The sequence below is a fragment of the Acinetobacter sp. Ac8 genome, from assembly GCF_055392545.1.
In genome coordinates this window covers 1-461,373 of record NZ_AP043689.1, presented here as the reverse complement: position 1 = coordinate 461,373, position 461,373 = coordinate 1, and the positions used below count along the sequence as shown (strand labels likewise).

Sequence of the window (461,373 nt, the reverse complement as noted above, 5' to 3'; positions counted from 1 at the left end):
AGCTGCCATTGCTGGACTGACAAGGTGAGTACGTCCACCATTGCCCTGACGGCCTTCAAAGTTACGATTTGAAGTCGACGCACAATGTTCACCCGGTTGTAACTTGTCAGCATTCATCGCCAAACACATTGAACAACCTGGCTCACGCCACTCAAAACCAGCTTCGATCAAGATTTTATCTAAACCTTCCGCTTCCGCTTGTTGTTTCACTAAACCAGAGCCTGGAACAACCATGGCCTGCTTAATACTAGACGCTACTTTTTTACCTTTTGCCACTTCTGCAGCAGCACGAATATCTTCAATACGTGAGTTGGTGCAAGAACCAATGAATACGCGGTCTAATTGAATATCAGCCAATGCCTGACCTGCATTTAAGCCCATATATTGATACGCACGGGTCCAGTCATTACGCTGCACATCATCTTTGGCCTGTTCCAAAGTTGGAACTGCTTGAGATACAGGAATCACCATCTCAGGAGAAGTGCCCCAAGACACTTGTGGTTCAATTTCTTCACCATTTAAAACCACGATCGTATCAAAATGTGCATCTTCATCAGAATGTAAAGTATTCCAATACGCGACTGCCGCATCCCACTGTTGACCTGTTGGTGCATAAGGACGATCTTTAACATATTCAATCGTTTTGTCATCGACAGCAACCATACCAACACGCGCACCGCCTTCGATTGCCATATTGCACACGGTCATACGCCCTTCAATCGACATATCACGGAATACTTGACCACCAAATTCAATCGCATGCCCAGTACCACCAGCCGTTCCGATTTTACCAATAATTGCCAAAACCACGTCTTTTGGTGTAACGCCTTGACCTAATGTTCCATCAACACGCACCAACATGTTTTTCATTTTCTTCTGTACTAAGCATTGTGTTGCCAATACATGTTCAACTTCTGACGTTCCGATCCCGTGTGCCAAACAACCGAATGCGCCATGTGTCGCTGTATGCGAGTCACCACATACCACCGTCATACCCGGTAAAGTTAAACCTTGTTCTGGTCCAACGACATGTGCAATACCTTGACGCACATCGTTAATGTCAAACTGCACTACATTAAAGGTTTTACAGTTATCGTCTAAGGTCTGAACTTGGATACGAGAAGTATCATCTTCAATCCCAGCAATCCCTTCTGAACGCTCTTTGGTTGATGTAGGAACATTATGGTCAGGTGTTGCAACGTTAGCACTTAAACGCCAAGGTTTACGCCCAGCAAGTTGTAAGCCCTCGAATGCTTGTGGAGAAGTCACTTCATGCAATAAATGACGGTCGATATAAAGTAATGCTGAACCATCATCACGTTGTGTTACAAGATGGTCATCCCACAATTTGTCATACAAAGTTTTTACTGATTCTGTTTTTGCTTTTTGGTTTTCGCCTGCCATGTCGAAATGCTCCACTGGACTGGGTAATTCTTTCATTCACTCAATTATAACCACGTTTTTACATAAATCTAATTTATCATTTTTATTAATTTAAAAACTTTTTGGAATTAATTTTATCCAAATAAATGCTCCTAAAATCACCTTTATAAAGTATTTAAATCAATGATATATTTTCAATGACTTTAAAAGCACTTAGCTTAATCATCAAGAAAAAATAGAGCTTAAACCAATAAATGTACGTCCTAAACCATAAATTAAGCAAATCCATGATTTAAAAAGAACTCAATAATTCCTATATCAACAATCACGATGCAATGTATAAAGAATAAAATATCGCTTTATCCAATCAACATTAATCAAAAAAACCTTTTTACATTACAATTGATAATGATTATTATTTAACTATTGAATTAATAAGTGGTGATTCTCATGGCGAGTATCCAAAATTTCCTACAAAGCAATCAACGTGTTTTCAAAAAAACCTTAAGCTATTACATCATGCATATCACAGTAGCAATGCTGGTTGCTTATGCGGTGACTGGTAATTTTTGGATGGCTGTGACATTAAGTTTACTTGAACCGACTGTACAAGCATTTGCATTCTTTTTCCATGAAAAGGCTTGGAATAAACGAGACCAAAAGGCAGCACAAAGCACTGAAATTAAAATCTAAATCAGATGTATTTTCTGTGGCTGGAGGTGTTAATCACCACCGCCTCCTCCACAGCTGCTACAACTACTACAAGAGGAAGATGAATCAGAACTTGTACTATGTGAATGGCTCGAATCACTGGATGAACTTGATCCTGAACATGAGCTAGAAGAACATGACGATGTTGCAGAAGCCTGTGGAAAATCTGAAGTTGAACTTGTCATTTGGCTATACATTGTCATCATAAATGGTAAGCTAAAAATTAAACCCCGCTCCCATCGAACATGGGCATCAACCTGAAAAATTCGAGGTAAGACCTGTGTGTTTTGTGGATTCAATCCATGTAAAGCACAAGCCCCATGCCAAGTATTGAACAATTGCTGTCTTTGAGCAGCTCGCTGTGATTCTGTTACTTGTAAATCATGCGGTTTATGAATCAGTTCATAACCTAAAAAACGTTGGCTCATGGACTGATAAAAGTCATCAAATTCTTCAATCAATATATGCCATAACGCATCCACTGAGTGTGAAGGCATTGCATAAGCTCCCCTACGCCACAAATGAATTGCTAAATAGTCTTTAAAACCCTCTTCAATCAATGGATAAGAAGATTGTCGAATGTTTGGATGTCTTTGTTTAAAAGCAAGCCAAATACGATTTGGAAATTTAAAATTCTCCAACTCTTGCATTTTTCTTAGGCGATTTAACCGAAGCTTCAACCAAATTATGCTGAGAATAGCGATGATAATGATGGGGAAATAGATATTGAAAAAATATACAAAGATTAAGCCTAGAGCAGAAAATATCAGTATCGTGGTAAAAAATCGAAGCCAAGTTTTAGAGAAGGTATTTCTAGTATGTTGTTGAAAATAGTGAGTGGTGGTGTTTGTTGGTTGATTCAAATAGCTTTCCTTTTGTTGTTTTTATGCGCTGAATATAAATGAGCTTTGCTTAAATTGTACAGTAAAAAGTTGTATTAAAATTTTTCCAAAGCACGAATAGAACCAATCACTTTGCTAAAAATAAAAAAATTTGAAAATTACTTTGATTAATTCTTAAATTTTCTAAATAATGAATTACGCATAAAAATTCTTTATGGATGGAAATATTATGAATCTCGCTGCTTTTGAAGCCTTTGTCAAAGTTATGGAAACTGGTTCGATTTCTATGGCAGCAGAACATCTGTTTATTACTCAGCCAGCTGTCACCAAACGCATACATAGCTTAGAAGAATATTTCGGCGTCAAACTTTTTGAGTCTGCAGGTCGTGGTGTTCAAGCCACACATGCAGCGCATTCATTATTACCTAAAGTAAAAAACTGGTTAAATGAATTGGGAGATATTCACCATACCCTGAGTCATGAGCAAGGTGAAGTTCGAGGAAAACTCAAGATTGGCACCAGTCACCATATTGGCCTACACCATTTACCACAGCATTTAAAAAAATATGTACAGCACTTTCCTGAAGTCAAACTAGATGTACATTTTGTGGACTCTGAACAAGCGCATGAACAAGTGCTTGCTGGGGATTTAGAACTGGCATTTTTAACCCTTCCGCCACAAGGTGATGAGCGTTTGCGTTATATCACGATCTGGAATGATCCTTTGGTATTCGTGGTTGCACCTTTTCATCCTTTGGCACAAAAAAAGAACCTTAAGCTTGAAGATCTGATCGAATACCCAAGCTTATTGCCAGCAGCACAGACTTATACCAGTCAAATCACCTTGGCAGAATTTGAAAAGAAAGGTTTAAAGCCAAAAATTACCATGAGCAATAATCCGCTTGAATCTATTCGGATGTTGGTTTCCATTGGTTTAGGCTGGTCTGTTCTACCTAAAACCTTGTTAAATCAAGACTTACAACAACTTGATATTCGTTTTGAAATGAACCGCCAATTGGGTATGGTTTGGCATCCTGGACGTACCCAGTCTAGAGCTGTGCAGGAATTGATTGAGATGATGAAATAATCCCTACAATCAAAATCCCTTATCTTGTTACTCAAGATAAGGGATTTACATATTACACAGGGATAGTCGTACTTATCTTTCCCTTCATTCCCTTATAAAGTCTTCATTGCACAATTTTTTACTTTACTGAGTCTTCATGTAGAGACTCATTTAACTGATCAACCACTAATGCCCATTCACCATCAGATTTAATTTTTTCAGCAAGAAACTGACGTTGTCCCTCACTCCAATAAGATGCGTCTGTAATTAGAGTATCTGCATCCAACTGGTGATTTTCAATAAAACTTTGAATTGCTTCTTCGCTAGAATCCAAGCCGAGTTGTTCAAATAAATTGGTCATTCTTGGACGTGTCTGGCTCATTATATAATCTCCGTCAGTTTTAAAAGTGCTCAAATCAACATAGCATTTTTACACTATAAATGAAGTACAAAATCTTCATTTATAAAAATATTTACAAAACTTCTCATTCTTGACAAAACAATCAAGCCATAAAAAAGCAGTGATCAACACTGCTTTAAATCACAATAATCAGCCCAGCTCAAATCGACCAATCTTGGATATCCCAACCCTGTTCTTTTGCCAGATGCTCAAGACGATCATCAGGATTTACTGCAATCGCATGGTCAGCATATTCCAATAAAAAACGGTCATTAATCGAATCTGAATAAGCCCATGATTCAGTGACAGTACGACCATCGAGCCATTGATCCAAACGTGCCAATTTACCTTTTTGGTAACATGGAATATTGATCACTTTCCCCGTGTATTTCCCATCTTTTATTTCAGCATTGGTCGCAATAATTTCGCTGATACCAAATTCACGGAAAATAGGTGCTGTAATAAAATCTGAAGTTGCCGTAATACCAACCAACGCATGGCCTAAATCTTTATGTTTTTGAATCGCGGCAAAACCAGCTGGACGCATTTGTGGACGAATCACTTTTTGCATAAACAACTGATGTAATTCAGTTAAATAATCATTATCGTGTTGAGTAAGAAACTCAAAGACAAATTCATTATAAGCAATTGGGTCGAGCTTACCTGCTTTATAGTCTTCATAAAACTGATCATTCATCGCACGATGTCGGACTGGATCGACCAAGCCTTCATTGACTAAGAACTCTCCCCAAGAATGGTCAGAATCTGTATTTAATAAGGTGTGATCTAAGTCAAACAGCGCCAATTCCATGAAAATACTCGTTTAAACTGAAATTTAAGAAAAAAATTGTAAATCTATCACCGCTAGTCGATAGAAATTCGTTAAGATCATAGCAATTTTAAAACATTATTACTTTGACTTTATCGAGTTGGACAAAAGAGTGTATGTCCCCATATATAAAGTCAAATGAAATTAACAAATTTTAGGTAGCCAAATGATCGACTCAGAAGGTTTCCGACCCAACGTCGGGATCATTTTGGCAAACGATATTGGACAAGTTTTATGGGCAAAACGCATTGGACACAATGCTTGGCAATTTCCTCAAGGAGGCATCCAGTTTGGAGAGACTCCTGAGCAAGCTCTATTTAGAGAACTACGAGAAGAAGTTGGGCTCCTACCCGAACATGTCCAAATTATTGCCCAGACAGATGACTGGTTGCATTATCGTTTGCCGCTTCGATACATTCGCTCGGATTCCGATCCGATTTGTATTGGACAAAAGCAAAAATGGTTTTTACTGAAACTCACAGCTTCAACGAAACATATTCAGTTGAATCTCTCTGACCCGCCGGAGTTTGATCAATGGCAATGGGTTAGTTACTGGTACCCGCTTGGACAAGTGGTGAATTTTAAACGAGATGTTTATCGTAAAGCGATGATGGAGTTATGTATGCGAATGCCGCAATATACAGCTGAAATTTCTTCAAAATATGAATGATTTTTCAAGGTAGTACTGTTATAAATAATACTGATGAAGTCGCTTTAAAACATAGCTTAAATTAGGAGCATACATCCATGTCGAACATGCAACTGGACACATTAAGACGTATTGTACAAGAGATCAATGCGTCAGTCAGTTTGCATGATTCTTTGGAAATCATGGTTAATCAAGTTTCCGAAGCCATGCATGTTGATGTTTGCTCTATTTACCTTTTAGATGAACGTAACCAACGTTATGTACTCATGGCAACCAAAGGCTTAAACCAAGAATCTGTAGGGACAGTTTCCTTACAACTTGGCGAGGGTTTGGTTGGTTTAGTGGGGCAACGTGAAGAGATTGTCAACTTAGACAATGCGTTTAAACATGAACGGTTTGCCTACTTCCCCGAGACAGGGGAAGAGATCTATAACTCGTTCCTTGGTGTTCCAGTCATGTATCGCCGCAAAGTGATGGGCGTGATGGTGGTTCAGAACACCGAACCTCAAGATTTTAGCGAGGCAGCAGAATCATTTCTGGTGACCTTGTGTGCACAACTCTCTGGGGTAATTGCTCATGCACATGCAGTGGGTAATATTGATGTTTTCCGTAAACCCAGCAATTCATCTAACTACAAGACCTTCCAAGGTTCATCTGGTGCAGGCGGTATTGCACTTGGGCGTGCCATCATCCTTTACCCTCCAGCAGATTTAGCTTCAGTCCCAGACCGTGATGCGGATGATATCAGTGAAGAACTTAAGCTTTTAGACCAAGCTATTGCGTCTGTACGCAATGAAATTCAATCGCTTGATGACAAAATGCAAGATTCACTCATGGCGGAGGAACGTGCTTTATTTAGCGTGTTCTTACGTATGTTGGATGAAAATGCCCTACCTGCTGAAATTAAAGAAATTATTCGAGATGGAAGCTGGGCGCAAGGTGCAGTTAAAAATGTGATTGAACGCCATGTTGCGCTTTTTGCACAAATGGAAGATGACTATTTACGTGAACGTGTATCTGATTTAAAAGACCTTGGACGCCGAATCCTAGCAGCATTACAAGAAGGTGATACCAGCCATAAAGAGATCACCTCTGAAAGTATTTTAATTGGAGATGAGATCAGCACTGCTGCTTTGGTTGAGCTTCCTGTAGATAAAATCGCCGCGATTGTAACCTCTGAAGGGGCTGCCAACTCACACATGGTGATTGTCGCCCGTGCTCTCGGTATTCCAACTGTGGTGGGTGTTACTGAGCTGCCGGTAAATACGCTTGATGATGTTGAAATGATTGTCGATGCTTATCAAGGCCGGGTTTTTGTCAATCCACCACGTCGTTTACGTACACGTTATAAAGAGATCCAAAAAGAAGAAGAACAAATTGCCAAAGATTTAAAGCAATACGAAACCAAAGATGCCATTACACCTGATGGTGTTGCTGTAAAGCTGTATGTAAATACTGGTCTGATGATTGATGTGGTACGTGGGGTTCAACGTGGTGCAAAAGGCGTAGGGCTTTATCGTTCTGAAATTCCATTTATGCTGCGTGAACGCTTCCCGGGCGAAGAAGAACAGCGTGCGATTTATCGTCAACAGCTTAGTCACTTTGCCAACAAACCTGTGGTGATGCGTACACTTGATATTGGTGCGGATAAAGACCTGCCATATTTCCAAATTGAAGAAGAAAACTCAGCTTTAGGATGGCGTGGCATTCGTTTTACCCTCGATCACCCTGAAATCTTTTCCTCACAAATCCGAGCAATGTTAAAAGCCAGTATCGGCTTAAACAATCTGCATATTTTATTGCCAATGGTCACCAGTGTCAGTGAAGTAGAAGAAGCACTTTACTTACTGGAACGTGACTGGATTGCGGTTCAAGAAGAAGAGCAAGTTAACTTCGCCAAACCGAAAATCGGGATTATGGTTGAAGTACCGAGTGTGCTTTTACAAATTGGTGAATTTGCTGAATTGGTCGATTTCTTCTCAGTCGGTTCAAATGACTTGATTCAATATTTATTGGCAGTTGATCGTAATAATCCACGTGTATCCAGTGTTTATTCACACTTCCACCCTTCTGTACTTCGCGCTTTAACGCGTTTGGTTCAAGAATGTCATAAGTATGAAAAACCGATCAGTATTTGTGGAGAAATGGCAGGCGACCCACTCTCAGCCATTTTACTTATGGCAATGGGGTTCAATACCTTGTCAATGAGTTCAAGTAATATTCTGCGTGTGCGTAAAGCGATTTGTCATGTATCAATGACAGATGCACAAAAGCTATTAGAAGAAGTGATTGCGATGAATAACCCACTCATGGTCAAGAGCTGGATGGAGTATTACTTTAAACATCATGGTTTGGCTGATATGGTGAAATCGAATCGTCTAGTCAATATTTAATTATTTATTTTTATTAGATTTTTATAATTATTTAAGCAAAAATTGCAGTCCACAAAAAAGGCCGATAATCATCAGAATATCGACCTTTTTTGTGTTTATCATAACCACGTTTTGCATTCTTTTTACGATCTACAAACACTTGGCTTTTGTTGACTTCATGCATGTGTTTAGCCACAAAGTTGTGAATCACAACCTCTGGCATTGCTTTTTTCTTTGCCATTTTCTTTACCTATTTTGCTGTATACCACTTGATCAGTGGGAATCTGATATTACGCTTTTTTGTGTAGAATACAAGTATTTGTATTAATCAAGTTTGTGACTATTTCCTATTGCACTCTTTTTACCTATTACATCAAGGTAAATTTGCTGATTTATCTCAAATTGATTTTAATCATCAGAAGATCATCTTTAATTTAATTAAAATTTTACAAATCAGCTTGAAAACTTCATGTAATTCATGAGTATTGTTATCTATAGTATTTAAAGAAATTTGAATATAAATATACTCAAAAAAATATAGGGTAATGAGTTAGAACTGGAGGATCATGTGTTCAATCAAAAGAAATTATCGAGTTTTCTACTATTGTTGGTTATTCCTACACTTGGTTTAATCGCATGTAGTAAACCTGAGAAAACGGAAGTCATAACAACTGAATCAAGTGCGAGTTCTGTACCATCTGAAATTGTGAAAACTGAATCTACAGAGAACACTTTTGATCTCTCCAAGATTCCAATTTCAAATATTACACTCGGTCAGTTTCCATATATTTCTTTGCCAAATGGCTATCAGTTTCACGAAGCAACAAGCGTAAATTTTGAGAAAATACCATTTTGGACAGGTCAACATATCGAAAATGTTGAAGGTCAATTATATAGTGCAGCCATTCAACAAAATGAAAATTATAAAGAAGGAAGTTTTTTAGAATTGCAACGTAATTTGGAAAATGTAATCCAGCAATTGGGTGGCAAACAAATTACCCAGAGTAAAATTCCTCAACAAGAATTAGAAAAGATCCCACAAAAATTCCAAGTCGATTATGTTGCAGGATTGGGAGATGTTTTTAATAACCCGACACAAACCTTTGTGATACGTCAAGCGAATAAAAATATTTGGTTCCAATTGACACAGACAGGGAATGGACATGCTGGCCTATTCGTCGCAGAAACTAAACCTGTTGAAATTACAGCTAAAGCATTAAGTTCAGACCAACTCAAAACAGCTTTGGATAAGGACAATAAAGTCAATATTGAGGTTAACTTTGCCACGGATCAAGCGAATATTTTGCCTGACTCTCAACCCCAAATTGAACAAGTTATTCAACTGCTAAAAAACAACCCTGAACTCAAATTGAGTATTAATGGTCATACAGATAATTCAGGTGATACCAAACATAATCAAACGCTTTCAGAACAACGTGCAAATGCTGTTGTTAAGGCTTTAACCAATAATACTGGAATTCAACAAAGCCGTTTAACAGCCAAAGGCTTGGGAGATACACACCCTATTGCGGATAATTCAACTGAAGACGGTAAAGCTTTAAATCGTAGAGTTGAGCTGATTAAATCTAATTAATTCTGTGAAATGCTGAGTTCAATGAACAAAGAAAACCCATTATAAATAAATGGGTTTTCTTTTAAAAATAGCTCACTCACTACATACACGATGTACTCAATAAAACTCTATCTAGCAATCGTTTTACATCCACAGCTTGCACATCTTACATTCCAGCCACTCGTCCATAAAACACACTATAAGGTGTTTTAATAAAAGCATCCGCTTGTAATCTACTGTTGATTCTTCCGCTCACAAACAAATTTTTATTAAAAGATAAAAACTGCGATAACAACAACTTATTTACTGAAATAAAAACTTAATTACAACAAATTTCAATAAAAAACAAAAATATTAAATATTTTCAACAATATAAATTTGCCGAATTCAAAAAATGCATATATATTGTATATACATTTTTTGAATTATCACCTTTGGGGATAAATACGTTATGGCTGAATTACCCAAAAAGACAAAGGTGAATAAAAAAGATGGGCAACTCTTAATTCGCATTAACAGTGTTGAGCGTGACCAGTTTTTACAACTCTGTGAAACGATGGATACCAGTGCAGCACGTGAGTTAAGAAAATTTATCCGTAGTTTTATCAAAAAACATCAGCCAACGGATACTCAAACTAAGGAGTAACATGATGTCTAAGCAAGTTAAATCTTTAAAACAGAAAATCAAAGCACGTTTGGAAAAAATCTCCAAACACGAAGGTAAATTGAAAAAGCTCAAAAAAAAGCTTAAAAAACAAAAGTAATTTCGATTACACATCCTAAGCTTGAACTTTGATAAAAGTGGCTTAAAAAAAGCGGCATTATTTACATAATGCCGCTTTTTGCATTTTCGAAGGGGTTAAGCTAAAGCTCTATCTAACAAACGTTTTACATCCACAGCTTGTGCATCTAACATTCCGACCACGCGTCCATAAAACGCACTATAACGTGTTGCAATAAAAGCATCCGCAACAAAATCTGGTGCATGTTGTTTCAGTAAGATAGCCTGTGCCAAGATGACCAAACGACTGACTAAGCTGCGTGCCATAAATTGCAATTCATCTGCTTGGCTGCGTGCCATAAATTGCAATTCATCTGCTTGTAAGCCACTAAATAATTTAAATAAAGCTTGTAATTCATCTTGTAAAATTGAATCTTGAGATGCAACTTGTGCAAATGATTTAAATAAGACTTCAATTGATTCACGGTCACGTTGGATTGCACGTAATACATCCAAACACATCACATTACCAGAACCTTCCCAAATAGTATTTACAGGGGCTTCTTTAAAAATACGCGCCATGATTCCTGTATCGACATAACCATTGCCACCGAAGACTTCCATCATCTCACCCGTCAACTCCACAGTACGCTTACACACCCAGAACTTTGCTGCTGGTGTCATGATTCGTCTCCATGCCAGAGATAATTCATCATCACTCTCATAGCAATGCGCAAGATGAAAACTCAATTGCATGGCTGCTTCTGTTTCCAAGGCTAAATCCGCCAATACTGCTTGCATCAACGGTTGTTCCGCCAAATGTTTACCAAAGGCCTTACGCTGACGGGTATAGGCAATACATTGCACCAAAGCCTGACGTAACATCGCACTTGAACCGACTGAACAGGTCAAACGTGTATAGTTTGCCATTTCAATAATCGTGGGAATCCCGCGCCCAGCTTCACCGATCATAATGCCCCAAGCATTTTTAAATTCAACTTCTGAGCTTGAATTACTGCGATTACCTACTTTATCTTTGAGTCGTTGTACTTGAACCGGATTTTTTGTCCCATCTTCTAGCCAACGTGGTACAAAAAAGCAGGCCAATCCATCTTGTTCAGTTTTTGCCACGACTAAATGTGCATCACACATCGGTGCGGAAAAGAACCATTTATGTCCTGTCAGTAAATATGCTTGCCCACGTCCTGACTCAGCTACAGGAACAGCCCGTGTTTCATTGGCGCGCACATCTGACCCGCCCTGCTTTTCCGTCATCCCCATACCTAACCAAATTGATTTTTTCTGAGAAATCGGAATGTCACGTTCATCGTATTCCGTCGATAAGAGCTTTTCACCGACTTTTGCCCACAATTCTGGTTCATTTTGAATTAAGGGAATACTACCTAACGTCATAGAATTAGGGCATAGATTGCCACACTCAACTTGTCCACTCAGGAAAAATCGAGCCGCCCAATCGACCCATTTTGAACTTGATTGTGGATGATTAAATGGATGTGCGTGTGTGTCAAATTGTCGATTTAGCCGCATCCATTTATGCCATGCAGGATGAAATTCTAGAAAATCTTTACGGCGACCACGAGCATCAAAACTATGTAATTCAGGAGTATGTCGATTGGCCAAATCGGCATATTCATAATATTCAGTAGAACCCGCAATCTGTGAGAATTCAGTTAGGCGTTGCTGATCCTGACTGCCATAACGTTGCAAAATTTCTTGTAAGACTTGATCTGTAGTCAATAAATTATAATTTTGCAGTTCGTCAAACTGATTGCTAATTTCATGTGTTTGCCAATTCTCTGCTGTGTTCATCCTGAATTCCTGTCTTGTTGTTTTTACCAATTGCATTCAGTATAGAAGAAAATACCTTCAAGGATGTTCGGATTATTTTTATGGCTTTACCTGCAATCAATGTGCGTCGTAAACCCCGCCAATCAAGGGCACGTATCACGCAGGAAGCGTTGATGGAAAGTTTTGTTCGGCTTTTACATGACCATCCTGCCAATAAAATTACCATTCGTGAAATTACCGATCTTGCTGGTGTGGGTTTAGGGACGTTCTATGAGTATTTTTCTAAAAAGGAAGATTTGATTGCTTTAACCATTCACCAACATGTAAAAAGCAATGCAGAAGTCTTAAAAAGTTATGCACAAAGCGTGTATGACTTATCCACAAAATCAGATTTTCAAAGCTATTTACAGCAAATCATTCATTTTCAACTTGAGCAAATTCAAGCACAACAATTTTTATGGGCCCAGTCTTTCTTGTTAGAACGACAGGTTTCCAGTATTGAAACATATCAAAAAAGTTATGCCATGATGGTAGAGATGTGGCAAAACATGCTGAAACCTTTTATTCAAGATGATGAACAACTCAAACAGATGAGTCTAAATGTACAACGAATTTGCTATGGTTTTGTCTCGCAGACATTGTTGATCGAGCCTGAGTTTAAGGATTGGAACGTTTTGGAGGCGGATATGGTTCAGCTGCTCATCGAGTTACTTTAATTTTACCAAACACCTAGCATGTTGGTTTTCAAATAATATCTTGCCTATGAAAGAACGTTTTCTTTAAAAACGTAATAAAATAGCTAAGCATCGTCTAAACTTATTAAAAAATGAAAGAACCAGAAAAAATTAGCAAAAAACCATCAAAACTTAGTCGTTTATCTTACTATTGCTCAATACTTAATATTTTCATTATTGCGGCAAGCATTTTTTATTCTATTTATATAGCAAGTCAGTCTTGTAAATTTACTCATATTTGTGAAAGACCACTATATGAACTTTTGTTTGTAAGTGCTGCTTTTCTCTGTACCTGTATTAGTTTAATCGGGCTTTCTCTCGCATACCTTAGTTCAAATACTGAGGAAAATGCAGATCTACATTACCGTAATTTAGGGATGGCATGGAATCGTAATATTTTATTTTTATCAATGCTTTATATTGCATTTATTGCGATAATGTTACTTACATAGACCTTATCGGTTGGGCTATTTTTCAGTGGAAATTATTTAAATAAACCAGTTGAATAAACTGTTATTTTGCATATATAACTCCAACTTAAGCAAAATTAAGGCACGGATTTTGGAATATAAGATAATTGAGTGAAGATCTTATTTGGCTTTTAACTTTAGAATTTCTTTTTTTAACTTAAAACTATCACCATTATTCACAGGTAAGGATTTTGTTAATGTTACTTGATATAAATCACGGGAAACTTTGATTATCTCTATAGATTGCACAGAAAAATCAGTTGGACATATCGCGCGTGAACCACTGGAGGCACATAAATTTAAAGGATTTTTATCAAATACTCTTTTGCCATTGATAGAAATAGACATAAGAGGATAATCTAGTAAGCCTAACATTCCCTGAGTATTGGCATTATAGAAGCCACTTTCAACAACTAATTTTATAGCCCCACATTGGTGTATAGATTTTTTGCTTCCTAATCGTGTAATGTTTCCCTCGAAATCTTCTTTACTAATCAATAATGAATCCACATCAATATTATATTCTTTAAAATCTTTTAAAAATGATCCTTGTTGTTCAGCAGAAAAATAGAAATTTGATTTTTTATCATTGCAATAATAATGGATTCTTCCATCACTAATGTATTGTAATTCTTCTGCATAGACATGAAGTGCCGTAAGATAGCATGCTATACATAGAAAAATTAATTTAATTTTACGCATATAAATTTCCGCAAAAAGTAGGTCTGAATTATTTCTTTTTTGGTGCATCATTGAGCATGATGTAGCCATTCTGTGCATTTACAAACATTCTAGCGTCCATATTTCTACGATTTTGAACTCCTCGAGACCACATCCTGTTTGATGTATTGAAATGGTTTCTTAAATATTTAGGTACTTCACTATATTTTCCACTATTTAGTAAATCAACTAAAGCAACCTTATTTGTGCCAGCAGGCTGTTTATTACCATTTTCATCGTATAAAGTTGATGCTGTACCAGACAATGCACCTTTTCCTCCATTAAAACAGAGGTCAATAATTGCATCCATTTCATATTGATGCAGAGGAACATTGACTATCTGGTTGAGAGTGTTGCCACCATTTAGACCAACATCTTCATCTTTCAGTTTAAGCATCTGTTTCATTGATAGTGGTTGTGGGTATTCACCACCAGCTTTAAATCGACCACTTTTTATTTCTGAGTCTTTAATTTTATGCCCAATTCCAATTGTATTATTCCCACCTTCAGGAGAGGGATATTCTCTTGGTATAGCCCCTTCAGCTTTAATCATAGCTTGTCGTAATGTGTCTGATATCTTCCAAGGCTTTTTTAATCTATTTGTTTTTCCTTCAGTTATTGCATTCGATGTTAAGTTGCTCTTAGCCGTTGCAATTAATACGTTACCGTGATCATTTGCATTGTTTAAATTATTGCCAATATAGACCTTAATAACTTTTTCACCATTAGTTTGTATGGGATCTGTGCATCCCTTATCATCAGTCGTCCCTATTTTAGATATACCATCAACTTCATATGTGTAAGGCATTTTAGTTAGAGGTTTATTTTGACCATCTTTAAGAAGAAAGATCATGTTATAACTACCAACTACTAAGTTATTAGTTAAATTTTGTTGAGAGTTAGTATGCTGAAAATTAGAAGCAAAGGAACGTAAACTAGAACCCTGACTATCCCCCACAACATGATCCTGCTTTGGTAAAATTTTTGCCCCACAAGTGAGTTGATCACCAACATAAGCAACCGCTTTACCGTCAAAAATAATATGATCGTGACTTTTAATAATTTTCGACCAACACTTACATTTAGGACAAAAATGCCCATCACCTGCAACTAAAAACAAACTCCCCATTTGAGAAGCGCTCATTTGAGTTGCTCTAATAATTCCACCATGATCAGTCATAGAGTGATCTATCGCAAAACCTTTAGCCATGATTTTCCCCTTTAAAAATTAATCATGATTCAAAAAGTCTTCAGGAATTGCTCGATCCGCATATAAACGGAATACAAAACTTGATTGTAGACTTTCGATAATTTCATCACCATTTTCCAAACGGCTTCCAACAAGCGCTACCTCAAAACCTTCGACTTTCCCTTCCTCACCAGCACCTGAAATGATTTTAGAGCTTGAACCATCTTGATAAATGGCTTCATCCCCTACTGCGGCAATAAGGTGGCCTTCTGCTTTCACTCGTTGATTAATGCTTGCTTTAACTAACCCACCATTTTTAGTTTTGGAGCCATGTGTTGCTGCTAAAAAATTCTTATGAGGTTGTTTATTTATAAATTCTTGTTCAGCCAATATACGCTGTTGAATTTCCTCAGTAGACAATTTCAATATTTCATCTTGAGAAAGTTGAGATAAAAAAAGCTTATGATTCATGGTTATACTCCATACTTATCTTGTTGTTTGTTTTATAAAAAAGAAAATAGTTGAACCATATTTCGAATGATAAAATTGAGAATATTTGGCACATAAATTCTTGTTTTAGTAAAAAGCCTCTAACCTTGCAACTTAGAGAGGGAGGCATTTAATTTTTAGATACATATGTTTATATTAGTAAAAATAGTTAAATAAAATTTAACATACACTGTAGAAAATAAACACAATACAGTTTATACGAAATTTAATAAAAAACTAGATCTATCTACTCAAAACTTTCTATATAGGCTTTCAGTGTCGTAAAAATGCGCTCAAGCGGTTTTATATAAAATCACTTAACTTCACACCACGCAAAGTTCTGATCCCTATTAATCGCCAAAACAAATCAATAATAATATTTTTATCAATTTCACAAATATAAAAAATCACTCTAAAGTAAAGTTATCGCTTTAAAACATTGCTTGCTCTTCCTTAAACAACAGTATTTTAAAGCAGATAGAGACCGGTAAGTTGTTTCTAAAAATAAATGACAAATCATTTATTTTTAGATCAATTAGATTTAACAATTGTTCACTATATTGGTTTTTCAATTACGGTTAATGTCATGTAATAGCGAATATTCTTTATCTATTCCATCTATTCAAAAATGAATACATGATTAATTAAAAATGGAGAAATAGAATGAGCCAAGACTCAAAAAAATGTCCTGTAACCCACCTGACAACGGCTTTTGGTGCACCTGTTGTAGACAACCAAAATAGTTTAACGGCAGGCGCACGTGGTCCTCTACTGGCACAAGATTTATGGTTAAACGAGAAACTGGCCAACTTTGTACGCGAGGTGATTCCTGAGCGCAGAATGCATGCAAAAGGTTCAGGTGCTTTTGGTACATTTACCGTAACTCACGATATTACCCAGTACACACGCGCTAAAATCTTCTCACAGATTGGCAAACAAACAGAAATGTTTGCACGCTTCACCACTGTAGCTGGTGAACGTGGTGCAGCAGATGCAGAACGCGATATTCGAGGCTTTGCACTTAAGTTCTATACCGAAGAAGGTAACTGGGATCTCGTTGGAAACAACACTCCCGTCTTTTTCATGCGTGATCCACGTAAATTCCCAGATTTAAATAAAGCCGTAAAACGCGACCCTAAAACCAATCTACGTAGTGCAACCAACAACTGGGATTTTTGGACGTTATTACCTGAAGCTTTGCATCAGGTGACAATTGTGATGTCTGATCGTGGTATTCCAAAAAGCTTCCGCCATATGCATGGTTTTGGTAGTCATACGTACAGCTTTATCAATGCAAACAATGAACGTTTTTGGGTCAAATTTCATTTCCGCACCCAACAAGGCATTGAAAATTTAACCGATGCTGAAGCGGAAGCGGTTGTTGCTAAAGACCGTGAAAGTAACCAACGTGATTTATTTGATTCGATTGAAAATGGTAACTTCCCAAAATGGAAGCTTCAAATTCAAGTGATGCCTGAAACAGATGCAGAGAAAGTCCCTTATCATCCATTTGACCTGACCAAAGTTTGGCCTCATGCAGATTATCCACTGATTGATGTGGGTGAGTTTGAGCTGAATAAAAATCCTGAAAACTTCTTCCTTGATGTAGAGCAATCGGCTTTCGCACCAAGTAACTTAGTTCCAGGTATCAGTGTTTCACCTGACCGTATGTTACAAGCGCGATTATTTAACTATGCCGATGCTCAACGCTACCGTTTGGGTGTGAATTATCAACAAATTCCTGTCAATGCTGCACGTTGCCCTGTCCATTCTAATCACCGTGATGGTCAAGGCCGTGTCGATGCAAATTATGGCGGTTTACCTCACTACGAACCGAATAGTTTTAGCCAATGGCAGGAACAAGCTCAGTTTAAAGAACCACCATTAAAAATCAGTGGTGATGCAGATTATTGGGATTTCCGCCAAGATGATTCGGATTATTTCAGCCAACCACGTGCTTTATTCAATTTAATGAATGATACACAAAAACAAGCACTGTTTGATAATACGGCGGGTGCGATGGGTGACGCACTTGATTTTATTAAGTATCGTCATATCCGTAACTGTTATGCATGTGACCCAGCCTATGGTGAAGGCGTGGCAAAAGCCTTGGGCTTAACTGTTACAGATGCACAAGCTGCACGCGATAGCGATCCTGGTAAAGGTCATCCTGGTTTTCAATAAGCCTAGCTCAATAAAAGTCATTCAATAGAAACCGCCTTCGGGCGGTTTTTTATTTTGTGTAAATACACTATATTGAAGAAACTCCCAATCGCGAGTAAAGCCATGCAACAGAAGATTGAAGCGATAATTCAACAACATGACATCATTTTATTTGATGAAATCTGTGTGTTATGTAATGGCTGGGCAAAGTTTTTAATCAAATATGATACACAGGCACAATTTAAATTAACTTCGGTGCAATCACCATTAGGGCAAGACATCTTAAGGTATTACCAAATGCCCACAGAGCAATTTGATAGCATGTTGGTGATTAAAAATGGGCAAGCCTATAGTGAATCCACTGCATTTTTAAAAGTGATTGAAAGCTTAGGACAACCCTTTTCATATTTAAAAATGGGTTATGGGATACCCAAATTTATCCGAGATTTTCTATACCACCGAGTCGCTTTAAATCGCTATCGTTTATTTGGTACAACTAAACAGTGTTTACTGCCTTCATCTGAAAATAAAAAACATTTCTTGGAACATAGCATTGATGCAAAATTTTAAAGCACTTCAGAATGCCCTATTGACCATTCATATTTCACTGGCTGTCTTATGGTTCTATCAGGGGCTCATCCCTAAAATCATATATAAAGTCATCGAAGAGCAACAGTTTTGGCAATTTACAGGGATTCAATTGTTGCCCATTCCTAGACTTATTGAACTCTCAGGATTTGGAGAAATCATATTTGGTGGATTATTTCTTATTTTTAGACAGTCAAAGCTTCTGCATTATTTCAATATCATCGCGATGCTGTTGTTTTTACTGGTTGTAGCGATCGTTTATCCACACTATTTTGCGCAGGGTTTTAATCCTTTCATCATGAATACTGCAATGGCTGCACTGTCTATTGTCGCAATTCAACTTCTCAATGCTCAAAAAGCCGAATAAACTTACATTCGCACATTTGTACCAAACTGCTCTTTCCATCCTTTGGTTTCAGTGGCAATTTGCTTGGCAAGTTTGCTTTTCACTTCTTGAATTAAGCGCGCCCGTTCCTGTCCATGCACAAATCGACCTTTATAATCACTTTGCATGGTTTGAATATATTCATTCAGTGCACGTTGTTGTTGCTTGGTTTTTGGAGCGGTATGTAAAAATTGAAGGTATTCCTCATCTGGGTTTGTGCTAAGCGGATCACCCAAAATATCTTCAATATATAGTACAGCACTGACTAATTTCACTTTACCCTTTGCATCCACAGTATAGGTTTGTTTACGCACACCATAAGGATAGGTCCAGAGCCCCTGCCGATCACCTGAAGCCCAATAGCTATAAAAAATAATCTTGTTATCTTTGACCTCATAATCACCCAATTCAATCTGGAGAATACTGCAGTCACCCGTGGTTGAATAAATTGTATGCGTGAGCAGCTTTTGGTTATTTCGATATAATTCAATATCTTTACGCAAAAAGTCGGCTTCATCTTCATTCATCACTGTTTTCAACTCAAAATTATTTTGATTAATTTGTATATTTTGAGTCTCAGCAAAAGCTGTACTGGATAATGCCAGTAACATCAATAAAGTTTGGATTATTTTCATTATTCATCTCCCTTGATTTTTCAATCAGGAATCAACACTATTTTTTAGTTTGGGTAAATACACCCTAATCCTGACACAGCTTTTGCAAAACTGGAAGTATTTCACCGGCCTGACTAAAAGGTTGTGTTTGACGATAATGCTCGACCTTTTTAACCAGTTTATAGTTTTTATCGTCCTGACTTTTAAACTGCTCAAGTCGTGTAAATGTCCGATCCTTACACAATACTTGATAATAATTAATCGTGTATTGTCTTTTTGGGTTCACACTTTTAACCCAAGCTTGAATAAGTTGATTACCATCAGATATTGTGGTGATACTTTCAAAAAATTGAGTATTTGAATTTTGATGAATTAATTTCCATTCATCACCCGTTTCCAAATCATATTTTTCATTGAGAGGTTTAATACTCTCTGTATCATCTGCTGCTGGACTATCTTCAGCTGTTGCCATAGTCATCTGATCTCCATCAGCACAAGATGCATCTGAAACACAATCCTCCTTAGCCGCTTGAGTTAGGTCTATAGATTTTGCAGCGACTGAAGTCATCACCAAACAAAATAACAAAGTACTGGATAAGATTTTTATCATTTTTAGTGTTCTCAATTTTTTAGCGCTCTCAATTTTTATGGCTCAATAAGGGCCCACTACACCACCAATTTACGACCTTCACGGATACAGTAGAATGGATTAACCATTTTTGATGAATTCTTCATGGCCTTTTGTAAATCCTGCTCAGGCTGTTCCCGCGCTTCATCCGTCAATTGGAAAGTACGGTAATGAATTGCCAAAGAACGTTTGGCTTGTAAATCTAAATGCGCCTGAAAAGCATCTTGTGGATTCATGTGCATATATTTCATTAACGCTCTTGGTTCATACGCACCGATTGGCAATAACGCAATTCGCGGTGAACCTAAACGTTTTTGAATTTCTTTAAAATGCGGTGAATACCCCGTATCTCCAGCAAAGAAGAAATGACCATGTTGCGATACCACAGAAAAACCACCCCACAATGCAATATTCTGATCACGTAAACCACGACCCGAACCATGCTGTGCAGGGGTATAAATAATTTTTAAGTTTTTAAATAATGCAGATTGCCACCAGTCCATCTCAATCACATGGAACTCTTTAGGCAAGTAACAGGCATTGCCCAAACCTGTATAAATTGGCATGGCAAATTTGTTGTGTAGCCATCTTAAAGAGGCTAAATCCATATGGTCATAGTGATTATGACTGAGTAAAACTGCATGAATCTCTGGCAATTGCTCTAAAGCAATTCCAGCAGGAATCACACGTTTTGGTCCACGCCCATGTTTCGGACTAACATAATCGGCCCAAACAGGATCAGTTAAAAAGTTATAGGGACCAATTTGAACCAGTACAGTCGCATGACTCACAAACCAGATTTGCCAATCATGCTCATCAGCATCTGGTCGATTCTGAGGTAGTACACGTTTTGCCGCATAGAATTCTGATGATTCTTTTTGAGTATCCACATTCCAAGTATATGATTTTCGGGTACCCAGCCATTTCATCAAATCCCAACGGCTACGCCCTTGTGGTTTACGTATCTCATTAAAGAACCGTTCACCATTATGCTGATTTGAACCAATCACACTAAATACAGGTTTATACCATGTATGTGACAGACAATTTTCAGTATCAATTCGATAATGCAATTGTTGAACTTGCTGAGATGGAACAGTCTTATTTTGCATTGTGTTGTCTTGTACCGTTGTATCTTCAAGACGGACCATTGGCTCTTGTTTCGACATGATTACTCTAAACGCCCTTTCATTCTTTCAAGCCATACTTGCTGTGTTTGTGGCTTCACGAATAATGCCACGATTTCGGGATGAATACTTTTAATCTTTGCTTCAATTCTGTTCACACAGGCTTCGATATCATCTGAAGTTAAACTATCTTTAAACTCTAAGCTTAAAGAAGCTATCACCTGATGTGCACCCATTTGTTCAGTCAGTACGCCATTTGCTGAATACACGGCAGGATCTTCCTGAGCAATTTTCAGTACATTATGACGTAGTTTTGGATCTGCTGTTTCACCCATCAACAATCCTTTGGTTTCCCTTGCCAAAAGCAGGGCCGAGATGGCTAAGACAACCCCAATCAGCACCGAAGCCACACCATCTAAAACGGGTAAATCAAACTGCTGGGCACAAAATATTCCCAGCAATGCAATGATTAAGCCAATTAAAGCTGCTGAGTCTTCAAATAAAACTGTAAAGGTTGTCGGATCTTTACTGCGACGAAAGGCTTCAAAATACCCCATTTGACCTTTGGTCTTTTTAAATGTTTTCAACGCAATAAACCATGAAGTACCCTCACAAAGCAGCGCAAACCCGAGTACTACATAGTTGACCAATGGGGATTGTATAACTTCTGGATGACGAATATGTTGAATACCCTGATAAATTGAAACCACAGCACCTAAAGCAAAAACCAACAATGCGACAATAAAGGCCCAGAAATATAACTCTCGCCCATAACCAAAGGGGTGATGATAATTTGCAGGCTGCTGTGATTTTTTTAAACCATACAGCAATAAGATTTCATTTAAAGTGTCTACGACAGAATGGACCGCCTCGCTGAGCATTGCCGAACTATTTGTAATATAAGCGGCAACAAACTTAACCAGAGCAATGGCTAAATTGCCCAAAAGTGCTGCATATACAACAATTTTGTTGGAATCTGACATTTATTGTCCTGTTTTTTATCATCAAATACATCAATTTGATTTTTATATCTGTCCTGCTTCATATTAGCGAAACTATCTGTGATTTTTCTTTATTTTTTGTTGCTTTTCACAATTGAGTGAATCTTTTATGGAACCCAATTTAACCAATATTCTAAATACTCCGTCGCAGTCTCATCCACAATTATTAAAAATTTGGGAAGCTTCTGTACGTGCGACTCATGACTTTTTAAACGAACAGCATATCTTACAAATTAAAACGCTCATCATTCAGCATCATTATTTTGATCATGTGCGGTTGTTTCATGTGGAACGTGAAGGTCAAATCGTTGGGTTTATGGGACTGGCTTATCAAAAGATTGAAATGTTATTTATTGACCCTAAATTTTTTGATCAAGGTATCGGTTCCATGCTCATTCAAAAAGCCCTTGAGTTAGGTGCGCATGAGGTAGATGTCAACGAACAAAATATTCGTGCTTTGGAGTTTTATAAGAAACATAACTTCCAACAAATTGCGCGTTCGGAACTTGATGCTGAAGGTAATCCATTTCCAATTTTGCATTTGAAACTAAAGAAGCCTTCCGTCTAAGTATTTTGAGATAGAGCGATATCAAAAACATCATCATAAACACCCTGATCAAGCTAAGTGTCCATGATGACGAAACCGATCTTGCCCCCTATCTGCAAGTCGGTTCTAGTAATCCTCAGCATGATCATGTTTATCAGACAGATTGCAACAACTTAACCCAGTGCAATCAAACACTTTTCAAGTGTTCCTTCATATAAATTTGGATCACTATAGATTGATGACGAGATACATCAATTAAAACATCGATATCAATTTTTCCATTCCTGCAAGTACGCTTATGACACGTAAGGGTCATAGATAAATTGATGCAACTTTATACAGATGACGGCTTCTAGGCTAGGGCTTAGCGAAATATTTTGTGTTTTAATTAAGATATTTTATCAATTATTCACCATGTTATTTTCTATATTAAAATAACAATGATTTTGAAAAGTTCATTTATTTTCTAAATACTATAATCGTCTTCACCTGACAGTTGTTTATAGATTATACTCTTTGAAAATCTTAGTAAGACATTTTTTGGATTATTCTTTGGACGCGTTATATGGAATTACGACATCTGAGATACTTCATTACTGTGGCTGAAGAACTCAACTTTAGCAAAGCAGCATTGAGACTTTATACAGCACAACCCTCACTCAGCCAGCAGATCAAAGATCTTGAAGAAGATGTCGGTGTTCGGCTGTTAAATCGGACCAAGCGTAAAGTTGAACTTACTGAAGAAGGTGCTGTTTTTCTGGAGCAAGCACGCTTAACTTTAGCACAAGCCGATAAGGCTGTTGCTATGGCAAGACAGGTCTCCAAAGCCAGACAGCTATTGTTAAGGATTGGGTTTGTACCCGTGGCTGAAATAAAGATTTTCCCTTATATCTTACCGAATTTAAGGGTACAAAATCCTGAGCTAAAAATTGAGTTATTGAGCTTAAATAACCTTGAACAAATGCGCGCATTGAAAAAGGGTGAGCTAGATATCAGCTTTAGCAGGCACAATTTTCATAATGATGAAATCGAAAGTAAATTTGTGCTCCGTGAGCCGTTAATTTTTGTTTTACCCAAAGATCACCCTTTAGCCAAGTATGAACGTATCCCTGTTAAAGCGCTCAATGGGATCGATTTTATAATTCCTGCTGAAGAACAATCCACGACTTTGCACAACACCATTTTAGAGTTTGCCAAACACAATCATATTGAATTGAATATCGTCCAAAAAGCTGACAATATTTCATTGAATATTAACTCAGTTGGAGCGGGCTTAGGCTGTACAATTTTGCCAAGTTATATTGCGCCATTAATCAACAATAACACTGTCATTCGACCTTTAGAGATTGAGCTTCCCTATCTAGACTTGTATGTAAGTTATCGAAAAAGTGCTGGCTCTGTTGCAATACAAAAATTCATTGAACTATTAACCAAGGTATTTTATCTGGATATCAATCGTTTAGAGCAAGAATAAGACCGCTGCGACAAGACATAGAGCGTAAGCTTATTTTTTAATATGACGACTTAAACCAATCGAATTTAATGCTCATTTTCTTTGCTTAAATATCCATCAATTTTTAATTCAGGCGGTGTTCATCATGGTAGGACGTGCATTTCACCAACTTCGATCAGGTATTCTGTCTCGTCCATATTTCTTTATTAGTTTTCTCCTTACAGCAGTTGTGTATATGGGGATGTCTTTGAGTACAAATTGGCAGTGGTCAACCAATTTATTATTCAGCTGGAATATTGCCACTCTGGTCTACTTAATCCTGACCATAAAAATGCTCTGGGCAACCAATCAAGCGCATATTTTAAAGCGTGCTCAGCAACAGGATGCCAGCAAATGGATCATTTTGCTGTTGGTTGTGCTCTCACTCATCATGTGTTTTATTGCCATTATTATTGAATTGGCACATTTGCCCGATGTGACTGGAGTTAAAGCAGGACATATCGCCTTAGCAATTTTTACCATCATTTTTGCATGGTTATTTATGCATACTATTTTTGCTATTCACTATGCACATGACTTTTATTTGGCAGTGGAAAATCATCAAGATGGTGGATTGGACTTTCCAAAAACACCTAAACCAACCTACCCTGAGTTTTTATATTTTAGTTATGTCATTGGTACTTCTGCACAAACAGCAGATGTATCGATTACATCTCGTTCGATGCGCGTTTTAAATATTCTCCATATCCTTTTGGCGTATGGATTTAACACCACAATTTTGGCGATCTGTATTAATGTTGCCGCAGGTTTTATTTAACTGAAGTAAAAAATAGAGGGATTAACACCAAAAGCCAATCTCCAAAGTTTTTTTATCATTTTTCTGCGCTTGAATGTGACTAAAAAACCTCAATGCAAACCCAGCACGAGATCATGCTAAGTTTGCATCGTCTTGATGATTTAGTCGCTAAAAAGTGCTTGATTATTTCTTAAGTTTTTTCGGCTTTTGATTGAATTAAGATATTTTTCAATTGCAGGATGGCTTTCAATCTCTGCCATCTTCAATTGCCAAAATAGCATGGAACCAACAAACACATCGGCTACCGTAAATTGCTCACCACATAGATAAGGTTGAGCCTGCTCCAAGCCCTGAATTAAAGCGGTATAGGTGTCCTGAAAGTTTCCATAGCCAATATGCATTTTTTGCTCGTCGGTAATCTCAACTTTTAATGCGCGATCCGTCGTGGCTGCATCCCACGGTCCAGCAGCAAAGAATAACCAACGGAAATACAAGCCACGTTTTGGATCATCCAATGCTGGTGCAAGCCCTTGATCAAAAAACTTATCTGCCAAGTATGCGCAAATTGCAGGCATTTCGTAAATCACCATATCGCCATCGACTAAGGTGGGCACTTTGCCAAATGGGTTAATCTTTAGATAAGATTCCGACTTCATTTCAGTGTGATAAGCCAACTCAATTTTTTCAAATTCAGCACCCAGTTCAATCAGTAGCCATTCAATAACCAGACCTCTAGACTGCGCGTTGCTATATAGTTTTAAGCCCATTTTTCCATTCCTTTATAGTGGTGTATTGAATATAAAGGGCGGCTGTGTCAGTTTTTGTCAGGAGCTTTTCAGCATGGATTTTTTTGCAGCTCTTTTTGCCACCATGCCTGAAAAAGATGGCGCTTAAACTCTGGGTAAATGATTTCGGTCACAGTTAATTTTTGAATCCGATCTAAACGAAAATTTCGAAAATCCTCACGTAATTCACACCATGCAGCCAACAACATTTTGTCATTGAAATACCCTAAGACAAAAGGCCACAGCATACGGCTAGAGATATTTTGTTTTTCATCTAAATAATGCACTTCAATCTTGACCTGATAACGAATTGCTAGACGTACTTGTTCGACAATTTTTTCATCAACCACAAGCCAATGGTTGATAGACCGAAGCATGGTTTCATCAATCAGTTCTTGTTTATTCTTGGGCAATACCGCATTGAGTTTGGCCAAAACTGAATGTGCAGCATTTTTTAATGCTGGATCTGGCACTGACCTTAACCAATGCAATGCCAAGAACACTGCTTCGACTTCCGTTTCATCCAAACTCATCGGAGGCAGTAAAAAGTTTTCTTTCAGCTGAAATCCTAAGCCCGCACTGCCCTCAATATTGACACCTTGGTCACGTAAACTTTCAATATCCCGATAAATACTTCGGACGCTAATCTCCAAATGTTCTGCTAAGCATTGCGCGGTAATGGGATAACGCTGTTCACGTAAAAGTTGTAATAAAGTGAGTAATCGAATAGAACGGCTCATGGTCAATTTTCTTATTATATCTCTTTGGTTTTATCTAAGTTTACGCTGAGGGCAATCTGCAAACAGCGTAAAAACAGCATCTAAGCAACTTCACTGGCCTTAAGCTGTTGAGTTAAAAACTGATGTAAATGATCGACGTTATCCGCGATCGTCAGCGGATTAAAACGCTGTAATACATCAATCGCATGCACCCCATAACTCACCCCAACACGTGGCATGGCAATGTTCTGTGCCATTTCTAAGTCATAAGATGTATCGCCCACCATAATGGCTTGCTCCGCCGAAATTCCAGTGTAATCTAAAATTTCAGCCAACATCAATGGATCTGGCTTGGATTTGGTTTCGCTCGCTGCACGGGTGATCTCAAATAAATCCTGACTCTGGGTCTGAGCCAAAACACGATCTAAACCACGACGGCTTTTCCCTGTTGCAACTGCCAATTTGATATTTTGATTTTTTAAATCATGCAACATTTCAGAGACACCAGCGAACCACAAATCATCTTTGGAATGCTCAACATAATGATCGCCATAGCATTTCAAAATTTCAGTGTGTAACTCAGGGACTTGTGGAAATAACACTTGAGCAACTTCTGGTAAACCTAAACCAATAATACTTTTCGCAGCATCAGCTGTTAACGGTTGGTCAAAGGTTTTTGCAGCAACCAATAAACTCGCCACAATTTGCCCAACTGAATCAAATAAAGTGCCATCCCAATCAAAAATGATAAGTTCTACAGGTTTTTGCATGAATTATTTCCAATATTTGCTCAGTTTACGCATGACTAATGTTTAGATCTTATGCCCTTTACATGACAAGCTAACGCATTTTTAAACACAAAGGGAACTTTTCATAAAACAAGTTCCCTTTGTGTAAAAGATAAAGTGAGCAGCAAGATCGAATCAATCTTTCTTTTGTGCTCTTAACTGCGCAACCAAGCTTTGCATATCTTCAGGTAAAGGCGCTTCGATCACAGGATAACCAGGAATTTCAAGGCGCATTGCATGTAGGCTCAATCGACGAGCTTTGGGGCCACGATACTCTGTTTCATGACCATACTTATCGTCACCCACTAAAGGATGACCAATACTTAAACCATGCACACGAATTTGATGGGTACGGCCTGACAGTGGAGAAGCATAGACCAGTGTCGCATGCATAAAGCGCTCGGCAACTTTCCATTGTGTCTTAGATTCTTTACCTTCTTCTGAGACACGTACACGACGTTCACCATTGGACAGTTCATAGCGCAATAAAGGTTGATTAATCAACTGTTGATCTAAACTCACTTGACCTTTAACAATCGCAGCATAGGTTTTTTTAATTTTATGCTCACGCAACATATCTTGTAGCGCCTTCAATGTGCTGCGTTTTTTACTCACCATCACCAGACCCGAAGTATCGCGGTCAATACGATGAATCAATTCCAAATATTTTTTACCTGTTGCCGCGCGTAAGCCTTCAATTAAGCCATATGCCACACCGCTTCCACCATGTACGGCAATTCCAGACGGCTTGTTGACCACCAATAAACCTTCATCCTCATACACCACACGGCTGAGTAAGCTTTGTGCAACCTTATCGGATACAGGTGCATCAGTTTCGTCTTTTTGCTCAAAGCGAATAGGTGCAACACGGATTTGATCACCAATCGCTAGCTTAGTTTCTGCTTTTATACGCTTTTTATTGACGCGCACTTGACCTTCACGAATTAAACGATAAATACGGCTTTTCGGCACACCTTTCAGGCGAGTAAATAAGAAATTATCGATGCGCTGGCCTTCTTGATGCTCGTCTACTTCAAACCAAGTTACATTTTGCCATTGTTGCGTAGAATTCATACAGTTAGGTGATCCAATAAAAAACTAAAATTTGATTAAAAACTGATCATTTAGACTATGCTTTTCATACAAAATAAGCATATAGCCCATAGGCAGATGATTCAAGGTTTGCTATAGTCAGCGCACGGATACCACCGTAAGTGAAATTTAGTGCCACCCTTTTTTAAAAATGAAAGCGTGACACAAACGATAAAATTCACGACAGATGCGGAAAGGTCCCAAAAGAATATGCCGACGCCGAAGGCTTTATTATATCGGCAAAAAGACAAACTGTTGCGTTTAATTGTACTTAAAGTACAGAAATCAGTTTGTTTAAAAATATATGTCGCCAACCCAGACGTTGGTTTTTAAACATAAACTGATACACATCAGGCAAGTCGCTGTAGAGTGTTATTCAGGACATAAGTGTTTGAGGCATTGGAACTGCACAATTTGTAAAGGTACGATGATAATTCCGTATCAAGACGCTCTCACAAAAGTTGAGATGCTCTTCGAGCAATGTGATAGTGAAAGACGAATCAAATCAGTCATCCAATGCACCACTTAAGTGCCAGTGAAGAGCTCAAAACTTTAATCGTGCAAAGATTAAAGAAGTATTGCAGCATCAATACAGGCATCAAACCCAACCTTGCTCAAAACAAGTGGGTAAATTACTCAGATCATATTGGATGTATCCGTGATTTGAGCATTGATCCAATATTTTAGATGTTCGCTTCACTTAAAAAAGATAGCGAGTTGTTGGTGTGAATCACTATTAGGTGTTACACCCATGAAACGTATGTTGATTAATGCAACACATGCCGAAGAAGTTCGCGTTGCACTCATCACTGGTCACCGTCTTTACGATTTCGATTTAGAAAACCGTACACGTGAACAAAAGAAAGCCAATATCTATAAAGGCCATGTCACTCGCGTAGAGCCTTCTTTAGAAGCTGTATTTGTAGAGTATGGTGCGGGTCGTCAAGGTTTCTTGTCGATGCGCGAAATTGCCAATACTTACTACAAGGCAGACCCTCGCCAAACATCAAATATTCGTGAACTCATCACTGAAGGCACTGAACTTTTGGTTCAAGTTGAAAAAGAAGAGCGTGGCAACAAAGGCGCTGCACTTTCAACTTATATTTCCCTTGCTGGTCGCTATTTAGTCTTGATGCCGAACAACCCAAAAGGTGGTGGTATTAGTCGTCAAATTTCGGGTTCAGTACGTGAAGAACTTAAAGAAATGTTGGCGTCATTAAATACCCCACGTGGTATGAGCGTAATCGTTCGTACAGCAGGGATTGGCCGTTCACAAGAAGAACTGCAACTTGATCTTCAACATTTGTTAGACCTATGGGCACAAATCCAAGGTACAGCAAACTCTGGTCCATCACCAATGCTTGTTCATCAAGAAGCTGGTGTGGTGACGCGTGCTATCCGTGACTATTTACGTGATGATGTTGCAGAAATTTTAATTGACTCAGAGCAAGCCTATAACGAAGCCTATAACTTTGTTAAAGCGGTAATGCCAAATCAATTGGATAAGTTAAAAACCTATACGTTAAATGAACCGTTATTCGCGCATTTTGGTATTGAAAGTCAAATTCAAACAGCTTATGAACGTGAAGTTAAACTTCCTTCAGGCGGTTCAATTGTAATCGACCAAACTGAAGCACTGGTTTCAATCGACATCAACTCGGCGAAATCAACACGCGGACATGATGTAGAAGAAACTGCGCTCAGCACCAACTTAGAAGCAGCTGAAGAAATTGCTCGCCAATTACGTTTACGTGATATTGGTGGTTTGGTGGTGATCGACTTTATTGATATGACCAAAGAACGCAACCAACGTATGGTTGAAGCTAAACTTCGTGAAGCGACGCAAAGTGATCGTGCCCGTATTCAGTTCGGTCAATTGTCACGTTTTGGTTTAATGGAAATGAGCCGTCAACGCTTACGCCCATCTCTTGAAGAAGCTACAGGTTATGTATGCCCTCGCTGTCATGGCACAGGTATGGTACGTGATCTACGTTCTCTTTCTCTTTCAATTATGCGTAAAGTTGAAGAGATTGCATTACGTGAACGTCAAGGTGAAGTTCAAGTTGAAGTGCCTGTTGAAATTGCAGCATTCTTATTGAATGAAAAGCGTCACAGTCTGGTTTACTTAGAACAAACGTCAAATGTACGTGTTACTGTACTGCCACATCCACATTTAGAAACGCCACATTACGAAATCTCATATAACCCTGAAGGTTTTGCACCAACTAGCTATGAACGTACTGAAGCTACCCGTTCAAGCGAAAAAGAATTGGGCTATGAGTCATCTGAATGGCATTTAGAAGAAGAGCAAACGCAACACAATGCTGCACCAGCTCAAGCACAAAACAATAAGCAAAACAGAAAGCAACAACCTGCTCAAGCTCAAAAAGCGCAGCAAGCGGTTCAAGCACAAGTTGCTCAACCAGCTTCAAGCCCATGTGCTTGGTTAGAAAATCTGTTTGTACAAAAACAAGCAGCAACTGTTGACCAATCACGTACTGCAAACAATGCAGCTGCAGCCATTGAACAAATGATTAACGGTGGTGCTGTAAGCCGTGGTCAATTTGGCCAAGTGAATAGCAATAGCGCGCCAGCTGCAATTGAAGCTCAAGTTGTTGCTGAAACCAATGCTTATCTTTCACATGCACCTGTTCAAAAACAAGAACCGCGTGAATATGAAAAACAGGGCGAGAAAGAAGAACGAGCTCCGCGTAACAACAACAATAAAAACAAAAACCGCAACAAGCACAAAGAGTCACGCGAACAAAACACTGATCAACATCAAGTGATTGAAGAAGTGGTTCAGGTGCCTCGTCAAGAGCAACGCCAAGAACAGCGTCAGGAACAACGTGATCAACGTCGTCAGCAAAAGCAGCCACGTCAACAGCATGATCAAAATGCTGACACGAACCATGCTGAACAAGCTGTTCCACGTCGTGATCGTAACCATCAGCAACGTCCAAACCGCCCAAATCGTCATCGCGATAGCAGCGTGTTTAATGATGAGCAACAACAAGCGCCAAACAACAATGCGCCTGTAGAGCAGAATCAACCTCAAGAGAAACAACCTAAGGTTGAACTCATTGACACCCCGAAGCATGCAGCACTTGAAACAGCTTTAGTGGTTAACCTTGATCAAGCTCAAAGTGAAATTGTCGCATTAAACCCGCAACAAGTTGCTGCTCCAGCAAGCAACAAGCCGAAGCGTCATGATCGCAATGAAAAAGCTGAAACTGTTGCTAAAGCACCTCGCACTGTAGATGCTCAACCAGCTACTGCACCGGCTGTAGAAAGTCAGGCTGTAACGACTGAAGCAAAAGCACCTGCAGCAGCAGAGGTTCAAGCAGAACAGCCTGTGCAACGTGCCAGCAATGACCCGCGCCAAAAACGCCGTCAACAACGTGACGCTGCTCAAGCAAAAGCGGCAACGCCTAAAATCGCACCATCTCAAGTACCGACATTAAATCAGTACACAGTGGGAACGTTGATTCGTCATGTCTATGGTGATGACTGTGCGGTACTGATTGAACAGTTTGGATTAATTCCAACATTCAATCGTGCTTTGGTTAAGTTTACTGAAGAATATTCAGCGACCTTAACTGTGGTAGAAAAGACCGATGTACAAAGCAAGCAGCCTGTAACACGTGATGTTGCTATCTCTAAAGCAGCACCAGAAGCACAACCTGCTGATGTTTTAGACTTAACGCCACCGAAGCCTGAGAATGATCGCCGTGTAGCGAATGATCCTCGTGAACGTCGTCGTTTAGCAAAACAAGCGGCTGTACAAGCAAAGCAAGAGCATCAAGCTGAACTTGAGCAACAACCAGAAGAAGTGAAAACTGAGACCCAAGCAGGTCCAGTTGAAGCAGCACCTGTGGTTACTCAAGCAGAAGAAGTGCAAGCTGAAACGCCTGTAGAAACGACAGTTGAAACAGCACCTGCGGAAGTTCAAGTGGTTAAAGCAGCCCCGGCTAAGTCAACTGAGAAAGCAGTTGTTGCAACTGAAAAGGCGAAAAAGCCACAACAATCGCTTGCTTTAGATACGACTGCTGAAGCTGCTGTAGATGAAGATGCCCAAAAGGCAGACAATGTGGCAACAGATGAAAAACCTGCCCGCCCTCGTCGCCCTCGTGGTCGCCCGCCAAAAAAAGCGACACCGCCAGCGGATGAGTAATGTGTAAAAATTTGCTTAAAATGTAGCGATTAAAGAGAACCTAGTCATTTCGATGGCTAGGTTTTTTTGCTATTTTGAAGAGATTATCAGGACATTTGTCAGATTAGGTTGATTGCACTAGTCTTATACGATTAAAAAGACAAATGTAATGTGAGTCAATGACACTCTAAAAATTGTATTGGATTACGAAAAATAAATAGGATTGATATGAGTCAAACAACACAGGCCGATCTCATCGGATTTACTGATGTCGCAGAGCGCTTACCACAGCTCATCAATAAGCTTCCCAATATCCTGACTGGACTTAAACAAGCTTATATCAGAACACCCAATACGCCTGCTGGGCTAGGTCTTGCTTTTGAACGTGCTGTAAAACGCAATCCTTATGGTGATGCGTTACTATTTGAAGATCAACGCTATAGTTATAAAGAACTGAATAACTGGGCCAATCAAATTGCACACTTTTATCTTTCTATTGGCATAAAAAAAGGCGATGCGATCACCGTGATGATCGAAAATCGTCCTGAGTTGATTGCGACCGTGATTGCACTAGCAAAAATTGGCGTAACAACAGCTTTAGTCAATACCTCACAGACAGGTAAAGTCCTGACGCATAGTATCAATTTGGTCAATCCTGTTGCGGTGATCGTTGGTGAAGAGTGCCGTGCTGCGGTAGATGAGATTCGTCAAGACTTAAACATTGCTCAAGACCGCATCCATTGGTTTGCAGATCAAAATACAACGCAAGACCCGGGTACAGCACCTCAAGGCTTTATCAATCTTGCTGAAAAAATTCAACAATTTCCAAAATTCAATCCTTCGACCACACAAAGTGTCAAAGGGAAAGATGGCTTGTTTTATATCTATACCTCTGGCACAACCGGTTTACCTAAAGCTGTGGTCTTTACCAACAGTCGTTGGACCTTGGCATATGGAACATATGGTCATGTCTTAAACTTAGGTGAAGATGATGTGATGTACTGCACTTTACCGCTTTACCATGCAACAGGTATGGTGGTGTGCTGGTGTGGTGCTATTGCAGGTGGTTCAGCCTTGGCAATCCGTCGTAAATTCTCTACCTCTGCATTCTGGTCTGATGTCAAAAAGTTTAATGCGTCAGCGATTGGATATGTTGGTGAACTTTGCCGCTACCTTATGGATGCACCTGCTTCAGAACTTGATCATACGCACCGTGTCACCAAAATGATCGGTAATGGTATGCGCCCAAATATTTGGGGCAAGTTTAAAGAACGCTTTGGTATCGAAGAAATTTTAGAACTTTACGCCTCTAGTGAAGGAAATGTAGGCTTCAGTAATGTTTTTAATTTTAACAATACTGTTGGCTTCTCACCTACACCTTACGCCATCGTCCAGTTCGATAAAGAAAAAAATGAAGCAATCCGTGACAGTCATGGTGCATGTCAAAAGGTCAAAAAAGGTGAAGTGGGCTTATTGATTGGTAAAATCACCAAGCGCTCCCCTTTTGATGGCTATACGGACCCGGAAAAGAACAAGTCAGTGATCATGAAAGATGTCTTTAAAAAGGGCGATTCTTACTTTATTACTGGTGACTTGGTTCGTGATATTGGTTTCCGACACGCGCAATTTGTCGATCGCCTTGGCGATACTTTCCGCTGGAAAGGTGAAAATGTTTCAACCACCGAAGTTGAAAATATTTGTAGTGAATACCCTAAAATCACAGAAGCTGTGGTTTACGGCGTTGAAATTCCAAATACCAATGGTCGAGCAGGTATGGCTGCCATTACTTTACATGAAGGTGAAGAACTGACTGAACAAGATCTAAGCCAGCTTGCAGTCGAGTTTAAAAAGAACTTGCCAGCCTATGCTGTTCCGGTATTTTTACGTATCCAACAAATTGTAGAAACGACGGGTACATTTAAATATCAGAAAAATAAATTAAAGGAGCAAGCATTTAATCCTGAAAAAACCTCTGATCGATTATTGGTTTTACTGCCAAGTGCCAATGCCTATTGTGATGTCACTGCGGAAGTTTTTGCCAATATTGAAGCTTATAAATACCGCTTCTAAAGCTAAAAGCCCTGATTTCAGGGCTTTTTTAGTCCATTTTGTGTTATTTATAACCGAACGTTGCAAACTTTCTTAATTTTTACTTGCGCTCTATCAATATCTTGCTAAAATACGCTCCATCAAAACAAAGTGGTGTTTAAAAACTTTTTAGTTTTCTTGCACTACACATTCAAGCCTAGCTTGGATGAAGGTTCAGGGTCGTTAGCTCAGCTGGTAGAGCAGCGGACTTTTAATCCGTTGGTCCCGCGTTCGAATCGCGGACGACCCACCACTTAATTGTTTTGACCTGTAAATGGATAGCGATAGAAAATTCTCAATTTTCACAAATATCGAGTAAAGCAGCGCTTTACACATCCTTGCTCAGGGTCGTTAGCTCAGCTGGTAGAGCAGCGGACTTTTAATCCGTTGGTCCCGCGTTCGAATCGCGGACGACCCACCATCTTCATGTTTCAACCTGTAAATAGATACCGATAGAAAATTCTCGATTTTCACTGATATCGGGTAAAGCAACGCGCTTTACACATCTCGCTCAGGGTCGTTAGCTCAGCTGGTAGAGCAGCGGACTTTTAATCCGTTGGTCCCGCGTTCGAATCGCGGACGACCCACCATTCTTTCTTAAGGCTTCTTTCTGTACAGTTAAAGTACTACAATAGAAACGAAACCTGCAAACGTTCCGACCAAGACCAAACATCTTTATTAGATGCTTCGCCATTCTCGAAATTTTGCTTCATCTTTTGTTCTGGTTTAATCATGTTTTAAACAAGTTCAGGGTTGTTAGCTCAGTTGGTAGAGCAGTAGACTCTTAATCTATTGGTCGTGGGTTCGAACCCCACACAACCCACCAGATTTTTAAGTCATTTATCCCCCCTTTAAATAAGCTCAGTTGAACTATTTTTCTGATAACTGCACATTCTAATCAAATGGATTGCTTTATCATTCAATAACGATGAAACATCAATACTCAAATATCGACTGAGATCTTAGTCAACGGTTTTAGCTCAAAACAACCAAGCCAAAAATCGCAATCATATAACACGACCAATCCTAATAGCTAAAAAGCTTTTACTCTTCTTATTGAACGAACAAATATCAAATCATCGCTAGCAAGATAATACTCCCCTGCTTGACGAGTCATCGTATTCCCCCTCCCAAACAATATAAAACCGTGCCCAATAACCAAGATTGAGCACGGTTTAATTATGCGTATGGCCATTCAATTAAAACAATCTACGGGAATTTCCCAGTGGGTTATTGCTGTTGAAGGATAAAATCTGCGGCACGTTCGCCAATCATAATACATGGTGCATTGGTATTACCTGACACAAGATCAGGCATAATGGATGCATCAGCGATACGCAGATTATTAAAACCAACAACTTTAAGCTTTGGATTGACCACACTCATTGCATCAATCCCCATCTTGCATGTTCCCACGGGATGAAATACGGTTGCAGCATATTCACGAACATAAGCTTGATAATCTGCATCAGTTTTAACATCGGGTCCGGGTAAGATTTCTTGACCATTGAATGCCTTAAATACATCTTGTTTTAAAATACGCTGTGCCAGTTTAATTCCTTCGATCAGCACGTGCATATCTTGTTCTTTTTCAAGGAAGTTATAATCAATCTCGATCTGCTTTTGGGCATTCACACGTATTTCACCAATGCTCTTTGGTCTTAAAACACAGGTGTGGATTGCATAGCCATGTCCCCATTCAAACAGGCGACCACGATGACTCCGATACCCCGGAACAAAGTGAAATTGCACATCTGGTAAATCTGTTGCCAGTGGTGTTTTTGCAAAGCCTCCTGCTTCTACATAGTTGGTGGTCAACCAGCCTTTTCTTTTGAGTGCATACTGGAATGGTGCGGGCAGTATAGATGCCAAAGCCCCAACGGAAAAACCCAGTGTTTTTGAACTATTTGTTCTAACCGTCACCAAACCATCAATATGCTCTTGCAAGTTTTTACCTACCCCAGGTAAATCAACCTTGCATTCAATACCTGCCTGTTCCAGCTCTGATTTCGCACCGATGCCAGATTTCATCAATAATAACGGCGAAACAAAAGCACCAGCAGAGAGGATTAACTCTTTATTGATTCTGATATCAAAATTTTGTCCTTGTCGTTGCACATGAATCGAGTGCACTTGACCATCACTATGATGAATACGCTCAACCTCGCATTCAGTCACCACTGTAAGGTTTGAACGTGTCAAAATCGGCTGAACGAATGCTTTAAAGCTGGATAGACGCTGACCATCACGTTGAGTCACATCATATATCCCCACACCTTCATTTGATGCAGCATTAAAATCTTGATTTTCTTTTAGATTGAGTAAAGCAGCAGCTTGGATAAAAAGTTTAGATAGTGGATTCGGATCTTTCGGATGATCAACAAACAACTCACCATCAACACCATGAAAAGCCAAGTCTTGCTGAATGACATTTTTTTCAGAGCGTTTAAAGAAGGGTAAAACCTCTTTCCAGCCCCATCCAACACAACCTTTCGCCTCCCAATTGTCATAATCAGAGGCATTTCCGCGAATATAAATCATACTGTTCATTGAACTTGAACCACCGACCATTTTGCCACGTGGGGCATGGATTTGACGATTATTCAAACGTTTCTGTGGGGTAGAAAAGAAATTCCAGCTGTATTTTTTACTCTTATATAACGTGATCGTTCCTGCTGGAATCTGAATACGTGGCGAATTATCAGCAGCACCTGCTTCAATCAAACAGACACGGGTATTTGGGTCTTCACTTAGTCGATTAGCAATCACACTCCCCGCCGAACCCGCGCCAACGATGACATAATCATAGCTATGTTGCTGTAATTGTTGATTGTCTATTTCAGGTAATGTGCGTTTATATAACATTGCCACAACATAATACAATGGGCTAACCACCAGTAAACCAACCGCCCATGAGATATCCACTTCACCCAATAATTTAGCAAGCGGACCAACATACAGCGGTGTAGATAAAAATGGAATCTGAATCAAAATCCCAATCACATAACAGATTAATGCAGGCCAATTGAAGTAACCATAAATCCCACCATCCGGTTTAAAGAAAGATGGCACATCATATTCAGTATGATGGATAAAGTAATAATCGATGAGGTTGATGGCTGTCCATGGAATCAGTACACACATGAGCAAGAGAATAAAATTGACATAACTCTCAACAAAGCTTTCCGAACTTGAAACAGATAAGAACATCGCCACACTAAATAAGCTTAATGCCACTATGGTTCTGGTAAGCACTCGCGGTGACCAACGGTGAAAAATCGTTTGTAGAATAGTGATGCTCGATAAAGTACCACAGTACAAATTCATCGAGTTTGTGGCAGCAATCCCGAGAGAAAAGACGATAATCAAAGCGGTACTGAATAGACCTGAACCAGTTAAATGAATTAAGCCTTGAATAAAGTCACCACTATAGGCACGAGCAACGGTTAAGCCCAAGATCATTGAAATCAGTGAGCCGAGTGAACAGCCCCAATAGCTTGCCCAAAATGCAGTTTTTGCCCCAGTCGCTTTAGGCAAATAGCGGGAATAATCTGATACATACGGGGCATAAGCCAACTGCCATAATGCGGCAATGGATAAGGTTCCCATAAAGCCAATGCTTGAAAACGTTCCCAGCTGAAAGAAATCTTGGGGGAAGTATTGCGAACTAAATACACGAATAAAAGCAGCAAGCAGCATTAAACCTGAAAGTACCGCAAGGATTTGGGTGTATTTATGAATGAGTTTATAACCAAAAATAACTGCAATCAGACTCCCAATCGCAATAATCGTAATGCCTTGTACCTTGGAAATCGGCTGATAAATTGTATGTAGCGCTTCACCACCAACCACCAAATTGGATGCATAAAAACCCAAGTACATAATCACCACGACGCCAACAACAAGCAAAGCCCCATAGAAACCAAATTGCCCGCGTGTCTGAATCATTTGCGGCACTGCAAGTTGTGGGCCTTGCGCAGAATGCAGTGCGACAAAAATCGCACCAACAAGATTGCCTAAAACCAATGCCATTAAGGCGGAAAAGAAACTCAGATTAAAAACTGTAACTGCCAATGAGCCCGTAAACATAGTCAACAACATAATGTTTGAGCCAAACCAGATCGTAAATAGATCGCGTGCGTTACCGTGACGTTGATTTTCAGGAATTGCCTGAATCGTACTACTTTCCATAGTTGTGATAGACATAGGAATCCATTCCATAAATAAAAAAGTTATAACCAATCTTACAATTGGCTTAAATTTTTATATTCAGTATCAAGCCTTTAGTTTTTTTAAAGTAAGACTAAAAAGGACTGAATAACGTAGTTACTCCATCGTAAAGAGATCAAAATCATTTGCGAAATCACCTTAAAATTTAAAATAAAGACCATCTAATATTTTGAAAATATTGAGGTCAGAATAATCACGAACAAATTAAAGAAAAAATTATCTCAGGCCTGTATTTGATCGATGTTCAATATCGACCTATACACCAGCTTGAGTACCACTTGAATTGAATAAAAACGATGGGTGAAAAGCAGATCATTGATCTAGGGTTAAAAAAGTAATTTATCGTTCAAAAGAATTTTTTATTAAAAAATAATTACATAAATAATCATTAAAAAAATTTAACTCAATTGGATAAAAGTCATCGTTATACCCAAGCGATTCAGATTTTTTGAGGCATGTGTTCTGAATATTCTATTATCTCTTTATAACATCACTACTTAAGATAACAAAAACAAAAATGCGTCGTTGATCGACATAAAAAAGGATTTTGGAATAATCCAAATTTTTACGAAAAGGAAATCAATATGATTAAACCAGTAATTTTATCGGTAATGCTGACAACAATGGCAACTCATTCTGCTATGGCCTCAGAAACAGGACATTCATCAGGTCTTAGCTTAAGCGGTTCTGCTGCACTGACAACGGACTACCGTTTCCGTGGACTCTCCCAATCTCGTAATGATCCTGCGGTACAAGGGACCTTTGTACTATCACATGATTCTGGTTTATACGGCGGAGTCTTTGCTGCCAATACGGACTTCGGTGGTTCAACATCACCACATTTTGAATTTACCTCATATATTGGCTATAACACGGCATTAAATTGGTCTGAAAAAGTTAAGCCAACACTAGATTTAAGCTATAACCGATTTAGCTATCCAGGTTGGTCGGATTGGGCATGGCATGAGTTTTCTGCACGTTTAACCTTTAATGATATCTTTTTAGGTAAAGATAGCCTCCTCACCAATATTAATTATAGTGATGACTATATCGGGTTTGCAGGTGATGCATGGAACTTCACCTTAGGCTATTCAGTACCATTGGCTGAAACAGGTTTTGGTCTGACGTCAAGTATTGGTTATTCCATCATCCAAGATAAAGGTGCATTGATTGATGTTGATGCCGACAATTACATCGATTGGAAGCTTGGGGTGAATTATCAATTTAAAACACTTGAAGGTTTAACTGCGGAGTTATCTGCGGTTGGTACCAATTTGAATACCGATCAGCTCTCTAAAAGTGAAAAACGTACAGTCGCAAACGGTGCAATTTTTAGTTTAACCAAAGCGTTTTAACATTGCGTTTTTAGAGGATACACAATGTTCAATTACTCTCTGATTTTCGAAGATTTGTTCAATTTAAAAATGCTTTTTTGAAATGATCATTCATTTCAAAATTTTAAATGCATCATTCTGGTGGGCGACACCCTAAAGCCCCACCAGATTGTTTAATTATCAATTTTTCTAGCTACCAATTTTTTAATTATCAAATTTCTTTAACACATAGGCTTTTGTTGGTGCGGTATGGTGTTGACTAAAATAAAGTCGATTTTCTTCAGTGCCATTGACTATTTTATCAATATCCATCACTAAGTCATTTTGTGCATCCACGTTGTAATAGAACTGAATACCTTCAATTCGATTAATCACAATTTCATGATTTACTTCGTCATAGGCCCAAGTATTTTTTTGATAACCACGGTTCGGCTTGATATCACTATTTTCATAGGTCATTTTCCCCATATACACAAAGGTACGATGTGCAGTTCCGTCTGGGAGTAAATTAATAATAAACTCCGCACTGCCTTTGTCACACTTGGCAAACGGATCTTCACAACTCATTTGTACATGATAACGTCCTACAAATGCCTCAGCTTTTGTGGAAACCACGTCACTTTGCTGGTCTTGCCCTTTCATTTCTACCATTGCAGGCAAGGTGGCTTGACCCGCGAGATCGGTCAGTTTTTTCCCTTCACTTGCATTGGCACGTGGTGGCGTTTGTTGCAAAGCAAGTTCGCTGGATGAATTTTGTGTGTCAGATGCACCTTGTTGTTTATCATTTGATTTTGAGGAATCGCAAGCACTCAGTACTGTACAAATACTGATGCCTAAAATTCTAAAAAAAATTACTTTATGAAAAGTTAAATACATAAATCCAAATAACCCAATTGCACCGTGCCAGACACATCAAAAATCAATGTGTATATCTATATCTTATTGCGTTGTGCCGTTTCTCGAAATCTTAACGCTGTATTTTTTACAAAAGTATAAAAAACATATTTATCACCACCGCCACCTAGATCGGATTGGACACTTTTTACATTATTTTGAATGATTTAACTGGCGTTGTTACACAGTCTTAACAATTTTAATTGGTGATTCACTTGAAGAATCAAACAGAAACGCCACTATTTACTTATATGAATTCATTTTTAATTTTTTAATCATGAATGATGATGAATAACTTTAAGGAGATTTAAATGGCCAATTCTGGTTTATATCGTTCAAGCCGACACAATATGATCGCCGGTGTAATGGGCGGTATTGCTGAACGTTTTGGTTGGAATGTCACATTACTACGAATTATTTTCGTGATTGTTTCATGTTTGAGCGCAGCTTTCCCAGGTATTTTAGTGTATTTGGTGCTTTGGTTAATTATGCCAAAACAAAAATTGCAGCTAAATGAATCACAAAGCTATGAACGCCCTGTACGAACCATTTATGAAGAGAAAACCCATTAATTGACTTCGATTTAAAGATATAACCCTTTTCAGCTACAACAGTTCCCCCAAACTGCTGTAGCTTTTTTTATACCGCATCATTTTTAAACGGTTTTATTTTTAAACGGTTTTATTTTGAAACAGTATCATTGTGAATTATTGAGTTGTTGCTGTAATGCTGCAATCATATCTGCGCGACTAATGATCCCGACCATTTTTTGATGATCAACCACAGGGATATAATTAAAAGAGCGTTCAACGAAATAAGGCACTAAGTCTTGAATCGGTTGTGTCGGCTGTACAGTGACCACTTGCCGATTCATAATTTGTTTGACCAAATGTTCCCAAGGGGCACGCGCATCGGCAGCGCGTTTAAACCACTCTACAATTTCATACAATGCCAATGTGCCAACCAGCTCCCGATCAGCGTTGAGCACGGGCAAACTCATCAAATTCACATGTTTAAACTTATCTAAAGCTTGTTGAATATCATCTTGTTCATCCAAGCTCAGCACATCTTTGCTCATAATATCTTGGCAAAGATATTGATGTACTGCTCTTGCATTGGCCTTTTCTTGTGCTTCTAAAATAATTTTTTGTAAATCATATTCACTAATATCTAAGAGCTGTGTCTGTTGTTCTAACACATCTTGAATATCTTGCGGTTGAATGGTGACTTTTTGTGTCGGGGTTGGATCCTTAGAACGTGTATTAAGCTGTGCAACTTGTGGAAATTGCTTTCCCAACATACGATTAAAAATGATTGCAATCACCAGCAGCAAGACTGAATTGAGTAATACTGGGTAAAAGATAAATTGATAACCCAACTGGTGAATAGATGCACCACCCAATACGGCAGTAATCGCCACCGCACCACTTGGCGGATGCAATGAATCTGTACTCATCATCAAGAATATCGACAATGCAACAGCAACACTAAATGCCTCGGTTGGATTGGAAATAAAGATGGCACAAGTCACGCCGACTAAACCTGCGATGGTATTTCCCACCACCATATTCCAAGGTTGTGCTAAAGGACTTGCGGGTACAGCAAAGAGCAATACCGAGGACGCGCCCATCGGTGCGATATACCATGCATTAAATCCACCGAGTACATACCAACTGATCAATGATGACACTGCTAATCCGAGCAGTGCACCAACACCACAGACTAAACGATCTTTTAGCGGTAAAACTTTAAAATTGGGTTTTAAGGTATTTAACCATTCAAGTTGCGTATGAAACACGACAGTCCTGCGCTTTAACACGGTTTAAAGTGTGAATTATACGATGTTGTGGTTATAAGATATATTTATTATCTATCTTAAATGGATAAATTTTTCGCTGATATTTCTCATCTACTGATTTTTCACTGAGCATATTCAGTCAATTGATCAAGTCTTTTTCCATATTCTTGCATTGGACAAGACGCATACATGGGTGAACCAATATAACTTCCAGCATTTTGGCACTCCTGATCAACATAAGCTTTCCATAAGCGTTGTGATTTCATGATGTCGTTATAACGTTCTGGCTGATGGTTTATCTGACTCTGTTTTTTGATCTGATCGAGAACTTTGACAATTTCTTTTTCATAATATGCCCTGCTCTGGTTACTACATGATTCAACCACGGCATTGTTGATGTTGCCTAAAGCCAGTTTTTCGATGGTTTGTTCAACACATTGGTTATATACATCGGGTGAAGCAGCACTCTGTTCTGCATAAGCCGATATTGAACAAATAGTTGTAGATAAAACCATCATGATTGTGCATGCTCTTATCATATTTATTCCTTTGTTGTTTTGATCATGGCTCAATATAGCAATAAATCGATTTTAAAGGCTTTGTTTTTAGCACCCAGTCTGAGCTTAATCCTATTGATCGCGTTTTTTCTTTTTATGAATCATCAATATGATATACAGTCTTTACTCACAATATTTGGTATCAGCCTAATCGTTTATCTGATTTATTGCATTCTTGTCATTCCAATTGCTTATGTCATTTCACTTTGGCTTGCACATCAATATTGGCTTAATTTTTTCAGTATTTTCGCCGGCTCACTGTTGATGTGGTTAATTGTCAGCATCATTGGCTATCTGGTTTTTACTGGGTCATTGCCTACACCGCTATGGAAACTATTGAGCGATTGGTTTTTTTATGCAATTTCTGTATTTGCAGGGTGCTGTTATTGGGTTTTGTTAAAAGTATTCTCCAGACCATCATTCACGACTCACGATAATGTAGATAAAACTGATTACTAAAAATCTCCTCTGGATCATATTTTTTCTTCAAACTAAAAAAGGCGTCCGTTTGCGGATAGGCTAAACGCATCTTGTCGCGACTCACATGTAAACGATAAGGCAAATAAAATGTGCCTTGGTTTTTAAGTGTAATATCAACCAATTGCTGAGTCAGTTGTTGCATATCCTGCTCTTGTTGTGCGGTCTTCTTTTGATTAAACAGAAACACCAAGCCAAAAACATCCTTTCGGGCATAATTCATAAATGCATCATGATCATGTTCAACTTCACGAATCGTGATATTGAGTAGATCCACTTTTTTCGTTTTTAAAACAGGCTTGAGATCTTGAATAAACTGAGCCAAGTGCTGCTTTGGAATAAAATATTCATGCAATAGATCGGTTGAATGGATATCTTTATTTTCAATCAAGGCGGCATCCTCACTGAGAATTTCATTGCGACTAAACGTCGCATAAGGCGATACTGAATTCAGGCTACTTTCTAGATCCCAGCGGAGTCGTTTGCCGTATTCACTATCGACAGAACCACGAAACACAATCCGCTTGGTTTCAGCGTTTTTACTTTGCTGTTGTGACAAGGCTAAAGGTTTTTTATCAATTTTTTCAAAATAGTTTAAGGTTGCCTGCTGTAAAAAATGCTTATCTGAAATACGTAACCGACCATAAGCAAATTGTACATTTGGATTATTACTGACAATCTTTTGGTACGCGTTTACATAGTCTTCAGGTAATACTGAAATTGATTGAAATGTTAAAGCGACATTATCCACAACTTTTAATTTTACATCGAGAATAATGCCAAATAATCCATAGCCACCAATCACCAATTTAAACAGTTCAGGATGTTCTGTACGGCTACATTTTACAATCTCTCCCTGTGCATTCATCAAGGTAAATGACTCAACACTGGATGAAATCGGGGGTGAATTCTTTTGCCAACCATGCCCATTGACACTGATCGAACCGCCAATCGAGAAATTACTAAAAGATTGCATCACTGCAATTGATTTACCATAGCCGTCTAAATACCGAAGGGCCGCTTCCCATGTTGCACCCGAGCCAATCGTGAGAATATTGCTCTTCTCATCAAAGCTCATGTAGTTATAGGGCAGCATATTCAGTGCAATACCATCAGGGTAAATCGTATGCCCTCCCATACTGTGCTTAGCTCCCGCAATCGAGACTTTTAGATGATGTTCAGCTGCATATTTAAGTAAAGTTTTAAGTTGTTGTTGAATCGCTTCGGGTGTACTTTCTACATCGACAATTTTATGCACTTTTGTCAAATTAAGATGACTGGCATCATCCCGATAGCCTATAGGAATATGCTCAATTCCCTGTTGCTCATTGATTTTTGTTTTAAAAAGATGAATCGCAGGAATAGAAATAACTGCCAATAGAATAAGGAAAAGGCTTAGCCAAAGTTTGTTTTTCTGTATTTTTTGCATAATGAATGATTTAAAAATGTTTTAAATTTATTCAATAATTTATAAGCTATAAATATTAAAAAAGCAAAATACTGATAAAGTTTGTCAGCGATCAGAATCATCATTTATAATGACTTCCACCATAAAAACAATATCTTAAAATAAGGAGAATATATGGCTTATATTATGGTGGACATCGAAGCAGATGGTCCAATTCCCGGTGATTACTCAATGATTGCGCTAGGTGCAGTGTTGGTCGAAGATCATTTACATCAACAATTCTACGGTTTACTTAAACCAATTTCCGAAAATTATATTCCTCAAGCGCTCGCAGTTTCAGGCTTTAGTCGTGAAGAAACCCTAAGCTTTAACAATCCTGAGCATGTTATGAAAGACTTTGCCAAGTGGGTGAGCAAAGTCAGTAAAGATCGCCCTATCTTTATTAGTGATAATAATGGTTTTGACTGGATGTTTGTCTGTTGGTATTTTCATCATTTTACTGGCAGTAATCCCTTTGGATTTAGTTCACAAAATTTAGGCAGTTTGTATAAAGGACTGGTCAAAGATAGCTTTCAAAGTTTTAAGCATTTACGTAAAACAGCACATACCCATAACCCTGTTGACGATGCCAAAGGCAATGCAGAAGCTTTATTGGCAATGAAAAAGGATTATGGATTGAAGATTAAGTTTTGATTGATCTTTTCTAATTTTGCTACAGCCCAATAATGATCTTGTGCATTTTATCATCCTCTAAATTCGCCCCTATGATTTCTAAATAATTCATTTACTTAACATTGAATGAATCGTTGTGACATCGTCATGATGAACTTCCGACATTCAGTTTTTGCAGCGCCATTTACCTTTATAAAGTTCATGAATATAAATTTTTTATGTTAATATCAAACATATAATTTAACTTATTTAATTTTACCAATGAATAAAACAACTCATTTCATCATTTTAACTTCTTCTTTTTTCCTTGCTGCATGTAGTACATCAAATGAACCTGTAATTTTAGAAGCAAAGCAAATTGCAATGACGGGCGAACCATCAAGCACACTTGAACTTACGCTGATTAAAAAAGATAAAATCTGCATCTTAAAAGCAAAAACCACTTCTAAAAATATACCAACAATAGAAAAAGATTGGGCTTTTTTTAGGGACGATCTCATTTTAATATCTGAAAATTCAAGCTCGGAACCCGTAATCAATAGTGATGCTCCAGATGCAAAAATTGAAGAGCACATTGAGGAAATGAAAATAAGAAAAGAGGCCAAAGAAATGAAAAGTTTTATCTCAAAAGAAAATCTGAAAAAATGTACATAAGTTGATCTGCGATAAGAATCAATATTTATAGACTAACCTTTGCCACACCTCCCCAAAATCCTTATACTTAGAACCAATTTTTTCTAATACTTATAGTGGATGCTGCATGAGTCGCGCCATATCGCATATTGATACATTCCAAGGCTTAATTCTTGCCTTACAAAACTACTGGGCTGAACAAGGTTGTGTGGTGTTACAGCCTTACGATATGGAAATGGGCGCAGGGACATTTCACACTGCAACATTCTTACGTGCGCTTGGGCCAGAAACATGGAACGCAGCATACGTTCAACCCTCACGTCGTCCTAAAGACGGTCGTTATGGCGAAAACCCAAACCGTTTACAACACTACTATCAATTCCAAGTGGTGCTTAAACCGAACCCTGACAATATCCAACAACTGTATCTAGACTCTTTAGAAGCGATTGGTATTGACACGCTTACACATGACATTCGTTTTGTAGAAGACAACTGGGAATCTCCAACATTGGGCGCTTGGGGCTTAGGTTGGGAAGTGTGGTTAAACGGTATGGAAGTGACTCAGTTTACTTACTTCCAACAAGTCGGTGGGGTTGAATGCTACCCAGTCACAGGTGAAATCACTTACGGTCTTGAACGTCTGGCAATGTACTTGCAAGGTGTTGATTCAGTTTATGACTTGGTTTGGACCAAAGGTCAATTTGGTACAGTCACCTACGGTGATGTGTTCCATCAAAATGAAGTAGAGCAATCAACTTATAACTTTGAATATGCCAACGTTGAAAAAATGTTTGAACTCTTCGATTTTTATGAAGCTGAAGCAACCCGTTTAATGGAAGCGGAACTTCCACTTCCAGCATATGAGCAAGTCATCAAAGCATCACACAGCTTTAACTTACTCGATGCACGTGGTGCTATTTCTGTCACTGAGCGTCAACGTTATATTTTACGTGTGCGTACTTTGGCACGCTCTATTGCACAAAGCTATGTGGCTGCTCGTGCCAAACTCGGTTTCCCAATGGCTGAACCGCATTTACGTGACGAAGTGCTTGCACAGTTAAAGGCACAAGTTGAAGCAGAAGCAAAAGCTGAGGAGAATAAATAATGTCTAAACATACAGTTTTATTCGAACTTGGCTGTGAAGAATTACCGCCTAAAAGCTTAAAGACCTTACGTGATGCATTACAAGCTGAAACGGTTAAAGGTTTAAAAGACGCAGGTTTGGCATTTGATTCAATTGAAGCTTATGCAGCACCACGTCGTTTGGCATTAAAAATTGTCAATGTTGATGGTGCACAAGCAGACACTCAAAAGCGTTTTGATGGTCCTGCCCTACAAGCTGCTTATGATGCAGAAGGCAAACCAACCAAAGCCTTAGAAGGCTTTATGCGTGGTCAAGGCATTACTGCGGATCAAGTATCAACTTTCCAAGCAGGTAAAGTTGAAAAAGTTTGTTATTTAAAAGATGTGAAAGGTCAAAGTCTTGACGCTTTACTTCCACAAATTTTACAAACAGCACTAGATAACTTACCAATCGCAAAACGTATGCGTTCTGCTGCAAGCCGTACTGAATTTGTTCGTCCGGTGAAATGGGTCGTCTTGTTAAAAGACAATGATGTGATTGATGCAACGATTCAGGATCATAAAGCGGGTAATCTGACCTATGGTCATCGTTTCCATGCCCCTGAAGCAATTTCATTAACAAATTCAGATGATTATTTACCGAAATTAAAAGCAGCACATGTCGTGGCTTCTTTTGAAGAGCGTCAAGCGATCATTGATCAACAAGTTAAAGCTTTGGCTGATGAAGTCAATGCGATTGCCATCGTTCCTGCGGACCTGCGTGATGAAGTGACTGCATTGGTTGAATGGCCTGTTGCGTTACGTGCAAGCTTTGAAGAGCGTTTCCTTGCAGTGCCTCAAGAAGCCTTGATCACCACGATGCAAGACAACCAGAAGTATTTCTGTTTGGTCAATGCAGCACATAAATTACAGCCTTATTTCATTACTGTTTCCAATATTGAGTCTAAAGATCCGACTCAAATCATTGAGGGTAATGAAAAAGTTGTACGTCCTCGTTTATCTGATGCAGAGTTTTTCTTCTTACAAGACCAAAAGCAACCGCTTGCTTCTCGTAAAGAAAAATTAGCCAATATGGTCTTCCAAGCGCAATTGGGTACACTTTGGAACAAGTCTGAACGTATTGCAAAATTGGCTGTGGCGTTATCTGCAATCACGGGTGCAAATCCTACTGATGCTGAAAAAGCTGCACTGCTTGCAAAATGTGACTTAACTTCAGAGTTAGTCGGTGAATTCCCTGAACTTCAAGGGATCGCGGGAACTTATTACGCACGTATTGAAGGCGAAAATGATGAAGTTGCTGAAGCTTTAGGTGAGCAATATTTACCTAAGTTTGCTGGCGATGTTCTACCAAAAACGAAAACAGGTACAACCATTGCCCTTGCTGATCGTTTAGATACCCTCACAGGTATTTTCGGGATTGGCCAAGCACCGACAGGTTCGAAAGATCCATTTGCTTTACGTCGTTCTGCGATTGGTATCTTACGTTTGGTGACTGAAAATAATCTTGATGTTTCGATTGAAGAACTGATCAAGCTTGCTTTGGCTGCTTATGGCGATGTATTGAAAGATCATGCGAAGACTTTAGCCGATGCTGTCGCATTCCTTGAAGGTCGTTACCGTGCTAAGTACGAAGACCAAGGTGTTGCGGTTGATGTGATTCAGGCTGTTCAAGCACTTTCTCCAAAATCTCCACTTGATTTTGATAAGCGTGTGACAGCGGTAAATCATTTCCGTAACTTGCCAGAAGCTGCTGCTTTGGCTGCTGCCAATAAGCGTGTTGCCAATATCTTGGCAAAAGAAGCCGCACCTACAGGTGAGGTTGTTGAAGCTAAATTGCTTGAAGATGCTGAAAAGGCGCTTTATACCGAGATTCAAAATATCAAACCTGCGGTTCAACCACTTTTGGACGCGAAAGACTACACCACTGCGCTTTCTAAGTTGGCTGCGCTTCGTGCACCGATTGATGCATTCTTTGAGAATGTGATGGTCATGGCAGATGATGCAGAACTCAAAGCAAACCGTTTACGTTTACTTGCACAGTTACGTGACTTGTTTACAAGCGTTGCTGATATTTCGGTGTTACAGCACTAAGTATGACGATCTATAGTAATTCTCCAATTACTATCGCTATTCTCAAGCTCTTTCAAGAGCTTGAGAATTACATATTAAAAAATCATAAGAATTTACCGCATGGCGCTGTAAAGGCTTTTATTTTTGGTGGTTGTGCATTTCATATTCATACCAATGCTCGTGGTAGCAATGATATAGATGCTGAAATTCAGGCAATCCAGCAATTAAAGAAACACGATATAGTTGTGTTTTTAGAAAATAATGATGTTGAATATTTAGATGATAATAATCTTGAAACTAATTTAGAGTTTGATCGTAGTTTTAACACCAGCCTTGCATCTGTCGACCCTGACTACCTTGAAAGAGCGATTCCATTAGTTGCCAATCGTATTGTTGAAGTTTATTTAGTATCCGGTTTAGATTTAGCCATTTCAAAACTTGCTCGTTTATCTGATAGAGATATCGAAGACATCAAAGAATTATACCTTAATGGTAAGTTTTCTCTTGAAGCGTTTAAAAAATCAGCGAATAATGCTGAAATGTACTATGCGACTCCTGAACAATTACACTCGAATATTCAATATATCGTGTCAATCCTTTCGGAGTTAAGAGGCTAACTCATATGATGAATCAGGTAGAGTTTGAACACGCTTTAAATACGTTGTTAAAACAACCATTATCATCGGCAACATTTAGTGAAGTGAAACCAGTTGCTGAGGCTTTACTCTATTCAGAGCTTTTACCTTCTATAACAAATAATCTAAGTACGCTTGAAACACGCCGTTTAGTTTTCTTACTTGAAAAATTTAGACGCTATTCATGTTCTAGCGTATCCCGTAGACAACAGTTAAAGTCTTTTTCAGATGATTTGTCTTTACAGACCACTCATCTTGACTCAAGCCACTTGGTTGATCCTTTAGCGCAAAGATTTGGTTTAGATGAAGATTTAAATCATTTAAAATCACAATTACTCACACTTCAAACGCGCCATTATCATCAAGAGCATGGGTAAAAATCATTCGCTGTTTCCTCTTTTACATTAGGCGACGAATGTATTCTTTAAGAATGTGATGGTGATATAGCGATGGGAACAAATCGTATAAGTCTACTTATGCAGTTATACGATTTTTTATAAGTGTTGCGGATATTTCGGTGTTACAGCACTAAGTAGAAATATAAATTATAACCCGCTTTCGAGCGGGTTTATTTTTAGTCTCCGCTTTCCAAAACGCATAAATAAATGAAAACATAACAATAAAAATTAACAATCTAAAACTAAATATTCCCAATACATTGTATAGACTCAATTGATCAAGTTAAGTTTAAGATCAAAAGCATATGAATTCTAAAATATTATTATCTGTACCTTTAATCGCGATCGCTCTCACCGCCTGCTCAACTACACCCACCAATCCAAACGCTCCAACTGTTTTAGAACAACATAAAAATATCTCTGCTGAACCAAGCACAAAACATAACCTTGCCAAACTCATCAAACAAACAGACAACTGTGTCATCGAATTTACTGGCAACTTTGAAACGGGCAAAGCCACAGAACATTGGATTTTTAAAGGTGATCAGCTCATCTCAGCATTTTCAAATGTAGACGCTGAAGTCGAAAACAAACAAACTGTTTTTGACCCAAAAGATGCTGAAAAGCTTAAAAACTTCAACTCACTTAAAAACAACTTTAAAGCATCAAATCTGGAAAAATGTAATTAATCTCGGCACTTCACTTTGTTACGTCGTTGAAGCTAAAAGCGCTAACGTGCACAATCATTTCGCTCTTTTAGCCACATAAATCACGGGATAAATCCAAACAAGGACGCCAATAAGTCCAATCGCAGCAAATATGAAACGATTTGGGAGGTAATGATTAAACCAATAATAAATTGGATTTAAACCCAATTTAAACGAATTCATCATTGCGTAGAGTATCGCAATCATCAGCACATGAGACAAAATCAGATGTCCAATAGATAGCTGATATTTCCTAAAATATTTTGCAAAATAAAGGCTTGGAATCAAATAAATTAAAAATACCACGCCCATCACAATCCAACTCATTATTTGATGGCTGGAAGACAATTCATCACCACAGCCGCAGGCAAAACTGGGTTTTAAACTCAATATAAAGGTGAGAAATATCAAGATTATTATATTTTTCATTATGATGATTAAACCAACAATTTAACCCAAAGCTTATGTCGTTTTTGTTTTAATAACAAGCTAGAAATTCTTACAGAAAATGCTTTTATCATCATTCCCATATTCTTATAAGCATCAGAATTTAAAAAGTAAAAACGCTCAATTCCCCCAAACACATCTGGCCGTAACATTCATTCACAATTCTTACACTATTGTTAAAACTCTGTAGATAAGCTGTTGCTGTTTTATCTCAAAGACTATTTTTATACATATTTCACATTATTATAGGCAACACTCAAACTTGAACTCATTCAGGTACAGGATAAAACTAATTATGAAAATGCTTAAAACAACAGTGATCGCCACAACACTTCTTGCCAGCTCTCCTCTTTTTGCCAATACAGATGTAAGTGCAAATGCTTCTGCTGAAGTGGGAACCAATGGAGGCATTCTAAGCAACATTGGTCAAGGTATCCATAACACAGCAGACAAAGTGGGTAATGGAATTGAAAAAGGTGTTGATAAAACCCGTGATGTGTCTAAAGACGCTTGGGATGGCACCAAGAATACTGCTGCTAAAGTAGGTACAGGTATTGAAAAAGGTGTCGATAAAACCCGTGATGTATCTAAAGATGCATGGGATGGCACTAAAAATGTTGCTGATAAAGTCGGGACAGGTGTGGAAAAAGGTGTCGATAAAACCCGTGATGTATCTAAAGATGCATGGGACGGCACTAAACATGCTGCTGATAAAGTCGGGACAGGTGTGGAAACAGGCATAGACAAAGGTAAAGTTGCGACGAAAGGTGCGTGGGAAAATACCAAAAAACTAAGTTCTGAAGCGGGTCATAACACCAAAGAAGCAGCTGTTAAAGTAAAAGACAAAACCAAATCAGCGACAAGTAAAACTTGGCAGAAAACCAAGGATTTAGTTAAACCTAAACCAGCAAATACAGGTGCAAAAGTAAATTCACAAACCCATGTGAAAACACCAGTAGGTAGCGCTAAAGTCGCCGTATCTACAGACGCTAAAGTTGCTACAAAATAATTTAAATTTAATGCACATTTAAAAAAGCTCACTTAGGTGAGCTTTTCTTATACATCTGCCAGTAATTTGGTATGCAATGTATACATATGTTTTCTTGCTGTAGGATTTTTCTTTCCATTTTACTTTTTATCTAAATAAAACAGTATGATAATCCCAATTAGCACTGAGCGAATCGCTACAATCATCATAAAGGGATCAAAACATCATGAAGATGATCAAAAGTCTATGTGTGATCACTGCATTACTTGCAACACCATCACTCTATGCGCAAACCAATACTCAAAATCAAACCCAGCCATATGGTGATAATCCAAATATTTTTAAAGTATTGGCACATAAGACCGGTGAAGCTGTACAGAATACCGCTGAAAAAGTAGGTGATGCGACCGAAAAAGGGATTCAAAAAATTAAACCGTCTTTGGATGAAACCATTGAAAATACCAAAAAATATACCACTGAAAAAGCTACTGAGGCTCGTGATAGTACCCGCCAAGGCATCGATACTGCGGTAAAAAAAGTTGAGCAAACCAAAGATCGAGTGATGGGTAAAACCAGTTTAAATGTACCGATTGAACAAGGTAGTTTAAGCCAATCTTCGACCACACCCAATACGACGAATACTGTAACTGCTGCAACTACAGCAAACGTTCAAAATACGCCGATCACCACACAACCTGTTCAACCCACAGTTCAAAATCAATTACCCAACAATGCGCAAGAAGAACCTGAAATTAAAAAACAGTCATTACCAATCGAGAACCAAGAGCGTGATGTCAACGCCAATACCACAGGCTCAAAAGACACCAACTCAACCAATACGCAAAGTTCAACAGATGATGAGGTTGGTGTACCAAGATAAGCAGTTAAACAACACACTTAATCCGTCGATCTCCACACCACCTTGCGCTACTCATGTTAGGTGATAGCAGTAAACGCATATAGCTGTTTAACTGTACTTTTTTAACGATGCCTTTTAATTGCAGCTTTTTTCATTGTGCTTTTTCACTCGGCTCTTTAGCCATTCACCTGACGAATCACTTTCCCCTGCTTAAATGCCTCAACATTTGCAAACATTTGATTCACAATACGTTGACGTGCATCAACACTGCCCCACGCACTATGCGGTGTGATAATCAGGTTTGGAATATCTTGTGCAAGTAAAACATTACCTTGTGTCGGCGGTTCAACAGAAAGTACATCTGTTGCCGCACCTGCAATTTTGCCTTGTCTTAATGCATCGGCTAAAGCCTGTTCATTAACGATACCACCACGCGCACAATTGATTAAGAAAGCAGAATTTTTCATTTTATCAAATGCTTGGCTATCAATTAAATCACGTGTTTCCGCTGTTAGAGGACAATGCAAAGAAAGAAAATCGACTTGCGCAAGCAACTCGGCAAAGGGTGTTCGATCCTTATGCGTTGGTCGATTGGGTAATGATGCGACCAAAATTTTCATTCCAAAAGCTTCTGCCAACTTGGCAACCGCCTGACCAAGCTCCCCATAACCGATGATGCCAAGGGTTTTCCCAGATAATTCAACAATTGGAAAATCCAGTAAGCAGAAAATTGGCGACTTGTTCCATTCGCCTTGTTTAACTGCATACTCATATTTAAGTAAAGATGTTGCTAATGCCAACATTAACGTCAGTGTATGTTGGACAACTGCAGATGTGCCATAGCCCTGACAATTACACACCACAATACCTTTGGATCGCGCAAAATCTAAATCAATATTGTTGGTCCCCGTGGCCGAAATCAAAATCAATTTTAAATTTTTACATTGTTCCATCGCCTCAGCATTCACAATCACTTTATTGCTGATCACCACGTCTACATCTTGAATCCGCGCTAGAACTTGTTCTGCTGTGGTCGATGGATAAAGTATTAAGTCATCAAAAGCTGCGCTTAACTGACTAAAATCCAAATCCTGTTTATCTAAAGATTCATAATCTAAAAATACAGCTTTCATTGCTTTTCCTTAATGATAGAGAGCTAGTTTTACACTTACGAAGCAGACGCTTCTGGAAAACCAAAAGAATTATTCTTTAAAGCCAATAAGTATGCATTGGTCATACGGTAGGCCTCTTGAATAATGGCTTCAGAAATATAGCTTTCGTTGTAATAACCATGCTTCATACAAGTAAAAACCAATTCCATTAAAATCGTCAATGTATCTGGCTCCTGTGGTACATATTCATCGACGTTAATCATTTCAAGTGCTTTTCGGACGCCATGGCTGACCTTTTTTAATTCTATTTGGTATTCCAAATAAGCTTGCCGGGTAAAAGGTCCACTTAAAATCAACAAGCTTGCTGTTTCAGATTCATTAAAATATTTGGCAGTGGTACGAATCATACTTTCAGAGAGTAGCTGTCCGTATACTTCTATGGCTGCATTTGGATTTTCCGTCAACACTCGAACAGCAGCCTGTCCGAGTTGTTTGACTAAATCATTTAAATGCGTCAGTGCAATATGACGAAAAATATCGTATTTCGTCGGAAAGAATTGATAAATACTGGTCCGCGGAACGCCAGATGCATTGGCAATTTCAGGAATCGAAATCTTTTCAATTCCAATGGATAACAGTAACTCTTGCGTGGTTGCCAGCATCTTATCCATTCTTTTTTGGGAACGTTCTTGTTTTGGTTGGCTCACCTTTTTCGTCATTTTTTTTAAAACTGACGTTGACGTTATTTTAATCATCAGATAATCTCTCATAAAAACCAACAAATGTTGGTTTTAAAAAACTTCCTTGTCGTACTACAAAAATATAGAGGAAACCGAAGATGAATTTACCCCTTTCCGATGTACAAATGTCCATACAAAGCAAAACTAAACTTTTTGCTGATCCAGAAGATGAACAACGTAGCCACCGAATTCGTAAAACAATTTTGGAAGCTGGAAATCAATTACGTGAACGTCATCCTTGGCTGGTTCAGCACCAAGACCAAATTGGCCTAGCCATCCTTGTAACAGCTGTAACAGGGATTATTTTCAATATAACACAATACACTCGAGGGAAAATGCCTTGGTATGTGGCAATTCCGCTTTCTGCATTTTGGATGTCGCTCTTACATGAACTAGAGCATGATCTTATTCACCAAATGTATTACCGTAAAAACAAAAAAATCAATGATGCCATGTTGGCAGCCGTTTATACCTTTCGTCCAAGTACCGTGAACCCGTGGATACGTCGCGAGGTACATTTACATCATCACAAATCATCGGGTACTAAAACAGATTTAGAAGAACGCGGTATTAACAATGGTGATCAATGGGGCTTAAAACGCTTGCTGATGACTGGTGACAATATGCTGGCGATCTATTTACGCCCCATCACCATGATGAAAACCACCAAGCGTTTTATTCATGCGCAAAAGCATTTATCCCAAGCCGATAAACTCAAATTAAAAGCAAAACTTTCTGCGAGTTATGCACCCTTTGGACATATTCATTATGCCCTATGGCATGGTTTCTTATTGATCAATGCTGCCAAATTAGCAATGAAAGCCACAGGCATAGCGCAACCTAAAAATAGCTTATGGAGACTTGCAGACAAAACTACAAAGTTTTATGCCGTTAGCATTGCAGCACCAAACTTCTTACGCACCTTAAGTCTACATTTTACCAGTTCCAATATGCATTATTATGGCGATGTTGAAGATGGCAATATCGTTCAGCAGTGTCAGGTTTGGACAGATTGGCGGATGAAACCTTTACAGGCCTTTTGTTTTAATTTTGCTGGCACACATGCCATTCACCATTTTGTTGTACGTGATCCATTTTATATTCGTCAAACCATTGCTCAAGACTGCTATCCAGTGATGCAAGCAAATGGGGTCCGTTTTAATGACTTTGGGACGTTCAAACGAGCGAATCGTAGGTTCTAAACTTGATAGCTGGTATCTTCGTCTTATGAGTTGATAGGGACTTCTGGTATGGATCTTTTATATTTTAAAACACCTGATTACGCCTTATAGTGAGTTAAACAATCAACAAAAAGACCTTACAATGAATTGGACAGCTTATCCGTCGCTTATGCTCGCTCTGCTTGGTTTTAGCTTATATTCACCAGTCTATGCAAAAGCATATGTTTTACAATCAATAAATAACTTAGACGAAGCTGAGTTTAGAAGTTCTGAGGGAAATGAATTTAAACTGATTAAATTAAATCGGGGTTGTCGTATTCAAGCTCGATATTATTTGGAAATGGAAAATCGTGTGTTTAATTATACCTTCCTTCATCAACCACCCATGAAGCAGAAACTACTCCACGCCACGCAAAAAACCTTCCGTTATCATTATAAAGACGGTGAAGAAGGTTCTCTGGCAGCAGTGACTGATGTTTATCAACATTCCAGCGAAGTCTATAAAGTCAGTGATTTAGACGTTCAAAATGAATTTAAAAAATATACCGCTTTATTTCCAATCGCCTATTTAAAGCAATGTAACTAAAGCCGTATCTATCATTTAAATGGCTCAAATGTGAAATCGTTAGACACCAAATGGTGTTTCAGCTCAACCGCTGACTTTAAGCAACCTTAAAGTGGCAAAACTCATTTAAGCTTTCATCATCAAAACTCACCAAACCTTGAATATCGCAACTCATATAAAAGTTTTTATAGGTCAATACATAAAAGTCAGTGGTTTTTTTAATTACAATTGGATTCATATCCAAAGATAACGCTTCATCTTGCTTAAATAATTTGGTCACACGGCGATCATTCATACAAATCAAATAGGTCTGCTTTTTGATCTCGACTTGTGCCAAACCATTGTTTTCAACATGCAATGGAATAATGTATTTTCCATTCACATCAATCACTTGTTGATCATAGCTTTCTAGCTTTTGCGTGATCACGTTAAATACTAAAATATTGCCAAAACTGTCTTGTAGCTGCGTTTTATCTTCAAAAGCAAAATTGACTTGAATACCCAGTTTCTGCAAATCTTGCTCATCTACTCGTTTATTGGTTAATAAAATACGCGTAATGGTCTGCTTTAAACTGGCATCAAAGAAAGTACTATCCAGTTGGATATCTGTACCTTTTAGAATTTTACCCAAAGCCTCGTTATGTGTCCCCAATAAGTGAGCAATCACACTTCGATAATAAAATTTGCTGTTTTTCTTTACTTCACGAATCTGCTTATAAAAATAAGTTTGATCGTATTCACGTTCAATAAAATCATGTAGTAACGCAGAGTTGGCTAAAACTGCAATCGCATCATGACCAGTATACGGTAAATGTAACGTATGCAACTGAGGGATCAATGGCTTAATTTTTAAATAATGTTCTTTATCATTTTCAAAATAAGGGTCATAAACAATGATGTATTCACAGTCTGCAACGATATCTTGTGCCTGAATACGCATATCCGCATTTAATTCAGCATCATAGAAATCTGTATAACGCTTGTCCTCAACTTCTAAAGGATCGATTGAATATTGTGGAACCATGGCGACCACTCGATTCATTTTTAAAGCTTTGGCATATTTGATTGCCGCATAGCCACCCATCGAACCGCCATAACCCACGATATTTTTAAATTGCTTTAAAATGGGATCTAGATGCTCTAACAATACAGCCATGCTTGAGGCAGGAAACCAAGACTTCTGTTTTGGCATAATCCCGACCACGGCATAGTTATATTTCATCAAAGACTTTTCAGCATTGATGGAAAGTCCTTTAGCTCTAGAAATCAAGTCACCAAATGACAGGACTAAAGTGTCAGAATCGCCTTGTAAATAGATTGCTCTAATATGATCATCTTCAAAAATTATTTGCTTATCCATTCGCACACCGAGCACTAGCTCTATCATTGGCTGAAATTAAATAAATAGGCACTTGCCTATTGATTGCTTCAAGTGTCATATTTTATAGAGTCTAGTCAGATAAAAAAGCGCAAAATATGACACATTCCCTACATCCTGCTGCTCAAAAAGGCTTCAGTACTGCTGCTGAACTTTATCAACAAGTCAGACCCAATTATCCACAAGACGTGGTCAAATGGTTAAAAGAAGATTTAGCCCTAGGCCCAGATTCAAGCGTTGTTGACTTAGGTGCAGGTACTGGAAAATTTCTCCCTTTCCTCAAACAAGCAACGCCCAATATTATTGCTGTCGAGCCCGTCACAGAAATGTTGGAACAATTGAAAATAGTACATCCTGATGTACAAACGCTTCAAGCAAAGAGTGATCAAATTCCGTTAGAATCTGAAAGTATTGATGCTGTTTTGTGCGCGCAGTCATTTCACTGGTTTGCCAATATTGAAACCTTGAATGAAATTCACCACATTTTAAAACCTGAGGGCCATCTTGGTTTGGTCTGGAACCAGCGCGATGAGACGATAGATTGGGTTAAAGCATTGGCAGATCTGCTCGCGACGATCGAAGGAGACACACCACGTTACCATAGTGGGCAATGGAAATTAGCGTTTGAAAATCAATTTTTATTCCAGCTTGAAACAGCCAAAGTCTTTTCACAAGTACAAACTGGAACCGTGGAAAACGTGGTCAGTAAGCGCTTATTATCCACCAGTTTTATTGCAGCAATGCCTGAAGAAGAGCAATTCAAACTAAAACACAAATTCGAACATATTGTCTTGGAATATACGGGTAAACATGCACAAGATGAAATAGACTTCCCTTATGTCACCTATGTTTATAACTTTAGGAAACTGCGCTAATCGAAACGCTTTAATGAGGAATGTTTATCATGAATTTAATACTTCGCCCTTTACTCCTTTCAGGTTTACTTACATCCGTCGTTTTCATGGCAGCATGTTCTCCTAAAGATAGCCCACAGCAAAACAATTCATCTGAACCTAAAGATGCCTCTCAAGAGATCATGGATCAATTGAAAACCAAACCGATTAAAAGCTTTCCAAGTACACCCGATGATGCTCACGATATTGCATTACTTGAAGAATATGATCAGAAATTTACAGAAAATAATAATGCTTTAGAAGCTGACCTAAAAAAACGTGCAACAGATGGCACTCTTACCGAAGAAATAGATCGTCAGCTCAAACGTGATGGCATTGAATCTGCGCTGAATATGCTTAAACAACTGGATCTAAAAACCGAACAAGGACGCTATATTCAAGGGTTACGCTATCAATATTGGGAAAATCAAGCCAAAGTCTATGATGAGAAAAAACAATCTGCAGATGGTGAACTGAAAAATCCAAGTGATGCAGTCAAAGGTATGGGAGAAATGTTAAGCGCTGATGAGCAACTTGATCACTGGAAACAATTGACTGATAAAAAATAAAAAAACTAATGCTTTAATCTTCTCTTGTGCCAGATCAAATGGCACAAGAGAAGAATCGCTAATCATGTTTAAACCAGTACAATTAAAGTGAAATCCTAAGAAACCCGAATACGACAACGCCATTGTTGATCAGGTTGTTTTGAAGATTCCCATGAACGAACGTGCACCAATTCAATATAATCTTGTCCTGGTTTTTCAGCTTTAAAACGGAAAGTCTTGGTGCCACCGACACCCACTGCTCCCTCTTCATTATCATTTTGCAAATAGGTTTCTTCTGTTTTAAATATTTTAAGTGGTTGTAATAACTGCCATTGGTAACCTGTGCTTGGATTTTCAGGCGCATTGAATACAAGCACTTCACCCACTTTCATATCCATCAAAGTTGGGCACTTTTGTTTCAATGTATACTCATGTGTTTTACCTTCCACTGTAGGACTTGAACTTTGACAAGCGACTAAGCCCAAACTGCAAACCAACAAAGTAAAACCCACTAAACCTTTCATTTATCACACTCTTTATGATTCAAACTGGCTAAAATTATAGCAAACCTTATCATCTTCTCTGATGTGGCTCAATTTGAATTTAGATATTTTGCTTTTCCAACCACTGAATAGAATTCACCCGAATCAGTTTACACGCCCCATCACCGACACCATTCCAATCCAAAGCAGATTTCCACACCAAATCTTTATCATTCACTTGAACCAAATCACCAGTTAAACGAACTAAATCACCACGCTTTACCTGTTTGATTTGTTGAGCAATTTCAGGGTTAGCGGGAATAATATGCATATTACTGACCAATTGAGTTGCCAATTGAGCAGGAATTGGTGGTCGAGCCATTTTCCAATTTAAGAAACGATCATATTGATTGATCGAAATCTGACGGGCAATTTCAGGCTCAGTAAATAAACCGCGAGTTACCGCATAATCAATTGGAGAAAATTTTGCTTGCTCATCATCCTTATATTCTTTTGAACCGAGGATCCGAAATTCACCATGAAAAGGTTCCAAAACAGAAATTTTCTGATGTTGGTCGATTGGTGCTAAACCATTGGCAATATTAAATGCTGGGTTGGCTTTTGAAACTTTAGAAGAATCAGTAGATTGAAAGGCATAGACCTGAAAAGCACTCAGTGCCATCAACGCTGCACAGATTAACTTTTTACTCATATCATGCTCCTCAAACCACACTTAAAAACTGTACAAAATCTATAATCCTAGTATTAATATAAAAACTTAAAATAAAAATCGAGTTTCGGTAACAAAATACAGAGATTTCGTCCTATTTTTGTCTTATATTCAAAGCAGGCTTTGGTTAGAATTTAGCTTATATTCCTATAATTGCATACAATGATGATTTATAAATTTTACCAACAACGTATTTTCCCGCATTTGCTCAATCAAGTGATGCAAACACCCAGCATGATGGATGGACGTGCAGAATTACTTGGAAAAGTTCGAGGTGAAGTCTTAGAAATCGGTTTTGGTACAGGTTTAAACCTGCCATTTTACCAAGAGGTTGATCAAGTTTATGCGCTTGAGCCAAACCGAGATGTCTATCAACTTGCTCAAAAACGGGTATTTGATGCGCCCTTTCATGTGCAACACATTCAAGCCAGCGCAGAAAAGCTGCCTTTTGCAGATCATTCAGTCGAAAATATCGTCAGTACATGGACCATGTGTAGCATTGCCAATTTAGACAAAGCCATTCAAGAAATTTATCGTGTTTTAAAGCCTCAAGGGACACTGCATCTAATTGAACACGTTCAATATCATGACAATAATACCTTAAAAAAACTGCAAGATCTTTTAACGCCTATACAAAAAGTTATTGCCGATGGATGTCACTTAAACCGTAATATCGAACTTGAACTTTTAAACGCCAATTTTAAGTTTTCTGAAAAATATTATTTTGATGCTGAGGATCTGCCAAAAATTGGACGACGTATGTTTATGGCCAGAGCACACAAGCTCTAAGCTTTCGCCATTGAAGAGAATAGAGAAATTTTAACCTCACTCAATCTCGGTTAAAAACAAGATCGTTTCGACTTTCACCCACAATTTGAAAACAGTGTCCTTTTCACTTGATCTAAAGCAAAGTCGAAAAGGACCTTGCTTTTTGATTTAGGCTAAAAATCTACACACTCGATGCAACAACACTTCAACCTTCTAATCTTCAAAATCAATCCGAATCGTTTCAAAGCGGACTCGCCCATCTTGAATTGCTTGAGCAATCGCTTGTTGCCCTTTGGTCAAACGTGCCCCACCACTCTTAATATCAATCAGCACCACTTCAATATCTTCAGCCAAACCTTCACCATCTCGAAAATCGGTATAACCATCAAACACGACATAATCAATAGGATCCCCTAAGAACTTGGCATCACTGGGTAAATAACGAAACTCAGGCATGATTGGTGCCAGTTGTTCCGCCATCTTGCCTTTCAACACAGCACGACTGGTATTTACACTACGCTTTTGCGCGCTTGCTAAAGTCTGCTGATGCTCCAATTCCAACTCAGCAATATATTGCTCATACTCTGCTTTGATTTTGCCATTACGCGTACTTGATAACACGATTGTGGTTAAAACGATGCCAATACATGCACCAATTAACATCGCCATCCAGATGGACATGCTTTTTCCTCTAACTCGATATCTTGCACAATGTAAACAACTACTAAAGTTTTGTCATGTATAACCTATATGCTAAAAATTAATGCTAAAGTAAGGTGAAGGTTAGCTTACAGACTTAATTGATCAATCATGAAAACAATACTTGTTGCAAATTTAAAAGGCGGTTGTGGGAAAACGATTACAGCAATAACATTAGCGACGGCGCTTGCACAAAAAGGCTATAAAGTGGCCTTGGCTGATGCAGATGGACAAAAATCTGCACTGCAATGGTTAAAGCAACGTCCTGACACTGCAGCAACAATTCAAAGTCTGGATTGGCGTCATGAAAAATCAATTGGAGATGCACCTAAAAACTTAGATTATTTAGTGATTGATGCACCAGGTGCTTTAACTGGTGAACATGCTGAGCAATTGATTAGTGAATGCCATGCTGTAGTCACTCCGCTACAACCCTCATTTTTTGATATCGACAGTACCCGACGTTTCCTTAAACACATCCAAGACATTAAAAAAATCCGTAAAGGCAAAGTTTCTGTATATCTGGTTGCCAATCGAATGAAAGCCAACAGCTCAAGCTCGAAAGATATTCAGCAATTCTTTGATAAAATCGAACAAAAACCTATTGCATGGATATCCGAACGTACTGCCTATAGCCAATTGGCGATGCAAGGTTTAAACGTTTTTGATAAAACCCAAAAGAACTTTTTAACCATTCAAGAACAATGGCAACCCTTACTTGATGCTTTAATAGACGATCCAAGCGATTGGTTCTAAAACCAATTCAAGAAAGATCAGATAAAGTACGGTTAAAATTTGCCACACTTTATTTTTCAGTTAATATTGAGTCAATCACTCACAATTTTTAGAGTAATTCGTGCAAGATTTCACTTCGAACTTACAACGTATCTTATTGTTTGGATTATTGTTTATCCTTATTTTTTTAGGTTACGATATTCTCAAATACTTCATTGTACCTGTGTTATGGGCATGTATTATTGCCTATATGACTTGGCCAATGTACAAACGCATATTAAGAATGTTTGGTTCGAATCGACCAACCCTCAGTGCATCACTGATGATTACGCTGGTGGTTTTGGTGGTTGGAATTCCACTGACTTTTGCCATTTTTATTTTACAACATGAAGGACGAAATCTTTATTTCGACCTACAACGCCAATTATCTTCAGGTCATTTGACTGTTCCAGACTTTATCCGTGAACTTCCCATCATTGGCAAAGAAGTCAGCCGTACTGTACGTGAAATTAATGCTGATCCTACCAGCCTTTCGCAAACCATTGGTCTGTGGATTCAAGGCCATATGAACTATGGTAAATTCGTCTTGAACGAAATTACCAAAAATCTGGTTAAGCTAGGTTTTGCAATCATGTCTTTATTCTTCTTCTATCGAGATGGTCAAACCATTTTGGAACAAGTCAGTAAAGCCTTACAAATGTTAATTGGCCCACGTATTCACCATTATCTTGACACCATTTCTGAAACAACCCGTGCTGTGGTTTATGGTGTTGGTTTAACTGCGGTTGCTCAAGCATTTCTTGCTGGTGTAAGTTATTTTGTTGCGGGTGTTCCAAATCCAATGGTACTCACCATTGTGACTTTCTTGATGGCACTGATTCCATTTGGCCCTCCTGTTGCTTATGGTGCAGTTTCATTATGGCTGTTTTCACAAGGTCAAACCATGGAAGCAATCGGTGTAATGGCTTGGGGTGTTTGTATTGTCAGTACTGCTGATAATGTGATTCGACCTTTGGTTATTTCAGGTGCAACCAAGATTCCGTTCTTGTTGATCATGTTTGGTGTACTTGGTGGATTGGCAAGTTTTGGGCTGGTTGGACTGTTTATTGGTCCTGTCATTCTTGCAATTCTTTTGGCCATTTGGCGTGAGTGGTTACATGAAACCACTGAGCCAGAAATCCTAATGCCAGATGCCACGATGGCCTATGACATTGATGATGATCAGCCCACAAAACCTTAGCCCAATCCAGGCAAGTGACAATTAAAATTTCAATATGGGTAAATCGTATATTCGCCAATAAGCTTTAATTGGCGAATATACCTTGTATAGCGATCTTATATCGCAGATATTCTGCGTAATTATTTTGCTGATTATTTTGTTTATTTATTTTTAGTCAGCATAATCAATGCCAATCAAATTTACTGTTAAATAAATTCATACAATCAGACATTTAATTCACATTGTTTATCAGGCCGTGCTTTGTTTGAATAGTGACTAATCATAATCAAATACTTTGGATGCGTTCGATGACATCTACTTTCTTTAAAACTTCTATACTTTGTACATGTATCGCACTTTTTACAGCGGCATGTAGTACAACAACGGTCAAACCTAAGCTTAAAACACCACTACAAACAGTGGATATGCATGCGGTCTCTGCACAAGGCATTGGTGCAAAAATTGGTACAGTGAGCTTGCAAGATTCTCCAAATGGTTTAACCATCAACACCCAACTTAGCCAATTACCTTCTGGTTATCATGGTTTCCATATTCATGAAAAAGGCTCATGTGCCCCCGCTGAAAAAGACGGAAAAATGGGCGCGGCTTTAGCTGCGGGTGGTCATTTCAATCCACAAAAAACTGGTCATGGCACTCCGAATGATGGGCATATGGGCGATTTACCTGTACTTAATGTAGATTCAAATGGTAATGCCAAAACAACATTAATTGCACCACGTCTAAAACTGGCCGATATTCAAGGCTTAGCTATTATGATTCATGCGGGTGGCGATAATTATTCAGACCATCCAAAACCACTGGGTGGTGGTGGGGATCGTATTGCCTGTGGTGTGATTCAATAATTTAAATCATTCATTGTGGATAAGTATGCGCTTATCCACATCGTGTTTATTTTAGATGCGAAAGCGCATAACGGCGGCAATGTTCCAAATAACCTGCCTCATGTACACTCATCAATTCGACAATACTACGCCATAGCCAAAATGGTGCATCAATAGTTTTAGATTGATTACGTTTTAGCTCTTTTACCCAAGCATTGCGTACTACATCATCCATCTGTCGAGCATGTGCACGACCAACCACAAAAGCCAAATAGAAAGCTAAGTCTTTGGCTTCAACTTCATTGACCCCTTCTATTTCGAGTTTTAAATCTTGTGGCAATAACTCTCGAATAAAAACCGAAGTATCTAAAAACTTACTTGCTCGCATCCGCTCCCCTAAAAATGGCGATAAATGTCTTGCGCCTTCAACAATTCTTGCCGCATTGTCTTTTGGCATCGGTGTATTTGAATAACGTGGTGCAAGTGCTGTTGTGGCTTCTTTCAGATCCATTAAACACAGGCCTTTGCCATCTCTGACAATATGATTCGATGAATCCATCAGTACGATATAGCGCAATAAGCCTAAAGAACTGCACCCTTTAACCCAATATGCTGAATCGATGACTTTCAATTGAGCGGATTGATCACGCTGACCAATCATTGTGACCAAATCTTGAATATCAGGCTGATTAAAAACACGATGAATTTCGAGATGTTCTTTTTTTAATAAGGGCCAAAATTTCTTCCCCAAGGTTATTTCAGGCGTTAAACCTTCTAAACGCTCTCTTGCTAAATTTTTCCAGGTTCTTTTAAGTGCTTTTTGCATCGCACTATGCACAAGTACTGGTCGCTGTAATTTATCAATCCCTCGACCGTTGTGTGCTAAGGCATGCACATAACCTGCATACAACGCTTCAATCATCTGCGCGGTGACCACACCAGGTAAATCTGAACTACGCACAGCTGTGGCTAAGGATAACCCTAAACGGATAACATCATTGGCAGGATTACCAATCACAGTTTGATCTAGGTCGCGAATTTCAATATCAATTTTACCCTCAGCATTGGCAACAGGGCCCAAATTCCCAGTATGACAATCTCCACAAATCCAAATTGCAGGCCCCTGTGGGATCGAACTTATTTCAGCTTGCTTCAACCAATCATAATATTTGGCCGTATTGCCACGTACATAGGCATGGATCGAACCCGCCATTTTTAAATTACGACGTTCGGTTAATTCAGCATTGCGATAACGAGGTTGTTTTATTTCAGTGTTTTGCTGGTTTGACATTTTTACTATTTTTAAGTATTTGATCGCTTATTCTGAGTTTTTTTAAGCATTTAAGTAAGGGTTAAACTGTATACAAAATGTTGAATATTACCGTTTATTTTTTACATTTCTACATGCAATAAATCGTGTCGCCTTTTCAGAAACGAGTAAAATATTGAAACGCCCAAGCCACTGAATTGACACTGTGAATAGTTATCAGCAAATCTTTCAAAATATAAAATCAAATTCAACTTTGATTTATTGCCTACAGATTTTGATTGTTTTAACTGGAACAACGCTTGGACTGTATTTTCTAGGTTATGAACAGCTCATTGTACCGATTACGCTTGGTGCAATTGCAACAGCGCTCACAGATTTTGATGACCGACTGAGTATTCGTTTAAGAAATCTTGGCTTGGTCTGTGTGCTGTTTTTTACTGTCAGTAGTATTTTAGATTTTTTACATCCCTATAAACTTTTATTTTTAATTTACTTATCTCTGTCCAGCGCAGCTTTTATCTTAATGGGGGCATTGGGGCAACGCTACGCCACCATTTCATTTGGTACCGTGCTCTTGTCAATCTATACCATGTTTGGCTTAGGTGAATATACTGAGTGGTATCAACAGCCCAGTTATTTTGTCATGGGCACATTATGGTATGGCGTGACCTCTATCATTTTCTATCTACTGAAACCGACACAGGCTGTACAAGACAACTTATCCAATAGCTTTAATCTTCTTTCTGAGCTGTTGATGTCAAAAGCAAAACTGTTTGATCCTGATAATGTCGACAATGTTGAGCAACTTTTATATGATCTTTCTTTGCAAAACAGTCAGTTGGTACAAAACTTAAACCAAACCAAAGCCTCATTACTGACCCGATTAAAAGCCTCTCGTGCCAATAAAAACACCATTTACTGGCTTAATTTATATTTTCTGGCCCAAGATATTCATGAACAAGTTACGTCTAATTATTTGCACTATGAAAAGATTCATCAAAACTTTAGTCGCACAGATTTAATTTATCGTATTCAGAAGAATGTTCGTTTGCAGGCGCGTAATTGCCAGCAACTTGCCGAGGCAATTTTAAAGCGCCAAATCTTTCAAACGCATACAGACAATAATATTGCTTTATCCCATTTAGAAAACTCAATGCAGGAATGGATTCAACACAATCCACATAATTTAGAAGTAAAAAATTTACTGTTGGTATTAAACAATCTGAAAAATGTGCAAGATCAATTTGTTAACCTGAGTATTGAACAACGTAATTATCAACAAAGTTATAGCCAACATCGAGATAATCTCAATTTATTGGATGATGATATCCATGATCTACCAGACCTTTGGCTCAAGATTAAACAACATTTAACCCCAAACTCTGCATTATTTCGCCATGCCGTGCGTATTGCGTTTGTGTTTGCTGTGGGCTATACCATTTCACTATTGCCCTTTGCCAAAAACGGCTATTGGATTTTACTTACCAGTTTATTTGTATGCCAAATCAGTTATTTTGCCACCAAAAGCCGTTTAAAACTGCGCACGCTAGGCACTGTATTAGGGGTACTTTTGGGTATTCCGATTTTATACTTTGTCCCCAGTATTGAAGGCCAATTGCTCCTCACCATTATTTTTGGGGTGTACTTTTTCTACCTACGCTCAAAAAAATATGCCATGGCGACTTTAATGGCAACGCTTATGGTCTTGTTGATCTTTAATTTAAAAGGCGCAGGCTATGCCATTATTTTACCACGCATTATCGACACCCTCTTGGGATGTTTAATCGCATGGTTTGCGGTCAGTTTTATTTGGCCAGACTGGAACTTCCGTGATATTTCCAACAATATCCGGAAAAGCAGTAAGGCAACCTTAGACTATTTCGATGCGGTTGTTGAACAATATCAACAAGGCCGCACCAACAGTATTGATTATCGTAAAGCACGCCGAGCAGCACATAATGCACAGATTGAATTATCCACGATGATTTCCAGTTTAAGTGCTGAACCCAATCCAAATCCGGATTTAATTCACAATGCCTTTCGATACTTGGTCTATAGCCATAGCCAGCTCAGTTATGTTTCAGCTTTAGGTAGCCATCGTGAACATGTACATGATCAGCAGATTTTAGATTTGATGTTATGGTGCAAACATACTTTAACTGATGTTTTGCTTAACCAAATCGCTGTAAATGAAGCCTTAATTGAAACAAAGCTCACTGAAATTCAGCACATCAGTGATCAAGAAAATTTGTCAGATAATTTACTTTTGGTGCTTAAACAAATCAGTTTATTATTGGAAACCTTACCTGAGTTATTAAAACTAAAAACAACCTTACTTCGATTAGAAATTAAATAGCAAGAATGACCAGACATTTAGAGGCTTCACATGAAACTTAGACATTGCCTAACGTTTTTATTCTCTGCATTGACCATTAGTGCTGCGCCCAGTGCTTTTGCAGACTCTCAATTTAATCAAGACTTACAGCAATTTTTAGAGTGTAAAAAGACACTGAAAAATTATTATGACTTAGGTTTTGAATTTGAGGATGATCTGAAAAAGAATGGCTGGATCAAACAAGGTGAAGAATATAGCTATGTCAGTAAAGTCCCGATTACAGTATTCGGTCAAACTACAGATCAAATCAGTTTGGTTTCTGGTGGAATGTTGGCTGTTTTAAAACATGCAAATACCAAAGACCTCGCTAAAAAGTTTCAAATCACGCAAAACCCGTTCTTTAAAGATATGCCGTATTTTTCAGGAGAGAAAGTTGTAAAAACAGATCTTGAGACCAAAGAAACCGAAAAATCTTTGCGTAAACTGACTTTGGCTGAATCGAATCCCGTTGTAGATCAAGGTGAACATAAAACCTATATTGGGTGTGTTTATATCACTGCATTTGAACAGCAACAGCAGGATGCAGCAATCAAAGCATTACAATAATCGATCTTAAATATTGGGCTATATCTGGTCTGGAGACTAAAAGCTTATTCTCCAGAACAATCTTCCATCTATTTAAATGAATCGATTTTATTTACTATTTTTTTCAAATCGTTTAGATAATTCGGTTAGACTCAAGCTTCATTCTCATTTGACTAAGTGACCATGAATATCAAATCTTTACGTATTGTTGGTTTTCTTGAAGGCATTTCCTTTCTCCTTCTTCTCTTTATTGCGATGCCTTTGAAATATATTTGGGATATGCCTATTTATGTGAAATATATTGGCATGGGACATGGCGTGTTATTTCTTGCTTTTCTTGCAGTGTTATTGATTGTCTGTGGAAAACAGAAGTGGTCAATTCACATGTTTATTTTAGGTTTAATTGCTTCAATTTTACCTTTTGGGCCTTTTGTTTTTGATCATAAATTAAAAGCATTGCAACAGCCTTAACTTGTTTTATTTAAGAAGCAAAGCTCCCTCCCCTTTTACAAGGAGAGGGAAACTCAAGTGAGCTTAAAACTCACCATTTACTTGACGTTGCTGCATAATTGTTTTTAATAATCCACGTGGAATAGTGAACCACAAAGCAATTAATGCAAAACATGACAACGCATAAGCCCAGAGATGGAAATGCTCATACAGAATTCGAATCAGTTCAATCACAAAGAAGAAAGTGAACATCATCAACACTGAAACAGCAGCAGCGACAGTGCCTTTAGAAACTTCAGATGACATTAAGGCAAAACGATAAAGCACTGAAAAACTAATTCCTTCACCAAAGCTGACTAAGGTCATGCCTAAAATAACGCAATGAAGAAAATATTCGCGCCAAATGATCCCGACCACCACAATTGCGGTACCTAAAAGCATCAAAGGTAAACCAATCAAAACTGTTTTACCCAGTGGCAAACGATCAATCACTTTAATCAGCACAATATTACCTAGAATCAATCCACCCAATACAGGGAATTGTGCCAGACCATATTGCATACTGCTGAGCCCCAGTTCTTCAACCAACATCACAGGGGATAATGCGATCCATAGCATCAAAGGCATCGCCACCATCGGCAAGCCGAGGGTCATGCCCATGAACGTCTTATTTTTCAAGACTTGCATATAATCATCCCAAATATAACTCAACGGTTTTTTGGGAATACTGCTTGTACGTGCTGGCATCTTGGCTTTTAGACCAAACCAACTCAGAAAAGCTAAAAAGGCAATCGCAATAAATCCCCAGTGCCATGACACATGATCGATGAGGAATGCGCCGACAACAGGGCCAATCAAAGGGGCAAGCAAAGAAATATTTGCCATCAATGCCATGACTTTAATTGCATCACGCTCTTCAAAGGTTTCTTGAATCGCGGCATAACCCACTGCTGCGATCACAGATAAACCAAAACCTTGTAAGAATCTTAAAACAAGAAAACTTTCAATATTGTGGGTGAGTAAAATTAATAAACAGGTGATGACAAAGAATGCAACACCTGACAATAAAACTTTCTTACGTCCTAATCGGTCAGACAAAGGTCCGAGTATCCCTGCGACGCATGCCCCGCCGAGAAGATAAAATGACATAGATGATGGTGCCCATGCACTACTCACACCAAATTCTTTGGTGATTGCGAGCATCGCGGGCTGAACCAAATCATTACCGATATAAACTGAAAATTCAAATAACACCAACGCCAATGGAAACATAAGCGTAGCGCGACTCAAACTTGCAGTTTGTTCTTTTTGCACTAAATTTTGCATTATTTTCTACATATCTTTATTGGCTTGCATCGCTCACACTACTTTTTAAAGATAAACGTTCGCCCAATGACAAGCACTGAAATATAAATATTAAATTGTGGAATTTACGTTGAATAAAGGCAGTTCAACACCGTATTCACAAGGTGTCTAATTCAATAGGTAAAGTAATTGCTGAAACTATATTTGTGAGATTTATAACTTAACCCAATCTATGAGAAAGCTCACAGAGGTACACACAGGGTTAAGTTTTACTAGTCTAACACAGACAAATTTCCAGTGAAAGTTGAACATTTATTATTCTTAAGCTACTCTAAATGCTGTATAAGCGGATATAAATAATTTAAATGAAAAATAAAAACCCAATATCGCTGATCATTATTGGCGTGATTTTATTGTTGGTAGGTGGAGGACTTTATTTTATCAGTTCTGCACCTAAAATTAGTGCTGAAGATCAGGCGCGATGTGAACAATTGGTTCAAAATAAATATGCTGAAAACTCAAGCACTATCATAGGAAGCTGTAAAACAGATACAGGCTTTGTGGCATTGATGGATAGTCAAGCCAATGCGACCGCCTCGGCAGAAGATACGGCGAAAGCAATTAGCTCAGCCAACCATAAAGAATTGGGCTTGGGTATATTTGGCAAGTTCTTAATGGGACTATGTGTGGGTATCGGGATTGCATTGCTGATCAAAGGCTTGATTGCACTCAAGAACAAACCACCATCGATAAATTAATTATCAAAGCGAATTGTAATTCTCACAGTTTGCTTTATTCATCATCGCGCACTGTTGATTTGATAAATGTGCCACGTTTAATATCATCATATGCTTCAAGAATTTCAGTATAGTTGTTCATGACGAATGGCCCATGCCCATTGATTGGCTCTTGAAGCGGTTTGCCTGTAAGCAGCAACAATTTACACTGTTGCAATGCCGTTATTTCAAAGTCTTGTTCCAAACTCGACATCACAGCAAGCCCTTGCTCTTCAAATATTTCATCTTCAGCTTGAAACTGAGCCTTACCCGTTCGTAAATAGACCAGTGTGGTTTCTCCTGCGCCTGCGGGCAATCTGACCTTATGCCCTGCTTGGATTTCAATATCCAAAACTTGAAGTGGCGAATGCGTTTTTGCTGGCCCTTGATTGCCTTGATAGTTCCCAGCAATCACCCGTACCGTTCCAGCACTATTCGGGAGTTCAATCACTGGAATATTGGCTTTTCGCAAGCTTTGGTAACGTGGTGGATTCATTTTATCTTTGGCAGGTAAATTCACCCACAGTTGTACCATTTCAAAATAGCCACCCGTTTTTGAAAATGCCTCACTAAAGACCTCTTTGTGTTCCACACCTGAAGCTGCGGTCATCCATTGCACATCACCCACTGAAACAATACCACCACCACCCGATGAGTCACGATGTTCTAATTCACCAGCAAAAATCAGGGTAACCGTTTCAAAACCACGATGAGGATGCTCACTCACCCCTTTGCGTAAATTGGTCGGTTTTAAAACACCAGGTCCTAAATGATCCAGTAATAGAAAGGGAGAAACGGTATTGCCTAATTCATAGTGTGAAAATACGGAAAGTACAGGATAAAAATCCCCTATCGCAAAACGGGTGTCATTACGATGAATAAAGGCAAGGGTTTTCATAGTGTCACTATTCTCTGATTGAGTAAAAGCATTAGCCATAAAAATGTTGTTTTAAATTAAAGCTATATTCGGTGAGATATTGCTTTAATTTTTCAATATCATTGGTCGGTTCAATCGCTCTTAGATTTAAGGCCTCAATTTTATTTTCTAACAGTTGTAAGATTTGCGCTTGTTCCGCGACAGGTAATTGCACTTTTTCTTTCTGCTGCTTTTTGATTTCTAAATAATCTTCTGCCCAATGTCGTAAGGGATCATGAGCATCGATTTGATCAAACAATTGCGTAATCAGGAGTTCAGGCATAATTTGCTGTGTTGCTAGTTCTGCTGACATCAGACCACGAATAGAATAAAACACTTTTTTATAGGTAAAGTTATCTGCAGTTTGCATGACATGCATACCGCCTTTCGCCAGCGACAAGTAATGATAATACAGCGCTTTATAGTCTATTCGTTCAAGTAAGCCATCTCTAAATTTTTCCCATTCAGGAAATTGATTAAAATAGACAATATGTGCACGTACCCACTCTAAAACAGTCGGATTACTTTTTGCCAAAAGCCCAAACATTTTATTTAAGTCGAATGAAACAAAGTCAAAGTCGCCATCCATGATCTCGATTAAATCACGGTGTTGGCGATAATCGTAATATTGTGCCTTGGAGGGTAGATGAAAACCACGCACATCGTAATCGCTGTCTGGACTTGCCATACCCCATAAGCGACTACCGCTTTCGATATAAAACAGTGGATGTTCATCTCGATTTTGGAATAAGTTTTGAATTTCTTGTTGGATGTTCATTGTGTTCACATTTTGGGTAAATCTATAAGTTTTATATCATCAATTTCAGTGCTTTTTAAATTTTCTTTGAATCCAAGGTTTTCTTCCCTTTGTTTTTAATTCAAAACCTTTATCAATATTCGCTTTAATTCATCATGATACTTACCAGCATAATTTGCTTTATGTTGGATATATAGCCAAACCACCTAATTATTCATACAAGTGATTTACATCAAGCCATTGATCATAAATAAAGCTTATTTTTTGTATGAACTTTTAGAAACTGTTGGTTATCAATTCATTTTTTGTACTTTTAAACCCTAGATGGTTGTCCTACCGTGGGGCGACATGGATGTCGCCGTTGGGCGGGGGTACAGGACGTACCCCTCGCCTAACATGAGCAAAAACAAAGCACGGCTTTGTTTGCAGCGCAAGGTTTGGCATCGCCTACGCAAAGGCATTTAAACTTTGAATGTAAGGTGTGGCATTGCAAGCTTTTTATAATCAAACAATTGATTTCCACATGTAATTGATTTAATTAAAAATATCAATCAAGAGAAGTTATATTCTTGTGTATGAGTTTTTTGACAGATTGACTATCATTCAACTTCTTGTATCAGTCAAAAATGCGAAAGATCAAAACCATTACCTACAATTAAAATATTCATTTATTGTGATTTCCAAAATAAAAAAACGTACCAAGTCTGATACGTTTTTATCCAGCATTTCTATCTATTTTTCAAGCATAAATCAAAAAATTATCAAGGACATTTTGCCTTTTGGAATGTCTTGGTATTCTTACCACGGTAACACTGATATTCCTTTTGCATATCTATACGTTTCCACTGACCATCAATATTTTTAAAGCTATACACACTACGAATTGAGCGCACTGAATCATCCATCAAGCCTGTTTCAGTCAACTTCACTTCGGCAACAGTGGGCGATTCCACACTATTAAAATACTGACGCAACTCAACAGTCGCGAGATCCTTACGCAAATCAGGACGTTCATTTAAAACCTGACTTAATGGTGTCTCTGAACCACCCACTTTATTCATTAAATTTTGTGTTGTTGCACAGCCAGACAAAGTCACTAAACAAAATACTGAAATTAAACTCAAACGATTCATTCTGATCACCCTAAAACTAAAAGCATAGCCTAATGATGCTATGCTTTTTAAACGTACACTATTTAAAAACTGTGTCTTTATGACTCATCTGCAATATGGCTAACATCGAGCACTATGATTTGTTGATCATTTTCATCAAACATCAAGGCTTGATCACCTAGATCTAGCATATAAAAATGTCCTGCATCAGTTAGAAAATGCCAAGCAACGATCTCTTGCCCATTATACTCATGTGATGGATCGCCAATGGTAATACGATCTAGTTCCTGACCTGCTTGCAGGCATAAAGCTTGAATAATTTTAAAATAACGTGGGCTGTTTTCAGCTGCTTGCTGTTTACGTTGTTCTAAATTTGGAATTTTGGCTGCAACCTGCTCTACAATCACCAAAATCTGATCTTCATCGACAACCTGTAACTTTGGATGTTGCTTTAACCATCGACTATTTATTTCAATCAAATCTTCACTATCATTCAATGCATAAAACTGGTCATCAAAAGCATTGAGAATATCTCGCTGCTCATTTTCTCCAAAATATTCACCTTCTAAGAACTGTTCTAATTGCTCATCCGAAAACTGATCGATTAAATCCGCACTTTGCTCAAAGAGAGCCGAATGCGCAGTCGCATTCATAGCTTTTAATCCTTCACGAACATGTTTCACCATGAACGCATCCCAACCCGTGTTATAAACGAATTGTGAAAAACCACCATTATTCACTTGAGCAAGATAGTAATCGACAAAATAACTGTATAAAGCCTCTGCCGATACTTCATCATATTCGACATAATGTTCAAATAAGCCATTTAAGGTATCAATATTGGACATAATCACATCATAGTGATCATCACTGTCTAAACTTAGTTTAGAAATTAAAATGTTATCAATGAGCATAGTTTTCAGTTTCTTATCAATATTTAAGCGCAACCAACATAACAAATTTTCAGCAATAAATGGCGACCAGCATGTAACTTTATTTTATCTTTTGTTCGGCAATAAAAAAGCGCTTCTCTCGAAGCGCTTGTACAAATGAGCTATTTAAATCATTACAGATCAAATAACTTACCTGGGTTCATGATGCCATTTGGATCGAACACTTTCTTCAAGGCTTTCATATATTCAATTTCTTCAGCAGTCCGTGTGTAATCCAGATAAGGCTTTTTGGTCATGCCTACGCCATGCTCTGCAGAAATTGAACCGTCATATTTCTTCACAGTTTCAAACACATACTTATTTACCACCTGACATTTGGCAAAGAATTCATCTTTAGATAAATTCACAGGTTTTAAAATATTTAAGTGTAAGTTTCCATCACCAATATGGCCGAACCAGCAAATTTCGAAATCAGGATAATTTTCAGCAACAATTGTATCAATTTCCTTAATAAAAGCAGGAACATGTGTAATCAATACTGAAATATCATTTTTATACGGAGTAAATGGGGCAATCGTTTCAGAAATGTCTTCACGTAAACGCCATAAGCTTTGAACTTGTTCAAGATTTTGGCTCATCACCCCATCAAGCACCCAGCCTTGTTCCATACAATGCTCGAAGATTTCCATCGCAGCATCCATAATTGGTTCATACGGCGCTTCAAATTCAAGTAAAACGTAGAATGGGCATTCTGTTTCAAATGGACGTTGTACATGACCACGATCCAAAACTTTTTGCATCGCCAGTTCACCAAAGAACTCAAAGGCAGTTAAATCAATTTTGCTTTGGAATGCATGTAATACAGGCATGATTGCATCAAAATCAGGAACACCCAATACCATCACTTGTAGATCATGCGGTTGGCGTTCAAGTTTAATTTCGGCTTCAGTCACTAAGCCTAAAGTCCCTTCACCACCGATGAATAAATGTTGCATTGCATAACCTGTAGCATTTTTAATCATGCCTTTGTTTAAACGCAATACATCACCTTTACCTGTCACCACGGTCAGACCAAGTACCCAATTACGAGTCATCCCGTATTTGATCACTTTAATTCCGCCTGCATTGGTTCCAATGTTGCCACCCAATTGTGATGAACCCGCAGAAGCAAAATCAACCGGATAATACATCCCTTGTTCTTCTGCATAGTTCTGCAACTGTTCAGTCACTACACCCGCTTGAATACGTACCATACGGTCAGCTGGATAAAATTCTAAAATTTGGTTCATTTTGTCGAAGCTCACGACAATTTCACCATTGGCAGCAACAGCACCTGCCGATAAACCTGTACGACCACCCGATGGGGTAATCGCAACATTAAACTGATTGGCCAATTGAACAATTGCTTGCACTTGTTCTGTGCTCGATGGAAAAACGATGACCGATGGCTGAGGATCAAAATGCTTAGTATGGTCTTTGCCCCAATTTTCTAAGCTGTCAGCATCAGTTTTAATCCGGTTTTCACCGACGATTTGCGTCAATTGGGTCAATAATTCAGGTGCTATCGTTACTGGAGCATTCATCGTTTTGCGGACCTAGCAAGAAGTAAATAAGAGGTTGTGCTATACAACATTCGAGATTTTAAATCAGTCTGTGAAAATTTTTCAGCATTTTTTATAGCTGAAATCGGCAGCTTTACTGATTTTAGCAGTATTTTACCTAGATGACTGCTGAGGATAAAGCACAGATTTGATTCACATTATCCACACTTTGTGTATAAAGTGTGCTTCAAGCATTATAAAAATCAATGCATTAGCATTTCATTTAATTTTTGAATAATGCTTATCAGAAATCGTAGATAAAATATCCACTGTACTGTCACAATCGAAATATCTATAGAACAAGGTCTATGTTATCATATTGCGACTAAATTTGGCCTTTGTAGCGGAGCCGTAATGAGCCAACATCTTTCACTACCTAAAGATAAAATTCGTTTCTTGTTGTTAGAGGGCGTTCATCAAAACGCAATCGACACGTTAAATGCTGCCGGATATACCAATATCGATTACCGTAAAACTGCGCTTGAGGGTGAAGCGCTGAAAGAAGCGGTTAAAGATGCACACTTCATTGGTATTCGTTCCCGTACACAATTAACTGAAGAAGTCTTTGCAGCTGCGAATAAATTGATCGCAGTGGGTTGTTTCTGTATCGGAACAAACCAAGTGAATTTAAATGCAGCCATGATTCGTGGTATTCCTGTATTTAACGCACCATACTCAAATACTCGTTCAGTTGCTGAATTGGTTCTTGCTGAATCAATTCTTTTACTTCGTGGTGTGCCTGCTAAATCTGCTTCAACTCACCGTGGTGGTTGGAACAAGTCTGCGGTAGGTTCATTTGAAACGCGTGGTAAAACTTTAGGTATCGTGGGCTATGGCTCTATTGGCTCTCAACTTTCAGTTTTAGCTGAAAGCATGGGTATGCATGTCATTTATTATGATGCTGTGACTAAGCTTCCTATGGGTAATGCACGTCAAGTGGGTTCTTTAGACGAACTACTTGCAAATGCAGATGTTGTTACACTGCATGTACCCGATGTTCCTTCAACACGTAATTTCTTTGCAAAAGCTCAATTTGCGAAAATGAAAGAAGGTTCAATCTTCATCAATGCTGCACGTGGTACATGTGTTGTTATTGAAGATTTGGCAGATGCGATTAAATCTGGTCATATTGCTGGTGCAGCTGTTGACGTATTCCCGAAAGAACCTAAAGCCAATGGTGAAGAATTTGTTTCTCCACTTCGTGGTCTAGACAATGTGATTTTAACACCTCACGTTGGTGGTTCAACCATGGAGGCGCAAGCCAACATTGGTCTAGAAGTTGCTGAAAAATTTGTGGCTTATTCGGATAAAGGTATGACTTTATCTGCAGTAAACTTCCCTGAAATCGCACTTCCATTGACTGAAGGTAAACACCGTTTACTACACATTCATAAAAACGTGCCAGGCGTGTTATCTAAAATTAACAACCTGTTCGCTGAACATGGTATCAACATTTCTGGTCAGTCATTAATGACTAAAGGTGATGTCGGTTACTTGGTGATGGATGTAGACGCAACTGCATCTCAAGAAGCACTTGATACTCTTCATGAAGTTGAAGGCACAATCCGCGTTCGCGTATTGTTCTAAGACGATTTAAGCTAAAAAAACCACAGGTATTTGCCTGTGGTTTTTTTATGGGATTTATAAATCTGTCACTTCTTTCCGATAGCATATTTTTAAGTTAAATAATTTGATTAATAAACTATTTGGCATCTTCTCTCACCCTACACTACAAAGACAGTGTACTATCTAAGGCACAATAAGCTTTGCAAATTACATGAGCATTTCATCTAAATTGTTTTATATAAGAAGCCTGTTGCGGAGATTTTCCTCCAAGCCCCTTACTCTAAATTTCAGAAACAATGCCAAATTTAAAAAATGCACCACACCTGCAAGCTTTAGTTCTATTGTTCATTGCCATGATCAGTATGCAAAGCAGTGGCGCATTAGCAAAAACATTATTTGATCAATTTCCAGTCCTTACCATATCCGCTATGCGGTTATTGCTCGGCTCATTGATTTTGGCCGTGATTTTTAAAATTTGGCAGGTCAATTTTAAACAGGTGAAATGGTCATCCATCATCAGTTATGGTATTGCTCTTGCAGGAATGAATGCTTTATTTTACTTATCGATTCATCGTATTCCGCTCGGCATTGCCGTAGCGTTTGAATTTATTGGACCGCTCAGTGTGGCCCTGTTTCATGCACGACAAAAATTCGATTTTATCTGGGTTGGACTTGCAGTACTTGGACTGGTTTTACTGTTTCCATTTGATCAGGCAAAGCAAAGCCTCGATCCTATTGGTATTGCATTTGCCTTAGCTGCTGGCGCTTGCTGGGCGCTGTATATTATTGCAGGTCAACGACCTTCAGGGGTTTCTGGAAACCATACTGTATGTTTGGGGATGTTTGTAGGAATGTTGTGCTTAATGCCAATTGCCTTATTTTCTGGGATGCCTTTACAGGTTTTTGAACCTTCAAATTTAATTTATTTTATTGCGTTGGCGATCTTGGCAAGTGCATTGCCGTTTTCATTGGAAATGATTGCATTAAGAAATTTATCTGCTTTAAGTTTTGGCACGTTAATGAGTCTTGAGCCTGCAATTGCCGCATTCTCAGGGTTTATTTTCTTAAATGAACAATTGTTATGGACTCAATGGTTGGCATTAGCCACGATCATTAGTGCATCGATTGGTTGCACCGTAACCACACAAAAAGCACGGCTTAAAGGATAAAACCACCTCGAAAGGTGGTTTCAATTCACTCATCTAAAATCTACCAATCAGGTGCCCCCATAATTAGTTTTATCATGCTATTCGGATCTGGTTCTAGTTCAAAACCAATTCGTTCAACCAAGTCACCATTACTGCCTTCTATATTTGCATAAATACTTAAATAAGTAATAGGACCTTTTCCTGCTGAATCAAAACCTGAATATTGATTTGGTAATTGAATTTGCATCGGTTTTCCATAAATTGCATTATAGGTTAAGATCTCATTGCTACCATCTATGTTATATACCGTGATTTCTATATTGCATGACTTTCCAATTAATTCAGGAACAACTTCCCAATTCCCATTGGGCTCAGCGCTCCCATTTAAAGGATCCTCAATCATACTGGTACAGACCATCGGGAAACTCAAGCCTTGATTGCTGACATAAACAACTTCACGATCTGCCAAGATAATATTAACATTGCCTGTTAAACCTGAAGTTTGCTGACCTTTATAACGTACCCACTGATTATTCTCAAAAATTAAAGCTGTTTGTGCAGACCAATCCAACTGCCCGTCTGGGTCTTTTATACCTGTGAGGAACCGACCGCCATCTTGCGATATTGAAAAATCCAACTGGTCATTTATTTTGCCAAAACATGCCACAAACGTCCCATTGGGTAGTGTACATTTTACAAAATGATCTGTGGCTGATTTTCCAAGATCAATAATCACATTACCTGAGGTTGTCGATGTTTTTTCCCCCAGCATTGTGCCTGTTAAATCTTTTGCAGTCCAATGAATTGAACCACTCGAAGGCATATTCACCACCGTCAATCCTTCTTTAGGAATACTGTTGGATTTGGTTAAGGATGAACCATCATTTAAGCTGATTTTTGCAGTCACATTGCATGGAATCCCCTCACCATTGGATTGACACTGCACAAAGACTGAGCCTGCATTTTCAAATTTCAAATCCCAGTTCCATGTTGAAAAATGCTTCACTGTTGCATGTACTGCAAGGCCTGTAGGTGATTGATTTGACGTCGTCACCTGCCCAATACCCTCTTCAATCCACATGCCACTCGCTTCATCAAAATACCACATTGGAATTTGTGTCCCTGCTTTCATCTGTTGATTATTGATACTCTTTATCGGCAGGTTCATTTGAAGGTCTGCTGTTTTACCAACTGCGAGTTGTAGTTCCTGACCACCCGCATCTTTAAATGTGGCTGTAATCATTCCCGCACTGATCAGATCCACAATATTGCCTTGTGCATCACGTGCTACACCATTGGCAGGCATTGCATTTAAATCACGATTGGTGATATCCCATGGGGTAAATTCAACAGTCACAGCGCCAGTAGCAAGACTGCCGTCTGCTTTTACAAAAGCATTGGCAGGAATACTAATGCTTGCACCCAAATTTTGGGATTGAATCACTTGAGCGGCAGAGATATCAGACACAAGAACAACTTGTTTAATGGCCAATAAATTTGCTGAGATTGCTTTTAAATTGGCAACATCATAAACAATTGACTGCGTGATAAAGCCTTGTTTTTCAAATTTAGCCACCACTTTTTGTGTGTTTTGAGGAAGTATCAGATTCAAAGTCGCATGACCATTTTGATCTGTTTTAACACTTTGCCCCTGTATTGTAATATTTGTATTTGGAATCGAAGCGCCATCAACCGTTTGAGCTGAGACTAAAACCTCGCGGTTTATCGTTGTTGCTCCCTGTTTTACTTCTATTTTCTGTGTAGTTGAATCAGTCCGACCTGCTAGGTCTGTTATCGTCAGGCTCACGGTATATTGACCAACTTTTGTATAACTATGTTCAACTGTAGCACCTGTTCCGCTTGAACCATCTCCAAAGTTCCAAGCATAGCTACGAATTGCATTGGCCTCCTTTGCTTGATCTACCGTACTTTTCGTTCCATCAAATTTGACAACTTCACCGATACTTGGCGCTGTTGGGCTATATTGAAATTTGGCTGTAAGACTATCTTCAAATTTAGTTGAGGTGTTACAAGCCAACAAAAGTAGGCTCGCACATGCAAAAAGAAACCATTTTATATAATTTTTCGATCTCATCATCGTCGTCACCTTATTGTTATTTAATTCGCGATATCCATCACGATAATTTATATTACTGTGAATTAATTATTAATAATAGCTGTTTTATTTTAAAAATATTTCAATATTTTTCTCAATCAAATACCGTTGATACTTGCTGTATCAAAGCAAGTGGTGACAAAAAATTTGATTGAATATCGATAAATGAAAGAATGATTTTGATTGGAAATAAATATTTTCCATTATATTTCAAAGTCTTATATTTATGTATTTTATAGTTGATGCTTTTATATCTATGTGTTTTTTAATTAAAGACTTATTTTTTCCACAACACAGATCAAATTTAAGTAATAGCCATATAAAATTCACTACAATGAAGAGTCTGAACGCTTAAAAATATTTAAACAATAGAGAAATCAAATCATGACTTCAGGACAAATACTTGTTTTTCTATCGGGCGGTTTTGATCTATTTCAACAAGGCTTAGTTCACTTCCAAAACAAGCGCCCGTATCTAGAAAATAGCAATTATGCTTCTTGGTGACAAAATCAACCACGGTATGACCTAGAAAAACCTGTTCTACACCGACAACCGTTGAATAACGCATAAAGCGCTTATTTTTAATTCGCCCCCTGCCCCATAACGCCAATTCGCGACTTTTAGAACGTGTGGCAACTTTAAACGCATCCCAATCATTTAGATCTATATCGGCATGCACAAAGCCATACTTCTTATTTTGATAAATGACTTCTAATAGTATGGGTAAAGTGTTTAATTGATCGATGACTTGTTGCTGCTGATCCGAACTTAATGCATAAAACCATTCTCCACCATGATGCGCATGCATATCTTTCATCATCGGATCGATCTGCGACAATAAACACATCTCTTCATGATTACCTAAAACAGCTTTAAACCAAGGCTCTGCAAGCAGATGCAAACATTTCAAACTGTCAGGACCACGATCAACAAGATCCCCTACAGCAATCAATAGATCCTTTTCAATGTTAAATTGAACCCGTTCAAGCTGTTGCATCAACAAATCATAACAACCATGTATATCGCCTACCACAAACAAGCGACCTGCCTCATGAGTATAGGTCGCTACATGCGCGAGCTTGTGTTGCGATAATTCAGACATAGACTGATATTTGATTAAAACTCAATTGAAGCTGCTTCAATATGCTGGTTTTCTTTGGCTAAATCCAAATATTTGCCAGCAGTTTTTTTATTTTTACGCACCCCGATTCCATCTTTATAAATTTTAAATAATTCAAAATAAGAGTCGATATCGCCATGATCGGCAGCTTGTTTAAACAAATCTGCACTTTGGGTCAGATCAGCCTCTACACACTTACCTTCCTGATACATTTGTGCCAATAAGAAAAAAGCACGTGGAACTTTCAACTCTTTGGCCTTGTTTAACCAGAATAATGCCCCATCCGCATTGTTTTGACGTTGCTCAAAAATCGACATACACAGCATAGCCTGAACATGGCCTTTCTCTGCGGCTGAATTTAATAATGGGAGGTGATGTTCATGTTCTAAAGGCAGTAACATCGACAATTCAAACTGTGCATCTGGATGGTTTTGCATTGCGGCGCGTTCTAACCAAGAAATGCCTTGATCAAGATTTTTCTCAGTTCCCATACCATAGCGTAAACACTGTGCTAAAGAATATTGAGCTGGAACATTACCTGAAACAGCAGCATGCGATAATAAATCAAAAGCGAGTGCTGCATATTCTTTCTGCTTTTGCTCAGTTTTGGCATTTTCCGAATTTTTTAACAGTGTCACTGCAGCTAAATAAGCCGATTCGATATGTCCATTTTTTGCAGCTTTAAGTAAAAACTCTTGCACAACTGCCGCATCCGCTTTAGCACTTTGTTGTTCAATAAGTGCGCGAACATAGCAGCCAAATGGATCATTATGTTCTTGCGCGATATCGGCATATTTTAAAGCAGCATCAAGATTGTTCTGTTTTAAATAACTAAAAGCCAATAAAGCACAGGAAAAATGGTCTTTTTCAGCAATTTTTAACAATTCATTTTGTACTTTGATCGAATCAAACCCTGAAAACTCTACAAAAAACTTCAGGCTGTTTTGATGCTGGTTTTTTAAATAATTATTTAAAAGTAATAAGTACGCAGACTGTGGATCCTGTGACAATTGTTGTTGTGCATAAACAAAAATTGCTTCTGGATGATTCAGTTGAACTGCCTGTTGCAAATGCATTAGGGCTTGTGCTTTGGTCAATTGATCTGTTGCATTGTTCAAGCCAAGATAAGCAAGTTCTAAATGTGCCAGTGCATGATTAAGCTTTGCTGCATGTTGAAAAAAAAGAAGAGCTGACTGCACACTTTGATTTACATAACGGCCTAAAACATGCCACTGCCCTAACAAAGTACTGGCAGGTGCAAAATTCTGATTAGAGGCATTGACCAACAAATCAACACGCGCTTGAGCGTCTTGCTCATTTTGAGCAAGACCTTGTTGTTCTAATTTAAGTACATCGATATACCAAGTTTCTGCTTGTGAAAGTTCTGTCGCATTTAAGCCTAAATTTTCAGTTTTATTGGTGTTTCCTGACATCTTTTATTCCTAACACATGTGCCATTGCAAGTATAATCATTCCCATCTTACAGAGGACTCGGCTGAATCTCAAAGGGAAATGTTGAATCAATATTCATCTATTCGCGAAATACTCAAATAAATCCGAGAAAGTGCTAAAATCTGTGCAATATTTTTCTTCACCTTAGATATGCCAAACTCTCAACTCACTGCTGTGCTCTTCATGGTTTTATCTATGGTGGCTTATCAGATCAGTGCCTCATTTGCGAAACAGTTATTTGAGGTTTTAGATCCGATTACCGTCGTGACCTTAAGATTATGTTTTGCGTCTATTTTAATTATTTTAATGTTCCGTTCATGGAAAATTATCAAGCGTTTACCTTATCTAAGATGGAATGAGCTACTTTACTATAGTGGTTCAGTCTGTTTGATGAATGTGCTGTTCTATGCCTCTTTAGGCAAATTGCCTCAAGGTATTGCTGTTGGACTAGAGTTTTTAGGCCCTCTGACTTTGGCACTGCTCTCGATTAAACAAAAAACTGACTATATTTGGGTATTTCTTGCCATCATCGGTATTGCATTGATGGTGCCTTGGCAAGATGCGACCGCACATAATTTTTCCTATCTTGGTGCTGCTTTTGCTTTGGGTGCAGGTGTCTGTTGGGCAAGTTATATTTATTTTGGGCAAAAAGTTGTACGACAAAATATTGGTATGCATGCACTGAGTATTGCAATCGTCTTGTCTGCCTTGGTTATGCTGCCAATCAGTGCGGTACATAACCCAGATGCCTTGCTACAAACACAGTACTGGGGCAAAGCTTTGCTGATTGCACTTTTAGCAACAGCGATTCCGTATGCCTTAGATCTGCTTGCTTTAAAACAATTAAGCAAAATGAGCTATGGTACTTTATCGAGTCTATCTCCTGCACTTGCCGCAATTTCAGGTATGGTTTTACTGAATGAACATATTACTGCTTGGCAAACCGTTGCTTTAATCTGCATTATGATTGCGTCGGTAGGGGTAACATTTAGAGCGGCGAAAAGCTCAAATGCCCACTAAAACATGATCAATACTGCCCCCACTGCCAGTCATATAGAACCTCGACCATATTTACGCGATCTTTAGGAAGAGAGGAAGATCAGCGTAAATATATGATGGATGAGAAGCATCTCATTAACTTAAAAAAATTGTAAATATCATTCAGCTATCTGCTCATCATTCTCTGGGTACTTTATAGCTTCAATTTTATTCAGTTTGTCTTTGTAGACAAGTCAACTAAATACAAGCCAATAGACTTAGCCAACCAAGCGGATCAGGTCTTTTGCTTTATACTTTTTATATTCGGATAAATACTTCTTTGCTAAGATTAATTTTTGATTTTCATCTAAAATCTTTAGCGCTTTTTGAAAAAAAGAATGCTCTTCTTGTTGAATATGATGCGCGATGATTTCAGCTAATCGTTTCGCCAAAACCAACCAGCGAGAGTGACTAAAATCTGTTTGTTCTAGCGATTGTAATATTTCATCCATCTCATGATGTTCAGCCAGTGCCAAACGGGTAATATTTAAACCAGAATCCGTCATCATTAACGGAATATAAAAATAGCGATCTTCCGCAATCGCATGAGCAAATAATTCATTTTTTAATAAATTAAAAATTTTCCTTCGTTCAGGACTATCGCCTGAGGTATGCGTTAATTGTTCTGACAAATCCTTCTGAATGATATGACTTTCTCTCAAAGCCTCAAATATATTCATCTAAATCCCTCTTTTTATAATCCTATTTGATATTTACCTTCCATTGCTTCGGTTTGTGATTTTTCGATCAAGAAACCAACAATCTTAGAAGACAAATCAAAAAAAGCCTTACAAAATTTAAGCTTTTTTGTATCAAAAAAAATTAACCAGAGAATCTAGCAAATTACGCGACAAACATTTGATAGGCCAAGCGACAAATCAAAATGCTGACCAAAATCAAAAATAGAATACGAATAAAACCACTGCCATATTTCAATGCCATTTTCACACCAACCAATGAACCACACACATTGGCAACAGCCATCAGCAGGCCCAATTGAAATAACACATGTCCAGTGGGAATAAAGAAACTCAGTGCAGCAAAGTTGGTCATGAAATTGCCAATTTTGGAAAGCGCCGATGCGTGCAAGAAGTCAACTTTCAGATAACGAATAAAATAGAAGATGAAAAAACTGCCTGTACCTGGCCCAAATATCCCATCATAAAAGCCGATTAATAAACCACCAACACCCGCGATCAATAACATTTTACGCGTGATTTCTTGTTGAAAATGGACTTGTCCAAATTGCTTCTTAAAAAATGTATAGATTGCGATCACAATCAGCATAAACAATACAAATGGCCGCAAAATTTCTTGGGGGATCAGTGAGACACAAGCAGCCCCCCCAAATGAGCTAATAAATGCAGTGATTCCAATCACTGCCAACAGCTTCCACTGAATTTTGACTTGTTTTAAGTATGAAAAAGCAGCCGAAGCCGTTCCACAAATCGAAGCCAGTTTATTGGTTCCAAAAACTGTAGCGGTAGGATAATGCGGTAAAGCACCCATTAATGCAGGAATTTGAATCAGTCCGCCACCTCCAACAGCGGCATCAATTGCCCCTGCACAAAAGGCAAAGAACACTAAACTGAGGATGATATCAAATTCCATAACATTCACTTATCTTTTAAAGGCTCTGGGAGGCTTAACCGCGCTTTGGCTTAACCTTGCTTAGTTTTAATCAGGCTTAGATTTAAACTGAGTTATTTTCTAACAATGAAACGAAATTAAAGGTTTAGCACGCGTTTAGGCACTAAACGCTTTTTATCGGTAATTTCAGCCAAGCCTAAACATTTATCACCATCAAAAACCAAGATTTCAGCTTCGGCAACATGCTCAATATTGCTTTCCATACCGCGGCTAAAATATTCCGCACGTCCTTCAGGTACCTGAACTTTAGGAAAATGATCAATTGGTGCATAGACAGGCAGCAACAAAGCTTCACGCGCTTGCTCAGTCAAGCTTTCCAAATGTTCAATGGTATATTCCGGAATCAAATCAAAATGACCAGTTTGAGTTCGATTTAAATACGTTAAATGTCCGTAAGTTCCCAATGCTTTGGCAATGTCTTCACCCAAAACTCGAATATACGTTCCTTTAGAGCAAGTAATATCCAAGGTCAGGCTGTGCTGATTAAACGCAATCAGCTCAATGGCAAAAATATGAATTGGGCGTGCCTCACGTTCAATCTCAATTCCCTGACGCGCCAACTCATATAATGGACGGCCTTGTTTTTTTAAGGCTGAATACATTGGCGGAACTTGTTGAATATCTCCGGTAAATTGCGCCAAAACCTGTTGAATACTGTCTTGGCTTAATTCAGGTACGGCCTTTTCAAGAAAAACCTCGCCTTCAACATCACCCGTGGTCGTACTATGCCCGAGCTGAACTGTCGTTTGGTAACGCTTGGTCGAATCTAACAGATAGTGTGAAAATTTAGTCGCTTCACCTAAACAGATTGGTAAAAGTCCAGATGCCAAAGGATCAAGCGCCCCTGTATGCCCTGCCTTTTGAGCGCGGTACAACCATCGCACTTTTTGTAGCGCCGCATTTGAACTTATGCCTAAAGGCTTATTCAATAAAAAAACACCACTGATATGGCGACGCGGTATTTTTTGAGCTTTTGAAGACATATTGGTCTGGATACGGAGAATAATGCGCTATTTTAGCAAAAACCATTCGTCTATTTTTACAAATTTTCTGTTTGAAATTTCGAATTCTATGGCAAATTATTTTTTCAATAAAAAATCTAAAAATAGTAGGAATATTAGATGGATCTATCTAAAAAAATGATTGGGATCATCATTGGTAGTCTCTTGATCATTCTTTTAGCCGTAATTTTTTGGCTAAAACCCAATACAGAATCGACTGAAACACCGCCAGCTTCAGAAAAAGCACATGAACAACAGATGGGGCAATTGGCTTCAACTCAACTTCCAGCATCCGAAGCACTGAGCTTTGCCAGCAAAAGCCAACAAGACACGCAAATTAATTGCCAAATCCGTGCAGATGCCTCCAATCGCTTAATTGTCAATGAACAAACCAAAGATTGCTTTGAATATTTCATCACCCAATATGGTGAAAAAAGCATTGAGCAAATCAAAACCGATTTTCTCAGCTATACCAAAATCAGCTATAAAGAGCCTCTACTATCGCAGTTAAATGATCTCTGGGCACGCTATATCGATTACAGAAGTAAATTAGGCGATTTACAAGCACCCACCGCAGATAAAGAAAGCGCAAAGTATTATCAGCAGATTTTAGTCAACACTCAAAATTTAAGAAAAAAATTCTTCTCGGATTATGAAATTCAAGGCTTATTTGGCACACAAGATGCCTATGACCGATATACGGTAGACCGCTTAGAAATTATGGATAATCAAAAATTATCTGCAGCTGAAAAAGCGCAAAAACTCAAAGAACTTTTTGAGCAACTCCCTGAAGACTGGAAAGAGAATTTACAACAACTTAATCAACTTGAAGACTTAAGAAAGCTGACAGCAGAGATCAAAGCACGTGGTGGTTCTGCACAAGAGATCCGTCAAATGCGTACCAATCTGGTGGGACCTGAAGCGACACAACGCTTAGAAACGCTTGATGTACAAAGAAATGATTGGAAAGGCAAAGTTAATCAATACCTTGCTGAGCGTGACAATATCCTCAATAGTAATCTGAGTGATTCAGCCAAACAGCGTGCTGTAGAACAATTGAAATCACAACAATTTGCAAATCAACAAGAGCAACTCAGATTACAAACTTTTGAAACTGTGCATGATCAAGGAGGCAAATTACCCTTTGCAAATTAGCCATAAAATACATAGCACATCGCTAAAATGATGAAAAAAGCGAAAACAAAAATATTTAGATTATGCGTTATAGCACGTTTTATGGCTTGAGTTTGCAAGCCAGACTCAAGTATCTCTGTAGATTTATGACTCAGGGATACCTTCAAGTCTGCGGATACAAAGTGGAAAATAATATTAACAACCACCTATAAGGAGGACGCGCACAAACTAAAAACTTGCTCGGGATTGACACGATTTCAATGCAACTTGCACCTTTGGTTTAGAGCAATAACGATAAAGATGGTATGCCAATCGCTTGAGATCATAAGGGTTGTAAGCAAATTTTAGCTTGCAACATAGACTTCATGTCAATCAACAATTCACTTAAAAACAACAAGAGTATTTTAATATGAAATTTAAGATCAATATTTTCGCCCTGAGTTTAATCATTGGATTAAGTTCGATGACTGCATCTGCATCTGGCTTACAAACTGTAAATCCACGTTATGTCAGTTCAAACTATGCAAAAACCAAATATCCTATTGTATTTAATCATGGGATGTTCGGTTTCACACGTCTAGAGCCTTCATCCTTTGGCATAGATTATTTCTATCAGATCCTCCCTGATTTAGCTCGCAATGGCGCAAAAGTTTATGCGACACAAGTCTCCCCATTGGAATCGACACAGCTTCGTGGTGAACAGCTCTTACAGCAAGTCGATGAAGTCATCGCACTGACTGGCTCACCCAAAGTCAATCTAATTGGACATAGTCATGGTGGCCCAACAATTCGCTATATTGAAATCGTTGCACCCACAAAAGTTGCTTCTTTAACTGCTGTTGCAGGGGCAATTAAAGGTTCTAAGATCGCGGATGATATTTTAAGTAACCGAGGTGCAAATACGCTTCTGACAGTTTTTAGTCAATATATCTTAGCACCTGTGATTACACTTCTCGAAGGTAATCCATCCCTCCCCCTCAGCCTAAATAACTCTTTACAAAGTGTGAGCGAACAAGGGGCTGCTGAATTTAATGCAAAATTTCCAAGCGCTGCGATTCCCAAAGACTGTGGTAATGGTCAAAAACTAACAGCCAATGGTGTTTATCATTATTCTTAGACGGGTACAGCTCAATTCACCAACATTTTTGATGTTATGGATGGCGTCATTTCTACACTCGCGCCTTTGTCTTATAAAAATCTAGACAATGATGGCATGATGAATCGTTGCAATACCCATTATGGGCAAGTGATTCGGGACAATTACCGTCAAACACACATGGATGAAATCAATCATGTTTTAGGACTACGTGGGCTATTTTTTGCGCCGAATCCACTTGCTCAATATCGTCAACATGCCAATCGTCTGAAATTACAAGGCTTGTAAATATTGCCGATGAGAGGCGATAAAATGTACTGTTCATTCAGTATATTTTATAGTTGAATAGTAAATGATTCTGGATTCAAATTTTATATTGAACATCGTATTGAATTTCGAATTCCAGAATCTGATTTGATATGAGATTTAAAAAAACAAAGAAGTTAAAGTTTGCGTTCCTGCAAACATGATCAGAATCGAGGCTTTACACTCAATACATTTAAAATTGAGGTATGTAAATCGCCCAATAATAAAATAGATGGAGTTTTAACATGAAATATGGACGTATTATCGCGAGTCTACTGCTGGCGAGTACATTATCAACCGCATATGCATCTAATAATGCGCAAAAAGTGACTGTCAGTAAAGTAAACTCGGACTATGCAAAAACCAAATATCCTGTGGTATTTGTGCACGGTATGGCTGGGTTTATTCGTGCTGGCGATGTTTTAGGATTAGACTACTGGTATCAAATTTTACCAGATTTGGCTCGCAACGGCGCCAATACATGGGCTACGCGAGTATCACCCTTTAATTCTACTGAAGTCCGTGGTGAGCAATTGGCTCAGCAAGTGGAAGAGATTCTGGCAATTACCGGCAGTCAAAAAGTCAATCTGATCGGACATTCGCATGGTGGTCCAACCAGCCGCTATGTCGCAGGCATCATGCCTATGCAAGTTGCATCTGTGACTGCTGTTGGTTCACCACAAAAAGGTAGCCCTGTTGCAAACGTTATCTTAAGTATAGAAGGCACGCCACTTCAAGGTCCATTGGTGAGTGTGGTCAATTTATTTTCAAAAGCAATTGTCTGGGCGCAAGGTCTCAACCCGAAAGAACTTCCTCATGATGCGTTAGCAGGTGGGAAAAGCCTCACCATTGAAGGTTCTGCGCTATTTAACAGTAAATTCCCGATGGGCGTTGGCACCACAGCTTGTGGTGAAGGGGCTTATCAAGAAAAAGGGATTCAATTCTATTCATTTACGGGCAATACCGCCGTCACAAATCTTTTAGACTTGGATTCTGCTCTACTTGGCACAAGTTTATTAATTAATGCTGGTCGTGATAATGATGGTTTAGTTCCACGATGTAGTGCTAAATTTGGCAAAACGATTCGTGATGATTATCGTTGGAATCACTTAGATGAGGTCAATCAAATTTTAGGATTGCGTGCAATTTTTTCACCAGACCCAGTACAAGTCTATCGTGAACATACCAATCGCCTAAAACTACAAGGACTTTAGGGTCTGTTGACAATTCGTCTACGTTTGCGACTACGTGTGTTTTTTAGGCGATACTAGGCACGAAATATGAAATTTAGTCATTCTAAATAAGTAGTTCGTAACAACGTAGCGGCAAAAAACACACAAGTCCCGAAGGGTTGTGGCTAAAATTATCTCAGCCTTCGTTATGAAACTCGAAAATAGTCTCGCTATTCTCTTCGTTTCCTGCCTTGCCTGCTCAATTTTAACCTACAACGCAAGCCATTTATGAAATGTCAACAGCCCCTAACCTTTAGCAAGAAACAAAAAATGCGCCAAATGGCGCATTTTTTAGCTGTAAAGCAAAGTTAAAATTAACCTTGTTTACGCGCTGGTAATTTCTCACGAATACGCGCAGCTTTACCAGACAATTCACGTAGGTAATAAAGCTTAGCACGACGAACGTCACCACGACGTTTCACTTCGATTTTAGCAACGATTGGAGAGTGAGTTTGGAATACACGCTCAACACCAACACCGCTAGAAATTTTACGTACTGTGAACGCAGAGTTCAAGCCACGGTTTTTCTTCGCAATAACTACGCCTTCAAAAGCCTGAAGACGCTCACGATCACCTTCTTTTACTTTTACTTGAACGATAACTGTGTCACCAGGAGCAAAAGTTGGGAGGTCAGTTTTTAACTGTTGGTTTTCAATTGCTTGAACTAAAGGATGTTTACCACTCATTGTGGGAATCTCCGTTTTGCGGGACAGAAGAGGTCTGCACAACCGCTGGGGATAGAGGCTAAATCGCGTATCAACCCGTTTATCTTTCCCTTTATTGCTGATGTTATTCAGATCAATAAAGAGCCTAATATAAGTACTTAATCATAAGTATTTTCTCGAAGCCGACTTCTTATGGAACTCACATTCCGCAGGACAACAATGATGAATTGTTGTATTCCTGATAAGAAGTACAGCTTCTGACGTGCGTTGAAACAAACATAATCAATGCTTGCCTACCCTCGCTCATCTTTTAGCCATTTTTTTTGCTGCTTGGTCAACTCAACTTTTTCCACCAACTCAGGTCGCCGTTCTAAAGTGCGTTGATAGCGTTGCAAAAACCGCCATTTCTCAATATTGGCATGGTGCCCTGACTTAAGTACTTCAGGAACATCCAAACCTTCAAAATGATCTGGCTTGGTATATTGTGGGCAATCTAAAAGACCATCCACAAATGAGTCCTGCACTGCGGATTGTTCATCTGACATGGTATTCGGCAAACGTCGAATAATACTGTCCAATAAAACCATCGCAGGGAGTTCACCGCCTGATAATACGTAATCTCCAATCGACCATTCCTGATCAACATATTTTTGGATCAAACGCTCATCAACCCCCTCATAACGTCCACACAGCACAATTAATCCGTCATATTCAACAAATTGTTGTACTGCAGGTTCATTTAAGGTCTGCCCTTGTGGTGACATATACACCACAGGAACATGAACTGCACCTGCTTGCTTTGCAAGCTCTTTTGCATGGTGGATTGCTTTTGCCAACGGCTCAGCCATCATCACCATACCAGGACCACCACCAAATGGGCGTTCATCCACTCGTTTGTAGTTACCCTCAGCAAATTCTCGCGGATTGATACAATGAACTTGTACAATGTCACGCTTTGCCGCTCGCCCGCTAATTCCGTACGCTGTAATCGCTTCAAACATTTCAGGAAAAAGCGTAATGACTGCAAAAAACATCGCAGACTCCTCTATTTTCCTGCTGCGCCAATCCTTATCGGATTAGAAATCTACGCCCCAATTGACATAGATACGACCAGCTTCGAGATCAACGCGTTGTACCACATCTTTATGCCATGGAATCATTCGCTCTTCGCCATCGATGCTATCTGCTGTTGCACGAACAACCATGACATCATTGGCGCCTGTTTCAAACAATTCGTGGATTTGACCAAGATTTACTTCCTGTTCTTCTTCATTCAGACCTAATACGATTAGACCTTTTAAATCAGACCAGTAATACTCGTCCACGCCTGCTTGAGGCAGTTGCGATTTTGAAATCCAAACATTCGCGCCAACTAAGCTGTCTGCTGCAGTGCGATCACTCACACTTTTCAACGAAACAACCAAGCCTTTACCATGTGGTTTCCAACGTTTTACGTCTACAATTTGCCAACCTGCTTTGGTCTCAATGTACCAAGGAAGGTAGTCAAATATGTTGCTCATAGGTTCTGTATTGGAATAGACCCAGAGCCACCCATTTAATCCATATGCTGAACGTAGCTGTCCAATCTGAATACGATCTTCGGGCACATTCTGTGCTGGTGTCATGGGCTTACTGCCTAATTAAAGATTTAATTATGCAGTAGCTGCAGCTTTCTTAGCTTGAGCAGCTAAAGAAGCAACACGTTCAGACGGTTGAGCGCCTTGAGCAACCCAGTGAGCAAAACGATCAGCATCTAAACGAAGTTTTTCTGCTTTACCTTGAGCTGTAGGGTTAAAGAAACCAATACGTTCGATGAAACGACCGTCACGCGCATTGCGGCTATCAGTTACGATTACTTGATAGAACGGACGTTTTTTAGCACCACCGCGTGCTAGACGAATTACAACCATGATAGAACCTTATAGTTTTTACGGATTATCCTTGTACCGACCATCGATACATTTCAAACCCCTTTCATAGAGGGCAATATTTTACGTTATCTTTGTCATGAAAGGAAGATCAAATTTTATTTATCCGCAATTTTGAATTTAATTTTTATTTACCGTCCCAATTTGTGGTTGCTGATGGGGTGCAAGTGGTACCTTTGCTCCAACATTTTTGGCCTTGGCTATCTAATCCGACATCACCATTTCCGGCTTGCTGAGAACCCGCTATTGGAGCAGCATTTAAAGACCAAGTTAAATTATCTTTAGAAACTTCTAATTTAACTTTATATTTTGCTTCTCCAACACTTGGATAATCTTCTTCAAATGCTCCATTTTCCAATTTGGCATCTTTAAATGTCCCTTTCGCCATTTTATAATTGGATAAATTTCGGGCAATTTGAAGCATTTCACTTTGTGCATCAACTCGGTTTGTTCGAGCAATATATTCTTGATATGACGGATAAGCTATTGCAGCTAAAATTCCTATAATTGCCACAACAATTAATAACTCAACCAATGTAAATCCTTTCTGCTTCATACTTTCACCATGATGTAATCTCACTACCTGTACAAGCTGTAAAAGTAACACTGTCTTTGGTTTTACAACGAATCCCTTCGCTCGTCATAAGTAAGTTATAGTTTTTAACATCAGTACTTTCAGCTTTGATTGCCCAATTTCGACCTCTATTTGCATCATCCTTTGAAGACAATTGTTTCCCACTTATTGGATCTTGTAGGGTGATTGTGTATTTTACCTGATCACCACTTGCTCCTTTTGGCAATACAATTTCAGTCATTGCTTCAGATACACCATAAATATAATTAGGATCAAAACCTTTATAAGTGAAATTTTTGGCTTTATAGCGTTCTAATTGCTCAGCAATCTTTTGCATTTCTTGTTGAGCAGCGGATGCTGAAGCCCTACGGGTATACTCTGTATAGGCTGGAAAGGCTACGGCAGCTAAAATGGCAATAATTATGACAACGACCATTACTTCAATCAAAGTAAAACCAGATTGAGCACTTGATTGCTTACTGTAAATGTCAGTAGGCAAATTAGTTTCGAACTTAGCTTGCTGAAACATATTTTTCATACCACCGTATCGGATTTAGAATGCGGGTACATTCCCATTTACCAGAGCCTTGAATATTTCCAAGCATGGTTAAACTTCCACAACTATTTGGTTTATTTGAGTTTTCACCAGGTCCTAAAGTAATCCCTCGGATACCCGCCCCAATAACATTTGTATTTTTACCATTCAGAATTTGAAAGCCTGACTTTTTATCTTCATCTATATCCTTTGTACCATCTAATTTCAAACATACACCATATGGCAAACAGAACTGTTGGGTATTACTTTCACCGACAATGCGTGGTTTGCATGGATCTTGTTGTGCCACACCAGTTCCTTCTGGATCATATGTAGGTACAAATAAATAGTTAGTTAAAGCAATAGGTTCTTCTTCAAACGCCTTTATACCACCTGATGTTCTTCCTGATACATCATTTCCCGTATAATCGCTAGAAAGAGAACGATACCAACCTTGTAATCCTGTTTTATTATATGGAAAAAAGCTTGATGCAATTGCCCCAGATAGCGTTTGCGGATTTTTCTTTAAATCTGTCAGGACTAAATTAACTGTTTTTAAATCACTATCTGCAATCGTCATTAATGCCTTATTACTAAAATCACGATCAATTAACCCATAAACATTATTCATAGGTCTGTTTGGTATTGCTTTTGCAGGTAAGATTCCTTCTCGTCCAGTTAATGGCGTTACATCTAAAGGTGTACTACGATCACCTGAAGCAATCCCAACTAGAATAAAAGTGTCTGAACCTTGGGTATGCTTTGTTAAGGTTGGCGGTTGATAGAAGCGTGGTTGGTCTCCATCGGTTAGTGTTGTACTGCCTAGATTTGCCAGTCTTACAACCCGTTTACCAAATCCAGAAGCAGGTGTTCCTTTTGCATTATTTAAATCGGCTCTAAATACTTGCCCACCTAAATCACCAAAATAAAGATGATCAACCAGACCATCACCATCACGATCAACAGTACTTATACGACTCACAATACTATGCGTCATAGCCGCATTATTAGAATCTGCGCCTGCATTACTTGCATACCACAGAACAGAACCATCATTCGCATCTATCATATAGACAGCATTACCATCTGCTTGTGCTTTCTTACAGGCAGCACCACCATACTCCGTTGGATTTGCAGTATTTAATTTAAATCTTGGATTTTCATAGCATATATCATAACCACCACCGATGATCATCACACGTTTGAATTTATCGCCATAACGTACATTTGCAAGTACAGGTTTAGACCATGTTTGCCCTATGCGTGCATATTTCCCACCTAAATCAGGTCCAATTCTAAATAAAAATTTTGGTGAATTAGGATTCAGTACATTTAATCCGTAATAACTTGTCCCCCCCATCCGCATACCACCATACACATTCATCTGCTTCGCTCTCACAGATGTTGTGTTTGAGCTTGTGCCAAATTCGTATGCTGGATCGGCAACCCATGCACCATCTATTCCATAAGTGGCATCACCTGCTTCACTTCTGCGTAAGGCACTTGAAGCATTATCTTTTTCTAAGATATCTGCTGGAACAAAAACCATTTGTTCAGCACCTGTTGATGCATCAACAACGCGTAAACCTCCTTCCATACTGGAATAGAGCACAGATTGTGAGCGTACTGATGTTAAATCACCATTTCCGTCTAAATCGCCAGAATAGGTCAATTGAACAGGTAATGAATGAATACTCCCCCCCATTGCTGTAAAAGGGGAGCTTGGTGGATTTAATATATCTGGTAAAGTTGTCGTTGTTGCCAAATCTAAATCATAACCAAGATAATTTAATATTTTTATCTTAAGCGGAGTTGAAAAATCTTTTACGACAGCTTGTGTCTTAAACCCCGTCAATAATGCAGCATTATTTGCAATTGGTTTATTTGTCACAGCCAATAAATTGCTATCTTTTGCAGAGATTTTTACAAGTTTCCCATTATTTACACTAGATACGTCTGTAAATAAGGGTCTAAATAAATTAGGATTATCTGTTGTTGGCAAAGCTAATTTTGAATAAACTCCACCTTTTTCAACAAGACCTAAATCAAATGAATTTGAAGCATTAAAAAGGTCTTTGGTATTTTTATTTAATGCGCCAAGATCATTAAAAATTGTTGTTGATCCGTCTTTTAAGGCTCCGCCATTAATTCCATACTTTTTTAAATTACCTTGCCAGATTAAATAATTTTTCCCTGGATCAGGTTTTAAAGCACGTAAATATCCATATGGTTGAAAACCATTTGGATTCAAGGCATCAACTGGCACTGAAATAGCACCGGTTGACAAAGGATCTGGTGGAGTATCTCCCAGTGAGTTAATAAACTGGATTACACTTTTGGTGACATCAATTGATTTTGATGCTTGAAAAAAACCACCATTACCAAAACCACCATCATAATTATAACCATCTGTTCGACCTGTACCTGAGTTATTCGCTGTAGGCGATGGTATTGTCAATGCACCTCCATAACCAGGAGAACATTTATCATTTGGAGCTGCCCCTGTTGCAGCATCTTTATATGCACGTGAACTTATACGGCAAGCATTTTGTGTATCTTGGTTAGCAGTTAAAATGTTATTAGTAAAAAATGTGCTACCAAAACCAACAAAGGCCGTTTGAATTGAACGTTGCATTGGGTTTTTAGATGGATCAAACAAAGACTTAGAATATGCGCCCATACAACGCCATGCGCTTCCAGAATCTGCATTCGGAATTTCATTTGTACAGGAAAATAAAGAGCTTTTTGAATCTAAAGATTTTTTCATCAATGATAAAGCACGATCATCACTAGTATTATTAGCAACACCATCTGACAAAAAGTATATACCTTGACCGTCACAAGATGCTTTATTTGCATCACTTGGCAATGGTGATAAATAGTTTGATGAATTTCTAGTATCTATTATAACCGAATTATTGAAACCAGAATCTGGATTGTCCGTATAATAGTAATATCCATTATAATTACCAACCCGCCCAGCCTCTCCTAAAGTTGTATTAGATGAATTAAAATTACTATACCAACCATTCCATCTTCCAATACATGTACCATCTGTATCCCATGAATCACACTCTGCATAAGAGCTAGAATTATTGATTTTAAAATAACGTTGTAAATTAGCATTAGTTGTAGTGCCAAGTAAGTAGCTGGCTGCTTCAGCATATGCATTTGCTGATGGCGTTCCATTTCTTGCAGATAAGCCAGCAATGGCATTCTTCAAAGATAATCTTTGAGAGCTTCCAATTTCACCTAATTTCTTCGCAGGAACTAAAATTTGACCTGACTGCCCGTCTCCATTCGAAGAAAAATTTCCTACGCCAATATAAGTTGCAGAAAGTTTTGCTGTACTATCCTTGATTAAAGTATTCGCGACACTATCGTCACTTTCTAGTAGCTTAAACATACCGTCTTTTAATCGTGTGAGTCGATCAAGACACTGATATCCTGTTATAGTTCCATTAGTGTTTTTAATTTGCTCGCATCCTGACACTTCATCTTTAACAGAAGTAGATGCTGAGCTCGAAGAAACATAACAGAAATTTCGATCATAGCTTGGATTTGTTCCTGAGCTAATTCTATATGCTCTATTGTTTGTGAGACCAGATAGACTTGAAACTGATGTTGCTAAAGCAGTTTGTGAGCTTGTTCCACAATTTAAATTATAATCATCACGATAACTATAACCAGAACTATTTACAGGCCCCATACTTCCAGATGTGTCTAGCATCATGATAATTGTTTTTTGCCCAGCTGAAGGTGCAGCATAAATTTGTAAATCAGTCGCTTGAACAACTCCTGAAACAAACACAAACGTACAGCCAAAGGTCAGACAAAAAGCACTTAACTTTTGTTTTTTTACATGCCGAACTTTCTTTATCAGTGAGGCATTTTTAATTAAATTTCTCATTTTCATCCCCAAATCAAGGCTTTTCAGTTTGTGTAAATAATGTTTGCAAATTGAACTCTTGTGTTTGGCTATTTACAGGAACTCCTAAATCCACTAAACAATTTGCAATAGTTTTAAAATCTTTCGTTTCCACATCAGTATTATCACTAATATAACCAGGATTAGCGCTATCAACGCCTATACAAGCTTGTGCAGCTTTAATGTCTTTAGCGAATGCTGGAAAAATAGAGGTTGTCGTTACTCTTACTCTTTGTTGCTCGACTACATTTTTGGGTAGAATCGTTCCCGCACTTACGTTTGTTCCTTCACCCAATAAAGCACCTGGTGGTAAATCGGTGACTGCATCATTTGGAATTTTTATTGCAACTTGAGTGACCACAGCCTCCCTATTACTCCCAAAATCTTTTGTTAAATCACAAAATGCAGCTGAACCACCTGAGGCAACTGTTGGTTTTGCAGTTTTATTTGCTGGTGGGCGAAGTGTTGCGACACTTTGTGATGCACCAAACTTTACTTTTGAGGTAGGTCTATAACAAAAAATATACTCATTGCCTGGCTCTAATTTACTATCTTGCAAGGCAAAGCCCACGACCCCGCTTAAGTCCACCATTTTGGATAAATCTGATGTATAAAATTGATTTAAAGGAGTATCTGCAGTTTGACTTAAGAACTGCCCCACCTGTGTATTTGTTGCAATGTTCAATGATGTCATTGCAGTACGAATAGCAAAAACACCAATCAAAGTAATAAGTATCAGCATGAATAAAACAACAATCAAGGTTGCCCCTCTTTGGGACGAAGCCAATAATATTTTACTCATAGTGGCTCTCCCATCGCATTTCTTAATGCTATTGTTGTTGTGTATTCACGTCTTAAATACTTGCTGCTTGTATTTTTTAACTTAACCACTTCATTTAAAAAATTTATACTTGCTGTAGGATCAATTAACGTACTTTTCGTATCATCTTTTGAACGGACTAGTACTCCAACTTTAATTGAGACAACTCTTGGTGGTTTTTTATTTGCAGCTGCTGCAGTTTTGGCCTCACTCATATATTTATCAATCGAGTAATAGCTTAGATTTGTTTTATTATTATTTTGTGTACCTAAATAAAATCTTAAATGATCTACACGGGGCATGATGATTTGACTACGTTCACCCATCCCCTTAATTTGAGCAATAGATGTCGCTGGTGGTGTATTTGCATCACAAGCCAGTGCATAGTCTGTATCATTCTGACCATTATCATCCTTACGTAAAAAATAACGTTGAAGAATATATTCCCCTGCTGCAACTTCAGCCCCTTCACAATTAAACATTTTATTTGGCGCTATGAATAAAATTGTTAATTGATCACTTGCCGCATTTACATTTGACACCCCGCCTGCAGTCGTTAAAAACTTTGTATCCAAAGCAATAGGTAAATTAACGTTTCCAGTTGCTCCACTGGTTAAAACAACACCACCTTGATTGGTTTTATCATTTAACTCTGGATTATTTGTGTTCCCATAATTCGCAAGTCTTATATCATGCGCCATATATTCCAACCCAAAAACACCACTATCTTGCAACTCAGCACCTGCTTGTTGTAAGCGAGTCGTGATCAGGCCACCTGTAAATAGTTGTAGAGCAGCAGCACTAATGATTAATCCTAAAGCTAGGGCAACGATAAGTTCAACTAAAGTAAAACCTTTTTGTAATTGATTTTTCATACTAATAAGCCTCCATCATGAGGCATTTGGCATTATTTACATATATTCCAGAAGAATTCATACAGGCTGTATAATTCCCGGCAGAAAATTTTGTTCCATTCCAACCCGCGAATAGACACTGCCGGTTTGTAGATTGAATACCAGGGCAAGTCGCCATCGTTATATTTATTCCAACATTAGAAGCAGATCTTGCAACTAAAAATGCATCATAAGTAGCCATTTGTTCAGCAGTGCATGTTGTATCAATACATGATTTGGGCTCACTTGGACTACTCGTAATCCCTGCATAACTTTGTACTTTTGCAGGGTAAAAAGATTGTCCATTTGGATTAGCGCGAATGCTTTCAGTTAAACCTCTCAATAATAATGTCGCTTGAGATCTAAGCAGCGCTTCTTCACCCGCCTCTACCGCTTTGAGTTGTAAAGCAGCAAAACCCAAAACACCTATAGCAAGTAACACTAAAGCCACCAATACCTCAACCATTCCAACACCTGCTTGCTTATTTATAATTTTCATGAACAAGTTCCTAATGAAATATCAGATGCACCAGTAGAAGCGACAGTAATACTTTTAGACTTACTTTTTGCACACAAAGTAAATGTTTTTACACTTTCAACATTACCCATGGGTAAAAAAACTACCCCTGATACTGTTGATGTTACATTTGTACTGTCTGCTATATTTGCAAGAATTACTCTATTTTGAGCAATAAATTTATCACTATCCGCATTAGCAATAGTTTTTGTTACACATTGTTTTGCCGTAATTTGCGTACCCGCATTGTCTTTATTTGGGCAGACCACAACAGTTGAACGCAACGCAACTGCCCTACTTCTCCCCTCATTTAGTGCAAAGAGTATTTCTTTAGCACTATTATCTAAATTTTGTCTGGTAATATTCTCTGAAAATGAAGGCGCTGCAATCGACGCAACAATCGCCAAAACAGCAATCGTCACCATCAACTCAATTAAGGTGAATCCTCGATTTTTTTGCATTGCTCCCCCCATTGCAACAAAACGCTACCCTATTAAAAATCATAACTTAAATACTTACAAAACCAATACAAGTTGGATAAAAGGCATAAAAAAGCAGATAACTGAAATCTCAGCTATCTGCTTAAAAAATAAAGTTTAAATTTAAGCTTGCGTTACATGAATCCGTAGCTCTTTTGGCAGGCTAAATGTGATATTTTCCTCACGACCATTTAACTCTTGTGGTGCTGTCGCGCCCCAGTCCTGTAACCGTTGAATCACTTGCTTAATTAAAATCTCAGGTGCAGATGCCCCTGCTGTAACACCAATCTTATGGTTTGAGTTAAACCATTCCTGTTTTAACTCATCTGCGTTATCGATCAGATAGGCATGTTTCCCCATCCGCTCAGCCAACTCACGTAAACGATTTGAATTCGACGAATTTGGAGAGCCAACCACCAACACCACATCACATTGTGTTGCTAAATCTCGCACAGCATCTTGGCGGTTTTGCGTAGCATAGCAAATATCATCTTTACGAGGCCCTTGAATTTGAGGGAATTTATTTCGCAGAGCATCAATCACTTTGGCCGTATCATCTATAGATAAAGTTGTTTGGGTCACAAATGCTATTTTTTCAGGATGATGTACTGTTAAGGAAGCGACATCTTCTTCATCTTCAACCAGATAAATTTCACCACCATTCTTTTTGTCATACTGCCCCATAGTCCCTTCAACTTCTGGGTGCCCTTCATGGCCAATCAAAATTGCTTCGGTTCCTTCACGTGCATATTTCGTGACCTCAATATGTACTTTGGTAACCAATGGGCAAGTTGCATCAAATACTTTTAAACCACGACGCTCTGCCTCTTGTTGGACGGCCTTTGACACGCCATGTGCACTAAAAATAACAATATTATCGTCAGGCACTTCATCTAACTCATCCACAAAAATTGCGCCGCGCTGACGTAAATCGTCAACCACAAATTTGTTATGAACCACTTCATGACGGACATAAATAGGTGGATTAAAACATTCAAGCGCACGATTGACGATGGCAATTGCACGATCTACACCTGCACAAAATCCACGCGGATTAGCCAATACAATTTCCATAAAACCCTCAATGCTCACTTCAATGGTTGGATATATTTTAGCGATTAAACACAAACAATGTGTAAAAACTGTTTTGTTTGTCTGCGCTCTACTCTAAAATAGAGAAGATATTTTATCATATCAGGAAAAATATCATGTCGGGTCTATTGTTTGTCGTTTCTGCGGCATCAGGAACAGGCAAAACATCTCTCGTTAAAGCGCTACTTGAGCGTGTGAGCAATTTACACGTTTCTGTTTCACATACGACTCGTGGTCAGCGACCTGGCGAACTCGACGGTGTTCATTATCATTTCACCTCTAAAGAAAACTTTCTTGATCAAGTCAATCAAGGTGGTTTTATTGAGTATGCAGAAGTTTTTGGTAATTATTATGGTACTGCGCAAGCAACTGTAAAAGACCAATTGGCGAAAGGCCATGATGTGCTACTTGAGATCGATTGGCAAGGTGCTGAGCAAGTTCGTAAACTTTTTCCTGAATCTAAACAAATTTTCATTCTTCCTCCAACACAGTTTGATTTACGCCAACGTCTCTCAAATCGTGGCACAGACTCTGTTGAAGTTATTGAACATCGCTTAAGTTGTGCAGTGGAAGACATGCAACAATATGTCAACTTTGAATACATCATCATCAATGATGATTTCAATAAAGCGTTACATGATTTGGAATCTGTTATTAATGCCAATCGCTTAAAAATAGATCAACAGGCAAATCGTCATCAGGCTTTAATTACCAAACTGATTACACCACAATCTTAGATCTAAATACTTATGATCTAAATGCTTTCTAAATAAGCTTCGATTAAAACTTGAGTCTATGATGAAAGCATTTTATACTGCACAGTCTATTTAAAAAATTTGTATTCAAACGAGAATTCTTATGGCACGCGTAACCGTTGAAGATTGTTTAGACCATGTAGACAACCGCTTTGAGCTTGTACTAGTGGCAAGCAAACGCGCGCGTCAATTGGCACGCCAAGGCATTGAACCAACTGTTGAGTGGGACAATGACAAGCCGACTGTTGTTGCATTACGTGAAATTGCGATTGGTCATGTGACTAAAGATATCTTGAAGCAACGTGATCAAGATTACCAAACGTCTAGTCTTGACCTTGCTTTATCAGCAAACAATCTTAATCTTGAAGGTTTTTCTTTCCAGTAAGCTAAGCCTTTGAAAAAAGCCTAGTTTTTCAACTAGGCTTTTTTATTTCAATTATTTTGCAAAAAGTTTTGCCAATCAATCGACAAAATTCAAAATATTTGTTAAAAAAAATAGATATATTTGATGTCTAGAAATTGACAAGCGGCTCAATATGCTTTTCATTAAAGCATTAGGAAAAATATTTCAAATTTGTAATTTAAGATAGGTGTTCTATGCCAGGCCAACAGGTCAGCCAATCCAAGCAACAGTTGAATGTAATTATCGACGCGTACTTAAAACCAAGTGATGTCGAGCGAGTACTTGTGGCTTGTGATTATGCTGATATTGCGCATGATGGTATTACACGTAAAAGTGGTGAACCCTATATTTTACACCCGATTGCGGTGAGTTGTATTTTGGCACATATGCGTATGGATGCCGAAACGCTCATGGCAGCCTTATTGCATGATGTGATTGAAGATACAGATTTCACCAAAGAAGATATCACTGAAAAATTTGGTAAAACCGTGGCTGAATTGGTCGATGGGGTCACCAAACTGAGTCATTCCAGCGATAAAGAATATAATAAAGCTGCGTCTTTCCGTAAAATTCTTCAAGCCACCTTACAAGACCCGCGTGTCATTATTATCAAACTCGCCGATCGTTATCATAATATGACGACTCTAGGCGCTTTACGGCCAGATAAACGTGCACGCATCGCACAAGAAACTTTTGATATCTTTGTTCCTATGGCACGACTTGTAGGAATGAATGAGATGGCAGATAACTTAGAACATCTGTGCTATCAAAACCTAGATCTCGATATGTACAATGATGTACAAGAAAATTTACTCAAAACCAAACCAGAGCGCTGTAAATATCAATCGGTTTGGGAACAAAATTTAGCTGAATTACTCAATAATTATAATATTCAAGGGCGCATCAAAAAGAAAAACAATAATATCGAACTGTTACGCCACTTTGTAAAAAATGAAATCGACTTACAAGAGCTCACCCATAGCCATGCTTTTGAAATTGTTTTACAAAGCATTGCGGATTGTGATCGCTTGGTCGATGCCTTACGTGAAAATTTCCAAGTCATCGACTATGAAGACCATATCCGTCGCCCATTACCAGGCGGAAATCAGTCTTTAATGATCAAACTCAAAGGTGAACGTACCACGTTGTCCTTAACCATTCAAACCGAACTGATGCGTAAAGCTGCACGCTTTGGTGTGGTCCTCGGTGAAAATGCGCCACAAGCTTGCCGTTCTGCGATCCAAGCATCGATGAAGAATTTAGATCTTCTTGTCGGTGGTGAATGTGCAAAAACCACATTTAGCGATCTACTTGATTATTTACATCAAGAAAAGATCTGGGTCTACACCCCACATGGACAGCTACATGAATTACCGCAAGGCGCTACAGCCGTTGATTTTGCTTATTCAGCGAGTTTATTTTTAGGCAACCATGCGGTGGGTGCTAAAATCAATGGTGAAATTAAACCGCTTTCAACCCCTTTGGTCAGTGGTCAGGTGGTTGAAGTCATTACCGATGTATTGGCAACGCCAAACCCAGACTGGTTAAGCTTTATTAATACCCAAAAAGCGCGCCGTGCGATTCAAAATATCTTGCGTGATCAAGATCCAGATGAACAACGCCTAGTGGGGCAACAAGCGCTCAATCGTGCTTTAAAACTGTTTAATCGCTCGACCAAAGACTTATCCGAAGCGGATTGGAAAGATCTATTAGAGTGGCGTCATGTGCCCGATAAAGACACTTTATTTGAACAAATTGCAGTGGGAGACCTACTACCACAACTGGTCGCTAACCATTTATTTGCCCAATCTAAAGCCACTGAAGAACATGCTTCAAATCGCCTCATCCAAGGTACAGATGGTGTCGATGTAAAATATGCACACTGTTGTAACCCAGTCTTGGGAGATCCGATTCAAGGACATTTATCCCGTCGTGGCTTAATTGTGCATCGTGCACGCTGTCATAACTTATTGCATGAACAACATTTACATCCTGAAAATATCATGTCTTTACAGTGGACATCGGAAGAAGAAGAAGATGTGAACTTTAATGCTTATTTGAGTATTGATCTTATTTTAACCGATGAACAAATTTCAGAATTGATTTACTTATGTCGTAAAGCAAAAACTGGGGTTGAATCAGTACGCTCTCATGAAGATAAAACCTATGTGAATATCGTGGTGAATAATCGTAAACAAATTGCGCAAATCATTCGTGAACTCCGTATGCAATTTGGTTTTCCTCGTATTAGTCGAATGTCTATGCCAGTTTCAATTAATGAGACGCTAAAAGCAAAAGCGTGCTAAATTAAGACCTGTAATGTTTATCGATAATCTTCGATGCACTTTGCATGCCATTCATGCTTTATGATGAAATGATTTGAAATCAAGGAGAAATCAATGTCCCGCCAAGTGATCCATACTGAAAATGCCCCTGCTGCAATTGGTACTTATTCACAAGCCATTTTAGTAGACAACACATTATATCTTTCAGGGCAAATTGGCTTAGATCCATATAGCATGGAATTGGTTGAAGGCATTGAAGCACAAATTCGACGTGTTTTTGATAATTTAAAAGCAGTCTGTGAAGCTGCTGGCGGGTCTTTAGCAGATATTGCAAAGCTCAATATTTTTCTTACCGATTTATCCAATTTTCAATTGGTCAACCAGATCATGGGCGAATACTTTGCTCAACCTTATCCTGCACGTGCAGCTTTAGGTGTTGCCTCTTTACCTAAAAATGCATTGGTTGAAATGGATGGTATTGTGATTATTCCTCAATAATAGCAGCCAAAACTAATTGTTTGATTTTAAATAATTTAAAAAATAAAATTAAATACTACCGATCAGGTGGTATTTTTTTATTCAAAAAGCCAATAAAGATTAATGAGATTTCAAATGAATTTCATTGACAAATGATAACAATTATCAATAATATTAGATATCGCATTTAACCTTAGGGTTGAGTTTCATGTACGTTTGTTTATGTCGTGGTATTACAGATCAAGATATCAAAGATGCAATGGCAAATGGTGCAGAGAGCTACCGTGAAGTACGTGAATTATTAGACTTAGGCACGTGCTGTGGTCGCTGTGCTCCTGAAGCAAAAAGCATTATCAATGAAGAGCTATCGCTGATTGCAGCACGTATTTCTGTTGCCGCGTAGCTTTTAATTTAAAAATTCAAACATAAAAATAAGTTCAGATTTATAACGACAATAAATAAGTTTTTTAATGATCCCCAGATCATTCTCCTCCCCCGCTTCGACTCAAAGCGGGTTCGTTTTTTCAATCAATCTCTTTTAGCCAAAACGACATCCCTATTGTTTTTGATTGCGATTTTCATTTGCCGTTCCATAAACTACTCGTAACCCTGCAGAAAGTTGATTAATATAGAGCCATATCAAATTACCTTAATCATTAAATTTCAATGACTCAGTTTAAATTCACGTTAAGGTAAAAAATTAGAATGGAGTTTTAACCATATGCAAGGCAATCGAGACGTAATTAATCAGCTCAATCAAGTGCTTTATCATCATTTGACTGCGATTAACCAATACTTTTTACACTCGCGTATGTTTAATGATTGGGGAATCGAGAAACTTGGTTCGGCTGAATACAAAGAATCTATTCGCCAAATGAAGCACGCGGATAAGATCATTGAACGTATTCTTTTCTTAGAAGGCTTACCGAACCTTCAACATTTAGGCAAGCTATACATTGGCCAACATACAGTTGAAGTTTTAAACTGTGATGTACGTAAAGTAAAAGAAAACATTGATGCATTAAAAACAGCAGTTGCACTCGCAGAAAGCAACTTAGATTATGTGACTCGTGATCTTGTTCAAGAAATTCTTGAGAAAGAAGAAGAGTTTTGGGATTGGACAACCACCCAACTGGATCTAAGCGAAAGTGTTGGTATCGAAAATTATATTCAAAGCCGACTATAATTTTGAAAGATCACAAAAAATCCCCCTAATTGATTGGGGGATTTTTTATTGCATTTCAAAATGTGGCAATGCAAAAAGTACAGTCATCAAAATGCACTTTTATGAAATGGCATTATTTTCCCACAACAGAAACAGGTAATAGCTCCTGATATGATTTCTCTTGCCCATGCAGTGTCTTTAGAATCCATAATTGATGTTCAGCCTCAACTTTTTTACCATTAAAAGCCAAAACCTGTGCATATTTCTGAATATCATAGGCTGACGCTAAGTTCGCTACCATACGTCCCATATATTGCAACTGCTGATCCGACATTTTGCTATATGGATTAAAGCCAATCCACCAGACACGTTCTTTAAATTGCGTCAGCAACAAAATATCTTGATTCATCACTGCTTGCTGTGAAGCACTTAACGGTGTTTTCTTATTTACGAATATGCTTTGTTGGCGGTATAAAATATAGTCTCGATAAATCACGCCCACCAAGACCAAACCAATCACAATAATACTTACTGTAACCGAAGACTTTAAGTTGACTGTAGGCAAGCGAGGATATTGTGCTTGGATGATCCCCAATAAAAAACCTAAAGGAAGTAAGAAGTATGCATAGTGAATTGGGTATTCCAATAGAGCATGAATCAAAATGGCACAGACCATCAATCCCGCTGCAATTGAAACTGCATCTTTAATGCCTTTATTTAACCAATACAACCAACATGCCATATAAACAATAATCAATCCACCAATCGGGATACCACTCCAAATCAGCAAATCCAAAATCACGTTATGTGCAGTTTTATACCATTCATGTGATGGGTATAAATCAAAAGCGGCGATTTGTGCCATCCCCGTTTGGTTCCAGCCATAACCAAACCATGGCTTTTCTGAAATCGCGACTAGGGCTTGATTCCACATATCTAAACGGAGATAACCTGATGTTGCTCTCTCGACCACTGAATTTGCTTGTGCTACGTCTTGGGTTGATACAGATACAATCCACTGATTCAGCATCGGCAAGCATGTAATCAACGCAATAAACACACCACACCATGCGAGTAATTTTACAAACCCAAAGCGCTTAGTTTGACCGAATTGCTTGATCGTCAAATAAATCAATGTGAACAAACATACCACCCAAGCAGTTCGTGATTGAGTTAGTGCAATGGTCAATAGAAAAATAAAAGTGGATGGCCCAAGTATGTAATTTGGTAGTATTTTCTTTTCATAAAAATATAAACATGCAAATACCCCCATACACATAAACGTCGCCAGATTATTCGGCTGGGCAAAGTTTGCATATGGACGATTGCCATTGAGCTGATTCACCAAAGGTCTAAAATATTCGTTTACACCCAACCACTGGGTCATTGCAATAAAACTTGAAAGTACCGCACCCGTAAAAACCACAAGGCTAAATAGTTTAAAGACTTGTTCTCTTTGACCTTTTTCACCCACTGCCAAGCTATAACCAACAACCAGCATCAACCAAAACATCGCAATATAGGCTGTACAAAGCAATGCATTGCTTAAATACAGAATCTCACCAAAGCCCCATTGAATCAATGGGATTGCCAATACAGGCAATATAAGCAGTTGCGGTTTTGAAATTTTTAAATCTTTATTTAGAAAAGCACTAAGCAACACTAAAGCAGATAGAAAAGTCAAAGCTTCACTACCAAAGGTTGTCCAAGGCATTTTATGGATCGGTAAAAGCCAAGCAAATAAAAGCAATAAAGCTGAAAGAAGATAAGGGATGGCTTGCATAGGAAAAGTGAATAGAAAAACTGAGCCTATTATAACGTTTCTAACATTTTTTGTTTAAGGAATGATTGTACAGTTTGCGCCTTTATTCAAGTCACAACGGATATCGACTTTTGTTGAATTTTTACTTTTTGCTTCAATTATCAGATTTGTTGTTGTCTCGTTCCATGAAGATGCATCTGTAATTTTCACACATGCAGAATTATCAGCAACAGGAATAGCTTGCTCTTTATCAGGACTATTTAAAATCAAATACACCATATTTGTATAGGCATTTGCTTCAGCTAAACAGGCATTAATTTCGGATCTCTTAAGATACTTAATATATGTTGGAAAAGCAATTACAGTAAGAATACCAATAATTGCAACAACAATCATGACCTCGATCAGGGTAAACCCATTTGTTTTAAATTTCATAATCTATCTTTGTATAAAAAAACCAGCTTTAAAAGCTGGTTCTTTATTTTTATTTAATATTATGGAACTAATTCACATTTTCCACTTGAAGTTTTACAGTTAACACCCGAGCTAATCCCCTTTTTAATAGTTGCAGCAATATCTGTAGCATCATCAGCTGTTGGTGCAGTAATTGCACAATTAGCAGTATTAAAATCAGCTACAACAGGTTTAGGAGTTGCATCAGAAGTAGTTAAAGCTGTATCTGATACATATAAATTCCATTTTGCTGTGAAGTTCTGTGTAGCACCTAAACATTGGCTATCTACAGCACGTTTTGTATAGTTTTGATACGCAGGAATTGCAATCGCTGCAAGAATACCAATAATTGCAACAACGATCATTAATTCAATCAGGGTAAAACCTTTTTGAGCATTCATAACATTTCTCCAATGTTTTAAAAATTTTTATAGCTTTTAGAGCAATTTATATGGCTGTTCCTTTTTGTGGAAAAAATCAACAACCAATCGAGACTCTTTGATTTTAGAGAGAATGTAACCCTTTACAAGTTTTTTTTTGCCGCTTATATTTTTACGTAATTATACGTAAAAAAGTGACATTTATTGTCACCAAAAACCAGATTAATTCACAATGATTGGATGATTTGTTAACTCATTAACATTGGCAACCTGAGCATATTGCTTACCATAAAATAAATTTAAAATTTGACCAATTTCTACGACACCATTGGTGACTGCAGTTCGATAATTTTTGTTTTTTAACTCTGAAATCATCACATCGCAAATCTGTTGCCAGGTTTGTTGCGTTGTTGCTTGATAAATACCACGATCTATCACAATTTCTACTGTCTTCTCACACAAATTTAAATACAACAAAATGCCACTATTATATTCGGTATCCCACACACCCAATTCAGCAAATAATTGTTGTGCTCTGAGACGTGTATTTTGATGATATGCCTGATGACTTGGAATATGTCCCTCAATCACCACTTGTATTTCGCCGACATGACCTTGTTCGGCTTGCGTCACAGTTTGTGCAATGGCGTGTTGATCTTGCTTTGAAAAATAGCGTTTTGATGCAGGCATATATAAAACGTGTTTTAACCAACGTTTAAAGCTCGGTTGTACCTGCTCCTGTAACTTCGGTTCAGTCACAATTGTTGTTGTATCTGTTTTTGTTACCATGAGCCTGATGCTCCTCCACCGCCAAAACCACCACCGCCGCCACTATAGCCCCCCCCACCACCAAAACCGCCTCCTCCACCGCTTCCACCACGCCCACCACCTGATAGAAACATTTGGAAAATGAGTTGTGCCAATGATGTAATCAACAAGAAGAATATACCAAAACCCAAAACCAGACTCATCACAATCCCTGAGCCATAAATCAGACCTGCAACGGTTGCTGTCACACCCGCAACTGCCGCACTTAAACGATTACCGACAATAAATGATGCAAAGATACCTATCACCAAAATCACCATAGCAGTGGTTAAGGTTCGATCCTTGGCCTCTTGTTCTTGCAGTGCTTGGGTTTGCCGCGCTTTTAGCTCATCTGCGGCTTGTTTGGCAATTTCAGGGTCAAGATTTAAAATACGCTCAATCTCATTGACACCTGCCTGTAAACCCTGAGCATATTGCCCCTGTTTAAAATCAGGGGTGATTTGATTGCGTATAATTCGACTGACCAGAATGTCAGGAAGTACACCTTCTAAACCATAACCTGTTGCAATATGAATTTTTTGATCATTGACTGCGACTGCAATCAATAAACCATTGTCTTGTTTTGCTGAACCTAACTTCCATTGCTCAGCAACCCGCATTGCAAAATCAAAAATACCTTCTTGCCCCGTAGTTGGGACAATAATAATGCCGATTTGCGCTTTGCCTTGGCGATATATATCACGAATTTGTTGTTCTAAATTTTGCTTTTCAGCTGCAGATAAAACCTTAGCTTGATCAACGACAGGCTGATTCAGTGTGGGAATATTTCGAGTAGTTTCGCCCTCTGCCATATCATTGGCGACTGGGGGTACGTTTTGTACGGGACTTTGAGGGGCTTGTTGTGTAGTTGACGTTTGATTTACTTGATTTTGATTATCTGGTGGTTTTGAACCAATCACATTAGGTAAATTGGCATTGGGTACCACTTTGCCCAAAACAATCGCATCTTGTGCCTCTTGCTCATCTGTGGCTGTCGCAGTTTCAGCCCAGACACTTGATTGAACAGAAAGCATCAGTCCTAGAAATACAAATAATATTGTACTCATGTTTTTCATTACTGATTTTTCTCGCCATTCAATCATAGGTCACCTTTTATTTAATAATGAATATTCTTAGCCTATCTTTTTTCAGCATGCTTTAAAGACAGTGAAATGAAATCACATCATTAATTAAAATTAACTGTTGGCGCTTTAGATGCACCCGCTTCTGCACTAAAGTTTGGTTTGGCTTTCATACCAATCACTTTAGCAGTCATTGCTTGAGGGAATTGACGTACATAAGTGTTGTAATCTTGGACAGATTCTACATAACGTGTACGTGCAGTACTGATACGGTTTTCCGTACCTTCTAGTTGAACCTGTAGATCACGGAATTGTTCATTGGCTTTTAAATCTGGATAATTTTCTGTCACTGCTAAAAGACGAGATAATGCACCCGTCATTTGTGATTGTGCTTCTTGGTATTTTTTAAACAATTCAGGATCGTTCAATACTTCTTTATCTACTTTTAAACCTGCAACACTGGCACGCGCCTCAGTCACTTCAGTTAAAACTTTTTCTTCATGCGTTGCATAACCTTTGACGACATTGACCAGGTTAGGCACTAAATCTGCTCGACGTTGATATTGGTTTTCAACTTCTGACCATGCCGCATTTACTGACTCATCTTTGGCTTGCAAAGTGTTATAGCCACAACCTGAAAAAGCCAAAGTACTTGCCAATGTAAGTGCAACTAAACCTTTTTTCATTGAATTCATTGCCAATTCCTCAGAGATATTTATTTGTATTTGTTGATATCTCTGCATTCTATACAGTTTAAGGCAAAGTTTTGTTTAATTTCTGCTACCTAGCCAATGATCATACAATTAAATTTTTGAATGTTTGATAGATATTGACAAAAAATGCCTTAAAGCGAAACCATTTAGAATGTTGAAAATAATCTAAACGTGTCTCAATTAATTTCGGGTTGAGATAGCCGATATCTTAAGCGCGCCGATAAAGCAAATCTACTGTTTTATCCGCCAAGTTATAATTCAGCATTTCAATATTGGCCATATTAAATATAATTTGCGCAGTGATTGGATCACGATCTACAAACCTTAACCGTTGATCCATTTGAATTTGGCTATCAAATAAGATTCTATTTAAATCATAATGTTGTTTTTGAAATTGTACAGTTTTAACCTTTGCCTTTGGTTCGGCTGCTTGACCAAAATCCAACCCTAAAACATCGTGATGTTGAATCCATGTAGAATCTTTTTGTTGTTGGATTTTCGCATCTAAAATTTTAACATGAATCCATTCACTGCCCTGATGAAGATTTGGATCACGTTGCATACCCTGTTCAATCCAATATTTTGCTTTTTCAGACTGCCCAGCCAGTTCATATGCTGTCCCTAAGTTCGCAGCGGTTTTAGCAAGATTTGGATGGGTTTTTTCAATTTGTTTAAATATTTGAATCACTTGATCGTATTGATGTGCATAAATCAGCAAAATACCATAATCATTTAAATCCTCAACAGATTTGGTTTTAGGTAAATGACCTTGTGCCAATTGCTTTTGAGCAGTTTTTTGATCTAATCCGCCATAACCCAACTCAAAAGCATAAGTATTGATACAAGCATGGGCTGTAACAGAGATCACGGACAACCCAATCACAGGGATATAAAATTTTAGCTTCATCTTATTATTCTCAATTGAATTATTTAAAAAAAATTAACTTAGAATTTAAACATACTTTAGATGTATAAAAAGACATAAAAAAGCCACCCTAAGGTGGCTTCTTAATTTTAATTACTTTTATTCTTCGTCTTTTTGCTCAGGTAAATCTTTCACTGCTTCTGCGATTAAACCAAACATATAGTTACCATAGGCATTGGTTTTATCATAATGAAAGCGCAAACGCGGAGTTATACGCGTTTTAATACGACGACCTAATTCGTGGCGTAAAAAACCAGATGCTTTATTTAAAACATCTAAAGTTTCTTTATTTGCCGCTTCACTTTGCTCATCGCCAAGTTCACGCCCCATCACGGTAACATAAACTTCCGCATAACCTAGATCTGGACTGACTTTCACTGCAGAGATGGTCACTAGACCACCTAAGCGTGGATCTTTCAGCTCTTGGCGAATCAGTTCTGACAACTCACGTTGTACTGTATCTGCCATACGCTTAAGACGTTGACTACCCGCCATTAAAGACTCCGTTTAATCAACTGAACATCATACACTTCGATTTTATCAAGTGCTTTGATGTCTTTATAACCTTTCACGGCAAGACCACATTCCATACCAGCACGAACTTCTTCAACCACTTCTTTATAGCGACGAAGAGACTCAAGCTCACCTTGGAATACCACAACATCATCACGTAGTACACGGATTGGTTTATTACGATGTAATACACCTTCGAGTACCATACAACCTGCAGCAGCACCAAACTTACTTGAGTGGAATACTTCACGAACTTCCGCAACACCTAGAATTGTTTCACGGTGTTCAGGAGCAAGTTTTCCGCTCATTGCTGCTTTCACATCATCAATAAGTTGATAGATGATTGAGTAGTAACGAATGTCGATACCATCTGCATCTGCTTTTTGACGCGCGGTATTATCTGCACGTACGTTAAAGCCAAGAAGTACCGCTTCTGAAGATTCAGCAAGGGTCACATCAGACTCAGTGATTGCACCCACGCCTGAACCAATGACACGTACTTTAACTTCGTCAGTTGCAAGATCAGCAAGTGCAACATGTAACGCTTCCAAGGTACCACGTACATCAGTTTTAAGAACAACATTTACAATCGGCACATCTTTTTTGCCCATTGATGCCATGATGTTCTCAAGACGCATCGCGCTTTGACGTTCAAGACGTTTTTGACGCTCACGATCCATACGCGCATCGGCAACTTCACGTGCTTTTTTCTCGTCATTAACAACAAGAACTTCATCACCCGCCATTGGCGCTTCTGGAAGACCTAAAATTTCAACTGGAATTGAAGGACCTGCAGATTGAATACGTTGACCATTCTCATCGGTCATCGCACGAACACGGCCGTAAGATGCACCTGCAAGAACCAAGTCACCTACTTTCAGTGTACCGTTTTGAACAAGGATAGACGTTACCGCACCACGGCTATTGTCTACACGTGCTTCAATTACAACACCTTGAGCAGCACCTTCTTCAGACGCTTTCAACTCTAACATTTCAGCTTGAATTGAAATCAAATCTAGAAGTTCGTCGATACCTTGACCAGAATGCGCTGAAACCATTGCAACCGGTACATCACCGCCCCATTGTTCAGGCACGATTTCTTTGGTTGTCAATTCATTTAATACGCGATCTGGATCAGCTGATTCTTTATCCATTTTATTGATTGCAACAATAATTGGAGTACCCGCAGCACGCGCATGGTCAATTGCTTCCGCAGTTTGTGGCATTACACCATCATCCGCTGCAACAACAAGTACCACGATATCAGTCGCTTTAGCACCACGTGAACGCATTGCAGTAAATGCAGCATGTCCAGGCGTATCAAGGAAAGTAATAATTCCTTTATCCGTTTTAACGTGATAAGCACCAATATGCTGTGTAATCCCGCCCGCTTCGCCTTGTGCAACTTTGGCACGACGAATACGATCAAGTAACGATGTCTTACCATGGTCAACGTGACCCATGATCGTTACAACTGGCGCACGTGTTGTTTGTGCACCACGCGCTTCTTCTGCTGCTTCAAGTAGGTTATCTTCAGCTTGTGTATCAGATACACGTACTGGGTTGTGACCCATTTCTTCAACAATCAATGCTGCAATTTCTTGCTCAATGGCTTGGTTCTGAGTAACAAGCTCACCCATTTTCATGAGTGATTTAATCACTTCACGAACTTTAACTGCCATTTTTGCTGCAAGATCTGCAACAACAATAGTTTCACCAATTTCAACGTCATAAACTTGCTTTTTAACTGGTTTTTCAAAACCATGTTTATTGGCTTGACTGGTTTTTAAACCACGTTTATGCGGATTATGGCTGAAAGATTGCTCTTCCTGACCACGACGACCACCTTTTTTAGGAGAACGTGTATTTGCAGTATTGGTACCACGTTTGATTTCACGGTCTTCTTTTGCAAATGAATCTTCATATGCTTGACCAACCAAACCAGCAGCCAACGGCGAATCATCAACTACACGAATCGTTGTCGTTGTTTCATCAGAAGAATACTTAGACGCCATTTGACGCATTTGCTCAAGCGTACGTTGTTGAGCTTCTTCTGCTGACTTACGACGAGCTGCTTCTTCAGTCGCTTTCAGTTGTGCTGCTTGAGCTTCACGTGCACGTTTCTGCTCAGGAGTTTCAATGGTTTTTACGGTTGCTTTGGTAATCGGCTTATTGGTCGATTTACGCTTTACAACAACAGCTGCTTTTGGTGTTTCTTTTGCAGCTGTTTGCTGTTTTGCAGCAGCACGCATTTTTTCTAAATTTGCTTTCGCTGAACTTTCAGTTTTTTCAACTCCACTCACTACAGTATTTTGCTGTACTTTTTGAGTTGATGTCACTTGAGCATTTGCTTGAGCTTTCGCCAAAGCTTCCGCTTTGATTTGTTCAGGGTCTGGCTTAGTAAACGTATGTTTCTTACGAACTTCTACGTTAATTGTCTTCGCTTTACCTGAAGTACTCGCAACTTTAGCTGTACTTGTCGTTTTACGTTTCAACGTGATTTGTCCTGCTTGTCCCGTATCTTGACCATGCGCTTTTTTCAAATGGTTCACGAGAACATCTTGCTGTTCAGTAGAAATTTTATCTTCAGCCTGTTTTTGTGGCAATCCAGCTTCACGCACCTGATCAAGGAGCTTTGCAACAGGAAGTCCTACGCTGACCGCTAACTCTTGAATTGACTTATCCGTCATGTATTACCTCCTAGTTAAACCATGATTCACGTGCTTTCATAATCAATTGACCTGCTTTCTCAGCGCCTAAACCGTCGATATCAGAGATATCATCCGTTGCTTGGTCAGCTAAGTCATCGATTGTTACCACACCACGTGCTGCTAAAGCATGCGCAATTTCAGAAGACATTCCTTCCATCGCAACAAGTTCTGGACTTGGGTCCTGAATATCTTCTTGTTGCTTTAACGCATCAGCTAAAGCTGCTTCTTTTGCACGACTTTGTAGCAATTCAACTGTATCTGCATCTAATTCGATTTCATCGAAAGTTTCCGCAGGAACATAAGCGATTTCCTCGAGTGAGGTAAAGCCCATTTCTACTAAAGCCATTGCAAGATCTTCTTCAATATCAAGACGTGTTACAAACATGTCTAAATACTGTTGAGCTTCATTTTGTTGACGAGCCCGGTACTCATCTTCAAGCATCATATCTAATTTATAGCCCGTAAGCTCTGATGCCAAACGGACGTTTTGACCTTGTGAACCAATTGCTCGCGCAAGTTGATCACTGGTTGCAAAAATAATGTCTGCTGTACGTGCATCTTCATCAATCACAATCCCAGATACATCCGCAGGCTCTAAGGCACTGGCGATATATTGAGCAGGATCATCAGACCACACCACAACATCGATACGTTCACCATTTAACTCAGACTGTACCGCTTGGATACGTGTACCACGCATACCAATACACGCACCGACTGGATCAATACGATGATCGTTGGTTTTAACCGCAATTTTTGCACGTACACCTGGTTGACGTGCTGCTGCTTTAATTTCAATGATTTCTTCAGAAATTTCAGGAATTTCTTTTTTCATTAATGCAATCAGCATTTCAGGTTTAGCACGTGACAACAAGAGTTGTGCACCACGACCTTCACGGTTCACATTGTAAAGAATTGCATTCATACGCTGTTTAGGACGAAGAATTTCTTTAGGAATCATTTCTTCACGCGCTAAATACGCTTCTGCGTTATCACCTAAGTCAATAATGAAGCCATCTTTGGTTTGTTTTTTCACTTCACCATAGATCAATTCACCGACTTTAGCTTCATAAGCATCCGCCACTAAAGCACGTTCAGCTTCGCGAATTTTTTGCACAATGACTTGTTTAGCAATCTGCGCTGCAATACGACCAAAATCAATTGATGGTACTTCTAACTCACGGATATCACCAATTGACCATTGAGCAGGATCAACATCAGAAATCGCATCTTGACATGCTGGCATTTCATGATCTTCATCAGCAACAACTTCCCATTGACGGAAAGTGCTGTAATCACCTGTTTTACGGTCAATTTCTACACGTAACTGAGCTTCTTCCGAATTCGTTCCTTCGTAGAATTTCTTTTTCGTCGCTGCAACTAAAGCCTGTTCAAGCGCTTCAAAAATTGCTTCACGACTTACACCTTTCTCATTACTAACCGTTTCAACGACGGTGAGAATTTCACGAGCCATAAGTCACCTATTTATTCAGATTTCTATTTCTGGATTAATCCTGAAAGATCAAATTCGCTTTGTCTATATTGTTGCTATCGATCTCAAGTACTTGCTGGTTTTCAACTTCGACTTGAATGAATTCATTTTCTAAATCTACAGCAATTAATTTTGCTTGGAATTTACGGCGATTTTCAACTGCAGCAATCAAACGCAATGCAACTTGTTGTCCGATGTATTTTTCTAACTGTGCCAACTGGAAGAATGGCCGATCCCAACCTGGTGATGATACTTCTAAAGCATATTCACCTGAAATTGGATCATGTACATCTAATATTGCACCGACTTGCTGAGTCACACGTACACAATCTTGTACGCCAATACCACGACCCAATTCTGCTTCACCATCTTCATTGATTGTTGGTTCAGCATTTTCCACAACGTCTTTGTCGATATAAATACGCAATAAAGAACGCTTACCTTGAGGAATAAATTCGATTCCCCAAAGTTCTACATCACAAGCTTGCACTGCAGGAGTGATTAAATCTTGAAGTGCTTGAGTTTTATTTGATAGCTTCATTTACTCTCGTCATATTTGTGCGATTCAATCGCTCATCGGACTAATTCAAACTTACTATAGTGAAGCATGTCTTTTTGACCAATTGATGTCCACACTACACGATAGCCAATAAAAAAGGGCGTAATCGCCCCTATTATCGCACAGTAAACCGAAGTTCACTATGCAAAAAAGACCCACCTATCTGTGAGCCCTTTTAGAAACTTGGTAGCGGGAGCTGGATTTGAACCAACGACCTTCGGGTTATGAGCCCGACGAGCTACCAGACTGCTCCATCCCGCATCAGCGTTGCAAAATTATACACAAGAAATTTATTTTTTTCAATCTATCATTAACTGATACATTGAATTTCTTGCTTGATTAAGTTGCACCTTAATCAAAATGGTAGCGGGAGCTGGATTTGAACCAACGACCTTCGGGTTATGAGCCCGACGAGCTACCAGACTGCTCCATCCCGCAACAACACTGCAAATTCACACATCAGCTAAATTTTTCAACTTAAATGACCTTTAATTAAGTTGCATCTTAATTAAATTGGTAGCGGGAGCTGGATTTGAACCAACGACCTTCGGGTTATGAGCCCGACGAGCTACCAGACTGCTCCATCCCGCATCAATGTTTTTTCAGCTGCTAACACCAACAATCTGGTTCATTGTTGGTGCGGAAGGGGGGACTTGAACCCCCACGCCCGAAAGCACTACCACCTCAAGGTAGCGTGTCTACCAATTCCACCACCACCGCAGCTGTGACGCATTCTAGTCGCATCATTCAGAAAAAGAAAGAACTAAATGGCATTATTCGCCAGTTTTTGGTGCAGTTGGTGAAGTTTCACCCGTATTGGCTGGTGCAGCTGGTACCGTTTGAGAGCTGGTCTGTACAGATTTTAAACCATACGCATCTGAAGTTTGTTTTTTAGCAAACACCGCCAAACTTAAACTGGTGATAAAAAACAAAGCCGTGAGAATCGCAGTTAAACGAGTTAAAAAGCTTGCAGAACCTGAAGCACCAAATACTGTTGCAGCACCACCGCCACCAAATGATGCACCTGCATCTGCACCCTTACCATGTTGAACGAGGATAAGCCCGATCATCAAAACGGCCAAGATGATATGTACAACCAGCACAAATGTATGCATGCTGAACTCCTATTCTTCTGTTTTAGCAAATGCTTGAGCAATTTTATAAAATGACTCAGCATTAAGTGATGCACCACCAACCAGCGCACCGTTGATATCTGGACAAGCAGCTAACTCTACTGCATTTTCAGGTTTGACACTACCGCCATACAAAATCGCGGTATGTTGAGCTTGGGCCGTAATTTGAGTTAAACCTTCACGAATTTTTGCATGCATTGTCTGGGCATCTTGTGGAGAGGCTGTTTTACCTGTTCCAATCGCCCAAATCGGTTCATAGGCAATCACAATATTGTGCCATTGCTCTGCTTTTACAACTGCTGCGAGATCACAAATTTGTTGTAAGACCACTTGCTCTGCTTGCCCTGCTTCACGTTGTTCTAAGCTTTCACCTACACAATAAATCACTTGAAGCCCAGCATTTAAAGCATTTGATAATTTCGCTTTAATTTTTGCAACATCATCGCCAAAAATTTCTCGACGTTCTGAGTGCCCAATCAACACATAATCAATCTGGCTGTCTTTGAGTAGTTCAGCACTGACTTCGCCGGTATAAGCGCCTGTGCCTTCCATTTGAGAAAGATCTTGTGCGACAACTTTGACTGGTGAATCTGCATCTTTAAGTAATTTTTGCACAGACAGTAATGCAATAGAAATAGGCGCAACACCAATATGACATTGTTGTTCTGTAATCGGTGATTGTTGTAAATACTGATTTAAATCTTGAATGAGCTGTTGCGAATTCGCTTGCATTGGGTTCATTTTCCAATTGCCGACAACCCAAGGAGTAATAGTCGAACCCGACATACATCTAACCTTTTATCGAAAATGTGCACATTCTACACGGAATTTATATTTTTAAAGTATTTTTTCTTTATCAATTCAGTCATCTCATTTAAAGTCATGCTTTAATAATAAGGAATGAAACATAAATCATTTCAAAGATAATGTTAAAAAGCCTGATTGGCTCAAGTTATTTTCAAATATGTTTCTATAAAAAATACGTTTAATTCTAGATATTTCTAAGGATCATCGTATAATTTTCGTATTCAAATTATAAAATGAAATTTAATGTGTTTTGGGGATGTCTATGCAAAATGGTTCACCTAAGTTTTCGGGGTATATCCGTCGCTTAGTCGACGAAGGTTTTTTATCTGCCCAGCAAATGAAAGATGCGCTCAGTAACGCTCAAAAAAATAAAGTGAGTATTGTTGCTTATCTCAGTGAAAAACTAAATATAACGCCACTAATCATTGCTGAAATGATCTCCCAAGAATTTGGAGAGCCCATTTTTGATTTGGACAGCTTTAATCCTGAAATGCTGCCCAAGGATCTTATTGATCCAAATTTAGTTAGCAAACATAAAGTGATTCCATTGGTGCAACGCGGCAATATTTTATATGTCGCCACCAGTGATCCAACCAATATAGAAGCGCTGGATGCCATTCGTTTTAACTGCGGTTTGAATATTGAACCGATCATTGTTGAACATCATAAATTAGAAAAATATTTAGAAAAGCACTTTACGGTAGAGGAAAGCTTTAATTTTGGTGATGAAGATTTTGACGTTGATGTCATTGCCACTGATGACACACCGCCATCAGAAGATGATGAGCAAACCTCTGAAGAAGAAGCACCTATTGTTAAATATATCAATAAACTCTTAGTCGATGCAATTCGTATGGGTGCATCAGATCTACATTTTGAACCTTATGAAAAAAGTTATCGGGTGCGTTATCGTGTAGATGGTGTACTAAGAACCATTACCAATCCCCCTTTACAACTGGCAAGTCGTTTAGCCTCACGCTTAAAAGTGATGTCTAGAATGGATATTTCTGAAAAGCGTGTTCCACAAGATGGTCGTATTAAGTTAAAACTCTCAAAAACCAAAGCCATTGATTTTCGTGTGAACTCATTACCGACATTATTTGGCGAAAAATTGGTACTGCGTATTCTTGATCCTTCCAGTGCCATGTTGGGTATTGATGCATTGGGTTATGAAGAAAAGCAAAAAGCACTATTTATGGAAGCCTTAGAAAAACCTCAAGGCATGTTACTGATTACAGGACCCACGGGTTCAGGTAAAACTGTTTCTCTCTATACGGGCTTAAATATCCTCAATACAGAAAGTTCAAATATTTCCACAGCCGAAGATCCAGTCGAAATTAACTTGGAAGGGATCAATCAAGTCAATGTCAATCTTAAAGCAGGCCTCACATTTTCTGTGGCACTAAAATCATTCCTACGTCAAGATCCTGACATTATCATGGTCGGTGAGATTCGAGACCTTGAAACTGCTGAAATTGCGATTAAGGCTGCTCAAACGGGTCATATGGTGATGTCTACCCTACATACCAACAGCGCACCTGAAACATTAACCCGTTTACGTAATATGGGTGTGCCTTCATTTAACATTGCCACCTCAGTCAATCTTGTGATTGCACAACGATTGGCAAGACGTTTATGTAATCATTGTAAAGCACCTGTTGAAATCCCTAGACAGAGTCTGTTAGAAATGGGCTTTACTGAACAAGATTTAAGTAACCCCGATTTACAAATTTTTCAACCTGTGGGCTGTAGTGAATGCCGTGAAGGCTATAAAGGTCGAGTCGGGATCTATGAAGTGATGAAAGTAACACCTGAAATTTCAAAAATTATCATGGAAGATGGCAATGCACTTCAAATTGCAGCGGCGTCTGAAAAATTGGGGTTTGATAATCTAAGACGTTCAGGTTTAATTAAGGTCATCAATGGCTTAACTTCTTTACAAGAAATTAACCGTGTGACCAGCGAATAAATATAATCAATATTCAAGGAAATTATGATGGCAGCTAAAAAAGCTCAAATGATGCCTACATTTGCTTATGATGGGGTTGATCGTAAAGGGATCAAGGTTAAAGGGGAATTACCTTCACGCAATATGGCACTTGCCAAAGTTACCTTACGAAAACAAGGCATCACCATTAAAACCATTCGAGAAAAAAAGAAAAATATTCTTGAAGGTTTAATGAAAAAAGGCATTTCCACTTTAGATATCACCATTTTCACACGACAACTCGCCACAATGATGAAAGCGGGTGTGCCATTGGTACAAAGCTTTGAAATCGTTGCAGAAGGACTAGAAAATCCCTCTATGCGCGAAATTGTACTGGGGATTAAAGGCGAGGTCGAAGGGGGAAATACCTTTGCTGGGGCATTAAGAAAATATCCACGTTATTTTGACAACTTATTTTGTTCATTAGTAGAATCTGGCGAACAATCCGGTGCCTTAGAAACCATGCTTGATCGAGTGGCAATCTATAAAGAAAAAAGTGAATTACTCAAGCAAAAAATTAAAAAAGCCATGAAATATCCAATTTCAGTGATTGTGGTTGCTCTTATTGTGACGATTATTTTAATGGTCAAAGTGGTACCCGTCTTTCAGGATTTATTTAGCTCTTTTGGTGCAGACCTCCCCGCATTTACGCAGATGGTGGTGAATATGTCCAATTGGATGCAAAAATATTGGTTTATTCTAATCCTATTTATTGGTGTTGTAATTACTGCTTTTTTAGAAGCAAAAAAACGCAGTAAAAAATTCCAAAATTTTCTAGATCGGACAGTACTTAAGCTGCCTATTTTTGGCGATCTGGTTTATAAAGCCATCATTGCACGGTATAGCCGTACACTTGCCACAACTTTTGCCGCAGGGGTCCCTTTAATTGAAGCTTTAGAATCCACAGCAGGTGCGACCAATAATGTGGTTTATGAACAAGCTGTAATGAAAATCCGAGAAGATGTTGCCACTGGACAACAACTTAATTTTGCTATGCGTGTCACCAATAAATTTCCTTCTATGGCCATTCAAATGGTGGCGATTGGAGAGGAATCTGGTGCATTGGATGCGATGTTAGATAAAGTTGCAACGCATTTTGAAAATGAAGTCGACAATGCTGTAGATGGCTTAACCTCAATGATGGAACCATTAATTATGGCTGTTTTAGGCGTACTTGTGGGTGGTCTAGTGATTGCGATGTATCTGCCTATTTTCCAAATGGGTTCTGTGGTTGGCGGATAATGATGAATATGCTCCATGATTTTTTAAATTTTCTGATTCAATCACCAATCGCACTCTATCTGACTGTTGGTGTTTTAGGGCTATGTGTTGGTAGCTTTTTAAATGTAGTCATTTACCGTACTCCCAAGATGATGGAAAAAGAATGGCGACAGGAATGGCATGCAGAATGCCAATTACTGGCAGGCTCACAACAGATTGTGATTGATGAAGAAAAACTCAGTCTCAGTCAACCAGCCTCCACCTGTCCCCAATGTAAAACCCCAATTCGTTGGTATCAAAATATCCCCATCATCAGTTGGTTGGCTTTACGAGGTAAATGTGCTTCGTGTCAAAACCCGATTAGTATTCGTTATCCATTTGTTGAGCTTTTAACTGCAGTGTGTTCATTAACAGTGGTTGCTGTTTATGGCCCCACTTTAGAAATGGTTTTTGGTGTACTACTGACTTGGGTGCTGATCACGCTTACTTTTATTGATTTTGACACTCAGTTACTTCCAGACCGCTTTACCTTAAACTTGGCTGCAATGGGTTTAGGTATTAACTCATATCATCTTTATACAACACCAAGTGCTGCAATTTGGGGTTATATTATTGGCTTCCTGTGTCTTTGGATTGTCTACTATCTATTTAAAATAGTGACAGGTAAAGAAGGCATGGGCTATGGTGACTTTAAGCTGCTTGCTGCACTTGGCGCTTGGATGGGGCCCTTGATGTTACCGTTAATTATCCTACTGTCTTCTGTAGTGGGTGCGATCATTGGTATTATTTTACTTAAGATTCGTAAAGAAAATGTCCCTTTTGCCTTTGGTCCTTATATTGCAATTGCAGGATGGATTGCGTTTTTATGGGGTGAGCAAATTATGAAAGTATATTTGGGTCAATAATTTCAACACAGTATTAGGAATGCGCAATGACGTTTATCTTGGGTTTAACAGGTGGAATTGGTAGCGGTAAATCCGCAGCAAGTCAGTGGTTTGAAACCCAAGGGATTACAGTTGTTGATGCTGATATTGTTGCAAGAGAAATTGTTGAAAAAGGACAGCCCGCGCTTCAACAAATTAAAGACGTTTTTGGGGATTGGGTACTATTAAGCAATGGTGAACTTGATCGTCGTGCATTGAGAGAACATATTTTTAAAGACCCATTAGCACGACAACAACTTGAATCAATTACCCATCCTGCGATTCGTGCTGAGATTATTCAACAATTACAAGCAGCAACCAGTCCTTATGTAATTTTGGTTTCTCCCCTGCTTTTTGAGACCAACCAACATGAACTCACCCAGCGCGCTCTACTGATTGATGCCAGTGAAGACATGCAAATCTTACGCGCTTCGCAACGAGATGGCCAATCCATCGAACAGATTCAGAAAATTATTGCGGCACAGATGCCGCGTAACAAAAAGCAAAAATTAGCAGATGATATTGTGCTCAATGATGGGCATATTGATCATCTATACGCAAAATTAGAGTCTTTACATCAACAGTATCTAAAACAGGCACAGCAGTAAATTGTGTGCCTCATTACTTTAAAATAGGTTTCTATCAATCAATTTTGTATCGATTTAACCTGTTTGATCTATTTCTTCTCGTCCAACTGCTTTTGCAAACTGTCTTTATGTGTAAACCAACGCCACGGTTGTAAAGCACCAATGCCCATACCAATCAAACCGCACAGCATTGCAAGGCTTATCGGTTCATTTAACAAGGGTACGGCGATAATTGCGGCAATAAAGGGTGCAAGTGTGACGATACTGCCTGTTTTAAAAGCACCTAATCGTTTAATTGCTTCGACATAAGCCAAAGTCGCAATGATCACCACAAAAATACCGTGAAACAACGTTTGCATGACCAAATGTGGCGTAGACACTTGATCTAAATGTTTAGGCAAAAACAACAAATAAATTGGAACATAAACGATCGCCGACCAAATCGCAACACCTGCCATGGCGTGCCATGCGGAAAGTTGCCATTGACGCAGTAATACAGTAAAAGTCCCCCACCAAATTGCACTGATAAAAAACAGTAAATCACCAATACCAAAAGCAACGCCTGTTTCGCTATACATCAAAAAACTCATCACAGAAATCGCAGAGAGCATGATGATTAAACTGATCCATATATGTTTATCAAATGGTTGGCGATACAGTAAAAAACCAGCTAAAGCTGTACACAATGGAATACAACCATTTAAAAAAATGGCAGCATGTGCCGCAGGGACAAAGTGAAACGCGCTATATGACGTCAAACAATAGGCAACACCGCCAATCATCGCCAAAATAAAGGGTTGTTTGTTAAATAGGAAAGCCGTGTCTTTTTTATAGATTAAAATCGGCATCAGAATACAAAATGCCAAAGAAAAGCGTAATGCTGTGATATCCCATGGACTGATATGCCAAATTGCATTCAGTCTTGAGGTAATCGTAAAACCTCCCCAAATACACATTGTAATGGCGACATACATGTAGCCTTGGGTACGGGAGGTCATCATGTTGCTTCTCTAATCTTACCGATATAATTTAAATTAAATCATTCACTTTGTTGACGTTGACGGCATGCCTCATACAACGCCATACCAGTAGCCACACTTACATTTAAACTTTGTAAGTTTCCAGCCATCGGAATAAATACAGTTTGATCACATTGCGATTGGGTGATTGGACGTAACCCAGTATCCTCCGCACCCATCACCACACATACTGGTGTTCCTGTAAAATCAAACTTCTGAATAGGCAACGCCTTTTCATCGAGCATAGTGCCGACCACACGAACATTATAATTTTCTTTGATTTGTCCAAGCGTACGCGCCAAATTGGTGACTTGAATAAACTTCACCTTTTCAGCCCCACCTGCCGCAACTTTACGTGCAGTCGGGGTTAATGTTGCTGCACGGTCACGCGGAACAATCACCGCTTCTACACCCATAGCTGCCGCTGTACGGATACATGCGCCCAGATTATGCGGATCCGTGATATGGTCTAAAGCCAACAATAAAGGTTGTTGGGTTGATTCTAAAAGCTGATCTAAATCTTTTTCATTTAATACAGGATGTGGGCGAACAGCTGCGACCACGCCTTGGTGAAAAGGTTGACCTGCCAACTTTTCCAAGCTATCACGACTTGCTTTTTGGACACTGATTCCAAAAGGCTCTGCAAGTTGGAGAATGCGCTGTAAACGCTGATCATCACGACCTTTTAAGGTAAATAAGGTTAAAACACGTTCAGGTTCTAACTCCAATAATGACTCCACTGAATGAACGCCATAATAATATTCGGACTTCGCCATGAACAACCTCATTAACAACATGATGATAGAAATGAAAAATCCTGCAAAGCCAACTTTACAGGATTCTATTTGATGCTTTAGTCTAACCGATTTCGCTTAAAAATTCTTTGCCTAATTTAAAAACAACAGCGTAGGTCTACTTTAAGCAAAGCTTTTTTAATTAGCCTTCTAAATGGCAAACGTAGTCTAAAACGTCATCCGTTTCAATTTTAAAACGACTATTACCAGGCACATAGAATGACTGACCTGCGCGGAACAACTCACTTTCTTCACTGTCTGCGATTTTAACGCGACATTCACCAGAAATAATTTCCATGCGTTCAGGCACATGTGTTTCAAATGTTAAAGCTTCTTCTGTTGGAAGAATAACCCCTAAAGTCTTTTTGGTTCCGTCTTCAAACTGCACAGTGTGGCTAATACATAAACCGCCAAAATATACATTAGATTTTTTAACTACTGATACATGATCATACTGAGCTGACATGCGTATTCTCCAGATAATGCGCATTTATAAAAATTATGTTCGATGTAGTTTAATGTTGCTCCGCAAACTAATCAATCTATGTTTTTAAGGTTAAGCTATTTCTATTTTTGCTCTGCTTTATCAGTCCGCTTAGATCAAAGCTTAAGCTTCTCTAACAATAAAGACCCAAAACCACAATACTTGTCACCAAGAATACCAATCCTGTGGATGAACAATTTATTTCCTACTTAGAGTGAAGAAATGTCTTGTTTCAATATTGGCTAATAAAAGATGCAGATCAATAGATTCAAATGTCTATTGCATAAAATCAGTCATAAAAAATATAGATATTTGCTTCATTTTTTATCTAATTCAATAGGATTTATCTATTTTGATGTTTTTACTGGCAACTTAAGCAAAGGAAATTACATTTTCATATTAAAATTATTTAGAATGCTTAAAATTACTTCGTATTAGAATACGTTCTGACTTGTGACCACAACAAAACTTCACTATCTTAGAACTTCACCGTTCGCAGCTTGGATGCGTTTATGCTGACACACTTAAATCTGATTAATTTTGCTTTAGCCGATAACCTTGCTATTGATATCGAGCAAGGGTTCAACGTGCTTACAGGTGAAACAGGTGCGGGTAAATCATTATTATTAGATGCGTTGTCAGCCTGTTTAGGTGAACGTACCGATACCAATTATGTGCGTTATGGTGCTGAAAAAGCCGATATTACCGCCGTTTTTAGCTATCAAGCACAGAGTCCTGAAGCAAATTGGCTCAACACCCATGAATTAGATGATGAATCTGGTGAAATTCATTTAAGACGGGTGATCTTTGCAACAGGTCGCAGCAAAGCATGGATCAATGGTCGTCCCAGCAGCCTCGCTGAATTAAAAGAACTTGGCCGCCTTTTGGTGCAACTATACAGCCAACATAGCCAACAACAACTGCTTGAACCGCCCTACCCGAAGCATTGGTTAGATCGGTATAGTAATTTTTATCAGCCAGCCCAAGATGTGCGTGATGCGTACAGCACTTGGCAAAAAAATATTCGTACACACCAAGCAGCGATTGATGCACAAGCTAATCGCCTGCAACGTATTGACACTTTAAAATTACAACTTGAAGAACTCGAAGATGTCATTCGTATTGATTATAAAGAAATCGAACAAGAATTTGATCGTTTAAGTCACCATGAACACATCATGCAAGACTGTGGCTATAGCTTAAATGTTCTTGATGAATCTGAACAAAATATTACTCAAGAAATTTCTTCAATTATTCGACGTTTAGAATCGCATGCTGGACGAAGTGAACTGCTGTCTGAAATTTACAATTCATTGATCAACGCACAAAGTGAAATTGATGACGCAACGGCAAATTTACGTCAGTTTATAGACCGTCAAAGTTTTGATCCTGAACGTATGGATGAGTTAAATACACAACTCGAAGTCTTTCATCGCTTGGCACGTAAATACCGTATTCAACCCGATGAACTCAAACAACAATATGAAACATGGCAAAATGAATTAGAGCAACTACATCAACTTGAAGATCCTGAAACCCTCGCTGAGCAAGTTGAACAATCTCATCAAGTGTTTGTTGAGAAAGCACAACATTTAGATCAGATTCGTCGTAATGCCGCTGAACCTTTAGCCAAGCAACTGACTGAGCAAGTCAAACAACTGGCGCTACCAGAAGCGCATTTTGAATTTAAATTTGAACCATTGGAACAGGCTTCTGCGGAAGGTTTAAGCTTTATTCAATTACTCTTTACTGCCAATAAAGGGATTCCACCTCAACCGCTGGCACGTGTTGCTTCTGGTGGTGAACTGTCACGTATTGCATTGGTCATGCAAGTGATGAATGCCGAAAAAACCGAAGCAGAAGTTTTAGTGTTTGATGAAATTGATGTCGGAATCAGTGGTGGTACCGCTGAAATTGTCGGACGTTTATTGGCAGGCTTGGGGCAACACGTTCAAATTTTATGTATTACTCACCAAGCTCAGGTTGCGGCCCAGTCCGATCAACACCTATTGGTGAAAAAGCTGCAAACAGATCCTGCAAGTAGTACCATCGTTGCACTAGAAGAAGAGCAACTTATTTTAGAATTGGCTCGTATGACAGGTGGTATTGAAATTGGTGAAACCACCTTGCAACATGCAAAACAATTAAGACAATTGAAATTTCAGCCGTCTTAATACCTCAATCTAGTGTATAAAAAAGAATACCCATATAAAAAACCAGTCAGCACGCGACTGGTTTTTTATTCCTATTTTGGAATAGAAGCACTTTCATATATTCACTCGCCCTATTGTCTTCGCTTTTATAAAGATGCACATTTTTATTTGGACACCATTTTGTTTATATTTTAAACATATTAATGAAAAACTTGGGCTGTTTTTGCAGGCTTTTAAAATATTCACAACCTATTGATATTAATTGTGCTATTTATATAGGTATAGATTTTATTTGAACAATTAAAATTATTTAAGCGGATTGAAAAGGAGTTGCATATCGGTGCCTAAACAATATCTTTCTCATCGCTGCTTGATTGCACCACCTGATCTTGCTGATGATTTCTTTGCCAATACGGTAATCTATCTTGCCCGTCATGATGAAGATGGTGCGCAAGGTATTATTATCAATCGACCTTCAGGTATTCAAGTCAAAGAACTTTTGAATGACTTAGAAATTGAAGCAGATAATGTGCATCCGCATGAAGTCTTACAAGGTGGTCCATTACGCCCAGAAGCGGGTTTTGTGATCCATACAGGACAACCAACCTGGCACTCTTCGATTGCCGTAGGTGAAAACCTGTGTATTACCACCAGCAAAGATATTTTAGATGCGATTGCACACAATGAAGGTGTAGGTCGTTATCAAATTGCATTGGGCTATGCCAGCTGGACTAAAAATCAACTTGAAGATGAAATTACCCGTGGCGATTGGTTGATTTGTGATTCAGACATGGATTTGGTGTTTAATTTGCCTTATACCGACCGTTGGGATGCGGCTTATCGTAAAATAGGGATTGATCGTACTTGGTTATCTTCTGAGATTGGACATGCCTGATTTAAATTCCCCACAACTGATTATTGCATTTGATTTTGGTACACAAAAAACGGGAATGGCTGTAGGCTCCTCCATCATTGAAAGTGCAACACCGCTTGCACTTTTTCCAATGAAAGATGGTATCCCCAATTGGGATGAATTGCTTAAGATCATCAAACAGCATCAACCGAATTTATTTCTGGTCGGCTTACCATTAAATATGGATGATTCCGAGTCAGAATTATCCACACGCGCACGCAAATTTGCACGACGTTTACGTCATCAAACCAATATTGAAACCCTAATGGTCGATGAGCGCTTAACCACACGTGAAGCACGAGATGAACTCGATCATTACCACGCGCAAGGGCGAGCAAAGAAATTAGCAGCGGATAGTATTGCAGCGGCTTTATTTATTGAAAGTTGGTATCGAAACCCAGAAGGCATTACCCCTTAAACTGAGCATTAAAAATGTCAAAAACCTATGTCATCTATGGTGTAAGCAAAGGCTTGGGGCAAGCTATTTTACACGCAGTACCTCAAACACAAGATCTGGTTTATGGTATTTCACGTTCTCAGCCACAGTGCGACCTTGCTCATTTCAAATGGATCTCTGCTGATTTATCAAAACCTGAACATGCTCGGGATTTAGTTAAAAATCAAATTCAAAATCAGCCTATAGATTATCTGATTTATAATGTCGGAATCTGGGAAACAAAAGCCTTCCAAGCAGATTATGACTTTGAACAATGCACTGACATTGAAATATCAAATTTGATTTATACTAATATTCAATCCTGTATTTTGGCAATTCAATCCTTGATTGAGAATCTTAGACTGTCCCCAAATGCAAAAATTATCTTGATTGGTTCTACGTGGGGACTAGATAATCATAACGGCAAAGAAGTGGTCTTTTCAGCCAGCAAATTTGCCCTCAGAGGCATTGTCCACTCCCTCCGAGAAAGTTTACGCAAAGACCAGATTGGAGTAAGCATATTAAATCTAGGCTACTTGGCCACTGAGTTTGATCTGGATACATCTGTAGATGAAGTTTTACAACAGAGTGGTCATGAGTTAATTCCCTTACAAGACGTTATTCTTGCCATCAAGTTTATCTTATCGACCAGTCAAGCCAGCTGTGTTAAGGAAATTAATATGCCCGCTATGGCAGACCTAAATCTATAAAAAAACCCATTTTTCAATGGGCTTCAAGATCAAAGTTTAATGATGGATGCTGGTTATTTTTTTGCTTGTTCTAAAATATGTACCGTCACGGTACGCCCTGCGACAAAGGCCAATGAATCATGGGGAACTTCATCTAAAATAATTTTCACAGGTACCCGCTGAGCCAAACGTACCCAGCTGAATGTTGGATTTACATTGGCCAATAAGCCTGACGAAGTGGTCCGTTCACGATCCTCAATCCCAGACGCAATCCCTTGAACATGGCCTTTATATTTCAAAGAATCGCCCATGAGTTGTACTGTTGCAGGATCACCTAGATGTATTTTATTGAGTTTGGTTTCTTCAAAATATCCCACAACATAGAGCTGTTTACGATCAAGTAAAGCGGCAACAGCTTGCCCAACTTTGACATAATTCCCTGCGCGCAAATCAAAATTTGATAATGTTCCATCTGCAGGTGCAATCACTTCTGAACGTTGCATATTCAATTGAGCCAAATGCACACTACTGGTTGCTGCCTCAATCAAAGCTTTTTGTTGTTTGATATTGGCTTCTGCTTGTTGTACCGCAGCTTGCAATTGCTGATGCTCTGCATGGGACTGATCTCGTGTAGCAAACATTTGATCTTGTTCTTGTTTAGAGATCGCGCCATTCATCAGGTCTGCATATCGGCGTGCATTTTTATCTGCAAGATTGATATTGGCTTTTGACTTCACAATATTGGCTTTTGCCTCAGCAAGCCCCGCTTCAGCTTCAGCCAGTCCTGACTGGGCTTTTGCAAGATCTGATTTTGCTTGTTCCACGTCTAAAGTTTGGCGTGCTAAATCAATTTTAAAAAGCACCTGCCCTTTTTTCACGGTTTGGTTATCTTGAACCATCACCTCTGTGACTAAACCAGCAATATCAGAAGACACTTGAATAACATCGCCACGGACACGCCCATCACGTGTCCAAGGTTCTGCATTGTAGTAATTCCAGATATGCAGCGCACAAAATATCGCAATAATCACCACGATACCCAATGATATCGGCCGGATTGCCTTACGTATGTCAAACGTATTCATTTCAATTTTCCAATCATTAAACTTAAAAATAAATCAGCTCTATTGCAGCGGCTAAGTCGTCATCTGAATAAATACCCAATGAATCGACCATAATAAAATCAAATAGATACAGATATTAAAAATTCCAGGTAATGCAATCCATTCTTTTTCAACCAAGCGATCTGTACCAATACACACCACTTTCCAGATGATGAATACCAGAATTGCTTGAATTAAAAATATTGGGACATAAACACCATAAATGTTGAGCTCACCCATATTTATGCTCCCACTAGAACAGTTGAAGGTTGCGCATCAACCAGATGAATATGGCAAATACTATTGCGAATATTATTCACAGAAATTTCTATACGCTGTCGGATATCTTGATCACCTACCGCTTGCGCATCTTGCAAGACTTGATCAAATTGCTGAATCAATGCTTGTCGTAAGTTATCATCAGGCTGAGTTACTGCTTTTTCGTTTAGCCACTGGTTAAGTAAGCGTTGTAATTTAACAATTGCACTGGTCGTCGTAGATTCAGGCGACAATTTTTGGACCAGCTCCTGCAAACGAGTTAAATCAATTGCGGCACTCGACTCAATCAAAGCATTATTAATTTCGATTTTGAGCTGTTCTGACTGAATCAATTTGGTATTTAACACGCCAATACGATCAAGCATACTGCGTAAATGAATTCTAAAGCCCGTTCCATAAGACATCGCAATACTTTCCCGCATAGCTTTATAGTGTAAAGCCAACATCCGTTTTACTGTCATTTCAGGGGACATTGAACGTACCATTTGCATAATACAAACCGTGATAATCGGCCCAATCACGGTTGCAATCGAAGCATCAAAAAAGGTGATCTGATCCATCAAATAACGGTTTTGCAGATTTAACCCCATAATCGTACTCATAATCAGCGGTAAACCCAGTGCATGCAAAGGCGGATGTAAATACAACATCACACAGAACATAATAAAGGGGGCTAATACAACGGCTAACTCCCAAAATGCGGTGATATGCGGAAAAATCCCATATGCATAAATAAAAACCAAAATAGCGGCATAAATACTGGAGCGGATAAATATTTTTAGCGCAGGTACAGGGTCATCTAAAAAGGTCAAAATACATGCTGTAATTGCGGCCATTTCTGCCACCATAAAGCCCATTTTCCAGCCACTTAAAATCCAAAATGCACAGGCAATGTTGGTGGTTAAAAATGCCGATATCCCGCCACGTACCGCAACGCCATAATCACGATGTAAACTGGGATAGGTTGTGGTTAAAGGTACAATGGACTCAGGTAAGCTATGATTACCTTGCTGCATGCATTGCCAAATAAACTTCACTGCACGAACATTTTGAATAAAATGGCGAATATCCATTTTTAGACTGCCCAAAATCACCTGTTGTTTAGCAGTTGCATGTTCAGTGATAGTTTGAAATTCTTGGTCAAAATGTTCAGGTAAGTGCTTAAGCTCATCTTCAAGAATGGCATTCTCACCTTCTAAAAAATCATCAATCTTTTGATGAAACTCAAGCAGATACGGACGATAAGTTAAATCAATTTGATCCAGTTGCTTGATCCGTTCTGACATTGCGACCAAGTTAGCCACTAACATCGTCACTTGATGTAGCAACTCTTGGAGTGGCTTGGTCATGCCCTTAAATTTTGAAGTTTCATAACTTAAATGCACAGCCATACTATGAATATCTGTTGTATCACGCGTGATATTGGTCAATAGCTGAGTATAATTATCTGTATGTGCCGGATCAGACAAAATTGAGTCAAAAGCCTGTTTGGTGTCTTGCATGGTTTTAGTGACACGGAGTTCGACCACAGGCCCAATATGCATAGGAAATATAGTGGCCGAGACCACAGCACTACACACCACACCCAACGAGATTTCTAAGAAACGACCCACTGCCATGTCAAAAATGGACACCGTCTCGATATAATAAATCGAGTTAAAACAAATAATCACTGCGGTATAACCCGCTAACATCACCACATAACTGCGTGGTGATCGGTCGATTAAAGACAGATATAGACAGATCCCCACCCAAGTTGCCAGTACAAAGGTAAATAACCAAGGGGTATTAACCAAATGAGGCATCACTGCGATAGCAAAAATTGCTCCGATCAAGGTTCCTAAAATTCGATAGATACTTTTTGATGCCATCATGCCCGAATAAGGATTGGCAATTACAAAGACTGTACCAATCGCCCAAATCGGATAGCTCAGGTTGAGCTCAAATGCGATATAGAGTGCCAGCATTCCTGCAATGAAAGTTTTGCTCGCAAAAATCCAATCGAGTTTATTGGGTCTAAAAGCCAATAAGGGTTTGATCAGTAACATGCAAGCAACTCACTATAAATTCAATTTCATTGATTTTCTCTGTCATCTCTAGCTCTCTAAGATCTAGCAAGCTGATATTCACCACTTTTATGAGGCTTTGTTGTACACATCACATTTTCTTTTCTTAGCGACCAAAAAACCGCACTGCTTAGTCAAATAAACAGTGTGGTTTTAAAAAAGATGTGAATAGAAGAACAAATTTAGGCATTTGCTCAAATACAACGATTGAGTAGAGAAGGACTCAATTTATGATAAAAATTTATACTTCTAGAAAAGTATAAATTCACCATTGGATATTCATATCAGCAATAATCTCAAAAAAAACACAAATAATCAATAAAAATATCTCATTTTGATAATACAACTAAATATAATTTACTTTGAGGTTCAAATGTAGTGCTTTTTCTCAAAATAACCACTAAAGTTAAAAATGTAGAATCATTTGCATTTACAATGCAAATTCCACTGTTTTTTCTTGAACAATTTGTTATAAAGTAACATTCATTATTATTTTTTTTGATTCTCACTAATTGAGTAGGTCATCAATGGCACTTTCCAGTTTTGGCAAAATTCTCACCGTATTGGATTTATTTTCGGTGTCTCGCCCAGTAATTAATGTCGATGTGATTTGTGAAGAGCTTGGTTTATCTAAACCGACCAGCTATCGCTATTTAAAAGAATTAGTTTCGGCTGATATTTTGCAACGCTTAAATGGAACTTCAGGCGATTACACCCTTGGTCCTAAAATTGCTGTGATGGACTATATTTCTAGAACCACCGATCCATTGGTTCAAATCAGCAAACCATTTATGCAAGAAATTTCAGAACGTACAGAGCTTTGCTGTTTACTGACACATTTAAATGATGACTATTGTATTGATGTTCATCATGAAGTGTATCGTGATGAAACTTTACTTTCTTATGGTCGTGGTTGCCCTCGTCCCGTATTTATGGGCTCTTCACCTAAAGTGATCATGGCGCATTTATCTAAACAGAAAATTCATGAATATTACCTTCGCTTTGCAACACAATTAACTGAAGTTGGTTTTGCTGAAAATGAAGAAACCTTTGTTAATAAAATGAAAAAAATAAAAAAACAAGGTTATTATTTTTCACAAGGTGAACTTGATCCAAATGTTTCTGGCTTATCGATCCCAGTGAAGTTTTCAAGTAAAGAAGCGCCTTTAGCATTGACCGTACTTGCTTCAAAAAATCGTTTTGAATATGTCAACACCCCAAAACTAATTGAAACCTTGCAAGAGTCTGCTGCACAGATTGAAAAACGCTATCAAGCACTCTCTGCCAATGACCAATTATCTGAATTTCACCCATAAGCGCAATCATCTTGATAATTTAACATTTTGTAATGTTTTTATCTCTTGATAATGTTTTTATATTCTCATAATATGATTATGTTCTTCAGTAATCCATGATTTTTTGGACATTGTTTTTGCGAAGACAATTCCTCCTCAGAGTAAGGAAGCCTATGTGTTTAAACATAGGCTTTTTTATGCGCAAAATTTTTTATCCATTAAGTTTACTTTTAAGCCATTAAAAAAATAATTAGAGTAATTGGCGAATCATTTTCATTGAGGAATAATCTAAAGCAGCCAATAACAATGATGCATAATTTTAATTAAGGAATGTTATGAATATTCTCATCGTCCATGCACACCCTGAACCCCTTTCATTTACAACCGCGATGAAAGATCATGCTGTTGAGGTCTTGGAAAAATTAGGACATCAAGTTGAAGTTTCAGACTTGTATGCCATGAATTTTAATCCAATCGCATCACGAGAGGATTTCTCAGAACTGAGTCATCCTGAATATATGAATTATGCTTTGGAACAACGCCATGCTTATAAAAATAAGCAGATTGCCGCAGACATTCAGATTGAAATTGAAAAAGTACAAAAAGCAGATTTAGTGATTTTAAGTTTCCCCATGTATTGGACATCTGTACCTGCCATCTTAAAAGGCTGGATTGATCGCGTATTCGTTTCGGGTATTTTCTATGGTGGTAAACGTTTTTATAACCACGGTGGCATGGTGGGGAAAAAAGCCTTGTTAAGCTTTACCTTGGGTGGCCGTGAACATATGTTTGGTGATCATGCGATTCATGGTTCAATTGAGGATTTATTACTGCCGATTCAACGTGGAACTTTAGCTTATGCAGGCTTTGACGTGTTACCACCATTTACCGCTTACCATGTCCCATATATTTCTAATGAAGCACGCCAACAAATCCTGCTTGATTATCAGCAATATTTACATAACTTAGAAAATTTACCTGCATTAGACTTTCCTAAACTTGAACAATTTGATGACAAGCTTTATCCACTTGGATAAAAGTAACGAAAGGTCAAATTTACACGAGGCGCTAAAATTCGTCTAGATTTGGCGAGGGTATGTTTCCAATAACGTTGGGTCTGCCCTTGCATCACAATCAACTGACCACTGTGTAAAAGTAAATCTACTTTTTTAGCTTTCCACTTGTGCTTAAAACTGAATTTTCGAGTAGCACCTAGACTCAATGAAGCAATCACCACATTGTGGTTGGGCGCTTCCAATGATGGCTCATCATCACTATGCCAACCCACGCCTTGTGAGCCATTTTCATATAAATTTGCCAAACAGGAATTATAAGTTTGCCCTGTGAGTTGCTCGATATGCTGTTTGAGTCGATATAAAGCGGGATTCCAGATATGGGCTTGTTTTGCCATACCTGAATAATGATATTGGTAATCATCATCGCCATACCACACCACTTTGCGCTCAGTTTTATAATATTGACCATGCAAATAGACTTCATCATGTTGCCAAGCCAAATGCTGTAGAAAATAATTTAAATATTTTTGACTTTGTTCATGATCCAAAATTAAGCCAAAGTCTTTTACTACCCCATCATAAGGCAGTAAATTATCTTGTGCTTCAGGTTCAAATAAATCTAAATTCATGGTCTAAAATGAGCGACTGGTTCATCCAACAATGAATCAATATTTAACATGAAACAAGTCATTTTTGATCAAAATTAAACAACTTTAATATGAAGAATAGTAGGTCATATCATGGGTAAATATTCAAATGAACAGTGGTATATAGAAGGCGTCCAAGCCTATTTAGCCAAATATGGCGAAGTCCCACCGCCATGGATTTTTGCACCAGAATACCATCCTTATTCTATAGGATGGCGAATGGGAAGCGGAGAATCACATATGATGTATTTAGATGAATGGATGAGTCAGCAAAAAATGAGCTTTGCTGAAAAGGTCAACTATTTGCATCGTTACCCAGCACCACCACGTTGGTATCAATGGCTGGTTCACTTTTTATGGAATGATCTTCCATATGATATGGAAGATCAAGACTATCTCAAGTATTTTGAAAAGCTTAATGAACTCGGATTTAAATTAGCAGACCAATTTCAAGAGGATTTTGATCGTGAAGATTCGGACTAGTGTAAGACATTATTAAAATCTTTCACAATTCAAAACATAGCAATCACTTGTAGCAACGTTTATTCAGCTTTAGACTAAAACCAAGCTGATAAAAAGCAAAAACCTATGAATTTATGGCAATTATTTCAAAAATTACGCCCCTTTGTACGTCCCTACCGCTGGCTTGTCATCGTCACCTTAGTGTTAACGTTGATTGGCTCACTCACCGCTCAGGTCAATGCCCTCACACTTAAATATGCTGTAGACAGCATTAACCATCTGATCCAAGCAGGACAAGGCCTAGCGGATGGATGGCACATTATCATTACCATTACTGTGGTTTTATTGGCCAAAGAAGTCATCAATGCAATTGTTCAATTTGGGCAAAAATCATTTGGTGAAAAACTCAGAATTTTAATTTCACAGGATTTATCTCAGGGCATTATCGAAAAGTTTATTACCTATCGATTGGCCTTTTTCGATCAGAAAAATAACCAAGCAGGAAAATTACAAACCCGTATCGACCGTGGAGTTAGCTCGCTCACTCGGCTGGTTCAAATCTTTTTTATTGATATTTTACCGTTATTTACCAGTGCAATTATCGCTTTAGCCCTAATGTATTATGCCAATTTTTGGGTGGGTGTGGTCGCAACAATCATTGTACCAATTTACTTTTGGCTGACCTTTAAACAATCACAAAAGCTTTCTGGCAAACGTCGAGCCTTGCGCGATAACATGGAAAAGAAGAATCAAGGTATTTTGAGTATTATTAACTCAATTACAGTGATTAAATCTTTTAATAAAGAGGCTGTTGAATCCACCAAGCAACTGAACTTACAAAAGTCACTGACTGAAAATCAGATGCAAACTCGACAAACCAGCTATATCTTTGATGGTTTAAAAACCTTTATCGAACAAGTTGGTGTAGTCCTGATCATTATTTTAACTGCTTACTTTGTTTTAGATGGACAAATGAGTATAGGGATGATCATGTACCATGTATTGTTGTTCAATAACGTGTCTGCACCGATCCGCTCTTTGCATCGTATTTATGATGAAATTAACTCAGCAATGATCTATTCAGAAAGCTTCTTTAGTATCTTAGAAGCAGATCATGAAATCGAAGCCAGTGGTTTAATGAAACCTCAAATTCATGGCAAATTTGAATTGGAAAATGTTGATTTTATCTACCCAAATGGTCATCAAGCCTTACATCGGATTAACATGACTATTCAACCCAATAAAATCACAGCCTTAGTGGGCTTATCAGGTGCGGGAAAATCAACCTTAATCAGCCTACTGGATAAATTTTATGCCCCGAATTTAGGCTGTATCAAACTCGATGGGATTGATTTAGAGCAACTCGATACACACTATTTAAGAGAAAATATTGGCTTAGTATTGCAAAAAAACCATATTTTCCAAGGCTCAATTTTAGAAAATATTCGTTATGGTAAGCCCCATGCAAGCAATGAAGAAGTCATCGCAGCTGCAAAAAAAGCCTCGATTCATGAGCAGATTTTAAAATTACCGCATGCCTATGAAGCAGATGCCTTGCTATTGTCTGGCGGACAACAACAGCGAATCGCACTTGCTCGAATGTTCCTTAAAAACCCGCCGATTATCTTTTTAGATGAGCCCACAGCAAGTTTAGATGCCATCGCTTCAGAGCAAATCAAACAAAGTTTAGATGAGATTAAACAAGGCCGAACTGTGATTATGATCTCGCACAGCCTTTCGCAAATTATTGATGCCGATTACACCTATGTGATGAAAGAAGGACAAATCGTTGAGCATGGTGAACATCATGATCTTTATCATCAAGATGGTGCTTATAAGGAAATTTTTGATGCGATGGCTAAAAGCTTAAATATCGAAAAAATTGCACGAACTTTTGAAGATGATGGCGAGGAGGAAACCCATAGCTAAAGTCTAGTTAGTGCTTTGTATAAACCTACAGAAGCTCATACTGATTAAATTGATTTCTGCAGCATTGGATCATTCAAGATATGCCTATCTGCTAACGAGATAAATTATCTTTTATGAACTATTCCCACATACAAATAAAAAGCCACTCTATGTTCTAGAATGGCTTTTTTCTTTTTAGAGTAATAATTTAGAGGCTAATCATTTCCATTTTACTGCTTGGACTTCAACTTTTTTAGGATTGTCCGTTTCAGCACTACTGCAACCACAACCGCCACCGCATCCACTCACCATCGCAGGCTGAATCCATTTGGCTAAACGAGTCCAACCTTGCGACTGACAAAATTGAGCCAGTTTAGAAAACACCGAATACGCTGACTTTGGGAAGACTTTCTTAAATACAAAAATTGCACTCCAAATCACCAATACCGCAATAATCAAAAATTCAATCATCTCTAGCTCCTTTGCTTCAAGATTCTGGCTTATAGACCAAAATAACCTGACGCAATTTGATAAGTGAGGAAAGCCATTAAATAAGCCAAACCAAATAGATAAACTGTCATACCAGCAACAGTTTTCCAAGAACCTGTTTCACGTTTTACCGTAGCCAATGTCGCTAAACAATGCGGTGCATAGATAAACCACACCAACAACGATAAACCTGTTGCAACTGACCAGCTTAAATCACCCTGACTGATCAGATGTGACAAACCTTGAGCGACTGCATCATCATCCGCTGCAGATAAAGCATAAACCGTACCCAATGCTGCAACCACAACTTCACGTGCTGCCATCGCTGGAATTAAAGCAATACAGATTTGCCAATTAAATCCAAGCGGTTCAAAGATTGGGTGCATCACATGCCCCAGCATCCCGGCAAAAGAGTAGTCAATATCGGGTAATGTCGCGCCTTCTGGCGGTTGAGGGAATGTACACAAGAACCATAACAAAATCGATAAAGCGAAGATAATGCCACCGACGCGCTTTAAGAAGATCTTGGCACGGTCTAACAACCCAATCCATACACTTTTTATATCTGGGATACGGTAGCTTGGTAATTCCATCAATAAAGCATGTTGTGATTTATCTTTCTGGAAAAACTTCAGCACGGTCGCAACAATGAGCGCACTCACAATTCCCGCCATGTATAAACCGAAGAGCACTAAACCTTGTAGATTAAGGAAACCCCAAACCATTTTCGCTGGAATAAATGCAGCAATCAGCAAGGCATACACTGGCAAACGCGCTGAACATGTCATTAACGGCGCAACCAGTATCGTCACCAAACGATCTCGTGGATCACTAATACTTCGAGTCGCCATAATCCCAGGTACCGCACAGGCAAAACTGGATAACAGTGGGATAAACGCCCGACCACTTAAGCCTGCTTTAAACATCAATTTATCGAGTAGAAACGCCGCACGCGGTAGATAGCCTGACTCTTCTAAAACCAAAATAAAGAAGAACAGAATTAGAATCTGTGGCAAGAACACCACTACACTACCTGCACCTGCAATGATCCCATCGACCACTAAGCTGTGAAGTAGTGGTTGGGTAATAAACTGCCCAATCCAGCCACCAAACCAGCCAAAAAATTCTTCAATACCATCCATAAATGGCGCTGCCCAAGCGAATACTGCTTGGAAAACAATAAACATCATCAGCGCAAGGCTAAGAAGTCCTAAAACGGGGTGTAAAAAAATCTTATCGAGAAAATCAGTACGTTTGTCTTCATGATCTAAAAAAATCACCACATCTTTTAAGATTTGGTCAATTTTTTCATGATTGGAACCTGAAAGCTTAACATCACTCAGTTCTGCACTTGGTGTGTGGAATTTTTCATTTTCCAAAGCACCCATCAAGTTTTCAATCCCTGCATTACGCACAGCAACCGTTTCCACCACGGGAATACCTAAACGCTGTGATAATTTTTGGGTATTGATCTGCATCCCACGACGACGCGCTTCATCCATCATGTTTAATACAAGCAGAATCGGTTTGCCTTGTTCAATGACTTCAAGCACAAGTCCCAAATGTAATTTTAAGTTGGTTGCATCCACCACACATAAAAATGCCTGCTGATCTTGTTCGCCGGCAATTTTCCCCAAAACCACATCACGGGTAATGGCTTCATCAGGACTGGCTGCATCGAGGCTATACGTTCCAGGCAAATCCAGAACACGCACCGCACGACCAGAAGGTAAATTAAATGTACCCACTTTACGTTCAACAGTCACCCCAGCATAGTTGGCAACTTTTTGACGTGTACCGGTTAAATGGTTGAAAAGTGAAGTTTTACCGCAGTTAGGATTTCCCACTAAAGCAATACGTAAAGTTTCGCTCATGCGGAAGCTCCTTCTAATGCCTGATGTATTTCAATTTTTTCGGCTTCGATCTTGCGTAACGCAAATCGAGTAAAACCAATTTGAATGAGAATAGGATCACCACCAAAAACACCTTTTGTGATCACTTGTACACGTGTGCCAGGCACAAAACCTAGAGTTTCTAAACGACTCGCCACTAAATCTGGCTGATTGACATTATCTTGCGAGGTGCGATTGACCTTTGCGATAATGGCAGTTTGCTTTACTTTCAAGTCTGACAAACGCACAGCAATTAACCCTAAAATTTACACGATAGACAGACTATTATACATACAAATGAGAATAATTACCAAGTAAGGTTTGATTACAATTCTCATTCAAATACGATATTCGACTTATGTTTTCTTTTAGTCTACATTCCATCAACAGATAAGTTTTAAACACCACCGAAGCCCATGCTAAATAAGAAACCACGTATTCCTGCTGCTGTTGCCATTCCTGAAAATCTAGGCTTTTTACAGGGATTCCGTGACTATTTAATTGCACAAACGGTCAGTCCGCATACAAGAAACGCCTATTTATCGGACTTAATTCAATGTAGTGAATGTGTAAATTCTTACCTTCCGAATTGGACACATGAAGACATCTCCGATGTGCTTATTCAACTCACCAAACAAGGTAAAAGCCCTCGGTCAATTGCCCGTTCACTTTCTGCTTTACGTTCATTTTTTAAGTTTTTACGTGAACAAAAGATTCGTTTAGATAATCCTGTCGCAATCCATAAAACCCCAAAACTCGGACGAGCATTGCCTAAAGATTTATCGGAGCAGGACGTTGAAGCACTGATCCAAGCACCAGACGTCACAACAGCGTTAGGTTTGCGTGATCGCGCCATGTTTGAAGTACTTTATGCTTGTGGTTTACGTGTTTCAGAGCTTCTCAATTTAAGATTAGATTTGATCAATTTAAAACAAGGCTATTTAAGAATCACAGGTAAAGGCAATAAAGAACGTTTGGTGCCTTTGGGGGGTATGGCATGTGAATGGGTGGAAAAATATTTAACTGAATCTCGCCCACAACTGTATAAATCCGCTACCGATTATCTATTTCTAACCCAACATGGTGGCATCATGAGTCGTCAAAACTTTTGGTATGCCATCAAGCGTTATGCCTTACAAGCTGGGATCCAAGCTGAGCTATCACCTCATACCTTACGTCATGCTTTTGCAACGCATCTTTTAAATCATGGCGCTGACTTACGGGTGGTGCAAATGCTTTTGGGGCATAGTGATTTATCGACCACACAAATTTATACCCATGTCGCACAAATCCGTATGCAACAGCTGCATGAAAAATATCATCCACGTGCTTGATGGCTGAGCATGACGTGTATATCGGCAATTTACATCCCTTAATCAAGTTTTAAAGTACACTATTAAAAATTTTGTTATGCTAATTCCCTCAAATCATGCTGAAGAAACATAAAGAGTTATTTATGCAATTGAATCGTTCAAAATTGATGTTGGCTTGTCTTATTGCAAGCACGATGGCAGTGAGTGCTTGTTCAAAAAATCCAGACTCAAAAAAAGATGACACTTTAACTGCGACAGCACCTGCAACAGGTGAGGCATCGAATTTAACTGAGCGTGATGCAAAACAACGTCTAATCCAAACATTACAGGCCAATTTCAAAAAGGCTGGTGTTAAAGCCAAAATTTTAGATGCGAAACCGACTGAAATGCCCAATCTTTATTGGATCAGTATGGAAGGCATGAGCTCAGTCTATGCAACATCTGATGGTAAATTCCTGATCCAAGGCGATGTAATCCGTTTAGGTGGCGATAAACTCAGTAGCATTGGTGACAAAATACAAGCTGCAGAAAACAAGAAATATCTTGCTGAGTTAAATATTAAGGACCTCTTGGTTTACCCTGCGCAAGGTAAGGTTAAACATGTGATCTATGTATTTACTGATGCAAGCTGTCCTTATTGCCATAAACTTCATGAACATATCAGTGAAATCACGGCTAAAGGTATTGAAATACGTTATATCGCATGGCCACGTGGTGAACAATTTATACCGACGATGGAAAGTATCTGGTGTAGTGCAGACCGTAGTGCTGCATTTAATCAAGCCATTGCCGGTACTGCGCTTCCACCAGCAAGCTGTAAAAATCCAGTTCGTGACCTGTATGCTTTAGGTCTAAAAATGGGTGTAAATGGTACCCCTGCGATCTACAATGCAGAGGGTGAATATCTGGGCGGTTATATGACTGCTGACGAAATTGAAAGCCGTTTAAATAAATAATTTTTATCAGTAAATTTACTATTATTTATAGCTCAATATAAAGATGCGTCAGACTCTAGAGTCTGGCGCATTTTTTAGCTATGATCTAAGCTTAATATAATTTATATACATAATTGGAGTGTGACGTGAAACCAGTTCGTCTGGCAATACTCGGTCTTGGAACCGTAGGCGGTGGTGCCCTTAAACTACTACAAGAAAACGCTGCTGAAATTAGACGTCGCACCGGCCGAGAAATTGAAATTACCCACGTAGGTACGCGTCGTCCACGTCCAGATCTAAATTTACCAGCAAGCATTAAACAGAGCGCCGACCTGCTAGATATCGTCCGCCAGCCTGATGTTGATGTTGTCGTTGAAGTCATGGGCGGTATCCACCCTGCTTATGAAGTCATGATGGAAGCGATTAAACATGGCAAGCAAGTGGTAACGGCAAACAAAGCTTTACTGGCAGAACATGGAAATGAGCTATTTAAAGCGGCTGATGATCACCACGTACAAGTTGCCTTTGAAGCAGCGGTTGCCGGTGGTATTCCAATTATCAAGGTCATTCGTGAAGGCTTAGCAGCCAATAAAATTGAATGGCTAGCAGGTATCATCAATGGTACAGGCAATTTCATTCTGACTGAAATGAGTGAAAAAGGGCGTGCCTTTGCGGACGTACTCAAAGAAGCTCAAGAACTTGGTTATGCCGAAGCAGACCCAACATTTGATGTTGAAGGCATTGATGCTGCGCATAAGCTGACTATTCTTGCATCATGTGCCTTTGGTATTCCTTTACAGTTCGATAAGGTTTATACCGAAGGTATTACCAAGATTACTGCACAAGATGTGAAATACGCTGAAGAGCTTGGCTATAAAATCAAACACTTGGGCATTGCACGTCGTTCTAGCAAAGGCATCGAACTTCGCGTACATCCAACCCTGATTCCTGAAGAAGAACTTCTTGCCAATGTAAATGGTGTGAAGAATGCTGTTCTAGTTCAAGCCAATGCAGTTGGTCCTACATTGTATTATGGCGCAGGTGCAGGCGCAGGCCCTACTGCTTCTGCGGTTGTGGCAGATGTGGTTGATATTGTCCGTGATATCATTTACACAGAAGATGGTTCAGGTACTATTCCTCAGCTTGCCTTTGAAGCTCTTTCCGACTTGCACATCTTGTCGAGTGATGAGATGACCACAGGTTATTATTTGCGTTTAAATGCTGAAGACCAAACTGGCGTACTCGCAGATGTAACAACAATTTTAAGTCGCACGGGGATCAGTATTGATGCCATCATGCAGCAACCTCGCTTAAAAGATCTGATTCCTATCGTGATTTTGACTGATCCGATCGTCGAATCGAAAATGAATGAAGCGATTGCACAAATTCAAGCCTTACCTGCTATCCATGGCGAAATCGTACGAATTCGTTTAGAATTGCTCGATAACTAATCGGGTTTTAAACTCCTCTAAATTTGCAGCAATACCCTGCAAAGCGCCATTCAATGAATGGTGCAGCCTCTCCAAGTAGAGGCTTAGAGGTTAAAAGAATATCTTATTTGCTCTACACACAATTGGAACACCATCATGTCTAATGCCAATCGCTATACAGGACTTGTTGATCGCTATCGTGACCGCTTACCAGTATCGAAAACTACACGTGCTATTTCTTTAAATGAAGGTAATACGCCTCTCATTAAATTAGACAATATTCCCGGTATTATTGGTAAGAATGTTGAAATTTATGTGAAGTATGAAGGTTTAAACCCGACAGGTTCGTTTAAAGACCGTGGTATGACCATGGCAGTGACCAAAGCGGTAGAAGAAGGCTCTAAGGCGATTATCTGTGCATCTACAGGCAATACCTCTGCTGCTGCTGCTGCATATGCTGCTCGTGCGGGTATCAAAGCATTTGTGTTAATCCCAGAAGGTAAAATTGCCATGGGTAAAATGGCACAAGCGATGATGTACGGCGCGATCACTATGCAAATTCGTGGCAACTTCGATGACGGCATGCGTTTGGTTAAAGAAGTTGCAGACCAAGCACCGGTAACGATTGTTAACTCAATCAACCCATACCGCTTACAGGGTCAAAAGACCATTGCTTATGAAATCGTAGAAGCGTTAGGTCGTGCGCCTGACTACCACTGCTTACCTGTCGGTAATGCGGGTAATATCACTGCGCATTGGATGGGTTATACTGAAGCCGTTGCGAATCAACCTGTTGAAGCATTTGAACAAGTGGTTTATGACCCTGCAACAGATAAGTTTACAGGTCCAAACCCTGAAGGTCGCCCAATCATGGTCGGTTATCAAGCTTCTGGTGCTGCACCGTTCTTACGTGGTGGTCCTGTTGAAAACCCAGAAACAGTTGCAACAGCAATTCGTATTGGTAATCCTCAAAGCTTTAATCATGCCAAAGCGGTCGTTCGTGACTCAAATGGCTGGTTTGATGAATTGACTGATGCTGAAATTTTAGAAGCGCAACGTTTGCTTTCTATGTATGAAGGTGTATTTGTTGAACCTGCTTCTGCGGCATCTATCGGTGGTGCAATTCGTGATATCAAAGCAGGTAAAATTGCTGAAGGTTCTGTGATTGTATGTACTGTGACAGGTAATGGTCTAAAAGATCCTGATACTGCAATTAAACAATGTGAAGATGCAGTGATGCTGTCTATTGATGCAACAATGAATCAAGTGAAAGACTCTATTCTTTCAAATATGTAATAACGCATTCACATCTAAAAAAACCAGTTGTGCACAACTGGTTTTTTTATTTGCTCAAGCTCAACATTATTCTTCTTCATATTGGTCATAGCTATACTGTCTTGCCAAGTCCTTTTCTATACGTTGAATATCTTCAAGACTAATTTCCTTGATTTCAAATAAAGGCTGCTTGAGTAAAGGATTTACTGCATATAAAGCCTCATGTTTCGAATAAGCTATGCTTAACTTTTGCTCAGTCTCGTCATAACTTAGACCTGATTCAGTTGCAATCAATGCTTGCAGCAATCCTGGTTGCTCTGAAAGTTCTGATAAGGTTCCACTGAGATGAATAGAACAATAGTCATATTCAGCAAAAATTTTCCCCACACTCTTTCTAAGCAATTCTGAGTTTTCTGAATAAACCAAACCAGCAAAACCCTCATCATGCTCTTCAAACCATTGTTGCTTTTTCATCGACCATAAACCATAAAATTTCACTTCTTGATCAAACTGTATCAACTGAAATTTTTGCATCTCGGCAAGCTGAACAAATTCAAATGTATCCTCATCATTTAAGCTTGCAGGTAATACATCCATAGATAATTCATCATCATCCAGAATATGTTCACCACAATGCGCAAAGACAAAATCATCCAGTTGTTTTAATTGCGCCTCATCCGCTTCAAAAAGCGATTCAACTTCATATAGAGCAAAATCACGCGCACTCTCAATTTCAAGTTGCTTATAGGTTGCTTCTGCCTGTTGTTTATTGTCAAAAATATTGGCAATACGATTTCCAGCGATGTAAAAAACCTCATCGTTATAGCCAAAGTATTTTGCACGTATCACATAAGTCGCCATACGAATCCCCTAATTTTTTGTTGATTGCATTGTCTGTTTTCGTTGATATAGACCTTGAGCACTTAAAGGTATTGCCATTCCATTATCCATCCACAATTCAAAATGCATGGCATTAAAAAAATCTGCTGGGCTATACACAATATTTTCTAATGGGGGTAATTCCCCAATACGCGGCAAAATATCGTAAATAAACCAACTGTTGTGGGTGATTAACAAAGAATGCAATTTGCCTGTTAAAGCCAGAGGTGACAACATCAGCTGTGAAAGCGCTTTATCCTGTAAATAATATTGATGTAACTGCTCGAGTTGCTGTTCAAAGTTTTTAGGTAAATGTTTAGCATCTATCGCATTAACAAAATCATTTAAGGTTGGAATAAAACGCTGTTGGTAGTCCACCAAGAGATGATCACGCTCACACAAGTCTTTAATATCAATTGACTTGCCTGCACTATTTTGAAGGCTATGCCCAAACACAGGAATCACCACCGAATTTACGCCCCATAATGTATGTAAAATTCGATGACGGGCATCACTGCATAAACTTTTGGTGCTATCAATAAATCCATGTATTTGATAATAGTCTTCTGCTTCACCGCCCCAACGTTTGGCAGAAATCCGTGCATGTTGCATTGCATTCATTATCTGAGGTCATCATTTCTTGTTGTTGCTCAACAGTAACCCATTTTAAAAAATAAGCGAATACAATTTATTGATGATGGTTTATTGATCTGCTTAATTTAAGCATAAAAAAAGCCCTTCATATTGAAGAGCTTTTTGTCATTTGGCTCGTTAAGTACCGTGAAAAACCAATTAGATACGTTTCGGTAAATTACTCACCCAATTTAATAAATTGGTTGCATCATTGGTACGTGCCTGAGAAGAACTTGCACCTAATAACACCACTACAGCTGGACGACTATTTACAGTGGTATGCATAACCACGCAACGCCCTGCTTCATTGATATAACCCGTTTTAGAAATATTAATATTCCAGCCACCATTACGTACTAAGGCATTGGTATTGTTTGATTTCAACACGCGATAACCTAAATTAAAGTCATAGTGTGCTGTTGTTGAAAATTGACGGATCAAGCCATATTGCGATGCAGCACTGACTAAAATCCCCAAATCTCGAGCAGAAGAAACATTACGTGGATCTAAACCAGTAGATTCAACATAATGGGTTGAGTTCATGCCCAATTGACGTGCTTTTGAATTCATTGCAGCAAAAAACGCTTGGCGACCACCTGGGTAAGTACGGGCTAAAGCCGCTGCAGCTGGATTTTCAGATTTCATCAATGCCACAAGTAACATTTCAGCACGATTCATGGTATCGCCAACTTTTAAAGTTGAACTTGAATTCTTACCACCAGCACCCGCAAAATCGATTTGTTGCAAAGTGATGTCTTCAGACATATTTAAACGGGCATCTGCGGTAATCACCGCTGTCATCAACTTGGTAATTGATGCGATAGGCAACGCCATATTGGTATTTTTACTAAACAGGACTTCACCTGTTTTTGCATCCATCACCAACGCGGCACGTGCATTTACCGATGGTTGGCTGTTATAGGTATTGGTGTCATAAATCTGTACAGACTTATTGGTCAATGTTGTCGGTGCAGCATTTGACGCACGAATTGTTGTGGTTAAGGTAGTTGAGCCTTTTGGAGAAATATCCTCGCCATCATCATCCAGAGAGTCGCCATTGAGTAACTGGCTGGCATCTGAAGAAGACCAATTTACAGTTGCTTGTCCGCTCCCCCCCGATGAGTTCATAATGATTTCAGCAAAACCGGTAGAACTCAAACTGAGTAGTACTGACAAACTCAGCACATGCATTAACGTTTTTTTTGGTTTTTTCACGATAACTTACTCACCTCAAGGAGGTATTCACAAACTTGCTAATTACCTCAAATATGACTTACATTTACACTCAAACGTGACTATATTAAAACAAATATTTCAATCACGCCGTATTATGCGTAAATATTGAATGGATATTAGGAATAGGATTGCCAATTTTGTTATGTCTTTGCAAGTCTTTTTTGCTTTATGTAACAAAAATGTCGATATTGAGAAATTTAAGGAGGTGTAAGTGATTACTGTTTTAGTGGTAGATGACCATGAATTAGTAAGAACCGGCATCTGCAGAATGTTAGAAGATCAGACCGATATTCAAGTCATTGGACAAGCAGAATCTGGTGAAGAAGCAATTACGATTGTAAGGCAACAACATCCCAATGTGGTTTTATTGGATGTCAACATGCCTGGAATTGGTGGTGTAGAAACTACCCGTCGTTTGTTACAAACCGCACCTGATACCAAAGTACTCGCTGTGAGTGGTTTGGCTGAAGAACCCTATCCATCGCTATTATTGAAAGCTGGAGCTCGTGGTTACATTACCAAGGGCGCGCCGATCACTGAAATGGTTCGCGCAATCAAAAAAGTCATGCAAGGCGGTAAGTATTTTAGTGCCGATATTGCTGAACAACTTGCAAGCTCTTATTTATCCGATACACAAACCTCACCTTTTGACGCGCTGTCAGAACGTGAAATGCAAGTTGCCATGATGGTGGTAAATTGTGTCAGTGCACAAGAAATTTCTGACAAACTCTTTGTTAGTGTAAAAACAGTCAATACTTATCGTTATCGTATCTTTGAAAAATTAGGACTTGATAGTGATGTAAAACTCACTCACCTTGCGATACGTTATGGTCTAATTAAGCCATAAATTGATTAAAACAATAATTTATCTTGAGTACGATTTATGTCGCCTACGGTAACGGTCCCCATTTATCAAACAATTTACCGTCTAGGCACACTGTATTCAGGGTATAGATTGGTTATTGCCTTTTGCTTAGTCATTATTTTTCTGATAACCCTTGAACATCAGCCCGTACATTACCAATATCCCAGCTTATATTTTTATTCTCTAACTGCATTTACGCTGATTGCAGCATTACAAATGATGCTGCTCAAGTTCTACCCACATGGTGTTGGACGACAATTTATTGGTTTTTTTATTGTTGATATTCCCTTTCTAAGTACCTTGGTATTTGCCCTCAATGGGCCAAATTTAGCCATCAGTATTTTGTTCGTGATTGCCGTTTTTACCGCGAATTTTCTGCTCAGTAAAAATAAAGCACTATTCGTAACACTGGTTTCTGTGATTGCGATTATTTACCAACAGTTTTTAGGCAGCTTCTTCGATTTTTCAAATTTAAATAATATTAGTAACAGTGCCTTATTGGCTTTTTTATTTTTTATGGTCTATGGCATTGGGCAGATTGCAATTAATCGCTTCCAAGTTTTAGAGTCATTAAATACCTATCAATCGCTTGAATTATTTAAGTTACAGAACATTAACCGCTATATTTTAGAACAGATTGAAGTCGGTTATTTGGTGCTCGATGAAAAGTGCAAAATTATCGTCAGTAACCCTGCTGCCTGTTTACTTTTGGGTATTTCACCACTTTACGCGCATGAGCAATATCATTTATCCAGCTTTCAACCGGACTTATATGAAATCTTAAAAGATGCCATGTTACGTGATGGAGAACGCTTCCAATTTGAATCGCATCAGTCCTCGTATACAGTCGATATTCGCGTACAAAAATTGATTGTTCCGCATCAAGCACTCACGCTTTTGGTCCTCGAAGATGCACAAAAAATTAATCAAAAGGTACAACAACTCAAACTTGCTGCACTTGGTCAATTGTCCGCTAGCATTGCCCATGAAATTCGCAATCCACTTGCTGCCATTGCGCAGGCCAATGATCTCTTTATTAGCAGTGACCCAGAACAACAAACCATTTTAAATCAAATGATTACCAAACAGACCATCCGTATCAATAATATTATTAAAGATACCTTGGATATGGCAAAAAATAAAAAGACCCATACATCGAAAATTAATTTTCAAGAATTTGTTGATGACTTATTACGCCATGATCTAGGGGATGCTCAGGAAAAAATCAAATTAGAGGTCCAATCTGATGTTTGGATTTATTTTGATGATTCTCATCTTCGACAAGTTTTAATCAATTTAGTGCGTAATGCATTACGTCATAATGATCAAAATGCTGAACACATTTTAGTGCAAACGTTTAAAAATGAATCACACGTATATATCGATGTGATTGATTATGGGAAAGGCGTCACAAAACAAGATCTTTCGCAATTATTTCAGCCATTTTTTAGTACCGAAATCAATGGAACTGGTTTAGGATTGTACCTATCGCAGACGATATGCGAAGCGAATCAAGCGAAACTAATTTACGTAGAGCAAAAACAACAAGGGGCGTGCTTCCGTATCGAATGCCCACTCATGGATTAGATTAGGTTTTTGGGGATATGACTACACGACAACCATTGGTTTTACTTGTAGATGATGAACAAGATTTATGTATGTTAATGCAAATGAGCCTTTCTCGAATGGGCATCAAAACGCATATGGCACACCATTTACAACAAGCCAAATATTTTTTTAGTGAATATAAATATGATGCCTGTATTACCGATTTAAACCTCCCTGATGGTAGTGGTTTAGATTTGGTTAAACATGTATCACAGCATTATCCTAAAACGCCTATTGCAGTCTTAACTGCATATGGAAATATGGAAATTGCGATTGCCTCGCTGAAAGCAGGCGCTTTTGATTTTGTCAGCAAACCGATTAACCAATTACATCTGCAACAACTTTTACAAAAAGCTTTGCATGTACCACAGTTAAGAGAAACGATCAGCGATGCGCCGCTTGAGGAATCAATGCTCATCGGTGATTCACAGGTGATTCGTAAGTTAAGAGAATCGATTAAAAAAATTGCCCGGTCACAAGCACCCGTATTTATCACGGGTGAATCAGGAACAGGCAAAGAGGTTGTTGCCAACCTCATCCATCTACTCAGCAACCGCAGTGATAGCCCTTTTGTTGCGATTAATTGTGGTGCAATTTCTGAAGAGCTGATGGAGAGTGAGCTATTTGGGCATAAAAAAGGCTGCTTTTCAGGTGCAACTCAAGACAAACAGGGTCTTATTCAAGCTGCCAATGGTGGTACCCTGTTTTTAGATGAAATTGCAGAACTGTCATTGGCGATGCAAGCCAAACTGTTACGAGCATTGCAAGAAAAGAAAATTCGTCCTCTAGGCAGTGATAGCGAAATCGAAGTTGATTTTCGTATTATCAGTGCAACACATCAAGACATTGAAGCATTCGTTGAACAAGGCAAATTCCGCCATGATCTGTTCTTTAGAATTCATGTGATGGATATTGTCCTGCCGCCATTGCGCGAACGTGATTGTGATATCCTAATTTTAGCCAATCATTTTCTTCAGCAAATTTGTACAGAGTGGCGTATTTCAACCAAGTCTTTCACTGAACAAGCCAAAGCTTTTCTTTTGCAACAACATTACTCAGGCAATGTTCGTGAATTACGCAATATCATTGAAAAAGCCATTACCATGAGTGATGAAGACTATATTGATATTCAACAGCTACAACCAGCTCCACATCGTGGTGTCCACAAAGTCGAACAGCATGATCTGATGCAAAGTAAAGCCTTGCCTATCATCATGCCGAATAAAGCACAAAACATTCCAGAAGAAGGTTTGGAGCAATATTTGGAAAAAGTTGAAAAAGAAGTGTTGTTATCTGCATTAAATCAAACCCATTGGAATCGCACTTTAGCTGCGAAGAAATTGGGCATGACCTTTCGTTCTTTACGTTACCGTTTGAAAAAGTTTGGTTTAGATACCGATGATGATGAATAAAAGCAGCCTCCATTCTTCATCATAATATCAACTCAAGCGTTTTTGTTTTTTGTACGGTTTTATAGTAGCGACATAAATATCGTCATTGAGTAAGGGGGTAGAACGCCCCCTTATCCAACACAACGTGATTTAACTGCCGAATGTCAGATATAGCAGCATAAAACGGCTACAGTGTTATAAATTCACTTCTCAGCATTCAACTTTATCTATCACGATGTTTTAATAGTTGATCTGCAACATTATTTAAATAAGTTTCTTCTTTTTGATCTAAAGCCCATGGATATTCCAAATTAGGGCGAATACCCTGCCCATCAATCATATTGCCATTAGGCGTATAATAATGCGAAACCGTCATTTGTAATGCAGCGCCATTTGGCAATGGAAATAACTTCTGTACAACGCCTTTGCCATAGCTTTTTTCACCAATGACCCAAGCACGTTGATGCTCTTTCATTGCAGCTGTAAAGACTTCTGCGGCAGATGCTGAACGACCATTAATCAAAATACCTAATTTGGTATTGGACGACTCATCACCGGGTAAGGCTTGGAATTGTTGATTGCCTTCTGAACGACTTTTGGTAGAAACAATTGTTCCCTGAGTTAAAAACAGATCAGCCGTTTCAACAGCAGCGGAGAGTAAACCACCGGGGTTATTGCGCAGGTCGAATAGTACGGCTTTTACTTTTTGAGTGCTGTATTCTTCGATTAAACGTTTAATTTCATTGGCTGTATCTTGTTGAAAGACTTTGACTTTAAGAACTAAAACCTGATTATGCAACATAATCGGCTCGATATCTGCCACTTCTAATTTGCGATTTCTGACCACTGTGATGGCTGGGCTTTTTTCATTGAGTTGCAACTGAAAAGTTGAACCAATTGAGCCATGTAATAAATCTTCGACTTGTTGGGCATTTAAATTTTTAAGTTCTTGATTTTCAATTTTAAAAATAGTGAAGCCATTTTTTAAACCGAGTTTAAATGAGTCTGAATTATCGCGTAAATTCTTCACTTTCCATTGATGAATATGACTATCAAAAGCCAATTCAAAGTCAGCAGTCGCAAGGTCACTTTCCGTATATTGCATTAACTGTTTATATTCTTCAGGACTCAAATAACGTGAATAGCGATCTAAACCACCCACCAGCCCTTTGATTGCCTGTAGAAACAGAACATCATCTGGTTTTTCCTGAACATAATTATCTTTGACGATGCCGTAGATTTGCACAAACTGCTCAATCGATTCAATGGGCACTTCGGCAATACTTTCTTCGACATCACCATCAAAATCAAGTGCGGCAGCATTTTCTGCTGCCCAAACTGAATGGCTTCCACAAGCCAACAATCCTGTTAATACAGCAATATATTTCCAAGCTTGAGCCATTCACGCACCTAGTTTTTAATAGAGATAATTTTATGCTTTCAATGTAATTAGATTACGGCCTTGCATTTCTGTCGGCACAGGGAGATGCATTAAACTTAAAATAGTCGGTGCAACATCTGCTAAAACGCCACCTTCAGCAATCGTCGCTGAGGTTGGTCCAACATAAATGAAAGGTACAAGTTCAGTGGTATGCTGGGTATGGACTTGACCACTCACATAATCCTGCATTTGCTCGACATTACCATGATCAGCGGTAATCAGCATGTGACCATGCTTTGCCATTACAGCTTCATATAAACGACCAAGGCTTGTATCAACCGCTTCAACTGCTTTCACAGCTGCATCAAACACGCCAGTATGACCCACCATATCGCCATTGGCATAGTTCACCACCAAAAGGTCAAACTCGCCTGAATTGATCGCATCAACCAGCTTGTCGGTGACTTCTGGCGCGCTCATTTCTGGCTGTAGATCATAAGTCGCCACTTTCGGTGATGGGATTAGAATCCGTTTTTCACCTGGATATTCATCTTCACGGCCACCGCTAAAGAAGAAAGTCACATGGGCATATTTTTCTGTTTCTGCAATACGTAACTGCGTTTTGCCTAAAGAAGATAAGTATTCACCAATTGAATTTTTTAAACCTTCTGGCATATACGCCACTGGTGCATCGATCGTCGCTTGATAACGCGTTAACATCACAAATTTGGATAGATGTGGTACCACTTTACGCTCAAAACCAGCAAAGTCTTGCTCTACAAAGGCTTTGGTAATTTCACGGGCACGATCAGCACGGAAATTCATAAATACCACACTGTCACCATCTTGGATTTTTGCGATTTCACCAATACGGGTTGCTTTAACAAATTCATCATTTTCATTGGCTGAATAAGCTTGCTCTAAACCTTCAACTGCTGAATCAACAACACGTAAAGCTTCTCCTTCAGTCATCAGGCGGTAAGCTTGTTCCACACGATCCCAACGATTATCACGATCCATAGCAAAGTAACGTCCAATCATGGTGGCAATACGCCCTTGATTTGGATATTGTGCAAATACAGCATCGAGTTTTTCTAAAGAAGGTTTTGCACTTCGTGGTGGCGTATCACGACCATCTAAGAACGCATGTAAATAGACTTTTGCCCCACGTTTCAAGGCAAGCTCACACATCGCAATAATATGATCTTGATGAGAGTGGACACCACCCTCTGACAACAGCCCCATGATGTGTAATGCACCATTTGCCGCTTTGGCTTTTTCTACTGCATCAATCAGAACTTCATGCTCGAAAAAATCGCCGGTACGAATGTCTTTGGTGATACGGGTAAAATCTTGATACAGCACACGACCAGCGCCCAAGTTCATATGACCCACTTCTGAGTTACCCATTTGCCCATCTGGCAAACCCACATCTTCACCTGAACCTGAAATTAAACTATGCGGATGCTTTTCTTGCATCATGGTTAGATTTGGCGTTTTTGCTGCTAAAAACGCATTATCTTCGACCGCTTCACGATGACCCACACCATCCATAATCACCAGAACGTGAGGGATTTTGCCAGCAGTTGCATCCGTCATGATTTACACTCTTTACTGTTTACAAATTAATCGTTACATCTTACCGTTTTTTTACGGCAGACTCTATGCTAAGACCATGGCAAAAACGGGTTGCCATCATCTAAATTTCTAATCTAGTTAAAATTCAACTGACCTAAGCAATTGATTCATCAAGTTATCTTGCTCTGTACAACAAATAACTGCCGATACCAAACATCAATACAATTGGCAAAAATACAAACCAAGCTGGCGATGGTGCATAGACCAAACTCGCATAGCCCAAGAAGTCTTGTATGTAATAGAAGCCCAAACCAACAAATAATGCGATGACTAAGCGAAAACCCATGGATTGTTGGCGCAAAGGCCCAAAAATAAATGAACAGGCAATCAACACCAATGCAAGTAACGCAAATGGTGAACCAATATTTTTCCAGAAAGCCAAAAGATATGTCTTCGGTACTTGGCTATATTCATGCATATATTGCATAAAACTCAACAACTGCGTAGGGGCTAAGTCCTCAGGATTGATGGTCACCATATGCACATATTTCGGTTGCAATGCGAGTGCTAAATCCTGTTGGTTTTTATTGACAACTTGAGCTTGACCATTGTCCAATAAATTGACTTGGGCACTGTTTTTTAAATTCCATTGACCTTCTTTGAAGAACTGCCCTTCTTCCGAATTTAGCAATGATTTCATTCGATAATTTTCGTCAAAATCGACAACTTGAACTTGTTTTAGCGTGCCTTGCGAGTTGGCATAATCAATATAAATAAAGCGTTGCCCTTCACGTGTCCAATAGCCTTTAACTTCCCCAAGCGCCGCGACACTGCGATGGCTTTTAATACTTTTCGCCTGTTCATTGGTATAGGGAATTACGAATTGGGTCAATAAAAATGAAAGCACCACCAAAAGCATCGCTGAACGCATCACCCAACCAACAATACGCCAGAGGCTAATACCCGCTGCTCGCATCACAATCAGTTCACTGTTGGAAGCCATTGAACCTAAACCCAATACAGCCCCGATCAAGGCTGCAATTGGAAGAATCTCATACAAATAACGAGGGGCGCCCCATAAAACATATTGCAACGCATTCCAAGCCGTATAGCCTTGTTTAAGATCACTTAACTCACCCAAATAGGTGAACAAGATCTGCAAACTGGCAAGGACTGCGGTCGCACCTAACATGGCGAGCAAGGTGGTTTTCGTCACATGTTTTGCGACAATTCTACGTGCTAACATTATGATTTTACTCGCTGTATTTGCTTTTTAATCTTAGGTGCTAATTTCTGCTTTCTTGAAAATAGAGCGGCAGCAACAGCATAGAATAATAACACTGCAGGATATGCCCAAACACCCACCTCATCTTTACTGATACGGGTTCGTATTGCCATGAGTGCCACAATTAAACTGGCAAAAATCAATAATGCTGGGAAAAGTTTGAGATAGCGACCTTGTCTTGGGCTGACTTCACACAATGCAGTTGCCAGCATTAAGGCGACAATAATGGAAAACGGAACAAATAAGCGCCATCCCAACTCACTTGCCACAACAGGGTCATTTCTATTTTCAAGCAATTTGCCAAAAGATAGCCCCTCAACTTCATCACTTTCAAACTTGGCTTCTTTATTATTTTCTAAACGTAAACGATAAGATTGGAATTCAGTTTGGCTATATTTGGGTGTTCTTGGGTAAATTTCATAACGGCGACCTTCGACTAAATCGACCACACTGGCGGTTTCATTGGCAATTTCAATCCGTGTCGCTTCCTTTGCCAAAATCATGACATCAGGTTTGCCTTCTTTTTCAGCACGTTGATAAAAGAAAATATCTTTTAGATTTTTACGATCTTCAGATAAAGAGCCTGCATAAATCGTATAAGCCCCCGAAGAAATAAACTCACGTGGCCGAACTAAATCAAAGCCTGTTCGTACCGCTTGTGTAGAGATCAGTTGCTCATATTGACGGATCCCCCATGGAGACATCCAGATCATTAAGACACTTTGTACACACAAGTAAATAACAGTCAGTGGAATCAATAATCTGGCGACTTGAATACGGCTAATACCACTCCCGTTCAGTACCGCCATTTCATGATCGACATATAAACGACCAAAAACCAGCATCAACCCAATAAAGAAACCCAAAGGAAGAATTAAAGTCAAAAACTCAGGTAAACGAAAACCGATAATACTCAACAGAATACTCGGATCTACACGCCCCATAGCAGCTTGACCAAATCGTTTAATCAATTGCCCACCCATCATAATGACTGTCAGTAATGTGACAACCACAAGAGAGGTCGAAACGACTTGTTTGACAAGGTAACGTCGAATAATCAAATTAATCTTCCAAATAAGGGTAATATCGTGATGTAGCGCTAGTTTACCCGAAGTTAAAATTATAAAACTAGATTGAAATTCTACCATTTGAAGTGGTTCAATGGTTTAATGATTTGAAATGTACAAAAGGCACAAAGACAACACATGAAACTTACGATCAATACGTCATTTTCAGCGTCTACATCTAGCCAGTCGTTATTTATTCTGGTGGATTCTGAAAACGCTAAACAAGCTCAAGAAACATATAAAATCAATGACTTGAACAGCATAATTGAAGACACTCAATTCAAAGCAAGTTTAAACGAAACTCTACCACTTATCGGAAAGCTAACTCAAGTTACGCAATGTACTTTAGTGGGCATAGATAAAGCCTCTGAAATTAAAGCTGCGAAATTAGCAAAAATCGCACAAACCATTATCAAAGCTTCACAAAAAAAATTCCAAAAAATCAGTATCGATATTTCGGCTTTACCGACTGAGTTACATTATCTATTTGCATTAAATTTGACGCAAGCTGCATATGCTTATGATGAATTCAAATCGAAGAAGAATGAGTTTACTTTAGAAAATATTGAATTTATTGCAACGCAATCAAGTCTGACTACAGAACAGATCACGCTTATTGAAGCTGTTCAAAAAGGTCAAAACTTTGCCCGTGACTTAGGTAACTGCCCTCCTAATATTTGCTTCCCTGAATATTTAGCAGAACAAGCACGTGCTTTAGCAGCTGAATTCCCTGAGCTTTTACAAGTAACGGTACTTGAAGAACAACAACTTGCTGATCTAGGCATGCATGCTTTCCTTGCGGTAAGCAAAGGTTCTGATCGTCCGGGACGAGTGATTACCCTTGAATATAAAGCCAATCCTGATCAAGCACCAATCGTACTTGTAGGTAAAGGTGTGACTTTTGATACAGGTGGTATTTCATTAAAACCGGGCTTAGGCATGGATGAAATGAAATTTGATATGTGTGGTTCAGCATCTGTGCTGGGTACGATTCGTGCACTTTGTGAAGCGAAACTCCCGATTCATGTAGTTGGCGCAATTGCTGCTGCTGAAAACATGCCTTCTGGCCATGCAACTCGCCCAGGTGATATTGTAACCACCATGAGTGGTCAAACGGTTGAAATCCTGAATACCGATGCCGAAGGCCGTTTAGTCCTTTGTGATACCTTAACCTATATTAAACGCTTTAATCCTGCATTGGTGATTGATATTGCAACATTGACTGGGGCTTGTGTGGTGGCTTTAGGTTCAGTGGTTTCAGGTTTATTTACACCAGATGATGAACTTGCAGAAGAAATTACAGCAGCAGGACACACTGCATTTGACCGTGTATGGCGTATGCCCGTATATGACGATTATCAAGAACAACTTGATTCGCCATTTGCCGATATTGCCAATATTGGCGGGCCAAAAGCTGGCGCAGTTACAGCAGCTTGCTTCTTACAACGCTTTACCCGTGACTATCGTTGGGCACACTTAGACATTGCAGGTACAGCGTGGAATTCTGGTGCAAATAAAGGTGCAACAGGCCGTCCAGTGCCATTGTTGATGCAATTAATCGCCAATCGTGTACAAAAGAATGGCTAAAATTAGCTTTTATTTGTTTGAAAAAAGCCCTGAGCGACAGGTGGAAAGTGCCTGTCGTTTATGTCGTAAAATTTTACGAAATGCAGCCAAAGTTTGGTTGCATTGCCCTGATGTAGACATGCAGCAACAACTGGATGAACGTTTATGGAGCTTTGATCCGACCAGTTTTATTGCGCATGGAATTGATCAAATTGATGCACCGATCTGTATTTCTTCAAGATTACCTGAGTCTTTAGACTGGATTGTGTTTAATTTTAACAATCAAGCACTTGAACAAGTGACACAATTTAGTCACATTATAGAAATTATTGAAAATGCTGAATCAGCAAAACAAATTGGTCGAGAGAAATATAAAGCCTATCGACGAATGGGTGTTTCGCCTCAAACATTTAAACTTTAATTCTTCATTCTCATTTTATATCAAGGAGATGCGTGGTGACATTAAATGTCGGTCAAGATTTTAAAAAGCGCTGGTTAGATACGCCTGAAGCGGTACGCCAAACTTTTGTAGATGACCTTAACCGCATCTGTGACCTTCTCAGCCCTAAAACAAATGTACAGGACTGGCTAAGTAACGACCAACGCCAAATGCAAGTGGCGCAACTCCAAGTTGAACACGCCTATGCTGAGCTAAAAGCCCAGCTGATTGAAGAGGCACGTATCCGGAAACAATTGGCACTTGAAAAATCTTTAGCGGAAAAACGAGCATTACAGCACGCCTATAATTTAGCACTACAACAAGATGAAATTCAGCAGTTTGAACATCAACAAGTGACCTTACAAAATTTACGTCAACAAATTGATATTGAAATTTCAGAATATAGTGAAAAATACACTAAAAATCCTGATTATCCAGCAATAGATTATGCCAATGGACAATTCCGCATCACAGATGCGCAAATGACTTCAGAGTTGGAAAGTGTTCGTCTACGTCTTGAGTTAGAAGCAGAAACGCTCATCGAACAGAGCCTAAATGCTTTACGTAGCAAGCTACAAACTGCTGCAAAAGAAGAAATTGAATATATTTTGGCAAATTCGAATTTTTCGGCAGAAAAAAAATAAAGTTTATTTATTTTAATCAGATATCCACGTTTACTTGTCACGAAAATGCAATATTAATGTCACATGATAGTCATCTCGGATGGCTTTAACGCTTATGTGTACAGGTTAAAAATATTTTAAGTGATCAACTCAGTGAGTTTTTATTTTCAAGATAAAAATTTCCAATCACTTGCATCAGGATGAATAAAATGGATCTGCTTAACCACATTTCGAACCAAATTGCGCGACTACATTCAGGTGAAAAATGGACTGTTTCTATACAAGATTTACTGATTAGCCGTGTAGATTTTCAGTCACTTTCAGTATTTCTTTCTCGGGAATCTGAAAAAGGAACGTTCTCACTGACTGATATGGACAAGCTAAAATCACGCTTTGAACATACCTCTTTGACGATCATCAAAAACTAATTAAGTCTGATACTTTGTCTCCTTCTCAAAACAAGTTCGCAAATAAACCAAAGTCTCATTTCAGCTTTGGTTTATTTTAAATGTAGTGTAGAAACACAGGACCTCAACAGATAATTTTTGAAATTAGCTTGGCTTCAACCCGTAAGGTCTCATTGTTGTTTTGATCAATTTCAACCAAATATTTTCCATTGGAATAAAAAATAGAATTGTCTTTTAAAGCAAAACTCATCACGCCTTTTTTTAATACAATCATCTCACCAGAAGCTGTCATCTTGATCAACTCCCAAGAATTTGGAATCATCCCTGGATATTTTTCGCCCGCCTTCTGATTACGTTCTAAATTTTGCTGAGCCTTAATCAAATTACCTTCAACAAATAACTCTTCTTCTGACTTTTGTTGCGATTTGGCTGGATTATTTCCAGACGTTGTTTTTAACGATTCACCCGTATAGCGTTGAGTAAAGAAATCCAACCACCCTACAATCGCACGAATAATTTTAAAAGGCGCAAAAATAATATCTTTAAACGTTGTTAACGGGGATTGATGAGCGCCATCACGGGAATACGGGCGTTTAATAAAATACAAATTGCCCTGCTCATCCATTTTGGGTTTAAAGAAATCAAACTTTGGATTTGAAGCGATTGTTTGCAACTCGCCTGTTCCCATATCCAAATGAAAAATTTCTTTGGGGCTATAGGCAATACGGTGTTCGCCATAGGCTAAACCACACGAATCATAATACAACTGCATGGTATCTCGCGGATCAAAACATGGATTTGAATCCTGACAATCCCCTTCGGTCAAATACTGTGTTCGATTGGCGTCTAAAGGCAGAATGCAAATATGCCGTTCATAACCCTGGGTGTTAACGGATAGTGCTAAACGCTTTTTAGATTCATCATAAGCCATGTCCTGCACCACAAAATCATTCTTTCGTAATACTAAGCCTTCGGTTTCGTGTAAATCTGTCAATGATTTGATATTGATCGAAGTGCCTTCTTGCAAACAAGCAGTATAAATCATTTTATGATCAGCAGTGAGAGCAACATCTGTGGGGAAAATATGGTTTAAATCCACCTCATCATTTTGTGACAATGCTCCCATAAACTGTGCACCCGTACCTTTGGTTTTCCAATCTTTACGTTGCTGAATCTCAACTAAATTCTTTTTATATAAGTCAATGGCTTGGCAAGGAACCGTAATACTTTTATTCCCATCCAATAAATACAAATTTTGATTCGATAAATAGAGCAATGCTGCCATATGTATTCCTTAATTTTACCTGCAATGGCGTGTTTCTCAATATTCCAGTTACAGTGTTTCTTGTAATTTGATTGATTTTCAATATAGCCCAAGATGATGTTTAACGATTTGTATCTGTTTTCATCAATCCTTCCATTGTACTGACTTTCAAGCACAAAAAAAGCCTTTCACGAGAGAAAGGCTTTGATCTCTATACTGCTTTTTATTGCGCAGATTAAGGCTGTTTTAAATAAGGCCACGCTGCTTTTAAATAAATAAACATCGACCAGAGTGTCAAAATGACCGCGGTATATAACAAAGCATAAGCCAGTATTTCAAGCGGCTGCCAATTCAGTAAAAACACCGTGATCGCAATCATCTGAAAGGCTGTTTTATATTTACCCACCGTGGAGACTGCCACATTGGTACGTGCACCTAATTCAGCCATCCATTCACGCAGTGCTGAAACTGTAATTTCACGTGAAATAATCACAATTGCGGCAAATGCCATAGTGATTGATGGTTGCCACTGCACTAAAACAATCAATGCTGCTGCCACCATTAATTTATCTGCAACTGGATCTAAAAACCGCCCAAAAGCTGAGGTTTGATTTAATGTTCGTGCCAGATAACCATCAAACCAATCTGTGACTGCTGCAACAACAAAAATTGCAGTCAAGATAATATGACGCGTCATACCACCAGTATGTCCAGCCACTCCAATTGCAGGTGGCCAATAGGCAATAATTAAAAAAACAGGAATTAACGCGATTCGAGCAAGCGTCAAGATATTTGGAATATTCAGGATACGACCTGTAGTCATAGACACCGCCAGTGAGTCCCCTACTTACCCGAATGAAGGTAAATAATAATTTAGAGTAAAGCTCTATTTCGTTAGTACTTTAAACGATTCACATGAAACTGTCGACTAGGTAAATACTGTAACCGTCTGTCTTGCAATCGCAATGAGTCGATTTTGCTCATCCCAAAGATAGGCATGTTCTGTTGCATATCCATGCTCAGCAAAGTCTGTAATCACTTTATACTTAAACCAATCATTCAACTGATTTTGTAAAGGATGGATAAACGTTACTTGCCAAGTCAGTGTACTTGCAGGCGCAGGCAGTTTAAACATCGGCAATACACCCGGAGGCCAAACGTCCATTAAGGTCATGATATCTGAAACATTCATTGTTCGATTGGCATGTAGCTCAGGGTCAAAACGACACCAACCCGAGAAATCAGGTTGCTTACTGCCTGACATTGGATAATCCCCTTCAATCCAAGCCAGTTGGAAATTTTTTACACACTCAGGAAAAGGTAAATATTTAGGGACAATATTAATCTGATCAAGTGGCGGAAAATCAGGGGCTTGAGGCTCTAAAGACACTTGAATTTTAGAATCGCGTTGGCTACCAAAACTTGCAATTAAAATACTCTGCACAGCTTCATTTTGCCACAGTCTGACTTCAATTGTGGTAACTGACTTACCCTGTCTCAGAATTTCAGCAGTCAATTTCACTGGCGTTTCTTCAACAGGCCCAACAAAAGTGACACTACAACTTAACAACTTTTTGACTGGATCGTGAATGGTTGCAATTGCTTTATAAACCAACATACCTGCAACGAGACCGCCAAAGATGGTACGCCCCTGCAACCACCCTTGAGGAATATCAATCCACTCTTCTTGTTCAATCTGCTGAAATAGCGCTTCTAATGACATGATCTGTCCAATTTTCCAATCTTTGTTGTACTGTTTCATATTTAACAGGAGATGAAAATGATCAGTGACTCATGCGTCAATGGTTGTTTTTGCAAATGCTACTCATCATCGAGAACAATAACGGCGTTATTCATGCAACACTTTATAAATCATTCGTGCCATAACATCGCCTAAACCGGGAACATTTTTTAAATCATGTTCAGAAGCTTTAAGTACCCCTTGAATCCCACCAAAATGGGTCAGTAAATCACGACGACGTTTTGGACCTAAGCCCGGAATAGCCTCAAGTACCGAACCTCCACGACGCTTATCTCGTTTAGCGCGATGTTTGGTGATTGCAAAGCGATGTGCTTCATCACGGACCTGTTGAATCAAATGCAGAGCTTTATGGTCTTCAGGAAGCTGAATCTTCGTGCCATCGGTAAAATGCAGTGTTTCTAAACCGGGTTTACGCCCTTCACCTTTGGAGACACCCACCATAAATGCATCTAAACCAAGCTCTTGCATAACTTCCATCGCCATATGAAGTTGCCCTTTACCCCCATCAATCAATAATAAATCGGGTAACATGGCTTTTTTATAACGGCGTGTTAAGGCTTGGCGCATTGCGGCATAATCATCACCGCCAGTAATATCTTCAATCGCAAATTGGCGATAATCGCGTTTACGTGCGCCACCTGCATCAAAAACCACACATGATGCAATGGTCGCTTCGCCCATAGTATGGGAGATATCAAAGCATTCAATACGATCAACAGGTCGTCCACAGACTTGTTCCAATTGATGAAAACGCTCATTTAATTCTAAATGATTGGCTAATTTTCCTTTGATCGCATGCTGAACATTCATCTCAGCCAACTCAAGCCATTCAGCACGAGTTTCACGAACATTGTGTTTAATCTGAATTTTCTTTTCAAACTGTTGATGTAAAGCCGCTTCCAGTTCCTTTCGGTCTGTCACATTAACATTGACAATCAGTTCAGCAGGAACTTCATCTGCAACTTGAAAATAAAAATTGGCGATAAAATCAGACAACATTTGTCCTAAATCATCATCTAACATATCGGGAAAATAACTTTTTCCACCCAGCATTTTCCCGTTACGCACATGCATGATCTGTACACAAGTCACACCTGCTTGATAGGCAATGGCAAGAATATCAGCTTCACCTTTGACTTTATAAATAGCTTGCTGTGCTTGGACATCACGCAGTAAGGCCATGCGGTCACGGTAAAATACCGCTTTCTCAAATTCTAGATTTTCTGCCGCTTGTTCCATTTTTTGAATCAATTCCTGATTCAGTTCTTTGGTATCGCCATTTAAAAAACGAATCGAGTTTTGTACGTCTTCATTATAAGCTTCGGCTGAAATCAGCCCCACACAAGGCGCAGTACAACGCTTGATCTGATATTGCAAACAAGGACGTTTACGCTGTGAAAAATAGCTGTTTTCACATTGGCGGACATTAAATAATTTTTGTAGAACTAAAAGCGTGTCTCTTGCATTATAAGCACTTGGATAAGGGCCAAAAAACTTACCCACTTGATGTTTGCCTTTGCCCCGTCCTGAAGCAATACGTGGATAAGGTTTATCTGCGGAGACAAAAATATAGACATAGGATTTATCATCACGCAACATAATGTTATACGGTGGGCGATGCAGTTTTATTAGATTCTGTTCGAGTAATAAAGCTTCTGTTTCCGAACGGACGACAAGGGTTTCAATATTATAAATACGTGCAACCAAAGCCTGTGTTTTCGGATGTTCAATGGTTTTGACAAAATAACTCAGTACGCGATTTTTTAGATTTTTGGCTTTTCCGACATATAATAATTCACCCTCTTTTCCCAGCATTTTATACACACCAGGTAAAGTCGTCATATTGGCTAGAATCTTTTCGATATTTTCACGTGCGTTTTCGTTCACAGTAGACTTTTAACTTTGGACTATAAATGGATGATGTAGTTAGATCATCCATTTTTCAAGTCTACTTGAGTGAATTACTTGCGCTTTCTATTGGAACATATCTTGATTTTTCATTTTTTAAAGGGCTGATTCGCAGCTTTATAGGCGATACGGTTCATCCAATTACACGCCAATTCATCAGATTTATGATAAAAAAATTCATTTTGAGGATGATATTTTCCACGATAGTCGTTTCCATCTATTGTGAGCTTTACATTGCTATATAGGGTGTTTTCCTTGTCTTTGAATCGCGTCCAAGCCACATTATTCCAATTTCCTGTTGCTTCTATTTCTAAATCTGCAAATACCTTTGCATCAACGATATACGGTAAGAACTCAATATATTCCTGATTACTATTGCCTGACAAACTTTGCCAACAAATAGAGCCTTTTGGAAATACTTCATTTGGCGAATAACCTAACCCTAAGATTGCAAGTAAAATCTGACCTGTCACACTACTCCTCATTTGACGGATTGGATTATAAATATCATCCGTAATCAATTGCCCAGAGACATCAATTTTCTTATATTGATAAGATAAAACCAAAGGTTGTTCAGCAATATAATTACTCACGGAATATTGTAATTTCGTTCCATCAAATGTTGCAGACTCACCCAGCAAGTATTTATTTTGATCTAATTGTGGTGGGGTAAATGTCGAAATCGCATTTTGTGTTAGATAATATTTTGAAGTTTCTTCTATAGAAGCATCTTGAACCAAGAGATTTTTATTTTCATTAATATGGTAAGTTTTTGCTCCGAATAGTAAGTCAATGCCCCCACCTTGAAATGAATATAGGGGATTAAATTTATCTGATTCGCTTTTTGAATCATCCGATCCACCACCACAAGCTGTTAAAATTAAAGCATTGATTATAAAAAATATTGTTTTTTTCATTATAGCGGTTCACTCGACTATTTATTTTGAATCATTATTAACCAATATTTCATAAAATCACAAGTAAAAATTGCTTAAAATTTGACTGTTTTTATTTCCATATAGTTGATTATTAACATTATTATAACCTTGTTTAGACCTCATCATTTATCTTTCATGTCTATAAAAAAGCTATTTTACCGTTTATGAAAATCAGGCTTGAGGATGATCTTTATCATGATATTGTCTCATCACTTTCTCTTTATAGACTTTAAATGCATTAAAGCCTTGTGAAAGCACAAGCAACATTTCTGCTGCACTGTTCACCCATACAGCATCATTCAAATCGGGAATATTGTGTTGATCATGATTAGTAGCTGGAATGATATACATGGGATTAGTTTGCGGATTGACGATCAGCATTTTTCCAGCCACGCACAGATCATAAATAAAGATGCATTCTTCTTCACTTAGCGTGGCATGGTATATTCCACCTGTAATAGGTTCAGATTGCTCTAATGGGTCTAAATATAAATCACTCAAATAACCATTAAAAGCTAAAGCCTTTTCATTCTGATCAACTAATGCTCCACTGCCTACTTGAGTATGAACATATAATTGATTTTCCGCTAAAAATCTGGCGAGTCCATCACGATCGGCATCGACTATCTCCTGATTTTTTATCCGTATAAACAGTAGAGAAAAGCCCATAATAGGTTCCTTTATGATGATTCTAAAATATTTATCACAAACGATCGCTATTCTCTATTTATTTAAATCTGAGTACGACCGACTTCTACTGCCTGACGGAAGGCCTGTTGATCTCTTGGAGAAACCAAGACCTGTTTGATTTTTCCATCTTTCATATATTCGATTTTCAAACGATCTAGAGATAAGGCAGGTGATGAAATCGAATTATTGGTTTTGCTGATGTTTTGAATATTTTTCAATGGGATATGCCATTTTAAAAATAGACTATGAATGATCAATGCTTCATTTTCAATGATATAGCGTGTATTGAAAACCGGCCACCAAATCACAGCAATAGTTAACATATACACCGCTGTATGCTCAGGATATTCAACCATAGTGCCTTTTGCATACATGGTATAAAGCAATTGAATCAGTAGACCTGTCATTGCGATTAAAAAGCCTAAAATCCACCAATCAATTTTAGTATGAAATTTTTGCATCACGCTCTTCAAAGTTTCCCCATACAAAATATTATTCTATCTGAATTTCGAGTTAAATATGACTATAAAATCATCGATTTACATAATAAAAAACGCCCTTTCGAGCGTTTTAATTTTTGACTAAATGTCTAAACATCAATTTTTTAAATAGCGATCAAAAATTTCTGAAAAATCATAATTCTCAATCTGTCGAATACGCTGATTGGCATAATCTTCAACTTGTTGTGCAGTCTGATTGATGATTTCAGGTAAATTTAAAATTGCCTGTTCACTAAGCTCTCTTAAATTAAACATTTTCTGCACATTGTCAGTGCTTTGTAATAGTACATTACGTTTACGATTGATCTCTTTGCAGGTTTCACCAATAGTAAATAATGCTTTATAGAGATCGCGAATTTTCTCGATTTGTTTTTTATCAATATCGATAGAGAAATGCTGTTCACCTAATTGGAACTTGATTTCAGCATCTAAATCCACGGTACCTGCTGTTTCTAAAAGTACATTTTTAATTGGATTGTGCTTATACAAGTAGCGGTACAACATACGTTTTTTACTGATGGCACTTTTACCATCTAGGTGCATAAAGGCCACATTGGTAAAGCAATATTCATCTGTTTTACTTTTGATGACAAAGAAAATTTTCTCGTTATCTTCATGAAAAATATAATCATCAATATCTGTTTTATTGAAATCATGTGGCTCAATAATTGTTCCAATATCACTCATACCCATCATTTCTGAGGCTAAATTTTTAAACATTTTGTGTTTTCCAGCGCTTTTATAAATTATGAAAGTAAATTAAAAAAATCGAGCGTTAAACTCAAGTCAAAATTTGTTATTAAAAAACGCCCTGGCGGGCGTTTAAAATCAAATCATTTTTTCAAAAAAAGCAATGATCTGTGACATATATGGTCGAATAAAAATCAGGAAGAAAATCCCTAACATCAAGAACCACTTTAAAAAGTAATACAACTGACGATTGGTTTTTTTCAAGGCTTTGGCTTTAATGCGGATTTGGTACACATAACCAAAAACTTTGTTTAACCCCCCTGTTTGATCACCTGCTTCATTTGGAGAACTGGCAGCTGTCATCACTTTTTTACCGAACCAGTGATTAAAGCGCTGCATAAATCTTGTTTTTAATGGACGCTCTACATCAGCAAAAAAGATAATACGATTTTGGTCTGTGGTATTTTCAGCATAATGAATATAGGTTTCATCAAAGACCACGCTTTCACCATCACGCCATGAATAACGCTGACCATCTACATCAATAAAGCAACGATCATCATTTGGCGTAATGAGCCCCAAGTGATAACGCAATGAACCTGCATAAGGATCACGATGGCGCACTAATCGACTATCAGGTGCAAGCTCTGTAAACATTGCTGCCTTGATACTTGGCAAGGTTTTCAGCAATTCAGTTGTTTTAGGGCAAAGCTCTGCTGCTGATGGATGCGCTGAGTCATACCATTTTAGGTAAAACCGTTTCCAACCTGTTTTAAAGAATGAATTAAAGCCTAAGTCATCATATGTACTTGAAGCCTTGATTCCACCTTTGGCATATAACGCTTGCGCCTCTTCACGAATCATTTCCCAGTTTTCATCTAACACTTTTAAATCTTTAAAATGTTGTGTGTCGATATACGGCTGATTCGGCACTTTTGAAAACATATACATGAGAAAGTTAATTGGTGCGAGTATCGTTGAATGGTCAAAAAATTGACGATAAAACGAATGTCGCACTTTACCGCGATTTTGGATATACAAAGCAGAAATCACAAAAATCGCCAATATGATCCATTTAATCATACAGCACTCTTTTCATTAATCAGGTTAATCAAGCAACATGTGCTGATAGAATTTTAAATCTCAAAAAGTGAGAATGTTTCTACAAATTATAACAAACCTATAAATCAAAAAGCCATAATGACTTAATTGTATGTTTTTATTAATTATTATTAAAAATAAACCAAATTTGTAGTCACTTCTACAAATTTGGTTTAAGTTTTATGAGACAGACATCTAAGTTGTTTTCTTATTTATTCCAATCAATCAGTCTTAAAGAAGCCAAAGCTGATGCAGCTTGCGTGTTATATATAAAACACCCATTCTTGAACCGTTCAATATTTAACGTTGCTGTTCTTCTTTGTTTGTCTGTTGTGGCTATGGCTAGCAGTTTTTCCCATTGTTTAATTTCTTTGGCTCTCGTCCATTCAATGTCACTTTCGTAATTAGCCAAATATGTTTTATCTTGATATTTAACGGCCACATAATCATCACTGGTTATGCCCGTATCAGTTTCATAAATAGTTGTCCAAGGAACATTTTGCCAATTACCACTTGAATAACGATAGGTTAGGTCTAATGGCTTAACTTGTTGATTTAAAAAATCAACATAACCAGAACTTGCTTCTTTTAATTCTTCAAATGTTCGCTTCGATTCAGTATCTGTCTTGAAACTAAAATAATCTTGGTTGTTCTTTTGAGAGATAAAACGATAACAGTTACTCCCCTGTGGAAAACGATCATTGCCGTATGAAGCTAATAATTTTCGTGCTTCATTATAATTATTTTCACTGTCGAAACCTAAACTACGATAGCCTGGTAAAACCGTATCAAAAATATTTTTTCCTGAGACATCAACTTTTTCTAACTTAAGATCCGTTTTAACATTACCAATTAAGGTTGAGGTCCATGAAGTCATAGAGTTTAATGCAACTGTATTCGGTGCAATCTCACGTGGCGTATATAATTTGTTGGCTGTTAATATATATTCTCCTAGAAATTTGTTAGCGTCAGAACTCTTAAACTGTTTATTGAAAATCTCATAATATTCCATAGTCAAGTTATCAGAGTCATCATCTAATTCATAATTAACAGCGTAATAGCGTGTTCCATTATCCAAGCTGTCTTGTGCTGTTGAAGGTTTCGAATTATCTGATGAAGAGTCACTACCTCCTCCGCATCCAACCAAAGATAAGGATAAAAAAATAGCTGTAAATGCGAGGTTCTTGTTTTGTGTATTCATAACGGGTTCTTTTTTTGAGTAAATACCAAGCAAATATTACATATATAATACAAAACATTCAATAGATTATAAAGATTTTCTAAACAAATAATTAAATTTCACAGCAATTGACCTAAATGACAAAAAAAATGAATCACTATGGATGGTTTTTCTTATTCATTTTTGTAAAGAAAGGCACAAAGGAATTTACATTAAATAAATAAATTTCAAATATTTATGCAAAGAACATATAAAATTCTTAAAATTTAAAAGCTTAATTTAATCTTCTACTCAAAAAAAATTGATGACCCTTGCGTCACGGCTTGATACAACTTGTTAGGTTATTTTTAGATATAGTTATCGTAAGATTAGTGAAGTCGAAATGTGTGCGGGAATTGCATACACACTTCAAAACATCAACTTAAGAAGTCCTCCAAAAAAGGAGATCAGGGCATGATCCACGCTGGCAATGCCATTACCGTCCAATTGCTTTCGGACGGAATTGCAGAATTCCGCTTTGACTTACAAGGTGAGTCGGTTAACAAATTCAACCGTGCAACGATTGAAGACTTTAAAGCTGCTATTGAAGCTGTAAAAAATAACAGTGAAGTGAAAGGTCTCATCGTTACCTCTGGTAAATCAACATTTATCGTTGGTGCAGACATCACTGAGTTTGGTGAAAATTTTAAGCAAGGTGAAAGTGCAATTGTAGAATGGGCAATGCCTGTTCACGAGATTTTTAACGCTTTTGAAGATCTAGAGATTCCTAAAGTTGCTGCGATCAATGGTATTGCATTGGGCGGCGGTTTTGAAATGTGTTTGGTATGTGACTACCGCGTAATGTCAAATGCTGCAACAGTGGGCTTACCAGAAGTTAAACTGGGTATCATTCCTGGTTTCGGTGGTACTGTTCGTCTAAGCCGTTTGATTGGTATTGACAATGCGGTTGAATGGATCGCGACTTCAGCAAACAAACGTCCAGATGCTGCGCTGAAAGACGGTGCTGTAGATGCAGTTGTTGCGGCTGACAAACTCCAAGAAGCTGCGATTGATCTTGTTAAACAAGCAATCTCTGGTCGTTTAGACTGGAAAGCAAAACGTCAAGAAAAATTAGAGCCTGTTAAATTAGACATGCTTGAACAAATGATGGCGTTTAACTCATCTAAAGGTGTGGTCCTTGCGAAAGCAAACCCTGCTCAATACCCTGCGCCAAAACTTCTTCTTGATTCACTTCAAGCTGGTGTAAGCCAAAAACGTGATGAAGCGTTAAAAATTGAAGCTGAAGCATTTGCTAAAGCTGCGATTACACCACAAGCAGGTGCATTGATCGGTTTATTCATCAATGACCAAGTTGTGAAAAAAGCCTCTAAAAAACATGAGAAAGGTGCTCACCCTGTTAACCAAGCAGCTGTTTTAGGTGCGGGTATTATGGGTGGTGGTATTGCTTACCAAGCGGCAAGCAAAGGCACACCAATCATCATGAAAGACATCGGTAACCCACAGCTTGCTTTGGGTATGTCTGAAGCGAATGGCTTGTTGACTAAACAAGTTGAACGTAAAAAGATGACACCTGCAAAAATGGGTGAAACACTTGCACGTATCCGTCCTACTTTAAGCTATGACGAGTTTAAAGAAGTTGACATCGTGATTGAAGCAGTCACAGAGAATCCTAAAATCAAGGAAGCTGTGTTACGTGATACAGAAGCAAAAGTTCGTGAAAATACGATCATTGCTTCAAATACCTCTACGATTTCAATCACGCGTCTTGCAAATGCATTGACTCGTCCTGAAAACTTCGTGGGTATGCACTTCTTTAACCCAGTTCACATGATGCCTTTGGTTGAAGTGATCCGTGGTGAGAAAACATCTGAAGAAGCAATTGCGACAACTGTTGTTCTTGCTCAGAAAATGGGTAAAACACCAATCGTTGTAAACGACTGCCCTGGCTTCCTTGTAAACCGTGTATTGTTCCCTTACTTTGGTGCGTTTGACCTTCTGCTTAAAGATGGCGCGGACTTCCAACAAGTTGACAAAGTCATGGAAAAATTCGGCTGGCCTATGGGACCTGCTTACTTGATCGACGTTGTGGGTATCGACACTGGTGTGCATGGTGCTGAAGTTATGGCTGAAGGTTTCCCAGACCGCATGAAGCCTGACTATAAAGGCGCGATCGAAATCATGTACGAAAACAAACGTCTTGGTCAAAAAAATGACATTGGTTTCTACAAATACGAGCTTGATCGTAAAGGTAAGAAAGCAAAATCTATTGATCCAACTGCGTATGAGCTTGTTGCAACGATGGCAACAACTGAAAAGCACGAGTTTGATGCTCAAGAAATTATTGACCGTATGATGCTAGCGTTCTGTAACGAGACTGTTCGTTGCTTAGAGGACAACATTGTTTCTACTGCTTCTGAAGCAGATATGGCAATGATCATGGGTGTAGGTTTCCCTCCATTCCGTGGTGGTCCAGCGCGTTACATCGACCAAACAGGTGTTGCTGAATATGTTGCGCTTTGCGACAAATATGCACACTTAGGTAAGGCTTATGAAGCGCCACAAATGTTGCGTGACATGGCTGCAAACAACAAAAAATTCTACGGTTAAGGAGCAACGTGAATGGCTACTTTAAATCCACGTGACGTTGTCATCGTTGATGGCGTACGTTCTGCAATGGGTAAAACCAAAAACGGTATGTTCCGCAATGTACGTGCTGACAGCTTATCTGCTGAATTGGTTCGTGCTTTAGTTGCTCGTAACCAGTTTGATGTCAATGAAGTTGAAGATTTGATCTGGGGTTGTGTTAACCAAACCCTAGAACAAGGTATGAACATTGGCCGTAACATCGTGTTATTGGCTGACTTACCGAAGACTGTTGGTGGTCAAACTGTAAACCGCCTCTGTGGTTCTTCTATGCAGTCAATCCATACTGCTGCGGCGCAAATTGCAACCAACCAAGGTGATGTATTCATCATCGGTGGTGTAGAGCACATGGGTCACGTTGGTATGATGCACGGCATCGACCTTAACCCAGAAGCATCTAAGCATTATGCGAAAGCATCTAACATGATGGGCTTAACTGCTGAAATGTTAGGTCGTATGAACGGCATTAGTCGTGACGAACAAGATGCGTTTGGTGTTGAATCTCATCGTCGCGCTTGGGCTGCAACTCAGGAAGGTCGTTTCAAAAACGAAATCGTGGGTGTTGAAGGTCATGATGCCAATGGCTTCAAAATCCTTTGCGACATCGACGAAGTCATTCGTCCAGATGCAAACCTTGAAGCATTCAAAGCGTTACGTCCAGTATTTGACCCTAAAGGTGGTACTGTAACTGCTGCGACTTCTTCTGCATTGTCTGATGGTGCATCAGCAATGTTGTTGATGTCTGCTGAACGTGCTCAAGCTTTAGGTCTTAAGCCACGTGCTGTAATTCGCTCAATGGCGATTGCAGGTTGTGATGCTGCGATCATGGGTTATGGTCCTGTTCCTGCAACACAGAAAGCGCTTAAACGTGCTGGCTTAACGATGGAAGACATTCAAACCATCGAGTTAAACGAAGCATTTGCTGCTCAAGGTCTTTCTGTAATGAAAGGCTTGAACATCTATGACAAGCAAGACAAGATCAACTTAAACGGCGGTGCGATTGCATTGGGTCACCCATTGGGTTGTTCTGGTGCACGTATCACCACTACATTATTGAATGTGATGGAACAACAAGATACTCAAATCGGTCTTGCAACGATGTGTATCGGTCTTGGCCAAGGTATCGCGACAATTATCGAACGTGTTTAATTCTTAATTAAACACCAAGATATAAAATCCCCGCTTAATGCGGGGATTTTTTTGAATAAAAAATAATAGTAAAGATAATTTAAACTTTATTTTTAATAAAATTTAACTTAACCTGTTCATTCTTTACACTGAAATTAAACTTTGCTAAATAATGACAGAACGTAGCCATGAAAAAATTTGTATTTCCCCTTGTTGCAAGTTTCGTATTTACAGGCTGTGCAACAACAAAAATTTCGACTGAAACTCGTAACCAACTTAACCAAACACAACCAAGACTTAAAGCTGAACCTGTGGCTATTTTAGTTAATAGCTGCTTACTCACCAATGAAGTGGGCAAAGATCTTATTTTGAATCAGCCCTCACAATTAACCAGTGAAAAATTTATTCAGATATTTTCTCAACAATTAAATCAGAATGGTGTTCAAATCGGTGAAATTGCATCACCGTTTATTTGTGGTTCTATGCCAGAAGAACAACTTAAAAAGTATGATTTTCTGGAAAATAAAGACTCAAAACGTAAAGAGATTACAAACTATCCACTTTTGAACGCTAATCACTCAAATATGAATGCTGATCAACAAAAGGCTGTTTTAGCTTTTAATCAGTTTACTTCAAAATCAAATGAAGTCATTTTGGCAAATGCTCGAAACAAAAAAGTGACTTTAGCACTTCCGATCCTTGAGAAGGAGACATTAAATACTTTAAAAAACTGGTCAAAATCGAATTATATTTTTGTGGTATCGATTGATGGTTTAAAGGCATCAACAGGTTCTAAAGTAGCGCTGGGTGCACTAAGCCTTGGCGTAACACTTGCAACTTTAGGAGCAGGTTCTGGTCTTGTAACAACTTATATACCCAAAGAAGGTCAATTTTATTCAGTAAGCTTATTTGATTTAACCAAACAAGAATTTGTATGGAATAAACATAGCACGACGCTCAAAGGAAATATTTTTTCCACTAAAAATCATTCAACAGAAGCACATACAATCTTGGATCCTTTATTTGAAAATAAAGAAAAATAAATCGGTATTCATCACAATATAGCAATAATGATTCAATACATTTAATTTTCAATAAAATCACCAAACACAAAAAAGCCAATCAACAGATTGGCTTAATGAAATAATCAAAATTTTAAATAACGAATCACTTCGGTAAGCTGCTTCGCCATTTATCACCTAACATCAAATCTAAACGGTCAGCATCGATATTCAACTTAAAAGTTCCATTACGTACTGCTTCTAAGGCTTTCTCACGATTCATCCCCATCGAAAGTGGCTCCATCATGGTAAACAAACCTGATGTTGGGTCAGAGGACTGCAAACCAGCAGCCACAGCTAAAACATACTCTCTGAGTAATGGTGAAGAAATTTGATTTATATTCGGTTCAGAGGCTTTAGGCTGCATATCAAGCACAGCAAAATTATCGCCTATCACATAATTTTGGATCTCATTCTCTTTTTTAATGATCTGATGCTGTAACGCTTTACGTACGTCCTTATCTTCTTGATAAGGAACAACACCTACAGCTTCTTGACGCAGTTCAGAATCCGCCATCACTTTAATGGTAGGCAATGAGGCAACTTCTTCTGCCTGTACAGTGGGTAACCAAACAGAAAGAGCCGTTGCAAGTATCGAAACTTTGATAAAGTTCATACATTTCACCTAAAAAATAAATCATCCTATACATTCAATAAAATGATTCAATACATTTAATATTGTCTATTAAATAGGCTATAACAAATTATAGCGAGATTCACTAAAGCTCAGATAAACGGTAAATACTGTTAAAATTCTAAAATAAAGATTAAATAGGTTTTACTCATTCAACAGCTTGAATAGAGCCACCGATAAATTTTTTCCAACTGATCCGTTTCAGTTTATAAGAGGTCGATTATGAATCTTGCTAAAGTTGCTGAGATAACTCAAGTCAGCCCGCGTATGCTCCGTTATTATGAAGAGCTCGGATTAATTCGTCCGCGACGAACAGCGAATCACTATCGAGATTATAATCAAGCAAACATCGAGGATATTCAAAAAATTAAAGTTCTCAATGATGCTGGCATGCATTTAAAAGACATTAAATTATTATTGCCATGTTTCGATTTGGCTGAGGAAAAACTTACCTTATGCTCAGTTGCCAAAGAGACATTAGAAATGGAGTTAGAACATATTTCAGAAAAATTAGCCAAACTCAAAAAATCTCAAAGCTTATTAGCATCTTTTTTAATGCAAGGAAAAGTTGAAGAAACCAAGCGCTAATCGAGATCAACCTCATTGAAGCGCTTTGACCCGCTCTTTTTCTTCACTATTCATATCTTTCCAAGCTTTTCGATCATTCCAAAACCAATAGCCATTTTTATCCTGTGCAACACATCCCGCATCAGATTTGGTTTTAAAACTTGCATAATCTGCATCCTCAAGTTTGCCAAAACGTTCTTCATAAATATGCTGCTTGTCTTTTGCGTAGCAATCTCCGAGCAGTTCAAAACTACTGGCATCTGCACCCTCCAAAATAGAAAAACTGCCCCCATCCAGCATGCTAAAGTAGCGATAAACATGCCGTTTATCTTTATACAAATTAGAAGGGTTTAACTGCTTAAAGCTCGCTAAATCTATAGTGTCATTCAAAGAAGGCCCATCTTCACCACCAAAACCCAAATGTCGATAAAAACGCTCACCCATAATCGACAGGCTTTTGCTGGGCAAAACATGTTCAGATAGAAATATGCTACAACGATTTGCATAAGGAAACTTTAAAGCCAATTCTCGTTGAGGATTGATATATAAATTGTCCCGCACAAGGGTCCATTGCTGTTTTTCTTGCTCAGCATTTAAAGCCGCTCGCTTTTCCTCCACGACACATTGGTCATACTCAATTTGTTCAGCACATAAAATAGGGGCTAAACCTAAAAAATGCTTCCATCCATAAACCTTTTTATAAGTATCGACACCCAGAATGGAATCTCGGTCAATTTGATACACACCAAAATGATAACGATATAAAGCAACGCTTTTACAATCCTGCTGAACGAGAATTGGCGTCTGGTAAACATAGCCAATTCCACCCAGCAATAGCAGTATAGATATTGCAAAAAACAGCGATACTTTTATATTTTTCATTCATTTACTTCTAAAATTTACAAGGCTTCTTCTAATACTTCCGCATTTTGCTCTTTTTTCTGATTGATTTGGCTATTCAATTTCAGTACATCCTGAAACAACTGGTTAAACTGTTTCACTTGAGCATCTTCCTTAAACAAAATTTGATTGCCCTGCTTCTGCCACTCATATTTTTTTAACAAATCAAACATGGTTTCAGCTTTACCTAAAATTTGTAGCTCATTTAAGATTAAGGTATTTTCAGGGTCAAGTTCAGCATTCTGTTCGAGCTTATCCTGTAATGGTTTTTTGAGGTCCTTGCGCAAATCTATTTTTTTTAATTCGTTTAAAGCCTCAATTTTATTTTGTCTATTTTTTTGCTGATATTGCTGCATCGCTTGTCGTACAGTCACCAGCATCTGTGTTGTTTCTACATAGTTCTGTTTACGGTCAGCATCCAAACGATTTACATCTAAAAAATGATCCCATTTGGCCGCTGCGAGCTGATTTAAATAAGTGTTTCGTGTGTCAATATTCTTGGCCCAATATTTGAGTAAAAATTCGGACAAGGTTTTGTAATCACCTTTGAGCCGATTATCATGAATATCAATATTTACTGGTTTAGAGCGGTCTTGAGCTTGTTCAGAAAGTTGCCGCATTTTTTCAGTCATCACCAAATCAAATGCTTGGCGATTGGCTTCTTCATTCTTTACTGAAGTATGGTCATAGTAGAAAAATCCAATAACAGCCAGAAAAATGATACCGAAAACAATCAAAAGTCGACGCATACCAAGCTCCGAACATCCTTATAGATTACTTAGAATATCCTAAGCGACTCTTTTTTGTATATTAATTATGCAAAATAACAATAAATAACCTTTGCTGAATAAGCTTAAAATGGGCATCGCTTAAAAGTTTCACTTTAAATTTATGAAAACAAACCCCATCATAATCCAGAATTAGATTGTTAGAGATTTCCCCATGCGCGTAGATATTTGGTCAGATGTGGTTTGTCCTTTTTGCTATATCGGTAAAAAACGTTTAGAAGCTGCTGCTGAACAAGCAGGTATTGAGCTTGAAGTCCATTGGCACAGTTTTGAACTTGATCCTGAAGCACCTACGCGTCAAGAAGTTTCAAACTCTGAACGTCTTGCGCAAAAATATGGACGTAGCATCCCTGAAGTTGAAGATATGCAACGTAATATTGCAGCTATGGCGAAAGAAGAAGGCATCCAATTTAACTGGGAAAATGCCAACTCAGGAAATACCTTTAATGCGCATCGTATCATTCACCTTGCACAAAGTAAGGGTTTAGGCTCAGAAGCAGAAGAAGCTTTTTTCTATAGCTATATGACACAAGGTCTACCGATTGGTGAGCGTGAAACAATTGAAGATGTCGCATCTCGTATTGGTTTAAATCCGATCGAAGTTGATGATGTTCTAGACTCTGAAGAATATTCTGACTTTGTAAAATTCGATGAACAAGTTGCTCATGAACAATTAAAAGTAACAGGTGTACCATTCTTTGTCTTTGATCAACGTGTGGCTTTAGCGGGTGCTCAACCACGTGAAGTCTTTGTACAAGTGTTAGAAAAAGCCCTTGAAACTGCAAATGATGCTGAAATCGAACAACAGGATGGCCCTGTTTGTACTGATGAGTCTTGTGAAGTTACCAACAAATAAACTCAGCCAATGAAGAAATTCCTTGAAGGAATTTCTTCATTGTTCAATAACTATCATAATATTTAAGAAAGTGGCTAAAAAACCAACGTAAACAGATCATAAAAATATATTGAATGATTTCTATGCCTTATTTTTAATGGGTCATTTTTTAAAATTTTACGTGCCATTTTTGCAATACAGCGTTGCAGAAAAGGAACTATTCATCACCTTTTTCTTAGACTAAGATCTGTAAATATTTTTCGTTCCCACGAAATTCATGCGCTGTAGTTTCTTTTTTAATTTTCTTATTTTTTAAGACACAACACCTCCTTTTTTGGAGGTGTTTTTGTTTATCCCACAATAAAATCGGCCTTGAGGATAAAATTAAAGTTATCCACAACAGCGTATAGTTTTTCTTCATTCTCGATTTTCAAACGTGCATGGCAGCTATTCACAATTGCTTGTCTATTCCTGGATAAGTGTAGATTTTGTCTCCAAAGAATTTTTAGCTTAAAAGCTTTACTACAATTGGGCTTTGTATAATAAAAGCACTTATCTATTCAAAAACAGCTTAAGTCATGCTTTGATTCGCGATATCGCTGATAGAATGCACTTCATTTTAAATAAATTTATGTTTTTTGTACTTAAAATAGCGATTTCATTGAAATTCAGTGTTTTTTTAAGGCATAGTTATACTGAAAATTAAAAACTGAATGACTCAAAGTTTAAGAAGTGGGCATATGAATAAAATATCAATCTTCTCAAAACTACCTTATGTCTTAATATTAGGCGGTTTTTTTGGGAACGCTGCATTTGCAGAAGTAAATAGCAGTCTTGAAGCGAATGCTAAAACGGGGAAAGTTGATCAGCAACCTTCTTTAGCCACCACCAAAGACAATGAGATCGGCTTGCTCAACTATATTCCAAAAATTGTTGACTCAACACCGACCATTTTCCCAGAGCAATCTGATCAGGTTATTGTTCCCCCAACAGACGCGACAGAAGATCAAACCTGGGCCGACAAAAAGCAGAAAAAAATTAGCAACTGGGCAGACCGCACAGCCAATAAAATGGATAACTGGTTTGGAAAAACTGATCCAGCACATCCAGCATCAGCAACGTTGCGGATCATTGTTGATAATCAATGGAACAAACATGATGGTTATGATGTCAATCCACGTATCCGAGGAAAAGTAAAATTACCCACACTTGAAAACCGTTTAAGTGTGGTGTTTGGTGATGATTCATTAGATGATGAAATTTCCAATAATATTGCGATCAACAACAATCATGCTGATGGTGATCCAGATAAACGCGTGGATGGTAAACAAATTCGCGATGATAACAGCTCGATTGCTTTACGTTGGTCACAGCTTTCTAAACGCTTACCTTTTGACTTAGATGCAGACCTTGGTATTCGTTCAGGTGATGATATTTATGCACGTTTAAAGGCCCAAAAGGATTGGAAACTGGGGAATGATTTTACTTTTCACGCGGAACAAATTTATCGCTATGGCATCGACAGTGAAAACTATTTGAGAACCAACTTAGAGCTAACCCATGCTCGCCCCAATCAGCCCTTTATTTCTAACCAATTCTATGTGACGTATGCAGATGAACAAGACGATGATTTAACTTGGGATAACCGTACTTATCGTCAACATCAGTTCTTTAAAAACAATCGCTTTAACTACGGTATCTATACTGGCGGTTATTATAATAATAATGACCTTAAGCTCAACAGTTGGGGGCCTTTCGTGTCTTGGCGACAACCTGTTTGGCGTGAATGGTTTTACGTACAAGGCGATTTAAATTATTTTAATGATCGTCGTGAAGATCGTAGCCATTTCCCAAGTGCTTTGGTCCGTTTAGAAGCGCTATTTTAAACATCAGCTGAATCTTTAAGCTGAACTGTGGATAAGTTTCGACTTATCCACTGATGTTGATAAAACGCCTGCTATATCCTTTTAATTCAATGGTGCAATTGAAAACAATTCAAAAGTAAAACTATAAGCGGGACCAAAGTCGCTAGAATTTGGCATATACATTGTTTCGTAAGTCATTCGCCCAATCGCCCTAACTTCTTTATCGACTAAAGCATCGTCTATTTTAAGACTTGGATGTACTGCTATAGGTAGCGCCATTCCCCCTTTCCCATCATTAGCTGCAAGTTCATAGTTCTGACCATTTTTTTTCAATATACCAATCACAGCAGCCTGTGTGTTTTGTCGTAAGAACATGGCGTTATGTACTGAAAGATCTGTGGTATTTGCATTGCGCTTTTCAACAGGTGGAAGTTCATATGCCATCACTACTGTTGTAGCTAAACTGAGCAATACAGAACAACCTATACATTGAATTGTTTTAAATTTATTCATTTAATCTTATTGATAAAAAAGCCTATCTTTAAGATAGGCTCTGTTAAAACAAATGACGACTTATTTAAGCAATAAATTGTTAATACGTTTTACATATTCCGCAGGATCATCAGGTAAACCACCCTCTGCAATTACGGCCTGATCAAAGATTACATTGGCTAAATCATCAAACTGGGCCGAACCTTCCAATTTTTTCACTAAAGGATGTTCTGGGTTAATTTCCAGAATTGGTTTAGATTCAGGTACAGCCTGACCCGCTTGTTTTAACATACGAATCAATTGCGGCGAAAGCTCACCATCGCTGGTCACTAGACATGCTGGTGAGTCCACCAAACGCGTTGTCACGCGTACCTCTTTGGTCTTAGCTTTTAATGAATCAGAGAGTTTTTCAACCACAGGTTTAAACTGTTCTGCGGCAGCTTCAAGTGCTTTTTTCTCTTCTGCATCTTGTAAATCACCAAGATCGACTGCACCCTTTGCGACATTTTGCATAGGTGTGCCATCAAAGTCATGCACAAACTCCATCGCCCATTCATCAACACGGTCTGCCATAAGCAAAACTTCAATGTCTTTTTTACGGAACAATTCGAGTTGTGGTGAGTTTTTCGCAGCCGCTAAGCTATCGGCAGTCACATAATAGATGGCTTTTTGCCCTTCTTTCATGCGTGCTTTATACGCTTCCAATGATGTTGAAACCTCATCATTATTCGAAGTAGAGAAGCGTAAAAGTTTTAGAATACGTTCACGATTACCAAAGTCTTCACCTAAACCTTCCTTGATTACTGAACCAAATTCAGCATAGAAGGTTTTAAATTTGTCTTGGTCAGCCTGATCTTCTGATTTTGCTAAAGCATCCAATGTTGTCAATACACGACGTGCATTTCCTTCACGGATGGTTTTCACATCACGGCTTTCTTGTAAAATCTCACGGCTTACGTTAAGCGGCAGATCAGCACTATCCACCACACCTTGTACAAAACGTAGATAATTTGGAATCAGATTGTCTGCATCATCCATAATAAATACACGTTTTACATAAAGTTTAATGCCTGCTTTGGCTTCACGCGTGAAAATATTACTTGGTGCTTTACTTGGAATATAAAGCAATTGGGTATATTCAGTACTGCCTTCAACTCGGTTATGTGCCCAAGCCAATGGTGCATCAAAGTCATGCGTTAAATTCTTATAGAATTCTACATACTGCTCTTCAGTAATTTCGCCTTTGCTACGTGTCCACAAAGCACTTGCTGAGTTAATCGCTTCCCATTCATCTGTTTTAACATAATGACCTTGTTTTTTCTCTTCACCTTCAGCAGCTTCTTCTTCCTGCCAAACTTCCTTCTGCATTTCGATAGGTAAGCTGATATGGTCAGAGTATTTATTGATAATTTGTTTAACTTTATAAGATTCTAAATAATCCAGCGCATCATCACGCAAATGCAAAATAATCGACGTTCCACGTGAAGCCTTCTCAATTTGTTCAACTTCAAAGTCACCCGTACCGCCACTGATCCAACGTACACCTTCTGATGCATCTAAACCTGCACGACGAGATTCAACGGTAATTTTATCAGCAACGATAAAACCAGAATAAAAACCTACACCAAACTGACCAATCAATTGCGCATCTGCTTTTTGATCACCAGATAACTTTGACATAAAGTCTTTAGTGCCCGATTTAGCAATCGTCCCTAAGTTATCAATGGCTTCTTGTTGGCTTAAACCAATACCATTGTCTGAGATGGTGATTGTTTTGGCATCTTTATCTAAGCTTACACGAACATGTAAGTCTGGATCATTCTCATAATATTCAGGATGGTTAATTCCTTCAAAACGTAACTTATCACATGCATCTGAAGCATTTGAAATCAGCTCGCGTAGGAAAATTTCAGGGTTAGAATAAAGTGAATGCGTCACTAAATGTAAAAGCTGAGCCACTTCTGCTTGAAAGCTATGCTTTTTTGAACTGTGTTGTACGTTCTGTTCACTCATAAAATCACTCCGTAAATTCATAACGCTTTTTTATTGAATGCATTAGAAATGGAGTGGTTTAAGTATATTTCAATAGGCAAATTTAATTTTTTTTAAAATGGGCCTTGTTGATAAACTCGATTCATATAAATCTCTAGTTTTTGCTGACGCATTTGATACGCATCGGTTAAACAACGTAGATTGTCCTGACATTGATTGCGCAGTTGTAACCATTTCACTTGCTGATCCTGTATCACACCCCGTGTTCCCATCGGAACGAGTTTACGGATAATGGTATAGGTGGTCGCCATTTTGACATCTGCATCGTTTAAACTGCGATGCTCACAAATGGCATGTTCACTTTTGGTTTGCGCATGCTCACAATTAAAACTTGCAGCATTGCCTATAGTGCTGCTACTTAACCCTACAAATATTATAAAAATTAAATTTTTCATATCATGTCAAAGTCTTATTGATGTTCTGATAGATTAAATGGATTTAATCAGCGCTTATATAGCTAAAAATAACTATTTTTTATTGCTTCTTGTTTCAATATATAAGGCTCTGTAAAAATAAAAAAACTCGGTAAATTTACCGAGTTTTTATGATTCTAAAGCGAACTTAGAATCTATAGCTATAACCCAAAGTATAGATAACTGGATCAATATCTAAATCAAATTTTGCAGCAGTGGTATTACCCGCTTTAACAGTCACTTCTGGGCTTAATTGAGCATAACGGGCATCAAAGAAAACACCCCAGTTTTTTGCATCAGCAGGTTGGAAGTTAAAACCGATTTGACCAGCAAAACCAAAATCATCTTTAACTTTAACCTTAGTGCCCGCCAATGCCCCAGATGATTCCTCATCCCATGCAAGGAATGCTGTACCACCCACACCAATATATGGTGTAAAACGTGTAGAGTTTTTAAAGTTATATTTAAACGTTACAGTTGGTGGTAAGTGTTTAAGGTTAACTGCTTTTTCACCATCTAATTTCACATCGTGGCTAATTGGTGTCGCTAATAAAACTTCCGCAGAGAAAGGTGTTTCACCAAAGATATATTCTACAGAAGGTGTAAAAGCATATTCATGGTCTGCTTTCACAGTACCAACACCAGCAACTTTGGTGTCTTGTGTTGGTGCAATCACCGAACCACCAACTTTGACTTGCCAATCTGCAAATGAAGCAGAAGAAATTGCCATTAATGCAATAAGAGCAGTTTGCTTTAACATTATAAATACCCCAGCGTTGTTATTAATAAACATTAAACATAGGTGTTAATAATATTGCAACATTTATTTAAATCAAGAATTGTTATATATTTTCAAATAACTGTTATATAAGAAAATTTATTTTAATCATATCAAAATGGTTGGTTTTAAAATCCAACCAAATTAATCAAGATTATTGAGCAAAATTTAATATAAAAATGGATTCATTATTATAAATTAACAATATCTATAAAATAAATTTAAACCTCATTTTCGGGGCTTTATATTCAGAGAAAAATCTAGCCTTCATAACCTAGATGATAAATTCAGCCAATCAGATTGGTATCTCTAAAATTTTTATTAAAAAAATTTAAAAGTGCATTAAAAACAGAGGTTTAATCTAAATTATTGATTTTTTATCAATTTTTAAAATTAGGAAATTAAATCAACCTATGCTCACAATCAGACATCATTATAAAGTTATGTTACATAGTCTAAATCATATTATTTAAATAGTTTATTTTATGATGAAAGAATTACTATATTTTAATCAATAAAAATATAGTAATTTATATATTCATACGAATTTTATTATAACCTTTTGGAATCATAATACCTTGCTTAATATCATTTACTAAATTATTCCATTTATTTTCAACACAGTTCTCCAAAGGTTCTGGATAATTTCCTGTTCGATTAAAATTTTCCCATCCATCTATTGAAACCCCTAAAAACTGTTCAATTGACTGTATCGCTTTATCTAATGATTCATATTTAAGATTAATATCTATCCCTGTATCCTCATCACTTCCATCATAATAAAAGTAGGATATTAATATTTGATCTTTGTTCAAAAAACCAATTACTCTCATATAATTCCCATACTCTTCTAATAAAACTCTATCTACTACAACAGGTTTGGTCATACCAACTTCAATATAACTCACTAATTCACATATGTTCATATTTACTTTTTCCAATAATTACAATGATGTCCTATTACCATCAGGTATCTCTATGCCGTGATCTTGAAGTATTTTTATGAATTGGAGTAGTATGATCACAAAGGTTTATAACTCACCTTTATATGTATCTATTTGATCAGCCAAATTCCCACTCGCCTTATTATTTAGGCTTAGATAATTGATAATCTTGATCGGCTGATCTTAATTCTGGCATATTATTTAAGATTTTTCCTGCAGTTTAAATATCAAAAACTATAATACTCCCATCTTTACAAAGAATATCAACCCATCTATTTAAATGATTTTAGTCGAACAGATATAAAAAAGGCTGTTTAGATCTCATCATAAACAGCCTTAACTTAAAAAATAAACGCTACAGCACCATCGCAGCAATCCAACCAAACACCAATAATGGAATATTAAAATGGATAAATGTTGGAACAACCGTATCCCAAATATGATCATGTTGCCCATCTACGCCCAAACCAGCAGTAGGCCCCAAGGTCGAATCTGAAGCTGGTGAACCCGCATCTCCTAATGCTGCCGCAGTACCAATTAAGGCAACAGTTGCAAGCGGAGAGAAGCCGAATTGTACACATAAAGGAACATAAATGACTGCAAGTACAGGCACACTTGAAAATGATGAACCAATTCCGATCGTTACAAATAAACCAATAAATAACATCAAGAAAGCAGCCAACGCTTTATTATCACCAATCAAATGTACAACACCGTTGACCAACTGATTAATATCCCCAGTATGGGTCATCACGGATGCAAAACCCGCAGCAGAGATCATAATAAAACCGACCAATGCCATCATACGCATCCCTTGTACAAAAACATCATCCGCTTCTTGCCATTTAAAAATCCCTGCGGCAGAGAGAACAGAGAACCCGACCAATCCACCAAGAATCATTGAGCCTGAATACAATTGAGAGATGAGGGTTAAAATGATTGCCAGCAATGCCATAAGAATAGTTTTCTTGGCAATCACAGGAGCTTCTTGCTTGGCTTCTTGCTCTAAGGCAATACCATCAGCTTTTAATACCTCAACATTTACCGCACGAAGTGGTTTATCTAAATCAATCGTGGTAATTGGTGCAACATTACGATCAACATAAATACGCGGTTTACGATAACTGACAAAAACGGCAAATAAAGTACCAATCACCATACCCAATACAGGAATAGCCATCCCCATAGGCATCATGCTTCTTTCAACATGCAGATGATAAGCAGCGCCAATTTTGTTGATATTCCCCATCAGAATTTGTTCAAGAAAAATTGCACCAAAGCCTACAGGCAAGAAGATGTATGTGCCGACTAAACCTAAGGTCAGTACACATGCTGCGGCACGACGGTCGAGTTTCAAGTGATTCATCACTTTTAATAACGGTGGAACAAGGACAGGAATAAACGCAATATGCACAGGGATTAAGTTTTGTGAACAAATCGCGGCAATCAGTAAAATACCCAATAATAAGAATTTTACTTTGGTTGCTTGTTTCTGCGTGGCTTCCATACCGAGTAAGCCGATCAGTTTATAGGCCAATAAATCAGGCAAGCCTGACTTTGAAAGCGCCAAAGCGAAAGCGCCTAATACCGCATATGCCAAGGCAACTTCTGCACCATCACCCAAGCCCGCATTAAATGCTGTAACAGTATCTGACAGACTTAAACCTGCAACTAACCCACCTATAATTGCTGAAATAACCAATGTTAAAACAACAGAAACTCGTGCCAGTGACAAGATAAACATCACGGCAATCGCAATAACGACAGCATTCATGGAGAAATTTACGAAAATTTGAAAGCCGATATTTTATCAGATTCACTACAATGAAGCTGTAATTTAGTCGAACTGGTCATAAAATGAATAGGCCATGTGAAAACATGGCCTATTTTTATAAGAGCTCACATCACTTTAGGCGAATCAACTCTCACTATTTTTGAGTGCAAATGTTTGAATATATTGTGCAATCTCTTGTGGTTGGCTAAGTACTGCCCAATGGTTTGCATCAACTTCTACACGTTCAAAATCTGTTGCCCATTTAGGCACTTCATCAATCAATTCTGGGCTTACAAATTTATCTCTTAACAGTACAACAGCCTGTACAGGACATACTGCATAACGCTGACGCGGTCGAGTTAAACGTGGAAGAAAGTTAGCACGGTATAGTCCGATACCATGTTCACCATCTTTTGCAATATTTTGGTTTAACGGTAAGCCTTTCTTTTTCTCAAGTTGCGTTAAAATTGCGCCCCAGCGTTGTGGACTAAAGAAATGCCAAACGGTCGGTGCAAGAAATGGTAACTGGAATGCAACGATATACCAAGATTTAAATAACTGCTTAAAAAATTTAGGCTTTTCATGCAAGAACTGTTCACGCATCCAAAAAGCAGCATGATCTAAACAAGGCCCAGACATGGTGGTATAAGACAAAATACGATTTTTAAATTTAGGTTCAGTCACAGATTCCCACGACTGAATCGAGCCCCAATCATGCGCTGCAAGATGAAAATTACGATTGGGCAGTAGCTCATTTACCACACACTCTAAATCCAGAGATAAGCGTGCTAAAGCATAATCACGAATTCGTTTCGGCACAGAAGACTGTCCTGCCCCACGTACATCATAAGTAATGATGTAAAATTTTGAGATCAATTGTTCAATAATCGGTTCCCAAACTTCCTGATTATCAGGATAGCCATGCACTAAAACCAATGCAGGGTTTTCAGCATTACCCCATGTTTTTGCATAAAGTTTTTGCTTATCTTGTGTGGATATCCAATAAGTTTGCACTTGCATTGAGTCACCTTTTATTGTTTTACCATTGGCTGTGATTTCGTAGTAGAGGGCATTTGGATCAATGCCACATTCCATTCAGTTCTTTATTATGGTTTAAAAATCGATAACTAGAATTGACCATGAATGCGCTAATCAAAAAACTACAGACAATCCCATTTGTTTCCAAATTTATGTTGAATCATTTTTCTCCATATAAAGGTGCAGGGATTGAAATCGAAAAAATTGATCTAAAAAACTATCATGTTCGGGTCAAAATGCCACTGACACACAGCAATCAAAATATTGTTGGTGTGCACTTTGGCGGTAGTTTGTATTCAATGGTTGATCCATTTTATATGCTTCTTTTAATGCATCATCTGGGTCCGAAATATATGGTTTGGGATAAAACCGCAAGCATCAACTTCCTTTCCCCTGGACGTAGTACGGTTTATGCAGATATTCGTTTAGATGCGATTGAAATTGAACATGTCAAAGATTTAGCTGAAAACTATAGTCCAGTCTATCGTAACTATACCGTGAATATTTTTGATGATTCTGGTTTAAGAATTGCTGAGGTACAAAAAACCGTATATATCCGTCGTAAAAACCCCCACCCCTTAAAACGCTAAACAAGATTTAAATCAGTTTTGCTAAAGCGAAACATCAATAGGATGCCGCAACAGTACTAAGATGGTCAGATCTTTTAATCTTAGATATGAATAGGGATAAAAATAAGCGCATCACGTAATCAGCAATGCTAATACGTTGCGCTTATTTTTATTGAGTCTTGGGTTTAGACGCTTACTTATTTTGCTCAATAGCAGCACCAGCACCACCACCGATCGCGCCACCAATTGCAGCACCGGCATCACCGCCAAGAACACCCTTACCAAGGACTGAGCCAATACCCGCACCGATACCACTATAGGTTGCATTGCGATTTGAACCATTGTTGGCTTTGCTTCCTACAGCTGCACCACCGCCTGCACCAACAGCAGCACCAACGCCATTACCTGCATGATTACCTACACCGCCACCAACAGCCCCACCAAGGGCCGCTGAAGCAATACGCTTATCGTTTGCTGACATGTTTTCACAACCTGTAAGCATCACAATAGGTAAACTCACACACATCATAGTCATTACTATTTTTTTCATGTTATTCATCCTTTCTATCTGAACTTACAAATGCAATTGATTAAGACTGATTTTATGAAAACACTAATTTATGGATTAAATTAAATTTTCATGTTGCCATTTGTAGTCTTTGATTATCAAAGATGCACCATCTAATTTAAATAACATTCATGTTAATAAGAAATTATTAGATCGCTTTCATAAAGCAAAAGATGATCATGTTGAGTGAATTATATTGGTATTGAAAGTCCCTTCTCGCTTTGGGAGAAGGCTAAGATGAGGGAAATTTCATGTTGATTTATCGTTTTAAAAAGGCGTGTCTAGTCCTGAAATAGGTTGACACTTATTTCATACAAACGCTCGATGCATTTCATCGGGCGTTTTGTATTTTAGCGACATATGCGGTCTACGAACATTATAAATTTCTATAGACTCTGCAACCATTCGCCTAGCTTCTTCAAGATTCTTTGGTTTATGAAGTAAATATTCATTCTTCAATATACCGTTGACCCTTTCAGCTAAAGCATTCTGATAACAATCATATCCATCGGTCATAGAACATCGAATATTATGTTTCTGATGTAATTCCTGATATTTCTTTGAACAATATTGTATGCCTCGATCTGAATGATGAATTAGTGAATATTGTGGGGCTTTACGTTCCTTTAATGCTTTGATATATGCTTGGCTAACAGCTTCTGCACCTAAATTGTCATCTACATGATAACCCACTATTTTTCTAGACCAAGCATCAGTGATTAGGCTTAGATAAGCTTCTCCTGTTTCTATAGGAAGATAGGTTATATCTGCAACCCAAAGTTGCTCTGGTTTCTGTGGTATCACTTGCCCAATTCCAAACTTAACCAAGTTAGGATGCTTGTGAAAACGATGGTGGCTATTCGTTGTCTTATGATATGCGCGTTTAGGTTGTACTAATAAACGATGATCTCTGAGTAAATCAAACAATCGATCTCTACCAATAGTGATACCTATTATCGTATTCAGTAAATAATGGAGTTTCCTTGTTCCAATACGAGGCTGAAACATTCTTTCTTGTCGAACTTGCTTTAATACATTTTGTTCATATCTATATCTTAGGTTCGATTGCTGGCATTGTTTGTAATAAGCTTGTCGAGTGATATCAAGATAATGGCAACATTCAGTGATACTAAAACCTATCGCTTGTTTTTCTTTAATGGCTTGCCTTGTGGCTTTTTTGTAGTGCTTACTCCGTAATCTCGTTCGAGTATATTTATAATGGATTCAAATAACTCTGCTTTTCTTTTTGTTTCATATAACTGTTGTTCAAGCTCTTTGATTCTTTGTTCGGGTGTGAGTGGTAAAGGATCAGACATTTGTTTTTCTCCATGACGTAATGGGGTGCCTTGACTCCAATCTAATCTACCATGCTTTCTTAACCAAGCTAAAACAGTTGAACGCCCTTGAATACCATATCTACTCTGAGCTTGTTTATAAGTCATTTCACCTTTTTCAACTTGATCTACGACTGATAATTTAAAAGCTAAGCTGTAATCTCTTTGTGTTCTTTTAACTATTGTTTTCATTACACTCTCCAAATTTAAGTTTAGAAAGTGTCAACCTTATCTAGGACGGGACAGCGTTATGAAAAAAGCCTATCTTTGAGCAATCACTTTCTAGTTAAATATTTAAAAACAACGGGTTAATCATCAAATAACTCATATTGAATCTTAATTTTTTTATTTAATTTTTTCTTTGAGAAAACGATAACTTGCATAAACAAGCATCAAGATTGCCAGCTGGCTGAACACCAAGAAAAGCATAAAAAAGAGTTCAGCAAAGACAACACCGAGTTGATAGTGATACAAGGATTGGAATAAATAGCCATTTCGACCTAAACCTACGGTCATATCTTGTTGAGCGAAATGCCATTGCATCATCGAAAAACTAAACCAGATAAACCCAAGAATACATACAACCACAAGCACCGCATCCCACAACTTAAACTGCGCTGTCTGGAGCGTTGTTTGAGGTGTAGTTTGACGCCCTTCTTGCCAAATCATGCAAAACAAAAAAACGGCCCAGAAGCTGCTCAATAGCGAAAAATATGCAGTCACCGATACCGTATAAAAAGCCAAGAGACCAAACCTTCCCGTTTGAATCTTTAATTTTTCTGTGATGAATTGAAATACATCGTGCTGCCAATTCATTTCTGGCTGAGCTGGTAAAAACATCAACAAACAGACGGGAACGAACATGACTGCCAGTAAAACTATCCATATATTTCTAATTTTAATTGCCATTTTTAATGTTTGTAACTGAGGTCTACTCAGTATATAAAAAAAGACGCCCTAAGGCGTCTTCTTCATTTCAAAAGCTGTTTAACTTAGAAAGAATCTTCGTTTAAAGCTTGAGAGAATGCTTGATCAACTTCAGAGAAATCATTTACAAGCTCATGCTCTGCAGCTTCTGCTTCTTGACGACGACGTTCTAAGTGGTATGCAAGACCAGTACCTGCTGGAATCAAGCGACCTACAACAACGTTTTCTTTCAAGCCACGTAAATCATCTTCTTTACCTGTTACAGCCGCTTCAGTTAACACACGTGTTGTTTCCTGGAACGATGCAGCAGAGATGAACGAGTCAGTAGAAAGCGATGCTTTGGTAATACCCATCAATTGACGTTCATACTTCGCAGGGAACTTGTTCTGAGCCAATACCGCTTGGTTTTCGCCCACAACGCGGATGTAATCCACTTGTTCGCCTTTGATAAAGCTTGTATCGCCACCGTCGGTAATGTCAACTTTACGCAACATTTGACGAACGATTACTTCGATATGCTTATCGTTGATTTTTACACCTTGTAAGCGGTAAACGTCTTGAACTTCGTTCACGATGTAGTTGGTTAATGCAACTTCACCTTTCAAACGCAAGATGTCATGTGGGTTTTGTGGACCATCAGAAATGGTTTCACCACGGTTCACATGCTCACCTTCAAACACGTTAATGGTACGCCATTTTGGAATCAACTCTTCATAAATTTCAGAGCCATCATCTGGTGTAATCACTAAACGGTTCTTACCTTTGGTTTCTTTACCAAAGCTTACAACACCTGAGATTTCAGCAAGAATTGCATGTTCTTTCGGCTTACGTGCTTCGAACAAGTCAGCTACACGCGGCAGACCACCGGTAATATCACGAGTACGTGAAGTTTCTTGTGGTACACGACCAATAACGTCACCAACACCGATCGTCTCACCATCACGAACAGTCACGATCGTGTTTTGTGGCAAGAAGTAGAACTGTTCGCCGCCATCGGTTGTATCCAACACGATTGCAGGACGCAAATCTTTACCAGAAGCAGGACGTGCTGTTACAGGTAAAATTTCAACAGTGGTCATACCTGTTGCATCATCAGTTTTCGATGTTGCAGTTACGCCATCCGAAATTTGGCTGAAGCGTGCTTTACCAGCAACTTCTGTAACCAATGGATGTGTATGCGGATCCCAAGTTGCAACAATACCGCCGCCTTCTACAGGTTGACCATCTTTAATCAAGATAGACGCACCGTATGGAAGTTTATAACGCTCACGTTCGCGACCTAAATCATCAGCGATACCGATTTCACCTGAACGTGAAACAGACACCAAGTGACCTTTGGCATGTTGAACAGTTTTAACGTTATGGAAACGAACCGTACCTTTGTTACGTACTTGTACGCTATTTGCAGCAGACGTTCGGCTTGCAGCACCACCTACGTGGAATGTACGCATGGTTAACTGTGTACCAGGTTCACCAATTGATTGCGCAGCCATAACACCGACAGATTCACCTGGATTCACCAAGTGACCACGCGCCAAGTCACGACCATAACATTTAGCACATACACCGAAAGTCGAAGCACAGTTTACAACTGAACGTACTTTAACTTCATCGACACCCGCATCTTCAAGATACGCCGCAATTTTCTCGTCAATCAATGTGTTACGTGGAAGCACAACTTCATCTGAACCCGCTTTTTTCACGTCTTCAGCAGTTACACGTCCTAATACACGTACACTTAATGGCTCAATGACATCGCCACCTTGAATGAACGGAGTCATTACAAGACCTTCGAGCGTACCACAATCTGGCTCAGTAATAACCAAGTCTTGCGCAACGTCGACTAGACGACGTGTCAAGTAACCAGAGTTTGCTGTTTTAAGTGCTGTATCGGCCAAACCTTTACGCGCACCATGTGTTGAAATGAAGTACTGAAGTACTGTCAAACCTTCACGGAAGTTTGCTTTAATCGGTGTCTCAATGATCGAACCATCTGGTTTCGCCATCAAACCACGCATACCTGCAAGCTGACGAATCTGAGCTGCCGAACCACGGGCACCTGAGTCAGACATCATGTAGATACTGTTGAATGATTTTTGCTTCTCGTCTTCACCCTGTTTGTTTTTAACAGTCGTGAATGACAAGTTGTCCATCATCGCTTTGGCAACTTGGTCGTTAGTACGCGCCCAAATATCGACAACTTTGTTGTAACGCTCACCCGCAGTTACGAAACCTTGCTCGAATTGTTGTTCAATTTCACGAACTTCAACTTCTGCTTTTTCGATAATTGCTTGTTTTTGTGGCGGAATCAACATGTCTTCCATACCCACAGAAACACCAGAACGGGTTGCTTGACGGAAGCCCAAGTACATCAATTGGTCAGCAAAGATAACAGTATCTTTCAAACCTAATTTACGGTAGCAAGAGTTAATCAACTTAGAGATGTTCTTTTTAGTCATCTCAACGTTGATTTGTTGGAAATCCATACCTTCAGGAACAACTTCCCAAAGTAAGCAACGACCAGGTGTCGTATCTACAACAATAGTTTGATGCTCACGGTTACCGTTTTCATCAATCACTGTTTGGTGTACACGTGCTTTTACACGCGCATGTAAGTCAACTTGACCTGTTGCAAGTGCACGGTTTACTTCGTGAGTATCCGCAAACACCATGCCTTCACCTTTGGCATTGATTGCATCACGTGTGATGTAATACAAGCCCAAGACAACGTCCTGAGAAGGTACGATGATCGGCTCACCGTTGGCAGGTGACAAGATGTTGTTGGTCGACATCATTAACGCACGAGCTTCTAATTGAGCTTCAAGTGTTAATGGAACGTGAACCGCCATTTGGTCACCATCGAAGTCGGCGTTAAACGCAGCACAAACGAGTGGGTGTAAACGGATCGCTTTACCTTCAATTAGAATAGGTTCAAATGCTTGAAGACCTAAACGGTGAAGTGTTGGCGCACGGTTCAACATCACAGGATGTTGACGAATTACAGATGCAAGAACGTCCCAAACTTCAGGAGTTTCACGCTCAACCATTTTCTTCGCAGCTTTAATGGTTGTTGCTTGGCCAGAAGCTTGTAGCTTAGCAAAGATAAACGGCTTGAATAATTCAAGTGCCATTTTCTTCGGAAGACCACATTGGTGTAAACGTAAAGTTGGACCTACAGTAATTACCGAACGACCAGAGTAGTCAACACGCTTACCAAGTAAGTTTTGACGGAAACGACCTTGCTTACCTTTGATCATATCTGCCAAAGATTTAAGCGGACGTTTGTTCGAACCGGTAATAGCACGACCACGACGACCATTGTCCAATAACGCATCTACAGACTCTTGTAACATACGTTTTTCGTTACGTACGATAATGTCTGGTGCAGCAAGGTCAAGAAGACGTTTTAAACGGTTGTTACGGTTGATCACACGACGATAAAGATCGTTCAAGTCAGAAGTCGCAAAACGACCACCTTCAAGCGGTACCAACGGACGAAGATCAGGTGGAAGTACTGGAAGTACATTCATCACCATCCATTCTGGCTTGTTGTTCGACTCTTTGAACGCTTCCATCAACTTCAAACGTTTAGAGGCTTTTTTAAGCTTCGTTTCTGAAGTTGTGTTTGGAATTTCTTCACGTAAACGAGAAATTTCAGCTTCAAGATCGATGTCTTTCAACAAATCTTGAACTGCTTCTGCACCCATTTTCGCGCTGAATTCGTCACCATGTTCTTCTAACGCAGTGAAGTATTCTTCATCGTTAAGAAGTTGGTACTTTTCCATTGGCGTCATGCCAGGATCAGTAACCACATAAGATTCGAAGTACAATACACGTTCGATATCACGTAAAGTCATATCAAGTAATAAACCGATACGGCTTGGTAATGATTTCAAGAACCAAATATGCGCAACTGGAGAAGCAAGCTCGATGTGACCCATACGCTCACGACGAACTTTTGCAGTTGTTACTTCAACGCCACATTTTTCACAAATGACGCCTTTATATTTCATACGCTTGTATTTACCACACAAGCATTCGTAATCTTTTACTGGACCAAAGATTTTGGCACAGAATAAACCATCACGTTCTGGTTTAAACGTACGATAGTTAATGGTTTCTGGCTTTTTAACTTCACCGTGAGACCATGACTTAATCATTTCTGGTGACGCAAGACCAATACGGATACGGTCAAACTCTACTGGAGCGTGACCATCTGAATCCGTCTTTTTGCGCATGATATCGAGCAAGTCTTTCAATTTTTTTCTCCGTGTGTCGAAGCGCTTTTCAGGCTACGACTGGGTCACAAATATTGTTTTTTCACTGAATTTTAATCCCCCTTGATCCCCCTTTTTCTAAGGGGGAAAGTCCCTCTTTCATAAAGAGGGATTTAGGGAGATTCAATGGTGAAGTTTAGTCACCATTTTTCAGTTCAATGTTGATACCTAAAGAACGGATCTCTTTGGTCAATACGTTAAACGATTCAGGCATACCCGGATCCATATAATGGTTACCATCTACAATGTTCTTATAGATGCGAGTACGACCTTCAACGTCATCCGACTTCACAGTAAGCATTTCTTGAAGTGTATAAGCAGCACCATAAGCTTCTAGTGCCCAGACTTCCATCTCACCGAAACGCTGACCACCGAATTGTGCTTTACCACCAAGCGGTTGTTGAGTTACAAGTGAATAAGAACCAGTAGAACGTGCATGCATCTTGTCATCAACCAAATGGTTCAACTTGAGCATGTACATATAACCAACAGTTACTGGGCGGTCAAAACGCTCACCTGTACGTCCGTCATACAATACTGTTTGACCTGTACGTGAGATACCACCAAGCTCAAGTAACTCTTTGATCTGACTTTCTTCTGCACCATCAAATACTGGCGTAGCTAAAGGAACACCTTTACGCAAGTTACCTGATAACACCAAGATTTCTTCATCAGTTAAGCTATCAAGATCTTCTTGCTCGCCACCAACTTTGTTATAAATCTTGTCTAAGAAATCACGAAGCTCAAGAACGGTACGTTGCTCTTTCATCATCTTGTCGATCTTATCGCCAAGACCTTTTGCAGCCATACCTAAGTGAGTTTCAAGAATCTGACCCACGTTCATACGTGATGGTACACCCAATGGGTTAAGTACGACATCAACTGGAACACCATGGATGTCATGCGGCATGTCTTCAACAGGCAAGATGTTTGATACAACACCTTTGTTACCGTGACGACCCGCCATCTTATCACCAGGCTGGATACGACGTTTTACAGCTAAGTAAACTTTAACAACTTTCAATACACCTGTTGTAAGCTCATCACCTGTAGAAAGTTTGCGTTTTTTCTCAGCAAATTTCTCATCAATCTCGTAGCTCTTCTCTTTCAAGAACACTTGAATTTGAGTTAAGCGTTCAGCGATGCCTTCATCTGTTGGTTGAACTTCTAAAAGATCAACAAGCTCTAAACCAGACAATACATCTTCAGATAGCTTATCACCGCGCTTGGTCGTACCGCCGCCGTTCGACTCTTGGCCTTTTAACAAACGGATAATACGTTCACGAGCAGCTTCTTCGAAGATTTTGAATTCTTCTTTCAAGTCTTTACGATAAGCATCAAGTTGCGCTTTCTCAATCGCTTGAGCACGTTCATCTTTCTCGATACCGTCACGTGTAAACACTTGAACGTCGATAACTGTACCTTTAACGCTTGAAGAAACACGTAAAGATGAATCTTTAACGTCTGCTGCTTTCTCACCAAAGATTGCACGAAGTAATTTTTCTTCAGGGGTTAATTGTGTTTCACCTTTAGGTGTCACTTTACCAACAAGAATATCACCCGCTGCAACTTCAGCACCGATATAAACAATACCTGATTCATCAAGTTTAGATAACGCTGCTTCACCTACGTTAGGAATATCGGCAGTGATTTCTTCCGCACCTAACTTCGTATCACGCGCAACACATGATAATTCTTGAATATGAATTGACGTTAAACGATCTTCTTGAAGAACACGTTCAGATAATAAAATCGAGTCTTCGTAGTTATAACCGTTCCAAGTCATGAACGCGACACGCATGTTCTGACCCAATGCTAATTCACCACCATCAGTTGATGGACCATCAGCAAGAACGTCACCACGGCCGACTTTATCGCCCATGCTCACAAGCACTTTTTGGTTAATACATGTGTTTTGGTTTGAACGCGTGTATTTGATCAAGTTGTAGATATCTACACCTGCTTCACCCGCGATCATTTCATCTTCGTTGACACGAATAACCACACGTGATGCATCTACAAACTCAATGCGTCCGCCACGTTTCGCGATCACACATACACCAGAGTCGTGCGCTACGTTTGCTTCCATGCCGGTACCCACAAGTGGTTTATCAGCAAGCAATGTAGGAACTGCCTGACGTTGCATGTTTGAACCCATCAATGCACGGTTTGCATCATCGTGTTCAAGGAATGGAATAAGTGATGCAGCGACAGATACAACCTGTTGAGCAGATACATCCATATGCGTCACTTTTTCAGGTGGCATACGAACGAAGTCACCTTGGTGACGTACTGAAACGAAGTCTTCTGTTAAATGTCCATCTTTATCCAATGCAGAATCGGCCTGTGCAATAACAGTACCTACTTCTTCAATTGCAGATAAATATTCAACATCATCTGTTACACGACCATCAACAACGCGACGGTATGGTGTTTCCAAGAAACCGAAGTTGTTCGCTTTTGCATAAACAGAAAGCGAGTTGATCAAACCAATGTTTGGTCCTTCAGGAGTTTCAATTGGACATACACGACCATAGTGAGTTTGATGTACGTCACGTACTTCAAAGCCCGCACGTTCACGTGTCAAACCACCAGGCCCAAGCGCAGATACACGACGTTTGTGTGTAATTTCTGACAACGGGTTGTTTTGATCCATAAACTGTGACAATTGGCTTGAACCAAAGAATTCTTTGATTGCAGCAGCAACTGGTTTCGCATTGATCAAATCTTGTGGAGACAAGTTATCTGTTTCAGCTTGGTTTAAACGCTCTTTAACAGCACGTTCAACACGAACTAAACCAACACGGAATTGGTTTTCTGTCATTTCACCAACAGAACGTACGCGACGGTTACCCAAGTGATCGATATCGTCGACTTCACCTTTACCGTTACGAATTTCTACCAGTGTTTTCAATACATCAATGATGTCATCGTTAGAAAGAATACCTTCTACTTCACGAGACTTCTGATCTGTACCCACTTCGTAAGGACGACCCAAACGACGGTTAAACTTCATACGCCCCACAGGCGATAAATCATAGCGCTCTGTAGAGAAGAATAAGTTATTGAATAAGTTTTCAGCTGCTTCTTTCGTTGGTGGCTCACCTGGACGCATCACTTTGTAGATTTCTACAAGTGCTTCTTCACGACCAGATGTTGTATCTGCACGTAAGGTGTCAGCAACAAAAGAACCGCGATCGATGTCATTGGTGAACAGGATATTAAATTGTTTAATACCACCTTCAGCAATTCTGACCAAAATCTCATGACTTAATACAGTGTTAGCAGTAATTACTTCACCGTCTTTAAGTACGATATCTTCAGCAGTAATACGCTCATACAAATATTCATCTGGAACTGGAAGTTTAGTTAAACCAGCAGCTTCCATTTGACGTACATGGCGAGCATTAATACGTTTACCTTGTTCAACAATGGCTTTACCATCATTGTCCACGATATCAAATTGAGCCATTTCACCACGAAGACGTTCAGGCACAAGGTCAATCTGATAGCTACCCATATCAAGATATACAGGTACTTTTTCGTAGAACATATTCAGAATTTGTTCATTGCTATAGCTCAATGCACGTAACACAACAGTCGCAAGCAATTTACGACGACGGTCAATACGTACAAAGACTAAATCTTTAGCATCAAACTCAAAATCTAACCATGAACCACGATAAGGAATAATACGTGCTGAATAAAGCACTTTACCGCTTGAATGCGTTTTACCTTTATCATGGTCAAAGAATACGCCTGGTGAACGGTGTAATTGAGATACGATTACACGCTCAGTACCATTGATGACAAAGGTACCATTCTCAGTCATGAGTGGCATTTCACCCATGTACACTTCTTGTTCACGTACGTCTTTAATAGATTTCGTTTCACGATCTTTGATGATCAAACGAATTTTAACGCGCATTGGTGCCGCAAAGGTTGAGCCACGAAGAATACATTCGCGAACATCAAACTCTGGTTTACCAAGACTATACTCAACGAATTCTAAAGCAGCATTGCCCGAATAACTTTCAATAGGAAAAACTGAACGAAATGCAGCTTGGAGACCGATATCTTCGCGATTTTTTGGTGTTTTGCCGTCTTGCAAGAATGTTCTGTACGAGTCGACTTGAATCGAGAGCAGGTACGGAGCATGCATGACTTGGGGCAATTTACCAAAATTCTTACGGATCCGTTTCTTTTCGGTATATGAGTATGCCATCTGGAGTCCTCGGAAAGTAAACTAAGTCCGCCTGCAGAACGAACTTAGAAGGAATTACGCAGGTCGATATGACCACCACTTTTATACAAATGCTGCAAATTTCAGTGGTACAAAACGCTTAGCAATATTTTTAAAATGGAAAAATATTGGTAAGCGTTTGATTGTGTTTATTTATTTTTAAAATTGATGGTTTTTCTACCAATCAATCTAAAATCGAGCCGATTATTGTAACGCAAAAAGGCTGATGACCCAAGAGCCATCAGCCAATTTTTGGGGTCAAATTAAAATTCGACCCCTAGCGAAATTACTTAACAGTAACTGTAGCACCAGTTTCTTCAAGTTTTTTCTTAAGTTCTTCAGCTTCTTCTTTAGAAACGCCTTCTTTAAGATTTGAAGGAGCGCCTTCTACTAAGTCTTTAGCTTCTTTCAAGCCAAGACCAGTAACTTCACGTACTGCTTTAATTACAGCAACTTTGTTAGCACCGAAAGAAGTCAATTCAACATTGAATTCTGATTGCTCTTCAGCAGCAGCAACAGCAGGACCTGCAGCTACAGCTACAGCAGCAGCTGATACGTTGAATTTCTCTTCGAAAGCAGAGATAAGTTCAACAAGTTCAAGAACAGTTTTTTCAGCAACTGCGTTTAAGATTTCTTCGTTAGTTAAAGCCATGAGAATAACTCCAAATGGATATTGAATGGTGTGTGAAATTTATTAAGCTTATGCAGCTTCTGACTCGTTTTTCTCTTTGAGCGCTGTAATAAGGCGACCCAATTTCGAAATAGGAGCTTGAAGAACATTGGCAAGCATAGTAAGTGCTTTTTCTTGGTTCGGAAGATTCGCGATAACGCTAACGTCAGCACCTTGATAAAGTTTGCCGTCAAATGCAGCAGCTTTAAGTTCAAATGCTTTGTTAGTTTTAGCAAATTCTTCAAACAAGCGAGCAGCTGCGCCCATGTCATCTTCAGAAGTTGAAAAAGCTAGAATAGTTGGACCAACAAGGTTTTCGTCTAAGATATCAAATTGAGTACCTTCGAAAGCACGTTTAGCCAAAGTGTTACGCACGATACGTGTCTTAACACCTAACTTACGAGCTTCAACACGAAGTGTAGTCAATTGTTCAACTGTTAAACCTTGGTAGTCAGCAACAACAGCAGCAAACGCGGTAGAAGCAACTTCATTTACTTCCGCAACGATCTGTTTTTTGTCTTCGATAAGAAGAGCCATTGTAAAACCTCCTAACGGTGATTTATGCAATCCACGGACTGCACTCCCAATTCGTAAATCAATCTCTTGACTTACACGCGGAGGAGGAATCAATCACACCACCGCGTCTACTCAGACTGGTATTTTAAGAAGCGAATCCGAAGACTCCCCTCGCCTGAGGTCTTTGACGCTGATAAATTTACATCTATCAATTCAAAGTCCGCCTGATGATCAACAAAGCCATGCTTTATCAATCCACAAGAAGAAAAGCTCAACTTCAATAGAAGCCATCACTCTTTCTTGCGTAAAATTTGAAGTAACACTTCAAATTTCACTCAGGACTTTAAAATTCTTTTATCGCAATATAATTATTGAAAAATAATTATTTAGAAACGTTTTGTACATCAACAACAAGACCAGGACCCATAGTTGAGCTCAAAGTGATCTTTTGGATGTAGATACCTTTAGAAGTCGCAGGTTTTGCTTTCTTAAGGTCAGCGATAAGCGCTTCAACGTTTGAACGAACAGCTTCAGCAGTGAAACCTACTTGACCGATCGCAGCGTGGATGATACCCGCTTTGTCTACACGGTAACGTGCTTGACCAGCTTTTGCATTTTTAACTGCAGTTGCTACGTCAGGAGTTACAGTACCCACTTTAGGGTTTGGCATTAAGCCACGTGGACCAAGGATCGTACCTAACTTACCAACAACACGCATTGCATCTGGAGCAGCAATCACAACGTCGAAGTCTAAGTTACCCGCTTGAATGCTTTCAGCAAGATCATCAAAACCAACGATGTCCGCGCCTTCAGCTTTAGCAGCTTCAGCAGCAGCGCCTTGAGCAAACACAGCAACACGTACAGTTTTACCAGTACCTGCAGGAAGTGTAGTCGCGCCACGAACAACTTGGTCAGATTTACGAGGATCAACACCTAGGTTTACCGCAACATCCAAAGATTCTTTGAATTTTGCAGCAGGTAGGCTGCTAAGAACTTGTACTGCTTCTTCCAAAGTGTAAACTTTGTTTGCTTCAATAGCTGCAGCAATGGCTTTTTGACGTTTAGTTAACTTTGCCATGTCTTATAGCTCCACTTCCAAGCCCATAGAACGCGCAGAACCAGCAATGGTACGTACACGTGCGTCTAAATCAGCACCAGTTAAATCTGGTTCTTTAGTAGTCGCAATTTCTTCTAACTGAGCGCGAGTCAACTTACCAACTTTAGTTTTGTTTGGTACAGCAGAACCCTTTTGGATACCAGCAGCTTTCTTAAGAAGAATCGCAGCAGGTGGAGTTTTCATGATGAATGTGAACGACTTATCGTTGTACACAGTGATCACTACAGGAATTGGAAGACCTTGTTCAACTTTTTGTGTAGCAGCATTGAATTCTTTACAGAATGCCATGATGTTAACACCACGTTGACCTAGTGCAGGACCAATCGGTGGAGATGGATTCGCTTTACCAGCTGGAACTTGCAGCTTGATATAGCCGTCAATCTTCTTAGCCATTTCAAATTACCTCTGGGTACAAACGCCTTTTAGAGCTCCCCAACATTTCAAGTAACGATACCGTTACAACAACAATGCCCGATCCATAACAAATCGGGCGCTTTCAAACAGTGCAAATTAAATTGTTTTTTCGACTTGGCGAAATTCCAATTCAACTTGAGTTGGTCGATTAAATACATTAATCGTCAACGTTAAACGTGATTTTTCGTACTGAACTTCTTCCACCACACCTTTAAAGTCTGTGAATGGACCGTCAGTAACAAGTAATTCTTCACCCGGCTCAAACATCGTCTTAGGACGAGGTGCTTCACCTTTATTGTGTACACGTGCAAGAATCGCATCAGCTTCTTTTTGCGTAATTGGTGCTGGCTTTTCAGCTGTACCACCGATGAAACCTAATACTTTTGGACATTCTTTAACAATGTGCCAAGTTTCATCATTCATTTCCATTTCGACTAACACATAGCCAGGAAAGAATTTACGCTCTGATTTACGTTTCTTACCATCCTTCATCTCTACCACTTCTTCGGTAGGAACAAGGACTTCACCAAAACTATCAGCAACAGCGCTACGCTGGATTCGATCATTAAGTGAACGCATCACTTGTTTTTCATAACCTGAATAGGCATGAATAATGTACCAACGTTTCATAGCTCTCTTACCCGATAATAAACTTCATAAACCAACCGATGATATAGTCAAAACACCACAAAATAATTGCGGCAACTACAACAACGAGGAGAACTTGCCATGAAGTGGTTACTGTTTCATGTTTCGTAGGCCATGTAACTCGACGCAATTCGATACGAGAGTCTTTAAGCAAACGAACAAAGCCTTTGCCTTGATGGGTGGCGTATAATAAACCTAAAGCTACGATGATACAAGCTAAAATTACCCCAATACGCACCCAGACACTATTTGCAGGTGCCCAATACGCTGGAAGATATTGATTTGTCATCAACGCACCGCCAAATAAAGCCAATGCTATGATCCACAAAATAAAATCAAATGGAGAACTTGTCTTCACCATTTCAGCAGAATTGTTGCTTTGAGGAATTGCCGCGCCGCCCATTGCGTCACGTGATTTATCATTCGACATTTTTGTACTCGTCGTAGGTTTCGCGACTTATTATATGACCAGTTTAGCCGACATCAAGTTTTTTATTTAAAAAATGGCAGGTCAGGAGGGACTCGAACCCCCAACATTCGGTTTTGGAGACCGACGCTCTACCAATTGAACTACTGACCTATAAACAAACCGAGAGCCCAAACTCTCGGTTAGAACAAACATATTAGCGGTTATGCAGTTACTTTAGCAACTACACCAGCACCAACTGTACGACCACCTTCACGGATCGCAAAACGTAGACCTGGGTCCATTGCGATTGGGTGAATTAGTTCTACTGACATTTCAACGTTGTCACCTGGCATAACCATTTCAACGCCGTCTTGTAATTGGATTGCGCCAGTTACGTCAGTTGTACGGAAGTAGAACTGTGGACGGTAACCGTTAAGGAACGGAGTATGACGACCACCTTCCTCTTTAGAAAGTACATATACTTCTGCGTCGAATTTAGTGTGCGGCTTGATTGTACCTGGTTTAGCAAGTACTTGACCACGTTGTACGTCTTCACGCTTAGTACCACGTAAAAGAACACCACAGTTCTCGCCCGCACGACCTTCGTCAAGAAGTTTACGGAACATTTCTACGCCAGTTACAGTTGTTTTAACTGTATCTTTGATACCAACGATTTCAACTTCTTCGCCGACTTTAACGATACCAGATTCTACACGACCTGTTACCACTGTACCACGACCAGAAATAGAGAATACATCTTCGATTGGCATCAAGAATGCTTTATCGATAGCACGTTCTGGTTCTGGAATATAAGAATCAAGCGCTTCAACAAGTGAAAGTACAGCTGATTCGCCATATTGACCAGCATCACCATTAAGTGCAGCAAGTGCTGAACCACGGATGATAGGCGTGTCATCACCTGGGAAGTCATAAGTAGAAAGAAGTTCACGAACTTCCATTTCTACTAATTCAAGTAATTCTTCATCATCAACAAGGTCACACTTGTTAAGGAATACAAGAATATAAGGTACACCTACTTGGCGAGAAAGAAGGATGTGTTCACGAGTTTGTGGCATTGGACCATCAGTCGCAGCACATACAAGGATCGCACCGTCCATCTGAGCAGCACCAGTGATCATGTTTTTAACATAATCGGCGTGACCTGGGCAGTCTACGTGAGCGTAGTGACGAATTGGAGAATCGTATTCTACGTGTGAAGTATTAATTGTAATACCACGTGCTTTTTCTTCTGGTGCAGAATCGATTGCTGCGTAGTCTTTAGCTTCACCGCCGTAAGTTTTTGCACAAATTGTTGCAATTGCAGCAGTTAAAGTTGTTTTACCATGGTCGACGTGACCAATTGTACCCACGTTTACGTGTGGCTTATTACGTTCAAACTTAGCCTTAGCCATTTGCTCTTCCTCGTTTATGTCGAACACGAGTTAAACAACTCAGCATCGACAATCGTCTAAAAAACTAGACACCTAATACTTGAAAAGCAGACTAATAAGCCTGCTTTTGAGAAACTGGTGTAGAATAATCTACCAAATTGTATCTGGAGCTCTTATCGAGATTTGAACTCGAGACCTCTCCCTTACCAAGGGAGTGCTCTACCACTGAGCTATAAGAGCATCATCTTCGATGGAGCGGGAGACGAGGGTCGAACTCGCGACATGTAGCTTGGAAGGCTACCGCTCTACCAACTGAGCTACTCCCGCTTAATGTTGGTAATTACCACTTATCGAAGTAATGGTGGTGAGAGAAGGATTCGAACCTTCGAAACTTTCGTGGCAGAGTTACAGTCTGCTCCCTTTGACCGCTCGGGAATCTCACCTTTACACTTACTTTCAGTGTCGTTCTTCAACATTATAACACAAAACCTTAAGATGGTGCCGGCACACGGATTCGAACTGTGGACCTACTGATTACAAGTCAGTTGCTCTACCAACTGAGCTATGCCGGCGTTTCTTAGTGTTTCGTACGTTTCGTATCGGAACGGTGTGCAGTTTAGCAAAACTCAGAATCCTTGCAAGTGTTTTTTGCAAAAAAAACCTCAAAAACTCATAAAATCAATCCGTTTGACGATAATTCAACCGCTTTGATCACTGCGCGAGCTTTTATTTGGGTTTCATTCCACTCTGATTCAGGATTTGAGTCGACAACCAACCCTGCACCAGCCTGTACATAGACCTTATTTTCACGAATAACACAGGTTCTGATCGCAATCGACATGTCCATTTCGCCATGCCAGCCCAAATAACCCACTGCACCGCCAAAAATTCCACGTTTTACCGGCTCAACTTCGTCAATAATTTCTATTGCACGAATCTTTGGGGCACCTGAAAGCGTCCCTGCTGGAAAAGTTGCCTTAAAAACATCCAAAGCATCGACATCATCCAACACTTCACCTTGTACATTGGAAACAATATGCATGACATGTGAATAACGTTCGATCACCATTTGATCAGTCACTTGCACTTTACCGATTTTCGAGACACGCCCCACATCATTACGGCCTAAATCAATCAGCATTAAATGTTCCGCAATCTCTTTTTCATCAGAAAGCAAATCTTTTTCAAGCGCCAAATCTTCTTCTTTGGTTTTTCCTCGTGGGCGTGTACCAGCAAGCGGACGTACAGTCGCGATTCCATTTTCGAGTCGAGAAAGAATTTCCGGTGAAGAACCTACGATATGGAACGGCTTTTGATCTAAAAGGGTCTGGCCTTGCACCAAAAATAAATACGGTGATGGATTGAGATGTCGTAATGCGCGATAAACCTGTAAAGGCTCACCATCAAAATCCGACACCATACGATGCCCAGGAACAACCTGCATCACATCACCAGCACGGATATATTCTTTAACTTTCTCAATTGACTCAAGGAATTTGTCATGCCCAGTCAGTGACTCAAAATGCGGAGCGGTATGTTTTTTAGCAACCAAGCTGATTGGCATAGCCAATAATGCCTCAATCTCATCCAGCTGTTGCTGAGCCTTGGCATAAGCCTCTGTATCATTAACATCTGCATGCACGATTAAAAACAAAGTATCTTTTAAGTTATCAAATACAATGACGGTTTTAGACAACATCATCCATAAGTCTGGCAGTCCAACGGGATCCGCCTCAGGCACATTCTTTAACCGTGGCTCAATATAACGTACTGCGTCATAACCAAAGTAGCCCACCAAGCCGCCAGTAAAATTAGGCAGCGCGGGTAAATCTTGCTGGGTGGGTACTTTAAACTGCGCTTGAAAATCACGGATATATTGAAAGGGATCTGTACATGGCTGGGTATCTATCGAGCCATCTACCGATTTTATCGTGAGCTGTCCTGCATTACAGGAAAACACGATTGATTCACCCAGTCCAATAATTGAATATCTTGCCCAGTTTTCACCACCTTCGACAGATTCAAAAAGATAAGCTTGTTGATGCTGTTTTAACCGTGCAAATACAGACAATGGCGTATCTGTATCGGCTAAGCGTTGGCGATATACAGGGATAAGGTTATAACCCGCTGATTTTAGTTGTTCAAATTGCGCTAAGGTTGTCATCAGGAATTCTCTCTATTTTCGATAATACTAAGTATGGATGTCTCTGCATTTCACTTAGTGACGCCATCGAAAAGTGCGTTTGCTATTCATTCCTCTTCCCTTTTTTCGCAACAATTTAAATATACCGGTGTTAAGCCAAAAGCTCTGTTAAATCATCCACCACTTGTTGTGGCTGACAGAGTTGAATATCTTCACCGTGATTATAACCATAGCTGACCACAATACAATCAACCTCTGCACGGCGTGCAGCCTCGACATCATTACTTGAATCGCCAATCATCAAAGTTTTGTCCGTTGATGACTGATAAGTTTCAACACAATACAACAATGGTTTTGGATGTGGTTTACGCACTTCAAAACGATCACCACCTATTACATCGACAAAATAGTGATCCATTTGCAATTCTTCTAGAATTTTTCGTGCGGGCTGTTCTGGTTTATTGGTCACACAAATCAATTTCTTATTGTTTTCAATTCCCCATTCTAAAAACTCTAAAATTCCAGAGAATGGTTTGGTATCAACACAAGGCTCTGCATTGTAAATTTCCAAGAATGTATCCAAAAGCTGTTGATGCAGTACTGGATCCACTTCACCTTTTAAATACTTCAATGTACTTTCACAAAATAATGAGGTGCCTTTACCAATCCAAACCCGAACCTGTTGTTCAGTGACTTGGGGTAAGTTCAAACGCGCTAGACTTAAATTCATGGCACGATATAAATCAAATGCTGAATCAACCAAGGTCCCATCCAAATCAAATAAAATCAGTTCACGTTGGTCTAGCTTTGCCACATTCATGATTTACACCTAAATCGAGTTTTAATTTTTAAAAACGAAAATACAAAAAAACAAAGGCATGCGATTGCATGCCTTGAGTGTAGCGCATTCGCAAATTATTTAAACAATAGCCATGCAATAATTGCCAAAATGATCAAAATCACCAGTATTGCCAAACCTAACTTTGCATTTTTCTGGGTTTCGACGTGTTCTTCTGCAACAATCTCAGGTGCTTTAACCTGCTCTACTTTTGGCTGTGTAGCCGCATGAATATCCACACCTTCTGGAATTGGCGCAGGTTTAGGGATTGCTACACCAGACGGCATACCTTCACGGTTGATTTGCACACTGCTATCTCGTTCTGAAAGCTCAGGCATGCCCTGTTCATTCATCTGATCTGCCACTGTACGTTCTACTGGGGCAGCTGGTTTAATTTCAGCAGTCGCCACAGCCTCAGCAGGTTGTTGAACTGGCGTTTCTATTGGAACTACAACCGGTTGAACTTCGACCTCAGGCGCTGCCTGTTCAGTTTGCAAAACAACAGGTTTTACCGGTGCAAGTACATTAAATTTAACACTGGCAAATTGAACAATATCACCATCCATCAACAGTTTATCTTGATCGATACGGATATCATTCACAAAGGTACCATTGGATGACTTTAGATCTTGAACCCAAAGTGCATCTTCTTTTAATAAGAATGCAGCATGGCGACGTGAAATTTCCGCAGCTTGTAATAACAGGTCTGCATCTTGATGGCGTCCAACCAGCATATCACGGTCAATCGTGACTTCCTGCCCTTCTAACTCACCTGTAATTGCTTGTAATTTCCAAGTCATGATTATCTTCCCATTCTAATTCAAGTCTATCTTAGCATGACATTTCTACAGTGCTAAATCAGCGTAAAACCAAGCCTTATGTTGCCCACGCCACAACAGAACACACCACAATACTTTAACAAGCTATTTTAAATATCAAATAAAGCATGCGATTAGAAGCACTTGTTACGCGAAGCCCACAATGCTACTGCTTACGGATATCATTTGGTTCCTCTGCAACGGGTGTAGTCACCGCATTGCCTTGTACTGCACTTGTCTTGGCACCTGTAGGCACTTTTTGATACTGGCTTGATGGTTGTGCTGTCGGTTGTGGTTGTACCAGCTTAGGTTGCGAACTTGGTGTCGAGCTAAACGGCAGTCGTTGCTGAAAAACATCATCAACATTGGCTGGGAGTTTGGCAAAATTACCATCTTTATCCATCGCCAATTGCAGACTATACAGTTGATCATAACGTTGTTGAGATACACGGCGTATATCTGCATTATCACCAATTATCGTTGGGTGGATAAACACCAATAAGTTACGTTTAGCATTCGATTTGCCTTCCGCTCTAAATAAACGGCCTAAGCCCGGGATATCACCCAAGAACGGTATAGATTGGCGTGTATGAGCTGTATCATCTGAAATCAAGCCGCCTAACACCACGGTTTGCCCATGATCCGCAAGCACAGAGGTCTTGATCGAGCGTTTACTGGTGACCAAATCCGTTGCCTGTCCTTTATTTTCAGCAACCGCAGAGACTTCTTGCTCTACCTCTAAGCGAATCGAACCACCCTCACCAATATGCGGAATTACCTTTAAGGTCACCCCCACATCCTTACGTTCAATTGAGGTATATGGATTGACAGTGCCTCCTGTCCCAGTACTGACTGAACCTGTAACAAATGGAACGTTTTGACCAACGACAATATACGCTTCTTCATTATCCATTGTGACAATCGATGGCGTAGATAATAAATTTGACTTGGTATTGGCTTTTAAAGCCTGAATCACAGCACCATATAGTCTACGTGAACCATCAGCACCTTCTTTATAATCTCCTAAAACAAGAGAGGCACCTGGACCGACAGCACCACCTAAACCAGCCGCACCACCTGATAGATAGCCTGCTGCCAATTTGGCTAAACTTGTACCCACTTTATCAAAGTTAATTAAACCCACACCACTACTTAGATCACCCATTGCCCATTGCACACCGAGTTGATCAGTATCATTACCCTCAACCTCAATAATCGTCGCTTCAATCAATACTTGTTGACGACGGACATCAAGCTGTTGGATCGCAGCCTCTATTTCGCGCATCAGTTGTGGCTCAGCTTTAACCACCAACGCATTTTGAGCACCATCTGCAATAATGCTCACACCATTGGCATTAAAACTGGTGATATTATTTTGATTATTGTTATTTGAATTGCTGTTTAAATTAATTGCTGGTGTTGAAATACTGCTTCCAGTGCTTGAGCCGGTATTCGATGATGAATTGTTATTATTGTTAAAACTGTTGCTATTGCTGTTGTTAGAACTACTATTAGAAGAATTATTTGAACTAGAATTGACTGCCTGACCTGTGACTAAGCCTTGTAAAATTTCAGATAAATTCTTTGCACTGGCATATTTTAATTTAAAGACTTTAAGACCACCTAAACGATCCGCAGAAGGTACATCCAACATTTCAATCATATTGCGGATACGTTTACGCGTACCTGTATCCCCTTTAATCAAAATACGGTTGGTCCGTGCATCAGCAATAATACGAACCCGTGCCCCAGCAAAGTCTTTCGATGCGCCTGTCGAACTCATGGCATCCAATTGCTTAATGATCTCTTCAGCTTGACTCTGTTGTAAAGGAACAGCTTCAATATCATTTTGCCCTGTACCATCTAAGTTGCGAATAATGGTTTCAAGTTGATAAATATTCGCTGCACGATCAGACACAATTAACGCATTGGTGCCTTGTATGGCCGCCAAATGCGCAAATTGTGGCATTAAAGGACGTAATGCGGGGATCAAATCATTGGGGTTGGTATTTTCCAACCAAATCACCCGTGTTACCACCTGATCACCACGTGCATTATTGCGTGGGTCATAAGGTACACCCGAGTTTTTTACATTACTGTCTGGTACCAAGCGAATGGTATTCCCCGATGGAATAGCCACCACACCATTGACATTCAGCACCCCTAAAAATAGGTCATAAACTTCATTTTTATTTAGAGGTTTATTTGAAATAACCGTGACATTGCCACGTACACGGGGATCGACTGCAAAATTTTTGCCCGTAATATCTGCAACTTCGTTGATAAAAGCCGTGAGATCAGCATCGCGTAAGTTAATTTTCCACGTCTGTGCATGTGCTGCTGTACTGACCGCAACCATCATTGGTGCCGCTGCAACTAAAGCCCAAAGTGGTCGATTGTGATTCAAAAAAGCCATAACTTATTATCTATCCTAATTTTATTTGTAGTCCTAGCCACTTACAAACTTTGCTGAATGGTCATCACCTGATCACCACGCTTAATTTCAATTTTTACTTTGCCATCACGCTTTGCTTGTTCTAGCAGCTGAACATCACTCTGTCCTTGACCTACTGATTGTCCATTGAGTGAAAGAATACGATCTCCAGATCTTAATCCCAGTTTATTTCGGAGCGCTGCGGGGGTCTGATCTGTCACTTCATAGCCTTGACCGCCACTTGCGTTAACCCCCATGTTCTTTAGGTATTCGTCCCGATTTTCATTCATCTTCTCAATCGCCTGCCCTAAAGCATTTTGGCTTGAATTTTGTTGTGGCGATGGCACAGGATTACTTGCTGGCGGGCTGGTATTTTGATCTGTAGATTGCCCTGGCATAGGCTGATACAAACTATCCAGCCCGGTAAAACGTAACTCTTTACTGTTATTTCCATTTTGACTTAAAACAATATGATCCCAATATACTTCGGATAACTGATAACTGGTACCCTCAATTGGATCACCCACCGCATAACGATCTGCTGTTTCTTTGACTTTAATCACCGCTGAAGAGAAACGCGCAGGATAACTCACGACTACACCTTGCAAGACCATCGGAATACTGTCATCTGCAGTCGCACTAGAACCCACTTCCTCAAACAATGAAAAGCTTGAAATATTGGGCACTTGGATTTGTTGTGAACCTAGACTCACTTGCTCTGGTTGCATGACTTGTGGCGGTGCAACCACCCACCAAAAAATCGAAGCCAGTTTCCAGCACAATGCTAAAATTAAAAGAAATAAAACAACAGGTGCAAGGTGCTCTGTTTTTTTCCAAGAAATATTTTCAAAGCGTTCTTTTATATTCATTAGAAACCACCTTGAATGAGTGGTTGTCTAGAACTAATCACAAAAGTATCTAAACCAGCCTTTCCATCATAGGAAGGCACATTGAGTAACATGCGTTGGGTTAATTGCACATCTAACATCATGGTTGGATCTATGCTGATATTGGCCATCTTCTGGCTACGTTGATCTTGTATATCCAAAATCAGTTTACCCGCTTCATCTTTAAGTTGTGCATTTAAAGACGGGATATTCATTTGATCTTGACGCTGTCCAAAAGTATAACGAAGCTCACCACCACCCCAGTGCAATTGACCATCTACATCACTAAATCCAGTGTCTTTTTTAAAACGTAGGGTCATATCTGAAATTTGAATTGCATTCGCTGGCCACTGCCAATTTGCAATATTCTTTAAAGTTTCTGGTGCAATCTGACCTTGCATCTGATTAATAATTATTTTTTTACCAATGCCATAGCCGACAACCCCATTGAGCTGAGTTTGCCCACTATGCACTTCAACATTTGCGCCCACACGTAATAAAATCAGATCCCACGGGCGTGTTCTCCACGAAACGGAACCACGTAAATTACCCTTGCGCCAATCTGCTTGCCCTTGCCAAATATTTCCACTGACATTTTGTAGGGTTTGGTTGTTCTTATAAAATTTAGAAATCAGCCATGTTGCAGGGACTTGCAAAAGTACAAAAATTAAAAAAGCGACAACTCCAGTAATCCACCACGTGATCTGTTTTGATTTTTTATTCATTCATCTTTACCATCATTCATTTATTCTTCCATGCAAGATGATGCCCTCTTGTTTATACATTATGCATAATTTTTGCATAACGCCAATTCACTCGTATAAAAAAACCAAGCAGATTTGCTTGGTTCTTTGATTTTAAGGTCTTTGAATGACACTTAGATGAAGATTAGATCAAGAAATCTTCTAATTTTGCACCTTTTTCGATTTCTGCAACCAACCAACGTGGTTGTTTACCGCGTCCAGTCCAAGTTTCAGAAGTATCTTTTTTATTGCGGTAACGCGGCTCAACAGCTTTACGCGTTGTCTTTTTACGCTTTTGCGCGCCGTATTCAATAAACTGTTCTAAAGTTAAACCAGCAGATTGCGCAATTTCAATAATTTTATTATAGGCATCTTCAACTGCTTGGTCTTTTTTACTTTCAATTAAAGCTTCTGCTTCAGCTGTTAACTTTCTTAACTCTTCAACCGATAAATTACTAATATCAGGCATCATTAACTCTCCACGTAAATTTCTTAATACTTATTTAAAATAACTTCATAGCAATAGTATTTTCATTTATTCCAATAAGCAATACATATATTCCCCAATAAACACATAAAACAACAAAAAGATTATTATAATTACCTCAAAGCGCTTATTTTTAACATCAAAATAAAGCGAATGCAAAAGAATATGCTGTCTTATGTTTTAAATATAATGATGATAACTGAGACATTTTTATGTATTTTTCAAATCATTATGCACTGCAGCTTCTAAATCAATTATAATTTTTCGCAACTGTTGAGGAATTAATGCTTTTTTCATCGCTACTTTATCGACAAAAACAATAACTGCTTCTCCGTCCGCCACAATCTGCTGTTGTTGCTGACTGAATAATACATAATGCATGCGTATAGCACTATTTCTCATTTCTTCTACCCGCGCACCAATATGTAGCACATCAGGATAAAATACAGGTTTTAAATATTTGCATTGACTTGAGGCAACCACAGTTAAAACATCTTGGTCAAATACATTTAAACGATCAAAATATTCAATACGTGCACTCTCAATATAACGATAATACATCACATTATTTACATGACCAAAAGCGTCCATATCGCCCCATGCAACCTTTTGCTCATAAACGATCGGGAATTGTGTCAATGGATTCATGCTGGGTTCTCAAATTTTAAATTGAATATAATTGCTATCTTTTTCAAAAATTGAATTCAATTGTTGAATTAATTCATCATTTCCATTTAAAGTGGACTTGATCCTTAAATAATTCATTAGAATATCATTTGGATATAATGACAGAAGTTGATCTGCTTCATATTCCCGCTGTGTTGCAATATATATATGCCATTTAGCAAAGCAAAAAACAGGAATGTTCATATATTTAGATTCAAGATTTATAATCTGTTGCTCTAAATACTCATAATCTGGATTCTGTCTAAGCAACTGTTGCTGGAACCATAAGTGGAACACATCTTGGTCAAATTTTTCATTAAGTATTTGAATCACCAACTGCTGTTGTTGCTGAGCAAGCTCAGGTAAGCGGGTAATAATTTTTAGCCAAAGCACTTTTGTCTCATAAGGCATTTGATCGAGTTGCGGTTCTATCTCTAAAAATTTTTGCTGTAATAGTTCAGTATCTTCAAAACTTGCTTGGTCATAACAACCCAAAAGCTGTATTAACCACTGCTGTTTAGTCGCAGTTTCTAATTGTCCAAATTGAGTTGAGTGTAAATATTGCCACGGATATTGCAGGGCAAATTGTCCCCATAATTTTTGCACAGACAATTTATAACTTTCTGAAAGTTGATTCAGCCACGGCGAAAGCTCATGTCCATTTAAAAACTCTAAATGGGTCAACGCTTGTTGACTGTCCTGTTGGGCCAAATAAATTTCGATACGTAAGATTTCCGCCAATTCAAAAGCGGATGGAGAGCTATGTTCTAAAGCATTTAATGCTTCTGAATAATGCAGTTGTTTGAGTAATAAACGGGATTGCACAATCGGCTTTAATAAACCAGATTGATCAAAAATCGTTTGAATCACTTGCTCTTGTTCATCTTCACCATCTAATAACCACAATACACCAAACTGTTCAAATGGGTGCAAGGTGCTAAAACTCAGTACTTGTTCTAATTTTCTTTTTTCTCGACGGATATAACGATTGAGGAAATACCATGCCACATGCATCAAAAAACTGATGCCAACGCCAGCAAATGTTAAGAACCATAAATTGGTTTGAATTTGAATATTGTGCCAGAGCACATAGACATAACCCGAGCCTGCGGTATAACTCAATACACTCAGTACAGCCAGAATAATCAGGCTAATAAAGGCATAGATCAGAAAAATATGTTTCATCGATCTACCCCAAAACAGCCAAGCTATTCAGCTTAGGAATCGGCGGCTGCGATGTTTGCTTCATTTTTAATATTTTTTGCTTAATCTTCTGACTAGCAGCATCGGGTAATATATCCAATTGTTGAATCATTTGATTCAGTATCTCTTGGTATTCAGCAGTTTGCCCTTTAACTAATAATTGTTGCGCCAGTAATAATCTTAATTGGACTTCTTTTAAAATAAATTTACGGTTTGCCAATGCGGGAGTATTTGTTTCAACAATATCGACTTGAAACCATTTTTCCCAAAAGTATTGCGACTGATCTTGATCTGGTTTTAGTTGATTATTTTTCAATTCAGTGATGAGTGCTTGATCAACTTGTTTAAGTAAAGCCTCTAGTTGATCTCGCTGGGCATTTCGTTCAATCACAAAGTGTTGAATACTCTGTATATCTTGCGCAATGGTTTGATGTAGGCTTTGTTTTACTGCATCTGCCAACGCATAATGATCTAAAGATTGATTTAACTGAGTAAGATGCTCAAGTGCATACACAAACTGTTGTTGTTGCATAGCAAATTGCACCAACTCTAGTTGCTGTTTAACCACTACACTAGGATGAATACCAGCAATAGGCGTTTGAATCGAAGCGTTTTTCTTTGCCACCTCTTGAGTCGGTTCATCTGTTTGTCGTTTTACTGCCACCAATTGATCATTCAAACTGGCATTCTTTTGTTCACTTTTATGCAGTGTTTGTTGAATATCATTGAGCTGTTGTGAAACATGATAGAAGTTATAACTCAACTTAATGAGCCATCCTAAAGCGATCAACAATAAGACATAAATAAACTTCTTCATAACTTCCTTTGCAACTGCACTATGGTTTGTAGAATGGTTTCTGGCGCTAAATTTGAAATTTGAGTGCTATTCAAACAGGCCTGAGCTGCATTTTTACCATGTCTTAATAATTGATACAAACGCTCACCCAAAACTAAATAATGACAAGCACTCACGATCTCTTGATGATCTCGGGTCAAAGCCAGCCAATTGTGCCAACTGGCTTCACTGCTGATACAACTCCAATAGGGCTTTTCAAATTGCTCAATTTTGCTCACAAAATCTAAAAATTGTGCCTGAGTTTGTTGAGGAAATACGCGGTCATATAAAACAAAGTTTAAAACATCAATATGACGTGCTTGGCATTGTTGCATCATAAATTGACGCCCACCTTCACCACGCCAAAACGCAATTCTCTTGAGCTCTTTTACCTGATTAAACAGCGCTAAGCTTAGCATGCCTTCTGATGTTTCCACCGCAGGAACATGGCTTTCCACCCCATAATCTAAAAGTCGTTGCGCAGTTTTTTTACCTACAGCAATCCACTGAATATGTTGGATCTGTGCAAGTGATAGACCCGATTGCTGAAGATATTGCATACCAATCTCAACAGCTGTAGGACTGACCACAACAATAATTTGAGTCGATAACAGCTGTAAATAAAGTTGTTGTAATGTGTTGTTATATGGACGTGGTGTTAATGCCAATAATGGCAGATCAACCACGTCAAAACCAGACTGGCGCAGACATTGGGTCAATGGCTGAGCCCGATCAATGGGGCGCGTATTAATAAATAGCATTGAAGCCTAAAAACTAAGCTTGATAAAGTGCTTTGAGTATTTCTCCAGCACCTTGTTGAAGTAGCTTTTGTGCAAGTTGCACACCTAACTGCTCTGCTTGATCTGGCGTACCACTGACTTGGCTACATAACAGCGTTTGTCCGTCCGCACTTCCCACACGCCCTTCCAAAGACAGTGTTTGATCGTTCAATGTGGCAAAACCTGCGATAGGCACTTGGCAGCCACCTTCTAGATAAGCATTAAAAGCACGTTCAGCACGGACACAGGCATTGGTTTCAACATGCATTAACGGCATGATTAAATCCAAAATCTCTTGATCAGCTGAGCGACACTCTAAACCCAATGCGCCTTGACCTACCGCAGGTAAGCTAATTTCTGCTGGCAGCGTATGACGAATACGATCTGAGAGTTCTAAGCGTTTTAAGCCTGCACTGGCAAGGATGATGGCATCATATTGACCTGCATCTAGCTTGCATAAGCGTGTTCCAACATTGCCACGTAAATCAATCACATTTAAATCAGGGCGCTGTTTTAAAATCTGACATTTACGGCGTAAGCTCGATGTTCCAAGTGTTGCACCTTGTGGTAAATCATCAAACTTTTCATAATGATTAGAAACAAAAGCATCAAAAGGGTCTTCACGTTCACAAATGACCGCAAGCTCCAAACCTTCTGGTAATTGCATCGGCACATCTTTCATGGAATGAACGGCTAGATCTGCACGACCATCCATTAAAGCAGCTTCTAATTCTTTGACAAATAAGCCTTTACCACCAATTTTGGCCAAAGGTGTATCTAAAATTTTGTCACCTTGGGTTACAAAGGTAACCAATTCTACTTTTACATGCGCGTGTAATTGCTCTAAACGATCACGAATATGCTCAGCCTGCCACATTGCGAGCGGGCTCTGGCGAGTTGCTATTTTCAAGGTTTTCATCATTTCAGCTTTGCCAAACTTTTAAACACTCTAAACTTACTCTGCAATCGTAAAAATGCAAGTAAATTATCAAAATGATTTAAGCTTCCCATCAAACTATAAATTCTGCATCCGTTCGCGCAGTAACGGTAAGTGACGACGACTGACTGCCAAACGCTCGTCTAACTCGCGGCATCGTACCTGATACTGACCGGAGGACACCATTTCCAACCCATCCAAATAATCTAGAGAAATTAAAGCATTACGATGAATACGAATAAATCGATCTGCGAACTCTGTTTCTAAATCTTTGAGCGTTTCATCAATAAGCACACTGCCATTTTTATGGCGTACAGTGACATATTTTTGATCTGCTAAAAAATAGTAAATATTTTCAACAGGAATTAGCTCCAAACCTCGATAGGTTTTTGCAGCAATTTGCTGTCTTTGCACTTTTTCTTCCATGAGTTCTTTTTTTTCTAGGTGAGTTAATTGAGCTTGAGTCAGTTTAGTGACACTCTCCAAAACCGTTTCTAAATCATCCTTGGCAATTGGTTTTAATAAATATCCTTTTGCTTGAGATTGAATGGCTTGCAAAGCATGTTCATCAAATGCCGTACAAAATACGATGGCTGGCGTCGGATTAAAATGCGCTAAATGCTGCGCACAGCTTAAACCATCCATTTCTGGCATTTGAATATCAAGCAACACCACATCTGGCTCGAACTGCTGAACCATTTCCAATGCCTGTTGACCATGTTGCGCTGTTGCAATAACCTGATGCCCAAGTTGCGACACCAATCGTGATAAGCGTTCCACTGCAAGCGGTTCATCATCACAAATCAGGATGTCCATTGCTCCTCCTTACCCAAATATATCGTCTTTATTTTAATGAATTTCCCAATCATCTATTTTTATACTGATATTGGATTACCATTGTAAATAATCCATTCCCTGCATAATTCCGAAAATAAACAGAATCGCCAAAATGTGCTTTTAGACGCTGTTTTACATTTTCTAAAGCAATTCCATGCCCTTCTCGTACTTTTATTCTATCTTGTAAAAATGGGTTGGTAATGACTATGTTGACTTGATTTTGCAATATTTCAACCAGTATGCCGATCTTGGCATCGATAATCTTTTGCTCAACCCCATGAAAAATACTGTTTTCAATTAAAGGTTGTAAGGTTAATAAGGGAATTTTGACCTGATCTAATAACAGTGGTTGTTGAATATTCCATTCCACATTTAAACGATCTCCCAAACGAATTTGCTCTATTGCAATATATTGTTGAGATAACTGTATTTCTTCTTTTAAGGTCACGAGCTTTAATTCTTGAAAACTGGCTCTAAACAATTTGGATAAATCTATCAGCATTTGTTCAGCTTTATCGGGATCAATCGCAATTAAACTCACCACGCTATTTAAACTATTAAATAAAAAATGTGGATGAATACGTGCTTGCATGGCCTGAATACGCGCATTCAATTCACTGTTTTGCTGCAATACTGCTTGTTCACGGATATACAAGTAGCGTAAACAAAATGCGCCCAGTAATACCCCATAACTGACATGCAAAATAAGATTATGCGAAATGTCTTGCATGGAAATATTTTGTAAAGAAAAATGCGTTCCCCAATAATGAATAATATTTAAAACCAGTGTTGTACACAACACAATCGCCTGTAAAAGGATAAAACTGAATATTGAAATAGATAAATAGGTATATTGCGATAGCCTTTTTTCAAATACATCCTGAAAAGCTGCAAAGGCCAATAATATCCAATTAATATATAAAATATATTCTAAAACATGCCAAAGATTTAAATTGCCCCATGATTGTGCTTCGGCCAGTGCCAATAAAAAAGCCAACACATTGCTAGAGATAAATAATTCGAATAAATACTTGCGGTGCCCCATTTTGCTAAAAAAATAAGACTGATAAAAACCGCGCCCAGATTTTATTGATGAATGATTGCGCTTTACTTCGGCAAGTGAGGCTGAATTTGTTATACTGCGTTTAGTTCTACTGCTTTTTTTCCTACTGAGCCGATATGACCACATCTTCTAATTCCTCTAATCCGTCACAAGCCCAAACTTCAGGCATGTGGGGCGGTCGTTTCTCTGAAGCTACTGATGCCTTTGTTGCTGAATTTACTGCATCAGTTCAATTTGACCAACGCTTTTATAAACAAGATATTGCTGGCTCGATCGCACATGCGACTATGTTAGCAAAAGTTGGTGTCCTTACAGAACAAGAACGTGATGACATTATCAATGGTTTAAACACAATTAAAGCTGAAATTGAAGCAGGTCAATTTGAATGGCGCATTGATTTAGAAGATGTGCACATGAATATCGAATCTCGTTTAACTCAGCGTATCGGAATTGCAGGTAAAAAATTGCATACCGGTCGTAGCCGTAATGACCAAGTTGCCACAGACATCCGTTTATATGTACGTGACGAAATTGATGCGATTTTGACTTTACTGGAAAAATTACAAAAAGGCATCTTGGGCTTAGCAGCGAACAATACTGACACCATCATGCCAGGCTTTACCCATTTACAGACTGCACAACCTGTGACTTTTGGTCATCATTTGATGGCATGGTTTGAAATGTTGGTGCGTGACTCTGAGCGTTTAATCGACTGCCGTAAACGTGTCAACCGTATGCCTTTAGGTTCAGCTGCGCTTGCTGGAACAACCTATCCTATTGATCGTGCGTATACTGCGGAATTGTTAAACTTTGAAGCTGTTGCTGAAAATTCTTTAGATGCGGTATCTGATCGTGACTTTGCAATTGAATTCAATGCTGCTGCATCTTTAATTATGATGCATTTATCACGTATGTCAGAAGAAATGATTCTTTGGACTTCTGCACAATTTAAGTTTGTGAATATTCCTGACCGTTTCTGTACTGGCTCATCGATCATGCCACAAAAGAAAAACCCAGATGTTCCTGAGCTTATTCGTGGTAAAACTGGCCGTGTCTATGGCGACTTAATGAGTCTGCTCACCCTCATGAAGGGTCAACCTTTGGCCTATAACAAAGACAACCAAGAAGACAAAGAGCCTTTGTTTGATGCAATTGATACAGTGCGTGGTTCATTGATGGCTTTTGCAGATATGATTCCTGCACTTGTACCAAATATTGAAATCATGCGTGAAGCGGCTTTACGTGGTTTCTCTACCGCAACAGACTTGGCTGATTACCTTGTAAAAAATGGCGTTGCTTTCCGTGATGCACATGAAATCGTAGGTAAAGCTGTGGCTTTAGGTGTGCAAGAATCGAAAGATCTTTCTGAATTAAGTCTTGAGCAATTACAACAATTCTCAGATTTAATTCAAGCAGATGTGTTTGAAAAAGCATTAACCCTTGAAGCATCTGTCAATGCGCGTAATCATATTGGTGGTACTGCGCCTGCACAGGTTGCTGCTGCAATTGAACGCGCTTATATCCGTTTAGAAAAACTTTATGCATAAGGAGTTTTGATATGACTCGACAAGTATTTTGCCGTAAATATCAAAAAGAGTTAGAAGGTTTAGACTTTGCACCCTTTCCAGGTCCAAAGGGTCAAGTGTTATTTGACACAGTGTCTAAACAAGCTTGGCAAGAATGGTTAAAACACCAAACCACGTTAATCAATGAAAAACGTTTAAACGTGTTTGAACCAGATGCAAAAAAGTTTTTAGAAGAACAGCGTGAAAAATTTTTGGATAATGATCAATCATTGGAAATGGCGGAAGGCTTAAAGCCGGAGTAATGACCAAAGCCTCCTAAGGCAAAAATCCAAAAGTGATGTGCATCTTATGCCCATTTAAACAATCCCCGTCAGGGGATTTTTTTATTGCTTCATCGTACAAAATGATCGCGATCACATGAGCTTATAAATTTAATCTTATATATATTTAGTTTTCCCACGCATAAAAAAAGGAGTCTTGGAGACTCCTATAAAACTTAAAACACGGCAGTGGGTACATGCTGTGCAATCAATATACATTGATGGCATGGCTTAATATTGACCAAAGATACCGAAAACGCTGACCAATCACGACAAATTATAGATTTTACACTACCCATCCAGTTCATTTCACAGCAGTTTTAAACAGATCAGAATAAGCAACAACATTGAAAAAGCCCAATTAAGCCACAGAATCGTTGAGCTTTTGTGTATTGTCCTCAACCAATAGCGGTTTTTTCTCTACCCATTTGGCTGGAAAATATTTTTCTATGCTGGATGATAACCAGTTTGCGATTGGCTGAGGCAGTTTCACACCTAAAGGATTCTGCTCTTGCAGATCCGCAGAAGAAATCACCCGTGTTCTCATCAGATAATCAAACCAAGGCTTAGTGACACACCAGTTGGCATCTTGGTTTGAGTTCATGTGGTGATCATAATGCCAAGGAATTTTCTTCATCGCCCAGTCTGGCTCTAAATGTGCACGGCGATGGATATAATAATAATTACACGCACTATAAAGCGATGCCGCAACCATTCCTTTCGAAATCGGGTAGAAAATCAAACTCGCCGCACCAGCAACCACCGCCAAAGAAACGATTTCATTTTTGGTCCGCCAATTTGAAATCCCTTCTACATAGCCATCATCATGAAAATCTTGTTTACGCACTTCACGATGGTGTTCCCAATGCGATTTCATACTGCGTGGCACTGGACTAAAACGTGGTTTTCCTGGGCGATGTTGACCATGTAAAATATAGTTATGCGCAACCCATTCAAAGCCATTTGCGACGACCAATCCGACTAAAAAACCTTTTAACATAATCAATCCCTCTTGCTTATTGTGAATATAAAACATGCTGGGAAATAGGTATTGACATCAAAAAGTATTTTCATTGACAAATTACGACAAATTAAAATAGTATAATGTTTAAACTACAGCTGACGTAGATCACACAATAACAAGATGTGTAAATGATGCAATTAAAGGACTATGCGGGCTCGATATATGGCGGGCTTGGGCAATTACTCTATACTTTTAGTGAAGCTAAAGGTCTAAAGATCTCATCTAAATTACAACAGATTCAAAATGTTGAACGCTTTGACTATACCGTTTGGCGTGAAATCTTGGATGACATTCAATCACAAGTACAAAGCCCAGCTTTGGGTCTAGACATCTCTAAATATGTACAACCCAAACATATTGGTATCATTGCCTATATTGCACAATCTTGTGACACGCTTGGAGAGGCACTCACCCGCTACCATGATTTTCATCGATTGATTTATGATGGAAGCCCGCTGAAAGTTGAATATTATGATGAACAGCACATCTCGGTACGTTGGGAAAATCTACCCACCCATTTAACCACTCAAATTACTGATGAAATTGCGATGGCTGTGGTGATTCAGTTTTTAAGACAATTTATATCCGATGATATAAGTCTGTATCAGGTTAATTTTATTCATCCTCAACCTAAAAATAGCATGCTGTATCAAGCATTCTTTAAGTGTCCTGTGCTCTTTCAACAAGAAAAAGTTGAGCTGATCTTTCCCATCAGCGCACTTGCGATTTCCTTTAAACGCAGTGATCAAACCCTACAAAAACTACTGATGCAACAAGCGCAGGCCTTACTTGAAAGCTTACCCAATGCCACCCAGTTAGATGAACGCTTACAACAAAGTATTTTATTGGGATTACAAAAAAACAATTATCAAATCGAAGCGATTGCCAAACAACTGAATATGTCGATACGCCAGTTACAACGTCATCTACAAAGTCAGAACACCACCTATCAACAACGTGTTCAGGATGTCCGCCAATTATTGGCTTTTCAATATCTACAAGATCCACATTTAGGTCTGCATGAAATTGCCCTGCTTCTCAGTTACTCAGAACAAAGTGCTTTCCAACGTGCTTTTAAACAATGGACAGGCTTAACACCGCAACAATGGCGTCTTCAGCATCGAGAGTTTAAGTAATTGTGTATTAAATTTATAGATAAAAACAGCATGTTTCACCATTCTCACCACTCATTTGTTTAGCATTAAATAGCTGTAAAATATAATTTTTTAAAATAAAATCAGAACATTAGCCGATATTGATATGAATATTTTTTATTTGTGATTTTATTTTCATATTTTTAGACTATTATCTTTATACAGAAAATAAAAGTTGTACCCACCCCACGGTTATCAACTATCTAAAAATAGTCATATAACCCCATTCCGTTCAAAAAAATAATTTAGGAATCAATATGAATAAATATCTCGCAGAATTTATCGGAACCTTTTGGCTGGTGTTTGGAGGATGTGGTAGCGCAATATTTGCCGCTGCTTTTCCAGAACTGGGCATCGGTTTTGCTGGTGTTGCACTGGCATTCGGTTTAACCGTACTCACAGGCGCTTTTGCTTTAGGGCATATCTCAGGCGGGCATTTTAACCCTGCGGTCAGTGTGGGTTTATGGGTAGGTGGTCGTTTTAATGCCAAGGACTTAGCGCCTTATATTATTGCTCAGGTCATCGGTGGTATTTTGGCCGCATTTGTTTTGTATTTAATCGTACAAGGTCAGGCGGGATTCACGGGAACTGGTGGATTCGCCAGCAATGGCTTTGGTGATTTATCCCCTGGAAAATATTCTTTAGTCTCAGCCTTGTTAATTGAAATCGTATTAACCGCCTTTTTCTTAATTGTTATTCTCGGTTCAACAGATAAACGTGCACCTGCTGGCTTTGCCCCGATTGCCATCGGTTTAGCACTTACTTTGATTCACTTAATTAGTATCCCCGTCACCAATACTTCAGTTAATCCAGCACGAAGTACCGCTGTGGCTTTATTTGCTGAAACAGCAGCACTGAGTCAATTATGGTTATTCTGGGTGGCGCCAATTGTCGGTGCAATCATTGGAGCACTGATTTATAAGGTTGTGGGTAACGAGCCTCAATCCTAAATAGATTTTGAATGTAAAAAATCTGCTTCGGCAGGTTTTTTTACACTTATAAACCAATGAATTAGAAAGTAACTGATTCAAAAATGGCTTAAAAATAAGGATGGTCTTTAAAGAAATGGATTCTCTATTTCGCCTTCGCTTTGGCGCGTGAGCTGTTCTGGTAGATCACTTTGCTTCTCTAAACTTGCTACAATTTCATTGAGATAGCTTTGTAAAAGCTTAGCCGCTTTTAAGCCAGCTTGATCTTTGGTGATCTGTAAATTGCCATAAATACTGACACAGTCAGTTTGATTTTCTAAAGTTAAATCATGAATTGAATGTGATTCGGTGCCATTCTCAAACGGTTTAAACATTTTTAATTTTCTCAATTTTTTTCGATCTTATTCACAGTATAAATAGATTCTCAAAAGATACTGCACCATCAACGCTAAATTATTTCAAAATTTGTAAAATATATTGCAACAACGCTTCAACCAATTGTTTCACCAAGGCATCTTTGGTTTCTGGGTCTACTTTTGGCAATTGCACATCCGATGTAGTTGTTGAACCATTTTTTGGTTGGAACTGCTTTTGCAGTGCGCTGATTTTATCCTGACTGACCTCTTCTGCACATTGGCTTTCCGCATCCCAATGTGAATACTCTATTTCTTTATTGACCTTGACCTGCTTTGCATTCAAAGGCAATTTATAGGTATTGCGCTTTTGTTCTTCGGTCAGTTGTGGAAATAAATTCATTCCCAACTGTTCTTCTAAATAACATACGCTGACCACCTTAACCTGAAGTGAATCATTATTTGGTGCATAGTACGCACCAATGATTCCATGTTTAGGCAAGTAAATCGCTTTATAGATTGCGGTTGGAACAATCACACCCTTTCCAATGGTTTTTAGTTTTTTGCCAGAAAACACTGGGCCAGTGACCACATACACATCTTTCTTTTGCTTGGTGACAATTGCACGAGTTGCTTCTTCTAACTCACGCCAAACTTGTTGGTTATTTTTAGCAGCTTGCGGCACCATATTGGCCAAAGAAAAGCTGTCGAACTGTGATTCCTTATTGGGCATATCGGCATTGGGTGACATATGACCACGGTCATAGCCTGAACCACGATAATCCGATAATAATGCACGATGTGTAGCGTTTACACGTGGCTCTTCGTGGAAATTATCTTCACGTTTAATCTTTTGACTTAAGCGCTGTGGAGATAAATATTCTGCTGTCCATAACGGTGTTTTAGAAACACCCGAATACATCACATTAAACCCGTTAAAACATAAGGGATAACTGTTTTTCTTTAAACTTTCTTTGATTAAAACAGGTGGTTGCTCTCGATAGAACTGATTTAAACACGCAGAGTTATTGGTACTACTTTGGGTAAATGGCAGTAACTGAAAAATTTTCTCTTGGCCAAACGCAATCGCAAAACTTCCAGTAGCAACAACACCCAACACCATTTTAACTACTGAATTTTTCAACAAAGGCTTCCTAAACAAGGTTAAATAAACAATCCACTCAAAACCCTTACAGATTAAGTTTTTGAATTTAAATAGCTTAACAAGTCAATAAACTGAAAGATATTGTGTCGACCTTCAACCGAGTAAAGCTTCTACGATTTGTGCTTAACTAAACAACATTCCATGTAACAATTTATTGTTTATTTCACAAAAAATGCTAGAAAATCAAATATCTTACAGATGCTTTATCGCACTTGTGCTCATGATTATGTCATGTTACGCAGTGTTGTTCGACAGCCTTGCGACACAGTTTGTCGTATAGGATCGTTTTATACTGATGTATCAAGATTCGCTAGGGAGAATTGAATGATAAAAGCATTCAAACTCAGCATTCTAAAGGGTTTGATACTGTCTCAGTGCAATATCAGCCTATCTACTTTTACGGGATCAAGAATACAGAAGATAAGAATTCGTATTTTCAAGATTTAGAGGAAATATCCCTGCCAAAAATAAAGTGAATCAATGTAATACACCCATCCATAAAACCCATGGGCAAAAAAAAGCCAGAATGACTTCTGGCTTTTGATTGATATGAATTTAGATTTCGATCTGGCTACCCATTTCCACCACACGGTTTGGCGGGATTTGATAGAAATCACTCACCGGACTGGTATTGCGTTGCATTGAAATAAACAGTTTTTCACGCCATGGTGCCATTCCATCACCCACGGTATGAATCAAACGATCACGTGAGATGAAGAAACTGATATGCATCATGTCAAATTCAACTTCGAGTTGCTTATAAGCCAATTCTAGTGCATTTGGAATATCAGGTTGATCCTTAAATCCATAGTAAACAAAAACTCGTTGGAAGCGCTTATCTAAGACTTCAACACGAATTCTTTCTTGGTCTGGCACATAGGGTACATCACGGGTAATCACCGTCACCATAATATTGCGTTCATGCAGAACTTTATTGTGCTTGATATTGTGCAACATCGCATGTGGAACAATATTTGGATTACCAGTTAAGAATACCGCTTGACCGGGTACAAACTGAGTTTCATCACTCAAACTAACACTTTTAATAAACAGATCCAGCGGCAAGGCATCTTTTTCCAAACGGTTAAAGACAATTTCTCGCCCGGTTTTCCACGTCATCAGAATAGTAAATACGATTGCACCGATCAGGATCGGAACCCATCCACCTGAAATGATTTTTAATGAGGTTGACCCAATAAAAATACTATCAATCACTAAAAATGGGATGGCGAATAATGCCACTTTCCACTTTGGCCAACGCCAAAAGCCATATGCCAGTATTGAAATCAAAATCGTATCGCATAGCATGGTCATGGTAACCGCTACACCATAAGCATTGGCAAGATTGGCACTGTTTTGGAAAATCACAATCAACAAAAGAATCGAGACGTAGAGTATCCAGTTGATAAAGGGCAAATAAATCTGACCTTGTTCCACATCAGAAGTGTGATGTACGGTTAATCTTGGCAAATAGCGTAGCTGAATGGCTTGGTTTGCCATTGAAAACACACCTGTAATCACCGCTTGTGAGGCGATCACCGCTGCCGCTGTGGCTAAGGCAATCATGGGGTATAAGCCCCACTCAGGTACAAGCAAATAGAATGGGTTTTCAATCGCACTTGGATTACGCAGCAATAACGCACCTTGCCCTGCATAATTTAATAACAGACAAGGCAGCACAATGATAAACCAGCCTAAACGGATCGGCAGCCGTCCAAAATGCCCCATATCAGCATAGAGTGCTTCACCCCCTGTAACCGTTAAAATCACCGCACCCATGGTTAAAAAGGCCACAAAGGGTTGGTGAAAAATAAAGTTCAGCGCCCAATGTGGACTGAGCATGCTTAAGACATAGGGCGTTTGGCTAATACTATGAATACCGATTAAACCGATAGAGGCAAACCACGTTAGAGTGATTGGACCAAAGAACTTACCCATGGTTCCCGTACCATGTCTTTGTACCAGAAACAGTGCGGTAAGAATCCCGATTGCTAAAGGCATCAGCCATTTATTAAACATAGGTGTGGCAATACTCAGCCCTTCAATCGCTGAAAGTACTGAAATTGCTGGGGTAATAATACCATCACCGAAAAACAGAGATGCACCAATAAAGCCCAAGGCAATTAAATAGATTTTGCGATTATCTGCGATACGATTAGATCGTAAGTTCAGCGCCAGCAATGACATGATACCACCCTCACCATTGTTATCTGCTCGCATGATAATGGTGACGTATTTAAAGCTGATGGTGAGCATCATGCACCAGAAAATCAGTGACAAAATCCCAAGCACGGTCGCTTCGGTGATGGCAATGTGTGCAGTCAGAAAACATTGGCGTAGGGCGTACAAGGGACTGGTTCCGATGTCTCCAAATACCACCCCTAATGCTGCGAGTGTGATCGCAGGTAACGCGGCTTTTTTTGCAGTACTTTGCATAGATTCGTCTTCAAAAATTTAGACACTATTTTTGCGCAATCATATCACTGTGAAATTTTTTTTGCTCTAAATCAATTGTTGCTTGGCAGAAATCTTTTTTTTGGTTATTATCCCACGCCTTGGTGAAGTGTCCGAGTGGCTTAAGGAGCACGCCTGGAAAGTGTGTATACGTTTATAGCGTATCGAGGGTTCGAATCCCTCTTTCACCGCCATATTTATTCCAACCTCATCCATTGGAAGCTGAAAAGCCTAAACTGTAATGGTTTAGGCTTTTTTTGTGTCTGAAAAATTGTATTTTAATATATGCAGTTTTTGTAGAAGTATTACATTACTTATATATTCACGTTTTATAAATAAAAATTTAATAAAATCTATATCATAGCTGTTTAAAATTCTAGATTTTTACTTATTTATATTCCATTATTCACTCTACCCCTGATAAAAAGAAATGATAAATGATGTTTCAAACTAAAAATTATTATCATATTGAGTATTTATAAGCTTTTAAATCAATGTATTTAATCTTTAAAATTAATATAAAACTAGACTAATTCTATTAGTCTAGTTTTGATTTCTTTCGCTGTTGCAGTTAAATCGATTGTTTGAAATTCTAAAGAATACCCTTGAATCTTCACTTTATCTGCAATTTCTTCTCCAACACTTGGATGAAGTAACATCCCTCTTTGAAATGCTCTGCATCCATTTTCTTCTTGTGACCTTAGATAAGCATAGATTTGGTAGATATAACTATTCCTGTATTTTTCTCCACCAAAACGATTACGTACTAAAATTTTATTGAATTTAGTGTCAATAATTGTCGCATGTTCTGTTTGCTTATTCTTTAAAATAATATCAGCTTCCATCTGAGGCATGATATCTGATGTAATTGAATCTAACTCAAATTTCCACTGTAGCTTTTTATTATGGCTAACGCTCCACAAATTAGCTGTTAAGTTATTCAAATAAAAGCCGTAAACGGCTTTCTCAAATAATTTTCTTAACCATTCTTCACTCATTTCAGCCAAATCTTGTAAGAGGTAATTTCCTTTATGCATCGCTGGAATTTGCAGTTCATTCAAGAGTTGGCAGGTTTCTACAAGTACTTTTTCAGAATAATCGAAATGGCCAAACCTATCAGCATGTATATCATAAGTTTGCTTAGATTCATCTTTTACTCCTAATCCTTGAAGGATACTGATATTCTGAAGAAGTCTTCCTTTAAATTGATCTATTCCTTTTAAAAAGAGAGCATTTTTAAAAGTCATAAGTACATATTGATATCTAGGTATATTCAAAGTAAGTTCATCAAAAGAGCAATTGACTTTCCCTGTCTGCATTAACATTTTACTTTCTGTTGTCAAAAAATTAATACTTCCTCGAATTCGAGTTAAGTTTTCATTCTTGTTAACATAATTACAAGATAATCCCTTAGAAATGTTCTTTTCAAATTGCTCACACAATAACTCTAATACAAGGGTATATAAATCTTCTGGGTTGTCTTCAACATCTAAGAATTTATCTTCAGAAGCCGTATAGACTTCTGAAGCATAAAGAATCAATAACCAGATATTTCTTATCGGTATCCCATACTTAGTAATATAATAATAATGGATATCTAGCATGCTACCTAAATGTCCTTTAATATATTACATTGCGTATCAACAAGAAGAGCATTATCTGGCCAATAATCTAATAATAAAGGTTTTATTTGTGAATCCACTACATCATTGAGCCATTCTTGAATCCCTAGAGATGATTGCATTGGTGTAAAGAAACTGTGACCTATACAAAATGGTTTACCTAACCGAGGATCATCCTCAATCACCCTATTTAAGTGCTCAATATTCATACGTAGCTTTTGAAGCTCTTCTAAAGCCATACCTTCAATACTATCTGCAACTACTTTCATCCAAACATCATTAAAAGTAGGTTCTAATTCTTCAAATGCAAAACGTCGACGAAATGCTAAATCCAACTTAGCTAATGAACGATCTGCTATGTTCATCGTACCCAATACATAAACATTATCAGGTATGTAGATTTTTTCATTTTTATCTTTCTTATAAATCAACTCAAGTGAATGCTGATGAGCTCTTTTTGAATTTTCTATGAGTGTTAGCATTTCACCAAATATCTGAGAAGGATTTCCTCTGTTAATTTCCTCAATCAAAATAACAAATTTTTGTGAAGGGTTATGACGCGCTCGATTAATCAACTCAAGAAATGGACCATCAACAAGTTGTAATTTCCCTTCAGAATTGGGTCTCCATCCTCGGATAAAATCTTCGTATGAAGTGGTTGGGTGAAATTGGACATGAATAAAATTTTCCTTATTACTACCTGCAATATATTCAGCTAGTTGCTGTGCTATCCATGTTTTACCAGTACCTGTCGCCCCCTGAAAAATAACGTTCTTTTTTGACTCAATTCTACGAACAATCTGATCGAGTCTTTCTTCCCTTATAAAACATTGATTGGCAATAATACCCTTTAAAGATATTTTAGGATCTTCAGCAATTAATGCTTCTGTAGCATTTTCATCTTCTTCTAGAAGGTTAGGATCATACGCTTTAATACTTAACTCTGGAAAACTTTTTACAATAGAATTATCTTTTTCAAAAATTATTTTGAGTGTAGTAATTATTTCTAAATAATTTTTCCCATTTATCGTTTTCTTAAAACCACTATATGGAATTTTAACTTTTAACTCTTCTTCAATGAACTTACGCGAACTGCCATCTAGACTTACATAATCCCATGGACGTATCCAGAATAAGGCCATCGTAATATTCCAACCGATTCCTTTTTGCCTCAATAGGTTGTCATATGAATCTATAAACTCCTGTTTTGCTTGAGCAGTATCTTCACCATCTGCAAATGAAATTGATAACTCAAAGAAATCCCATAAATTCTGTATATCATTAGGTTGTTGAAATTCTTCAAAAGAAAAGAACCAAGATTTCATATTATTTAAAAGCGGAATCCCATCAAAATCAGCTGGTAATTCTGATTCTAAAGACAAGGCTTTTGCTAAATCAGCAGCAATCGCCTGTCTATTAGGAATAGTCATTTGCCTATTAATCATTCCTATTACAGTGAATGGGCAAATATCATTAAGTTCTTTATTAAGTAAATAAGATAAATTTTGTTTTTCCGCAATAATCTTAATTTTCGCTACCAACGCCGCTCTGTTCTGCTTATATGCTAGTAATTGATTGGATAAATCAACTAAAAATGGCGCCCACGTAATTTCTTTCTTAATAATGTCGCCAAAACGATTCTTCCAATATGGTTCATTTTTAAAGAAATTGAAATTTTGAGATTGATTTTCAAAAGTAAAATGAATAAGTTCTTTAGCATAGGTAGATTCATACTTTACTTCCCATAAGGTTGTTCTATTTGTATAGAAATACCACTCTCTGGGTTTCTTAAAAACCTCCCAATCTACATCTACAAAATGACCATCATGGCGATTTGCTGTTATTGTTCCAACGGCTTTTATCGCCATTACTGAAACGAAATTACTTCTACTATCAAATGGCAATCCATTTTTACGAACATAAGATGACTTGATAGCTATCTTATCTCCAACTTTCATTGAATTAACTTTGTCTATTAACTCATTTTCATAGCCGTTTTCCCAAACCCCTTGACTAATAAATCGTTCAAATTGATCTTCGTTGCGATCAAACGTTGCCCCTACAAACCAATATGTTAAAGTTGATTTATCAAATCGATCTTCAATACCATTCAAAGTCATTTTATTACTACTAATTATATTAAATTTGATGAATTATATATCTATATGAATCGGAAGTTACGCTCTTTAGAACTTAAGTAGCAGCCTATATTTGAATTTTCTATTTTTTGTAGCAAAATCGAAATTTTAATGATACTACTCCCATATAACAAATACCCTTTCTCTTACATATACGCCAATTAAGCCTACCTTATACGACCAATTTTTATCTTCATTACTCTCTAAATACAAGCAATTCTCAAAAATAAAATCACATCGTGCTGTTCAAAACACAAAAGAGGTCCCCCACATCAATTTAAATACAGACACTGATATATCTAAATTCCCCAAACTTAATGCAGACAAAACCCTTTTCAACCCACACATTTGACTAAAAGTGCCTGCACTATTATCCTTTGCCTGCTGACCTACATTGTCAGTCGGTTTTAGCAGACCGTAGATCCAGCACGATATATGGAATGATTCTTGTATGTCGTGGAACCCTCGTGTTCCCCCTTTGCGGTAGAACGGGAGGGGGACGCCTTGTGCGTGCTGGTTCCTTGGATCCCGGTCTGCTAACCCCCTTTCGTTCTGCCTCCATTATTTAGCAGTAATTTGGTAGAACTTCTTATAATTCCAAGGAGTCAACCATGACTAAGCATTTTTTACTTTTATTCTTTTCTCTAAAGCCATGTTGGGAACCTCCCTGTTTCTGGCAAAAATCATAGATTTCATTTCAGCTTAAATTGATCTAAAGACTTATAGGTACTTTGGACTGCCTACACGTGTCTTTAATTCGATCACTTTGCTGAATTCAGCTATTTCAAAATAATCAAAACAATAAATGGGAGAGAATCATGAAAACTCTAACTTCAATTTTAATCATCAGTTGCTCACTACTGACACTAGGTTGCGCCAGCAAGTCAGAGCGAGAATTTATCAGCGGTTGCCAATCCACAGGCATGGAACGTAGTGCATGCAAATGTGCCTACAAAAAACTCGAAAGCAAATATGGAGAAGAAGGTTTAAAGAACAACCTATACACACTGAGCCAGACTGAATCATTTCAATACGACTTGATGCAAAGTGGCCTGCAATGCATGAGGGAGTAAGCCATGAGAGCCATTGCAGGAATCATTTGTGTGATTGTGATCATCTGTTTTCTCGGCCTACCGTTTATTGGCTTGATGATCTTTTTTGGACTGTTCTACCTACTTCTTAAATTTGCGCTTGGGGAAAATAAATGAATACATCAATTAAGTCTTGGCTAATCAGAGCTTACTTTATTATCGGGTTGCTGTTTGCCATCTATCAAAACTTTTGGGGCCAACAAAGCTATAAATCATTTGCCTATCACTTAGGTCAAGGCATCGTTTGGCCTGCGGTGATGTTTCCCTCAGTCGGAAAATTCATTGGGGGAATACTTATTTTATTGATCATTGGCGGAATGGTTTTATTCCGTTCTAAATAAATGACCAATGGCTACATTAAATAAAATATTAAAAGGATAATTATATGAAAAATCATCAACAAACAATCTTCAATGTCATCATCGTGATTGCCCTTGCTGGGATTGCCTATCTTTTACTTATTCAATCTAAGCAAAACAAACAGGACAATAATATACAAGCAAATATTAATCCTGACCAATTACAAGTCTCTCAATTTGAAGCAGATCAACAAACTAGTCCAGATGCTAATCTTTCTATTCCAACTACTGAATTGCAACGGTCGAAAACGTCTAATACACGATCAGATTCTAAGTCAATCCCAGTCGTTGAGAGTTGTGGTGCTAACGAATACAGTGTGGATTGTTATGACAATTCTGTCCCACGTTTAAACTTTATGTACAGTATGAATTCGGATAAGCCTACCTTGATTGAATCTATAAGTTTAGCTAAACCCATTGGATATCCAGATATGCTGATTAATGAAGTTAAAATAACGACTAAAGATGGTCATTCATGTGAAGTAGATACATGGAGTCTAGATGGTGAAACCTTAACTGATATGGGACTAAATGTTTCACTGATGCCCTGTCCAGAAAAACAGGTCAAACATGTTGATATAAAAGTTAATGGAAATTTTTACCGATTCGTTTAGAGAAAAACCGACTTGTAAATTATACAAATCGGTTTCTATTTATCTAACACCTCAACTATAAGTTTTGTACTGTGCTGAAATCATAGAACTTGTCAAACCGATTGGCGCTACTGATATGCTGATCGGTTTCTTTCGCTATAAAACATGATGACTCATCACTTAATAGCATTTGATAAAACTTCACTGAACCTCAGCACAGTAAAACTAATAATAGATCTATATAAAAACTCTTTGTTTCAACCTATAACATTGTTTAATGCTTTTCAGCTTATCTAAACTTGATCGCTAACTTGTACGCTAACTTGAGCGGTAACATGATCGCTTAGAATTGCATCTAGTCATATTTCTATAGTGCGACCAAACCCTCTATTACCCATAACCCTATAGTTGAAATAAAAAACAATCCTTTATCTCGTCTCAGTTGGCATCACAACATCCGCAGACTGACACACTTCTTGCCACTTTATTTTAAAATCACCAATCGCTTTTTTTCGGGTTAAAGGTATCTGATAAATCGGTACACCCTTTGCATCGTCAATCATGGCTTTTAATAATAACTGTTCTTTATTGGTCAGTGCTTCAGGATTAAAATCAACATCATCCAGCGACAAACCATTTTGACGTAACTGCATTAACATTTCGGAGGTCTGTTCGAGTAACTGACATTCTTTAGGAGCTTCAGCATGTGCGACAGAAACCAATAATAATAAAATACTGAATCGTTTCATTCTCAATTGTTCTAGTTTTTACTTAACTTAGTTATACGATATTTGAGCTCTTTTTTGAAGCAAATAGATACATATCCACTCAACTAAAAAGACAATTGACTATTTCAATTCAAACTTTCTTGAATTAGTATCAAGTGAAAAGAACTTCTAGCACGATTCAAAGGAGGTGAAATACAAAATAAAAATCATATAGATGTAACGTTCTCTTAAGATAATCATGATGCGGTACTTATTAGCGATTCAAACAAGTTAAAAGCATAAAACTGCTATTCGGGAGTGACAATGAATAACAGCGCCAATTATGTAAGACAAGTCAAAAATGCTAAACGTGGTGGATACACCCCAACTATTGCCAAAGATGTAAATAAGCATAAAATTCAGAAAGCTATCCAATTGATTGAGCAATGGAGAAAACTCGCAAACGAATTGAAACCCCAAATGCAAATAGATATGGCAATCACCCTAGAAGAATGCGCACAAGATCTGGATCATATTTTAAGGAGAAAATAAGTCTATATTTCAAAACTGATAAAGATTTATTGATTTAACCCCAAATACTCAAGGCTTACCCCTCCGTAAGCCTTTTTAGTCGGAAGATTAAAGCGATTATTAATCGTTACTCTAGTTGTCATTACTCTAATTGCCGTTACTCTAATTGCCGTTACTCTAGCTATCTTTGCTATTTTGTCTGTCTACAAATTAAAAGCGATAAAATCCTTTCTCTCTAAAAATCTAAGCATTCATAGCACACGGCATTATCAGCTTCTAAACAAGACCCGATCGCTAAGACTATAAATATTAAAGATTATTCAATTGTTTATTTTTTGGCTTGCAATCTTATAAATATTCTGTAAAATTCTCGCCACGTTGCCGGCATAGCTCAGTTGGTAGAGCAACTGACTTGTAATCAGTAGGTCCACAGTTCGAATCCGTGTGCCGGCACCATTTTTACTTAGCCTCGCTTTTTTAGTGAGGCTTTGTTGTTTCTGGCTTAGAGATTTTCTTATAATTTTTTGATCTACTTGCTATCACAAATAATGAAAATTATGTTTTGACTGCGCTGAGCTGTATATATCTAACGATTCCCTCTTCAAATAACCTTTGACAAAGTTTTGCGGTCATTTGTATTTTGATTTGATCTAGCCCTCCACGCTCTGTTTTCACTCGTGTCGTAATATATTGACTAAAGCCAGCCAATACTGCTGTAGATAGATCTTCAAGCGCGATTTGCTCAAGACCATGCTGTTGCAGGGCATGATTGATTTGAGTCGTGGTCATCAGTGATTTTAAATCGACATCAGCGGCTTTAAGTAGCCATTTGTATTTCATTTTTTGTTTTGAATTCAAAACTGTGTCTGAAAGCATTAACGCATGAAAACCCAAACGACCTTTTGAATTTAAAATTGGGACGACTGAATTTAAAAATAAATTTAAATCACTGTGGTAAGCCGCATCAATACACAACACCACATCAAAAGGTTGCGTCAATAAAAGCGCATTTAAATTTAAAAAAGATTGGCAGTGAATCGCCTTAATCTGCGGGAGTCGTTTTTGAATTTTATCGACACACTGTTGTTGTAACTCAACCGCTTCTAAGTCTTGAATTTGGTAGTGTTCTAACCAGTATTTTAAACTGGCACCTTGACCACAGCCTAAGTCTAGTACCCGATCATGTGGTGTAAGCTGTACCGCTTGTGCAAGTCGTTCAGCAAGTTGCTGACAGGCTTGAGGGTAAGAGGATGTAGTCTCATCCCAATACCCTAAGTTGGTCCAAGCACACTCAGCATCATCTCCTAACATTTTTGCATCGATTGCATATTTATGTTTTGGAAGTTTTTGCTGAATCACTTGAAGCCATTTCATTTTAAATCATTCACTTATTCAGTTATGAATTCATTAAACTTTATATGAATTCACTGGGCTTTAATAGCCAAGTTGCGGAGCCACCTCAACTTTAGGTTTTAATCCAACAAATGGCAATGGTGCACCAAAAATTTCTGCGATATGCATTGCAGAAGTTACCGCAGATTCAAGAATTGGCAAACCATCACATGACCATGAGCCACAATAGAATACTTTGCGGTTGGCGACTTTATGACGCGCTTGCAACTCAATATTCAATGCTACTGTTTCAGAATCCACCACAGCACGAGTTAAAGTCACGGTAGAAATAACTTTCTTCGGATCGATACTGGTCACAGGACGCCATGTTTGGAACACTGGAGATTTACCCACCAGACTTGGTTCAATCGAGTTCAGCCAAACTGTGAATTGTTGTTTGGTAAATTTACGGTCCATCATATAGCTCAACACAGCCCAATCTTTACGATTTGGCGGCATCACAGATGCATCGGTATGCATAACCAATTCGCCTTGCTCAAACTTAAATTTTTGCAATAAAGCGATATCGTCAGCAAATTGTTGTTTATTTAAAAATTTTTCTAATTTATTGGTCGGTGTTGCAACCACTACACGGTCAAATTGAAATTGCTCACCTTGTGCATTTTCAACCAGAACAGCATTACCCTGTTCCTCAACTTTGGTGATTTCAGAACCGCTATGAATATCAATACCTTCAATCAATTTATCGACAAAAGCAGGTGTTCCACCATGTAAACGCAATAAAGCATCACCATCGGTTAATTGCTTTAAAAAGATTAAGAGCGGTTTTGCAGGCCATTCACCAATAGTTTTAGGGTCACAGGTGCAAATGGTATAAAGCACAGGCATTACTGCACCGTGCCAAAATACCTCTTCAATGTCATTGTGATTGATAAAATCAGCAAGGGTAATGTCTTGATTTTTAGATTTAAAAAATTGAGAAATGGCGGTTTTAAGCTGCAACATCCCTTTGACTAAACGCCAACCATATTGCTTAATCCCTTTACGGTTATTGATAATGGGGAAATTACCAATACGGGTACGTGATGTGGTCAACCAAGTTTCTGTTTTATCTTCAAATAACCAACTGCATGCCATAAAGGTACGCACTGGAAAGGTTTTTATGCCAAGGTGTGTTGCAAGGCTCAGTGTATTTTTCCATAAATGCTGATTCATCACGCGCAAAGGTGCATCAATCAAACCACCTTCAAACTCAATGCTGTGACTATCCATACCACGACCAGGTAATGCTTCGAAGATGGTAATGTTATGACCTGCATCTTTAAGAATTCTTGCGGTGGCCAGGCCAGCCATACCACTACCAATCACTGCAATATCCAAAGTTATTATCCGTGCGTAACCATTTTTTTTATTATGAGCTATAGCCGATTAAATCGCGGTATTAAAAAGTTCCAGTTTTAACTTTTTTTGTTGGAAATTTTTTAGGAAAAATCTCCATTCCTCGGTGTTTATTTAATTTTAGTGGTTTTAGACCAAGCTCTTGTGCGACACCCTGCTTATACTTGATTGATATTTATATATATAAAAAAAATACTGTTAAAAACATACAGATAATTTAACTATTTATTAAAAAAACATTTACAAATGCCAATTTATTAATTATTATTTACAGCATAAAAACGATAAATAATTCACATTTACAATAAAAACAAATAATTATGACAACACACACAATAAAAGAAACTACAGCATAAAAAGGATCTCTATAGTGTGGAATAGAGATCCTTTTTTTTACTTTGAATTTGCTTTTTAAGCAGATCAATTGCACCACTTGTAAAATGACGGCATACAAAAAATACTCAAAAAACGGATATAAATTAACCAAATGAAATATATTGTGCTTTACTTCACATTTTTAATTAATTATGATGCGCGAATAACAAAACAACCCAATCAAAACAAGACATAATCATCTAAAGAAAAAAACTACAGCGTAAGAGAGCTTCTGTTCGATAAGAGCAAAGCTCTTTTCTTTTTTTAAATTTTTGACCTTTTGGTGCTAAAAATTTTAAATATAAAAAAAGCGGATTTTACAATCCGCTTTTTGACTTCTCTCAATATTTCACATGCCTAAGTGTGTAGGCTAGGTCTCCGTTATACACAAATACCTTTCATCAACATTAACTAAGCTTCCGCTACAATTTCACCAAATTTGCCATTGTTGAAGTCGTTAAACGCTTGCACGATTTCTTCTTTGCTATTCATCACAAATGGACCATAGCCTTGAATTGGCTCATTCAGTGGCTTACCTGTAAGGACCAAAAACTTAGCATCTTGCACCGCTTCAAGTTGAATTGCTGCATCGCCATCTTTTTCAAACATGACAATCGAGCTATCAAGTACCTTTTGTGTACCATTGAGTAGCATTTCACCTTCGAGTACAACCACCAAAGTATTGTGGTCAACTGGCACATGAATAATTTGCTCATGACCTGCTTTAAGCTGACCATCCCAAACATTGACTGGGCTAAAGGTTGAAGCAGCACCTTGTTGTTCAGCATATTTCCCTGCAACCACACGTAAGTGGCCTGCATCATCATCAAAATGAATCACAGGAATATCTTGCGCAGAAATTGCTTGATACTTTGGTTGGGTCATTTTATCTGCCGCAGGTAAATTCACCCAAAGCTGAACCATTTCAAAGATTCCACCTTTTTCAGTGAATTCATGTGAATGGAATTCTTCATGAACCAAGCCTGCGCCCGCAGTCATCCATTGCACATCACCTGTTTTAATGGTTCCACCGCCACCATGGGAGTCTTTATGAGTAACTTCACCTTGATAGGCGAGTGTCACTGTTTCAAAACCACGATGTGGATGTGAACCTACACCGTGCTGTTCATGGCTAGGTGCAAAGGTATAAGGCGCTGCATAATCCAATAATAAAAAAGGACTAATCGCTTGACCTAAACGATCATAAGAAAACAAGTTTTTTACAGGAAAACCATCACCGACCCAATGCATATTTTGATTGCGGTATACACCAATAATTCTTTTCATCTCAATACTCCTATCTCTAGGCTTTAATATGAATCCATTTTAGGTTTTTTAAAGTGATCAATACAGCAATCTACCAATACGCTGAATCCCAAATATAGGATATTCAATAGCGATGGGACAGCGTATTTTTTAATCAATCATCTTATTTATGAGATTATTAATCTCAGTTTATAGGCTTAATTATCATGATTAAGCCACGTAACATGAAATCCATGCAAAATAATTTGTTTTGCATTTAAGCACAATTTAAATTTTAGTGACTTCAAGGATATAAAAAATGGGAAAACCTTACGTTCGTTTAAACAAAGATGATGCTGCGGTATTGTTAGTCGATCATCAAACTGGATTACTTTCTTTAGTCCGCGACATTGACCCAGATAAGTTTAAAAACAATGTTTTGGCGCTGGCTGCGGCGGCTCAATATTTTAACCTTCCCACCATTCTGACCACCAGTTTTGAAGATGGCCCCAATGGTCCACTGGTCCCTGAGTTAAAAGCGCTTTTTCCAGATGCGCCGTATATCGCTCGCCCTGGTCAAATCAACGCTTGGGACAATGAAGACTTTGTCAAAGCAGTAAAAGCAACAGGTAAAAAACAACTGATTATTGCGGGTGTTGTCACCGAGGTTTGTGTTGCCTTTCCTGCACTTTCTGCCCTTGAAGAAGATTTTGAGGTCTTTGTGATCACCGATGCTTCAGGAACATTTAACCCGCTGACACGTGACTCGGCTTGGGACCGTATGAGCAATGCAGGTGCACAATTAATGACTTGGTTTGGTGCCTCATGTGAGCTACATCGCGATTGGCGTAATGATATTGAAGGTTTAGGTACGCTATTTGGTAACCATATCCCTGACTATCGTAATCTGATCAACAGCTACACACAAAACACTTCTCAAAAATAAGACAATTGTTGTCGCGAGGAATGTAAGTCTTTGCATTCCTCGCTTTTGTTTCTGCATTTTATGTGTACAAATTTTAAAATATTTTCCTATTAATGATACTATTTTATCATCAACACACCTGAGATGAAGCTGTGCACTCTTTTGATGACTACTATTATTTCTATCTGGTGGTAAAACATGGTGGATTTAGTGCTGCGAGTGAAGCCAGTAATATCACCAAGTCTAAACTGAGCCGACGTATTCTGGATTTAGAAGCCAAATTTAATGTGACTCTGATTCAACGCTCGACACGGCATTTTAAAGTCACACCACTAGGACAAGAATTCTTTGAGGAATGTGCAAAGATTATTGAACAGGCAGATAATGCTCAGAATGTCTTATTAAAACAAGAAATTGAATTACAGGGACTAATTAAAATTAGTTGCCCACCGGTGATGATGGAACATCAAATTCGACCGATTCTAAATCAGTTTTTAAAAAAATATCCCAAAGTTCGGGTTGAATTAGCACTCACCAGTCGACGTATCGATGTGCTGCATGATGATATTGATTTGGCCATTCGTACTAACTTTTCAAGCAATGAAGACTCCAGCATTATCGTTAGAGATGTGATTAAAACCACGCACTGTTTAGTGATTAGTCCTGAACTTTTAGGCGATCGTGAAATTCAACATGTCACAGAACTTTGTGAATTTCCAACCATTGTATTAGGTACAGATAAACAGCACTATCATTGGCATTTACATCATATTCAGCAACGAGAAGAAATTGATATTCCGTTACAGCCTCGGGTCAAAAGTAATGACTTAATGGGTGCGTATTATGCGGTACTCGATGGCTTAGGCATTGCTGATCTTCCCTATTTAACGGTAGAACGAGACATTGCTTCAGGGCGTTTAATCCATCTGTTACCAGAGTGGTGTTCCAATATCGGTGTTGTACAGTTGGTTTACGCATCACGCAAAGGTCAACGCTTAGTCATGGAAAAATTAATTGAAGATTTAGTTGAAGGTATTCGTGCCTATGCACCTAAACACGATGGTTATATTTTATAAAGCCAAGCGAACAATAAAAAAACCAGAAGCTAAACTTCTGGTTTTTCAATTCTAATCCTAAGCAATGATTAGATTTTACCGATCAGATCAATTGAAGGTGCAAGTGTTGCATCGCCTTCTTTCCATTTTGCTGGACATACTTCGCCTGGGTGTGCATGTACATATTGTGCTGCTTTCACTTTACGCAGTAATTCTTGTGCATCACGTCCAATGCCACCGGCATTGATTTCAATAATTTGAATTTTACCTTCAGGATCAATTACGAAAGTGCCACGATCTGCAAGGCCTTCAGCTTCAATCAACACTTCAAAGTTTTTTGCCAAAGCCCATGTTGGATCACCCACCATTGGATATTGGATCTTTTTGATTTCATCTGAGTTGTCATGCCATGCTTTATGGGTAAAGTGTGTATCGGTAGAAACTGAATAAATTTCTACACCCATTTTTTGGAATTCAGCATAGTTGTCTGCTAGATCGCCTAACTCTGTTGGGCAAACAAAAGTAAAGTCAGCAGGATAGAAAAATACCACAGACCATTTACCCAAGAAGTCTTTTTCAGACACTTCGATAAATTCACCGTTTTTATATGCAGTTGCGTTAAATGCTTTAACTTCAGTATTGATCAAACTCATTTGGTCTTCCTTCAATAGGTTTCAGGGATTGCTTATCTGTGAAATCACTATACGAAAAATTATTAAATCGGTAAAACTGGAGTTTTTAATAAAAATAATCGGTTTTATAGATTTATTTTTCCAATCTGTTGGCTTGGTTTAATCGAAAATATTATTTCAAACTTTGCTTGACCTTTCACCGTTTACTCTATAGATTTTCTTTTTGAGTGGACTTTAAAAAATGACGTTCTCAATTCTTTTGGAGCAATTCCAAAACCTTCCTTTTGGTACAGACGCTTTTAAACAACTGAAAATAAACTGTGAATCTCAAATTGCTCATTCTGAGTCTGATTTTGAGAAAACGGCAATTTTTATGATTTATGGTTTTGCCAAAAACTATGTTTTACTCTATGAAGATCAAGCCATTACTGCTGAATTTGCGGCAAAAGCAAAAAACCAATTGCTAGGCTATATGCAGCAACTGGACACAGCAATTCAGACTCAAGATCGTGCAACCATTCTTAATCACTTAGATCAAGTCACAACGCACTATATGCAAAGCTCACGAATTTTTTAATCATAGCATCCATGATTTAACAAGCTTGGTTATTCAGCCTTGTTGTTGCTGATATACGCTTTCTAAACTGCACCAAGCCGCATGTGCCAATGCTGCTTGGTAAACTTTTGGCGTGGCTTTCACTTTACCTGACAACCATGCCCGACAATAACTTTCTGTCGATCCAACCATAAATGACAATAATAATTCATGGGGAATGTTCTTGATCACCCCATAATCGGGTTGCTGTTTCATCCAAGCCAATAAGTGCTGATTACGTAAATGATTCTGCTGTTTTAGCTGATCCCGTTGAGTACTTTTAGAAATACTAAAATTGGCAGTATATAAAAATCTGGCGAAATCAGGATAATCCATCACCCAGTCTATATAACTTGCTGTCATCACTTGGATACCCTGCTGTAGACTTTGTGCAGACAATAATGCTTGATCACGGCGTTCTGCTTGGTCTTCTATGGCTAAAATATACAGGGCGGCCACTAAACCTTCTTTATTTTTAAAATGGTGATAAATCGCTCCCACACTGGTTTGCGCACGTTCACGGATCATTTCTATTGTTGTTGTTTCAATCCCATATTCTAAAAAACAGGCTAATGCTTCCGTTAAAATCACACGTTTTAATTCTGCACGACGTCCACTATAACGACGTTCCAACAAACTTTGATTATTCATGTACAGCCTTTGATTTTATTTAAGCATTTTCTATATGACATTTTACGCGATTCAAATCGTCTGTCGAGCCAATAACAGAATTTAATTCTGTATTAGAATAATATTCTGCAAAATAAATAATATTCTGTAAACTAAATAAGGAATACAACAATGAGCCAAACCCTAAAACTGTGGAACAGATTTAAAAATAAGCCTGCTGGCAAATGGACATTTTCAAAATTATTATGCTTAAAAGCGCCTTATTTCAGCAGTATTTCACCTGTTTTTGAACGACTCGAAACGAATTATGCTGAAATTAAAATTAAAAAACACCGTGCTGTACTCAATCATATTGGTACAGTCCATGCAATTGCCATGTGCAATATGGCTGAACTGGCTGGTGGAACCATGACCGACGTAACTGTGCCTTCCACGCATCGTTGGATTCCCAAAGGGATGACAGTTGAATATCTAAAGAAGGCTGAAACTGATTTAATTGCGATTGCCACACCTGTTAAAAGCAATTTTCAGTGGAATCAAGGTAGTGATTATTTGGTTAATGTGGAGGTTAAAGACACACAAAATAATCTGGTGTTTAAAGCTGTGATTACCATGTGGGTTTCTGCGAAAAAGTGATTGTCTAAAACCAAATCATGAGATTCATAAAAAAACCCTTTGTTTTCACAAAGGGTTTTGATAAAGCTTGACCGTTTTTATCAATTAAAACGGTAAGTCATCATCCAAATCCGCAGGGGCAGCAGTAGGTGCTGATGGTGCAGCTGCAGGTTTAGGCGATTGAAAACCTTGGTTTACATTGTTTCCGCCATTGCCATAGCCACCTTGTGGATTGGCATTGCCGTAACCACCACCTTGATTACCTTGATTCGCATAACCGCCACCGCCTTGGTTGTTGTTAAAACCACCTTGCTGGTTGTTATTGAAACGTGGTTGGTTATAACCACCATTGTCAGCAGCAGCGCCTTCACCTTGTTGACGGTTGTTATCAAGCATCTGCATTTGTTCGCCACGAATTTCAGTGGTATAGCGCTCTTGACCATTTTGATCCGTCCACTGACGGGTACGTAAAGAACCTTCAATATAAACTTTTGAGCCTTTACGTAAATACTGCTGTGCAATCTCACCTAAACGGTTGTGCAATACAATACGATGCCATTCCGTTTGTTCTTTTCTTTCACCGGAATTTTTGTCTGTCCAAGATTCACTTGTCGCAATTGAAAATTGAGTGAGAGAACCCCCATTTGGGAAAGTTTTAGTCTCAGGATCACGACCTAAAGTACCAACTAAAATAACTTTATTTACACCACGCATTAGATGTTATCTTCCTATTCGATTCTATGTTTTACTTTATAAGAGTTATGTTTAAATGGCTACCTCTTTCCCAAACAACTGCGTTAAATGTTGTCGCGCAGCATCATCAATTTGCTGTTTATCAACCTTTATATACGCAACTTGCTGGTCAGACATAACCACAACTTCCTCAATACCACGAATTGACAACAACTGAGAAGTCCAATTATCGGTTTGTTTATCCTCAGGCAATCGTAATACGATTGATGTTAAATATCGTGGTTGAGCTAGCCCAAAACTAATGAGCAACCAAAGTATAGCAATAGCTGATAAGACACTCCAACCCATTGTTGTATTATTGAGCAAAATTAATTGCCCACCAAGTGTCCCACCAAAAAAAGCCCCTAAAAATTGAGCACTTGCATTAACACCCATCGCTGTTGCTTTGGATTGAATCGGTGCTGCTTTAGACAACCATGAAGGGAGTAAAGCTTCCATGACATTAAAGGCAATAAAGAACAATCCAAGGCCTAACAACAAGATATATTTGGATTCATAACCAAAAATCAGAACGACTAATCCCGCGATAATTCCTGCAATTGCCGTTAGAAAAATGCTGCGCATTTTACGGTATTTTTCAGCCAGAATAATGCTCGGAAATGCAAAAAACAGACTGATAACTAACAAAGGCAAGTAAACAATGCCATGTTGCGCCAAAGGGATCCCAGCAAAATTGATCAATTGAGAAGGCACATAAACAAACATTGCAGTAAGCAATAAGTGCAGCGCAAAAACTGAAACATGCAGACGATTCAAATCGCCCATTTTTAAGACTTGTTTGAGCTGATGCAGATAACCTTGTTTAAAGTTTTTATGGTGACGGGTGGTTTTAGGCACCATAAACAACATGAGGATTGCCAATAATCCCATGATTGTTGTTACCCAGAATAGTCCTGAAATCCCCACCAAACTGGTGAGCCAAGGCCCTAAACTAAAAGCCACAACAAAAGACAATCCGATACTCATGCCCATCACAGCCATAGCTTTGGTTCGATTCTCTTCACGGGTGACATCCGCCAACAAAGCCATAACAACCGCAGATACAGCGCCAGCGCCAGCAATCGCACGACCAATAATGACCCCATAAATGGTTTCAGACATTGCCGCAACAGCACCACCCAAAGCAAATAGCAGTAAGCCAAAAACAATCAAAGGTTTACGGCTAAAACGATCTGCCCATAAGCTAAAAGGAATTTGCAGAAGTGCTTGGCTGAGGCCATAGACCCCGACCGCTAAACCGATCAAAGCAGGTGTGGCATACTGATAAGACTGACCAACCACCGCAAACACAGGGATAATCATGAACAACCCCAACATGCGTAAAGCAAAAATACTACTTAATGCAAAGGTCGAGCGGCGTTCTAAAGGATTCATCATATCTACTGGCTTATCAAAACTGGCGAGCTAATTATCAAACACATCATCGCATATTGTGGCAACTTTGTGGAAACATTGAGCATAAAAAAGAGCACTGTTAAAGTGCTCTTGTATTGTAATCTCTTTTCTTAAAAAAGGATTAACTCTGTTGTTCAATTCGCTTGTTATATTGAATCGATGCAATGACTGCCCAAACAATAAAGGCAACACCAATCAAACCCGTTACCACCTCAGGTACATGCAAACCTGTACCACTTGCAATCATGATAAATGCCAAAGCACCAATGGCATAATGCGCACCATGCTCAAGGTAGATATAGGCATCAAGTGTACCTTTATCGACCAAGTAGATTGTCATTGAACGAACAAACATCGCACCAATGGCCAAACCAAGCATAATAATGACAACATCAGAAGTAATCGCAAACGCACCGATCACGCCGTCAAAACTAAACGATGCATCTAAGACTTCTAGGTAAATAAAGCCACCAATACCCGCTTTGATCACACCTGTAGGTGCACCATTGGCATCATGACCCACAGCATTGCCGTCTTCATCCACTTCTGGCTCGCCACCCAGTAAATGACTGAGTACTTGTACACCGATATAAATCACGATGCCCCAAATACCTGCCATTGTGACCAGAAGGCGTTTCGCTTCATCTACATTTGCAGCCATAATCAGCAATGCCACTAAAGCAAGGAATACCGACATTGCTGGCACATTGGCTAAGTTGGCTAAACGCTTTTCAATCCATTTAAACCAATGGGTATCTTTGCCTTCATCCAAGAAAAAGTTTAAAAATACCAATAACAGGAATGAACCACCAAAAGCGGCAATTTCAGCATGATGTGCCAATAATTTTTCTGAGTATTGAATTGGATCATTTAATGCCATTTTCACAACATCAAACATGCCCATATCCGCTGTGACTGCAACAATCACAACAGGAAATACCAGTCGCATACCAAACACAGCAATCAAAATACCAACGGTTAAAAAGATCATTTTCCAGAAATGATCCCAATTACGCAGTACAGATGCATTTACAACAGCATTGTCAAAAGATAGAGACACTTCCATAACAGCAAGAATTGCCGTAATAGTCAGTGCAGAGAGCATGGCTTGCACGCCTGCATTTGGACCATGGGTAAAGCCCCAATATGCAGAGATTGCCAAACACACGATCGTAAAAAATATTGAGAAACCAAAATGTTTCATCATGGGAATTCGACCTACGGAGAATAGTTTTTGAATCAGAAAACTGAAATAAAAATCGCGTTTTTAATGCGCACATTATGACGACTTTTTCACATTTATCCAAAGTTCTTTGTCATATTTTTATGCAAATACAGCCGAATTTTCTGCATTCAAATACCTAAAGCAATTTAGAGTTGTTATAGTCTTGCAAACTGAAATCATTTTATAACTTGAATCATTGCATAGGAAAATGACATGTCTTTTTCTCAAGACGTATGGCAACGTAATCTTGCTTTATATAACAAAACTTTAGCGCTTCCATTTAACCAAGAACTTGCGACAGGCTCATTAAACAAGGAAGCTTTTTGTCATTATGTGATTCAGGATGCGCATTATCTGGTGGCTTATGGTCGTGCATTGGCTGTCTGTGGTGCAAAAGCATTTGATGCTGACGATATCATCCAATTTACCCAAGGTGCGAAAGAAGCGATTGTGGTTGAACGTAGCCTACACGATGGATTTATGAAAGATTTTGGGATTAGCAAAGCTGACTTTGAGAATACCCCGCTTACCCTTGCCTGCCATCACTACACTGCTTTTTTAACTGCGACGGCTTGGTCTGAAAGCTATCCTGTGGTTTTGGCTTCGTTACTGCCTTGCTTCTGGATTTATGCAGAAGTTGGAAAAGATATTGTGAGTAAATCTATTGCCAATAATCCATATCAAGCATGGATCGATACCTATTCAGGTGAAGAGTTTAACGAAGCAGTTAAAAATGTTTTAGCGACGATTGACCGTATTGCAGAACATTGCGATGCAGATACTCTTGAGAAAATGCATAAGGCTTATACCAAAGGCGCTGAATTAGAGTGGTTGTTCTGGGATAGCGCTTATCATCAAAGACAGTGGTTGGGCTTAGATCAGTAATACAATTTTATTGAAAATTACCAATGTATATAAAGATGAATAATTAAGCTACTTCATGTATTACATCTACAACTATCCCTCATAAAACTGAGGGATAGTCTCAATAAAAAAGAGTGCCAAAGCACTCTTTACTCGTAACAGAATATATCAAAACGCTATTTTAAATTAATCTGATAAATTGCTGTACTGCCACTGACTTCATTGCCCACAATCAACATAGGCTTTGCATTTGGTGAATCTTTGGCAGAGACAAACGTCAGTCCTTCAGGACCTAAATCACTTTTCTCAATCAGAATCTGCTTGCCATCCTTGTTTAAGATCGGCTGACCTTTAGCATCTTTATAAACCTGATCCTGTTTAAAGGTACGATTATTAAAATACTGTATAAACACAGGCTTTTGTGGATTGCTAATGTCGTATACCATTATCCCACTTTGGCGCTCTAAGCCGATAAAGGCAAAGGTTTTTTCACCAATCGTACCCAGCGCTAAACCTTCAGGCTCAGGTCCTTTATTGTCACTTCGGTCATCAAAAGCCGCCGCTTCATGATCACTATTAAAGTAATTTGGAAATAGCTCAGCAACTTTACGCTCAAATTCACTGCCTGAATCCCAAACTAATTTGCCTTGTGCATCCCATATACTGAAAGAACGCGCGCCATAGCTATAAAGTTTGCTATAGGTCAATAATCCATTGGCATCCAATTTTGGTGAGCCATCCGTGTTGGTTTGATAACCCATATTCCAAGCAATGTTTAAACGTCCAAGTTGTGTATCATCACGGCACATGCCTGGATCAGTCGCTGTTGCCCCACAATAAGCAAAAACCGTTGCATCTAGTTTGGCACCTTTTACACCTGCGGCAAGATTGGTCAAATGAGCAGGATAATCGCCTTTATTATTGAAACCTTTGACGTTGAATAAATGCTTCATTCGAATTGCTTCTGCAAAACCTTTACTTTGATCTCCAACATAATATGCAGTTGAGTCCTTCAACCATTCACGTGAATCACCTTCATTGGCGGTGACCAAATAACTTGCCCCATTGGCTTGATAATGGGCAATTGAATCAGGTTGATACATCCCCACCAAACCCGGCCAAGTTTGGATATTAATTTTTCCATCTTTATCACTGACATCTAGCGCATTATTGGCAAGCCCATGATCTTTATAACCTAATGGAAAAATATCAGTCACTTTTTTAGCAATGATATCAATTTTGGCAATGGCATTATTTTCTTGTAAGGTCGCCCAAGCAGTTTTCCCATCATTGCTGATGGTGATGTACTCAGGTTCTAGATCCTGAGCCACTGTCGCTTTAGGACCAAAAATGCGTACACCCGCTTTAATCAAATCGGCTTTTTTATCATTAAACGCTTTAAAATCGGCAAGGTTGGCGGTTGGTCGTTGAATATTGCTGATATCAATAATACTGATTGAACCTTCAGGATCGATACTATAGTCATCATTGGGTTCAGCCTCATTTGCCACCAAAACAGTTTTACCATCGGGGCTAAATGTCAGCATATCAGGTAAAGCACCAACTTCGACTGTACTGATCAATTTCAAATCTTTGGCATTAAAAAAAGCCACAATACCCTTATCTGTTTTTTGTTTGGCTTGAACAGCAAGTGCCACAATGCCATTTTTAATCGCAACTGAATTTACTTCTGAATCAGCTAAAGCTTCACGGGCCGAAAGCTCACCAATATGCACAGGCATTTCGGGTTTAGACACATCTAACACATCTACTAAACCCTTTTTAGCATTGACCACAAATACCCGTTTTGTTGTTGCATCATATGCGGGAATCTCTGCTGCACTTTCAGCAAAAATACCCGTTTCATAACGTCCCAATAAGCTTAAATTAATGCTTTCAGGTGTGGTTTCTTCAACCGTTGGCGCTGTTGTTTTATTATCATCATTACACGCCACTAAACCAACAGAAAGCATTGCTAAACACAATGCTGAAACTTTTATGTTCATAAACAGCCCATTTTTTGTTTAATTTGGCTTAATGTATTCATCATGGGTGTAAGTTCCATGACAAGCAGATTACAGTTTTATGGCAATTTCTTGAACATTCAATTGGGTATCGCGCCTGATTCAATATAAAGCAACGATTTCATACAGATTTAGTCAGATGATTGTTTTAAAATATTCACAAAATGGGATTATTTAAGTTCTATGACGACTACGCCATCGCACAGTAAACTCCAACCTAAATTCTATTTATTGGTTTTTTTAGTTTCGATCGGCTTTTTCATGCAAGGCTTAGATACCACGATTATCAATACCGCTTTGCCTGCTATGGCAGAAAGCCTGCAAGAAAATCCATTAAAAATGCATGGCATCGTGATTAGCTATGTCTTGGCAGTTGCTGCGTGTATTCCTTTAAGCGGTTGGCTGGCAGATCGCTTTGGGGTACGAAATATTTTCTTTGCAGCGATCGTAATTTTTACCGCTGCCTCATTGGGCTGTGCACTGTCCAATGACTTCAATCTGCTTATTGTATTTCGAGTTATTCAAGGTATTGGTGGCGCATTACTGGTTCCAGTCGGGCGACTCGCTATGTTAAAAATCATCCCTCGTGAGCAGTTTCTTTCTGCAATGAGTTTGATGAGCTTGGCGGGATTACTCGGTCCATTAATGGGCCCGATCTTAGGCGGTTGGTTGGTTGAATATGCCTCTTGGCACTGGATTTTTTTGATTAATTTACCCATCGGTATTTTAGGCACTTTTGTCACCTTTAAAGCCATGCCCAATGTGGCTGAAGCATCGGTAAAATCCTTTGATTTCAGTGGCTTTATCCTATTGGCAATCGCAATGGTGGGCATGGCATTAGGGATTGAAAATATTGCCAGCAATGAAATCTCCAGAAACCTGAGCTTAGGCTTACTTTTCGCTGGGATAATCTCAGCATTGGTCTATGCCTATCATGCCCATACCCATACCCATAAAAATGCATTGTTTCGTAGTCGACTGTTTAAAAATAAAATCTATACCATTGGTGTACTCGGTAATTTCTTTGCGCGCTTTGGTGGAAATGCGGTTCCTTTTATTTTGCCACTGATGCTTCAAGTCGCCTTTAAAATGGAACCTTTTATGACTGGGGTAATGATGACCCCGATTGTACTCGGTTCATTATTTTCTAAACCCATCATTCGCCCGATTTTACAACGTACTGGTTATCGTCCATTTCTACTGGTTAATACCTTATTGATCGGTGCATGTATTGCCAGTTTTGCCTTACATACAGCGGATACCCCAACATGGTTAGGTGTGGTGCATTTCTTTATTTTTGGCGTACTCAACTCATTACAGTTTGTGACCATGAATACCCTTACGCTTAAAGATCTCCCGCAACAGGATGCCAGTAGTGGGAATAGCTTTTTATCGATGATTATGATGTTATCAATGAGTATTGGGATCGCTTTGGCAGGTACTCTACTCAATGCATTTACAGGCTATTTTAGTGAAGCGCATATTACACAAGCATTTCACTATACCCTGATTTGCTTAGGTGCGATTAACATCATTACGGCGTTGATATTCTTTCAAATTCCCAAAGATGCGCAAATTTAAGTGTTGCAATTTTTATTCAGCCATCGTTTTTTAGAACCAAAGCACGTTAAACTGATCCATCTGGATATTTAGAAAAACCATGTCAAAATACGCTGCGAAAAAACACAAACAGCAAAAAATCACTCGCAATAGCTCAGTTTTAGCGATCGCACTTTTCTGCTGCGTCATACTCGGGACTTTGTTTTTTGTTCATAATAATGCTGCCTTGGCTGAAACCTATCCGATTAAAGGTTTCGATGTATCACATCATCAAGGTGATATTGATTGGAAAAAAATCTCCCCGCAGCACTATCAGTTTGTCTATCTCAAAGCCACTGAAGGTGGCGATTATCAAGATGATAAATTTCAGCAGTATTGGTTAGAAGCACGTGAACGTGGTCTACGTGTGGGGGCTTATCACTTCTTTCGTTTATGTCGTGATGGTGATATTCAAGCACAAAATTTTATCAAAACAGTGCCAAATAAAAGCAATGCCTTGCCCCCTGTGATGGACTTGGAATATGACAGCAGTTGCATAAACACCTATACCAAAGAACAATTAATCAAACACATCAAAAATATGCATGATCAATTGCAAAAGCATTATGGTAAACAACCGATTTTTTATACCTCTAAAATCTTTTACAACATGGTACTCACAGGTGAATTTAAAGATACACCGATTTGGATTCGTGAATATAAAGATAAGCCTGATTTAAAAGACCAACGTGCATGGACATTTTGGCAACAGAGCAACCAAGGCAAAATTCAAGGCATCGAGAAAAATGTCGATTTAAATGTATTTTATGGTGATGCAGAACAATGGCAGCAGTTTTTACAGAAAAATAAGTTGAATTAAGCGTAATCAAGATCATTCATGACATAAGCTGTCGCACATTCTTTACAAAATTCAAATTCATCAATAGAAACAAATCAAGATCGGTTAGAATAATCACACAGCGTTTCAACACTGTGTAATTCATGAGAAAAATCATCCATATTGACATGGATGCATTCTATGCATCTGTAGAGCTACTCGACCGTCCTGAATTAAAGCATCTGCCTGTGGTGATTTCCTCACATCATCCTCGGGCTGTGATTGCTGCTGCATCCTACCCAGCGCGTCAGTTTGGATTACGCTCTGCCATGTCGATGTCTCAGGCAAAAAAACTCTGCCCTCAAGTCTATGTGATTGAACCGAATTTTGAAAAGTATCGTGACGTTTCTGTAAAGATTCATGAGATTTTTCAGAAATACACTGCGCTTATCGAACCTTTATCTTTAGATGAAGCTTATTTAGATGTCACTGAAAATTTACAAAATATTCCCAGTGCCACTGAAGTGGCGGAACGAATTCGAGCTGATATTTTTCAACAAACAGGGCTTACGGCTTCAGCAGGTGTGGCACCGAATAAATTTCTTGCCAAAATTGCCTCGGATTGGAATAAACCCAATGGCATTTGCATCATTAAACCGACCCAAGTTCAACATTTTATCCATGATTTACCCCTGAAAAAAATTCCTGGTGTCGGTAAAGTCACTCAGGAAAAACTGAAAAGCTTAAACTTAGAGACTTTGGGGGATTTGCAAAAAATTGAAGAAAATATACTGATCCATCATTTTGGCAAATATGGTAGACAATTGTTTTTATATGCCCAAGGTATTGATGATCGCCCAGTACAAGCCGAACGACAACGTCAGCAAATTTCCAAAGAAACCACATTTGATGATGATCTCAGCCTTGAACAGTGTTCAATCTATTGGGACAATTTAATTGAACGTGTTTGGCTCAGTTTAGAAAAAAAACACATGCAGGCTCGCGGTGTCACCGTTAAGTTAAAACTCAAGAATTTTCAAGTTTTACAGCACAGTAAAAGTTTTAAAACAGCACTTCAATCACAACAAGAAATGGTTCAGGTCATTCAAATATTATTAAGCGAAATGCAAATTCCTGAGCATTTCCAATTTCGTTTAATCGGGGTGGGTTTGTATCAACTGACAGATCAGCAAGATGAAGCACAGTTGTCATTATGGTAAACATAAATGAAAAAGACATGTGCGACTTCAGCGTAAATCTTTTACTTTATATCAGAAATAAAATCGTGAATTAATCTAGCCACTTGATTGGCGTGTACATTGGCCAAATCATGTTCCCCTTGTTCAATGATATGCAATCTGGAATGCTGGATTTTTTCATGCAAATACTTACCCACACCCACAGGGCTAATGGGATCTGCATCGCCCCAGAGCAACAGGACTGGGCACGCTATTTTGTATAATAAATCATCTAAATGGGATTGATGATCGACAAACCAATTGGGCAACGCAAATGTTTGCTGGTAATCGCCTCGCCAATCGGCAACCTGAAAGGGGCTTAAATCAATTCCACCAGAGCTTGCAACCAAAACCAAAGCTTTGATCAATTCAGGTTTTTGTAGTGCTGCTTGAACTGCAAAAACCCCTCCCATAGATTGAGCAATCACAATGCAGGGCTGTTGAATTTGGTCGAGAATATAATCCTGCAAATCGTCAAAACTATCAATATGCGGATGCTCTGGATGCCCAGCAAAACTTGGATAGGCCATCACTGTTTTTTGATGATCGGCTGAAAGCTGCTGCATAACAGGTTGCCAAAACGCTGTACTTCCCGATGCACCTGGTAAAAAAATTAAATGCATTCACCCATCACCTTGATATACAAAATTTAATCATCACTCTTTAGTTTAGCGCGTTGAAAAGCAGGACGCTGCTGAATTCGTTCAGCATATGCAGCCAGTCGAGGGGTTTTATTTTTGGTACGTTGTTGCATGGCAATCACGGGAAAACTCATTTGAATGTCGGCAAACGAAAACTCACCTGCGGCATAGTCATGTTGACTAAAATAAGCTTCCAAAAAGGCTGCATGTTCTTTTAAACGAGGATTGCTAAAGCCGCCACGGACGCCTTCTGAAATTTTCTTTGCAATCGGGCGAATTAAAAAAGGAACATGTTTTGGCATATTGGTCATCACCAATGTCATCAACAAATAAGGCATTAAAGAACCTTCGGCATAATGCATCCAGTAGTTATATTGCATTAAGTCTTTAGGATTCTGAGGCTTAAACTGATTTTTTGTATCATAGGTTGCTTGAAGATAGTCCAAAATCACAGCAGATTCTGCAATGGTTAAATCGCCATCGGTCAATACAGGTGACTTTCCAAGCGGATGAACTGCTTTTAACTCAGGGGGCGCAGCGAAAGTAGGCAAGCGCTTATAGTGCTTAATCTGATATTCAAGTCCCAGCTCTTCTAAAGCCCAAATAATACGGAGTGAACGAGATTGATCTAGGTGATGTAATGTAATCATTGTATTGCCTCAGTTTTTATCCTTCGACTATAAATTGATCTCGACTTTTCAACAATTCTATTACTGTATTTAAATCATTTTTTTATCAACTTTGTTTATACTCTAGATTCAATATTGATTATTCTGAGAATAAAAATGAAGTCACTTATCCCGTTAATTTTCTTCTTTATTTGTTCAAATCTATATGCATATCAACCCAAGCTTATGTTACTGGGATCTCTTGAGAATAAGGGTGAGTCCTTTATTGATGTAAATGCACATCAAAAAATTCGTGATTCGTTTAAGCAAGCTGTCATCTATGAAAAATATGCCAACCCTATTAAAGATGAGCAAGGTGCAACATATCAATCGGTTATTAAACAGCTTATTGTAGATTGCACAGGAAAAACCATCGCCATTCGGGGCGCTGATTACTTTGCAGGAAAAACATCAAACAGTAAACTAGTGAAAAAATTTGATGACATTACCTTGAGCCATGATGGTGAAACGGGGGCTGCTTTTTATTCCTTTGACGACTTAGAGTTTAAAGCCTTGAATCAAGATAAGTTCTATAACAAAATTTATGCAAACACCTGTAAATAAAAAATAAAAATATTTTTGAATAATCTTACTGGCAGAAAAAAAGATATTTTGTTTTTATACAAAATATCTTTTTACGGATCAAATACAACGACCATCTTTACATAGCGGTTTTTATATAACCGTTTTTAAATAATCGTGGTATTGATTTCCACACTACGCAATAAAGTCTTGGTCACTGGGGTTTTTTGGCAAATGTCTAACACTTTTTGATGCAACTCTTCAGACAACGGAGTGGCAAAAGACAAGCGACGCTCGACCCATTCTTTCCCCTCTTTATTGGCATTAAAATCAGCTTCAACTGTAAACTCACCCAAATCAAGACCTTTGTGTTGAGCATACATACGCAAAGTAATCATGGTACAAGAAATTAAACCTGAACAAATAAAATCATAAGGTGCTAAGCCCTTGTCTTGCCCACCGAATGATTCTGGTTTATCGGTAATCAGTTGATGTTTTCCACTCACCACCTCACCTGACCATGGTTCTGGATAGGTTTTTACCTTTGCATTTGCAATAATTGCCATTTTATTTTCCTTCAATCTTTAAATTTTTAGTGAATGCCCGTTTAAATAAAACTTTGTAAACGCAACACTTGCGCTAAAGGATGAGCAAGCTCGCCTTTAACGCAAATTATTTAGTTTGAATCCCTGTCTAAAAATCGACAATACGCAATGCAGCACATCACTTCGATGCTCGCATCTTGTCTGGGAATGCCGGTGCTTCTAAACGTGGACCATCATAATCAGGGATCGTTCCAAAACGCGCGTCCTGATTTGCCCATTGTTCTGTAGCCGTTTTTAGTTCTTCCTGTGTTCTGCCCACAAGATTCCACCACAGTAAAATAGGCGACTCAAAAGGTTCACCACCTATCAACAGTAAACGCGAGCCTTTTGGTAATTCAACCTCAATCTGTGAAATTCCAGGTTCTATCACCACCATATTGTCACTATTTAAATCATGACCATTTACTGTTGCTTCACCTTCTAATGCCATAAATCCATATTCAAAATGAGGATTCAGTGGAATACGTGTCTTGGTTGATTCTTTTGCAAAAAAATCGATCCCGACTAATTCCGTATGCACTTTGACAGGAGATTTGGTATTCATGAATTCACCGACTAAAACTGTAAATTCAATATGGTCCTGCTCTACGATGGGTAATTCTGGATAATGATCAAACTGCGGTGCCATATTGATCTTATCATCAGGCAATGCAATCCAAAGCTGTGCAGCATGCATTCTCGTTTCAGTATCGGGGGCAACTTCTGTATGGGAAATTCCATAACCCGCCGTCATCAGATTCACTTGTTTAGGACGAATCAATTGTTTAGAGCCGATGCTGTCTGTATGCATCATCGTCCCTTCGATCATCCAAGTGAAGGTTTGTAACCCAATATGCGGGTGCGGTCCAACATCCAATCCATCTCCCTGAGGAAATACGACTGGACCAGCGTGATCTAAAAAGCACCATGCGCCAATCATGCGTTTTTGACGACTGGGTAATGCACGTTTAATGACGGTGCCTTTGCCTATTTCTGCTGAACGGATTGGAAAATCTTGAATAAACTGATTCACATATTTTTCACAATCGTCAGAGTTAGAAATCTCGGTATAGTTGGTATTGGTCATTTTGTTATCCTAAATTTGTCCATCAGCTCAGGACGTTATTGCAACATCTACAATTTCATTTTATTTAGCTTATCGGTTTTATATACATCGACCTATAGCTATCTTAATACGCTGAATACCATGAATAGGACAATAATAGTTTGGTTTTTGTTATGCAGTTTCTGATTACAAGATCTGGGAGCAATACTTTACCAAGTTGAATATTCTCTGAAATGTTTATAGGCCCGTCATCACCCTATAGCATGTTCAAAGCCTTGATCGAATTAAGCAGAAGGTGGTGGCGTAAGATCTACAAATAAGCCTGTGAAACGGCGAACCAAAGGTAAAAAAATTAATACTGTGGGAAAGGCAATCATCCATGAAAATAGCCAGACGCTAAACCATTTTGCAAAAAATCCATCGAACCACCCCACATTTTTCCATAAATTAATCATGGAAATGGTCGCACTCATCAAAGCTGAGAGTATAAACGGCATAATCCACCCTGCATATTTTGCTGGTAATTTCGGAATTCCAGCAAAAATCATGGCAGGTTTATGTTGATCGCGTCTATTTTCGATCTTGATCTCTGGTTTTAAATCAGGCATTTTTCTTGACGTTCTGCTTTAGGTTTTTCATAAATTGTTTAACTGCGGGTTCAAAGTCTTGAAATAGCACATGATCACGGTGGGTAATCATCACCTCTAAAAAGAGTTTTAGCCCTACCGCAAACGCTTTAGTGGTTTCTTCATCAAAAAACTCAGCAGCTTTTAAGCGCTCTACGATTTGGAAAATATCATCGTGATTACCCACATTAAATTCGATATTTTCATCGTAGGTTGACGGATGACCTTGCGCATCTGCAAGATGTTGAACAGTTACATAATATTGATGTTGTTTCATAAGATTTCTCTAACTTATTAAATATTCGGCTGGGTTTAATGAAGGGTCGTACTAAATTTAATATCCAAAACATCAATATCAAACGCTTGAAAAACCTGTTCCAGTGAAGCGATCAAAGACGCTTTATTGATCTGGGTTAGGTCGGCACATTGGATATTAAGTGACTCCACTTCGGATAAATAAGGTAAAGCATATTTGGCTTCATCTCTGCCATGCAGATTTTGCGTAATCAAACCCACTTTCTCTAAATCACTCACCACTCGATATATGGTCGATAAGCTGATCTGCTTATTTTGTACATATAACTGCTGATAAATCTGCTTTGCTGTCAGTTGTGTTTTTTGGTCCAACAGCGCTTTGAATACAATCACTCTTGCTTGGGTCACTTTTAAATTTGCATGACGCAGCTTTTGTTGTACCTCAATACTCATGTCTCACCTAAACCTTCTATTGCCTTATTATTGCATTGTTATAAACGTCCAATTTCTACTGCAGCTTGATCAATTTTTTCAGCGACTTGTCTAACTTGCTCCGCATCAAAATCTTTACCCTTGAGCTTTAGGCGTAATGATGTTTTTAAGTTTTCCATCGCACGATGAATATCCAAATATTGGTCGTTTTCATGAATTTCGCGTCGAGTTTCTAAACGCTCTAATAAGTGTTGGATATGCGCATGCTGCTCTTTTAAATGTAATTTTCCAGCATCAGTAATCTGATATTGCTTACGATCACCTTCTGTATTTTCAGCATGCACAAAACCAATTTCTTCAAGATAGGTCAGGGTTGGATAGATTGTGCCTGAACTTGGAGTATAGCCCCCACCGACCAGATCACTGATGGCTTTGATAATTTCATAACCATGCTTTGGCTGTTGCTGTATCAGATGTAAAACCAAAAGCTTCATTTTACCTGATTCAAACAACCGACCTCGTCGCCCACCATAGCCTCGTTCGGTATGCTGTTCACGATGCTCAAAATCATGTTGTGAATGATCATGTCGCTCTGATTTCATCTTTATTTTTCTCAAATCGATTAATTTATGCATATTAAGATATATCTTAATAGGTCTTAAGACAAGACGATAGAACAAAATCAATTCTAATATTTTGATAAATAATGAATTAAATAATTTTAAATCGATCTATCTTAAAAAATTAAGACATAAAAAAGACCGATTAAAAGCCTTTAAACCGAATCTATTGGCTATTTTTATTGTTGTTATGGATTGCTTAAAGCTTGACTCAGTTATCCATTTTTTAAGCATTATTTTTATGTCATGGCGCAGCAAACTTTTAATTTTCAGATCTTTAGCCTTGACATAGAGATTAATTTACATACAATGCGATTTGTAACAAAAAATTAATATTTTTATAACAAAAGGGTCACACAATGTTTAAGAAAACTTTATTTGCTGCATTACTTGCTAGTTCTTTTGGGTCTGCACATGCATACCAAGCTGAAATCGGTGGTTCACTCGGTGTTGTTGACCCAGATAAAGGAGATACATCTACTGGTTTTGCTATTGATGGAACATATTATTTTAACCCTGTTCAAGTTAAAAATAACCCATTAAACGAAGCTGCCTTTCTAGATCGCGCAAGCAACGTAAATGCTGGGATTAGCTATATCGATTATGATGCCTACGATGTAACCGCTTATGGTGTTGGTATTGAATATTTCGTTCCAAATACCGATTTTTATGCAAGTGCTGCTATTGGACGCTCTACAGCTAAGGCCGATCATGTCGATGATTTAGATACAACAACTTACTCTGCAGAAGTAGGTTACTTGCCAATCCCGGGTCTTTTGATTGCAGTGGGTTTAGCAGGCTATGATAATGATTTTAATGATGATATAGATCCAACTATCCGTGCTAAATATGTCACTCAAGTGGGTCGCTATGACATGAATTTTGAAGGTGGTGCAAGCTTTGGTGATACCGATGCTTACAGCGTAGGTACAGATTTATACCTAGATAAAACTTTCAGTGTCGGATTGGCTTATTCAGGTAGCCGCACTGATGGTACTGATGAAGACAGCTTTACAATTCGTGCAAAAAAATTCTTTACTCAACAAATCAGCTTAGAAGGTTCTGTTGATTTTGAAGATGACGATAATATCTATGGTCTTCGCGCTGCTTACCGCTTCTAATTATTGGTAAACTTTAAAAAACCGCTCTTGTATAAGCGGTTTTTTTATCACTAATTAAATAAAGCAGAAATTAATGATTCATTAAAATAACTTTAGGTTTGATCGGGACTTCATTTAACTTGTATTGTACTTTTTTCATCAACCTTAGTAATTCATTAGGATTTTCTTCATTTAAATTAAACGGATGCTCTGAAGTACTACTACGTATATCAGTTTGAATATTTGATTTACTATCCAAAAATAATGTCATCGGAATATAGCGCACACCATACTCTAAACTTAAATCCTCATCCTCATTCACATCGACCTTAATCATGATGAATTTTTTCGAAAGATTTACAACCTCATCATCATAAAATACTTTTCCATATCGCTTAGAAGCACCACATCAGTTAGCATAAAACACCAATAAAATGGGTTTCTTCTCTTGTTCAGCAATCTGTAAGCCTTTTTCATAAGACAGCCAATTAATATTATTTTCGTTCCATTTAATTACATTTGCAAAGGCTGTATTTGAAATCAGAATAAAAAGCACTGCAATCCATATTTTCATTTTTCTAGATTCTTTTAAGCATAAAAAAGCGTTAAACCTATATTAATCTATGACTTAAAGAAGGGAAATAAGTTTCTTTGATGTTTAATCCGCAAATCTAGTTAGAAGCACTACTTTTTATAGTGCAGAGAAAGGCCTTAACTACACAAATGTATTTAAATTTTGAATGTAAGATAAGGCTATACGCGTTCTAAAATGAGATGTATTAACTATTATAGTGGGTATCAAATAGATAAAGCGCTTATATAAGCGCTTCTTTCGCCTAAATTTACTGTTCTAAATGCAGCATTCTTAACTGCAAACTCACATTGCCATTAAATTGATTTTTATCCAATTCATAAACAATACGTACCATATCTTGCATAGGATCAAAATTGAATTTATCACGTACATTAAAGGCAATCGCATCAATCGGTTGGCCATTTTCCAAAGCTAAACGCAATTTCAGATGCACTTCCTTTAACCAACGATAATCGATGACTTTAAAACGCCCTTCAAATACCGGTGCAGGAAACTTTTGCCCCCACGGTCCCAATTGCGTCAAAGTATCTACAGTTTGCAGTTGAAATGCCTGAGCAGGTAATTCACCATCCGTCCATAATACCGCTTGGAATAGCGCATCATCTGATTGAGCAACCAACTCAGTAAAACGTTGTTTAAATTCTTCAAAATGTTGCTTTTGAATAGTCAATCCCGCCGCAGCCGCATGCCCACCAAAATGACTAATCAAATCAGGATATTGCTCGGCAACTTTTTCAATACTGTCTCGAATATGAATACCATCAATCGAACGTGCGGAACCTTTGATATGAATCCCATCTTTATCTGCCGCAAATACAATACTGGGGCGATGAAATTGCTCTTTTAAACGGCCTGCCACAATACCAATCACCCCTTGATGCCAATGCTCTTCAAACATGACCAGCGCTGCGGGTAAATGATCTTGATCAAGCTGTAGATTTTCCAGCGCAGCTAAAGCTTCTTGTTTGATCTCCGACTCAACTTGACGGCGTTCTAAGTTTAACTCATTGAGCTGGCGTGCCAAAGCGTGAGCTGTCTGCGTATCGGTTGCCAAAAGACATTCAATACCGATGTCCATGGTTTCCATACGCCCTGCGGCATTAAGACGAGGGCCTAACACAAAACCTAAATCAGAGGCTTTTAACTCAGCAGGATCACGCGCTGCAATGTCTAATAAGGCACTAATCCCAGCACGACATTGATTCTGTTGAATCCGTTTAACTCCTGCATCCACTAAGATACGATTGTTATGGTCGAGGCTGGCAACATCGGCATAAGTGCCCAAAGCAACCAAATCCAAATATTGCGGCATTTTTGCAGCGGACTTCCCCAGTTTTGTCCGATGGCTACTTAACTTTGCCAATAGGTAAAATGCCACGCCGACGCCAGCCAAAGCCTTACTTGGAAATTCGCACCCTAACTGATTTGGGTTAACAACCGCTTCAGCTTGAGGCGTTTCCTTGGTCGTTAAATGGTGATCGGTGATAATCACCTGCATTCCATGTGACTGTGCTTGTGCTACACCTGCATGGCTGGAAATTCCATTGTCGACCGTAATTAATAGATCAGGCTGATATTTTTCAAAAGCCAAATCGGCAATTTTAGGGGTTAGGCCATAACCATATTTAAAACGATCTGGAACAAGGTATTCAACATTGGCCCCCATTTCTCGTAAAGCCAGCATCATCAGTGCGGTACTGGTGGCACCATCTGCATCATAATCACCGACAATCACAATTTTTTTTTCTTGATCTAAAGCTTGATCAATTATTTGAATGGCTTGCTCCAAACCTTTCATTTCTGGTGCAAGTAAATATTTAAGCTTTAAATCTAATTCTTGTTCAGATTGCACACCACGACGGGCTAAAATTTCAGCAATAAAGGGTAACACGCCCTGAAAGTTTTCAGGGCGTGTGATCAATGGTCGTTGTTTAATTTGTAATTTTTGCATTTATGGCATCAAACGTTGTATTGTCCAAGATCCACCTACTTTTTCATAAGTTAGGCGATCATGTAAGCGATTTGGGCGGCCTTGCCAGAATTCATAATACGTCGGCTCTAAACGATAGCCTCCCCAAAATTCGGGTTTAGCCAATTCATTCTTTTCAGCCACTTGATCATACAACGCTTGAAAACGCTGTTGTAAATGTTCACGACTTTCAATCACGCCACTTTGTGGGGTGCTGATATGTGCTGCAATTTGGCTATCACGCGGACGCTTATGATAATAATCTGTAGATTCTTGTTCAGATATTTTCTGAACTTGACCACCCACACGAACCTGACGTTCTAACTCAGGCCAATAGAATAGCAATTCTGCATAAGGATTTTCAGCTAAATCTAAGCCTTTTTGACTGTCATAATTGGTATAAAAATCATAACCAGCCTCGGTAGCACCACGCAATAACACAGTACGCACATGTGGACGCCCTTGTGCATTTGCGGTTGCCAACGACATTGCATAGGGTTCATGCAGTTTTGCTTCTAAAGCCAAATTAAACCAATTGAGAAACTGCGCATGAGGATGAGCATCCACTTGCTCCTCATGGAGTTCACCTTTTTGATAAGTAAGACGAAGCTCACTTAAGTCTTTAATTACATCACGCATGAAGCAAAACCTTCTACAGACGATACAATATTTTAAGCCGCATTTTGACGAACAGCATCTGCTAAATGATTTGCCAAATCAGTTACTTCTTGCAGATTATCGCCTTCTACCATAACACGGATGATCGGTTCCGTCCCTGACTTACGAATTAAAATTCGCCCACGTCCTTTAAGTGTGGCTTCTACTTTATCAAACTCGGCAACCAATGCTGGCACTGCAAATGGGTCAAACATTTGTTCAAGACGAACATTGACCAAAACATTGGGTAAAGTTTTAAAATCTGCAACCAATTCATCTAAAGATTTATTCTGTTCAACCAATACTGTTAACACTTGCAGGGCTGCAATAATTGCATCACCTGTTGTGCTCTTGTCTAAAGTCAAAATATGACCAGATGGTTCGCCACCAGTCACCCAGTTGTTTTCTTCTAAATTTTGCAATACATAGCGATCACCCACTTTAGCACGCACAAAAGGCACTTTGGCTTTTTCAAGTGCCAATTCTAATGCCATGTTACTCATCACTGTACCGACGATACCCGCCGGTTTTTGAGATGCTTGGGTTGCTAAAATATACAGAATATGGTCGCCATCAATCAATTTACCAAAACGGTCGACCAAAACCACACGATCTGCATCGCCATCAAAAGCAATACCTAAATCTGCTTGATGCTCAATCACGGCTTTTTGTAAATTTTCAGGATGTGTTGAACCACAATCCTTATTGATATTTAAACCATCTGGTTCGTTATAAAGCGCAATAACTTTTGCGCCTAATTCACGAAATACTGCTGGACCTACGCTATACGCTGCACCATTGGCGCAATCCACCACAATTTTTAAATGGCGTAAATTGAAATGATATGGGAATGTCGATTTACAAAACTCGATATAACGACCATTGGCATCTTTAACACGTACACTCTTACCTAAGTTTGCGGTGTCTTCAATAATGATATCGTTCTCAAGCTCTCGATTAATCGCATCTTGAATCGTATCTGGGAGCTTTTTCCCTTCATCTGAAAAGAATTTAATTCCATTATCAAAATAAGGGTTATGCGAAGCAGAAATCACGATCCCTAAGTTGGCATGCAATGCACGGGTTAAATGGGCAATTGCAGGGGTCGGCAGCGGTCCAAGCAAATGTACATAAACACCTGCCGCATTGAGACCCGCCTGTAAAGCTGCTTCAAGAATATAACCCGATAAACGGGTATCTTTACCTAAAACCACAATTGGTTTTGATTTTGGGCTAATTTGCTTTAATACTTTCCCTGCCGCAAATCCGAGTTTAAGTGCAAATTCTGGGGTAATTGGGAGTTCACCAAATTTTCCACGAATCCCGTCTGTTCCAAAATAACTCATCTTTTACCCACTTATTATGTGTTGTATAACAATCAATTTTTAAGGTTTACTACTTTACACCAAAATAAAAAAGCCGTCATAAACTGACGGCTTTTTCCAATCAAAATATTACAAAAGATTAACCTACACGATAGTTCGGTGCTTCTTTGGTAATCGTTACATCATGCACATGTGACTCTTGCATACCTGCAGCGGTGATTTTCACAAATTTTGCATTTTGACGTAAATCTTCAATGGTTGCAGAACCGGTATAGCCCATAGATGAACGTAAACCGCCCATCATTTGATGTACGATATTGCCCATTGGACCTTTGTACGGTACGCGGCCTTCAATCCCTTCTGGAACCAATTTTTCAGCGCCTGCTTTCGAGTCTTGGAAATAACGATCGGCAGAACCCGTCGCACCAGCCATTGCACCCAAAGAACCCATACCACGGTATGCTTTGTAATAACGACCTTGGAAGAATTCAACTTCACCAGGCGCTTCTTCAGTACCCGCCATAAGTGAACCCACCATAATTGTGCTTGCACCAGCACCAATCGCTTTTGCCATATCCCCAGAGAAACGGATACCACCATCAGCAATCAATGGAATTTGGTCTTTCAATGCATTGGCAACACTGTCAATTGCAGAGATTTGTGGCATACCAATACCTGCAACGATACGTGTCGTACAGATTGAACCAGGACCAATACCCACTTTCACCGCATCTGCACCTGCATCAAGTAATGCCAAAGCAGCATCACCCGTTGCGATATTACCGCCAATCACTTGAACTTGAGGGAAGTTTGCTTTCACCCAACGGACACGTTCGATCACACCCGCAGAATGACCATGCGCTGTATCCACTACAATCGCATCAACGCCTGCTTCAACCAAAGCTTCAACACGACTTGGGGTTTCAGCGCCAGTACCCACTGCAGCACCAACACGTAAACGACCTAATTCATCTTTACAGCTATTTGGATAAGATTCCGCTTTACGGAAATCTGTAACTGTAATTAAGCCTTTTAATGCATTGCTTTCATCAACCACCAATACTTTTTCAATACGGTGTTTTTGCAATAATGCTTGAATATTTTCTTTCGATTCATTTTCACGAACAGTCACAAGTCGATCTTGCCCTGTCATGATATTGCTTACTGGTTGTTCCAAGTTCGTTACAAAACGAGTATCTCGGCCAGTTACAATCCCAACCACTTTGCCATCTTTAACGACAGGTACACCGCTGATGTTGTTGGCTTGTGTAATTGCCATCAAATCACGAATCGTGGTTTCAGGTGTCACGGTAATTGGATCTTTCACCATTCCCGCTTCGAATTTTTTTACACGGCGAACTTCTGCAGCTTGTGCAGAAATATCCATGTTTTTATGTAAAATACCAATACCACCGTTTTGCGCCATTGCAATCGCCATACGTGACTCAGTCACAGTATCCATTGCTGCTGAAACCATAGGGATGTTCAGTTGAATGCCGCGTGTGAGGCGTGTCTTTAGAGAGACATCTTTTGGGAGGATAGTAGAATAGGCAGGGAGTAATAAGACATCATCGAAGGTTAGCGCTTCTTGAACGATGGTCAACATAACAGTCTCGCTGGTAATTTCCGTGAGCTATTATATACAAATTTCCGTTCAATTTTCATTTTTTATTGTGCCGATTTATCTTATTCTCGATCACACTTTATTTTTCAGTATCTTATTGAAATAAAAATGGGCTTTGAATATAAAATTATCGTGGATTTAACACCACAGTAGACTGTCGACTTACAGTTTCTGCCTTAATATCCTAAATTTTCCCAATGAAGCGTTAACACACCTGATCAAAGTCTTCATCATTGCTGGGGGTAGCGACTTCTATTTCGATCAGGGGAATTAAACCATAGCCTTGTCTTGCTTTTGCACATTGTGAATCCCCAGCATGTACCTGTTTGCATGAAGAACTCCGTTGCTCATACATACTACAGCTGACTTGCTGTCCAATCTCACCCTTTAATGCCACACAACGTGGTTGCTTTTGATTGGTGCCCTGCATACAAGAATACACGGCTGTCAAAGGTTCGACATAATCTGGCGGCATGGCTTCTCCTTCTGCCCAATAAAATGAGACTCGGAAAAAGGCGCAACACGCTCCGCAACTTAAGCACGCATCCTGTGCTGAGATTTGTGACAACATTTTTTTAAGATTCTCGTTATCAATTTAAAATTTTGGCAAGAAAATCCTAAAAAAAGTCGCACTCAAACTCAATATCTTTTTTGAATTTTTTATTGCGGACAGGTAAACACGGACTCATCCATCAAATCGACACCGCATTGTAAATTTTCGATCCAGTCTAAAAACTGATGAATCATCTCTTTACCAATAAACGGCTTACCATGTTGCGGCACAATCATTTCAATATCCATTTGACGCACCATTTTCACCCATAAACGGATCACCCGATTGGTACACATATAGCGCTGATGAAAACCATGCATGGTTGGAATGTGCATTGCAAAATCTTCAATTGGTTTCGAGGCATCATCAACAATCGATGCACCCATATCACCTGAGAATAAAATTTTTGAAATTGGATCGTAAAACTGGAAATTTCCAACGGAATGTAAGAAATGCGCAGGAACTACGATGATGCGCGTTTCTCCCAATGGAATAGAGCCACCTTGGTCAGGCAATTCGATTAGACGTTCTAACCAGCCCCCTTTCATACGGTCACTCATAAATGCTGAGTTTAAATGAGGTAAAAAGCGTGCCCATAATTTAGATGCGACCACTTTGGCATCGGTATAGACCAACCAACGCGGCATTGAGGTAATGATGTCAGGGTCTTGGTGAGATGCCATGACATAGTCTAAATTTTGTAATCGGGTGTATTTATTGAGCTCCATGGTCAGGGGCACATAGGTCAAATCACCGCCCGGATCTAATACTGCTGCACGTTCATTATTTAAAATAAGAAACTGATTGGCTTGTACACCTTCACCTTTCACCAAACTGGTAAAACTTATACATTTATGAGTGCCATTATCAAACAAAACTTGCGACGTGGTGCGATCTAAAGCCATACCAGAAACCCCAAAACCTTTTTTAAAATAAATCTTTAGTTATCCCATACAACATATAAGGTTTTCTTCAAAGTTACAATAAATCTACAACCTAAGTTTAAAGATTATTTGTGTCATCATTCTCAGAATAATAAAAAACCCAACATTAAGTTGGGTTTTCAGCTTTAAAAATAGATGCCTTTATTGATGTTCAATCAGCTTGGAAAATTGCGCTTAAAAAAAGTAATGCTGAACTAAAGCGGCGACACCAATAATAAAGAAGATTGCAGCTCCAATTTTATGAATCAGAGCAATAGGTAATTTATCTGCCAATTTATTGCCAATAAATACAGCAGGTGCATTGACCAACATAATCCCCAATGTCGTACCTAGAGTTACCCAACCGATGCTGTCAAAGCGTGCAGCAAGTGCCACTGTGGCGATTTGGGTTTTATCCCCAATTTCTGCAAGGAAGAATAATACAAAGGTTGCACCAAAGACCCCATATTTTTGCCATTTATTAATACTTTCAGATTCATCATCCAACTCATCTGGAATTAACATCCACCCGGCCATACCAATAAAGCCAAGTGACACAATCCAAAGTAATACTGTCGGGCTAAGGACTGTGGTAATCCACTGACCAAGCACAGCCGATACCCCATGATTGACAATAGTTGCTAATAAAATTGCAAATAAAATAGGAATAGGTTTACGAAAACGTGCAGCAAGAAGTAATGCGAGCAGTTGTGTTTTATCGCCCATTTCGGATAAAGCGACAACCACTAAAGAGATGAGGAAGGCATTTAACATTTCAAAGTCTCTGGCTAGCAATATTTACCGATGACTTACCCCTCCTGCTAGCCAATATGAATAGTCGCCTATTCAACGCGGAGTGATAAATCAAAGGTCTTGCCAACAAAAGATAGCTGAGTAAACACCTTCAGCTAAATTGGTTCTTTGCTATGATGACCATACTCTGTTGAGTAATTATGTTGATCATCACCCATTTATCATCTCGCAGATGACAAACAGCGGCTACTCCCCAATGAAGTACAGCTATTCTACAACGCTTTATCAATCATTTTCAATTTTTAAAAATTAAAAAATTTAAAGCTCAGATAAACTTCAAAAAATATCGTGCCGAAGCATTTTTAATGCCCGCAGAGGATGAATTCAATTTCGTTTCTTCACTAATTTTGAACCCACGATGGTTATCCCATCGTGGGGCGACAGGGATGTCGCCGATTGATTTAATTAAAAATATTAATTAAGAGAAATTATATTCTTGTGCCTGAGTTTTTTGACAGATTGACTATATTGAATAATGACTTTAAAGCAGGTTTGAAAATTATTGATAAAACAAAATCAGATCCATATAAAAAACCTCGCCTAAAGCGAGGTCTTCTATAATTTAAAACTTAAAGCAAGATGTTACGAATATCTGATAACAACTTGGTCAATTTATTGGTAAATCGCGCAGCATCCGCACCATTAATCACACGATGGTCATAAGACAATGACAATGGCAACATCAGTTTTGGATCAAAGCCTGAGCCATTCCATACTGGTTGCATCGTTGCAGGTGAGATACCCAAAATCGCAACTTGCGGCCAGTTCACCAATGGCGTAAATGCAGTACCACCAATTGAACCTAGGCTAGTAATAGTAAAGTTTGCACCTTGTAAGTCTTTCGGAGAAAGTTTCTTATCACGTGCTTTTTTACTTAACTCACCCAATTCAATGGCAATTTGCTTAATCGATTTTTGATCAGGATTACGCAATACTGGAACAGTTAAACCATCTGGTGTCGCCACAGCGATTCCCATATGGATTTCTTTACGCAACAGCACAGACTTTTGATCATCTGCCAAGTGACCTGCAAAATAAGGCTCTTCTTTGAGTAAAAACGCCACCGCTTTTGCAATAAAGGCAAGGATCGTTAAGCTAATACCATCTTGCTTAAATTTCCCTTTTAACTCACCGCGCCAAGCTTCTAGTTCAGTAATATCTGCTAAATCAAATTGTGTCACTTGCGGAATAAAATTGTTTAATGACAATTGCGGTACAGACACTTGCTGTAAACGCGTCATTGGTGCAATTTCACTACCACCAAATGCACTGAAATCTGGTAATGCAGGCAAACCTGAAGCGACTGGCGCAGCAGTTGTTTGAGCTGCTGCTTGCGGTGCAGTCAATTTGGCTTTAACAAAAGCAAAAACATCATCCTTCATCACACGTGCATGAGGGCCAGAGGCCTCGACTTGTGATAAAACCACACCCAGTTCACGCGCAAGCTTACGCACGGCTGGACCAGCATAAACTTTAGCATTTTCAGCTTGTTGTGCTTTAGATAACTTTTCAGTACCCGCTTGAGCAACGGCCACTTCAGCTTTTGGCGTTGAAGCTGTCGTTTTCGCGGCTGGTGCTGATGCAGCTTGTGATGCTGGAGCGGCTGGTTTTTCTTGCGGTGCTGATGCAGTCTGACCTTGTGCTTCAATCGTTACCAAAGCAGTGCCCTGACTTACAGACTGATTCAATTCCACATGGATCGCCGTCACCGTACCAGCAACCGTACTTGGTACTTCTACAGAGGCTTTATCCGACTCAGCAACGCAAAGGCTTTGGTCTTTTTCAACTTGATCGCCTACGCTCACCAAAATTTCAGAAATTGTTGCTTTATCTACACCCAGATCAGGAACAGCAACTTCAACTTTACCCGATTGGGCTGGCGCTGATGCTTCTGGTGCAGCAGCTTGAGTTGGTGTTGCTGACGTTTGTTGAGGCGCTTCAGCAGGTGCTGCCGCCGAAGTCGTTGCAGCCCCTACAGTTTTCACTGTAATCAGTACCACACCTTCTTTAACATTATCGCCTTCTTTGACCACAACACTTTCAACCGTGCCAGCAACTGTACTTGGAACTTCAACCGTTGCTTTATCCGATTCCACTACAACGATGCTGTCATCTACCGCAATTTCGTCGCCCACTTTAACCAGAACTTCGCCGACCAAAGCTTTTTCAACACCAATATCTGGCACTTGAACTTCAACTGTTTGAGATGAAGCTGTCGTAGATGCAGAAGGTGCAACAGACGCCACAGGTTCAGCTTTAGTTTTTACAGCAGGTTCAGTTTTTGCAGCTTCTTGAGCAGGTTGTGCTGGTGATTCTGTCTCTGTTGCATCCGCAGATTCAACTTCGATCAACACAGCACCTTCTGAAACTTCATCGCCTTCCGTAACAGCAATACTTTTAACCACACCTGCTGAAGTGCTTGGCACTTCAACAGAGGCTTTGTCTGACTCAAGTAGAACGATACTGTCATCAACAGCGATGGTATCCCCGACTTTCACCAAGATTTCTGCAACAGTGGCCTTATCAACGCCAATATCAGGAGTTTTAACTTGCATCATTATTTCTCCTCTGTCACTTCAGTATAAGCAGCAACTTCTTGTACAGATGGGTGCGCTTGCGGTAACCATGCAACTGGACGATCAACATCAAGTTCAAATGAAGAGATTGCATCTTTCACCAAACGCGGATCAACTTCACCTTCATCAGCAAGTTTTTTCAATGTTGCAACCACAATATGTGCCGCATCTACACCAAAGTAACTACGCAAATTACTGCGTGTATCTGAACGACCATAACCATCTGTACCCAATGTTACATATGGACGGCTATCTGGAAGATAAGCACGGATCTGTTCGCTATAGGCACGCATATGATCTGTTGCTGAAACAACAATACCATCCGTGTCACGTAATTGCTGAGAAACCCAAGACTCTTTACCGTCTTCAAGTGGATGTAGGCGATTGTATTCTTCAACAGCCATACCATCACGTGCCAATTCATTGAAGCTTGTTACACTCCATACATTGGAATGGATTTGGTATTCATCACGTAAAATTTGCCCAGCTTTAATCACTTCACGCAGAATCACGCCTGAACCCAATAACTGAACTGTGGCTTTTTCATCTTTATTGAACAAGTACATACCACGTTTGATGCCTTCTTCAGCACCTTCAGGCAATGCAGGTTGGTCATAGTTTTCATTCATGAGCGTCAAGTAATAGAACACACGTTCCTGATTCACATACATACGTTGTAAACCATCATGCACAATCACAGCTAACTCATAACCAAAGCAAGGATCATACGCTACACAGTTTGGAATCGTTCCTGCCAAGATATGAGAATGACCATCTTGGTGTTGTAAACCTTCACCATTTAATGTTGTACGACCAGCTGTTGCACCACACAAGAAGCCTTGTGCCTGAGAGTCACCCGCTGCCCATGCAATATCCCCAATACGTTGGAAACCAAACATTGAGTAATACATATACATCGGAATCATTGGTAAGTTATTGGTTGAATAACTGGTACCCAATGCTGACCAAGCGCTCATTGCACCTGCTTCATTGATCCCTTCTTGCAACATGTGACCATCTTTCGCTTCACGATAGTTCATGAGCTGTTCTTGGTCTTCTGGGGTATAGTTTTGTCCATGCGCAGCATAGATCCCCAACTGACGGAACATGCCTTCTAAACCGAAGGTACGCGCTTCATCAGGTACGATAGGCACAACACGGTCTTTAATGGCTTTTTCTTTTAACAATGCTGCAATCAAACGCACCATAACCATCGTGGTTGATTGTTCTTTACCACCACTACCTTTAAGCACGCCATCAAATACTGAAATCTCAGGAATCGCCAATACTTCACTGTCTTTACGACGTGCAGGTAAATAACCACCTAAAGCTTCACGACGTGCTTTCATATATTTCAATTCAGGTGAGTTTTCACCTGGACGATAGAATGGAAGCTCTTCAAGTTGCTCATCAGAGAATGGTAAATTGAAACGGTCACGTACATATTTCAATGAATCGTGTTGCATTTTCTTGATTTGGTGGGTTTTGTTGACAGCTTCAATTTCGTCAGACAAACCATAACCTTTCACTGTTTTCGCTAAGATTACAGTCGGTTGACCATTGCTGGTCATTGCTGCAGCATACGCGGCATACACTTTGTATGGGTCATGACCACCGCGATTCAGATTATCAATATCTTCATCACTTAAGCCTTTTACCAACTCCGCAGCTTCAGGGTATTTACCAAAGAATTTTTCACGGGTATAAGCGCCACCTTTTACTTGGTAGCGTTGGTATTCACCATCTAGCGTTTCATCCATACGGGCTTTTAAAGCACCTGAGGTGTCTTTGTCCAATAAAGGATCCCAATGACGACCCCAGACCACCTTAATCACACGCCAGCCTGCACCACGGAACAGTGACTCTAGCTCTTGAATGATTTTACCGTTACCACGTACAGGACCATCTAGACGCTGTAAGTTACAGTTAACCACCCAGATTAAGTTGTCTAATTTTTCGCGACCCGCAAGCGAGATTGCACCTAAGCTTTCTGGCTCATCCATTTCACCATCGCCAAGATACGCCCAAACCTTACGGTTTTCTTCTTTGATCAAACCACGATTCATCAAGTACTTTTGAATATGCGCTTGATAAATTGACATGATTGGACCAAGGCCCATCGAAACAGTTGGGAACTGCCAGTAATCTGGCATTAAGTAAGGATGAGGATAACTTGAAAGCCCTTGACCACCCACTTCACGACGGAAATTGCTCAATTGATCTTCGGTCAAACGACCTTCTAAAAATGAACGTGCGTAAATACCTGGGGCGCAGTGACCTTGGTAATAGATCATGTCGCCACCAAAGCTATCGCTATTGGCACGGAAGAAATGGTTAAAGCCGACATCATATAGGGTTGCTGAAGACGCGAAACTTGCCAAGTGACCACCTAAGTCATCACCTGTTTTATTGGCACGTAGAACCATTGCCAAAGCATTCCAACGAATTAATGCTCGAATACGACGCTCCATATCTTGGTCGCCTGGCATCGCTGGAGATTCTTCAACTGGAATGGTATTTAAATAAGGGGTATTTAGACGCTGAATAGGTACATGCTTCGAAATTGCTTGTTGATATAATTTTTCTAATAAAAACGCAGCACGATCCGTACCCATATGCTGGAGCACTGAATCAAAGGCATCTTGCCATTCTTGTGTTTCCTGAGCGTCGCTATCACCATAATACGCCATTTCCCACTTACTCCTTGAATAGTTTTCTATATATTATATGTATCATGTTTTAGGCCTGTTAAGTTATCGTTACAGCCAAATGCAGATTGTAAGGATTATTTAGCAACTAAATAGTTGTTGACTAATTAACACTTAAAATAACAAAAAACCGCCAATAAAGGCGGTTTTTTATACAAAATAATTTTTTATTTGATGATAGTCTGAATACAGTATTTAATTCATCGCGACTACGAATTCAACCATGCATACAGAGCATCAATCATAAGCTCAACAATTAAATGTTTAGCGTTATGGCAACATGGCTAAGTAAGAAGATGGATTTTTACGTTGACCATCTTTCACTACTTCGTAATGCAAATGTGGACCTGTGCAACGACCAGTACAACCCACGTTGGCAATATGTTCACCAGCCTTCACCTGATCACCCACACGGGCAATTAGACGTGAAGCATGCGCATAACGTGTGATATAGCCATTGCCATGGTTAATTTCTACATATTGACCATAACCAGTGCCCCAACCAGACTTGGTTACGATACCAGGACCTGTTGCATAAATTGGTGTACCACTTGGTGCTGAAAGATCTAAACCAGAATGATGTTCGGCACGACCACCCATTGTACGACCACCAAAATCAGAGCTTACGCGCTTCATGTCTGGAAGAGGATGAGTGACTAACCAAGAATATGGAGAGTTTGCAGTATAACGAGAAGCAGAGTTTGCGCTAGAACCGTATTTTTTAGCGATACTTGCATTGTTTAACTCGATTGGCGCATCCTGGCTACGTAAAGTAATATTCATCTTTGCTGAAGCAGGAAGATCTAAATCATCTGGATTATAAGAGCCTTGAGATAGAGTCTTGGATAATTGTTCTAAACGATCTGGTGATTGAACCAAGTCTGCAAATGCAGCGGTTGCAGCGGAAGCTGCTAAAGTAAAAGCCAATAAAATACGTCGCGTATGCATAAAAACCTCTTTAACTGTTCTTAGTCAAGTTTCTTGAGTGATCTCATCCTTGATATCTATCGAAATGAGCGCTTAAGATAGGACATAAATATGTAGGAACCATGTATGTCTGAACCAAAAAACGTCTTTCAACCAACAAGACAACACTTAAAAACAGGAAACTTATCGTTTCTTACAAAGCAAGTTGCCGAATGGCAAAAACTTACTAAATTAATTCAACCGCTACTTCCTCAACCTGAGAATTGGCGAGTTGTCTGTTATCAATACGGTATTTTGACCATCACCGGTGAAAATCAAGCCATGATTAGTCAACTCGGTTATCTTCAAAAACAGTATATTTCTCAATTATCACAAATCAACGAACTTCGTGATTTACAAAAACTGCAAGTTCGTTTACGTATTCAAAACAGCAATACTGAAACACCCCCACAACGCCATAAAACTGTAAAAAGCATACAACCTGCAACATCTGAAATGTTACAAAATGCCGCTAGTTTTGTGAGCGACCCTAAGCTTAGCCAAGCTTTACTACGTTTGGCAAGCAATAAAAAGTAAACTGATTAGATTAAATTAAGATTAAAACTGATCAAAATATGACAGATATCACACTTTTTATTGTTACACTATAACACAATGCCTAAAAGACAAAGACTTATGTCACGTTGACAAAATGAATTGGGCACAGCTTCTCATCATCAAATGTTACAATTTCATAGCTGCTTGGATCACTTTTAACATTGCGTAAAAGTTGATTGTTCAGTGCATGTCCCGATTTATAACCATCGAATTTGGCAATAATTTGATGTCCAAGTAGGTATAAGTCACCAACTGCATCCAAAATTTTATGCCGAACAAACTCATCTGCAAAGCGTAGACCTTCTTCATTGACCACGCCGGTATCATCTAAACCAACAGCATTATCTAAGCTCGCACCCAAGGCTAAATTATTGGCTTTTAAATAATCGAGATCTTTCATAAAACCAAAAGTACGTGCGCCGCTGACTTCATAGACAAACGTTTCTGTTGAAAAATCAATGGTCGCCGATTGGTATTCTTTTGCAAAAGCAGGATGATCAAAGTCGATGGTGAAGTTGATTTGAAAACCATCGTGAGGGGTAAAAATTGCGCGCTTATCTTCTATGAGTGCTTCAACAGGTTTGAGAATCCGAATAAATTTTTTCGGTGCGTCTTGTTCTACTAATTCGCCCTGCATGAGTAAGTATATAAATGGACCTGCACTACCATCCATAATTGGTATTTCAGAAGCAGACACTTCTATAATCAGGTTATCTATACCCAAGCCAGCGATTGCACTGGTGACATGTTCAATGGTGCCAACCTTGGTTTCATGACTGACCAAATTGGAACACATGAATGCTTCTTGAATCAGCATGGCATCTGCTGGCAGATCGACAGGTGGATTTAAATCGATACGGCGAAATACAATACCCCCGTCCGCCACATGTGGCAAAAAGTTAATCATGACTTTTTGTCCGCTATGTAGTCCGATGCCACTCGCTTTAACGACTCGCTTCAGGGTACGTTGTTTCAACATGCTAATTCGGTCTTCATTCTCAAATCCGCTATACGTTAGCACATTTAGCCATTGATAAAAAACAAAAAAGGTAATGAATCTCACTACCTTTTTCGTTGATATTAATTATTTTTAATAATTATCAATCATTTACGCTGTTGATTTTTCAAATAATCTTGAATACTCATTGGCGTAGAACGACCGCTTGAACTTGGTGCTGCAACAGGTGCACCATCTTCTTGACGTTTATTGATCGCTGGAACATCATCTTCATCAACCACAGTGTTGTGGCTGGCTTGCTGGCTATATGATTGCGCAACATTGCTGATATGGGTTCTGCGTTTTGCTTCAGTTGCATCACTGGCATTACGTGTTAAACCTGTAGCAATCACAGTGACACGAATTTCATCACGTGCGTCTGGATCAAATACAGTACCAAAGAATACTTCACCTTCTTCAAGGTCAACAATCTGGTTCACAACATCTGTAATCACTTCAGTTTCACGTAAAGTCACATCAGCACCGCCCGTGATGTTAATCAACACCCCTTTGGCATTCATGATATTTACATTATCCAATAACGGACTACGGATCGCCAAACGTGCAGCTTCTTCAGCACGGTCTGGACCGCTACTCTTTCCTTCACCCATCATTGCATAACCACGTGTACTCATCGCAGTTTTCAAGTCAGCAAAGTCAAGGTTAATATGACCCGGACGAACAACCAGATCAAAAATACTCCGTACCGCATTCAGCAACACGTCATCTGCTTTACGGTAAGCATCTTGCATAGAGATGTCGCCATAAACGCTGAGTAAACGTTGGTTCGGTATAATAATTAAAGAATCAACATGTTGTTCTAATGCTTCAATCCCTTTTTCAGCCGAACGTTGACGACGACGACCTTCAAAGTTAAATGGTGTTGTCACTACACCTACAGTAAGAATACCCATTTCTTGAGCAATCTCAGCAACAACGGGTGCAGCACCTGTACCTGTACCACCGCCCATTCCAGCAGTCACAAATACCATATCCGCACCTTCAAGATGTTGACGGATTTGCTCACGGCTTTCTTCAGCAGCAATTTGACCTACATCTGGATTAGCACCGGCACCCAAACCACGTGTGCTTTGCTCACCAAGTTGCATTTTAAAAGGCGCATTCATACGATCAAGGGCTTGCTTGTCTGTATTTGCACAAACAAATTTCACACCCTTAATGTCAGATTGCACCATGTGTTGTACGGCATTACCACCGCCGCCACCAACACCAAACACAGTAAAACGGGCTTGACCGTTGTTATCGGTTTGTCCATCGTCTAAAAATTCAAATGAGGCCATGACCTTTAGATTTCCTAATATAATTTGGCAGTCACTTAAGCCCGTATACTGCCTTGATCTTCAATAATAAAAATTGTTTTTAGGATGCTGTTCATTGCAGAGCTTGTCAAGTATTGGACAGAACACTTACAACTTCCTAACAATATTCCCCAAAAAACCACACCTAAAAAATACCTTTTAATTTGTTATTTAAGGCATTCCAACCATTCACAATCCGATCAAAGAATGGTCTTCCACCTTGAACTTCAGGTTCTTCAATCGCCTCTTGCATGTCACTTTGACTAAACAAAAGTAACCCTGCTGCTGTAGCATACATTGAACGACGTAAAGATGGTAAATTCTGATCATCGGTCACCACTTGTAACGGTGGATTGCCTAAGTGTGCAGAGATACCCAACATACGACGAGCCAATGTCACCATGCCTTCAATCTGGCAAACATCACCTGTCAGTACTACACCATGATACAAACTTTGTAGTGCACTACGTTGTTCTAATTCGTATCGTACTTTACCTAAGATATCTTCATAACGTGCGATAATAATTTCAGTCAACTCAATACGACTAATGGTTTGTGGGCCATCAATTGCCTCAAACTGAATCATATGATCCGGTTTCACTTGGTGAATGTCGACACAACCATGCAGTAACTTAATCCGTTCAGCTTCTTCGGTTGTGGTTTGCAATACAGTGGCAATATCACGGGTGACATTTTCACCACCACACTGAATGGTATGAGCTAATGCCAAATGCCCTTCAATATAGACTGCAATATTGGTCGTTCCAGCACCGATATCGAGTAAACAAACGCCATATTCTTTTTCATCTTTCAGCAAACTGCCTTCTGCAGTTGCCAAACAAGACACCACCATTTTTTCAACCGAAATGTTGGCGCCTTTCATTGCACGATCCAAGTTCTGCATAGTGCTGATTGGCATCATCATCAATTGATAATGGGCTGTCATACTATTGGCAGATAAATTGATTGGGTTCTGTACCCACTCACTTGAATCATCCAGCTCAAAACCTAAAGGCACTGCACTTGCTAAGTAATGATCGGCTGTCATATGACTGGCTTTAGCAAGCTCTAATGCACGCACCACTTCAGTTGTCGTAATGGTATGTTCTGAATTTGAAATCGGCGTACGACCAATCGCATAATGGCTTTGTAATTCGGTGCTTGGAATTGAAACCCAAGCTGAATGAATACGACACTCAGCCATATCTTCAGCTTCTTGAACGGCTTGTTTAATTGCATTTGTGACTTTATCAAGGCTCACAATTTTGCCTTTATTCATTCCTTTATTGCGTGCGCTTGCCATGCCAATAACCTGAATATTATCAGGGGCATGTACTTTACCAATCAGTACTGAAACTTTATGTGTCCCAATGTCAATTGCAACAACTGAGGGAACAGCTTCATTCATCACTTTGCTACCATTATCTTCATTGTTTATGTTTGGCTATATGCCTCTTTTTCAAGCCACGTATTATGGCTTTGCAACCATCCCACCTGCAACGCTTATGTCATTACTGGTTACAACAAATTGACCATTCACAATTTTTGGTGAAATAGAATTTCTCCATTGAATTGCCAAACCATTTCGGTAGCGCAAATCAATGGCGGAAATATTCGACCAAGTAGGTTTCAAATCAGTTTGTGCCAAGTGACTTAAACGTTGTAGCTTACTCATGGTTTGATCTTGATCTACGATAACCCGTAGTCCCGAATCAAACTGCATAAACCAAGTCATACGTTCAGTGAGATAAAGCTCTTTTAAACGTAAGTTGACTGGGTGAAATAATTGATTAATTTCATTATAGCGACGCATCATCACTTTGGATTGGCTGAGCGGCCCATGAAGCAATGGCAAGTTTGAATAATTCTTCGCCACCGCTTCTGTATAGACATCTCCAGCATCACTCAGTAATCGCCCGGTTCCCCAACGTGCGATTGCATGACGCGGCATAATCCGCACACGAATACCATTTGGCCATGCCCGTGAAACCACAACACGATCCACCCATGATACTTCTAGTGCTTTATCTCGAATCTGTTCTAAATCCGAGGTGAAATAATTATTTTTAACAACAGGCGCCAAATGTTGTGTAATCGCTTGTGACTCTACCGGTGAGGTGGTACCTACCACTTGAAGTGTGGCCACCCGAGCATCGGTAATCACTTTATACAGACCATAGATTCCTGCAAATAGCACAGCAATAGCAATGACCATAAGCAACCAGCTTCCCACGTTGAGAAGCTTTTCCTGACGTGTTGGCGGCTTATCGTGTATTGATGTAATTGCCGCACGTTTGCGACGCATCGAAGCAGGAAGTTGAGCCATAAACTTAGTGTGCTTGTTCCGTGAGCGTTTGCGCTAAAATCGCAACACACAATTCATCAAAGCTATAACCTACAGCTTTTGCGGCTTTAGGTACAAGCGAGTGACTGGTCATGCCAGGCACTGTATTCACTTCTAACAACCAGAAATGACCTTGTTCATCTAACATCGCATCAATCCGTCCCCAACCACTGGCACCGACTGCTTGGAAAGCACGTAAACACAATTCTTGTAAGTTCTTTTCTTCTGACTCGCTTAAACCACATGGAATACCATATTCCACGTCATTACGGTTATATTTTGCTTCATAGTCATAGAATGCAACATCAGCAGGTGGTTGCAAACGAATCACGGGTAATGGCAAACCATTGAGGAAAGAAATGGTATATTCACGCCCCGTGATCCATTTTTCAGCCATCACCACAGCATCATGTACTGTGGCCTTTTCAATTGCAGCAGCAAGGTCTTCAGCTTTTTCAACCTTGCTCATACCAACACTAGAACCTTCATGTACAGGCTTAATGATTAATGGTAAGCCAAGGCTTTCAATCACTTCAGTTAAATCAGAATCTTTGGAAATAATACGATACGGTGCAGTCGGTAAATCTGAACCTTGCCAGATTTGTTTGGTTTTAACTTTGTCCATCCCAATCGCTGAACCCTGAACCCCTGTACCTGTATACGGTACATTCATCCATTCTAACGCGCCTTGGATTTGACCATCTTCACCACCACGACCATGCAATACAATAAATGCGCGATCATAGCCCACAAGTTCCGTCACGCTACGTTCTTGAGGATCGAAGCCTTCCGCATTCACACCCGAACGTAATAATGCTTCTAAAACAGCTTTACCACTATCTAATGACACCTCACGCTCAGCAGATTTCCCACCAAGCAACACCGCTACTTTGCCGAATTTAGAAGCATTTGACACGTTTAAATCCTTAAACTTATAAGTTAGTCAATTTAATTTCGAGGCTTTATTCAAATCCAAATTTAAACAAAGCCAAATCAATTATTTTAAATACAGTTGGTTTTGAGCCAATTCTACAGAAATTGCTCCCACGTTACCCGCACCTTGTGTTAATAACAAGTCATTCGCTTGTAACACTTTTTGTATCGCGTTCTGCAAATTGCCTTCCACTGGGTCAATCAAGATCGGCTCAACTTCACCACGCAGGCGAATACTCCGAGCTAATGAACGACTATCTGCACCAACAATCGGTTTCTCACCTGCAGGATATACTTCTAACAACAACAATTGATCGACTTGTGACAACACATCTACAAAATCATCAAAACAGTCACGAGTACGACTATAACGGTGTGGCTGGAACATCATCACCAAACGACGATCTGGATGGCTGGCACGTGCAGCTTTAATGGTTGCTTCAACTTCTTTCGGATGATGCCCATAATCATCTACAAGTTTTACTGTACCTTCATCCAATTCAAACTCACCTTGAACTTGGAAACGACGACCTACACCACTAAAGCTTTCTAAGGCACGTGCAATCGCAGCATCAGATACACCTTCATCCGTTGCAATACCAATCGCAGCCAGTGCGTTTAGAATATTATGCAAACCAGGAAGATTAATGGTTAAACGTAATGGCTCACGACCTTTACGTAATACGGTAAAGCTTGACTGCATACCGACTTGTTCAACATAAATTGCTCGAATGTCATTGTCTTCATTAAAACCATAGGTCAATACTGGACGACCAATACGTGGCATGATTTCACGAATATTGGCATCATCACCACACACTACAGCCAAGCCATAGAACGGCATTTTCTGTAAGAATTTGATAAAGGTGTCTTTAAGTACATCAAAACTACCGCCATAGGTATCCATATGATCTGCATCAATATTGGTAACAATGGCCGCCATAGGTTCTAGATGTAAAAATGATGCATCTGATTCGTCTGCTTCTGCGACAATGAAACGACTAGCACCCAACGCAGCATTAACACCGGTACGGTTTAACAGACCACCGATCACATAAGTTGGATCCATGTTTTCTTCTGCCAACATGCAGGTCACTAAACTGGTTGTGGTGGTTTTACCATGGGTTCCTGCAACCGCGATACCATGACGATAACGCATCAATTCACCCAACATTTCTGCACGGCGCACTACGGGTATACGATTTTCAATTGCTGCTTTTACTTCTAAATTTTCAGGATCAATTGCAGTAGAAACAACCAGTACATTTGCACCTTTGATATTGTCTGCCGTATGTCCAATAAAAACTTTAATACCGTTTTCTTCAAGTTGAACTGTTGTTTTTGATGCCTTAATGTCAGAACCAGAAACCTTATAGCCTTGGTTTTTCAATACTTCTGCAATACCACACATCCCAGCACCACCGATACCCACAAAATGGATATGTTTAATACGGCGCATCTCTGGAATTTTAATTAGGTTTTTTGCTTTATCAGCAGGGCTTGTTGGAGACATAATCAACTCTAACTTACAAATCTTGAATTAAACCAACCACACGTTGTGTTGCATCTGGTTGAGCTTGTTGACGAGCTTTTACCGCCATTTCCATCAATAATTGGCGGTTCATCAACGGTGTTAGTAAATCCTTTAACGAATCTGGAGTCATGCTCTGTTGCGGACAGATTTTCGCCGCACCTGTTTTCTCCAAAAATCGTGCATTGGCAGTTTGGTGATCATCCACCGCACTTGGTAATGGCACAAATACAGCCGCCACACCAGCAGTCGCCACTTCAGTGACTGTTAGTGCACCTGCACGACAAATAATTAAATCTGCGTTGCTATAGGCCAGTGCCATATCTTCAATAAATTGCTGAACCTCAACCTGTATATTTGCAGGCGCATCCGCATATAAAGCCTGTGTGGTCTCTTGCTTATTTTGCCCACACTGATGAAATACTTTTAATGGAACATCAAATTGTTTTAAGGCTTGAGGTACACATTCATTCAGGGCTTGTGCACCCAAAGAACCACCAACAATTAAAATATGTAAGGGTTCAGCCGCATTTTCGCGTTCTTTATAACGAAAAGAAGGATTATAAATTGCGGTAATTTCTGACCGTACAGGATTACCTGTCGTCACAATTTTTTCACTTTTCGGAAAAGTATCTGGAAATGCTTCGCAGACTTTTTTAGCAATTCTTGAAAGCTGGGTATTGGTAAAGCCTGCCACTGCATTTTGTTCGTGAATAATCACAGGAATACCCAACAGACGTGCAGCCAAACCACCCGGACCCGCAACATAACCGCCAAAACCAGCCACTGCATCGACATTGAGCTGTTTCATATAGCGCATTGCGCTCAAGGTTGCTTTTAAAATTTTAAACGGTGCAACCAATTTACGTACAATACCGTTGCCACGTACACCTTGAATGTCAATGTGATAGATTGGAATATCATGTTGTTTTAAAAGTCTATTTTCCATACCTGTCGGAGTCGCCAACCAAGACACTTGGCTGCCTTGTTGTTGCAATTCTTTTGCAACTGCCAGTGCAGGGAATACATGTCCACCTGTACCTGCCGCCATCATCATGATGTGTTTCGGTGTGCTTTGCTGGGGTTCGGTCACGGTCTAATTCTTCAATGCAAAAATAAATATTTAACGAATATCTTAAACAATCAATTGTAATCACAATCCGCTATGGGGAAAAGTTTATTTACTTTTTTTCACCAAGCCTTTCATTGTTTTTTTCTACTGATTTGAAAGTTTAAACTACTTTTATCATTAATCCGTTAAAAAAAGTGGAATTAAACGTTATTTTTTTATATTTCTCGATGATTTATCATTTTTATAGTCAATCGACAGCAAAAAAATAGAGCCGCGAACGACTCTAATTTTTTAGTTGAGATTTAGAATGCAGTATCCCAGCTTAAATTAAACTGACTAGCCGGCTTCTAGTACATTAAACAAATCATCTGCAATTGAAGTACCAAATTGATCATCAATTTCACGAATACAGGTTGGACTGGTGACATTGATTTCAGTGACATAATTTCCAATCACATCTAATCCGACAAAAACCAAGCCTTTGGCTTTTAAGAATGGCCCAACTTTGGCGGCGATGGCTTTGTCATTTTCAGTCAATGGACGAGCTTCACCCAAACCACCTGCTGCCAAATTCCCACGCACCTCACCATTTTGAGGAATACGAGCCAAGCAATAAGGTACAGGCTCACCATTAATCATCAAAATACGTTTATCACCATCCACAATTTCAGGGATATAACGTTGTGCCATAATCGGTTGTGTGCCATTTTCAGTTAAAATTTCGATGGTTGAACCAATATTGACCCCATCTTGATATAAGCGGAAGATCCCCATTCCACCCATACCATCCAGTGGCTTAACAATAACGTCACCATGTTCTTTTAAGAATTCACGAATCAAGCTTTGTTGTGAGGTCACTAAAGTGGGTACTTGTAGATCTGGAAATTGGGTCGCAAACAATTTTTCATTACAGTCACGCAAACTTTGTGGTTTGTTAATAATCCACGCCCCTTCACGCTCTGCCTGTTCCAAAATATAAGTGGTATAAACAAAATTCATGTCAAAAGGCGGATCTTTACGCATCAACACCACATCATACGTTGCAAGCGACTCTTTGGCTTTTTCACCTAACTCATAGTAGTGATCGTAATCTTCAAAAACCTGAAGCGGTGAAATCAAACCAAAGGCTTTGCCTTGGTCAATATATAAATCTTGTTGTAATGCATAGCCTAACTCATGCCCTCGACGTGCAGCCGCCCATAACATTGCCATTGTTGAGTCTTTTTTCAGGTTTACACTTTCGATGGGATCCATCACAACAAGTACGTGCATATTGATGCTCTTATAAAATTTTGGATTGAATGCAGTATAGCGGAGAATCTGGTGTACTTTTCCGAAATTTCGCTAAACTCTTAGCAATTATTGTGAATATGATGATCGAAATGCAACAAGCCATTGTGGGATTTCATTTGGATGAGGAGCAACATTATGTTGCTGAACTTGCCTGTGGGCATCAACAACATGTGCGTCATCTTCCGCCTTGGCAGAATCGTCCGTGGGTATTGACAGAACAAGGACGTCAGGAAAAAATAGGCATGCTGTTAGAGTGTAAGGCTTGTGAAATAACCCAGAAATAAGCCTTCAAATAAAATAATATTCGGAGTAGGATTGACTCTAAATCAATATTTTCGACGAATAAAACAATAGTGGGATATATAACATGTTGAAAAAAAATATTTATATTGCGTGTTCTATTTTATTTATTACATCAAATACATTTGCGCAAAAAAATGATTTATTACAAGGTTATTGGGCGATGTTGCCTTTGAACAATGGAATTGCCAATGTCGCTTATTTAGATGGCAAAGACACCGCTACCTTATATCCTTTTGAGTGTGACTTTAAAAATAAAACCGTCAGCTCGCCAGAACCACCTGAGGTTTCAAAATACAAAATTAAAAATAACAGCCTCTATTTGCTTTACCCAGATGAAGCAGCAAACCAAACGCTCGTCATCAAATCATTAAAAAAAGATCAGTTGGTATTAGAACAGACCTTTCTTGAAAATTATGCCTTAACCTATACCTATCAAAAAGTAGAAGGTATAAAAAATTTATGCCCTACCGCATAGATCTAACATCAGCCCAGTAAGTACAAGCACATCAATGGCAAAACAGATAATTAATGCGTGATCACTATGCTAGATCAAAACGACTCATCAGAGATTAAAAATTACTATAACAAACTTGCGCACGACTACGATAACAACCGTTTTAATAACAGTTATGGGCAATATTTAGACCAACAAGAGCGTGCTTTTCTCAAGCGTATTCTCAGTAAAACAGCACCTACACATTGTATGGATATCGGTTGTGGTACAGGTCGTTTACTCGATTATGCCGATTATGGTGTAGATTTCAGCCCTGAAATGCTGAAAGTTGCTAGAGAAAAATATCCACATAAAATTTTTCTTGAAGGCTCTCTGACTGAAATTCCAATCGAAAATCATCAGCTTGAGGTGATTTATAGCTTTCATGTGATCATGCATCAAGACCATGCAACCACACAACAATTTCTAAATCAGGCACAGCAAAAATTAAAACCCAATGGCAAGCTTATTTTTGATTTCCCCTCTGCCAAACGTCGACAAGCTGTAAAGCATCAACAACAAAGCTGGCATGCTGCTCATCAAATGACATTGGCAGAGATTGCAAAGCTGCTTGGCACTCAATGGAAGCTGGTTGAAAGTCAGGGCTTTTTATTTTTCCCTATCCATCGTATTCCAACGATTTTACGCCCACTGTTTAGAAGCTTAGACAACTTGATGTGCCGTTCATTTTTAAAAGAATATGCATCATACTTGGTTGTCGTTTTAGAAAAACAACCGTCAGTAAACAATTAGAATAAGCAGGTGGAATATGCGGCAATATTTACCCAAATCATGGAAACTGCTTTATCAGTTATTACGCAGGTATTGTCGTGAACACCTTTTCTCGAAGCTAAAGTTTGCCTTAAAACATCAAGCACTGTGGCAAGCAGACCAGCAAATTTCAACCCAACAAAGCATCAAGATAAATCATTATTTTGAAAATAAAACCCATAACATTGATCTTGCGATTGAAGCCTTAAACGGTTTGGTCATTGAGCCAAATCAAATCTTTTCATTTTGGCATTTGGTAACAGCCCCGACGTTAAACAATGGCTATAAAACAGGACGTAATCTGGTCAATGGAAAAATTTCAGAAGATCTGGGTGGTGGGATCTGTCAAATTTCTTGTTTGCTCTATATCAATGCGTTAAAAGCGGGTTTAACCATCATAGAACGACATTCACATTCGATTGATATTTACCAAGAACATGAACGCTTTACCCCCTTAGGCAGTGATGCAACTGTGGTGTATGGCTATAAGGACTTACAGTTTCAAAATTGTTTAGATCAGGCACTACAGATTCAAATTTTCAGACAACATGACCAACTGGTCGCCACCTTGGTCGCTCAACAGCATTTAAAGGAATATACTCTCAAATTTATTGTTGAAGATTCTAAAACCCATCGAATTGTCCGCACCTTGCAAGATCAAAAACAGATTGAGCAAAGTATCTACTTGCTCAATTCACCTGCTGATTAAGCTTATTTTTCTTGAAATTGTTGTTGGCTATTTTCTATCAGGTATTGATGTGCAGTCCGTGGATCACGCGGTAAGGCCAGTTTGACACGACAGCCCAACTCGATATCATCTTTTTCAAACACAATGATTTCAACATCCAGCTCTATTGGACGACCAATTTCAAAATCGGTTTGATCTAAACTTTCTCCCAATAAGTCTGCATATTTCTTTTCTAAGTGGCCAATAGTTAAATCTTGAATCATGACTTTAATTGAGTATTGTTGTCTCGAACATTCAGGTTCACGTTGAATACGTGATTTCTTGATATAACTGTTCTCAGATGCTCTTAACATCAATTCATTGATTAATTTTTTCTGGGCGTGCACGTTGATATTTAAAACCAGCTCAAACTGTTCTAAACCATGCCATTGAAATGGATATTGCCGAAAAAACATATCCCGCTCAAATTGGTAACGTTGCCAACGTCGTTGGTCGATATGTTTGACCAACATAATGCCAAGTACAGCAACCACGACGATTATCAATAGAATGAACATTAAAAATGGCACCTAATCCTTTATAGTCCATAAAGATAAGGAGCTTATGCTCCTTATCTTATCCTTTTTTTTAACTTATATACCATATTTCACACGGTAAGCTTCCATTTTTGCTAAAGCATCTTGCTCACCTTTGGCATCAAGATAATCCATTAAGTCTTTCATGCTAATTAAAGCATGCACTGGAATCTCAAGTTCTTGTTGAACTTCTTGGATGGCAGACAATTGACCTTGCCCTTTTTCTTGACGATCTAGCGCAACCAATACGCCTGCAATTGTCGCACCTGCATTTTTAAGAATTGTGACAACTTCACGAATTGCGGTACCCGCTGTAATCACATCATCAATAATCCAGACTTTTTTGCCTTCTACTGAAGCACCGACCAATACACCGCCTTCACCATGGTCTTTGGCTTCTTTACGGTTAAAGCCCCAAGGCACACTGACACCATGTACTTGTGACAAAGCCACAGCTGTTGCGGCAACAAAAGGAATTCCTTTGTATGCAGGCCCAAAGATCACTTCAACGTTGTTACATTGTGTTAATTTATCTGCATAACCTTGAGCTAAAAGCGATAATGCTTCACCATCGTTGAGTAAACCTGCATTAAAAAAATAAGGGCTCACACGGCCTGATTTTAAAGTAAACTCACCAAATTTAAGCACACCACGTGATAATGCGAGTTCGATAAAAGCTTGCGGGTTAAACTGAGCTGGCGTTGACATGAGGTGCTCCAAAATTCATACATTGAGGTTATGACTGCGCATGATACCAAAGAGTAGCTATCCAAGTGATCAAAAAATTTTAAGAGTTGTCTCAATTAACGTAAATGGCTTACGTTCATCCGTCACTAAAGGCCTACTTGAATGGATGGAAAAGTCAGATGCAGACGTGATCTGTATCCAAGAAAGCCGTATTACGCATGAACAGTGGACCGATAAATTTAAACCCGAAGGTTGGTTTACCCATCTGTTCCCTGCGGAAAAATCAGGCTATGCAGGTACAGCGATTTACAGTCGCTTGCCGTTTAAATCGATCCAGAATGGTTTGGGTTTTGAACTTGCCGATAGCCAAGGTCGTTTTATTAGCGCGGAATTTGATGTCGGTTTAGCCAAACCTGTGCACATCTGCTCGCTGTATTTACCTTCAGGCTCATCAGGTGATGAAGCACAAGCCCGTAAAGATCACTTCTTAGAAGAATATCGAAAAATTTTAAAACAATGGCGTGATGAAGATAAATCAATCATTGTATGTGGCGATTACAACATCGTGCATAAACGAATCGATATTAAAAACTGGTCAGGTAACCAAAAATCGTCAGGTTGCTTACCGCATGAACGTGCTTGGTTAGATCATATTTATGATGAACTGGGCTATGTCGATACATTTCGTGAAGTCCGTAAAGAAGCAGAACTGTATTCTTGGTGGTCCAATCGTGGACAAGCGCGTGCGAAAAATGTCGGTTGGCGAATTGATTATCAAGCATGCTCACCTGACTGGAAAGATCGCACAGTCAATGCTTGGGTCTATAAAGATGAATGGTATAGCGACCATGCCCCTGTGATTATTGATTATCAAATTTAAACAGTCCTATACTCAATTTTTAAATAAAAATTGAGTATTTTTGTGAACAAGTGTTCACTGATTACAGGGTAATAACTTACAAATTTTGTCGTGTTATCTTATATTTTCTTCATATCAACAAGCGCATTATACACGCACGGCACAGGGACATTGTCAGGATGACAGCAAAAGGATAGGACGCCGTAGGAAGAAAAGGAAATAAGTATTTTGAATATTTATTTTTCAAGGATGTGACATTGGACGTTGTAATGAGACCCGCATAATCAGGATGATTAGATGCGGGTTTTCTCTTTTTTTAATTTCAATTTTCTTTAGTTTCAATTTTTTTATTTTTTAGATTCAAATCATTTAATCAGCCAGTCTACTGCTCGCTTCAATAAAATATTAAGCGCAAATTGTTAAATTCTGATGACAGCAATCACGCCTTTTAAAATATTTTATCTATTCTTATACTGTACATATTGGCAATTTTGCTACTCTTTCTGTCAAATCAAACAATTGAATATTAGGTTAAGACATGTTGAAAATTTATGGAATCAAAAATTGTAACTCCATGAAAAAAGCTTTTGATTTACTGACTGAACTTGGCTTGAGTTATGAATTTCATGATTATAAAAAACAAGGCATAGATGCAGAGACGGTTAAACAATGGCTCGATCATATTGGGCAAGATCTTGTACTCAATAAAAAAGGTACAACGTGGAAAAAGCTCAGTGAACAAGAACAACAACTAGCTTTGTCGAGTGAACAAGCACTGATTCACGCGCTTACCACACACACCAGTTTAATCAAGCGCCCTGTGATTGATCAAAATGGCCAGTATGTAATTGGTTTTGATGAAGATAAAATTAAAGCTTTAAAACTTACAGCATAAAAATCATCGAGCAACAAAAAGCCTGATCAATAGATCAGGCTTTTTGTTGTGGTGAATCAATCTGCTTAGTTTGCACGCACCCAAGTTTGGTTGCGACCTAAAGCAGAAATACCCATATAACCACGTAACTTTAACTGGTTACCAGCAAGTTCACCTTTAAGCTTATAGGTCTTGCCATTTTTAGGATCTAGAATCGTACCATTGTCATAGTTTTTACCACCAACATTTTTTAGGCCATTGACAATCGTCACACCTTTCAATGATTTATTGTGGTAAGCACCTTCACATTTGGTACAAGAGTTTTCTTCACCTGGCGTTAAAATACTTTGAATCGTTGCCGTCAATGTTCCATTTTTTTGTTCAGTGAATTTCACAATTGCTTTGGGCTGTTTCGTTGTGTCATCAATTGTTTTCCAAACTGTTCCATTGAGTGGATCCGCAGCATTTGCAAGAACTGTTGCTGATAATAAGCCTAATGCAAGTACAATTTTTTTCATTGTTTTGTTTTCCCTAGTCTAATTGACACTTTATAGTATCAAAAATTTACGTCGAATTAGCAATTCTTGAATGTGACTATATAGTGTACCCTTGTAACAAATGTTGATAAATCAACAAAAATAAAGTCAAAAGTTTAACAATATGGAAGGAACATGAAGATTAACTCAGCTCTGAAACAATATCTTACAGAATCTATTCTTAAATCTAGCTTCAAATTTCCAAGTCGTTTCAATCTTCCTCCTGCAACTGCACGTTTTGGAATAGAACAACTTGCGCGTGTTTTCCCACAACGTAAAGATGTACAGATTCGCTCTTTACGCATTGCGGGGATTCGGGCAGAAGAAATTAAACCGCAAGCGCATGCGACTCAAATGATTTTTCATATTCATGGTGGAGCGTTTTTTGTCGGTTCAATCAAAACCCATCGCGCGTTTTTATCTGAAGTTGCTGCACGTACGCAAATGCAAGTTTTACATGTAGATTATCCGCTCGCACCTGAAAGCAAATTTCCTGAAGCAGGTGATGCGATTTATGATATTTATCAGCAACTTTTAGATCAAGGTGTGCAAGCGAAAGACATTATTGTTTCTGGTGATTCCTGTGGTGCAAATCTGGCTTTGGCACTCGCTCTACGCATCAAACAAGAAAATAAACAACAACTCCCAAGTGCCTTAATTCTGATGTCACCTTTCTTAGACCTGACTTTAACAGGTGAATCTCTACGCTATAATCAGAAGCATGATGCTTTACTGTCAATCGAAGCGCTTGAATCTGGCATTGATTTTTACGTACCAAAAAACATGGATCGTTCTTTACCCCCACTTTCGCCTATATTTGGAGATTTTGCAGGGCTGCCACCGACTTTAGTTCAAATTGGCTCTAAAGAGATTCTGTTGTCAGATGCGCAACGTTTCGAAGAAAAAGCCAAAGCTGCAGGCGTGCAAGTCAATTACAAGCTGTATACGGGAATGTGGCATAATTTCCAAATGTTTAGCCCGTGGTTTGATGAAGCAAAACAATCTTTAGCAGATATTGCTGAATTCGCTCATAAAATTGATAAAGATTAATCCCAATATTGACCAAATGGTGAACAACAAGCGCTTTAAAAGCCAAACTGTTGTTCACCTTTAAAAATAAAATCATCCATTTAAACAAAATGAGCATTCACTAGAATAATAATTATACAATTCATTGAAACTATATTGCTTGTCAGATTTATTTTTAGGGGATTTTCCCAGTCCGAATAGACTCTTAACCTATACTACAAAGTTAATCACACTTTTTAAAATTATGTATATATCCTTCAAGTATTTACTTCAACTTTAGTTTGAGTTTAAGCCAATAAGTTGCTACATTCTAAGTATCAACAATAAAAATCCAAGTGTGGATGGATTAGATTATGCGTAATAAAATTTATTCAGAAAAACGACGTAAAATTCATTCCTTATTCAATCAAGTATTGAAACATTCTTTTATTGCCAAATTAATCCATAAAAACCAACTCAGTAATGATCTGGAAATCGACCCACATACAGGTATTTATAATCAGTTTGCAATTAATACTTATTTAAAAGAGTTACATCCTCAGACTGAATCAAATTTTGGTATCGTTTTACTCAGTGTGGATAACTGGTGTGAAATCAAGAATAAATACACTCTAAAAATCGCACATAAGGCTTTAGCCGCAATCGCCCAAGAGTTATTACAAAATATCCGTGAAACAGATCTTGTTGGTCGTTATAGCGAATCTGAATTTATTTTAATTCTCAGTGATGTTACTCAAGATCAAGCTCATCATATCGCAGATCGTCTATCACTTTTAATGAATCATTATGATTTAAAGATCAATAACAAAGTCATTCCACTTCAAACAAGTTGTGGTGCATCTGTTTCTAAACATGACAGCATGAGTAATGCGGTATTACAGCAAGCAGACCAAGCGTTATATATTGCCAAAACCAATCGCAAAGCTTGTTATACGGGTACAGGTGTTTTATCTTAAAACAGCTATATATTTAAAAATTAATTACACCACTATTTATTTTATATTAATAATAAAATATTCTTTTATTAACAAATAAATGATAACAATTCTTTGTTTTAATAAATTTTAATCACTATAATTTAAAAAATTATTAATCAGTACTTAATGAATAGCAAACTGAAAAACCCTGGAATAATTATGAATGAAGGTATCGAATATAGGACTTAATCATTACTGGCAAAAGCTGAAACAACAATTAGATTCAAATATCATTATGAATTGGAGCAGTTTACATAAATGTATCTTGATTCTGTTCCTGACTATTGCCCTTCATTTATCATGGATTGCATGGAAAGTTTTTATTTTATTCAATCCAGAAACTTGGCAATGGGTCAATATCTCCTTGATTCGTTCACAACTTGTGGTCAACGCTGGCTCCACCCTACTGCTTTTTTTCCTGATCGCATTTTGTTATTTCTTTCAGAATAAAAAATGGGCAAATACCATCCTCCCCCATATCGTCATCAGTATTTTTATTATCTTAATGCTTGCTGATGGCTTTCTTGTCGGTATCTATAGTCCAGCCACTGTTTTTGCATTCGTGTGTATTTCTGGTGTGGGGTTAATCTTATTCAATAGAAAAATTATTTATCTGCAAATTAGTACCGCCCTGCTGTTCTATATTGCAATGATGTTCTGTACCTATTGGCGCATCATTCCGTACGCTCCAATTTTTAATGAACATCTGTTGGAAAATAATCGGCATGACAATACCTTCTGGGTGGGAACGATGTTGTATTTTATTGTCCCTATTTTAATTGTATGTTTGATTTTATGTGAAATTTTGCTGTCTCAGTGGCGCTATAGAGAATCATTAATTAAAAAACTCAGTGAAACGGATCCACTGACCAATTTATATAATCGTCGTTTTTTTAATGAAAAGCTTGATGATATCCAAAATAAGCAAACCCACTACGCCATTATCTTGATTGATATTGATCATTTCAAAGAAATCAATGATTTATATGGGCATCATTTTGGTGATGAAGCATTGTGTCAAGTTGCCAAATTATTAGCATCTCACATTCGTCAGTCAGATATTGTGGCTCGTTATGGCGGTGAAGAATTTATTATTGCCTTGCCTGAAACTTCTTTAAACATTGCTCAAGCACTTGCTGAACGCTGCCGATTGGCGATTCAAAACCAAGTGCTTGAATCGCTTGATCATCATTATGTTCAGCTGACCGCCAGTTTTGGTATTGCCACCTCGAATGACGATGACAATATCAGTAAAATTATTCATCTCGCAGACAAAGCGCTATATCGAGCCAAACAATCCGGGCGCAATCAAGTCCAGCTCTATCATACTCAAATCAATGAAATAGCTTAAGCGGTATTCACTAGATTAAACTTGGCTACGATATTGCTCTTCACACGCTACAAATCGAAATCCTGCATGGGCTTCTGCTATCCATTGTTGTACAGCAGGGACCGCTAATATCTTGTCGATATAACGCTGACTGCTCGCTGATACGGCAATGCCATAACCGATGAAACGCATCACAACTGGCGCATAAAAAGCATCGACAATCGTAAATTCATCAGCACATAAAAAACTGTCAGGATGTGGTCGCTCCGACCATAATTGTTCAATCCGTTTTACATCGTGCTGTAGTTTTAAATTTTCCTGCCAAAGCTGTGCACCAATATGCTTTAAATCAGCATCTAAATTCATATCACAACAACTACGCAAAGCCATAAAACTACTGTGCATTTCAGCGGACATCGATCTTGCACGTGCACGTTGTTTTACATCTTGAGGCCACAAGTGTTTTTCAGGAAACTTTTCTGCCAGATATTCACAAATCGCCAAAGAATCCCAAATTAAAAAGCCATCGTCCACTAAGGCTGGGACTTTGCCAGTTGGGTTTATTTTTAAAATACTTTGTTTAAATTGGCTATCGACATCAAAGTGATCGAAAGCAATAAGATGCTCTGTAAATGGAATGTTGAAATGCTGAATTACTAACCAAGGTCGCATCGACCATGTCGAATAATTTTTATCACCAATAAACAGTTCTAACATTCTAATACTCCTGTATTTATTGCTTATTTTGAACTCAGCATACACAAGATAAGACTGTTCTAAAAGCATTTCAAAAAATGCTCGCTTTTAAAACAAATCAAGGAGTAGATCAACTACTCCTTGATGATGTATCAGACTGAATTGATTAGAATAAGAATGCCACACCTAAACCAGCTTTATAACTACGGTCTCGCCCTTCCAAATCGACACCAACACTTCCATCAAGTTGGGTACGTTCATTGACTGCATAGATCAAACCAGAGCCTAGACCATACTTATAGTCTTGGCTTTCTGTTTTTGAATAAACAAACTCAGAGAACCCTGAAAGATTACCTGCAATTTTATAACCAACAGTAGGTACAGCGGTCACTGACCAATGCCCATCTTGCACAGCATAGTTCATGGTGATTCCAGTATTGACCAAATCGTTATACTGGTAAGCTAATGATGTGCCGATGCTATAAATATCATCTTCTTCACTAAAACCATCATTGCCCGTTGCAATCAAGGCTTGAGCCAAAATCGCCATAGATAATTTATCATCTTTTAAGTCGATGGCTTTTTTAATCCCAATAGAAACATCACCTAAGCCAGAGTCATCCTCTTTCATGCCTTTGTATTTGGTTTGTGTCCAAGCTGGACCCTGCCAGCCTAACTGTAATTCCATACTTGAGGTTAAACCAGTACGGAGCAGCATATCGCCATTGAGGGTTACAGTTTTTGCTTTTGCGCCATCTACTTTAGTTTCTGTATAGGTCGCACTTGGAAGACCTTGCTCCCAAGCCAATTGACCCACTGGCGTGATTCCTGTTCCGAAACCTGTTCCAGGACGATCAAAAGAAAATTCTGCTGCCATTGCGCTTATACTTAAACTCGAAGCAAGGGCTAATGTGATTCTATTTAAAATTGCCATATCAAGACTCAAAATTTACGATAATTCTTTGGACATTTTCGCACCGCGACTACGTAGTAACTCTAAAGATTCTTTCTCTTCAGGTAAAGCCTGAGACCAATCTATTTGATCAAATTCACAATCAAAGAACAAATCACTGATCGAGGATAAAATGGTTTTACCTTCTTCATCTTTGGTATTCGGATCAACCTTATGATCTAAAAGCTTGTCAATTGCAGGTACACAGGCTGCGCTTGCAGCATCCCACAATGGACCATAACACTCTTCAGCATCCCACAAATAAAAATTTGCTTTGGCATTTATTAGAGCATCCAAGATATCTAAATGTGGTTGTAAATCTTGCGCTTTTTGTTCTGCTGTTAAAGGATCACCTGCTTCATAGGCATCACAAATTTTTTCCCACCATTTAAACAATCCATCTGACCAAATTGAAACAGCTGGCCCTTTTTCAGGCTCCATAAAGTTAGGATCAAATCCATCTGCAAGCAAACGTTTGACTTGAGCAAGGTCTAAATCTTCTAAAGCCTGTATAAAGACTTGTTGTTGTGCTGATAACATGTTGATCTCACTATTCTATTCCTATACAGCATTATGACGAATATTTTTAAAATAGCTTTGAAAAATTTTAATCGTGTCGCTTTTATTTTATAAATGGCATTTATTGTTCATTTATGACAAAGAAGACAATCCATAACTCTTTTAGAACAATAAAATTGAAGACCATAAAAAAGCCCCGAAGGGCTTTTTATCAGATCATGCTTCATCTGCATCAGCAAGTTCTAGTTTTCCACCACGTGGATTTTCAATTTTCTCTAATACGTGCTCTAGGCTACGCTTTACGCGATCTATCGCACCGTGTAATGAAAGATCAATGTTTTTCGCTCGATGTTTTACCACGACTGGCTTCAAACCCGCTGCTTTGACCTCAATCATACACTGGATATCATCCGCCCCACCTTTGTCACCGTTCTCATCACTGATATGAACTGAAAACTGGGTAATACGTTCGCTATGACGTTGGAATTCTTGATTTAGCTCATCGCGTACGTAAGTAATTAAACGATCACTATTTCTAATATTTTTATCTGTACGGATTTCTATATTCATAAAAAACATCCTCTTTCTAATCAAAAAACGAGTGCAAAACTTATATTTACGGCACACTTTGCGCCTGCTGTATAAGACAGCTTTTCACCTACAATAAATTGGAACCGTAACTCCTCTATTGCAAAGATGAACACTTTTAACGATCTGCAGATAGGTGTTCTTATACATTCAATATCAGGCCATATTGGAAAATATGCAAGTAGATTTTTAACTTTTTTATGAAAAGAATATGAAAAATGACATCTTGTTACGTTACTTTATAATTAAATGATTTAATTGATTTTTTAATGACTAATTCCAACTAAAAACATCAACTATGTTTAATTCTTAAGCTTCTAATCGATATAAATTTTAAATCTTTGCTTTAAATATGCGACTCACGTTTTAAAACATTTCACCTATTGATGTTTACATATTTATTTTCATTCCATCTAATTTTCGCTTTATTTTTATTTAAGAATCTGTATTCTTGAAGCGCTTTTCTTGGGGGAAAGGAAGAATTCATGAAACTTACACAAATTGCGGCTATCTGCGCAATCGCTTCAACTGCAACTTTGGCTCAAGCTGCGCCTGTTTGGCAAGATTTTAGTATTACTGGTCTTTATGGTGAAAACTATGAATTAACGCCAGATGAGAAACAATCTACCATCACTTTTGAGTATGCTGCAAAACTTAAATACGGTGATTTCTTTGCTTTTGCTGACCGTACCAACAGTGATGGTCAGTCGGATACTTATTTTGAGGTTTCTCCACGTCTTAGCTTAGGTGCTGTTTCTGGGAAAAAACTTGAATTAGGCCCAATTAAAGACGTATTAATCGCGACCACTTGGGAAGGTGGTAAAGACATGAACAACTACCTATACGGTGTTGGTGTTGATTTAGCCATTCCTTATTTTCAATATGCGCAATTAAATTTCTACCGTGCCAATAATGAAATCCAAGAAGATGACTATCAATTGACATTTACTTATGGAATTCCATTTAAAATTGCATCTGAAGAATTCCTTGTAGATGGTTTCCTTGATTGGTCAACTGCAGAAAAAGATCAAGTTTCTCACTCAAGTGAGTTGAACTGGACGACACAATGGAAATGGAATGCGGGTAAACACATTTCTCCAGATACGCGTCTATATCTTGGTGTTGAACACTCTGTATGGCACAACAAATATGGTGTTCCAGGCAAAGACGAAAATAATGTCAGTGCTTTAATCAAGTATCATTTCTAAGACTGAGCTAAATCCATTGATCAGAAAGCAAAACTTCGGTTTTGCTTTTTTTATTGCCCTTAAAAATAATTCTTTTTAGAATACCCCTATCAATTTTCCATTGACCTGTATCCATGAATTTTCAGATCCGCCCTGCTCAAGCTTCTGACCTAACTGAGATTATGCGTATTTATAATCATGAAATTGCAACAGGTTTAGCAACATGGAACAGCCAATTAAAGACTTTCGCAGATTACCAGCAATGGTTTCTAGAATTACAACAACAGCAATTTCCAGTTTTTGTTGCTGAAGAAACAGCAACTCATGCCATTGCAGGCTATGCCGATTATGCAAGCTTTAGAGCAATCAACGGTTATCTATATACCGTTGAGCACTCTGTTTATATCGACCCAAAATTTACTCGACAAGGGCTCGGTAAACGCTTAATGCTGAAATTGATTGAACATGCTCAACAGCACAATATCCACGTTATGGTTGCTGCAATTGACCACGAAAATACTGGTTCGATTTATCTACACCAACAACTCGGATTTAAACAAACAGGTTACATGCCACAAGTCGGGCAAAAATTTGGGAAGTGGCGTGATTTGGTGTTGATGCAATTAAATTTTGATTAAAATAGAGCAGTATTTATACAGCATCCGTCGTAAAAATTTTTTGTCGCTTTTTTAAAATCTGTTGTATAACCATAAACAATATTGCTGAACTTCAGAGCGAATATCGATGAATAAAATGATAATCAGTCTATTGGCACCATTTGCATTGATACTTAATACAGCAAGCCATGCTGCTGACTACGATGAACAAAATATAAAACAGGGTTGTGCCAAACTCAGTCAATATCGTAAATTGGGACAAAAATTTTACGACCAGAAAAACTATAAAAAAGCGCTTGATCAGTTTCAAAGACAAGCATCTTGGAGTGCTTTTTGTCAGTCTGTGGGTGAAGAAGACACTGGCATTCGGGTTTCAGATAATGACATCGACATTGCCAATAATAATGTGGGTTTAACGTATAGCAAACTCAATCAACCCTTATGGGCAAGAGCGTGGTTTCAAATTAAACCCACAAAAACCAGTCAATTTAATTTAAAAAAGTTAGTAACACCAAAACCAAACAATGACTTAACAGGAGAATATGCCAGTTATGCAGGTTTTGGCGAATGGAACAATATCACCATTAAAAAACGTGATCAGAAATATCTCATTCAATTCACTGGTCTATGGATGGGTGCTCGAAGCCTAATTTATGGTCCAAATATTGGCGAGTTTGAAACAGAAATGCCTCTTCATACCAAGAAAGCAAGCTATCATTTTGAAAATTGTCAAATTGACATCAATTTCACTTATAACGCCTCTTTAGGCAATTTTATTGAAGTGGAAGAATTAAATGAACAAGCCGATTGTGGTTTTGGGATGAATGTTTCATCAACAGGCTCTTATCAGAAAGTTGAGCCTCAATAATATAGGGTTTAACCACACCTCCCTTGACTCAGGGAGGTGAACAAAATGTTTTTACGATTCTGTTAAATCGCCACTAAATCACGAATCCCCTTTTCAGGCATTTCTTCACCGATGCCTTGAGCCACCACTTGTCCACGTGCCATGACGGTATAGTTATCTGCCAATTCCTCAGCAAAATCATAAAATTGCTCGACCAGTACAATCGCCATTTCGCCACCATCAGCCAATTTACGAATCACTCGACCAATGTCTTTGATAATCGAAGGCTGAATTCCTTCGGTCGGCTCATCTAAAATCAAAACTTTCGGTTCGGAGGCTAAAGCACGTGCAATGGCTAATTGCTGTTGCTGCCCACCCGATAAATCACCGCCACGGCGATGTTTCATTTCGTCTAAGACAGGAAAAATTTCATATAAGTGCTCAGGAACTTTACGGGTTTTTGCACCTGAAAATTTTGCCATGCCGATCAAAATATTTTCCTCTACAGTCAGGGTTGAGAAAATATCACGCCCTTGAGGAACATAAGCCAAACCCGCGCGTACACGCTGTTCAGGGCTCATTTTAGCAATGTCTTTGCCATCCAATAAGATTTGCCCAGACTTAATCGGTAAAATTCCCATCAAACATTTTAATAAGGTGGTTTTACCCACACCATTCCGTCCTAAAACTACAGAACACTCACCAATCGGCGCAGTTAAAGTCACATCACGGAGAATGTGACTGCCCCCATAAAATTGATTGACGTCTTTTATTTCTAGCATATTGCTCCCCTTAACGTCCCAAATATTTTTCAATCACATCTTCATTGGCTTGTACTTCCGCCAAGGTTCCTTCTGCAAGAATGGCACCTTGTGCAAGCACAGTAACTTTCTCACTGATGGTGTCGATAAAGCTCATATCATGCTCGACCACAACCAAGGTATGATTCTTTTTTAATTCCAAACATAACTCTGCTGTGCGTTCAGTTTCAGCATCGGTCATTCCCGCTACAGGCTCATCCAACAAAATCAGTTTAGGTCGTTGCATCAACAGCATGCCAATTTCTAGCCACTGCTTTTGACCATGTGATAACAATCCCGCAGGCTTTTGAATAAACTCTTGTAAACGAATCTGTTGCAACGACTCATCCAAAGCCAACTGTGCATCGGGACTTAGCTTGCTAAAAAAACTTTTTTTCACGGTTTTGTCTTTTGGTGCAGCAAGGAGCAGATTTTCCATCACTGTAAAATTTTCAAATACTGTCGGTTTTTGAAACTTACGACCAATCCCCGCTTCTGCAATTTGTTCAGTACTCATTTTGGCAAGATCATAGTTTTGACCAAAAAAGGCAGAACCTTCGGTAGGACGTGTTTTACCAGTGATCACATCCATCAGCGTGGTTTTTCCCGCACCATTTGGCCCAATAATGCAGCGCAACTCCCCTTCTTCAATGTAAAGAGACAAATCATTTAAAGCGCGGAAAGAATCAAACCATACACTGACTTTTTCTAAGTAAAGTGCAATACCATGGCTGAAATCGGCACCTTCAGCTTTAGGACGACCATAGCCCTCACCGATTTGACCACCATGTTGCGAATTTAAGCCCAAATCTGACAATAGCTCTGACATTAGTGATCTTCCTTTTTAAAGCGCTCAAGCAATCCAATCACCCCTTTAGGGAGGAAGATGGTTACAACGATAAATAATGCACCAAGGATCAATAACCATATTTCAGGATATGCAACGGTAAAATAGGTTTTAACTCCATTGATCAGACCTGCACCTAGAATTGGGCCAATCAATGTGCCACGACCACCTGCTGCAACCCAAACCGCCATTTCAATCGAATTCACAGGATTCATTTCGCTTGGGTTAATGATGCCTGCTTGTGGGACATACAAGGCACCTGCAATTCCGGCAATCACCGCTGAAAGGACCCATGCTGAGAGTTTGTACCACAGGGTTCGATAGCCTAAATATTGCAAACGGTTTTCACTATCACGGATTGCTCCCAACACTCGACCATAAGGCTTATTCATTAAACTACGTAAGCCGATAAAGCTCAGTAACAACACTAAGGCCGTAAGGAAACACAATGTTGCTCGCATAGAAGCAGAGGTAATATCCATCCCAAGAATGGTTTTAAATCCAGTAAAGCCATTGTTCCCACCAAAACCTGTTTCATTGCGGAAGAACAACAGTGCAGCAGCAAAAGTCATGGCTTGGGTGATAATCGAAAAGTACACACCTTTAATTTTGGAACGGAATGCAAAGAATCCAAAGATAAAGGCAATCACGCCTGGTACCAAAATCACCAAAGCCAAAGCCCATAAGAAATGCTGGGTTCCGACCCAATACCAAGGCAGCTCAGTCCAACTGAGAAAGCGCATAAAGTCAGGCAATTGCTCGCCTGCTGACTCTCGCATCAGGTACATACCAAAAGCATAACCACCCAAAGCAAAATATAATCCATGCCCTAGGCTCAGGATGCCGGCATAACCCCAGACCAGATCCAAAGCTAGTGCAACCAAGGCGAGACACATGATTTTGCCAATCAAAGTCACCCAGTATGCAGAGAGGTGTAGAGCGGAATCTTGTGGCAACACATGAAACCACGGCAGAATCAGCATCACAGCGAAACATACAGCAATGGCGATTGCACTATAGGGTTTATCTGAAAGTAATGATGTGATTTTCATAGGCTTACTCCACAAAACGACCTTTGATAGCGAATAAACCTTGTGGGCGTTTTTGAATAAACAGAATCACAAGAACCAAGAGAATAATTTTGGCGAGCACTGCGCCCATACCAATTTCGAGAATTGTTCCACTCACGCCTAAACCTAATGCGGCAAGCACAGCACCCCAAACTTGACCAACACCACCCACTACAACCACAAGGAAAGCATCAATAATATAGTTTTGCCCTAGGTCAGGTCCGACATTGCCGACTTGTGCCAAGGCACAACCTGCCAGCCCTGCAAGTCCTGAACCCAATCCAAAGGCCATCATATCGATTCGTGCAGAGCGAATACCGACAGCACGTGCCATCTGACGGTTTTGCGTGACTGCACGGACGAATAGACCAAATCGGGTTTTATTAAGCAGGTAAACCAATAAAAGTAATACAGCGATGGTGAAGACGATGATCGCGATACGGTTATACGGCAGCATCAAACTAGGTGTAAGCGAAATCCCGCCTGACAGCCATGAAATATTTGATACTTCCACATTCTGCGCACCAAAAATCATCCGTACCAATTGCATCAAAATAAGGCTGACACCAAAGGTCGCCAACAGGGTTTCTAACTGACGGCCATACAACGGGCGAATCACGGTTCGTTCTATCAACATGCCAATCAAAGCACTGACTAAAAATGCTGCTGGAATTGCTGCAATCAGGTACCAATCCACATAAGCACCCATATGGGTTTTAAAGAAGCTTTGCACCACATAAGTGGTATAAGCACCGATCATGATCAACTCGCCATGTGCCATATTGATCACACCGAGTAAGCCATAAGTAATCGCCAGTCCTAATGCTGCGAGCAATAAAATACTTGCGGTACTGAGGCCTGAAAAAACATGTCCTGTCCATTCACTGGCTTGAATGCGGGTTTTAATACTACTTTGCGCACTAACCAATGCAGCCTTTAATTCTGGATTTAAGTTTGGCTGTGTTAGCACTTGTTCGATGATCGCCAGAACATCAGGACGACTAGAATCTTTTAGCGTTTTAACCGCCTGAATTTTGGTGAGCGTATCTGGACTATTAAAATCAATTCGTGCTTTTAACTGGGCTAAACGTGCCTTCACTTTATTATTTTTTTCATTGAGATAAAGCTGGTTGATGACCTTGATATCCAGTTCATCTAAATTATTCTCCAAGATATCAATCGCAGCCAATCGCTGTGATGCATCTGGGGACTGTAACTTGATCTTCGCCTGACCAAAGCTCAAGGCTTTATGCAAAGTGTTGACCAGCATTACTTGATTTAAATCACCTGGCCAATCAGTAATTGCCTGTTCATCTGGATAACTGAACAGTTTATCGCCAGCTTTCATGATGTAGGTATTGCCCGAACTGTCAGTATAAAGCTCGTCGTTTTCGACATAGGCCACCAGCTTATCAAGCTCGTCTATACTTGCTGGCCATTGATTCAGCATCGCTCGGCGCTTTGCAAAATCTGCACGTACAAATTCTTGAATGGCATCATCATGACTTGCCGCTGGCTGAGCGGATGACGATTGCGCGCTATGCACAGATTCAGCAAAAATCTGTTGAATAAGAAAGAATTGAGAGATCGTAAAAAAAAGTGCTGCGAGTTTCAGTCTAAGTGACATGTGCAACTCCCCCTATTTTTGTTTAAATACAATGACCTTTAAAGTTGAGTCATCAGTTAAGCCCACTATGCATATAGCGGGCTTTTGGGGTCGTAAAGTCTTTATTTAGGAATGTACGGGCTCCATGGTTCCGCTTTGATCGGTTGCGGGCTCTTGTAAACCACATCAAATTGCCCATCACCACGAATTTGTCCAATCATCACTGGCTTATGTAAGTGATGATTAGTAGCATCCATACTTAAGGTATAGCCTGACGGTGCTTTAAAGCTTTGACCCGCCATCGCTTCACGGACTTTGTCCACATCCGTTGTTCCCGCTTTTTCAACGGCTTGTTTCCACATATTGATACCAACGTAGGTGGCTTCCATTGGGTCATTGGTCACCAATTTACTGGCATTGGGTAGCTTATATTCCACTGCGTATTGCTTCATCTTATTGACGAATTCGGTATTCACTGGATTCTTCACAGACATGAAGTAGTTCCAAGATGCCAAATGCCCGACCAGTGGTTTGGTGTCGATCCCGCGTAATTCTTCTTCACCGACTGAAAAAGCCATCACAGGAATATCCGAAGCTTTTATGCCTTGGTTACCCAATTCACGATAGAACGGTACGTTAGAATCGCCATTGATGGTGGAAATAACCGCAGTCTTTTTACCCGCAGCGAATTTCTTAATATTGCCGACGATGGTTTGATAATTACTGTGTCCAAATGGTGTGTATTCTTCCATGATGTCTGCATCGGCAACACCTTTAGACTTTAAGAATGCACGTAAAATTTTGTTGGTGGTTCGCGGGTAAACATAGTCGGTACCTAATAGGACAAAACGTTGCGCCTTACCTCCCTCTTCACCCATTAAGTATTCAACGGCAGGAATCGCCTGTTGGTTAGGCGCTGCACCTGTATAGAAAATATTCTTAGACTGTTCTTGGCCTTCGTATTGCACTGGATAGAACAACAGACCATTGAGCTCCTCTACAACCGGTAACACTGATTTACGAGAAACTGAAGTCCAGCAGCCAAAAATGACAGCGACTTTATCCTGAGTTATTAACTGGCGGGCTTTTTCAGCAAATAATGGCCAGTCTGATGCAGGATCAACGACAACAGGCTCAAGCTTTTTCCCCATCACCCCACCTTTGGCATTAATTTCATTGATTGCCATCAGTGCCGTATCTTTAAGCGATGTTTCAGAGATTGCCATGGTTCCAGACAATGAATGCAAGATGCCCACTTTAATTGTGTCGCCACTTGTGGCAGTTGCCGATTTATTTTCTGCTGCGGGTTTCGCTTCCGTTTTATCTGCGGGCTTTGAGCAAGCTGTCAGCGCAATGCTCCCCATCATTGCCACAGCGAGAAGTGTTTTTGAAAACATTTTTTGTTGGAACATCATCTTTTTCTCTCCAAACCTTTTGGTGCATTTTTGAATGCGCGATTTTGCTTTTACCTGACAGGCTTAATTCAATTTTTATGCCAAGTGGAGAATTTGTGATTGTATCGTTGAATATTTATCCTGATAAAATATAATAAAATCAAAATATTAGCTGCTATTATTTTTATATAAGTTGAAGATACATTGATAGGCATCAAATGCCTTTCAATCACTGGATATAGCCAGCACTTAGCAAGTAAAAATGCGAGATTAAAAGCCACACTGGTCAAATTAAGTGCGATTTTTTTTGTTTAAAATGAGCGATGAGAGTGCAAAAAATTTACCCAAAATTAAATTTTAGGGCTTTCGGGATAAATTCTGCTTTACAGCACCAAACGCTTTTGACAGGATGATCCAATCCTTGAGATGGATGGAGTCAAGGTAAAAGAATAGAAGAAAAAATAGAAAGATAATGCAGAAATAATTTGTATTACGATCAATATAATTCTGTTTGCATCAATGCGATATTTAAGAGGTACCAAAAAAAATGATGCACTGGGGCATCATTTTTTAAATATGCATAAGTTCAGCAATCAAACACTCAAATCAGCTAAATTACCTTTTTGCTCTAACCAGTCTTTACGATCACCTGACCTTTTTTTAGCAAGTAATTTGTCCAGTAAGCCTGTTGTGTGATGCGTGTCGTCCAAATCCAACTGCACCAAACGGCGTGTATTTGGATCTAAGGTGGTTTCACGCAATTGACTGGCGTTCATTTCACCCAAACCTTTAAATCGCGTAATTTGCGGGTTTTTAGACTTAACTCTCTTTAAGATAGCTTCTAACTCTTCGTTATCAAGCGCGTAATAAACATCTTTGGCATCATCGATACGGAACAATGGAGGCATTGCAACATATAGGTGCCCAGCATCGACCATTGCAGGGAAATGCTTGACGAAGAGTGCACAAAGTAAGGTCGCGATATGTAAACCATCTGAATCGGCATCGGCAAGGATACAAATTTTGCCATAACGTAATTCTGAAAGATCATCACTGCCGGGATCTACACCGATTGCAATCGCAATATTATGCACTTCTTGAGAAGCCAACACCTCGTCAGAAGACACTTCCCAAGTATTTAAAATTTTCCCACGAATCGGCATGATCGCTTGGAAGTTTTTATCACGGGCTTGTTTTGCTGAACCACCCGCAGAGTCACCTTCGACAATAAACAGTTCTGATTCTTCAAGGGTATGACCGACGCAATCTGACAATTTTCCGGGCAGGGTTGGACCGGCAACAATCTTTTTACGTTCAACTTTTTTAGCTGCTTTTAAACGGCGACCCGCTTTCGCAATCACAATCTCAGCCAATTGCATGGCCACTTCAGAGTTTTGATTTAGCCAGAGTGCAAAAGCATCTTTGGCAATATTTAAAACAATGTTGGACGCTTCTCGGCTTGAAAGACGTTCTTTGGTTTGTCCTGAGAATTGTGGTTCTTGGAATTTAAGCGACAGAATATAATTGACCCCGTCCCAAACATCTTCAGCAGACAATTTGAGATTACGTGGCAACAAGTTACGTAACTCACAAAACTCACGCATAGCATCGGTAACACCTGAGCGTAACCCGTTTACATGGGTTCCCCCTTGTGCTGTCGGGATCAAATTCACATAACTTTCCTGAATTTGTTCACCACCCTCAGCATTCCAGCAAATTGCAAACTCAGCACTAGCACGTTCAGCTTCACCTGTTGCAACAAAGGCAGGATCTGGAATGATTTCACGATCTTGTAATTCATCCATCAAATAGTCGACGAGACCATTTTCAAACTGCCATTCAATTTTTTCGTCATTAATCTGGTCAATATAATTAATTTGTAGACCAGCAGCCAATACAGCTTTGGCTTTCAGATTATGTTTTAACGCTTTTAAAGCAAATTTAGGAGAGTCAAAATATTTAGCTTCAGGCCAAAAATGTACTGTTGTCCCCGTAGCACGTTTTGGCGCTTTGCCTTCCAAAACCTCTAAAGGCGCAACAGGTTCACCATGTTCAAACGCCATTTTATAAAGATTGCCGTGGCGTTGAACTTCAACTTCAACACGATCGGACAAGGCATTGACCACGGAAATTCCGACACCATGCAAACCGCCCGAAAACTGATAGTTATCGGTGCTAAATTTACCGCCCGCATGCAGTTTCGTTAGGATAATTTCAATCCCGCTTTGTCCGTATTCAGGATGAATATCGACTGGCATACCACGTCCATTGTCTTCGACCGACAACGAACCATCTTTATATACCGTCACAGTAATTTTATTGGCATGTCCTGCAAGTGCCTCATCGACAGCATTATCAATTACTTCTTGCGCCAAATGGTTTGGACGAGTGGTATCGGTATACATACCTGGACGGCGACGTACAGGATCTAGACCAGATAATACTTCAAGTGATTGGGCCGTATATTGAGACACGTTGAGTTTTTTCCTTTTATTTTACGGAGTATGATAAAAATTCCAGAATCATGGGTATTTTATCTGCAAAATCTTCCATCGCATGATTACCATGCATTTCTGTCATGATCAATGATGTGTGTGGAGCTGCACTATAATACCGTTCAGCGTCACGATAATCTAAAACTTCATCACCTTGTTGCAATAAGACCAGTATTTTGTCTGCATCTTGTACAAATGGCACGGCAATCGCTTCCAAATAGTCAAGTTGTAAACGATCTAAAGTCCATTGTTCATTGATCTTATAGGGAATCTGTTCAATTCCAAATAAGTTACTGAACAATTGCCATGGTCGCATAGCTGGATTAATTAAAACAGCAGGCACACCATATTTTGCGACCAATTGTGTCGCATAAAAGCCACCAAAGCTACTCCCCACCAGTGCAACATCAGGCAATTTTTCAATGAGCGCTGAAATTTGATCTAAAACCAGTTGCGGATGCTGGTTTAAATCAGGCAAATGCACACTATGCGATGAATAACATCGACAATAATCATCTAGTTGTTGCCCTTTTATTGATAAAGGACTACTTTTAAAACCATGTAAATAAATAATATTCATTGAAAATAGTTTGCTTTTTTACCACCAATGTTTTAGTTTTTAATGTGATTCAAATCACATTATTGTTTTAATTTGTATATGTCAGGAAATTGTCCGACAAAAAACTAAAACTTAATCGCAATTATCGGTATTTTAAATAGCGTTCAGGATGAACAAGATAAGATGATTGCCTAGGGATTTATACATTGATCTACAGCAAAAATAAAGTCTTTGTTCCAGATCAATATGGATGAGGAAATAACAATGCCAAGCTTAACCCCTTTACACGAAACCTATTGTAAGTGGGATCGTTCGCCTCCAAGTCAGGCCGACGTATTAGAAGGTTTAGCGCAGTTAGTGAGTACGCCACTCAGTGGCATGGTTCAAGACTTCATCCAGTCGATTCAACGTGAAATGTTGCTGAGTATTTTTGGCTTAAGTAAACAAAAAGCCAAACGATTCCAATCCCGCCCAATTGTCGATAAATTCTATCAATTTGGTTATCACGCATTGCAAAATTATGGTAGCCACCTGATTGCCCCAATTTTACGTAAAACCATTGAACGTTTCCCAAATTTACATGATAAGCCATTGACCTCTCATATGACTTTTTTGGTCAGTGTTTTAAATGGGGTATTGGGTGATTATTTGTTGGCAACTCATAATCCGCTCGCACTGTCACCTGTGCTTTATGATCATTATGGTTCATTACAGCAAGGTGATTTGGCTGGCCGTGTGGTGATTTTCTCTCACGGTTTATGTATGAATTATCAAGACTGGACCAATCGTAACAATGGCGGTATTGGTGAGAAACTCTTGGCGCAACGTGATCACAACACCATGTTGTATTTTCACTACAATACTGGACGCAGAATTTCAGCCAATGGACGCTCATTGGCAAATCTTTTAGAAGATTTAATCAAACGTAATCCTCGCATTACCAGCATTGATTTAATTGGCCACAGTATGGGTGGCTTGGTTTCTCGCAGTGCGCTGTTCTATGGCAAACAAAACATGCACCAGTGGTTCCACATGGTTGAGAATCTGGTTTGTATTGGTTCTCCGCATCATGGTGCGTTATTAGAGCGTTTTGGATTTGCCATGCAAGAGAAAGTGGGTAATTTCCCGATTGTTAAAATGATCAGCCATATCGTCAATATCCGCAGTAATGGCATCTTAGACTTGCGTTATGGAAGTGTTCGAGATGATGACTGGGAGCATAACAATGCCCGTATTGGTTTGATGGATGACAACCGTAAACCAGCTCCGCTACCATCGCATATCAATACCTTTTTAATTGCAGGTACCTTGGAGTTTGAAAACCGCAAAAACCGCACCTTAAAAGTGATTGGCGACTATCTGGTCAGTGTTAAAAGTGCCTTGGGTGAACACCCAAACCCACGTTTCCAGTTGAAATTACCTGAATCGCATAAAGCTGTGTTTTATGGCTTAAACCATCTTGAGATTCAATATCATCCTTTGGTTTCGGAACAAATTGCCAAATGGTTTTATCCGCACCATGACGAATTGGCAGAAGAACAAATTCGCAAATATTTGATTAAATTAGAAAGTATGCAAGGCATTGTTGAGACCTAATTGTAAAAAAGGCTGATCTTCAATCCGCTTTTTTTGCTATTTCACTTCAATTTGATAAGACTTGTTCTGCTGAGGATCAATCATGTCACCATATTCATCAAAGTTTGATTTTTCTGCACATTGGGTATCGATCAATAAGCGTTGATTTTTTACAATAAAACCTTGTTTTAATTCACAAGTCCAAGCTTTATTATAAATTTTTTGGCTGAGCTTTTTGCCTGTTAAATCAAATTGCGTCACCTCAATCAGCGACTGAGCAAGCGTTCTTGCTGGATGGCTCTGCGATACAGACAATACGTAGTATCTGCCACCATGTAATTGACAGTCTTCAATTCGACTTGAAAAATAATCTGGATTGACAATAAATTTTTTAAATGGCTGAGCACCCAATTTGATATAGGAAACATCGGCTGGAATGGTGTCGTCAAACTTAGATTTAAACTGACAAGACACATCTTTACTGACCACTTTGCTGGCTGGTTTTGCAGAGACTTGTGCTGTAGCCAAACAGACCAGTATGCCGATCCCGGCTAAATTTATTATATGTTTCATGATTTTGCTTGATTTATAAATAATTGAAGTTTATATGAAAAAGAGCCAGTTTAGACTGGCTCTTAATGTTTTTAAACTAGTACTTTCTAAACAACTGCCATAGACTGATCAATGCCAATACACTGAAAAACAGTAATGACCAAACAGGTAAAGACTGTCCTAAGAAAGTCCAATCGACCATGGCACATTCGCCAGAACCTTTAAGCACATTTTCAAACACAGCCTTTAAAGGCAAAGTGTTGACCCAATAGTCCAGACCGGGACCACAACTTGGAACCTGATCTTTGGGTAGGTTCTGTAGCCACACATGACGAGCGGCAACACCAACTGACCAAGAAATCGCAGCTAAACCCAAAACGCTATAAATGCGTTTAAATACATTTGTTTTTGGGTTATGCAAAAAGGCAATCAGTGAAATTAGCCCTAGACCAATCAATCCAATACGTTGAAATACGCATAGTGGACATGGCTCAAGCCCTTGTACATGCTCTAAATAGAGCGCAAATGACATACCAATCACACTTGCCAAAAATAAAAGACCACTTACGAAGCGATAACTACGCCATTGCATGGAACTTCCTCATTATCTAATCAATGCTTTATCTAAATTTACTCAGATAATCCTCGAAACTTATACTTGTATTTTGTTCAAGTTGCTGTTGTTCTGCGAGAGATGTTCGAGTAAGCCCCTCAAAATACGCTAAAGTTTCCGGACTTAATACATGTTGTTCGTAACTTTGGATATGTTGATTGGCCATATAGCCACCAAAATTCCATGTGCCACCTTGCTCTACAGTATCGGCAATCACATGCGCTGATAGCGTTTCATCCACATCATCAATACGTGTTTGCATCACCGTCAACGCTTGGCGATATAAATCTGTGGCATAGGATTGGTTGAGTAGATCTGCAAGTGGTTGCATGGCGGTGACATGCTGTTGAATCCACTCAAGTAATGGATATTCAACACCCGCTTCAATGATTTTTGCATTTGGCGCACGACCACGATTGACCACTTCAGCCTGGTTTTGCTCAATAATATCTTGTTCTTCATCCCATAGATCTGGGCTTTCTTTAAGCAAGCAATACAATGCAACCACTTCCAAGAAGCCTGCTGTATCCTCATCAATGCCAATCGCACTGTATGGATTTACATCTACCGCGCGTAATTCAACATAGCCAATCCCACGATTTGACAAGGCCTGAGATGGCGTTTCCCCTGCTTGTGGCACTTGTTTTGGACGGACTAAGCTGTAGTATTCATTTTCAATTTGTAAGACGTGATCATTAATTTGAATCGGCTGACCATTGGCATCGTTTAAACCTAAATGACTAAACTGCGCATAAGGTGAATTGACCGCTTTTTGTAATTCAGCCACATAACTTTCTAAATTGTTGTAATGAATACCCAATTGTTTTTGTGCAGAATTTTGGTAACCAAAACGCCCCATGCGCAATGCTGTGGCATAAGGTAGAAATAATGTGCCTTTGATTAAAGGCAACAATTGATGTTCACGGCCTGTCATAAAGCATTTACAAACTGAAGGGCTGGCACCTACCAAATACATCACAAGAGGAGTTAAACGAATAAAGTTACGGATTAATCCAAGATAACGATGACTGCGATAATCTTGCAGGCTTAAGGCTTTAAGCGCTTCATTGCTTTCGTGTTGTTGTAATTGTTCAAATAACGCATCTGGGAAAGACACATTATAGTGCACACCCGAAATCGTCTGCATACGGCGCCCATAACGAATGCCGAGACCATGGCGGTATAAGGTTTTGAATTGACCAATATTGGATGTGCCATATTGCGCCAAACGGATATTTTCTTCTTTGTCATCCAGCATACATGGCATGGACAAAGTCCACAGCTTTTCATCATTTTCTAAATGACGATGCACAACAGCATGTACATCGGTTAAAAAGCTTAACGCTTCAGGAATGCTTTCTTTGGGAGGTGTAATAAACTCCATCAAAGCTTCTGAATAATCTGTGGTGATATGCGGATGTGTTAGGGCTGAGCCTAAAGACTGAGGATGATCAGCCTGTGATAAAAAGCCATTACTTTGCATACGCAGGCTTTCACGTTCGATGCCACGTAACATGCCTCTGAATAAGGTAGAATCCACCCAATTTGGTACTAAAGATTGGGAAATCGTTTCGGGTTGACTCATACTTACTCGCTTATCTTAAAGAATTTTTTAAAATAAAATGTTTTGATGCGCGCAGTATAACGTTATTTATCGATATACACGTATAAGCATCGTTGTTTTAAATGAATTATTCACTTTATTTCGGAAAAGTTTTTAACACAAACTACCTCTACAAGACATCTAAAATTTGTGATTTTATAGAAAAATTACCACTAAAGAATTGTAACTACTATGAATTATCAAGAAATTATCGATTTTTGGTTTAGTGAAGAAACTCAACCATTTTGGTTCGCAAAAAGTGACGCATTCGATCAAACTTTGCACCAGCGATTTGCACATACCTTGGATCAAGCCAAACATTGTGAGCTATGGACTTGGCGTGCCACAGCAGAAGGTCGCTTGGCTGAAATTATTGTTTTAGATCAATTCTCGCGTAATTTGTATCGAGATCATGCTGAATCTTTTGCACAAGATGCCTTGGCACTTGCGCTAGCACAAGAAGCAATTCAGCTGAATTTAGATCAACAATTAAGCCCCGAACAGCGTTCATTCCTGTATATGCCATTTATGCATAGTGAATCAAAAATTATCCATATCCAAGCTTTACAACTTTTTGAAGAACTGGGTAATCCACTCAATTTAGATTTTGAGAAAAAGCATAAAGTGATTATTGATCGTTTTGGACGTTATCCTCACCGCAATCAAATTTTAGGACGAAGCTCAACGGCAGAAGAAATTGAATTTTTAAAACAGCCGAATAGTCATTTTTAATCCTATTTATTTTTATCTAAACAGCTTATGCAGAAATATTTTGCATAAGCTGTTTGGCCAGCGCATCAAAGCATACTGATCCATCAGAAACAACAAGCGTTAGAAAACATAGCTGTGTTTAATAATGGTATTTTCAATCATTTCTGCATGTATGGACTTTAACTGCTGTTCATGCGAGTCAAAACTTGGAAATAGCGGTATGCCCTTTCCAAGAAGAACAGGCATGATAAAAACTTCTAAAGTATTGAGCAGCTTCTGTTCAATAAAAGTATTCTGCAATTGCGTTCCACCAACAATCCAGACATTGCCGTTATAATTCTGTTTAAGGTGCTCAACAAGTTCATCCACACCTAAGTTCCACCGCGAAAGCGAGGCATGAGTTAAAGCTAAATCAGGATTAGAAGTGACGATAAATCCTTTCTGATTTGGATAAGGCCACGCCTCAGCAAAAGAACAAATCACTTCATAGGTTTTACGCCCCATAATCACAATATCGATATCTTGGATAAAATCATCATATCCACAGTCAATACTTTGAAATGGCGCTAAAAACGCTACAGAACCATCTGGTGTTGCGATATAGCCATCTGCGCTTGTTGCAATATAACCTTTAATTTGAATACTCATTCAACTCTACTCTCAACAGTCTTCATTTTTTATCATGGATCAAATACGCATAATACCGTGCTTATTGTTTAAACTTTACGTGAACAGTCATTTATCTTGTTGAGTATCATCCTGAATTAACAAAATTCTTCTTGAAATTCATTGTCAGTCCATCAATTTAGAACAATATACTGAGGATTATAAATTCATTAAATTCCATCCAGAAGAATGGAAAGGAGAGACACATGAACAAAGTACTCATTGGTCTAACTATTGCAGCGGCGCTCACCATCACAGGTTGTGCGACGACACCAAGTAAACCACGTACCTTTGACCAGCTTGGGCAATACACTACGGTTCCACTTAACGATCATAGCTATCGCATCAGCTTCCAAGGCAATAGCAATATGAGTTTTGGAACAGCTGAAGAAATTAACCTTGTCAAAGCCGCACAAACCACGCTTTTAAATGGGTTTACTTACTTCAAGGTTTTAGATGATCCAAGTAATCGCACTCAGCAACCGCCTCGTAAAGCAGTAGTTTACCCATCATCAAACTACTATCCATATGGCTGGGGCTATCGTCGTCATCCTGTGTTCTGGAATGACCCATTTTATGATATGCCACAAGTGGTGACCATTGACCCTGTGCAAATTTCCTATACGATAGAATGTTATAAAGATAAAAAGTCATCGCCAAATGATGCATTTGACGCTCGTCTGATTTTGCAATCTTTAGGACAAAAATATGGTGTTAGTCCGACAGGACAAGTACTGCAACCACAGCCTGATGCGGTAACATCAACGAAATAAAAATGCAGAAATCGATTTAGGAAAATGAATGAGCGGAATTGAACAAAGTGAAGTTCTCAATGAAATTCCAAACTTAGATCGAAGCAAACGCTTTGCGACCATCGCCTTGGTGGTGGCTGTTGTCGCATGGTTTGCTTTGATCATTTCCGCCAAACTGATGCCTGAGTATGCTTGGTTTATTCATATTCTCATGCTGGGTGCTGAAGCTGGCGTGGTCGGTGGCTTAGCCGATTGGTATGCGATTACCGTGTTGTTTCGTAATCCCTTTGGGAAAATTCCCATTCCTAAATTCCTCAAAGATCACACCGAAATCATTCCACGTAATAAAGCACGTATTGCGGAATCAATGGGTAAATTTGTCCAAGAGAATTTTCTCTCTCCACAAATTGTTGAACGTAGTTTAAAAAGTATTGATCTTAGTTTTGCTGTGGGTCAATGGCTGGCCAATCCTAAAAATAACGGTCAAGTGGTGGATGTTATTCAACAAACGGTTCCGAAAATTTTCGAATTTGTCGGGCAAGACCAAATTGGACGCTTTATTCAAAACAACAGTGTGCAATGGGTTCGAAATACTCGCATGAACCAATTGGCAAGTGAAATGCTGCGTGCGGTTTTAGAAAATGATTTCCATCAAGATGTATTACAACGTGGACTGGATATTGCCCATGAATGGATGATGACCCATCCTGAAAAAACCCGTGAAATTACCCAAACCATGTTTAAAGAGCTTGGTGTTTCACGCCTTGCCAAAGGTGCCAGCTGGATTGGGATTGATGTTGAGCAACGCACCATTGATTCAGTGATTGAAAAAGTGGAATCCATGCTTGCTGATCAAGAGCATCCTATTCGTCAAAAAATTGAAGAAGCTGCACATGAACTTATGCTACAACTAGCAGATAACAATAGTCATGCCAGCATAAGCTTAAATGAAACCAAGAATGCCCTTTTAGACAGCGAACCAGTACTCAACTTTATTACTGGTGCTGTGGTGATTTTATGTGATGCGGTTAAATCTGACTTGCTTAAAGCAGACTCAGGTATTGCCATGAATTTACGTATCGCCATTCAACAGCTGGGTGAAAACTTGATGCAAAATAAGTCTGTACGTGAATTGCTGAATGATCGAATCAGCGGAATTGCCATCAATTTAAGTGACCAATATAGTGAGAAAGTGATTAAGTTTATTAGTCAACGTATCCATGAATGGGACTCTACCGAAATGATCGCCAAGATTGAAAATGAGGTAGGCGGTGATTTACATATGATCCGTGTTAATGGTGTTGTGGTGGGTGCATTTATTGGTCTAAGTTTAGGTGTGATTCGTGCTGTGATTGATTTTGCGATTTAAGAATATAAAAAATGGGAGTCTAGCTCCCATTTTTTAGCACTGCACTTTTATCAATTTAAATGCTGTATCAATCAATCGCATAATTGATGGTCACCACAACCCGCGCAATTTTATTAATGGTGGCTTTGTCGTAAGCACCACCATAATCGCTATCATCATCAGAACCACTTTCAGGTAAAATATAAAACGCACCCTGACTTGCAGAACGCATTGCACCGACTTTTACCCCACCAACTTTTGCAAACTCATTGGCACGGCTATGCGCATTTTTAGTTGCATTGGCGATCAATGACATTTTTATTTCTTCTAGATTCGACACCAAATACTGCGGTTTTTGCTCGATGGAGATGCCTTTTTCATCTAATAAATACGCATCTTTTGCGGCTTTCTCAATCTTTTGAATATCACGACTATTTATCACTAGCGATTGCATCGCAGTATAGCCTCTAAACTCGCGGGTAAATTTTCCCTCACCTTGATTCACTTCTTCATAATAGGGTTGAGAGCTTTTATTACCCAGTTTCATTTCTGTTGCTTTAAATCCATGCTCAATAAAGAAATCTTGTAGTGCTTTTATTTCTTGATCCAACAATTGATAGGCGGCTGAAACACTGTCTGAAGCACGACTGGTTTGCAGATGAATTTCCCAGCGCGCTAGATCTGCTTGTATGGGTTTTTCAGCCAACCCTTTGACCACTATTGAATTTTTTTCACCATTAAACTGCTTAAGTGCATAGCCCATGACACTTGCTGAGATAATGAATCCTAAACTTAGAATGAGTGCAAAGACCCATAAAGTTTTATATGTGATTGATTTATTTTCCATTATTTTAGTATCGCTAAAATTATTATAAATAAGTTATAGTAAGGATCCTACAACAAGTCAACCCACTTTGCCCCTATAAACAATATTGCTTTATGGTTTGCATTGCTGATAAAGATTAATAACGCCTTATAAAAATCAAAATAATTCATCTAATCATTATATGAAATTTACATGATCTGATTCAGCGCTTAAAATCACTGCTAAAGTGCGTTTAAGCCATCTAAAATTGCTCTGAAACGCATGAATGAAATTTCAGTTTTGACCTTATGGCCTTAAACTTGTGGGCTTAAAAATGAAAAATTTAGCATTCATCTTATCGGTAATTTTACTTCTCACTATTTTGTAGTTCTATTTAGTTAATCTTACGCATCATACTCGGCGATATACCATAATGTTTTCTAAATTCACGTGAGAATTTCGACATATCATCAAATCCACATTGATAGGCAATTTGATTAATTTTATGCGTATGTTCCTTGGTCTGTATCAACATCTTCTTGGCTAATTGCAGACGACTTTGCATCACATAACGGCCAAATGTGGTTTCGTTCTGTTGAAAAAGTTTACTGATATATCGCGAACTAATACGAAGATCTTGAGCAATATCATGAATACTCAGCCCACTATTGTTTAAGTGCTCCAGAATTAAATGCTTGACCTGTACGAGCATGCTGTGGCTACTTGATCGAGGCGTTTTGTCTTTGATCTGATCAAGAACCACATAACGGAGTAAATCAAAAAATTTATGCAGTACCACCTGCTGAAGTTCTGTTGAAGCCTGCTCAGGGAACCAAAATAAATCATGTGCGTAATTTAATAATAAAATTTTCAGTGGATGCCCATCACCAAAAGCATGACCGCACAACTGGTCAGGTCGCCCAAAATACTGTTGAAATTGTTCACGAGGGAACATGAGAACCAGTTGATTGAATTGTCCATTCAAATACAAATCATACGGCTGCTGGGTATCATGAAAAATAAATTGCCCTTTGCTGAGGCATTGTTCACGACCATGATACTGAACACCCATTTGGCCTTCTATCAGGAAGATAAATAAAATCTCATCATGGTGACTATGTCTAATATTGGAGGCATGCCGTTCAACATGTTGACCATAGCCTTTGATTTCAACCAGTTGAATATTGCCTATATGTTTTGCAGACAAAGCACCAAAAAAGCCATGCTGTACAGAAACATTACAGGTCAATGGTACAAATACTTGACTAATCGCATCCTGCCAATAGTCACGTTGCAGCTTATTTTTGACACGCCTTGTGTCATAGTTAAACATCATTGTCTCTCTTATTTTTAGACGCTTATGCAATAAAGCTAATCCGTTTAGCATAATTTGTAAACCTTCAACTCAGCGCCCCCTAATTTTGAGATCAAGCAAAATTTATCTCTTTTAAATTTGAAATCATTTTTGGATTTTTAGTTCCGTATAGATCTATTTTTTGTTCCTGCTCAGCATACCCCCTGATCAATCTTTGGCTTTATAACCAAAAGTGCAATATTGCTTAGTTATTGAGAAAGGATCACTCATGAAAACTTCAATTAAAGTCGCTTGTGTACAAGCGGTTCCTGCATTTCTCGACTTACAAGGAAGCGTAGACAAAACCATCAAAATTATTGCCGAAGCAGCGGAAAAAGGAGTTGAACTTATCGCCTTTCCAGAGATTTGGATTCCAGGCTACCCATGGTTTTTGTGGTTAGATTCTCCCGCTGCAAATATGCCTTGGGTATATCAATACCATCTCAACTCTCTTGAACTTAACAGTGAACAAGCCAAACAAATTGCGGATGCTGCAAAAAAATATAATATGCATGTGGTTTTAGGCTTGAGTGAGCGTGATCATGGCAGTCTGTATATTTCCCAATGGATTATTGATCATCATGGGGAAACCATTGCTGTTCGTCGAAAATTAAAAGCCACCCATGTAGAACGGACTTTATTTGGTGAAGGTGATGGTAGTTCTCTGCAAGTCTATGACACTGCGCTTGGTCGCATTGGAGCGCTGTGCTGCTGGGAACATTTACAACCCTTAAATCGTTATGCAATGTATTCTCAGCACGAACAAATCCATATCGCAGCATGGCCTAGTTTTAGCTTATATACAGATATGACTGCCGCACTTGGTGCAGAAGTCAACAATGCGGCTTCACGTTTGTATGCAGCTGAAGGACAGTGTTTTGTGCTTGCATCTTGTGCGATGGTTTCGCAGGAAATGATTGACGCTTTATGTACCGATGAAACAAAGAAACAGTTACTAAAAACTGGTGGTGGCGCATCACGAATTTATGGCCCTGATGGTGGTAATCTTGTCACTCCACTTGCCGAAGATGAAGAAGGTCTGTTAATCGCTGACATTGATCTTAATCATATTATTTTTGCCAAAAATGCAGCAGATCCTGTAGGGCATTATTCTCGTCCAGATGTTTTTCAGTTGGTATTTAATGCTCAACATAAACCCAACGTGATTTATTCAGCACCCTCTGTACGTTCCGCTATAGAGCCAACAAATGTAGATGTGACAGCAGAATTGGAGGTTGAAGGAGAATAAATAAGGATTTGCTATTTTTAGTTGTGAAGGCGAACTCAATCTTGGTCAATTTTTAATTAAAGGAAGGTTCTATAAGGGCCTTTCTTTAATAGAGGCTCTTATGTGAAATGTTTTATGTAATTAAAATCTCAAGCCTCGAATTTTTTCATGCTATGCACTTCTATTAATTTCTTCTTTTCATTCATAGATATATTTTTTAATTTTAAAATATCTTTATTTAATAGCTTATCTGTTTCTAACAACTCTTCAAATGCCATAGATTCTAGGGTCGCAATTGTATCAGGCTCTAATTGAGTTTGTTTCAAATATCTTGCTTAGGAAGAAAAATTCCACGAATACATTGGGGGTTGATAATCGAAATTTGTATATGACTATGTTGTTTAAACCCAGCATTAGGATAAAGATCTTTTCCTTCCCAAAATGCAGCTCTTACAGAATCAAATGGTTCATCTTCTTTTTCAGCCATTTGAATTGCATATAAAATCACAGCACAATCCAGCTCTCTTTTTTTAAAGTCTATATCAGTAGGTGTCCAAGCAGTATTTTTAGGTATTTCTTTACCTTCGGCTTTTAACTCTTCCACCATAAATGTATATGCGTCACTCACATAATCTAGCCAGTATTGATCAAGAAGATCTAGACAGTGTCCTAGATCTATAGTGGCACCGATAGCAAAAGGCTTCTTTACACTAGTATCTTTTCTTTTACTTTGTTGTTCTGCCCACATTTGAGCACGTGCGAGACTATTCTCCCAAAAATAAATGCCATGACCTAACCAATCATAGTCATTTTCACTAGGCAGTAATTCATCATCCCCAAGAATTATTCGCTTACCTACTGATTCATCTAAGCCGTGAAAACCTAGAACTAAATTAGAACGACGACTATACATTTAATTATTTAGTTCTAACCTGATCACTGTTACTAGATGATTTAGCGAAGAATTGGTCATTAAAGTTACCGTTTGCATCAAGAATTTTTGCATCTTTTAAAAATGTCAATCTAGCTTGATGATCGCTCTTACGGGCTTCAAAAGAACGACGAGCCTTTTCTCTTAAGCTTAGGACTTGATTTTGCATAATATTCTCCTATTGTCCTAGTCATTATAACAAAAATCGATCTATTCCTAGATTAAAAATTATATGGCTATATTTTGTTTACATAAAGTATCTTATATATGTGAGGCCAAAACGTATCCTCAATTATCAATATAATACGAGCTATAAAGCCAAAATCCCAACCCAACTCCCTTAAATATATTATGTAACTAAAAGTTACATCCACCTAAAATCTAACTTACCTATTCTAAATCCCATAGTACCCTCTAACCAATAGATTTCTTAATCCTATTCAGCTCCTTAAAATGACCTGCTAAACTGCCGCTAATACATTTATAAAATCAGTCTGGTCATGATCGAAATCCACTCCAAACTCCCTGCTCAAGGCGTCACCATTTTTAGCATCATGACCGCTATGGCACATCGTCTTAACGCCCTTAACTTGTCACAAGGTTTTCCAGACTTTGACGCGCCACCTGCATTACTACAAGCACTCAGCCAAGCTACATTGGACGGTTTTAACCAATACGCAGCGGGCGATGGTTTATTAGCGCTAAGAGAACAACTGGCGCAACTGTTTTTAAAACGTGATCAATTACAACTTGATCCAGTCACAGAAATCACCATCACTCCTGGGGCAACGATCGGGATTTTTAGTGTAATACAAGCCATCATCCATCAAGACGATGAAGTGATTATTTTTGATCCAAGCTATGACAGCTATGCACCGAGCGTGCAATTGGTCGGTGGTAAAGCCATTCATATCCCACTCAATGCGCCTGAGTTTTCTGTAGATTGGAATCAAGTCAAATCTGCGATTACAGATAAAACCCGTATGGTGATTGTAAATACCCCACACAATCCAACTGGGGCGATTTGGTCTAAACAAGATTGGCTAAATTTAATTGAACTGATTCAAGATAAAAATATTGTTGTGCTTTCAGACGAAGTCTATGAGCATCTGATTTATGACGGCGAAAAACATTATTCAGCATTATCATTTCCAGAACTTAGAGATCGTAGTTTTGTAGTCGGTTCTTTTGGTAAGACCTTTCATGTGACAGGTTGGAAAACAGGTTATTGCATTGCGACACCAGAGCTTATGAAAGTATTTCGTCAAATTTATCAATTTGCCAACTTCTGTGGGGTAACCCCCGTACAAATGGCACTTGCCAATTTTATGCAACAGCATCCTGAACATATTGATGGCTTATCAAGCTTTTATCAGCAAAAGCGTGACCTATTTATTTCAGGTATTGCGGATTCAAAATTCAGTTTAATTCCTTCTCAAGGCACATTCTTTCAAAATGTTGACTACAGCCAAATTCGCCCAGATTTAAATGATGTAGAGATGTGTAAATTCTTAGCGGAAGGACATAAAATTGTGGCGATTCCAGTTTCTGTTTTTTATAAGCAAGCCCCTCAAAACTTACGTTTAGTGCGTTTTTGTTTTGCCAAAAAGGAGCAAACTTTGATTCAGGCCTGTGAAATTTTAAATCAAATTTAATCCCAACCCATACAGATCATCTCTGTAAAATTAAAGCCTGAGTTACTGAAATACTCAGGCTTTTTACTCAGCGTTTGTTATATTATCAATAAGATAAAGACACTCGAAATAGACAGTAGAATAAAAGATGCCAGCTCGTCCCGATATGCTTCACCAACCCAAATTCTGGAAGGTTTTTTTAATCTTCCTTGGCCCACTGATTCTAACCAATATTCTGCAAAATCTGTCTGGAACAATTAATACCATTTTTGTTGGGCAGATGCTCGGTGTAGAAGCGATTGCCGCAATTTCGGTATTTTTTCCGATTCTATTTTTATTGCTGGCTTTTGTGATTGGTCTATCTACAGGTGCAACTGTGCTGGTTGGGCAAGCGTGGGGTGCCAAAGATATCGAAAAAGTGCGTACCATTGTTGGCGCATTGTTATTTATGACCCTCATTGGTGGATCAATCATTGCCTTTTTAGGGGTGTTTTTTGCCAAAGAAATTCTATTGCTTTTGGGTATAGATCCCAAAATCATGCATCTTGCACTGCCCTATGTTCAATGGATGTTAATGAGTAGCCCTTTTCTATTCATCTATATTACCTACACCTCTATTTTACGTGGCGTGGGTGATAGTACGACACCCTTAATGGCATCAAGTCTGACGATCATTGTGGGTGTGATTGTAACCCCAGCCTTGATTGGCGGTTACTTTGGTCTACCTAAGCTTGGCATTATTGCTCCAGCGATTGCCAGTGGCTTAGGCTTTATTTCGACCTTAGCTTTTCTCTATATCTATTTGAATAAAAAAGATCATGCTTTAAGACCAGATTCAGCCTTAATCCAACATATCCGCTATCACCCACAATTTAGTCGCAGTATTTTGCGCTTGGGTGTGCCGACAGGTATTCAAATGGTGACCAACTCGGTCGCAGGTCTGGTGGTGATTGGGTTGGTCAACCAACATGGTGCACATGCAACAGCAGCATATGGTGCAGTCAACCAAGTGCTCAACTATATCCAATTCCCTGCTTTGTCGATTGCGATTGCAGGTTCCATCTTTGCCGCTCAAGCGATTGGCGCTGGGAAGTCTGAGCTGTTGGCAAAAGTGACGCGAACGGCGCTGCTCAGTAATATTGTGATTACAGGTTCATTGGTACTCTTGGCCTATATTTGTTCAAAATATTTGATGGCGTTGTTTATTACAGATCCATCAGTGATTGAATTGGGTCAGCAATTACTATTTATTGTGCTGTGGTCGATTATATTTTTTGGTGCAAGTGCAATTTTTGCCTCAATCATGCGGGCCAGCGGAACTGTGACTGTTCCTATGATTTTTAATATTTTATCCATCCTGCTCATTGAAGTTCCATGTGCTTATTTATTTAGTCAGTGGTTTGGTTTACAAGGCATTTGGTATGCGCTTGCACTGACGTTTTTCAGTCTATGCCTTATGCAAGGTTTGTATTATCAATTTGTTTGGAAAAAGAAAACCATTGAGATCTTAATTTAAATGAATAGATATTGAGTTCTAATTCAACAGATTAATTTCACAATACCTAAAATGAAAAAACCGTCAGCTTGACGGTTTTTTCATTTTATAAATCAATTATTTTGGTTCTAGCTTTTTACTAAACTTGGTCGCAAAACCTGTAATTTTTTGATATCCAGTCGGTAAAATACGCTGAATTAAATCCAAAGTTTTTGCATCATTTCCAATAAGCAAACGACGTTTGTCTTTTAGGACAGCATCCAACATTTGTTGAGTAGCATCTTCTGGTGGCATACGTAATAGTTTATTGAATGCTTTTGCTGATTTGTCAGGGTTCATTCCCAAAGAACGTAAACTGTCATTCATACGCGCATCATTTGCAATATTGGTACGAATGCCGCCTGGGTGAACACATAGCGCTGATACACCACACTTTTCGATATCTAATTCTTGACGTAATGATTCAGTAAAACCACGTACCGCAAATTTAGATGCATTATATGCAGACTGGGTCGGTTGTGCGGTTAAACCAAACAAACTCGAAATGTTGATGATATGCCCATCACCTGTTTTTTTGATATAAGGCAAAAATTCTTTTGTTCCGTATACAACCCCCCAGAAATTGATATCCATGATCCATTCTAGTTCGTCATAAGATGCACCTTCCACGGTAGAACCTAAAGCCACACCAGCATTGTTAAAAATCATGTTTACAGAACCATGATTTTGCACCGTATCCGCAGCCCAAGCTCGCATTTCTTCAACTTTGGCAACGTTCACTTTCTTTGAGGTCACACGAACATTATACGGTTTAACCAGTTCAACGGTTTCAGCTAAACCTTTTTCATTCACATCACTAATGGATAAATGACAACCTGCTTTTGCCAATAAAATAGCAAGTTGTTGTCCCATACCAGAGCCAGCACCAGTAATTGCAGCGACTTTGTTTTTAAAATTTTTCATTGTCTATCCTTTTTTAAACCCGCACAAAGCATTCAGAGTGATGTGCAGCTCACTTGCTCAATATAATTTTGACAATCATTATTGTCAATATTATATTATGATTTAGCCGATGTTTTTTTATACAAAAATTCTAGAATAGGTTTCAATGGCTTTTATTGCTAAAATAAGCGCTTCTTTGTGACAATCAAATATGACACGAGTAATTTTTTACAATGAATGAGCCACTTTCCACTGAAAAGAAAACTATAAATAAAGCTGCCAAAGAGCGTCAATTTAAAGGCATGTCCTTATCTGAGCGGAAACTTGCACGTCGAGAAAAGTTGATCGAAGCAGGGATTGAAGCTTATGGTACGTATGGCTTTTTTTCTGTCACCGTCAAAGATATTTGTAATGAAGCCAAGCTGACTGAACGTTATTTTTATGAGTCCTTCAAAAAAAGTGAAGAGCTGTTCCAAGTCATCTTTCTACAACTGATTGAACAATTACAACAAACCGTGATGCAAGGGGTCATGCAAGCAGCACCTGATCCTAAAAATATGATTCGTGGTGGCTTAACTGCAATCTTTACCATGTTAAAAAATGATCCACGTGTGGCGCGTATTATTTATATCGATGCCATGCTGGTTCAAGAACTGCATAATCATGCCACGATCCATGAAACGATGGGCCGTTTTGACCGATTAATTCACTCCTTTGTCACCCTGATGATGCCGCATATTGAACGCAGTGAACAAGAAATTTCCTTGGTTGCCACAGGTTTAAATGGCTATGTGACTCAAATTGCGGTGCGCTGGGTCATGGGTGGATTCAAACAATCGCTTGAAGAAATTGTCTCAGCATGTGAAATTGTATTTATATCGCTGATTGATTCATTTTCATCTAAATAAGCTTTTTAGCCTGAACAATCCTGTCATAAAATCGTCATAAAACTATCAAATAGCGTATTTTTATGTTCAGTTGAAATAAATTTCTTTTCTCAAAATGGAACATTTATTTAAAAATGTCATGGATTATTCATCATATCGACGATTATTTGTCACATTTTTTTGCAAAAATTCGTCAACATCTTCTTTTTGCAATGATACTGTCATAATTAATCTTTGTAATAAGCCTGTCATAAATAAAAGACGGTACACCGTTCATACATAGGATATTGCGTTGTGAAAGATGACTATATATTAATCGTCGATGACGAACTTCCGATTCGAGAAATGATTCATACCTCATTGGATATGGCAGGTTTTCAATGCCTGCAAGCTGAAGATGCAAAACAAGCCCATCAAATGATTGTTGACCAACGACCATCTTTGATTTTACTCGATTGGATGATGCCTGGCGGTGTGAGCGGTGTAGACTTATGTCGTCGCTTAAAACGTGATGAAAACTTGGCAGAAATTCCAGTCATCATGTTGACAGCACGTGGCGAAGAAGACCATAAAGTTCAAGGTCTTGATGCTGGTGCAGACGACTATATGACCAAACCATTCTCTACCCGTGAATTGGTTTCGCGTATCAAAGCTGTCCTTCGTCGTGCCAATGCACTCAGTGGCGAAAAAACCATTGATGCCAATGGATTAATACTTGATCCAGTGAGCCAACGTGTTAGTTTTAGCGATAATATTTTAGAAATGGGTCCAACAGAATACCGCCTATTGGCATTCTTTATGACACATCCTGAACGCGCTTATACACGTGCCCAGTTACTTGATCAGGTCTGGGGTGGTAACGTGTATATTGAAGACCGTACCATAGACGTACACATCCGCCGCTTACGTAAAGTGCTTGAACCTTATGGTGCTGATCGCTACGTACAAACTGTACGTGGAACGGGTTATCGCTTCTCTACCCGTGCAGATGTTGCTTTAGGTTAAGCATTCTCAAGGTAAATAAATTTCTATGTATGAACCCTACCCCGTCCCAGATCTTGCACGAGAACATAAAAAATTCCGTTACAGTAGCTTGTGGGAATTTGCAAAACAAGATTTACGCCTACTTGGTTTTTTACTCATCATTGGCGGATTTATTGGTTTAGGGATAGGGTATTTTTGGATTTGTATTTCCATCGGTTTTGCTGTTTTTTTTCTATTTCAATTACGCTCTTTATACTTGGTGAATGAGTGGATTTCGAATCGTCCTTACGATTCTCCGCCCAATCTAGAAGGTATTTGGGGGGCACTGCTTTTTAATGTTTATCGTGCACAACGCCAAGAACGGGTTGTTCAAGCTGAAATGGTCGGATTGATTGACCGTGCGCAATCCTCACTGATAGCTTTAGCTGAAGCTGTGGTTTTAACGGATGAATTACATCAAATTGAATGGTGGAATCCTGCTGCGGAAAGACTGTTGGGCATTCAACCGCTAGATCGTGGCCGTAATATCTTGACCATTATCCGTCAGCCGAGCTTTATTGAATATTTTAATAATATCGACCAATCTCCAGATGGCATTAAAATAAAATCTTCGGTTTATGAAGAGCATTATGTACAGATTAAACTGACACGCTTCGGCAGTGAAAGTCGTTTGCTCGTTGCTTACGATGTCACACGTGTACATAATCTGGAACAGATGCGCAAAGACTTTGTCGACAATATTTCACATGAACTTCGTACCCCATTGACTGTACTCAGTGGCTATATCGAAACCTTTACCGACCAAGAAGATTTAAATCCGCGCTGGAAACGTGCCTTTGAACAGATGCAATCGCAAACACGTCGAATGAATGCGTTGGTCAATGACTTACTCTTGCTTTCACGTTTGGAAGGCAATAAACAAGTCGCAAAAAATCAAATCATCGATATGCCGAATTTGATGAATCAGCTTTTTGATGATGCACAAGCCTACAATGTCGATTATGGCCATACTTTAAATTTAGATATCGACAGTCATTGTGACTTAATTGGTTCTGATGCAGAGCTTGCCAGTGCGTTTAGTAATTTAATCACCAATGCGATTAAATACACCCCTAAAGGTGGCACAGTTACAATCGGTTGGCATGATGACAGTGAACATGGTTATTTCACTGTTGAAGATACCGGGATCGGGATTGACCCAAAACATATTCCACGTTTAACCGAACGCTTTTATCGCGTAGACAGTGCACGAAGCCGTCAAACGGGTGGAACTGGGTTAGGGCTTGCCATTGTGAAGCATGTTTTAATGCAACATAATGCGTATTTAGAAATTGATTCTAAAGAAAATCGGGGGTCTATTTTTAGAGTGGTTTTCCCCAAAGAGCGCCTTGATTTTGCAGGTTAATATTTGATTTTTTGATTAATTCGAATGAAACTATTTCTAGATTGTGAATTTAATGGCTTTGGTGGTGAATTAATTTCACTGGCATTGGTTGACGAGAATAATCAACATTTTTATGAAGTTTTAGAATGCGCTGACCCAATTACTTGGGTTAAAGACCATGTCATGCCTCGTTTAAATCAAAAACCGATTTCATTAGCGCAATTTCAAAGTCACTTACAGATTTATTTATCTCAATATACAAGTCTTGAAATTGTGGCAGATTGGCCAGAAGACTTTGCCTTGTTTACCCGTAGTCTGGTACTTTCTGCAGGAAAATGTATCCGAACACCTCCGCTGACCATGCAGTTATGGATGCAGGATCCAATCGAAACCCATGTTGCCTCTGAAAACCCACACAATGCCTTAGCAGATGCACAAGCTTTAAAGCTGTCTTATTTCAATGCATCGAAATTAATCTAAAATCTATTCCAGATTTAGCCGCACATTTTTATCGGGTTGCTATTACATAGAAAGAACCACCAAATAGCTCACACTGCTTGTGTATTTACCATTGGAAAGATGCTTTGCCTCGACAAAAGTATATTTGGAAATTAATACTAAAAAATCGATGTCCAACTTTTAAAATCGTTTTCCTCAAAAAGCACTTATGCCATAACGAAAATTTATTCTTAGACGTTTGCTGTATGTCTTCATAATAAAATTCGAGATCAAGTTGAATAAATGACTTTAGATTATAAAAATAAATATCATCCATATTAATGTTGACCAAGTCACACCAGTTAAATATATTGAGAAATATATCTGATTTTAAGCATTATTTTATCATCGGCTATTTTTATAAAAAACTATTCATAAATATCAACACACCAAAAATGGACATTACAATGAATAAATATAAATTTTCTATTGCAGCTGTTTTAGGATTATTACTAAGTGGCTGTGACACGACCATGGCAAAACTCTCTTACAACAATCTAACAGGGAAAACTGCAAATGAGATGATGAATACCACTCGTGAAGGAAAATACGGACCAGTATGGGGAAAGCCTTATACGACTGGCGTTGACAAGGATGGAGGTCAATTATTTTTTTATTGGATACGTTCCGATATGGGAGTAACAACCGAACAATGTGGACAAGGCATGGATCAAGGTGTTGTGATCCAATATATGTGTAGCTATTCCAATGTCTGGTGGAAGGAATGGAAGATTAAATTTGGACAAGACGGACGAGTCTCTGAATGGAAAGTGGTTTCTTTTAAGGCTGAAAAGAACCGTTTATAACAGGCTTACATCAAATCTTATTCGGCTTTGTGAGATTGACTCTGTTACTCAAAGTGATACAGAGTTAATCTCAATCAACCATTTGAAAAATATAAAAATCCATTGATCTCTATTATATTTGATGCCCTAAAGCTTCACCCATCACCACAATAGAATTGGCTTTAAACTGTTCATCCCAAGTGATTTTATTCTGTTCAAACAATACAACTGCGGTTGAACCTAAATAAAAACGTCCAAGTTCAGCACCCTTTTCTAAGGCTAAATCATGCTGGTTTAACTCTAAACGCCCTGTTGGTTTTACTTTGCCAGTCGCCACAGTTTCAATTCCTGCCACGATCATTGCACCCACCAGAACAACCGCCATACGTCCCAATTCGGTATCAAACAAACAGACCATACGCTCATTACGCGCAAATAAACCTGGAATATTCTCTGCTGTCGTTTGGTTTACAGAAAATAACTCACCTGGGATATACAAGGTTTCGGTCAATGTTCCTGCAAATGGCATATGGACACGGTGATAATCACGTGGTGACAAATAAACCGTGGCAAATTCACCATTGATAAATGGTGCAGCCAATTGTGGATCGCCAATCAATTTGTCTACAGAAAAACTTTGGCCTTTGGCTTGAAATACATCACCATCTTTAATTTTACCCAACTGAGAAATTGCACCATCTGCTGGAGAGACAATACTGGTCTGATCTGTGTCAATTTCTCGGACACCTTCTTTTAAAGCACGGGTAAAAAATTCATTGAATGATTTATATTTTAAAGCATCACTTTGCTCAGCAATAGAAAGGTCTATCCCGTACTGTGCTTTAAATGCTTGAATCGCTAAATTTTTAACAATTGGATTTTCACTGGCTGCAACTTTACCAACAACACGGCTGAGTTGCTGTTGCGGAATGACTTTTTGTGCTTGGATAAAAATTTGTTTTTTTAACGTTGATGTAAGACTCACGCAGGTGATTCTCCAGTAATAATTGGACTATCGAGGCGATTGCCCCACTCGCTCCACGCACCATCATAGGCTTGAATATTCCAATCCAATAACCGACCCAAGATATAAGCCAGACCAGAACGATGATGTGACTGACAATACACCACCACAGGCTGGTCAAATTGAAAGCCTAATTGTTCTAGACGTTGTTGCGTGCGTTCTAGAGGATGCAATTTTAAATGATTTTGACGATTAATTGCAGTACTCCATTCAAAATGTTGTGCACTTGGAATGTGACCGCCGCGTCGCGCTGCTAAACGCTGTCCCGTATATTCTTCTGAAGTTCGACAATCCCAAACTTGAATCGCTTGCTGTTCAACCTTTTGCAACAGTTTGGCATATTCAATTCGGTGTTGATCAAGATGTTGTAAATTGACGGTAACTAAGGGTTCAACTTTGCTAAAACTTTCTGCTTCAGCCGAAGTCGGATAGCCTGCTGCCAACCATGCATGAATTCCGCCATTGAGGAGGCTAGTATTATAAAAACCAAGGCAATGTAAATTCCAAATCAAACGCCCAGCCCAAGCACCACCTTCATCATCGTAGACCACAACATGATGTTCGGGAGAGATGTTTAAATACTCAATCAGCGCTTTTAAACCGTCCTCATCGGGCAATAACCCTGAAGCTTGTTCTTCCTGTCGAACCAACAGTCGTGGTTTAACATGTAAGGCATGTGGAATATGTAATTGATCATACACAGAGCTACGACTTAGATCGACAATACGAATTTTGTCATGCCCTAAAAATGGCACAAGTTGTTCTGCTTCTATGAGTAATTCGAAGTTAAAGGCTGATGTAGTCATACGTTTTTCTATTTTAAGACCTTGAGCACAAATGATCTTAGCACAGTGTTTTTTACCAATATGCTGATTTTTCACATTCTTTTAGCAAAAATTCAGATATCAATTTTCACTACTTCGACAACTTCAGGTATTTCAAAGACCTGTCGTAAGTAAGCCAAGAAAGTATCGTTATCCGTCATGGTTTTTCCGGGGCTATCTGAAATTTTTGCCACAGATTGACCATTACACTCCACCAGTTTTAACACAATATTGAGTGGCGTTTGCCCCATATCATTGGTCAAATTGGTACCAATACCAAAACTGACTTGAAAACGATCTTTAAAGTATTGATATAACGCCCACGCACGCTCAATGTCTAATCCATCACTAAAGGTCAACATCTTGGTTTTGGTATCAATTTTCAGTTTTCGGTAGTGTTGATAAGCTTTATCGCCCCATTCAAATGGGTCACCACTGTCATGACGTAAGCCATCGAATAACTTGGCAAAATACAAATCAAAATCTTGTAAGAATGCATCCATACCGACCACATCGGTCAAGGCAATGCCCAGATCACCACGATACTCTTGTACCCAGGTTTCTAAAGCAGCTTTTTGAAAATCTCTTAAACGGACATCCAACGCTTGGAATGCTTGTAAAAACTCATGCGCCATGGTTCCAATGGGATGAATATTTAATTCTTTTGCCAAGAGGACATTACTGGTACCTCTAAACACATTGGGTACAGCTGCATGGAAAGTCTGAATCACATGTCTTTGCCAATCTAGACTATAACGACGACGAGTACCAAAATCTGAGACTAAAAATGGGGGAGCTTGAGTGCCTTGTTGTTGTTCAAATTTCTTTAATAATTCAACTTTGGCTTGTAGACGACGTTCACCTTCAATATAAATGTCATCATTACGAATCCGGCTAAAATAGAGTTCATTGACAATCGCCAGAACAAAAATTTCAAACATCATCGCCTGAACCATTGGGCCTTCAACCCAAATGTCTAAACGACCTTGTTCATCAATACCCGCTTTAATAAAACGGCGTTTGAGTTGGAATAATTCTAAATAGTCGACAAAATCACTTTTGATAAAACGCATACTGCGTAAATATTGCAATTCATCTTCTTGGAATTTGAGTAAGCAGAGATGATCAAGCTGCTCGTTCAAATCATCCAGAATATCCGTCAGGGGATAAACCGTAGCATCTAGATTACGACAGCGAAAGTGATACACACTGTGCGTTTGAGGAAATTTATGTAGCACCACTTGTAACATGGTAAATTTATATAAATCTGTATCGAGCAAGGATTGGATGATTGGCGCCATATCTATTTTAATTTCGCTATGCTGTTTTTATTAAAGCATATTTTTCGCTTAGATAACGTAATCATTTATAAGTGATGAACTATATTTTCAGTTAAGCTCAACAGAAATCTCAGCAGAATTATTTTTTCAATTTATCTACTCATATGATAATTTTATAAATTCTATTTTTATTCAAAAGCTTATCAACAGCTTCAACTTTTCAGCAATGGCTTACTCGCATCAACTTACTGGGTTTTCCCTGTTAGAATAGCGCTATCGTATTTTAGTCTTATTGTTTATATGCGCGCATTATTACAAAGAGTGTTAGAAGCCAAAGTTGTTGTTGATGGTGAAACCACGGGAGAAATTCAAAAAGGAATTTTGGTTTTTCTAGGTTTAGCGAAGGAAGACAATTTTGAAAAAGGTCAAAAATTAATTGATAAGATTTTGAAATATCGTTTTTTTGATGATGAACAAGGCAAAATGGGCTGGAACGTCAGCCAAGCCAATGGCGGGATTTTATTGGTTTCTCAATTCACCTTAATGGCACAAACGCAAAAAGGCTTGCGTCCAGACTTTGGGCCAGCCATGCCGCCCGCTGAAGCTCAGGCACTGTATCAACAACTGGTTGATTATGCTCGATCACAATTTAAAAATGTTGAGACAGGTATTTTCGCAGCGGATATGAAAGTGCATTTGGTCAATGATGGGCCTGTGACCTTTAACTTAGAAGTTGAATAATTAAAAGCTGAATAATCAAAAGCTTGAGCTTAATGCCAATGTTTAAATCTTAAAAAGCCCGATCAGATCGGGCTTTTTAAGATTTTCGATTCGCTTAGCGTCCAATCTTCTCTTTTAAGAATTGGCGTGCCAATTTAATTTTGTCTTTTACTGGTTTTGGAACTTTTGGTGGAATCAGTTTAGCCACTTGGTTAAACCAGACCAACAAACTGAAATCGCCTTCCATTTTGATGCTGCCGTTTTGCATACCCGTCATAAAAGCCGTTGGATCGCCTTTTACCAAAGTTTTTACACCTTGCTCACTGTCAGCAAACTGTAAAACAAAATCAGCTTTTTGTTCAGCACCTGAAACTGTATCAATTTGACCATTGTTCACAATAATTTGGCGTGCCACGCCCAAGTCGGTACCAATCTGAATACGGAACTGACGGTCATGGGTCAATTCAATAAATTTTGGACTGGTACGAGCCAATTGTTTCATACGAAGTGCTAAACCCAATACAAGCAAATCCAGTGGATCTGTACTTGCATCAACGATTGGTAACTTCACAACTGGAATTGCAGAAAGTTTCATGACATTTAAGCCTGTTGTTTTTTAAATTAGATTCGAATTTGCTCATCCTAGCATAACTTGTCATTGCGTAGACATGGCTTTCAGAGCAAAGTATAAACTGAAAAAAAGGTATACCATTATGATATACCTTGGAATGTCTAAATTGATTTTTTTCGTGTAATTAAAGTCACTATTGTTATCTTAGCGTTCATATTGACTGAAGTTTTCACTCAAAACTTATTCATCTTCATAGACTGGGGTATGTTCAATATATTGGCGATTTGCCAATGCTTTTTGTGCACGACTGTCTTCACGCAATAAGAGTGCAATCAATGCTGACATCGCCAACATAATCGCGGTTAAATAGCTATATGCGACCGAAATATCAAAGATGTTCTGTACACTATAACGCATTGCTTCCAAGGTGCCCCAGAAGATCATGCCTGCAAACATAAACCCTAACCAATGACGATAAGGGGAAAAGAAAACGGTAGCCAACGCTGCAGCAATTAGACCGAATCCAATCAATGTTGCAAATGTTGTTGATACCATAACAACCTCCGTCAAAATGATGCCTTATAAAAAAACCGTTTAAATAGGTGTTTCACAACAATTTCAAGCTTTATAATTTTTCTTAAATCACCTTATAGAAGCTTATGCTTTGCATTATGTATAGTTTTTAAGAGAAGGAAAGCGCTGTTTTCTGCTTAAACGACACACTTTGTCGCAACATTCATTTGTCATTACATTTTTTAAGAATCCTGTTTTTCTCACAATCTAATTACCATCAATCATGCAGTGTCATTACAAAAAAATACACACAGCTTTTAATCCCTGAAAAACTTTTTTTAAGTTCTAAAACGAATATTTTTATCAAGCTGTTTTATTGAGCGCGAATGGCAGCAAAGTGATTCATTTTCAAATAAAAAATAGCGACTTAAAGTCGCTATTTGTCATGATTCTGCAATATAACCCATGTCATTTAAGCACGGGACAAATCTTTATCATGCACGCCTAAAAGATAAAGCACACCATCTAGACCTACACTTGAAATGGCTTGATTGGCATTTTGACGAACCACAGGTTTCGCACGGAATGCGACTCCGAGCCCTGCAATTGAAAGCATCGGTAAATCGTTTGCACCATCTCCAACCGCAATCGCTTGCTCAGGTGAAATCCCCATTTTCCCAGCCAACTCAGTCAATAGATACGCCTTGCGCGCTCCATCAACGATATGGCCTTTAACCTCACCTGTCACAACACCATTTTCAACATCGAGGATATTGGCATGCACTTCATCAATGCCCAATTTTTCTTGTAGATATTCAGCAAAGTACTGAAAACCACCAGATAAAATCGCAGTTTTATAACCCAATGATTTCAGTGTCGAGATTAACCGCTCGGCACCTTCCGTCACGGTTAGTCGTTCAGCAATTTGAGGCAATACTGTGGCATCAAGGTCTTTAAGTAAAGCAACGCGAGCACGGAAACTTTGTTGAAAATCTAACTCCCCTTGCATTGCACGTTCAGTGATTTCAGCGACTTTATCGCCCACCCCTGCTTCTTTAGCAAGTTCGTCAATCACTTCTTGCTCAATCAAAGTTGAGTCCATGTCGAAGCAGACTAAGCGACGATTACGGCGATAGGCATTGTCTTCCTGCACCGCAACATCAATATTTAATTCAGCAGAAAGCCGTAAACATGCGGCACGCATCGCCTGTGCATCCAGCATTTGCCCACTCAAACCGAATTGAACACATGAACGTTTCAGCCCATCTTGGTGTCCATTACGTTCGGGGCGACCCGACAAGCGTGTCACTGTTTCAATGTTAAAACCTTGACTTGAAACAATATTGGTTACCGCTTGTAGATGTTCGGCTGTGAGCTCTGGTGCTAAAGCGGTCACGATATAACGTGTGCGCCCACCTTCACTCACCCATTGGTCATATTCTGCGCCTGAAATCGGCTTAAAACGAACAGTTAAACCAATATCATGTGCTAAAATAAGGATGTCTTTCATGGCTAAAGCTGTTGCAGTTTGATCGTTTGACGACACTACAATACCTAAAGTCAATTGATTATGGATGACCGCCTGTCCTACATCTAATATTTGCAAAGAATGTACGGACAACACTTGCATTAATCGAGTAAACTGATTGGGTTGGTCAGGTCCTAAAAATGAAATAAGAATGATTTCTCGCATGAATTGACTCGGGTCTGAGCTACAACAATTGGAAGAATCATAATCGAAATCGAATTTTTTTGCTTTGGAAGTTTACGTTGAATGCGCCAAGACAAGGGCTATTTGCTAGCCTACTTATTGTAAGTTTTGCATTTCATACCTTTTTATTGGTAGTTGCAACAACACATCAGTTGAATGAAAACCGTGCCAGCCAAGGCCAACTCATGACCAGCCAATTGGTCACGGACAGCCTATCTGAACTCGAACCCGCAAATACTGTGTCATTGGCACTGTTGGCAAATCGCTATGCGACCAATCCAAGCGTGGCTTCGATTCGAATACTGGATGCTAAAAAACAAGTGCTGGCAACCAGTGGTATGGCAAAAACTCGTCAAGGTGAAGTTTTTGTTCGTGATGCATTACAGAACGAGAAAAAAGTCGGCACAATTGAAATTACCTTGATCAAGCCAAGTATTGGTGAAATTTTACGGACCCAATGGCTGGCTATTTTAGTGTCCTTATTAATTCATACCTTTTTATGGTTGGCCTACCGTGCCATCGCTCGCCCAACGCGCAGTGAATTTTTGGCTCGCATCAACAATGAAGCCCGCTTAAAACACGAAATTCAACAACTGACTGAAGCACTTGAAGCGGAGAAAGCCAACCGCACGATTGCGATTGCGCAAGCTCAACAACAAGCGCAAGCCAAAGCAAAACCTGAACCCAAAACGCCTGTAACCACAACACTGGAAAATGACCAAGAGATTTTGGCGCTGAATATTCAGTACTATGATCCAAAGCAACTGATGAATACGGTCAACCAGTCGGTTTCACTGCCTTATTTTAATTTATGTCAGATTTTTCTGAATAAAAGTATTGAACTTTGCGCACAGCATTTCAAATTGAATGCAAAAGATTTCACCATTCATCAAGAATTTAATCAGAATGGTGCAATCCTGAGTATTGATGCTGAAAAACCCAATGCAGCACAATCTATATTAATGGTTGGTTCGGTATTTCAATTATTGTCAGAAGTTCTGTATAAACGTTACCGTGAAGATAAGCGCTTTGTGTTACAGACACGTTGTGCGGTTACCACCTCAGTAGAAGCGATGCAACTTGATGCATCTCAAGCGGCTGAACGCTTGGTGAATCATTTAATTGCCAAAGAAATGGCATTGTATTTAAGCAATGATCAACTCAAGCATATTGGTGATTGTTATCAATTGGTTGCCTTACCAAATCCAACCAATGTGTTGACCCGTCACTCATTTATGATCAATGGTATGAATAATGACTGTGCTGAACTTGCACAAAATATTCGTACTGAGATTTTAAAAGGTAAGAAAAATACACCGAATTCTGAAGCAATCTCAGAGAATTAAATATTTACCATCTATCAAGCCCTCCTCTTTTTTAAAGTGCGAGGGTTTTTCTTTTATTACGCTCAATTTCCGATAAGTTAATCTTATTTTTTTCGAAATGAGTGTCTGATCTTTATACTAAATCACGATAAATCAATTTTCTTCTCTTTTCATTGCCCTACAAGCTTGTGTATAACTATCTATCTCAAAGGAAGATGATAAGCATAGGCAAAATACGTAAAAACACGTTAGACTATGCTCCGAATGTACTCAATGAAAATGTCATACGACAGAACAAAAAGGTGAAGGTTGATGCCGCTCAATACTGTTGAAGAGCTTGTAGCAGATATCCGTGCAGGTAAAATGGTTATCCTGATGGATGACGAAGATCGTGAAAATGAAGGCGATTTAGTCATTGCTGCAACACACGTACGCCCTGAAGACATCAACTTTATGATCACCCATGCTCGTGGTCTTGTATGCCTAACACTGAGTCGTGACCGTTGTAAGCAACTCGATCTACCATTAATGGTCGACCATAATGGCGCACAACACAGTACAAACTTCACGCTTTCTATTGAAGCGGCAAATGGTATTACCACTGGTATTTCTGCCGCAGAACGTGCCCATACCATTCAAACTGCAGTTGCTGCTCATGCCAAACCTGCTGATATTGTACAACCTGGACATATCTTCCCATTGATGGCACAACCAGGTGGTGTATTACACCGTGCTGGGCATACAGAAGCTGGCTGTGACTTATCTCGTTTAGCGGGTTTAGAGCCGGCATCGGTGATTTGTGAAATTATCAATGAAGATGGCACGATGGCACGTCGTCCAGATCTTGAAGTATTTGCTGAGAAACATGGCTTAAAAATTGGTACAATTGCTGATCTGATTCATTATCGTATGACCAATGAACAAACCGTAGAACGTTTGGATCAACAAAGTATAGATACTGAATACGGTACCTTTGATTTATACCGTTACCGTGAAATTGGTAATCCAGACATTCATTTGGCTTTGGTCAAAGGTGAACCAAAACAAGGGGTGACGACTGTCCGTGTACATGGTTTCAATCCTGTACGTGATTTATTGAAACTCAATAAAAAAGATGGTGAGCCTGCTTGGAACCTTGATAAAGCACTCAAAACGATTGCCGACAGTGATCGAGGGGTTTTGGTCTGGATTGGTCAACGTCATCTATCTGACTTAGGCCCTGCTTTGGCAGAACTTGGTAAGCCAAAACCAACAAAATCAAATGCTGCACTTTCACAGCAATACCAAACGATTGGTGTCGGTGCACAAATTTTACGTGATCTTGGTGTTGAAAAGATGAAACTTCTTAGCTCACCATTACGTTTCAATGCATTATCAGGCTTTAATTTAGAAGTGGTGGAATACATCACTGCTGACCAAAAAACTGGTCAATAATTTTTAATCAGACTGCATTTATTGCTCAATTAGGTTTTTAGTCGGGAAATAAAAGCAGTCGGTACAACCACTTATCTGTTAAATTATCGAGGTTGCCATGGCGATTCGCCGAATTGAAGGTTTATTACATCTCGCGAGCGAAGACCGTTACGCGATTTTAGTTGGTCGTTTTAACAGCTTTGTTGTTGAACATTTATTAGAAGGTGCAATTGATACATTGCATCGTCATGGTGTAAGCGACGATAATATCACTGTCGTTCATGCACCGGGCGCATGGGAACTTCCAGTTGTGGCTAAAAAACTAGCAGCTTCTGGTAAATTCGATGCAGTGATTGCACTTGGCGCAGTGATTCGTGGTAGTACGCCACATTTCGACTTCGTTGCAGGTGAATGTGCCAAAGGTTTAGGTGTAGTTGGTTTAGATACTGGCCTACCTGTAATCAATGGTGTATTGACTACGGATAGTATTGAACAGGCGATTGAACGCTCTGGTACAAAAGCAGGTAATAAAGGTGGTGAAGCTGCCCTTACTGCTATTGAAATGGTTAACCTGTTAAAGGCAATTTAAAGCATGTCGCAAACACTCCAAGCTACTTATGCAGCAAAACGTAAAGCACGTCGCTTTGCTGTACAAGGGATTTATGAATGGCAAATGAGCCACAACCCAGTGCATGAAATTGAAGCACGTACCCGTGTTGAAAACGCAATGCATAAAGTGGATCTCGGCTATTATCATGAGTTGCTCACAGCCGTGATCGCAAACCATGAAGCATTGGATGCTTTACTTGTTCCTGTTCTGGATCGTGAACTGAGTGCATTAGACGGTGTAGAACTTGCTACATTACGTTTAGGTGCATACGAACTCAAAGACCATCTTGAAGTCCCTTATCGAGTTGTACTCGATGAAGCCATTGAGCTGGCAAAACACTTTGGTGGTGCTGACAGTCATAAATACATCAATGGTGTATTAGATCGTTTAGCAACAAGCCTGCGTGAAGCAGAAAAGCAACAAAGCAAATAAGTTGTTTTTACATGGCTGAGTTTTCAATTATTGAGACCTATTTCAATCGTCAGCAGCAAACTGATGTTGATTTAGGCGTCGGTGACGACTCAGCTCTGCTCTCCCCACCTTTAAATCATCAATTGGTGATTTGCACAGATACCCTTGTCGCTGGTCGACATTTTCCCTTAGAAACTTCTCCACATGCCATTGGCTGGAAATCTGTTGCTGTCAATCTTTCAGATATTGCTGCAATGGGTGCGAAACCCCACAGTATTTTACTCGCATTGAGCCTATCCCAAATTGATCATGACTGGCTAAAACAATTTAGTCAGGGTTTATATGATTGTTGCGATCAATTTGGCGTACGTTTAATTGGTGGTGATACCACGCAAAGTCCACATCTCACCATTACCGTCACCGCACTGGGCTGGATTGAAACAGGCAAAGCCATTACCCGTTCTGGCGCACAAGTCGATGATTTAATTGTAGTCAGTGGCTCGATTGGTGATGCCGCTTTTGGGCTAAAACATTTAGGACATCCCCTACAACAACGTCTAGATTACCCAACACCGCGCTGCGAATTAGGCGCCATGTTAAAAGACTTGGCGTCCAGTATGATTGATGTTTCAGATGGGCTTGCTCAAGATCTCGGGCATATCTTAGACGCCTCTGGTGTCGGTGCAAAAATAAATTTAAATCAACTCCCGATTCAGCCAGCTTTAAGGCAACTCAGCGACAATGAGCAATGGAAATATGCTTTAGCGGGCGGAGATGATTATGAGTTATGCTTTACAATAACTATGCAAAATTATGCTAAACTTTTGCAATTAAAACCAAATGTAACCACTACAATCATCGGCCAAGTTACACAAAAATCTGGGATTGTATTTGAGAAAGATGGCTTAGACCATCCACTTCAACTTCAAGGGTACCAACACTTTGCATAAACCTCCGATTGTCTTTAAAAGTATGACATGGGCTGAACGCTTTATTGTGTTCTGCGGTGTGGGCTTTGGTTCAGGCTTAGCGCCTAAAGCACCAGGTACATTTGGCTCAGCGTTTGCGCTTTTGTTTATTCCGATTTGGCTTGCAATTGGTTTTTATGGCTCCATATTGGCCATCATAATCATGTCATTGGTCGGTATTTGGATTTGTGGGAAAACCGCAGAGATTATCCATGTACATGATGATGGGCGTATTGTTTGGGATGAATTTGCTGGGCAATCAATCACGTTCCTGCCTTTGATTTATTTAGGGCAAATGAATTGGATTTGGGCACTGGTTGGATTTGCACTGTTCCGTTTATTTGATGTCTGGAAACCATGGCCTATTCGTGTCATTGACCAAAAAGTTGATGGTGGCTTTGGGATCATGCTTGACGATATTATTGCAGGCCTCTGGGCAGCAATATGTATCGTGATTTATTTATATTTTAAAATGGCTTAAGCCAGATCTGTTAGGTGTGATATGTCTACAACTGTGATCATTCTTGCTGCAGGTAAAGGAACACGTATGCGTTCTAGTTTACCCAAGGTACTCCAACCGTTAGCAGGACGCCCACTACTCGGTCATGTGATTGAAACAGCAAAACAATTACAAGCAAAAAATATCATTACAATCTTTGGTCACGGTGGTGATCTGGTTCAAAATGCATTTGCACATGAAAATATTCAATGGGTAGAGCAAACAGAACAACTTGGTACGGGTCATGCAGTTAAAGTGACTTTACCTGTTTTACCCCAAGACGGCATTTCTTTGATCCTTTCTGGTGATGTGCCTTGTGTACAACAAAGTACCCTACAACGTTTGCTTGATGTATCCAGTCAAACAGGCATCGGTTTAGTCACATTAACGCTTGAAGATTCTACAGGCTACGGTCGTATCGTACGTAAGGATGGAAAAATCCAAGCGATTGTTGAACATAAAGATGCTTCTGATGAACAACGTCAAATTAAAGAAATCAACACAGGTATTTACTGTGTCAGCAATGCCAAATTACATGAATGGTTACCGAAACTCAGCAATGACAATGCTCAAGGCGAGTACTACCTGACCGATATCGTGGCAATGGCTTTAGCGGATGGTATGGAAATCGCATCCATTCAACCAGAATTGGCTTTTGAGGTTGAAGGCGTAAATGATCGTATTCAACTTGCAGCTTTAGAACGAGAATTCCAAAACTATCAAGCTAAATTACTGATGCAACAAGGCGTGCATTTGATTGACCCTTCACGTTTTGATTTACGAGGTCAACTCACCGTGGGTACTGATGTTCGTATTGATATTAATGTGATTATTGAAGGTCAATGTACTTTCGGAAATGGCGTTGAAATTGGTGCAGGATGTATTATTAAAAACACCCAAATTGCGGCAGGAACCAAAGTTCAACCGTATAGTGTTTTTGAAGATGCGGTAATTGGTGCAGATGTACACATTGGTCCTTTTGCACGACTACGTCCAGGTGCAAAATTGGCAGATGAAGTTCATATCGGTAACTTTGTTGAAGTGAAAAACTCTTCTGTTGGTCTCGGTTCAAAAGCCAATCATTTCACCTATTTAGGCGATGCAGAAATTGGTGCGGGTTCAAATATCGGTGCAGGTACAATTACCTGTAATTATGATGGTGCCAATAAACACAAAACCATCATTGGTGATAATGCCTTTATTGGAACCAACAACTCACTGGTTGCACCGATTAAAATTGGTCATGGCGCAACCACAGGTGCGGGTTCAGTGATTACCCATGATGTAGCAGACAACAGTCTTGCATTTGAACGTGCAAAACAAATTTCGAAAGAAAATTATCAACGTCCCCAAAAGGTCAAGAAATAAGAGGATATTATTATGTGCGGTATTGTTGGTGGCGTTGCTGAACGAAGCATTACAAATATTTTAATTGAAGGCCTAAAACGTCTTGAATATCGTGGTTATGACTCTGCGGGTGTTGCACTGGTTGATCAGGGGCAAATCTTACGTGAACGTCGTGTCGGTAAAGTTGCAAATTTAGAAGGTGCGGTTGCAGAGTCGAATATTTTAGGTTCAGTGGGTATTGCACACACACGTTGGGCAACCCATGGTAAACCAACTGAAAATAATGCTCATCCGCATATTTCGGGCCATGTTGCAGTGGTACATAACGGTATTATTGAAAACTACCAAGAGCTTAAAGATGATCTTGAAGCTTTGGGTTATGTGTTTACATCACAAACCGATACTGAAGTCGTTGCTCACTTAATTACTGAAGCACTGAAATCATCACCAAATCTATTAAAAGCCGTTGAAGAAATCGTACCTCAACTGAAAGGCGCTTATGCACTGGGGATTGTACATACCGATTACCCAGATGAATTAATTGCTGTTCGTGAAGGCTCACCTTTAGTCATTGGTGTCGGTATTGGTGAGAACTTTATTAGTTCAGACCAATTGGCACTATTGCCTGTGACCAACCGTTTTATCTATCTTGAAGAAGGTGATATTGCGCGTTTAACTCGTGAAACGATTGAAGTTTTTGTTAATGATCAATTGGTTGATCGTCCAGTGAAAGAGCTGGATGCAACCGTGAGTAATGCCTCTAAAGGTGAGTATAAACACTACATGCTCAAAGAAATTTTTGAGCAACCTGAAGCAATTCAACAAACGATTTCTCAAGCTTTAAATGGCAATACACTACGAGAAGATTTCTTACAAAATGCAAACATAGATTTTAAAAATGTTCAGCAAATTCAGGTGCTTGCTTGTGGTACCAGCTACCATGCAGGAATGATTGCAAAATATTGGTTTGAACAACTGATTGATTTACCATGCCAAGTTGAAATTGCCAGCGAGTTCCGTTATCGCTCGCCTGTGATTGTAGATAACACCTTGTATGTTTGTATTTCCCAATCAGGTGAAACTGCAGATACCTTGGCTGCATTACGTGATACACAAAAGCGTGCTAAAGCAAAAGGCTTAAATATCTACACCATGACGATTTGTAATGTCGCGACCTCGTCTATGGTTCGTGAAACAAATCATCATTTATTAACCTTGGCTGGTCCTGAAATTGGGGTCGCATCAACCAAAGCGTTCACCACACAGCTTGCAGCTTTGATGCTATTGACCCTTAAACTTGGTCAGGTTAAGCAAACCATTTCAGCTGAACGTCTTGATGAAATCGCTTCGGCGTTGTGGCATATCCCTAAAGTCATTTTGGATACCTTACAAAATGATACAGAAATTTTACGTTTGTCTGTTCTGTTTAAAGAGAAACAGCATTGCTTGTTCTTGGGTCGCGGTACAGAATTCCCAATTGCACTTGAAGGCGCATTAAAACTTAAAGAAATTTCATATATTCATGCTGAAGGTTATGCTGCAGGTGAATTGAAACATGGCCCACTGGCATTGGTCGACAATGATATGCCTGTGGTGATTCTTGCACCGAATGATGACATGCTGGATAAACTTAAATCCAATATGGAAGAAGTCCAAGCACGAGGTGGTGAACTGTTTGTTTTTGCAGATGAAAATAGCGGTATCGTGGCTAAAGATCGTCAACATGTTGTCTATGTTCCAACGGTCAATACTTGGTTAGCGCCGATTGCTTACAGTATCCCAGTACAGTTACTGTCTTATCATGTTGCGGTATTACGTGGTACTGACGTAGACCAACCTCGTAATTTAGCAAAATCAGTTACGGTTGAATAATCAATCAGTTACTTATTGTAGTGTATGAAATAAATTAAGTTTCATACATATATCAATAGCTCAAGTAATCCACACAAAGCATGCGCTAAAATTGCATGAATGTGTGGATTTTTTTATGCCTGATTTTTATAGATCCATCAATTTAAAATAACCTAAACCAGAACAATCACCCTAAACTAAATTTGAATCAACAAGATTCCTGAGCAAAAAGTAGCCTCCTTATTTACTTCGCATCAAAGGAGATAAGCCCGAAAGTGAATCAGTCCGTTTTAAAAACTTCATTCTGTTTTATTAAACATAAGTGCCTTATGACATCTGTTTTTTGAAATTTTGATTCACAATGCAATAAAAAATTAACATGAAGTTATTTGACAAAACAAACATATGAACATATATTCATATGTAAATAATCCAATTCAGAGGTCCTTATGGGACACAATCATAATCATCCCCATAATAGCCATAGTGATCACAACCACGCACATGTACCTGAAGCAACTACAGGAAATGAAAGAAAAATTCTGATTTCTTTCTTCATTATTTTCAGTTTTATGCTTGTTGAAGCTGCTGGGGGAATTATATCTGGTTCACTGGCACTTTTAGCTGATGCAGGCCATATGATGACGGATGCACTTGCATTAGGATTAGCATATGCAGCATTTCGCTTTGGGCGTCGTACTGCGGATAAATCACGTACTTTCGGCTATATGCGCTTTGAAGTAATTGCAGGTCTGATCAATTCTCTAACCCTGTTTGGGATTGTTGGATGGATCGTCTATGAAGCGATTGTACGCTTTCAATCACCTCAACCCGTACTTGCAGGACCGATGTTTATTGTCGCAATTGTTGGTATGTTGGTGAATATCTTTGTTTTATGGTATCTCACACGAGATGATACGGATCATGTAAATATCAAAGGTGCAATTCTGCACGTGATGGGTGACTTATTGGGTTCTGTTGCTGCAATTATCGCTGCAATCGTCATCTGGTACTCAGGCTGGACACCGATTGATCCGATTTTGTCTGTACTTGTATCATTACTTGTATTGCGCAGTGCATGGTCTTTGTTTAAACAAACCATTCATATTTTATTAGAAGGTGCGCCTGCCAATGCGAATACAACAGATATCACCACTCACTTATTAAAATCCGTTCAAGGCATTCAAAAAATTAGCCATATTCATGTATGGATGATTACTTCAGGAAGAGCAATGGCAACACTGCATGTTCAACCAGAAGCAGGTGTTGATATCAAGACACTCACCGAGCAAATTGAACATGAATTAAAAACCAAATTTGATATTGAACATCCAACTGTCGCGATTGATTGGCAAGGTGATAGCAGCTGTAGCCTTGAAAAACCGACAAAAATTGATCCTCATGCTGGACATAGTCATTAAGATCACTATGGATCAAGCACAAATTGCCACAAGGTCATTGATTGTTGCCTTGTGGCATCCACATTTTGAAATTCACTTTGCTTTTAATTCGATTTGAAAAATAGAAAATTTAACCACACTACTCTTCTGCAATATGTTTTGCCATATCAGACAAAACATGGCTGACATGCGTATCAGCGATTTCATATAAGACTTGTTTGGCCTGACGCTCACTTTTCACCAAACGTGCTGAGCGTAATAAACGTAAATGATGACTAACCAAAGATTGCGATAAATCGAGTGCTTCACAGATATCGCCAACTGGACTAGGTCCACGCATACAGAACATAAGAATTCTGAGACGTGAGGCATCTCCTAAAAGCCGAAAAGTTTCAGCCAGAATGATAATCTCGTCTTGCGATATTTCTGTTGAGCTGTCTTTAAAAGTCATATATTAATCACAATCGTTGTTCATAATTTTTCATCATAAAAGATTCTACTCTTGTGCTTCTCATAAGGACAAGACTTAATCGCGATAAAGTATTTTTCTGGAGCTGCGGTTTTATCAAGCTGAAATAAAAACCAATACTTTATAAAGATTGGTTGAGTTGTAGCTTCAGCTTTTTTCCACAGGCAATAATGGTTTTTCGATCGGCATCAATTGCGCCATAAGCAATCGCCATTACACGCATTTGCAGGGTAATATCATAATGCGGATAAGAGGCAGAGCGATGAAATAAACGGGCATCAATTTCCAGCATTTGCGCAAAGTGATGTAATTCCTCCAGTGTATCTGCCATCAAATGACACCATTCTTGGCCTTTAAAAGGAACTTTTGCGCGATCGACATACACACTCATAACAAGATTCATTTTCCCTATTTCGGATTGATTATCCCATGAAATTCATCCATAAATGAATAAGGACAACTCATATAGATAATAGGTCAATAAAACTGAAGTAAATTAGTACTTTAGAAGACCTAACGAGTTGTGTGCTCTTCCCAATTCCGCATGATTTCAGTGATTGCATCGTGGAGTACTTGATGAGATAAACCATCACGAGCCAAGACCGTAATCCCTTGTAGAAAACCATTAAACACCGCAGCAAAGGCTTCAACCTTGGTTTGGGCTACAAGCTCACCTGAATCAACTGCACGTTGAATACATTGTTCAAATCCCGCTCGTGTAAGTGCACGTTGTTCAGCCAATAAGCTTTGAACATGCTGATGTTCAGGTGAACAGGTATTTGCTGCAATTACAATAAAACATCCTTTAGGATGTGTTTTCTCTGTCTGCATTTTGGCAGAACGTCGTAAAGCCAATTCAATCGCATCACGAGGTGGTAGATGTTGATCCCATAAGCTGAGATTGACCTGACCATAAGTTGTTGTATAACGTTCAACGACTTCCTGAAACAATTTCTCTTTTGAACCAAAAGCTGCATAAAAACTAGGAGCTGTAATCCCACCCCCAATCTTTTCTTTTAATAAAGCTAATGAAGTCGATTCATAACCATACTCCCAAAACAAATGCATCGCCTGTTGAATCGCCTCATCTCGGTCAAACGCACGGGGACGGCCCATTTTAGCCATTAAAAGCTCCTACTTCTATCCACTTATATACTAATCGATATAAAAGTTATTGACAACTTGAGCAACCGCACTTACATTTATATCGTTCGATACATAATTAATTAAAAAATGTTCAGCTCCCCAATGAGAGGAATCATCATGACTAACGACATTATCAAATCTATCATGAGTCGTACAACAACTAACCTATACGACCCAAGCATCACCTTGAGTGATGAGCAAATTTATGAACTGGTAAAAATCGCCACGACTGCACCCACATCTTTTAATTTCCAGAACTGGCGTTTTATTGCAGTACGCACAGCCGAAGCCAAAGCTCGGCTACGTAAAATTGCTTGGGATCAGCCTAAAATTACTGATGCTGCTGTGACGTTCATCATTTGTGGTCAATTAATTGATTACCACATACTACCAGAGCGTCTAACACCAGCAGTAGAAGCTGGGATCATGCCAGCAGAAATGCTATCCGTGCTAGAAAATGCTTCACGTGGTCTGTATTTTGAGCAACCGCAGCGTCAACGTGATGAGGCCATACGTACTGGGAGTATTGGTGCGACAGCACTCATTTATGCAGCTCACGCACTAGGCCTAGGCTCAACACCCATGATCGGTTTCGATGCTCATGCTGTGACCAAAGAATTTTCCTTATCTGATAATGAAATCCCTGTTCTACTTCTTTCTGTAGGTAAAGCCCTCCCCGAAAACTGGCCACAAAAACCACGTCGCCCAGTTAATGAAGTGCTGGATTTTATTTAATCACATGGCTTAGATGCCATTTACCATGATGTATATATTACGTATCTAAACTAATAATCTTGGTTGTGGTCTTTTGCTATACAGTGAGATGAAATGGTAAGTCTAATGGGCGATAGCGTGGATTGAAGCTAGCTTCTAAGATCTAAGCGATAAGATGGTTTTGGTTGGTCATAGTAGAAAGCTCTGCGAAATAGATCTTTCTTGGAAAGCGCTAGTCACACTTCCTGAAGCCGATATAATCAGCTAAGATTATCCCATGAAACTCATCCATGATTGAATACAAATTCAAGGTATAGCAAAGCGTCATTTGATGCCAAAATATAATGAAAATTTATCCAGCCACACCAACCCATCTCAAGCAACTCAATCAGCTTGCCTGCACCACATATCGCCAACATTTTGCTGATCTTTGGTCAGAACAAGGTCTACAAAACTTTCTCAATCAAAATTTTAGTTTAGAAAATCTGTCCGAATCTCTGCGAGATCCTGATCAAGTTTGGCTATTGCTTGAAAATGAACAAACGCAAATTATTGGATATGCCAAGTTAAAGCTCAACCAATGTGAACCCCATCTAGATATTATTGGTGCAGAATTACAGAAAATTTACTTGCTTAAAGAGGCGGTTGGGAAAAATTTTGCATCTGCGCTTATGCAAAATACGATTGATATTGCACGTGAACATCAACAAGCTTCTGTATTTTTGGAAGTATTAACAACCAACACCCGTGCAAAAAAATTCTATCAAAATTTTGCTTTTACAGAGAAATTAAGCATCGACTTTAAAACAGATTTATATGATATTGGTATGGATTTAATGCAACTCGAATTAACCTCAAGATAATGAAAAAATACCTGATTAGTGCATGTCTTGTAGGTGAAAATGTTCGCTACGATGCTAAGAACTGCCTACAACACAAGCTTAAACAACTGCTAGACACTCAACAAGCCGTGGTGATTTGTCCTGAAGTTTCAGGCGGCTTAAGTACACCTCGACAGCCTGCTGAAATCGTAGGTGGTGATGGTTATCAGGTTTTAAGGGGACAAGCCAAAGTAAAAGACGCCAATGGTGATGATGTTTCGGCTGAATTTATTCTAGGTGCAGAAAAAACCCTAAAACTCGCCCAATACCATCAAGTGACACATATTATTTTAAAAGCCAACAGTCCTTCTTGTGGTTCACAGATGATTTATGATGGATCATTTTCAGGGCATAAAATATCAGGCAAAGGGGTTACTGCAGCCCTACTCGAACAACATGGCTTTAGCGTGCTCACTGAGGATGAATTTTTAAAACAGTTAGCGTATGAATAAGCACTATAAATAAAAAGAGAGCCAAAGCTCTCTAAATGAAACGTAAATTTTAAAATAGTATTAGGGTCTGTTGACAATTCGTCTATGTTTGCGACTACGTGTGTTTTTTAGGCGATACTAGGCGCGAAATACGAAATTTAGTTATTCTAAATGAGTGGTTCGTAACGACGTAGCGGCAAAAAACACGCTAGTCCCGAAGGGTTGTGGCTAAAATTATCTCAGCCTTCGTTATGAAACTCGAAAATAGTCTCGCTATTCTCTTCGTTTCATGCCTTGCCTGCTCAATTTTAACCTACAACGCAAGCCATTTATGAAATGTCTACAGACCCTATTGTTTATTTTCAGCCATTTTATCGGCTTTCGCTGCCCAATAGGTGGCTAAAACAGGTCCAGAAATATTATGCCATAAACTAAAAATAGCACTTGGCACTGCGGTTATTGGAGATGCAGCAAAATGTATTGCCGCTAAGGTCACACCTAAACCAGAATTTTGCATCCCCACTTCAATCGCAACAGCTTTAGAGTCAGGATAAGATAAGTTGAATAGACGACTTGCCCAATACCCTAATAAAAAGCCTAAACCATTATGTAAAATCACCACACCCAAAATCAGCAAGCCCGATTGCAAAATTGAAGCCTTACTGGCTGCAATAATTGCTGCCACGATCACCACAATGGCAACCACAGAGATCAAAGGCATCACTTGAATATATTGCTCGGTCTTTTGTTTAAATAGGCTTCTTAAAATCACGCCCAAAATAATTGGAAAAATCACCACTTTAAGAATATCGATAAACATTGAACCCGCATCAATCGGAATCCACTGGCTGGCTAACACATAGAATATTGCAGGTGTCAAAATAGGCGCTAAAAACGTTGAAACAGATGTACATGTGACGGATAAAGCAGTATTTCCTTTGGCCATATAGGTGATGACATTGGATGCTGTCCCTCCAGGGCAACAGCCGACAAGGATTACCCCTACCGCAATTTCGGGTGGTAAATTAAAAACTTTACAGAGAAAGAATGCCACACTAGGCATCACCACAAAATGTGCAACGACACCGATCACAACTGCTTTGGGATTTGACAAGACATTCTTAAATTCGTCCACGGTCATGGTCATGCCCATCCCCAGCATGATAATCCCTAAAACCCATGGAATATATGCTTTCATCCAGACAAATGCTGCTGGAAAACATAAGGCAATAAAAGCAAAGACCACAACCCATAGGGCAAAAGTTTTTTGTACAAACTGACTAAAACGTAAAATTGCTGACATTGTCCCTACCCAAGCAGATTGAGGATTTCGGCTTATCTTAAAGCAAGATGTTTTAAAGCAGTAATATTTCTCAAATGATGCAAGTCTTGGTGCTTATACTTCGTTGAAAATATCTTTTGAGATCATGCGTTTTACACCGACAGCCAGCATTTCCTGCCATGCGTGTTGTAAAGAACCCTGTAAATCAATCGCTTTGGTGGCGTCCGAAATCACAAAGGCTTTAAAGCCTAACTTGGCGGCATCCATGGCCGTCCATGCGACACAGAAGTCTGTTGCAATCCCGACAATATACACCGTATCTATACCACGCTCTTTAAGATAACCCGCCAAGCCTGTAGTGGTTTTATGATCGGCTTCCATAAAGGCTGAATAGCTGTCAATTTGAGAACGAAAGCCTTTACGAATGATCAGTTGTGCAGTTGGTATGTTTAGATCAGGATGAAATTCAGCATCTTTACTCCCTTGTACACAGTGTGATGGCCACAATACTTGCGGGCCGTAATCTAAGCTGATCAGGTCATAAGCTTTACGGTTGGGATGATTCTCAACAAATGAAATATGGTTTTCAGGATGCCAATCTTGGGTCAGTACGATATTGTCAAAATGTCGTGCCAATTGATTGATGGTTGGAATGATTTGCTCAGCATGGGCAACTTCTAAATTTCCGCCTGAAGTGAAACCATTTTGTACATCAACAACGATCAAGGCACTACGCTCAGATTGCAACATTTCCCTACCCTTATATTGGCCAAATGACTATTATTTTAATCGTAAAAATTTAAACACTCGATGACTCAACATACAATATAACAGCGTACATTTGCGAGCGTCTTATCAAAATCAACCAAGAAATCATCGAGAACGGTTCGCTAGATTCTAAACGGCGAGACTCCGCCGCCCAATAGAAAATTGTTTTCTAGCGCGAATAGATTTTACCCAGCATTGGGATTAAAACTGCACGCTGTTCAAGTTTGATAAAAAACTGAAAATAAAAAAAATTGCTTGGAAATGTGAGTGATTTGTTGCTTTTGTTAAAGAATTTCCAAGCTTTGACTAAAGCATATTGTTCTGACACGCTGAATCAGTCATAATTTGCATAAGCATTAGGCAATCTTTAAGATGATTGTTTCACGCTCAAATCAAAATACTGCAACCATCCCAATCCTTGTTTACTCAAACGCATGTGGATGGAAAAATAGGATATTTTTTTAAAATGACTCAGCAAGCACAGACCATTCAAGGCTCAATTGTCGCAATCGTCACCCCTATGTTTGAAGATGGCAGCGTAGATTGGAAGGGTCTCGAGAAGCTCGTTGAGTGGCACATAGAACAAGGCACTAATAGTATTGTTGCTGTCGGTACAACTGGCGAAGCATCTACTCTTAGCATGGCAGAACACACAGAAGTAATTAAAGAAATTATCCGTGTTGCCAATAAACGTATTCCAATTATTGCCGGTACTGGTGCAAACTCGACACACGAAGCGATTGAACTCACCAAAGAAGCCAAACAACTCGGCGCAGATGCCGCACTTTTAGTTACCCCTTATTATAACAAACCAACGCAAGAAGGTTTATTCCAACACTATAAGGCAGTTGCTGAAGCTGTTGATTTACCTATCATTCTTTACAACGTACCTGGTCGTACTGGTGTAGATCTGCACAACGACACCGCGATTCGTTTAGCAGATATTCCTCAAATCGTAGGAATTAAAGATGCGACTGGCGATGTTCCCCGTGGTAAAGAGCTGATTGATGGCTTAAAAGGCAAAAACATGGTGGTGTATTCAGGTGATGATGCGACTGCGAGTGAATTGATTCAGTTAGGCGCCCACGGCAATATTTCAGTAACAGCAAATATTGCACCAAAAATCATGAGCGAACTTTGTGCCGCTGCAATTGCAGGTGATGCTGCAACAGCGAAAAGCAAAGATGACCAAGTTGCAAAATTAAACAATATTCTATTTTGCGAATCGAACCCAATTCCAGTGAAATGGGCACTTCATGAAATGGAATTAATTGGTACTGGCATTCGCTTACCATTAACTCCCCTAGCAGAACAATACCGTGCACCACTGCGTGAAGAACTCAAAGCAGTGGGTCTCATTTAATAAGAGCTTAGTATTATGCAATTACGTTTAGGTTTAACTCTTGCCATTTCAGCTTTAAGCTTGGCGGGTTGTAGTTCCCTTGGAATCAGCAATGGTTCTTTAGATTATAAAAACACGACCACTGTAGAGCCACTTAGCTACCCTGAAGGTTCAACAGTTAGACCTGCAACGCCAATGTATCCAGCTCCTATTGTTGACCCTCTTGCACTTCAGCATGCACCAAAATTTGAAAATAAACGAGGCAACCGTTACGAGGTTCCTCGTCCAGATGTTGCTCAAATCAGTGCACCTGCTGATGAAGTCTCTGCATCAACTGAAAGTGTTGGTCGTCCTCAAATTTTAACTGATGGAAATGGCAATCCACTGATCAAAATTGATGGAAATTCTGCTACAATTTGGCAGTACGCACTTGCGACCCTCAGTAGCTTAAATCATAAGGTTATCGGCCAAAGCAAAAATGCCAATGAGGCAACTGTAAAAATCGATAATTCAACTTATGTATTGAAGCTTAATTCTGTAGGTTCAAGTAACACACTTGCTGTGTTTAACGCCGATAATAGCTTTGCAGACAAAGAAAAAGCTGCAGAACTATTAACCCAGATTTACCAAAACTGGCCAGCCTAGTCGTTCTAGGCAATTTTTTTTTGCAAAAGGTTCCCCCATGTTAAAACAAACCTTGCTCTATACTGGTAAAGCGAAATCTGTTTATGAAACAGATAGCGCGGATCATCTAATTCTAGTTTTCCGTGATGATGCTTCTGCATTTAATGGCGAAAAAATAGAGCAACTAGACCGTAAAGGTAAGGTGAACAACCGTTTTAATGCCTTTATCATGGAAAAACTGGCTGCAGCTGGTATTGAAACACACTTCGAAAAACTTCTTTCTCCAACTGAAGTTTTAGTGAAAAAATTGCAAATGATCCCTGTGGAATGTGTAATGCGTAATTATGCTGCAGGTTCATTATGCCGTCGTTTGGGTGTTGAAGAAGGTTTAGAGCTTGTTCCACCAACATTTGAATTGTTCTTCAAAGATGACGCTTTAGGCGATCCTATGGTGAACGAGTCTCAAGCAATTGCATTGGGTTGGGCAAATGCTGAACAATTGGCGCAAATGAAAGAATTGACTCAAAAAGTCAATGTTGTGTTGAAAGACTTATTCGCTCAAGGCAACATGCTTCTTGTTGATTTTAAACTTGAATTTGGCGTGTTCCATGACCGTATCGTTTTGGGTGACGAATTCTCTCCAGACGGTTGCCGTCTATGGGATAAAGATACCAAGAAAAAACTCGACAAAGACCGTTTCCGTCAAGGTTTAGGTGGTGTTGTTGAGGCTTATGAAGAAGTGGCTACACGCATTGGTGTAGATCTTTCAGATATCTAATTTTAGATACTGATTCTTCAGAAACCGAGCTTTTTAGCTCGGTTTCTTATTTTAAGATACTGATTTTTCTAATAGGTAATCATATAAATTTTCACCAGCTTTTTTCCGAAAGCGGTTTTCAAATAAAGGCACTAAAAACTCAGGATTAATTTGTGGGAAACTGATGTCCTCAAAATCTTCATCGGATGAGTCTGCATATTGAATAATGACAATAATTTCTTCACCCTGTTGGTTTTTTAATTTTCCTTGTGTTCTTAAATCTTGTAATGCTTGAATAATGGTCTTTTGATAGTGCGCTTGCAATTCGCTATATTGCTCATCTGTATAATCCTCTCCCAAGTCCTGATACAAAGCTGTGATTGCATCGTGAACACGATTATTGGCAGTACTTGAACAACTCCATTCTGAAATCCACCATGCTTCATAGACGTCTTCAAAGGTTTTTAATTGTTCTAATGTGCATCCCACATAAAAGAAACCACAGAAATCCTCAACCATTCCCAAACCAATAGCACATAAATGCTGATCTTGTGTAAGCTGCTGAATCTCAGCGAAAGCATCTTGGATATCTTGGTAAATCACTGAATATAAATGGTCTTTATTCATCATCATGTTCTTATCATTCACAATTTCAATGCAGAGTTTACTATCAAAGCATAAATTCTGTATATAAACCATTCGCCTATGTTGGCATTTAGCATTCGTAAAAAATTGAGCAATCGACGACTTAAAAATACTGTAAATTATTTTTGAAAAAGCGTTGCGATGAAACTTTAAACATTAAAACTTGACCTTACAATTATGGTAAGGTTTATCTTAAGTTTAAGTCTTCTTAGAGCAGGGTGAGATATGGAATTTTATATTGAAAATATGACCTGTGGTGGTTGTGCACGTGGTGTAACCAAAGCAATTCAATCTGTAGATGAAAATGCCAAGGTGATTGCCGATCCACCAAGTCACAGTGTTAAAGTTGAAACAACAGCAACACAGCAACAAGTGGTTGATGCTTTATCAGAAGCGGGCTTTCCTCCACGCTAAGCTGATTAGATAAAGTGAAAAGGGCTATCAATTTAAGGTAGCCCTTTTGCATTAAAGCAAATATAAACTGATCAAACTGGGCTCTGCCATCACAGTTATATGTCTGTATAGCATTGATCAAACCCAGCTTTTACTGATGTAAATCGTTGATCATCAATATATTTCATCAACTTGATTCAATATCATCACCTCATCACTGAGCCGTTTAAAATTATATGCTTTATCAATAATTTCAAAAGATTGTGTATCGAACTTCCTATAAAACATCACATGCTGAAATCTAGATTTCTAAACTGAGAACACTTTAAATAACCATACACTTTGCAGATTTTATTCTATTTATATTTTTAAAAGTTGTTTTCTAAATAATCTCAAGCTCACTATGATCACAACAAACCGTTACAAAAAGAGCTACAAAATAGAGTTATGCGTACATTATCAAAACGATATTCATTAAGCCTGACCGCCAGCTTAGTTTTTACATTTCTGTATCCACATGCATACGCTGCGGAACAGATTCCAGCCACCCAAGAAGTTAAAACACTTGATACCATTGTTGTCACAGGTACACGTTCGCTAAAACGTTCTAAAACAGATTCCTTACAACCGATTGATGTGATTAGTGCAGCGGAATTGACAGAACGTACAGGTTCAAGTGAGTTAGGTACGGCGCTGGCTAAAATTATCCCCTCGATTAACTTTCCTCGTCCAACCGTTGTCGATGGAACAGAACTCGTTCGCCCAGTACAACTAAAAGGACTTTCTCCTGATCAAGTTTTGGTTTTAGTGAATGGCAAACGTCGCCATACTGGGGCATTTATTAACCTTGGGGGCACCATTGGACGCGGTTCGGCACCGACCGATTTAAATGCCATTCCGATTTCTGCCATCAGCCGTATTGAAGTACTTAGAGAAGGTGCTTCTGCTCGCTATGGTTCAGATGCAATTGCTGGTGTCGTCAACATTATCTTAAAGTCTGATCCTAAAACAGGTGATGCAGGTATTCGCTACGGTATTTATAACAAAGGTGATGGTGAACAAAAACAATCCTATGTCTCGGGCGGTACTCAACTGGGCAATTATGGTTATGCCATTTTTTCCGGTGAATGGCAGGACAATGAAGCAACCAATCGCGCAGGTTTAGACCTTCGTGATCCAAACGCTACTACATACGGACAAAGAACTTTTCGTTTTGGTGATCCAAAATCTGATGAGGTAAAAGCTTCTGTTAATGCTGGTTTTGATCTCAGTGATACTGTTGAATTATATGGCTTTTCAACCTATAGCCATCGTAATGCAGAAACTGCTGGATTCTATCGTTTGAGTAATGCCTCGAACAATGTGCCTGCATTATTTCCAAATGGTTATTTACCGCTGATTCGCGGTCAATTAGATGACTTTAGTGCTGTTGCAGGCTTACGTGGGGAAGTTGCAGACTGGCGCTATGATGTTTCAGCCAATTATGGCTTAAACCAATATGATGTAAATACAAAAACCATCAATGTCGATCTATACAAAGATACAGGTTCAACACCAAATTCATTCCATAATGGACAGTTAAAGAATACTCAAGCTGTTTATAATATTGATCTGTCAAAAGAATTTGAGATCTCTGCTTTTGCAAGTCCATTAAATGTCGCGTTTGGTGCTCAGTATTTAAATCAACAATATCAAATCAAAGCAGGCAATCCTGCCTCTTATTATAAAAGTGGTTCTTCAGGTTTATCAGGCTTTCGCCAAGCAGATGCTGGGAAATGGACACGTGACAGTTATGCAGGATATCTTGATTTAGAAACAGATATTACCCAAAAACTTTCAGCATCTACAGCCTATCGTTATGAGAAATATGATGACTTTGGGGACACCAACAATGCATCTCTTTCGTTACGTTATAAGCTTTTACCTCAAGTTGCGGTACGTGGCTCAGTTTCTACAGGCTTTCGCGCACCGAGTCTAGCACAACAATATTTCACTCAAACCTCTTCGCAATTGGTCAATGGACAGTTTGTTGAGGCTGGAACATTTCCAAGTTCTTCACAAGTTGCACAATTGCTCGGTGCAGAAGACCTAAAAGCTGAAAAATCAAAGAACTATAGTCTTGGCTTGGTATTTACCCCAACTAAAAACCTGTATGTAACTTTGGATGCCTACCAAATTGATATTGATGACCGTATTAGCTTATCTTCAAATATCAATGCCAGCAGCCCCACTGTTCGCGCTTATTTGGTGTCTAAAGGGATTACCGATACCAATTTCAGCACGGTGCGTTTCTTTAATAATGCCAGTAATACCCGCACTCGTGGTGTAGATTTAGTTGCCAATTACCAATGGCAAAACCTGCCTTATGGCGAGTTAACCACATCTTTGGCTTATAATTTTAATCGCAATAAAGTCACCGATGTCGATAAAAACCCTGAGATTTTAAATGCCTTGGGTGTCAACCTCACCCGTTTAGACCGTCGTGAACAATATGGTCTATTGGCAGGAAGCACACCTGAACATAAATTCAGTTTAGCCAATGATTATAAAATTGGAAATTTTGGTATCAATACCAATATCACACGTTATGGAAGCTTCGAAACTTACAGTAACTCAGGTGCTGCCAGTGATCAGAAATTTTCTGCAAAATGGCTGTTGGATTTAGCACTGACATACCAATTAAACAATTGGAAATTTACTGTTGGGGGAGACAACATTACCAATGTTTATCCTGATAAAGATGTTTATGACATCAACAAACCTACTGGTGGAAGTTTGCAATACAGCCAGTTCTCACCGTTTGGCTTTAATGGTGCGTTCTATTACGGCAAAATTAATTATAAGTGGTAGAGGTTAAAGTTAACCAAGGGCTTCAAACCGAGTTGAATGACTCGGTTTTTTTATGTGTATCGTTATTGGGTATATCCTCAACCTGTTTAGAAACACATACACTAGAATATAATTTTTCTTCATTCATAATTTTAATTAAATCAATTCTATGGGCAAATAAGTTGTTTAATTTTAAAAACATTCATTGCACACTTTGCTTTGAAAGTTTAAATCAATTTGCGTAGACGCTACCTAACTTTTCAGAGATGAACAGAGACTAGTTACAAAATCTCCTGTTGGATCAGCGAGTATCGTTAAGCTTGGATTGCTGATGAACTTTTTTTAAGAAACTTATATACTCAAAACAAACGATATTCAGATTTAATCCAACATGATAAAAACAATTTATGCTGTCATTTTATTCTTGATCATTTTAAATCCTACACAGGCGGAAGAGTTAAGCTGTCAGCAAGATTATCCTAAAATTATTGCGTCTGACTTAGATCAATTAGGACAAGATTTAAAGAAAAATGATTATTCATTTATGCAACAAAAAACTCATCCATCTCTAATCAAATATGCTGGCGGTGCAGAAGCTTATCAGCAGTTGCTTCAATACGCTCAAAATTTGCTTGCCAAATCACAGGTAGAAATTGTCAATGTACAATCAAAGCCACCACTTTATAGCTATATCGTAGATCATGAAGAAATTTGCTTTGTACCCAAAACCATCACCATGAAAGTTGTGGGTCAAATTCAAGCAGCATCGCCCTCATTTATGGTCGCCATTCGTTCACTACAATCACATCAATGGACCTATCTGGACGGTGCAGGACTAAAGAATAATCCTCAGATGCTGTTTACACTTTTTCCAAATTTCCCCAAAGATGTAAAACTCCCATTTCAAACAGATACCATAAAATAAGCTATTGGATGATGACCTTTATAGGGGCTGAAAAGATTTGATAGAAGTTTTGTGCATCAATCTGATATTTATAACCTGCCAAAACATATGCAGTGCCCTTTTCAGAGAAACTCAACTGACCATTTTTAATCTCATGTTTTGCAGAACCTGATAAAACGACAAAATTACTGAGTTGTTGATTGAGTTTCACGCCATCTTGCTGAACCAATTGCGCATTGAGTAATACCGGCTGTTCAACTTTTACTTTGACATTTTTGGGTGCTTGAATATCAACGATGTATTTTGCATAAAGTTGCGCAGAATTGGTGGTTATCCCGTAGGTCCCTGCAATATATAATTTTTTAAATGTTTCATCATTCAATGCCCAAGGCCAAAAACTGATTCCACGGTGCTTGGTCGTTTCTAAAAGATTGATCAAATCAGCACGATAAGCAGGGTTATACGTTGAATTATATTTCTGAACATCGGCATTGATTTGTTTGGCGGCAATTAAAGTATTGCGGCTATTGGGCATGCTTCCAACCAATAACCCTCGTGGTATCTCAGACAATTGTGACTGTGCACGCGCAACTTGATCTGCATTAAATGAGGTCGTGACGACTTGATTTTCAACTTGGTACTTTTTAATTTCATCCTGCATTTTTGCAACCAATGCTGGATTGGCACTTTTCATTTCGATCATCAGTACAAAGTTTGGATTGTGCTTAAATGTAGTGAAATATTCTGCAAGGGTCGGTATTGGATAAGCTTTGTTTTTAGATTTTAATTGCTGAACCTGCGCAAGGCTCATTTCTTCAATTTTACCTGTTGAACGCGTAGTACGATCCACTGTTGCATCATGCATCACCACAAGATGCTGGTCTTTGGTTAAATAAATATCGTTTTCAACAATATCTGCTCCTAAAGCAACTGCATGTTTTGCACTTTCTAAGGTATTTTCATCTTCTAAACTGGGTACACCACGATGCCCAATAATAAAGGGTTTACGCAATAAGGTATTTTTTGGAAATTGTTTTAAGACACTGGCAAATAGCGTACTTTGCGTTGTAATAATCCCATTCACACCTGAAGTCAAAATACTGGCGACATCCTGCGGATCATGTGCTGGTGTATCAACCCACACTGTCATTAAATGACGTTGAATAAAGCTGACACTCGATTTGTTGGCAAGGTGATGCGGAAGAACCACGATGCGTGCATAGGCCTGATTAGTACGACGCATAATTTCAGAAAGACCGACATGACTCTCCTTTAAATTTTCGCGACTTAAATCTAATGCTGTTCGAAGCGTAGGTACAATTTGATGCGCAGACTTGAGTAAATCATCACTTTTGGACAATACAGTAATATCGCTCATATCATGAGATTTAGAGAGTAATTTTAAGGCTTCAATGCTTTTGGGATCTTTGATTTCTAAAACAGGAATAGTATTACGCTGTGGATTGGATAAATATTGTTGTAATGTTTCAACCACCTGCCCTGTCTGATCAAGCAAGTTTAAATTGGCATCTAATTGATAATATAACTGATTGGTTGAATTTAATGGACTGCTGGTAGTTTTAACTTTTTGAATCAGCGTCGGTGCCAAAGCAACATTAGTTTGAATTTCTTGCACTTGGGTGACTTTATTGGCTAAGTCTGGCAATGCACTGGTTTGTTCAGAGACTTGAATATTTTTAACTTTTAAGACTAGGCCTGTTGCTGAAAGCCCGATGCCGCCTTTGGCAGATCCTTGGTCAAGTTCTACATCTTGCATCAACTGGTGGTTTAAATAATGTTGTACCCGTTGTCCAGACACCACAATGCTGGCTTTATACCATTGATTTGCTTTAATGTTCTCCGAAAATGCTTTCGTTTCAGAGACCTCCCATTGCCCGTTACTTTTATGCCGACCAAACTCCGTACCATTTTTTGCAGTGGTGTCTGTTCTGAGGGTAAATTGATAATAACTGCTGGGAATCACCCCCTGTGTTTCTGTGACATCATAAATCACACTGCCCCAACGCGAGTTATTGACAGCTTGGTCTAAAGTAAATTCGAGATCAATGCGATAGTTTTGTTGTTTTTCAAGATTTTGCGGTAATAAAATTGAGGTCGGACTGACTGAATTTGCTCGACCATCAATATGAAGTATCCCATTTTCAACATAGACGTTGCCGGCATTGTTGCCAGGAATACGCCAACCTTGAGGAATTGTTTTTTGCTGAACAAAACTTTGTTGATAAAGTGTTTTAAGCGGCTGCGCGGCAAGTTTAGGCTGATTTTGGGTCGAAATTTTACTTGCTAGTTCAGCATGGCTCAACATCGGCAAAGAAATTAAAACAGCAAAAGATAAAACGGATAATTTCATAAAATTTCTAAACCATTTAGAAGCACTTTGCTCAAGCGTATTTCTAAAATGGTGTCAGCCTAATTTAAATTTTGCCGATATTTTAAACTTTTATATAAAATAGAACATCTATTTAAAAGATGCCTAAGCAAATAAACTTCACAACTACTGTTGCTGCTGTTCTTGTTGCCAACGACGTTGCTGTAAACGCTCACCTTCAACTTCACGCTTATTACGAGCAGACTCATATAATTTTGTGCCTTTCAATTCAGGTGGTAAATATTCCTGTAGCACAAAATTTTCAGGGTAGTTATGAGGATAAAGATAATCCACACCATAGCCTTGTTGTTTCATAAGCTTGGTCGGTGCATTGCGTAAATGGAGTGGCACAGGTAGGTTGGACGTTTTTTCTGCAAGTTCTAAGGCTTTATTGATCGCCAAATAAGTGCTGTTACTCTTTGCACTGGTTGCCAGATAAACTGCGCATTGGCCTAAAATAATTCGACACTCAGGCATACCTATCGCTTGAACCGAGCGGAAACATTCGCCCGCTAAAAGCAAGGCATTTGGATTTGAGTTTCCAATATCTTCTGAAGCAGCGATCAACATACGACGAGCGATAAAAACCGGATCTTCACCGCCTTTAAGCATACGTGCCATCCAATACAACGTTGCATCAGGATCACTACCTCGAATAGATTTAATAAACGCAGACACAAGATCATAATGCTGCTCACCTGATTTGTCATAGCGTGCAATGTTCTGTTGCGCAACTTTGACCACAATCGCATTGGTCACAATATTTTCAATATCGGACTCAAAGGTACTGGCAATTAAATCGATTAAATTAAGTGCCTTACGTGCATCACCCGCAGCAAATTGAACCAATGCATCAAATTCTTCAATCTGGATATGGCGATCTTTTAAAAATTTATCTTGTTGAATCGCGCGTAAAATGAGTTCTTGAATCGCCTCATTACTTAACCCATTTAAGGTATATACCTGACAACGAGACAGCAAAGCACTGTTGACTTCAAATGAAGGGTTTTCAGTGGTCGCACCGATCAGGGTAATTTTGCCTTTTTCAACCGCATTCAATAAGGCATCTTGTTGCGACTTATTAAAACGATGAATTTCATCAATAAACACCACTGGTGTTAATAAATCACCGCTGTCAGCAATCACCTCACGGAGCTCTTTTACCCCTGTATTTAAGGCAGATAAGCTAATAAATGTACGATCGACTGCTTGAGCCAATAACAATGCGATGGTGGTTTTTCCAACACCAGGCGGCCCCCAAAAAATAATCGAGGGTAAATGCCCTTGATCAATCATTTGACGGAGTGGTGCTGCAACACCGAGTAAATGATCTTGCCCAATAATTTCAGACAAATCACGTGGACGTAAACGTTCTGGAAGCGGAATTTGAGTGTCTGACATACTGCTTTTTTAATTGATGAATGCTGTCCTTAGTCTACTATGGAAAATCATCAATATTGCATTTTCAGCTTTAAAATAATCGATTCTGCAAAACATCCATTAACGAGGCCTGAAATACTTGACCATGACTAAGATGTGGATAAAGCATTAATTTGCCATCTACGCCTTTACTGGCCAAATCTAAAACCAATTGACGGTTATTTTGAATCATATCCCGATCTGCATTTGGGCTGATTGGTCTCGTTGTAGACTGAATGATGTCACCTTCCATCACCCATAATTTTTTATTTTTTAATTGCTCAGGCGGGGCTTTTTCAACGGCTTTGAGTAATCGAGAATCTGCCCATGTGAGAGATGGACTGGCTGAAAAATAGTGTGAAAACTTATTATCTGTGCTTTGACTATTTAAAAGGGTATCTAAAACAAATAAACCACCATAAGAATGTCCCCACAATGCGGTACGTTGCTTATCCAGTTTTACTTGCGTATTGACCCACGGCATAATTTTTTCAAACAGCACCTGTCTAAATTGTGCACTTCCGCCTGCCATACGTTCAGGATTGCGTGGGTCAGCCGCCACTTTTCCAGATTCATCAGCAGGTGTGTAGTCTACAGACCGTGAAGCGGACTCAAACGGTAACTGGGTTTGATAGCCTATAGCCACCAACACAGGGCTGTCTTGTTCGGATAGTTTTTTTAACAGTGACTCATCTAAACGCGCCATAGCAGAGTTGCCATCTAACATATAAACAGCAGGTAAGATCTTATTTTTATTGATATGTTTAGGAATACCGACCCAAACTTTATAATGCCGTTGTTGATCTGCGGATTGAAAATTTTTTACTTGAAATTGATAATAACTGGAGCCTTGCTCCGCAATATTTGGCCCTAAAGCTTGCAAATCTGGTTTTGCATAAACATTGCAGTGAATACCGAAACTCAGGCTGATTGCACATAAACAGAATGTACTTTTTTTGAATAACCAAGATAAAGCAAACATTTTAAAAACACATCAAACTGGAGGGCTTGGTTATCATATTACTATTTGATAATGATTATCAATTCATAGTTGATTCAAAGCATTTACCGCACCCATCTTACAATGTATTCATCAATGTCTTCTTCATTGACTTCTGTTTCGGAGATACAACGCCCAGCAGCAGATTTTCTGGCCTTAATCACATTGCTTCTTGAGCCTGTGATCAGATAGTGCCATGCCGGTAAATTTTTACCTTCATTCACCCGACGATATGCACAACTTGAAGGTAACCAATGAATATTGGCTAATTTTTCAGGGCTTAATTGAATACAGTCGGGTACATAATCTAAACGATTAGGATAGTCAGAACATTGTGCTGTTTCACAATCGAGGAGTTTACAAGACACTTTGGTATAGGCTATTTCATGTGTGTCATCATCTTCTAATTTCACCAAACAGCACAGCCCACAACCATCGCACAACGCTTCCCACTCGGTCGGATTTAACTCAGACAGTGTATAATTCTTCCAAAACTGGGGGCGGATCTCAAAGGTCATGGCATAACATTAAAGTCATTTAAGGCGAAATAATTATATCAGTATATAAGCAGAAATTAGAAAATTTAAAACAGAACAAACCTTTACATATTGCTTTATTAATCACACTTTTTAAACACAACTTCACAAGTCCCTTAGATTTTTCTGCCTATACTGAAAATACATAACAAAAATATGGAGATGAATCTTATGTTTCGTTGGGCAATTATTTTCGCTGTGATCGCCTTAATCGCAAGTTTATTTGGTTTTGGTGGTGTTGCGGGAATGTCTAAAGACTTCGCAGTCATTCTTCTCGTTGTCGCGGTAATCCTCGCGATTGTTGGTTTTATTTCGAGAGGAAAAGTTTAGCTTTTCCTGATCAATTTTCATAAAAGAGAAGAACCTTGGTTCTTCTCTTTTTCATTTGAAAACGACCTTTTTCATTCATAAATTTTCACATTTCTATTGTAAATATTCGAAATTTAGTCATTTGAATCTTATATATTTATGCTTTAATCAATCTCATTCTCGCCGATACACAAGGATTAACAGATGGCTCTTGCAATCAAAACTCGTGAAATTCAATATCAAGCAAAAGATGGAACAACTTTAATCGGTTATTTTGCTGCACCTGAATCCGCACAACCAGTTGCAGGTGTGATTGTTGGTCCAGAATGGTGGGGCCGAAATGAGTATTCTGAACAACGTGCTCGAGAGTTGGCACAACATGGTTTTGCTGCGCTGGCAATTGATATGTATGGCGATAAAAAAACCACGGCTGTTGCGACTCAAGCCCATGAGTGGATGATGCAAACCTTCCAAGATGAGCAGACCATTGTTGAGCGTTCAGCTGCGGCTTTGGCTGCTTTAGCAGCACAACCAGAAGTCGATGCAACGCGTTTGGCTGCGATTGGATTCTGTTATGGTGGTAAAGTGATATTAGATTTGGCACGCTCAGGTGCTGACTTAAAAGCTGCGATTACTTTCCATGCAAATTTATCTGCGCAAAAAGCAGCGGAAGCAGAAAAATTTAAAGCGCAAGTGTTAGTGCTACATGGTGAAAAAGACAGCATGGTGTCTTTGGCAGATGTCGAATCGTTTAAACAAGAAATGCAGCATGCTCAGGTAAAATCTGAAGTGATCATCCTCAAAGATGCTAAACATGGCTTTAGTAACCCACAAGCAGATGAAAAAGCAAAAGCCAATGGCGTAGATCTAGGTTATAACGCCGAAGCAGAAAAAGCCGGATTAGCAGCAATGTATGATTTATTAGATCGTACCTTGGCTTAACCTACTCTGGCTTAATTAAAATACGTTCTACGTCGATTAAGACAACAAAACGAGGGATTAGAAATGACTGAAAAAGTATGTCCTTATTGTGACTTTGAAGAATTTGATATCATTGATAAAAATGAATTTGGTGCAATTTTGCCTGAACATAACCCTTTGTCTAAAGGTCATTCAGTGATTATTCCTTTGCGCCATATTGCTTCTTTTTTTGAGGTTTCAGAGAAAGAACGTAAAAGCCTTTCCTCTTTATTGGAACTGGCACGTAACGAGCTTAAGATTCGCCATCAACCTGAAGGTTTCCATATCGCCTTTAATGATGGTCATGTGTTTGGTGAAGATCAAAGTGAACATTTCCATATTCACATTATCCCACGTTATAAAAACGAACCGCTTAAACTGGATAAGCGTTGGGGTATCATCAACGAAAACTAAGTTGTGGCTATAAACGCATTTGAAAAGACGCTTTGGCGTCTTTTTTTATGCAGATTGCTGCTCAAGTTTAAGATAATTTTCCGCAATAAATTTATCTTGGTTATACTGAGCATCCAATTTTTACGCTAGATTGTTATGTCGCAATTTTCATTTTCAGATGCGCTATTGACTTGGTTTGATCAACACGGGCGCCATGATTTACCGTGGCAAGTGGCTGATGATCCATACAAAGTTTGGGTGTCTGAGATTATGTTGCAACAAACACAAGTCAAAACTGTACTGCAATATTTTGATAAATTTATCCAACGCTTTCCGACTGTCGATGATTTGGGTAAAGCCTCATGGGATGATGTTGCCCCGTATTGGGCAGGATTAGGCTACTACGCCCGTGCACGCAATTTGCATAAAGCAGCAGGCGTGGTCTGCCAGCAAGGGCATTTTCCACAAAGCTTAGAACAATGGGTGGAACTTTCAGGTATTGGTCGCTCTACTGGTGGCGCACTGATGTCGCTTGGCTTACGCCAATATGGCGTCATTATGGATGGCAATGTAAAACGTGTTTTGGCCCGTTTCTTTGCCATTGAAGATGACCTGAGTAAACCCATCCATGAACGAGCCATGTGGCAACTGGCAGAAAGCTTATGCCCAACTGAACGCAACCACGACTATACCCAAGCAATTATGGATTTGGGCGCAACCATTTGTACGCCAAAAAAGCCACTCTGCTTATACTGCCCTATGCAACAACATTGCCAAGCCCATCAACAAGGGCTAGAAACTGAACTGCCTTATAAGAAAGCTAAAAAGCCCGTTCCCGTTAGAACAGCCACAGTGTTATTAATTGAGTCAGATCAACAATGGTTATGGGAACAGCGTCCCAACAGTGGCTTATGGGGAGGCTTATGGAGTTTACCGATTTTTGAAAATGAGCTCGCGTTTCAACAGCTTTGTCAAAGTCTAAAACTTACTTCAACTGTTGAACCTGTCCAAATCTCGCATAGTTTTACCCATTTCACATGGATTTTAAATGCGCATATTGTTCGAGTTGAATCAGACCAAAAAGAATACCTCCAGGCTGAACTTGGGGGCGAATGGTTAACACCACAAAAAGCTACACAAATGGGCATCCCTACAGCCATGAAAAAATTGATCTCAGCAGTAAAAATATGACATAGTCAGACACGGGTATTCGAAGCATATTTCAATTTTAATTTGCCCTTTTGAAACTTGAAAAAAAGGATTTCTCGTGTCACGTAGCATCCAATATTGCTTGATGGCCTTGCTTGCCATTATTTTAACTGCATGTACCACTGCACCTAAAAAGCCAAGCTCATCTAAGCCTCAGCTTCCACAAGCTCAAATTAACCGCCTAAAAGCAATGTCAATGCCAACCCGATTGGCAATTCCTGTAGATGGAGTAAAACCACAAAACCTCACAGATACTTGGGGTGCATCTCGCAGTGCTGGGCGAGCACATGAAGGAATTGACATCATGGCTTCACGTGGAACCAAAGTTTATAGTAGTACTGAAGGTGTGATTACCAGTTTAAAGAGCAATAATCTGGGGGGTAAAGTGATTTGGCTCATCGGACCAGGTGGGGTTTATCACTATTATGCTCATCTAAACGATCACAAACGTGGTCTACAAGAAGGCGATTACGTTAAAAAAGGTCAGTTAATCGGCTATGTGGGCAATACGGGAAATGCACGACATACTGCACCGCATTTGCACTATGGACTATACTTAAGGGGTAAAGGTCAAGGTGCAGTCAACCCCTACCCTTATTTACGTTAATTTTAGATTGAATCAATTTAGGAATATTCCATGTCAGAAGCATTGCTTGAGCGTTTAGTTGAATTTGCAGAATCAGGCAATCAACAAAAAATTGCCCTCAATGGACAAAATCATCAAGGCTGGATTATGGAAATCACCGATGAAGCATTAATGATCAGTACTGGCTTTGCAGACAAAGCGGGTAAAGATATTTGGGTAAGTTTTAAAGATTTACAACATGCGCAACTTTCCTATTGGGACAACAAACAAGATCAATGGGTCGAATTTAAACTTTAGACAATTAAAACTTAAATCAATCAGAACAATGGTAGATCTTTTATGACAAATAAACGCTGTGGTTGGTGTTCAGATGATCCTCTTTATATTGAATATCATGATCAAGAGTGGGGTAAGTCCAATCGAGATGAACAGCATTTATTTGAAATGCTTTGCCTAGAGGGGCAACAAGCAGGTTTATCTTGGATTACTGTTTTAAAAAAACGTGAAAGCTATCGCGCCCAATTTTTTAACCACCCGATTCAAACCATCGCCAATTTTACTGAACAAGAGCTTGCGCTAAAATGTCAGGATGCTGGGCTGATTCGCCATATTGGGAAATTAACGGCAATTCGTGACAATGCTATTGCATGGCAAAACATGAAAGCTCAAGAGATTGATATGGTGAACTGGTTATGGGATTTCGTCGACCAGCAAGTACAACTCAATGATGTCCCTGATTATAAATTAGCGCCTGCACAAACCGAAACCAGTCAAAAGCTTTCTAAAGCGTTAAAAAAGAATGGTTTTAAATTTGTTGGTCCAACCACTTGCTATGCCTTTATGCAAGCAGTGGGGATGGTCAATGACCATGAAAATGATTGTATATCCCGCTAAAAGTTTAACTGAACAAACAGGAAGGATTCACATGTCAAATAATACGTTTCATGCTTATGCTGCCTTAGAGGCAGGTGCAGCACTTGTGCCCTATCAATTTGATGCAGGTGAATTGCAGCCTCATCAGGTCGAAGTCAAAGTTGAATATTGCGGTTTATGCCATTCCGATGTTTCAGTGATTAACAATGAATGGGGAAATTCAGTTTTTCCAGTGGTTGGCGGTCATGAAATTATCGGTACCATCACTCAACTGGGTTCAGAAGCGAAAGGATTAAAAGTCGGTCAACGTGTTGGTATCGGCTGGACTGCGGAAAGTTGTCAGCACTGTGATCCATGTGTTAGTGGTCAACAAGTGCTTTGCACAGGGGGTTCAGTTGCAACTATCGTTGGTCATGCAGGCGGGTTTGCAGATAAGGTACGTGCAGGTTGGCAGTGGATTATTCCTTTTCCTGAAGATTTAAACCCTGAAAGTGCTGGTCCTTTATTGTGTGGTGGTATCACAGTTTTTGATCCAATCTTAAAACATCAAATTCAAGCAGTTCACCATGTTGGTGTCATTGGGATTGGTGGTTTAGGTCATATGGCCATTAAAATACTCAAAGCGTGGGGTTGTGAGATCACTGCCTTTACATCAAGTTTGGACAAAACAGATGAACTTAAAGCAATGGGCGCAGACCATGTGGTCAATAGTCGCGATGCCAATGCGTTAAAAGCGCAACGTGGCAAATTTGATTTATTGCTCTGTACAGTAAATGTGAGTTTGGACTGGAAAGCATATCTGAATACACTGGCACCAAATGGCACAATTCACATGCTAGGTTTAGTCCTCGAACCGATGCCGATTCCTGCGGGCGCACTGATTGGCGGTGCAAAATCAGTGACCGGTTCACCAACAGGCTCCCCTTTTGCATTGCGTCAATTATTACAATTTGCCGCACGCAAAAACATTGCACCACAAATTGAAGTTTATCCAATGTCAAAAATTAATGAGGCTTTGGAGCGACTTCACTCTGGAAAAGCCCGTTATCGTATCGTATTAAAAGCGGATTTCTAATTTAAGTCTGACCATCCATCACGGTTTATCAAGAACCGTGAATGGAATAAGGCTGTCGGGCTATGCATTTACTCACAAATCAGTTTAAGCCACACTCTTGGCTGACAATTCCCCCCTTACCCAATCTGCCAATAACATAATTGCATCCTGAATTTCCTGAGACAATTCATGGCCTGCATTTAAGCGAATACAATTGTTATAACGGTGATCCTCACCAAAAATAATCCCTGGCACAATATTGATACTGTATTGCTGTGCATAATAATACAACGCCAAGCTATCAATCTGTTCTGGGAACTGTAACCACAAGGCATAACTTCCCTGCGGTTGATTTAAACGGATCTCAACCCCATAAAAAGCATGTTGAATAAACTGTAAATATTGCGCAACTTGAGCCATCAACTTAGGGCGTAACTCACTCAAATGCTGACGATAGGCTCGGCTATAAATCAAATCAGCAAGACCCAATTGCAATGGTGTATTGACCGAAACATTTTGTAAAATCAACTTGGCATGTAAGTGCTGTAAACGTTGTGGCAAACAGAACCAACCGACTCGATAAGAGGTCGACAACGACTTGGAAACCGATCCGCAATAAACCACATAGCCCTGTTGATCCCAATATTTAATCGGTAAAGGGCGTTTGGCATTAAAGCTACATTCAGCATAAATATCATCTTCAATCACGTAACACTGATACTTCGCTGCCAGCTGTGCGATTTTTTCTTTCTCGGCATTAGTCAAACAGAAGCCTAAAGGGTTTTGAAAGTTGGCGGTTAATAAACAGACTTTTGCAGCTGAGTTTTGCATCTCTTGTTCTAAACGATCCAGATCAAAACCTTCCGTATTGGCAGGAATTTCAATAATTTTTCGTTTGAGCAACGCCAACAATTGCAACTGACCATTATAGTTTGGTGTGGGCACAATCACACTGTCACCGATTTGGCTCAGGCTTTGAATCATCACAGACAATGCCGGCATACAACCATTGCTGATATAAATATCTTCTTTGGCAATATAAAAACCATCTTCAGCCCAATGTGCTGACAAAGCCTCTCTTAACTGAAGGTGCCCTTGGCGGTCATTATATAAAAAGTCTTCTGGTTTACTGTGCTTTAAAGCACGTTGTATTGAACGGCGTAAGGCCTCTACAGGAACTAGATTAGGCGATAACTGAATCGAACCTAAATGGATCAGTTTATTATTGATTGCTGCTTCATGAATTTGAATTTGTAAGTCTAGATTTGAAACCTCACGTGCTCTCGACTTAAAATCAGGATGGTCAGGTACAGCAATCTGCGAGGCTTTTTGCTGTGATTGAACAAAATAGCCAGACTTTTCTTTGACATAAATCAAGCCTTGCGCTTCAAGCAATTCATAACAACTCTTTGCTGTATTCAGACTAATATTTTGTAATGCTGCAAATTTTCGCAAAGAACTGAGTCGTTGCCCAACGGCCAACTCACCACAATAAATTTTCTGTGCAATTTGTTGTGCTAATGTTTGATATTGAAAAGCCATATCTGTACTCAAATTTTAATATTTGTTGTATCTGTATCTATAAAGTTAACAGATTTATGCTTCATTCACAGCCAATTTTTACAAACAAATTGATTTGAAAGGAGAAAAAAATGAGAACGATCGCTTTAATCAGTATTGTCTTTGGATTAACTGCTTGCCAGCCTCAGCAGGTCAATCAAGCTGCTCAGAAACAACATTTTGTATGTAAATCTTTGATTGAAGGCTTTTTAAAAACACAAAATTTAGCTGAGTATCAGCTTGATCATCTAGAACCCACCCTACATCAGACTGCTGCTGTGCGAAACTATCGCTACCATAGCAGTAGTGATCAACGGATGAAGATTAATATCCCGGTGCAAAAAGACTTGGCGTTCAAATGCCTTCAGACAGCAACTGATCATTTTGAAATCCAATTGGTCAATCCACAACAACCCAGTAGCCAAACTTTACTGAGTCTGGATTTACCGCCACAAAAGACTATCGAAACTTTGACAGCTTTTGCGTTAAAAACTCAATAAATAAACGGACACGCTTTGGTAAATGTTCCTGTTGATAATACACCGCATGGATGTGTTGTTCATAAAGCTCTATTTGATCTTCAAATAGAGCGATCAAGCGTCCTTGCTTTATATCTTTTAAAATCTCAAACTCAGACAATCTCGCAATTCCATGCCCGCGTAAACACAGTTGGCGAACAGTTTCACCACTGGATGCTTTGATTTTTGGTTTGACAGTAAGCCTTTCTCCATTGACTCGAATCGGCCAAGTATTTAAACGGCTGACTTTGCTAAAGCCAATTTGCGTATGATTTAAAATATCTTGCGGTGTTGCTGGATAACCATGTGTAGCTAAATACTCAGGACTGGCAACGATATATAATCGGCTTTTACACAACAAACGCGCATGTAAGCTCGAATCATTAAGATCACCAAAGCGTATTGCAACATCTGTCTTATGTTCTAATAAATCGATGATCTGATCGTTACTGTTTAACTCTATTTCTATTTCAGGATACAACTGAGAAAACTCTTGCATCAACGGTGCAATCACATGCAATACAAAAGGTGTCGCGGAATCCACGCGAATCAGCCCAGATGTATCACTGTCAGATTTTAATAAAGCATCTTCTGCTTCATTGAGGTCATGCACAATTTTTCGGGCTTTTGCTAAAAATAATTGCCCCTCTTGGGTCAACTTAAGTTTACGTGTTGTCCGCTCTAATAAGGTGACATTCAGTTTAGATTCAAGTCGTTGCAAGGCTCGACTTACACCTGAAGTGGTTTGTTCAAGATGCGTTGCTGCTGCAACAATCGAACCACTATCGACAATATTAATAAAAGCCTGTAATTCTTCAAGTGTAGATTTCATTGCTGTCAGCGCTCTGTTTATTGTTGATTTTTAGTCAACAATATTTTGCATATTCCTGTATTTTTCCGCAACAATTAAAGTAGCAAAATACACTCAATCTCAGAAAATAAAGTGAAATCCAGCATGACAAACATCGTTCCTCAATTTGGTGTCGGTACTTTCCGTTTAACAGGACAAACTGTGATTGACTCGGTCAAAACAGCCTTAGACGTTGGTTATCGTGCTGTAGACACTGCTCAAATCTATGGCAACGAAGCAGAAGTCGGTCAGGCCATTGCAGAAAGTCATATCCATCGTGATGATTTGTTTATCACAACAAAGATATGGACAGATCATTATCAAGCCGACAAACTTATTCCAAGTCTTAAAGACAGCTTACAGAAACTGGGTACTGATGCTGTCAACTTAACCTTGATTCACTGGCCAGCGCCAAGTCTAGGAATTTCTGTTGCAGAAATGATGCATAACCTGTTAGAAGCGAAAAAGCTGGGCCTAACTGAACATATTGGAATTTCAAACTTCAATATCGACTTATCGCAACAAGCCATCGCTGCTGTAGGACTTGAAAATATTGCCACCAACCAAATTGAACTTAGCCCTTATTTGCAAAATGATAAGTTGGTGAATTTTTTACAGTCACAAAATATTGATGTGACCTCTTATATGACCTTGGCGTATGGCAAAGTTTTAAATGACCCAACATTAACTGAAATTGCCAAACAGCATCAGGCTTCTAGCGCTCAAATTGCATTGGCATGGGCATTGCAGAAAGGCTTTGCTGTCATTCCGTCATCGACTAAACGTGAAAACTTAATTGCCAACTTAAAAGCACAAGAGATTCAGTTATCTGCTGAAGAAATGCAATTAATCGCGCAATTGGAACGTAATGGCCGTGAGGTTGATCCTGAAAACTTAGCACCTCAGTGGGATGTTTAATTCACTGCTGGAGTAAAAGTGATTTAAAGCAGAGCAAATCTTGGCTTAGGCTTTGATTAGCAAAGTTTAGTTGCTAGGTTTTGCTTACTAGGCTTCAAAACATGATTTACCCCCTTTTGATCATGACTTAGATTGCTTCGCAAGATTGTTTTCTTGCGAAGCTTTATTTTGTCACTTCATCAACATAGCGGCTGAAAAGTAAATGACCATCCTCGTGATTGGCCGAACACTGGTACATCCCATCATTTTCAATATGCTGTATATTTGAGATTTCTCATGAAATTAAATTTTCCCTTACTCGCATTGGCGATTGGTGCTTTTGCAATAGGAACAACAGAATTTTCTCCTATGGGATTTCTTCCCCAAATTGCAGAAAATTTGAATATTTCAATCCCAACCGCAGGTATGCTGATCACCGCATATGCACTCGGTGTTATGATTGGCGCACCGTTTATGACCTTATGGTTTGGACGGTTTCCACGACGTAAAGCGCTTATTTTAGCCATGATTATTTTTACCATTGGCAATATTCTTGCTGCAATTGCCCCCAATTACTGGGGCTTAATGGCCGCTCGAATCCTGACCAGTCTCAATCATGGGGTGTTTTTCGGGATTGGTTCCATTGTTGCAACAAGCGTCGTACCTAAAGACAAGCAAGCCAGTGCTGTTGCCACCATGTTTATGGGCCTCACCATTGCCAACATCGGTGGTGTTCCTTTAGCCACATGGGTTGGGCAGAATATTGGCTGGCGTATGTCATTTGCAGCAATCGCCTTACTCGGCGTGATTACCATGCTGTCACTATGGAAAGCCTTGCCTGAAGATAAAGCAAGCCAACGTCCTGATGTCAAAGCAGAATTAAAAGTGCTGACTCGGCTGCCTGTGGTTCTTGCATTGCTCACCACGGTGATGAGTGCAGGTGCAATGTTTACCCTCTATACCTATATTGCGCCTAGCCTACAAAACATCACCCATGCCAGCCCGATGTTTATTACCTTGATGCTGGTACTGATTGGAATTGGTTTTTCAATTGGTAATCACTTAGGTGGGAAATTTGCAGACTTGTCACTGACCAAAACATTGACCAGTTTCTTGCTGTTACTGATGGTGAGCATGTTGCTGTTCCCTATACTGGCTCAAACTCAGATTGGTGCAGCATTGGCACTGATTGTCTGGGGAGCAGCAGCCTTTGCAGTGGTTCCACCTTTACAGATGCGTGTTATGTCTGTTGCTCATGAAGCACCTGGATTGGCGTCCTCTGTGAATATTGGGGCATTTAATTTAGGCAATGCTTTAGGTGCAACAGCTGGTGGCGCAGTATTGAGTATGGGCATGAGTTATGCTGCGGTGTCTATTGCGGGTGCGGTACTCACAGCTTTAGGGCTAGTGCTGGTTTTTATTCAAATGAAAATGAATAAAGCACCTGTACAACAATATAGCCATTCAGCCTAGCGATTAACAATCGTGACAAAGACTGCAAGTAACCTTTCTTTCTACATCAATACCTTAAGAAAGGTTACTTTCAATAGTTAAATGGAAAGATCTGCTAAGCATTTTTTTTCGAATATAAAGTTGTTTCGTCAATAGGGACTGCTTCAGGATTATTGATCAAACAACGTCTATTTTAAAATATCAGGCAAAGCTACAAAGGGTTTATTCTTTGCCAATTCTGTTTTCATTTTCTGCAACATCTGATAAGGCTGCTGTTCGACCAAAATATTGGTTAAGCTTGCAGGAATAGAGCCTTCTGGATTGGCGTGTCCAGAGGTAATGACTTTGACTTTATTGGCACCCAGTTTTTGAAAGGTCCAATCACCTGAATAATCTTTTAAACGCACATAGTCAGGATTCAGTGCTTTACCTTGCTGAATCGCAGAATTTTTAATAAAAATACTGCCATTTGCATCTTTAGACATGGTTCCTTTAACCACCATGTCGCGATCTTTTAAGGGAAAGGGAAAATCTAAAACCATATAAATGCTGAATTCACCTTTTTTATCATCGCGAGATAACACTTCAGCTTTGGCAACATTGGGTACCCATTTCGGTGAGTTTTTGACGTCCAATACCAAAGCAACAGCACGATCAATCGGTACGTCTAATGTTGTTTCAGCTTTATAAGACAACACAGAATTACTGGCATCCTTGTATGTCCATACCTGAATGTTATTTTTATTCAAACTCAATTTGGCATTGCTTGGTAAAGCAGCTTGTGTAGTCAGGCCAAAAGCACTGATTACACAAGCAAATAACATCACTGTTTTTTTCATTTTTGAATGTTCAAAATTTGACTAATTGTTTTAATTCTATCGCATCAGATTTTAAGCTTAAATATCATTTAAGCCTAAAACGTCTTTCATATCGTATTTTTTTGCATCTTTGCCGACAACCCAAGCAGCTGCACGTACAGCACCGGCAGCAAAATTCATACGATTCGTGGCTTTGTGTGTCACTTCTACACGCTCACCTTCGCCAATAAACATCACTGTATGTTCGCCCACAATATCACCACCACGAATCGTTTCAAAGCCAATGGTTTCACGTTCACGTGGACCTGTATGCCCCTCACGACCATAGACAGCAACTTTCTTTAAATCACGACCCAGTGTGTCAGCAACAGCTTCACCCATCATCAGTGCAGTACCTGATGGTGCATCTACTTTATGACGGTGATGTGCTTCAATAATTTCAATATCCACAGTATCGCCAAATACTTTAGCTGCCAACTCAAGTAATTTAATCGAAACATTCACACCCACTGAATAATTTGCAGCATAAACAATCGGTGTCTGAGTGGCAGATTGATTTAATAGCTCTTTTTGTTGATCCGAAAAACCAGTTGTACCAATCACCATCGCAACACCAGCAGCACTGCATAGTTTTAAATTATGTTCAGTGGCAACAGGCGCAGTAAAATCAATCACCACATCCACATCTTTGAGGATCTCTTCCAAGTTGCCAACCACTTTAATCCCCACAGCACCAATTCCTGCAAGCTCTCCTGCATCTGCACCAATTAATGTGCTTTCTGGGCGCTCTACTGCAGCAGCAAGTTGAAAACCTGCTTGTTGTACAGCTTGAATCAATGTACGGCCCATACGGCCACCTGCACCTACAATACCAATGCGCGGAGCTGCTGACATACGATCTTCCTAAATCTGAATTTGAAAATTTGGCTCTACTATAACAAAACTCGGTTCTAAGACGACGTTTCAATATAAAAAAATACTGTGATCTTTTTGCTTGCTTTGGGATCTGATGCGCTCATTGGTCCGGAATAGCCTGAACGAATAAATAGATTAATTTTATAAAATATATCGGTAAAACTTTGAAAAATTTACAACTTTTCAAATTTATTTCATCAAAATGCAAGAATCCCACAGCAGACTACATGCCACGAATGAAAAGAATATGGCTTATAAGGAGATCAATATGCATTCGAATAAAATGGCTTTCGCTCTAGTACTCGGCATGATGATGACAAATGTTTGGGCTGAATCAGCGCCGACAACAACATCAGCAACAACTGAAGAAAAAACACTTGCTCAACCCAATACCAACACAGCAGCTGAACCTCAAACAGAAGTTCGTGTTGAAGATATTGATGCACCGATCATCGAGTAATAAGCACCTATTTTTCAGCGGTTGAAGGTATGTCCAATATCTTCAACCTGTCTTTTTTAAAAATAACTCAATTCAATTGTAATCATCATCATAAAAATCAAGCTTTATCGCTAAACATTAACAGTTATATTATTTTTTAAATCATCTAAAAATTTATTGAAATGTATATTAAATTACAGCTAAAAATAACTAAAAAGTAAAAATTAAATTTTTCAGATCTATTAAACTAAAAGCGCTTGGATGCAATCATAAAAAGCAAATATCAAAGGAAATACCATGCAACTCAAAAAAATCATTTTAGGATTGGTGATGACAACAACTGTTTCACTCGTTTGGGCCGAAGACACAACGCCTACATCCACTCCTGCCCCAACATCGGAATCATCGACACCAGCAACACATCCCGCGGTGATACTCCCCCAAGATGATAATTCAATAGATGCTGCCCCAGATGACAACGAATTTGATTTATCACCATCAGATCAAGCATCAAAATAAAAAAACGGAGCAACAAGATCTGTTGCTCCGTTTTTACATCTTCAATGTTTAGCTTGCTAAATGAAAAGGTCTAAACTCAATTAGTCAAATAAACGATCGAAGAAAGATTTTTTCTTCGGAGACGATTTATTGTCATCACTTTCCATCGTGGCTTGAAGTTCTTTCAATAGCTCACGTTGGCGGCTGGTCAAATGTACAGGTGTTTCCACCACAATACGGCAAAGTAAGTCACCTTGCATACTGCTACGTACAGGTTTTACCCCTTTACCACGTAGTCGGAACATTTTACCGGTTTGTGTACCTTCAGGCACTTTCAAACTGACACGGCCATCCAATGTTGGAATTTCAAGTTCTTTACCTAAAGCAGCATCTGCGATACTAACAGGTACATCCATATATAAGTCTGCACCATCACGTTGGAAGATATCGTGCTCACGCACTACGACTTCAACGTATAAATCACCAGATTGACCATCACGGATCGCTTCACCTTTACCTGTTAAGCGAACGCGATCACCATTATCAACACCTGCAGGAATAGTAACTTCAAGGGTCTGCTGACGATCTGATACACCTGAACCATGACATTTGCTGCATGGATTTTTAATAATTTTACCTTGTCCACGACAGGTACTACATGTCTGCTGAACAGAGAAGAAGCCCTGTTGCATACGCACTTGACCTGCACCATGACAAGTCTTACAGGTTTCTACGTCATTTGGATTTTTTGAACCTTTACCATCACACACATCACAAGGTGCTGGTGCAGTAAAGGTAATGGTTTTCTTAACGCCTCGCACCGCTTCTTCAAGCGTCAATTCCATAACATAACGCAGATCGGAACCACGACGCGCACGTTGCTGACCACGGCCACCACCGCCGAAAGCACCACCGAAGATGTCACCAAACTGACTGAAAATATCTTCGGCGCTGAAACCACCACCAAAGCCACCGCCGCCCATACCACCTTCAAAGGCGTTATGACCCATACGGTCGTACATGCTACGTTTTTCACCGTCAGAAAGAATTTCATATGCTTCCGCACATTCTTTAAACTTTTCTTCAGCTTCTGAGTTGTCAGGATTACGATCTGGATGATACTTCATCGCCAACTTACGGTAGGCTTTTTTAATTTCATCATCACTAGCGGTTTTAGCAACACCTAAAACCTCATAATAATCACGTTTAGCCATGATTGGCGATGCTCCACAAAATTTGATAATACTTCTATGCAGAGTAAATTGGGGGCGATGTTATTTTTTACAAGCGTGAAATGTGGTTTTTTTTAAAAAACAGCTTTTTTCTGTAAATATTTAGTAAAACCTTTGAGCCATATATTGAGTAAATATAACCATGCAATGGCACTAAATACCACACCAGCCACAGTGCACGCTTTTACCCAAATGAAACTGTCCCAATAGAAAAAGATTAACGGAATAAACCATAGCGCAGCAAAGGCTGCCAAAATCAAAAAAATGAGAGCATTGCGCATAATCCACAACGCTTGCGCATGTATCCATACCTCTGCATTATCTGCCACTGCTACTTTACGTGCTAACCAATACGCCAACACGGCTGTAATCACCGTAAACAATGCAAGAAACATAAACAAATAAGAGCTCGTAATAAATTTACGATGCTGTTCTGGATTTGTTTGCCCCATGGGTGTTTTTGACCTCAAATTTATTGCATACCGATTTACTTATTATGCAATAAAATTTCCTATGTTATTTTCTGTTAAAGATTAAGTGCTACTATATTGAAGTTTTCAATTTTTCGCACCTAATATTCTCAACAATTTATGTATTTTCTGTAGTTTTTTTAATCTTAAACCAAGTCGCATACAGCGCTGGTAAGAAAAATAACGTTAAAAGTGTCGCAATAATTAAGCCACCCATAATGGCCACTGCCATTGGTCCAAAGAAAATACTCCGAGAAAGCGGAATCATGGCCAATACTGCTGCCAAGGCGGTGAGAATAATTGGACGGAATCGACGAACTGTAGCATCCAAAATTGCATCCCATTGATTCTGCCCTGATCGAATATCTTGTTCAATCTGATCAATCAGAATCAGTGAGTTACGCATAATCATTCCAGATAATGCAATGGTACCCAGCATCGCCACAAAACCAAAAGGCTTATTGAATAAGAGTAGAAATAAGACCACCCCAATTAAACCTAACGGCGCTGTCAAAAATACAATGAATGAGCGAGAAATACTCTTTAACTGCAGCATCAGCAAAGTAAATACCACCGCAAGGAATAATGGCATCCCTGCATTCACAGAGGTTTGCCCTTTTGCGGACTCCTCTACCGCGCCACCAACTTCTAACAAATAACCACTTGGTAAGGTTGTACGGAGCTGATCCATTTTTTCAGCCAGCTCATTGACCACGGTTGCAGGCTGTAACTTGGTCCGAATATCTGCACGTACAGTAATGGTCGGTAATCGATTGCGGTGCCAAATTAAACCATCTTCAAATTTATATTGAAGCGTAGCGATCTGCGCCAAAGGTACGGTGGTACCTTTACTTGTCGGAACAGCAAGACTGGATAATGCTTCAACATTAACACGCTCAGCCTGATCACCGCGGATACGAACATCTATCAACTCACGTTTTTCACGATATTGATTGATAATTGCACCCGATATTGAGCTGTTTAAAAAATTCGCCAAATCTTCTGAGGTCACACCCATTTGGCGGGCACGGTCTTGATCAATCACCAACGAAATGATTTTACTTTGCTCACCCCAGTCCAAATGAACATTTGCGGTATTTGGATTTTCACCCACCAGTTGAGCAACTTTTTGCGCCTCCTGACGAACAATTGCAATGTCTTCACCCGATACACGAAATTGCAATGGATAGCCGACTGGAGGACCATTTTCTAATAAAGAGACACGGATACGTACCTGTGGCAATAATTGGCGAATTTGCGTATCTAAGGATTTACGAATTTCATCACGATCATCCAGTGACGATGCTAAAACCACAAATTGTGCAAAACTGGCTTGTGGCATCTGTTGATCTAAAGGCAGATAGAAACGTGGTGTCCCTGTTCCTACATAAGCAACATAATTATCAATACCCTTTTGCTTAGATAAAAATGCCTCGACTTTCTTCACCGCATCTTCAGTTGCAGTCAGTGATGCACCTTCTTCCAATTTTAAATCGACCAAAATTTCGGCACGGTTTGAAGACGGGAAAAATTGTTGGGGTACAAACTTAAACATCACCACAGACAGAACAAAAACCCCAACCGTAATTGAAATGACGGTTTTTCTATAAGTCACACACCAGTTCACCAATTTTCTAAAGCTTTGATAAAATTTAGATTGATATGGATCAAAATGCTCACCAGTATGATGAATCACAGGCTGAGGTTCTGGTTGCTTTCGTAATCTTGCGAGAAGACGCTGATACCACGGCGCTTTTTGTGGCACTTTGTTAAAATCTGGAAGTAACTTATCGCCTAGATAAGGAACAAAAACCACAGCAGCAATCCATGAAACAATTAAGGCAATGGTCACCACTTGGAAAATTGAACGAGTATATTCCCCTGTGCTTGATGCGGCTGTAGCAATAGGTAAAAAACCTGCTGCGGTAATTAATGTTCCTGTTAGCATCGGAAATGCGGTACTGGTCCATGCAAAACCAGCTGCCTTCATCCTGCTATAGCCTTGCTCCATTTTGATGGTCATCATTTCGACGGCAATGATGGCATCATCAACCAATAACCCTAAGGCCAGAATTAAGGCCCCTAGAGAAATCTTATGTAAGCCAACATCAAATAAATTCATGCCTGCAAAAGTCATCGCAAGCACCAGTGGAATCGAAAATGCCACCACCAAACCTGTACGAAAACCCAGCGAAAAAAAGCTCACCAATAAAACAATAATGACCGCTTCTGCAAGAACTTTGACAAATTCATGAATACTGCGTTGAACAGCCACTGGCTGATCTGAAACTTTTTTCAGTTCCATACCTAAAGGCAGTGATTTTTGTAAGGTGTTAAATTCCGTTTCTAGGTTTTTGCCCAGTGCGATGATGTCACCACCTTTACGCATAGAAACCGCTAAACCAATTCCATTCTCGCCCATAAAACGCATGCGAGGTTGTGCAGGCTCACTAAATCCACGATAAACGTCAGCAACATCGCACAGTTGAATGGTTCGATTTCCCACCAACAAGGGCATTTTTTTCAAATCATCGACACTTTTTAAAGCACCACTGACTCGCACTTGAATACGGTCAGTGCCTGTTTCAAAAAAGCCTGCACTGGTCACACTGTTTTGCTTTGCCAAGGCTTCTTGGATTGCAGTAACTGGTACGCCCATTTGCACGGCTTTGGTGTTGGAAAGCTCAATCCAGATTTTTTGATCTTGTAGCCCCACCAGATTGACTTTACTGACATCTTTGACCCGTTGTAAGCGAAGCTGTAAACGATCTGCATATTCTTTTAACGTTGCATAATCAAAATCTTTGCCTGTTAAGACATAGATATTCCCGAAGGTGTCACCAAACTCATCATTAAAGAACGGCCCCTGAACACCAGAAGGTAACTGTGTTTTGATATCGCCTACTTTTTTACGCACTTGATACCAAACATCTGGAATTTGGTTAGATTTTAATGAGTCTTTTGCCATAAACATGACCATAGACTCACCCGGACGCGAGTAAGCCATAATCTTGTCATAGAGCCCTGTGCTCATCAGTTCTTTTTCAATTTTATCGGTAACTTGTAAAGAAACCTCTTGAGCTGTTGCACCAGGCCAATAGGTTTGTACCACCATGACTTTAAAAGTAAAGGGTGGATCTTCACTCTGAGAGAGTTTTGAATAGGAAAATAGCCCAACAATACCCAATAGGATCATAAAATAAAGTACTAATCCTTTATTTTTGAGTGCCCATTCTGACAAGTTAAAGGAATTAAATGGACTCATGATCATGCTCCTTTTTGAACAGTTACAGCACGATTTTCACGGTCTACCGGTTTTATTTTTTGCTTTTCACGAAGTAAATGTACCCCTCCGACAACCACCCATTGCCCAGGATTTAACCCTTTCACGACAGTAACGCTGTCACGACCATAGCTGCCCAGAGTCACTGAAACTTTAGCAATCGTTTGGTCTGGATTCACCACCCAAATATAGGCTTGATTATTATTTGCTGAGACGCTAGATAAAGGCACACTCAATACATTTTGAATATTTTGATTAAAGAATACCCGCGCACTTTGCCCAAGTTGAATTGCAGACTGCCCTTCTTTTAAAGCCACTTTAACCATAAATGTACGTGATTGATCGGCTGCTGGAGAAATTTCTCGAACATAGGCAGCAAATCGATCTTGAGGTTTAGACCATAAAGTCACCCATGCATTTTGACCGACTTTAATCTCTGCAATGGCTTGTTCAGGTACACCTATCACCACTTCACGATCACCATCAATCGCCAGTTGGTACGCCGCCTGCCCTGCTGAAATCACTTGCCCAGTTTCAATATTACGTTGGGTAATCACCCCATTTTTATTGGCAATCAATTGGTTATAACCGGTTTGATTGGCGCTCACATCATAATTAGATTGGGCTTGTTTTAAACTTGCCTGGGCAGCATCATATTGATTTTTGACTGAATCATATTGTGAGCGACTCACAGCATTGATCGGTAAGAGCTGCTGAAAGCGTTTAAATTCATCTGCTGCAGCCTTGGCCGCAGATTGCGCACTTTCAAGTTGTGCTTTGGCTGAGTTCAATTGTAGCTGGGCATCTTTCACATCAAGCTTTGCTAAGACTTGCCCTACTTTGACACGAGCCCCAACATCGACATAGCGTTCTGTAATTTGTCCCCCGACACGGAATGCCAATGCTGTTTGCTGTCGGGCTTGAACATCCCCCGCATAACTTTTTTGATCTTCATGTGATGTTGCAGGCTGGGTGACCATCACCAAGGGAATTTGTTCCGCTTCAGGTGCTGGTTTGCTACACCCCACTATTGTTACACTACACAATACCAATAGGCTCGTGATCATTAAATTTAAACTACGCATAGGCAAGGCTCTTAATCAAATGCATTTTTTCGGGCAAAATAGAATGAGTATATTTATTTGCTCATTTTTTAATTAATATACTGCATGGTACAGTAATTGTGAATCGTGTATAGAGTAATTAACCTATTTTTTTTTGGAAATTATTGTGCAAACAACCGCTGGACGTCCAAAGGACTTAGAAAAACGGAAACACATTTTGGAAGCCGCCAAAAAGCTATTTCTAAAATTGGGTTATCATGGTTCAAGCATGAACCAAATTGCCAAAGAAGCAGGCGTCACAAAGCTGACGGTATATAACCATTTTCAAGATAAAGAAACTTTATTTTGCTGTGCCATTGAAGCAACCTGTGAAGCGTCTATCGATGCTCGACCATTACGACTCAATCTTCAAAGTGATTTTTATGCGCATTTTTTTCAGGCGTGCGAGTTGGCACTCACTGTCATTAGCCTACCTGAAGCCATTAAACTTGAGCATTTGTTGTTAGAACTTGCCGCAGAGAAAAATCCTTTGGCTTTACAGTTTTATAATTCTTCCCATCAAAGAATGTGTGCAGTCTGGCAAGATTTTTTCCAACAAGCGGGCACGCTTAAGTTTATTCAAGCAGATAACATTGAAAAACAAATCAACCTGATTCTGTCATTATTATTGGGTGTTCGACACCACGAGGTTTTATTGGGGATCCGCCCAATTCCTACGGAAGATGAAAAACAACAAATCATCACCGAAAGTATTGATTTATTTATGATGAAATATAAAGCCAACTGAAATTATTTAAAAACAAAATAATGCCCAATTGTTGTTTAAGGCATACTCAATGCATATCGCATAGGCTTGTTGATATCAAAAGGGCAAAAACTAAAGCTAAATATCCAAATTAAAATTAAGTCAAAGTCGACTTCTTGCACAGTCATTTACATACTTTTGTAGGGAGTCACTTGGATTGTGGTGGAATCACGTTATATTCGAGATAACAAGAACTGGAGAGTAACAAATGGTTCAACAAATTGATGCTCCGCTGCGTGAAGATGTACGCTTACTCGGAAACCTTTTAGGCGAAACGCTAAAGGAACATGCAGGACAAGATTTGTTTAATCAAATTGAACAAATTCGGGCTTTAGGTAAAGGCGCTCGAGATGGTCAAATTGAAGCAGAAAAACAACTTGAACAATTATTTTTAAATTTAAAAGATGATGAAATTCTGCCACTCACTCGCGCCTTTTCACACTTTCTAAATTTTGCCAATATTGCTGAACAATATCACGTTGTGCGTAGTCGTCGACAAAGTGAGTGCGATGAAAACTCACCATCACCCAATGTGCTGGATCATTTATTTAGCAAATTCAAAGATCAGCAAATTTCAGCAGAAACGCTCTATAAACAAATTTGTGAATTAAAAATTGAATTGGTTCTCACGGCGCATCCAACCGAAGTCAGTCGTCGTACTTTAATCCAAAAATATGATGGCATTAATCATTGCCTGTCTACTTTTGATCAGCAAAAACTGACACCTAAGCAACGTGCAGATGTGTTAACCGATTTAAAACAACTGATCTGTTCTGCATGGCAAACTGACGAAATCCGTCAGCATCGCCCAACCCCGATAGATGAAGCAAAATGGGGTTTTACCACGATTGAACAGACCTTATGGAATGCGGTTCCAAAATTCATCCGTGAATTGGATGACCTCGTTCAGGACAATTGTGCAAAGGCTTTGCCTTTGGATATTTCTCCAATTCGTTTTGCATCTTGGATGGGGGGTGACCGTGATGGTAATCCGAATGTCACCCATAACATTACTCAAGAAGTTTTGTGGTTGTCACGCTGGAAAGCGGCGGACCTTTATGTGCGTGATATTGAAGATCTTCGTTGGGAACTCTCGATTGAAGCCTATTCCAATGAGCTACTTCAAGCTTTGGGTTATAGCCATCCTGAACCTTACCGTGAATATTTGCGTGCGACCCGTGAACGCCTCAAAGCAACCCGTCAATGGTTGGCAGATAAATTACGTGGTCAGCATTCAGATGTAGATCGCAGTTTAATCATTCGCCATAAAGATGAATTATTACAACCGTTATTACTTTGCTATCGTTCACTGATGGCATGTAATTTACCTGAGATTGCCAATGGTAAATTGCTCGACTTTATCTATCGAGTAAATTGTTTCGGTATTGAATTACTTAAACTGGATATTCGCCAAGAGTCAGGTCGCCATCGCCAAGCTATCTCAGCAATTACTGAATATCTCGGTTTGGGTAATTTTGAGACATGGACAGAACAAGCGCGTCAAAATTTCTTATTGCAAGAATTACAAAGCAAACGCCCGTTATTGCCTAAACATTTAAATGAGCCTTCAGGTAGTCTGATTGAAAACCCTGATGTTCAAGAAGTCTTTGCAACCATGCGTACTTTGGCTGAACAACCCAAAGAAAGCTTAGGTGCTTATATCATCTCAATGGCTGAATATCCGAGTGATGTTTTGGCGGTATTGTTACTGCAAAAAGAAGCGGGAATTGAGCATCCATTACGCGTTGTTCCTTTATTTGAGACCTTGAAAGACTTGGATGGTGCGGCAAGTACCATGAGTACCCTGTTCAATATGCACTGGTATAAACAGCATATCCAAGCTAAGCACGAAGTCATGATTGGCTATTCGGATTCTGCCAAAGATGCTGGTTTTATGTCCGCAAACTGGGCCCAGTATCGTGCGCAAGAAGAACTGACTGCAATTGCCAAACAACATGGTGTTCAACTGACCTTGTTTCATGGTCGTGGTGGTTCAATCAGTCGTGGTGGTGCACCAACCCAACAAGCATTATTTTCTCAACCACCTGGCTCAATCTCAGGCGCAATCCGTGTGACTGAACAAGGTGAAATGATTCGCTTTAAATTTGGTCTAGAAGAAATTGCCTTACAAAATTTGGAAATTTATGCTGCTGCAACCTTAGAAGCGACATTATTACCACCGCCTGTGCCAAAACAAGCATGGCGAGATTTGATGCACAGCATGACGGATTTATCTGTTCAGGTGTATCGTCAGACCGTGCGTGAAAATCCTCATTTTGTTAAATATTTACGTACCGTCACCCCTGAGCTTGAGTTACAAATGTTGCCACTTGGTTCACGCCCTGCGAAGCGTAAAGTCAGTGGTGGGATCGAATCTTTACGTGCCATTCCTTGGGTTTTTGCCTGGACCCAAATTCGTTTAATGCTTCCTGCTTGGCTGGGTACTGGCGCAGCGATCAACCAAGTGATTGATCAAGGTCAAAAAGCGGTATTGGATGAAATGTTAACGGAATGGCCTTATTTCCAAACCTTAATTGATATGTTGGAAATGGTTCTCTCTAAAGCCGACTCAAATATTGCACTGTATTATGAATCTCATCTTACCGATGATGAAGACTTAAAAGTACTTGGTGCTGAATTACGTCAACGCTTGCATGATGCAGTACAAACCCTGTTGGCGATGAAAGGTGAATCGCAGCTGTTAAGTTCCAATGATGTGCTTGATCAAGCCATGAAAGTACGTAAGCCGTATTTATTACCCTTGCATTTATTACAAGCCGAATTGATGAAGCGTCGTCGTGCATACTTGGCTGAATGTCAGGCGGAGCATACCCCTGTAGATCATGCACTGATGGTCAGTATTGCTGGTATTGCAGCAGGTTTACGTAATACCGGTTAACCACACCATATAAAAATTATTTTTAATTCCAAAGTGAGGAGAATGCGATCTGTCATTCTCCTCATTTTTTATAAAAATGCGAAACAATTCACATATTATAAAACGCCAATAACTTTTTTTGACCAATCGCAAAATCGCATTTTTTTTTAATTTTCACACGCAATTTTTTTTAATACTTTGATTTTACGCACTAACATTATTTAATTATTTGACCAAATGGTACAAAACATCAATTTTCCCTAATAAATGCAAGTGCTTAGTTTGACTAAAATGATTAAAACTCTCGAAAAGAAAGCGTATGATGTGTCCAATTTGTTTTTTGAGTGCTCAATTTATGTCCAACTGGTTTCCCAAATGGCGTCCTTATTCTGGCAGCATTGATGCAAGACCTGTCGGTACCAATGAGTATTTACCTCCTGCGCAAAGTGTCGTTTTAGGGATTCAACACGCATTTGCCATGTTTGGCGCAACTGTACTCGCACCCTTTTTAATGGGCTTTGACCCAAACCTTGCCATTTTAATGTCAGGGATTTGTACCATCTTATTCTTTATTGTTACGGGTGGTCGTGTTCCAAGTTACCTAGGTTCAAGCTTTGCCTTTATTGGGGTCGTAATTGCTGCAACTGGCTATGCTGCATCAGGTACAGGTACACCAAATGCAAATTTAGCTGTTGCAGCTGGCGGGATCATGGCATGTGGTGTGTTGTATGCAATGTTCGGCTTGCTCGTGATGGCAACGGGGACCAAATGGATTGAAAAACTCATGCCACCAGTAGTGACTGGTGCAGTTGTCATGATCATTGGTTTAAACCTTGCGCCTGTTACGGTGAAAGGTGTCGCTGGCAATGACTTTAATATGTGGATGGCCTTGGTCACTGTATTGTGTATGGGTTCAATTGCTGTATTCACGAAAGGGCTATTACAACGCTTATTGCTCTTGGTTGGGTTGTTATTGGCTTATTTGATCTATTTCATTGTTGCAAATGTAATGGGAAATGGAACACCGATTAATTTCACGCCGATTCAACAAGCCGCATGGTTTGGTACACCCACTTTCCATTCACCTGTTTTTGATCTCAATGCAATGTTAATTATTGCGCCGATTGCTTTAATTTTGGTGGCAGAAAACTTGGGCCACATCAAAGCAGTCAGTGCCATGACTGGCGAAAACCTAGATCCACAAATTGGTAAAGCTTTTGTTGCAGATGGTATTGCAACCACGCTTTCTGGTGGTGTCGGCGCACCTGGTATGACCACCTATGGTGAAAATATTGGTGTAATGGCCGTTACGCGTGTTTATTCTACGATTGTTTTTGTTATTGCGGGTATTTTTGCAATTTTCTTAGGGTTTTCACCTAAATTTGGCGCAGTTATTCATACCATTCCAACGGCGATTTTAACAGGTGCTTCAATCGTGGTCTTTGGTTTAATTACCATTGCGGGTGCGAAGATTTGGATTGAAAACAAAGTCGATTTTTCTCAAAATAAAAACTTGATGGTTGCCGCAGTAACAATCATTTTAGGAACGGGTGACTTTGCCCTTCAATTTGGTGATTTCAACTTGGGTGGTATTGGTACGGCAACGTTTGCAGCATTGATTCTCAACTGGTTCTTTAGCTTAAAAGATAAATCATAATTATAAATTTAACCTATTTTAAGCAGCCAAAAGGCTGCTTTTTTTATTTTTATATAATGTGAGCATCTATCCACAAATAAACGTTTTTTATTTCTTGGAGAGAGGTCTCACTCGATACATTTGGGTGATCAAGTTCTTTTAACAAGTATTGAAACGCTGCTTTTTGTTCAGGATATACATCTATCGCTTGTGCCACAGTATCGTTTAAATTGCATGGCCATCCTTCTATATTGTTCAATGTCAAAGGAAGCAATCGTATTATCCGTTTAATTAAAGATTTTTTAAGGTTGATTAATTCTTTTGCTGTTTGATCAGATGCCTCTAATATGCGTAAATACCCTTGTATATCAGCATCATAACCACTATTTATCGCCTTAATTACATCTCGATCAATTTGAACATCGTTAAAAAGTGCAGATAAATCTTCTCCATAAATATGCTGACAAAAGAATTTGATCCATGCTCCCCAACTTTGTAAGGAATGCTTATTTAAAACCTCGTCTAGAAAACCAATATCGACATCAACTTTAGGCAGAAATGGGTGTAAAACCTTAAGATTTGCGCTTATTTCAGCAATCTTTTCATTTAAATTTTTAGGTTTATTTTTAAAAATAACACAAAGGTCTAAATCTGACTGACCGATAATTGCAATGCCTTGAGCGACACTGCCATAAACATAGATACTATGTAAATCTTCGGCAAAGCTGCGACTAAAAGCGTTAATCACCTCTTTTAGCACGGGCTGAAATGCTTTTTGAATCCTCATTGATTGCAACATTCATCCATTTTTAAATTTTCTCAAACCAACATCATACTGCTTATATAAGATTTATTTTGTATTTCAATATTAAAAAAGCCCAACTGTAATCAATAGACAATTGGGCTTGGGCGATTTTATCATTAGTTCTTAATGATTGTTTTATAGACTGATTAATAAGGTTTTCTGTTTATTCACGTTCTAAAAAAGTCTTTAAGCAAGGAGAGAAAAACAAATTCCCTTGATACATTCCCCGCAAAGTTTTGCTCATCACCATCACCCACAACATCATTAAAATTACAGCAAATGCTAAGCCTGTATCTACAATAAAACTGAGATGTAATTGGTGACCTAAACTCAATATTGCCAAGGTAAATACACCCAGTGGGAAAGTCAGGCCCCACCAACCAAGATTAAATGGTAGCTCGGTTGCCGCATATTTAAGTGTGGTCAGAACTGCGATTGCAACCCACCACACACCAAAGCCAAGCAAAATAAAACTTGCCACAATCCCAGCATTTTGAAAGAACACACCTAAATTTTCTAACTGAATCAATGCCAAGACTTGAGGAGCCTGAGCACCTAGAACCAAGAGTGCCAATGCACCTGTACCAATTGGCCCTAAAGCTAACCAACTCGTAATTGCCAACTCTTTGCTCGGCAATTGATGTACAGCCAAACGTAACATCAGAATGGTGAGAATCCCAAAAGCAGGCAATACAGACATCCCCCACAGCATATAACTGGCGAATAAAATAGCCACCGCCTGTTGACTCGCATGCATATGCGCTAAAAGTAAGCCGCCTGATGTTGCTGCAACTTCACAGGCCACAATCGGCAATAACCACATTGCAGTCATTGTATGTAATTGATGATCTTGTTTATGGAACATACAAAACGGTACCAGCACCCCGATACCCACCGCTAAAACCACATCGACATACCACAACAACTGCGCAATTTGGAACGCAACATCACCATAAATGGCTATGCCATATTTTAAAAAGCCATTTAATACCGTTGCCAACCCCATTGGAATTGCACCTAAAAAGAGCGCCATTGCGGGATGGGAAAAAATCTGCTTCGCTTCTTGAGGATAGATGAGCCAGCGTAAGACATACAGTAGGATAAATACAGTAAACAGTAGCGTGTTAAACTGCCACAAAATAGTTGCCAGCTGCCATAAAAAATCAGATGCAAACGGAAATTCAGGCAAGATCAGTGCAACAACCCCTGTTCCCATGGTCATGGTGAACCAGTTTGGCGTAAACTGTCGAATCACATCACCTGTTTGTTCAAGTTGGTAAAATGGCTTTTTCATCGCTTCATCCTCATTTCAGCAGATAAATTGATTATAAAAGCATCTTTTAATAAATAAAATTGATTTAATTTCATAAAATGAATCAATTTTACTGATATAAAAGTATTCTCAGTCATTTTTTTCTGGATAAAAACACAACAACAAAGACGAAACTGTGAGATTATGGCAATATATAGTCCTTTCAAATTTTAAGCTTATTTTGAAACCATGCAGCTGTTACGTCTAAATGCCTTAGCACCAAATTTTCAATTGCCCCAAACCGCTGTGACGATTGGCAATTTTGATGGTGTCCATTTGGGACATCAGGCGATGGTTTCTCAACTCAAAGAAGTGGCTAAAGCCCAAAATTTAAAAACCTTGGTGATGATTTTTGAGCCACAACCTTTAGAGTTTTTCAAAGGTTATGAAGCACCACCACGGATTTCATCACTCAGAGAAAAAGTAGAATATTTATCTGAATTGGGTGTCGATTATATTGCTATTGCTAAATTTGATAATCAATTCCGTAGCTTAAGTGCAGAAAACTTTGCAAGCCTGTTAAAAAACAAACTCAATGCGCAAAGTTTGATCTTAGGTGATGATTTTCACTTCGGTAAAGACCGTCAAGGCAATAGTGAATTTTTAAAACAATATGGTTTTGATGTCACCAATCTCAATACCATTGAATTTAATGGCGAACGTGTCAGTTCAACCCGTATTCGCCAAGTTCTCCAAGCGGGTGACTTATCACTTGCAGCAAAATTATTGGGTCGTCCATACAGCATGATTGGTCGTGTGCAATATGGTGATCAAATTGGTCGTACTTTGAATTTTCCTACCATCAATGTTCGACTTGGCCGTCATAAACCCTGTTTAAGTGGTATTTATGCTGTCGATGTTATTTGCGAAAGTACCTCATTGACACAGAAAGTCAAAGCTGAGAACCCCGATAAAATAGGTGTTGCTGGCTATCAAACAGATGCGTTATTTGGTGCGGGCCATGTGGGAACACGCCCTGCAATCAAACAAGAACATCCAGAATGGCGATTAGAAGTACATTTTCCAAATGTTTCTGCTAATCTGTATGGTCTGTTAATGCGAGTCACTTTCCTCGACTATTTACATGGTGAATTAAATTACCCATCACTTGAAGCGCTTCAGGCGGGAATTGATGATGATGTCGAGCGTTTGCTTGAGTTTCGCAAAAACACCCCCAAATTTCCTTTTTAACTTAAACTTTTATTGTAAAACGCGTCAGCAATGGTGCTGATAATATTGGATGACAACTTGCATGAGCGATAAGCAAACTTCTGAAAATGCAGTGGATTATAAAGCCACGCTAAACCTACCAGGTACTGAATTTGCAATGAAAGCAAATCTCGCAGTACGTGAAGCAAAATGGTTAGAAGAGTGGTATGCCGACAACATTTATCAGCAGATTCGTGCTTCGCGTATTGGCAAGAAAAAATATATTCTGCATGACGGTCCTCCATATGCAAATGGTTCATTGCATTTAGGTCATGTCGTCAATAAAGTTTTAAAAGACATTATTGTTAAAAGTCGCACTTTAGATGATTTTGACGCACCTTATGTTCCAGGTTGGGACTGTCATGGTCTACCAATCGAACTCAAAGTCGAAGAAAAAATCGGTAAAGTTGGCGTAAAAGTTGACGCATCGACTTTCCGTAAAGCCTGCCGTGAATATGCATATACTCAAGTCGAATTACAGAAAAAAGACTTTGTTCGTATGGGCGTGTTTGGAGACTGGGATAATCCATATCTCACCATGAACTTCAAACAAGAAGCAGATATTGTTCGCGCGCTCGGTGAAATTGCCAAAGCAGGTCATATCGAACCCGGTCTAAAACCTGTGAACTGGTGTATGGATTGTGGATCATCACTTGCTGAAGCAGAAGTGGAATATGAAGATAAAAAATCTGATGCAATTGATGTGGGTTTCGGTGTTGTAGATCTTGCTGATTTGTCTGCAAAAGTGGGTGTCAACGTTAACAATCCAACAGATATCGTGATTTGGACAACGACACCTTGGACATTACCTGCGAACCAAGCGGTTGCCTTACATGCGGATATTGCCTATCAACTGGTGGAAGTTCAGTCTGAGCGTGGCACACAAAACTTAATCTTAGCCAAAGATTTAGTTGAATCTGCATGTGAACGTTACAAACTTGAACAACCAAAAGTATTGGCTGACTTTGTCGGTGCGACGCTCGAAAACTTACAATTACAACATCCATTGATTGTAGATCGCCAAGTGCCTGTGATTTTAGGTGAACATGTCATTGCAACCAGTGGTACAGGTGCTGTGCACACTGCACCTGGACATGGTGTGGACGATTATAAAGTTGGCTTAATCTATAACTTAAAAGTAGAAAACCCTGTAAGTGGTAATGGTGTATATTTACCGACTGCACCTCTTTTTGCAGGCGAGCACATTTATAAAGCCAATCCAAAAATTATTGAAGCATTAACAGATGCTGGCAAACTCTGGGCGCATCTGCCAATTAAGCACAGTTATCCGCATTGCTGGCGTCATAAAACACCAATCATTTTCCGTGCAACCCCACAGTGGTTTATCAGCATGGATGCGAATGGGTTACGCCAAGATGCTTTAAATGCAATTGAAAACGACATCGACTTTGTCCCTGATTGGGGTAAAAACCGTATCAAGTCAATGATTGAAGGTCGCCCAGACTGGTGTATCTCTCGTCAACGGACTTGGGGTGTGCCGATTCCATTCTTTGTACATAAAGATACCAATGAATTGCACCCTCGTACCGCAGAGCTCATTGAAGATGTGGCGAAGCTCATCGAAAAAGAAGGCATTGATGGTTGGTATAACCGTGAAGCCAAAGCATTTATCGGTGATGATGCTGAACAGTACAATGCTGTTCGTGACACGCTCGATGTATGGTTTGACTCAGGTACAACGCACTATGCAGTATTGCGTGAACGTGCAGAACTGCAAGATCCAGCTGATTTATATCTTGAAGGTTCTGACCAACATCGTGGCTGGTTCCAGTCTTCATTGCTCACGTCGATTGCGATCCATAAACGCGCACCTTATAAAGCCCTGCTTACACATGGTTTTACCGTGGATGAAAAAGGTCGTAAATTATCGAAATCATTGGGTAACTTTATCCCACTTGAAGATATCATCAAGCAGTTAGGTGCTGATGGTTTACGTTTATATGTTGCATCAAGCGATTATCGTTATGAAATTGCCGCAAGTAACGAAATCTTTAGCCGTGTAAGTGACAGCTATCGTCGTATTCGTAATACTTTACGTTTCTTATTGGCAAACTTGAACGGCTTTAAACCATCAACAGATGCGTTACCTGTAGACCAATTGATTGCATTGGATCAATACATCTTACAACGTGCAGCAGACGTACAGAAAACCATTCAACAAGCTTATGAAGATATGAACTTCCATGTCGTCACCAATGCTTTGACCAGTTTCTGTATCAATGATTTGGGTGGTTTCTACTTAGACATCATCAAAGACCGCCAATACACGACTAAAGCAGACTCAACAGCACGTCATTCTGCTCAAACTGCGTTGTATCATTTGGTTCAAGCCTTTGTTCGTTGGATGAGCCCTATCTTGAGCTTTACAGCACAAGAAGCGTGGCCATTGATTCCAGAACAAACTGAAAAATATGTATTTACAGCTCATTGGTATGATATTCCAGTGGCATCAAGCACCAACTTGATCTCTGAAGCGGATTGGCAAACCTTAATTGAAGTCAAATCTGCGGTTAATAAACAGATTGAGACAGCGCGTAATGCTAAATTGGTTGGTAGTAACCTGTCTGCTAAAGTTGAACTTTGGGCAAATACAGACCTACAAAACGTCTTGAAGCAATTGGGCGATGAGCTTCGTTTTGTCTTGATCACCTCTCAAGCGATTGTTTATGACTATGCTGAGCAAGGTGAAGCAACAGAACTTGAAGGCCTACGTGTTAAAGTTTCTGCTGCTGAAGGCGAAAAATGTGCACGTTGCTGGCATGTTCTTCCAGATGTGAATACACATCATGCACATCCAGGGCTTTGTTCTCGTTGTATTATTAACCTTCCTACAGGTCAAGGCGAAGAGAGAAAATATGCCTAATCCGCAAAATAAAAAGGGCTTATTACAGTTTTATCCACATAATTTGATGTGGCTTGGACTTTCTGTCCTTGCCATTATCATTGACCAATGGACAAAAAACATTGCAAGTGCAGAGCTGACTTATGCTCAGCCTGTACCTGTATTGCCCTTCTTAAATTGGACATTACTGCATAATTACGGCGCAGCATTTAGCTTCTTGTCTGATGCGGGCGGTTGGCAGCATTATTTATTCACAGGTCTTGCAGGCGTTGTATCGATCATCTTTATTTTTTGGCTTATGCGTATGCCAAAAACCACGCTGATCTTACCTGCTGCAATCGCATTGATTCTTGGCGGTGCATTGGGGAATTTAATTGATCGGGTGACATTAGGTTATGTGGTCGATTTTATTCATTTGCATTACCAAGGCAGTAGTTTCCCTGCATTCAACATTGCCGATAGTGCGATCACTCTCGGTACGATTTTATTGTTAATTGATACCTTCTTTTTAGAAAAGCATCGTATTCAACGTGCGGAAGCGCAAAATGACTGAACAAATGATTAACCCCAATGACGAAACGCGTGTTGCGGATGGCTCAAAAGTAGAACTGCATTTTTCTGTTGCCATCGAAAGTGGTGTTGAAATTGATAACACACGTAGCCGTGAAGAGCCTGTAAGCTTAGTGATCGGGGATGGCAGTTTATTGCCAGGTTTTGAAAAAGCCTTATTTGGTCTTCGTGCAGGTGACCGTCGTACTGTTAGCCTTCCACCAGAAGATGCTTTCGGTCCGTGGAATTCTGAAAATGTGCAAAAATTCGATACAGTAAAATTCGAACAACGTCCTGTTGAAGGCCACATGATTGAGTTTGAAGACAAAGCCAAACAAAGTCTATTTGGCGTGGTTAAAACTGTCGGTGAAGATATCACTGAAGTGGATTTCAACCACCCACTCGCAGGTAAAAATATCACGTTTGAAGTGGAAATCTTCAAAGTTACCCCTGCGGGTCAACAAGGTGTGAAAATTATGTAAGCCTTTGCTTATATAATATTTAAAGCTCCTTCGGGAGCTTTTTTATTGATACAAATACCCACTTCAAAAAGGTCAAGACAAAGCAAAATCCACAGCAGCTTGCACATGGATCGACGTTGTATCAAACAGCGGAACAGAAAACTGAGTATCTCCAATGAGCATACAAATTTCTGTACATCCCAAAATAATGCCTTCAGCACCCTCTAATATTAGCTGCTCAACAATATGGATGTATTTCTGACGAGATTCTTCCTTGATCACACCTAAACACAATTCATCATAAATAATATTGTGAACCATCTGTCGATACGCTTGGTTAGGCACCAGTACATTGATGCCTTGTTGTTCTAACCGATGCTTATAGAAGTCTTGTTCCATGGTAAATTGAGTACCTAACAAACCGACTTTGCCAATATTCTGATTTAAAACTTCTTTTGCTGTTGCATCAGCGATATGAATAAATGGAACTGAGACCGAGCTTTCAATAGCAGAAGCAACTTTATGCATGGTATTGGTACACAGTAAGATCCCTTCTGCCCCTGCTTTCTCCAACTGAATTGCCTTCTCTGTTAAATACAGTGCTGCATCGTCCCATAAGCCTTGACGCTGTAATATTTCTATCTCAGCGAAATCAACACTGATTAAAACAATTTTTGCAGAGTGTAATTTTCCTAATTTTTGTTGAATGCTTTTATTCAGCTGCTGATAGTACAAGTCTGTAGATTCCCAACTCATTCCACCTAATAAACCAATCGTTTTCACTTTTTTGCTCGCTTAGAATTTTCATCTTTTCTAGGGTGTTTTGATATTTCATCAATGGTTTGCGTTTTAGACTCAAATTGAGCAAGTCAGGCATATGATCAATATCAATCAAGTTACTTTTGTTTCAAGCCTATATATTTTCCAATACAATCGCTTAAAATATCCTGTGACTACCGTACGATATCGTCGTGATCAAGCCTTCATTCATAGTTTCAATTTAAACCTCGTCCTACTCACCGCTGAAACAATCTACACGATATCGCATATTTGTATGATTATTCAGCTATACTTTGATCTCATTTCAGCTCTTTATGATTCGCATGCGCCTAGACTTCTTCGATTTGCAACTGTTTATCAATATCGTGGACACAGGAAGCCTCACCAAAGGCGCAGAACGCTCGTCGATTTCACTACAGGCAGCCAGTGAACGTATTAAAAAACTCGAACAACAATATGCCACAAGCCTTTTTACCCGGCATGCCTCTGGGGTCAAACTCACAATTGCAGGTCAAACTTTTGCAGAACAGGCTTTACGTCTAATACAACAAAGTAAACAGCTTGAACAAGCGATGTCACCCTTCGCAAAAGGTCTAAGCACACAGATGACTTTGTGGTGTAATTCATCTGCACAAAGTGAATATCTGCCCTTATTACTTCCTCAGTATTTAGTTGAAAACCCACATATTCAGATTGATCTACAGGAAGCTGAAAGTAATGAAATTATTCAGACCCTTGAAAAAGGCAATGCAAAACTCGGCTTAATTTCGAGCTTTTTTAATGCACATCAATTACAGACTTTAACCTTTTCAGATGATCCGTTAGTGCTGATTTGTCCTTCAAATCATGAATTAAGCCAGCGAACACAACTTAGACTGGTCGATACACTGAACTATGCCTTTGTGGGTTTAATGCAATATCACTCTTTACAGCAGTCGATTGAAAACCAAGCCAAATTGCTCAATTGTGCAATTCAGTATCGTTTAAGATTGCCAAATTTTGCTGCGATCGCTCAAGTGGTTGCAAGTGGTGTCGGCATTGCCATTATGCCCAAACGGGCAGCAATGCGACTCAATCAACTCTATGCATTTGATCAAATTGAACTGGTCGGTGAATGGGCAAAACGTCAACTACAATTGGCTGCTCAAAATTTTGATGAACTTCCAACAGCATATCAACACTTTGCCCAATTCTTAATTTCACAAAAATCGAAACTGATTTTAGTTTAAATAATCTGAATTCGATATAAAATTCTTGATGAAATATGATACTCGGAAACGTCATCCGCAACTGTCTGAGGCAGGACCTCATGCATAAAGTATTGTTTCTGCGATTCATTGAATACGTCGCTGGTGGTTGACGAGTTTTGCGGATGACAATGGTTTTGCCTACTTTTGTCGAAACAAAAGTAGGGCGAGCCGCAGGCTGATCCTGAAATTGAATGACAGTTCAGTAAGACTCCGTCAAGATCATTGTTTTTCAATATATTAAAGATATCTTTAAATCAAACTCACGTTAAATACTTAATTAAGCACCACGCTGATATTGATTTTTAAAATTAACTAAATTGCTATCATCTGCTTTGATTTTTTCAGTTTACCCAATAGGGTCATAGCTTCACATGTGCGGACAGAGCCATTACACGACTATTTGTCCTCAGACTAGATCACACCAAATTGATGCAATACCGAATATAAGCCAAAAATCACCAAGCCACAGAAGAAAACTTTACGAAATTTTTGCTCTGGAATACGGTAACGAATTTTTGTTCCCACCCACATTCCTATTAACGCAGGTACTAAGGCAATAAGAGATAACTGATAATCAATTGGTGTATCTTCAACAGGGTTTTGATGTAAAAAAACGGCAAGGCACAGTGTTGAAACGGTAAAAGCTAAACCTAGAGATTGAACCAAATCATCACGCTTTAACTGCAAAGATTGTAAATAAGGGACCACAGGAATCACCACCACTCCCGTGGCAACAGTTAAAGCACCGCCTAAATATCCAATGATTGGGGAAAGCCATTTTTCATGCGGTGCAAGATTTGGCATACGTTTGGAAAATAAACCATAGAGTCCATACAATGCCAGCATTCCCCCCAGTAATGCTTCACTATGAAAACCACCACTAGAGTGGCCTAAAGTGGGAAAAATACTCCAAATTGAACCGATAATAATCCCCAACAATAAGGGATAAAAACGGCGAACCAACCGCCATACATGACCTTCAGCAAACAATTGCCAAAAGTTGGTCACCATAGATGGAATGATCAATAAAGTTGCGGCTTGGAATGGGCTAATCACAAGGCTTAAAAGTCCCATTGAAACGGCAGGTAAGCCGAGACCAATTGTGCCTTTAATCATGCCTGCAATTGCAAATACACCAATTACAAATCCCATCATGTCGTTTTACCTCAATATTCTGAGGCAATGCTACGCCAAAGCTTTGCTTTGAAATATCACTGTTTTTAGGATAGAGCCTCAAGCAATGATTGAGGCTTAATGTTGAATGTTTTGGTTAAGCGTCTAAGAAAAGAATTTACGATCATTTTACGTTACTCAAGTAAGCAAGCTTTCTATAATTTTTTTACCTCATTTGGATCTATTCACAATGAATATGTCGCTTGCCAGTTCTACAAAAATATTCCCCACAGCACTGATCTTAGAAAATCAGGACATGCATGATTTCAACAAAGAAATTCAACAATATTTAGAAGATTATCCAGAGACCCAGTTTATTGATATCTGCTTACATGATCTCAATGGTCATCTTCGTGGTAAGCGTATTGAAGTAAATGCCCTCCACCAATTGCAGAAAGGCTGTTATTTTCCGTTGTCTATTTATGCGATGAGCTTGGATGGTCAAGTGGTTGAAGAAAGTGGGTTGGGAAAATATATTGGTGAACCCGATCGCTTATGTATGCCCGTCTTGGGCAGTCTAAAGCCTTGTGCAGTTCAACCCAATCAGCATGCCCAGCTGCTATTAACCATGAAATCCGATGATGGTTCAGATTGTGTGATTGAGCCTCGCAATATATTAAAAAGAATTTTATTGACACTGCATCAGATGCACTATTTTCCAATGATGGCCGGTGAAATCGAGTTTTATTTGTCTAAAAATACCCAAGATGCCCCGTTTTCTCCCCAATCTGATCCGCTTTCTACCCAATGTTTCGATGTCGATACTCCGCATAATTTTCAAACTGTCATTCAACAAATTGAATTAGAAGCAAAACGACAAGATATTGATTTAACAGGTGTTGTAGCTGAAAGTGCTTCTGGACAATTTGAATTGAATATTCAGCACAGTGACAACATTTTAAAACTGTGTGATGACATCATGAGTATTAAACGAATGATTCGTCAAATTGCGATGCAACATGGTTTAAAAGCCAGTTTTATGGCGAAACCAAATATGGCTAAAGCAGGCAGTGGCATGCACTTTCATATGAGCATACGCAACCAATGGCAAGACAATCTTTTTAAAATAGATCAGTTAAAAAATCCAAACCCCATCATGCACAAAGTGATTGCAGGTTTACTTGACTTAATGCCCGCATCCATGGCTATTTTAGCACCCAATATTAACGCATTTCGCAGATTCCAACTTGGCAATCATGTTCCACTCGAAGCCAATTGGGGCTTCAATAATCGCAATGTTGCCATTCGCATCCCCTGTTCAGATCAGGACAATCAACGCTTGGAATATCGTGTTGCGGGTGCAGACGTCAACCCTTATTTGTGTGTTGCAACCATTCTGACAGGTGTGCTGCATGGCTTACATGCAGCACTGGATTTACCTCAATCAATCCAACAAGTAAAAGTGATCAACTCACAGCATTTCTTACCCTCTCATCAGCTTGAAGCACTGCAATTATTTGAAAAACATACAGTCTTTAAACAATATTTTGGTTCAGATTTTATCCAATTATGGTGTGCATGTAAAAAATTTGAATATCAATCTGTCATCAATAAAATCACAAATGCAGAATTGGAATGGGGCATATAAAGGGCTAATTCAAGAATGAAAATGCCTAAATCAAAATATAGTCAACTTGTCAAAAACGCATACACAAGAATATAATTTCTCTTAATTGATATCTTTAATTAAATCAATTATATGGGAAAATAAATTGTTTGATTATAAAAAACGTTCATTACCACATTTTGCTTTGAAAGTTTGAATAAGTTTGTGTAGGCGATGCCTAACTTTTCAGAGATGAAAAGTAACAAAAATCTTCTGTTGGATGAGAGGTACGTCCTGTACCTCCATCCAACGGCGACATCCATGTCGCCCCACGATAGGATAACCATCTATGATTCAAAAGTACAAAAAACGAATTGATAACCAATAGTTTCTAAGAGTTGATACAAGAACATAAGTTCATTTATGATCAATGACTTGATGCAAATCATTTATATGAATAATTAGGTGGTTTGGCTATAGTATGATGATCATAAATTAACAATGATCAATAAAAAATCCCTTTTATATAAAAGGGATTTTAAGCAGCTTAGACTGAATTACCTTAAAGCTGATTATGCTTTCAGTATTGAAATAAATAACAATTTAGAAACTATTTACACACGACTTTAAAAAATGCCAGATTAATTTCATCATCATCGATATTACTTGGATCTGAATCTTGCGGATCGCTATTGATCAATTGACCATTTTTTTTATAATCTTCAACCAAAGTGATATTTGTCGTACGATCAGCACATTGGTCTAAATTATGAGAAAGTGTATAGTCACCTTTTTTCATATCCAGTTCTTCACTGTCTGCATCAGCAACAAACTTAGCCCAATAATTTACCGTTTTGTCTTTTTTCACAATACGATCGGTATCTAGATAAAAACTACCATCCTCATCTTTGACAATAAATTTCCAATTTTCTGCAAGTGCGTACTGACTCAACATTGTTGTGATGCAGATTAGAATAATTTTTTTCATACCGTTCTCTAAAATAAATATTTTTATGGGCAAAATTAAAATCACATTACCGTTATGGACGGATTTCTTTTAATTCTCTTTGGATAAAATGCTGAATCATTTCCCGATAGAGCATTTCCACCAAATCAGGGTTGGTGCCAACATCTATGGCTTTCTGACGTACTTTATTAATCACTTGTTGTACACGCTCTGGAGACTGTACGTCATCTACATTACGTTTAAATCGGACAGCTTGATCAACATAAAATTGGCGGGTTGCAATCAACTCAATCAGTTCCTGATCCAACTGATCGATTCGATCACGTACTTGTTCTAATGATTCACATTTCTCTTTTTTAATCATCTGTTTTTTCTGCATCCTGTGCTTCTATATGATGTTGAGCGCGTTCCAACTCATTCTCGGCTTTATACTTCTGTTCTAACACATTACTAAAAATACTTTCAATCATCCAAACCCGATATAGGCTATTAAAAACGTAACGCTTTCCTTCAATGCGCAATTCTAAAACAGGAAAATCAGGCTGATGTTTCTCTGCACATTGCTGATCATTGGCTGTTAATAAAGCTTCAACATCTGTATCTGTTAGATTTTCAATCCCTAAATCATGTTGCATTTGCTGTAAATGCGGCTTGAATGATAAATCACGCCCCTTGGTCCAAACCGCCTGTAAAATGTCATACATCACATCTACACGTTGCTCTTCTGCTACGCTGTAATAAAGCTTTGCCATATTTAAGGTGCTTTCGGCAGTCGGACGACAGAACGGGGTAAATTTCACTTCTGAACGCTTGGAAAGACGGGTCGCCAAACTCCAGTCAAAAAAGTCCCGACCGTGATAACTCAGCGGAAATAGGTTCAACTGAATATTATAATAATTTGCGAGTTCTTCTTTGATATATGCCAATAATAACCAACTGATCGGGTCTTCTAAGGCAATATATAAATCAAGTTCAGGATGCATGGCCTGAATTTCAGCAAGCTCTTCTGCATCACTCATCAAATGCTCACGCCATTCAATGTGATTGATCAGAAAAATAGGGTTATCAATCAATAATTTTTGTTGTTTTAAACGACGAGTTAACCGTAATAAATCATCCACTGCATGATATTTACGTCCACCAAATTCAAAATAGCTTTCTAAAATTGGACTTTGACCAAACACACGTTCTGGAAAATTCTGTGGTTTTTGATGCTGACTGGCCATCACGAATAAAGTACGCAATTTGCCATACTGCTGCTGCCACAGCATATGAAATACATCTTCGAGTAAATAAAGAAAATTTTGACCGGTTAGCGGTGTATTTCTAAGAATTGTTTCCGCTTGTTGTAATGCTTCTTGAGTCGGTTGTTCTGGTTTTTCATCATCATAACTAAAGCGATGTTGATTGGCTAAGATTTTGGCGTCTTCTAAACTATAATTGCGCCATTCTTCTATGGTCATGCCATTGGGGGGTTCTGCTGCGGTATTGGAAATAATCACTTTAAGTGGCTTTAAATCATCACTTAAAAGATCTTCCAATTGGGTCAGTTGCTGTACAGCAAGATAGCTATAAACATCATCTAAACGCAGATAAATACTCAGTCCCTGTTCCGTAGATAACACCTCTTGACGAATCGGCTTTTGGTAAAACCAACTCGATCGGATTGGATCAAACCAACGGCGTAACAGTGACATGCGTAGAGCCTCGAAATAAGCACTGAAAAATAAAAGAAAATCTGATTGAAACTCGCTCAAGCATACCATTCATTCACGGGTGATGCTGAGAAAATTAATTCTAACCAGTCATAACAAAACTTATAACAATTTGAATCTGAATGATCAATATCCCAAAACTCGATAAAATTTAAATCGTTAGGTCAATGCAATAAAAAGCACCCAATCCATGAGTGCTTTTATTTTGTTTGGGAATCTTATTTTAACGCTTAGATTTCACGCACCGCACCTTTCGACGCACTGGTGGTATGCATAGCATAAGCTTTTAATGCTTTTGAAACCTTACGTGGACGTTCTTCAGCTGGCTGCCAACCTTTTTCGTCTTGAACTTTACGGCGTGCAGCTAAGGTTGCATCATCAACAGCGAGATGAATTGTACGATTTGGAATATCGATTTCAATCAAATCACCATCTTCAACCAATCCAATAACACCGCCCTCAGCAGCTTCTGGCGATACGTGACCAATGGAAAGACCTGAAGAACCACCAGAGAAACGACCATCTGTAAGTAAAGCACATTCTTTACCTAAGCCTTTCGATTTTAGATAGCTGGTTGGGTAAAGCATTTCTTGCATACCCGGACCACCGCGTGGACCTTCATAACGGATGACAACCACATCACCAGCTTTGATTTCATGACCAAGAATTGAATCTACAGCAGCGTCTTGGCTTTCAAAGACACGAGCCGTACCATTAAATTTCAGGATCGAATCATCTACACCCGCAGTTTTTACAATACAACCATCTACAGCGATGTTTCCGTACAGTACAGCCAAACCACCGTCTTTAGAAAATGCATGTTCAGCATTACGGATCACACCTTTTTCACGGTTACCATCTAAAGTTTGATAATAACGGTTTTGTGAAAATGCTGTTTGAGTCGGAACACCGCCTGGTGCTGAACGGAAGAACTCGTAAACCTCTGGATCTTCGGTACGAATAATATCCCATTTATCTAAGGCATCTTTCAACGTATTTTCATGTACGGTATAGACTGATGTATCCAATAGGCCAGCACGATCCAATTCACCTAGAATTGACATGATACCGCCTGCACGATGGACATCTTCCATATGGACATCTTGTTTTGCAGGGGCAACTTTACACAACACAGGCACTTTACGTGATAAACGATCAATATCGTCCATGGTAAAATCAACACCTGCTTCATGTGCCGCAGCCAATAAATGCAATACGGTATTGGTTGAACCACCCATTGCAATATCTAGCGTCATCGCATTTTCATAAGACGCTTTGGTCGCAATTGAACGCGGTAATATGGTGTAGTCATCTTGTTCATAATGACGTTTTGCCAACTTAACAATCAATTGACCAGCTTTTTCAAATAATTTTTGACGATTTGCATGGGTTGCTAAAGTTGAACCATTACCCGGTAAAGATAAACCAAGAGCTTCTGTCAAACAGTTCATTGAGTTGGCTGTAAACATACCTGAACATGAACCACAAGTTGGGCAAGCTGAACGCTCGTATTGTTTTACTTCTTCATCGGTAAAACTATCGTCAGCGGCAACCACCATTGCATCAACGAGATCAATCGCATGTTCTGTACCACGGATTTTAACTTTACCCGCTTCCATTGGACCGCCAGAAACAAATACCACAGGAATGTTCAGACGCATTGCCGCCATTAACATCCCTGGTGTGATTTTGTCGCAGTTAGAAATACATACCATGGCATCTGCACAATGCGCATTGACCATGTATTCAACAGAATCAGCAATCAAATCACGCGAAGGCAATGAATACAGCATGCCATCATGCCCCATTGCAATACCATCATCGACTGCAATCGTATTGAATTCTTTTGCCACACCACCCGCTGCTTGAATCTGTTCAGCAACCAGCTGACCTAAGTCTTTTAAATGCACATGACCAGGGACAAACTGAGTAAATGAGTTGACTACCGCAATAATCGGTTTACCAAAATCTTCATCTTTCATTCCTGTTGCACGCCATAAGCCACGTGCACCAGCCATATTTCTTCCATGTGTCGATGTTTTTGAACGATAGTCAGGCATTTGTATTTCCAACATTGTTTGAGCTTGAAATGAATATCAATTCACTCTGGCTAAATAAAACTGATGATATAGCAATAAATCAGTCGAAATATGAACACATCATACTATAACTTAGCATATAACCAATGATCTTGAGCATGATCTTTTTTTAAACAAGACGTGTCTATTGATATTCCAACAAGCTTTATAGATAAATAAAACATTAGAATTTAATATAACGCTATCGTGTTGGATAAAACACAAAACTTCTATGAATAATTTTTTATTTTTTAATAAAAAATATTTATCATTTAACAAAATTCACTAAATTTTATTTTATAAAAGGCATCAAAAAGAAGCCCGTTCATTCATTTTGCACAGATTATTTCTGTTTAATCAAAATGTTTTGTTGCTGATGTTTCTGCTCGGTTAACTTGGCAATCAATATTATTTGGTGATGTATGATTTATTCAAAATAAACCAGAACAGTAAATAATTTAAAACGCCCGATAAATTTCATCGGGCGTTGGTATGCAATAAGGTTCAATCTATTTGAAGAATAAACACCTTCTTTTAAACTGAAGGTATTTGATTATGCATTCAGTTTTACCAAGTGATGTTTACTCGGCGATTAGGTGCTAAACACTCAACCAATTGAATTTTTTTGTTCATTCCATTGCATTTCTGATACACATCCGTTTTATTTTCTGCTGAAAATTGAATTTGCTCAGCAGGAATACCCTGTTGTTTCAATAAATCTACAACGGTATTGGCTCTCGCCGCTGATAAACGTTGGTTATACGGAAATGAACCTAAACGGTCAGTATAACCAGCAACAAAAATCTTGCTATTCCCATCAGTTTGCTTAATTTGATCAGCAATTTTGCTAATCACTTCAGGATTTTTTACCCCATTTTTATCTGAATGATCAAAATAGAATAAAACACTGGCTGATTGGCCTGTAGCGGATAGAGCCGTTTGTTCTGTCGCGGATTGGTTATTGATGCCCCAAGCCATCAGACCTTGGCATTGTTCACCTTTCCAATATAGATTTTCTGAACGGTAGTGCTTATCAAAGTCTATGCGTAACTGGCAACGTTTATATTGATTGGAACTCGGCTCTCGAACATCCAATACGTAGTTCCAAGTTTTAACAGCAAAAAGGCCTTCAGAAAATTGTGGATTCCCCAAAACATGGCGAATCTGATCTTTGCTTAAACCTTTATCTAAACGTGCCACGTCATCATATTCATAACGATTCACTTGCTTTAAATAACTGTCTTTTACTTCAGGGAAATGAATTTCTTGGATATTTGATGTTTCAACTTCAGCAGCATGACTCAATGACATCACAAGACCACTGAATACACTGAACATAATTTTTTTGTTAAATGCTTTCATTTTTTCTCTCTTAAAAATTAGTGAAGAAAAAGGAAGACCGTTCGATCTTCCTTGTCTCGTGATTTAGTCAATTACACCACTGATACCGATACGAACACTTGGGTCGCCTTGAGATGCTGCTGCAACACCACCTGTAATCGACCAACGTCCATTATCTGCAGTTTTACGTAGCGTCACACCTACCGCATTCTCACCACCATGGTATGCCGCACCTGCAGCATAGGTATATTTACCAGGAATATATGGTGCTGATTCAAGTGCCATTGCTGCTGCAATACCCGCATTGGCTTTTTTCTCTACATCATCAATCCGGTTATTGGTAATACGGAAAGCGTTGTCTAACTTGTTGCTGACATTGTCAATTTTGCTATTCAATGCTTGATCCGCTTGGTTCAATGCATCGATTGCACCACCGACATTGTTATACTTAGAGTCACCTACATTGTAAGTTGGTGCAGTGAAGCTACCCGTAATGTTGTCATAACCAGCACCACCACCAAGATAATTCACAACTGCTTGGTTGGTTGTATTCAATTGGCTACCGTTGACTGCATCTTTTGATGTTGCATTGACTGCGCCATCTTTAACACCTGTCACAACACGGTTACCGTCTGTACCCGCCACACTCACACTTGTACCACCAGTATCTTTCGCAACTGTAACTGTTGCGTCTTTACCTGCTTGTTGAACTAAGCCGACAGTACCATTGTTAATATCATTTTTGATATTGCTGATATCCGTTGAGTTTTGATCAACTTGTTGCTGAACATTCCACAATTGACCGCCATTTACAGCATCTTTAGAACCTTGAGTGACTGCACCATCTTTTACATTGCTAATGGTTGTACCATTTGTACCACCACCAAGTGTGATCTTATCTTTTGATGCATCGTCATATTTAACAGCATTATTAGCAAGCTCATTGACATTGTTATTCACAGTGCCAATTGCACTATCTAACTGCCCTTTATTGACTGCATCTGTAGCATTTACAGCATTTGCCACGTTGGTAATTGTTTTATTACCCGCATTAATACCTGCCACCGTTACACTTGGTCCACCGGCAATGGTTAATCCTGTGTTGTTTATCACAACCGCATTATTACCAATTGAGATTCCAGCATTATTGAGAACCGTATCACCTGCTTTCACAGAATCAACTGTTAAATCTTTTGCTGTTGATACTTCATAGTTGTCTGAACCATCAGCATTTTTGCTCTTATTCACAACAATATTCTGACCATTAGAAACAGTCGTTTTAGATGTTGTTGCCGCAGAGCCAATGGCTTTATCCAATGCTGTTAAAGCATCACCAACATTCGACTGATTACCTTGTGCAACATTATAAGTTGGCCCAGTAATGGTACCATCAGCATTGACCTTCGCATTACCGCCCAAACCATTTACAAGTGCGTTTTGAGTGGTAACAACTTGGTTACCAACAGCTTTTAACTGCGCTACGTTTACAGCATCAGCATCTGCGCTACCCGCTGCAACACCTGTAATTTGACGATAAATACCGCTTGCCGCATCACCAACTGCTACTGCACCAGTTGTTGATGTTGTATTGCTAATCGCTGTTTTGTCTGCACTTGTTGCAGCTGACAGCGCATAACCTGCAACACCAGCACCAGTTGTCGCCGCTGAGCCATTGCCTAACACAACTGAACCAGCAACTGTTTTGGTCACATTGTTTCCAAGTACAAACGTATCATCTGTAAGCACTTGGTTATTATTACCTACAGAATAACTGTTCGCACCATCCACAATGGTCGGGTCACCAATCGCACCAGAATGGTTGCCTTTCACTTTATTGCCCGTACCAATACTGATTGATTGTGTACCTAATGCCTCAGCACCTTGACCAATAGCAATGGATTGTTTGCCCTCAGCTTTTGTATTGTGACCTAATGCAACAGCACTATCTGCACCCGTTGCCACAATTGCATTTACACCAATCGCTGTAGAGTTTAAACCACCTGCACTTGAGTCATTGGTTGTACCTAAATCACCTTTCGACATATCTGCATTGGTATGGAAGAACTTAATACCATCGGTATTCATCTTCTGTACTGTTTGGCCAATCGTCAGACGATCTGTGGTTTCTTGACCTTGCTTATCATAAGTTAAGAACAATGAATCTTGGTTCTTATTGTCAGGTTTCGTATTTACAACTTGATCAATAATATTCACTTTGTTGCCATTACCATCTACAACTTCAGTGATGTTTTTCGTGACAGCTTGCTTCAATTGCTCTTCAGTCGCTGCTCTACCTTTAGTCGCAAAATCACTTGCTCTTAAGTCAGTATTACTTAAGCCTTCGATTGTATTGCTGGCTTTATTTACAACAACATTACCTACATTCACTTTGTCGAAGTTTACATCTTTCGCTGTTGCAACTTGATAGTTACTTGAACCATCTGCATTGGTACCAGCAGTCACTACAACATTGTCTCCTGCCGTAACTGTGGTCTTCGCTTTGGTTGCTGAATCTTTAATGCTGTTGATTGCACCATCAATTGTGTTTGAACCCGTGCCACCAATGTTGCTTGTCGTAATGATGCCAGTCGTTGCATCTCTCGTGGTCAAACCGCCAATTGCATTTTTCAGACTATTACCAACATCATACAATTGACTACCGTTGATCGCATCAGTTGATGTTGCGTTAATAGCGCCTGCTTTAACATTGGTGATTGTTGTTCCACCTGTACCTGCAAGGGTTACGCTATCGTAGTTTGCACTACCATCAGCATTCTTGTCGTACTTCACTGCAAACTTATCAGTTTCACCTTGCGATGCATTAAGAGTATTGATCGCTTTGTTAATGCTGGTTTCTGTGTTGCCACTACCGTCTTTCACTGTCAACGCTGTGTTATCTACACCTGCAATAGTATTGCCTGAACCATCTTTAACCGAGATGCCATCTTTACCGATCACTGTAGAACCATTTGTACCATTGGTGCCATCGTTCACTGTAATGCCAGTTAAGTTATTGAGGTTTTTATTTAACTCAATCGCAACTTGACCATTTGCAACCTTCGTAGTGATGTTGCTATCTGCACCAACAACTTCAACCGCTTCGCCTAGGTTCTTCTGAACTTTAGCGCCATCTGCTGCTTGTAATGCAAAGCCTTTACTGGTCGCTGCATTAGTCGCGTCAACAACTGCATTGTTCAAATCACCAGCGTTAACACCTTTGCTCGCATTGGCCTCTTTAGTGTAGTCACCCGCACTCGCAACATTGTTTAAGCTTGTACCACCTGTTGTGGTGATCTTGCCTGTCGTTGCATCTTTAGTACTACTTAAAGCACTACCTGCTAATGTGATGTTGTTATAGTTTGCACTGCCATCAGCATTCTTGTCGTACTTCACTGCAAACTTATCAGTTTCACCTTGCGATGCATTCAGGGTATTGATCGCTTTGTTAATGCTGGTTTCTGTGTTGCCACTACCATCTTTAACTGTCAACGCTGTGTTATCTACACCTACAATCGTATTGCCTGAACCATCTTTAACCGAGATACCATCTTTACCGATCACTGTAGAACCATTTGTACCATTGGTGCCATCGTTCACTGTAATGCCAGTTAAGTTATTGAGGTTTTTATTTAACTCAATCGCAACTTGACCATTTGCAACCTTCGTAGTGATGTTGCTATCTGCACCAACAACTTCAACCGCTTCGCCTAGGTTCTTCTGAACTTTAGCGCCATCTGCTGCTTGTAATGCAAAGCCTTTACTGGTCGCTGCATTAGTCGCGTCAACAACTGCATTGTTCAAATCACCAGCGTTAACACCTTTGCTCGCATTGGCCTCTTTAGTGTAATCACCCGCACTCGCAACATTGTTTAAGCTTGTACCACCTGTTGTGGTGATCTTGCCTGTCGTTGCATCTTTAGTACTACTTAAAGCACTACCTGCTAATGTGATGTTGTTATAGTTTGCACTGCCATCAGCATTCTTGTCGTACTTCACTGCAAACTTATCAGTTTCACCTTGCGATGCATTCAGGGTATTGATCGCTTTGTTAATGCTGGTTTCTGTGTTGCCACTACCATCTTTAACTGTCAACGCTGTGTTATCTACACCTACAATCGTATTGCCTGAACCATCTTTAACCGAGATACCATCTTTACCGATCACTGTAGAACCATTTGTACCATTGGTGCCATCGTTCACTGTAATGCCAGTTAAGTTATTGAGGTTTTTATTTAACTCAATCGCAACTTGACCATTTGCAACCTTCGTAGTGATGTTGCTATCTGCACCAACAACTTCAACCGCTTCGCCTAGGTTCTTCTGAACTTTAGCGCCATCTGCTGCTTGTAATGCAAAGCCTTTACTGGTCGCTGCATTAGTCGCGTCAACAACTGCATTGTTCAAATCACCAGCGTTAACACCTTTGCTCGCATTGGCCTCTTTAGTGTAATCACCCGCACTCGCAACATTGTTTAAGCTTGTACCACCTGTTGTGGTGATCTTGCCTGTCGTTGCATCTTTAGTACTACTTGAAGCACTACCTGCTAATGTGATGTTGTTATAGTTTGCACTGCCATCAGCATTCTTGTCGTACTTCACTGCAAACTTATCAGTTTCACCTTGCGATGCATTAAGAGTATTGATCGCTTTGTTAATGCTAGTTTCTGTGTTGCCACTACCATCTTTCACTGTCAACGCTGTGTTATCTACACCTGCAATAGTATTGCCTGAGCCATCTTTAACCGAGATGCCATCTTTACCGATCACTGTAGAACCATTTGTACCATTGATTCCATCGTTCACTGTAATGCTGGTTAAGTTCAAATCTTTACTTAAAGCAAACGCGACATTGTTACCTGTCTTGGTTGCGGTAAGGTTAGTATCCGCTGGCGTAGCTACACCAATATCAACCGTGTCACCTGCTTTAATTGCACCACTATTCTTACCGTTAGTTTGTAAGTTAAAACCACCTTTTAAGGTGCTGATATCAGATGTATTTGTTGCGATATTCGACGTATTGGTTGCAATGTCTTTGCTATTCTGAGCTACATTCTGGTTTGTCGTATAAAGCTGACTACCATTGATTGCATCTGTTGAGTTTGCAGAAACATCACCCGCTTTAACATTTGTTAGTGTTGTACCTGCAGCACCACCGCCTAAAGTCACTTTATCTTTAGTTGTTGCGTTGTCGTATTTCACTGCCGAATTATCTGTTGCTGTTTGTTGTCCCGCCAAAGCATCTAATTGACCTTTGTTTACAACATCTTTCGTATCAGTTCCTGCTTCTACACCACTGATCTTGTTGGTTGTTTTATCTATAACAACATTGCCAACAGTCACTTTATCTGCGGTTACACCAGCAGTGTTAATCACTGTATTACCTGTAGTAACGCTGGTTAAGTTCAAGTCTTTGCTTAAAGCAAACGCAACATTATTACCTGTCTTGGTTGCGGTAAGGTTAGTATCTGCTGGCGTAGCTACACCAATATCAACCGTATCACCTGCTTTGATCGCACCACTATTCTTACCGTTGGTTTGTAAGTTAAAGCCACCTTTTAAGGTCGTGATGTCAGATGTATTGGTCGCAATATTTGATGTATTCGTTGCGATATTCGACGTATTGGTTGCAATGTCTTTGCTATTCTGAGCTACATTCTGGTTTGTCGTATAAAGCTGACTACCATTGATTGCATCTGTTGAGTTTGCAGAAACATCACCCGCTTTAACATTTGTCAGCGTTGTACCTGTAGCGCCACCGCCTAAAGTCACTTTATCTTTAGTTGTGGCGTTGTCGTATTTCACTGCCGAATTATCTGTTGCTGTTTGTTGTCCCGCCAAAGCATCTAATTGACCTTTGTTTACAACATCTTTCGTATCAGTTCCTGCTTCTACACCACTGATCTTGTTGGTTGTTTTATCTATAACAACATTGCCAACAGTCACTTTATCTGCGGTTACACCAGCAGTGTTAATCACTGTATTACCTGTAGTAACGCTGGTTAAGTTCAAGTCTTTGCTTAAAGCAAACGCAACATTGTTACCTGTCTTGGTTGCGGTAAGGTTAGTATCTGCTGGCGTAGCTACACCAATATCAACCGTATCACCTGCTTTAATCGCACCACTATTCTTACCGTTGGTTTGTAAGTTAAAACCACCTTTTAAGGTCGTGATGTCAGATGTATTGGTCGCAATATTTGATGTATTCGTTGCGATATTCGACGTATTGGTTGCAATGTCTTTGCTATTCTGAGCTACATTCTGGTTTGTCGTATAAAGCTGACTACCATTGATTGCATCTGTTGAGTTTGCAGAAACATCACCCGCTTTAACATTTGTTAGCGTTGTACCTGTAGCGCCACCGCCTAAAGTCACTTTATCTTTAGTTGTGGCGTTATCGTATTTCACTGCCGAATTATCTGTTGCTGTTTGTTGTCCCGCCAAAGCATCTAATTGACCTTTGTTTACAACATCTTTCGTATCAGTTCCTGCTTCTACACCACTGATCTTGTTGGTTGTTTTATCTATAACAACATTGCCAACAGTCACTTTATCCGCTGTTATACCAGCAGTGTTAATCACTGTATTACCTGTAGTAACGCTGGTTAAGTTCAAGTCTTTGCTTAAAGCAAACGCAACATTATTACCTGTCTTGGTTGCGGTAAGGTTGGTATCCGCTGGCGTAGCTACACCAATATCAACCGTGTCACCTGCTTTAATCGCACCACTATTCTTACCGTTGGTTTGTAAGTTAAAACCACCTTTTAAGGTCGTGATGTCAGATGTATTGGTCGCAATATTTGATGTATTCGTTGCGATATTCGACGTATTGGTTGCAATGTCTTTGCTATTCTGAGCTACATTCTGGTTTGTCGTATAAAGCTGACTACCATTGATTGCATCTGTTGAGTTTGCAGAAACATCACCCGCTTTAACATTTGTTAGCGTTGTACCTGCCGCGCCACCGCCTAAAGTCACTTTATCTTTAGTTGTGGCGTTGTCGTATTTCACTGCCGAATTATCTGTTGCTGTTTGTTGTCCCGCCAAAGCATCTAATTGACCTTTGTTTACAACATCTTTCGTATCAGTTCCTGCTTCTACACCACTGATCTTGTTGGTTGTTTTATCTATAACAACATTGCCAACAGTCACTTTATCTGCGGTTACACCAGCATTGTTAATCACGGTATTACCTGTGGTAACGCTGGTTAAGTTCAAGTCTTTGCTTAAAGCAAACGCAACATTATTACCTGTCTTGGTTGCGGTAAGGTTGGTATCCGCTGGCGTAGCTACACCAATATCAACCGTGTCACCTGCTTTAATCGCACCACTATTCTTACCGTTGGTTTGTAAATTAAAGCCACCTTTTAAGGTGCTGATATCAGATGTATTGGTTGCGATATTCGACGTATTGGTCGTGATTTGATTACCTTGATTAGTGACAGTGGTATTTAACGTACTAATGTCTGATGTGTTTTTCGCAACATTTTGATTAGTCGTAAATAATTGACCACCATTCACAGCATCTGTTGATCCTGCTGCACTGATATCACCTGCCGCTACATTGGTAATCTTTTTGCCACCCGCATTGATCCCAGTCGTTTTATCAACCACCACAGTACCAACTGTCACTTTATCCGCGGTTATACCAGCAGTGTTAATCACTGTATTACCTGTAGTAACGCTGGTTAAGTTCAAGTCTTTGCTTAAAGCAAACGCAACATTGTTACCTGTCTTGGTTGCGGTCAGGTTGGTATCCGCTGGCGTAGCTACACCAATATCAACCGTATCACCTGCTTTGATCGCACCACTATTCTTACCGTTAGTTTGTAAGTTAAAACCACCTTTTAATGTACTGATATCAGACGTATTGGTCGTAATTTGATTACCTTGATTGGTAACAGTGGTATTTAACGTACTAATGTCTGATGTGTTTTTCGCAACATTTTGATTAGTCGTAAATAATTGACCACCATTCACAGCATCTGTTGATCCTGCTGTACTGATATCACCGGCTGCAACGTTGGTAATCTTTTTACCACCCGCATTGATTCCAGCCGTTTTATCAACCACCACAGTACCAACAGTCAATTTATCCGCTGTTACACCAGCGTTGTTAATCACGGTATTACCTGTAGTAACGCTGGTTAAGTTCAAATCTTTGCTTAAAGCAAACGCAACATTATTACCTGTCTTAGTCGCTGTAAGGTTGGTATCTGCTGGTGTAGCTACACCAATATCAACCGTGTCACCCGCTTTAATCGCACCACTATTCTTACCGTTGGTTTGTAAATTAAAGCCACCTTTTAAGGTGCTGATATCAGATGTATTGGTTGCGATATTCGACGTATTGGTCGTGATTTGATTACCTTGATTCGTAACAGTTGTCGTCAAATTACTTACGTTTTGATTCGTCGTAAATAATTGACCACCATTCACAGCATCTGTTGATGCTGCTGTACTGATATCACCTGCTGCTACATTGGTAATCTTTTTACCACCCGCATTGATTCCAGCCGTTTTATCAACCACCACAGTACCAACAGTCAATTTATCCGCTGTTACACCAGCGTTGTTAATCACGGTATTACCTGTAGTAACGCTGGTTAAGTTCAAATCTTTGCTTAAAGCAAACGCAACATTATTACCTGTCTTAGTCGCTGTAAGGTTGGTATCTGCTGGCGTAGCTACACCAATATCAACCGTGTCACCCGCTTTAATCGCACCACTGTTCTTACCATTACTTTGTAGGTTAAAACCACCTTTTAAGGTGCTGATATCATTACCTTGGTTGGTAACAGTTGTCGTCAAATTACTTACATTTTGATTAGTCGTAAATAATTGACCACCATTCACAGCATCTGTTGATCCTGCTGTACTGATATCACCTGCCGCTACATTGGTAATCTTTTTACCACCCGCATTGATCCCAGTCGTTTTATCAACCACCACAGTACCAACAGTCACTTTATCCGCTGTTATACCAGCAGTGTTAATCACTGTATTACCTGTAGTAACGCTGGTTAAGTTCAAGTCTTTGCTTAAAGCAAACGCAACATTATTACCTGTCTTGGTTGCGGTAAGGTTGGTATCCGCTGGCGTAGCTACACCAATATCAACCGTGTCACCTGCTTTAATCGCACCACTATTCTTACCGTTGGTTTGTAAATTAAAGCCACCTTTTAAGGTGCTGATATCAGATGTATTGGTTGCGATATTCGACGTATTGGTCGTGATTTGATTACCTTGATTAGTGACAGTGGTATTTAACGTACTAATGTCTGATGTGTTTTTCGCAACATTTTGATTAGTCGTAAATAATTGACCACCATTCACAGCATCTGTTGATCCTGCTGCACTGATATCACCTGCCGCTACATTGGTAATCTTTTTGCCACCCGCATTGATCCCAGTCGTTTTATCAACCACCACAGTACCAACTGTCACTTTATCCGCGGTTATACCAGCAGTGTTAATCACTGTATTACCTGTAGTAACGCTGGTTAAGTTCAAGTCTTTGCTTAAAGCAAACGCAACATTGTTACCTGTCTTGGTTGCGGTCAGGTTGGTATCCGCTGGCGTAGCTACACCAATATCAACCGTATCACCTGCTTTGATCGCACCACTATTCTTACCGTTAGTTTGTAAGTTAAAACCACCTTTTAATGTACTGATATCAGACGTATTGGTCGTAATTTGATTACCTTGATTGGTAACAGTGGTATTTAACGTACTAATGTCTGATGTGTTTTTCGCAACATTTTGATTAGTCGTAAATAATTGACCACCATTCACAGCATCTGTTGATCCTGCTGTACTGATATCACCGGCTGCAACGTTGGTAATCTTTTTACCACCCGCATTGATTCCAGCCGTTTTATCAACCACCACAGTACCAACTGATATGTGCTGAATTAGCAGGAGACTTTCACTTGGGATATGCTAGGCAGCTAACCGATAAAAGTTCTCTGCTATTTGATTTGGCGTTTTAAAATCCAAACTCTTTTGAATTCTTCGCTGATTATAAAATAACACAATGTATTTTGTAATATCTGCTTTAGCTTCATCTCTGGTTTTATAGTTGCAATGATGCACTAATTCATTCTTGAGTATGCCCCAGAAACTTTCAATCGGTGCATTATCGTAACAGTCCCCACGTTTGCTCATTGAACCTTGAAAATCACATTTTTCCAGTATCTTTCGATATTCATGGCTGCAATATTGGCTGCCTCTGTCCGAATGAATAATTAAGCCTTTCGTTGGTTTTTGATTACGAATCGCCATAGTCAGTGCATTGCAAACAAGTTGTGCGGTCATACGCTCATTTAAGCTATAGCCAACCACTTGTTTCGTGTACAGGTCTTTTACTGCTGCCAAGTATAACCAACCTTCAGCAGTCCAAATGTATGTAATATCGCTTGACCATGCAAGATTGGGCTTAGTCATTGAAAACTGTTGCTCTAGTAAATTTGCGTAGATCGCTCGATTATGATCACTCTTCGTAGTTCTTTTGAAACGCTTATGACGCTTACAATACAGCTGGTTGAGCTTTTTTATTTGACGTACAGCATACGTACTGATTTTGATACCTTGCGCTTGTAAATGCTTAGTTAATCGAATATAGCCATAGCTTTGTTTAGTTTCCTCATGAGCTATTTTGACCAAAATTGTCTGTTGATTTCGCTGAACCAATCTTTTATTCATGCCTCGTTTTAGCCAATCATAAAATCGTGACACTGAAACGTGAAGTAATCTAGCCATAAAGCTAATCGGGAATAAATATCTTTGCTGTTTCATATAGGCGTACCTTACTGACTTTCTTTCGCAAAGTACGCTGCTGCCTTTTTTAGAAATTCACGTTCCATTTCAGCTGTTTTGAGCTGTTGTTTGAGCTTTTTATTTTCTTCGAGTAAGGCATTTAGATCAGGTGAATATTGTTTAGTGCCTGCTAAGGTGCCAGTCTTTGCTTTATTATTCCAATTTGAAAGAGTTTGCATTGAAATGCCAAGTTGTCTGGCTGTTTCCGATACATTGCCTTGATTGGCTTCAATCAATTTTATTGCTTCAACTTTAAATTCTGCGGTGTAAGTCTTCTGTTTCTTGCTCATGGTAAACTCCTGATGAGTGTCTATAGTTTACCAAGTTAAAACCTCCTGTTTTCTCAGCACACATCAAACAGTCAATTTATCCGCTGTTACACCAGCGTTGTTAATCACGGTATTACCTGTAGTAACGCTGGTTAAGTTCAAATCTTTGCTTAAAGCAAACGCAACATTATTACCTGTCTTAGTCGCTGTAAGGTTGGTATCTGCTGGTGTAGCTACACCAATATCAACCGTGTCACCCGCTTTAATCGCACCACTATTCTTACCGTTGGTTTGTAAATTAAAGCCACCTTTTAAGGTGCTGATATCAGATGTATTGGTTGCGATATTCGACGTATTGGTCGTGATTTGATTACCTTGATTCGTAACAGTTGTCGTCAAATTACTTACGTTTTGATTCGTCGTAAATAATTGACCACCATTCACAGCATCTGTTGATGCTGCTGTACTGATATCACCTGCTGCTACATTGGTAATCTTTTTACCACCCGCATTGATTCCAGCCGTTTTATCAACCACCACAGTACCAACAGTCAATTTATCCGCTGTTACACCAGCGTTGTTAATCACGGTATTACCTGTAGTAACGCTGGTTAAGTTCAAATCTTTGCTTAAAGCAAACGCAACATTATTACCTGTCTTAGTCGCTGTAAGGTTGGTATCTGCTGGCGTAGCTACACCAATATCAACCGTGTCACCCGCTTTAATCGCACCACTGTTCTTACCATTACTTTGTAGGTTAAAACCACCTTTTAAGGTGCTGATATCATTACCTTGGTTGGTAACAGTTGTCGTCAAATTACTTACATTTTGATTAGTCGTAAATAATTGACCACCATTCACAGCATCTGTTGATCCTGCTGTACTGATATCACCTGCCGCTACATTGGTAATCTTTTTACCACCCGCATTGATCCCAGTCGTTTTATCAACCACCACAGTACCAACAGTCACTTTATCCGCTGTTATACCAGCAGTGTTAATCACTGTATTACCTGTAGTAACGCTGGTTAAGTTCAAGTCTTTGCTTAAAGCAAACGCAACATTATTACCTGTCTTGGTTGCGGTAAGGTTGGTATCCGCTGGCGTAGCTACACCAATATCAACCGTGTCACCTGCTTTAATCGCACCACTATTCTTACCGTTGGTTTGTAAATTAAAGCCACCTTTTAAGGTGCTGATATCAGATGTATTGGTTGCGATATTCGACGTATTGGTCGTGATTTGATTACCTTGATTAGTGACAGTAGTATTTAACGTACTAATGTCTGATGTGTTTTTCGCAACATTTTGATTAGTCGTAAATAATTGGCCACCATTCACAGCATCTGTTGATGCTGCTGTACTGGTATCACCTGCCGCTACATTGGTAATCTTTTTACCACCTGCATTGATCCCAGTCGTTTTATCAAGCACCACAGTACCAACAGTCACTTTATCTGCGGTTACACCAGCGCTGTTAATCACTGTATTACCTGTAGTAACGCTGGTTAAGTTCAAGTCTTTGCTTAAAGCAAACGCAACATTGTTACCTGTCTTGGTTGCGGTAAGGTTAGTATCCGCTGGCGTAGCTACACCAATATCAACCGTGTCACCTGCTTTAATCGCACCACTATTCTTACCGTTGGTTTGTAAATTAAAGCCACCTTTTAATGTACTGATATCAGTACCTTGGTTGGTAACAGTTGTCGTCAAATTACTTACATTTTGATTAGTCGTAAATAATTGACCACCATTCACAGCATCTGTTGATCCTGCTGTACTGATATCACCGGCTGCAACGTTGGTAATCTTTTTACCACCTGCATTGATTCCAGCCGTTTTATCAACCACCACAGTACCAACAGTCACTTTATCTGCGGTTACACCAGCGTTGTTAATCACTGTATTACCTGTAGTAACGCTGGTTAAGTTCAAATCTTTGCTTAAAGCAAACGCAACATTATTACCTGTCTTAGTCGCTGTAAGGTTGGTATCCGCTGGCGTAGCTACACCAATATCAACCGTGTCACCTGCTTTAATCGCACCACTATTCTTACCGTTGGTTTGTAAATTAAAGCCACCTTTTAAGGTGCTGATATCAGATGTATTGGTTGCGATATTCGACGTATTGGTCGTGATTTGATTACCTTGATTCGTAACAGTTGTCGTCAAATTACTTACGTTTTGATTGGTTGTAGTTAATTGACCAAAGTTAACGGCATCACCTGTTGCTGTCCCAGCAGCAACATTTGTAATTTTTTGACTGTTTAAATTTGCCCCACCATTTAAATTACTAACTCCTGTGACACTCAACGTCCCACCTGTTGCTAGATTTCCAGCAGTTACAGTACCGGTAAATACCGGTGCTTCTGCCATTTGGATGCTAACGGTACTTCCACTCACAGATGTTTTTAAATTATTACCAGTATACGAACCTGCTGTAGAACCTGTTCCAGTGATATTCAGAGTCGAACCAAGCTTGTTTGCTGAAGTTCCGGTATTACCTGCAAAAGTAATGGCTTTTGTTATTTCACTATTTAAGTTAGTTAAAGCAGCAGGTACTGTATTAACTGCTGCATAACTTGTTCCATCTGTCTTAGTAATAGTATAGCTTGGAGGTGCAACTACACCTGTTGTTGCATCAACCGTCGTACCTAGCGCTGTAGCAAGTGGTTTTATTTGTGAAACATTGACCGCATCATTATTTTTATAACCATTAGCAATATTCGCTACTCTCATAAAGCGATCATCTGTCCATGTACCATTCGCGACACCACCTACATATTTTGCATCGCCATTCGCATGACCGAAAGAAACGGTATTGTCTTCTAGAACAGAAGCCTGAGCACCTAATGCAAATGAGTTTTTACCCATAGCAACTGCATCATTACCGATTGCAACGGCACCTTTACCATCTAATGTATTTTCATTGGAATTTGCATATGCTCCACTGCCAATTGCAATAGAACCACGGCTAGCGGCTTGTGCATTATTACCAATTGCTGTTGCATAAGGTTGGCTCGCACAAGGTGCTTGGCTACCACCACCAATTGCAATAGCACCTGTTTGCCCTGTTGTTGTACTTGTACTGCTACAAGCAGCATTAATATTACCACCACCAGCGCTATAACCTCCCGCGAATGCATCTGGTGAAAAGCTAATAGCCCCAACAATAGCAACAACTGCCCCGACAGAGCCTGTGATCTTAGAAGACTTGGTTTTCCCTTTTGCCAATTCAGAAACTGCAACCCATGCTGACAAAGTCGCATTCCAAATCACTTTGTAGATCTTATTCATATTACTTTTCCTTTAGGAGATGCATTACAGCCGCTGATTTCGCCTCAATAATGCATATAAAATGTACAATTTTTTTTATTTAACAATTTACATACATTTAAATCAATAGAAAAATTGAGATATATTTCACTTATTTTGTTTTTTTAAACACATGGTCTAAACTTTTAAATAAAAAGTAAAATAATCATACATTTTATAAATTTTATATCTATAAATCAGCAATTTATATAAATTTTAAAAGGCATTAAGATTTATTAAATACATATTGTTCTTAAATTGAGCATGTGACAAAATTTGTCACTTTTATCAAAATAATATGTGATTTAGTTTACATTTGATTTATTGTTAAATTTCGATTAACTGCCTATCCTTGTTCAGTTAACAATTTTTTATTGCGCAATAGGTCACAATAATTCTAATTTCTATCTCTAAATAATCTGTTTATTTAGATTAAGTTAAAAATAAGACCTATTTCTATCAATTTAAAGTGAAAAATTTTATATAAAAAAGTGATATTTATTTTAAAAATGAATGTTGGTTAATTTAGATTTACGCGAATTTTAAGAGTGCTGTAAAAGACATCTTCTGACTATTTCCAAACCAGATAGGTGATCAGAACAAAATATACAATTGATCGTATTTTATTTTTTACATAGAAAAACCCGTATTTTCATTTGAAAACGCCACCGTATAATCAGGTTTGCTATAATTCAATTTAAAATTTAATCTGAGCATAACCTTTGAAGATCATTTTTGCAGGTACACCCGAATTTGCAGCTTCTGCTTTAGCAGCACTCATTGAAACTGATCACGAAATCGTCGCTGTGTATACTCAACCTGACCGTAAATCAGGTCGTGGACAAAAATTGACAGCTTCAGCCGTGAAACAACTTGCGCTCGCAAATAACTTACCCGTCTATCAACCACTTCATTTCAAAGCATCAACAGACGAAGGCTTAACGGCTCAACAAGAATTAGCAGCTTTGGGTGCAGATGTAATGGTGGTTGCGGCTTATGGTTTAATTTTGCCTCAGGCCGTATTAGATACACCGCGCTATGGTTGTTTAAATATTCATGGTTCTTTGCTACCACGTTGGCGTGGTGCTGCTCCGATTCAGCGTGCCATTGCAACGGGTGACACTGAAACCGGAGTAACGATCATGAAAATGGCGGCTGGACTAGATACAGGCGATATGATCTTTAAAACAGTTTGCCCAATCACAGCACAAGAAACCTCAGCGACTTTATATGACAAACTTGCGCTCCAAGGCGCTGAAGCAATTTGTGTGGTATTAGAGTCAGAACAAAAATTACAACAATATTTAGATGCACGTGAAGTGCAAGATGAACAATTTACGGTATATGCACATAAACTCACAAAAGCTGAAGCACAAATTGACTGGACTAAATCAGCAGTTGAACTTGATCGCAATATTCGGGCATTCAATCCTTGGCCAGTCGCATTTACACCAATAGATGAAAGCAATAATTTACGTGTGTGGAATTCTCAAATTTCAGACCTTACAGCCAATGGCGAAGCACCCGGAACCATTATCGAAATGAACAAACAAGGTGTACATGTGCTGTGTGGAGATGGTGTGATTTGTCTGACTAGCCTACAATGGCCAGGTGGCAAAGCCATTAACCCTGTACAAATTATACAAAGCCATAAACTTTCAGTAGGAAATATATTCGCATGAGCCAAATTCAATCATCTGCAAAAAATTTGAATTTGCGCGCACAAGTGGTTAAAACACTTTTAGCTGTTCAAAATGGACAATCTTTGGCTTCCGTTTTAAACCAACATATCAATATTGTTTCTGAACGTGATCGTGGTTTATACCATGAGCTTACTTTGGGCTGTTTACGTCAGTGGTATTCTTTAAAAGCAATTACCTTACCCTTGCTCACAAAACCGTTAGACAATGAGGCACTAGAAAGTTGCTTATATTTGGGTTTATACCAGATTTTATGCACCCGTATTCCTGCACATGCGGCGATTTCAGAAACTGTCAATGCAGCGAAGCAATTAGGTTTTGAACCGATGAGTGGTTTGGTCAATGCCATCCTTCGTCGTGTTTCACGTGAAACAACTGAGTTTCAAACGGCTTTGAATAATACCCATGGTTTACCAAGCTGGCTGTTCAAACGACTTAAAAAAGATTGGGCTGATCTACTCCCTGAAATCTGTCAAAATTTAAAACAAGTTGCCCCACTAACGCTGCGTGTCAATGAACGTCAAATTAGTCGTGATGAATATCTTGATATTTTAGATGAAGAACAGATTGATGCTCGTCCTTGTACACTTTCAGATGTTGGTATAGTTCTGGAACAAACGGGCAATATTACTCATTTACCTGGCTTTGAAGAAGGCGGGTTTTCTGTTCAAGATGAACATGCTCAATTGTGTGCAACACTGTTACCCAACTTAGATGACAAGGTCATTATCGATGCTTGTGCAGCACCGGGTGGTAAAGCAGCTCATATCTTAGAACGTTTCAATCCTAAAAAATTAATCGCACTTGATCATGATGCTAAACGCTTATTGCGTGTTTCAGAAAACTTGGAACGCCTTGAATTAAATGTTGATGCAACAGTTGAAATCATCACAGCAGATGCTACAACATGGGTGCCTAAAGAATTGGTCGATTGTATCGTATTGGATGCACCATGTTCTGCTATTGGTGTTCTACGTCGTCATCCTGATATTCGCTTATTGCGCCAATCTACAGATATTCAGCAAGTGGTCGATCTGCAAAAGCAAATTTTAAAGCATATGTGGCAGCAGCTTAAAGTTGGTGGAACACTACTTTATATTACCTGCTCAATTCTAAAAGTTGAAAATGAACAGCAGATGGTCGAGTTTTTTGCTGAACATGCAGATGCTGAAGAAATCAAGATTGACACAAACTGGGGAATAGAACAAATTCACGGTCGTCAATTGTTGCCTGAAGCGCATCATGGTGATGGTTTCTATTATTGTCGAATTCAAAAAACAGCTTAAAAAACGCATTAAAAAAGCAGGCTCATTCGCCTGCTTTTTTTGGCTCAAGTTTAAAGGGTATGGTGATCTTTGACTTCTTCCAGAACTTCATCCAGTTCTTCAGGATTTTTCATCAAATGTAGGATCGATAAAATCAACCCACCCCATAAAAATACCATTGAAATAATCATCATCACGATTGCAGAAGTATTCATTTTGACGCTCCTATCGATCTTTCATTTTGCTAAGGACTAAAGCAATAACAGCACAGAAAATCACACTGCCCCAACCAAAGAACATCAACATACTAGAACTATAGGTATCGTATCCGTTTTTAATCAAGCTAAAAACGGTCATAGATAAAGTGACCAGCAAAATTAAAGAAGTGATTACGGTTAAAGTGAAATCCCAACCTTTACCAAGCTGCACAGTTGAAATACGATTCACATGATCACGTAATTCCATCAATGCCGAACGTTTAAACCACGCTATCGAAATAATTGACAATAATGCACCGCCAATAATCCCAATGTTATTGATAAAGTGATCGACGATATCTACCAGTTTAATCGAGTTCACGCTAGAGAATAAGAAAATTGAAACCAGTGCACTACCACCGCCAATGATGCTTACGGCTTTTTTACGTCCCCATTTTAACTTGTCTTGCATCGCTGCAATCGGCACTTCAAGGATACTCACCATTGAAGAAATCCCTGCAACAAATAAAGAAGAGAAGAACAGTAAACCGAATAAATCCGCACCAGTCCCTAAACTTGAAATGATTTTAGGGAAAGCAATAAATGCCAAGCCGATACCACCACTGACCACTTGATCTACAGGCTTGCCTGCTGAAAATGCCATAAAGCCCAGTGCTGCGAAGATACCAATCCCCGCAAGGATTTCAGTAGACGCATTGGCAAAACCAACGATAAGGCCCGAGCCTGTTAAATTGGTTTTTGGTTTAAGATACGAGGCATAAGTCACCATGATCCCAAAGCCAACAGAGAGTGAAAAGAACGTATGACCAAATGCTGCAAGCCATACTTTATAATCCCACATCGCTGCCCAGTTTGGTGTAAAGAAAGCATTTAAACCTTGAACTGCACCAGGTAAACGCAACGCTTGAATAACAAGAATCGTGAACAGAATAAACAGTAAAGGCATGAAAATTTTATTGGATAGTTCAACCCCTTTTTTCACACCACCAAATAAGATGATCAACGTTAATGCCCAGATTCCTACAATTGGCCAAAATAAATGACCAACAAATTGAAAATCAAAACTTGTTGATTTTGAAGTTTGTAAATAGGTATTGAAGAAGAAGTTTTCAGGATCACTTCCCCACAATTGACCTACAGAAAAATAAACATAACTGCCAGCCCATGTCAGTACGCTGGCATAGTACAAACCAATAATGATACAGACACAGACTTGCCACCAACCTAAAGTTTCGCCCCCTTTAAATAAAGCACGATAGGCTTTAGGAGGTGAAGTATTACTTTTATGCCCTGTCGCATAGTCTAAAAATAACAGTGGCAAACCTGCCGTAATAAGTGCAATTAAATATGGAATTAAAAAAGCGCCGCCACCGTTTTCATAAGCAATGTAAGGAAAGCGCCAAATATTACCTAAACCGACAGCCGATCCAACAGCTGCGATAATAAAACCTGATCGTGATGTCCAGTTTTCACGAGATTCTGTCATAAAACACCTAATTCTGTAGATGTCCTCAAATGCTGCTTTTTTTCATTGTGATCTGCGAGCAAAAGAAGTACCAATTTTAAATTTTGTTGTTTGAATAAAACAGCACCTTTTGGGTGCTTTGTTATTATTCCAAACCAGTAACTTTGCAAACTTCTCGGTTAAAGTGCATCAACAAAATTACTGTTTAATGTTGTAACAATACTCGTTTTGCAGCGCTTTTTCTGTAATTTGTGTCTATTTTCTCAGGTTTTTTTTACTTTTTTTTGCACATGGTTAATTTTTAGCTATTTTGCTTGAAATTGCATATTTCTAATTGACCGTCTTGGGTAAACGATAATGCCCAATGATTTTATATTCATGCAAAATGTCATTTTCACGTGTTCCAGAACCAATGTTATGAATAACCAAAGGTGTTTTTGACAACATTGTGGTTTTATTTGAAATGATACCAATGTGGGTTAAGCCTTTACCTAAATCCCATGCCACAATATCACCTGCTTGATACTTTTGATCATTCACTTGATAACCTTGACGCTGAAAATAGGTCATGATATTTGGAACCCGTCGATGATCAATATTTCGATCGGTTGCTTTTAAACCCCATTTTTGTGGATATTTTTTAAAATTGGCTTTCATATCTTCATGAATACGTTGTTGCAGATCTATACCTTGATGGCGTAAGGCGCGAATAACCACGTCTGTACATACACCTTTGATCAATGGAACATCACCCATTGGATAAGACAACTGAGTATAAGCAGGATCATAGTAAAGTGTTTTCAAAATCTGAGAGCGTGCATCATTTACCAGTTTCTCAGATTGAAATGCCCAAATTTGCACACTCTGTAAGCAAAGCAAAACCATTAAAAATAATGAATTGAAAAATTTTATTATCATTTTTTAACTCTATATAAAATTCAAAGAAATAAGGAGCCGTAGCCCCTTAGAATATTAACTTATTGTTTGATCACAAGTAAGCGTTCTTCCTGCATATCACCAATTGCAGATTGGATTCCCTCACGACCTAAACCCGAATCTTTCACACCACCATATGGCATATTATCAACTCTGAAGGTGGGTATATCATTGATAATTACCCCGCCCACATGTAAATGATCCCATGCATAAAGCATCTTATTGAGATTTTGAGTATATACACCAGCCTGTAAACCAAAGCGACCTTGGTTAATCACTTCGATACCTTTCTCAAATGTTTTATATTTTTCTAAAATTGCCACAGGGCCAAATGCTTCATTTTGATAAATTTCAAGAGATTCATCGACATTTTCAAGCAAAGTTGGTTCAAATAAAACACCTTTTAAAGTGCCACCAATTAAGATTTTCGCACCCTTTTTCTCCGCTTTATCTACCCATTTTTTTAAACGAATCGCTTCTGCTTCTTTGATCATTGGGCCCACTATCGTGGTTTCTACATGTGGATCTGCCGCAGATATTTTTTTCAATTTTGCTAAGATTTTTTTTCTAAATTCTATATAAATATCAGCATGGACTAAAATTCGTTGCACACTAATACACACCTGTCCCGCATGACCATATGCACCACCAATCACTCGATCAATCAATGCATCACTTATTTCTGTATCAGGTTCAATTAAAACAGCTGCATTCCCCCCCAATTCGAGGGTTACTTTTTTACGACCAGCACGTGCTTTCATATCCCAACCCACTTGATCAGAACCGGTAAAGCTGAGCAGCTTAAAGCGATCATCCGTCACTAACACATCAGCATGTTCTCGTGGACAAGGCAAAATTGAAAATGCGCCTTTTGGTAAATCTGTTTCAGCCAAAATTTCTGCGATTTTTAATGCGGAAATTGGAGTCAAACTTGCTGGTTTTAATACAAATGGACAACCCGCTGCAATTGCTGGTGCAATTTTATGTGCTGTTAAATTCAAAGGAAAATTAAACGGACTGATCAGAGACACTGCACCAATCGGCACATGTTGTACCATTCCCCGATATGCAGAAGCCGCAGCCGTTACAGCCAAAGGCATTAAATGACCATCATTAATTGTGGAGACTGCATCTGCCGCTAGTTGGAAAGTATTAATCAGCCTTTCAACCTCAGCTGCTGCAGCAAGTTTAGGCTTTCCACCTTCGATAATTAAAATTTCGGTTAATTCTTCACGGAGTTCTTTAAAACGCTGAACACAATGCAACAGTATTTTTTGCTTTTGAAATGGTTTTAAAGCAGCCATTTCTTTCTCAGCTTTCACAGCTGCACTGATGGCTTTTTCTAAAATTTTTGCATCCGCTAAAGCCACCTTTGCATAAATTTTCCCCGAAAATTTATCATGAACTTCAAGCCATTGCCCTGATTTAATCGCTTTATTGGCGACATAAAGTGGGAATTCAATCACTGCTTGATCAATAGAATCACTCATCCTACACCCTCGATTTAATCTTTTTAATAATGCAAAATTTGATAAACCCCTATATCATGCCTTCAGTTGGTACAGTATTGAAATGTATTTAAGTAACAAAAATATAGGATGAAAAATCATTTCATCAAGAAGGACATATGAAATCTATTCAATTACCCTTATTTATCGCAGCCCTAGGTCTAAGTTCATTTGCTCAAGCTGATTTTATTGGTTTAAAAGGTGATATTAGTTATTGGAGTATTGGTGGAGATTCTCAAATCAACCACAAAACATCCAGTCTATCCAACAAAACGGGGACAGATAATTTATTATTAGATCCTTATGCTGGGCTAAACGCAAAACATGATTTAGATACCAAAGGCACGATTCAAGCCTCTGTTGCTTTTGAGCACCCGATTCCAATCATTCCCAATGTAAAATTAAAATATACCAAGTTAGATACTGAAACTGAGTCTAATAATGAGTTTGCTAAAACTAAAATTGATTTAGACCATACAGATCTTATTCTTTACTATGAAATCTTAGACAATATTGTAAAAGCTGATGTCGGTGTAGGGGCAACTAAACTCAACGGTACTGTAAAGCAATTTTCACAAAATGTTGATGTTGATGAATATGCACCAATCCTTTATGCAGAGGCTGGTGCAAAACTACCATTTACAGGTTTAAGCGCAAAAGCTGAGGCGACTTATACCAATGTCAATGATGTAAAAATCACGGATGCTCAGGCTGAAATTCAATATGATTTTGTTAAATCTATTGTTTTAGATCTTGGTGCCAAAGTGGGTTACCGTGTTTTAAATATCGAACTCAGTGATTTAGATAACCGTGATATGAAGTTTAATTTTAAAGGGCCTTATATTGGTTTAAATGCCCATTTTTAATAGAGAATACCCGTTTATGATCATGTAAGCTTTTTCTTACATGGTTTGCCGAATTATGGGTATAGGCAGAACAGCTAAATTTTAATACTATAAACACATCAGGAAACAGGAAGTTTCCATTAAAACAAGAATAAGATAGGACAATAACGCAGGATAGCGAAAGGTACGACAGGAGTTATACCTCAGAACCAATACAAAAAACCTCAGGCATGGATGTCTGAGGTTTTTTATTTTGAATACACTAAAAACAATTAAAGTAAAAAACTTACCACTTCATAAAAGCCATTCCTTCAATAGCATCAATTTGAATCAATTCAGTTTGTTTTTGAACCAGTTTAACCGCTTCATACAAACTTATTGTTTTTGTATAAGAGCCTTTTTGATCAGGAACAGGAATATCTGCATCTAATGAATAATCATCATTAACGATAAACTGTAAAGTACGATCATTTTTATCAACGATCCCTAAAAAGTTTTCTGGCCTGATTAACACAGATTGCATTATTTCTATGATTTCATCGATAGATGCATACTGATTTTGAGTGGGTAAAACCTCTTCACCATCATAATCTGTAAAGAAAAATTGGAAAATCAACATATTATTAACTGTTTTTATCGTAATACTTTAATTTTTAGCATAAAGAAACAGCTGGTTCAATAGCTCGACTCTTTCTATATCCCTTACTTCAATGATGATCATGATGAGGAATACAGAAAATCAGTTCAGTTTCATCAATGCATAAGCTTAATCAGTGATCAATTAGCTTAATATAACTAGATCTGTTTCATTTCGCCAATCAACACCACACATAAAAAAACACCCCGCTCTCGTTAGAGATCGGGGTGTTTTAGATTTAAAAGCTGGCGATGACTTACTCTCACATGGGTAACCCCACACTACCATCAGCGCTAAGAGGTTTCACTTCTGAGTTCGGGAAGGGATCAGGTGGTTCACTCTTGCTATTGTCGCCAGCAAACTGTTATGGACTTGTTCGGGTCTTATTTAAATGCCTTACTTCGTACCAAATCTTGCGCTCGGGCAAAGCGTTGCTTTGCTTACCCTCGCTCAAACAGAACATTTGAGTTGAATAGTTTAACTAGCTTTACAACTAAATCAAGTATGTTTGATCTTTTATGAATCAAATGATGCTTCATATACAACTGCTTGGGTGTTGTATAGTCAAGCCTCACGAGCAATTAGTATTGGTCAGCTTCATGCGTCACCGCACTTCCACATCCAACCTATCAACGTCGTAGTCTTCAACGGCTCTTTAGAGGACATAAAGTCCTAGGGAAATCTTATCTTGAGGTAGGCTTCCCGCTTAGATGCTTTCAGCGGTTATCCCTTCCGAACATAGCTACCCGGCGATGCGACTGGCGTCACAACCGGTACACCAGAGGTTCGTCCACTCTGGTCCTCTCGTACTAGGAGCAGATCCTCTCAAATTTCCAACGCCCACGGTAGATAGGGACCGAACTGTCTCACGACGTTCTAAACCCAGCTCGCGTACCTCTTTAAATGGCGAACAGCCATACCCTTGGGACCTGCTTCAGCCCCAGGATGAGATGAGCCGACATCGAGGTGCCAAACACCGCCGTCGATATGAACTCTTGGGCGGTATCAGCCTGTTATCCCCAGAGTACCTTTTATCCGTTGAGCGATGGCCCTTCCATACAGAACCACCGGATCACTAAGACCTACTTTCGTACCTGCTCGACTTGTGGGTCTCGCAGTTAAGCGCGCTTTTGCCTTTATACTCTACGCGTGATTTCCGACCACGCTGAGCGCACCTTCGTACTCCTCCGTTACTCTTTAGGAGGAGACCGCCCCAGTCAAACTACCCACCAGACATGGTCCTCGTCCCGGATAACGGGACAGAGTTAGAACCTCAATATTACCAGGGTGGTATTTCAAGGATGGCTCCATAGCAACTGGCGTCACTACTTCAAAGCCTCCCACCTATCCTACACAAGTAAGATCAAAGTTCAATGTCAAGCTGCAGTAAAGGTTCACGGGGTCTTTCCGTCTAGCCGCGGGTACACCGCATCTTCACGGCGATTTCGATTTCACTGAGCCTCTGCTGGAGACAGCGCCCCCATCATTATGCCATTCGTGCAGGTCGGAACTTACCCGACAAGGAATTTCGCTACCTTAGGACCGTTATAGTTACGGCCGCCGTTTACTGGGGCTTCGATCAAGAGCTTCGCTTACGCTAACCCCATCAATTAACCTTCCAGCACCGGGCAGGCATCACACCCTATACGTCCACTTTCGTGTTTGCAGAGTGCTATGTTTTTAATAAACAGTTGCAGGGGCCTGGTTTCTGTGGCTGCCAATAGCTCAAGGAGCAAGTCCTATCACCGTCAGCAGCGTACCTTCTCCCGAAGTTACGGTACCATTTTGCCTAGTTCCTTCAGCAGAGTTCTCTCAAGCGCTTTGGTCTACTCGACCTGACCACCTGTGTCGGTTTAGGGTACGATTCCTGTGTAACTGAAGCTTAGAGACTTTTCCTGGAAGCATAGTATCAGCCACTTCGCTAGTAAACTAGCTTGCTATCAGCTCTCAGCATAGAGCACCCCGGATTTGCCTAAGATGCATGCCTACTGCCTTTCACCTGGACAACCAACGCCAGGCTGACTTAACTTTCTCCGTCCTCTCATCGCATTACACAGAAGTATTGGAATATTAACCAATTTCCCATCGACTACGCCTCTCGGCCTCGCCTTAGGGGTCGACTCACCCAGCCCCGATTAACGTTGGACTGGAACCCTTGGTCTTTCAGCGAACGGGTTTTTCACCCGTTTTGTCGTTACTCACGTCAGCATTCGCACTTCTGATACCTCCAGCATACTTCTCAATACACCTTCATCGGCTTACAGAACGCTCCCCTACCACGTATACATAGTATACATCCGCAGCTTCGGCATATAGTTTTAGCCCCGTTACATCTTCCGCGCAGGCCGACTCGACTAGTGAGCTATTACGCTTTCTTTAAAGGGTGGCTGCTTCTAAGCCAACCTCCTAGCTGTCTATGCCTTCCCACATCGTTTCCCACTTAACTATAATTTGGGGGCCTTAGCTGGCGGTCTGGATTGTTTTCCTCTTGACTACGGACGTTAGCACCCGCAGTCTGTCTCCCGGATAGTACTCATAGGTATTCGGAGTTTGCATCGGTTTGGTAAGTCGGGATGACCCCCTAGCCGAAACAGTGCTCTACCCCCTATGGTATTCGTCCGAGGCGCTACCTAAATAGCTTTCGGGGAGAACCAGCTATCACCGAGTTTGATTAGCCTTTCACCCCTATCCACAAGTCATCCCCTGGCTTTTCAACGACAGTGGGTTCGGTCCTCCAGTTAGTGTTACCCAACCTTCAACCTGCTCATGGATAGATCACCCGGTTTCGGGTCTATACCCAGCAACTAAACGCCCTATTAAGACTCGATTTCTCTACGGCTCCCCTATACGGTTAACCTTGCTACTGAATATAAGTCGCTGACCCATTATACAAAAGGTACGCAGTCACCAAACAAGTTGGCTCCCACTGCTTGTATGCATGCGGTTTCAGGATCTATTTCACTCCCCTCACAGGGGTTCTTTTCGCCTTTCCCTCACGGTACTGGTTCACTATCGGTCAGTCAGGAGTATTTAGCCTTGGAGGATGGTCCCCCCATATTCAGACAAGGTTTCACGTGCCTCGCCCTACTCGTCATCATTATATGTGCCCTTTCGTGTACGGGACTATCACCCTCTACGGTAGCACTTCCCAGAGCTTTCCGCTAAAACACATATAACTTAATGGGCTGATCCCCGTTCGCTCGCCGCTACTGAGGGAATCTCAATTGATTTCTTTTCCTAAGGGTACTGAGATGTTTCACTTCCCCTCGTTCGCCTCGCATGACTATGTATTCATCATGCGATACCTACCTTATGGTAAGTGGGTTTCCCCATTCAGAAATCTCCGGATCACAGGATATTTGCCGCCTCCCCGAAGCTTATCGCAGGCTATTACGTCTTTCATCGCCTCTGACTGCCAAGGCATCCACCACATGCACTTAATTACTTGACTATACAACCCCAAACAGTCGTTAATCCCTACAAGGAGGATCAACAATGTGAACTTAATCACTTCTATTTGTTGCCTGTGAACTTAATCACCATACAGCTTCAATTTAATTCATATACCAAAACGCTTGATTCAGTTTTATCGCTAGTGCTCATTTCACTCAACATTAACAATTACTTGCTAACATCAACTAAAACGAGTTTAAACAATTATTTCAACTCAAATATATTCTGTTAATGATTCACTACCGCCTCGTCAGCGAGTAGTTAACTGTGATAAATCACAGAACTTAATAAGCTATCGGCTTACTAAGTTCTGTAATCACTTAGTCTTTAATTAGTGGTGGAGACTAACGGAGTCGAACCGTTGACCTCCTGCGTGCAAAGCAGGCGCTCTACCAACTAAGCTAAGTCCCCAGCTTAAGATCTTAATATATCTGCTCTTCTGTGTTCAGTAGACTTGGTGGGTCTGACAAGACTTGAACTTGTGACCCCACGCTTATCAAGCGTGTGCTCTAACCAACTGAGCTACAGACCCTCAGATACATCAATGAAGAACAACTTGTTGTGGATTCTTACCAATCGTCAATCTTTCGTTAAGGAGGTGATCCAGCCGCAGGTTCCCCTACGGCTACCTTGTTACGACTTCACCCCAGTCATCGGCCACACCGTGGTAAGCGTCCTCCTTACGGTTAGACTACCTACTTCTGGTGCAACAAACTCCCATGGTGTGACGGGCGGTGTGTACAAGGCCCGGGAACGTATTCACCGCGGCATTCTGATCCGCGATTACTAGCGATTCCGACTTCATGGAGTCGAGTTGCAGACTCCAATCCGGACTACGATCGGCTTTTTGAGATTAGCATCCTATCGCTAGGTAGCAACCCTTTGTACCGACCATTGTAGCACGTGTGTAGCCCTGGTCGTAAGGGCCATGATGACTTGACGTCGTCCCCGCCTTCCTCCAGTTTGTCACTGGCAGTATCCTTAAAGTTCCCACCCGAAGTGCTGGCAAATAAGGAAAAGGGTTGCGCTCGTTGCGGGACTTAACCCAACATCTCACGACACGAGCTGACGACAGCCATGCAGCACCTGTATGTAAGTTCCCGAAGGCACCAATCCATCTCTGGAAAGTTCTTACTATGTCAAGACCAGGTAAGGTTCTTCGCGTTGCATCGAATTAAACCACATGCTCCACCGCTTGTGCGGGCCCCCGTCAATTCATTTGAGTTTTAGTCTTGCGACCGTACTCCCCAGGCGGTCTACTTATCGCGTTAGCTGCGCCACTAAAGCCTCAAAGGCCCCAACGGCTAGTAGACATCGTTTACGGCATGGACTACCAGGGTATCTAATCCTGTTTGCTCCCCATGCTTTCGTACCTCAGCGTCAGTATTAGGCCAGATGGCTGCCTTCGCCATCGGTATTCCTCCAGATCTCTACGCATTTCACCGCTACACCTGGAATTCTACCATCCTCTCCCATACTCTAGCTTCCCAGTATCGAATGCAATTCCCAAGTTAAGCTCGGGGATTTCACATCCGACTTAAAAAGCCGCCTACGCACGCTTTACGCCCAGTAAATCCGATTAACGCTCGCACCCTCTGTATTACCGCGGCTGCTGGCACAGAGTTAGCCGGTGCTTATTCTGCGAGTAACGTCCACTCATCCTAGGTATTAACTAGAAGAGCCTCCTCCTCGCTTAAAGTGCTTTACAACCATAAGGCCTTCTTCACACACGCGGCATGGCTGGATCAGGGTTCCCCCCATTGTCCAATATTCCCCACTGCTGCCTCCCGTAGGAGTCTGGGCCGTGTCTCAGTCCCAGTGTGGCGGATCATCCTCTCAGACCCGCTACAGATCGTCGCCTTGGTAGGCCTTTACCCCACCAACTAGCTAATCCGACTTAGGCTCATCTATTAACGCAAGGTCACAAGTGATCCCCTGCTTTCCCCCGTAGGGCGTATGCGGTATTAGCATCCCTTTCGAGATGTTGTCCCCCATTAATAGGCAGATTCCTAAGTATTACTCACCCGTCCGCCGCTAGGTCAATTACCGAAGCAATCTCCCCCGCTCGACTTGCATGTGTTAAGCCTGCCGCCAGCGTTCAATCTGAGCCATGATCAAACTCTTCAGTTAAAAATCATTAGTGACTTAAGGTCACAATTCTGGCTCATCAATGTACTGACAAATTCTCTCAAATAAACTTCGAGTAATTTAAACCAATCAATCAATGATAATATTTCGATCAATCAATCAGTAAAAATCCACACAAGTTGTTCTTCATATTCTCTTAATGATTAATTTATCACTTCGTCAGTGATAAATAAGACGCAATAAACATTTAACAACTTAACCCTCTAAGCTAAGTTCGTTTGCTGTATCGCGTCGGGATGAGCTCATTATAGGGCAATTTCTTACACACGCAAGTGCTTTTAACTGATTGTTTTATTGAGTGTTGTATTTTTATGCACTGTTTTGGTTCATTTTTAGGCTTTTTGTCGCGTAAGCTTTTAATATTAAAGCAGAAATATGAACAAAATATTTCTGCTTTATTTTTTAACTATTTTTTCACATTTGTTTTTATTGTTTGAATACTGATGATTTTTACAGCTTGTTTAGGTACATCTTGGTGCATACCCACTGTTTGTGTTGGTGTCTGTACGATTTTATCGACGATATCCAGTCCTTGTGTCACCTTACCAAATACGGCGTACCCAGGGTTTCCAGCAGACTTATTTAAAAAGTCGTTATTTGCAACATTAATAAAGAATTGACTGGTTGCAGAGTTTGGCGCATTAGTCCGTGCCATAGCCAAAGTCCCACGAACGTTCTTTAAGCCATTGTTAGATTCATTCTGGATCGCTGGTTGAGTAGCCTTCTCTTTCATGTTGCTATCAAAGCCACCGCCTTGAATCATAAAACCAGGGATAACACGATGGAAAATGGTGCCGTTGTAAAATTGACTATTTACATAGCTCTTAAAATTTTTTACTGATATCGGTGCTTGATCATCATAAAGCTCTATATTGATGTTGCCTAAATTGGTTTTAATTTGCATATCTGTATTGGCGAACGCTTGATTCACTAAAACCACTAAAGCAAGACCGATGCCTATTTTTTTGATCATTCTCTTTTCCTTAAACATTTTAAATTAATAAGCCTCTCATAGTAGTCTGCTTTTATTCTGTTGAAAAATGACATTTAAACACGTTTACCAATACTCAACAGTATTCACGACTATATCTATATAGCTGTCATAAGCCTTATTGGTTGTTGAATATGTTGATGATGCTTTATCAACAAAAGAACTGTATGGATAAATCCGTGTGCTTAGCCTTTATAGAACAATTACTCTTATTTGATTATTTTTTAATCAGTCACTTTTGTTCCACGTGAAACAAAAGTGACTTGTACAAGTGGATATTATGTTATTGCTTATCCCAGAATTTACGGAACTCTTTACTCATCTCTATAACGTACTTTTTAGCTTTACGTGAAACAGGGGTTAAGTTAATAAATCCGTGGGTTTGATCTTCATAATCCTGATAATGAACCTTTACCCCATTTTGACGTAACTTATAAGCATAAATTTTACCTTCATCATGCAAAAGATCATGTCCAGCCGTTACTACAAATGCAGGGGCAAGTTTCTTTAACTGCCCATTGGTCGGTGAAATGATTGGATCATCCAATGCCATATTAAAACGTGTCGCATAATAGTCGGTCACATAATCAATATCTGAGCCTGTCAACACCAAGCCATCTTTATAAGCAAAGAAAGATGGATGTCGACTCTTAAAATCAACGGCAGGATAAATCAAGAACTGGGCTTGAGGCGCAAACACTGTATTGACTGTGCGTTGTGCAACAACAGCGCTAATATTTCCGCCCGCGCTATCTCCTGCAACCGCAATCCGGTTTTTGAGAATTTTAAATTGACGGCGATTTTGATACACCCAAGCCAAAGCATCTTCACAAGATTGAATTAAGTCACGTGGGCCAACCTCAGGTGCGAGTGGATATTCAATACTTAAAACCTGAACTTTTGCATGAGCAGCAATTAAGCGACACACTTCATCATGGGTGTCTACACTACCTACCACAAAACCACCGCCATGATAAAATACAATCATTGGCAATTTTTTATTTGGTGCAGGATGGTAATGGCGTGCATAGACGCTGCCACTTTGTAGCGGAAGACGAATATCTTCAACAAATTGGATATGGGTCGGTTTGTTTATAATAGATTGCATTTGTGATTCAAATTGCTTTCTAGAGCGCTCTACATCTACGCCAATAAAACCCACTTTGCCCTGTTTAAGTTGAGCTGCCATCAAACATTTGGTGAAACTATCCAATTGAGGAAACTGGTACGGGTAACCCAATAACTTGGTTAATGACTCTTGAGCGAATGTAGGCAAACGATCTAAAGCCCTACCTGCCGAACCCTGCCCTTTTTCGACTAAATCATGAATACTACGTTGAAAAGCAACCATTACGCTTCTTCCTTAAATGTTCAAATTCTTCATATTGTCTACATGATCAGGCATCGACTGACTATAATCTTATACAAGTCTCATCATCGATATACAAATATAATTTTTAAATACGCTAATCTGAGTTAAATGACTTGTCATTGACTATTTTGCTATATCTGAATTTTTTTTTGCTATTTTGCTTGTTAAATGGAGACAACTTATGGCTATAAAAGCATTAATTGTTTCATTCATAACATCTATTATTGCTGTTGGTTGTGTTGCATTTCCTGAAGATGGTTATGACTCTCGCGGCTATGGGCAACCCGTATATCGAGATTATGGCTATGGACAACGCTATGATCCAAGATATGACCGAAACAATGATCGCCAACGTTGGGAACGCGAGCGAGCTTATCGTTTACAACAAATGCGCATTGAACAAGAACGGCGCCAAAAGAACTGGGATAAACAACGCTGGCAATATGAACAAGCCAAACGTGATCAAATGAAAAAGCAGCAATGGGAACAACATAGAAAAGATTGGAACAATAAATCAAATCGTGACCATCGCTGGGACAATAGACCTGATCAAAAACAGTGGCAACAGCGTGATCGTCAAAATCAACAACAGCAACGTGATAAAAGACGTGATGAGCGTAAAAACAGAGATCAAAACCAAGATTAATCTTCAAGAATCTGGGGCTAACCCAGATTCTTTTGTCTTTTTAGCAAACAATTTATTCATTTATAAAAGCAAAAGTAATGATTTTCCTCAGTAATTAATAGCTTCTGACATTTCTTCTTTGCTGAGGAAATTTTGTCATTTGGGTCATTGCGAACCGACTCATTTCAAGTAATGATTTCAATAACATCAATTCATCATTGAACTCGAACAATTGATTTGGAAAATCGATTGTTCAGAATAGATCATGTTGGGTTTAGCAATAAACGATTTTCTAAACTAGATACATTTTTGATGTCACAAAGTTCTATTGGTCGAAGCTCTTCGATTCAATTGAACATGAATAATATTGATCATGGAAAGGAAAAAAATAATGAAATGGTCTAATGCTCTCATTGCTGCTGCGGGTCTTTTGCTTGCAACATCTGCCACTCAAGCAAAACAAGTCATGTGTGTATTTGATTTAGTAGGCAAAAATGGTGATGTGTTTACCTTAATGAAAGATTATCAACTTGCAGCGAAAAACTGGGGTGCGGATCTGGAATTAAAAGTGAATTCAAATGAATCTGTTATTGCAGAAGATTTTAAAGCGGGTAAATGTGATGCTGTCAGTATCACAGGTATGCGTGGCCGCCAATTTAATAGTTTCACCGGTTCTTTAGATGCAATTGGTGCGATTCCAGATCTCAATCTCGCGGTAAAAGTCATGCAAGGCTTAGCAAATCCAAACTTTGCAAAATACATGACCAGCGGAAAATATGAAGTTGTTGGTGTTATTCCAGTCGGTGATGCTTTCCTGATGGTCAATGACCGCAATATCAATACCGTTGCAAAAGCAGCAGGTAAAAAAATTGCGGTACTCGACTATGATCAAGCACAAAAAATTATGGTTCAACAAATTGGTGCCCAAGCAGTTGCCGCGGATGTTACAAATTTTGGCAGTAAATTCAATAATGGTCAGGTTGATATTATTGGTGCACCTGCAGCGGTATTTAAACCTTTAGAGCTGCATAAGGGTTTAGGAACCAAAGGCGCTATTGTGAATTACCCACTGCTACAAGTCACAGGTAATATCATCATTCGTCCAGATAAATTCCCTGCTGGCTATGGTCAAAAATCTCGTGATTGGATTAAAACGCAATTGCCTCGTGCAAACACTATCATTGGAAAAATGAAAGCAGATATTCCGGCGAAATACTGGATGCAAGTTCCAGATGGTGATAAGCCTGGTTATCAAAAACTCATGCGTGAATCGCGTATCAGCTTGACCAAACAAGGCGTTTATAACAAACAAATGATGAAAATCCTTTGGCAATTCCGTTGTAAAAACGATCCGAAAAACTTTGAATGTGCGCTACAAGATGAGAACTACAAATAATTCTAGATTAAATCCGATAAATTTAGTCTGAATTTACTTTAAAGTTCACTCACTGACCATATATTGAGTATGTTATACTGAATATATGGTCTTTTCATTTAAGCCATTTGAAATCTGAGGAACAATATCATGACCGCCCAAGCACTTGAGCTGACTGACAATGCTGCAAATAAAGTTCGCCAACTTCGTGATAGCGAAGGTAATCAAGATCTGATGTTACGTGTCTATGTAACGGGTGGCGGCTGTTCAGGATTTTCTTATGGTTTTAACTTTGCCGAAAGTATGAATGAAGATGATGCTGAATTTATAAATGGTGATGTAAAAATGTTGGTTGACTCGTTGAGTTATCAATATCTCGTCGGTTCTAAAGTTGACTATATTGAAGGCTTAGAAGGCTCACGTTTTATTGTAGAAAACCCGAATGCAACAACAACTTGCGGTTGCGGTTCATCATTCTCCATTTAATTCAAAGCATATTTTGAATCAAATCATGCCCTCTTCTTATGAGGGCATTTTTATGGTTGAGACATCAAGCTTAAATCGTTTCTAAAATATGTTGGCTCAATTGTTTTGCATTCTGCACTGGAATCCAATGCGTCGCATCCATCACAATTTCTTTATAAGCTGCTTTTACATAATGATGATTTAAGGCAACGCTTTTAGAACCGATCGCCGAGTCATGTTTGCCCCAAATAAATAAAGTCGGCACACAAACTGGTTGGGTTAAATTTTTATTTGAACTAAATGGAAGTCCCCGATACCAATTTAATGCAGAACTTAGACGCTTTTCCACCACGATGTCTTGTTGGAAATCTTCGAGTTGTTTTGCGGTCATTCCTGAATCTTTTAATAAACCTAGACCCAACTTCGGTAATTTCTCGAATAATAATTCTGGAATTTTAGGTAACTGGAATAAACCAATATAGTAAGATTTTAACAATTGATTACTGCTGAACATCGAACGCATAAATGCTGCTTTATGCGGTACAGAAATCGTAATCAAATGTTTTATTTTTTCAGGATAGCGTTGAGCAACATCCCAAGCCACTACAGCTCCCCAATCATGTCCAACTAAATAAACCTGTTGTTGAATCATATCGATTAAAGCATTTACATCTTCAACCAAAGTAGAACTTCTATAATCACGGCGGTTTTGCGGTTGTGCGCCTAAACTATAACCACGTTGATTAACAGCAAAAGTACGATAACCGTTTTGATTCAAGATCTCTGCAGTTTCTTGCCAGCTTTTATTGGTTTCAGGAAAACCATGTAACAAGACAAAAGGCTGTCCATCTAAAGGACCCGAATCTATCACATCAAAGCTGAAGCCTTCTCTTTGAAATGATTCTATGCGCTGTTTCTGTATCGCTAAGTTCATTGTGATCTCAGTTTTAATTTTTATTGATAGTGGAAGCTTATGCGCTATTTTTTAACAGCAGTAAAGGACAATCTCAGCGCTAAACAGGTCGATCATTGTTCTACAAAATATCTCAGGCTACTAAGCAAAAAATGAATTCTCTTTTTAAAGAACAATAATCCGTAGTCGTTATAGATCAGCAAAATTTATCCCATTCTGGTTGCTTTCATTTGTTTTTACAGCGCTTTTGTTCTTGTGTAAATATTGATTACTAAGGTGTATCACTCACCTTAGCAATCATTTCAGTTTTAAACTGCTGTAATCGTACCTAAGATACGATAGCCTTTTGCCCCCGTAACAGCAGGTAGGTTGCCACTTAACTGTTGGTCAAAGCGCATGGCGAGCCATGCAAATGCAGTTGCCTCTACCCATGTCGGTGCTAAGCCCAATGCAGAAGTCGATTGTACAGACCAATTGTGCTTACGTAGGCGCCAACGGAGTTGTTCAAGTAGATGTGAGTTATAAGCACCTCCACCGCAAACATAGACCTCACCCGTATCTAGAGGCGAACGATAAATGGCTTTCTTGATGGCACGTGTCGTGAGTTTCATCAACGTTGCCTGAATATTTTCAGGGGTATCTTCTAATTCATCATATTCTAAATCATTGCGCCAATCTAAAATCTGCTCATCTAACCATTCCAAGTTAAAGTCTTCACGCCCTGTACTTTTTGGAGGTTCTTTAGAGAAGTATTCATTTGCTTGAAGGCGATCTAACAATGAACGTATCGGTTGACCATAAGCTGCCCAATTGCCATTTTCGTCATAAGGTTGCCCAGTATAACGATGACACCACGCATCCATAAGAATATTGGCAGGGCCTGTATCAAAACCATAAACATTCTGCTCATCACCAGCAGGCAGCATGCTGACATTGGCAATCCCCCCTAAATTGAGAATCACTCGATGAATGGTTGAATGTTGGAATAAAGCTTGATGAAACGCTGGAACTAGAGGAGCACCCTGCCCACCTGCCGCCATATCACGACGACGAAAATCTGAAATCACAGGAATTTGAGTAATTTCTGTAATAATATTTGGATCACCAATTTGTAAAGTAAACCCGTGTTCTGGGCGATGCCGAATAGTTTGTCCATGACAACCAATCGCTTTAATTTGGCTTTTATCTAAATTATTTTCTTGTATAAGTTGGTTAATACCATTGCCAATCATGGTTGCAAGAGCGACATCCGCCTTACCCATTCGATCGATTTCATTATCATCAGGTAAGGTCAATGCCATCAATTCATCGCGTAAATGAGGATCAAAAGCGACTGTAAGCGTGGCATGGATATGTAAAGGATCAAATGAAGCAGCAACAAAATCGACGCCATCCATGCTGGTTCCAGTCATTACGCCAATATAGATTGTTGTCATGAGATATTCTTCGCCTGCATTATGCTGAAAAAATGTTAGTATATCGCACAAATAGTCTAACTGAAGTATTTGGGTTTTTGTAATGTCAAATTTCCTGCCGGCTGAAGAACAACTTGCCCTCATTCGCCGAGGCACTCACGAAATTATTTCTGAAGAAGATCTTCTGAAGAAACTAAAAGAAAATCGTCCTTTAAAAATTAAAGCAGGATTTGATCCAACTGCCCCAGATTTACATTTGGGTCATACTGTTTTAATTAACAAATTAAAAGCGTTTCAAGATCTTGGTCATGATGTCACATTCTTGATTGGTGATTATACCGCCATGATTGGTGACCCAACAGGTAAGAGTGCGACTCGTCCACCGCTATCGCGTGAACAAGTTTTAGAAAATGCCAAAACATATCAAGAACAAGTGTTTAAAATTCTTGATCCAAATAAAACCAAAGTTCGTTTTAACTCTGAGTGGTTTGCAACAAAAACCGCTGCGGATTTGATTCAATTGGCTTCGCAGCAAACCGTTGCGCGTATGCTTGAACGTGATGACTTTACTAAACGCTATAATAGCCATCAACCGATTGCTATTCATGAGTTTTTATATCCTTTGGTTCAAGGTTACGACTCTATTGCGCTTGAAGCCGATGTTGAGCTTGGTGGTACAGACCAAACCTTTAACTTACTCATGGGGCGTACCCTTCAAGGTCGTTATGACCAAGAAGCTCAAGTGTGTATTACCGTACCGATCCTAGAAGGATTAGATGGCGTTAATAAAATGTCGAAGTCTTTAGGCAACTATATTGGTGTATTTGATGCCCCTGGCGCAATGTACCAAAAAGTATTGTCTATGCCTGACAGCTTGATTGAACGCTATTTTGAATTACTCAGCTTTAAGTCTATGGACGAAATTGACGTTCTTCTCAAAGAAATGGCTGAAGGTCGTAATCCGCAAGACATTAAGAAAATTCTTGCACTTGAGTTGGTTGAACGCTTCCATGGCGCAGAAGCTGCTGAACATGCACATAAAGGTGCGGGTAACTTAATCACAGAAGGCGAGCTACCTGAAGGTACGCCTGAAGTGACTATTTCTCGTGGTGAATACAATGGAGAAATCTCGATTGTGTCTATTCTACGTGCCGCAGGCTTAACCAAGAATTCAGCACAATCTAAAGATGCTGTTTCACGTGGAGCCGTAAAAGTAGATTGGGAAGTTGTGGATGCAAACTTCACTGTGAAAGAAAATGTCACTCTAGTCATTCAGGCAAGTAAAAAAGCCATTGCAAAAGTGACCTTTACCGATTAATCCCGTCTAAGCCAATAAAACCAGAAAAGCCATCAACATTGATGGCTTTTTTATTGAATAAATTTATTCACCTGCAAGTGAACATTCAAAGTTGGTGCGATCTACCGTACAGCGTGCTTTTTTCAGTACCGACATCATCACAGGATCGTACACCCCTCTTTTTGTTAACTCAATCCGCCCTTCTCGCAATAATTTCTGATAACGGAGTGCATCATCCTTAGATACATTTAATTTATATTTTGCTGGAATTTCAGCTTCCATTTTTTCTATTTTCTTAAATGAACTTGGTAACTGCTTCACAGCCCACTCACGTGACTTAATACCAAAACCTTCTGGAAACTGCTCAGGTTTAATAATTAAATCGGCAGTCACATTCACTACGGGGTAAGTAAACATTGCACCATTGCTACCTAAACCTTTATAAATTTCCAATGGTTTATAGGCATAGGCTGGTGAAGCAATCGCATCCACTTCACCATCATTAAATTTTTTCACAAAATTAAAAATATCAGAAGGAACCCCGATTGCGCCTACACGTTCAACGGCAACCTTTTGTGCAAGATCATAATGCAGATAGGCAAACTTTTTGCCTTTGCCCTTCTCCAAAGTATTCATTGCGCGATCTTTAACAAAGATATAAGCAATACCAATCGGGGTAATCATTGCCAATTCATATTTGACCCCATTTTTTTCAGAAACCAATCTTTTTGCATTGCGTTTATCCAAGGCATAGTTGATCGCTCTTCTGGCAATTTCATTGTTGGGAATTCCGCCCAAAGCATCAATAGAACCACCAAATTTATTGTATTCACGTGAACGCATCGTGGTCATTGCCGCGGCATCACATTTATTGGTTTTAAAATTTTTATCCACGGCTTCTTCTGACTGATACACGGTTAAATTAATATCAGCGCCCCATGCTTTGGCTGCTAAAGCCCATTCTTCCATGAGTTTATAAGACTCACCCGCTTTACCCAGTAAATCAAACACACACACATTTTGTTTTGCCTGTAGCAGAGGTGAAAAAAAAACTGAAAAAACAATCGGTAAATATCCTATTTTATTCATCATCTAACGTCCATATTTTTATAAATAGATTTATCCTTGTAGATGTAAAAGCAATCCGAGTCTTTTACTTTAACTACACATTTTTAGGTGATACTGTGATTAATTCTACATAAACTGAATATTTTGTGTTAGTTTTTTAACCAACTTTTAGATGAGATAAAAAATTCAGGACAAAATTCTGATAAAAATAAGCGGCTGAGCTGATTTGATTGAGCGGTTTTTTATTGAGTGGTTGTAAAATAAAAATATTCTAATGATTGCTGCTGATTTGGGAGATATACGCATTTTTATTGAAGCATTCACAATAAAGCATTGTTTGTTTTTTTGAATTGATCCTATTTACCCAATTTATTGTGCATTTCACTCAAGAAAAGACATTTTGTCACTTCTTTTATCAAATACATTTTTTGAACTCTACCATTTATCCTTTACTATACCGCATCCGATATTCAATAGTCAGTTTCCTATGATTCAGTTAGACCAACTTTCAATTCGCCGTGGTGGACGCATTTTATTCCAAAAAGCGTCTATGCAACTTCATCCTGGTTGGAAAATTGGTTTAACAGGTGTAAATGGTGCGGGTAAATCCACATTGTTCTCAGCACTTTTGGGTGGAATGGAGTCAGACAGCGGTAGCTTAACCCGTCCAAATATATGGACCGTTGCCCATATGGCTCAGGAAATCAAAGCCTTAGATATGAAAGCTATTGATTTTGTGTTATCTGGCGATGAAGAATATTGGCTCATCCAAGACAAACTAAACCATTCTGAAGATTTGAGTAATGATGAGTTAGCACATTTATATAGCCGTTTTGAAGAAATTCATGGCTATACAGCTGCATCTAAAGCATCTCAACTGATGGCCGGTTTAGGTTTTTTTGAGCATCAATCAGAACTCTTGGTTTCAAGTTTCTCTGGTGGGTGGCGGATGCGTTTAAATCTTGCTCGCACCCTGATGAGTCGCTCAGACTTACTATTACTTGATGAACCGACCAACCATTTAGATTTAGATGCAATTTTATGGTTAGAAGATTGGCTCAAGGCATATGAAGGCACGCTCATTTTAATTTCACATGACCGCGATTTCTTAGATGCAATCACAGATCATATTTTACATATCGAAAATCAAGTACTGACTTTATATACTGGTAACTATTCTACTTTTGAAACCACACGTGCTGAGCGATTAGCACAGCAACAACAAGCGTTTGAAAAGCAACAAGAAGCTAAAGCACACTTACAAAAATTTATTGACCGTTTTAAAGCCAAAGCGACTAAAGCACGACAAGCGCAAAGCCGTATTAAACAACTTGAACGTATGCAAGAGCTTGCCCCTGCGCATGTCGATAATCCATTTACCTTTAGTTTCCGTGAACCAAGCAAAATGAGTTCACCGCTGCTCACACTCGAACATGCAGATATTGGCTATGGCGATAAATTAATTGTCACCAATGTAAATTTACAGATTACACCAAGCAGTCGTATCGGTTTACTGGGAATGAATGGTGCAGGTAAATCGACCTTAATTAAATCTTTAGTCGGTGATTTACCGCTGATTCAAGGTTTACGTAAAGATTCTGAGTTACTCAACATTGGGTATTTTGCCCAGCACCAAATGGATGCTTTAGATGGCAATGCCAGCCCGATGTTACAACTTTCTCGCATTGCTGACCCAAAGATCAGTGAAGCAGCATTACGCTCCTTTTTAGGAAGTTTTGGCTTTAGTGGTGAACGTATGGACACCCCAAGCGAAAGCTTCTCTGGCGGTGAACGTGCGCGTTTGGCTTTGGCTTTAATCGTCTGGTTGCGTCCAAATGTTTTAATTCTCGACGAACCGACTAACCATTTAGATTTAGATATGCGCCATGCACTGACGATGGCTTTACAGGATTTTGAAGGTGCTGTGGTTTTAGTTTCCCATGAACGTCAGCTGATCGCTTCAGTCTGTGATGAACTTATTTTGGTTCATGCAGGTCAAAGCAAGGAATTTGACGGGGATTTACAAGATTATGCAACGTGGTTACGTCAAGCACGTATCGATATGATCAAGAATGGACAACAGCCTAGTGCACCTGTTCAATCTCAGGTGGTTGAAAAGCCAAGTATTTCAAAACTCGATAAAGAAGCACAACGTAAAGAAGCTGCTCGTCAACGTGAACTGAGCCGTCCTATTCGTAAAAATATCGAGAAAATTGAAAGCCAAATTGGAAAAATTCAACCTAGACTTGCAGAAATTGAAACATTACTTGCAGACTCAGCCCTTTATGAGGCAAACCGTAAAGATGATTTACTCAAACTCATGAATGAACAGACAGAGTTAAAAGTAAAATTAGAACAAGCTGAAGAAAAAATGCTTGAACTGATGATGGAACTAGAAACATTAGAAAGCTCTTTCGATTAAAAGGCGCTTTTAATTAAAAAGTGTTTTTAAAGACAGTAAGCCCCCTCAAATTAGCTAGAAATAGGCAAATGCCTTTTCTAGCTTATTAATAAAATATAATTAAAAATCAATAAGTTAACCAATAAAAACCATTTATTTAAAGTTTTAACCGCAATTTCATCGCCTTAACAAAATTTAAAGTTCTATACCTCTTCTCATAAATCATCAGTAATTCAATACATAGCCACGCTATGCAAACACGCTCAGGTATTGTTTCTCATTACTCTATATTCCCCCAGATCAAAAAGAAGGCTTTTTAACACAATAATCCAATAAAAATCATAAGTTTATTTTATTTAACATACAAGCCACATCTAACAGCCACGTCCAAGCCTAAAAGCATCTTTAAATCGACAAAATAAAATCATAACTTTTATTTATAATAGGTAATTTCCACCGTGGAACATATTAGCATACCTAAATAATAGCGAAAAAGGCTTTAAAAAAGACAATTCATTTGAACTTAAAAATATTTTTTATCAATTGCTTGTGGATAAGTTAAAATTTTAAAACAGTTCTTTTGACTCATTCTTTGAGAGCATTTTTTAATGATTTTGAAGTTTTATATGTGATTAAATCAGTCAGTGTTGATCGAATTTAAGCTTAATTGTAAAGTTACCCACATACTTATCAACATTATTTTGGTTAATAATAGAACAAAATTCAAGTGCAAAATTTAACCGTTCGTCGCTTTTTATAATGAACATTCATCTAATTTTTTTTGATTTCAGCAAAATTATTTAAAATTACATAGATCATGAATTTCGAACAATTTGTAATGAAAAAGCATAACTCAGACTTAAAAAACTGATTTACTTATAAAAAGATTGTCGATGAAATGAGAGTTAAGTCGCTAATTCACAATAATTGTCAAAAAAAAAATAATAAATGGAGTAAATGCTCTATTTTTTTCAAACAAAGCTGATTAATATTGCGCTTATGGAAAAGTTCCTAAAGATGGATAAATAGATAAGGACGAAAATATGAAAAAAATTGCATTCGCTATTGCTGCAACTTCAATCGTTGGATTTAGTTCAGCATCTCAAGCTGCGACAGATGTCTGCGTATTTGACTTATTAGGTAAGTCAGGTGAATCATTTCAAATGGCACAAGAATGGGCATTATCAGCAAAAAGCTGGGGCGCTGATATCAATCTCATTCCCAAACAAGATGAGGCTGTTGCAGATAACGACTTTAAAGCAGGCAAATGCGATGGCGTATTTATGACTGCAATGCGTGCGCGTCAATACAATAAATTTGTGGGTTCAATCGACTCTATTGGTGGTGTGCCAAGTAATGCGATTGCACAAAAAGCCATTACTTTTGCCTTAGATGCGCGTAATGCTGCAAAAATGACCACAACCTTGGGTGGTAAAAAATACGAAGTTGCTGGTATTGCACCACTTGGTTCAGCATTTATTTTTGTACGTGATAAAAATATCAACTCGATTGAAAAAGCCGCTGGTAAAAAGTTTGCTGTATTAAGCTATGATAGCGCTCAAAAAATTCTAGTACAACGTGTTGGTGCACAAGCAGTTCCTTCAGATATCACCAACTTTGTTGCAAAATTTAACAATGGTCAAGTTGATATGGTCGGTGCACCAGCTTATGCCTACAAACCACTTGAAATTCAAAAAGGTTTAGGCGCAAATGGGGCAATGTTTAACTTCCCTGTATTACAAGTAACTGCTGACTTTGTCATCCGTCCTGAAAAGTTCCCTGCAGGTTTTGGTCAAAAATCTCGTGATTATTTTGTGAAAAACTTGCCAAAAAGCTTTGCTATGATCAATCGCTTAGAAGCGACTATTCCAGCAAAATACAAAATGAATTTAACCGCTGAAGATAAGCTGAAATATCAAAAATTAATGCGTGACGGCCGTTTAGAACTGACTAAACAAGGTATTTATGATGCAGGTATGATGTCTGTGTTGAAAAAAGCGCGTTGTTCAGTAGATAAAGCCAACTTTGAATGTACGCTTGGTGGTGAATAATACTTTAGCTGAAATAAGCTAAAGCCTACAAAAAAACCAGCTTTGATAAGCTGGTTTTTTTGCTTTAAATTTTTAAATAGCAATAGTTTAGTACCATCAAAATTAAAATAGCGGATATAAAAAAGGGAATAAACCGAGGTTTATTCCCTTTTATTGATTAAAATGACTTTAATTAAGCATCAATATCTGCATTTAATGCATTTTCTTCAATGAAAGCACGACGTGGTTCTACATCATCGCCCATTAAACATGCAAACATACGATCGGCTTCAATCGCATCATCAATGGTCACTTGCAGCATATTACGGTTTTCAGGATCCATCGTGGTTTCCCAAAGCTGTTCAGCATTCATCTCACCCAAACCTTTATAGCGTTGGATCATCATGCCGCGACGTGAATCTGTCAAAATGTGTTGCCAGACCTGATGGAAAGTCGAAACGTTGATTTTACGTTCGCCTTTTTGCAGATAAGCACCTTCTTCTAACAAGGTGAACCAGCTCTTCGAGTTTTGCAATAAACGCTTATATTCGCCCGATGCCAATAAACCCGCATCTAATAAATAGCTATGCGGTAAATTGTGCACATAAATCGTTATATGCGGGAAATAAATCGTGGTTTTAAACCCATCAGCAGTTTCTTTATCAAACGACTCCAAGCTCAACACTGGACGTAAACTTGGTTGCGTTGTTTCAATCGCAGCACGAAGTTTCTCACCCCATTGTTGTACATAATCTTGGTCATGATTTTGATCAAGTTTAAAATGCTCAAGACTCAATAAACCATCCAGCAAGGTCGCAGGATAACGCACAGTTAAACGCTGCAAACTCTTTTGAGAGGTTTGATAATCAGCAATCACTTTCTCTAATGCTACGCCACGAATTGCAGGCGCTTCAGCATTGACACGTAATTCAAGTTCATCAATCGCATTTGAAATCAAATAAGTTTCTAAAGCATCATTGTCTTTAATGTACTGCTCTTGCTTACCTTTTTTCAGTTTATACAGTGGTGGTTGTGCAATATAAATATAACCACGTTCCACAAGTTCTGGCATTTGACGGAAGAAGAAAGTCAAAAGCAGGGTACGAATGTGTGAACCATCCACGTCAGCATCGGTCATGATAATGATTTTATGATAACGCAACTTGTCTGGGTTATATTCTTCACGGCCAATACCACATCCTAATGCAGTAATTAGCGTACCCACTTCCTGTGATGAAATCATCTTATCGAAACGTGCACGTTCCACATTCAGGATTTTACCTTTGAGCGGAAGAATGGCTTGCATTTTACGGTTACGGCCTTGTTTTGCAGAACCGCCCGCAGAGTCACCCTCGACTAAGTATAATTCTGAAAGTGCTGGATCTTTTTCCTGACAGTCTGCCAACTTACCTGGAAGACCAGCAATATCAAGCGCACTCTTACGACGTGTCATTTCACGTGCTTTACGCGCAGCATCACGCGCACGTGCAGCATCAATGATCTTGCCTGCAATAGATTTTGCAGCCTGAGGATTTTCTAATAAATACTCAGAAAAGGCTTTGTTCATTGCCTGCTCGACAGCAGGTTTAACTTCACTCGACACCAATTTTTCTTTGGTTTGAGATGAGAATTTAGGATCAGGTACTTTAACTGAAACAATTGCTGTTAAGCCTTCACGCGCATCATCACCAGTAACTGCAACTTTCTCTTTTTTGAGTAAGTTTTCATTTTCCATGTAGCTGTTTAAGCCACGTGTCAACGCTGCACGGAAACCAGCTAAATGCGTTCCACCATCTTTTTGTGGAATATTGTTGGTAAAGCAACGAACATTCTCTTGATAGGTATCATTCCATTGCAAAGCAACTTCAACACCTATGCCATTTTCAGCTTGAGTGGTGAAATGGAAGATTTCATTGAGATGGGTTTTACCTTGGTTAATATATTTTACAAACTCAGATAAACCACCTTCGTAATCGAAGACATGTTCTAAGGCAACACGTTCATCACGTAGGACAATACGAACACCCGCATTCAAGAATGAAAGTTCACGTAAGCGACGTGCTAAAATATCGACATTAAAAATCGTTTGGCTAAACGTTTCAGTACTTGGCCAGAAACGAACAATGGTCCCTGTGGTTTCGACATCACCCACAATTTTTAACGGATAGACCGGATCACCATGTTTATATTCTTGTTGATGAATATGACCAGCACGATGAATCGTAAGTTCAAGTTTGCTTGAAAGTGCATTAACTACAGATACACCTACGCCGTGCAAACCGCCTGAAACTTTATAGCTATTATCATCAAACTTACCACCTGCGTGCAGAATCGTAAGAATTACTTCTGCAGCAGAGACACCTTCTTCCGGGTGAATATCGGTTGGAATACCACGTCCATTATCTGCAACGCTGACTGACTCATCTTCATGAATCGTCACTAAAATTTCATCACAATGACCAGCTAAAGCTTCATCAATCGCGTTATCCACGACCTCAAATACCATATGGTGTAAGCCTGAACCATCATCAGTATCACCAATATACATACCTGGGCGTTTACGAACTGCATCTAGACCACGTAATACTTTGATACTAGAGGAATCATAAGCCTTTTCAATGGTTGGTTCTGTTTGAGAAGCTATTTGATCTTCTGAACTCATGGTTTCTCCCTAGTGAAAAATAGGTCTTTCCAAAATTGGCTAAAATCTAAAATCATGTTGCAACAACACTTACCTGACCTTGGTCAACATTGAATAACTGGTAGGAAATAGACAAATCATGTAAATGTTTTTTTACTGATTCATGGTCTAGTGTGGTAATAAAAACTTGACTACCAAGTTGGCTCAATCGCTCAATTAAACGTTGTTGTGCGCTTAAATCTAATTCTGCTGTCACATCATCTAATAATACCACAGTTTCTTTATTACAGGCATGTAACATGGCAATTTGTGATAGTTTTAAAGCCATTATCAATAACTTTTTCTGCCCTCTAGACAGTACCACATCCGCTTCGCCTAATGGGGTTTTTAATCGGATATCTGCACGATGTGGTCCATACTCGGTATAACGTCGATCAACATCTTTTTGGTGATATTGAATCAGGTCATTGGCCAAACCATGTTCCACATGGAACCCTGCACTATATTCCATTTCAATCTTTAAATCGGGTAGCAACTGCGCCAAATCTTCTTGCAAATATAGCTTCCATTGCTCAACAATCTCGACCCGTTGAGAATGCAACATTTCACCATAATCACTGAGCATTTTGTTCCACGGCTCTAAATCGAGCAAAGTTAGATTACGTTTGGTTTTAAGTAAGCTATTTCTTTGCTTTAAAGCGCGTGAATAATATTGCCACGCATGATAGAAATCTGGTTCCACGTGAAACATGAGCCAATCCAACAATTGGCGACGTGGTTTTGCCCCATGATCAATAATATCGGTACTTAATGGATCAATCAGTTGCAAAGGTAAGATTTTGGCAAGCTGCCCTTGGGTTGCAACAGTATCACCATTGACTTTAATTAACTGCTCACCACTTTGCAGCTTTTGCATACCAATCTTTTCAGTCAAAGATTGGGCAAAAACAATGGCGTCTGATTGATTATTTTGAATGTAATTTTTAGGGATATGGGTTCGAAAAGATCGACCTGTTGCCAATAAATGAATGGCCTCTAAAATCGAAGTTTTGCCTGAACCATTTTGTCCATAAAAAACATTAAACGGTTGCAACTCATGCAGAGCAACCGTCTTGAGGTTTCGAACACGTTGTATATTTAAACGCGTAATATGCATGGCTATGATTTAAAAATAAATCAATTAAACACGCATCGGCATCACAACATAAGTTTGATTAGATTGGGTTGGATCTTGTACCAATACCGACTGATTCGCTTCAGACATGGTCATTGCGACATCATCACCATCTAAAACACTTAATACATCTAAAATATATTGCGCATTAAACGACATTTCCATCGGTGCATTGGCATATTGAATAGCTAAATCTTCAATCGCTTCATCTTGTTCAGGGTTATTGGCACGTAATTGCAAAGAATCAGCATTAAAGTTTAAGAATACACCACGTAATTTTTCATTACTTAAAATCGCAACACGTTGTAAGGATTGCTTAAATACATCATGTGGAATATTTACAACTTTGTCACCGCCACGTGGAATCACACGACGGTAATCAGGGAATTTCCCATCAATTAATTTTGTTGTGAAACGTACTGTAATATCGCCCTGTTCTTTGTCACGGCTAGAGGTTTGAATGGTAACATTTAACAATTCACGACCAATTAACAAGGTCAGTTGCTCATCTTCGATACTTAAAAGACGTTGTAACTCACCGACTGCTTTACGTGGAACAATGGCTTGAACTAATTGTGCAGCGGTTGAAGACGCCAATGTTTCACACAATGCTAAACGGTGCCCATCGGTAGTGACTGCGCGTAATTGATTTTCATCAATTTCCAATAATGTACCTGTCAGGTAAAAACGTACATCTTGCACAGCCATGGCAAATGAAGTTTTTTCAAATAAACGTTTTAATTCACGCTCAGTGACTTGAACTTGAGTGCCTTGGCTATTTTCATTGGTTAACAATGGATAATCTTCAGCAGGTAAGGTTCCTAAAACAAAGCGGCTGTTTCCAGATTTTAAAATACAGCGTTGATCTTCAGTGATCTGCAAATCAATCAAAGCTGCTGCTGGTAAAGATTTACAAATATCGACCAACTTACGTGCAGGAACTGTAGTTTCCCCTGCTTGTAAACATGCACCTTCAGCTAGAGTTGTACTCGCCACAAGCTCCACTTCCAAATCCGATCCTGTAATCGTAAGGGCTTGATTTGTAGCTTGAATTTTCACGTTTGAAAGAATGTTTAAAGTATGGCGACGTTCAACTGCTCCAACCACATGGGACAAAACATTAAGTAAGCTCTCTTTCGCGATTTTCAAACGCACGGTGGAATTCCTCTAACTAAATATGACAAAAATGTGGGTAATAAATTTTTTTTAATGACGTACTATGCGGCAGTTTATGCCGCATTGCAAGCGCATAATTTGTACAAATTTTAACTTTGTAACAGGCGCATGAGGTTTTTATAATCCTCATTAAAAATTGGATCTTCATCGCGTAAACTTTGCACTTTTTCACAGGCATGCATGACCGTACTGTGGTCACGACCGCCAAAAGCCATCCCAATTTCAGGGAAACTGTCTCCAGTAAGCTCACGCGCAAGCCCCATCGCCAACTGACGTGGTCGTGCGTAAATACGTGTACGTTTTGGCCCCACCAATTCTTTTAATGGAATACGGAAGTATTCACTCACTACGCGTTGAATGTTTTCAGTACTGATGGTACGGGCACGAATCGCCAAAACATCTTTCAATGATTCACGAACCACTTCTAGATCAATTGCAGACCCCTTAAAGCGTGAGATTGCCACAACTTTGTTTAAAGCGCCTTCAAGCTCTCGCACATTGGCAACAACCTGTTGTGCAATAAATAAAGCGCAATTTCGAGGCAGATCGATGCCACTGCTTTCGGCTTTTTTCAGCAAAATTTCGATACGTGTTTCAATATCTGGTGGTTCAACCCCAACCGATAGTCCCCATGAAAAACGCGAGACTAAACGCGGATCCAATTCAGTTAATTCTTTTGGATAACGGTCAGAGGTCAAAATAATTTGTTTAGATTCATCCAATAAAGCATTGAATGTATAGAAAAATTCAACAAGACTGGCTTCTTTACCTGCCAACAAATGAATATCATCAACCAACAATAAATCTAAAGAACGGCAATTCTTTTTAAATTCTTCAACCTTGCCTTTTTGCAAAGAGCTGACAAAGTCTTGGACAAAGCTTTCCGCAGTCATATACATCACACGCGCATTTGGCTTTGCCTGTAATAATGCATTCCCAACCGCTTGCATTAAATGCGTTTTACCTAAGCCTGTAGGGCCGTATAAAAAGAGTGGATTATGTTGAGATTCACCGAGTTGTGTTAAAACTTTGCGGCAAGTTTCAGCCGCCATTTGGTTTGAACGACCTTCAACAAATAAAGCAAAGTTAAATAATGGGTTAAGTTGACGTTTCTTCACATTTTTTGCAGAAACAACTTCATATTCTTTGTCTTTTTTGGCTTTGACATGCTGTGTAGGCATCGGAGAACTTTCAAGCGCTGCCGTTGTGGTAGCAGGCTGTTCAGCAGCAGAAAGAATTGCACCAGGACGCGAGTCGACTAAAATTTCGACTTTACGAATACGACCTTCAGATAATTGTTCTGCCAAAATAGAAATCAGTTCTAAATGATGTTCTTGAATGTAGCGAGTCCAATATGGATTGGGTGCATACAGTTTTAAAGTATCTTCGACTTCTTCTGCAACCAAAGGACGAATCCACATGGCAAAGACATTATCAGAGAGCTCTTGTCGCAAGCGAGTTAAGCAGTCCGTCCAAAGCAT

The 461,373-nt window shown here is 39.1% G+C and carries 419 protein-coding genes, 17 tRNA genes, 3 rRNA genes, 4 pseudogenes and 1 riboswitch (1 of these 444 only partly in view); of the genes and pseudogenes, 180 read left to right on the top strand and 263 right to left on the bottom strand.

Going from position 1 to position 461,373, the window contains the following annotated elements; genetic code table 11:
* On the bottom strand, window positions 1–1,404 hold the 5' portion of the coding sequence (gene leuC, locus ACZ5QH_RS02215; RefSeq protein ID WP_004818782.1) for a 3-isopropylmalate dehydratase large subunit. Its footprint begins 45 nt before the window's first position; 1,404 of the gene's 1,449 nt are visible here — the first part of the coding sequence; its start codon is at window positions 1,402–1,404; the stop codon falls past the left edge of the window.
* Window positions 1,405–1,827: 423 nt separating this feature from the next.
* Here leuC and ACZ5QH_RS02210 point away from each other — a divergent pair, with 423 nt between their 5' ends.
* Entirely contained in the window at window positions 1,828–2,076 is a 249-nt protein-coding gene (locus tag ACZ5QH_RS02210) for a DUF2061 domain-containing protein (RefSeq protein ID WP_171066891.1), read from the top strand.
* A gap of 29 nt (window positions 2,077–2,105) precedes the next feature.
* On the opposite strand, the gene ACZ5QH_RS02205 is transcribed toward ACZ5QH_RS02210, so the two are convergent.
* The gene (locus tag ACZ5QH_RS02205) at window positions 2,106–2,591 is read right to left on the bottom strand and encodes a hypothetical protein (protein WP_239046529.1); all 486 of its coding nucleotides are present in this window, start codon (window positions 2,589–2,591) and stop codon (window positions 2,106–2,108) included.
* A gap of 574 nt (window positions 2,592–3,165) precedes the next feature.
* On the opposite strand from ACZ5QH_RS02205, the gene ACZ5QH_RS02200 reads away from it, so the two are divergent.
* On the top strand, window positions 3,166–4,023 hold the full coding sequence (locus tag ACZ5QH_RS02200; RefSeq protein ID WP_004718104.1) for a LysR family transcriptional regulator: 858 nt from the start codon (window positions 3,166–3,168) through the stop codon (window positions 4,021–4,023).
* 118 nt (window positions 4,024–4,141) lie between these two features.
* Here ACZ5QH_RS02200 and ACZ5QH_RS02195 read toward each other — a convergent pair whose 3' ends face one another.
* Together ACZ5QH_RS02195 and ACZ5QH_RS02190 are read right to left on the bottom strand one after the other, a co-directional pair.
* A complete protein-coding gene (locus tag ACZ5QH_RS02195) occupies window positions 4,142–4,384 on the bottom strand; it encodes a DUF2789 domain-containing protein (protein WP_004718105.1) in 243 nt (80 codons plus the stop codon).
* Between the two features lie 178 nt (window positions 4,385–4,562).
* The gene (locus ACZ5QH_RS02190; RefSeq protein WP_004718108.1) at window positions 4,563–5,213 is read right to left on the bottom strand and encodes an HAD family hydrolase; all 651 of its coding nucleotides are present in this window, start codon (window positions 5,211–5,213) and stop codon (window positions 4,563–4,565) included.
* Window positions 5,214–5,397: 184 nt separating this feature from the next.
* Here ACZ5QH_RS02190 and ACZ5QH_RS02185 point away from each other — a divergent pair, with 184 nt between their 5' ends.
* The gene (locus tag ACZ5QH_RS02185; protein ID WP_004718109.1) at window positions 5,398–5,901 is read left to right on the top strand and encodes an RNA pyrophosphohydrolase; all 504 of its coding nucleotides are present in this window, start codon (window positions 5,398–5,400) and stop codon (window positions 5,899–5,901) included.
* Between the two features lie 77 nt (window positions 5,902–5,978).
* Window positions 5,979–8,273 carry a phosphoenolpyruvate--protein phosphotransferase gene (gene ptsP / locus ACZ5QH_RS02180; RefSeq protein ID WP_004718112.1) on the top strand — a complete coding sequence of 765 codons (2,295 nt, stop codon included), beginning with the start codon at window positions 5,979–5,981 and terminating at the stop codon, window positions 8,271–8,273.
* A gap of 31 nt (window positions 8,274–8,304) precedes the next feature.
* On the opposite strand, the gene ACZ5QH_RS02175 is transcribed toward ptsP, so the two are convergent.
* Window positions 8,305–8,493 (bottom strand): DUF7230 family protein, encoded by a 189-nt coding sequence (locus ACZ5QH_RS02175; protein WP_004718115.1) that lies wholly within the window; start codon window positions 8,491–8,493, stop codon window positions 8,305–8,307.
* 327 nt (window positions 8,494–8,820) lie between these two features.
* Between ACZ5QH_RS02175 and ACZ5QH_RS02170 the strand changes: the two genes are divergently transcribed.
* Window positions 8,821–9,846: an OmpA family protein gene (locus tag ACZ5QH_RS02170; RefSeq protein WP_303577464.1), complete on the top strand. Its 1,026-nt coding sequence runs from the start codon at window positions 8,821–8,823 to the stop codon at window positions 9,844–9,846.
* 430 nt (window positions 9,847–10,276) lie between these two features.
* Window positions 10,277–10,471 (top strand): hypothetical protein, encoded by a 195-nt coding sequence (locus ACZ5QH_RS02165; RefSeq protein ID WP_303577463.1) that lies wholly within the window; start codon window positions 10,277–10,279, stop codon window positions 10,469–10,471.
* Window positions 10,472–10,684: 213 nt separating this feature from the next.
* On the opposite strand, the gene ACZ5QH_RS02160 is transcribed toward ACZ5QH_RS02165, so the two are convergent.
* On the bottom strand, window positions 10,685–12,376 hold the full coding sequence (locus ACZ5QH_RS02160) for an acyl-CoA dehydrogenase family protein (protein ID WP_303577462.1): 1,692 nt from the start codon (window positions 12,374–12,376) through the stop codon (window positions 10,685–10,687).
* Between the two features lie 80 nt (window positions 12,377–12,456).
* Between ACZ5QH_RS02160 and ACZ5QH_RS02155 the strand changes: the two genes are divergently transcribed.
* Window positions 12,457–13,071: a TetR/AcrR family transcriptional regulator gene (locus tag ACZ5QH_RS02155; RefSeq protein WP_004718124.1), complete on the top strand. Its 615-nt coding sequence runs from the start codon at window positions 12,457–12,459 to the stop codon at window positions 13,069–13,071.
* 608 nt (window positions 13,072–13,679) lie between these two features.
* Here the strand turns inward: ACZ5QH_RS02155 and ACZ5QH_RS02150 are convergent.
* From ACZ5QH_RS02150 to ACZ5QH_RS02135, 4 genes and pseudogenes are all read right to left on the bottom strand, one after another.
* A complete protein-coding gene (locus ACZ5QH_RS02150; protein WP_004718129.1) occupies window positions 13,680–14,261 on the bottom strand; it encodes a hypothetical protein in 582 nt (193 codons plus the stop codon).
* A gap of 28 nt (window positions 14,262–14,289) precedes the next feature.
* The gene (locus ACZ5QH_RS02145) at window positions 14,290–15,087 is read right to left on the bottom strand and encodes a lysozyme (protein WP_419761937.1); all 798 of its coding nucleotides are present in this window, start codon (window positions 15,085–15,087) and stop codon (window positions 14,290–14,292) included.
* Between the two features lie 105 nt (window positions 15,088–15,192).
* Window positions 15,193–15,489, bottom strand: a pseudogene (locus tag ACZ5QH_RS02140) (PAAR domain-containing protein); the annotation flags it as partial.
* A gap of 18 nt (window positions 15,490–15,507) precedes the next feature.
* Window positions 15,508–15,939: a PAAR domain-containing protein gene (locus ACZ5QH_RS02135; RefSeq protein ID WP_303577461.1), complete on the bottom strand. Its 432-nt coding sequence runs from the start codon at window positions 15,937–15,939 to the stop codon at window positions 15,508–15,510.
* Between the two features lie 681 nt (window positions 15,940–16,620).
* Here ACZ5QH_RS02135 and ACZ5QH_RS02130 point away from each other — a divergent pair.
* The 3 genes from ACZ5QH_RS02130 (at window position 16,621) to ACZ5QH_RS02120 (ending at window position 19,075) form a co-directional block, all read left to right on the top strand.
* On the top strand, window positions 16,621–18,141 hold the full coding sequence (locus ACZ5QH_RS02130) for a catalase (RefSeq protein WP_303577460.1): 1,521 nt from the start codon (window positions 16,621–16,623) through the stop codon (window positions 18,139–18,141).
* 102 nt (window positions 18,142–18,243) lie between these two features.
* Window positions 18,244–18,690, top strand: a complete 447-nt coding sequence (locus ACZ5QH_RS02125; RefSeq protein ID WP_303577459.1) for a thiol-disulfide oxidoreductase DCC family protein — start codon at window positions 18,244–18,246, stop codon at window positions 18,688–18,690.
* A complete protein-coding gene (locus tag ACZ5QH_RS02120; protein WP_303577458.1) occupies window positions 18,677–19,075 on the top strand; it encodes a DoxX-like family protein in 399 nt (132 codons plus the stop codon). The genes ACZ5QH_RS02125 and ACZ5QH_RS02120 overlap by 14 nt, the downstream gene beginning before the upstream one ends.
* A 2-nt stretch (window positions 19,076–19,077) precedes the next feature.
* Here the strand turns inward: ACZ5QH_RS02120 and ACZ5QH_RS02115 are convergent, their stop codons facing one another.
* From ACZ5QH_RS02115 to ACZ5QH_RS02100, 4 genes are all read right to left on the bottom strand, one after another.
* Window positions 19,078–19,728 (bottom strand): hypothetical protein, encoded by a 651-nt coding sequence (locus ACZ5QH_RS02115; protein WP_303577457.1) that lies wholly within the window; start codon window positions 19,726–19,728, stop codon window positions 19,078–19,080.
* Window positions 19,729–19,792: 64 nt separating this feature from the next.
* Window positions 19,793–20,317 (bottom strand): hypothetical protein, encoded by a 525-nt coding sequence (locus tag ACZ5QH_RS02110; protein ID WP_004818754.1) that lies wholly within the window; start codon window positions 20,315–20,317, stop codon window positions 19,793–19,795.
* Between the two features lie 56 nt (window positions 20,318–20,373).
* Window positions 20,374–21,504, bottom strand: coding sequence for an MBL fold metallo-hydrolase (locus ACZ5QH_RS02105; protein WP_004718147.1), 1,131 nt, complete (start codon window positions 21,502–21,504; stop codon window positions 20,374–20,376).
* Window positions 21,505–21,506: 2 nt separating this feature from the next.
* Window positions 21,507–22,445 carry a cation diffusion facilitator family transporter gene (locus tag ACZ5QH_RS02100; protein WP_034611603.1) on the bottom strand — a complete coding sequence of 313 codons (939 nt, stop codon included), beginning with the start codon at window positions 22,443–22,445 and terminating at the stop codon, window positions 21,507–21,509.
* 127 nt (window positions 22,446–22,572) lie between these two features.
* Here ACZ5QH_RS02100 and ACZ5QH_RS02095 point away from each other — a divergent pair, with 127 nt between their 5' ends.
* From ACZ5QH_RS02095 to ACZ5QH_RS02085, 3 genes are all read left to right on the top strand, one after another.
* Complete coding sequence (locus tag ACZ5QH_RS02095) at window positions 22,573–23,031, top strand: GNAT family N-acetyltransferase (RefSeq protein WP_004818751.1); 459 nt, start codon at window positions 22,573–22,575, stop codon at window positions 23,029–23,031.
* Between the two features lie 544 nt (window positions 23,032–23,575).
* Window positions 23,576–24,484 carry a DNA-binding transcriptional regulator HcaR gene (gene hcaR, locus ACZ5QH_RS02090; RefSeq protein WP_034611600.1) on the top strand — a complete coding sequence of 303 codons (909 nt, stop codon included), beginning with the start codon at window positions 23,576–23,578 and terminating at the stop codon, window positions 24,482–24,484.
* Window positions 24,485–24,608: 124 nt separating this feature from the next.
* Window positions 24,609–25,280 carry a DUF1345 domain-containing protein gene (locus tag ACZ5QH_RS02085; RefSeq protein ID WP_004718152.1) on the top strand — a complete coding sequence of 224 codons (672 nt, stop codon included), beginning with the start codon at window positions 24,609–24,611 and terminating at the stop codon, window positions 25,278–25,280.
* Between the two features lie 140 nt (window positions 25,281–25,420).
* Here ACZ5QH_RS02085 and ACZ5QH_RS02080 read toward each other — a convergent pair whose 3' ends face one another.
* From ACZ5QH_RS02080 to ACZ5QH_RS02065, 4 genes are all read right to left on the bottom strand, one after another.
* The gene (locus tag ACZ5QH_RS02080) at window positions 25,421–26,026 is read right to left on the bottom strand and encodes a glutathione S-transferase family protein (RefSeq protein WP_303577456.1); all 606 of its coding nucleotides are present in this window, start codon (window positions 26,024–26,026) and stop codon (window positions 25,421–25,423) included.
* A gap of 68 nt (window positions 26,027–26,094) precedes the next feature.
* Window positions 26,095–26,784: a helix-turn-helix transcriptional regulator gene (locus tag ACZ5QH_RS02075; protein WP_303577455.1), complete on the bottom strand. Its 690-nt coding sequence runs from the start codon at window positions 26,782–26,784 to the stop codon at window positions 26,095–26,097.
* 80 nt (window positions 26,785–26,864) lie between these two features.
* Window positions 26,865–27,533, bottom strand: a complete 669-nt coding sequence (locus ACZ5QH_RS02070; protein ID WP_004818744.1) for an HAD-IA family hydrolase — start codon at window positions 27,531–27,533, stop codon at window positions 26,865–26,867.
* A gap of 153 nt (window positions 27,534–27,686) precedes the next feature.
* Window positions 27,687–28,625 carry an RluA family pseudouridine synthase gene (locus ACZ5QH_RS02065; RefSeq protein ID WP_004718156.1) on the bottom strand — a complete coding sequence of 313 codons (939 nt, stop codon included), beginning with the start codon at window positions 28,623–28,625 and terminating at the stop codon, window positions 27,687–27,689.
* A gap of 769 nt (window positions 28,626–29,394) precedes the next feature.
* Between ACZ5QH_RS02065 and ACZ5QH_RS02060 the strand changes: the two genes are divergently transcribed.
* The 6 genes from ACZ5QH_RS02060 to ACZ5QH_RS02035 all read left to right on the top strand — a co-directional run bounded on the left by ACZ5QH_RS02060 (window position 29,395) and on the right by ACZ5QH_RS02035 (window position 35,710).
* Window positions 29,395–32,817, top strand: coding sequence for an Rne/Rng family ribonuclease (locus ACZ5QH_RS02060; protein ID WP_303577454.1), 3,423 nt, complete (start codon window positions 29,395–29,397; stop codon window positions 32,815–32,817).
* 207 nt (window positions 32,818–33,024) lie between these two features.
* The gene (locus ACZ5QH_RS02055; RefSeq protein ID WP_303577453.1) at window positions 33,025–34,866 is read left to right on the top strand and encodes a long-chain-acyl-CoA synthetase; all 1,842 of its coding nucleotides are present in this window, start codon (window positions 33,025–33,027) and stop codon (window positions 34,864–34,866) included.
* Window positions 34,867–35,061: 195 nt separating this feature from the next.
* Window positions 35,062–35,137: transfer RNA gene (locus ACZ5QH_RS02050), tRNA-Lys, on the top strand.
* Window positions 35,138–35,229: 92 nt separating this feature from the next.
* Window positions 35,230–35,305: transfer RNA gene (locus ACZ5QH_RS02045), tRNA-Lys, on the top strand.
* 93 nt (window positions 35,306–35,398) lie between these two features.
* Window positions 35,399–35,474, top strand: a tRNA-Lys gene (locus ACZ5QH_RS02040).
* 160 nt (window positions 35,475–35,634) lie between these two features.
* Window positions 35,635–35,710: transfer RNA gene (locus ACZ5QH_RS02035), tRNA-Lys, on the top strand.
* Window positions 35,711–36,114: 404 nt separating this feature from the next.
* Here the strand turns inward: ACZ5QH_RS02035 and ACZ5QH_RS02030 are convergent.
* The gene (locus tag ACZ5QH_RS02030) at window positions 36,115–39,090 is read right to left on the bottom strand and encodes a cytosine permease (protein WP_303577685.1); all 2,976 of its coding nucleotides are present in this window, start codon (window positions 39,088–39,090) and stop codon (window positions 36,115–36,117) included.
* Between the two features lie 608 nt (window positions 39,091–39,698).
* On the opposite strand from ACZ5QH_RS02030, the gene ACZ5QH_RS02025 reads away from it, so the two are divergent.
* Complete coding sequence (locus tag ACZ5QH_RS02025; RefSeq protein ID WP_303577684.1) at window positions 39,699–40,469, top strand: TorF family putative porin; 771 nt, start codon at window positions 39,699–39,701, stop codon at window positions 40,467–40,469.
* A gap of 183 nt (window positions 40,470–40,652) precedes the next feature.
* On the opposite strand, the gene ACZ5QH_RS02020 is transcribed toward ACZ5QH_RS02025, so the two are convergent.
* Window positions 40,653–41,324, bottom strand: a complete 672-nt coding sequence (locus tag ACZ5QH_RS02020) for a hypothetical protein (protein WP_303577683.1) — start codon at window positions 41,322–41,324, stop codon at window positions 40,653–40,655.
* Between the two features lie 329 nt (window positions 41,325–41,653).
* Here ACZ5QH_RS02020 and ACZ5QH_RS02015 point away from each other — a divergent pair, with 329 nt between their 5' ends.
* Window positions 41,654–41,914, top strand: a complete 261-nt coding sequence (locus ACZ5QH_RS02015; protein ID WP_303577682.1) for a PspC domain-containing protein — start codon at window positions 41,654–41,656, stop codon at window positions 41,912–41,914.
* 125 nt (window positions 41,915–42,039) lie between these two features.
* On the opposite strand, the gene ACZ5QH_RS02010 is transcribed toward ACZ5QH_RS02015, so the two are convergent.
* The 3 genes from ACZ5QH_RS02010 to ACZ5QH_RS02000 form a co-directional block, all read right to left on the bottom strand.
* On the bottom strand, window positions 42,040–43,140 hold the full coding sequence (locus ACZ5QH_RS02010; RefSeq protein ID WP_303577681.1) for an HPP family protein: 1,101 nt from the start codon (window positions 43,138–43,140) through the stop codon (window positions 42,040–42,042).
* Between the two features lie 122 nt (window positions 43,141–43,262).
* Window positions 43,263–43,679: a lysozyme inhibitor LprI family protein gene (locus tag ACZ5QH_RS02005; RefSeq protein WP_303577680.1), complete on the bottom strand. Its 417-nt coding sequence runs from the start codon at window positions 43,677–43,679 to the stop codon at window positions 43,263–43,265.
* A 439-nt stretch (window positions 43,680–44,118) separates the two neighbouring features.
* Window positions 44,119–45,603: an FAD-binding oxidoreductase gene (locus ACZ5QH_RS02000; protein WP_303577679.1), complete on the bottom strand. Its 1,485-nt coding sequence runs from the start codon at window positions 45,601–45,603 to the stop codon at window positions 44,119–44,121.
* 153 nt (window positions 45,604–45,756) lie between these two features.
* Here ACZ5QH_RS02000 and ACZ5QH_RS01995 point away from each other — a divergent pair, with 153 nt between their 5' ends.
* The 7 genes from ACZ5QH_RS01995 (at window position 45,757) to ACZ5QH_RS01965 (ending at window position 51,762) form a co-directional block, all read left to right on the top strand.
* On the top strand, window positions 45,757–46,275 hold the full coding sequence (locus ACZ5QH_RS01995; protein WP_056516792.1) for a 3'-5' exonuclease family protein: 519 nt from the start codon (window positions 45,757–45,759) through the stop codon (window positions 46,273–46,275).
* Window positions 46,276–46,515: 240 nt separating this feature from the next.
* Window positions 46,516–46,908 carry a hypothetical protein gene (locus ACZ5QH_RS01990; RefSeq protein WP_303577678.1) on the top strand — a complete coding sequence of 131 codons (393 nt, stop codon included), beginning with the start codon at window positions 46,516–46,518 and terminating at the stop codon, window positions 46,906–46,908.
* 106 nt (window positions 46,909–47,014) lie between these two features.
* Window positions 47,015–47,992, top strand: coding sequence for a glycine--tRNA ligase subunit alpha (glyQ, locus tag ACZ5QH_RS01985; protein WP_004718182.1), 978 nt, complete (start codon window positions 47,015–47,017; stop codon window positions 47,990–47,992).
* Entirely contained in the window at window positions 47,992–50,061 is a 2,070-nt protein-coding gene (glyS, locus tag ACZ5QH_RS01980) for a glycine--tRNA ligase subunit beta (RefSeq protein ID WP_244014826.1), read from the top strand. Before glyQ ends, glyS begins: the two co-directional genes overlap by 1 nt.
* A gap of 2 nt (window positions 50,062–50,063) precedes the next feature.
* The gene (locus ACZ5QH_RS01975) at window positions 50,064–50,657 is read left to right on the top strand and encodes a DUF6036 family nucleotidyltransferase (protein ID WP_244014824.1); all 594 of its coding nucleotides are present in this window, start codon (window positions 50,064–50,066) and stop codon (window positions 50,655–50,657) included.
* Window positions 50,658–50,662: 5 nt separating this feature from the next.
* Window positions 50,663–51,052, top strand: coding sequence for a hypothetical protein (locus ACZ5QH_RS01970; RefSeq protein WP_303577677.1), 390 nt, complete (start codon window positions 50,663–50,665; stop codon window positions 51,050–51,052).
* Window positions 51,053–51,378: 326 nt separating this feature from the next.
* Window positions 51,379–51,762 (top strand): hypothetical protein, encoded by a 384-nt coding sequence (locus tag ACZ5QH_RS01965; RefSeq protein ID WP_303577676.1) that lies wholly within the window; start codon window positions 51,379–51,381, stop codon window positions 51,760–51,762.
* 54 nt (window positions 51,763–51,816) lie between these two features.
* On the opposite strand, the gene ACZ5QH_RS01960 is transcribed toward ACZ5QH_RS01965, so the two are convergent.
* The gene (locus tag ACZ5QH_RS01960; RefSeq protein WP_303577675.1) at window positions 51,817–52,209 is read right to left on the bottom strand and encodes a hypothetical protein; all 393 of its coding nucleotides are present in this window, start codon (window positions 52,207–52,209) and stop codon (window positions 51,817–51,819) included.
* A 313-nt stretch (window positions 52,210–52,522) separates the two neighbouring features.
* Between ACZ5QH_RS01960 and ACZ5QH_RS01955 the strand changes: the two genes are divergently transcribed.
* The gene (locus tag ACZ5QH_RS01955; RefSeq protein ID WP_303577674.1) at window positions 52,523–53,236 is read left to right on the top strand and encodes a hypothetical protein; all 714 of its coding nucleotides are present in this window, start codon (window positions 52,523–52,525) and stop codon (window positions 53,234–53,236) included.
* 205 nt (window positions 53,237–53,441) lie between these two features.
* A complete protein-coding gene (locus ACZ5QH_RS01950) occupies window positions 53,442–54,095 on the top strand; it encodes a hypothetical protein (RefSeq protein ID WP_303577673.1) in 654 nt (217 codons plus the stop codon).
* A gap of 155 nt (window positions 54,096–54,250) precedes the next feature.
* On the opposite strand, the gene ACZ5QH_RS01945 is transcribed toward ACZ5QH_RS01950, so the two are convergent.
* Window positions 54,251–55,207, bottom strand: coding sequence for a 2-hydroxyacid dehydrogenase (locus tag ACZ5QH_RS01945; protein ID WP_303577672.1), 957 nt, complete (start codon window positions 55,205–55,207; stop codon window positions 54,251–54,253).
* Window positions 55,208–55,242: 35 nt separating this feature from the next.
* Window positions 55,243–55,941 carry a TetR/AcrR family transcriptional regulator gene (locus ACZ5QH_RS01940; protein WP_004818708.1) on the bottom strand — a complete coding sequence of 233 codons (699 nt, stop codon included), beginning with the start codon at window positions 55,939–55,941 and terminating at the stop codon, window positions 55,243–55,245.
* An 83-nt stretch (window positions 55,942–56,024) separates the two neighbouring features.
* Between ACZ5QH_RS01940 and ACZ5QH_RS01935 the strand changes: the two genes are divergently transcribed.
* Window positions 56,025–57,128 carry a fatty acid desaturase gene (locus ACZ5QH_RS01935; protein ID WP_303577671.1) on the top strand — a complete coding sequence of 368 codons (1,104 nt, stop codon included), beginning with the start codon at window positions 56,025–56,027 and terminating at the stop codon, window positions 57,126–57,128.
* A 121-nt stretch (window positions 57,129–57,249) separates the two neighbouring features.
* Window positions 57,250–57,693 carry a hypothetical protein gene (locus ACZ5QH_RS01930; protein ID WP_303577670.1) on the top strand — a complete coding sequence of 148 codons (444 nt, stop codon included), beginning with the start codon at window positions 57,250–57,252 and terminating at the stop codon, window positions 57,691–57,693.
* Between the two features lie 76 nt (window positions 57,694–57,769).
* Here ACZ5QH_RS01930 and ACZ5QH_RS01925 read toward each other — a convergent pair whose 3' ends face one another.
* Window positions 57,770–59,059: a hypothetical protein gene (locus ACZ5QH_RS01925; protein ID WP_303577669.1), complete on the bottom strand. Its 1,290-nt coding sequence runs from the start codon at window positions 59,057–59,059 to the stop codon at window positions 57,770–57,772.
* A gap of 89 nt (window positions 59,060–59,148) precedes the next feature.
* Here ACZ5QH_RS01925 and ACZ5QH_RS01920 point away from each other — a divergent pair, with 89 nt between their 5' ends.
* Window positions 59,149–59,925 (top strand): class I SAM-dependent methyltransferase, encoded by a 777-nt coding sequence (locus ACZ5QH_RS01920; protein WP_303577668.1) that lies wholly within the window; start codon window positions 59,149–59,151, stop codon window positions 59,923–59,925.
* A 29-nt stretch (window positions 59,926–59,954) separates the two neighbouring features.
* The gene (locus ACZ5QH_RS01915; protein ID WP_004818703.1) at window positions 59,955–60,512 is read left to right on the top strand and encodes a hypothetical protein; all 558 of its coding nucleotides are present in this window, start codon (window positions 59,955–59,957) and stop codon (window positions 60,510–60,512) included.
* Window positions 60,513–60,607: 95 nt separating this feature from the next.
* Here ACZ5QH_RS01915 and ACZ5QH_RS01910 read toward each other — a convergent pair whose 3' ends face one another.
* Together ACZ5QH_RS01910 and ACZ5QH_RS01905 are read right to left on the bottom strand one after the other, a co-directional pair.
* The gene (locus ACZ5QH_RS01910) at window positions 60,608–61,015 is read right to left on the bottom strand and encodes a protease inhibitor I42 family protein (RefSeq protein WP_004718213.1); all 408 of its coding nucleotides are present in this window, start codon (window positions 61,013–61,015) and stop codon (window positions 60,608–60,610) included.
* Between the two features lie 79 nt (window positions 61,016–61,094).
* Window positions 61,095–61,685 carry a hypothetical protein gene (locus tag ACZ5QH_RS01905; protein WP_004818701.1) on the bottom strand — a complete coding sequence of 197 codons (591 nt, stop codon included), beginning with the start codon at window positions 61,683–61,685 and terminating at the stop codon, window positions 61,095–61,097.
* Window positions 61,686–61,868: 183 nt separating this feature from the next.
* Here ACZ5QH_RS01905 and ACZ5QH_RS01900 point away from each other — a divergent pair, with 183 nt between their 5' ends.
* The gene (locus tag ACZ5QH_RS01900) at window positions 61,869–62,492 is read left to right on the top strand and encodes a class I SAM-dependent methyltransferase (RefSeq protein ID WP_004718217.1); all 624 of its coding nucleotides are present in this window, start codon (window positions 61,869–61,871) and stop codon (window positions 62,490–62,492) included.
* A 192-nt stretch (window positions 62,493–62,684) separates the two neighbouring features.
* Here ACZ5QH_RS01900 and ACZ5QH_RS01895 read toward each other — a convergent pair whose 3' ends face one another.
* A complete protein-coding gene (locus tag ACZ5QH_RS01895) occupies window positions 62,685–63,152 on the bottom strand; it encodes a Holliday junction resolvase-like protein (RefSeq protein WP_034615380.1) in 468 nt (155 codons plus the stop codon).
* 129 nt (window positions 63,153–63,281) lie between these two features.
* Here ACZ5QH_RS01895 and ACZ5QH_RS01890 point away from each other — a divergent pair, with 129 nt between their 5' ends.
* From ACZ5QH_RS01890 to sodC, 3 genes are all read left to right on the top strand, one after another.
* A complete protein-coding gene (locus ACZ5QH_RS01890) occupies window positions 63,282–63,926 on the top strand; it encodes a ParA family protein (protein ID WP_303577667.1) in 645 nt (214 codons plus the stop codon).
* 100 nt (window positions 63,927–64,026) lie between these two features.
* Window positions 64,027–65,145, top strand: coding sequence for an AI-2E family transporter (locus ACZ5QH_RS01885; RefSeq protein WP_004818697.1), 1,119 nt, complete (start codon window positions 64,027–64,029; stop codon window positions 65,143–65,145).
* 287 nt (window positions 65,146–65,432) lie between these two features.
* Window positions 65,433–65,987 (top strand): superoxide dismutase family protein, encoded by a 555-nt coding sequence (sodC, locus tag ACZ5QH_RS01880; RefSeq protein ID WP_004718225.1) that lies wholly within the window; start codon window positions 65,433–65,435, stop codon window positions 65,985–65,987.
* 46 nt (window positions 65,988–66,033) lie between these two features.
* Here sodC and ACZ5QH_RS01875 read toward each other — a convergent pair whose 3' ends face one another.
* Window positions 66,034–67,257 (bottom strand): DUF2252 family protein, encoded by a 1,224-nt coding sequence (locus ACZ5QH_RS01875; protein WP_239046560.1) that lies wholly within the window; start codon window positions 67,255–67,257, stop codon window positions 66,034–66,036.
* Between the two features lie 184 nt (window positions 67,258–67,441).
* Here ACZ5QH_RS01875 and yccS point away from each other — a divergent pair, with 184 nt between their 5' ends.
* The 3 genes from yccS (at window position 67,442) to ACZ5QH_RS01860 (ending at window position 70,627) form a co-directional block, all read left to right on the top strand.
* A complete protein-coding gene (yccS, locus tag ACZ5QH_RS01870; protein ID WP_303577666.1) occupies window positions 67,442–69,592 on the top strand; it encodes a YccS family putative transporter in 2,151 nt (716 codons plus the stop codon).
* Between the two features lie 30 nt (window positions 69,593–69,622).
* A complete protein-coding gene (locus ACZ5QH_RS01865; RefSeq protein ID WP_244014798.1) occupies window positions 69,623–70,177 on the top strand; it encodes a hypothetical protein in 555 nt (184 codons plus the stop codon).
* Window positions 70,178–70,339: 162 nt separating this feature from the next.
* Window positions 70,340–70,627, top strand: a complete 288-nt coding sequence (locus tag ACZ5QH_RS01860; protein ID WP_034615366.1) for a DUF3817 domain-containing protein — start codon at window positions 70,340–70,342, stop codon at window positions 70,625–70,627.
* A 63-nt stretch (window positions 70,628–70,690) separates the two neighbouring features.
* On the opposite strand, the gene craA is transcribed toward ACZ5QH_RS01860, so the two are convergent.
* Window positions 70,691–71,932 carry a chloramphenicol efflux MFS transporter CraA gene (gene craA / locus ACZ5QH_RS01855; protein WP_303577665.1) on the bottom strand — a complete coding sequence of 414 codons (1,242 nt, stop codon included), beginning with the start codon at window positions 71,930–71,932 and terminating at the stop codon, window positions 70,691–70,693.
* Window positions 71,933–72,276: 344 nt separating this feature from the next.
* On the opposite strand from craA, the gene ACZ5QH_RS01850 reads away from it, so the two are divergent.
* Complete coding sequence (locus ACZ5QH_RS01850) at window positions 72,277–72,669, top strand: hypothetical protein (protein WP_303577664.1); 393 nt, start codon at window positions 72,277–72,279, stop codon at window positions 72,667–72,669.
* Window positions 72,670–72,703: 34 nt separating this feature from the next.
* Here the strand turns inward: ACZ5QH_RS01850 and ACZ5QH_RS01845 are convergent, their stop codons facing one another.
* The 5 genes from ACZ5QH_RS01845 to ACZ5QH_RS01825 all read right to left on the bottom strand — a co-directional run bounded on the left by ACZ5QH_RS01845 (window position 72,704) and on the right by ACZ5QH_RS01825 (window position 77,948).
* Window positions 72,704–73,585, bottom strand: a complete 882-nt coding sequence (locus ACZ5QH_RS01845) for a pirin family protein (protein WP_303577686.1) — start codon at window positions 73,583–73,585, stop codon at window positions 72,704–72,706.
* A 31-nt stretch (window positions 73,586–73,616) separates the two neighbouring features.
* Window positions 73,617–74,381 (bottom strand): nucleotidyltransferase domain-containing protein, encoded by a 765-nt coding sequence (locus ACZ5QH_RS01840; protein ID WP_303577663.1) that lies wholly within the window; start codon window positions 74,379–74,381, stop codon window positions 73,617–73,619.
* Between the two features lie 740 nt (window positions 74,382–75,121).
* Window positions 75,122–75,493, bottom strand: coding sequence for a hypothetical protein (locus ACZ5QH_RS01835; RefSeq protein ID WP_004818679.1), 372 nt, complete (start codon window positions 75,491–75,493; stop codon window positions 75,122–75,124).
* Window positions 75,494–75,570: 77 nt separating this feature from the next.
* On the bottom strand, window positions 75,571–76,386 hold the full coding sequence (locus tag ACZ5QH_RS01830; RefSeq protein ID WP_303577662.1) for a DMP19 family protein: 816 nt from the start codon (window positions 76,384–76,386) through the stop codon (window positions 75,571–75,573).
* 152 nt (window positions 76,387–76,538) lie between these two features.
* Window positions 76,539–77,948 carry an FAD-binding oxidoreductase gene (locus tag ACZ5QH_RS01825; protein WP_004718247.1) on the bottom strand — a complete coding sequence of 470 codons (1,410 nt, stop codon included), beginning with the start codon at window positions 77,946–77,948 and terminating at the stop codon, window positions 76,539–76,541.
* Window positions 77,949–78,320: 372 nt separating this feature from the next.
* On the opposite strand from ACZ5QH_RS01825, the gene serA reads away from it, so the two are divergent.
* Both serA and ACZ5QH_RS01815 read left to right on the top strand, forming a co-directional pair.
* Entirely contained in the window at window positions 78,321–79,553 is a 1,233-nt protein-coding gene (gene serA, locus ACZ5QH_RS01820; protein ID WP_004718250.1) for a phosphoglycerate dehydrogenase, read from the top strand.
* Window positions 79,554–79,828: 275 nt separating this feature from the next.
* Window positions 79,829–80,701, top strand: coding sequence for an EamA family transporter (locus ACZ5QH_RS01815; RefSeq protein WP_303577661.1), 873 nt, complete (start codon window positions 79,829–79,831; stop codon window positions 80,699–80,701).
* Between the two features lie 40 nt (window positions 80,702–80,741).
* Here ACZ5QH_RS01815 and ACZ5QH_RS01810 read toward each other — a convergent pair whose 3' ends face one another.
* The 3 genes from ACZ5QH_RS01810 to ACZ5QH_RS01800 form a co-directional block, all read right to left on the bottom strand.
* Window positions 80,742–82,778, bottom strand: a complete 2,037-nt coding sequence (locus ACZ5QH_RS01810) for an astroprincin family protein (protein ID WP_303577660.1) — start codon at window positions 82,776–82,778, stop codon at window positions 80,742–80,744.
* A 400-nt stretch (window positions 82,779–83,178) separates the two neighbouring features.
* Complete coding sequence (locus ACZ5QH_RS01805; protein WP_303577659.1) at window positions 83,179–83,898, bottom strand: metallophosphoesterase; 720 nt, start codon at window positions 83,896–83,898, stop codon at window positions 83,179–83,181.
* 14 nt (window positions 83,899–83,912) lie between these two features.
* On the bottom strand, window positions 83,913–85,349 hold the full coding sequence (locus ACZ5QH_RS01800) for a tetratricopeptide repeat protein (RefSeq protein ID WP_262084890.1): 1,437 nt from the start codon (window positions 85,347–85,349) through the stop codon (window positions 83,913–83,915).
* A 169-nt stretch (window positions 85,350–85,518) separates the two neighbouring features.
* On the opposite strand from ACZ5QH_RS01800, the gene ACZ5QH_RS01795 reads away from it, so the two are divergent.
* Entirely contained in the window at window positions 85,519–86,388 is an 870-nt protein-coding gene (locus ACZ5QH_RS01795) for an EamA family transporter (RefSeq protein ID WP_056516700.1), read from the top strand.
* A 236-nt stretch (window positions 86,389–86,624) separates the two neighbouring features.
* Here the strand turns inward: ACZ5QH_RS01795 and ACZ5QH_RS01790 are convergent, their stop codons facing one another.
* The 3 genes from ACZ5QH_RS01790 to truB form a co-directional block, all read right to left on the bottom strand.
* Complete coding sequence (locus ACZ5QH_RS01790) at window positions 86,625–87,086, bottom strand: hemerythrin domain-containing protein (RefSeq protein WP_004818663.1); 462 nt, start codon at window positions 87,084–87,086, stop codon at window positions 86,625–86,627.
* A 163-nt stretch (window positions 87,087–87,249) separates the two neighbouring features.
* Entirely contained in the window at window positions 87,250–88,017 is a 768-nt protein-coding gene (locus tag ACZ5QH_RS01785) for a sulfite exporter TauE/SafE family protein (protein WP_004718268.1), read from the bottom strand.
* A gap of 116 nt (window positions 88,018–88,133) precedes the next feature.
* Window positions 88,134–89,039 carry a tRNA pseudouridine(55) synthase TruB gene (gene truB, locus ACZ5QH_RS01780; protein WP_303577657.1) on the bottom strand — a complete coding sequence of 302 codons (906 nt, stop codon included), beginning with the start codon at window positions 89,037–89,039 and terminating at the stop codon, window positions 88,134–88,136.
* A 138-nt stretch (window positions 89,040–89,177) separates the two neighbouring features.
* On the opposite strand from truB, the gene ACZ5QH_RS01775 reads away from it, so the two are divergent.
* The 3 genes and pseudogenes from ACZ5QH_RS01775 (at window position 89,178) to ACZ5QH_RS01765 (ending at window position 92,807) form a co-directional block, all read left to right on the top strand.
* Window positions 89,178–90,212, top strand: a complete 1,035-nt coding sequence (locus tag ACZ5QH_RS01775) for a lipase secretion chaperone (protein WP_303577656.1) — start codon at window positions 89,178–89,180, stop codon at window positions 90,210–90,212.
* 388 nt (window positions 90,213–90,600) lie between these two features.
* Window positions 90,601–91,575 (top strand): annotated as a pseudogene (locus ACZ5QH_RS01770) (esterase/lipase family protein).
* Between the two features lie 263 nt (window positions 91,576–91,838).
* Complete coding sequence (locus tag ACZ5QH_RS01765; protein WP_303577655.1) at window positions 91,839–92,807, top strand: lipase family alpha/beta hydrolase; 969 nt, start codon at window positions 91,839–91,841, stop codon at window positions 92,805–92,807.
* 332 nt (window positions 92,808–93,139) lie between these two features.
* On the opposite strand, the gene rplS is transcribed toward ACZ5QH_RS01765, so the two are convergent.
* From rplS to ispH, 12 genes are all read right to left on the bottom strand, one after another.
* Window positions 93,140–93,511: a 50S ribosomal protein L19 gene (gene rplS, locus ACZ5QH_RS01760; protein WP_004718278.1), complete on the bottom strand. Its 372-nt coding sequence runs from the start codon at window positions 93,509–93,511 to the stop codon at window positions 93,140–93,142.
* 272 nt (window positions 93,512–93,783) lie between these two features.
* On the bottom strand, window positions 93,784–94,524 hold the full coding sequence (gene trmD, locus ACZ5QH_RS01755; RefSeq protein WP_004818651.1) for a tRNA (guanosine(37)-N1)-methyltransferase TrmD: 741 nt from the start codon (window positions 94,522–94,524) through the stop codon (window positions 93,784–93,786).
* 42 nt (window positions 94,525–94,566) lie between these two features.
* A complete protein-coding gene (gene rimM, locus ACZ5QH_RS01750; RefSeq protein WP_004718282.1) occupies window positions 94,567–95,115 on the bottom strand; it encodes a ribosome maturation factor RimM in 549 nt (182 codons plus the stop codon).
* Between the two features lie 27 nt (window positions 95,116–95,142).
* Entirely contained in the window at window positions 95,143–95,400 is a 258-nt protein-coding gene (gene rpsP / locus ACZ5QH_RS01745) for a 30S ribosomal protein S16 (protein ID WP_004718284.1), read from the bottom strand.
* 145 nt (window positions 95,401–95,545) lie between these two features.
* The gene (locus ACZ5QH_RS01740) at window positions 95,546–95,974 is read right to left on the bottom strand and encodes a type IV pilin protein (protein WP_303577654.1); all 429 of its coding nucleotides are present in this window, start codon (window positions 95,972–95,974) and stop codon (window positions 95,546–95,548) included.
* Window positions 95,975–95,978: 4 nt separating this feature from the next.
* On the bottom strand, window positions 95,979–96,521 hold the full coding sequence (locus tag ACZ5QH_RS01735) for a type IV pilin protein (RefSeq protein ID WP_303577653.1): 543 nt from the start codon (window positions 96,519–96,521) through the stop codon (window positions 95,979–95,981).
* On the bottom strand, window positions 96,505–100,437 hold the full coding sequence (locus ACZ5QH_RS01730; RefSeq protein WP_303577652.1) for a pilus assembly protein: 3,933 nt from the start codon (window positions 100,435–100,437) through the stop codon (window positions 96,505–96,507). The genes ACZ5QH_RS01735 and ACZ5QH_RS01730 overlap by 17 nt, the downstream gene beginning before the upstream one ends.
* Before the next feature lie 13 nt (window positions 100,438–100,450).
* Window positions 100,451–101,257 carry a pilus assembly PilX family protein gene (locus tag ACZ5QH_RS01725; protein WP_303577651.1) on the bottom strand — a complete coding sequence of 269 codons (807 nt, stop codon included), beginning with the start codon at window positions 101,255–101,257 and terminating at the stop codon, window positions 100,451–100,453.
* On the bottom strand, window positions 101,254–102,150 hold the full coding sequence (locus ACZ5QH_RS01720) for a PilW family protein (RefSeq protein WP_303577650.1): 897 nt from the start codon (window positions 102,148–102,150) through the stop codon (window positions 101,254–101,256). Before ACZ5QH_RS01720 ends, ACZ5QH_RS01725 begins: the two co-directional genes overlap by 4 nt.
* Before the next feature lies 1 nt (window position 102,151).
* The gene (gene pilV, locus ACZ5QH_RS01715) at window positions 102,152–102,667 is read right to left on the bottom strand and encodes a type IV pilus modification protein PilV (RefSeq protein WP_004818639.1); all 516 of its coding nucleotides are present in this window, start codon (window positions 102,665–102,667) and stop codon (window positions 102,152–102,154) included.
* On the bottom strand, window positions 102,664–103,146 hold the full coding sequence (locus ACZ5QH_RS01710; protein ID WP_303577649.1) for a GspH/FimT family pseudopilin: 483 nt from the start codon (window positions 103,144–103,146) through the stop codon (window positions 102,664–102,666). Before ACZ5QH_RS01710 ends, pilV begins: the two co-directional genes overlap by 4 nt.
* 141 nt (window positions 103,147–103,287) lie before the next feature.
* Complete coding sequence (gene ispH, locus ACZ5QH_RS01705; RefSeq protein ID WP_056516662.1) at window positions 103,288–104,238, bottom strand: 4-hydroxy-3-methylbut-2-enyl diphosphate reductase; 951 nt, start codon at window positions 104,236–104,238, stop codon at window positions 103,288–103,290.
* Between the two features lie 134 nt (window positions 104,239–104,372).
* Between ispH and gmk the strand changes: the two genes are divergently transcribed.
* The 6 genes from gmk (at window position 104,373) to bfr (ending at window position 109,362) form a co-directional block, all read left to right on the top strand.
* On the top strand, window positions 104,373–104,993 hold the full coding sequence (gmk, locus tag ACZ5QH_RS01700) for a guanylate kinase (protein ID WP_034617459.1): 621 nt from the start codon (window positions 104,373–104,375) through the stop codon (window positions 104,991–104,993).
* Between the two features lie 121 nt (window positions 104,994–105,114).
* Window positions 105,115–105,396, top strand: coding sequence for a DNA-directed RNA polymerase subunit omega (gene rpoZ / locus ACZ5QH_RS01695; RefSeq protein WP_004718302.1), 282 nt, complete (start codon window positions 105,115–105,117; stop codon window positions 105,394–105,396).
* 212 nt (window positions 105,397–105,608) lie between these two features.
* Window positions 105,609–107,720 carry a RelA/SpoT family protein gene (locus ACZ5QH_RS01690; RefSeq protein ID WP_096732769.1) on the top strand — a complete coding sequence of 704 codons (2,112 nt, stop codon included), beginning with the start codon at window positions 105,609–105,611 and terminating at the stop codon, window positions 107,718–107,720.
* 93 nt (window positions 107,721–107,813) lie between these two features.
* Window positions 107,814–108,197: a RidA family protein gene (locus tag ACZ5QH_RS01685; protein ID WP_004718306.1), complete on the top strand. Its 384-nt coding sequence runs from the start codon at window positions 107,814–107,816 to the stop codon at window positions 108,195–108,197.
* Between the two features lie 187 nt (window positions 108,198–108,384).
* Window positions 108,385–108,579, top strand: a complete 195-nt coding sequence (locus tag ACZ5QH_RS01680) for a bacterioferritin-associated ferredoxin (RefSeq protein WP_004718308.1) — start codon at window positions 108,385–108,387, stop codon at window positions 108,577–108,579.
* A gap of 318 nt (window positions 108,580–108,897) precedes the next feature.
* Window positions 108,898–109,362 (top strand): heteropolymeric bacterioferritin subunit Bfr, encoded by a 465-nt coding sequence (bfr, locus tag ACZ5QH_RS01675; protein ID WP_303577648.1) that lies wholly within the window; start codon window positions 108,898–108,900, stop codon window positions 109,360–109,362.
* A 112-nt stretch (window positions 109,363–109,474) separates the two neighbouring features.
* Here the strand turns inward: bfr and ACZ5QH_RS01670 are convergent, their stop codons facing one another.
* The 17 genes from ACZ5QH_RS01670 to tpiA form a co-directional block, all read right to left on the bottom strand.
* On the bottom strand, window positions 109,475–111,124 hold the full coding sequence (locus ACZ5QH_RS01670) for an O-antigen ligase family protein (protein WP_303577647.1): 1,650 nt from the start codon (window positions 111,122–111,124) through the stop codon (window positions 109,475–109,477).
* Window positions 111,125–111,178: 54 nt separating this feature from the next.
* Window positions 111,179–111,538 carry a pilin gene (locus tag ACZ5QH_RS01665; protein ID WP_303577646.1) on the bottom strand — a complete coding sequence of 120 codons (360 nt, stop codon included), beginning with the start codon at window positions 111,536–111,538 and terminating at the stop codon, window positions 111,179–111,181.
* Between the two features lie 59 nt (window positions 111,539–111,597).
* A complete protein-coding gene (locus tag ACZ5QH_RS01660) occupies window positions 111,598–111,957 on the bottom strand; it encodes a prepilin-type N-terminal cleavage/methylation domain-containing protein (protein ID WP_303577645.1) in 360 nt (119 codons plus the stop codon).
* 201 nt (window positions 111,958–112,158) lie between these two features.
* The gene (locus tag ACZ5QH_RS01655; RefSeq protein WP_303577644.1) at window positions 112,159–112,725 is read right to left on the bottom strand and encodes a TPM domain-containing protein; all 567 of its coding nucleotides are present in this window, start codon (window positions 112,723–112,725) and stop codon (window positions 112,159–112,161) included.
* Window positions 112,719–113,846 (bottom strand): TPM domain-containing protein, encoded by a 1,128-nt coding sequence (locus tag ACZ5QH_RS01650; protein ID WP_303577643.1) that lies wholly within the window; start codon window positions 113,844–113,846, stop codon window positions 112,719–112,721. The genes ACZ5QH_RS01655 and ACZ5QH_RS01650 overlap by 7 nt, the downstream gene beginning before the upstream one ends.
* Window positions 113,847–113,929: 83 nt before the next feature.
* A complete protein-coding gene (locus ACZ5QH_RS01645) occupies window positions 113,930–114,520 on the bottom strand; it encodes a LemA family protein (protein ID WP_303577642.1) in 591 nt (196 codons plus the stop codon).
* Between the two features lie 226 nt (window positions 114,521–114,746).
* Window positions 114,747–115,445 carry a tetratricopeptide repeat protein gene (locus ACZ5QH_RS01640; protein WP_303577641.1) on the bottom strand — a complete coding sequence of 233 codons (699 nt, stop codon included), beginning with the start codon at window positions 115,443–115,445 and terminating at the stop codon, window positions 114,747–114,749.
* 117 nt (window positions 115,446–115,562) lie between these two features.
* On the bottom strand, window positions 115,563–115,958 hold the full coding sequence (locus ACZ5QH_RS01635; RefSeq protein ID WP_151802277.1) for a ribosome-binding factor A: 396 nt from the start codon (window positions 115,956–115,958) through the stop codon (window positions 115,563–115,565).
* A complete protein-coding gene (gene infB, locus ACZ5QH_RS01630) occupies window positions 115,958–118,666 on the bottom strand; it encodes a translation initiation factor IF-2 (protein WP_004718332.1) in 2,709 nt (902 codons plus the stop codon). Before infB ends, ACZ5QH_RS01635 begins: the two co-directional genes overlap by 1 nt.
* A gap of 10 nt (window positions 118,667–118,676) precedes the next feature.
* Window positions 118,677–120,161, bottom strand: coding sequence for a transcription termination factor NusA (gene nusA, locus ACZ5QH_RS01625; RefSeq protein WP_303577640.1), 1,485 nt, complete (start codon window positions 120,159–120,161; stop codon window positions 118,677–118,679).
* 34 nt (window positions 120,162–120,195) lie between these two features.
* On the bottom strand, window positions 120,196–120,720 hold the full coding sequence (rimP, locus tag ACZ5QH_RS01620) for a ribosome maturation factor RimP (RefSeq protein ID WP_004818614.1): 525 nt from the start codon (window positions 120,718–120,720) through the stop codon (window positions 120,196–120,198).
* Between the two features lie 202 nt (window positions 120,721–120,922).
* Window positions 120,923–120,999 (bottom strand) — tRNA-Met (locus ACZ5QH_RS01615).
* A gap of 100 nt (window positions 121,000–121,099) precedes the next feature.
* Window positions 121,100–121,176 (bottom strand) — tRNA-Met (locus ACZ5QH_RS01610).
* Window positions 121,177–121,252: 76 nt separating this feature from the next.
* A tRNA-Met gene (locus ACZ5QH_RS01605) sits at window positions 121,253–121,329 on the bottom strand.
* Between the two features lie 44 nt (window positions 121,330–121,373).
* Window positions 121,374–121,458 (bottom strand) — tRNA-Leu (locus tag ACZ5QH_RS01600).
* Between the two features lie 53 nt (window positions 121,459–121,511).
* Window positions 121,512–121,853 (bottom strand): preprotein translocase subunit SecG, encoded by a 342-nt coding sequence (gene secG, locus ACZ5QH_RS01595; protein WP_303577770.1) that lies wholly within the window; start codon window positions 121,851–121,853, stop codon window positions 121,512–121,514.
* A gap of 9 nt (window positions 121,854–121,862) precedes the next feature.
* Window positions 121,863–122,657 carry a triose-phosphate isomerase gene (gene tpiA, locus ACZ5QH_RS01590; RefSeq protein WP_303577771.1) on the bottom strand — a complete coding sequence of 265 codons (795 nt, stop codon included), beginning with the start codon at window positions 122,655–122,657 and terminating at the stop codon, window positions 121,863–121,865.
* A 277-nt stretch (window positions 122,658–122,934) separates the two neighbouring features.
* On the opposite strand from tpiA, the gene pilB reads away from it, so the two are divergent.
* The 4 genes from pilB to coaE are packed head-to-tail and all read left to right on the top strand — an operon-like array spanning window position 122,935 to window position 127,417.
* Window positions 122,935–124,647, top strand: coding sequence for a type IV-A pilus assembly ATPase PilB (pilB, locus tag ACZ5QH_RS01585; protein WP_303577772.1), 1,713 nt, complete (start codon window positions 122,935–122,937; stop codon window positions 124,645–124,647).
* Window positions 124,648–124,674: 27 nt separating this feature from the next.
* Window positions 124,675–125,907, top strand: a complete 1,233-nt coding sequence (locus ACZ5QH_RS01580; protein ID WP_303577773.1) for a type II secretion system F family protein — start codon at window positions 124,675–124,677, stop codon at window positions 125,905–125,907.
* Window positions 125,908–125,909: 2 nt separating this feature from the next.
* Window positions 125,910–126,791, top strand: a complete 882-nt coding sequence (locus tag ACZ5QH_RS01575) for a prepilin peptidase (RefSeq protein ID WP_303577774.1) — start codon at window positions 125,910–125,912, stop codon at window positions 126,789–126,791.
* 26 nt (window positions 126,792–126,817) lie between these two features.
* On the top strand, window positions 126,818–127,417 hold the full coding sequence (gene coaE, locus ACZ5QH_RS01570; RefSeq protein WP_303577775.1) for a dephospho-CoA kinase: 600 nt from the start codon (window positions 126,818–126,820) through the stop codon (window positions 127,415–127,417).
* A gap of 68 nt (window positions 127,418–127,485) precedes the next feature.
* Here the strand turns inward: coaE and ACZ5QH_RS01565 are convergent, their stop codons facing one another.
* From ACZ5QH_RS01565 to ppnP, 3 genes are all read right to left on the bottom strand, one after another.
* The gene (locus ACZ5QH_RS01565; protein WP_303577776.1) at window positions 127,486–128,397 is read right to left on the bottom strand and encodes a DMT family transporter; all 912 of its coding nucleotides are present in this window, start codon (window positions 128,395–128,397) and stop codon (window positions 127,486–127,488) included.
* A 38-nt stretch (window positions 128,398–128,435) separates the two neighbouring features.
* Window positions 128,436–129,191, bottom strand: coding sequence for a 23S rRNA (guanosine(2251)-2'-O)-methyltransferase RlmB (gene rlmB / locus ACZ5QH_RS01560; protein ID WP_004818598.1), 756 nt, complete (start codon window positions 129,189–129,191; stop codon window positions 128,436–128,438).
* 160 nt (window positions 129,192–129,351) lie between these two features.
* Window positions 129,352–129,675 (bottom strand): pyrimidine/purine nucleoside phosphorylase, encoded by a 324-nt coding sequence (gene ppnP / locus ACZ5QH_RS01555; protein ID WP_004718357.1) that lies wholly within the window; start codon window positions 129,673–129,675, stop codon window positions 129,352–129,354.
* Window positions 129,676–130,205: 530 nt separating this feature from the next.
* Between ppnP and recN the strand changes: the two genes are divergently transcribed.
* From recN to ACZ5QH_RS01535, 4 genes are all read left to right on the top strand, one after another.
* Window positions 130,206–131,867 (top strand): DNA repair protein RecN, encoded by a 1,662-nt coding sequence (gene recN / locus ACZ5QH_RS01550; protein ID WP_034613600.1) that lies wholly within the window; start codon window positions 130,206–130,208, stop codon window positions 131,865–131,867.
* Window positions 131,868–132,186: 319 nt separating this feature from the next.
* Window positions 132,187–132,741 (top strand): YqgE/AlgH family protein, encoded by a 555-nt coding sequence (locus tag ACZ5QH_RS01545; protein ID WP_004718361.1) that lies wholly within the window; start codon window positions 132,187–132,189, stop codon window positions 132,739–132,741.
* Window positions 132,734–133,177 (top strand): Holliday junction resolvase RuvX, encoded by a 444-nt coding sequence (ruvX, locus tag ACZ5QH_RS01540; protein ID WP_004818593.1) that lies wholly within the window; start codon window positions 132,734–132,736, stop codon window positions 133,175–133,177. The genes ACZ5QH_RS01545 and ruvX overlap by 8 nt, the downstream gene beginning before the upstream one ends.
* Window positions 133,178–133,191: 14 nt before the next feature.
* Window positions 133,192–133,905, top strand: a complete 714-nt coding sequence (locus tag ACZ5QH_RS01535; RefSeq protein WP_303577777.1) for an SDR family NAD(P)-dependent oxidoreductase — start codon at window positions 133,192–133,194, stop codon at window positions 133,903–133,905.
* Between the two features lie 53 nt (window positions 133,906–133,958).
* Here the strand turns inward: ACZ5QH_RS01535 and ACZ5QH_RS01530 are convergent, their stop codons facing one another.
* The 3 genes from ACZ5QH_RS01530 to ACZ5QH_RS01520 are packed head-to-tail and all read right to left on the bottom strand — an operon-like array spanning window position 133,959 to window position 137,314.
* Window positions 133,959–134,969 (bottom strand): HlyD family secretion protein, encoded by a 1,011-nt coding sequence (locus ACZ5QH_RS01530; protein WP_004818589.1) that lies wholly within the window; start codon window positions 134,967–134,969, stop codon window positions 133,959–133,961.
* 51 nt (window positions 134,970–135,020) lie between these two features.
* A complete protein-coding gene (locus tag ACZ5QH_RS01525; RefSeq protein ID WP_303577778.1) occupies window positions 135,021–135,227 on the bottom strand; it encodes a DUF1656 domain-containing protein in 207 nt (68 codons plus the stop codon).
* Window positions 135,228–135,229: 2 nt separating this feature from the next.
* Window positions 135,230–137,314 carry an FUSC family protein gene (locus ACZ5QH_RS01520; protein WP_303577779.1) on the bottom strand — a complete coding sequence of 695 codons (2,085 nt, stop codon included), beginning with the start codon at window positions 137,312–137,314 and terminating at the stop codon, window positions 135,230–135,232.
* Between the two features lie 545 nt (window positions 137,315–137,859).
* On the opposite strand from ACZ5QH_RS01520, the gene ACZ5QH_RS01515 reads away from it, so the two are divergent.
* Window positions 137,860–138,648 carry an IclR family transcriptional regulator gene (locus tag ACZ5QH_RS01515; protein WP_004818582.1) on the top strand — a complete coding sequence of 263 codons (789 nt, stop codon included), beginning with the start codon at window positions 137,860–137,862 and terminating at the stop codon, window positions 138,646–138,648.
* A 314-nt stretch (window positions 138,649–138,962) separates the two neighbouring features.
* Window positions 138,963–139,664 carry an NAD(P)H-dependent oxidoreductase gene (locus tag ACZ5QH_RS01510; protein WP_303577780.1) on the top strand — a complete coding sequence of 234 codons (702 nt, stop codon included), beginning with the start codon at window positions 138,963–138,965 and terminating at the stop codon, window positions 139,662–139,664.
* Here the strand turns inward: ACZ5QH_RS01510 and ACZ5QH_RS01505 are convergent.
* The gene (locus ACZ5QH_RS01505) at window positions 139,649–140,272 is read right to left on the bottom strand and encodes an alpha-ketoglutarate-dependent dioxygenase AlkB family protein (RefSeq protein ID WP_303577781.1); all 624 of its coding nucleotides are present in this window, start codon (window positions 140,270–140,272) and stop codon (window positions 139,649–139,651) included. The genes ACZ5QH_RS01510 and ACZ5QH_RS01505 overlap by 16 nt on opposite strands.
* Window positions 140,273–140,383: 111 nt before the next feature.
* Between ACZ5QH_RS01505 and ACZ5QH_RS01500 the strand changes: the two genes are divergently transcribed.
* On the top strand, window positions 140,384–140,773 hold the full coding sequence (locus ACZ5QH_RS01500) for a hypothetical protein (RefSeq protein WP_464016768.1): 390 nt from the start codon (window positions 140,384–140,386) through the stop codon (window positions 140,771–140,773).
* A gap of 105 nt (window positions 140,774–140,878) precedes the next feature.
* A complete protein-coding gene (locus ACZ5QH_RS01495; RefSeq protein WP_239046601.1) occupies window positions 140,879–142,681 on the top strand; it encodes an ABC transporter ATP-binding protein in 1,803 nt (600 codons plus the stop codon).
* 198 nt (window positions 142,682–142,879) lie between these two features.
* On the opposite strand, the gene ACZ5QH_RS01490 is transcribed toward ACZ5QH_RS01495, so the two are convergent.
* The 3 genes from ACZ5QH_RS01490 to ACZ5QH_RS01480 are packed head-to-tail and all read right to left on the bottom strand — an operon-like array spanning window position 142,880 to window position 145,289.
* Window positions 142,880–143,131 carry a DUF6587 family protein gene (locus ACZ5QH_RS01490; RefSeq protein ID WP_239046602.1) on the bottom strand — a complete coding sequence of 84 codons (252 nt, stop codon included), beginning with the start codon at window positions 143,129–143,131 and terminating at the stop codon, window positions 142,880–142,882.
* A 29-nt stretch (window positions 143,132–143,160) separates the two neighbouring features.
* Window positions 143,161–145,023, bottom strand: a complete 1,863-nt coding sequence (feoB, locus tag ACZ5QH_RS01485; RefSeq protein WP_096732732.1) for a ferrous iron transport protein B — start codon at window positions 145,021–145,023, stop codon at window positions 143,161–143,163.
* Complete coding sequence (locus ACZ5QH_RS01480; RefSeq protein ID WP_004718380.1) at window positions 145,020–145,289, bottom strand: FeoA family protein; 270 nt, start codon at window positions 145,287–145,289, stop codon at window positions 145,020–145,022. Before ACZ5QH_RS01480 ends, feoB begins: the two co-directional genes overlap by 4 nt.
* A 168-nt stretch (window positions 145,290–145,457) precedes the next feature.
* Here ACZ5QH_RS01480 and xerD point away from each other — a divergent pair, with 168 nt between their 5' ends.
* The 4 genes from xerD to thrC all read left to right on the top strand — a co-directional run bounded on the left by xerD (window position 145,458) and on the right by thrC (window position 150,015).
* Complete coding sequence (xerD, locus tag ACZ5QH_RS01475; protein ID WP_096732730.1) at window positions 145,458–146,375, top strand: site-specific tyrosine recombinase XerD; 918 nt, start codon at window positions 145,458–145,460, stop codon at window positions 146,373–146,375.
* 122 nt (window positions 146,376–146,497) lie between these two features.
* Window positions 146,498–147,310, top strand: a complete 813-nt coding sequence (locus ACZ5QH_RS01470; protein WP_004818569.1) for a thioredoxin fold domain-containing protein — start codon at window positions 146,498–146,500, stop codon at window positions 147,308–147,310.
* 125 nt (window positions 147,311–147,435) lie between these two features.
* The gene (locus ACZ5QH_RS01465) at window positions 147,436–148,740 is read left to right on the top strand and encodes a homoserine dehydrogenase (RefSeq protein WP_004718385.1); all 1,305 of its coding nucleotides are present in this window, start codon (window positions 147,436–147,438) and stop codon (window positions 148,738–148,740) included.
* Window positions 148,741–148,875: 135 nt separating this feature from the next.
* The gene (gene thrC, locus ACZ5QH_RS01460) at window positions 148,876–150,015 is read left to right on the top strand and encodes a threonine synthase (RefSeq protein WP_004818568.1); all 1,140 of its coding nucleotides are present in this window, start codon (window positions 148,876–148,878) and stop codon (window positions 150,013–150,015) included.
* 66 nt (window positions 150,016–150,081) lie between these two features.
* Here the strand turns inward: thrC and ACZ5QH_RS01455 are convergent, their stop codons facing one another.
* From ACZ5QH_RS01455 to pbpG, 3 genes are all read right to left on the bottom strand, one after another.
* A complete protein-coding gene (locus ACZ5QH_RS01455; RefSeq protein ID WP_303577782.1) occupies window positions 150,082–150,855 on the bottom strand; it encodes a hypothetical protein in 774 nt (257 codons plus the stop codon).
* 9 nt (window positions 150,856–150,864) lie between these two features.
* Window positions 150,865–151,494 (bottom strand): DUF6915 family protein, encoded by a 630-nt coding sequence (locus ACZ5QH_RS01450; RefSeq protein WP_303577783.1) that lies wholly within the window; start codon window positions 151,492–151,494, stop codon window positions 150,865–150,867.
* A gap of 171 nt (window positions 151,495–151,665) precedes the next feature.
* On the bottom strand, window positions 151,666–152,721 hold the full coding sequence (pbpG, locus tag ACZ5QH_RS01445) for a D-alanyl-D-alanine endopeptidase PBP7/8 (protein ID WP_004718389.1): 1,056 nt from the start codon (window positions 152,719–152,721) through the stop codon (window positions 151,666–151,668).
* A 232-nt stretch (window positions 152,722–152,953) separates the two neighbouring features.
* On the opposite strand from pbpG, the gene gacA reads away from it, so the two are divergent.
* Genes gacA through ACZ5QH_RS01430 form a run of 3 tightly spaced genes read left to right on the top strand, consistent with a single transcriptional unit; the run spans window position 152,954 to window position 156,627 of the window.
* Window positions 152,954–153,589 carry a response regulator transcription factor GacA gene (gacA, locus tag ACZ5QH_RS01440; protein WP_004718392.1) on the top strand — a complete coding sequence of 212 codons (636 nt, stop codon included), beginning with the start codon at window positions 152,954–152,956 and terminating at the stop codon, window positions 153,587–153,589.
* A gap of 36 nt (window positions 153,590–153,625) precedes the next feature.
* Complete coding sequence (locus ACZ5QH_RS01435; protein WP_239046605.1) at window positions 153,626–155,194, top strand: sensor histidine kinase; 1,569 nt, start codon at window positions 153,626–153,628, stop codon at window positions 155,192–155,194.
* Window positions 155,195–155,211: 17 nt separating this feature from the next.
* On the top strand, window positions 155,212–156,627 hold the full coding sequence (locus ACZ5QH_RS01430) for a sigma-54-dependent transcriptional regulator (RefSeq protein ID WP_004818559.1): 1,416 nt from the start codon (window positions 155,212–155,214) through the stop codon (window positions 156,625–156,627).
* Window positions 156,628–156,829: 202 nt separating this feature from the next.
* Here the strand turns inward: ACZ5QH_RS01430 and ACZ5QH_RS01425 are convergent, their stop codons facing one another.
* The 4 genes from ACZ5QH_RS01425 to lptF all read right to left on the bottom strand — a co-directional run bounded on the left by ACZ5QH_RS01425 (window position 156,830) and on the right by lptF (window position 161,911).
* Window positions 156,830–158,008 carry a S41 family peptidase gene (locus ACZ5QH_RS01425; RefSeq protein ID WP_004818558.1) on the bottom strand — a complete coding sequence of 393 codons (1,179 nt, stop codon included), beginning with the start codon at window positions 158,006–158,008 and terminating at the stop codon, window positions 156,830–156,832.
* Window positions 158,009–158,038: 30 nt separating this feature from the next.
* Window positions 158,039–159,586, bottom strand: coding sequence for a 2,3-bisphosphoglycerate-independent phosphoglycerate mutase (gene gpmI, locus ACZ5QH_RS01420; RefSeq protein WP_004818557.1), 1,548 nt, complete (start codon window positions 159,584–159,586; stop codon window positions 158,039–158,041).
* 154 nt (window positions 159,587–159,740) lie between these two features.
* The gene (gene lptG, locus ACZ5QH_RS01415; RefSeq protein WP_004818556.1) at window positions 159,741–160,811 is read right to left on the bottom strand and encodes an LPS export ABC transporter permease LptG; all 1,071 of its coding nucleotides are present in this window, start codon (window positions 160,809–160,811) and stop codon (window positions 159,741–159,743) included.
* A complete protein-coding gene (gene lptF / locus ACZ5QH_RS01410; protein WP_303577796.1) occupies window positions 160,811–161,911 on the bottom strand; it encodes an LPS export ABC transporter permease LptF in 1,101 nt (366 codons plus the stop codon). Before lptF ends, lptG begins: the two co-directional genes overlap by 1 nt.
* Before the next feature lie 144 nt (window positions 161,912–162,055).
* Between lptF and ACZ5QH_RS01405 the strand changes: the two genes are divergently transcribed.
* The 4 genes from ACZ5QH_RS01405 to ACZ5QH_RS01390 all read left to right on the top strand — a co-directional run bounded on the left by ACZ5QH_RS01405 (window position 162,056) and on the right by ACZ5QH_RS01390 (window position 164,973).
* Window positions 162,056–163,504 carry a leucyl aminopeptidase gene (locus tag ACZ5QH_RS01405; protein WP_303577784.1) on the top strand — a complete coding sequence of 483 codons (1,449 nt, stop codon included), beginning with the start codon at window positions 162,056–162,058 and terminating at the stop codon, window positions 163,502–163,504.
* Window positions 163,497–163,904 carry a DNA polymerase III subunit chi gene (locus ACZ5QH_RS01400; protein WP_004818553.1) on the top strand — a complete coding sequence of 136 codons (408 nt, stop codon included), beginning with the start codon at window positions 163,497–163,499 and terminating at the stop codon, window positions 163,902–163,904. Before ACZ5QH_RS01405 ends, ACZ5QH_RS01400 begins: the two co-directional genes overlap by 8 nt.
* Window positions 163,905–163,936: 32 nt before the next feature.
* Window positions 163,937–164,566 (top strand): cell division protein BlhA, encoded by a 630-nt coding sequence (gene blhA / locus ACZ5QH_RS01395; protein WP_303577785.1) that lies wholly within the window; start codon window positions 163,937–163,939, stop codon window positions 164,564–164,566.
* Between the two features lie 188 nt (window positions 164,567–164,754).
* Window positions 164,755–164,973, top strand: a complete 219-nt coding sequence (locus ACZ5QH_RS01390) for a hypothetical protein (RefSeq protein ID WP_004818550.1) — start codon at window positions 164,755–164,757, stop codon at window positions 164,971–164,973.
* A gap of 103 nt (window positions 164,974–165,076) precedes the next feature.
* Here the strand turns inward: ACZ5QH_RS01390 and ACZ5QH_RS01385 are convergent, their stop codons facing one another.
* The 10 genes from ACZ5QH_RS01385 to ACZ5QH_RS01340 form a co-directional block, all read right to left on the bottom strand.
* On the bottom strand, window positions 165,077–166,237 hold the full coding sequence (locus ACZ5QH_RS01385) for a hypothetical protein (protein WP_303577786.1): 1,161 nt from the start codon (window positions 166,235–166,237) through the stop codon (window positions 165,077–165,079).
* A 214-nt stretch (window positions 166,238–166,451) separates the two neighbouring features.
* A complete protein-coding gene (gene pgsA / locus ACZ5QH_RS01380; RefSeq protein ID WP_004718416.1) occupies window positions 166,452–167,039 on the bottom strand; it encodes a CDP-diacylglycerol--glycerol-3-phosphate 3-phosphatidyltransferase in 588 nt (195 codons plus the stop codon).
* A 105-nt stretch (window positions 167,040–167,144) separates the two neighbouring features.
* Complete coding sequence (locus tag ACZ5QH_RS01375) at window positions 167,145–167,939, bottom strand: thioesterase family protein (protein WP_303577787.1); 795 nt, start codon at window positions 167,937–167,939, stop codon at window positions 167,145–167,147.
* Window positions 167,940–168,065: 126 nt separating this feature from the next.
* Window positions 168,066–169,865: an excinuclease ABC subunit UvrC gene (gene uvrC, locus ACZ5QH_RS01370; protein WP_004718427.1), complete on the bottom strand. Its 1,800-nt coding sequence runs from the start codon at window positions 169,863–169,865 to the stop codon at window positions 168,066–168,068.
* A gap of 110 nt (window positions 169,866–169,975) precedes the next feature.
* Complete coding sequence (locus ACZ5QH_RS01365; protein ID WP_303577788.1) at window positions 169,976–170,803, bottom strand: hypothetical protein; 828 nt, start codon at window positions 170,801–170,803, stop codon at window positions 169,976–169,978.
* A 192-nt stretch (window positions 170,804–170,995) separates the two neighbouring features.
* Window positions 170,996–171,493, bottom strand: a complete 498-nt coding sequence (locus ACZ5QH_RS01360; RefSeq protein ID WP_004718431.1) for a hypothetical protein — start codon at window positions 171,491–171,493, stop codon at window positions 170,996–170,998.
* 62 nt (window positions 171,494–171,555) lie between these two features.
* Window positions 171,556–171,975 (bottom strand): PH domain-containing protein, encoded by a 420-nt coding sequence (locus ACZ5QH_RS01355; protein ID WP_004718433.1) that lies wholly within the window; start codon window positions 171,973–171,975, stop codon window positions 171,556–171,558.
* 135 nt (window positions 171,976–172,110) lie between these two features.
* Window positions 172,111–172,734, bottom strand: coding sequence for a PH domain-containing protein (locus ACZ5QH_RS01350; RefSeq protein WP_004718435.1), 624 nt, complete (start codon window positions 172,732–172,734; stop codon window positions 172,111–172,113).
* 108 nt (window positions 172,735–172,842) lie between these two features.
* A complete protein-coding gene (lpxO, locus tag ACZ5QH_RS01345) occupies window positions 172,843–173,787 on the bottom strand; it encodes a lipid A hydroxylase LpxO (protein WP_004718437.1) in 945 nt (314 codons plus the stop codon).
* A gap of 226 nt (window positions 173,788–174,013) precedes the next feature.
* Window positions 174,014–175,006, bottom strand: coding sequence for a hypothetical protein (locus ACZ5QH_RS01340; protein ID WP_303577789.1), 993 nt, complete (start codon window positions 175,004–175,006; stop codon window positions 174,014–174,016).
* 432 nt (window positions 175,007–175,438) lie between these two features.
* On the opposite strand from ACZ5QH_RS01340, the gene fadB reads away from it, so the two are divergent.
* The 3 genes from fadB (at window position 175,439) to ACZ5QH_RS01325 (ending at window position 179,799) form a co-directional block, all read left to right on the top strand.
* Window positions 175,439–177,592, top strand: coding sequence for a fatty acid oxidation complex subunit alpha FadB (fadB, locus tag ACZ5QH_RS01335; protein WP_004818537.1), 2,154 nt, complete (start codon window positions 175,439–175,441; stop codon window positions 177,590–177,592).
* Window positions 177,593–177,604: 12 nt separating this feature from the next.
* Window positions 177,605–178,777 (top strand): acetyl-CoA C-acyltransferase FadA, encoded by a 1,173-nt coding sequence (fadA, locus tag ACZ5QH_RS01330; protein ID WP_004718442.1) that lies wholly within the window; start codon window positions 177,605–177,607, stop codon window positions 178,775–178,777.
* A 167-nt stretch (window positions 178,778–178,944) separates the two neighbouring features.
* Complete coding sequence (locus ACZ5QH_RS01325) at window positions 178,945–179,799, top strand: YajG family lipoprotein (RefSeq protein ID WP_270382989.1); 855 nt, start codon at window positions 178,945–178,947, stop codon at window positions 179,797–179,799.
* A 124-nt stretch (window positions 179,800–179,923) separates the two neighbouring features.
* Here the strand turns inward: ACZ5QH_RS01325 and ACZ5QH_RS01320 are convergent, their stop codons facing one another.
* Complete coding sequence (locus ACZ5QH_RS01320) at window positions 179,924–180,433, bottom strand: hypothetical protein (protein WP_303577790.1); 510 nt, start codon at window positions 180,431–180,433, stop codon at window positions 179,924–179,926.
* Window positions 180,434–180,673: 240 nt separating this feature from the next.
* Between ACZ5QH_RS01320 and ACZ5QH_RS01315 the strand changes: the two genes are divergently transcribed.
* Window positions 180,674–181,039, top strand: coding sequence for a MerR family transcriptional regulator (locus ACZ5QH_RS01315; protein ID WP_004818532.1), 366 nt, complete (start codon window positions 180,674–180,676; stop codon window positions 181,037–181,039).
* A 12-nt stretch (window positions 181,040–181,051) separates the two neighbouring features.
* Here ACZ5QH_RS01315 and ACZ5QH_RS01310 read toward each other — a convergent pair whose 3' ends face one another.
* Together ACZ5QH_RS01310 and ACZ5QH_RS01305 are read right to left on the bottom strand one after the other, a co-directional pair.
* Complete coding sequence (locus ACZ5QH_RS01310; RefSeq protein WP_303577791.1) at window positions 181,052–181,900, bottom strand: DKNYY domain-containing protein; 849 nt, start codon at window positions 181,898–181,900, stop codon at window positions 181,052–181,054.
* 17 nt (window positions 181,901–181,917) lie between these two features.
* Complete coding sequence (locus tag ACZ5QH_RS01305; protein WP_004818529.1) at window positions 181,918–182,667, bottom strand: hypothetical protein; 750 nt, start codon at window positions 182,665–182,667, stop codon at window positions 181,918–181,920.
* Between the two features lie 193 nt (window positions 182,668–182,860).
* Between ACZ5QH_RS01305 and ACZ5QH_RS01300 the strand changes: the two genes are divergently transcribed.
* Window positions 182,861–183,562 carry a DsbA family oxidoreductase gene (locus ACZ5QH_RS01300; protein ID WP_303577792.1) on the top strand — a complete coding sequence of 234 codons (702 nt, stop codon included), beginning with the start codon at window positions 182,861–182,863 and terminating at the stop codon, window positions 183,560–183,562.
* A 719-nt stretch (window positions 183,563–184,281) separates the two neighbouring features.
* The gene (locus tag ACZ5QH_RS01295; protein WP_034617322.1) at window positions 184,282–185,427 is read left to right on the top strand and encodes a hypothetical protein; all 1,146 of its coding nucleotides are present in this window, start codon (window positions 184,282–184,284) and stop codon (window positions 185,425–185,427) included.
* An 81-nt stretch (window positions 185,428–185,508) separates the two neighbouring features.
* Here the strand turns inward: ACZ5QH_RS01295 and ACZ5QH_RS01290 are convergent, their stop codons facing one another.
* The 7 genes from ACZ5QH_RS01290 to ACZ5QH_RS01260 form a co-directional block, all read right to left on the bottom strand.
* Window positions 185,509–185,919, bottom strand: a complete 411-nt coding sequence (locus ACZ5QH_RS01290; protein ID WP_303577793.1) for a hypothetical protein — start codon at window positions 185,917–185,919, stop codon at window positions 185,509–185,511.
* A 60-nt stretch (window positions 185,920–185,979) separates the two neighbouring features.
* A complete protein-coding gene (htpG, locus tag ACZ5QH_RS01285; RefSeq protein ID WP_239046623.1) occupies window positions 185,980–187,911 on the bottom strand; it encodes a molecular chaperone HtpG in 1,932 nt (643 codons plus the stop codon).
* 92 nt (window positions 187,912–188,003) lie between these two features.
* A complete protein-coding gene (locus tag ACZ5QH_RS01280; RefSeq protein ID WP_303577794.1) occupies window positions 188,004–188,345 on the bottom strand; it encodes a lysozyme inhibitor LprI family protein in 342 nt (113 codons plus the stop codon).
* A gap of 166 nt (window positions 188,346–188,511) precedes the next feature.
* Entirely contained in the window at window positions 188,512–189,123 is a 612-nt protein-coding gene (locus ACZ5QH_RS01275; RefSeq protein ID WP_034617314.1) for an OmpW/AlkL family protein, read from the bottom strand.
* A gap of 548 nt (window positions 189,124–189,671) precedes the next feature.
* Window positions 189,672–190,028: a hypothetical protein gene (locus tag ACZ5QH_RS01270; RefSeq protein ID WP_303577795.1), complete on the bottom strand. Its 357-nt coding sequence runs from the start codon at window positions 190,026–190,028 to the stop codon at window positions 189,672–189,674.
* 412 nt (window positions 190,029–190,440) lie between these two features.
* Window positions 190,441–191,859, bottom strand: a complete 1,419-nt coding sequence (locus ACZ5QH_RS01265) for a Na+/H+ antiporter family protein (RefSeq protein ID WP_004818515.1) — start codon at window positions 191,857–191,859, stop codon at window positions 190,441–190,443.
* A gap of 144 nt (window positions 191,860–192,003) precedes the next feature.
* Entirely contained in the window at window positions 192,004–192,879 is an 876-nt protein-coding gene (locus ACZ5QH_RS01260; RefSeq protein ID WP_034617325.1) for an alpha/beta fold hydrolase, read from the bottom strand.
* 119 nt (window positions 192,880–192,998) lie between these two features.
* Here ACZ5QH_RS01260 and ACZ5QH_RS01255 point away from each other — a divergent pair, with 119 nt between their 5' ends.
* A complete protein-coding gene (locus ACZ5QH_RS01255) occupies window positions 192,999–193,487 on the top strand; it encodes a PaaI family thioesterase (protein ID WP_004818511.1) in 489 nt (162 codons plus the stop codon).
* Window positions 193,488–193,659: 172 nt separating this feature from the next.
* Here ACZ5QH_RS01255 and ACZ5QH_RS01250 read toward each other — a convergent pair whose 3' ends face one another.
* From ACZ5QH_RS01250 to ACZ5QH_RS01100, 31 genes are all read right to left on the bottom strand, one after another.
* Window positions 193,660–194,016 carry a hypothetical protein gene (locus tag ACZ5QH_RS01250; RefSeq protein ID WP_004718470.1) on the bottom strand — a complete coding sequence of 119 codons (357 nt, stop codon included), beginning with the start codon at window positions 194,014–194,016 and terminating at the stop codon, window positions 193,660–193,662.
* A 327-nt stretch (window positions 194,017–194,343) separates the two neighbouring features.
* A protein-coding gene (locus tag ACZ5QH_RS01245; RefSeq protein ID WP_244012906.1) for an IS3 family transposase occupies window positions 194,344–195,560 on the bottom strand; the annotation gives its coding sequence in 2 pieces (ribosomal slippage) (window positions 194,344–195,215 and window positions 195,215–195,560; 1,218 coding nt in all).
* 153 nt (window positions 195,561–195,713) lie between these two features.
* A complete protein-coding gene (locus ACZ5QH_RS01240; protein ID WP_419309693.1) occupies window positions 195,714–196,277 on the bottom strand; it encodes a hypothetical protein in 564 nt (187 codons plus the stop codon).
* Window positions 196,278–196,360: 83 nt separating this feature from the next.
* Window positions 196,361–200,554, bottom strand: coding sequence for a DNA-directed RNA polymerase subunit beta' (gene rpoC, locus ACZ5QH_RS01235; protein WP_004718473.1), 4,194 nt, complete (start codon window positions 200,552–200,554; stop codon window positions 196,361–196,363).
* A gap of 154 nt (window positions 200,555–200,708) precedes the next feature.
* A complete protein-coding gene (gene rpoB, locus ACZ5QH_RS01230) occupies window positions 200,709–204,797 on the bottom strand; it encodes a DNA-directed RNA polymerase subunit beta (protein WP_004718475.1) in 4,089 nt (1,362 codons plus the stop codon).
* A 304-nt stretch (window positions 204,798–205,101) separates the two neighbouring features.
* A complete protein-coding gene (rplL, locus tag ACZ5QH_RS01225) occupies window positions 205,102–205,467 on the bottom strand; it encodes a 50S ribosomal protein L7/L12 (protein WP_004818508.1) in 366 nt (121 codons plus the stop codon).
* Window positions 205,468–205,515: 48 nt separating this feature from the next.
* Window positions 205,516–206,022 carry a 50S ribosomal protein L10 gene (gene rplJ, locus ACZ5QH_RS01220; RefSeq protein WP_004718479.1) on the bottom strand — a complete coding sequence of 169 codons (507 nt, stop codon included), beginning with the start codon at window positions 206,020–206,022 and terminating at the stop codon, window positions 205,516–205,518.
* Between the two features lie 361 nt (window positions 206,023–206,383).
* Entirely contained in the window at window positions 206,384–207,079 is a 696-nt protein-coding gene (gene rplA, locus ACZ5QH_RS01215; RefSeq protein ID WP_004718482.1) for a 50S ribosomal protein L1, read from the bottom strand.
* Between the two features lie 3 nt (window positions 207,080–207,082).
* A complete protein-coding gene (rplK, locus tag ACZ5QH_RS01210; protein WP_004718484.1) occupies window positions 207,083–207,511 on the bottom strand; it encodes a 50S ribosomal protein L11 in 429 nt (142 codons plus the stop codon).
* A gap of 117 nt (window positions 207,512–207,628) precedes the next feature.
* Window positions 207,629–208,162: a transcription termination/antitermination protein NusG gene (gene nusG / locus ACZ5QH_RS01205; RefSeq protein WP_004718486.1), complete on the bottom strand. Its 534-nt coding sequence runs from the start codon at window positions 208,160–208,162 to the stop codon at window positions 207,629–207,631.
* Between the two features lie 7 nt (window positions 208,163–208,169).
* The gene (gene secE, locus ACZ5QH_RS01200) at window positions 208,170–208,610 is read right to left on the bottom strand and encodes a preprotein translocase subunit SecE (RefSeq protein WP_004718489.1); all 441 of its coding nucleotides are present in this window, start codon (window positions 208,608–208,610) and stop codon (window positions 208,170–208,172) included.
* A 74-nt stretch (window positions 208,611–208,684) separates the two neighbouring features.
* Window positions 208,685–208,760, bottom strand: a tRNA-Trp gene (locus ACZ5QH_RS01195).
* 50 nt (window positions 208,761–208,810) lie between these two features.
* Window positions 208,811–210,001: an elongation factor Tu gene (gene tuf, locus ACZ5QH_RS01190; protein ID WP_004723653.1), complete on the bottom strand. Its 1,191-nt coding sequence runs from the start codon at window positions 209,999–210,001 to the stop codon at window positions 208,811–208,813.
* Between the two features lie 144 nt (window positions 210,002–210,145).
* Window positions 210,146–210,220: transfer RNA gene (locus ACZ5QH_RS01185), tRNA-Thr, on the bottom strand.
* A gap of 11 nt (window positions 210,221–210,231) precedes the next feature.
* Window positions 210,232–210,307: transfer RNA gene (locus tag ACZ5QH_RS01180), tRNA-Gly, on the bottom strand.
* Between the two features lie 32 nt (window positions 210,308–210,339).
* A tRNA-Tyr gene (locus ACZ5QH_RS01175) sits at window positions 210,340–210,423 on the bottom strand.
* A gap of 53 nt (window positions 210,424–210,476) precedes the next feature.
* A tRNA-Thr gene (locus ACZ5QH_RS01170) sits at window positions 210,477–210,552 on the bottom strand.
* Window positions 210,553–210,650: 98 nt separating this feature from the next.
* The gene (gene trpE, locus ACZ5QH_RS01165) at window positions 210,651–212,144 is read right to left on the bottom strand and encodes an anthranilate synthase component I (RefSeq protein ID WP_303576929.1); all 1,494 of its coding nucleotides are present in this window, start codon (window positions 212,142–212,144) and stop codon (window positions 210,651–210,653) included.
* A gap of 130 nt (window positions 212,145–212,274) precedes the next feature.
* Window positions 212,275–212,943 carry an HAD-IA family hydrolase gene (locus ACZ5QH_RS01160; protein WP_004718496.1) on the bottom strand — a complete coding sequence of 223 codons (669 nt, stop codon included), beginning with the start codon at window positions 212,941–212,943 and terminating at the stop codon, window positions 212,275–212,277.
* A 95-nt stretch (window positions 212,944–213,038) separates the two neighbouring features.
* Entirely contained in the window at window positions 213,039–213,761 is a 723-nt protein-coding gene (locus ACZ5QH_RS01155; RefSeq protein WP_303576930.1) for an FHA domain-containing protein, read from the bottom strand.
* Between the two features lie 184 nt (window positions 213,762–213,945).
* Complete coding sequence (gspD, locus tag ACZ5QH_RS01150) at window positions 213,946–216,195, bottom strand: type II secretion system secretin GspD (RefSeq protein WP_303576931.1); 2,250 nt, start codon at window positions 216,193–216,195, stop codon at window positions 213,946–213,948.
* Between the two features lie 41 nt (window positions 216,196–216,236).
* The gene (locus ACZ5QH_RS01145; RefSeq protein WP_004818497.1) at window positions 216,237–217,082 is read right to left on the bottom strand and encodes a type II secretion system protein N; all 846 of its coding nucleotides are present in this window, start codon (window positions 217,080–217,082) and stop codon (window positions 216,237–216,239) included.
* Window positions 217,082–217,825, bottom strand: coding sequence for a type II secretion system protein N (gene gspN, locus ACZ5QH_RS01140; RefSeq protein ID WP_056517325.1), 744 nt, complete (start codon window positions 217,823–217,825; stop codon window positions 217,082–217,084). Before gspN ends, ACZ5QH_RS01145 begins: the two co-directional genes overlap by 1 nt.
* Window positions 217,826–217,988: 163 nt before the next feature.
* Entirely contained in the window at window positions 217,989–218,315 is a 327-nt protein-coding gene (locus tag ACZ5QH_RS01135) for an H-NS histone family protein (RefSeq protein WP_004718506.1), read from the bottom strand.
* 225 nt (window positions 218,316–218,540) lie between these two features.
* Window positions 218,541–218,978: an acyl-CoA thioesterase gene (locus ACZ5QH_RS01130; RefSeq protein WP_303576933.1), complete on the bottom strand. Its 438-nt coding sequence runs from the start codon at window positions 218,976–218,978 to the stop codon at window positions 218,541–218,543.
* 9 nt (window positions 218,979–218,987) lie between these two features.
* Window positions 218,988–220,181, bottom strand: coding sequence for a YfgM family protein (locus tag ACZ5QH_RS01125; protein ID WP_303576934.1), 1,194 nt, complete (start codon window positions 220,179–220,181; stop codon window positions 218,988–218,990).
* 4 nt (window positions 220,182–220,185) lie between these two features.
* Window positions 220,186–221,016 carry a hypothetical protein gene (locus tag ACZ5QH_RS01120; RefSeq protein ID WP_303576935.1) on the bottom strand — a complete coding sequence of 277 codons (831 nt, stop codon included), beginning with the start codon at window positions 221,014–221,016 and terminating at the stop codon, window positions 220,186–220,188.
* Window positions 221,013–221,795: a uroporphyrinogen-III synthase gene (locus ACZ5QH_RS01115; protein ID WP_303576936.1), complete on the bottom strand. Its 783-nt coding sequence runs from the start codon at window positions 221,793–221,795 to the stop codon at window positions 221,013–221,015. The genes ACZ5QH_RS01120 and ACZ5QH_RS01115 overlap by 4 nt, the downstream gene beginning before the upstream one ends.
* Before the next feature lie 13 nt (window positions 221,796–221,808).
* Window positions 221,809–222,732 carry a hydroxymethylbilane synthase gene (gene hemC, locus ACZ5QH_RS01110; RefSeq protein ID WP_303576937.1) on the bottom strand — a complete coding sequence of 308 codons (924 nt, stop codon included), beginning with the start codon at window positions 222,730–222,732 and terminating at the stop codon, window positions 221,809–221,811.
* 96 nt (window positions 222,733–222,828) lie between these two features.
* Window positions 222,829–223,566: a LytR/AlgR family response regulator transcription factor gene (locus tag ACZ5QH_RS01105; RefSeq protein WP_004818489.1), complete on the bottom strand. Its 738-nt coding sequence runs from the start codon at window positions 223,564–223,566 to the stop codon at window positions 222,829–222,831.
* A 49-nt stretch (window positions 223,567–223,615) separates the two neighbouring features.
* Window positions 223,616–224,776, bottom strand: a complete 1,161-nt coding sequence (locus tag ACZ5QH_RS01100; protein WP_016539114.1) for a sensor histidine kinase — start codon at window positions 224,774–224,776, stop codon at window positions 223,616–223,618.
* Here ACZ5QH_RS01100 and argH point away from each other — a divergent pair.
* Both argH and ACZ5QH_RS01090 read left to right on the top strand, forming a co-directional pair.
* Window positions 224,767–226,197 (top strand): argininosuccinate lyase, encoded by a 1,431-nt coding sequence (gene argH / locus ACZ5QH_RS01095; RefSeq protein WP_004718519.1) that lies wholly within the window; start codon window positions 224,767–224,769, stop codon window positions 226,195–226,197. The genes ACZ5QH_RS01100 and argH overlap by 10 nt on opposite strands.
* Window positions 226,198–226,208: 11 nt before the next feature.
* On the top strand, window positions 226,209–226,478 hold the full coding sequence (locus ACZ5QH_RS01090) for an oxidative damage protection protein (RefSeq protein WP_004818487.1): 270 nt from the start codon (window positions 226,209–226,211) through the stop codon (window positions 226,476–226,478).
* Window positions 226,479–226,857: 379 nt separating this feature from the next.
* On the opposite strand, the gene ACZ5QH_RS01085 is transcribed toward ACZ5QH_RS01090, so the two are convergent.
* Entirely contained in the window at window positions 226,858–227,496 is a 639-nt protein-coding gene (locus ACZ5QH_RS01085) for a sterol desaturase family protein (protein WP_303576938.1), read from the bottom strand.
* Window positions 227,497–227,648: 152 nt separating this feature from the next.
* On the opposite strand from ACZ5QH_RS01085, the gene ACZ5QH_RS01080 reads away from it, so the two are divergent.
* Both ACZ5QH_RS01080 and aqpZ read left to right on the top strand, forming a co-directional pair.
* The gene (locus tag ACZ5QH_RS01080; protein WP_224964575.1) at window positions 227,649–228,656 is read left to right on the top strand and encodes an AraC family transcriptional regulator; all 1,008 of its coding nucleotides are present in this window, start codon (window positions 227,649–227,651) and stop codon (window positions 228,654–228,656) included.
* A gap of 275 nt (window positions 228,657–228,931) precedes the next feature.
* Window positions 228,932–229,624 carry an aquaporin Z gene (aqpZ, locus tag ACZ5QH_RS01075; RefSeq protein ID WP_004718527.1) on the top strand — a complete coding sequence of 231 codons (693 nt, stop codon included), beginning with the start codon at window positions 228,932–228,934 and terminating at the stop codon, window positions 229,622–229,624.
* A gap of 107 nt (window positions 229,625–229,731) precedes the next feature.
* On the opposite strand, the gene ACZ5QH_RS01070 is transcribed toward aqpZ, so the two are convergent.
* The 3 genes from ACZ5QH_RS01070 to ACZ5QH_RS01060 form a co-directional block, all read right to left on the bottom strand.
* Entirely contained in the window at window positions 229,732–229,977 is a 246-nt protein-coding gene (locus tag ACZ5QH_RS01070; protein ID WP_303576939.1) for a hypothetical protein, read from the bottom strand.
* A 79-nt stretch (window positions 229,978–230,056) separates the two neighbouring features.
* Window positions 230,057–231,079 carry a DNA/RNA non-specific endonuclease gene (locus tag ACZ5QH_RS01065; protein WP_303577000.1) on the bottom strand — a complete coding sequence of 341 codons (1,023 nt, stop codon included), beginning with the start codon at window positions 231,077–231,079 and terminating at the stop codon, window positions 230,057–230,059.
* A gap of 597 nt (window positions 231,080–231,676) precedes the next feature.
* On the bottom strand, window positions 231,677–233,557 hold the full coding sequence (locus ACZ5QH_RS01060; protein WP_004718533.1) for a potassium transporter Kup: 1,881 nt from the start codon (window positions 233,555–233,557) through the stop codon (window positions 231,677–231,679).
* Between the two features lie 121 nt (window positions 233,558–233,678).
* Between ACZ5QH_RS01060 and ACZ5QH_RS01055 the strand changes: the two genes are divergently transcribed.
* Window positions 233,679–233,769, top strand: a tRNA-Ser gene (locus tag ACZ5QH_RS01055).
* Between the two features lie 330 nt (window positions 233,770–234,099).
* Here ACZ5QH_RS01055 and ACZ5QH_RS01050 read toward each other — a convergent pair.
* Window positions 234,100–235,179: a 5-methylcytosine restriction system specificity protein McrC gene (locus ACZ5QH_RS01050; RefSeq protein WP_303576940.1), complete on the bottom strand. Its 1,080-nt coding sequence runs from the start codon at window positions 235,177–235,179 to the stop codon at window positions 234,100–234,102.
* A gap of 5 nt (window positions 235,180–235,184) precedes the next feature.
* Window positions 235,185–237,317 carry an McrB family protein gene (locus ACZ5QH_RS01045; protein WP_303576941.1) on the bottom strand — a complete coding sequence of 711 codons (2,133 nt, stop codon included), beginning with the start codon at window positions 237,315–237,317 and terminating at the stop codon, window positions 235,185–235,187.
* A gap of 836 nt (window positions 237,318–238,153) precedes the next feature.
* On the opposite strand from ACZ5QH_RS01045, the gene ACZ5QH_RS01040 reads away from it, so the two are divergent.
* The 4 genes from ACZ5QH_RS01040 to ACZ5QH_RS01025 are packed head-to-tail and all read left to right on the top strand — an operon-like array spanning window position 238,154 to window position 239,399.
* Window positions 238,154–238,408 (top strand): hypothetical protein, encoded by a 255-nt coding sequence (locus ACZ5QH_RS01040; RefSeq protein ID WP_270383047.1) that lies wholly within the window; start codon window positions 238,154–238,156, stop codon window positions 238,406–238,408.
* Window positions 238,409–238,411: 3 nt separating this feature from the next.
* A complete protein-coding gene (locus ACZ5QH_RS01035) occupies window positions 238,412–238,543 on the top strand; it encodes a hypothetical protein (protein WP_303576942.1) in 132 nt (43 codons plus the stop codon).
* Window positions 238,540–238,767, top strand: a complete 228-nt coding sequence (locus ACZ5QH_RS01030; RefSeq protein WP_262781984.1) for a hypothetical protein — start codon at window positions 238,540–238,542, stop codon at window positions 238,765–238,767. The genes ACZ5QH_RS01035 and ACZ5QH_RS01030 overlap by 4 nt, the downstream gene beginning before the upstream one ends.
* 44 nt (window positions 238,768–238,811) lie before the next feature.
* Window positions 238,812–239,399: a hypothetical protein gene (locus ACZ5QH_RS01025; protein WP_303576943.1), complete on the top strand. Its 588-nt coding sequence runs from the start codon at window positions 238,812–238,814 to the stop codon at window positions 239,397–239,399.
* Between the two features lie 407 nt (window positions 239,400–239,806).
* On the opposite strand, the gene ACZ5QH_RS01020 is transcribed toward ACZ5QH_RS01025, so the two are convergent.
* Window positions 239,807–240,127 carry a hypothetical protein gene (locus tag ACZ5QH_RS01020; RefSeq protein WP_303576944.1) on the bottom strand — a complete coding sequence of 107 codons (321 nt, stop codon included), beginning with the start codon at window positions 240,125–240,127 and terminating at the stop codon, window positions 239,807–239,809.
* Between the two features lie 282 nt (window positions 240,128–240,409).
* On the opposite strand from ACZ5QH_RS01020, the gene ACZ5QH_RS01015 reads away from it, so the two are divergent.
* Window positions 240,410–240,637 (top strand): hypothetical protein, encoded by a 228-nt coding sequence (locus tag ACZ5QH_RS01015; protein ID WP_004718547.1) that lies wholly within the window; start codon window positions 240,410–240,412, stop codon window positions 240,635–240,637.
* A 359-nt stretch (window positions 240,638–240,996) separates the two neighbouring features.
* A tRNA-Thr gene (locus ACZ5QH_RS01010) sits at window positions 240,997–241,072 on the top strand.
* A 99-nt stretch (window positions 241,073–241,171) separates the two neighbouring features.
* On the opposite strand, the gene ACZ5QH_RS01005 is transcribed toward ACZ5QH_RS01010, so the two are convergent.
* The 3 genes from ACZ5QH_RS01005 to ACZ5QH_RS00995 form a co-directional block, all read right to left on the bottom strand.
* Window positions 241,172–241,990 carry an SAM-dependent methyltransferase gene (locus ACZ5QH_RS01005; RefSeq protein ID WP_303576945.1) on the bottom strand — a complete coding sequence of 273 codons (819 nt, stop codon included), beginning with the start codon at window positions 241,988–241,990 and terminating at the stop codon, window positions 241,172–241,174.
* Window positions 241,991–242,050: 60 nt separating this feature from the next.
* Window positions 242,051–243,349, bottom strand: coding sequence for an FAD-dependent oxidoreductase (locus ACZ5QH_RS01000; RefSeq protein WP_303576946.1), 1,299 nt, complete (start codon window positions 243,347–243,349; stop codon window positions 242,051–242,053).
* 804 nt (window positions 243,350–244,153) lie between these two features.
* Window positions 244,154–245,029, bottom strand: a complete 876-nt coding sequence (locus ACZ5QH_RS00995; protein ID WP_004718553.1) for a pirin family protein — start codon at window positions 245,027–245,029, stop codon at window positions 244,154–244,156.
* A 277-nt stretch (window positions 245,030–245,306) separates the two neighbouring features.
* Between ACZ5QH_RS00995 and ycaC the strand changes: the two genes are divergently transcribed.
* Together ycaC and ACZ5QH_RS00985 are read left to right on the top strand one after the other, a co-directional pair.
* Window positions 245,307–245,933 (top strand): isochorismate family cysteine hydrolase YcaC, encoded by a 627-nt coding sequence (gene ycaC / locus ACZ5QH_RS00990; RefSeq protein ID WP_004818434.1) that lies wholly within the window; start codon window positions 245,307–245,309, stop codon window positions 245,931–245,933.
* A 131-nt stretch (window positions 245,934–246,064) separates the two neighbouring features.
* On the top strand, window positions 246,065–246,988 hold the full coding sequence (locus ACZ5QH_RS00985; protein WP_034611312.1) for a LysR substrate-binding domain-containing protein: 924 nt from the start codon (window positions 246,065–246,067) through the stop codon (window positions 246,986–246,988).
* Between the two features lie 68 nt (window positions 246,989–247,056).
* On the opposite strand, the gene ahpC is transcribed toward ACZ5QH_RS00985, so the two are convergent.
* Window positions 247,057–247,620: an alkyl hydroperoxide reductase subunit C gene (ahpC, locus tag ACZ5QH_RS00980; protein ID WP_004718560.1), complete on the bottom strand. Its 564-nt coding sequence runs from the start codon at window positions 247,618–247,620 to the stop codon at window positions 247,057–247,059.
* Window positions 247,621–247,840: 220 nt separating this feature from the next.
* Here ahpC and ACZ5QH_RS00975 point away from each other — a divergent pair, with 220 nt between their 5' ends.
* Window positions 247,841–248,176 carry a hypothetical protein gene (locus tag ACZ5QH_RS00975; RefSeq protein WP_262087067.1) on the top strand — a complete coding sequence of 112 codons (336 nt, stop codon included), beginning with the start codon at window positions 247,841–247,843 and terminating at the stop codon, window positions 248,174–248,176.
* A 33-nt stretch (window positions 248,177–248,209) separates the two neighbouring features.
* Here ACZ5QH_RS00975 and ACZ5QH_RS00970 read toward each other — a convergent pair whose 3' ends face one another.
* Window positions 248,210–248,845, bottom strand: a complete 636-nt coding sequence (locus ACZ5QH_RS00970; protein WP_034611308.1) for a TetR/AcrR family transcriptional regulator — start codon at window positions 248,843–248,845, stop codon at window positions 248,210–248,212.
* A 150-nt stretch (window positions 248,846–248,995) separates the two neighbouring features.
* Between ACZ5QH_RS00970 and ACZ5QH_RS00965 the strand changes: the two genes are divergently transcribed.
* Window positions 248,996–249,460, top strand: a complete 465-nt coding sequence (locus ACZ5QH_RS00965) for a hotdog fold domain-containing protein (protein ID WP_303576948.1) — start codon at window positions 248,996–248,998, stop codon at window positions 249,458–249,460.
* An 84-nt stretch (window positions 249,461–249,544) separates the two neighbouring features.
* Here ACZ5QH_RS00965 and ssb read toward each other — a convergent pair whose 3' ends face one another.
* From ssb to ACZ5QH_RS00950, 3 genes are all read right to left on the bottom strand, one after another.
* Window positions 249,545–250,153, bottom strand: a complete 609-nt coding sequence (gene ssb, locus ACZ5QH_RS00960; protein WP_004718569.1) for a single-stranded DNA-binding protein — start codon at window positions 250,151–250,153, stop codon at window positions 249,545–249,547.
* A 51-nt stretch (window positions 250,154–250,204) separates the two neighbouring features.
* A complete protein-coding gene (locus ACZ5QH_RS00955) occupies window positions 250,205–251,569 on the bottom strand; it encodes an MFS transporter (protein WP_016539108.1) in 1,365 nt (454 codons plus the stop codon).
* A gap of 139 nt (window positions 251,570–251,708) precedes the next feature.
* Window positions 251,709–252,791: a DUF475 domain-containing protein gene (locus tag ACZ5QH_RS00950; protein ID WP_303577001.1), complete on the bottom strand. Its 1,083-nt coding sequence runs from the start codon at window positions 252,789–252,791 to the stop codon at window positions 251,709–251,711.
* A gap of 234 nt (window positions 252,792–253,025) precedes the next feature.
* On the opposite strand from ACZ5QH_RS00950, the gene tenA reads away from it, so the two are divergent.
* Window positions 253,026–253,697, top strand: coding sequence for a thiaminase II (gene tenA, locus ACZ5QH_RS00945; protein WP_004818427.1), 672 nt, complete (start codon window positions 253,026–253,028; stop codon window positions 253,695–253,697).
* Window positions 253,698–253,852: 155 nt separating this feature from the next.
* Here tenA and ACZ5QH_RS00940 read toward each other — a convergent pair whose 3' ends face one another.
* The gene (locus tag ACZ5QH_RS00940; protein WP_303576949.1) at window positions 253,853–255,682 is read right to left on the bottom strand and encodes a choice-of-anchor I family protein; all 1,830 of its coding nucleotides are present in this window, start codon (window positions 255,680–255,682) and stop codon (window positions 253,853–253,855) included.
* 201 nt (window positions 255,683–255,883) lie between these two features.
* On the opposite strand from ACZ5QH_RS00940, the gene mdtD reads away from it, so the two are divergent.
* The 3 genes from mdtD to dinB all read left to right on the top strand — a co-directional run bounded on the left by mdtD (window position 255,884) and on the right by dinB (window position 259,297).
* A complete protein-coding gene (gene mdtD / locus ACZ5QH_RS00935) occupies window positions 255,884–257,281 on the top strand; it encodes a multidrug transporter subunit MdtD (protein ID WP_303576950.1) in 1,398 nt (465 codons plus the stop codon).
* Between the two features lie 79 nt (window positions 257,282–257,360).
* Window positions 257,361–258,119 carry a glycoside hydrolase family 25 protein gene (locus tag ACZ5QH_RS00930; RefSeq protein ID WP_303576951.1) on the top strand — a complete coding sequence of 253 codons (759 nt, stop codon included), beginning with the start codon at window positions 257,361–257,363 and terminating at the stop codon, window positions 258,117–258,119.
* A 122-nt stretch (window positions 258,120–258,241) separates the two neighbouring features.
* A complete protein-coding gene (dinB, locus tag ACZ5QH_RS00925) occupies window positions 258,242–259,297 on the top strand; it encodes a DNA polymerase IV (RefSeq protein WP_034611297.1) in 1,056 nt (351 codons plus the stop codon).
* 41 nt (window positions 259,298–259,338) lie between these two features.
* Here dinB and ACZ5QH_RS00920 read toward each other — a convergent pair whose 3' ends face one another.
* A complete protein-coding gene (locus ACZ5QH_RS00920) occupies window positions 259,339–259,938 on the bottom strand; it encodes an alpha/beta fold hydrolase (protein WP_303576952.1) in 600 nt (199 codons plus the stop codon).
* Window positions 259,939–259,964: 26 nt separating this feature from the next.
* Entirely contained in the window at window positions 259,965–260,606 is a 642-nt protein-coding gene (locus tag ACZ5QH_RS00915) for a glutathione S-transferase family protein (RefSeq protein ID WP_004718584.1), read from the bottom strand.
* 135 nt (window positions 260,607–260,741) lie between these two features.
* On the opposite strand from ACZ5QH_RS00915, the gene ACZ5QH_RS00910 reads away from it, so the two are divergent.
* Window positions 260,742–261,188 carry a surface-adhesin E family protein gene (locus ACZ5QH_RS00910; RefSeq protein WP_004718586.1) on the top strand — a complete coding sequence of 149 codons (447 nt, stop codon included), beginning with the start codon at window positions 260,742–260,744 and terminating at the stop codon, window positions 261,186–261,188.
* A 125-nt stretch (window positions 261,189–261,313) separates the two neighbouring features.
* On the opposite strand, the gene ACZ5QH_RS00905 is transcribed toward ACZ5QH_RS00910, so the two are convergent.
* The 6 genes from ACZ5QH_RS00905 to ACZ5QH_RS00880 all read right to left on the bottom strand — a co-directional run bounded on the left by ACZ5QH_RS00905 (window position 261,314) and on the right by ACZ5QH_RS00880 (window position 264,711).
* Window positions 261,314–261,712, bottom strand: coding sequence for an OsmC family protein (locus tag ACZ5QH_RS00905; protein WP_004718587.1), 399 nt, complete (start codon window positions 261,710–261,712; stop codon window positions 261,314–261,316).
* Between the two features lie 157 nt (window positions 261,713–261,869).
* Entirely contained in the window at window positions 261,870–262,817 is a 948-nt protein-coding gene (locus tag ACZ5QH_RS00900; protein ID WP_034611289.1) for a pirin family protein, read from the bottom strand.
* A 263-nt stretch (window positions 262,818–263,080) separates the two neighbouring features.
* Window positions 263,081–263,404, bottom strand: coding sequence for a DUF2798 domain-containing protein (locus ACZ5QH_RS00895; protein ID WP_004818412.1), 324 nt, complete (start codon window positions 263,402–263,404; stop codon window positions 263,081–263,083).
* Window positions 263,397–263,699 (bottom strand): DUF3861 domain-containing protein, encoded by a 303-nt coding sequence (locus tag ACZ5QH_RS00890; protein ID WP_004818410.1) that lies wholly within the window; start codon window positions 263,697–263,699, stop codon window positions 263,397–263,399. The genes ACZ5QH_RS00895 and ACZ5QH_RS00890 overlap by 8 nt, the downstream gene beginning before the upstream one ends.
* Window positions 263,700–263,734: 35 nt before the next feature.
* Complete coding sequence (locus tag ACZ5QH_RS00885) at window positions 263,735–264,130, bottom strand: Fur family transcriptional regulator (RefSeq protein WP_056517184.1); 396 nt, start codon at window positions 264,128–264,130, stop codon at window positions 263,735–263,737.
* A 38-nt stretch (window positions 264,131–264,168) separates the two neighbouring features.
* On the bottom strand, window positions 264,169–264,711 hold the full coding sequence (locus tag ACZ5QH_RS00880) for a PadR family transcriptional regulator (RefSeq protein WP_244014666.1): 543 nt from the start codon (window positions 264,709–264,711) through the stop codon (window positions 264,169–264,171).
* Between the two features lie 377 nt (window positions 264,712–265,088).
* On the opposite strand from ACZ5QH_RS00880, the gene ACZ5QH_RS00875 reads away from it, so the two are divergent.
* Window positions 265,089–265,850 (top strand): putative porin, encoded by a 762-nt coding sequence (locus ACZ5QH_RS00875; protein WP_303576953.1) that lies wholly within the window; start codon window positions 265,089–265,091, stop codon window positions 265,848–265,850.
* Between the two features lie 70 nt (window positions 265,851–265,920).
* Here ACZ5QH_RS00875 and ACZ5QH_RS00870 read toward each other — a convergent pair whose 3' ends face one another.
* From ACZ5QH_RS00870 to ACZ5QH_RS00815, 12 genes are all read right to left on the bottom strand, one after another.
* The gene (locus tag ACZ5QH_RS00870; RefSeq protein ID WP_303576954.1) at window positions 265,921–266,166 is read right to left on the bottom strand and encodes a thioredoxin domain-containing protein; all 246 of its coding nucleotides are present in this window, start codon (window positions 266,164–266,166) and stop codon (window positions 265,921–265,923) included.
* Between the two features lie 72 nt (window positions 266,167–266,238).
* Window positions 266,239–266,403, bottom strand: a complete 165-nt coding sequence (locus ACZ5QH_RS00865; protein WP_303576955.1) for a hypothetical protein — start codon at window positions 266,401–266,403, stop codon at window positions 266,239–266,241.
* A gap of 268 nt (window positions 266,404–266,671) precedes the next feature.
* A complete protein-coding gene (recJ, locus tag ACZ5QH_RS00860; RefSeq protein ID WP_303576956.1) occupies window positions 266,672–268,375 on the bottom strand; it encodes a single-stranded-DNA-specific exonuclease RecJ in 1,704 nt (567 codons plus the stop codon).
* The gene (pdxH, locus tag ACZ5QH_RS00855; protein WP_224964561.1) at window positions 268,376–269,032 is read right to left on the bottom strand and encodes a pyridoxamine 5'-phosphate oxidase; all 657 of its coding nucleotides are present in this window, start codon (window positions 269,030–269,032) and stop codon (window positions 268,376–268,378) included. It abuts the gene before it with no gap.
* A 32-nt stretch (window positions 269,033–269,064) separates the two neighbouring features.
* The gene (glmM, locus tag ACZ5QH_RS00850) at window positions 269,065–270,396 is read right to left on the bottom strand and encodes a phosphoglucosamine mutase (protein WP_004818404.1); all 1,332 of its coding nucleotides are present in this window, start codon (window positions 270,394–270,396) and stop codon (window positions 269,065–269,067) included.
* Between the two features lie 118 nt (window positions 270,397–270,514).
* Window positions 270,515–271,981 (bottom strand): IMP dehydrogenase, encoded by a 1,467-nt coding sequence (gene guaB / locus ACZ5QH_RS00845; protein ID WP_004718605.1) that lies wholly within the window; start codon window positions 271,979–271,981, stop codon window positions 270,515–270,517.
* Between the two features lie 223 nt (window positions 271,982–272,204).
* Window positions 272,205–272,570 (bottom strand): YkgJ family cysteine cluster protein, encoded by a 366-nt coding sequence (locus ACZ5QH_RS00840; RefSeq protein WP_081407361.1) that lies wholly within the window; start codon window positions 272,568–272,570, stop codon window positions 272,205–272,207.
* Window positions 272,571–272,659: 89 nt separating this feature from the next.
* Window positions 272,660–273,457, bottom strand: a complete 798-nt coding sequence (locus ACZ5QH_RS00835) for an oxygen-binding di-iron domain-containing protein (RefSeq protein ID WP_004718609.1) — start codon at window positions 273,455–273,457, stop codon at window positions 272,660–272,662.
* Between the two features lie 213 nt (window positions 273,458–273,670).
* Window positions 273,671–274,249 (bottom strand): TMEM165/GDT1 family protein, encoded by a 579-nt coding sequence (locus tag ACZ5QH_RS00830; protein WP_004818402.1) that lies wholly within the window; start codon window positions 274,247–274,249, stop codon window positions 273,671–273,673.
* 88 nt (window positions 274,250–274,337) lie between these two features.
* Window positions 274,338–274,495, bottom strand: a riboswitch (yybP-ykoY riboswitch).
* A gap of 362 nt (window positions 274,496–274,857) precedes the next feature.
* Window positions 274,858–276,843 carry a 2-oxo acid dehydrogenase subunit E2 gene (locus ACZ5QH_RS00825; protein WP_244015942.1) on the bottom strand — a complete coding sequence of 662 codons (1,986 nt, stop codon included), beginning with the start codon at window positions 276,841–276,843 and terminating at the stop codon, window positions 274,858–274,860.
* Window positions 276,844–276,845: 2 nt separating this feature from the next.
* Window positions 276,846–279,554: a pyruvate dehydrogenase (acetyl-transferring), homodimeric type gene (gene aceE, locus ACZ5QH_RS00820; protein WP_004818397.1), complete on the bottom strand. Its 2,709-nt coding sequence runs from the start codon at window positions 279,552–279,554 to the stop codon at window positions 276,846–276,848.
* Between the two features lie 288 nt (window positions 279,555–279,842).
* Window positions 279,843–280,520 (bottom strand): M23 family metallopeptidase, encoded by a 678-nt coding sequence (locus ACZ5QH_RS00815; RefSeq protein WP_004718614.1) that lies wholly within the window; start codon window positions 280,518–280,520, stop codon window positions 279,843–279,845.
* A gap of 105 nt (window positions 280,521–280,625) precedes the next feature.
* Between ACZ5QH_RS00815 and ACZ5QH_RS00810 the strand changes: the two genes are divergently transcribed.
* A complete protein-coding gene (locus ACZ5QH_RS00810) occupies window positions 280,626–281,075 on the top strand; it encodes a hypothetical protein (RefSeq protein ID WP_034611264.1) in 450 nt (149 codons plus the stop codon).
* A gap of 97 nt (window positions 281,076–281,172) precedes the next feature.
* Here ACZ5QH_RS00810 and lpxC read toward each other — a convergent pair whose 3' ends face one another.
* The 8 genes from lpxC to gshB all read right to left on the bottom strand — a co-directional run bounded on the left by lpxC (window position 281,173) and on the right by gshB (window position 290,564).
* Complete coding sequence (gene lpxC, locus ACZ5QH_RS00805) at window positions 281,173–282,075, bottom strand: UDP-3-O-acyl-N-acetylglucosamine deacetylase (RefSeq protein WP_016539103.1); 903 nt, start codon at window positions 282,073–282,075, stop codon at window positions 281,173–281,175.
* Window positions 282,076–282,200: 125 nt separating this feature from the next.
* Complete coding sequence (gene ftsZ / locus ACZ5QH_RS00800) at window positions 282,201–283,394, bottom strand: cell division protein FtsZ (protein ID WP_004718620.1); 1,194 nt, start codon at window positions 283,392–283,394, stop codon at window positions 282,201–282,203.
* A 163-nt stretch (window positions 283,395–283,557) separates the two neighbouring features.
* Window positions 283,558–284,820: a cell division protein FtsA gene (ftsA, locus tag ACZ5QH_RS00795; RefSeq protein WP_004718623.1), complete on the bottom strand. Its 1,263-nt coding sequence runs from the start codon at window positions 284,818–284,820 to the stop codon at window positions 283,558–283,560.
* 63 nt (window positions 284,821–284,883) lie between these two features.
* A complete protein-coding gene (locus ACZ5QH_RS00790; protein WP_303576957.1) occupies window positions 284,884–285,738 on the bottom strand; it encodes a cell division protein FtsQ/DivIB in 855 nt (284 codons plus the stop codon).
* A 4-nt stretch (window positions 285,739–285,742) separates the two neighbouring features.
* Complete coding sequence (locus ACZ5QH_RS00785; RefSeq protein ID WP_004818390.1) at window positions 285,743–286,672, bottom strand: D-alanine--D-alanine ligase; 930 nt, start codon at window positions 286,670–286,672, stop codon at window positions 285,743–285,745.
* An 81-nt stretch (window positions 286,673–286,753) separates the two neighbouring features.
* A complete protein-coding gene (murC, locus tag ACZ5QH_RS00780; RefSeq protein ID WP_303576958.1) occupies window positions 286,754–288,202 on the bottom strand; it encodes a UDP-N-acetylmuramate--L-alanine ligase in 1,449 nt (482 codons plus the stop codon).
* Between the two features lie 13 nt (window positions 288,203–288,215).
* A complete protein-coding gene (gene murG, locus ACZ5QH_RS00775; RefSeq protein ID WP_270383102.1) occupies window positions 288,216–289,313 on the bottom strand; it encodes an undecaprenyldiphospho-muramoylpentapeptide beta-N-acetylglucosaminyltransferase in 1,098 nt (365 codons plus the stop codon).
* Window positions 289,314–289,628: 315 nt separating this feature from the next.
* Window positions 289,629–290,564, bottom strand: a complete 936-nt coding sequence (gene gshB, locus ACZ5QH_RS00770) for a glutathione synthase (protein WP_303576959.1) — start codon at window positions 290,562–290,564, stop codon at window positions 289,629–289,631.
* 110 nt (window positions 290,565–290,674) lie between these two features.
* On the opposite strand from gshB, the gene ACZ5QH_RS00765 reads away from it, so the two are divergent.
* The 4 genes from ACZ5QH_RS00765 to ACZ5QH_RS00750 all read left to right on the top strand — a co-directional run bounded on the left by ACZ5QH_RS00765 (window position 290,675) and on the right by ACZ5QH_RS00750 (window position 292,861).
* Complete coding sequence (locus ACZ5QH_RS00765) at window positions 290,675–290,869, top strand: DUF3565 domain-containing protein (RefSeq protein ID WP_034611335.1); 195 nt, start codon at window positions 290,675–290,677, stop codon at window positions 290,867–290,869.
* 83 nt (window positions 290,870–290,952) lie between these two features.
* Window positions 290,953–291,363 carry a hypothetical protein gene (locus ACZ5QH_RS00760; RefSeq protein ID WP_244014656.1) on the top strand — a complete coding sequence of 137 codons (411 nt, stop codon included), beginning with the start codon at window positions 290,953–290,955 and terminating at the stop codon, window positions 291,361–291,363.
* A gap of 66 nt (window positions 291,364–291,429) precedes the next feature.
* Window positions 291,430–292,134 carry a class I SAM-dependent methyltransferase gene (locus ACZ5QH_RS00755; protein ID WP_303576961.1) on the top strand — a complete coding sequence of 235 codons (705 nt, stop codon included), beginning with the start codon at window positions 291,430–291,432 and terminating at the stop codon, window positions 292,132–292,134.
* A 16-nt stretch (window positions 292,135–292,150) separates the two neighbouring features.
* Window positions 292,151–292,861 (top strand): VanW family protein, encoded by a 711-nt coding sequence (locus ACZ5QH_RS00750; protein ID WP_303576962.1) that lies wholly within the window; start codon window positions 292,151–292,153, stop codon window positions 292,859–292,861.
* A 2-nt stretch (window positions 292,862–292,863) separates the two neighbouring features.
* Here ACZ5QH_RS00750 and ACZ5QH_RS00745 read toward each other — a convergent pair whose 3' ends face one another.
* Window positions 292,864–293,397, bottom strand: coding sequence for a hypothetical protein (locus ACZ5QH_RS00745; RefSeq protein WP_303576963.1), 534 nt, complete (start codon window positions 293,395–293,397; stop codon window positions 292,864–292,866).
* A gap of 75 nt (window positions 293,398–293,472) precedes the next feature.
* Window positions 293,473–294,123, bottom strand: a complete 651-nt coding sequence (pyrE, locus tag ACZ5QH_RS00740; protein ID WP_004718641.1) for an orotate phosphoribosyltransferase — start codon at window positions 294,121–294,123, stop codon at window positions 293,473–293,475.
* Between the two features lie 40 nt (window positions 294,124–294,163).
* On the opposite strand from pyrE, the gene ACZ5QH_RS00735 reads away from it, so the two are divergent.
* Together ACZ5QH_RS00735 and ACZ5QH_RS00730 are read left to right on the top strand one after the other, a co-directional pair.
* A complete protein-coding gene (locus ACZ5QH_RS00735) occupies window positions 294,164–294,982 on the top strand; it encodes an exodeoxyribonuclease III (RefSeq protein WP_004818376.1) in 819 nt (272 codons plus the stop codon).
* 517 nt (window positions 294,983–295,499) lie between these two features.
* Window positions 295,500–295,856: a Spx/MgsR family RNA polymerase-binding regulatory protein gene (locus ACZ5QH_RS00730; protein ID WP_303576964.1), complete on the top strand. Its 357-nt coding sequence runs from the start codon at window positions 295,500–295,502 to the stop codon at window positions 295,854–295,856.
* A 65-nt stretch (window positions 295,857–295,921) separates the two neighbouring features.
* On the opposite strand, the gene ACZ5QH_RS00725 is transcribed toward ACZ5QH_RS00730, so the two are convergent.
* A complete protein-coding gene (locus tag ACZ5QH_RS00725) occupies window positions 295,922–296,353 on the bottom strand; it encodes a DUF2147 domain-containing protein (RefSeq protein WP_034611232.1) in 432 nt (143 codons plus the stop codon).
* Window positions 296,354–296,506: 153 nt separating this feature from the next.
* Here ACZ5QH_RS00725 and ACZ5QH_RS00720 point away from each other — a divergent pair, with 153 nt between their 5' ends.
* From ACZ5QH_RS00720 to ACZ5QH_RS00710, 3 genes are all read left to right on the top strand, one after another.
* Complete coding sequence (locus ACZ5QH_RS00720; protein WP_004818371.1) at window positions 296,507–297,421, top strand: alpha/beta hydrolase; 915 nt, start codon at window positions 296,507–296,509, stop codon at window positions 297,419–297,421.
* 332 nt (window positions 297,422–297,753) lie between these two features.
* Window positions 297,754–298,356 carry a GGDEF domain-containing protein gene (locus tag ACZ5QH_RS00715; RefSeq protein WP_303576965.1) on the top strand — a complete coding sequence of 201 codons (603 nt, stop codon included), beginning with the start codon at window positions 297,754–297,756 and terminating at the stop codon, window positions 298,354–298,356.
* A gap of 184 nt (window positions 298,357–298,540) precedes the next feature.
* Window positions 298,541–299,728 carry a diguanylate cyclase gene (locus ACZ5QH_RS00710; protein ID WP_303576966.1) on the top strand — a complete coding sequence of 396 codons (1,188 nt, stop codon included), beginning with the start codon at window positions 298,541–298,543 and terminating at the stop codon, window positions 299,726–299,728.
* Window positions 299,729–299,743: 15 nt separating this feature from the next.
* On the opposite strand, the gene ACZ5QH_RS00705 is transcribed toward ACZ5QH_RS00710, so the two are convergent.
* From ACZ5QH_RS00705 to ACZ5QH_RS00690, 4 genes are all read right to left on the bottom strand, one after another.
* Complete coding sequence (locus ACZ5QH_RS00705; protein WP_303576967.1) at window positions 299,744–300,424, bottom strand: glutathione S-transferase family protein; 681 nt, start codon at window positions 300,422–300,424, stop codon at window positions 299,744–299,746.
* A 145-nt stretch (window positions 300,425–300,569) separates the two neighbouring features.
* Window positions 300,570–301,337: a transporter gene (locus ACZ5QH_RS00700; RefSeq protein WP_004818363.1), complete on the bottom strand. Its 768-nt coding sequence runs from the start codon at window positions 301,335–301,337 to the stop codon at window positions 300,570–300,572.
* A gap of 15 nt (window positions 301,338–301,352) precedes the next feature.
* The gene (locus ACZ5QH_RS00695; RefSeq protein ID WP_034611217.1) at window positions 301,353–301,895 is read right to left on the bottom strand and encodes an ankyrin repeat domain-containing protein; all 543 of its coding nucleotides are present in this window, start codon (window positions 301,893–301,895) and stop codon (window positions 301,353–301,355) included.
* Between the two features lie 195 nt (window positions 301,896–302,090).
* Window positions 302,091–302,444 (bottom strand): HPF/RaiA family ribosome-associated protein, encoded by a 354-nt coding sequence (locus tag ACZ5QH_RS00690; RefSeq protein WP_004718651.1) that lies wholly within the window; start codon window positions 302,442–302,444, stop codon window positions 302,091–302,093.
* Between the two features lie 503 nt (window positions 302,445–302,947).
* Between ACZ5QH_RS00690 and ACZ5QH_RS00685 the strand changes: the two genes are divergently transcribed.
* The 3 genes from ACZ5QH_RS00685 (at window position 302,948) to ACZ5QH_RS00675 (ending at window position 305,134) form a co-directional block, all read left to right on the top strand.
* Window positions 302,948–303,670, top strand: a complete 723-nt coding sequence (locus ACZ5QH_RS00685; protein ID WP_239046670.1) for an outer membrane protein OmpK — start codon at window positions 302,948–302,950, stop codon at window positions 303,668–303,670.
* A gap of 113 nt (window positions 303,671–303,783) precedes the next feature.
* Complete coding sequence (locus tag ACZ5QH_RS00680) at window positions 303,784–304,287, top strand: GNAT family N-acetyltransferase (protein ID WP_303576968.1); 504 nt, start codon at window positions 303,784–303,786, stop codon at window positions 304,285–304,287.
* A gap of 106 nt (window positions 304,288–304,393) precedes the next feature.
* The gene (locus tag ACZ5QH_RS00675) at window positions 304,394–305,134 is read left to right on the top strand and encodes a hypothetical protein (protein WP_303576969.1); all 741 of its coding nucleotides are present in this window, start codon (window positions 304,394–304,396) and stop codon (window positions 305,132–305,134) included.
* A gap of 62 nt (window positions 305,135–305,196) precedes the next feature.
* Here ACZ5QH_RS00675 and urtE read toward each other — a convergent pair whose 3' ends face one another.
* The 7 genes from urtE to ACZ5QH_RS00640 form a co-directional block, all read right to left on the bottom strand.
* The gene (gene urtE / locus ACZ5QH_RS00670) at window positions 305,197–305,895 is read right to left on the bottom strand and encodes an urea ABC transporter ATP-binding subunit UrtE (RefSeq protein WP_056517139.1); all 699 of its coding nucleotides are present in this window, start codon (window positions 305,893–305,895) and stop codon (window positions 305,197–305,199) included.
* A 10-nt stretch (window positions 305,896–305,905) separates the two neighbouring features.
* The gene (gene urtD / locus ACZ5QH_RS00665) at window positions 305,906–306,742 is read right to left on the bottom strand and encodes an urea ABC transporter ATP-binding protein UrtD (protein WP_004718659.1); all 837 of its coding nucleotides are present in this window, start codon (window positions 306,740–306,742) and stop codon (window positions 305,906–305,908) included.
* Window positions 306,742–307,812, bottom strand: a complete 1,071-nt coding sequence (urtC, locus tag ACZ5QH_RS00660; RefSeq protein ID WP_004718664.1) for an urea ABC transporter permease subunit UrtC — start codon at window positions 307,810–307,812, stop codon at window positions 306,742–306,744. Before urtC ends, urtD begins: the two co-directional genes overlap by 1 nt.
* Window positions 307,813–307,816: 4 nt before the next feature.
* Window positions 307,817–309,457 carry an urea ABC transporter permease subunit UrtB gene (gene urtB / locus ACZ5QH_RS00655; RefSeq protein ID WP_303576970.1) on the bottom strand — a complete coding sequence of 547 codons (1,641 nt, stop codon included), beginning with the start codon at window positions 309,455–309,457 and terminating at the stop codon, window positions 307,817–307,819.
* Window positions 309,458–309,558: 101 nt separating this feature from the next.
* Complete coding sequence (urtA, locus tag ACZ5QH_RS00650) at window positions 309,559–310,848, bottom strand: urea ABC transporter substrate-binding protein (RefSeq protein WP_151802412.1); 1,290 nt, start codon at window positions 310,846–310,848, stop codon at window positions 309,559–309,561.
* A 575-nt stretch (window positions 310,849–311,423) separates the two neighbouring features.
* The gene (gene parE / locus ACZ5QH_RS00645) at window positions 311,424–313,304 is read right to left on the bottom strand and encodes a DNA topoisomerase IV subunit B (RefSeq protein ID WP_004718669.1); all 1,881 of its coding nucleotides are present in this window, start codon (window positions 313,302–313,304) and stop codon (window positions 311,424–311,426) included.
* A 16-nt stretch (window positions 313,305–313,320) separates the two neighbouring features.
* Window positions 313,321–313,905 (bottom strand): YqiA/YcfP family alpha/beta fold hydrolase, encoded by a 585-nt coding sequence (locus ACZ5QH_RS00640; RefSeq protein WP_151957493.1) that lies wholly within the window; start codon window positions 313,903–313,905, stop codon window positions 313,321–313,323.
* Between the two features lie 243 nt (window positions 313,906–314,148).
* On the opposite strand from ACZ5QH_RS00640, the gene ACZ5QH_RS00635 reads away from it, so the two are divergent.
* A complete protein-coding gene (locus ACZ5QH_RS00635; RefSeq protein WP_004818342.1) occupies window positions 314,149–315,480 on the top strand; it encodes a PGAP1-like alpha/beta domain-containing protein in 1,332 nt (443 codons plus the stop codon).
* Between the two features lie 36 nt (window positions 315,481–315,516).
* Here the strand turns inward: ACZ5QH_RS00635 and ACZ5QH_RS00630 are convergent, their stop codons facing one another.
* The 3 genes from ACZ5QH_RS00630 to gshA all read right to left on the bottom strand — a co-directional run bounded on the left by ACZ5QH_RS00630 (window position 315,517) and on the right by gshA (window position 318,209).
* Window positions 315,517–316,032: a hypothetical protein gene (locus tag ACZ5QH_RS00630; RefSeq protein WP_004818339.1), complete on the bottom strand. Its 516-nt coding sequence runs from the start codon at window positions 316,030–316,032 to the stop codon at window positions 315,517–315,519.
* Window positions 316,033–316,108: 76 nt separating this feature from the next.
* On the bottom strand, window positions 316,109–316,603 hold the full coding sequence (locus ACZ5QH_RS00625; RefSeq protein ID WP_004818338.1) for a disulfide bond formation protein B: 495 nt from the start codon (window positions 316,601–316,603) through the stop codon (window positions 316,109–316,111).
* 28 nt (window positions 316,604–316,631) lie between these two features.
* Window positions 316,632–318,209, bottom strand: coding sequence for a glutamate--cysteine ligase (gene gshA, locus ACZ5QH_RS00620; RefSeq protein ID WP_004718681.1), 1,578 nt, complete (start codon window positions 318,207–318,209; stop codon window positions 316,632–316,634).
* 210 nt (window positions 318,210–318,419) lie between these two features.
* On the opposite strand from gshA, the gene ACZ5QH_RS00615 reads away from it, so the two are divergent.
* A complete protein-coding gene (locus ACZ5QH_RS00615; RefSeq protein WP_004718682.1) occupies window positions 318,420–318,959 on the top strand; it encodes a DUF924 family protein in 540 nt (179 codons plus the stop codon).
* A 99-nt stretch (window positions 318,960–319,058) separates the two neighbouring features.
* Here ACZ5QH_RS00615 and ACZ5QH_RS00610 read toward each other — a convergent pair whose 3' ends face one another.
* Entirely contained in the window at window positions 319,059–319,586 is a 528-nt protein-coding gene (locus ACZ5QH_RS00610; RefSeq protein ID WP_105713911.1) for a dihydrofolate reductase family protein, read from the bottom strand.
* Window positions 319,587–319,810: 224 nt separating this feature from the next.
* Between ACZ5QH_RS00610 and ACZ5QH_RS00605 the strand changes: the two genes are divergently transcribed.
* Both ACZ5QH_RS00605 and ACZ5QH_RS00600 read left to right on the top strand, forming a co-directional pair.
* Entirely contained in the window at window positions 319,811–320,377 is a 567-nt protein-coding gene (locus ACZ5QH_RS00605) for a CC0125/CC1285 family lipoprotein (RefSeq protein WP_004718687.1), read from the top strand.
* Between the two features lie 28 nt (window positions 320,378–320,405).
* Complete coding sequence (locus tag ACZ5QH_RS00600; RefSeq protein ID WP_270383131.1) at window positions 320,406–321,725, top strand: DUF445 domain-containing protein; 1,320 nt, start codon at window positions 320,406–320,408, stop codon at window positions 321,723–321,725.
* 67 nt (window positions 321,726–321,792) lie between these two features.
* Here the strand turns inward: ACZ5QH_RS00600 and ACZ5QH_RS00595 are convergent, their stop codons facing one another.
* Together ACZ5QH_RS00595 and ACZ5QH_RS00590 are read right to left on the bottom strand one after the other, a co-directional pair.
* Window positions 321,793–322,551, bottom strand: a complete 759-nt coding sequence (locus ACZ5QH_RS00595) for an SIMPL domain-containing protein (RefSeq protein WP_034611176.1) — start codon at window positions 322,549–322,551, stop codon at window positions 321,793–321,795.
* Window positions 322,552–322,903: 352 nt separating this feature from the next.
* Complete coding sequence (locus ACZ5QH_RS00590) at window positions 322,904–323,845, bottom strand: helix-turn-helix domain-containing protein (protein WP_303576971.1); 942 nt, start codon at window positions 323,843–323,845, stop codon at window positions 322,904–322,906.
* Between the two features lie 247 nt (window positions 323,846–324,092).
* On the opposite strand from ACZ5QH_RS00590, the gene ACZ5QH_RS00585 reads away from it, so the two are divergent.
* Complete coding sequence (locus ACZ5QH_RS00585) at window positions 324,093–325,112, top strand: carbon-nitrogen hydrolase family protein (protein WP_303576972.1); 1,020 nt, start codon at window positions 324,093–324,095, stop codon at window positions 325,110–325,112.
* Between the two features lie 128 nt (window positions 325,113–325,240).
* Here ACZ5QH_RS00585 and ACZ5QH_RS00580 read toward each other — a convergent pair whose 3' ends face one another.
* The 3 genes from ACZ5QH_RS00580 to ACZ5QH_RS00570 are packed head-to-tail and all read right to left on the bottom strand — an operon-like array spanning window position 325,241 to window position 326,191.
* Window positions 325,241–325,417, bottom strand: coding sequence for a hypothetical protein (locus tag ACZ5QH_RS00580; protein ID WP_155768672.1), 177 nt, complete (start codon window positions 325,415–325,417; stop codon window positions 325,241–325,243).
* The gene (locus tag ACZ5QH_RS00575; RefSeq protein ID WP_004818329.1) at window positions 325,414–326,004 is read right to left on the bottom strand and encodes a hypothetical protein; all 591 of its coding nucleotides are present in this window, start codon (window positions 326,002–326,004) and stop codon (window positions 325,414–325,416) included. Before ACZ5QH_RS00575 ends, ACZ5QH_RS00580 begins: the two co-directional genes overlap by 4 nt.
* Window positions 326,005–326,008: 4 nt before the next feature.
* Window positions 326,009–326,191 (bottom strand): hypothetical protein, encoded by a 183-nt coding sequence (locus tag ACZ5QH_RS00570; protein WP_004818327.1) that lies wholly within the window; start codon window positions 326,189–326,191, stop codon window positions 326,009–326,011.
* Between the two features lie 331 nt (window positions 326,192–326,522).
* On the opposite strand from ACZ5QH_RS00570, the gene ACZ5QH_RS00565 reads away from it, so the two are divergent.
* Both ACZ5QH_RS00565 and ACZ5QH_RS00560 read left to right on the top strand, forming a co-directional pair.
* Window positions 326,523–327,677, top strand: a complete 1,155-nt coding sequence (locus tag ACZ5QH_RS00565; RefSeq protein ID WP_303576973.1) for a methionine aminotransferase — start codon at window positions 326,523–326,525, stop codon at window positions 327,675–327,677.
* Between the two features lie 127 nt (window positions 327,678–327,804).
* Complete coding sequence (locus ACZ5QH_RS00560) at window positions 327,805–329,172, top strand: MATE family efflux transporter (protein WP_004718718.1); 1,368 nt, start codon at window positions 327,805–327,807, stop codon at window positions 329,170–329,172.
* Between the two features lie 96 nt (window positions 329,173–329,268).
* Here ACZ5QH_RS00560 and ACZ5QH_RS00555 read toward each other — a convergent pair whose 3' ends face one another.
* Window positions 329,269–330,114, bottom strand: a complete 846-nt coding sequence (locus tag ACZ5QH_RS00555) for an SDR family NAD(P)-dependent oxidoreductase (protein ID WP_464016767.1) — start codon at window positions 330,112–330,114, stop codon at window positions 329,269–329,271.
* A gap of 212 nt (window positions 330,115–330,326) precedes the next feature.
* On the opposite strand from ACZ5QH_RS00555, the gene ACZ5QH_RS00550 reads away from it, so the two are divergent.
* The 5 genes from ACZ5QH_RS00550 to ACZ5QH_RS00530 all read left to right on the top strand — a co-directional run bounded on the left by ACZ5QH_RS00550 (window position 330,327) and on the right by ACZ5QH_RS00530 (window position 334,652).
* Window positions 330,327–331,001, top strand: coding sequence for a TetR/AcrR family transcriptional regulator (locus ACZ5QH_RS00550; protein WP_303576974.1), 675 nt, complete (start codon window positions 330,327–330,329; stop codon window positions 330,999–331,001).
* A 273-nt stretch (window positions 331,002–331,274) separates the two neighbouring features.
* Window positions 331,275–331,985: a phosphate regulon transcriptional regulator PhoB gene (gene phoB, locus ACZ5QH_RS00545; RefSeq protein ID WP_004718724.1), complete on the top strand. Its 711-nt coding sequence runs from the start codon at window positions 331,275–331,277 to the stop codon at window positions 331,983–331,985.
* Window positions 331,986–332,010: 25 nt separating this feature from the next.
* Window positions 332,011–333,369 carry a phosphate regulon sensor histidine kinase PhoR gene (phoR, locus tag ACZ5QH_RS00540; RefSeq protein ID WP_004718725.1) on the top strand — a complete coding sequence of 453 codons (1,359 nt, stop codon included), beginning with the start codon at window positions 332,011–332,013 and terminating at the stop codon, window positions 333,367–333,369.
* Window positions 333,370–333,393: 24 nt separating this feature from the next.
* Entirely contained in the window at window positions 333,394–333,828 is a 435-nt protein-coding gene (locus tag ACZ5QH_RS00535) for a hypothetical protein (RefSeq protein WP_303576975.1), read from the top strand.
* Window positions 333,829–334,253: 425 nt separating this feature from the next.
* Window positions 334,254–334,652, top strand: coding sequence for a hypothetical protein (locus ACZ5QH_RS00530; protein WP_303576976.1), 399 nt, complete (start codon window positions 334,254–334,256; stop codon window positions 334,650–334,652).
* 112 nt (window positions 334,653–334,764) lie between these two features.
* Here ACZ5QH_RS00530 and asd read toward each other — a convergent pair whose 3' ends face one another.
* The 3 genes from asd to pncB all read right to left on the bottom strand — a co-directional run bounded on the left by asd (window position 334,765) and on the right by pncB (window position 337,780).
* Complete coding sequence (asd, locus tag ACZ5QH_RS00525; protein WP_034611154.1) at window positions 334,765–335,616, bottom strand: archaetidylserine decarboxylase; 852 nt, start codon at window positions 335,614–335,616, stop codon at window positions 334,765–334,767.
* Window positions 335,613–336,461, bottom strand: coding sequence for a sulfurtransferase (locus tag ACZ5QH_RS00520; protein WP_262084791.1), 849 nt, complete (start codon window positions 336,459–336,461; stop codon window positions 335,613–335,615). Before ACZ5QH_RS00520 ends, asd begins: the two co-directional genes overlap by 4 nt.
* 92 nt (window positions 336,462–336,553) lie before the next feature.
* Window positions 336,554–337,780 carry a nicotinate phosphoribosyltransferase gene (gene pncB, locus ACZ5QH_RS00515; RefSeq protein ID WP_303576977.1) on the bottom strand — a complete coding sequence of 409 codons (1,227 nt, stop codon included), beginning with the start codon at window positions 337,778–337,780 and terminating at the stop codon, window positions 336,554–336,556.
* Between the two features lie 279 nt (window positions 337,781–338,059).
* Between pncB and dtd the strand changes: the two genes are divergently transcribed.
* On the top strand, window positions 338,060–338,500 hold the full coding sequence (gene dtd, locus ACZ5QH_RS00510) for a D-aminoacyl-tRNA deacylase (RefSeq protein WP_004818319.1): 441 nt from the start codon (window positions 338,060–338,062) through the stop codon (window positions 338,498–338,500).
* A gap of 94 nt (window positions 338,501–338,594) precedes the next feature.
* Here dtd and ACZ5QH_RS00505 read toward each other — a convergent pair whose 3' ends face one another.
* From ACZ5QH_RS00505 to serB, 3 genes are all read right to left on the bottom strand, one after another.
* Entirely contained in the window at window positions 338,595–339,074 is a 480-nt protein-coding gene (locus ACZ5QH_RS00505) for an SCP2 sterol-binding domain-containing protein (RefSeq protein ID WP_004718739.1), read from the bottom strand.
* Between the two features lie 216 nt (window positions 339,075–339,290).
* Window positions 339,291–339,605, bottom strand: coding sequence for a ciprofloxacin tolerance protein AciT (gene aciT, locus ACZ5QH_RS00500; protein ID WP_004818318.1), 315 nt, complete (start codon window positions 339,603–339,605; stop codon window positions 339,291–339,293).
* 430 nt (window positions 339,606–340,035) lie between these two features.
* A complete protein-coding gene (gene serB, locus ACZ5QH_RS00495) occupies window positions 340,036–341,256 on the bottom strand; it encodes a phosphoserine phosphatase SerB (protein WP_303576978.1) in 1,221 nt (406 codons plus the stop codon).
* A gap of 77 nt (window positions 341,257–341,333) precedes the next feature.
* Between serB and ACZ5QH_RS00490 the strand changes: the two genes are divergently transcribed.
* The 9 genes from ACZ5QH_RS00490 (at window position 341,334) to ACZ5QH_RS00450 (ending at window position 351,119) form a co-directional block, all read left to right on the top strand.
* On the top strand, window positions 341,334–342,620 hold the full coding sequence (locus ACZ5QH_RS00490) for a hypothetical protein (protein WP_096732514.1): 1,287 nt from the start codon (window positions 341,334–341,336) through the stop codon (window positions 342,618–342,620).
* Between the two features lie 291 nt (window positions 342,621–342,911).
* Window positions 342,912–344,033, top strand: coding sequence for a bifunctional 3,4-dihydroxy-2-butanone-4-phosphate synthase/GTP cyclohydrolase II (gene ribBA, locus ACZ5QH_RS00485; protein ID WP_004818315.1), 1,122 nt, complete (start codon window positions 342,912–342,914; stop codon window positions 344,031–344,033).
* Window positions 344,034–344,130: 97 nt separating this feature from the next.
* The gene (gene ribH, locus ACZ5QH_RS00480) at window positions 344,131–344,601 is read left to right on the top strand and encodes a 6,7-dimethyl-8-ribityllumazine synthase (RefSeq protein ID WP_004718750.1); all 471 of its coding nucleotides are present in this window, start codon (window positions 344,131–344,133) and stop codon (window positions 344,599–344,601) included.
* A gap of 3 nt (window positions 344,602–344,604) precedes the next feature.
* Window positions 344,605–345,054 carry a transcription antitermination factor NusB gene (gene nusB / locus ACZ5QH_RS00475; protein WP_004718751.1) on the top strand — a complete coding sequence of 150 codons (450 nt, stop codon included), beginning with the start codon at window positions 344,605–344,607 and terminating at the stop codon, window positions 345,052–345,054.
* 11 nt (window positions 345,055–345,065) lie between these two features.
* Window positions 345,066–345,983 carry a thiamine-phosphate kinase gene (thiL, locus tag ACZ5QH_RS00470; protein WP_004818314.1) on the top strand — a complete coding sequence of 306 codons (918 nt, stop codon included), beginning with the start codon at window positions 345,066–345,068 and terminating at the stop codon, window positions 345,981–345,983.
* Window positions 345,984–346,005: 22 nt separating this feature from the next.
* Complete coding sequence (locus ACZ5QH_RS00465; protein WP_016539097.1) at window positions 346,006–346,482, top strand: phosphatidylglycerophosphatase A family protein; 477 nt, start codon at window positions 346,006–346,008, stop codon at window positions 346,480–346,482.
* Window positions 346,483–346,503: 21 nt separating this feature from the next.
* A complete protein-coding gene (gene glmU / locus ACZ5QH_RS00460; RefSeq protein ID WP_303576979.1) occupies window positions 346,504–347,868 on the top strand; it encodes a bifunctional UDP-N-acetylglucosamine diphosphorylase/glucosamine-1-phosphate N-acetyltransferase GlmU in 1,365 nt (454 codons plus the stop codon).
* A gap of 12 nt (window positions 347,869–347,880) precedes the next feature.
* A complete protein-coding gene (gene glmS / locus ACZ5QH_RS00455) occupies window positions 347,881–349,719 on the top strand; it encodes a glutamine--fructose-6-phosphate transaminase (isomerizing) (RefSeq protein ID WP_239046684.1) in 1,839 nt (612 codons plus the stop codon).
* Window positions 349,720–350,147: 428 nt separating this feature from the next.
* Window positions 350,148–351,119 carry a cation diffusion facilitator family transporter gene (locus ACZ5QH_RS00450; RefSeq protein WP_004718779.1) on the top strand — a complete coding sequence of 324 codons (972 nt, stop codon included), beginning with the start codon at window positions 350,148–350,150 and terminating at the stop codon, window positions 351,117–351,119.
* 118 nt (window positions 351,120–351,237) lie between these two features.
* On the opposite strand, the gene ACZ5QH_RS00445 is transcribed toward ACZ5QH_RS00450, so the two are convergent.
* From ACZ5QH_RS00445 to ACZ5QH_RS00435, 3 genes are all read right to left on the bottom strand, one after another.
* On the bottom strand, window positions 351,238–351,549 hold the full coding sequence (locus tag ACZ5QH_RS00445; protein WP_303576980.1) for an ArsR/SmtB family transcription factor: 312 nt from the start codon (window positions 351,547–351,549) through the stop codon (window positions 351,238–351,240).
* Between the two features lie 139 nt (window positions 351,550–351,688).
* Window positions 351,689–351,958, bottom strand: a complete 270-nt coding sequence (locus ACZ5QH_RS00440) for a DUF4031 domain-containing protein (protein WP_004718783.1) — start codon at window positions 351,956–351,958, stop codon at window positions 351,689–351,691.
* 122 nt (window positions 351,959–352,080) lie between these two features.
* The gene (locus ACZ5QH_RS00435; protein WP_303576981.1) at window positions 352,081–352,692 is read right to left on the bottom strand and encodes a TetR/AcrR family transcriptional regulator; all 612 of its coding nucleotides are present in this window, start codon (window positions 352,690–352,692) and stop codon (window positions 352,081–352,083) included.
* Window positions 352,693–352,830: 138 nt separating this feature from the next.
* Here ACZ5QH_RS00435 and ACZ5QH_RS00430 point away from each other — a divergent pair, with 138 nt between their 5' ends.
* The 3 genes from ACZ5QH_RS00430 to ACZ5QH_RS00420 all read left to right on the top strand — a co-directional run bounded on the left by ACZ5QH_RS00430 (window position 352,831) and on the right by ACZ5QH_RS00420 (window position 354,760).
* Complete coding sequence (locus tag ACZ5QH_RS00430; protein WP_209828374.1) at window positions 352,831–353,448, top strand: nitroreductase family protein; 618 nt, start codon at window positions 352,831–352,833, stop codon at window positions 353,446–353,448.
* Window positions 353,449–353,771: 323 nt separating this feature from the next.
* Window positions 353,772–354,290: a GNAT family N-acetyltransferase gene (locus tag ACZ5QH_RS00425; protein WP_303576982.1), complete on the top strand. Its 519-nt coding sequence runs from the start codon at window positions 353,772–353,774 to the stop codon at window positions 354,288–354,290.
* Window positions 354,290–354,760, top strand: a complete 471-nt coding sequence (locus ACZ5QH_RS00420) for a 2-thiouracil desulfurase family protein (protein WP_034611128.1) — start codon at window positions 354,290–354,292, stop codon at window positions 354,758–354,760. The genes ACZ5QH_RS00425 and ACZ5QH_RS00420 overlap by 1 nt, the downstream gene beginning before the upstream one ends.
* Window positions 354,761–355,088: 328 nt before the next feature.
* Here ACZ5QH_RS00420 and ACZ5QH_RS00415 read toward each other — a convergent pair whose 3' ends face one another.
* Together ACZ5QH_RS00415 and pncA are read right to left on the bottom strand one after the other, a co-directional pair.
* A complete protein-coding gene (locus tag ACZ5QH_RS00415) occupies window positions 355,089–356,042 on the bottom strand; it encodes a bile acid:sodium symporter family protein (protein WP_004718792.1) in 954 nt (317 codons plus the stop codon).
* A 93-nt stretch (window positions 356,043–356,135) separates the two neighbouring features.
* A complete protein-coding gene (gene pncA / locus ACZ5QH_RS00410) occupies window positions 356,136–356,771 on the bottom strand; it encodes a bifunctional nicotinamidase/pyrazinamidase (protein ID WP_303576983.1) in 636 nt (211 codons plus the stop codon).
* Between the two features lie 484 nt (window positions 356,772–357,255).
* Between pncA and dapA the strand changes: the two genes are divergently transcribed.
* From dapA to purC, 3 genes are read left to right on the top strand one after another with little or no spacing between them, the layout of a single operon-like run.
* A complete protein-coding gene (dapA, locus tag ACZ5QH_RS00405; RefSeq protein WP_004718795.1) occupies window positions 357,256–358,152 on the top strand; it encodes a 4-hydroxy-tetrahydrodipicolinate synthase in 897 nt (298 codons plus the stop codon).
* Between the two features lie 15 nt (window positions 358,153–358,167).
* Window positions 358,168–358,776, top strand: coding sequence for a hypothetical protein (locus tag ACZ5QH_RS00400; RefSeq protein ID WP_004718797.1), 609 nt, complete (start codon window positions 358,168–358,170; stop codon window positions 358,774–358,776).
* Window positions 358,777–358,813: 37 nt separating this feature from the next.
* Complete coding sequence (purC, locus tag ACZ5QH_RS00395; RefSeq protein ID WP_004818291.1) at window positions 358,814–359,533, top strand: phosphoribosylaminoimidazolesuccinocarboxamide synthase; 720 nt, start codon at window positions 358,814–358,816, stop codon at window positions 359,531–359,533.
* A 51-nt stretch (window positions 359,534–359,584) separates the two neighbouring features.
* On the opposite strand, the gene ACZ5QH_RS00390 is transcribed toward purC, so the two are convergent.
* Window positions 359,585–360,145, bottom strand: a complete 561-nt coding sequence (locus ACZ5QH_RS00390) for a DUF4303 domain-containing protein (RefSeq protein WP_464016766.1) — start codon at window positions 360,143–360,145, stop codon at window positions 359,585–359,587.
* 237 nt (window positions 360,146–360,382) lie between these two features.
* Here ACZ5QH_RS00390 and ACZ5QH_RS00385 point away from each other — a divergent pair, with 237 nt between their 5' ends.
* The 3 genes from ACZ5QH_RS00385 to ACZ5QH_RS00375 all read left to right on the top strand — a co-directional run bounded on the left by ACZ5QH_RS00385 (window position 360,383) and on the right by ACZ5QH_RS00375 (window position 364,304).
* Window positions 360,383–360,571, top strand: coding sequence for a heavy-metal-associated domain-containing protein (locus tag ACZ5QH_RS00385; protein WP_004818287.1), 189 nt, complete (start codon window positions 360,383–360,385; stop codon window positions 360,569–360,571).
* A 426-nt stretch (window positions 360,572–360,997) separates the two neighbouring features.
* A complete protein-coding gene (locus tag ACZ5QH_RS00380) occupies window positions 360,998–363,400 on the top strand; it encodes a TonB-dependent receptor plug domain-containing protein (protein WP_303576985.1) in 2,403 nt (800 codons plus the stop codon).
* A gap of 370 nt (window positions 363,401–363,770) precedes the next feature.
* On the top strand, window positions 363,771–364,304 hold the full coding sequence (locus ACZ5QH_RS00375; RefSeq protein WP_303576986.1) for a hypothetical protein: 534 nt from the start codon (window positions 363,771–363,773) through the stop codon (window positions 364,302–364,304).
* A 1-nt stretch (window position 364,305) separates the two neighbouring features.
* Here ACZ5QH_RS00375 and ACZ5QH_RS00370 read toward each other — a convergent pair whose 3' ends face one another.
* The 4 genes from ACZ5QH_RS00370 to ACZ5QH_RS00355 all read right to left on the bottom strand — a co-directional run bounded on the left by ACZ5QH_RS00370 (window position 364,306) and on the right by ACZ5QH_RS00355 (window position 369,609).
* Window positions 364,306–366,654, bottom strand: coding sequence for a glycerophosphodiester phosphodiesterase family protein (locus ACZ5QH_RS00370; RefSeq protein WP_303576987.1), 2,349 nt, complete (start codon window positions 366,652–366,654; stop codon window positions 364,306–364,308).
* 144 nt (window positions 366,655–366,798) lie between these two features.
* Entirely contained in the window at window positions 366,799–368,073 is a 1,275-nt protein-coding gene (locus ACZ5QH_RS00365) for a replication-associated recombination protein A (protein ID WP_004718810.1), read from the bottom strand.
* Window positions 368,074–368,143: 70 nt separating this feature from the next.
* The gene (locus ACZ5QH_RS00360) at window positions 368,144–369,073 is read right to left on the bottom strand and encodes an alpha/beta hydrolase (RefSeq protein ID WP_034614708.1); all 930 of its coding nucleotides are present in this window, start codon (window positions 369,071–369,073) and stop codon (window positions 368,144–368,146) included.
* An 83-nt stretch (window positions 369,074–369,156) separates the two neighbouring features.
* Window positions 369,157–369,609, bottom strand: coding sequence for a YcgN family cysteine cluster protein (locus ACZ5QH_RS00355; RefSeq protein WP_034614705.1), 453 nt, complete (start codon window positions 369,607–369,609; stop codon window positions 369,157–369,159).
* Window positions 369,610–369,798: 189 nt separating this feature from the next.
* On the opposite strand from ACZ5QH_RS00355, the gene ACZ5QH_RS00350 reads away from it, so the two are divergent.
* The 8 genes from ACZ5QH_RS00350 (at window position 369,799) to ahr (ending at window position 375,032) form a co-directional block, all read left to right on the top strand.
* Entirely contained in the window at window positions 369,799–369,957 is a 159-nt protein-coding gene (locus ACZ5QH_RS00350) for a DUF1328 domain-containing protein (protein WP_004718815.1), read from the top strand.
* 183 nt (window positions 369,958–370,140) lie between these two features.
* Complete coding sequence (locus tag ACZ5QH_RS00345; protein ID WP_303576988.1) at window positions 370,141–370,878, top strand: dienelactone hydrolase family protein; 738 nt, start codon at window positions 370,141–370,143, stop codon at window positions 370,876–370,878.
* A 63-nt stretch (window positions 370,879–370,941) separates the two neighbouring features.
* Window positions 370,942–371,310, top strand: coding sequence for an HIT family protein (locus tag ACZ5QH_RS00340; protein ID WP_004718818.1), 369 nt, complete (start codon window positions 370,942–370,944; stop codon window positions 371,308–371,310).
* 135 nt (window positions 371,311–371,445) lie between these two features.
* Window positions 371,446–372,480: an A/G-specific adenine glycosylase gene (gene mutY / locus ACZ5QH_RS00335; protein ID WP_303576989.1), complete on the top strand. Its 1,035-nt coding sequence runs from the start codon at window positions 371,446–371,448 to the stop codon at window positions 372,478–372,480.
* A 76-nt stretch (window positions 372,481–372,556) separates the two neighbouring features.
* Window positions 372,557–373,105, top strand: coding sequence for a M23 family metallopeptidase (locus ACZ5QH_RS00330; RefSeq protein WP_004818257.1), 549 nt, complete (start codon window positions 372,557–372,559; stop codon window positions 373,103–373,105).
* A gap of 30 nt (window positions 373,106–373,135) precedes the next feature.
* On the top strand, window positions 373,136–373,381 hold the full coding sequence (locus ACZ5QH_RS00325) for a hypothetical protein (protein ID WP_004818256.1): 246 nt from the start codon (window positions 373,136–373,138) through the stop codon (window positions 373,379–373,381).
* Window positions 373,382–373,423: 42 nt separating this feature from the next.
* Window positions 373,424–373,978, top strand: coding sequence for a DNA-3-methyladenine glycosylase I (locus ACZ5QH_RS00320; protein ID WP_004818255.1), 555 nt, complete (start codon window positions 373,424–373,426; stop codon window positions 373,976–373,978).
* Between the two features lie 31 nt (window positions 373,979–374,009).
* Window positions 374,010–375,032, top strand: coding sequence for an NADPH-dependent aldehyde reductase Ahr (gene ahr, locus ACZ5QH_RS00315; protein ID WP_034614740.1), 1,023 nt, complete (start codon window positions 374,010–374,012; stop codon window positions 375,030–375,032).
* 84 nt (window positions 375,033–375,116) lie between these two features.
* Here ahr and ACZ5QH_RS00310 read toward each other — a convergent pair whose 3' ends face one another.
* Window positions 375,117–376,553 (bottom strand): aminotransferase-like domain-containing protein, encoded by a 1,437-nt coding sequence (locus tag ACZ5QH_RS00310; RefSeq protein WP_004818253.1) that lies wholly within the window; start codon window positions 376,551–376,553, stop codon window positions 375,117–375,119.
* A gap of 110 nt (window positions 376,554–376,663) precedes the next feature.
* Here ACZ5QH_RS00310 and ACZ5QH_RS00305 point away from each other — a divergent pair, with 110 nt between their 5' ends.
* Window positions 376,664–377,071, top strand: a complete 408-nt coding sequence (locus ACZ5QH_RS00305; RefSeq protein WP_303576990.1) for a hypothetical protein — start codon at window positions 376,664–376,666, stop codon at window positions 377,069–377,071.
* Here ACZ5QH_RS00305 and ACZ5QH_RS00300 read toward each other — a convergent pair.
* Window positions 377,031–377,921 carry a LysR family transcriptional regulator gene (locus ACZ5QH_RS00300; protein WP_004718832.1) on the bottom strand — a complete coding sequence of 297 codons (891 nt, stop codon included), beginning with the start codon at window positions 377,919–377,921 and terminating at the stop codon, window positions 377,031–377,033. The two genes, ACZ5QH_RS00305 and ACZ5QH_RS00300, sit on opposite strands and share 41 nt — an antisense overlap.
* Window positions 377,922–378,044: 123 nt before the next feature.
* Between ACZ5QH_RS00300 and dkgB the strand changes: the two genes are divergently transcribed.
* Both dkgB and ACZ5QH_RS00290 read left to right on the top strand, forming a co-directional pair.
* A complete protein-coding gene (dkgB, locus tag ACZ5QH_RS00295) occupies window positions 378,045–378,857 on the top strand; it encodes a 2,5-didehydrogluconate reductase DkgB (RefSeq protein ID WP_154130161.1) in 813 nt (270 codons plus the stop codon).
* 276 nt (window positions 378,858–379,133) lie between these two features.
* A complete protein-coding gene (locus ACZ5QH_RS00290) occupies window positions 379,134–380,309 on the top strand; it encodes an MFS transporter (RefSeq protein ID WP_004818249.1) in 1,176 nt (391 codons plus the stop codon).
* A 167-nt stretch (window positions 380,310–380,476) separates the two neighbouring features.
* Here the strand turns inward: ACZ5QH_RS00290 and ACZ5QH_RS00285 are convergent, their stop codons facing one another.
* The gene (locus tag ACZ5QH_RS00285; RefSeq protein ID WP_303576991.1) at window positions 380,477–381,127 is read right to left on the bottom strand and encodes an START domain-containing protein; all 651 of its coding nucleotides are present in this window, start codon (window positions 381,125–381,127) and stop codon (window positions 380,477–380,479) included.
* A gap of 57 nt (window positions 381,128–381,184) precedes the next feature.
* On the bottom strand, window positions 381,185–382,000 hold the full coding sequence (gene dapB, locus ACZ5QH_RS00280) for a 4-hydroxy-tetrahydrodipicolinate reductase (protein WP_004718838.1): 816 nt from the start codon (window positions 381,998–382,000) through the stop codon (window positions 381,185–381,187).
* Between the two features lie 289 nt (window positions 382,001–382,289).
* Here dapB and ACZ5QH_RS00275 point away from each other — a divergent pair, with 289 nt between their 5' ends.
* Window positions 382,290–382,481 (top strand): hypothetical protein, encoded by a 192-nt coding sequence (locus tag ACZ5QH_RS00275; RefSeq protein WP_244014564.1) that lies wholly within the window; start codon window positions 382,290–382,292, stop codon window positions 382,479–382,481.
* 276 nt (window positions 382,482–382,757) lie between these two features.
* A complete protein-coding gene (locus ACZ5QH_RS00270) occupies window positions 382,758–382,979 on the top strand; it encodes a hypothetical protein (protein ID WP_303576993.1) in 222 nt (73 codons plus the stop codon).
* Between the two features lie 80 nt (window positions 382,980–383,059).
* Here ACZ5QH_RS00270 and dnaJ read toward each other — a convergent pair whose 3' ends face one another.
* The 4 genes from dnaJ to ACZ5QH_RS00250 form a co-directional block, all read right to left on the bottom strand.
* Window positions 383,060–384,172, bottom strand: a complete 1,113-nt coding sequence (gene dnaJ / locus ACZ5QH_RS00265) for a molecular chaperone DnaJ (RefSeq protein ID WP_004718844.1) — start codon at window positions 384,170–384,172, stop codon at window positions 383,060–383,062.
* 92 nt (window positions 384,173–384,264) lie between these two features.
* Window positions 384,265–384,642: a hypothetical protein gene (locus tag ACZ5QH_RS00260; RefSeq protein WP_004818242.1), complete on the bottom strand. Its 378-nt coding sequence runs from the start codon at window positions 384,640–384,642 to the stop codon at window positions 384,265–384,267.
* A 136-nt stretch (window positions 384,643–384,778) separates the two neighbouring features.
* Window positions 384,779–387,925: an efflux RND transporter permease subunit gene (locus ACZ5QH_RS00255; RefSeq protein ID WP_303576994.1), complete on the bottom strand. Its 3,147-nt coding sequence runs from the start codon at window positions 387,923–387,925 to the stop codon at window positions 384,779–384,781.
* Window positions 387,926–387,927: 2 nt separating this feature from the next.
* Entirely contained in the window at window positions 387,928–389,028 is a 1,101-nt protein-coding gene (locus ACZ5QH_RS00250) for an efflux RND transporter periplasmic adaptor subunit (RefSeq protein ID WP_004818239.1), read from the bottom strand.
* 145 nt (window positions 389,029–389,173) lie between these two features.
* Here ACZ5QH_RS00250 and ACZ5QH_RS00245 point away from each other — a divergent pair, with 145 nt between their 5' ends.
* The 3 genes from ACZ5QH_RS00245 (at window position 389,174) to ACZ5QH_RS00235 (ending at window position 394,347) form a co-directional block, all read left to right on the top strand.
* The gene (locus ACZ5QH_RS00245) at window positions 389,174–389,794 is read left to right on the top strand and encodes a TetR/AcrR family transcriptional regulator (RefSeq protein WP_096732460.1); all 621 of its coding nucleotides are present in this window, start codon (window positions 389,174–389,176) and stop codon (window positions 389,792–389,794) included.
* A gap of 226 nt (window positions 389,795–390,020) precedes the next feature.
* Window positions 390,021–392,711, top strand: coding sequence for a phosphoenolpyruvate carboxylase (gene ppc, locus ACZ5QH_RS00240; RefSeq protein ID WP_096732458.1), 2,691 nt, complete (start codon window positions 390,021–390,023; stop codon window positions 392,709–392,711).
* A gap of 334 nt (window positions 392,712–393,045) precedes the next feature.
* Complete coding sequence (locus ACZ5QH_RS00235) at window positions 393,046–394,347, top strand: solute carrier family 23 protein (protein ID WP_004718863.1); 1,302 nt, start codon at window positions 393,046–393,048, stop codon at window positions 394,345–394,347.
* A 49-nt stretch (window positions 394,348–394,396) separates the two neighbouring features.
* Here the strand turns inward: ACZ5QH_RS00235 and ACZ5QH_RS00230 are convergent, their stop codons facing one another.
* The gene (locus ACZ5QH_RS00230) at window positions 394,397–395,113 is read right to left on the bottom strand and encodes a nucleotidyltransferase domain-containing protein (RefSeq protein ID WP_239046804.1); all 717 of its coding nucleotides are present in this window, start codon (window positions 395,111–395,113) and stop codon (window positions 394,397–394,399) included.
* Between the two features lie 181 nt (window positions 395,114–395,294).
* Entirely contained in the window at window positions 395,295–396,425 is a 1,131-nt protein-coding gene (locus ACZ5QH_RS00225) for a TDT family transporter (RefSeq protein ID WP_303576995.1), read from the bottom strand.
* Window positions 396,426–396,632: 207 nt separating this feature from the next.
* Between ACZ5QH_RS00225 and ribF the strand changes: the two genes are divergently transcribed.
* The 4 genes from ribF to ACZ5QH_RS00205 all read left to right on the top strand — a co-directional run bounded on the left by ribF (window position 396,633) and on the right by ACZ5QH_RS00205 (window position 401,546).
* Window positions 396,633–397,634 (top strand): riboflavin biosynthesis protein RibF, encoded by a 1,002-nt coding sequence (gene ribF, locus ACZ5QH_RS00220; protein WP_004718869.1) that lies wholly within the window; start codon window positions 396,633–396,635, stop codon window positions 397,632–397,634.
* A 61-nt stretch (window positions 397,635–397,695) separates the two neighbouring features.
* On the top strand, window positions 397,696–400,536 hold the full coding sequence (gene ileS, locus ACZ5QH_RS00215) for an isoleucine--tRNA ligase (RefSeq protein WP_034614654.1): 2,841 nt from the start codon (window positions 397,696–397,698) through the stop codon (window positions 400,534–400,536).
* Entirely contained in the window at window positions 400,529–401,068 is a 540-nt protein-coding gene (gene lspA, locus ACZ5QH_RS00210; RefSeq protein WP_004718873.1) for a signal peptidase II, read from the top strand. The genes ileS and lspA overlap by 8 nt, the downstream gene beginning before the upstream one ends.
* Entirely contained in the window at window positions 401,061–401,546 is a 486-nt protein-coding gene (locus ACZ5QH_RS00205; protein WP_004818226.1) for an FKBP-type peptidyl-prolyl cis-trans isomerase, read from the top strand. The genes lspA and ACZ5QH_RS00205 overlap by 8 nt, the downstream gene beginning before the upstream one ends.
* A gap of 72 nt (window positions 401,547–401,618) precedes the next feature.
* Here ACZ5QH_RS00205 and ACZ5QH_RS00200 read toward each other — a convergent pair whose 3' ends face one another.
* Window positions 401,619–402,308, bottom strand: a complete 690-nt coding sequence (locus ACZ5QH_RS00200) for an aspartate/glutamate racemase family protein (protein WP_303576996.1) — start codon at window positions 402,306–402,308, stop codon at window positions 401,619–401,621.
* A 320-nt stretch (window positions 402,309–402,628) separates the two neighbouring features.
* Between ACZ5QH_RS00200 and ACZ5QH_RS00195 the strand changes: the two genes are divergently transcribed.
* Window positions 402,629–403,534: a LysR family transcriptional regulator gene (locus tag ACZ5QH_RS00195; protein ID WP_262084758.1), complete on the top strand. Its 906-nt coding sequence runs from the start codon at window positions 402,629–402,631 to the stop codon at window positions 403,532–403,534.
* Between the two features lie 432 nt (window positions 403,535–403,966).
* On the opposite strand, the gene ACZ5QH_RS00190 is transcribed toward ACZ5QH_RS00195, so the two are convergent.
* Window positions 403,967–404,710, bottom strand: a complete 744-nt coding sequence (locus ACZ5QH_RS00190; protein WP_004818219.1) for a sulfite exporter TauE/SafE family protein — start codon at window positions 404,708–404,710, stop codon at window positions 403,967–403,969.
* Window positions 404,711–404,918: 208 nt separating this feature from the next.
* Here ACZ5QH_RS00190 and ACZ5QH_RS00185 point away from each other — a divergent pair, with 208 nt between their 5' ends.
* Window positions 404,919–406,316 carry a glutamine synthetase family protein gene (locus ACZ5QH_RS00185; RefSeq protein WP_303576997.1) on the top strand — a complete coding sequence of 466 codons (1,398 nt, stop codon included), beginning with the start codon at window positions 404,919–404,921 and terminating at the stop codon, window positions 406,314–406,316.
* Window positions 406,317–406,884: 568 nt separating this feature from the next.
* Here ACZ5QH_RS00185 and ACZ5QH_RS00180 read toward each other — a convergent pair.
* The 8 genes and pseudogenes from ACZ5QH_RS00180 to ACZ5QH_RS00145 all read right to left on the bottom strand — a co-directional run.
* Window positions 406,885–407,262, bottom strand: a complete 378-nt coding sequence (locus ACZ5QH_RS00180) for a surface-adhesin E family protein (RefSeq protein ID WP_004818217.1) — start codon at window positions 407,260–407,262, stop codon at window positions 406,885–406,887.
* Between the two features lie 52 nt (window positions 407,263–407,314).
* Window positions 407,315–407,605, bottom strand: coding sequence for a chorismate mutase (locus tag ACZ5QH_RS00175; RefSeq protein ID WP_016539541.1), 291 nt, complete (start codon window positions 407,603–407,605; stop codon window positions 407,315–407,317).
* Entirely contained in the window at window positions 407,598–408,938 is a 1,341-nt protein-coding gene (locus tag ACZ5QH_RS00170; RefSeq protein WP_303576998.1) for a hypothetical protein, read from the bottom strand. The genes ACZ5QH_RS00175 and ACZ5QH_RS00170 overlap by 8 nt, the downstream gene beginning before the upstream one ends.
* Window positions 408,939–409,186: 248 nt before the next feature.
* A complete protein-coding gene (gene ilvD / locus ACZ5QH_RS00165) occupies window positions 409,187–411,016 on the bottom strand; it encodes a dihydroxy-acid dehydratase (RefSeq protein WP_004718884.1) in 1,830 nt (609 codons plus the stop codon).
* Between the two features lie 585 nt (window positions 411,017–411,601).
* The gene (tpgA, locus tag ACZ5QH_RS00160; RefSeq protein ID WP_303576999.1) at window positions 411,602–412,396 is read right to left on the bottom strand and encodes a trimeric autotransporter adhesin/peptidogylcan-associated protein TpgA; all 795 of its coding nucleotides are present in this window, start codon (window positions 412,394–412,396) and stop codon (window positions 411,602–411,604) included.
* Between the two features lie 63 nt (window positions 412,397–412,459).
* Window positions 412,460–422,245: pseudogene (locus ACZ5QH_RS00155) on the bottom strand (YadA-like family protein); the annotation flags it as partial.
* Between the two features lie 69 nt (window positions 422,246–422,314).
* Window positions 422,315–423,480, bottom strand: a protein-coding gene (locus tag ACZ5QH_RS00150) for an IS3-like element ISAba21 family transposase (RefSeq protein ID WP_085947552.1) whose coding sequence is annotated in 2 segments (ribosomal slippage) — window positions 422,315–423,222 and window positions 423,222–423,480 — 1,167 coding nt in all. Because the reading frame shifts where the segments join, the coding sequence is not laid out codon by codon here.
* 66 nt (window positions 423,481–423,546) lie between these two features.
* Window positions 423,547–426,756: pseudogene (locus ACZ5QH_RS00145) on the bottom strand (ESPR-type extended signal peptide-containing protein); the annotation flags it as partial.
* A 740-nt stretch (window positions 426,757–427,496) separates the two neighbouring features.
* Between ACZ5QH_RS00145 and fmt the strand changes: the two are divergent.
* Both fmt and rsmB read left to right on the top strand, forming a co-directional pair.
* On the top strand, window positions 427,497–428,456 hold the full coding sequence (fmt, locus tag ACZ5QH_RS00140; RefSeq protein WP_034618074.1) for a methionyl-tRNA formyltransferase: 960 nt from the start codon (window positions 427,497–427,499) through the stop codon (window positions 428,454–428,456).
* The gene (gene rsmB, locus ACZ5QH_RS00135; protein WP_303578099.1) at window positions 428,453–429,760 is read left to right on the top strand and encodes a 16S rRNA (cytosine(967)-C(5))-methyltransferase RsmB; all 1,308 of its coding nucleotides are present in this window, start codon (window positions 428,453–428,455) and stop codon (window positions 429,758–429,760) included. The genes fmt and rsmB overlap by 4 nt, the downstream gene beginning before the upstream one ends.
* A 50-nt stretch (window positions 429,761–429,810) precedes the next feature.
* Here the strand turns inward: rsmB and ACZ5QH_RS00130 are convergent, their stop codons facing one another.
* From ACZ5QH_RS00130 to ACZ5QH_RS00115, 4 genes are all read right to left on the bottom strand, one after another.
* Window positions 429,811–429,954 (bottom strand): methionine/alanine import family NSS transporter small subunit, encoded by a 144-nt coding sequence (locus tag ACZ5QH_RS00130; protein WP_004718897.1) that lies wholly within the window; start codon window positions 429,952–429,954, stop codon window positions 429,811–429,813.
* A gap of 10 nt (window positions 429,955–429,964) precedes the next feature.
* Entirely contained in the window at window positions 429,965–431,443 is a 1,479-nt protein-coding gene (locus ACZ5QH_RS00125) for a sodium-dependent transporter (protein ID WP_034618072.1), read from the bottom strand.
* Window positions 431,444–431,752: 309 nt separating this feature from the next.
* Window positions 431,753–432,340 (bottom strand): DUF1287 domain-containing protein, encoded by a 588-nt coding sequence (locus ACZ5QH_RS00120; protein WP_034618071.1) that lies wholly within the window; start codon window positions 432,338–432,340, stop codon window positions 431,753–431,755.
* Window positions 432,341–432,399: 59 nt separating this feature from the next.
* Window positions 432,400–433,848: an aldehyde dehydrogenase family protein gene (locus tag ACZ5QH_RS00115; RefSeq protein WP_303578098.1), complete on the bottom strand. Its 1,449-nt coding sequence runs from the start codon at window positions 433,846–433,848 to the stop codon at window positions 432,400–432,402.
* Between the two features lie 137 nt (window positions 433,849–433,985).
* Here ACZ5QH_RS00115 and ACZ5QH_RS00110 point away from each other — a divergent pair, with 137 nt between their 5' ends.
* Window positions 433,986–434,732, top strand: a complete 747-nt coding sequence (locus tag ACZ5QH_RS00110) for a TIGR04219 family outer membrane beta-barrel protein (protein ID WP_244014538.1) — start codon at window positions 433,986–433,988, stop codon at window positions 434,730–434,732.
* 265 nt (window positions 434,733–434,997) lie between these two features.
* Here ACZ5QH_RS00110 and ACZ5QH_RS00105 read toward each other — a convergent pair whose 3' ends face one another.
* The 8 genes from ACZ5QH_RS00105 to ACZ5QH_RS00070 form a co-directional block, all read right to left on the bottom strand.
* Window positions 434,998–435,330, bottom strand: coding sequence for a hypothetical protein (locus ACZ5QH_RS00105; RefSeq protein ID WP_303578097.1), 333 nt, complete (start codon window positions 435,328–435,330; stop codon window positions 434,998–435,000).
* Window positions 435,331–435,591: 261 nt separating this feature from the next.
* Window positions 435,592–435,706, bottom strand: a 5S ribosomal RNA gene (gene rrf, locus ACZ5QH_RS00100).
* A 202-nt stretch (window positions 435,707–435,908) separates the two neighbouring features.
* Window positions 435,909–438,799: ribosomal RNA gene (locus ACZ5QH_RS00095) — 23S ribosomal RNA — on the bottom strand.
* A 337-nt stretch (window positions 438,800–439,136) separates the two neighbouring features.
* Window positions 439,137–439,212 (bottom strand) — tRNA-Ala (locus ACZ5QH_RS00090).
* A gap of 44 nt (window positions 439,213–439,256) precedes the next feature.
* Window positions 439,257–439,333: transfer RNA gene (locus ACZ5QH_RS00085), tRNA-Ile, on the bottom strand.
* 59 nt (window positions 439,334–439,392) lie between these two features.
* A 16S ribosomal RNA gene (locus tag ACZ5QH_RS00080) occupies window positions 439,393–440,931 on the bottom strand.
* The 16S, 23S and 5S rRNA genes sit together here with 2 tRNA genes alongside, the layout of an rRNA operon.
* Before the next feature lie 424 nt (window positions 440,932–441,355).
* Window positions 441,356–441,922, bottom strand: coding sequence for a peptidylprolyl isomerase (locus ACZ5QH_RS00075; RefSeq protein WP_034613361.1), 567 nt, complete (start codon window positions 441,920–441,922; stop codon window positions 441,356–441,358).
* Window positions 441,923–442,223: 301 nt separating this feature from the next.
* Window positions 442,224–443,291 (bottom strand): alpha/beta hydrolase, encoded by a 1,068-nt coding sequence (locus tag ACZ5QH_RS00070; protein WP_303577850.1) that lies wholly within the window; start codon window positions 443,289–443,291, stop codon window positions 442,224–442,226.
* A 202-nt stretch (window positions 443,292–443,493) separates the two neighbouring features.
* On the opposite strand from ACZ5QH_RS00070, the gene ACZ5QH_RS00065 reads away from it, so the two are divergent.
* From ACZ5QH_RS00065 to erpA, 3 genes are all read left to right on the top strand, one after another.
* The gene (locus ACZ5QH_RS00065; protein ID WP_004818195.1) at window positions 443,494–443,958 is read left to right on the top strand and encodes a hypothetical protein; all 465 of its coding nucleotides are present in this window, start codon (window positions 443,494–443,496) and stop codon (window positions 443,956–443,958) included.
* A 370-nt stretch (window positions 443,959–444,328) separates the two neighbouring features.
* Window positions 444,329–445,333, top strand: coding sequence for a putative solute-binding protein (locus tag ACZ5QH_RS00060; protein ID WP_004818193.1), 1,005 nt, complete (start codon window positions 444,329–444,331; stop codon window positions 445,331–445,333).
* Between the two features lie 129 nt (window positions 445,334–445,462).
* The gene (gene erpA / locus ACZ5QH_RS00055; RefSeq protein ID WP_004718915.1) at window positions 445,463–445,798 is read left to right on the top strand and encodes an iron-sulfur cluster insertion protein ErpA; all 336 of its coding nucleotides are present in this window, start codon (window positions 445,463–445,465) and stop codon (window positions 445,796–445,798) included.
* A gap of 70 nt (window positions 445,799–445,868) precedes the next feature.
* Here the strand turns inward: erpA and ACZ5QH_RS00050 are convergent, their stop codons facing one another.
* Both ACZ5QH_RS00050 and ACZ5QH_RS00045 read right to left on the bottom strand, forming a co-directional pair.
* Window positions 445,869–446,711 carry an alpha/beta fold hydrolase gene (locus ACZ5QH_RS00050; RefSeq protein WP_034613356.1) on the bottom strand — a complete coding sequence of 281 codons (843 nt, stop codon included), beginning with the start codon at window positions 446,709–446,711 and terminating at the stop codon, window positions 445,869–445,871.
* A 287-nt stretch (window positions 446,712–446,998) separates the two neighbouring features.
* The gene (locus ACZ5QH_RS00045; protein WP_035370790.1) at window positions 446,999–448,126 is read right to left on the bottom strand and encodes an anhydro-N-acetylmuramic acid kinase; all 1,128 of its coding nucleotides are present in this window, start codon (window positions 448,124–448,126) and stop codon (window positions 446,999–447,001) included.
* An 82-nt stretch (window positions 448,127–448,208) separates the two neighbouring features.
* Between ACZ5QH_RS00045 and tyrS the strand changes: the two genes are divergently transcribed.
* Complete coding sequence (tyrS, locus tag ACZ5QH_RS00040) at window positions 448,209–449,423, top strand: tyrosine--tRNA ligase (protein ID WP_004718921.1); 1,215 nt, start codon at window positions 448,209–448,211, stop codon at window positions 449,421–449,423.
* 63 nt (window positions 449,424–449,486) lie between these two features.
* Here tyrS and ACZ5QH_RS00035 read toward each other — a convergent pair whose 3' ends face one another.
* On the bottom strand, window positions 449,487–450,491 hold the full coding sequence (locus tag ACZ5QH_RS00035) for a putative solute-binding protein (protein WP_004718922.1): 1,005 nt from the start codon (window positions 450,489–450,491) through the stop codon (window positions 449,487–449,489).
* A 466-nt stretch (window positions 450,492–450,957) separates the two neighbouring features.
* Here ACZ5QH_RS00035 and ACZ5QH_RS00030 point away from each other — a divergent pair, with 466 nt between their 5' ends.
* Window positions 450,958–452,892, top strand: a complete 1,935-nt coding sequence (locus ACZ5QH_RS00030) for an ATP-binding cassette domain-containing protein (protein ID WP_034613338.1) — start codon at window positions 450,958–450,960, stop codon at window positions 452,890–452,892.
* Between the two features lie 1,022 nt (window positions 452,893–453,914).
* Window positions 453,915–454,922: a putative solute-binding protein gene (locus tag ACZ5QH_RS00025; protein WP_004718925.1), complete on the top strand. Its 1,008-nt coding sequence runs from the start codon at window positions 453,915–453,917 to the stop codon at window positions 454,920–454,922.
* Window positions 454,923–455,094: 172 nt separating this feature from the next.
* Here the strand turns inward: ACZ5QH_RS00025 and gyrB are convergent, their stop codons facing one another.
* The 4 genes from gyrB to dnaA all read right to left on the bottom strand — a co-directional run bounded on the left by gyrB (window position 455,095) and on the right by dnaA (window position 461,373).
* The gene (gene gyrB / locus ACZ5QH_RS00020; protein WP_303577851.1) at window positions 455,095–457,563 is read right to left on the bottom strand and encodes a DNA topoisomerase (ATP-hydrolyzing) subunit B; all 2,469 of its coding nucleotides are present in this window, start codon (window positions 457,561–457,563) and stop codon (window positions 455,095–455,097) included.
* Window positions 457,564–457,615: 52 nt separating this feature from the next.
* Window positions 457,616–458,698 (bottom strand): DNA replication/repair protein RecF, encoded by a 1,083-nt coding sequence (gene recF / locus ACZ5QH_RS00015; protein ID WP_004718931.1) that lies wholly within the window; start codon window positions 458,696–458,698, stop codon window positions 457,616–457,618.
* A gap of 24 nt (window positions 458,699–458,722) precedes the next feature.
* Window positions 458,723–459,871, bottom strand: a complete 1,149-nt coding sequence (dnaN, locus tag ACZ5QH_RS00010) for a DNA polymerase III subunit beta (protein WP_004718933.1) — start codon at window positions 459,869–459,871, stop codon at window positions 458,723–458,725.
* Between the two features lie 110 nt (window positions 459,872–459,981).
* Window positions 459,982–461,373 (bottom strand): chromosomal replication initiator protein DnaA, encoded by a 1,392-nt coding sequence (gene dnaA, locus ACZ5QH_RS00005; RefSeq protein WP_004818188.1) that lies wholly within the window; start codon window positions 461,371–461,373, stop codon window positions 459,982–459,984.

What these genes read in the sequence shown, in the direction of transcription:
- ACZ5QH_RS02205 (WP_239046529.1), bottom strand. Translation starts at nt 2,591, where the DNA reads ATGCCTTCACACTCAGTGGATGCGTTATGGCATATATTGATTGAAGAA.
- ACZ5QH_RS02200 (WP_004718104.1), top strand. Translation starts at nt 3,166, where the DNA reads ATGAATCTCGCTGCTTTTGAAGCCTTTGTCAAAGTTATGGAAACTGGT.
- ACZ5QH_RS02195 (WP_004718105.1), bottom strand. Translation starts at nt 4,384, where the DNA reads ATGAGCCAGACACGTCCAAGAATGACCAATTTATTTGAACAACTCGGC.
- ACZ5QH_RS02190 (WP_004718108.1), bottom strand. Translation starts at nt 5,213, where the DNA reads ATGGAATTGGCGCTGTTTGACTTAGATCACACCTTATTAAATACAGAT.
- ACZ5QH_RS02185 (WP_004718109.1), top strand. Translation starts at nt 5,398, where the DNA reads ATGATCGACTCAGAAGGTTTCCGACCCAACGTCGGGATCATTTTGGCA.
- ptsP (WP_004718112.1), top strand. Translation starts at nt 5,979, where the DNA reads ATGTCGAACATGCAACTGGACACATTAAGACGTATTGTACAAGAGATC.
- ACZ5QH_RS02175 (WP_004718115.1), bottom strand. Translation starts at nt 8,493, where the DNA reads ATGGCAAAGAAAAAAGCAATGCCAGAGGTTGTGATTCACAACTTTGTG.
- ACZ5QH_RS02165 (WP_303577463.1), top strand. Translation starts at nt 10,277, where the DNA reads ATGGCTGAATTACCCAAAAAGACAAAGGTGAATAAAAAAGATGGGCAA.
- ACZ5QH_RS02160 (WP_303577462.1), bottom strand. Translation starts at nt 12,376, where the DNA reads ATGAACACAGCAGAGAATTGGCAAACACATGAAATTAGCAATCAGTTT.
- ACZ5QH_RS02155 (WP_004718124.1), top strand. Translation starts at nt 12,457, where the DNA reads ATGGCTTTACCTGCAATCAATGTGCGTCGTAAACCCCGCCAATCAAGG.
- ACZ5QH_RS02150 (WP_004718129.1), bottom strand. Translation starts at nt 14,261, where the DNA reads ATGCGTAAAATTAAATTAATTTTTCTATGTATAGCATGCTATCTTACG.
- ACZ5QH_RS02145 (WP_419761937.1), bottom strand. Translation starts at nt 15,087, where the DNA reads ATGCCTTACACATATGAAGTTGATGGTATATCTAAAATAGGGACGACT.
- ACZ5QH_RS02135 (WP_303577461.1), bottom strand. Translation starts at nt 15,939, where the DNA reads ATGAATCATAAGCTTTTTTTATCTCAACTTTCTCAAGATGAAATATTG.
- ACZ5QH_RS02130 (WP_303577460.1), top strand. Translation starts at nt 16,621, where the DNA reads ATGAGCCAAGACTCAAAAAAATGTCCTGTAACCCACCTGACAACGGCT.
- ACZ5QH_RS02125 (WP_303577459.1), top strand. Translation starts at nt 18,244, where the DNA reads ATGCAACAGAAGATTGAAGCGATAATTCAACAACATGACATCATTTTA.
- ACZ5QH_RS02120 (WP_303577458.1), top strand. Translation starts at nt 18,677, where the DNA reads ATGCAAAATTTTAAAGCACTTCAGAATGCCCTATTGACCATTCATATT.
- ACZ5QH_RS02115 (WP_303577457.1), bottom strand. Translation starts at nt 19,728, where the DNA reads ATGAAAATAATCCAAACTTTATTGATGTTACTGGCATTATCCAGTACA.
- ACZ5QH_RS02110 (WP_004818754.1), bottom strand. Translation starts at nt 20,317, where the DNA reads ATGATAAAAATCTTATCCAGTACTTTGTTATTTTGTTTGGTGATGACT.
- ACZ5QH_RS02105 (WP_004718147.1), bottom strand. Translation starts at nt 21,504, where the DNA reads ATGTCGAAACAAGAGCCAATGGTCCGTCTTGAAGATACAACGGTACAA.
- ACZ5QH_RS02100 (WP_034611603.1), bottom strand. Translation starts at nt 22,445, where the DNA reads ATGTCAGATTCCAACAAAATTGTTGTATATGCAGCACTTTTGGGCAAT.
- ACZ5QH_RS02095 (WP_004818751.1), top strand. Translation starts at nt 22,573, where the DNA reads ATGGAACCCAATTTAACCAATATTCTAAATACTCCGTCGCAGTCTCAT.
- hcaR (WP_034611600.1), top strand. Translation starts at nt 23,576, where the DNA reads ATGGAATTACGACATCTGAGATACTTCATTACTGTGGCTGAAGAACTC.
- ACZ5QH_RS02085 (WP_004718152.1), top strand. Translation starts at nt 24,609, where the DNA reads ATGGTAGGACGTGCATTTCACCAACTTCGATCAGGTATTCTGTCTCGT.
- ACZ5QH_RS02080 (WP_303577456.1), bottom strand. Translation starts at nt 26,026, where the DNA reads ATGGGCTTAAAACTATATAGCAACGCGCAGTCTAGAGGTCTGGTTATT.
- ACZ5QH_RS02075 (WP_303577455.1), bottom strand. Translation starts at nt 26,784, where the DNA reads ATGAGCCGTTCTATTCGATTACTCACTTTATTACAACTTTTACGTGAA.
- ACZ5QH_RS02070 (WP_004818744.1), bottom strand. Translation starts at nt 27,533, where the DNA reads ATGCAAAAACCTGTAGAACTTATCATTTTTGATTGGGATGGCACTTTA.
- ACZ5QH_RS02065 (WP_004718156.1), bottom strand. Translation starts at nt 28,625, where the DNA reads ATGAATTCTACGCAACAATGGCAAAATGTAACTTGGTTTGAAGTAGAC.
- ACZ5QH_RS02060 (WP_303577454.1), top strand. Translation starts at nt 29,395, where the DNA reads ATGAAACGTATGTTGATTAATGCAACACATGCCGAAGAAGTTCGCGTT.
- ACZ5QH_RS02055 (WP_303577453.1), top strand. Translation starts at nt 33,025, where the DNA reads ATGAGTCAAACAACACAGGCCGATCTCATCGGATTTACTGATGTCGCA.
- ACZ5QH_RS02030 (WP_303577685.1), bottom strand. Translation starts at nt 39,090, where the DNA reads ATGTCTATCACAACTATGGAAAGTAGTACGATTCAGGCAATTCCTGAA.
- ACZ5QH_RS02025 (WP_303577684.1), top strand. Translation starts at nt 39,699, where the DNA reads ATGATTAAACCAGTAATTTTATCGGTAATGCTGACAACAATGGCAACT.
- ACZ5QH_RS02020 (WP_303577683.1), bottom strand. Translation starts at nt 41,324, where the DNA reads ATGTATTTAACTTTTCATAAAGTAATTTTTTTTAGAATTTTAGGCATC.
- ACZ5QH_RS02015 (WP_303577682.1), top strand. Translation starts at nt 41,654, where the DNA reads ATGGCCAATTCTGGTTTATATCGTTCAAGCCGACACAATATGATCGCC.
- ACZ5QH_RS02005 (WP_303577680.1), bottom strand. Translation starts at nt 43,679, where the DNA reads ATGATAAGAGCATGCACAATCATGATGGTTTTATCTACAACTATTTGT.
- ACZ5QH_RS02000 (WP_303577679.1), bottom strand. Translation starts at nt 45,603, where the DNA reads ATGCAAAAAATACAGAAAAACAAACTTTGGCTAAGCCTTTTCCTTATT.
- ACZ5QH_RS01995 (WP_056516792.1), top strand. Translation starts at nt 45,757, where the DNA reads ATGGCTTATATTATGGTGGACATCGAAGCAGATGGTCCAATTCCCGGT.
- ACZ5QH_RS01990 (WP_303577678.1), top strand. Translation starts at nt 46,516, where the DNA reads ATGAATAAAACAACTCATTTCATCATTTTAACTTCTTCTTTTTTCCTT.
- glyQ (WP_004718182.1), top strand. Translation starts at nt 47,015, where the DNA reads ATGAGTCGCGCCATATCGCATATTGATACATTCCAAGGCTTAATTCTT.
- glyS (WP_244014826.1), top strand. Translation starts at nt 47,992, where the DNA reads ATGTCTAAACATACAGTTTTATTCGAACTTGGCTGTGAAGAATTACCG.
- ACZ5QH_RS01975 (WP_244014824.1), top strand. Translation starts at nt 50,064, where the DNA reads ATGACGATCTATAGTAATTCTCCAATTACTATCGCTATTCTCAAGCTC.
- ACZ5QH_RS01970 (WP_303577677.1), top strand. Translation starts at nt 50,663, where the DNA reads ATGATGAATCAGGTAGAGTTTGAACACGCTTTAAATACGTTGTTAAAA.
- ACZ5QH_RS01965 (WP_303577676.1), top strand. Translation starts at nt 51,379, where the DNA reads ATGAATTCTAAAATATTATTATCTGTACCTTTAATCGCGATCGCTCTC.
- ACZ5QH_RS01960 (WP_303577675.1), bottom strand. Translation starts at nt 52,209, where the DNA reads ATGAAAAATATAATAATCTTGATATTTCTCACCTTTATATTGAGTTTA.
- ACZ5QH_RS01955 (WP_303577674.1), top strand. Translation starts at nt 52,523, where the DNA reads ATGAAAATGCTTAAAACAACAGTGATCGCCACAACACTTCTTGCCAGC.
- ACZ5QH_RS01950 (WP_303577673.1), top strand. Translation starts at nt 53,442, where the DNA reads ATGAAGATGATCAAAAGTCTATGTGTGATCACTGCATTACTTGCAACA.
- ACZ5QH_RS01945 (WP_303577672.1), bottom strand. Translation starts at nt 55,207, where the DNA reads ATGAAAGCTGTATTTTTAGATTATGAATCTTTAGATAAACAGGATTTG.
- ACZ5QH_RS01940 (WP_004818708.1), bottom strand. Translation starts at nt 55,941, where the DNA reads ATGATTAAAATAACGTCAACGTCAGTTTTAAAAAAAATGACGAAAAAG.
- ACZ5QH_RS01935 (WP_303577671.1), top strand. Translation starts at nt 56,025, where the DNA reads ATGAATTTACCCCTTTCCGATGTACAAATGTCCATACAAAGCAAAACT.
- ACZ5QH_RS01930 (WP_303577670.1), top strand. Translation starts at nt 57,250, where the DNA reads ATGAATTGGACAGCTTATCCGTCGCTTATGCTCGCTCTGCTTGGTTTT.
- ACZ5QH_RS01925 (WP_303577669.1), bottom strand. Translation starts at nt 59,059, where the DNA reads ATGATAGAGCTAGTGCTCGGTGTGCGAATGGATAAGCAAATAATTTTT.
- ACZ5QH_RS01920 (WP_303577668.1), top strand. Translation starts at nt 59,149, where the DNA reads ATGACACATTCCCTACATCCTGCTGCTCAAAAAGGCTTCAGTACTGCT.
- ACZ5QH_RS01915 (WP_004818703.1), top strand. Translation starts at nt 59,955, where the DNA reads ATGAATTTAATACTTCGCCCTTTACTCCTTTCAGGTTTACTTACATCC.
- ACZ5QH_RS01910 (WP_004718213.1), bottom strand. Translation starts at nt 61,015, where the DNA reads ATGAAAGGTTTAGTGGGTTTTACTTTGTTGGTTTGCAGTTTGGGCTTA.
- ACZ5QH_RS01905 (WP_004818701.1), bottom strand. Translation starts at nt 61,685, where the DNA reads ATGAGTAAAAAGTTAATCTGTGCAGCGTTGATGGCACTGAGTGCTTTT.
- ACZ5QH_RS01900 (WP_004718217.1), top strand. Translation starts at nt 61,869, where the DNA reads ATGATTTATAAATTTTACCAACAACGTATTTTCCCGCATTTGCTCAAT.
- ACZ5QH_RS01895 (WP_034615380.1), bottom strand. Translation starts at nt 63,152, where the DNA reads ATGTCCATCTGGATGGCGATGTTAATTGGTGCATGTATTGGCATCGTT.
- ACZ5QH_RS01890 (WP_303577667.1), top strand. Translation starts at nt 63,282, where the DNA reads ATGAAAACAATACTTGTTGCAAATTTAAAAGGCGGTTGTGGGAAAACG.
- sodC (WP_004718225.1), top strand. Translation starts at nt 65,433, where the DNA reads ATGACATCTACTTTCTTTAAAACTTCTATACTTTGTACATGTATCGCA.
- ACZ5QH_RS01875 (WP_239046560.1), bottom strand. Translation starts at nt 67,257, where the DNA reads ATGTCAAACCAGCAAAACACTGAAATAAAACAACCTCGTTATCGCAAT.
- ACZ5QH_RS01865 (WP_244014798.1), top strand. Translation starts at nt 69,623, where the DNA reads ATGAAACTTAGACATTGCCTAACGTTTTTATTCTCTGCATTGACCATT.
- ACZ5QH_RS01860 (WP_034615366.1), top strand. Translation starts at nt 70,340, where the DNA reads ATGAATATCAAATCTTTACGTATTGTTGGTTTTCTTGAAGGCATTTCC.
- craA (WP_303577665.1), bottom strand. Translation starts at nt 71,932, where the DNA reads ATGCAAAATTTAGTGCAAAAAGAACAAACTGCAAGTTTGAGTCGCGCT.
- ACZ5QH_RS01850 (WP_303577664.1), top strand. Translation starts at nt 72,277, where the DNA reads ATGAAAAATAAAAACCCAATATCGCTGATCATTATTGGCGTGATTTTA.
- ACZ5QH_RS01845 (WP_303577686.1), bottom strand. Translation starts at nt 73,585, where the DNA reads ATGAAAACCCTTGCCTTTATTCATCGTAATGACACCCGTTTTGCGATA.
- ACZ5QH_RS01840 (WP_303577663.1), bottom strand. Translation starts at nt 74,381, where the DNA reads ATGAACATCCAACAAGAAATTCAAAACTTATTCCAAAATCGAGATGAA.
- ACZ5QH_RS01835 (WP_004818679.1), bottom strand. Translation starts at nt 75,493, where the DNA reads ATGAATCGTTTGAGTTTAATTTCAGTATTTTGTTTAGTGACTTTGTCT.
- ACZ5QH_RS01830 (WP_303577662.1), bottom strand. Translation starts at nt 76,386, where the DNA reads ATGCTCATTGATAACATTTTAATTTCTAAACTAAGTTTAGACAGTGAT.
- ACZ5QH_RS01825 (WP_004718247.1), bottom strand. Translation starts at nt 77,948, where the DNA reads ATGAATGCTCCAGTAACGATAGCACCTGAATTATTGACCCAATTGACG.
- serA (WP_004718250.1), top strand. Translation starts at nt 78,321, where the DNA reads ATGAGCCAACATCTTTCACTACCTAAAGATAAAATTCGTTTCTTGTTG.
- ACZ5QH_RS01815 (WP_303577661.1), top strand. Translation starts at nt 79,829, where the DNA reads ATGCCAAATTTAAAAAATGCACCACACCTGCAAGCTTTAGTTCTATTG.
- ACZ5QH_RS01810 (WP_303577660.1), bottom strand. Translation starts at nt 82,778, where the DNA reads ATGATGAGATCGAAAAATTATATAAAATGGTTTCTTTTTGCATGTGCG.
- ACZ5QH_RS01805 (WP_303577659.1), bottom strand. Translation starts at nt 83,898, where the DNA reads ATGTCTGAATTATCGCAACACAAGCTCGCGCATGTAGCGACCTATACT.
- ACZ5QH_RS01800 (WP_262084890.1), bottom strand. Translation starts at nt 85,349, where the DNA reads ATGTCAGGAAACACCAATAAAACTGAAAATTTAGGCTTAAATGCGACA.
- ACZ5QH_RS01795 (WP_056516700.1), top strand. Translation starts at nt 85,519, where the DNA reads ATGCCAAACTCTCAACTCACTGCTGTGCTCTTCATGGTTTTATCTATG.
- ACZ5QH_RS01790 (WP_004818663.1), bottom strand. Translation starts at nt 87,086, where the DNA reads ATGAATATATTTGAGGCTTTGAGAGAAAGTCATATCATTCAGAAGGAT.
- ACZ5QH_RS01785 (WP_004718268.1), bottom strand. Translation starts at nt 88,017, where the DNA reads ATGGAATTTGATATCATCCTCAGTTTAGTGTTCTTTGCCTTTTGTGCA.
- truB (WP_303577657.1), bottom strand. Translation starts at nt 89,039, where the DNA reads ATGTCTTCAAAAGCTCAAAAAATACCGCGTCGCCATATCAGTGGTGTT.
- ACZ5QH_RS01775 (WP_303577656.1), top strand. Translation starts at nt 89,178, where the DNA reads ATGGATCTATCTAAAAAAATGATTGGGATCATCATTGGTAGTCTCTTG.
- ACZ5QH_RS01765 (WP_303577655.1), top strand. Translation starts at nt 91,839, where the DNA reads ATGAAATATGGACGTATTATCGCGAGTCTACTGCTGGCGAGTACATTA.
- rplS (WP_004718278.1), bottom strand. Translation starts at nt 93,511, where the DNA reads ATGAGTGGTAAACATCCTTTAGTTCAAGCAATTGAAAACCAACAGTTA.
- trmD (WP_004818651.1), bottom strand. Translation starts at nt 94,524, where the DNA reads ATGTTTTTTGCAGTCATTACGCTTTTTCCTGAAATGTTTGAAGCGATT.
- rimM (WP_004718282.1), bottom strand. Translation starts at nt 95,115, where the DNA reads ATGACACCAGCACAGAATGTGCCCGAAGATCGTATTCAGATTGGACAG.
- rpsP (WP_004718284.1), bottom strand. Translation starts at nt 95,400, where the DNA reads ATGGTTGTAATTCGTCTAGCACGCGGTGGTGCTAAAAAACGTCCGTTC.
- ACZ5QH_RS01740 (WP_303577654.1), bottom strand. Translation starts at nt 95,974, where the DNA reads ATGAAGCAGAAAGGATTTACATTGGTTGAGTTATTAATTGTTGTGGCA.
- ACZ5QH_RS01735 (WP_303577653.1), bottom strand. Translation starts at nt 96,521, where the DNA reads ATGTTTCAGCAAGCTAAGTTCGAAACTAATTTGCCTACTGACATTTAC.
- ACZ5QH_RS01730 (WP_303577652.1), bottom strand. Translation starts at nt 100,437, where the DNA reads ATGAGAAATTTAATTAAAAATGCCTCACTGATAAAGAAAGTTCGGCAT.
- ACZ5QH_RS01725 (WP_303577651.1), bottom strand. Translation starts at nt 101,257, where the DNA reads ATGAGTAAAATATTATTGGCTTCGTCCCAAAGAGGGGCAACCTTGATT.
- ACZ5QH_RS01720 (WP_303577650.1), bottom strand. Translation starts at nt 102,150, where the DNA reads ATGAAAAATCAATTACAAAAAGGTTTTACTTTAGTTGAACTTATCGTT.
- pilV (WP_004818639.1), bottom strand. Translation starts at nt 102,667, where the DNA reads ATGAAAATTATAAATAAGCAAGCAGGTGTTGGAATGGTTGAGGTATTG.
- ACZ5QH_RS01710 (WP_303577649.1), bottom strand. Translation starts at nt 103,146, where the DNA reads ATGCAAAAAAATCGAGGATTCACCTTAATTGAGTTGATGGTGACGATT.
- ispH (WP_056516662.1), bottom strand. Translation starts at nt 104,238, where the DNA reads ATGGAAATTGTATTGGCTAATCCGCGTGGATTTTGTGCAGGTGTAGAT.
- gmk (WP_034617459.1), top strand. Translation starts at nt 104,373, where the DNA reads ATGTCGGGTCTATTGTTTGTCGTTTCTGCGGCATCAGGAACAGGCAAA.
- rpoZ (WP_004718302.1), top strand. Translation starts at nt 105,115, where the DNA reads ATGGCACGCGTAACCGTTGAAGATTGTTTAGACCATGTAGACAACCGC.
- ACZ5QH_RS01690 (WP_096732769.1), top strand. Translation starts at nt 105,609, where the DNA reads ATGCCAGGCCAACAGGTCAGCCAATCCAAGCAACAGTTGAATGTAATT.
- ACZ5QH_RS01685 (WP_004718306.1), top strand. Translation starts at nt 107,814, where the DNA reads ATGTCCCGCCAAGTGATCCATACTGAAAATGCCCCTGCTGCAATTGGT.
- ACZ5QH_RS01680 (WP_004718308.1), top strand. Translation starts at nt 108,385, where the DNA reads ATGTACGTTTGTTTATGTCGTGGTATTACAGATCAAGATATCAAAGAT.
- bfr (WP_303577648.1), top strand. Translation starts at nt 108,898, where the DNA reads ATGCAAGGCAATCGAGACGTAATTAATCAGCTCAATCAAGTGCTTTAT.
- ACZ5QH_RS01670 (WP_303577647.1), bottom strand. Translation starts at nt 111,124, where the DNA reads ATGCAAGCCATCCCTTATCTTCTTTCAGCTTTATTGCTTTTATTTGCT.
- ACZ5QH_RS01665 (WP_303577646.1), bottom strand. Translation starts at nt 111,538, where the DNA reads ATGAAATTTAAAACAAATGGGTTTACCCTGATCGAGGTCATGATTGTT.
- ACZ5QH_RS01660 (WP_303577645.1), bottom strand. Translation starts at nt 111,957, where the DNA reads ATGAATGCTCAAAAAGGTTTTACCCTGATTGAATTAATGATCGTTGTT.
- ACZ5QH_RS01655 (WP_303577644.1), bottom strand. Translation starts at nt 112,725, where the DNA reads ATGGTAACAAAAACAGATACAACAACAATTGTGACTGAACCGAAGTTA.
- ACZ5QH_RS01650 (WP_303577643.1), bottom strand. Translation starts at nt 113,846, where the DNA reads ATGATTGAATGGCGAGAAAAATCAGTAATGAAAAACATGAGTACAATA.
- ACZ5QH_RS01645 (WP_303577642.1), bottom strand. Translation starts at nt 114,520, where the DNA reads ATGAATTCAATGAAAAAAGGTTTAGTTGCACTTACATTGGCAAGTACT.
- ACZ5QH_RS01640 (WP_303577641.1), bottom strand. Translation starts at nt 115,445, where the DNA reads ATGAAGCTAAAATTTTATATCCCTGTGATTGGGTTGTCCGTGATCTCT.
- ACZ5QH_RS01635 (WP_151802277.1), bottom strand. Translation starts at nt 115,958, where the DNA reads ATGGCGGGTAGTCAACGTCTTAAGCGTATGGCAGATACAGTACAACGT.
- infB (WP_004718332.1), bottom strand. Translation starts at nt 118,666, where the DNA reads ATGACGGATAAGTCAATTCAAGAGTTAGCGGTCAGCGTAGGACTTCCT.
- nusA (WP_303577640.1), bottom strand. Translation starts at nt 120,161, where the DNA reads ATGGCTCGTGAAATTCTCACCGTCGTTGAAACGGTTAGTAATGAGAAA.
- rimP (WP_004818614.1), bottom strand. Translation starts at nt 120,720, where the DNA reads ATGAAGCTATCAAATAAAACTCAAGCACTTCAAGATTTAATCACTCCT.
- secG (WP_303577770.1), bottom strand. Translation starts at nt 121,853, where the DNA reads ATGCATACATTTGTGCTGGTTGTACATATCATCTTGGCCGTTTTGATG.
- tpiA (WP_303577771.1), bottom strand. Translation starts at nt 122,657, where the DNA reads ATGTCGGGTTCGACTATTACTCCTTGGGTTGTCGGCAATTGGAAAATG.
- pilB (WP_303577772.1), top strand. Translation starts at nt 122,935, where the DNA reads ATGTCTATGCAAAATGGTTCACCTAAGTTTTCGGGGTATATCCGTCGC.
- ACZ5QH_RS01580 (WP_303577773.1), top strand. Translation starts at nt 124,675, where the DNA reads ATGGCAGCTAAAAAAGCTCAAATGATGCCTACATTTGCTTATGATGGG.
- ACZ5QH_RS01575 (WP_303577774.1), top strand. Translation starts at nt 125,910, where the DNA reads ATGAATATGCTCCATGATTTTTTAAATTTTCTGATTCAATCACCAATC.
- coaE (WP_303577775.1), top strand. Translation starts at nt 126,818, where the DNA reads ATGACGTTTATCTTGGGTTTAACAGGTGGAATTGGTAGCGGTAAATCC.
- ACZ5QH_RS01565 (WP_303577776.1), bottom strand. Translation starts at nt 128,397, where the DNA reads ATGATGACCTCCCGTACCCAAGGCTACATGTATGTCGCCATTACAATG.
- rlmB (WP_004818598.1), bottom strand. Translation starts at nt 129,191, where the DNA reads ATGGCGAAGTCCGAATATTATTATGGCGTTCATTCAGTGGAGTCATTA.
- ppnP (WP_004718357.1), bottom strand. Translation starts at nt 129,675, where the DNA reads ATGTCAGCTCAGTATGATCATGTATCAGTAGTTAAAAAATCTAATGTA.
- recN (WP_034613600.1), top strand. Translation starts at nt 130,206, where the DNA reads ATGCTGACACACTTAAATCTGATTAATTTTGCTTTAGCCGATAACCTT.
- ruvX (WP_004818593.1), top strand. Translation starts at nt 132,734, where the DNA reads ATGCCTGATTTAAATTCCCCACAACTGATTATTGCATTTGATTTTGGT.
- ACZ5QH_RS01535 (WP_303577777.1), top strand. Translation starts at nt 133,192, where the DNA reads ATGTCAAAAACCTATGTCATCTATGGTGTAAGCAAAGGCTTGGGGCAA.
- ACZ5QH_RS01530 (WP_004818589.1), bottom strand. Translation starts at nt 134,969, where the DNA reads ATGAATACGTTTGACATACGTAAGGCAATCCGGCCGATATCATTGGGT.
- ACZ5QH_RS01525 (WP_303577778.1), bottom strand. Translation starts at nt 135,227, where the DNA reads ATGGGTGAGCTCAACATTTATGGTGTTTATGTCCCAATATTTTTAATT.
- ACZ5QH_RS01520 (WP_303577779.1), bottom strand. Translation starts at nt 137,314, where the DNA reads ATGTTACTGATCAAACCCTTATTGGCTTTTAGACCCAATAAACTCGAT.
- ACZ5QH_RS01515 (WP_004818582.1), top strand. Translation starts at nt 137,860, where the DNA reads ATGGCACTTTCCAGTTTTGGCAAAATTCTCACCGTATTGGATTTATTT.
- ACZ5QH_RS01510 (WP_303577780.1), top strand. Translation starts at nt 138,963, where the DNA reads ATGAATATTCTCATCGTCCATGCACACCCTGAACCCCTTTCATTTACA.
- ACZ5QH_RS01505 (WP_303577781.1), bottom strand. Translation starts at nt 140,272, where the DNA reads ATGAATTTAGATTTATTTGAACCTGAAGCACAAGATAATTTACTGCCT.
- ACZ5QH_RS01500 (WP_464016768.1), top strand. Translation starts at nt 140,384, where the DNA reads ATGGGTAAATATTCAAATGAACAGTGGTATATAGAAGGCGTCCAAGCC.
- ACZ5QH_RS01495 (WP_239046601.1), top strand. Translation starts at nt 140,879, where the DNA reads ATGAATTTATGGCAATTATTTCAAAAATTACGCCCCTTTGTACGTCCC.
- ACZ5QH_RS01490 (WP_239046602.1), bottom strand. Translation starts at nt 143,131, where the DNA reads ATGATTGAATTTTTGATTATTGCGGTATTGGTGATTTGGAGTGCAATT.
- feoB (WP_096732732.1), bottom strand. Translation starts at nt 145,023, where the DNA reads ATGAGCGAAACTTTACGTATTGCTTTAGTGGGAAATCCTAACTGCGGT.
- xerD (WP_096732730.1), top strand. Translation starts at nt 145,458, where the DNA reads ATGCTAAATAAGAAACCACGTATTCCTGCTGCTGTTGCCATTCCTGAA.
- ACZ5QH_RS01470 (WP_004818569.1), top strand. Translation starts at nt 146,498, where the DNA reads ATGCAATTGAATCGTTCAAAATTGATGTTGGCTTGTCTTATTGCAAGC.
- thrC (WP_004818568.1), top strand. Translation starts at nt 148,876, where the DNA reads ATGTCTAATGCCAATCGCTATACAGGACTTGTTGATCGCTATCGTGAC.
- ACZ5QH_RS01455 (WP_303577782.1), bottom strand. Translation starts at nt 150,855, where the DNA reads ATGGCGACTTATGTGATACGTGCAAAATACTTTGGCTATAACGATGAG.
- ACZ5QH_RS01450 (WP_303577783.1), bottom strand. Translation starts at nt 151,494, where the DNA reads ATGAATGCAATGCAACATGCACGGATTTCTGCCAAACGTTGGGGCGGT.
- ACZ5QH_RS01435 (WP_239046605.1), top strand. Translation starts at nt 153,626, where the DNA reads ATGTCGCCTACGGTAACGGTCCCCATTTATCAAACAATTTACCGTCTA.
- ACZ5QH_RS01430 (WP_004818559.1), top strand. Translation starts at nt 155,212, where the DNA reads ATGACTACACGACAACCATTGGTTTTACTTGTAGATGATGAACAAGAT.
- ACZ5QH_RS01425 (WP_004818558.1), bottom strand. Translation starts at nt 158,008, where the DNA reads ATGGCTCAAGCTTGGAAATATATTGCTGTATTAACAGGATTGTTGGCT.
- gpmI (WP_004818557.1), bottom strand. Translation starts at nt 159,586, where the DNA reads ATGACGGATGCAACTGCTGGCAAAATCCCTCACGTTCTGGTGATTATG.
- lptG (WP_004818556.1), bottom strand. Translation starts at nt 160,811, where the DNA reads ATGTTAGCACGTAGAATTGTCGCAAAACATGTGACGAAAACCACCTTG.
- ACZ5QH_RS01405 (WP_303577784.1), top strand. Translation starts at nt 162,056, where the DNA reads ATGAAACTTACGATCAATACGTCATTTTCAGCGTCTACATCTAGCCAG.
- ACZ5QH_RS01400 (WP_004818553.1), top strand. Translation starts at nt 163,497, where the DNA reads ATGGCTAAAATTAGCTTTTATTTGTTTGAAAAAAGCCCTGAGCGACAG.
- ACZ5QH_RS01390 (WP_004818550.1), top strand. Translation starts at nt 164,755, where the DNA reads ATGGATCTGCTTAACCACATTTCGAACCAAATTGCGCGACTACATTCA.
- ACZ5QH_RS01385 (WP_303577786.1), bottom strand. Translation starts at nt 166,237, where the DNA reads ATGGCAGCATTGCTCTATTTATCGAATCAAAATTTGTATTTATTGGAT.
- pgsA (WP_004718416.1), bottom strand. Translation starts at nt 167,039, where the DNA reads ATGACTACAGGTCGTATCCTGAATATTCCAAATATCTTGACGCTTGCT.
- ACZ5QH_RS01375 (WP_303577787.1), bottom strand. Translation starts at nt 167,939, where the DNA reads ATGTCATTAGAAGCGCTATTTCAGCAGATTGAACAAGAAGAGTGGATT.
- ACZ5QH_RS01365 (WP_303577788.1), bottom strand. Translation starts at nt 170,803, where the DNA reads ATGAAAAAAACAATATTTTTTATAATCAATGCTTTAATTTTAACAGCT.
- ACZ5QH_RS01360 (WP_004718431.1), bottom strand. Translation starts at nt 171,493, where the DNA reads ATGGGCTTTTCTCTACTGTTTATACGGATAAAAAATCAGGAGATAGTC.
- ACZ5QH_RS01355 (WP_004718433.1), bottom strand. Translation starts at nt 171,975, where the DNA reads ATGCAAAAATTTCATACTAAAATTGATTGGTGGATTTTAGGCTTTTTA.
- ACZ5QH_RS01350 (WP_004718435.1), bottom strand. Translation starts at nt 172,734, where the DNA reads ATGTTTAAAAATTTAGCCTCAGAAATGATGGGTATGAGTGATATTGGA.
- lpxO (WP_004718437.1), bottom strand. Translation starts at nt 173,787, where the DNA reads ATGATTAAATGGATCATATTGGCGATTTTTGTGATTTCTGCTTTGTAT.
- ACZ5QH_RS01340 (WP_303577789.1), bottom strand. Translation starts at nt 175,006, where the DNA reads ATGAATACACAAAACAAGAACCTCGCATTTACAGCTATTTTTTTATCC.
- fadB (WP_004818537.1), top strand. Translation starts at nt 175,439, where the DNA reads ATGATCCACGCTGGCAATGCCATTACCGTCCAATTGCTTTCGGACGGA.
- fadA (WP_004718442.1), top strand. Translation starts at nt 177,605, where the DNA reads ATGGCTACTTTAAATCCACGTGACGTTGTCATCGTTGATGGCGTACGT.
- ACZ5QH_RS01325 (WP_270382989.1), top strand. Translation starts at nt 178,945, where the DNA reads ATGAAAAAATTTGTATTTCCCCTTGTTGCAAGTTTCGTATTTACAGGC.
- ACZ5QH_RS01320 (WP_303577790.1), bottom strand. Translation starts at nt 180,433, where the DNA reads ATGAACTTTATCAAAGTTTCGATACTTGCAACGGCTCTTTCTGTTTGG.
- ACZ5QH_RS01315 (WP_004818532.1), top strand. Translation starts at nt 180,674, where the DNA reads ATGAATCTTGCTAAAGTTGCTGAGATAACTCAAGTCAGCCCGCGTATG.
- ACZ5QH_RS01310 (WP_303577791.1), bottom strand. Translation starts at nt 181,900, where the DNA reads ATGAAAAATATAAAAGTATCGCTGTTTTTTGCAATATCTATACTGCTA.
- ACZ5QH_RS01305 (WP_004818529.1), bottom strand. Translation starts at nt 182,667, where the DNA reads ATGCGTCGACTTTTGATTGTTTTCGGTATCATTTTTCTGGCTGTTATT.
- ACZ5QH_RS01300 (WP_303577792.1), top strand. Translation starts at nt 182,861, where the DNA reads ATGCGCGTAGATATTTGGTCAGATGTGGTTTGTCCTTTTTGCTATATC.
- ACZ5QH_RS01295 (WP_034617322.1), top strand. Translation starts at nt 184,282, where the DNA reads ATGAATAAAATATCAATCTTCTCAAAACTACCTTATGTCTTAATATTA.
- ACZ5QH_RS01290 (WP_303577793.1), bottom strand. Translation starts at nt 185,919, where the DNA reads ATGAATAAATTTAAAACAATTCAATGTATAGGTTGTTCTGTATTGCTC.
- htpG (WP_239046623.1), bottom strand. Translation starts at nt 187,911, where the DNA reads ATGAGTGAACAGAACGTACAACACAGTTCAAAAAAGCATAGCTTTCAA.
- ACZ5QH_RS01280 (WP_303577794.1), bottom strand. Translation starts at nt 188,345, where the DNA reads ATGAAAAATTTAATTTTTATAATATTTGTAGGGTTAAGTAGCAGCACT.
- ACZ5QH_RS01275 (WP_034617314.1), bottom strand. Translation starts at nt 189,123, where the DNA reads ATGTTAAAGCAAACTGCTCTTATTGCATTAATGGCAATTTCTTCTGCT.
- ACZ5QH_RS01270 (WP_303577795.1), bottom strand. Translation starts at nt 190,028, where the DNA reads ATGACCAAACCTGTTGTAGTAGATAGAGTTTTATTAGAAGAGTATGGG.
- ACZ5QH_RS01265 (WP_004818515.1), bottom strand. Translation starts at nt 191,859, where the DNA reads ATGAATGCTGTCGTTATTGCGATTGCCGTGATGTTTATCTTGTCACTG.
- ACZ5QH_RS01260 (WP_034617325.1), bottom strand. Translation starts at nt 192,879, where the DNA reads ATGCAAGTGCAAACTTATTGGATATCCACACAAGATAAGCAAAAACTT.
- ACZ5QH_RS01255 (WP_004818511.1), top strand. Translation starts at nt 192,999, where the DNA reads ATGAATGCGCTAATCAAAAAACTACAGACAATCCCATTTGTTTCCAAA.
- ACZ5QH_RS01250 (WP_004718470.1), bottom strand. Translation starts at nt 194,016, where the DNA reads ATGAAAAAAATAGTAATGACTATGATGTGTGTGAGTTTACCTATTGTG.
- ACZ5QH_RS01240 (WP_419309693.1), bottom strand. Translation starts at nt 196,277, where the DNA reads ATGGCAATTAAAATTAGAAATATATGGATAGTTTTACTGGCAGTCATG.
- rpoB (WP_004718475.1), bottom strand. Translation starts at nt 204,797, where the DNA reads ATGGCATACTCATATACCGAAAAGAAACGGATCCGTAAGAATTTTGGT.
- rplL (WP_004818508.1), bottom strand. Translation starts at nt 205,467, where the DNA reads ATGGCTTTAACTAACGAAGAAATCTTAAACGCAGTTGCTGAAAAAACT.
- rplJ (WP_004718479.1), bottom strand. Translation starts at nt 206,022, where the DNA reads ATGGCTCTTCTTATCGAAGACAAAAAACAGATCGTTGCGGAAGTAAAT.
- rplA (WP_004718482.1), bottom strand. Translation starts at nt 207,079, where the DNA reads ATGGCAAAGTTAACTAAACGTCAAAAAGCCATTGCTGCAGCTATTGAA.
- rplK (WP_004718484.1), bottom strand. Translation starts at nt 207,511, where the DNA reads ATGGCTAAGAAGATTGACGGCTATATCAAGCTGCAAGTTCCAGCTGGT.
- nusG (WP_004718486.1), bottom strand. Translation starts at nt 208,162, where the DNA reads ATGAAACGTTGGTACATTATTCATGCCTATTCAGGTTATGAAAAACAA.
- secE (WP_004718489.1), bottom strand. Translation starts at nt 208,610, where the DNA reads ATGTCGAATGATAAATCACGTGACGCAATGGGCGGCGCGGCAATTCCT.
- tuf (WP_004723653.1), bottom strand. Translation starts at nt 210,001, where the DNA reads ATGGCTAAGGCTAAGTTTGAACGTAATAAGCCACACGTAAACGTGGGT.
- trpE (WP_303576929.1), bottom strand. Translation starts at nt 212,144, where the DNA reads ATGACAACCTTAGCGCAATTTGAACAACTAAAATCAGCGGGTTATAAC.
- ACZ5QH_RS01160 (WP_004718496.1), bottom strand. Translation starts at nt 212,943, where the DNA reads ATGAATGTGGCAAAGCTAGACCAACGTGAACTGATTTTATTTGATTTG.
- ACZ5QH_RS01155 (WP_303576930.1), bottom strand. Translation starts at nt 213,761, where the DNA reads ATGACTTGGAAATTACAAGCAATTACAGGTGAGTTAGAAGGGCAGGAA.
- gspD (WP_303576931.1), bottom strand. Translation starts at nt 216,195, where the DNA reads ATGGCTTTTTTGAATCACAATCGACCACTTTGGGCTTTAGTTGCAGCG.
- ACZ5QH_RS01145 (WP_004818497.1), bottom strand. Translation starts at nt 217,082, where the DNA reads ATGAATATAAAAGAACGCTTTGAAAATATTTCTTGGAAAAAAACAGAG.
- gspN (WP_056517325.1), bottom strand. Translation starts at nt 217,825, where the DNA reads ATGAATAAAAAATCAAAACAGATCACGTGGTGGATTACTGGAGTTGTC.
- ACZ5QH_RS01135 (WP_004718506.1), bottom strand. Translation starts at nt 218,315, where the DNA reads ATGATGCCTGATATTAGTAATTTATCGGTTGAAGAGTTAAGAAAGTTA.
- ACZ5QH_RS01130 (WP_303576933.1), bottom strand. Translation starts at nt 218,978, where the DNA reads ATGAATCCATTGACACAATTCCCGATCGTTTATGAGCAAAAGGTTGCA.
- ACZ5QH_RS01125 (WP_303576934.1), bottom strand. Translation starts at nt 220,181, where the DNA reads ATGAAACATATTTTTCTGATCTATGCCTTTATTAGCCTGATTATTCTG.
- ACZ5QH_RS01120 (WP_303576935.1), bottom strand. Translation starts at nt 221,016, where the DNA reads ATGAAGAAGTTTATTTATGTCTTATTGTTGATCGCTTTAGGATGGCTC.
- ACZ5QH_RS01115 (WP_303576936.1), bottom strand. Translation starts at nt 221,795, where the DNA reads ATGCTATTTATTAATACGCGCCCCATTGATCGGGCTCAGCCATTGACC.
- hemC (WP_303576937.1), bottom strand. Translation starts at nt 222,732, where the DNA reads ATGAAAACCTTGAAAATAGCAACTCGCCAGAGCCCGCTCGCAATGTGG.
- ACZ5QH_RS01105 (WP_004818489.1), bottom strand. Translation starts at nt 223,566, where the DNA reads ATGGACATCCTGATTTGTGATGATGAACCGCTTGCAGTGGAACGCTTA.
- argH (WP_004718519.1), top strand. Translation starts at nt 224,767, where the DNA reads ATGACCACATCTTCTAATTCCTCTAATCCGTCACAAGCCCAAACTTCA.
- ACZ5QH_RS01100 (WP_016539114.1), bottom strand. Translation starts at nt 224,776, where the DNA reads ATGTGGTCATATCGGCTCAGTAGGAAAAAAAGCAGTAGAACTAAACGC.
- ACZ5QH_RS01090 (WP_004818487.1), top strand. Translation starts at nt 226,209, where the DNA reads ATGACTCGACAAGTATTTTGCCGTAAATATCAAAAAGAGTTAGAAGGT.
- ACZ5QH_RS01085 (WP_303576938.1), bottom strand. Translation starts at nt 227,496, where the DNA reads ATGTTAAAAGGTTTTTTAGTCGGATTGGTCGTCGCAAATGGCTTTGAA.
- ACZ5QH_RS01080 (WP_224964575.1), top strand. Translation starts at nt 227,649, where the DNA reads ATGATGCAATTAAAGGACTATGCGGGCTCGATATATGGCGGGCTTGGG.
- aqpZ (WP_004718527.1), top strand. Translation starts at nt 228,932, where the DNA reads ATGAATAAATATCTCGCAGAATTTATCGGAACCTTTTGGCTGGTGTTT.
- ACZ5QH_RS01070 (WP_303576939.1), bottom strand. Translation starts at nt 229,977, where the DNA reads ATGTTTAAACCGTTTGAGAATGGCACCGAATCACATTCAATTCATGAT.
- ACZ5QH_RS01065 (WP_303577000.1), bottom strand. Translation starts at nt 231,079, where the DNA reads ATGGTGTTGGGTGTTGTTGCTACTGGAAGTTTTGCGATTGCGTTTGGC.
- ACZ5QH_RS01060 (WP_004718533.1), bottom strand. Translation starts at nt 233,557, where the DNA reads ATGCAAAGTACTGCAAAAAAAGCCGCGTTACCTGCGATCACACTCGCA.
- ACZ5QH_RS01050 (WP_303576940.1), bottom strand. Translation starts at nt 235,179, where the DNA reads ATGCTAGATATCCATTATTATTATATTACTAAGTATGGGATACCGATA.
- ACZ5QH_RS01045 (WP_303576941.1), bottom strand. Translation starts at nt 237,317, where the DNA reads ATGACTTTGAATGGTATTGAAGATCGATTTGATAAATCAACTTTAACA.
- ACZ5QH_RS01040 (WP_270383047.1), top strand. Translation starts at nt 238,154, where the DNA reads ATGAAAACTCTAACTTCAATTTTAATCATCAGTTGCTCACTACTGACA.
- ACZ5QH_RS01035 (WP_303576942.1), top strand. Translation starts at nt 238,412, where the DNA reads ATGAGAGCCATTGCAGGAATCATTTGTGTGATTGTGATCATCTGTTTT.
- ACZ5QH_RS01030 (WP_262781984.1), top strand. Translation starts at nt 238,540, where the DNA reads ATGAATACATCAATTAAGTCTTGGCTAATCAGAGCTTACTTTATTATC.
- ACZ5QH_RS01025 (WP_303576943.1), top strand. Translation starts at nt 238,812, where the DNA reads ATGAAAAATCATCAACAAACAATCTTCAATGTCATCATCGTGATTGCC.
- ACZ5QH_RS01020 (WP_303576944.1), bottom strand. Translation starts at nt 240,127, where the DNA reads ATGAAACGATTCAGTATTTTATTATTATTGGTTTCTGTCGCACATGCT.
- ACZ5QH_RS01015 (WP_004718547.1), top strand. Translation starts at nt 240,410, where the DNA reads ATGAATAACAGCGCCAATTATGTAAGACAAGTCAAAAATGCTAAACGT.
- ACZ5QH_RS01005 (WP_303576945.1), bottom strand. Translation starts at nt 241,990, where the DNA reads ATGAAATGGCTTCAAGTGATTCAGCAAAAACTTCCAAAACATAAATAT.
- ACZ5QH_RS00995 (WP_004718553.1), bottom strand. Translation starts at nt 245,029, where the DNA reads ATGAAAAGAATTATTGGTGTATACCGCAATCAAAATATGCATTGGGTC.
- ycaC (WP_004818434.1), top strand. Translation starts at nt 245,307, where the DNA reads ATGGGAAAACCTTACGTTCGTTTAAACAAAGATGATGCTGCGGTATTG.
- ahpC (WP_004718560.1), bottom strand. Translation starts at nt 247,620, where the DNA reads ATGAGTTTGATCAATACTGAAGTTAAAGCATTTAACGCAACTGCATAT.
- ACZ5QH_RS00975 (WP_262087067.1), top strand. Translation starts at nt 247,841, where the DNA reads ATGACGTTCTCAATTCTTTTGGAGCAATTCCAAAACCTTCCTTTTGGT.
- ACZ5QH_RS00970 (WP_034611308.1), bottom strand. Translation starts at nt 248,845, where the DNA reads ATGAATAATCAAAGTTTGTTGGAACGTCGTTATAGTGGACGTCGTGCA.
- ACZ5QH_RS00965 (WP_303576948.1), top strand. Translation starts at nt 248,996, where the DNA reads ATGAGCCAAACCCTAAAACTGTGGAACAGATTTAAAAATAAGCCTGCT.
- ssb (WP_004718569.1), bottom strand. Translation starts at nt 250,153, where the DNA reads ATGCGTGGTGTAAATAAAGTTATTTTAGTTGGTACTTTAGGTCGTGAT.
- ACZ5QH_RS00955 (WP_016539108.1), bottom strand. Translation starts at nt 251,569, where the DNA reads ATGATGAATCCTTTAGAACGCCGCTCGACCTTTGCATTAAGTAGTATT.
- ACZ5QH_RS00950 (WP_303577001.1), bottom strand. Translation starts at nt 252,791, where the DNA reads ATGAAACATTTTGGTTTCTCAATATTTTTTACGATCGTGTGTTTGGCA.
- tenA (WP_004818427.1), top strand. Translation starts at nt 253,026, where the DNA reads ATGTCTTTTTCTCAAGACGTATGGCAACGTAATCTTGCTTTATATAAC.
- ACZ5QH_RS00940 (WP_303576949.1), bottom strand. Translation starts at nt 255,682, where the DNA reads ATGAACATAAAAGTTTCAGCATTGTGTTTAGCAATGCTTTCTGTTGGT.
- mdtD (WP_303576950.1), top strand. Translation starts at nt 255,884, where the DNA reads ATGACGACTACGCCATCGCACAGTAAACTCCAACCTAAATTCTATTTA.
- ACZ5QH_RS00930 (WP_303576951.1), top strand. Translation starts at nt 257,361, where the DNA reads ATGTCAAAATACGCTGCGAAAAAACACAAACAGCAAAAAATCACTCGC.
- dinB (WP_034611297.1), top strand. Translation starts at nt 258,242, where the DNA reads ATGAGAAAAATCATCCATATTGACATGGATGCATTCTATGCATCTGTA.
- ACZ5QH_RS00920 (WP_303576952.1), bottom strand. Translation starts at nt 259,938, where the DNA reads ATGCATTTAATTTTTTTACCAGGTGCATCGGGAAGTACAGCGTTTTGG.
- ACZ5QH_RS00915 (WP_004718584.1), bottom strand. Translation starts at nt 260,606, where the DNA reads ATGATTACATTACATCACCTAGATCAATCTCGTTCACTCCGTATTATT.
- ACZ5QH_RS00910 (WP_004718586.1), top strand. Translation starts at nt 260,742, where the DNA reads ATGAAGTCACTTATCCCGTTAATTTTCTTCTTTATTTGTTCAAATCTA.
- ACZ5QH_RS00905 (WP_004718587.1), bottom strand. Translation starts at nt 261,712, where the DNA reads ATGGCAATTATTGCAAATGCAAAGGTAAAAACCTATCCAGAACCATGG.
- ACZ5QH_RS00900 (WP_034611289.1), bottom strand. Translation starts at nt 262,817, where the DNA reads ATGACCAATACCAACTATACCGAGATTTCTAACTCTGACGATTGTGAA.
- ACZ5QH_RS00895 (WP_004818412.1), bottom strand. Translation starts at nt 263,404, where the DNA reads ATGCCTGATTTAAAACCAGAGATCAAGATCGAAAATAGACGCGATCAA.
- ACZ5QH_RS00890 (WP_004818410.1), bottom strand. Translation starts at nt 263,699, where the DNA reads ATGAAACAACATCAATATTATGTAACTGTTCAACATCTTGCAGATGCG.
- ACZ5QH_RS00885 (WP_056517184.1), bottom strand. Translation starts at nt 264,130, where the DNA reads ATGAGTATTGAGGTACAACAAAAGCTGCGTCATGCAAATTTAAAAGTG.
- ACZ5QH_RS00880 (WP_244014666.1), bottom strand. Translation starts at nt 264,711, where the DNA reads ATGAAATCAGAGCGACATGATCATTCACAACATGATTTTGAGCATCGT.
- ACZ5QH_RS00875 (WP_303576953.1), top strand. Translation starts at nt 265,089, where the DNA reads ATGTTTAAGAAAACTTTATTTGCTGCATTACTTGCTAGTTCTTTTGGG.
- ACZ5QH_RS00870 (WP_303576954.1), bottom strand. Translation starts at nt 266,166, where the DNA reads ATGATTAAGGTCGATGTGAATGAGGATGAGGATTTAAGTTTAGAGTAT.
- ACZ5QH_RS00865 (WP_303576955.1), bottom strand. Translation starts at nt 266,403, where the DNA reads ATGAAAATATGGATTGCAGTGCTTTTTATTCTGATTTCAAATACAGCC.
- recJ (WP_303576956.1), bottom strand. Translation starts at nt 268,375, where the DNA reads ATGCAAAAATTACAAATTAAACAACGACCATTGATCACACGCCCTGAA.
- pdxH (WP_224964561.1), bottom strand. Translation starts at nt 269,032, where the DNA reads ATGCGTGATGTAATTAAAGACTTAAGTGAGCTTCGTCTTACTTATCAA.
- glmM (WP_004818404.1), bottom strand. Translation starts at nt 270,396, where the DNA reads ATGAGTTATTTTGGAACAGACGGGATTCGTGGAAAATTTGGTGAACTC.
- guaB (WP_004718605.1), bottom strand. Translation starts at nt 271,981, where the DNA reads ATGTTGACCATCGTTCAAGAAGCGCTAACCTTCGATGATGTCTTATTA.
- ACZ5QH_RS00840 (WP_081407361.1), bottom strand. Translation starts at nt 272,570, where the DNA reads ATGTTGTCACAAATCTCAGCACAGGATGCGTGCTTAAGTTGCGGAGCG.
- ACZ5QH_RS00835 (WP_004718609.1), bottom strand. Translation starts at nt 273,457, where the DNA reads ATGGCTTTAGATCGCACCACGTCGCAAGTTTTGTTTGATAATGGCACT.
- ACZ5QH_RS00830 (WP_004818402.1), bottom strand. Translation starts at nt 274,249, where the DNA reads ATGTTAAATGCCTTCCTCATCTCTTTAGTGGTTGTCGCTTTATCCGAA.
- ACZ5QH_RS00825 (WP_244015942.1), bottom strand. Translation starts at nt 276,843, where the DNA reads ATGCAAGTTAAAACTCCTGATATTGGCGTTGATAAGGCCACTGTTGCA.
- aceE (WP_004818397.1), bottom strand. Translation starts at nt 279,554, where the DNA reads ATGGCGTATTATGGTGATAGCGACGCTCAGGAAACACAAGAATGGCAA.
- ACZ5QH_RS00815 (WP_004718614.1), bottom strand. Translation starts at nt 280,520, where the DNA reads ATGCATACGCGACGTATTTTATTGGCTTTTACTTTAGCAGCTTCCGCT.
- ACZ5QH_RS00810 (WP_034611264.1), top strand. Translation starts at nt 280,626, where the DNA reads ATGTCTGAACCAAAAAACGTCTTTCAACCAACAAGACAACACTTAAAA.
- lpxC (WP_016539103.1), bottom strand. Translation starts at nt 282,075, where the DNA reads ATGTTGAAACAACGTACCCTGAAGCGAGTCGTTAAAGCGAGTGGCATC.
- ftsZ (WP_004718620.1), bottom strand. Translation starts at nt 283,394, where the DNA reads ATGGCCTCATTTGAATTTTTAGACGATGGACAAACCGATAACAACGGT.
- ftsA (WP_004718623.1), bottom strand. Translation starts at nt 284,820, where the DNA reads ATGAATGAAGCTGTTCCCTCAGTTGTTGCAATTGACATTGGGACACAT.
- ACZ5QH_RS00790 (WP_303576957.1), bottom strand. Translation starts at nt 285,738, where the DNA reads ATGGCTCAACTTCCTGCTTCGATGCGTCGCAAACGTGCGGCAATTACA.
- murC (WP_303576958.1), bottom strand. Translation starts at nt 288,202, where the DNA reads ATGTCTCCAACAAGCCCTGCTGATAAAGCAAAAAACCTAATTAAAATT.
- gshB (WP_303576959.1), bottom strand. Translation starts at nt 290,564, where the DNA reads ATGCACGTACTTGTTGTGATGGATCCCATCGAAAGTGTAAACCTGAAA.
- ACZ5QH_RS00765 (WP_034611335.1), top strand. Translation starts at nt 290,675, where the DNA reads ATGCAACAAGCCATTGTGGGATTTCATTTGGATGAGGAGCAACATTAT.
- ACZ5QH_RS00760 (WP_244014656.1), top strand. Translation starts at nt 290,953, where the DNA reads ATGTTGAAAAAAAATATTTATATTGCGTGTTCTATTTTATTTATTACA.
- ACZ5QH_RS00755 (WP_303576961.1), top strand. Translation starts at nt 291,430, where the DNA reads ATGCTAGATCAAAACGACTCATCAGAGATTAAAAATTACTATAACAAA.
- ACZ5QH_RS00750 (WP_303576962.1), top strand. Translation starts at nt 292,151, where the DNA reads ATGCGGCAATATTTACCCAAATCATGGAAACTGCTTTATCAGTTATTA.
- ACZ5QH_RS00745 (WP_303576963.1), bottom strand. Translation starts at nt 293,397, where the DNA reads ATGTTCATTCTATTGATAATCGTCGTGGTTGCTGTACTTGGCATTATG.
- pyrE (WP_004718641.1), bottom strand. Translation starts at nt 294,123, where the DNA reads ATGTCAACGCCAGCTCAGTTTAACCCGCAAGCTTTTATCGAACTCGCA.
- ACZ5QH_RS00735 (WP_004818376.1), top strand. Translation starts at nt 294,164, where the DNA reads ATGATACCAAAGAGTAGCTATCCAAGTGATCAAAAAATTTTAAGAGTT.
- ACZ5QH_RS00730 (WP_303576964.1), top strand. Translation starts at nt 295,500, where the DNA reads ATGTTGAAAATTTATGGAATCAAAAATTGTAACTCCATGAAAAAAGCT.
- ACZ5QH_RS00725 (WP_034611232.1), bottom strand. Translation starts at nt 296,353, where the DNA reads ATGAAAAAAATTGTACTTGCATTAGGCTTATTATCAGCAACAGTTCTT.
- ACZ5QH_RS00720 (WP_004818371.1), top strand. Translation starts at nt 296,507, where the DNA reads ATGAAGATTAACTCAGCTCTGAAACAATATCTTACAGAATCTATTCTT.
- ACZ5QH_RS00715 (WP_303576965.1), top strand. Translation starts at nt 297,754, where the DNA reads ATGCGTAATAAAATTTATTCAGAAAAACGACGTAAAATTCATTCCTTA.
- ACZ5QH_RS00710 (WP_303576966.1), top strand. Translation starts at nt 298,541, where the DNA reads ATGAAGGTATCGAATATAGGACTTAATCATTACTGGCAAAAGCTGAAA.
- ACZ5QH_RS00705 (WP_303576967.1), bottom strand. Translation starts at nt 300,424, where the DNA reads ATGTTAGAACTGTTTATTGGTGATAAAAATTATTCGACATGGTCGATG.
- ACZ5QH_RS00700 (WP_004818363.1), bottom strand. Translation starts at nt 301,337, where the DNA reads ATGGCAATTTTAAATAGAATCACATTAGCCCTTGCTTCGAGTTTAAGT.
- ACZ5QH_RS00695 (WP_034611217.1), bottom strand. Translation starts at nt 301,895, where the DNA reads ATGTTATCAGCACAACAACAAGTCTTTATACAGGCTTTAGAAGATTTA.
- ACZ5QH_RS00690 (WP_004718651.1), bottom strand. Translation starts at nt 302,444, where the DNA reads ATGAATATAGAAATCCGTACAGATAAAAATATTAGAAATAGTGATCGT.
- ACZ5QH_RS00685 (WP_239046670.1), top strand. Translation starts at nt 302,948, where the DNA reads ATGAAACTTACACAAATTGCGGCTATCTGCGCAATCGCTTCAACTGCA.
- ACZ5QH_RS00680 (WP_303576968.1), top strand. Translation starts at nt 303,784, where the DNA reads ATGAATTTTCAGATCCGCCCTGCTCAAGCTTCTGACCTAACTGAGATT.
- ACZ5QH_RS00675 (WP_303576969.1), top strand. Translation starts at nt 304,394, where the DNA reads ATGAATAAAATGATAATCAGTCTATTGGCACCATTTGCATTGATACTT.
- urtE (WP_056517139.1), bottom strand. Translation starts at nt 305,895, where the DNA reads ATGCTAGAAATAAAAGACGTCAATCAATTTTATGGGGGCAGTCACATT.
- urtD (WP_004718659.1), bottom strand. Translation starts at nt 306,742, where the DNA reads ATGTCAGAGCTATTGTCAGATTTGGGCTTAAATTCGCAACATGGTGGT.
- urtC (WP_004718664.1), bottom strand. Translation starts at nt 307,812, where the DNA reads ATGAAAATCACATCATTACTTTCAGATAAACCCTATAGTGCAATCGCC.
- urtB (WP_303576970.1), bottom strand. Translation starts at nt 309,457, where the DNA reads ATGTCACTTAGACTGAAACTCGCAGCACTTTTTTTTACGATCTCTCAA.
- urtA (WP_151802412.1), bottom strand. Translation starts at nt 310,848, where the DNA reads ATGTTCCAACAAAAAATGTTTTCAAAAACACTTCTCGCTGTGGCAATG.
- ACZ5QH_RS00640 (WP_151957493.1), bottom strand. Translation starts at nt 313,905, where the DNA reads ATGAATATTATTTATTTACATGGTTTTAAAAGTAGTCCTTTATCAATA.
- ACZ5QH_RS00635 (WP_004818342.1), top strand. Translation starts at nt 314,149, where the DNA reads ATGCCAAGCTTAACCCCTTTACACGAAACCTATTGTAAGTGGGATCGT.
- ACZ5QH_RS00630 (WP_004818339.1), bottom strand. Translation starts at nt 316,032, where the DNA reads ATGAAACATATAATAAATTTAGCCGGGATCGGCATACTGGTCTGTTTG.
- ACZ5QH_RS00625 (WP_004818338.1), bottom strand. Translation starts at nt 316,603, where the DNA reads ATGCAATGGCGTAGTTATCGCTTCGTAAGTGGTCTTTTATTTTTGGCA.
- gshA (WP_004718681.1), bottom strand. Translation starts at nt 318,209, where the DNA reads ATGAGTCAACCCGAAACGATTTCCCAATCTTTAGTACCAAATTGGGTG.
- ACZ5QH_RS00615 (WP_004718682.1), top strand. Translation starts at nt 318,420, where the DNA reads ATGAATTATCAAGAAATTATCGATTTTTGGTTTAGTGAAGAAACTCAA.
- ACZ5QH_RS00610 (WP_105713911.1), bottom strand. Translation starts at nt 319,586, where the DNA reads ATGAGTATTCAAATTAAAGGTTATATTGCAACAAGCGCAGATGGCTAT.
- ACZ5QH_RS00605 (WP_004718687.1), top strand. Translation starts at nt 319,811, where the DNA reads ATGAACAAAGTACTCATTGGTCTAACTATTGCAGCGGCGCTCACCATC.
- ACZ5QH_RS00600 (WP_270383131.1), top strand. Translation starts at nt 320,406, where the DNA reads ATGAGCGGAATTGAACAAAGTGAAGTTCTCAATGAAATTCCAAACTTA.
- ACZ5QH_RS00595 (WP_034611176.1), bottom strand. Translation starts at nt 322,551, where the DNA reads ATGGAAAATAAATCAATCACATATAAAACTTTATGGGTCTTTGCACTC.
- ACZ5QH_RS00590 (WP_303576971.1), bottom strand. Translation starts at nt 323,845, where the DNA reads ATGATGTTTAACTATGACACAAGGCGTGTCAAAAATAAGCTGCAACGT.
- ACZ5QH_RS00585 (WP_303576972.1), top strand. Translation starts at nt 324,093, where the DNA reads ATGAAAACTTCAATTAAAGTCGCTTGTGTACAAGCGGTTCCTGCATTT.
- ACZ5QH_RS00575 (WP_004818329.1), bottom strand. Translation starts at nt 326,004, where the DNA reads ATGTATAGTCGTCGTTCTAATTTAGTTCTAGGTTTTCACGGCTTAGAT.
- ACZ5QH_RS00570 (WP_004818327.1), bottom strand. Translation starts at nt 326,191, where the DNA reads ATGCAAAATCAAGTCCTAAGCTTAAGAGAAAAGGCTCGTCGTTCTTTT.
- ACZ5QH_RS00565 (WP_303576973.1), top strand. Translation starts at nt 326,523, where the DNA reads ATGATCGAAATCCACTCCAAACTCCCTGCTCAAGGCGTCACCATTTTT.
- ACZ5QH_RS00560 (WP_004718718.1), top strand. Translation starts at nt 327,805, where the DNA reads ATGCCAGCTCGTCCCGATATGCTTCACCAACCCAAATTCTGGAAGGTT.
- ACZ5QH_RS00555 (WP_464016767.1), bottom strand. Translation starts at nt 330,114, where the DNA reads ATGAAAAATTTTAAAAACAAAGTCGCTGCAATTACTGGTGCTGGCTCT.
- ACZ5QH_RS00550 (WP_303576974.1), top strand. Translation starts at nt 330,327, where the DNA reads ATGAATGAGCCACTTTCCACTGAAAAGAAAACTATAAATAAAGCTGCC.
- phoR (WP_004718725.1), top strand. Translation starts at nt 332,011, where the DNA reads ATGTATGAACCCTACCCCGTCCCAGATCTTGCACGAGAACATAAAAAA.
- ACZ5QH_RS00535 (WP_303576975.1), top strand. Translation starts at nt 333,394, where the DNA reads ATGAAACTATTTCTAGATTGTGAATTTAATGGCTTTGGTGGTGAATTA.
- ACZ5QH_RS00530 (WP_303576976.1), top strand. Translation starts at nt 334,254, where the DNA reads ATGAATAAATATAAATTTTCTATTGCAGCTGTTTTAGGATTATTACTA.
- ACZ5QH_RS00520 (WP_262084791.1), bottom strand. Translation starts at nt 336,461, where the DNA reads ATGACTACATCAGCCTTTAACTTCGAATTACTCATAGAAGCAGAACAA.
- pncB (WP_303576977.1), bottom strand. Translation starts at nt 337,780, where the DNA reads ATGGCGCCAATCATCCAATCCTTGCTCGATACAGATTTATATAAATTT.
- dtd (WP_004818319.1), top strand. Translation starts at nt 338,060, where the DNA reads ATGCGCGCATTATTACAAAGAGTGTTAGAAGCCAAAGTTGTTGTTGAT.
- ACZ5QH_RS00505 (WP_004718739.1), bottom strand. Translation starts at nt 339,074, where the DNA reads ATGAAACTTTCTGCAATTCCAGTTGTGAAGTTACCAATCGTTGATGCA.
- aciT (WP_004818318.1), bottom strand. Translation starts at nt 339,605, where the DNA reads ATGGTATCAACAACATTTGCAACATTGATTGGATTCGGTCTAATTGCT.
- serB (WP_303576978.1), bottom strand. Translation starts at nt 341,256, where the DNA reads ATGCGAGAAATCATTCTTATTTCATTTTTAGGACCTGACCAACCCAAT.
- ribBA (WP_004818315.1), top strand. Translation starts at nt 342,912, where the DNA reads ATGCCGCTCAATACTGTTGAAGAGCTTGTAGCAGATATCCGTGCAGGT.
- ribH (WP_004718750.1), top strand. Translation starts at nt 344,131, where the DNA reads ATGGCGATTCGCCGAATTGAAGGTTTATTACATCTCGCGAGCGAAGAC.
- nusB (WP_004718751.1), top strand. Translation starts at nt 344,605, where the DNA reads ATGTCGCAAACACTCCAAGCTACTTATGCAGCAAAACGTAAAGCACGT.
- thiL (WP_004818314.1), top strand. Translation starts at nt 345,066, where the DNA reads ATGGCTGAGTTTTCAATTATTGAGACCTATTTCAATCGTCAGCAGCAA.
- ACZ5QH_RS00465 (WP_016539097.1), top strand. Translation starts at nt 346,006, where the DNA reads ATGACATGGGCTGAACGCTTTATTGTGTTCTGCGGTGTGGGCTTTGGT.
- glmU (WP_303576979.1), top strand. Translation starts at nt 346,504, where the DNA reads ATGTCTACAACTGTGATCATTCTTGCTGCAGGTAAAGGAACACGTATG.
- glmS (WP_239046684.1), top strand. Translation starts at nt 347,881, where the DNA reads ATGTGCGGTATTGTTGGTGGCGTTGCTGAACGAAGCATTACAAATATT.
- ACZ5QH_RS00450 (WP_004718779.1), top strand. Translation starts at nt 350,148, where the DNA reads ATGGGACACAATCATAATCATCCCCATAATAGCCATAGTGATCACAAC.
- ACZ5QH_RS00445 (WP_303576980.1), bottom strand. Translation starts at nt 351,549, where the DNA reads ATGACTTTTAAAGACAGCTCAACAGAAATATCGCAAGACGAGATTATC.
- ACZ5QH_RS00440 (WP_004718783.1), bottom strand. Translation starts at nt 351,958, where the DNA reads ATGAGTGTGTATGTCGATCGCGCAAAAGTTCCTTTTAAAGGCCAAGAA.
- ACZ5QH_RS00435 (WP_303576981.1), bottom strand. Translation starts at nt 352,692, where the DNA reads ATGGCTAAAATGGGCCGTCCCCGTGCGTTTGACCGAGATGAGGCGATT.
- ACZ5QH_RS00430 (WP_209828374.1), top strand. Translation starts at nt 352,831, where the DNA reads ATGACTAACGACATTATCAAATCTATCATGAGTCGTACAACAACTAAC.
- ACZ5QH_RS00425 (WP_303576982.1), top strand. Translation starts at nt 353,772, where the DNA reads ATGAAAATTTATCCAGCCACACCAACCCATCTCAAGCAACTCAATCAG.
- ACZ5QH_RS00420 (WP_034611128.1), top strand. Translation starts at nt 354,290, where the DNA reads ATGAAAAAATACCTGATTAGTGCATGTCTTGTAGGTGAAAATGTTCGC.
- ACZ5QH_RS00415 (WP_004718792.1), bottom strand. Translation starts at nt 356,042, where the DNA reads ATGTCAGCAATTTTACGTTTTAGTCAGTTTGTACAAAAAACTTTTGCC.
- pncA (WP_303576983.1), bottom strand. Translation starts at nt 356,771, where the DNA reads ATGTTGCAATCTGAGCGTAGTGCCTTGATCGTTGTTGATGTACAAAAT.
- dapA (WP_004718795.1), top strand. Translation starts at nt 357,256, where the DNA reads ATGACTCAGCAAGCACAGACCATTCAAGGCTCAATTGTCGCAATCGTC.
- ACZ5QH_RS00400 (WP_004718797.1), top strand. Translation starts at nt 358,168, where the DNA reads ATGCAATTACGTTTAGGTTTAACTCTTGCCATTTCAGCTTTAAGCTTG.
- purC (WP_004818291.1), top strand. Translation starts at nt 358,814, where the DNA reads ATGTTAAAACAAACCTTGCTCTATACTGGTAAAGCGAAATCTGTTTAT.
- ACZ5QH_RS00390 (WP_464016766.1), bottom strand. Translation starts at nt 360,145, where the DNA reads ATGATGATGAATAAAGACCATTTATATTCAGTGATTTACCAAGATATC.
- ACZ5QH_RS00385 (WP_004818287.1), top strand. Translation starts at nt 360,383, where the DNA reads ATGGAATTTTATATTGAAAATATGACCTGTGGTGGTTGTGCACGTGGT.
- ACZ5QH_RS00380 (WP_303576985.1), top strand. Translation starts at nt 360,998, where the DNA reads ATGCGTACATTATCAAAACGATATTCATTAAGCCTGACCGCCAGCTTA.
- ACZ5QH_RS00375 (WP_303576986.1), top strand. Translation starts at nt 363,771, where the DNA reads ATGATAAAAACAATTTATGCTGTCATTTTATTCTTGATCATTTTAAAT.
- ACZ5QH_RS00370 (WP_303576987.1), bottom strand. Translation starts at nt 366,654, where the DNA reads ATGAAATTATCCGTTTTATCTTTTGCTGTTTTAATTTCTTTGCCGATG.
- ACZ5QH_RS00365 (WP_004718810.1), bottom strand. Translation starts at nt 368,073, where the DNA reads ATGTCAGACACTCAAATTCCGCTTCCAGAACGTTTACGTCCACGTGAT.
- ACZ5QH_RS00360 (WP_034614708.1), bottom strand. Translation starts at nt 369,073, where the DNA reads ATGTTTGCTTTATCTTGGTTATTCAAAAAAAGTACATTCTGTTTATGT.
- ACZ5QH_RS00355 (WP_034614705.1), bottom strand. Translation starts at nt 369,609, where the DNA reads ATGACCTTTGAGATCCGCCCCCAGTTTTGGAAGAATTATACACTGTCT.
- ACZ5QH_RS00350 (WP_004718815.1), top strand. Translation starts at nt 369,799, where the DNA reads ATGTTTCGTTGGGCAATTATTTTCGCTGTGATCGCCTTAATCGCAAGT.
- ACZ5QH_RS00345 (WP_303576988.1), top strand. Translation starts at nt 370,141, where the DNA reads ATGGCTCTTGCAATCAAAACTCGTGAAATTCAATATCAAGCAAAAGAT.
- ACZ5QH_RS00340 (WP_004718818.1), top strand. Translation starts at nt 370,942, where the DNA reads ATGACTGAAAAAGTATGTCCTTATTGTGACTTTGAAGAATTTGATATC.
- mutY (WP_303576989.1), top strand. Translation starts at nt 371,446, where the DNA reads ATGTCGCAATTTTCATTTTCAGATGCGCTATTGACTTGGTTTGATCAA.
- ACZ5QH_RS00325 (WP_004818256.1), top strand. Translation starts at nt 373,136, where the DNA reads ATGTCAGAAGCATTGCTTGAGCGTTTAGTTGAATTTGCAGAATCAGGC.
- ACZ5QH_RS00320 (WP_004818255.1), top strand. Translation starts at nt 373,424, where the DNA reads ATGACAAATAAACGCTGTGGTTGGTGTTCAGATGATCCTCTTTATATT.
- ahr (WP_034614740.1), top strand. Translation starts at nt 374,010, where the DNA reads ATGTCAAATAATACGTTTCATGCTTATGCTGCCTTAGAGGCAGGTGCA.
- ACZ5QH_RS00310 (WP_004818253.1), bottom strand. Translation starts at nt 376,553, where the DNA reads ATGGCTTTTCAATATCAAACATTAGCACAACAAATTGCACAGAAAATT.
- ACZ5QH_RS00305 (WP_303576990.1), top strand. Translation starts at nt 376,664, where the DNA reads ATGAGAACGATCGCTTTAATCAGTATTGTCTTTGGATTAACTGCTTGC.
- ACZ5QH_RS00300 (WP_004718832.1), bottom strand. Translation starts at nt 377,921, where the DNA reads ATGAAATCTACACTTGAAGAATTACAGGCTTTTATTAATATTGTCGAT.
- dkgB (WP_154130161.1), top strand. Translation starts at nt 378,045, where the DNA reads ATGACAAACATCGTTCCTCAATTTGGTGTCGGTACTTTCCGTTTAACA.
- ACZ5QH_RS00290 (WP_004818249.1), top strand. Translation starts at nt 379,134, where the DNA reads ATGAAATTAAATTTTCCCTTACTCGCATTGGCGATTGGTGCTTTTGCA.
- ACZ5QH_RS00285 (WP_303576991.1), bottom strand. Translation starts at nt 381,127, where the DNA reads ATGAAAAAAACAGTGATGTTATTTGCTTGTGTAATCAGTGCTTTTGGC.
- dapB (WP_004718838.1), bottom strand. Translation starts at nt 382,000, where the DNA reads ATGTCAGCAGCTCCGCGCATTGGTATTGTAGGTGCAGGTGGCCGTATG.
- ACZ5QH_RS00275 (WP_244014564.1), top strand. Translation starts at nt 382,290, where the DNA reads ATGCATTCGAATAAAATGGCTTTCGCTCTAGTACTCGGCATGATGATG.
- ACZ5QH_RS00270 (WP_303576993.1), top strand. Translation starts at nt 382,758, where the DNA reads ATGCAACTCAAAAAAATCATTTTAGGATTGGTGATGACAACAACTGTT.
- dnaJ (WP_004718844.1), bottom strand. Translation starts at nt 384,172, where the DNA reads ATGGCTAAACGTGATTATTATGAGGTTTTAGGTGTTGCTAAAACCGCT.
- ACZ5QH_RS00260 (WP_004818242.1), bottom strand. Translation starts at nt 384,642, where the DNA reads ATGGGGCAAACAAATCCAGAACAGCATCGTAAATTTATTACGAGCTCT.
- ACZ5QH_RS00255 (WP_303576994.1), bottom strand. Translation starts at nt 387,925, where the DNA reads ATGAGTCCATTTAATTCCTTTAACTTGTCAGAATGGGCACTCAAAAAT.
- ACZ5QH_RS00250 (WP_004818239.1), bottom strand. Translation starts at nt 389,028, where the DNA reads ATGCGTAGTTTAAATTTAATGATCACGAGCCTATTGGTATTGTGTAGT.
- ppc (WP_096732458.1), top strand. Translation starts at nt 390,021, where the DNA reads ATGGTTCAACAAATTGATGCTCCGCTGCGTGAAGATGTACGCTTACTC.
- ACZ5QH_RS00235 (WP_004718863.1), top strand. Translation starts at nt 393,046, where the DNA reads ATGTCCAACTGGTTTCCCAAATGGCGTCCTTATTCTGGCAGCATTGAT.
- ACZ5QH_RS00230 (WP_239046804.1), bottom strand. Translation starts at nt 395,113, where the DNA reads ATGAGGATTCAAAAAGCATTTCAGCCCGTGCTAAAAGAGGTGATTAAC.
- ACZ5QH_RS00225 (WP_303576995.1), bottom strand. Translation starts at nt 396,425, where the DNA reads ATGAAAAAGCCATTTTACCAACTTGAACAAACAGGTGATGTGATTCGA.
- ribF (WP_004718869.1), top strand. Translation starts at nt 396,633, where the DNA reads ATGCAGCTGTTACGTCTAAATGCCTTAGCACCAAATTTTCAATTGCCC.
- ileS (WP_034614654.1), top strand. Translation starts at nt 397,696, where the DNA reads ATGAGCGATAAGCAAACTTCTGAAAATGCAGTGGATTATAAAGCCACG.
- lspA (WP_004718873.1), top strand. Translation starts at nt 400,529, where the DNA reads ATGCCTAATCCGCAAAATAAAAAGGGCTTATTACAGTTTTATCCACAT.
- ACZ5QH_RS00205 (WP_004818226.1), top strand. Translation starts at nt 401,061, where the DNA reads ATGACTGAACAAATGATTAACCCCAATGACGAAACGCGTGTTGCGGAT.
- ACZ5QH_RS00195 (WP_262084758.1), top strand. Translation starts at nt 402,629, where the DNA reads ATGCGCCTAGACTTCTTCGATTTGCAACTGTTTATCAATATCGTGGAC.
- ACZ5QH_RS00190 (WP_004818219.1), bottom strand. Translation starts at nt 404,710, where the DNA reads ATGATGGGATTTGTAATTGGTGTATTTGCAATTGCAGGCATGATTAAA.
- ACZ5QH_RS00185 (WP_303576997.1), top strand. Translation starts at nt 404,919, where the DNA reads ATGAATATGTCGCTTGCCAGTTCTACAAAAATATTCCCCACAGCACTG.
- ACZ5QH_RS00180 (WP_004818217.1), bottom strand. Translation starts at nt 407,262, where the DNA reads ATGAAAAAAATTATTCTAATCTGCATCACAACAATGTTGAGTCAGTAC.
- ACZ5QH_RS00175 (WP_016539541.1), bottom strand. Translation starts at nt 407,605, where the DNA reads ATGATTAAAAAAGAGAAATGTGAATCATTAGAACAAGTACGTGATCGA.
- ACZ5QH_RS00170 (WP_303576998.1), bottom strand. Translation starts at nt 408,938, where the DNA reads ATGTCACTGTTACGCCGTTGGTTTGATCCAATCCGATCGAGTTGGTTT.
- ilvD (WP_004718884.1), bottom strand. Translation starts at nt 411,016, where the DNA reads ATGCCTGACTATCGTTCAAAAACATCGACACATGGAAGAAATATGGCT.
- tpgA (WP_303576999.1), bottom strand. Translation starts at nt 412,396, where the DNA reads ATGAAAGCATTTAACAAAAAAATTATGTTCAGTGTATTCAGTGGTCTT.
- rsmB (WP_303578099.1), top strand. Translation starts at nt 428,453, where the DNA reads ATGAGCCAAATTCAATCATCTGCAAAAAATTTGAATTTGCGCGCACAA.
- ACZ5QH_RS00130 (WP_004718897.1), bottom strand. Translation starts at nt 429,954, where the DNA reads ATGAATACTTCTGCAATCGTGATGATGATTATTTCAATGGTATTTTTA.
- ACZ5QH_RS00125 (WP_034618072.1), bottom strand. Translation starts at nt 431,443, where the DNA reads ATGACAGAATCTCGTGAAAACTGGACATCACGATCAGGTTTTATTATC.
- ACZ5QH_RS00120 (WP_034618071.1), bottom strand. Translation starts at nt 432,340, where the DNA reads ATGATAATAAAATTTTTCAATTCATTATTTTTAATGGTTTTGCTTTGC.
- ACZ5QH_RS00115 (WP_303578098.1), bottom strand. Translation starts at nt 433,848, where the DNA reads ATGAGTGATTCTATTGATCAAGCAGTGATTGAATTCCCACTTTATGTC.
- ACZ5QH_RS00110 (WP_244014538.1), top strand. Translation starts at nt 433,986, where the DNA reads ATGAAATCTATTCAATTACCCTTATTTATCGCAGCCCTAGGTCTAAGT.
- ACZ5QH_RS00105 (WP_303578097.1), bottom strand. Translation starts at nt 435,330, where the DNA reads ATGTTGATTTTCCAATTTTTCTTTACAGATTATGATGGTGAAGAGGTT.
- ACZ5QH_RS00075 (WP_034613361.1), bottom strand. Translation starts at nt 441,922, where the DNA reads ATGATCAAAAAAATAGGCATCGGTCTTGCTTTAGTGGTTTTAGTGAAT.
- ACZ5QH_RS00070 (WP_303577850.1), bottom strand. Translation starts at nt 443,291, where the DNA reads ATGGTTGCTTTTCAACGTAGTATTCATGATTTAGTCGAAAAAGGGCAG.
- ACZ5QH_RS00065 (WP_004818195.1), top strand. Translation starts at nt 443,494, where the DNA reads ATGGCTATAAAAGCATTAATTGTTTCATTCATAACATCTATTATTGCT.
- ACZ5QH_RS00060 (WP_004818193.1), top strand. Translation starts at nt 444,329, where the DNA reads ATGAAATGGTCTAATGCTCTCATTGCTGCTGCGGGTCTTTTGCTTGCA.
- erpA (WP_004718915.1), top strand. Translation starts at nt 445,463, where the DNA reads ATGACCGCCCAAGCACTTGAGCTGACTGACAATGCTGCAAATAAAGTT.
- ACZ5QH_RS00050 (WP_034613356.1), bottom strand. Translation starts at nt 446,711, where the DNA reads ATGAACTTAGCGATACAGAAACAGCGCATAGAATCATTTCAAAGAGAA.
- ACZ5QH_RS00045 (WP_035370790.1), bottom strand. Translation starts at nt 448,126, where the DNA reads ATGACAACAATCTATATTGGCGTAATGACTGGAACCAGCATGGATGGC.
- tyrS (WP_004718921.1), top strand. Translation starts at nt 448,209, where the DNA reads ATGTCAAATTTCCTGCCGGCTGAAGAACAACTTGCCCTCATTCGCCGA.
- ACZ5QH_RS00035 (WP_004718922.1), bottom strand. Translation starts at nt 450,491, where the DNA reads ATGAATAAAATAGGATATTTACCGATTGTTTTTTCAGTTTTTTTTTCA.
- ACZ5QH_RS00030 (WP_034613338.1), top strand. Translation starts at nt 450,958, where the DNA reads ATGATTCAGTTAGACCAACTTTCAATTCGCCGTGGTGGACGCATTTTA.
- ACZ5QH_RS00025 (WP_004718925.1), top strand. Translation starts at nt 453,915, where the DNA reads ATGAAAAAAATTGCATTCGCTATTGCTGCAACTTCAATCGTTGGATTT.
- gyrB (WP_303577851.1), bottom strand. Translation starts at nt 457,563, where the DNA reads ATGAGTTCAGAAGATCAAATAGCTTCTCAAACAGAACCAACCATTGAA.
- recF (WP_004718931.1), bottom strand. Translation starts at nt 458,698, where the DNA reads ATGCATATTACGCGTTTAAATATACAACGTGTTCGAAACCTCAAGACG.
- dnaA (WP_004818188.1), bottom strand. Translation starts at nt 461,373, where the DNA reads ATGCTTTGGACGGACTGCTTAACTCGCTTGCGACAAGAGCTCTCTGAT.